A 461373-nucleotide genomic window follows, 5' to 3' on the forward strand; every position below is an offset into this window, starting at 1 on the left:
CCGGGGCGTTCACCCAGGTCATTGCCCGGACAGACGCCAAAAGATCGCAGCTTCCCAAGCTGAGAGCGCGAGTTCGATTCTCGTCACCCGCTCCATGAAGAAGGCCCAGGTCAGAGACCTGGGCCCTTTTGCTGTCCGGTGTGATCACCCGCCGCGCGCCGCGCTGCGACTCCATGGGCTCCAGGATGCAGTGAGCCCCGCCGCTGCGGAGTGCGCGGCGGGGCCTAGGGGTGGGGGGTCAGTGTCGCGTGACGTCAGCGATCAGAAGGCAGTTCGGGACGCTTTGATGGTCTTGCACTCGAGCTTCTTGGCGTCCTTGATCTCGTCCGCGTTCACCAGCGCACCAGCATCCTTGTCGGTGAACTTCTGGCCCTTGGCGAGGTTCTCGGCGGTTGACATGAAGTCGCTGACCTTCTTGCCGTCGGCCAGGACCTCGCCCTCAACGAAGTACGAGTACCGGCGGTCGCCGTTGTTGGCGTAGTCGACGTGGATCGCCATCTCCTTGATGTCGAATTCACCGGTGACCACGTCGCACTTGGTGACCTTGAAGTCCTTCATGACCTCGGACTCCTTGGCGCCGCCGGTCTTGGACTTACCGTCGCCGACGGCGGTGGAGTCGTACGACTTGTCCAGCTCCTCACTGGCCTTGTCGACGGCGGAGAAGAACAGGGCGTTCATGGCGAAGAACATCACGATCGCTACGGCCGACGTGACGAGGCCGGTGATGCCGGCGCCCTTGCCCTTGCGGACCTTGCCCGCCTTGGAGAGGCCGATGGCGCCGAAGATGATGCCGAGGATCGCGAGCGGCCAGACGACAACGTTGAGGACAGGGATGAAGCTGACTACGACGGCGATGATGCCGAGGACGAGTGCGGTGGTGGCCAGGCCGTTGCTGCCGGGCTGCTGGGGCTCGCCGTATCCGGGCTGCTGGGTCTGGTGCGGGTACTGCTGGCTCATGGTCCCCCCTGGGACTTGCGTTGTGACTTGCGGGTGTGTGACTTGTGGAGCTGATGTGTGGTTGCCTCGAGCTAGCGTTATTCACCTGATCGTTATGAACTGCCGGAGGCCGCGAGGCCCGGGCCCCCGCCTGTCAGTGAGTGAGCTTGCGGTGGGCGTCAGACAGGGCATTTCCGGAGGCACTTGAAGATCCCTACGACGGCTATCCCGTGGTGCGCCGGGAGAGCGTCGAGCTCGCTCTGGAGCGGAGTGAGGAGGAGCTCGCCGAGGCTCAGTGCACAGGTCAGAGACCTGGGCCGTTTTGTCGCGCGGAGCGCCTACGGGGTGCGCGCAAGATCAGCACTCTCCGCGTCACAAGGGCCGCGGGCTTACGTCCACAGGTTGTGGACACAGGTGCGACAGGAGACCTCAGACATCTCGGAACTGTTGGCAGGAGGCCGCAGCATCGCGCCGAGCGCGGCAATACTCCTCGTGCAGCCGGCTCCGGGTCTCGCATGTGCCGACAGCCTCACCGGGCTCATTCACCGCTCGGCAGCCCCGGCACCCGGGACAGTGCGTCAGCCAGCGCACGTATGCGGCCCTCTCGGGGCCCGTCGGGCACTGATGGTCCCGTTCTCGTAGTGATCGCACAGCACGTGGACGGATCGGGCGAGGCGGCGTGCCTGAGCGAGAGCTTCACCGCCTGGCCCGCTGGTTGCACGAGGCTGAGCGAAACCCGGACACCTTCCGCTCGTACGCCAGCGAGCCCACCGACGTGTCACCCGAGACACACCGGTTCGCCGTTAAGTTCACCGACGCGCTGACGGACAAGGGTGTCCCCAAGCCGCCAGGGCCGCGATAAGCACCGTGCCAGACCCGTGCCAGACAGCGCGGGGAGCCACGGGGAACAGCGGTCACTCACCGAGCACGTCCACATGTCGTGACACCGCTGCGCATCGGGTCAGCGCGCCAATCGAGCGCGGAGGACCCAAGCTTCCCAAGCTGAGAGCGCGAGTTCGATTCTCGTCACCCGCTCCACGATGAAACCCCAGGTCAGCGACCTGGGGTTTGTTTGTTGTCTAGTCCAATTAGCTAGGGCAGAGGCGCAAGCCGAGAGAGCGAGGCAGCGGGCCGAACAAGAACGACGGACGATTCGCTGGTGGTTCATCGACAAGCACCCGTGCCGGCGCCTCCGAGCCGCCCGGGTCCGCGTTCCACGGCAGACGACTTGTCACGGCAGACCCGCGAGCTACTCGACACCGCGGTCTCAGGAGGTGGAGTCGAGCGCTGGTGGCCGTCACCGTACGAGCCGGAGACCACCGCATTCGGCGGCCTGTACGGCATAGACATCGCCCATGCCCTGTTCCACACCGACAGCCTCGGCGTCCTCGACTACCTGCACCACACAGGAAAGGAGGGGAAGGCCCTCCCCGATGCCAAGGCCACCTCGCTCCTCCTCATCAGCCTCTTCCTCCGCGCCGCAGGACAGGAATGGAGCGAGCAGGGCGACGTCTGGGCCCGCGTTGAGGCAGCGCGCCCCCTGCCCGATGACATCCCGGTTGACCAAGTGACCGCCATGGCCCCCGTACTGAACAGACTGCTGACGACCGACGCCACTCCCGCCCTCAGGGCCAGGGGCCCACTGGCACCCGTCGCGGATTGGTTCACGGGGATGGAGCACTGCGGCCGTACCCTCGGTCCCGCCGGGCGCGAAGGGCAACTCGGTCTCGGCACACGCGGCATCCTGGCCAGGCACATCCTCTTCCGCTGGAACCGCATGGGCTTCACCACGCGCCAGCAAGCCATCTGGGCACGAGCAGCGGGAGAGACAATCCTCGGAAGCCAGCCGGATGCGAGGTGAGCCGCCATAACCGGCCCAGCGTGACCGCGCTGGGCAATGGACGCCGAAGGCCGGCAGCCGGAGTGGCCCCAGGCCGCTGGAGCAGCCCGGCGATTCCCGCATCCTTCCGCTCAGGCAGCCCTGCGTTCCTGTTCCGCGTGAGAACGGATGATCCCCGTGTACCGGTGTCCGGTGCCCTTCACCGTGCGCTTCTGGGTCTTGTAGTCGACGTGGACAAGACCGAACCGCTTGTCGTAGCCGTAGGCCCACTCGAAGTTGTCCAGCAGGGACCAGGCGAAGTAGCCGGCCAGGGGGGCGCCCTTGCGGGCGGCTGAGGCGCAGGCCGCGAGGTGGCTGATCAGGTACTCCTGGCGTTCCGGGTCGTCGACTGTCCCGTCGGGGCGTACGACGTCGGGGTAGGCGGAGCCGTTCTCGGTGATGTACAGCTTGCGGGCGGCGTAGTCGTGGGTCAGGCGGAGCAGCAGGGTTTCGATGCCGTTCGCGTCGATCTCCCAGTCCATGCCGGTGCGGGGTACGCCGGGGCGGGGGACCTGACGGACGAACGGGGCCGGGGCGGTGGGGTCGTCGGCGACGGGGATCGGCATGTAGTAGTTGAGGCCCAGCCAGTCCAGAGGCTGGGCGATGGTCTCCAAGTCGCCCGCTTGTTCCGGGAGTTCGACTCCGTACACCTCGCGCATGTCCGACGGGAAGCCGCGGCCGTGCACCGGGTCCAGCCACCATCGGTTGGTGTGGCCGTCCATGCGGCGGGCGGCGTCGAGGTCTTCCGGCCTGTCGGTGGCGGCGTGGATCGTGGAGAGGTTGTTGACGATGCCGACCTGGGCGCCGGGGGCGGCGGCGCGGATCGCCTGCGTGGCCAGGCCGTGGCCGAGGAGGAGGTGGTAGGAGGCGCGGACGGCGGCCGTGAGGTCGGTGAGGCCGGGGGCCATCTTGCCTTCGAGGTGGCCGATCCAGGCTGAGCACAGGGGTTCGTTGAGGGTGGTCCAGTGGTGGACGCGGTCGCCGAGGCGTTCGGCTACGGCCGCCGCGTACGAGGCGAGGTGGTGGGCCGTGTCGCGTTCCGGCCAGCCGCCCCGGTCCTGGAGTACCTGGGGCAGGTCCCAGTGGTAGAGGGTGACGGACGGGGTGATGCCCGCTTCCAGCAGTGCGTCGATCAGCTCGTCGTAGAAGGCGAGGCCCTTGGCGTTGACCGGGCCGTCGCCGCCCGGTACCACGCGTGGCCAGGCGATGGACAAGCGGTAGGCGTTGGTGCCGAGTTGGCGCATCAGGGCGATGTCCTCGCGCCAGCGGTGGTAGTGGTCGCAGGCGGTGTCGCCGTGGTCGTTGTTGTCGATCTTTCCAGGGGTGTGCGAGAAGGTGTCCCAGATGGACGGGGAACGGCCGTCCTCCGCCACGGCTCCCTCGATCTGGTACGCCGATGTGGCCGTGCCCCACAGGAAGTCGTCGGGGAGTGCGGCAAGGTCGATGGTCACGGGATTCCCTTCGGAGGCGGGGGAAGTGGGGGTAGGGGGGCGGGTCACTTGACGGCTCCCGCCGTCAGGCCGGCGACGAGGTAGCGCTGGAGGAGCAGGAACCCGGCGACCACGGGCACGCTCACGACCAGCGACGCGGCCATGATCTGGTTCCAGTAGACGTTGTTGAGCGTGGAGTAGCCCTGGAGGCCGACGGCGAGGGTGCGGGTGGTGTCGTTGGTCATCACCGACGCGAAGAGCACCTCGCCCCAGGCCGTCATGAAGGCGTAGACGGCGACCGCGACGATTCCGGGAATCGCAGCGGGGACCACCACACGGAACAGCGCGCCGAGGGGTCCGTTGCCGTCCACCTTCGCCGCCTCGTCCAGCTCGCGCGGCACCGACTCGAAGTACCCGATCAGCATCCAGATGGAGAAGGGGAGGGAGAAGGTGAGGTAGGTCAGGATCAGGCCGCCGCGTGAGCCGAACAGGGCGATGCCCGTGGCGTTGCCGATGTTGACGTAGATCAGGAACAGCGGGAGCAGGAAGAGGATGCCGGGGAACATCTGCGTGGACAGGACAGTGACCGTGAAGATCCGCTTGCCCCGGAACTCGTAGCGGCTGACCGCGTAAGCCGCGAAGACCGCGATCACCACCGAGCACACCGTCGCCGCGCCCGCCACGATCAGCGAGTTCACGAAGTAGCGGGCGAGCGGGATCGTCGACCAGATGTCGATGTACGGGCGGATCGTCAGCTCGCTCGGCAGCCAGCGGAACTTCCCCGAGACGTCCTCCAGGGGCTTCAGTGAGCTGGAGACCATCACGTAGACCGGTAGCAGGACGAACCCGGTGAGCAGGGTGAGGAAGATCCGCCGGGACCAGAGGAAGGACCGGGGCGGGGCCATCGGCGAGCGGGGCGCCTGGGAGGTGGTGCTAGCCATGGGCCGCCTTCCTTCCTCGGGAGGTCAGCAGGAGATAGACGCCCGTCACCACGAGCAGGAAGAGCAGGAGAAGGACAGACATCGCGGAACCGGTGCCGAAGTTCCACGTCACGAACGACGCCTGGTAGATGTGCACCGAGATCAGGTCCGCAGCCTCCGGTGCCGACTTCCCGAACAGGACGTACGGCGTGTTGAAGTCGTTGAACGTCCACAGGAAGAGGACCAGGACCAGGACCTGGTTGACCGGGCCGAGGGACGGGAGCGTGATGCGGCGGATCCGCTGCCACATGCCGGCGCCGTCCAGAGCGGCGGCCTCGTACAGCTCGCCCGGGATGTTCTGCAGCCCGGCCATGATGATGAGGAAGGCAAAGGGCCAGCCCTTCCACACGGACACGGTCAGCAGGGCCCAGAAGCTGTTGTCGCCGATGAGCCAGAAGGACGGCTTGTCGGTGAGGCCGAGCTGGTCGTGCAGGACGTGGTTCACCAGGCCGTTGTCGTGCTGGAACATGAACACCCAGGTGATCACAGCCGCGTACACGGGCAGCGCGTACGGGACGATGAACAGCGCGCGGAGCAGGCCGCGGCCGCGGAAGGTGTCCTGCATGAAGATCGCGGCCGCCGTGCCGATCAGCCAGCACAGGCCGACCGAGAGCACGGTGAAGGCGACGGTGACGAGGAACGAATGGAGCAGGGCCTCGCCGACCGGGGCGTCGAAGTCCACCGACACCTTGTAGTTGTCGAGGGCCGTCCAGGGCGCCGCGCCCCAGTCGCGGATGTAGAACTGCGTGAGCTCCTTGAAGCTCATTACGATGCCGATCACCATCGGCACGAGATGGACGAGGAGTTCGAGGATGAGTGCGGGCAGGAGCAGCAGATACGGCAGTCCGATGCGGCGGATCCTTCCGGGGCGGCGGCTGCGGGGACTTGGGCCGGCCGCCCCGGAAGGGCTCTTGTGCACGGCGGCCTCTGCGGAAGCAGTGGTCGTCATCGTGCTCACTTCGCCGGCATCTGCTGCTGGGCCTTCTCCAGCGCGGCCTTCACCGAGGCGGTGGTGACCGGGCGTCCGGCCGCCGCATCGGCGAGCAGTTCCTTCACAGCCGTACCGACGGCCGTCTCGAACTGGGACTCGTCGGCGACCTGCGGCATCGCGGCGGCGCTGGTGGCGAGAGTGTCCTTCAGGACCGTGTTGGCCCCGGCGTTGAAGGAGGCGTCCTCCTGGGCGGCCTTCACCGGCGGGATGGAGCTGTACGCGGTGTTCAGGACCTTCTGCTCCTCGTCGCTGGTCATGAACTTCACGAACTTCTTGGCACCGTCGAGGTTGTCGCTGTTCTTGAAGACGGCGAGGTTGATGCCCGCGACCATGGAGTTGACCTGCTTGCCGGTGCCCGGGGTGCCGGACTGCACGGGGACCGGGGCGACGCCGTACTCGTCCTCGTTCATGCCCTGCGACTTGAGGTTGGCGGACGCGGACTGCCACAGCAGCATCGCGGTCTTGCGCTTGGCGAAGTCGCTGACCGACTGGTTCTGGGCGTACTCGGCGTTGCCCGGCGCGGCGATCTTGTCCTTGGCCATCAGGTCGACGTACTGCTTGACCCCGGCGACGGCGCCGTCATTGGTGAAGTCGGGCTTGCCGTCGGCGGTGAAGAAGTCCGCGCCGTGCTGCTTGGCGAAGACGAAGGCGTGGTGGACGTTCTCCGAGGGGTTCGCGCCCTCGATGCCGATGCCCCACTTGCCGCCCTTGGTGAGCTTCTTGCCGTCGGCGATCAGCTCGTCCCAGGTGGCCGGCGGCTCGGTGATGCCCGCGTCGGCGAACATCTTCTTGTTGTAGTAAAGGGCGTACGACATCGAGTACAGCGGTACGGCGGCCGGGTCCTCGCCCTGCGCTCCCGTCGAGCCGAGCGCGGAGTCGACGAAGCGGTCCTTGCCGCCGATCGCGTCGAAGTTCTTCGCGTCCCAGGGCAGCAGCGCGCCGGTGGCCTGGAGGGAGGCGCTCCAGGTGTTGCCGATGTTCAGGACGTCGGGGCCCTGGCCGGAGGTGGTGGCGGTGAGGATCCGGTTGAGCAGGTCGGACCAGGGGATGACCTCCAGCTTCACCTTGATCCCGGTCTGCTTCTCGAACTTGTCGAGCTCGGGCTGGAGGACCTTCTTGTCGACCTCGATGCTGGCGCCCTGGTTGGAGGCCCAGTAGGTCAGCGTCTTCGGCGAGTCGTTGGACCCGCCTCCGGTCGCCGAGCCGCCACCACAGGCGGTCACGGCGGTGAGCAGGGAAACGGTGACCGCACCGGCGGCAGCGGCTCTGGTTCTGCGCATGGCTCTGGCGTCCCTTCCAGGGGGAGACCCACGGCCAGCCGGAAGGCGGGCCGTCGGGGCCGGGGTGCGTTCGTTTCCCGAAACCGCACCCAGGGGGTTAATTTATGGCGTGATTTAAGACGCGAAAGAATGTCGCGTCAAGGGCTCGGACGGCGGTATCTTGCAGGTCCGGGCAGAGTCGGAAGGGACCCACATGGCGGGGCGGAACGGGCGGACAGTGCGTGACCTGCGACGGGGCAATCGCACCGCCGTACTGCAACGGTTGTATTTCGACGGGCCGATGAGCCGCTTCGAACTGGCTCCGGCCACCGGACTGAGCGGCGGGTCCATCAGCAACGTTGTCGCGGAACTGGTCGAGGACGGTCTGGTCGAGGAGGCCGGCACCGTCGAGTCCGACGGCGGCCGCCCTCGCACCCTGGTGCGCGTCGCTCCCGCCAGCGGCCACATGATCGGCGTCGACGTCGGCGAGACTCGCGTACGCGTCGAGCTCTTCGACCTAAGCCTCACCGAACTCGCCCGCACCGAACGGCCCCTGGAGCACCACGGCTACGACGTCGAAGTCATCGTCGGCCACATCCGCGACGGTATCGCCGAGGTCCTGGCCGAGACGGACATCACCCCCGAGCGGCTGCTGGGGGTCGGTATCGGCGTCCCCGGCATCGTGGCCCGCACAGCGGAGCAGGGGGCCGTGGTCCACGGCCAGACGATCGGGTGGGACGCCGTCCCGCTCGAGTGCCTGCTGCGTTCGACGTGTGAACTCCCCGACTCCGTCCCGTACTTCATCGACAACGGCGCCCGCACGCTCGGCCAGGCCGAGATGTGGTTCGGAGCCGGTCGTGGCACCCGCAACGCGATAGTCGTCCTCTTCGGCTCGGGCATCGGTGCCTGCCTCGTCACCGAGGAGGTGGAGTACGGCCGGCCCCTGGAGTGGGGGCATGTGACCGTACAGGTCGGCGGGCGCCGCTGCCGCTGCGGCGCCCTGGGTTGCCTGGAGGCGTACGCGGGTGCGGGGGCGCTCCTCGACCGCTGGCGCGAGGAGGGCGGACGCCCGCCGGAGGACGTCGACGAGGAGACCGCACTGGCCGCGATGCTCGCCGCCGCCCATCCGGCCGAGGGCGCCGACGCCGACCCGGCGGCACTCGCCGTCCTGGAGGAGACCGCCGAGTACGTGGGTGCCGGGCTGTCCGACCTGATCAACCTCTTCCAGCCCGAACGCATCCTCATCGGCGGCTGGGCGGGGCTCCAGCTCGGCACCCGTTTCCTGCCCGCGGTACGCCGGCACGCCGCCTCGTACGCCCTGGGCCACCCGGCCGAACGCGTCTCCATCGACCTCGGCAAGCTCGGTCCGGACGCAGTCACGGTCGGCGCCGCGACCCTGCCCCTCGCCGATTTCTTCGCCCGGGGCGGACGGCGCGCTGCGGGCGGTCGCGAACACAACGGCGGGCACGCGTGACCCTGCGGGCCAGGCGGAGCAAGTCGTAGGTCCGGCCCGCGAGTTGACCATCGAGCTGGGCACTTCGGACTTTCTGACGCCGCCTCGCCCGGGACGTTCCGGGACTGTGCCCGAGCCCGGCCGACTCGATCAACCGTGTCCGATGTCTTGACGGCCGGAGTTCGCTTCCATTACTCCTTAAATTAATTCGTGACGCCCCCACTGCGGGGACACGCGGGCATCGCGGCCCTCGCTCGGCCGCCTGCCCTGGGCTGCGTACTCGACAAGCAGCCGCTCGCCCGGGATGGCGAGCCCAGAACTAAGGAGCCGCTCCATGTCCACGTCTGCTTCCATGCCCGCGCACCCGTCGTCCCCGCAGGGCCGCGCCCCGCTCAGCCGCCGCAACTTCATCGCCGCCGCCGTTGCGACGGCGGCGGCCGGGTCCGTCCTCGGGCTGCCGGGCCAGGCGAGTGCGGCTCCGAGCCGTGCGAGCGCCACCGGTAGCGCCCGGGTGACCTGGAGCTCGGAGTCCACCGCGAACGGCTACGCGCCCAAGAGCGGCACGTGGTACGCCGATCCGGCGGTCGGCCTGGCCTCGGTCGCCTACAAGCTCAGCCGGCAGGACGACATCGCGGTGACCGCCTCCGGCAGGGACTTCGGCACAGTGATCAACATCGACCCGGCGAAGGCGTACCAGAAGATGGTCGGCATCGGCTCCTCCATGGAGGACTCGACCATCCACAACCTGTCGCTGATGAGCCGGAGAACGCGCACCAAGGCCCTCGAAGCGCTCTTCCACCCCACCAGGGGCGCCGGGTTCGACCTCACCCGTATCTGCTTCGGCAGCTCCGACTTCTACCACTCGCCTGACTTCTACACCTACTGCGACGGCCCGGCCGACCCCGCCCTCTCGCGGTTCTCCATCCAGAAGGACATCGACAACCACATCATCTCGACCCTGAAGGAAGCACTCCGGATCAACCCGGACCTGTTCATTTGCGGCACCGCCTGGAGCGCCCCGGCCTGGATGAAGGACAACAACAGCCTCATCGACGGCCACCTGCTCGACGAATACATCCCCACCCTCGCCGTCTACTACCGCAAGACCGTGCAGGCGTACGCCAAGCAGGGCATCACCATCCACGCCGTCTCGCCGCAGAACGAGCCCGGCTGGCCGGCGGGCATCTACCCGAGCATGCTCGTCAGCGCGGAGCAGTCGAAGAAGCTCATCAACGCCATGCGCAAGGAGTTCGACGCGCACGGCATCAAGACGCAGATCTGGGCCTGGGACTGGAACTTCGGCGACGTCGGGTCGTACCTCACCGACTCCCTCGGCACCCAGGAGTCCGGCTACACCGACACCTACAAGAACGTCGACGGCATCGCCTGGCACGACTACTCCGGCGACCCGAGCGCGATGTCCCTGGCGAAGACCGACTACCCCGACCTCGACATGGTCCTGACCGAGCGGATGCTCTGGGGCACCAACGGCGCCGACCGGATCGCGCGGTATCTGCGCAGCTGGTCCACGGGCTACATCTCGTGGGTGACGATGCTCGACCAGAACCGGGACAGCCAGCAGCTGGGCCGCCCCGACCCGACGCCGCTCATCCAGGACCCGGAGCGGCGGAACACGTACTGGATGCTGCCCGAGTACTACCTGTTCGCACAGTTCTCGAAGTTCGTCCAGCGCGGCGCCAAGCGCGTCTGGAGCGACTACGGCTCCACCGACACCGTCACCACCGTCGCCTTCCGTAACCCGGACGGCGCGATCGCCACCGTCGTGATCAACGGGACCTCCGAGGGCCAGGAGTTCACCCTGCGCAGCGGGAAGCAGCAGCTCATCGACGCCCTGCCGCCGAAGACCGTCGGCACGTACGTCTGGACGCCCTCGTCCACGTCCGCCACCCCCGTCGACGCGTACGGCAGGATCCAGGCCGAGGCGTACAACGATGCCTCCAGTGTCGCCGTCGAGGTCACCGGCGACACCGGTGGCGGCGAGGACATCGGCTGGATAGGCAAGGGCAGCTGGGCCGAGTACCGCAACGTGGCGTTCGGCACCGAGGCCGCGAAGCAGTTCAAGATCCGCATCGCGTCCGGCGTCGGTGACGGTGTCAGCGGCCGGATCGAGCTCAGGCTCGACTCACGCTCCAGCGAGCCGGTTGCCAGTGTCCGGGTGGACGGCACCGGCGGCTGGCAGAGCTGGATCACCAAGATCGTAGACATCACCGCCACCCCCGGTATCACCGGCACGCACACCGTCCATCTGACCTTCACCAGCGACCAGCCCGACAACTTCGTCAACCTCAACTGGTTCACGTTCACCCGTGACACGGGGACGGACGCGTACGGCGCCATCCAGGCCGAGAACTACCTCAACGCCTCCGGTGTCGTCGTCGAGAAGACCGGCGACACCGGCGGTGGACAGGACATCGCCTACATCTCCCCCGGCGACTGGGCCGAGTACCCCAAGGTGCAGTTCGGCACCCAGGCCGCGACCCGGTTCCAGGTCCGGGTGGCCTCCGGCGCCGGCAGCGGCGTCACCGGCCGCATCGAGGTCCGGCTCGACTCGCGCGACAGCGCCCCGGTCGGCAGCGTCACGGTGGAGAACACCGGCGGCTGGCAGACCTGGACCACCAAGACGGTCGACATCCCGGGCGTCACCGGCACCCACACCGTCTACCTGACCTTCGCCAGCGACCAGAGCTCCGACTTCACCAACCTGAACTGGTTCAGCTTCGCCCGCTGAGTCTTCCTCGCAGAACAGGGTCGCCCCTTGCCGGCGGCGCTCACCGTCCCACCCGACCCGCCCGGGGCTTCAGCCATGCCACGCACATGGCTGAAGCCCTGGGCATCCGGTCATGTCGTGATCCGCACGTCCCCTTGCGGAAGCATCCTGGCCCACGCCGACGTCGACACAAGTCCCGCTTGCCTCCCTGACCCAGTCCGGGGTGGCCCGCGTATGCCGTGGGTCCCTTCGCCCTGCCGTGAACCCGGGCCACGGCTGCCAAGCGGCCGGCGTGGGTCGTGAGCATCCTGCTTCCCCACAGCGTGCCGCGCTGCCAAGAACGCGCCGCATGAGCGACACCCCGGCCCGCCGAATGCGACCGACCGTGCCGGACACCTTGACGCCCGTCGCCCCGAGTACTTCTATAAAACCTTGAACTAAGGCGTGACACTCTTTCAGGTGTCAGAGGGCACGCAGGCCCGCGGCCCGCAACCGGCCGCCCACCAGGGCTGCGCACCCCGACCACCAGCCTGCGCTCGCCCGGGACGGCGAGCCCGGATCCCAAGGAGCCGCCCCATGTCCACACCCGATTCCACCCCCGCGCGACCACCCCGGCCGCAGGGTCGCACCCCACTCAGTCGCCGCACCTTCATGGCCGCCGCCATCGCGACGGCGGGGTCCGCGCTCGCACTACCGAGCCGGGCCGAGGCCACCCCGAGCCGCCCGCTCGCCGCCACGTCGGCCCAGGTGACCTGGAGTTCGGAGTCCACCGCGAGCGGTTACGCGCCCAAGAGCGGCACCTGGTACACCGACCCCGCTTCCGGCCTGGCCGCAGTCACCCACAAACTCGCCCGGCAGAACGACATCGCCCTGACCCCCTCAGGCAGCGACTTCGGAACAGCGATCACCGTCGACCCGGCGACCGCGTACCAGAACATGCTCGGCATCGGCACCTCCATGGAGGACTCGACCATCCACAACCTGTCACTCATGAGTGACGGCGCGCGCACCCAGGCCATGGAGGCGCTCTTCGACCCCGCCCAGGGCGCCGGGTTCGACCTCACCCGTATCTGCTTCGGAAGCTCCGACTTCTACCACTCGCCGGACTTCTACACGTACTGCGACGGCCCGGCCGACCCCACCCTGTCCCGGTTCTCCATCCAGAAGGACATCGACAACCACATCATCTCGACCCTGAAGGAAGCACTCCGGATCAACCCGGAGCTCTTCATCTGCGGCACCGCCTGGAGCGCCCCGGCCTGGATGAAGGACAACAACAGCCTCATCGATGGCCACCTGCTCGACCAGTACATCCCCACCCTCGCCCGCTACTACCGGATGACGGTGCAGGCGTACGCCGAGCAGGGCATCACCATCCACGCCGTCTCGCCCCAGAACGAACCCGGCTGGCCGGCGGGCATCTACCCGAGCATGCTCGTCACGGCACAGCAGTCGAGGCAGCTCATCAACGCCATGCGCGCGGAGTTCGACGCGCACGGCATCACCACGCAGATCTGGGCCTGGGACTGGAACTTCGGCGACGTCGGGAGCTACCTCTCCGACTCCCTCGGCACCAAGGACGCCGGGTACACCGACACCTACAAGAACGTCGACGGCATCGCCTGGCACGACTACGCCGGCGACCCGAGCGCGATGTCCCAGGCGAAGTCCGACTACCCCAATCTTGACATGATCATGACAGAGCGCATGCTGTGGGGCACGGCGGGCGCGGACCGGATCACGCAGTACCTGCGCAACTGGTCGACGGGCTATATCTCGTGGGTGACGATGCTCGACCAGAACCGGGACAGCCAGCAGCTGGGCCGCCCCGACCCGACGCCGCTCATCCAGGACCCCGACGACCGCGACACGTCCTGGCTGCTGCCCGAGTACTACCTGTTCGCACAGTTCTCGAAATTCGTCCAGCGCGGCGCCAAGCGCATATGGAGCGACTACGGCCGCACCAACGCCATCACCACGGTCGCCTTCCTCAACCCCGACGACACGGTGGCGACCGTCGTCATCAACCAGACCACTTCGGCCCAGAACTTCACATTACGCAGTCAGGGGCAACAGCTCGCGGACACGATCCCCGCGAAGACCGCCGGCACGTATGTCTGGCCGGCCTCGTTACCGATCGGCTCCGGCACCGACGCGTACGGCACGATCCAGGCCGAGGCATACACCTACGCCTCCGGCGTCCGCGTCGAGAACACCACCGACACCGGCAGCGGCCAGAACATCGGCTGGCTCGCCAACGGTGACTGGGCCGAGTACGACACCGTGGCCTTCGGCACCACAGCCGCGACCCAGGTCAAGATCCGGGTGGCCTCCGGCGCCGCCGGCAGCATCAGCGGTGTGGTCGAGCTCCGACTCGACTCACGCTCCAACGCCCCCATCGCCGCCATCCCGGTCACCAACACCGGAGGCTGGCAGACCTGGACCACGAAAACCGCCGGGCTCTCCGGGGTCACCGGCATACACACCGTCTATCTCACCTTCACCAGCAGCCAGTCCGCCGACTTCGTCAACCTCAACTGGTTCACCTTCACGCACGACAGCGGCATTGACGCCTACGGGACGATCCAGGCCGAGGCGTACAGCAATGCGTCCGGCGTCGGGGTCGAGAACACCACCGACACCGGCGGTGGCCAGGACATCGGCTGGCTCGCCAACGGTGACTGGGCGGAATACGCCACCGTGGCCTTCGGCACCACACCCGCGACGCGATTCCAGGCCCGGGTGGCCTCCGGCGCCGCCAGCGGCATCAGCGGCCAGGTCGAAGTCCGGCTGGACTCACGCTCCAACGCCCCCATCGCCGCCATCCCGGTCACCAACACCGGAGGCTGGCAGACCTGGACCACCAAGACCGCCGGGCTCTCCGGGGTCACCGGCATACACACCGTCTATCTCACCTTCACCAGCAGCCAGTCCGCCGACTTCGTCAACCTCAACTGGTTCACCTTCACGCACTGAGAAACGGCCGGTCCGGGCGCCTCGCCCGGACCGGCCTACAGGCCCTGGCCAACTCAGGGGCGTGGGCAGCCCCAGCTCTCGTGCTACCACCTTGCATCTGCAAGCCGCCGGGTCGGCGACATCCCGCACCCGGTGGTGCAGCGCCGAAACGACCCAGTCGAGGTGCCACGCAGCACCCCGGTGCGGGCTCGTGCCCACAGCGTGCCCATAAGACCGGACAACCACGGTAAACAGCGGTGCAAAGTCAGCCGCCACTGCTGCACCGTGAGCGACATATTCGCAGGTCAGGAGCGACACAACCGCCCAAGCGCCGTCGCTTCCCAAGCTGAGAGCGCGAGTTCGATTCTCGTCACCCGCTCCATGATTGAGGCCCAGGTCAGAGACCCGGGCCTTCTTGCTGTCCGTGGTGATCAGCGGTCGCGTGCCGGATTCGTGCCCCCCGCTGCGAGGATTGACGATCGGGCTTCCGCGAAGCAGCGCTTATCCGCGTCGGCGGGTTGTGCTCAGGCGGGCTGGGTGGGGGCCCGTAGTTCGATCTCGTATCCGCCGTGTGGCGTGGGTTCGGCGATGAGGGCGCCGCCGAGCAGTTCGGCGCGTTCTCTCAGGCCGATCAGGCCGTGCCGGGCGCTGGGCAGGGCGACGGACGGGCGGGTGGGGGCGGTGTTGGTGACGGTGACGCCGAAGTGCCGCGTGTCGTGCCACAGGCGTACCTCGGCGCGGGCGCCGGGGGCGTGCTTGCGTACGTTCGTGAGGGCTTCCTGGACCGTGCGGTAGACGGTGCGCTGGGCGGTCGTGCTGATGCCGGGCGGGAGCCCGCCGGTCAGGGTGGTCTCGATGCCGCTGTTGGCGATCAGCTGCTGGAGGTCGGCGAGGGTGGGCTGGGGGGTGAGTTCGGTTTCCTTGCCGCCGGAGGCGCGCAGCAGGGTGACCATGTGGCGGAGTTCGTCGAGGGTGTTCACGCTCAGGGTGCGGATGGTGCGGGCGGCGTCGCGGGCGTCGGGGTCCTTGGCGGCGACCTGCAGGACTCCGGCCTGTACGGCGATGAGGCTGACCTGGTGGGAGACGACGTCGTGCATCTCGCGGGCCAGTTGGGCGCGTTCGCGGGCGAGGACGGTCTGGGCGTGCAGGGCGCGTTCGTGTTCGCGGGCCTCCTTGACCTCGACGAGCTGGCGGGCCACGTCGTGTCTGGCCTGCACGAGCTGGCCGCACAGGATCGGGGCGAAGGCCATGGCCAGCGTGTAGACGAACTGGATGAGCGTCCAGGTCCGGTCGCCGGAAGACGTGTGGCCGGCAAACGTCTCGGACAGGGGCCAGGCGAGGGTGGTCGCCGCCGCGTTCAGCAGGGCGCAGCCGGCCAGCAGCGGGCGGTTGCGGGTGCGCGCGGCCAGTGTGTACAGCGCGGCGATCGGCGCGACTCCCACGTCCATGAACAGCAGCATGGGCAGTGTCAGCAGGAAGACGGCGAGCGGAAAGCGCCTGCGCAGGAGCAGTCCGGCGCTGCCGAGGGCGGCGCAGGCCCACATGAGGGGTGTCGCCCCGTCGTCGAGGTTGATCCAGGCGTCGAGCGCGGCGAGCACGACGAGGCCCGCATCGACGACCCAGGGCGGCACCCGCTGCCACAGTGCCCGACCCGCACTCATCGCGCGTTGCCCCGGGCCGTGTCGGCGCCGTCGTCGCCGAGCAGTCCGGCCCGCTCCGCGAGGAGCGCCGCCTGGACGCGGCCGGCGACCCGGAGCTTGGTCAGGATCGAGCTGACGTGGTCCTTGACGGTGCCCGCGCTCAGATGGATGCGGGTGCCGATGTCGGCGTTGGACAGTCCTTCCGCGATCAGGACGAGGACGTCCCGTTCGCGGTCGGTGAGCAGGTTCAAGCGGGCCACGTCCGCGTCCTGGGGTGTGTCCGTCCCCGGATGGCCGCGCAGCAGAGCCCGCGAGGCTTTCGGGGACATCACCACCCCGCCCGCGGCCAGGGTGCGTACGAGTTGGGCGAGTTGTTCGGGCTCGGTGTCCTTGAGCAGGAAGCCCGAGGCTCCCGAGCGCAGGGCGGTCAGGATGTACTCGTCGGTGTCGAAGGTGGTCAGCATGGCCACCTTCGGCGGCTCGGGCAACGTCTGGATCTCCCGGAGGACGGTCAGGCCGTCCACGTCCGGCATGCGGATGTCGAGGAGCACGACGTCCGGGTGCTCGCGCCGGATCGCGTCGGCGGCCTGCGCTCCTTCCGCGGTCGCCACGACCTGGATGCCGTCGGAGGCGTTCAGGATCAGCTCGAACCCGGACCGCACCAGAGCCTCGTCGTCCACCACCACTACCCGGATCACCGGCGTTCCGCCTCACACTCGTCACACTCGTCTGCTCTGCCCAGCTTTTCGGCGACCCGTACGGTGATCGCCTGCTGTCGACAGTACGTCCGGCACGGCGCGCGACGGTGCGGCCGCCGTGGACACCCGCCACCCGGCAGGCCGGTTCCAGCCGCTCGGGGGGAGCGCTCCGGCCCATCGGCGGGCGGGTGGGCGAGGCTCGGCGGATGGTGTCCGCGGCTCTCGTCCGGTGGGATCGGTCCGTGGGCCCGCCCCAGTCTGCGGGCCGCAGTCGATTTCCGTACCGTTCGAGGATCACCCAGCCATGCCCCACCTGTACCTGCGTCAGCCTGTCCGTGCTCTGCGCCGCTGTGCGGCGCGGCCCCATGTGCTGTTCGGGGGCGTGTACGGGGCGGTCCTGGCCAGCTCCATGGTGGCCGCCCTGACGGAGCAGGGTGAGACAGCGCCCGCCGACCGGTTCAGCAGCGCCCAGTGGCTCCTGGTCACGGCCGTCGCATCGGCCTTGGCGCACGGTTACGCACATCTGATCGCCCTGCGCGGCGACCGGACCCATCACGGTGTGCGCGCCGGGGCGCGGCTGCTGCTGTCCGAGTGGCCGTTGGTGGTGGCAACGGTGCCGACACAGGTCCTGCTGCTCGGCGCCGCCTGGGGGTGGTGGCCCTCAGCGGGCGTCGAGTACGTGGCCTTCGCCGTGAACGTGGTGCTGCTGTTCGCCTGGGGCCTGCTCGCGGCCCGCGCTGCCGGTCGCACGTGGGGCTCCGCCTTGATGATCGGCACCGTGGACTCGTTGCTCGGGCTGACGGTCGTGATGGCCAACGCCTTCATCAAATAGGGCAGTTGGCCGACCGGGCCCGCCGAACGGCCCCCGCGGCGCTGTTCCGCCGGTCGGCGGGATGGTCCCGGCCGGTCGGCGGGGGTGTTACCGAAGCCTGCCGGATGGGCCGCCTCCTGACGGCACCAAAGGATTCTGTGTATGACACAGATACAGCCGCCGCAGGACACATCGGCTCCGCAGGAGAACTCGCCTCCACCGCCCCGAACCTCGTCCGAGTCCGCCGGGCAGGTCTCGCCCGGCCCCTCGATGGGACGCCTGGTCGGGTTGGATCTGGCCCGCGCGCTGGCGGTGTTCGGCATGTACATCGTGCACATCGCCCCGATGCCGTCGGCCGGGAACGACCTCGGCAGCTGGGTGTACTCCCTGGCGGAGGGGCGCTCGTCGGCCCTGTTCGCCACCCTCGCCGGGTTCTCGCTGATGCTGATCGCCGGCCGCCTTGAGCCCAAGACCGGCCTGGCGGGCCGGCAGGCGAAGGCCCGGATCGCCATCCGCGCCGTGATCCTGCTGGCGCTGGGCACCGTGCTGGCGATGGAGTACGGGGACATCATCATCCTCGCCTACTACGGCGTCTACTTCCTCCTCGCGCTGCTCCTGGTACGACTGAGCGCCAAGACGCTGGCGATCATCGCGGCGGGGATCGCGCTCGTCATGCCGCAGCTGGCGTTCGTCCTGAAGATGTGGCTGAGCGACTCCGTCCAGCAGAGCATCAACGCCTACGACCCGCTCGAGAAGCTCAGCACCGTGGGAGTACTCGATCTGCTGCTCACGGGCCTCTACCCGACGATCACGTGGATGGCGTTCGTGATCGCCGGCATGGCCCTGGCCCGCCTCGACCTGACCGCCGCCACCGTCCAGCGGCGCCTGGCGGCGCTCGGTGCAAGCCTCACCGTAGGCGCCTACGGCCTGGCCGCGCTGCTGGGGGGCACGAGCGCGGTGTTGAGCTTCGGGGGAGGCGGAGGGCCGTCCAGCGGCTCCGGAGCGGGGTCCATGGGCAGCGGCCCCGGGGCAGGGTCCATGGGCAACGGGTCCCTGGGCAGTGGGTCCATGGGCAGTGGGTCCGGCGGGCCCGTGCAGTCGGCCTCGGAACTGCTGGGTGCCGTGTCGCACACCGGCACCACCCTCGACACCATCGGCTGCCTGGGTGTCGCGATCCTCGTGATCGTGGGCGCGACGGTGGCGATCGACCGCCTGCCGCGACTGCGTCGCCTGGCGAAACCGGTCATCGCCGTGGGCACGATGTCCCTGACGGCCTACGTCGGCCACTTCCTCGCACAGTCCGCGTGGCCCGCTTCCGGCGCCGGCACCACGAAGTCCTGGGTGCCCGTGCTCACGTACATCCTGGGGGCGATCGTGTTCGCCGCGATCTGGTCCCGCTTCTTCCGCCGCGGCCCCCTGGAGTACCTGCTCAACGCGGCCACCAAGCCCGCCAAGTACATCCGGTGAGGTCCGGTCGGGGTGGCCCGCTTCCTGCCCATCCCGGCCTGGTCCGCCATCCGAGGCCCGCAAGGGGATTGCCCTTGCGGGCCTCGGCTGTGGTCCCTGGTCGGCTGATCTCAGCTCCGCCTGGCGCCAACCGGTCGTCCATGGACGCGGTCTGGACGACTGCGGGACATGCGTGGGCCTGGTGTCGGCACGGCCCGGGAGCGAGGACCGGTGCGGGTCAGGACACAGCGGCCGCCGGTGTGACTCACAGGCGAACGCCCCAGGCGAACGTGACCCGGCCGTCGGGACACCCGCCGACTCCCGTCCGTGCGCGGCTGAGTATCTCCAGTGCTCGGTGGAGGATGCTCTTCAGCCTCCGCTTCGTGTGCGCGCCACCACTCGGTCCTCAGGTCGGTTGATGCCCGGCCGGGTCGCCTTGATGGTGTGCCGGGTGCCGACGGCGCCGAGCGGTGCGGGGATCGTGCTCGCGTGCTCAGCCAGGGCGCTCGATGGCCTGGAGGAGGTCCGCGAAGGGGATGCAGGTCGCCGGTTCGCCGATGACCGTCTTGATCCACGCGTCGGCTGCTGCCGCCGATGCCGGTGCGCATCTGGTCGAGCGGGCGGCCATCCGGCCTGCTCAGCGGACCTGCTTGCCCGTGGCCGTGCGCACGGGCATGGGGACTCCCGGGCAAGGGACGGACTGGGCGGGCAGCGAACCACCGCAGCCGGCTGCCCCGCCGAACGGCGGGGCCAGCCGGTGGACGAGGGCCGACGGCACCGGCGGGCCCACGGGTCAGGCCCGTCTCACCCGCGTCCCGCCGAGGTCAGGAGCTGCGTCGCCGCGAGCTGCGCGTACAGCTCGTCCTTGGCCACCAGTTCCTCGTGGGTGCCGACCGCGCGGACCCTGCCCGCGTCCATGACGACGATGCGGTCGGCGTCCGTGACCGTCGACAGCCGGTGGGCCACCACCAGCACGGTCGTCTCGCGTGCCGTCTCGGCGATGACGTCCCTCAGTGCCAGCTCGTTGACGGCGTCGAGCTGCGAGGTCGCCTCGTCCAGGAGCAGCAGCCGGGGCCTGCGCAGCAGCGCGCGGGCGATCGCGACGCGCTGACGCTCGCCGCCGGACAGTTTCGTGCCGCGGTGCCCGACCGGGGTGTCCAGGCCGTGCGGGAGACGCTCGACGAGGGCGTCGAGCCTGGTCCGGGTGAGGACCTCGCGAATGTCGTCGTCGGTCGCGCCGGGCGCGGCGAAGACCAGGTTCTCCCGCAGCGTGCCGGCCAGCACCGGCGCGTCCTGCTCGACGTACCCGATGACGGACCGCAGCTCGGACAGCGGCCACTTCGTCACGTCCTTGCCGTCGACCAGGACACGGCCGCCGGTCGCCTCGTAGAACCGCTCGACGAGCGCGAAGACCGTCGACTTGCCCGCGCCCGAGGGGCCGACGAACGCCGTCATCCCGCCACCCGGCACCTCGAAGTCCACCCGCCGGTGGATGTCCGGCAACCCGGGCCCGTACCGGAAGGACACCTCCTCGAAGCGAACCGACGCCGCACGCGGCCGCACCGCCTCGGTCGCCGCGGGCTGCACCGGCCGGTGCCGGTCCTGCGGCTCCGTCGCCAGGCCGTCCACCTGCACGATCCGGGCGATCGCGGCCGCGCCCTCCTGGTAGTGGGACGCTGCCTCGACCAGCTGGTACACCGGCTCCATCAGGAAGAAGAGGTACAGCAGGAACGCGATCAGGGTGGACACGGGCATGTCCCCGGACGCCACCCGCGCCCCGCCGACGGCGAGACACGCGAGGAACGCCAGCTCGACGGCGAGGTTGTCCGCCGAACCCAGCACGGCCTCCCACTTCGCGCTGCGCACCCCGTGACGCCACGCCCTGCGCGCCGCCGCCTCGACGCGAGCGGTCTCCCGCTGCTCGGCGCCGGACGCCTTCACCGTACGGAAGGCGCCGAAGACCCGCTCCAGGCCCGTGGACATCTCCCCGACAGCCGCCTGCGCACGCTCGGCGGCCTGCCCGATCTTCGGCATCACCAGCACGGCACCCACACCGACGACCGCGACCACGCCGAGCGTGACGCCCAGCAGGACGGCATCGAGGAACGCCATCACCACGACCGCCGCGACCAGTGTCACCGCCCCCGTCGCCGCGGAGACCACCGCCTGGGTGCTGACCGCCCGCAACAGCGTGGTGTCGGAGGTCACCCGGGACATCAGGTCGCCCGGCTGCATCCGGTCCACCTCCGCGAGGCGCAGCCGCAGCAACCGTCCGATGAGGCTGCGACGGGCGGCGAGCACCACCGACTCCGCCGTCCGTTCCAGCACATAGGCACCGAAGGCCTCGGCCACCATGCTCAGCAGGACCAGAACGGTCATGGCCAGCAGGATGGTGCCGATCGTGCCACCGGACGAGAGCCGGTCGACCAGCGCCTTCGTGGCCAGGGGCTGGAGCAGCCCGCCGGCGGCCCCTGCCAGCGCCAACAGCAGGCCGAGTACGACGGCCCACCGGTGCGGGCGGACATACCCGTACAGCGCCTTGAGCGTCTCGCTGGTGCGCAGGGACTCGGCACCCGTCGCCTCCGGGGCGGATGCGGTGTTCACAGAATTCCTTTCCTACGTGGTCGGCCGCGCAGCGCGTCAGCGGGTGCGGGCACCGGCCGGGCGGGGGCCTGTCATCGCGGAGTTCAGGGCGTACGACGGCCAGGCAGAAAGGTTCAGCTTGGCGGGGGGTGCACCCGACGAACGCCGGATCGTCGGACCCCTCAGGGACCCCCTGGGCGGATGTGCTCGCCGATCGCCGGCTCAGTGGACCAGTGAGGCCGCCCGCGTGGCGAAGATGTGCGCCCCTGCCTCGTAGAGGTCAGGACGGACGACGAACAGGACACCGGCGCCCGCCACGAGCGTCAGGCCGAGAAGTTCCAGCAACCCGCCTCTGCCAGGTGTGACGTCACGGCCTGGCACGTCGATGTCGGCCGACGTCCCGTGGGTGGTCTCGGGCTCCTTGTCACGGACGTGCTGTGTCATGCCTCCAGCCTGGGCGCCCGGCCGCTCTCCGCACATCCGGCGACTGTCGGGTGCACCCCCGCCGAGTGGCTGGAGAAGACCAGCCTGGGGTGGGAGCCGCCAGGGCCGCCAGGCGCATCAACTCCGCTTGGCGATGACTTGTGACTCCGGCTCGTCGGTCCCCGGGGAGCCAGGGCAGCCGGCAGCCGACGGGGGCGGGCCGGTCAGGGACCGGGCGATGACCACCGAGCCGCCGCCGTGGAGCAGCACGCTGCCGAGCACCGTCAGGGTCATGGCGTACAGGGCGGTGTCGGCGTACCGCCCGTCGGGCAGAGCGTTGAACGCGAGCAGGCCGAACACGATGGAGGTGGTGCCACGTGGTCCGAGCGCGCCGACCATGAGCCGTTCCCGCCAGGTGAACGTCGAGCCGAGGAAGGCCAGCATGATCGGAAGGATGCGCACGACGGTGGGCCAGTGGACACCCTCCTCCATGGCGAGCACCACGGCGTTGCCGAAGAAGAACCACATGCACATCGTCGCCATCGAGTTGGTGTCCTCGATGAGCTGGAAGTCCGATGCGTGGGGAGCCGAAGCGCACCGGCGCCTGCCGGACGTAGCGGAACGCGATCCCGCACACGAACGAGGCCACGAAGCCGTTGCCGTCCATCGCCGTGGTCACGGTGTAGGCGAGCAGCGGTGTGACCAGTACGACGATCCGCCGGGACCGCTCCGTCATCCACTCCGCGCGATCGGCCAGGTTGATCAGCCACGCCACCAGCGCCCCCACCACGAAGCCGGCCACGAGGGCCTTCAGCGAGAACGGCAAGGCCGTGCCGAGGGCCTGCGCGGGCGTCCGGGTGACGGAGTCGGTGCCGACGAGGATCAGTGCGAACAGGAAGAGGGCCGAGACGATGCCGTCGTTGTAGCCGCTCTCCACGTTGAGCACACTGCGCACCCTCGCCGGGATACGCCGGTCGCGCACCAGCGTCTCGGCCGGGGCGAAGTCGGTCGGGACGACGATGCACGCGATGAGCAGCAGCAGCGCCACCGGCAGCCCGGGCAGCAGCAGCGTTCCCAGCAGCACCATCGTGATCAGGCTCAACGGCAGGGCCACCAGCAGTGCCCGCGCGAGGGGGCCCGCACATGCCGTTGCTCCAGCCGACCGGCGACCAGTGACCACCCGGCCACCACCGTGGTGATCACAATCAGGACAGAGATCATGTGCATCCGCTTCAGAACTCGGAACAGACCGGCGGCCGCCGCGCCGGGGCCTCGACGAGGGCGTCCACCGTCTGCCGACGCCGGCACGGGCAGAAGCTACAGCGGACGAGGCCCGGCGAACAGCACCGGCCCTTACGGTCAGAGGCGGCGGGCCGCGCGCAGCCCCTGTGCGTAGTAGCCGCCACCGTCGAGCCGTGAAGTGCCGCCCTTGTCGCCCATGGTGGGGCCGCCCGCGTTCTTCCGGCTGGAGATGAAGCGCGGGTGGTCGGCGGTGTCCTGGCCGAGGTAGATACCGACGTGGCCGATCCGTCCGCCGGGCAGCTCTTTTGTTCTGAAGAAGACCAGGTCGCCGGGCTGGAGCTGCTGGATGGTGTCGAGACCGCCGAAGAAGAAGGCCCGCCAGCTGGTGGCCATCGACCGGATCGCCGAGCCGTAGTAGGGGTGGATCGCGGCGTGCCCCATGCCCCAGGCGTAGAGCAGTGCGGCGACACCCAGCACCGCGGCCAGCGCCGGGCGTTCCCAGCGCGCCGGAGCCCGCGGCCGGTCGGCGCGGTGGTGCGATTCCCGGCGCAGGCCATGGGAGCCGGTGCTCCGGGCGGTGGGGATGGTGGCCATGGCGAAGGTCCTCGGAGTCAGGGTTGCGGCGGAACGGCAGGCTCAGCGGACGGAATACGCCAGTTTGGTGGCCTTGTTGAGCAGGTACTCCAGCGGTCCGCGGCGGAAGAAGCGAGACCAGACCGCCGCGAACACGGTGGCCCCGACGATGAAACAGAGCAGCAGCGCGACGGAGGCGGACTGCGGTGGGGTGGCCGCTTCGCCGGGCAGGGCGAGGATCACCAGGATGTGGCCCACGTACAGGGTCAAGGACATGGTGCCGACGGCGATGATCGGAGTTGCGAGCCGACGCAGCCGCGACAGTCGGTCCAGGGCCACCGTCAGGCACAGGAGCACGGTGATCGCGATCCCCAGGCTGCCGATGAGGTCGAACGTGGAACCGCTGTGCGGCTCGGCTGCCAGTAGCCCCCATGCGTCGGGGCCCCACAGCCCACCACCGACCGGCGCGTCGAAGGAGCCCGATGCCATGCCGGGGTCCTTCATGGCACCGGGGTCCTTCATGGCGGGCATCCCGGCCATGATGTTCTGAGCGCCGCCGGTCAGCCGGAGCACCAGCCACGAGACGCCGTATCCGAACGCGATCAGCGCGGGACCCACCACGGCCAGCCGCCGCCGCACCGCACCGGAGCTCAGATCCAGTCGGCCGAGCGTCATGCCGGTGACCACGAACGTCATCCAGGTGATCGCCGGGTAGAGGCCGGTGAGCAGGAGATCGAGCACGCCCACGCCGGAGATGCGCGCGATCGGGTCGTACGAGTCGATGCTGTGCACGACCGACTCGCTGAGCAGCGCCCGGATCGCATACGCCACCTGCGGCGTGACGACCGCGAGCGTCACCGCGACGATCGCGAGCGTCCTGGCCCGCAGCCGCAGCAGGGGCAAGGCCAACAGGAAGTACACCGCGTAGAAGTTGAGGATCCCGGCGCCGCCGAAGTTGGTCATCGCCAACGCGCTGCCCAGCACCAGCAGGATCACGGCCCGGATCACGATCCGGGCCCTCGCCTGCCGGCCGGCCAGTCCGGTCTTCGGCTCGAGGCGGCCCGCGATCAGCATCAGCGAGAACCCGGCGAGGGTGGCGAACAGTGCCGACGCCCGGCCGCTCGCCAGCTCCAGGAACCAGTCGCCGACGCCGCCGCCTGGCGTGGGGGCGGGGCCGACATGCACGGCGAACATTCCGAACACGGCCAGTGCACGGGCGAGGTCCACCCCGACCAGCCGCGCCACCGGCGCGGGGCGTTCCGTCGCCGTGGCGGACCCGAGTGAGGGTGAGGGTGAGGGCCGACGATGCGTCTTCTTGGCGCTTTCGATCTCGGTCACCAGGACAACCCTGCCGAGGCGGGGAGCGGTCGACCATCCGCCGGGCTTCGGGAGGTTCCCCGCCGGTCGGCCGACCGGCCCCCTCCGATTGGCGGGGGCCGGTCTCGGCCGTACACGAACGCCGGTGGCCGCCGGGCTGGTCGCCGGGATGCCGCCGGGTCGGCAGGCTCACCACGCCCACGCTCTCGACGTAGCGTCCGTTCCGGGCGCTGTTGCCGGATCTGCCATCGCAACCGCCTCTCCGGATCAGTCCGGCAGGCGATGCCCGCTGGTCGGTGCGAAGCGCCGCGCGCCGAATGGCTCAGCCGCTGGGGGGTCGCGTGCCCAGAGCGTGCCCGTAGGCATGGACAACCACGGTCAACAGCGGTGCGAACGGGCCCCGCGCAACGGTACCGGCACGGCGAATCCGCAGGTCAGCGGCCATTCGGCCGCCCAAGCGCCGTCGCTTCCCAAGCTGAGAGCGCGAGTTCGATTCTCGTCACCCGCTCCATGCGAAACCCCCAGGTCAGAGACCCGGGGGTTCTTTGTTTCCAGACCGGTGGGCCGACCGCGCACCACAACCGCGCCATGACTGACTTCGGCGAAAACCACCACCATCCACCTCCCCGGCCCCTTCTCTCAAGGGCGCGCAGGAGGAGTCGGTGCGGCATCGCGCGGATCACGCCGCGCCGTCGCGGGGCGGCGGGGCAGTCGAGTTGCGTACCACGAGTTCGGTGCCCACCTCCATGTGCTCCATGAGCAACCGTTGTCCCTCGATGAGGGACAGCAGTGCGCGGGCCGCCTTCTGGCCCATGTCGTGCAGCGGCTGACGCACGGTGGTCAGGCCGGGAAAACTCTGTGCCGCCTGCGGGAGGTCGTCGAAGCCGACGACGGAGAAGTCGGTGGGCACGTTGAGGCCGCGCGCCCGGGCAGCGTCGACGGCGCCGAGCGCCATCAGGTCGGCACCGGCGACGACCGCCGTCGGACTGTGATCGTCGATCAGACGAGCCGTGGTGCGGAAGCCGCAGGCATAGGAGAAGTCGCACGAGGCGACCAGCCGCTCGTCGACCTCCAGTCCGGCGAGCCGCATCGCGTCCTCGAAGCCCTGGAAGCGGATGGACGTGCTTTCCAGATCCTCCTCACCGCGGAGGTAGGCGATCCGGGTGTGGCCCAGGTCGATGAGGTGCTGCGTGCCCTGACGCATGCCGTGGTAGTTGTCGACGCTCAGCCGGGGCAGCGGTACATCCAGGTGCCGAGGGTCGATGATGACGCAGGGCATTTTCTGCCGGCGCAGCAGTTCGACCGTCTCGTCCTCCAGGACCGGCGCGATCATGAGCACGCCGTCGACGAGGCCACGTGCCAGGAACTCGATCCGGTCCTTTTCCCGCACCGCGTCGTGGTAGGTGGCGTTGACGAGCAGTTCCTGCTCGGCACTGGCCAGTTCGTCGGCGACGCCGCGCAGGATTTCCAGACCGTACTGACTGGTCAGGTCCAGCGCTATGAGGCCGATGAGCCCGCTGCGGCCGGCCTTGAGGTTGCGGGCCGAGACGTTCGGCCGGTAGCCGAGTCGCGCGGCCACCTCCATGACACGGCGTCGGGTCTCCTCGGAGGCCCCCGGCTTGCCATTGATGACATTGGACACGGTCATCGCGGAGACGCCGGCCTCCTCGGCCACTTGCGCGATCGTCGCCCGCCCTGCCACCCGAACTCCTTCTGTCTGCCGACTTCGGTCGAGCCGGGTCCCCTCGTCGAACCCCAGCGGGCGCCACCCGTCGGTGCCCGCGCCCCGCGGCGCGAAGCCCGCTGGGTGGAGCCAGAAGGGCGCGGATCCGCACCCTTCCCCATGAACACACGCCAGGAAACTGTAACGATAAGGCGGCAGGCGCGTCAACGAAACCGCCCATCGGCGCCTGGTTCAAGCCTGACATAGCGGCTGCAATCGGGGTGTTCAACCCACCCCTCCAGGGATCGCGACCACGCCAACCGAGCCAACCGGCCACGGAAAGTTACGTATAGATGTCAGTTAAGTTTTGCGTTACAGTCCCCGCAATCGGCATGAACGATCGCCGCGAAATCGGGTCGACCGGTCCCTTTCCGTATGTGTCAGCACTTCCCCGACACGGAAACCGACCAGCCCGTTCAAACCCCTTCAGAGATGACAAGTCGGTCCGTACCGACGATGGGTGAGGTGTGCAATGAAGCGCTCTGGGAGACGTCTCGCGGTCGCCACCACGGTCGCCGCCATGGCGATGTCGCTGGCCGCGTGCGGAGGCGGGTCGGCCGGTGCCTCCAAGGACGGCAAGGTGACCATCCACGTGCAGGCGTGGAAGGGCGGCGGCGCGGAGCCCGCCAACGTCGCGGAGATCAACAAGGCGTTCGAGAGAGCCCACCCGAACATCAAGGTCGACTTCGAGTACATCACCGCGAACGACACCTACGTCCAAAAGCTCCAGCCGGAGCTGCTCGGCGGCAAGGCCGGCGACGTGATCATGGTCGACACGGACAAGATGAAGAAGTGGGGCGCCTCCGGCTATCTCGCCGACCTGTCCGGGGAGTCGTGGGCGAGCCGGATAGCCCCCGACGCCAAGCCCTTCGCGCAGGCCGACGGCAAGACCCTCGCGATGCCGATGGAGCTGATCGGCATCGGCCTGTACGCCAACACGGACCTGCTGAAGAAGGCGGGCATCACCGAAGTCCCCGCCGACTGGCCGACGTTCCTCGCGGACCTCGCCAAGGTCAAGAAGGCCGGCATCGACCCCATCGCGCTGCCCGACAAGAGCGGATGGACCGGCAGCTCCGTCTTCCAGGCGAGCGGTTCGACCACCGTCTACCAGAAGAACAAGCAGTGGGACGCCGACTTCCTCGACGGCAAGGCGTCGTTCAACCCCGACTGGAAGTCGTCGCTGGAGCAGTTGAAGACCCTGGAGGACAAGGGGTACGTCAACTGGAAGAACCAGCTCGGCATCGACGAGTGGGCACAGGGTCCGCAGGACTTCAGCGCCGGCAAGAGCGCCTTCTGGTACCAGGGCGCATGGCAAATCTCCAACATCAAGAAGGCCGGCTTCCCGGTCTCCTTCGCTCCCTGGCCGGGCGGCGCCGAGGGCACCAAGCCCAACAGCATGCTGTTCGCCGGCACGATGTGGGGCGTCAACTCCCAGTCGCAGCAGGGTGACGCGGCACGCGAGTACGTCAAATTCTGGTCGCAGAACGAGAACCTCGCCAAGTTCCTGGAGGCCGAGAACGCGGAGTCTCCGTTCACGGACGGCACCACGCCGGAAGCCACCGAGACGACGGCCTTCACCACGGCCTTCAAGGACGGCCGTTACCGGATCCTCCCGTCCAACTCCTGGTACGCCGCGGCCGCAGAGACCGAGACCGGCTCCAAGATCCAGGCCTACCTGCTGGGCAAGGCGTCCGCCGCACAGACGCTGAAGGACATCCAGACCGCGGCGTCCGCCAAGTAACCGGCCACCCCTGGTCAGCCGTGGTGGGAGCGCGATCGGCGGCTCGCGACCGCCCCCCACCACGGCCCGTCCGGGCAAGAGGAGGACCCCCGTGTTCCACCGACGGCGTGCCACCATGGCCGCCTTCCTGCTTCCGGCGATCGTCATATACGGCGTGTTCATGCTGTATCCGCTGGCCTGCGGCGTCTATCTGAGCATGACCGACAGCCTCGGCGGACCGATCGCCAACTTCGTCGGCACGGAGCAGTACCGTGCCATGGCCGACGATCCGAAGGTCACCGCCGCCCTGTGGCACACCGTGCTGTACGCGGCGGTCGTCGTGGTCGCACAGAACGCCCTCGGCCTGCTCTTCGCGAGCCTGCTCTTCCGCCGGCCCAAGGTGCGCAAGACGCTCAGCGTGGTGCTGCTGACCCCCACGCTCGTCTCCCCGGTGATGGCGGCCTTCATCTGGTCGTACCTGTTCGCCCCGGAGGGCGGCATCAACGCGCTGCTCGGCGTGTTCGGGCTCGACTCGCTGCAGCACGTCTGGCTCGGGGACACCTCCACCGCCCTGTACGCGGTCGCCGCCGTCAACGTCTGGATGTTCGCGGGCTACTCCTGCGCCATCTTCCTCGCCGGCTACATGAGCGTGCCCACCGAACTGCTCGACGCGGCCGCGGTGGACGGCGCGAGCGGCTGGCAGCGATTCCGCAGCGTGGAGTGGCCGATGCTGGCTCCCGCGCTGACCGTGAACGTCACGCTCAGCCTCATCGGCTCGCTCAAGGTCTTCGAGTTCCCCCTCGTCCTCACCAACGGCGGCCCGGCCGGTGCCACGGACACCCTGACCATGCTCGTCTACCGGAACGTCTTCGGCGGCGGGAAGTTCGCCTTCGGCATCGCGGTCTCGGTCCTGCTCCTGGTGACCGTGGTCGTCCTGTCCAGCGCCACCTCCTCCCTGCTCCGGCTTCGCGAGCGACGAATCTGACGGACGGCAACCATGATCTCCACCCTCTGGCGCCGGACCTCCGGCACCCTCGGCACCGTGCTGCTGTGTCTCGGCACGCTGACGTTCGTCCTGCCGTTCCTCTTCACCGTCGTGACCTCGCTGCGCACCGCGGCGGATGTGGCGAGGTCCCCGCTGGGCTTCCCGCACTCCCTGACCCTGCACAACTTCACCGAGGCCTTCGGGCAGATCCACTACGGGCGCAGCGCGCTGAACACACTGCTCATCACGGGTCTGTCGTGTCTCAGCATCACCGTCATCGGCTCCCTGGCCAGCTACCCGCTGGCCCGCATCACCCAGAACTGGTCGACCTGGGTGTACCGGTTGTTCATCCTGGGCACCTCGGTACCGATCTTCGTGGTGGTGGCGCCCCTGTACCTGCTGATGCGGGACCTGAACCTGCTCGACAGCTACGGGGGAGTGGTCATCATCTACACGGCCATCAACCTCCCGGTCGCCGTGTTCTTCTACACCAGCTTCGTCCGCTCGATCCCCGTCGACCTGGAAGAGGCCGCCGCCCTGGACGGCTGCGGAGCGTTCCGCACCTTCTTCGTCATCATCCTGCCGCTGCTGCGCCCGATCACCAGCACGCTGCTGACCTTCGTCGCCCTCCAGGTCTGGAACGACCTGCTGGTTCCGCTGGTCTTCCTGCAGGATCCCGACAAACGCACCGTCATGGTGAACGCCTACTCCTTCATCGACCCGCACACCGTGCAGCCGACGACCCTGTTCCCGGCCGCCCTGCTCGGAGTGCTCCCGCTGCTGCTGATCTTCGTCTTCCTGCAACGGCACGTGGTCGCCGGGATGTCGGCCGGCGCCGTCAAGTCGTAGAGCCGGGCCAGGCCGCCGAGGCCCGAACACGAACACCGTCACCGTCCAGGGCACCCCCATGCCCCGACACCCGGCATCCCCGCCGTCCCGAACATCCCGGAAGGACCATCCACCGATGTACGTGGTCTCATACTTCACCGACACCGACGAGGCGCTCCACCTCGCCTACAGCCACGACGGTGAGGAGTTCTCGACGGTGAACGGCGGCCGGCCCGTCCTACGGGGCACGGTCGGCACCGGCAGACTGCGGGATCCGTTCATCGGGGTGGGCCCCGACGGCCTGTTCCATCTGCTGGCCACCGACGGCTGGACGAGCCCCTGCATCGTCCACGCCACCTCGCCTGACCTGCTCACCTGGTCGGAACAGCGGCTCATCCCGGTCATGGCCGACGTCAACGGAGCCCACAACGCCTGGGCCCCGGAGTTCTTCCTGGACCGCGCTACCGGGCTGTACCACCTCATCTGGTCGTCGGTCGTCGAGTCCGGGAGCACGGCTGAGGGCCGCGACTTCGAACATGTCGGCCAGGACCACCGCATCTGGCACTGCACCACCGAGGACTTCAGCACGTTCTCGGCCCCCGACGTCTTCTTCGACCCCGGTCACTCCGTCATCGACGCCACCGTGCGGCAGCTGGACGACGGCGGGTTCCTCATGGCCTTCAAGGACGAGCGAGGCACCAACGACCTCGCCACCGCGCACAAGGACATCCACCTGACCGCCTTCGAAACCCCCGGCGGTCCGTACGCCGCCGGCACCGGCCCGGTCACCCCCTCGGTGGTGGAGGGGCCGTCGATCTTCCGGCGCGGGGACGAGCTGGTCATGATCTTCGACCACTACCTCGAAGGGCGGTACGGGGCGGCTCGCAGCAAGGACGGCGTGGACTGGGAGCCCGTCTCCCTGGCGCTGCCGCCGGGCATGCGCCACGCCTCCGTCCTCGAGACGCCGCTCCCGGCCTCGATCCCGCCGCGCTGAAGTCCCCCACAGATTCCGGACGTGCCCGCTTCGGCCGACCCGCCCGGTGCAGGAAGCCCCGCGTCGCATCCCGCGGCGCGGAGGACACACCCACCCAGCAAGGAGCGTCGCAATGAAGCGTCGCAGATCGGATCGCCCAGGTCTCAGGGCGTCCCGCGTCCTCACCCTGCTCGCCACGCTGGCGGGCGCTCTGCTCCTCCCGGCCCCCGCCGCCATGGCGGCGGGCAGTGCCCACTACGTCGACTGCTCGGCCGCGACCAACGGCAACGGCACCCAGTCCAGCCCCTGGAACACCGTCACCAGCGTCAACAACACCACCTTCGGCGCGGGAGACAGCATCCTCTTCGCCGCCGGAACCACCTGCACCGGCCAGCTCACCCCGCAAGGATCGGGCGCCTCCGGCAGCCCCGTCACCATGGGCTCCTACGGCACCGGCGCCAAGCCGGTCATCAACGCGGGCGGCGCCGTCGGCCCCGTCATCTACCTGCTCAACCAGCAGTACTGGGAGATCGGCGGCCTGGAGCTCACCAACGCGGCGGCCTCGCCCGCGTACCGGTCGGGCGTCCTGGCCGAGAACAGCTCCGGTGGCGTCCTGCACCACATCCGGGTGCACGACATGAACATCCACCACATCAGCGGCTGGTCGGGCGGCTGGTACTCCACCAACGCGGGCGTCGGCGTCCAGACCGACCACACCGCAACCGTCTCCACCTGGGACGACGTGGTGGTCGAGAACAACACCTTCGACCACGTGGACCGCATCGCCGTCGCCGTCACCCCGGACGGGGACGGCCAGGGGACCGGCCAGACCACGGGCACGGTCATCCGCGACAACACCATGACCTACGACGGTGCCGACGACGTCCTCGTCGTCAAGAACGACGGTGCCCTCATCGAGGGCAACAAGGCCGGCTACGGCGGCGCGAAGGCCACCTGCCCGCCCTCCGGGCAGTACTGCAACGGCGCCTCCGCCGGCATCTGGATGTCCGGCAGCAACGACACCGTCGTCCAGAACAACGAGGTCTACTGCCACGTCAACGGCGCCGACGGCACTGGCTACGACGTGGACTGGGGCAACCACAACACCACGTTCCAGTACAACTACAGCCACCAGAACCTCGGCGGCTTCATGCTGATCATGCCGCCCTTCTCGATCGCCAACGAGCCCACCTCGACCGTCCCCAGTGACGGCACAGTGATCCGCTACAACATCAGCGAGAACGACGGCACCAACGCCGGCTGCCCCGCAGCGGGCACCCCGACCCACGGCACGGGCGTCTTCCACTTCGTCGGCAACATCCCCAACAGGAGCGGCAGTCCGGTCGCTGTCCCTCTCATCTACAACAACAGCGTCTACGTCAACCAGAGCGGCCTGAACACCCCGATCCTGTACTCGCGCCGGGGCACCACCGTCACCGGCACCCTCTCCTTCCGCAACAACGCGGTGTTCAACTACGGCACCGGCGGCTACTTCACCACCAGCGCCGGATCCGTCTACTCCAACAACCTCTTCTACGGCGCCCACCCGTCCTCCGAGCCCGCCGACTCGGCGAAGGTCGTCACCGACCCCGAGTTCCGCAACCCCGGCAACGCGAACCTCTCCTCCTCGTACACCGGCGCGAATGCCTACCAGGTCCACCCCTCCTCTCCCGTGATCCGGGCCGGAGCGGTCATCAGCGGCAACGGCGGCAAGGACGCCTTCGGCAACGCCGTCTCCGCGACGGCCGCGCCCAACATCGGCGCCTACAACGGCACCGGCGGCAACCTCGTCTCCAACGCCGGCTTCGAGACCGGCGCGATGAGCCCCTGGACCAACAGCGGCGCCGCCCCCTCCGTCACCTCCTCGGGCGCACGCACCGGCACCTACGCGCTGACCACCCAGGCCAGCGGCAGCGGCGCCAACCAGAACATCACCGGCCTCGCCCCCAATACCACCTACCTGCTCACGGGTTGGGCCAAGGTGGCGAAGGCCGGGGAGACCCTCGCCATCGGCGTCAAGAACTACGGCGGCACGGAGACCTTCACCAACGTGGCCACGACGTCGTACTCCCAGGCCGCGGTGCTGTTCACCACGGGCAGCTCCAACACCTCGGCCCTGGTCTACTGCTGGAAGAACACCGGCGGCACCGGCACCGGCAACTGCGACGACCTCGCGGTGGAACGGATCTCCACCCCCTCCAACGTGCTGACCAACGCGGGCTTCGAGACCGGCTCCCTGAGCCCCTGGACCCGCAGCGGCAGCGGCGCGCAGTCCAACGTGGTCGCCTCCAACGCCCGCACCGGCACCTACTCCCTGCAGACCGGCGCCGCCACCAGCGGTGTCGAGCAGTCCGCCACCGGCCTCACCGCGGGCAGCACCTACCTGCTGGCCGGCTGGGCCAAGGTCGCGAACGGAAGTGAGCAGGTCGCCGTCGGTGTGAAGAGCTTCGGCGGCACCGAGACCTACCTGCGCACCTCCAGCACCGCCTACTCCCAGCAGCCGATCTTCTTCACCACCGGCAGCACCAACACCTCGGCCGCGGTCTACTGCTACAAAGACGCGGGTTCGTCGGCCGGCTACTGCGACGACTACACCCTGATCAAGCTCTCCTGACGGCACACGACCCTTCAGGAGAATCCTTTCTCCCACGGTGGGCGGGCCGGGGTCCCCCGGGCCGCCCACCCGGCCTACGCCAGGAGCACCGGTCGCGGAGGGCCGACCATGCGGGACGTTCCGGCGGCGAGCAAACCTCCTCGGCGCCGTCACCGGCCGAGCACCGCAGTGGTACGGCCCAGAAACCGGCAACTGAAACGGGGCGGGCCGAGCGCCGGCCACTCCGAAAGCCCGGCCGCCACATCGCGCCACCGCTTCTCGTCCGACGCGACGCGAGGCGGCGCGTCGACGAACAGCGATGACTGCCCCGCCCCGGCCCTCAGGCGCTGGCCCGGTCCAGAGCGCTCTGCAAGGACTGTCTGTAGCCCGCGCTGGTGTACGTGGCGCCCGACACCGTGTCGATGTCCGCGCTCTGTGCCTGCAGCGTCTCCTGGTTGAGCCGGGGGACGGCCGTGGAGTTGATGTCCCTGCTCCGCGCCGTCTCGTCGGGCGACTGGACGGCGGTCGCCTCGGTGATCCTGCTGCCGGTGACGGTGATCCGTACCTGGACCGGGCCGTACTTCGTCTCGGCCGTGGACCCGGTGACGGTGCGGGTGGTGGGGGCGGCCGAGGTGGTCTTCGGTGCGGACGGGGCGCTGCCGGTTCTCGTGGGGGAGGCCGACGCCGTGTGCGGCGGCCGCGTGCTCGTCGGGGACGCAGACGGTGACGGGGTGCGCTTCTTCTCGGGCGTCTTCGACGGCGAGGGTGACGCGGACGGGGTGTGCGCGGACGCCGACGGGGAAGCGGACGCGGCGGTGCTCGACGTGATCGCGGGCTCGGCCTGCGCTGCCGACGGGTCCGTGGTCGGCTTGAGCGTGAGCAGCAGCACGATGCCGGAGACGGTGCCGGCCGTGGCCAGCAGCGCGTGGCGGAACGGGTGCTTCTTCCTCACGGGAGCACCAGCGCATCAGCGGTACGAAGTGTCACGGTGCGCCTCAGAACTCGAAGGACTCGTGGTGGATACGGCGGTGCGGAACACCTGCCTCGCGGAGTGCGGCGTACGACTCCTCGGCCAGTCCCGGCGGCCCGCACAGGTACACGTCGTGGCGCGCGATGTCCGGCAGGATCCTGCGCAGCATCTTCGCGGTGATCGCAGGCCGTCGCCCGTCAGGACTGTTGACCGCGTACAGCAACTGGGCCCCGCGCGCGTCCGCGATCGCCTCCAGTTCGTCCCGCAGTGCCAGTTCCTCCGCGGTACGGGCGCGGTAGAGCAGTGTCAGGTCTCCGGGTGCGCCGGGCAGTGTCTCGAACAGAGCTCGAAGCGGGGTGATGCCTGCCCCTCCCGCGAGCAGCAGTACCTTGCCACGGCTGCGGCGGGCCGCGGTCATCGCCCCGTACGGCCCTTCCGCCCACACGCGCGTCCCCGGCCGCAAACCGGCCAGCGCCGCGCTGTGCCCGCCGACGGCCTTGACGGTGATCCGCAGCAGGTCGGGGCGCGGCGGCGCTGACAGCGAGTACGGGTTGGCGCTCCACCGCAGCCCCTTGGTGAGGAACCGCCAGCGGAAGAACTGCCCCGCCTCGGCGCCCAGACGGTGCAGCCGTCGGCCCCGGATCAGCACGGAGACCACGCCTGGTGCCTCCTGCACGACCGACTCGACCCGCATACGGTGCCGGAGGTTGAGCCGTATCGGGGTGAGTACGCGGTACCACAGCAGCAGGGCGCCGACCGTGAGGTACAGGGCGTACCAGGCCGTGCGGGCGACGGCGTCGCCGACGAACTCGCTGCCCGTGGCGAGCTGGTGCCAGAAGGTGAGGTAGACCGCGGCGTAGGTGAGCAGATGCAGGTAGTACCAGAGCTCGTAGCGCATACGGTGCCGTACGGCACCGGCGGACAGCAGGCCGACGAGGAGCAGCAGGATCGTGCCGACGGCCGCCTCGACCATCCTCGGGTAGTCGGTGACGACGGTGACCGTCTGGGCCACGATGCCGGTGTCCGCCTGCAGGGCGTATCCGTACAGGATCAGCGTGACGTGGGCGAGGGTCAGGGCCAGCGCGTAGCGGCCGCTTCTCGCGTGCCACCGCACCACGCGGTCGGACCCGACCCGGCGTTCCAGGGCCGGGATGCGCGCCATCTGGGCGATCACCAGGGCGATCGCATAGCCGGCGAGCAGTCCGGTGATCCGGCCCGCGTTCACCAGCCGGTCGGCGGTGGTCGCGGTGACGACGGCGGTGTTCTGCCACCACAGCCACAGCACGGCGGCGGCGCCCGCCCAGGCGAGCATCAGCAGGGGCGCTGCTGGTGAACGCCGGGGGCGGATCCGACGCATGGCCTGCCGTCTTCCCGCCCGGCTGTGCTGGATCGTCGTCACAAGGTCGTGCTTCCGTTTGCGGGCTTCGGTGCCGGGCACCGTACACCGGCCCGATGGCTGAAAACAGCCGTTGAGGGTGAGGGGCGGTCTGCGGGGCCTCGGTCATGGCTGCACTCGCCGCTGTCCGCGCCGTCAGATCGACGCCTCCCGCCGCACAGCCCCCGATTCGGATGTGTTTAACGTCACTCTGGGGAGGGTGGTGTGAGCCGCTCGGTACAGCGCCGCCACGCCCGTTCCCGCGAGCTCCGCCGTCCGTTGGTGTTCAACCTCGATGAGTCGACCGCTTCACACGCCAGAGCATGGGTCGACGCCGACCTCGTCCACCTCATCGGCGAGCTCCTCGTAGCGCGCGAGTGCCAGGAATCCGGGCGGCCCTTGGCAGCGAACCTGCGCGCAAGCCGCGGTTGCGCTGCCTTGCCGGAACGGGTTCCGCATCCCACGGCGACGCCTCGCGGCCTCCAGGCCGGAGGCGATCGACGCCTACCGGATGCTCGACCTGGTGGAGGACAACGTCGCCGTAGTGCGCCCCCTCGGCGAGGAGAACTCGGTGATCGTCGGCCACGACTGGGGCTCCAACATCGCCTCCGCCTCCGCCCTGCTCCACCCCGAGGCCTTCCGCGCCGTCGCCCTGCTGAGCGTCCCCTACGCACCGCCCGGTGGTCCCCGTCCCACCGACGTCTTCGGCCGGATCGGCGGCCCTGAGCAGGAGTTCTACGTCTCCTACCTCCTCCCGGCCTGGCTGAGCGAGGACGACCTCGACGTCTATGCCGGCGCCCTGGACGCCTCCACCACCTGGATGTCCGAGGCCATCGACGCCTACCCCACCACCCTCCCCGGCCCGTCGGCCTCCCACCTCCTGGGCGGCTGCAGCCGCTGGATCCGGCAGGAGCGCCCCGACGAGGTCAACCGCCTGCTGACCGGCTGGCTCGCCACCCTCCAGAGCTGAACCAGGCAGGCCACCTGGGCAGCTTGGCGGTTCGTCCGGGATGGGCGGTGGTGACGTAGTGAAGGCACGGTTGCGTCAGGTGCCGGTCCTGGCCGCGTCGACAGCCGCCCGCACGGTGGGATGAACGTGCCTCAGCTCCGCCCTGGCTTCGGCGGTGCGCAGCACGTCCCGCACCTGACCCACGTCGCGGGCCAGCAGGAGCCGGACTCCGTGGGCCTCCAGTTCCTCGGCCAGTTCGTCGAGCATGCGTACCGCGCCGACGTCGACGAAGGGAACCGTCTCGGCGTCGATCACGACCGCCGTCGCCCCTTCCCGGCCGGCGGCCCTCCGTACCGTGGACCGGATCCGCTCGGCGTTGGCGAAGTAGATGCCCCCCTCGACGCGCAGCACGATCACCCCCGGGATCCTGCGACTGTCCGTGTGCCTGCCGAGCGCGGCGAAGTGTCCGTTCCCCGGCAGTTGCCCGAGTTCGCTGATGACCGGCCGCGAGGAGCGGTAGAGGAGCAGGAGCAACGAGGCACCGATGCCGATGAAGAGGCCGGGCAGCGTGTCGAAGATCATCACCCCGAGCATCGCGGCGACCGCGGCGAGGAAGTCGGGCCGCGCGGCGACGCCGTAGGCCTGGCCGAGCCTGTGTGTGAAGACGCGGTGGAGGGCGACCAGCGAGGGGATGTCGACCAGTTCGACCACCGCCGCGACCACCACCCCCGCGAGCACCGCCTCGGGAAGCTTCTCGAAGAGGCCGGTCAGGAAGAGAAGCGTGATCACGGTAAGAGGGGCGACGAATACTCCGGCCAGCTGGGTGCGTGCGCCCGCCGACCAGTTGACGGCGGTCTTCGAGAGGCTGCCGTTGACGATCATGCCGCTGGACAGGCCGGCGCCCAGGCCGGCGGCTCCGAGCCCGATCAGCTCGCGGTTGGCGTCGACCTCGTAGTGGTCGCGGGTGGCGTAGCTCTTCGCCGCCCCGAGTCCCTCGGCGAAGGCGACGAGCAGCACGCCGACGCTTCCGGCGGCGAGGTGGCCGAGGTCGTCGACCGAGACATCGGGGAAGCCGAACGAGGGCAGCCCGGACTCGACGCTGCCGACGACATCGACACCGTGGTTCTGCAGATCGAAGGCGGCTGCCGCCGCGATCCCCAGCGCCACCGCGATCAGCGAGCCGGGCACGATCGGGGCGACCCGCTTGAGAACGAGGATCAGGAGGAGGCTGCCGACGCCGATCAGGACGGTGAGGCCACTGGTTCCGCCGAGATCGCCGATCAAGGCCCAGATCTTCTCGAAGAAGTCACCCGACCCGCCCTCCACACCGAACAGCTTCGGCAGCTGGCCCGCGATGATCGTCAGTGCCAGGCCGACGATGAAGCCTTTCAGCACCGGCTCGGAGATGAAACTGGCGAGGAAGCCGAGGCGCAGCAGTCCGGCAAGGAGCGCCGCGATGCCCACGGTGACGGCCAGTGCCGCCGTCATCGCGGTGAAGTCCGCGCTCGAACCGCCGGCGGCCTCACCGACGATCGCCGCAGAGAGCGCCGCCGTCGCCGCCATCGGCCCGACCACCAGGTGCTTCGAGCTGCCGAAGGCGGCGTAGAGGATCAGGGCCGCGGGTGCGGCGTAAAGGCCGACCACGGGCGAGACGCCGGCGATCGTCGCGTAGGCGAGTGCCTCGGGCACCAGAATCGCCCACACCGTCACCCCTGCCAGGGCGTCCCGCCCCAGCCACTGCCGCCGGTATCCCCGCAGGGAAGGGAACAGTCCGAGCATGGGCACCCGCATCAGGAGGAGAGATCACTGATGGCGTTGCCCACCAGCTTCGCGGCGAAGAGCAAGCAGATCACGGCCATGATCGCCGTGTTGTGCCGCTCCATCCAGAGCCTGAGGCCGTCGAGGATGTGCTTCGAGCGCTCCTTGAGGGCGAAGTAGAGCACGACCGGCGTTCCGGGCCCGAGCGCCCCGACCACCACGTAGACCGCCAGTGCCACGGCCTGTGCGCCGGCGGAGGTGTCCGTGCGCGCGATCGCCGACGCCGCGGCGATCGAGAGCAGCAGGTTCTTCGGGTTGAGGGCGGACAGCGCCATCCCCAGTGCCAGCGCCTTGACAGGAGTGAACGAGTCGACGGTCTTCATCCACTTCGGCAACGTCACCTCCTCGTCGCCGCGCGGCCGGCCGCGCCACTCCTTCACCGCCACCCACAGCAGCAGCATGCCGAGCGCCAGGTCGAGCGCGCTGACCCAGTCGGCCGGCTGCCCCTGGTCGCTCGGGCCGGCGCCGCCGGAGACCAGCAGCACGATCGTGCCGACCAGAGCCAGGCCCAGGACCCAGCCCAGAAGCAGTGCCGGTCCGTTGGAGCGCGCCCTGGGGGTGGCGAGCATCAGCACCACACCGATGATCGGGAACGCGCTCAGCGCCACGGCGACGCCATAGGACAGGATCTGACCGATCGCCTCACCCACGGCCGCCTACCTCACGCCGGTTCGATCTCACCCGGCCGCCAGCTCTGGTCGAACCAGCTTTCGAGCGGTCCGTAGAGCCGGAGGATCGTGAACCATCCCTTGCCGGGGACGGTCTGGACCCAGTTGCCCTCCCTGCCCTCCGGCGCCGTCGGGCCGAAGTGGAGGACCGTGTCGCCGTTGTCCTCGGACCGGACGGCGTCCGAGAGGCTGTTCACGCTCGGGTACGGCGTGTCGGTGCGCAGCAGGGAACGTGTCTGCGGGTCGTAGACGTTGACGGCCCAGAAGTTCTTCGCCGGGATGCCGCTCGGCAGCCTGAGCGTGTAGGCACGCCCGCCGTCGAGCCAGGCGCCGGTGGAGTCCTCCGCCGTATAGGCGTACTGCGATCCGACCCCGACGGCCGCCGCTGCCATCGCCGGCGAGGTGCCCGCCCCGACGTAGTGGAACACCGCCCGGGCGTCCAGCAACCGGGCACCCTCCGCCGACAGGAACTCGTGGCTGCGCGACGGCCACGGGTTCTTCCACGACGAGCTGCCGGGGTAGTGGTAGAAGATCGGGTCGCGTGGCTTGAAGGCCAGCGTCCGTACGATGCCCGACGCGATTCTCGCCGCGGTGTCGAGGATCGAGCGCATCCGGTCGTCCGGCTGGAAGGGCTTGCCGGGCACGATGCCGATCGCGGCGAGCTGTCCGGCCCGCTCGGGGTCGAGCGCCTCGGGCGGCTCCCCCTGCACGAGGGTGTCGATCTCCTCGAAGAAGGAGAAGTCGTTGGCGTGGACGGTGTTGAAGTCCGACTCCGCGAAGTTGACGAAGCGCTGCTCGGGCGGGTCCGCCGCGGCGGAGAGCGGATAGATGCGCGTCCGAAGCATGCTCTCCTCACCGCCCAGGGCACGCATCAGCACCCAGGAGGAGAAAGTCTTCGGCCGCACGACCAGGTATCCGTCGGGGACTTCGCCGTCGTGGCCCGGAGGCAGGAAGAGGTACTTGCCTCCCTCCCCCTTGTCCCGTCCGGCCATGCCCATGTCGGTGACGTAGTGCTGCCACAGGTCGTCGACGAAGCACAGCGAGTTCGGCGGCGACTCGATGACGGTGGGTCCGTCCTGGTCGAGCGCCAGGCAGGCCATCCCGTACGTCGTCTCCGTGTTCGCCGTGAGGATCAGCGGTGCCGAGCCGCAGCGCGGGGCGGTGTAGCCGATGGTGCGGGAGTCGATACCGAGGCCGGCGAGGCCGCGCCGCATGGCCACCATCGAGGCGCCGGGCACGCAGTTGAGGAACACCTCGATCCCGCGCAGCAGGTCCAGGGTGTCGTAGCTGCGGGTGACCGTGTCGGGCAGAGGCAGGCCGTCGAAGAAGTCCAGCGTGCCGAAGACCGTCTCCAACCGGTCCGGGAGGCTGATCGAGGTCAGGGTCTCGGCCGACGTGCCGGGGCTGGCGCCGTCGCTCGCTCGGGGCATCACATTCCTCCTAGTCGTGCCGTTCCGCCAGAACGGTCTTCCAGTCGTTCCTCACGCTGACCGTCGTCCAGCCGGACCGCTCGGCCTCCGCTCGGGCCCGCAGCGCGCTGTCGTCGTACGCGTACTCGCGGACGTCGTCGTCGTGCACGACGAGCAGGGCGAACCGCGCGGACTGCAGCATCTCGACGTCCACGTCGTCGTTGCCCGCCGCGAAGCCCGGCAGCCGGCCGGTGCGGGCGAGGACGTACTCCGGCTTTCCGGGCCCGACGCGACGGGGCCGTGCGGGGTCGCCCGGCGGACGAGCGCGCCGTCCCGGTAGGCGAACTCCGGGGCCGAGCCGATCACGTTCTCCCGCGGCAGGCCCCAGGCGTCCTCGCAGATCACCCGCATGAAGTCGCGCCCGCCGCCCGAGCAGACGAACAGTCGCCAGCCGTACGCCCTGAGGTAGTCGAACAGCTCCAGCATCGGCCGGTAGACCAGGCCGATGGCGGGCAGGCCGAAGCGCTCGTGACGCCAGGACTCCAGATACCGGGCGGCCTCGGCCTCGAACTCCCCGAAGGGCGTGCCCTCCCAGGCCGAGCCGATGGCCTCCACCATCGACGCCACGGCGTCGGGATCCTGGTCGTTCAGCGCGCGGAAGTACGCCTCGTCCCTCTCGGCGATCGCCCGGTAAGCCCGCTCGGCGGCCAGCGACGGGTCCGCCTCCAGCCGCTGCGCCAGTTTGGCGAGGACGAACGGCATCTGCACCGGCTCGGGCTTCTCGACCCACAGGGTTCCGTCGTTGTCGAACACGGCGACCCGGTCCATCGGCGCGACGAAGTCCGGCGAGCCTTCCGCCGCCGCGGACGTCACGAACTCCACGATCGCCCGCTTCGCGGCACCGTCGCTCCAACTCCCCAGTGGGCTCGTGCCCATGGCCACCTCACCGTCCGGACCGTCGTACCTCCGAAGCCCTGTCGGGCGAGGTCAATCCACCGCCTCGATCTCGCCCGGCCGCCAGGACTTGTCGAAGAACGGCCGCAGGGGGCTGTACAGCCGCAGGACCACGAACCACCCGCGGCCCGGCGTGGTCTGGATCCAGTTGCCCTCCGGTACGCCGTCGGGCCGGTCCGGACCGAAGTGCACCGTCGTCGCGCCGTCCGCGTCGGCGACCGCCGCCGGGGTCGGGTAGCCCTGGCTGCCGGCCCGGGGGTAGCGCTGCGGCGTGGAGAGCATGGAGCGGGTCTGGTTGTCGTAGACGGTCACCGACCAGAAACGGGCGGCTGGGATGTCCGGCGGCAGGACCAGACGGTAGTGCCGGCCCCCGTCGAGGGCCCGGTCCTGCCGGTCCGCGAACGCGAACAGGTACTGCGAGCCGATACCGGCCAGCGGTGCGGTGAACGCCGGGCTGATGCCCACGCCCAGGTACCACCACCAGCTCCGCAGGTTGAGCATGCGGGCGCCGTCGCTCGGACGGGGCTCGACACCCCGGTCGGTGATGTCCGCGGGCGGGGTCGTGAAGTCGTAGCCGGAGGCGAGCAGGCCGTTGACCCACCGGGAGGACGCGCCGTAGTAGTGCGCTCCCTCTTCCGGGCGCGGGCGGCAGGCGAGGGTACGGGCCGTCGCGTTCCCCACCGCGGCCGCCTCGGTGAGGATCTTCCGCATCCGTGGGTCCGGCTCGAAGGGCCGGCCCTTGGCGATCCCGATCGCGGCCAGAGCACCGGCGATCTCGGGATCGAGTGCCTCGGCCGGCTGATCGTGCACGAGCTCACTGGCGAGGTCGAAGTAGGTCGCGTCCGCGGGGGGAACCGTGTTCACGGCGCGCCCGCTGCCCTCGACGAACCGCGGCGGGTCGGGCCTGCGGAGCGCGGCGGTCCACGTCTGAGCGGTCCAGGGCAACGGGGGGGCCGTGCCCCCCGTGACGATCTCCCCGATGCTCGTTCCGTAGTACCCGGGGACATAGCGGTGGATGCGCAGCCCCTCCTTGATGCGCTCGACCGTCGGCTTCGGGTCGTCGTTCTCCAGGAACGCCCGTCCGCCCAGGATGAGCCGCGTGGTGCGGGTCCTCAGTGTGAAGTAGCCGCCTTCCGGAAGAGGGCCCTCATAACCGGGCGGCACGAAGAGGTACTTGCCGCCGGCCCCGCGGTCCGGCCCGGCCATACCGGGATCCGCGACCCAGCGGAACCACATGTCATTGAGGAAACAGAGGGAGAGGGGCGGCACGTCCACCACCAGCGGACCCTCGGTCAGGTCGAGGAACGTCAGGAAGTAGACGGTGTCCGCGTTCCCCGTCAGCACGAGCGCCTCGGGATCCATGAACTCCGAGAAGAGCAGGACGTCGTGGTCCCTGATCCCCGCCTCCAGGAAACCCTTGCGCGCCGCCCACAGGCTGACACCGGAGTAGGCGTCGAGGAACCCCCGCACGGCGTGCAGACGGTCCAGATGGTCGTAGACGCGGTCGGCGGTCTCGTCGGTGGGCATGCCCAGCGGGAATTCCAGAGTGCCCAGATGTGTCTCCACCCGCTCGGGCGTGGAGAGCGACTCCATGACCTGAGGCGAGATCCGTTCCGCTTGCTGCAAGGCATCGCTCCGTTCTCGGGGAAGGGTCTCCTCTCGACCATGGCCGTACCGGCCGCGGACCACCACTCCTCCTAGGCCGTCGGAGGGCCTTCTCATTCCGCTGAGCGGACCGGTTTCTCAGTCGCGGGCCCTCTCCGGCAGCGCCGTACGTGAGCGGGCGGCGCGGTCCCGCGCTCCTCCGCGCTCCCTGATGTTCCTCAGTCGTCGGGCCGCGGCCTCAGCGGCCCCCAAGCCGGGATGCGCGTGGGTTCCATTTTCGGCACCGCTTTGGACGGTGGCAGATCAGCGGCCCCGGTGCTGGGCTCGCCGCAGCGCGCATGCGCCCTGGTGGGGATCTCAGGCTTCGATGACGCCCAGTTGCCGCAGCAAACCGAGGTCATCGGTGTTCCACCAGCTTTCCGCGATCCTGCCTCCCTGGCAGCGGAACGTCGCGTGACCAGTGGCTGAGAACTCCCGACCCGTGGCTTCCACGCCCAGGAACTCACCCGTATGACGGCCCTTGAAGGAGAACCGCGCGCTCACCAGGTCACCCTCCGCGAGCAGGCTCTCGATCGTGACCACCGGTTCAAGTGCCTCGTGAAGCTTCCGGTTCGCCGCCTTGGACTCCGCGAGCCCGACGACGCCCGTCGGCAGGGTGGGGTCGTGCTCCTGGTAGTCGGGTGTGCAGAGCGTGTCCTCCGCGTCGAAGTTCCTCTTGTTGGCCACTTCCTCGAAGAAGTTGCGGACCACGATCTTGTTCAACTGCTCGTCCCGGAGAACGTCGAGGTCCGTGAACGTGGGCTCCTGGTCGCAGGCCGCCACCAGCTCCTGGAAGATCTGGTCCGTCTCCGGCAGCCGTGAGTTCTTCATCGCCTCCTCGTACGAGGGGAACTCCACGATCTCCACAACGTGCGAGGAGTCGGTGCGGTCCCGGCCGACGATCGAATGGGTGGCTGTCCGTTTGCCCTGCGTCGCTTCCACCCAGCTGTCCATCAGCCTGTTCAACTCATCGATCCTGCTGGTCTTGCAGTCGATGACCTGGACGAATGTCATGGCGCCTCCCGCAATGTCAGAGCACGGAAACATCTCCAGAATAGGCGTGATATGCGCTATTTGTCCTGGTGTCTGGCTGCTCACCAGCCCCCCGTGACCGCCCAGCCGACCTTCGACGGCCCTCGGCCGAGGTGGGCAAGGCAAACCAAGGTCACAGCACACGGCCTCCCGAGTTCTCGCCCTCCAGGGAGTTGCGTCTCCCCGAGGCCCGGTATGGGACGCAGGCGCTTTCGGCTTCGGCCCGGTCGGACGCGACCCCCTGCGTCCTGAGCGCCGACAGACCCGCGCGAGTTCATCACACGACTGACGTCGTCGTGTCGGAAGGTCCGGGCGACAAGTTCCGTGTCCGGTCCAAGGGCTTGGGCGTCGTGGACAGCGGCTCCTTCATCAGCGCCGTCCACGCGGACGAACTGCGGCGTACCGATGACGGCTGGCGCACCGCCAGGCGCGCCGTACACGTCAAGTGATGCTTGAGGTTCCGGTGGTCGGCTGTCGCGACGTCCCATCCACAACCCGTGCGGAGGGACGCTGGTGCCAGCACGACGAATCAGCGCAGGTCAGCGGCCTGGGGTTTGTTTATTGTCTAGACCACCTTGAGGGCTCCGTGCCCTTCGCGTGCCCTATGTCGAGGTCAAGCTCGCTTACGCAAGCGGCAGTTCACGATGAGGCGTGCGCGTCGAGGACGACATGTCAGCGGACCACAGACAGCTGCGGCCGGTTGTGCCCACCGCCGTCCCGTTGCCCACCCCCTCCTGCGTGGTGACAACGAGCCCAAAGATCAGGTCGTTGAGATCGGCAGGTCGGAGATGAAGCTCGCCGGCCACGTCGGCAGGACGCGTCCCCTCGGTGCGGAGGGCAGCGAACACCTTGCCCAGCACCTGGGAGGTCTCCCGGGAACAGAACCGGACGCGGTCCTCACGCCACACGACCGTAGGACGCTGATCAACGTGCACCTCACCACGAGGGACCCGAAAAAGGTCCCGGCTCAAGGCAACCCTGTGAGGAGTCTGTGACGACAAGGGAGCGGATCCGGCCAGTTCCGGCGGCCGCGATCCGGCTTCCTCCGGTGACAGCATGCAAGGAGAACCTCACCCCCATGGACAACCCCACGAACGGCGGGCGCCGCGGGCGTCATCGCCGTCGCTGGACCGCCACCGGTCTGCTGGTCGGCGTGCCCGCCGTCGTCGTACCGTACCGGCTGGTTTCCATGCGCAGCGGCAAGGTGCTGGACGTCAACGGCTTCTCCACCGCCGACGGCACCCGTATCCAGCAGTGGACCGACCAGAACACCGCCAACCAGCGGACCGACAGCTCCTCCACCTCGCAGGAGTGGCGGATCAGCGAGGTGAGCGGCTCGGACGCCGTCACCTTGACCTCCCCGCGGGAGCGGCCACGTCCTGGACATCTCCGGAAGCTCCACGGCCGAGGGCGCGGCGGTCGTCCGGTATCCGAGATTTCGGCACCCGCCCCGACACCCTGCTCGGCCGCAACAACCTCAGTCAACCGTCCATGAATGCAGGTACGCGATCAACTGCCTCCGAGATCGTCGGTCTTGAACGGGCCGTCCACGAGTCGGCCGCCGGCTACCCGACGGCACCCGCCGTACCAGGCCCTGCAAGCCGGCACGGGCCGGCCCGTCGACCCGAGGCGCAGGCTTTGGCCGCATATCTTGCCGACGCTAGGGGGAGGCGCCGTACTCGGCGGATCGCTCCTCAGAGGGAAGTGGAGTGGAGTTCATGAATGGGGACCACGCGGGGCTGGTCGTCGCGGCGCAGGCCGGTGACGATCGGGCGCGCGAGGAGCTGATCGCCGCGTACCTGCCGCTGCTCTACAACATCGTCGGGCGAGCGCTGAACGGTCATGCCGACGTCGATGACGTGGTCCAGGAAACGCTGTTGCGCGTGGTGCGCGACCTGCCTGCTCTGCGTGCCCCGGAGAGCTTCCGGTCGTGGCTGGTGTCGATCACGCTCCGCCAGATCAATACCCACTGGCACCGGCAACGCACCTTCGCCGACCGGACCACGGTCATCGACGAGGCGCGCCGGATACCGGATCTCCGCGCCGAACCCGAGGACGTGACGATCCTGCGTCTGCATGTGTCGGACGAGCGCCGTCAGGCTGTCGAAGCCGGCCGGTGGCTCGACCCGGATCATCGGGTGCTGCTGTCGCTGTGGTGGCAGGAATGCGCCGGCTCGCTGAGCCGTGCCGACATCGCCGCCGCGACGGGGCTCACGGTCGCCCACGTCGGAGTCCGTCTGCAGCGCATGCGCGAGCAGCTGGAAGTGAGCCGGACGATCGTCGCCGCGCTGGAAGCCGACCCGCGCTGTCCGCAGTTGGACGAGACCGTCCTCGAGTGGGACGGTCTGCGTACATCGGTGTGGCGCAAGCGGATCGCGCGGCACACCCGCGACTGCCCGCTCTGCATGGCGACGACGGCAGAACGGGTTCCGGCCGAACGACTGCTCCTCAGCCTCGCGCCGCTGGCCGTCCCTGCCGGACTCATCGCCGCGCTGGCCGCCAAGGGCCTGCTGTCGGGTACGGCCGCGAGCACCGCCGGGCTGGCCACGGCACACGTCGGCGCGGCGACGAAGGCGGGCAGCCTGCATACCTCGCTGATCGGCAAACTCTATGCGGTGACCGCGCATCCGCTGGCGGGCCTCACCACCGGCGCAGTGCTCATCGCGGGCGGCGCCACCTACGTGGCCTGGCCCGAACCGGCGCCTCGGGTGCCCGGCGTCACCGCCGCTCCCACGGCCGGCCACCCCACGCCGCCCCCGTCGCGCACCACCACCTCGGCCGGGCCGTCCCCGGCGAGTCCGTCCGCCACCGCCCACGCTGTTCCGCTGGGCGCGCATTCGCTGGAGTCCGTGGATCAGCCCGCCCTGTACCTCACGTATGCCGGCGACTTCGCGACGCTCGGCCGGGTCTCCTCGTCCAGCAGCACCCAGGCACGGCAGCGGGTCACCTTCACGGTTGTCCGGGGGCTGGCCGACACACGGTGCGTCACCTTCCGCGCCGCCGACGGCCGCTATCTGCGCCATCGTGACCTGCGGCTACGGCTGAGCACCAACGACGGCAGCGAACTGTTCCGCGAAGACGCCACCTTCTGCGCGCGCCCCGGGGCGGTCGCCGGGTCGGTGACGCTGCACGCGCACAACTATCCCGGATCGGTCATCCGCCACCGCGACGGTGGCATCTGGCTAGACGGCTCCGACGGCACTCGGGCCTTCGCCGGCCAGGCTTCCTTCACCATGCGCAGGGCCTGGGCTTGAGAACCGCTGCTTGAGCATGGGGGACCGAGTCGAGTGCGGCATGCCCTTGCAGCAGGGACGACCAGACCGCGGGGCTCGGCATAACGCTTCTTGCCCGCGAGATACATCACTGAGCGATTGTCCGGACGGCGCGACTTTTCCGTTACGAGAGCGCGAGTTCGGGGGCCTCCCTTTAGTGGGGTGCTCTTCCCGCCGCTCACCATGACGTGCCGGCGTGGGAGGTTCCCCGACTTCCACCGTTGACGTATCCCCTGAAGAAAGCCCCTGCAATGACGCGACACACCCACGAACCCCGGGCGACCGGTACGCGGGAACGGCCCCACGTCCTGCACCGCACCCACGCCGCGGTGGATCAGGCCGCAGCGGCCGATGCGCGCACGATCACGGCACCCAGGGTGCCCCGCGGCCCCCGCGGAGAATCATGAAGGGCCTGCACCGGCTCGGCCGGCGTCGCCGGACATGGGCGATAGGACTCTCGGCCGCGGCGGTGGTCGCCGGTGTCGTGACGATCCTCCCGAACTCCGCCGGAGCCGCGTCACTGGGTACGGAGGCGGCCCCCTCGGGCAGGTACTTCGGCACCGCTGTGGCCGCCGGCAGGCTCGGCGACTCGGCGTACACCGCGATCGCCGACCGGGAGTTCAACATGATCACCCCGGAGAACACCACGGTCATGAGCGACACGAAGGAGAAGCTGTTCGAGGCGCCGGAGGTCTACAAGGTCCAGGGCCAGAACCAGTACCTCATGATCGTCGAGGCGATGGGTGCGCGCGGGCGCTACTTCCGCTCGTTCACGGCCTCCAGCCTGAACGGCCCGTGGACCCCGCAGGCCGCCACCGAGTCCAACCCCTTCGCGGGCAGGGCCAACAGTGGTGCCACCTGGACCAACGACATCAGCCACGGTGACCTGGTCCGCAACAACCCCGACCAGAGCATGACCATCGACCCCTGCAACCTGCAGTTCCTCTACCAGGGCAGGAACCCCTCCTCGGACGGCACCGACTACGTGAAGCTGCCGTACCGGCCGGGTGTCCTCACCCTGAAGCGCTGACCTGCCCGATCCACGGTGACACGCAAGGAGAACTTCACCCCCATGAACAACCCCACGAACGGCGGGCGCCGCGGGCGTCACCGCCGTCGCTGGACCGCCACCGGCCTGGTGGTCGGCGTGCCCGCCATCGTCGTGCCGTACTTCCTGTTCGCACAGGAGGAATCGCAGGCCGCGACGGTCGACGCCAACGCCTACTACCGGCTGGTCTCCGTGCGCAGCGGCAAGGTGCTGGACGTCAGCAGCTTCTCCACCGCCGACGGCACCCGTATCCAGCAATACACCGACCAGAACACCGCCAACCAGCAGTGGAAGCTCAAGCCCACCGGGGACGGCTACTACGAGCTGGTGAACCGCAACAGCGGCAAAGTGCTGGGCATAGCGGGGAATTCGGCCGCCCGGGCGGCCGCCACGGAGCAGCAGACCGACAGTTCCTCCACCTCCCAGGAGTGGAAGATCAGCGATGTGAGCGGTTCCGACGCCGTCACCTTCACCTCGCGCAGGAGCGGCCAGGTCCTGGACGTCTCCAAGGGCTCCAAGGCCGACGGCGCGGCAGTCATCCAGTATCCCGCCACAGGCAGCGCCAACCAGGAGTGGAAGCTGGTGAAGGTGGGCGAGACCCAGGCGGCCGGGGCGGGCACGGCGCGGACCACGGCCGCGACTGGTCCGTATGTGTGGAAGAACGCCCAGGTGGTGGGCGGTGGTTATGTCACCGGGCTGGTGTTCAACCAGCGGGAGAAGGGTCTGCTGTACGCACGTACCGACATGGGCGGCGCCTACCGCTGGGACGCCGCGGCCGAGCAGTGGATCCCGCTGACCGACTGGGTCAGTGAGAAGGACTGGAACCTGCTGGGCATCGACGCGGTGGCCACCGACCCCGTCGACCCCAAGCGGCTCTACCTCGCGGCGGGCACCTACACCAACGACTGGGCGGGCAACGGCGCGATCCTGCGCTCCACCGACAAGGGCCGCACCTTCAAGCGCACCAACCTGCCCTTCAAGCTGGGCGCCAACGAGGACGGCCGCGGGGCGGGGGAGCGGCTGGTGGTCGACCCCGCTAACAACGCCAACCTGCTTCTGGGCACCCGCAAGAACGGCCTGTGGCGCAGCAGCGACCACGGCGTCACATGGAGCCAGGTCTCCTCGTTCCCCGTCAAGAACGGGGCGAGCAGCGGCGGCGGCATCTCCTTCGTGACGTACGGCCCGGCCGGCAGCAAGACGATCTACGTAGGCGTCGGTGACAAGTCCACCTCCCTGTACCGCTCGACCGACGGCGGCAGCAGCTGGCGGGCCGTCTCCGGGCAGCCCACCGGCCAGCTGCCGCAGCACGGCGTGCTCTCCGGTGACGGCTCGCTGTACCTGACGTACACCGACAACCTCGGGCCCAACGGCGTGACGGCGGGTTCGGTGTGGAAGTACACGCCGGGCAGCGGGGCATGGAAGAACATCTCCCCCTCCCAGGGCAGTTACGGCTTCTCCGGTCTGGCCGTCGACCCGCGCAAGCCGTCCACGGTGATGGTCACCACCCTGGGCCGCTGGTGGCCCGAGGACGAGATCTACCGGACCACGGACGGCGGTACGACCTGGAAGGCACTGGCCGACAAGTCGAAGCGCAGCGCCGCCGCCGCTCCTTACGTCGGCACCCACACCGGGCACTGGATGACCGCCCTGGCCATCGACCCCTTCAACTCCGGGCACGTGCTCTACGGCACCGGCAACGGCATCCTGCGCAGCACCGACGCCAACGCCTCCGACAGCGGCGGCACCAGCCACTGGAGCATGGGTGCCCGAGGGCTGGAGGAGACCGCGCTGCTGGACGCGATCGCCCCTCCCGGCGGCGCCACCGTCATCACCTCCATGGGCGACCAGGGCGGCTTCCGGCACGACGACCTGACCAAGGTGCCCTCCGGGCGGCTGGGCAACCCGAAGATGGCCAACAGCACCGATATCGACTTCGCCCAGTCCAAGCCCTCGATGATGGTCCGCGTCGGCCGTGGCGGCGCGCAGGACGGCGCCTACTCCACCGACGGCGGCAGCAGCTGGACCGGCTTCAAGGCAGAGCCGGTGGCCGGTGCCCAGGACGGCCGTATCGCGCTCGCGGCGGACGGCTCCACCATCGTCTGGACCCAGGCCGGTCAGGCCCCGTACCGCTCGACCGACAACGGGGCGAGCTGGTCGAGGGTCAACGGCCTGGGCAACGACGCCGCAGTCGTCGCCGACCGCTCCTCGGCCAAGACCTTCTACTCGCTGTCCGGCGGCACGCTCTACGCCAGCACCGACGGCGGCGCGACCTTCACCGCCCGCGCCGGCAACCTGCCCAGCGGCCGGCTCACGGCCGTCCCCGGCATCGCCGGGGACCTGTGGATCGCCGGCGGTGACAAGGGGCTGCTGCACTCCACCGACGGCGGCCGCACCTTCACCACGCTCAACTCGGTGAAGTCCGCCTCCGCCCTCGGCTTCGGCAAGGCCAAGCCGGGCACCTCCTACCAGGCCCTGTACATGATCGGTACGGTCAAGGACGTCACCGGAGTCTTCCGCTCCACCGACAAGGGCGCCACCTGGCTCCGCGTCAACGACGACGCCCACCAGTGGGGCAACATCGGCGGCAGCGGCGTCATCACCGGCGACCCCGACACCTACGGCCGCGTCTACATCGGCACCAACGGACGCGGCCTGCAGTACGGCGACCCGTCCTGACACAGGCGCCCGCGCGGGGCCGCAGCCACAACCGCCTGCGGCCCCGCCATCACCGAGGGCCTCGCGAAGGCGGGGACCGTCGCAACGAGGGAACACACCGCCGACGGACCCTCGCGCGAGGCACACGGCGCTCCGCTCCCATCCCGAACACTCCACATCGCCGCCTCCACCCACATCGGCACTGGCCGTCACGGTCGAGGGGTCAGGCGCGCGCCTCGGGAAGGTGGGGTCGAGCACCTGTGGGAAGCGCCGGTCGGCAGGGCGCCCGGCCGCATGGTGCGGCGTCGGCGAGGGGGTGGAGGCGCTACTGGGAGAACGAGAAGTACAGGGTTCGAGCGTAGTCGCCCGTCGCCGTGGTGGGGCCGCCGCTGGGGCCGAGCGCGGACGGTGCGTCGAACTTGGTGCCGATGGCCGGGATGGCGTCGAGGAACGACAGGTCTCCCTTCGGGAAGGGCGGCGCGGTATGGCGGGGGTCGGGTCCGAACCGGGGTGTGAAGAGGCGCAGGTAGAGGTTCTCGTCCTCGGAGACCATGGTGATGCGTCCGGCGGTGGTGTGCAGGGACGCCCAGCGGACGCTCGCGTGGTAGCCCTTGAACTCCGGGTACACCCAGCCGTCGGCACCGGTCGCGGTGTCGTTGTACTGCTTCGTCCAGACGTCCGTCGCGACGCCGCGCAGCCGGTTCTTCCACACCCTGTGCGGTCCGTGGCCGAGCCATGTCACGCCGGTCACCTGCGATTCGGGATGGTCGAAGCCGATGCCGAAGAGGTCGTGCTCGCCGGTGAGGTGGTAGCGGTAGCCCAACTGCAGCCAGCCGCTGGGGTGCAGATGCCACCGGACGTGGCGCAGGACGCCGGAGTACTCGGCCCGCACCGTGTAGCCGTTGCCGTCGGGCCCGTGCGTCAGGCGGGTGAGATCGGCCGTTCCGGTGGTGGGCAGCGGGCCGCGGGACAGCGCGAAGTCCCTCCCTCGGTGGGTGACACCGGCCAGCATGCCCGTCGTGGCGTCGAGCGTGACCGTGGTGTGGCGGGATACGAGGGTGAGCCTGTCGTCCGCGAGCCGGCCGCGTACGGCCGGTCCCGGGCCCGTCCGTACCAGCCGTCGGGCCTGGTCGGCGGCGGAGGCGATGGTCCATGTCCAGCGGCGGATCTCGCGGCCGTCGGCGTCGGTGACGGTGAGCGCCAGGGCGTCGGCGCGTCGCCGGCCGGACGGCAGGGGCAGGCGCAGCACTCCTTCCGCGCCGGGCTCGATGTCCGGAGCGGAGGCGGTGCCTTGGGCGCGCACCGTGTGGCCGTCCCGCCGCTGCGACGGGGTGCGGAAGTCCAGGAGTCGCCAAGTGAACCGGCACGTGCGGGTGTTGGTGAAGGCGTAGTGGTTGGTGAGGGCGATCCGGCCGTCGAAGTCGTCCGGCAGGGCGGACATGAACCGCTCCGGCTCCGCGAGTTGTACGGGAGACCAGATGTCCTTGATCGTGTAGAAGCTGGCCTCCTTCTCGCGGAAGGGGCCGAGGATGCCGTCGGGTGCGGCGTTGCCCGCCACATCGATGGCGCCGCCGAGGTCGTCCCGCACGATGCCCTCGTCGATCAGTGACCACAGGAAGCCTCCGGCACAGAGCCGTTCACGGCCCATCAGCTTCCAGTAGTCGTCGAGCCCCGCGCCGGCGCCGCCGTCGTAGAGGCCGTGGAGGAACTCGGTGGGCATGAAGACGTCGCCCTGTTCCTGGAGGATGCGGCGTGTGCTGTCGTACGTCTCGTAGTGGTCGGTGTTGATGCCGCCGAAGTTCGCCCAGGGGTGGAGAACGGCGCGCTGCTGGGGGTCGTGGCGGGCGTAGTCGTCGTCGAGGGCGGTGTTCCAGCCGCCTTCGTTGCCGTTGCACCAGAAAAGGATCGACGGGTGGTTGACATCGCGGGTGACCATCGAGGCGACGAGGGGTCTGCCCGCCTCCTCGGCGTAGGACTTCTGCCAGCCGGCCAGTTCGTCGAGCACGTACAGCCCGAGTTCGTCGGCGAGGTCGAGGAAGTGCGGGTCCGGCGGGTAGTGGGACATCCGGACCGCGTTCATGTTCATCTCCCGCATCAGAAGGATGTCCTTGCGGCTGATGCGCGCGCTGGTCGCCCGGCCGGACGTGGGCCAGATGGTGTGCCGGTTGGCTCCCTTGAGGAGGATCTTGACGCCGTTGACGTACACGCCGTCACCGGGGCGCACCTCGACGGTGCGGAAGCCGAATCTCTCCTCGACGCGATGGACGGTACGGCGGTCGCCGGCGCGGAGCGCGACCTCGACGCGGTAGAGGTGCGGGGTCTCCGCCGTCCACTGCCGGGGGGAGTCGACAGCGGTCCTGAGGGTCACCGTCGTGTCGCCGGGAGCGACGGCCGCGGTGAACGGGGAGCCGACCGGGCGCCCGGAGAGGTCGGTGACCCGGGCGACGAGACGGTCGGCGGAGCCGGTACCCGACAGATGGGCGTCGATCCGCAGCGTGCCGTCGGCGCGGGCGTCGACGGCGATGCGCTCGATGTGCTGGAGCGGGAACGCCTCCAGGTGGACGGGGCGGTAGATGCCGCCGAAGTTCCAGTAGTCGCCCAGGCGTTCGGCCCGGTTGACGGAGTCGTCGGTGGACTCCTTGCTGACCGTCACCTCCAAGAGGTTGTCCTGGCCCGGACGCAGCTTTCCGGTCACCTCGTGCCGGAACCGGTAGAAGCCGCCGCGGTGGACGGGCCCGGCCGGCTCGCCGTTGATCCACGCCTCGGTCTCGGTCATCGACCCTTCGAAGACGAGGAAGACGCGTCTGTCACGCCAGTGGGCGGGGGGCGTGAAGGTGTGCCGGTAGCGGCCCTTCTCCTCCGGGCGCAGATTCCACCCGTAGTTGTACGTGCCGTATCCGTGGAACTCCCAGTTGGACGGAACCGGGATGCTGCCCCAGCTGCCGCTGCGCCGCCCGCTGGTGCACAGGAAGTCCCAGTCGACCGGGTGGTCGGCGTCCTCTCCGGACAGATACACGCGCTCGGTGCGCGTGGAGGCGTCCGTTCCGTCGGCTGTCTCGGCCTCGGCGGCCCGGGCCGAGACCGCGGGAAGGCCTCCGGCGGCGGTGCCGGCGGCGGCCAGGATCAGAACACCACGGCGTGACAACTGCATGACATCTCCAGCCTTCAAGGAGCCGACGGGTGGGGGATGGCAGGGACGTGCGGGGTGGCCGACGGGCCCCCGCCGCAGTGCGGCTCGGCTGTGTCGCCGGGTCCTGGGCGGTGGTGTCAGCCGAGGTCCCACCGCTGGTTGCTGCCGCCGTTGCAGTCCCACAGTTGGACCAGTGCGCCGCTGGCGGTGGAGGCACCGGTCACATCCAGGCACAGGCCGGACTGGACGCCGGTGATGGTGCCGTTGGAGTTGATGTTCCACTGCTGGTTGGTGCCGCCGTTGCAGTCCCATACCGCAACTTTGGCGCCGGCCGCGGTGCCGGTCGCGTCGAGGCACTTCGCACCGCCGTAGACGGTGAGCTGCTTGGCCGACGTGCGGGTCCAGGTCTGGTTCGTGCCGCCGTTGCAGTCCCAGATCTGCGTCTGGGTGCCATTGGTCTGCGAAAAGCCGGGCACGTCCAGGCACTTGCCCGAACCGGTGGCGCGGACCGGACCTGTGGTGGTCCCGCCGGATCCGTCGAGTCCGAAGAAGGTGATGGCCCGGGCCGCCATGCCGCTTTCGGGCAGGGAGTGCCCGACACCCTGGAAGCTGTTCGCCTCGACCGGTGCCTGCGCGCCGGTGGAGCCGTAGCGGGTGCGGGTCCAGTTGGACTGCGGGGAGTCGGTGAAGACCGGGGTCTGGCTCACCCCGAGCACATTGGTCCACTGCTTGATCTCTTCACCGAAGTTCGCGTAGTACAGCGCTTCGTCCTCGGTACCGTGCCACAGCTGCATCCGCGGCCGGGGGCCGGTGTACCCGGGGTAGGCGTTGCGGACGAGGTCGCCCCACTCCTGCGGGGTCTTGGTGATCTTGCCCGTGGCGCAGTCGGTGTTCCAGCCGGAGCCGTTGGTGGTGGCGAAGCAGCCGAACGGCACACCCATGAACGCCGCGCCGGCCTTGAACAGGTCGGGGTACGCGCCGAGCATGACATTGGTCGTCATCGCGCCGGACGAGGCGCCGGTGACGTAGACCCGGCTGGGGTCGGCGTTCATGTTCTGCAGGGTGTACCGGACCATCTGGGCGATGCTCGTGGGGTCACTGCCCCCGTCATGCTTGAGCGCCTGGGGCGAGGAGACGTCGAAGCACTGCCCGCTGACGTTCGCGTCCGGGTAGACGACGATGAACCCGTGCTGGTCGGCCAGGCGGGCGAACTCCGTGTTGGCGTAGAACGTGGGCCCCGTGCCGGTGCAGTAATGCACTGCCACCACCACCGCCGGACGTGCCGGAGCGCTGTCGGGCCTGTAGACGTACATCCGCAGGTTTCCGGGGTTGCTGCCGAAGTTGGTCACCTCGGTCAGTGACGCGGCCGACGCGGTGGTGGCCGAGGCGCCGGTCAGTACGAGCGCCGCGATCAGCGGCGCAATCCCCGTCAGCAGGGCTACCAGTACATCTCTGACGCTTCTCTTCCTGGACTTCCGGGACATGACGCTGTCCTTTCTGGAATCCGGCGCGGCCGGGGAGATGCTCCCGGCCGGCCCGCCGAACCGGAGTGGCAGGCACGGTGGTTGCTGTGGTCGAGGACGTACGAAGATCCTCAAGAGGAGGAAGCGGCACCCGGGTTGTGGAGCGCTTCGACGCTCCCATTGCTCTGGATGTGGTGTCAATGCCCGGGGGAAGCAAGGCAACGTTGCCTTCATGCCTCTTGTTTCGCCACAGAGTTCTCATTGACTTGAGTCGTCAGGTGAAGCGCTTCGACACATGGGACCGCGGCGGGCGGGACCGAGGTTCACCGATCGTCAGGCGCAGGACACCCGTAATGATCACCAAGCCCCTGCCCGCACTGCTACCTGCCCTTCACGCCAAAAAGCCCCGTACAACCACGGAACCCGAACCCGCCTGGTTCAATCCGCGAATTCGGCTCGCGAACTTTGCGCGAGGTATTGACGCGGTTCACCGGAACCCTAGGATCCAGCTGATCGACACTCCGACCCTTGTTCGAGATAACGAACACGTAAGGCGCACCCCGCTGACTTCCGGACAACCTCTGGTGGGACCTACCGGAGCGGCTAGCTCAAAGGATGACGAGGTTCGCATGCACAGACGTAGCTTCAGCCGCAGACACCCGTCTGCGGTGCTCGCCGCCACCGTCGCCGCCCTGGTCGCCCTGGCGGCGACGCTCGTCGCCACCCCGGCTCAGGCGGCCACCACCAGCGCCGTGCGCGGTGTCGGTTCCGGCCGGTGTCTCGATGTGCCGGGCGCCAACCAGAGCGACGGCACGAACCTGCAGATCTGGGACTGCCACGGCGGGACCAACCAGCAGTGGACGCTGACGGACAACAACCAGCTCACCGTGTACGGCAACAAGTGCCTGGACGTTCCGGGCCACGCGACCACGGCCGGTACCCGGCCGGTGATCTGGTCCTGCAACGGCGGTACGAACCAGCAGTGGCGGGTGAACGCCGACGGCACGATCGTCGCCGTGGAGTCCGGGCTGTGTCTGGACGTCAGCGGCGGCGCCACGGCCAACGGCACGGCGGTGCAGCTGTGGAACTGCAACGGCGGCAACAACCAGAAGTGGACGGGTCTCTCCGGGACGCCGAACGCGTGTGCCCTTCCGTCGACGTACCGGTGGACCTCGACGGGTCCGCTGGCGGAGCCGGCGAACGGGGCGGCCTCGTTGAAGGACTTCACCGCCGTGAAGTACAACGGCCAGAACCTGGTCTACGCGACCACCGCGAGCGCATCCGGGTGGCGCGCGACGGGGTTCCGTCCCTTCACCAACTGGTCGGACATGGCGACGGCCCCCCAGACCGCAGTGAGCGGGGCCCCCATTGCGCCCACGCTGTTCTACTTGGCGACCAAGAACATCTGGGTGCTGGCCGCGAACGGGTGGGACACAGGCTGGGCTTTCACCTACCGCACGTCCACCGACCCGACCAACCCCAACAGCTGGTCCGCGCCGCAGCCGCTGTTCACCGGCAGCCTCCCCGTAGGCGGCCCGATCGACCCGACCCTGATCGCCGACGACCAGAACATGTACCTGTTCTTCGCCAATGACAAGGGCGGCATCTTCAAGTCGACCATGCCGCTCGGGAACTTCCCGAGCAGCTTCGGCTCGTCGTACACGACGGTCATGAGCGACACCGAGGACCGCCTGTTCGAGGCCCCGGAGGTCTACAAGGTCCAGGGTCAGAACCAGTACCTCATGATCGTCGAAGCGAAGGGCACGAACGGGCGCTACTTCCGCTCGTTCACCGCCACCAGCCTGAACGGTACGTGGACCGAGCAGGCCGGCACCGAGAGCAACCCCTTCGCAGGCAAGGTCAACACCAACCAGACCTGGACCAACGACATCAGCCACGGTGACCTGGTCCGCAACAACCCCGACCAGACCAAGACCATCGACCCCTGCAACCTGCAGTTCCTCTACCAGGGCAGGAACCCCTCCTCGGACGGCACCGACTACCTGTTGCTGCCGTACCGGCCGGCCCTGCTCACCCTGCAGCGCTGACCCGCCCCCTTCACGGTGTTCGCGATGCGGGACTACCCGCCGACGCGTAGACGAGTTGTCCACGACGTGGGCGAACCCACCCGCTGACCGACCCACCGCCTTGAGGAACCCCAGCCGCGCGTCGGCCGGGGTTCCTCCCTTTCACCCGGCGAGACCGCGGACCGCCTGCGGAGCGGTTGGAAATTACGCACAGACCATCACCGACCATCCGCCGGAGATTCGAGCCGCCAAGAGAGCGCAGCCCAGACCTTGCGATGGCACCGCGGTGAGTGGTTGCCGATTACACCTCCAAGGTCATTCGTACCGCTTCCGCCGGGGCGCTGTCCGGGACAGCTCCCACGAGTCCGATGGCGCAGCCGAACGACAGAAGTCGAGGCGAGTTCGATTCTCGTCACCCGCTCCATGTGAAACCCCCAGGTCCGGGACCCGGGGGTCGTCGAGCCCGGCCGCCAGCTCGCGCCGCCGCTCGTCGTCGGCGCAGCCCGCGCCCGTGGGCATCATTGGCTTCGGGCCTCCGCAGCCGCACGCTCGCCGGGAACCGCGGATTGTGCACTTCGACCCGCAGCGAGGTTTCCTCGCAATACCACTCAACGCGCGGCACCCAGGGATCACCGGCCCGCCCGTAGAGACTGGCGTTGGTCACCAGTTCGGTGTATCGCAACCGCGCGGAGGCGGAAGCGAACTCCTGAAGCGGTAGTCAGGGGCGAGGAGCCACGGTGAACACCGGGGAACGAAGTCCGCGGTCATCGGGCGCCGACACTGTTCCGCCGCAGGTCCCGCTCCATGAAGAAGGCCCAGGTCAGAGACCTGGGCCCATTGTGGTGCCAACGGCGAGTGATCACAGAATTGCCGGTCAGGCCTTCTGACGTGACGTCATGGTCCGTTGGATCAGGATGAAGGCGCACAGCAGCACACCCGTGGCGATCTTCGTCCACCAGGAGCTGAGCGTCCCCTCGAACGTGATGACGGTCTTGATCAGGCCGAGCACCAGCACACCGAAGAGTGTGCCCAGCACATAGCCGGAACCGCCGGTCAGCAGGGTGCCGCCGATGACCACGGCGGCGATGGCGTCGAGTTCCATGCCGACGGCGTGCAGCGGGTCGCCCGACTGGATGTACAGCATGAACAGCAGGCCCGCCAGGGCCGAGCAGAGGCCGCTCACCGTGTACACGGCGATCTTCGTACCGCCCAGCGGAAGACCCATGAGCAGAGCCGACTGCTCGTTGCCGCCGATGGCGTACACACGGCGTCCGAAGCGTGTGTAGTGGAGCAGGTAGCAGGCCGCACCGAGGACGGCCAGGGCCACGAGGGCGCCGATCGACAGTTCCCCTACGCCCAGCGACACCCGCGTCTGGGCCAGGGTGTCCACCGAGGCGTCGCTGATGGAGATCGACTCCTTGCTGATGACCAGGCACAGTCCGCGGAAGAGGAAGAGCCCGGCGAGGGTGACGATGAAGGGCTGGATCTCGAAGTTGTGGATGACATAGCCCATCAGGAAGCCACCGAAGGCGCCCACGGCCAGGGCGAGGGGGACGACCAGGAGCAGCGGCAGGCCCTGACGTTCCACCAGCCATGCCGAGAACATGGTGGTGAAGCCGATCACCGAGCCCACGGACAGGTCGATGCCGCCGGACATGATGACGAAGGTGGCTCCGATGGCTGCGACCAGCAGGTAGCCGTTGTCGATGAACAGGTTGAGGAACACCTGGGGTTCGGCGAACCCGTAGTTCTGGTACCGGCTGAGGCCACCGACGTACATGGCGATGAACAGGGCGGCCGTGACCAGGACGGGCAGACGCCTGTCGCCGAGCAGGCGCGCGGCACGGGAGGCGGTGCCGCTCTCCGCTGCCTTGGGGGTCTGGGCAGTCACGCTCATCGCGACACCTCCATCTTCGGGGCGGCGTCGGCCGCCGGAGCGGGCTCCACCGGGGCGGCGGCCCGGCGCGGTCCCTTGCTGCCCTTCGCGCCGAACACCTTGGCCCGGAACTTCGGGGCCTGCAGCAGGCAGACGACGATGACGACGAGGGCCTTGAAGACCAGGTTGGTCTGGGTCGGCACGCCGATGGTGTAGATCGTGGTGGTCAGGGTCTGGATGACGAGGGCCCCGATCACCGTGCCGCCGATGGAGAACCGGCCGCCGAGCAGCGAGGTGCCGCCGATCACCACGGCGAGGATCGCGTCCAGTTCGATCCACAGGCCGGCGTTGTTGCCGTCCGCTGCCGAGGTGTTGGAGCTGATCATCAGGCCCGCGATGCCCGCGCACAGCGCGCAGAACATATAGACCATGATCTTGATGCGCGTGGACCTGATGCCGACCAGGCGGCTGGCCTCGGCGTTGCCGCCGACCGACTCGACCAGCAGGCCGAGCGCCGTGCGGCGGGTCAGCGCCACGGTGACGGCCACGACGGCGGCCACCACGAAGATGGAGAAGGGCAGGGTCAGCCAGTAGCCGCCGCCGATCAGCTTGTACGGCTCGCTGTTGATGGTGATGATCTGGCCATCGGTGATCAGCTGCGCGACACCTCGGCCCGCGACCATGATGATGAGGGTCGCGATGATGGGCTGGATTCCCATCCGGGCCACCAGGAAGCCGTTCCACAGGCCACAGACGACCGCGGCCACCAGCCCGATGCCCATCGCCAGGAACACCGCGGACAGGGCGTTCTGGTCGGCCTGGTCACTGATGTACGAACAGGTCAGGGCGCCGGTGATGGCGACCACGGCACCGACGGAGAGGTCGATGCCGCCGGTCGCGATGACCAGGGTCATGCCGACCGCCACCAGGATGAGCGGCGAACCGAACAGCACGATCGAGACGAGGCTGCCGTAGAGGTGGCCGTCCGTCATCTTGATCGAGAAGAAGTCGGGTGTGAAGGGGACGTTGACGAGCAGCAGGGCGATCAGGACGGCGACCGGCCAGAACAGGTGGTGATGCGTCAGTGCTCGCCAGCGGGAGGTGGTGGTCACTGGTGTTCTCCGCTCGCGATGGTCTCGAGGATCTTGCTGGTGGTGGTCTCCGGCCCGTTGGCCAGCCGCGCCACCAGCTTGCGGTCGCGCAGCACTCCGATGGTGTGGCTGAGCCGGAGGACCTCCTCCAGTTCGGCCGCGATGTACAGCACTGACATGCCGTCCTCGGAGAGGGAGACCACCAGTTTCTGGATCTCCGCCTTGGCGCCGATGTCGATACCGCGCGTCGGCTCGTCCAGGATCAGCAGCCGCGGCTGGGTGATCAGCCAGCGGGCGAGCAGCACCTTCTGCTGGTTTCCGCCGCTGAGCTGCCCGACGCGGGCCTCCGGATCGACGGGGCGGATGTCCAGCGCCTTGATGTACTTGGCGACGAGTTCGTCGCGCTGGGGGGCCGGGATGGGCCTGGTCCAGCCGCGGGCCGCCTGGAGGGCGAGGATGATGTTCTCCCGCACCGTCAGATCGGGCACCAGGCCTTCGGCCTTGCGGTTCTCCGAGCAGAACGCGACCCCGGCGGCGATGGCGGCGTTCGGGGCGCTCATCGACACCTGCTTGCCGCCGATGGTCATCTTGCCGCTGTCCGGCTGGTCGGCTCCGAACAGCAGTCGGGCGAGCTCGGTGCGGCCGGATCCCAGCAGGCCGGCGAGTCCGAGCACCTCACCCTTCTTGATCTCCAGGTCGAAGGGGGCGATCCCGCCGGTGCGGCCGAGCCCGTCGGCCTTGACCAGGGTCTCGCCGACGTCGGAGTGCATCTGGTGCTCATGCAGCTCTTCGAGCTGGTCCAGGGCCTTGCCGATCATCAACTCGATCAGTCCGACCTGGTCGAGGTCACGGACCAGGTGCTCGCCGACCAGGGTGCCGTTGCGCAGAATGGTCATCCGGTCGCAGACCTCGTAGATCTGGTCGAGGAAGTGCGACACGAACAGGATCGCGACCCCCTCGTCCCTCAACTGCCGCATCAGGCGGAAGAGTTCGACGACCTCGTCGCGGTCGAGGCTGGAGGTCGGCTCGTCGAGGACCAGCACCTTGGTGCCGGATGCCGCGGCGTCACCGTCCCCGGTGCCCACCGACCGTACGATCGCGACCAGTTGCTGCACGGCCAGCGGGTACGAGGACAGCGGCGCGGTGACGTCGATGTCGAGTCCGAGCCGGTCGACCAGCTCCGCCGCCTCCTTGCGCACCCGCTTCCACTGGATGCGGCCGGCGCGGGTGGGTTCGCGTCCGATGAAGATGTTCTCCGCCACCGACAGGTTGGGGCAGAGGTTGACCTCCTGGTAGACCGTGCTGATGCCGGCCTGCTGCGCCTGCAGTGGGCTGCCGAACCGGACGGGCTCGCCGTCGAGGGTGATCGTGCCGCCGTCCAGGGAGTAGACGCCCGTCAGCACCTTGATCAGCGTGGACTTTCCGGCGCCGTTCTCGCCCATCAGGGCGTGGATCTCGCCCGGGAAGAGCCGGAAGTCGACGCCCGACAGAGCCCTGACCCCCGGAAACTCCTTGACTACGCCCGTCATCTCCAGGACGGGCCGCGGCTCTGCCATGGCAGCGCTCCTCATGAAATGGATTCAGTTCCGCGGGGAGCCTCCCGGCCGGGGGATCCCGGTCGGCCGGAGGCTCCCCGCCGGTGGGGACAGTCGGTCAGTACTTGCGGGTGGGGAGCGCGTCCTTGGCCTGGTCCTGCATGAAGTCGCTCTCCTTGGTCTTGATCCAGCGCTCGACCTTCTCGCCGTTGTGGACCTTCTTCACGACATCCATCAGCTGGGGGCCGAGCAGCGGGTTGCACTCGACGATGGCGTTGATCTTGCCCTCGGACATGGCGACGAAGCCGTCCTTCACGCCGTCGACCGTGACGATCAGGATGTCCCTGCCGGGCTTCTTGCCGGCCGCCTCGATGGCCTGGATGGCGCCGATGCCCATGTCGTCGTTGTGCGCGAAGAGCACGTCGATGTCCGGGTTGGACTGCAGGAAGGCCGCCATGACCTGCTTGCCGCCGGCGCGGGTGAAGTCACCGGTCTGGCTGACGACGATCTTCCAGTCGTCCGCGTGGTCCGCGTCCATGACCTCCTTGAAGCCCTTGGCCCGCTCGATCGCCGGGGCGGCACCGGTGGTGCCCTCCAGCTGTGCGATCTTCACGGGGCCCTTGTGGCCGGCCTTTTCGAGGACCTTCTCCAGGATTTTCGCCGCACGCCGGCCCTCGTCCGTGAAGTCGGAGCCGACCAGGGTCACGAACAGGGAGTCGTCGGAGGTCTCGACGGAGCGGTCGGTGAGCACAACCGGGATCTTCGCGGCCTTGGCCTCCTTGAGCACCGCGTCCCAGCCGGTGACGACCACCGGCGAGAAGGCGATGACGTCGACCTTCTGCGCGATGTAGTTGCGGATCGCGGAGATCTGGTTCTCCTGCTTCTGCTGGGCGTCGGAGAACTTGAGGGTGTAACCCGCTTCCTTCGCGGCCGACTTCACAGAGTCGCTGTTGGCGGTGCGCCAGCCGCTCTCCGAGCCGACCTGGGAGAAGCCGAGGGTGATCGCCTTGCTGCCGCCGCCCGAGGAGGAGGCCGTTGTGCTGCCGTCCTCCTTGGCGCAGGCAGCGAGTCCGGCCGCCGCCGCCACGCCGGCCGCCGCGGTGAGGAAGTTTCTTCTGTTGAGCATGCTTGATCTCCTTCGTTGAGCCGGCCCGGGGGTTGGACTCGGTGGCACACGGCTCCTGACGCTGCGTCGGAAACCGTGGGGGCGATGATGTCGTTCTGAGGACCGGCCAACGTTCGAAATGTTGAACATACGAGGTGGCGTCGTCAGAGGATGGTCAGGGCGGGGTGAGGCAGGTAGCGGCTGGATGCGGCGACGGGGAGCCGGTGGTGCGCGCGGCGCCCGAGGACCGGATCGGCGAGCGGGGCGGGGTCAGTAAGGGCGGGCGGAGTGGTCGTGGTGCTGGTGGCGCTGGCCGGCGCGGTCGATTTCTTCGGGCAGGCGAGGCGCGACCGCGCCCCGTCCACGCTGAGGCGCCGGGAACACCGGCTACGGAACGCGGGAGAACCCGGACCTGCGGCGTCGCCGGGAGTACGGGCGCCTATCTGTGCCGGCGTCCGCACCAAGAGCCTTTGATAATCGTCGGCGGCTCAAGACCGCGTCCAGGTCGGTTCGACCCCCGCCACAGTGCGGCCCACGCGCCCGGCCGTGTTCCTGGCAACCTGTCAGGGAGGTGCTGCTGTGCGCCGGGTGTGTCACGGCCGTACCCCCTGAAGTGGTCAGTGATGCGGAGGTCATAGGAGCGCTCTTCGTTCCCACTGGTCAAGAGGTTGAGCGAGAAGCGGGCCATCACGTTTGAGTAACGCGGGTCAGCGGGCGAGGCGGACGGCTCGCCGGTCGCCCGGCGCGGCGGCGCGTTTTTGGGCGGAGATATTGACGCTCGGCGGACCTGGCCATATTTTCGGTCGTCCGCACGAAGGATCGAACCCTGTTCGACATTTCGGGCGATCGACCCGGTAACGGCCCGCCCTCGCACGCTGGAGCGGGTCAGGAGCCGCTAAATGGGAGCACACCGTCATGACGGCAACAGGTCCGGCAGCGCCGCGGTCCGCGCGGCCCCGTCCCTCCCCCGCTGTTGCCCACGGGACGGGACCCCCGAACGCCGGCTGCCTGGCACCCGGCAAGCGCCATCGCTTGCCAAGCTGAGCGCGAGTTCTCGTCATGGCCAAACGCTGGCCTGTCCCCGGAAAGTGTTCAGCACCATCGGACCACAGGCGGCAGCAGCTGACGGACCCTGTCGTGCAAGGGCTGCCGGCCGTTCCTTGAAGCCGTGCCGACAGCATGCCCGTCAGAGCGGACAACAGCGGTCAACAGCGGTGCAATCTCCCCGGCGACCGACACGATCATGGGCTCCTTCCCCGAGTCCGTGACGCGGAGCCTGCGCATCGCCCATCCGCAGCTGGCGGGACCGGCCGTTGTCGGTGACTGGGCAGCAAACCCGATCCGCTGGACAGTCGCCTCGCCATCACCGTCTGGGGGCGCCCCCTGCCATCCGCCGTCCCGGACCACCACCGCGACCACGTCTGCCCGGACGCCGAGCTGAGGCTTCTGTACCTCCACGAGGACCAGCACCACTGGCGACCCGCCGTTCACCCCTGGGACGTACCGGTCGTGGCTACCACGACGCGTCTCGACGCGGATGAAGTACACCGCCGCATGGCCGGGTTCGCCTGGCTGGGCCGCCCCGTACCCGATTCGGTCCTGGCCGCCCGATGGGCTGCCGTGTCGCCGGAGGTGTTCCCCGTCCTGCGGCGCTACCTCGGCCACGGCGCCGGCGGCCGCCCCGTGCTGCCCTGGGCGGCCACCATCGAACTGGCCGCGGAGTGCGACATGTCCGTGGGGGAGGCCGAGCGCGTCCTCGCCCGCGAGGCGGAGCGCCTCGGAGTGCTCCACCGCCGGCGGCTACACCAAGCGCTCCTCCGGACGGGACGTGGTCCCCTCACCCGACACGGCCAACCTCGTACGGTGGCTGCACCAGGAGGACATCCGCCTGGAGGACGGCGTCTCACTCCGGGACTTCGCCTTCGTCCGCTCGCATCAAACGTCATCGGAGGATGTCCTGGTACCTGGACGAGTTGAGAGAGGCCGAGGTGGATCTCCCGGACGCGGCGGACCTGCTGCGCGCCTGGGACGACCTGACCACGCCGAGCGGATACGCGTACCCCGGGGAGGACCCCAGCTGGGAAGGCGCCGACTGTCCCGCGCCGGCGACCTCGGCCGTGCTGGTCACCGGAAGCCAGCGCCTCCGGCAGCAACTGTCGGTCCTGTGGAACACCGCGCCGGCACCACGTCCCCAACCAGAACCTGTCGGGGTGCCAAAGCGCCTCAGGAGACGTCGTGGATGTTGTGCTCGGTCAGGTCCGATGCGTGCCGGTCGATGGCACGGTAGTCGGCGTCGTCGTGGAGGAGGGCCAAGCCGTGGTGGGCCGCGGTGGCAGCGATCACGAGGTCCACCGCCGAGGCACTGCGATGCTCCCCGGCCTGGGCCATACGGTGTTGCACCCCGCCGATCCAGCGCCCCGCGTTCTTCGGCACCGACACGTCGGGGTAGAGATCGGTGAACATCTCCACGATCTCGTCGTACTCGCGTCCGGTCCGGGCGCTGTGCAGAAACTCGGTGCGTTGCACATAGCAGGATGCGATGGCCCCGGCGTCGATCGCGTCGTACCAGGCCGATTGCAGTCTTGAATCACGGAGCAGCCGGACCAGGCCGGACGTGTCGAGCAAGTAGATCACCGGCTGTGCTTCTCCGCACGGTGCAGGCGCTCGGCGTCCTCGACGGCACCCCACTCACGCGCACGCTCGAAATGACGGCTGATGCGCGCCGCACGCTCCTGCTGCTCGGCGTAGAAGTGCAGAGCGAGATTGACCGCCTCCTTCTTGGTCCTGACCCTGGCCAGAGCCATGGCGCGTTCCAGGGCGTCGTCATCGATGTCGATCTGGGTCACAGACATGTGGCACCTCCCGCACGATGTTGGTGATGTACATAGAAGAATACGTCACCAACATTTTGCGCGGCCACTTCTTAGCGTCGGACCTGCAGTCGCAACGGACACATCGCCGACTTGAATGCCAGCAGGCGGATCCCTGTCAGGACCTCGTCCGAGTGTGGGCTTCGGCGGTGGTCTTCAGGTCGTGCAGCCATGCTTCGAGGCCCGTGCCGAGGGCGGCGGTCGCGGTGGGCACGTCCGCTTCGACTTGGGTGCCGGTCCAGGTTTCCTCGGAGTGGACGTGCACGCCGCCTTTGACCTTTTCGAAGGTCCACAGGTGGACACCGTCGTCGATGCGTAGCCCCTCATTCAGCAGGCGGTACGACTTGGCGACCGTGGTGGCGCCGGTCGCCTTCAGGCGCTCGGCTCGCCACGTATGGTCTCGAACGTCTCCGGAGTGGTGTACCGCTCGCCGTCGGGGCCGATGTAGGGGCCTGCCACCGGCCGGAGGCGAGCTTGCACACCGTGCCGAACTCGCCCCGCCGCTGCGGCTTGCGTCGCGCCATCAGGCCGCCTTCCCGTAGCGGGCACGGATGCGGCGGAGTGGCTGGACGTGCGTGCGTCGATGTACTCGGCGACCGCGCTCTCGGGGGATGCGGACCGGGCGGCCGAGCTTGACGTAGCGGATGCGGCGCTCGGTGATGAGGCGGCGGACGAAGCGCTCGCCGGTGCCGAGCTTTTCGTTCGGGCTACGCATGGGCGAAGCCCGCGCCGGCGGGCCTCGCAGTGGCAGCCCAGTTGTGTGGATCACCTACGGGTCAGACCGAGTTCCCCCGCGCGTACTCCGGCCTGGAAACGGGAGGCCGCGTCGAGGCTGGTGAGCAGCTCCGCCACCCGGCGGCGGTAGGTGCGCAGCGACATGCCCAGTTCCCGCGCGGCTGCCTCGTCGGTGGCGCCCGAGCCCAGGGCGCGCAGGACCTTGGAGGTCTGGTCGTCGATGCGGGGCCGTGTCGAGTCGAGGATGGTGGTCAGGTCGGTGGCGCTTTCCCAGGCGGCTTCGAACAGTGCGTAGGCTCCGCCGATCAGGACCGGTGAGGCACTCATGGTGTAGGTGCGCGGGCCGGGGGCGGCCGGGGCGGAGGGGGCCGGGGCGGTGAGGATCATGGTCCGCCGGTCGATGATGACGGTTCCCTGCGAAAGCGGGGCGGTGGAGATCCGCACCTGGAAGCCATGGGCCGCCATCTCCCGCAGGGCCTCGCGGTCGCGCTCGTCGGCGAGAACCGCAGGGCTGTACAGCTTGCGTCCCCGAGCTGCTCCACCCCGACGCATCTGTCGGCGCGCGGCCTCACGCGCACCGGGCCAGGTGTCGAGATCGTGAGCGATGTGGACCCACTCCGCGTCGTCCGACTCCGTCAAGGGCTTGATCCGAGCCCAGAACTCGACTTCACCGCGGAGCTCCATGACCTGTGGCATACGTCCATTGTGCCGTTTGGCAGCAACGTGCCACAGGCTCGCCCGAGGGGCACACGCGTTGCAGGCTCGCGTCCATGAGCAACAGATTGCTCCTTGGCGGCGAGCTGGATGTCAACCGGATGGGTCTCGTCGCCATGCGCCTGCCGTCGAAGGCCGGCATGTTCGGCCCTGGCCGTGATCCCGAGGCCGGCCGTGCCGTACCGCGCCGCGCGATGGAGCTGCGGTGTCGACCACATCGACACCGCAGACTTCCACGTCAGCGCCGGTGGTGCGGTGCGTGCGAACACCCTGATCCGCGAGACGTTGTTCCCTTACCCGTCCAACCTGGTGATCGCCACCAAGGTGGGGCACATCGTCCGTGAGTCCGGATACACGCAGGGCACTGCCGCCGGCATGCGCGGGCTGGTCGAAGCCGACCTGGAAAGCCTGGGACTGGGCCGCCCAGCGTGACGACGCCGACCTGTTGGCGGCCTGCGAGGAGGCCGGTATCGCCTTCGTGCCGTTCCTTCCCATGGGGGCGGTCGGGGCCTCGACGACGAGCGGCCATCCCGGGCACGGGCTCCCTTCTCCACCTGGAGGAGAACATGGCCGCCGCCACGATCACCCTCACCGAGGAAGACCTGGCCGACCTCGCCTGAGGACCGGCTGCTCACCCCACTTTCCAGACGAAGGATGCACATTCCATGAAGCTCTTGATCCTCGGTGCGACCGGCCCCACCGGTCGCCACGTGGTCGACCTGGCCATCGAGGGCGGCGACACGGTCACAGTCCTGGCCCGCAGGCCGGAGGCGCTGGACGATCTGGCAGGCCAGGTCGACATAGTCGCCGGCGACGCCACCTCGCACCACGATGTCGCGAAGGCCATGACCGGGCAGGACGTCGTCATCTCGGCTCTCGGCAGGAGCACATCCGTGCGCGCCGACGACCTGTTCACCCGTGCCGCGGCCGCCGTGATCGGCGCCGCCAAGGAGAAAGGCGTGTCCCGCCTGGTCTGGCTGTCCTCCTTCGGAGTGGGTGACACCTACCGGTCGGCGAGCCCCGCGCAGAAGGCCATGTACCGCACCCTCCTGCGGAACATCTACGCGAACAAGGAGGTCTCCGAGAAGGAGATCCGCTCCAGCGGCCTGGACTGGACTCTCGTCTACCCGACCATGCTGACCAAGGGTCCCGCCAAGGGCACCTACCGCGTCGGCGAGCGTCTCCCGATGAAGGGCAACCCGACGATCAGCCGCGCGGACGTCGCCGACTTCCTGTACAAGGCGGCCCACAACCCCGAGTGGATCCACCGCGACGCCGTCATCACGGACTGACGAGTCCTGGGGTTCGCGGGGCGGGCCGGGGAGCGCGGGACACCGCCCCGGCCCGCACGGCGTGTGGCCGCCCCGTGACCGTGCAGGGAACGTCAGAGAGAAGGCTGCTACACCGTGGGAATCGTGTTCGTCCTGGTCATCAGTTACGGCGTGGAGAACAGGCCGGGTCCCGGAGGCGAGGGGCCGTCAGCGCGGACGCCGTTGGTGACCCGCAGGAACTCCAGCTTTTCCGCGTCGGCGGATCCCGCGGCCACTGTGTAGACGACGAGTCGGATGTCGCAGCCTGGGACGGTGAGCACGTCGCAGTCGCAGATCACCTCACCCACCTGGGGGTGGACGACGGTCTTGCGGGCCGAGACGTGCGGGCCGACCGTGCCCTCGTCCCACAGCCGGGCGAACTCCGCGCTGGTGGACCGCAGTTCCGCGACGAGGTCGGTCAGGCCGCGGTCGCGGGGGTAGTCGACGAGGGCTGTGCGCAGGTCGGCGACGAGGGCGGGTTTCAGGGCGTTGTCGTCCTGGAGCACGGGCCAGGACGCGAGCGGGCTGGGCCCTGTGGCGAAGACCGCCCGCGCCAGGTTGCGCTCGTCGTGCGTCCGTGCGCTGGGGTCGCCCATCAGTACTGACCATGCGGGGGTCCAGGACAGCAACGTCCAGTCGGCGCTGAACACGCCCACGGGGAACTCCCCGAGGCGGGCCAGCATCCGTTGGACCCCGGCCGGAACATACGTGGAGACCGTTCCCTCCTGGGGAGGAAGGAGGCCGGCCAGCCGGTAGGCGTGATCGCGCTCCATGGGCTGCAGCTGCAGTGCCCTGGTCAGGCTCGCGACGACCTGTGCCGAAGGGCTGGTGGCGCGGCCCTGCTCCAGGCGCACCACGTAGTCGACCGACAGTCCCGCGAGTTCTGCCAGTTCCTCGCGTCGCAGCCCCACCGCGCGTCGTCCGGGCCGGGAGGTCAGTCCGACGTCGGCGGGGGAAAGACGGTCGCGCCAGCGGCGCATGGCCGTGCCCAGGGTCTCGTCCACTCGACCATTGTGTCCGCCGTGCGGGCGTCGTGCCTGGTACTGGCTGTCCTACCGTCGCAGGGGGCACTGGTTGTCCCCTCGGCACGGGCCGAGAGTGGACGCATGACAACAACATTCATCACGGGAGCCAACAAGTCCCTCGGGTACGAGACCGCCCGCCGCTTGATCGAGGCCGGCCACACCGTCATCGTCGGTGCTCGTGATCCAGAGCGCGGCCAGGCGGCCGCCGACGCGCTTGGTGCCCGTTTCGTCCAGATCGATGTGACGGACGACGCGTCGGTGGCCGCGGCCGTCGCCGATGTCGGGGCTCGCGAGGGCGGCATCGACGTCCTGATCAACAACGCCGGTGTCTTCGGGACACACAGCCCCGCCGACCAGATCACGGCCGCTGACGCCGGCGAGGTGTTCGAGGTCAATGTCGTCGGGATCGTCCGGGTGACGCACGCGTTCCTGCCGATGCTGCGCAAGTCCGCGAACCCGGTCATCGTCAATGTGTCGAGCGGCATGGGGTCGTTCGCGGCCACCCACGACGCCGAGCGCGTCGAGTCGAGGAACCTCGCGCCGCTCTACACGGCGTCGAAAGCTGCCGTGACCATGCTGACCACGCAGTACGCGAAGTCCTGGCCGGACGTGAAGGTGAACGCGGCCGACCCGGGCTACACCGCGACCGACTTCAACGGGCACAGCGGCCCGCAGACCGTGACCGAGGGCACCGACGCGATCGTCGAGCTCGCGACCATCGGGGCGGACGGACCGACCGGAACCTTCCGCGACCGCCACGGTGAGATGCCCTGGTGATCCACCCCTGAACCCGGAGCGTGCCCGGCACGGACGAGGCCGTCACTGGAACATCGTTTCCAGCGCGGGGGGTGGAGGACTGACGCTCGCCCGCGTCCTCCACGTGCACGGCATCCCAGCGACGGTCTACGAGGCGGAGGCGTCGCCGACTGCTCGCGCCCCGGTGAGGCCGCAGCTGCACGAGACGTGGCTTCCAGTGACCCTCTCGATGACGGCGACACGACGAACAGTCGCGCGGCCATCGCCGACTCCATGCACCACCCCAGCCCCTTGTGAACGGACTGCTGTCCGCTGCGTTCTCTGCACGAGCCGAGCCCCGGGCCGTGGTGCGGTCCGGGGCTCGGCTCGGTGTGCGGGGAGCGTCAGTGCGTCAGTCGACCACCTCCACTCTCACGTCGTCGACGCGGAACGTGCCGGACGAGCCACGGAAGCCGAGCTCGATCGCGATGTTGTCGACCGCGGGATCGTCCACGATCGTGTAGAGGCGCTCGAAGTACTTCCACTCCCCGGCCGGGGTGTCGCCCGCGGGCAGCCAGCTGCGCTGCTCGGTACCGACCCGGTTGCCCGCGCTGCGCGAGGAGACGAAGGAGTACGCGCCCACGTTGCGGCCCGGCACATAGTCCTTCAGCTGGTACCAGAAGGACACCGCGTACGCCCGGCCCGGCTGGGCGGTGAACGGCGAGGTGCCCTGCTTGAGGCTGTTGAACTGCTGGTTGTAGGCCGCGTTGCCGGTGGTGTCGGTGCTGGTGAAGGACAGGGACCGGTCACCGGTGCGCCCGTAGTCCTCCTCGACGGCCAGCGTGTACGGGCCACTGCCCGCCTGCTGCCAGACGTCCGGCTCGGACGCCTCGAAGCTGTGGTGGTGGACGGCCACCAGCAGGTCGTAGGCGTCGTACACCCGCTTGACCAGCGCGGACTCGTCGGCGTCCGGCTGCTTGCTGTCCTCCTCCACGGCGTCGACCACACCCGTGAACCGGGCGAAGCTGCGCACCGTGTAGTCCTCGGCGGACAGCGCACGGGCCTGTTGCAGGACCGAGGCGAGCGACTCACCCGTGATCACTGCCGGTTCGGCGGTGACCGAGGTGGTGCCGTCGACGGTGCGCGCGACGACCTTGTAGTAGGCCTGACCGCCGTAGACGGCGTCCTTGAAGGACTGGGCGTACTCGTCGTCCAGCAGCTTCGTCCAGCCTTCACCGCCCTCGCGCGGGTCGGTGGCCGCGGTCTCGGGGTCGGAGGTGCGGTACAGGTCGAAGGCGACGGCCGCCTTCGGCTTGGTCCAGGTGACCGTGCCCGACCGCTCGCCGAAGGTGCCGTCGGCGATGACCGTGTCGTCGGCCAGCGCCTCGGTGGCGACCTGGGTGAACGTACCGGCCCGGTCCGCGGCGACACCGGCGTGGACCACGTCCACCATCGGCACCGACGCCTCACCGGCCTTCTTCCAGTGCACCCCGTCCGGAGAGACCATGGCCAGCACCCGGTCCGACCGGGGCAGCCGGATCAGCTTGACGTACGGGTACTCCGCGACGGTGTAGCCCTTCAACTGCTCGGTGAACGGGCTGCGGGTGATGCCGCCGGCGCCGGTGCTTCCGGGGTTGCCGGTGCCGATGTCCGAGCGGGTGTCGAGGCTGCGGTGGCGCAGCGACAGCGCGCCCTCGGCGTCCGCGCCCAGGTAGACGTAGCGGCCGACCTTGTCGGTGGTGTCGCGCAGGATCACGCCCCGCACCGCGCCGTCGCCCGCCCGGGTGTCGGAGAGCTTCGCCGAGACCGCCGTACCGCCCTGGACCAGCCTGCTCACCTGGGTGTAGGCGTCCGGGTGGAACCGGTCGGTGTGCACGGTGTCGTCGCCGCCGCCGAAGCCGTCCCCGGCCGCGCCCTTCACGGTGATCGTGTCACCGCTCACCGAGACGGCTGCGCCGTCGGCGTCGCCGATGGTGTCGTCCCGCCAGGCGCCGTCCCGCAGTGCCGCCGTGGTACCCGGGGTGACCTCGGCCTGCACCGGGTTGGACGGCCGGCCCTCGCCCTGGTCGTTGACGGGGACGACCCGGTAGTGGAAGGTGCCCGCCGCGCCGCTCGACAAGGGCACCTCGTCGATGTGGCTGACGCCCTTCACTCCCTTCTTCACCGTCTCGTACGGGCCGCTCGCGGAGGTCGCCCGCTCGATGGTGTACGAGGTCGCCCCCGCGGCACGCGCCCAGGTCAGGCCGACCGCCTGCGAACCGGGCGTGGCCACCGCGACGTCGACCGCCGAGGGCACCTCCGGCGCGGCCTTGTCGGTGCCGAGGTCGAGCACCACGGCGCTGAACGGGGGCACCTCCACCGTGCGCGCGTCGGAGACGGACCGGTCCTTGCCGGAGACCAGGTCGCGGACCTTGCTTCCGGAGAAGCCCGCCGGCAGCTTCACCTTGAACAGGCGCGCGTTCTCGTACGCCTCGCGGGTGGTGTTGATCGCCATGAAGTACTGGCCGTACCGGCTGGTGAGCAGGTCCGGGTAGCCCGAGTACGGGGTGTCCTGGCGCCAGTTGTCGCGCTCGACGGTGCCGACGCCCGGCTGGTGGGTGACCGGGATCAGCTCGCCGGCCATCGCCAGCGGACGGTCCGGTTCGGTGAAGCGGTCGAAGAACATCGGGTGTTCGCCCGAGGCGGCGCGCAGGTAGTACTCCTCGGACCGGAAAACGCCCTGGGTCTGCAGCTGGACCAGCTGCTCGTGGTCGTCGTACTGCGCGTGCAGCCGCCCGTTGCCCAGGTACCCCCTGGCGCGTTCGACGAGGTTGCCGAACAGGTGGGTGTCCCCGTCGCGGACCGACACCAGGAGGTTGTCGATGTCCACCCAGGCGAACGTCCGGTCCTGCTTGTCGCGGTCGATGCCGAGGCCGGTCAGTTCCTCGTCGGTGTACCGGTCGAGGTCGGTGTGCGGCAGGACGACGCCCGCACCGGTCTGCTTGAACCGCTCGTAGGAGCCGCGGTCCTTGGTGAGGTAGGCGTAGGTGCGCGGCAGCCGCAGGTCGTACCTGTGGTTCGCCAGGACACGGTCGAAGTACGGGAAGTACTGGTTGTCGGCCAGTTGCTGCTGGCTGTATCCGACGGCCTCACGGGCGTAGCGCCAGTACGGCGCCCACTCCTCGCTCGCGTACGCGGCCGCGTTGTCGGCCATGTACTGCTCCAGCGAGGCGTACAGCAGGCCGCGGCCGCCGCCGGTGTCCGTGCCGTAGGCGATCTTGCCGGGGTAGGCGTTGTTGCGGTCGTCGATCACCTGCTGCATGTACATGATGCGGTTGCCGTCGGCGTCCGTGCCCTGGTAGCGGGTCTGGCCGCGGGCGTGGAGGTTGCGCAGGGCGAGCTTGAGGATCTCGTCGTTGAGCTTCTCGTCGCCCTTGTGGTCGAGGGTGCGGAAGAACCATGAGGGCAGGTAGTTGGTGGATTCGCCGTAACTGCCGACGTAGCCGTTCTCCCGGGTCAGACCGGCGGCGGTGACACCGGTGTAGTGCGTGCCGTACGGCAGCCGGCGCACCACCTCACCGTCGGCGTCGAGCTTGCTCCTGGCCAGGCCCTTCATGACGATCTGGAGGTAGTCGTCGGTGAAGACGGCGTTGCGGTCGTGCCGGAAGAGCGAGTGGTAGAGGTCCAGTTGCCCGCTGTCGGGGCCGACGAGGACCTCCTCGCCGAGGAACGGGCGGAAGCCCAGCGCCTCGCCGGCGATGGCGTGGCTGCGCTCCTTGCCCTCGTAGAACCCGGAGCCGATGACGCGCAGGCCCTCATGGGCCTTCCAGGCGCCCTCGTAGGTGTACATCACCTGGTTGTAGATGTACGACAGCCGGGAGCGGGCGAAGTCGAAGTTGGCTTTGAGTACGCGCTCCCATGCCTCGCCGCGGGTCAGCTCGCCGCCCTTGAAGTCCACGCCGGCGATGGTGTTCTCGCCGTCGGTGGTGCCGGTCTCGAAGGGCTGGTCGAGGAAGTCGGCGAACTTCTCCTTGCCGTAGACGTCGTCGTCGGCGATCAGGTTCTCGACGATGTAGAGGGCCTCGCCGAGAGCGCCGTAGTAGCCGCCCCAGTCGGACTGGTGGCCGCCGTTGCCCAGGCTTCTGACGTTGCCGTAGTAGTTCCTGGTGTGGTTGTCGATGGACTTGAAGATCCGCTCCAGCGCGGCACGCTTCTCCGCGTCGGTCCGCGCCGGTGACCAGTCCGTCAGCAGGGTCTCGGCGTAGAAGCGCAGGTCGTCCTTGTAACGGACGATGGACATGGCGGAGGTGTCGCTCGCGTCGGACTGCGCGGACAGTTTGTCGAACAGCTCGATCTGGGTGGTTCGGAAGCTGTCGATCCGCTTCTGCTCCTCCGCCGCGGAGAGCGCGGGGGCGGCTTTGGTGCCGGCCTCGTAGCCCGTGGCGTCACCGTCGGCCGGGGAGATCTTCGGGCTGGTGTGGGTGATCGCCTGGTAGTAGCGGCGGGACTCGTCCTTCGCGGTGTCCGTCAGGCCCGAGAAGGTGCGGACGATGATCTCGACCTTGTCGTGCCCCTGGGTCGAGGCGAGCGGCAGCATCGTGGTGGCGAAGAAGAACCGGCCTTCCAGCGCCTTCCCGGTGCCGGCACTGATGGGCTCGTAGTCACCGTTGGTGCGGTAGTTGGCCTGCTCGCCGTTCACGTACACGACGGTCGAGTACGGCGACGCGTCCTCGCCCCAGAGCTTCAGGCTGAGGTAGTTCTGCCGGGCGGGATCGACCGCGGCCGTGAAGACCAGGTCGCCCAGGTGGCTGTCGGGTGGCGACAGCGGCTGCGCCACCCGCGCCTTCTGCCCGTCGGCGCCGTCCACGACGGTCGTGGACGTCCCGGTGAAGTGGTGCTCCTTCTCCGAGGCGGTGTCGCCGAACGTCACCACGTCGAGCCGGTCGCCCGCGGCACCGTCCCCCGCGGCTGCCGCGACCGATGCCGGGCTCAGCCCCATGACCAGAGGTACGGCGCACAGCAGCGCCACCATTCTTCGCATGTACCGCCCCGGGCCGGGGCGCGGTCTCCCTCGCACGCCCGCCGAGGGCCTGCCGTGTGCTGACGACGTCATCGCTCTCCTCCAACCCGGAAAGCAGTTCACCGAACCCCACCGAGCAGTAAACGCTTTCACAACTTGGCCGGAAGGTACGCACAGAAGGAGCGGAGGGGAAGCCTCCGGACATGCCTGAAACTTTCACTCGCCCACCGCCCCGCGATGAGCCTCCACCCTCCCCAGGGGCCGATTCATAGCCCGAGGCGGGGAATCCGGTGGGCCCGCCACCCCTCTTGCCTCGGTGCGCGAAGTCGCCCTACCGTTGCAGTAATCGCTTTCTACCTTCTTGCTTTCCGGAGGCTCAGCTGCCCACGCCACCCATCGGACCGGTCCACCCTGGCGCGAACTCGGCCGCGATCCACCGTCCCGCCTCCGTCGCACGCATCACGGACGGCTTCTGGGCGAAGCGTCGCCGGATCAACGCCGAAGTGTCGCTCCCGGAAGGTCCACAGCGGCTGGAGGACTCCGGGAATCTCGCCAACCTGCGAGCAGCCGCGAACGCAGGTATGGCACCGGCGTTCTCGGGGGACTTCCAGTTCCAGGATTCCGACGTCTACAAGTGGCTGGAAGCGGCCTGCTGGCAGCTGGCCGACACACCGGACCCCGGCCTCGCCGACGACGTCGCACGGATGGTCCGGCTCATTGCCGTCGCCCAGACGGAAAACGGCTATCTGCAGACGTATTACCAGCTCGGCGGCGGCGAGCCGTGGACCGAACTCGGCTGGGGCCACGAGCTGTACTGCGCCGGCCACCTGATGCAGGCGGCGGTGGCCCATCACCGGGCCACGGGAAGCCGCGAGCTGCTGGACGTGGCGGGCAGGCTCGCGGACCACATCGAGTCCGTCTTCGGGCCCGGCAAGCAGGTGGACGGGGTGTGCGGCCATCCCGAGGTGGAGACGGCGCTGATCGAGCTCTACCGCACCACCGACGACAAGCGGTACCTGGAGCTGGCCCGCTACTTCCTGGAACGGCGCGGGCACGGCGTTCTGGCTTCGGGTGCCGACCGGGGCCACGACCGGGACCCGGGGCCCGAGTACTGGCAGGACCACACCCCGATCCGCGAGGCCCAGGAGGTGACCGGGCATGCCGTGCGCCAGCTCTACCTCCTCGCGGGAGCCGCCGACCTGGCGACCGAGACGGGCGACGTCGAGCTCCGGCAGGCGCTGGAGCGACTGTGGACGGACGCCGTCTCCACGAAGACGTACCTCACGGGAGGGATGGGCTCGCGGCACGACTGGGAGTCCTTCGGGGACGCCTACGAGCTCCCCTCCGACCGCGCGTACACCGAGACCTGCGCCGCCATCGCCTCGGTCCACTTCAGCTGGCGGATGGCGCTGCTCACCGGCGAGGCCCGCTACTCCGACCTCATCGAACGCACGCTGTACAACGGCTTCCTGGGTGGCGTGGGACTGGACGGGCGTACCTGGCTGTACGTCAATCCGCTGCAGCGGCGAGCCGGTTCGCACGAGCGCCCAGGCGACCAGACCTCGCAGCGCACGCCCTGGTTCCGCTGTGCCTGCTGCCCGCCCAACGCGATGCGCCTGCTGGCCGGCCTCCCGCACTATTTCGCGAGCGTCGACGACAGCGGTCTGCACCTGCACCAGTACGCCACCGGCGAGTACGCGGGCGGCGGCTTCGCGGTCCGCGTGGCGACCGAGTACCCGTGGCACGGCACGGTGACCGTGACCGTCGAGGACGCTCCTGCCGACGAGCGCACCCTCTCCCTCCGGCTTCCCGCATGGTGCACACAATTCCGGCTGGCCGTGAACGGAACACCCGGGCAAGAGCAACCGGACCGCGGCTGGCTGCGCATCACCCGGGCCTTCCGGCCGGGAGACACCATCCGGCTCGAACTCCACCTGCCGGTGCGCCTGACCCACCCGCACCCGTACGTCGATGCCGTGCGCGGATGCGTGGCGCTGGAGCGCGGGCCGCTGGTGTACTGCCTGGAGGAAGCCGACAACGCCGGGAACCTCGACGGCGTCGTCCTCGACTCCTCGACGGCACCCACCGTGCGCGAACGCCCCGACCTGCTCGACGGCGTCGTCACCATCGCCGCCGCCGGTCGGCATCTCGTGCCGGACAAGACCGGTTGGTGGCCGTATCCCGCGGATGCCGCCCACACCCCACTCGCCGACCAGGCCGTCGAGCTGACCGCCGTGCCGTATTACGCCTGGGCGAACCGCGGCGACGGCTCCATGCGCGTATGGATACCCCGACGGAGCTGACCAGGCGGGTGGTGACGGTGCCCTCGGGACACCTATGGCCGGGCGCGAGCCCCACGCCGTCAGCAGGTGAGTCCGCCTCGAGCCATCCGCGTTGTTCGGCCGTCGCTGAGCCCTCGCCGCGTGCTCCCGCGATGGCGCCCTTCCGGCCGGCGCTCCCTTCCGGGGATCAGCTTCTCAGCCGCCGAGAGGAGCTCCACGCGCTTCCGAGCCGACGGCGTGCCCACAGCGTGCCCGTAAGAACGGACAACCACGGTCAGCAGCGGTGCGATCCGACCCTCACGAGCGCCCAGGGTCTCCACTCGTGGAGTGCGCACTTCCATCGGGCCACGTGCGGCGAGGCTCAGCGTGGGCAGCGGCGGCGAGCGACTCCAGCAGGCCGAGCGTGAGACGCCACTTCTCCTGGTGGACGATGCCGTCCGGCACTCCTGCCCTGCGGCACCGGTCCGGCTCGTCCGTCCACTCACGCGGCAGATACAGCTGCCAGTCCAACGGACACGAGGCAGTGTCGGTGGCGGCATGGACACTGACCGCGACCTGGCAGTTCGCCCGTTTCCCGACCGCCCCGCAGTACTGGCGGGCAACCCCGGCCGACGCCTTGCCGCACTTGGGGAACGACACATCGTCGATCACCCACACCTCAGGAGTGATCACCTCGGACAGCCGCTCGGCGATCCGCCGCACCGGCAGAGCCGTTCCACCTCCCCCGACCTCACACCGGAGAGGATGCCCCCCCACCAGGCGAGATCACCCAAGGTAACGAAGCACTACTAGGTCCTGTCTTCTCGGTGGCGTGTTGAGGCACAAGGATGCGATCTTGGAGCCGAGGGCGACCAGTGGATCTGCGTTGTTCGCGGTAGCGGCCTGTCGTTGCCGATCATCTGGCATACCAGGGGGCGAGAGGCTTGAGTAGTGGATCGGCCGGTCAGTGGTACGTGTTGGTGGAGGCCAACGAGTCTCACGGCGGTGACGGGACGTGGGATCTGACGGACAAGGTGCATGTCGAAGGAGGAAGGGAGGAAGCCCTCTCCCAGGCTCGGGAGATGAGCCTTTCCCTCGTGCCGGGGAGGTCTGATGCCGAGAAGTATGGTCGGACTGTGTTCCAGACCTCGGAGACCAGTTGGCTGGTAGAGCTGACATGGTCGGTCTGGTACGAGCACTCCGATCACCCCTCCACCCTTTCGAGCCATTTCCGAATCTCCGTCGCGGAGCTGGTGGCCACACAGGAGGCACCTGTCGCCGAGCCACGCATGAAGGGTTGGATGAGCAGGATCAGCCGCAGGTAGTCCCACTGTGAGTTGTGGGTCCACGCACTCCGGCCCTGGACCGGACTCGGTTCAGCCGCTCGCGACGACGAGGACGCTCAACATGCCGACGCTCTCTCGCGCCTTCCGCCACTTCCGCCACCATGGTGCTGCGCCGGAGCCGCCACGGTCTCGGTCGGCCGGGCCGTGCACATGAACCGCCGTCAGGAGCCGGCGGCGGACACGTGGCGAGCCAACTCGGTGGCCAGGCGTCGCATGACCGTGCGGTTGGCGTGCCGCATCGTGGTCCGCACGACAGGAGCCAGCAGCCGGTCGGCGAGAGGGGCGCGCACCCATGTGTACGTGAACGAGATGTGGCTCCCACCGGTTTGCAGCGGTTCGATGGCGTAGGTGCCGTGGGCCAGTCGCCGACCGGCCGCGCTGACGTTCTGTTCGACGATACGCCGCGGCGCGTCGGCCTCGACGACCTCGATGGTGACATCGGTCTTCGTGCCGCCCAGCGCGGCGGTGACCGTGGCACATGATCCGATGCCCCGGGCGGGGCCACCGTAGCGCCAGCCGGTCAGGTAGTGGTCGGTGAACCGCTCGTGGTGAGCCATGACGTCGAGGAAGCCGTAGACCTGCTCGGGCGTCTGAGGTACATCGATCGACACGGTGACAGACTTCATGTACCACACGGTACATGCGGCATGTACCAATTGGTACAGTCGTGACGTGGTGGACATCGATGACTCGCATTCCGAGGGCGAGGCCGAGCAAGGCGCGCACGAGGGTCGGCGCGCACAACTGGTGGACGCGGCTGTCGACCACGTCGCGGCACACGGCATCGCGGACCTGAGCCTGCGCGGCCTGGGCGCCGCGATCGGCGTCAGTCACCGCATGCTGATCCACTACTTCGGCTCCAAGGAACAGTTGCTCGTCGAGATCGTCCGGACGTCGGAGCGCCGCCAGCGCGATGTGCTGTCCCGGCTCCGCCTGGAGCCCGGTCTCTCGCCCGCCGATGTCGCGCGGCTGCTGTGGCAGCGACTGACGGACCCTCGGCTGGCCGGTCAGGAGCGGCTCTTCTTCGAAATCTGCGGGCACGCGCTGCGCGGCCGCCCCGAGGCCGTCCAGGCCCTCGAAGGGTTTGTGACGGACTGGCTGGAGCCGCTCGTGGCCGCTGAAGTCGGCGCGGGGACGGAGCCCGCCGCGGCCCGGAACCGGGCCAGGCTGGGACTCGCCACCGTCCGCGGCCTGCTGCTCGACCTGCTCGCCACCGGTGACCGCGCCGGCGTCGACTCGGCAATGGAGGAGTTCCTCCGGCTGTACTACGGCTCGGAGTGACGAGTCACCGAGCAGACAGAGCGGCTGGGGCAGACGTCGTACCGGCGCTCGAACGAAGGTTGCCGAGGTAGACGTACGCCTCTTCTTGCTTCGATCGCCGTGACGCCGGACATCCCGGCCGCTGTCGGCGGCGTCACCCGGCGGGAGCCGCCACCAGCGTTCGCACCGTCACGGGCTCGGCCAGGACAAGGTCCAGGACCAGTCCGAAGACGAGTGGACTCCTTGGGTCCCGTTTCTCCGCGCTCGGAGAGCGACGGCTCCGGGCGGGCAGGGCCGGTGCCCGCACCGCTGTCGGAGATCGCGGCGGCGATCTCGTCGAGGTCGGCACGCGTCAGCCGCACGGCCCCGGCGCCGATCCAGCCGTCGACCTGGTGGGGCTTGCGGGCGCCGACGATGGCGCCGGTGACGCCCAGCCAGGCGAGGGCCCAGGCGATGGCGACCTCGGCGACGGTGGCGCCGTGCCGGTCGGCGAGGGGGCGCAGCGCCTCGGCCAGGCGGAGGTTGGCCGCCAGGCCGGTGGTGAAGTCGGCGTGGGCGGCCCGCCTGTCGTCGGTCGGCAGGTTCGCCGCGCGCTCGGCGGACCACAGGGACGACATCTGGGCAGGTCGGACCCATAATGCCCGTTCAAGCGCCGTCGCTTCCCAAGCCGAGAGCGCGAGTTCGATTCTCGTCACCCGCTCCATGATGAAACCCCAGGTCAGCGGCCTGGGGCTTGTTTCTGTCCGGTCAGCCGGCTCTTCGCTGCTCCCTGAATCTCGTGGCGGCTGCCTCCAGGTCCACGATCGGGCCGGGGTAGTCCACGCCCGCACGGGCCGCTTCGCCGGGATGCGCGAGACGGTGGACCGTCCTGGCGTCGAGGTGCCTCAGTTCCGGGAGCCAGCGGCGTACGTACTCCGCCGCGGGGTCGAAACGGCGCGCCTGGACGAGGGGGTTGAGCAGCCGGTTCGGGCGGGTGTCCGTGCCGGTTCCGGCGACCCACTGCCAATTGAGCTGGTTGTTCGCGACGTCTCCGTCGACCAGCAGGTCCAGGAAGTGGCGGGCACCCACCCGCCAGTCCACGTACAGCGTCTTGGTCAGGAAGCTCGCCGCGAGCATGCGGACCCGGTTCGGCATCCAGCCCTCGTGGCGCAGCTGCCGCATGCCCGCGTCGACTACGGGAAAGCCCGTACGGCCCTCCTGCCAGGCCTCGACCTCCCCCGGGGCGCGGCGCCAACGGTCGTGCCGGGGACGGTAGTCCTGGCCGGCCGCTTCAGGGCGGGCCGCCAGGACCTGGTGGTGGAAGTCCCGCCAGGCGAGCTGGCGGACGAAGGCGTGCGACCCGGCGTTGTCCTGGGCGCGGGCCCGGTGCAGCAGTTCGGTGGGGGACAGACAACCGAAGTGCACATACGGCGAGAGCCGCGAGGTCGCGTCGGCGGCCAGGTCGTTGTGCCGCTCGTCGTAGGCGGACAGCGGGCCGGACAGCCATGACCGCAGCCTGCGGCGCGCCTCGGATTCCCCTCCGGCGGGCAGACCGGGCGACGGGGAGCCCACCGCGAGGGACTCGGCCCGGGGCAGGTCTGCGGAGCGCACGTCGGATACCCGTACGGTGTCCGGCGCCCGCAGGACGCCCCGCACGGAGAAGCTCTCCCAGCGGCGGAAGTACGGGGTGAAGACCGCGAAGTGGTCCTTGCCGCCGCCCGAGGGCGTCAAAGCCCCCGCCGGTACGGCCGTCAACGAGGCGTCGTGCACGCGCAGTTCGCGCCGGTCGCCCGCCAGCGCCGCGCGCAGCCGGTCCTCGCGCCGTACCGCGTAACGGCTCACCCCGCCCGCGATGTGCACGGCGTCGGCTCCGGTCTCGGCGGCCACCCGGCAGGTCTCCTCGACGACGTCACCGACCCGCACCACCAACCGGCCGCCCCGCTGCCGCAGGGCCGCGTCGAGGTCGGCCAGGCTGTCGGCCAGGAACGCCGCCCGGTTGGGCACGGCGAAACCGGTGCGGCGGATGCCGGTGTCGACGACGAAGAGCGGGACCACGCGTTCCGCGTCCCTCAGAGCAGCCCGCAGGACCGGGTTGTCGTGCACTCGCAGATCCGCGGTGAACAGGGCGACCGAGACGCGCACGGTTCCTCGATCCCCTTCAGCGGCTACGGGCCGGTTCAGGGGCGGCCGATTCGGCCGCGGCCGCGATATTGCGGGCCATGCCGCCGAAGACCGCGGCGTGGAACGGGGCCACGCCCCACCAGTAGACGTGCCCGGCCAGGCCGTGCGGATGGAACAGGGCCCGCTGCCGGTACACCGCGCACCCCCGTGGATCCGGGTCGACGGCCATCTCCAGCCAGGCCAGGCCCGGCAGCCGCATCTCCGCGCGCAGCCGAAGCAGCCGGCCCGGCTCGATCTCCTCCACCCGCCAGAAGTCCAGGCTGTCGCCGACCCGCAGCCGGATCGCGTCCCGGCGGCCCCGGCGCAGGCCGACACCGCCCACCAGGGTGTCCAGCCAGCCGCGCAGGGACCAGGCCAGCGGCGAGGAGTACCAGCCGTTCTCGCCGCCGATCGCCTCCACCACCCGCCACAGAGCCTGCGGCGACGCCGCGACCGTACGCTCGCGGTCATCCGTGTAGAGGCTGCCGCCCGCCCAGTCGGGGTCGGTCGGCAGCGAGTCGCTGGGGGCCCGGGGAGTCGATGCCGAGGACCACCTGGTGGCCACGTCCGCGTCCTGCACGCGCCGCAGAGCCAGCCGGATCGCCCGGTCGAGGGTGACCAGCCCCTCTGGCGGGTCCGGCACGTACCGGACGATGTCGCGCTCGGCGCAGACCACCTCGTGTTTCAGTGACTCGACCAGGGGGCGCGCGAGAGCGCCCGGCACCGGGGTGACCAGAGAGACCCAGAGGCTGGACAGCCGGGGGGTGAGCAGCGGAACGGGCAGGATGACCCGCTTCGGCAGCTCCGCGATGGCGGCGTACCGCCGCATCATCTCCTGATACGTGACGACATCCGGCCCGCCGATGTCGAAGGCTCGGTTCACGTCGGACGGCAGCCGCGCGCACCCCACGAGGAGGCGCAGCACGTCGCGGACTGCGATCGGCTGGATGCGGGTGCGCACCCAGCTCGGGGTCACCATCACGGGGAGCCGCTCGGTCAGGTACCGCAGCATCTCGAAGGATGCCGAACCCGAACCGATGATCACGGCGGCCCGCAGTACGGCGGTCGGCACGCCCGAGGCCAGGAGGATGCGGCCCACTTCGGCGCGGGAGCGCAGATGGGGTGACAGTGCGTTCTCGGGCACTCCGGAGGGGCTCAGCCCGCCGAGGTAGACGATCCGCCGGATACCGGCAGCACGCGCCTGCTCGCCGAAGATCCTGGCCGCGCGCCGGTCGGTCTCCTCGAAACCCCGCCCGGTGTTCAGCGCGTGCACCAGGTAATACGCGACGTCCGTTCCCTCCATGGCCGCGCGCACGGACGCCTCGTCCATCACGTCCCCGCGCACGACCTCCGCCTGCCCCGCCCACGGATGGTCCCGCAGCTTGCCGGGGGAGCGGGCCAGGCAGCGCACCGAGTACCCGGCCGCCAGCAGCTCCGGCACCAGCCTGCCGCCCAGGTAACCGGTGGCGCCGGTGACCAGACAGCGCAGCGGCCGGTCGTCGTCGTTCATGCCGGTCGCACGCATGCCGGGCGAGTGCACTTCGTCCGTCGACGGGCGGCGGACCGGGCCGCGAGAAACGTCATGGCTCTCATGTCTTCCCGGGGCGTGCCCCTCCGAGGGGCTCTGTCGCTGTTCCCTGAGGCCATGCTTGGTGCCGAGGGCGAGCACCGCAACCTCGCCGGCCCTGCTGAAAGTGCCCACAGCGTCCCGTAGAGACCCAAGGGCCAGGTATCTGCACTGGTCAGAGCCGTAGACCCCGCCCAAGCGCCGTCGCTCAGACGTCGAGGACGATCCGGGAGCCGCGCGCGCGAGAGACGCATGGGTAGATGACGTCGTGACGGTCGCGTTCGTCGGGCTGCAGCACGTGGTCGCGGTGGTCCGGGACGCCGCCGAGCACACGGGTCTCGCAGCTGCCACACACCCCGTTCTCGCAGGAGAAGTCCAGGCTCGGATCGATGTCCCGCAGCGCCGACAGCAGGCTTTGGCCGGCCGGCACCCGCACCACCTGGCCCGACCTGCGCAGTTCGGCCTCGAACGGTGCACGGGGGGCCGCGCCGGCGCGAGGGCTCGCCGTGAACCGCTCCACATGGAGCCGGCCCTGGGGGCAGGCGGTGGGCATCAGTGCCTCGACCGCGTCGAGCATCGCCTCCGGGCCGCAGCAGTAGACCGCGGTCCCGGGGGGCGCCGCGCGCAGGATCGCCTCCAGGTCGGGCCGCCGCTGCTTGTCGGCCGGCGAGATCGTCACCCGCTGGGGGTGGGACCGGGCAAGGTGCTCGGCGAAGGCCATCGCGGCCAGGGACCGGCCGCGGTGGACGAGGTGCCAGTCCTGGCCCTGAGCCGCCAAGTGCTCGATCATCGGCGCGAACGGGGCGATCCCGATGCCGCCGGCGACGAAGAGATACGAGGGTGCGTCGACCAGCGGGAAGTGGTTGCGGGGCCCGCGGATCTTGAGGGCGGTGCCCGGTGCGAGCCGGTGGACTTCGGCGGATCCACCGCGTCCGTCCGGTTCGTGGAGGACTGCGACGCGGTAGCGGTCCGCGACGGCCGGGTCGCCGCACAGGGAGTACTGCCGCACCAGGCCGGACGGCAGGACCAGGTCGATGTGCGCGCCGGGCTTCCAGGCCGGCAGCCGGGCGCCGTCGGTCGGTGCGAGGTCCATTGTGACCGAGGCGCGGTGCGCGGTCAGTCGGTCGGACGGCCGGCAGCGGCGCGGCGCAGCCGGATGACGTTCCAGGAGACCGGCGGCAGCCGCACCGTGAGCCGGCCGTCGGTGACGGGGGCGGTGCCGGCCTCGTGCGGGCGGACGCGGTCGGGGTCGTCCTGGGTGTTGGTGGCGCGTATGTCGGGATCGCTCAGCACGGAGTGCGCCACCGGGGTGTAGCCGGGGAACGCCCCGAGACACAGGGCGAGTTCGACGTCGTCGCCGGCGTGCCGGTTGACGGCGAACACGGTGAGCTCGTCGGGCCCGTCCGCGCCCGCGATGTGGGTGGCCACGGCGTCGACGACCGGCACCTCGCCGAAGCGGCTCGTCTCGTACGTCGGCGAGAGCGGCTCCACACGCAGGACGGTGCCGCGGGCGTACCGGGCGGCCTGGGCGAAGGGGTGGAAGGTGGTCTGCCGCCAGCTCGGGCCGCCGGGCTCGCTGCGGATGGGGGCGATGACGTTGACCAACTGGGCGAGGGAGGCGGCGGTGACGCGGTCGCTGCGCCGCAGCAGGCTGATCAGCAGCCCGCCGACGACGACGGCGTCGGCGACGTCGTACTCGTCCTCGATCACGCGCGGCGCGACGGCCCACTCGGCGGGCTTCCCCCGCGCCTCGAAACGGGTGTTGTACCAGACGTTCCACTCGTCGAAGGAGAGGTTGATCCGCTTCTTCCGGCGCTGCTTGGCCCGGATGTGGTCGGCGGTGGCGACGACCGACTCGATGAAACCGTCCATGTCGACCGGCGAGGCCAGGAAGCTGCCGAGGTCGCCGTCGAGTTCCTCGTAGTAGGCGTGGCAGGAGATGTAGTCGACCTGGTCGTACGCCTCCTCCAGGACGGTCGCCTCCCAGGCGCCGAACGTCGGCATCGAGGAGCTGGAGCTGCCGCAGGCCACCAGTTCCAGCCCCGGGTCGATCATGCGCATGGCCCGGGCGGTCTCGGCGGCGAGACGGCCGTACTCCGCCGCGGTCTTGTGGCCGGTCTGCCAGGGGCCGTCCAGCTCGTTGCCGAGGCACCACATGCGGATGCCGAAGGGGTCCCGGGCGCCGTTCGCGATCCGCTGGTCGGACCACGCGGTGCCGCCGGGGTGGTTGCAGTACTCCAGCAGGTCCAGGGCCTCCTGGACACCGCGGGTGCCGAGGTTGAGCGCCATCATCGGCTCGACGCCGGCCTTCGCCGCCCAGCGCGTGAACTCGTGCAGGCCGAAGGCGTTGGTCTCGGTGCTGTGCCAGGCCAGGTCCAGCCGCGTGGGCCGCTCGGCGACCGGGCCGACGCTGTCCTCCCAGCGGAAGCCGGAGACGAAGTTGCCGCCGGGATAGCGGACGGTGGTCACGCCCAGCTCGCGCACCAGGTCCAGGACGTCACGGCGCAGGCCGTCCTCGTCGGCGTGCGGATGGCCGGGTTCGTGGATGCCGGTGTAGACGCAGCGGCCCATGTGCTCCACGAACGAGCCGAAGGTACGGGGATTCACGTCGGCGACGCGGAAGGCGGGGTCGACGGTCAGGGAGGCGTGCAGCATGAAGGTCGCTCCGGGAGGTGCGCGAAGACGGGAACGGGCGGGCCCGCCGGGTCACTTGAGGCTTCCGACGGTCAGACCGCCGCGCCAGTACCGCTGGAGGAGGAGGAAGGTGACGACCAGCGGCAGGATCGCCACCAGGGAGCCCGCGATGACGAGGGTGAACAGCGCGTTGGCGCCGGACTGGATCATCGCTCCCTCGTACCAGGACTGCAGGCCCACGGTGAGGGGGAACAGCTTGTCGTTGTTGAGCATCACCAGCGGCAGGAAGAAGTTGTTCCAGGTGCCGACCATGGAGAACAGCAGCACGGTGACGAGCGCCGGCTTCAGCGTCGGCAGCGCCACCGACCACAGCACACGCAGCTCGCCGGCCCCGTCCATGCGGGCCGCCTCCAGCAGCTCGTCCGGCAGGGACTCCTGGACGTAGACCCGCACGAGGTAGACGCCGAACGGGTTGAGCAGCGAGGGCAGGATGACCGCCCACATGGTGTTGGTCAGCTCCACCTTGCTCAGCAGCAGGTAGGTGGGGATGGCCAGCGCGGTGGCGGGCACCATGATGGCGCCCAGCAGGCTGGAGAAGAGCAGGTTGCGGCCGGGGAAGCGGTATTTGGCGAAGGCGTACCCGGCCAGCGTGGCGACGGCGGTGGCGCCGGCGCCGCTGACGCCCGCGTAGATCGCGGTGTTGCCCATCCAGCGCAGGTACTCGCCGTCGTTGTAGGTGAACAGCTGCCGGAGGTTGGTGACGAAGGAGCCCGGCTGGTGGAACCACAGGGCGGCGGTGGAGAACAGCGCGTCGTTGTTCTTGGTGGCGGCGACGACCAGCCACCAGAACGGCAGCAGGAAGTACAGGATCATCGCCACCATCACCGCGTTGACGGTGACGCGTCCGCGCGCGGCGGACGGGCGGCGGGTGGCCGGGGCGGCGGTGACGACGGGTGCGGCGACGGTGGTCACTTCAGTCCGCTCCTCTTGCGCGCGGCGAACAGGAAAAGGTAGGAGCCGATGAAGACCACCGCTCCGAGGGAGAAGGAGATGGCGGCGGAGTAGTTGAACTCCGAGTACTGGAACGCCAGGTTGTAGGCGTACAGGTTCGGCGTGTAGTCCGGGGTGATCACCGAGGAGGCGGTCTTCTCCAGGACCCGCGGCTCGGTGAAGAACTGCAGGGTGCCGATGAGGGTGAACATCAGGGTGAGCACCAGCGCCGAGGAGATCATCGGGATCTTGACGCGCAGGGCCGTCTGGACCTGGCCGGCGCCGTCCAGTTTCGCCGCCTCGTACACCTCACGGGGCAGGCCCTGGAGGGCGGCGTACAGGACGATCATGTTGTAGCCGGTCCACTGCCAGGTCACGATGTTGCCGAGCGACGTCAGCATCAGGGGGTGGCCCAGCAGGTCGGCCTTGCCCAGCCCGAGGGCGCTGCTCAGGGAGTTCACCGGTCCGAACGTCGGGCTGTACAGGAAGCCCCACATCAGGGCGCCGATCACCGCGGGGACGGCGTACGGCATGAACAGGGTCATCCGGAAGAGCTTGGCGAGCCGGCTGGTCACCTCGTCGATGATCAGCGCGCCGAGCAGGGCCACGCCGAGCATCACCGGGATCTGCACCGCGCCGAAGACGGCCACTCTGCGCACGCCGGACAGGAAGTGCGGGTCGGTGAAGGTCTGCCGGTAGTTGGCGAACCAGCTGAAGTGGTCACCGCCGACCAGGGTGGAGGTCCTGAGGCTCAGCCAGAACGCGTAGCCCAGCGGGGCCACCAGGAAGGCCAGGAAGAGCAGCAGGAACGGGGTGACCAGCAGCAGGCCCATGCCCTTGTGCCGGGTGCGGGCGGACAGCCCTCGGGTGCGTCGGCCCGCGGCCGGGCCGGCGGTGCGGGCACCGTCGCCCTTCGCGGCGGGTGGGCGCAGGGGCACGGCCGCCGCCGGTCCCTGCTGTCTCAGCAGGCTCATCACTTCTCCTTGCGCGTCGTGGGTCCCCGCCGGCACCGCTGCCGGCGGGGACGAGGGGCTCAGGTCCCCGGCGGGGGCGGGTTACGGGTTGACCTTGAAGCCCTGCTTGGCCGCGTAGGAGGTCACCTGCTTCTGGACGTCGTCGTTCACGGACGACCAGTCGCTCTGGCCCTGGAGGGCCTTGCCCACCTCGCTGGTGTCGGTGTTGTAGGCGTAGTCCTGGAACGGGCTCCAGTCGAAGGTCCCGATGCCGTTCGCGGCGGGCACGAACACCTTGTTGATCTGCTGGCCGCCGAAGAAGTCGTACTTCTTGTCCCCGAAGGAGGGCCCGTTGAGGATCGGCTTGGACAGCGGGAAGAGGTAGGCCTGGTCGATGCCGATCTTCCAGGCCGCCTGGGAGGTGCCGAACAGCTCGCGGGCGACCTCGGTGGCCTCCTTCGGGTGCTTGGTCTGCGAGGTGACCGAGAAGCTCGAACCGCCCCAGTCGCCTTGGGCGTTGTCACCGGCCGTCCACTGCGGCAGCGGGGCGACGCGCCACTTCCCCGAGGTCTTCTCGGCGACGCTGGAGAGGTAGCCCGGGCCCCAGCCGGCCGCGATGTAGGTGGCGTACTTGCCGCTGCCGAGGCCGTTGTAGAAGTCGGTGGTGGCGTACGACTGGGTGTCGACCAGCTTGTTCTTCACCAGGTCGCCCCAGTAGTCGTACACCTTCTTGGCGCCGGCGTCGTTCAGGTGGACGCCGATGTCCGGGAGCTTGCTCGCCGAGTAGGTGTAGGGGCGGGAACCCGCCTGCCACATCAGGCCCTGGCGCCAGCCGCCGGCCGTCTCGTCGCTGCCGAAGTCCGTCATGTACGCCTTGGGGTCGGCCTTGTGCAGCTTGGCGGCCTCCTCCTTGAACTCCGCCCAGGTGGTGGGGACCTTGAGCTTGTACTTCTTGAACAGGTCCGCCCGGTACATCATCGCCATCGGGCCGCCGTCGACCGGGATGGCGTACACGTGGTCGCCGTCGGAGGCCTGCTTCCAGGCCCAGTCGACGTACTTGTCCTTGTCCGCGCCCGCCCCGTACTTGCCCATGTCGAGCAGGCCCTTGCCGAGCTGGATGGTCGGCAGCTCCTGGAACTCCAGCATGACCACGTCCGGGGCGCCCTGGCCCGCCTTCAGCGCGGTCTTCAGCTTGGTGTACTCGTCCTGGCCCACGCCGGCCTGCACCCAGTCGACCTGGACGTCCTTGTGGGTCTTGTTGAACTCCGCCACGACCTGCTTGAACTGCGGGTACCAGGCCCACACCTTGATGTGCACGGGGCCGCTCGACGCGGCGCCGGAGCCGCTGCCGCCGCCGGAGCCGCAGGCCGCGAGGAGCACGCAGGCGAGGGCGGCGGACGTCGTCGCGACGGCGGTCCGCCGGAGGGAACGGCGCACGCGGTGTCCGTCGCGGGCCGGAAGCTGTCTGCTGGAGGACATGAGCATTTCTCCTGGGTGAGGTACCTGAGGGTCAGGAAGAGGAAGGCGGGGCAGCACAGGTCACGCGCTCCCGGTGGGAGGAACAGGGGCGCGGGGAGCGGGTGCGGGGACCCCGGGGCACGGGAGGCGTGCGGGGGCGGTCGCGCCGCCGGGCACCGTGGACCGCCGGGCGGCCCGGGGGCTCGGGCGGTCGGTCGGCCGGGGATCCTGGCGCGGTGGACGTCAGCGGACGCGACGGGTGGGCGTGCGTGACGTCGGGGAAACGGAGGCAGCCGGCGCGGACCGGGGCGTGCGGGAGCGCGGGTTTTGCGCGGCGGACGCCCTCGTGGTCTCGAACGTCGTCCGGCATTCCGGTCAGCGGACCGGGATGCCGTCAGGCCTCGACGGGTAGAGCCTTCAGGCTTGGAGTAAAGAGGAACGCCCCGTCAGGGCGGGAGGGGGCACTGGTGTCACTGCGGCTCCTACTGGTCGTCCCGAGATCGGGCGCCTCTGCTACGCTCTGCAGCGCTGCAAAAGTGTTAACCCAGATATTGCCGCGCTGCAAGAGCCTGGGTGAAACTTTGCCCACTGGCCCCATCCCGGGATGAAGGTGACCTATGGCAAAGGGCGTCACACTCCGCGACGTCGCGGCACTGGCCGGCGTCTCCAGCCGCACGGTGTCCAACGTGGTCAACGGCTATGCGCCGGTCTCCGAGGACACTCGCGCGCGTGTTCAGCGAGCCGTGGACGAACTCGGCTACCGGCCCAACGTGCTGGCCCGCAACCTCGCCTCCGGGCGCTCGGGCCAGATCGCGGTGGTCGTGCCGTACCTGGACACGCCCTACTTCGCCGAACTGCTGCAGGGCATCATCCGCGCGGCCCGGGTGCGGGGATACAACGTCCTGATCGACCAGACCGACGGCGACGCGGAGCACGAGAAGATGTTCCTCAGCCGCGGATCCCAGCAACTGCTGTTCGACGGCGTCATCTTCAGCCCGCTGGGCCTGGCCCAGTCCGACCTGTCCGAGCGCGACGCGAGCCTTCCCCTCGTCGTGCTCGGCGAACGGGTCAGCGACGGCAGCTTCGACCACATAGGCATCGACGACGTCACCGCCTCCCGCGAGGCCACCGAGCACCTGCTCGGCCTCGGCCGGCGCCGCGTCGCCGCGATCGGCGACCAGCCCTACCGCACCGGCGAGGCGGCCCAGCTCCGCACCCGCGGCTACCGCCTGGCGCACGAGCGGGCCGGTGTCGCCGTCCGCGAGGAGTACGTGATCTCCACCCCGCGCTTCAACCGCTCCGACGGCGCCACCGCCATGGCCCACCTGCTCTCCCTGGAGGAACCCCCGGACGCGGTCTTCTGCTACAGCGACCTGGTCGCCCTGGGTGCCCTGCACACCCTGGCGTCGCGCGGTCTGCGGGTCCCGGAGGACATCGCCATCGTCGGCTACGACGACATCGAGGACGCCCGCTACTCGAACCCGCCCGTCACGACGGTCTCGCCCGACAAGGCGATGATCGCCGAGACGGCGGTGGAGCGGCTGCTCAAGCGGATCGGCAGCTCGACCCCGGTCCCCGGCAGGGAGATCCGGGCCCCGCACCGGCTCATCCCCCGGGCGAGCACGACGGGCTGACGCCCGCCTCGTCCCCTCAGGTGGCCCGGGCGACGCCCGCGTCGGTGATCCGCTCGGCGCGGGCCACCACGGCGCCTGGCCCCACGCGGCACCGGGAGCCACCGCCCTGGTGGGGGTGAAGGCCGGGGCGGACCGGGACACCCTGCACCGGGCCCTGCTCGCCCAGGACTTCGACGCGGTCATGCACCGGCTTCCGGTCCGAACCGGGCAGGACATCCAGCAGCACGCCATGCGCCGGCGCATGGAGGACGGCCCGGAACTGGACGACGCGCAGTGGTACGCCCACCTCGGGCGGCTGCTCGACGAGTGGCGTCCCGGACGAGCGGCTCGGGCGGGCACGGGGCCGCCGCCGGGGCCGCCCTCGGTGAGGGGCTCGCCGAGCCGCACACGCAGACCCGCCGGTCCAGGGAATCCTCAAGTGCGGGGCGTTCGGGCGGTGCTCCGGCAGGCATGTGTGTTCCGGGGCCCGGTCTCCCGGGGCCGCAGGGCCGCCGCGGCCAGGCCGCCGAGGCCGATGACGGCCAGGACGATCATTGCGGCGGCGTAGGCGCCCTTGGTGAGGCCGGCGACGAGGATGGTGCCGGCGATGGTCGTGCCGAAGGACGAGCCCAGATTCGACACGCTCCGGGACAGGCCCGAGATCTCCCCCTGCTGCTCCTCGGGGAAGCTCGACTGCACGACGTTGACGGACGGGGTCAGCATGACGCCCAGGCCGAGGCCGATGAGCAGGAGCCCGGGGACGAAGGCCCACACACTGGCGAAGCTCCCGACCAGCGTGATCAGGACGACCACTCCGGCGAGGGAGAAGGCGAAGCCGGTCATGATGAGCGTTCGCTGGGGGTGCCGGCGGGCCAGGCGCTCGGCGGACAGGGACGTGGCCAGCAGGCCCAGGGTGGCCGCTGTGAAGACGACCCCGGTCTGGACGGCGTCGTAGCCGCGTACGACCTGGAGGTAGGCCGCCACCGTGAACGACGTGCCCAGGAGCAGCAGCCATTGGAGGTTCTGCGTGACGAGTCCGAGGCTGGACGCGCCGTTGTCGAACAGGCGCAGGGACAGCAGCGGCTCCCGGCCGGATGCCTCCTTGGCGCGGACGGAGCGGAAGAACCACCAGAGCACGAGTGCGCCGGAGGCCGGCAGGGCGATCATCGGCCACCTCGCCGACTCCGCCGGGTGCCATGAAGCGGGTGACCAGGACGGCCGTGTCGGAGAGGTACAGCTGACGTACGGTCATGCCGTCGCCGTCAGGGAACTCCGCGGCCAGACGGCAGTGCCCGCCGCGTTCGCTGTCCAGGAGCGAGGCGAAGACGCTGGGCGAGTCAAAACGGGGTGTGCACCACCAGTCGACGGTTCCGCCGGACGACACCAGAGCGGGTCTGGAGATCGCCGACCACGCCGTGTTCGGCGATGGGCGGGTACCGGTTCACGCGATCTCCCTGCTCGGTCCGACGCGCTTGGGCGACGGGCAGGCGGACAACCGTCCGCGACAGCCCACACCGGGCATTCGCCCACGCCACGACCGTCGCCTCACCCACCGCGGGTGAAGCCTTCCGGCGGCGCCCTGCCCGTTCCCCCGGCGCGTTCCTCCTATCGTGGAACATCAGCAAACGGACAATCGGCGCCGAGGCGGGCAGCACATGAGGAAACCGCAGATCGACTACGCGGCGGTGTTCCGGGCCCTCCCCGGCATGGTGGCGCTGCTCACCCCCGACCTGGTGTACGCCGACGCCAACGAGGACTTCCTCCGGCTGGCCGGGCGCACCCGGGAGCAGCTGCTGGGCCGGTACATCTTCGACGTCTTCCCCGAGAACCCCAACGACCCCGCCGCGGCCGGCATGCGGGAGACCCGGGCGTCGATGCTGCGGGCGGTGGCCACCGGTGAGCGCGACACCATGGCGCTGCTGCGCTACGACATCGAGGACCGAGAGCGGCCCGGCCACTGGGTGGAACACTTCTGGAGCCCGGTCAACGCACCCGTGCTGGACGCGGACGGAAACGTGGTGCTGATCGTGCACCGGGTGGAGGAGATCACCGAACTGATCCGCGCCCGCGGCGGCACCGGCAGCGACACCAGCCGGGCCCGCGTGCTGGAGGCCGAGCTCTACACCCGCGCCCGCGAGCTGCAGGAGCTCAACGACCGCCTGCGCCGGGCTCAGGCGCGCGACCGCGAGGTCGCCCTCGCCCTGCAGGAGGCCATGCTGCCCGCTCCCGGCCCGGTCGGGCATCACAGGGCAGCCGTCCGCTACCGGCCCGCCATCGGCACCCTGAACGTGTGCGGCGACTGGTACGACCTGGTCGACCTGCCCGGCGACCGCATCGCGGTCGCCGTGGGCGACGTCGTCGGCCACGGTCTGAAAGCCGCCGGCGTCATGGGTCAGCTGCGCAGCGCGCTGAGCGCCGCCGCCCGGGTCGCCGACGGCCCCGCCCGGGCTCTGGAGGCCCTCGGGCTGTATGCCCGGCATGTCGAGGGAGCCGAGTCGACCACCGTGGTGAAGACCTACATCGACTGGGACGCCCACACCCTCACCTACAGCAGCGCGGGCCATCTTCCGCCCGCCCTGCTCCGGCTGGACGGCACCGTGACCTTCCTCGACCGGGCGACCGACCCACCTCTCGGCGCGCGCCCCGAACACGTCGCGCGGCCGGAGGCCGACCTCCGCTTCGCCGAGGGCGACATCCTGGTCCTCTACACCGACGGCCTGGTCGAGCGCCGTGACGAGGACATCGACGCCGGCCTGGCCCGCCTCGCCGGCTCTCTCGTCCGTCACGGGCGATCCGGCCCCGAGGCCCTGGCCGACGCCCTCCTGGCCGACCTCCTCCCGCCCGGCGGCAACACCGACGACACGGCGCTGGTCGTCCTCCGGCTGTGACCCGTCCCGTCGGCAGCGACGGACGCGGGCCGCCCCGACCGCCGGGCGCACGCGCGGCTGCCCTGGGGGTCCGCGCAAGCGATACTGAGGGTGATGACTCGCACGGCGGCTCCCGCGCCGACCGGCGGAACGGCTCAAGGCGACTCGGAGCCCATGGCGTGACCCTGACGGCTCCGGCCGGACTGACCGGATCGACGCGCCGAGTCCGGAAGGAGCCCCGGGTGTCCAGGACCAGGAACGGCCCGGCCACGGCCCGCGGGGCGCGCCGCGCCGAGCACCGGGTCCGAGCGGACTACACGGGCGGCGTCTACGGTTCCATGCTCGCGGCCTCCGTGGTGATCGGCGCCGGCGAGCTGGGCTCGTTTCCCCGCACGCAGCTGGTGCTGCTGCTGTTGCTCACCGGTGTGGTGTTCTGGATCGCCCACGTGCATGCCCAGCTGTTCGGGGCACGGCTGGCACAACAGGCTCTGGACCGCCGGGTCGTGCTGACGGTGTGCCATGACGAGTGGCCGATCGTCAAGGCCGCCGTCCCGCCCGCCGCCGCGGTGGCCGTCAGCCCGCTCCTGGGTCTGGACGTGCGAGGTGCCCTCTGGCTGGCCCTCTCGGTCGCCGTGGCCGGCCAGGTGGGCTGGTCCGTGGCGGCGGCACGCCGCGCCGGTGCTTCCCGGCGGCTTGTTGCCGCCACCGCGTCGGTCAATCTGCTGCTCGGTCTGCTGATCGTCTGCTTCAAGATCGTTCTTACGCACTGAAACCGCGCTGATCCGCGGAGCCTGTCGCCCGGCCACGGTCACCTGTACCGGGTGAGGCCAAAAGCGGCACGGCGGCGGACGATCGCAGGGAAGGGTGCCGTCCGCCTGTCCCGGGGAGTCCGTGGGAGGACCGCTCGTGCGCTACGAGATCCGAGTCGAGGGACGCCTGTCGGAAACGCTGGCCAAAGCTTTTCCGGAGCTGGGCCATGTGGTGATGTCCGGCCAGACCGTCCTGTTCGGCCCTGTCGTGGACGAGGCGCACCTGTACGGTCTGCTGGCACGCTGCCGGTCACTCGGGCTGCGTGTCCTGGAGATGCGGCAGCTGCCGGAGTGACGGATCCCGGCGGTGTGCTCGTGTCATGGTCCGGCATCCCGGTCCGGCGCCCCGTCACCGGTGCCGGAAGGCGGCTCCTCACCCGTGCCGGAAGACGGCTCGGCCGACGGCCCGTGGCGCCGGCGACGCAGCCCCGCCTGGACCGCGCCCGTGAGCACCCGTGCGGCGACGCCCACGAGCAGGAGGCCCCCCGCCATCTGCGCCATCGTCATCACGCGCCCGGTCTGGGAGCGTGCCGTGATGTCCCCGTAGCCGACGGTGCTGAACGTGGTCAGCGTGAAGTACAGGGCATCCGTCCTGGTCAGCGGCTCGCTGAAGGAGCCCGTGGCGGAGTGGTCCAGCAGGTAGTAGCCGCTGGCGAAGAGCACCAGGAACATCGCCACCGTGACGGTCAGGGCTTCGACGGCCCGCAGCCGGGGGTGGGGCGAGCGCAGGATGGCCCGCACCTCCCACCCGAACACCAGCAGCACCGCCGCCAGTCCGCACACGAGGATCACCGACGCGCCGGCCGCATCGCGCTCGTCCAGCGGCAGCAGGTAGTAGGCGGTGACGAGGCCGGCGGCGATGAGGGCGGACCGGGCGACGGCGACGACCGCCGCCCACCGGGTGCGCAGCGGCCGGTGCCGCCGGTGCCCGTCCGGACCGGGCCGGGTGTGGTCGGCCCGGGCCGTGCTCGGATCGCTCATCTCGTGTCTCTCCGTTCCGTCCGGCCGGAAAGCCGATGGGACAGACGCCGGGGGATTCCCACCTCACCGCCGCCGCGGCGCGGGCGGATCACCCGGGGTGGGTGAGCCCGGCACCCGGTGACAGGCCTGAGGCTGGAACGGTCAGGCACACCGCTGCCCCGGTACACCGCCCCGTCGGCGGTCCGGAAGCGACCCGCTCGATCACGCGAGGAGGAGCCATGACCACGTCGCGTGATCCGGCATCGCCCACCGGACCGGAACCTCCTGCCGACGGGGCGGCCCCCCGCCCGGTGAGTGATCCCGCGGACGTGCTCGCGCACCTGGGCCGCTCCTGGACCTGGATGCTGGGCACAGCCGTCGCGACGGTGGTGCCGGGCGTCCTCGTGCTGGTCTGGCCGGAGGGGACCCTGCACGTCCTGGCCGTCCTCATCGGGCTGTACCTGCTGCTGACCGGGGCGTTCCGGTTCGTGGCCGTCTTCGGCCGGGAGGAGCACGGTGAACGGCTCCCGGGGCTGCTCCTGGCCGTGCTGTACGTCCTGGCCGGGGTCCTGTGCCTGCGGAACCCGCTCCAGACCATCGCCGCCCTCTCGCTGATCGTCGGCGTCGTCTGGCTCGTGTCCGGCATCCTCACCCTCTACACGGCCATCGCCGCCAAGGACCTGCCGCACCGCGGAGTTGTCCTGGGCGCCGCGGTGCTCGCCATCGTCGCGGGAATCGTGGTGCTCGCCCAGCCGGCCGAGTCGGCCCGCGCTCTGACCCGGCTGCTCGGCCTGTGGCTCGTCCTGCTCGGCCTCGCCGAGGCGGCGGTCGCCCTCGCATGGCGGGCCGCGCTCCACAAGACGCACACCACCGGGCCCCGCGCCCCCGCCGGGACGGACTGACACCGCACACAGCCGGGGCGGAGCCCCCACGGAATGGAGCACCCATGAACCCGGCCGACGTCCCGCTGGTCGTGGTCCGACGGTTCCCGCGCGACGGCACGCGCCGCCTGCCCGGCGTCGTCCTCGCGGCCGCCGCGGGCCCGATGGCCGGGCGTGAGGACCGGGCGACGGCCCCGTGAGCCATGGCCAGGAAACCCGGCCCCGCCCGCGCGTCCCAGCGACGCACGGTGGTGGCGCGGGCCCTTTCGGGCCTGCGGTCCGGTCCGGTGGCCCGGCTGCTTCCCCGCCTGTCGGCGGTCAACGTCGTGGAGGGCTCCGTGAGGCTGGGCGCGCAGGCCTTCCTCACCGCGCTCCCGCTGCTGATGACCGTCGCGGCGTTCGCGCCGGAAGGGGTGAAGGACCTGCTGGCCGACTCCGTCCGTGCGGTTCTGGGAGTGCGGGGCGACACGCTCGACGAGGTACGCCGCACCTTCTCCGCCACCGGCACACCACGGGACGCCGCCGGAGCCGTGGGCGTGGTGGTGACCCTCGTGTCCGCCACGGCGTTCAGCCGCGCGCTCCAGGCGGTCTGCGAACGGTGCTGGCACCTGCCCCGGGCACCGGTGCGGGCCGCGGTCTGGCGCTGGCTGCTCTGGCTGCTGGTCTGGCTGGCGGTCCTCCTGGTCCAGGCGCCGCTGCGCAGCGGACTGGGAGCCGGCACGGTGACCGGATGGGTGCTGTCACTCCTGTCCTCGACGCTGCTGTGGTGGTGGACCCAGCATCTGCTGCTGGGCGGCAGGATCGGCTGGCGGAACCTGTTCCCGGGAGCGCTGCTGGCGGGCACGGGCACCGTCGTACTGAGCTGGGCCGCCGGTCTCTTCGTGCCCACGGCCATGGAGCGCAGCCTGGAGGAGTTCGGACCGCTGGGGCCCGTCTTCACGTTCCTGTCCTGGCTGATCGCCGTGTTCCTGGTGGCGGTCTCGGGCCTCGCCCTCGGTGAGTACGTCGCCTCCTCCCGCTGGTACCGGACCACGGGCACGCTCACCCGCGCCGGGTGAAGCCACCCGGTCCCGGCCGTGGCCACGCTGGGGACAGCACGCGACGACAGCCGGGCGAGCGCCCGGGACGGAGGACAGACATGAGCGCGCAGACGTACCTCGCGTACGACTATCCCCTGCTGAGCGTCTTCTGGAGCATTCTCTTGTTCTTCCTGTGGATCATGTGGTTCGTCCTGCTCTTCCGCGTCGTCGTCGACATCTTCCGCGACGACGACCTGACCGGCTGGGCGAAGGCAGGCTGGCTGGCGTTCACCATCCTGCTGCCCTTCCTGGGCGTCTTCGTCTACGTGGTCGCCCGGGGCAAGAACATGGGCCGCCGGGAAATGTCACAGGCCCGGGCACAGCAGGAAGCCTTCGACGCCCGCATCAGGGAGGCCGCGGGCACCAAGGGCGGGCCCAGCAGCATCGACGAACTGGCCAAGCTGTCGGAGATCCGCGCCCGCGGCGACATCACGGACGAGGAGTTCCGCAGGGCCAAGGAACTGGTCCTGACCGGTCACGGCCCGGCGGAGCACACCGGCTCCACTCCCCGCACCCCCGGTCGCTGAGCATCCGGACCACACGAATCGAGGCGCACGTATGACCGCGACATACAACCGGCCGGCCCACACGGCGCGACAGGAATGGGCAACCGGTCTGACCGCTTTCGCGGCCGTGATGCTCTTCCTCGTCGGCCTGCTCGACATCTTCCGGGGCATCATGGGCATCGCCGAGGACGACATCTTCGTCACGACGCGCAACTACGCGTTCGAGTTCGACCTGACCGGCTGGGGCTGGGTCCACCTCGCACTGGGCGCGCTCGCCGTGATCGTCAGCATCGGGCTGCTGCGGACCGCGATGTGGGCGCGCGTCACCGGCGTGGCCATCGCCGGACTCGTCATCATCGCCAACTTCCTCTCCCTGCCGTACTACCCGGTGTGGTCGGTCGTGATGATCGCGATCTCGGGCTTCGTCATCTGGGCCGTGTGCGCGGTCCAGCAGGGCAGCCTGTTCGACCTGTCCGAGGAGCGTCCGATGTCCGACGAGCGCCCGCCGCGCGGGACCTCGTATCCGCACGGGCCCACGTGAGCGCACAGCGGTCAGCGTCCCGGCGCCGCTCGTCACCGGGATGCGGTGGCCTCCGGGCCGGGCCCGGTGTCCAGGAACTCGCGGATCGCGAAGCCCGCCAGCACGATCACCGTGGTCCACACCACGACCATCAGGGTCGGGTAGCTCCAGGTGAACAGGACGACCGCGGCGACCACCAGGATCGCGGCCCCGATCCCGCGCTTGAAGCGATGGACGAACCGCCCCACCGCCCCCAGCCGAAGCCCTCCGGAGACCGCCGCGTCGCGCAGGGCGCCGATGCTCCGGCGGCAGCCGCCGCGGACGAGGACGGCGATCCGGGACGGGCCGCTGAGGAAAGCGCCGACGGCGGTGACGAGGGCGACGGCACCGAGTGCCCGTACGCCGGCGCGCAGGAACCTGACCAGCGCGTCGTACACCGCTCCGGCGGCGGCCGGGGACGCGCCGCGGGGCAGATGGTCGAGGTAGACGTCGCGGAAGACGGTGAGGGTGATCCCGAGGACCAGCATGGCCACGAACACCGCCAGCCCGGCCCCGATCAGCGCGTGCCGGCGGTTGAACGCGGTGAACACCCCCGCCGCGGCGACCAGCAGGGCGATGACGGGCAGCCAGCCGCCCATGATCTCCAGGACCCTCACATAGGTCTTGATCTTGCCGAGGTCCTTCGACTGGACCACCACGAAGTCGGTGTGGACATCCGGGATCATGGCGGCCGGTCCGAGGCCGGCGCCGACCAGCCGCTCCTTGACGTCGGCCACGATCGGTGCCACGTCGATGGCCACCTGGTCGTTCTTCAGCTTGACCGCGCCGTCGGCTTCGCCCGTCAGGGCCTCGTCGACGGCCGAGTGCACCCTGCGGTTGCCCTCCACCCAGACCGTCTCGAAGGCACTGCTGGTGACCACCCGCTCCACGGTGCCGCTGACCAGCTGCTCCAGACCGCTCGTGATCGGCGCTTTCAGGTTGCCGACCAGCTGGGCCGCCCTCGGCGGCACGCCCTTCTCCGACACGGCGTCCTGCAGCTGTCCGACCAGCGCGTCCACGTCGATCTGCGCCAGCACCACGCCGGTGACCCGGTTGGTGACCGCCTTCTGCACATCCGGGTCGGAGGCCAGCGGCCCCACCGTGGCGACGTAGCGGTCCGTGTCCCGCACGATGCTGTTCGCCCAGACCGCGACGACGGACAGCAGCGACAGCAGGGCGGCGAAGAGGATCAGCAGGACGGAGCCCGTGGCCCGGAAGGGGTGGTGCCGCGCGGCCCGCGGGGGCGCGCCACTCTCCAGCGCCCCCACGCGGCGGCGCAGTTCGTCCAGTTCGCCGCGCTCCCGGTCCGAGAGCGGTTCGCCGCCTGCGTCGGTCATGGACCCCAGCAGATCCGTGCGACGCCGAACGCGCGATCCATGAGCGTCCGACGGGTGAACCGCGCACGACGTGCGGGCACCCCCGCGCGGTGATGGAATGGCGCGGGGGAGCAGGCACGAACCCAGAGGTGACGCCGTGAGCGACACATTCGACGACGCCGGCACATCCGGCGAGATGATGGGACCGATCGACTATCTGGTCGTCGAGTTCCCCGGCAACCGCATGACCGGCGAGGGCCTGCCCCTCCTGGTCGACCTCGTGGACCGCGGCCTCATCCGGATCCTCGACCTGACGTTCATCCGCAAGGACGCCGACGGATCCGTGACCGGCCTGGAGATCGGCGACCTCACCGGCGACGGCGAACTCGACCTGGCCGTCTTCGAGGGAGCGTCCTCCGGTCTGCTGGGCCAGGACGACCTCGAGGAGGCGGCCGCCGCCCTGGAACCCGGCAACTCCGCCGGTGTCCTGATCTACGAGAACCTGTGGGCCGCGCCGCTCGCCGCCGCCCTGCGACGCGGCGGTGCCGAGCTGGTCGCCTCCGGGAGGATCCCGGCGCCCGCGGTGCTGGCCGCACTCGACGCGATCGAAACCACGCCCTGAGGAACGAGGGAGCGGGAAGGGAGACCGCCATGCCGGGACTCATCCGAGGAGTCGCCCGTACGGCCGTCGTGGCCGGAACGGCGACCGCCGTGTCGAACCGGGTGTCCCGCCGGCAGCAGGGGCGCTGGGCGGCCCAGCAGGAGTACCAGCCGCCCGTACCGCAGCCGCCGCCTCCTGCCGAGCGGTCCGCTCCGGCGTCCTCCGACATGACCAGCACGATCGAACAGCTGAAGCAGCTGGGCGAGCTCAAGGCCCAGGGCGTTCTCACGGAAGCGGAGTTCGAGGAGCAGAAGCGCAGGCTGCTCGGTCCCTGACCCGCCCCGGCTCTTCACAGGGGCGTGGCCGCGTGCAGGATGAGCACCGGGCCCACCGATGTGAACGCGGACGGCCGGCTGCGCACCGCCGGGGCGGGTCCGAGCAGGGCCGATCGCTCCGTCGTGTACGACACCGCCGTCAGCGGCGGACGCAGGAACGGGTTGGCACGGGCGGCCAGCCGGACGGCGAGCAGGAAGCGGTGGTGCCGGGCGGCGAGGTGGGCCCGTTCGTGGGCGAACAACGCCCGGCGCTCGGCGGGTTCGAGGCAGTCCAGCAGGGCCGTGGTCACCACGACGCGGTCGCGACGCCGGCCCGGCAGGGCGTACGCGTACGGAGATCATCGGGCAGTACGGCGACCTGCGTGTCCGGCAGCCCGCCCAGCGCCCGGTGCGCGCTCCGGCGTACCCGGCCATGCCGCCACAGCGTCCGCCCACAGGCGACGAGTACCGCGCACAGTGCGGGAATGGCCGCCTTGCCGACGACCTCGTCGTACGGCACCGCCGCCCGCACCTCGGGGCCTGACCAGCCGTCGGGCAGGGGGTTGCCGGGCGGTGCCGACCACCATGACCAGGCCCAGGCACACCGTGCTGCACGTCGCCATCACCGCCGCCAGTCCCGTCAGCAGCCGGGTCGCGGTAGCGGAAGAAAGACGAACACCCCCATGGGGCTTCAGCCTTCCCCTTCGTCCGGGGACCGGCCCAGCAGCCCGCGCAGCAGTCGTTCGTCGTCCGGGTCGAGGCCGGTGACGAAGCTGGCCAGCACGGCCTCGCGGTCCCTCTCGGAGTCCAGGACCTTGCGCATCTTCCGCGCGGCCAGGCCCGCCTGGTCCGAGGCGGGGGTCCAGACGAAGGACCGGCCCACCCGCTCACGGGTCACCGCCCCCTTGCCCAGCAGCCGGGTCAGGATGGTGATGACGGTCGTGTAGGCGAGGCCGCCGCCCATGCGCTCCTGCACCCAGCCCGCCGTCGCCGGGCCGTCCGCCTCCCGCAGGGCCGACAGCACCAGCGCCTCCAGCTCCCCCTGCCCCCGCCGCCGGGGACGCTGCCGGTGCTCCGCCACGCCCTGTCTCCCCTCCGCCGCCGTCCGTTTCGCGCGCGGCCATCGTATAGACGCCGACAAGCGGCCCCGGCGGAGGTGCGCCCGGTGCGACGCCGCTCAGACCGGTTCGGGTTGCGGTTCGGGCTGCCGCGCGGCCACGGCCGGCGGGTCCCACAGTCTGACGGTCCGTACGTAGCCGTAGACCACGGAGGCCAGCGCCAGCACGAGAAGTGACCCGGACACCTCCTGGTGCCGGGCCATGTCCATCGGAAGGTAGCGGTACGCCACCAGGAGCGCGGCGAAGACCGCGGTGCCGTGGACGACCAGCCCGATCGCCGGCCGGTCCCAGCCGCGGTCGAGCGCACGCAGCGCCGCCTCGATGGTGAGCGTGAACACCACGCCGGCGATGAGGTCCACGCCGTAGTGGTATCCGAATCCCAGCGTCGCGGCGAGCGTGGCGACGAGCCAGAACGTGCCCGCGTAGCGCAGCAGGCGCGGGCCCTGGCGGGTATGGATGAAGATCGCGGTGGCCCATGCCGTGTGCAGGCTGGGCATGCAGTTGCGCGGGGTGATCCCGTCGTAGGGCATCGGGTTGGGCGGGCTGATCGGCAGCGGCGTGTGCGGCCACAGATCGGCCGCAGCCCAGTGCAGGCCGCCGGTGCCGGAGGCGCCAGGGCCGTAGGCGAAGACCGGTCCGACCACCGGGAAGAGCATGTAGATGCCCGGCCCGAGAAGGCCGATCACCAGGAACGTGCGCACCAGATGGTGGCTGGGGAAGCGGCGCTCGGCCGCCACATGACGCAGTTGGTACAGCGCGACGACGATCGCGGCCACCGCGAGCTTCGCGTAGACCAGGTCGACAACATGGGTGGGGATCGGGCCGGCGGCCCGCAGAAGGCGGCCCGCCAGCCACGAGGGGTCGCCCAGCGCGTGATCGGCGGTCGCCACGTACTGGTCGAGCACCGTGGGGCGGGTCTTCGCCGTGATCAGGAGCCAGTTGTCGCCGGTCTTGCGGCCGGCCACCAGCAGCAGGCCCAGCCCGACGCCCTTCAGCAGCAGGACGCGTTCCTGGCCGGTGCGGCGTGTGAGGGCGATGACCGCGTAGCCCAGCATCACCACCACGGCGCCGTTGCCGAAGAACCGGCCGTCGGGCACGTCGATATCGGCCGCCGAGCGCACCAGCAGGAAGACGGCGTCCGTGGCGATCGCGGCAGCGACCGCGATGATGCGTTGCGGCCAGGCGAGCACCACCGACATCAACGCCAGACCGCCGTACAGCGGCCCCGGTTTCGGCGCGAAGACCGCCTCTTTCAGCTGGTCGGAGACCGGCCCCGGCGGGCCGTAGTGGCGTGCGGTGATCTCCAGTGCGACCACGAGTCCGAGAGCCGCCACACCCGCTGTGACCCAGAGCATCACTCGCCACTGATGCCAGGCACTCACCGCAGGTCTGCTCTTTATTCGCGAAAACACATGCCACGCCCTCGATGTGAGTTTTTCCGGTCAGTCGTGCGGTGCCTGACCGCTGACCCGGTGGTCGGCGTGGCTGAGCGCCTCCATCACGAGCCGCCGCAGATGCCCGTCGCGCAGGCTGTAGTAGATGTGCCGCCCTTCGCGCCGTGTCTCCACCAGACCCGCGAGCCGCAGCTTCGCCAGGTGCTGACTCACCCCTGTCCGGGACGCCCCGCACCGCTCGGCCAGGGAGCCGACGTCCGACTCCCCCTGGGCGATCAGCCAGAGCAGGTGCAGCCGCGTCACGTCGGAGAGCATCGCGAACACCTCGGTCGCCTCCGCGAGACGCGCGCTGTCCGGGGGGCGCAGATGCGCACCGGGTGCAGTTGGCAGGGACTCGCGAGCAGGCATGCCCACAGCGTAGAGGCCGGAATGAGGCGACGTCTGCAGTCCCCAGGCCAATCTGCCGTCAACATGTGCGCAGATGCGCACCTGTAGATACACTGAGGGGCAGCCGCGTCTCCGACCCGCCGGGGGATCGCCCGCATGCTGTCCGTCCTGCGCAACCGCACCTACCGACACCTCTTCACCGCCCAGGTGATCGCTCTGGTCGGCACCGGTCTGGCCACGGTCGCGCTCGGTCTGCTGGCGTACGACATCGCCGGCGCCGACGCGGGCTCGGTCCTCGGCACCGCACTGGCGATCAAGATGGTGGCCTATGTGGCGATCGCCCCGGCCATCGGCGCGGTCGCCGACCGGCTGCCCCGCCGGGCGCTGCTGGCCGGCGCGGACCTCGTCCGGGCCACGGTGGCGCTGACCCTGCCGTTCGTGGACCAGGTGTGGCAGGTGTACGTCCTGATCTTCCTGCTCCAGTCCGCGTCGGCCGCGTTCACTCCGACCTTCCAGGCGGTCATCCCGGATGTGCTGCCCGCCGAGCGCGACTACACGCGGGCGCTGTCGCTGTCCCGCCTCGCCTACGACACGGAGAGCCTGTTCAGCCCGGCACTCGCCGCCGCACTGCTGTCACTGATGACGTACAACTGGCTGTTCCTCGGCACGGTGGCGGGCTTCCTGGCCTCGGCGGCCCTGGTGGTGTCGTCCCTGCTGCCGAAGCGGGCCGCCCCCGAGCCGCTCGGCGGCGGCGTGTACGCCAAGGCCACCGCGGGCACGCGCCTCTTCCTCACCCGCCCGCACCTGCGCGCCCTGCTCGCTCTCGACCTCGCGGTCGCGGCGGCGGGTGCGGTGGTCACCGTCAACACCGTCGTCTACGTCCGCGACGAGCTGGATCGCGGCGCGGCCGACGTGTCGCTCGCGCTCGGCGCGTACGGCGGGGGATCCATGGTCGCCGCCCTGCTGCTGCCCCGGCTCCTGGACCGCGTCCGCGACCGCACGGTGATGCTGCGCGGCGCCCTGCTGCTCACCCTCGTCTTCGCCGCACTCGGCGCGCTCACCGCAGCCGGAGCCGGCCTCTGGCGCTGGCCCGCGCTGCTGCTGACCTGGGCGGCCTTCGGCGCCGCTTGCTCGATGGTGCTCACCCCGACCGGCCGGCTGATCCGCCGCGCGGCCCCGCCCGAGGCACGCACCGCCGCCTTCGCCGCGCAGTTCTCCCTCTCGCACAGCTGCTGGCTGCTGACCTATCCGCTGGCCGGCTGGCTCGGCGCCGTCGCCGGTCTGCAGTCGGCGGTGGTGGCACTGGGCCTGATCGCCCTCACGGCCGGGCTCCTGGCGGTACGGCTGTGGCCGGCCGGTCAGGAGCGGGGCCCTGTCGAGCACGAGCACAGCGACCTCCGCGCCGGCCATCCACACCCTGTGGACGCCGTACGCGTACGGAGCGGCCGGCGCCACAGCCATCACGCCCTGGGCGACGGGCTCCACGCCCGGCGGTGAGACCGTTCGGAGGGGGTGAGCGGTTCCCGGGCGATGGCGCGGGCGATGCCGCCCCGGGCGCTCACGCCCGGGGCGGCGGTACGCGACGGATCCTCCGGGACGGGTGTGTCAGGTGACTCAGCGGTCGATGTAGCTGAAGTCGCCCACGGTCCAGGCGCTGACGTCCTTGATCGCGACCCGGTACATGCCACCCGTCTCGGGGATGCCGAGGCTGCCCTGAAGGATCCGGGCGAGGTGGAAGTGCAGGTGCGTGGGCGCCTCGTCGCGGCCGGGCCGGTTCCCTCCCGGGCCGCGGGCGAAGACGTCGGCGAACGGGCCGAGCCGCTCCGAGTCCTTCAGGACGTCCGCCACTCGCTCCCGCCACAGGGCCTCGGGAGCGAGCCGGCCGGTGATGACGGCGCCGCCGACGACCACGGTCAGTGACATCTGATTGCTTCGCTCTGACTCAACCGCGGCGGAGATGGCGACGAGCAGCTCATCAGGGTTCGACATAAGTGCACATCTTATTCAGCTGCCTCTCCCGGAGCCCCCTGCGGGCATGAAGCCGGGGGGACCACGGCAGGGCGAGGGCGAGATGATGGCCCCATGCGCATCCGCATCGACGCCGTCGACCTGCCCGGCCTCACCCGCCCCGCCTCCGCCGACGGCAGGGTCCCCGCGTACGGCAACCTCCACGTCGCCGTGCAGCGCCGCGACCGCCCCGACGAACTCCTCGCACCACAGCCGGGCGACGCACCCTCCGCGACCTGGACCCTGGAGTGCGCCACCAGCACCTCGCCGACCGGCACCGAGGTCAAGGGCCCCTACGTGCAGCATCGTCTGGGCCGGCGGTTCGTCTACCTGTCGTGGGGCACGGTCGACGACTCGGGCACCTTCACGATGTTCCGCCGCGCCAAGCTCATGCTCGACGTCATCCCCGCCGACGTACTCGCCGCCGCCGCACGCGACGGACTGCTGGTCGGACGCCTCGGCCTGACCGACGCACAAGGCGGGCCCCGGTGCGGACGCGTCGAGCCCCCGCACATCACGTGGACCGCCGGAGGCGCCGGCTGAGGTCTGCCGGCTTCCGCTGCGGTGGCGCCAGCCTCCGCCGGACGCTGATCCGGGCGGATGCCGCGACGGCCGTCGCGGCCACGAACGGCCCGCCTCCGCGTGCATCCCGGGCCCGGGCCGCCCCGTCACCCGTATGCCGATGTGACCTTCCTCGCGATCGCGGGGTCACGGCGCCTGTGCCGTCCTCACCTCCGCCGAGGGCGACGGCCGCGGCGGACGGCCCATCGGGGGAGGTCATGGGGCTGCGGGCGGAGGCGGCGACAGGAACAGTGCAGCCCCGTGGAGCCAATATCTGTTTTTGTGGGATGAGAAATTGGTGCGGCCCCCGGCGAGTATTCCTCGACCGCCGGACGGGGCGGAATTAGTGCTCCGTACAGGGTCGGTCGCGCCATGCTACTGTCGATCTCAGTTGCAGGTGTGGTTGCCAGAAGGTTCATTTTCCTACGGGGTAATCAGCACGGCGACGCGGAATCCGCACAGGGCGAATTCCGAACATCGTCTCCGAAGGAGAATTAACATGGCTACTGGCACCGTGAAGTGGTTCAATTCCGAAAAGGGCTTCGGCTTCATCGAGCAGGACGGCGGCGGCGCCGACGTCTTCGCCCACTACTCGAACATCGCCGCCCAGGGCTTCCGTGAGCTGCTCGAAGGCCAGAAGGTGTCCTTCGACATCGCCCAGGGCCAGAAGGGCCCGACGGCCGAGAACATCGTTCCCGCCTGACATCGCGGCAGCAACGCATATTTCGCAGCTGGGGCCCGCACCTTGGGGTGCGGGCCCCAGCTCGCTGCTTTTCAGGGCGCGTGACACCGCGCCCGACATCTCAGGCTCGTTCTCGCGATTCTCTGCGCCGTTCGTCTTGCTGCGGAAATTCCTTGATACGTGCCTACCAGCTCACATCGAGGAAGGTTCCGCTTGAACCGCGCACGCACCACCCGCACGCCCCGCACCTATGACCGCTCCCGGGGCGCTGCCGCCAAGGGCTCGGGGGCGCCGCGGCGCTCCAAGGGCTACGACCGCCGGCCGGCCGCTCCCCAGGGGGAGTTCGCGCTGCCGGTGACGACCACGCCGGCGCTGCCCGCCGTCGAGGCGTTCGCCGACCTCGCCCTGCCGACGCCGCTGCTGGCCGCGCTCGGCCAGGAGGGCGTGACCGTCCCCTTCCCCATCCAGGGGGCGACCCTGCCGAACTCGCTCGCCGGGCGTGACGTCCTCGGCCGCGGCCGTACCGGGTCGGGCAAGACCCTCGCCTTCGGCCTCGCGCTGCTGGCCCGTACCGCCGGCCGGCGCGCGGCCCCCCGGCAGCCGCTCGCCCTGGTCCTCGTGCCCACCCGCGAGCTCGCCCAGCAGGTGACCGACGCGCTCACCCCGTACGCCCGCTCCGTGCGGCTGAAGCTGGCGACCGTGGTCGGCGGCATGTCGATCGGCAGGCAGGCGGGGGCGCTGCGGTCCGGGGCGGAGGTCGTCGTCGCGACGCCGGGACGGCTGAAGGACCTCATCGACCGCGGCGACTGCCGGCTGGACGACGTCACCATCACCGTCCTCGACGAGGCCGACCAGATGGCCGACATGGGCTTCATGCCCCAGGTCACGGCCCTGCTCGACCAGGTGCGCCCCGAGGGGCAGCGGATGCTGTTCTCGGCCACCCTGGACCGCAACGTCGACCTGCTCGTCCGCCGCTACCTGTCGGACCCCGTGGTCCACTCCGTCGACCCGTCGGCCGGTGCCGTCACCACGATGGAGCACCACGTGCTGCACGTGCACGAGGCGGACAAGCACCGCACGACGACCGAGATCGCGGCGCGGGACGGCCGGGTGATCATGTTCCTGGACACCAAGCGCGCCGTGGACCGGCTGACCGAGCACCTGCTGAACAACGGCGTCCGCGCCGCGGCGCTGCACGGCGGCAAGTCCCAGCCCCAGCGCACGCGGACCCTCGCCCAGTTCAAGACCGGCCATGTGACGGTGCTGGTGGCGACCAACGTCGCGGCCCGCGGCATCCACGTCGACAACCTCGACCTGGTCGTCAACGTGGACCCGCCCACCGACCACAAGGACTACCTGCACCGCGGCGGCCGTACGGCCCGCGCCGGCGAGTCGGGCAGCGTCGTCACCCTGGTGACACCCGGCCAGCGCCGCGGCATGACCCGGCTGATGGCCTCGGCCGCCATCACCCCCCAGGTCACGCCGGTGCGTTCGGGTGAAGCGGAGCTGAGCCGGATCACCGGCGCCCAGGCCCCCTCCGGTGTACCGGTCGTCATCACCGCGCCGGCCCCGGCCCGTCCCCGCCGTGGCGCGTCGTCCGGAGCCTCCTCGTCCCGGGGCCGCCGCCCCTCCCGGGGACGCTCCACCGGACAGTCCGGGCGGCGCACGCCGCAGCGGCCCGCCTACGACCCGGCGGCCTAGTGGCGTCGGCCGGCAGCCGGGCCCGCAACCGGGCCAGTAGCCCACCCATCTCCGAGGAGGCAGCTTTGACACCGGTTCAGACGCAGCGCCGGCAGGCGGATCCCTGCCCCGTGACCCTGATCGACGGCATCGACGGATCCGGCCCCCGGGTCCGGGACGACATGACCGTCGAGGTCGCCCTGTCCGTCATGGCCGGTGCCCGGGTGGACCGCCTCCTGCTGTGCGACGCGGACGACCAGTGCACGGGCTCGGTCACCCGGGCCGAACTCGCCGTGCACCGCGGCAGCGCCACGTACACGGACCGGACCCGGCTGCGGGACGTCCTCGGCGGACCGTTCGCCTCCCCCGTCCCCCGGATCGGCGCCCTCGGGGAGCACGACCGGACCCCGGGCGTCCTCGCCCTCTCCAGCTGATCCGACTCGCCGGTCAGCCCGTTCTCCTTCTCCCTGAGGAGCATCATGCGCTGTGTCATCGCCCGGTACCCGTTCGACCTGTCCAAGAACGGGGTGCTGGCGTCCATGAAGGGCATCACGCCCGAGCTCGTCACGGGTGAGTCCGTGACCATCGGCCGTCGCCGCTACCCCGTCAAGCAGGTGGGGCAGGTCGTCACCCGGCAGGACCCCCGCGACTTCACCGCCGCCGAGGTCGTCCGGGCCATGACCCGCCTCGGCTTCACCTGCCACGCCCACCCCGAGGCCGCGCCCGTGCGCGTCGCCACCCCGCTCCAGACCGCGTCGGCGCTGCTCGGCGCCGCACCCCTGGACGCCTGAGGACGGGCGGACCACCGCCCACCCCCGAACCCGATGAGGGCCCTGCCGACGCGCGTCGGCAGGGCCCTCATCGTCGTCTCGCCGCCCTGTGGGAGCCACCGGCAATGTGCGCCACCAGCGAACGAAAATCTACTCTTGTCAGAGTAGACATTGAGCTCCGGTGCGGTTAGCCTTTTTCTCGTTGACACGGATCACTGATCGAAGAAGGACGGAGGAGCAGACGCCATCAGGATCGCCCGGCCCGAGCAGTGCTCGGCCGGGTACCGCAAGACCCCGGATTGGAAGGTGGTCCCCGGTCACGCAGCCGCGATCCCCGCATCCCCCCTCCTGCAGGGCCGGTAGCGGAAACAGAAGGTCGGCGCCGCATTAGGGCCGACAGATGGTGTTCAATTTCCTTCGGGGCCCTGGTGCCGTACGGCACCAGGGCCCCTCGACGCGTGCGTTGCACTACGAGGTGACATGACAGCAGATACCCCGCTCAGCGATCGTCTGGACGACGACGACTACCCCGCGTACACGATGGGGCGGGCCGCCGAGATGCTCGGCACCACCCCGGCCTTCCTCCGGGCCATCGGTGAGGCCCGTCTGATCACTCCGCTGCGCTCGGAAGGCGGACACCGCCGGTACTCCCGCTACCAACTGCGCATCGCCGCGCGCGCCCGCGAGCTCGTCGACCGGGGCACCCCCATCGAGGCCGCCTGCCGCATCGTCATCCTCGAGGACCAGCTCGAGGAAGCCCAGCGCATCAACGCCGAGTACCGCCGCCGCGCCGGGCACGACACGCCCGAAGGATCCGTGGCCGAGTCCGGCTGACCGCACCCACTCCTCGATCACACCCCGCGCCCGCTGCTCCCGCGCGTACGCCTCCGGCGTGAGCGGGACGTACCTCGCATCGCTGCCGTACCTGCGCGCCGTCAGACGGGCCGTCGGGTGCGGCGCCGGGAGAACCGGCCCCGGGTCTTGTGCGCGGCCGCCGGTGCCGGTCCCGTGAGGGGCAGACCGGAGCGGCCGTAGTGGAAGGCGGCGATGCGGTCGCCGTGGTGGGAGTTCAGCTGGTGGATGAGGAACACGCCGATGACGATCATCCCCAGGATCGCGGCCACGGTCACGAATGTCTCCACGGTTCTCACCTTCCCGTCGGCTGCGGCGGCACCGCGACGGCGGTCACGGCCGGGATCCTCGGACACGCGCCGGGACGCGGGCCTCGTCGGCCGGGGCGCGGGCCTCGTGTCCGCTCCGCCCCACAGCGGGTCCAGTACGGCGATCAGGGAGGGGAGTTCCGCTCAGGCGGGGGGAAACGGTCGCGGTCATGACGCGAACCCTGCCCCGGGCCGATCACGACCGGCCCGGCATCTTCGATCGCCGAAAACGACACGAGCCTGGAAGCCGGTGCGCGAAATGCCCTCGGTGCCTCAACCGTACTCCTCAGTCCGCCCGCTCGGCGCCCGTGTCGATGAGGATCTGTTCGGCCTGCCGCAGGCTGCCGGCGCGGACGGCCTCGGTCATGGCGGCGCGCGCGGCGTCGGGCGACGCGTGCGGCGGCACCACGAGGAGGGAGAAGAGGTCCTGGCCGCCCCGGGTGACGAGGACGGTGCCGTCGCCGACCGGGGAGGAGTCGACGTGGACGACGCGGCCGTCGACGGTCATCCGCGTCGGCAGCGCTTCCCAGGCACCGGCGTCCAGGCCGACGCGGGTGATGGGCCCGAGGTGCTCGGTCAGTGCGGTGATCAGGGCGGGGAGCTCGGCGGCGATGTCACGTGAGCGCGGCCACCACGCCCCGTCGAGCACGCCCTGCCGGTCGTGTGTCGTCTCCAGCCGTACGACGGCCGTGCCGGGCCGCACGTCCTGGTGGACGGCGTCCGGCAGGAGCCTGGTCACACGCGGGAAGTCGGAGTCGGACATCGCTCTCGCCTGCCTGCCCTGCCGGGGGTCCTGCCGGGACTGCGGAAACCGAGCGGCTACCTCGTGCTTCCTCGTTTCACGGTACTCTCCGGCGGCCGGGAAGCCCGGAGTGGAGCGACAGACCGGACAGCCACCACCGGACGTGAGGGTCACCCGTGGTCGCTCGCGGCGGCCGCCATCAGCGGTTCCGCGGCCTCCTCGGTGGTGTCCGGCGGCACGACCAGCAGGTCCCAGCGGCCCCGGCCGGGGGCGAGCAGGACGACGGTGTGCGGGGCGGACGCCGCGAGGGCTCTGTGCAGGCCCACGACCTGGTTGAAGACGAGCATCCGGCCCGGTGCCGTGGACCACGTCGCCCCGTTGACGGTGACGCTGGTGATGTGACCCCACGCCCGCGGCAACCCGGCGAGCAGCGACGGGAGTTCCGCGAGCAGGTCGTAGGAGCGGGGCCACCACGCTCCGTCGATGGGCCGGGGCATGGTGCTGCGGGGCGCGAGACGCAGCCGGAGGACCGGGTGGGAGGGAAGCGGGGGCGGTGGCGCGGTGGTCATGAGGGCTCCTGCCGACTGTGCCGGGGGGCGGGGCGGGTGGTCGGTGTCGGACACCACGGGATGTCGGACGGGACGGGGTCGGACACGGCGGGGCCGGACACGGCGGGGCCGGACACGACGGGCCGCGCGGATGCGTGGCGGCGGGAGCGCCCGGGACGTGGCCGGGCTGGGCTGGCATGTGCGGCTCCTCGGCCTGTGTGCGGATGCGCGGCCGGGAGAGCGGGCTGCCCATGCGAGGACGGATGGCGTGCGCCGCCGGAACCCGTCAGAATTCCGGCATACGGAAAGTTCTCGTCCTCCCCACCGTACTCCGACCCGGGCGGGAGTAGGGTGAATTGGGCGAACCGGACAGGGGGTGCGGCATGATCCGTTCAGCTGACATCCGCGAATGGCGCGACCACGAGGTGCTCGACCCGAGACAGCACAAGATCGGCGTGCTCGAAGCGGTCTACGTGGACACCGCCACCGACGAACCGGCCATGGCCACCGTCCGGACCGGGCTGCCCAGCCGCCGGCGCCTGGTCTTCGTCCCCCTCGACGACGCCGTGCTCGGACCGGGCTACGTCAAGGTGCCCTACGCCAGGGGCCAGGTGCGCAAAGCCCCCTCGATCGGCACGGACGACGTCCTTCCGGCCGAGCGGGAGGAGGAGATCTTCCAGCACTACGGCATGACGTACCGGACGGGGGCGGGGGGCGAACGCCGGCTCGCCCGCCGGTGACGGCCCTCCAGTGGTACGGCCCCCAAGCCGGTGAGTGAGCCGGGGCGGCCTCGGCGTTCCCCGTCGGTCAGGAATCGAGAAGCGCGGGGCGCGGGGCGCGCTTAGCGTCGGGGGCATGACTTCTTCCATCGAATCCGTCACCCTCGAGGTGGACGACCCCGCCGTCGCCCGCCGCTTCTACAGCGGCGCCTTCGGACTGGACAGACAGGTGCGCGTGCGGGGCTCCGAGGCTCCGACGGCCGGCTTTCGCGGGTTCACGCTGTCGCTCGTGGTGTCGCAGCCGGCCGATGTCAACGCGCTCGTGGAGGCCGCCGTGGACGCCGGTGCCACGACGCTGAAGCCCGCCGCCAAGTCGCTGTGGGGGTACGGGGCCGTCGTGCAGGCGCCGGACGGGACGATCTGGCAGATCGCGTCGTCGTCGAAGAAGGACACCGGCCCGGCCACCCGGCGGATCGACGAGATCGTGCTCCTGCTGGGGGTCGCGGACATGGGCGGGAGCAAGCGGTTCTACGTCGAGCACGGCCTCCCCGTGGCCAAGAGCTTCGGCAGCAAGTACGTCGAGTTCGAGACGGGGTCGGGCGCCGTCAAGCTGGCCCTGTACAAGCGCCGGGGCCTGGCCAAGCTCGTCGGGGTCTCTCCCGACGGCACCGGATCGCACCGGATCACGGTCAACGGCGACGCCGGGCCCTTCACCGACCCGGACGGGTTCGCGTGGGCGACGGCGTCGGAGACCGCGTCGCTGTGACCGTGACCGCCGCCGTCGTTGACCTTACGGAGTCGTGACGTGCGGGCGCGGTCCCGTGGTGCGGCGGGGGCGCGGGCCTAGCGTGGCCGTATGCGCGTACTGGTCACCGGCGGTGCCGGGTTCATCGGGTCCCATGTGGTCGCCGCCCTCCGGGAGCGGGGGCACGAGGCGGTCGTGTTCGACATGCGGGAGGACGCCGCCGACGACGTGCGGGATCCGGCCGCCGTCGGGCGTGCCCTGGCCGGGGTGGACGCCGTGTGCCACCAGGCCGCGAAGGTCGGGCTCGGCGACGGGGTCGCCGACGCCGCGGACTACGTCTCCCACAACGACCTCGGGACCGCCGTACTGCTCGCCGCCATGGCGGAGGCAGGAGTACGGCGTCTCGTGCTGGCCGGGTCGATGGTGGTCTACGGGGAGGGCCGGTACGAGTGCCCCCGCCACGGGGCCGTGCGGCCCGGGCCGCGTGCCGTCACCAACCTCGCGGCCGGCCGGTTCGAGCCGCCGTGCCCGGTGTGCGGGGCGGACCTCGTCCCCGGGCTGGTCGGCGAGGACGCCCCGGCCGACCCGAGGAACGTGTACGCGACGACCAAGCTGGCCCAGGAGCACCTGGCCGCCGCCTGGGCCCGCTGCACGGGCGGGGCGGCGGTGTCTCTGCGCTACCACAACGTGTACGGGCCCGGTATGCCCCGCGACACCCCGTACGCCGGTGTCGCCTCCTTCTTCCGCTCGGCGCTCGCCCGGGGCGAGGCACCTCGGGTGTTCGAGGACGGGGGGCAGCGCAGGGACTTCGTGCACGTCCGGGACGTGGCGCAGGCCAATGCGGGGGCCCTGGAGGCGGACGCCGCCCCGGGCGTGCTCACGGCGTACAACACGGGCAGCGGCGACCCGCACACCGTCGGCGAGATGGCCCGGGCGCTGGCCGCCGCGTACGGCGGGCCCGAGCCCGTCGTCACCGGCGGGTACCGGCTCGGGGACGTACGGCACATCACCGCCGACTCCGCGCGGCTGCGGGACGCGCTGGGCTGGAAGCCGCAGGTCGCCTTCGAGGAGGGCATGGCGGAGTTCGCGCGGGCCGGGATGCGGGACGCGTAGGGGTGCGGGCAGGCGGGGCTTTGCGGACACCCCTGGGCGACACCCCCTGAGCCGTCGACTCCTGCGGGGTCCGGCTCGAAAGACCGGTGGTGCTGCCCGTGTTACGAAGCGGCGGCGGGCAGCACCACCTCGAAACGGCAGCCGCCGGGGATGTTCCGTACGGTGGCCCGGCCCTGGTGCGCCTCGACGATCCCCCGGACGATGGCGAGGCCGAGGCCCGCGCCGGCCGGGGGCGTCCGGGCGTGCGTGCCGCGCCAGCCGGTGTCGAAGACGCGCGGCAGGTCCTCGTCGGGGATGCCGCCGCAGCCGTCCGTCACGGACAACACCACGCCCTCGCTGGAGCGTTCCGCCGTGACGGCGACCGTGCCGTCGGCCGGGGTCCGGCGGATGGCGTTGACCAGCAGGTTGCCCAGCACCCGGCTCATCTCCCTGCCGTCCACCTCCACCGGCACCGGCTCGATACGGCCGCCCACCAGCCGCACCCCGTGCTCCCGGGCGAGCGGGTCGGCTCCCGCCAGCGCGTCGCCCACCAGGTCGTACAGGGAGATCCTGCTGGGTGCCAGGGCGAGCGCGCCGGCGTGGATGCGGGAGAGTTCGAAGAGGTCGCCGACCATGTCGTTGAGGCGTTCGACCTCGGTGCGGATCTGCTTCAGATAGCGGCCGGGATCGGCGGCGACGCCGTCCTCCAGGGCCTCCGACATGGCGCGCAGACCGGCCAGCGGGGTGCGCAGGTCGTGCGAGATCCAGGCGACGAGCTCCCGCCGGGAGGCCTCCAGCGCGCGTTCCCGCTCCCGGGATTCGGCGAGCCGGGCGCTGGTGGCGGCCAGTTCACGGCTGAGGTGGTCCAGTTCGGCGGTCGTCGGACCGTCGGGGGCGGCGAAGTCACCGCCCTCGCCGAAGGAGCGCGCGGCCACGGCGAGTTCGCGGCTGCGGGCGACGACCCAGCGGCCCAGCAGCAGCGCGGTGGCCAGGGAGACGACGGCCGCCATGGCGACGACGGTCGTGACGACGGTCAGGTCGTGCGGGGAGAGGAACATCGCCCAGGCGACGGCGAGCGTGCCCGCGAGCATCGCGACGACCCCGACCGTCGCGACCACGGCGAGGGAGGCGGTCAGCGAGCGGCGCCGGATCAGGCGCAGCGCCCCGGCCCCGGCCAGACCGGTGGCCGCGGCACCGGCGAAGGCGTACACGGCGATGACGAGGGTGTCGTTCACGCTCCGGCCTCCTCTCCGGCGGTTCCCGTGGGGTCGAAGCGGTAGCCCACGCCCCACACGGTCTGGATCAGACGGGGGCGGGCCGGGTCGTCCTCGACCTTGCCGCGCAGGCGGCGGACGTGGACCGTGACGGTCGACAGGTCGCCGAAGTCCCACCCCCACACCTCGCGCATCAGGTCCTCCCGGCCGAAGGCCCGCCCGGGGTGCCGCAGGAAGAAGGAGAGAAGGTCGAACTCGCGGAGGGTGAGGGCGAGTTCGGTGCCGTTCTTGGTGGCCCGGCGGGCCGCCGGGTCGAGGGTCAGGCCGGCCGCTCCCAGCCGGTGCCCGGGGGTGGCGGGCCGGCTGCGGCGCAGCACCGACTCCACGCGCAGCACCAGTTCGCGGGGGCTGAAGGGCTTGGTGACGTAATCGTCGGCGCCGACCTCCAGGCCCAGGACGCGGTCGTCCTCGTCGCCGCGGGCGGTGAGCATGATGACCGGGACCGGGCCGTGTCCGCGCATCCGCCGGCACACCTCCAGGCCGTCCATCCCGGGCAGCATCAGGTCGAGGACGACCAGGTCCGGCCAGTGCGCGGCGGCGCGGGTGAGGGCGGTCGGGCCGTCGTCGGCGCGGTCGACGACGTACCCGGCGCGGTCCAGATACCCGGCCACGACCTCGGCGACGGTCGGATCGTCGTCGACGACCAGGACCCGCGGGGACCCGCCGGGGCTCTGCTCCTGCTGATGGGGCTGCTGCATGGCTCCAGCGTCCCACCAGGCCGCCGCCGACGCCCCGTCCGGGCGCGTCCCCGGGCGCCGACGTCCGCGTTTCGTAAGGAGCCGGAGTCCGGTATGCCCGTTTCGCATTCGTAGGGTGAGACCGTGACGACGACTCCTTCGGACGTCGACGTGGTGCTGCCCTGCCTGAACGAGGCCGAGGCCCTGCCCTGGGTGCTCGAACGGATCCCGCCGGGCTGGCGCGCACTCGTCGTCGACAACGGTTCCACCGACGACTCGGCCCGGATCGCCCGCGCGTTCGGCGCGACGGTCGTGCCCGAGCCGCGCCGGGGCTTCGGCGCGGCCTGCCACGCCGGGCTGACGGCCGCCACCGCCGACGTGGTGTGCTTCTGCGACTGCGACGCCTCCCTCGACCCGTCCCTCCTCGTCCCCTTCGTGACCGAGGTGCGCGACGGCGGGGCCGATCTGGTCCTCGGGCGGCGACGTCCGCAGGGGCGGGGCGCGTGGCCCGCACACGCCCGGGCCGGGAATCTCGCGCTCGCGCGGATGCTGCGCCGCCGCACCGGGCTGCGGCTGCACGACCTCGGCCCCCTGCGCGCCGCCCGCCGCGAGCCGCTGCTCGACCTCTCCCTCACCGACCGGCGCAGCGGCTATCCGCTCCAGATGGTGGTGCGCGCGGCCGACGCCGGCTGGCGGATCACCGAGCACGACGTGCCGTATCTGCCGCGCACCGGGGCCTCGAAGGTGACGGGCACCTGGCGCGGCACCTGGCAGGCCGTACGCGACATGAGCCGGGTGCTGGGCGAGGCGCCCGGCGGGACTCCGGCCGTGGAAGGGAGCCTGCGGTGACCACCCTGCTCCCGACCACCCTCCTCGTCATCGCCAAGGAGCCGCGCCCCGGCCGGGTCAAGACCCGGCTCACCCCGCCGTTCACGCCCCGTCAGGCCGCGTCCCTCGCCGAGGCGTCCCTCGCCGACACCCTGGACGCGGTCGCGGCGGCCCCGGCCGGCCGCAGGGTCCTCGTCCTCGACGGGGAGCCCGGGCCCTGGCTGCCGCCCGGCTTCGACGTCGTACCGCAGTGCGGGGGCGGGCTCGACGAGCGGCTGGCGGACGCCTTCGCACGCTGCTCCGGACCGGCCCTGCTCATCGGCATGGACACGCCGCAGGTGACGCCGGAGCTGCTCACCGTGGACTTCACCGGCTGCGACGCCTGGTTCGGCCCGGCCGAGGACGGCGGCTTCTGGGCCCTCGGCCTGGCCCGCCCCGACCCCGCCCTGCTGCGGGGCGTGCCCATGTCGACCGCCGTGACGGGAGCCGTCCAGCGGGACCGGCTCGTCGCGGCGGGCCTGCGGGTGCGCGACCTGCCCCGCCTGCGCGACGTCGACACGGCGGCCGACGCCCACGCCGTCGCCGCGCTGGCCCCCCACGGGCGGTTCGCGGGGCGGCTGGTCCGCTGTGCGGGGAGCGGCCGGGCCGGTGGGGAAGCCGGACCGGCGTCCCGCCCCGTCACCGGCTCCCGGCCTGCCCTGGCAGCGGCCTCCCGCCCGGCCGGGCCCCGATGAGCGCCCCGCCCGTCACCGCCGTCGCCTGGGCGGCCGCCGACCCCTACGCCGCCGCCCTGCGCGCCGGTCGCGGGCCGCTGTTCCTGCGGCGGGCCGACGGCTGGCTGCTGCCGCTGGAGGTGGAGCGCTGGTGTGCGCGGGCCGACGCGGTGGACCGGGGCGTGCTGGACCGGTGCGAGGGGACCGTGCTGGACGTGGGATGCGGGCCCGGGCGGCTGGTGGCGGAACTCGCCGCCCGGGGCCGGGCCGTCCTCGGCATCGACGTCAGCGCCGCCGCCGTCGACCACACCGTACGGATGGGGGGCCAGGCGCTGCGGCGCTCGGTGTTCGAGCCGCTGCCCGGCGAGGGCCGCTGGGACACCGTCCTGCTCCTGGACGGCAACATCGGCATCGGCGGCGACCCGGGCGCCCTGCTGGACCGGGTGGCCGGGCTGCTGCGCCCCGGCGGCCTGTTGATCGCCGAGACCGCTCCGGTGGACGTGGACGAACGCGCCCAGGTCCGGGTCGTCGGCGGCACGGACGCACACGGCAGCGGCGACCCCTTCCCCTGGGCGCGGCTCGGCACGCCCGCCCTGCTCCGGTACGCCCGGGGGTGGACGCGCGCCGGTCAGTGGACGGCCGACGGCCGCCGCTTCGCGGCCCTGCGCACCCGCAGCAGCCGCACCGCCAGCAGCAGCGCCGAGCCGCCGAAGAGGACGGCGGTGATCAGCAGCCAGCGGGCGAGGAACACGTCCGGCGGCAGCCCGGTGGCGGACCGGTAGCGCCGCTCCACCATGCCGCTGACCAGCGGGAACCACACGAGGAGCAGCAGCCCGGAGAGGGCCGCCGGTACGCGCGCGTACGGCACCCACTCCCGGCGCCGGACCGCGCCGAGCCCTCGTACGACCGCCCGGTCCAGGGCCGCGTACAACGGCAGCAGCACGAGGTCGTGCAGCAGCGCCGCGCCCACGAACCACAGCGCCACGCCGAACCAGTCACCGGCGAGCAGCCGGACGCCCGCGTAGGCGGCGAGCGCGAAGGAGCAGGCGAGCAGGAGCAGTTGGAAGGGGCTTCCGAGGGGGAGCAGCGGGGGGCGCGTCAGCCGGGGGCGGCGCGTGTGCGGCGGGCGTTGCATGAGGCGCGGGCGGCGCATCGGTGGCGGTCGGCGCATCACAGGTCTCCGAAGGTCATCCGGGCCACCCACTTGGTGTTCAGCACACCGGGTGCCGCGGGCACGATGATCCGCGCCGGGTGGCCGTGGTCGGGGGACAGCTCCTCGCCGTTGACGTACAGGGCGAGCAGGGAACGCGGATCGGCCACCTGGTTGGCGCGCAGGGCGGCGCTGCGGAAGGCGCCGTGCCGCTGGAGGGACTCGACGAACACGTCCGGCGGGTCGTCGGCGTCGTAGCCGACGAGGGCCGCGAGATCGCGCAGCCGCACCCCCCGCCACCACTGGTCCGACGTCGACCAGCCCTCCACGCAGGCGATGGGCAACGCCGCGCTGTGCAGGGGGAGTCGGGCCAACTGGGCGCGGCTGAGCCGGACGGTGCCCGTAGGCCCGGTGACGACGAGCCGCCACGCCTCCTCGCCCGTCTCGGCCGGGTCGATCCCGGCGTAGGCGGCGGTCTTGTTGATCTGGAAGCCGTTCGGTCCGCTGCCGGGATCACCGCCGCCGTGCGGTGCGAGGAGGGCGGTGCGCCGCAGACCGTCGACGTTCTGCCCGACCGTCGTCGCGAACAGCAGCAGCGAGCCGCCTCCGACGAACCACAGGGCACCCCGGCGGGAGACGGTCGGCTCGGCGGGGCGCGGCGACACGAGGTCGTTCTTCTCCTCCCGAAGGTGCCGTAGGTTGCGCAGCGCCGTGGGCATCTTCAGCAGCGCGTGGGCGACGAAGGCGGCGAAGAACACCCACGCCCCGTAGAAGTGCAGCGGGTAGAAGGAGCCGGGGAAGACGTAGTCGAGCTGGACGTTGAGCACACCGGTCACGAACTCGAACAGCCCACCGCCGACCAGCAGCAACAGCGAGATCCGCTCCAGGGCGTGCGCGAGCGAGCGCGCCGGCGGCAGCGCGAACAGCCTCGGCACCACGGACCACAGCTTGGCGAGCAGGACGGGGATCAGGGTGATGCCGAGGGTGACGTGGACGCCCTGGTTGAGCCGGTAGAGCCAGTGCGGGTTCGTCGGCCAGTCGAAGAGGTAGAAGCCGAGGATGCCCTTGTCCGGGGTCTTGTCGTTCACCGGCGACAGGTCCGGGTTGTAGGCGGCGTACGAGACCAGGCCCGTCACGAACAGCACGGTGATGCCGGCGAGCAGGACGAGGCCCAGCACGGAGGTGAGCCAGGGGCCGCGCAGGGGGCTGCGCCAGAAGCCGGGCGAAAAGGGGGATCGTGGGGCGTCGGGGTCGCGCATGTCCTGACGGTAGGCCGGGATCACCCCGGCAAGGGGTGCGCAACCCATGACGAAACGCTGACGTCCGGCCCGGACGGCGGCCCGCGCCCGCCCCGTCGGCCTAGCGTTCCGGCTGTGACCCGCTCCCTCCGCCCTGCCCTACGCCGTGACCCGAGCCCGGACGCGAGCCCGGACCCGCGCCCGGACCCGCGCCGGGACCGGCGCCGTGACCTGTACGCCGCCGGGGCCGCCGTGCTGCTCGTGACGGCCGCCGTCCTGGTCGGCCGCCACATCCAGGACACCAGCCGCACCCTGTTCGTCGACTGGCCGCCGCTGCTGGCGTCCTGGGGCCCCCACCTGGGCCCCGGCACCCCGGCGGCCGTCCTCCTGGCGATCACCACCGTGGCGTACGGCCCCACCCTCGCGGCCCGGCTCCCCTGGCGGACCCTGCTCCCTGTGACCTGGGGCGCGGCCACGACGTGGATCTTCTCCCTGGCCCTGATCGACGGCTGGGACCGGGGCATCGCGCACCGGCTCACCACCCGCTACGAGTACCTCCGGGTCATCGACCGCTTCGACGACATCCCCGCAGCGCTACGGGACTTCACCCACCACATCCTCCTCGACTCTCCCGACAACTGGCCCGCCCACATCGCCGGCCATCCGCCCGCGGCCACGCTCACCTTCGTCCTGCTCGACCGGATCGGCCTGCGGGGCGGCGGCTGGGCGGGCATGTGGTGCATCACCGTCGGGGCGACGGCCTGCGTCGCCGTACTGGTCACGCTCCGTCTCCTGGCCGACGAGACCCTCGCCCGCAGGGCGGCCCCCTTCCTCGTCCTGGCCCCGGCGGCGGTGTGGATGGGCACGTCGGCCGACGCGTACTTCGCGGCGGTGGCGGCATGGGCGGTGGCACTGCTGGCCCTGGCGGTCACGGCGCGGTCCCTGTGGTGGGCGGGGGCGTCCGGGTTGTTGTTCGGCCTGACCTGCTACCTCTCCTACGGCCTCACACTCGTCGCGCTGATCGCGGCGGCGGTCCTGGTGCTGGGCCGGCACGGGGTCCGCGAACGCCCCGCCCTCCTGGTCCCGCTCCTCGCCGGACTGGCCGTGGTCCCGGCGGCGTTCACGCTCGCCGGGTTCGACTGGTGGGAGGCGTACCGCCTGCTGGTGACGCGCTACCACCAGGGCGCGGGCGGCATCCGCCCCTACGGCTACTGGGTGTGGGCCAACCTGGCCTGCACGGTGCTCATCACGGGCCTGGCGACGGCAGCGGGCCTGCGCCGCACGGGCACGGCGCTGCTCCACGTCCGCACTGCCACCCCCGCCCGGGCCGCCTCGACCCGCCTCGCGTTCCTCGTGTCCGCCGCGCTGCTCGCCCTGCTGATCGCCGACCTGTCCGGCATGAGCAAGGCGGAGACGGAACGCATCTGGCTGCCCTTCGCGGTGTGGCTCCTCCCGTCCTGCGCGCTGCTGCCCCATCCGCGAGCGTGGCTCACGGGGCAGGTGGTGCTGGCGTTGCTGCTCAACCATCTGCTGTCGACGGGGTGGTGACGCGGAGGGCAGTGGTCACCGACGTCCGACGAGTCCATCGAGGTCCGCTTCGTCGCCCCTGCGGACTTGGATGCCCTGCCCATGCACCTCACACAGCGCCTCCGGCTCGACGACTTCCTGGAGAACCGGCCTGCGCCCTGTCTCGGGTAGGCCCGGCACGCATGCGCCTACAGGTGCAGGGGATCCCGCATCATCGTGGCGAACACGGGAGAGTCCGCGAAAGGCTGCTGGCTTCCGATCTGCTTGTAGCCCCAGGACTCGTACACGGCCTTGAGGCGTCCGTCGGAGAGCGACGGGTTGACCAGCAAGGTGACACGTTGCTCGTGGCGCTGTGAGAGCAGCTCCTCGTGCAGCGCGCGGGCGGTGCCCTTGCCGTGAGCGCCTCGCCATGGCCGTCGGACGAGAATCTCGTTGAGCGCCAGGGTCCTGGCGCCGTCCTCCCTCACGTACTCGTCGGGAAGCGGTTCCTTCTCCGCAGACCACCACGCGGTGGCCTCACTGAGCGGCACGGCGAACACGTAGCCGATCGGTTCCTCACCGTGGTACCCGATGACGGCCTCCCAGCCGGGGCGTGAGGAGTAGGCCGTCAGTCGCTCGTCGAACCGATCACGGTGGTAGAACGGTCGCTCCATCAGTCCGAACTCTCCTCGCACTTCTACGTGGATGTCGAGGATGAGCTCGCGTACTTCGGATACGTCTGTGGTGCGACGGTAGGTCGTGCCGTTCATGCGGCTGCCCTCCGATGCTCGAGCCACGCGGTGGTCTCGGAACTGCGTGGCGCCACGGCAGTGAGGCGGGAGGTGAATTCGTTCAGGAGCATGTGCACGCGGCCGTGGCCGGCCATCTTGGCCGGGACAGTCTGCGCCGAGGCGACGGCCGGCTCGATGTCGCCCTGGCCGAGCTGGGCAAGAGCGAGGTTGGCGTAGGTCAGAGCACGGTTGCGCTCGAGATCGGGCCGCAGCCCGGCGAGACAACGGTGTGCGTGACGCTCGGCTCGTTCCCACCTTCCGAGCCGCAAGTAGGCGAAGGTGGCCAGGCTGTCCAGCTCAGCCTGGTCGAAGAAGTCCATCCATGGTGGACGGTGCTTCGTGTGGTCGGCACGGTCAAAGCTGGTTTGCGCCATACCAATCACACGCAGGGCGCTGCGGTCGTCCCCCATGTCGGCCTGGAATGTCGCGAGTCTTGCCAGTGCCAGGGACGCGTACAGCGGATCGCTGCGGGTGATGGGGGTGGCCCGTGCTGCTTCACCTGCGGCGACGGCGTCGGCGGGGCGGCCGAGGTGTCGGTACATGATTCCGGCGTGGCCCCACACGCGATAGAGCACGTGGCGGTTGTTGGCCAGGCCGGCGAGAGTGACGGCCTGGTTCAGATACGGCTCGGCCTGGGCGAGACGCCTGCCGTCGATGGCGGCCCACATGGCGCTCGCGGTGAACGCTGCCGCGACTCCGTACAGCTCTGACCGGATGCGGCTGGATGCCATGTGGGCGTTCTGCAGGCTCACCGTCTCCCGGGCGAGTGCGGCCGCGTGCTGCTGGAGTTCCTCGGTTCCCCCGTATTTGTTGTCCATGCTGACGACGGCCGCGAGTTTCGCGTTCATCCGGTCCACATCGGCAGATCCAAGTCGGCGTTGCGCGGCGGAAGGCGCGGTCAGTGAAGCGCCGGCGGCTGTGGCCGCTGCCAGGAATGCGCGTCGGTACACAGGGTCGTCCTCGGGTGTTGGGGAGAGCCGTGAGTCTGTTCTCCCCCGGAGAACGAAGCCTAACTCTGCGGCGGTTCGGTCCGTCACCCGCTGAAGCGCCTCTCTCAACAGGCCGTTGGGGGATCTGTGCTCCCCGCTCAGCAACTTGAAGATATGCCGGTCGTGGACCGTCCCGTACCGTCCTGTCAGGTCACCGATTGCCGAGTTGACCAGGGAGGTCAGCTCTCCCACCGTCATCCGATGGTCACGCAGCCACGCTGCAAACGCTTCGTTCCGCGTCCCCGTCATGACAGAACGCTATGGGTCAGTGCCGCAGCGTTGCGTAAAGAGACGGCCAAAACGGCAGGTGGCTTGCGAGCAACGTCTGGCCAATACGGCATCCCCACCCGTGCCCCTACGGCGGTTATCTGATGGCACGCCAGCGAACGGACAGCCCCGAAATGTGCTGTTCGCCCTCACTGTTGGTTCTTTCTCTCTCCCGAGGACGCTATGACGACGACAGCCGTACGGACGCCGAGTGCGGTCCTCCGCCGCGGCGGGGACGTGATGAACGAGCGGATCGCGATTGCGCCCCGCCAAGGTGACAACCCGCCCCGCCCCGAGGACGCCGCATGGGTCGGTCACTTACGCCGGATCGCCACAGCCAAGCTCAACCACTGGGGCCTCGGGGCATTGGCCGGCGACGTCTCACTCATCTCCAGCGAGTTCCTGACGAACGCTGTGCTGCACAGCGGCGCCACGCACATCATGCTGAAGCTCGCGGTCCGGGACGGTTGCCTCCACATCACCGTCATCGACGGGATGCCCGGCTGCGCCGTGCTCACGGACCCAGGCGACGACTCAGAATCGGGACGCGGCCTCTGGTTGGTCGACCTGCTGGCCAAGGAGCGGGGCGGCACCTGGGGTACCCGTGCCGACGGGGCCGAGACGTGGTGCGCCCTCCCCCTACCGGCGGACGAGTGCGCGTAATGCCGTCGGTCGGCATTCACGCTGGACGGGCTCCCCTCCCAAGAAGTGGACGCCGCTCTCACAAGCCTCTCCAATGAGGCCCCTTCCAACTCCCCTCCCCGGCCAGCACCCGAATCGCTGACCCCCACGCAGGTCAGTGCCGGAGAGGGGTCGCACAACCGGCCATCCGGCCAAGAGCAACACAGCCGATCAGCAACTGAAGGGACACACCGTGACTGCACCCGCTGTTCTCCTGACCGAGCAGGGCCAGACCAAGCAGGCTGACGCGCCGACCGTCTCCGACCCGTTCGACATCGGCCTGACGGTCGTCACCGAGATCGGGTCCGAGCAGCTCCCGCAGGCATGCGGCACCGGCGACGGCTGCAAGGCGTCCTGTGCCTCCTCCTGTGCCAGCGCTGTGTGACGAACAACCGCTGAACAGGGCCGGGGAAGATCCTCTTCCCCGGCCCACCCGGTTCCCACCGACTGAGGGGCGACTCGTGGGAAGCAACGTGAAGGTCTACCAACGCACAGGCACGGCGCTGCTGCGGGCCGCCGCAGTACCGCTGAGCAAGTCACCGTCGTCGTGGCCTGACCCGGACGACACTGAAGCGGCCCGCATGTGGCTGCGAGAGATCGGACAGCGGCCGGAGTTCGCCGAGGCCATAGCGCAGGCGAGCGACTCACTGGCCGCCCGGCTGAACACGATCTGCGACGGCAACTCCGTACGCCCCCGGCAAGTGCGCCGCGCGTACCTGGCCACCGTCTCCTACGTCCTGCGCGCCACCGGGCGCCCCACACCATTCGGTCTCTTCGCCGGAGTTGCTGCCGCCGCGATCGGCCGGACACCTCGGGCGCAGTGGGGGGACGCCCACCGTGCCGTGATCCGTCCCGACACCGAATGGCTCGAGGATGTGATCAACGATCTCGAGGCCATCCCGGACCTGTTGGACCGGCTCAACGTTGTGCTCAACAGCCTGGCGATGCAACGAGGCAGTCGCCTGCACGTCCAGCACGGCGGTCCGAGCGGAGCCGCGATCAGGCGGACCCCTGCCGTACGTGCGATCGAGGCCAGTGCTGCGCGCCCGCTCTCCTTCACCGCCCTCATCACCGCGATGGAGGATGCCTTTCCAGGCACCGACACCAATCGCATGCGTGCCGTCCTCTCCTCCCTGCTGCAGCAGAAGTTCCTCATCAGCAGTTTGCGAGCACCGATGACCGAGACCGACCCGCTCGGCCACCTCATCGCACAACTGCATGCCGCCGATGCCACCAGCATCGAATCAGCGGCGGTCATCCTCCACGGCCTGGAGGCGGTTCGACGCGCCGTGCGCGAGCACAACGACGCGCCCGCAGGCCTACAGGAGATTTTCCGAGAGGCGGCCGCACGGCAGTGCCGGAAGCTCTCCGACGCCGCGCGCAGCCCCGTCGCCGTCGACCTGGTCGTGGACGCCGATGTGCAGATTCCTGGCTGCGTCGTCCGGCAGATGGAGCAGGCGGCCGACGTTCTGCTGCGCCTCACGCGACGACCAGCCGGACAAGGCGTGTGGCTGGAGTACCACGCCGCGTTCTGGGAGCGGTACGGCACGGGCACGCTGGTGCCCGTCAAGGACGTCGTCGATCCCGTGGGCGGGCTCGGCTATCCCGCTGAGTACCCCGGCAGCCGCATGCTGGCGCCGAAAGACGCGGTGTCCGAGCGGGACGAGCGGCTGCTGGCCCTGGCCTGGCAGGCGAGCTTTACGGGCAGCCGCGAAATCATGCTGACGGACACGCTCATCGATCAGGTCGCAGAGGAGCGGCCTACGGAGCGGGAGGCGCCGCCCCATGTGGAGATGTGCGCACGCATCCACTCCGAAAGTGTTGCGGCGCTGGAGCGCGGCGAGTTCACCGTCGCGGTCACGCCGGCCCGCAGCGCGGGGACGCTCACCTCACGGTTCACTCCGGTTGCCACTGGGTCAGGACTTGAGAAGGTCTACCGGCAGGTTCCTCCCGGCGTCGAGGGAGCCATCACTGCTCAACTGTCCTTCCCGGGCCTGTATGCGCACACCGAGAACGTGTCCCGCATTCCGGCGTACCTGCCGTACGTGATCTCGCTCGGAGAACACCGCCTCGTCGACGACACCAAAGGCACGGACCTGATCGACATCGATGACCTGGCCGTTACCGCCACCTCGAGCCGCCTGTACTTGGTCAGCATCTCGCGGCGCACGGTCGTCGATCCGCAGGTCTTCCACGCCATGGCGCTGGACAAGCAGCCGCCACCGCTGGCCCGCTTCCTGGCTCACCTGACCCGGGCCTTCGGCCCTGCATGGACCGGGTTCGGCTGGGGCCCGCTCGCCGAGCGGCTGCCGTTCCTGCCGCGGGTGCGCTACGACAAGGCCACCCTGTCGCCCGCCCGCTGGTACCTGCCCGCTGACGCTCTGCCGCCCAGGGGGACAGACGCTGAGCACTGGGAGGAGGCGCTTGCTGCCTGGCGCAAGACGTGGCAGTGCCAGGACACCGTCGAGCTGCGCGATGACGACCGCGCTCTGCGCCTTCAACTCGACGTACCCGCACACGCGGCCATCTTGCGTGAACACCTCGACCGCAATGGACACGCCGTCCTCACTGAAGCGCCGCCGGAGGAAGGCTTCGGCTGGCTGGGCGGTCGCGTCCACGAGGTGGCCCTGCCCCTGCTCAGCACTCGCCCGGCCTCTCCCAACCCGCTCCGTGGGCTTCTGCCCGTCCAGCGGAACCGAATGTTCGGACAGTTCCCGTCCTCGCCCAGCGCGCTGTGGCTGAGCGTTTGGTTCTACACGCACCCGGATCAGCACGATGACCTGATCGCCAACCACCTTGCGGTCCTCGCCGGCCAACTGCCCCACACACCGAGGTGGTGGTTTGTGCGCTACCGCAGCCCTCACCGTCCGGATCACATCCGGATGCGGATCCGAATCAGGAGACCGAGCCAACGCAGCTGTTACACGGCGGCCGTCGGCTCCTGGGGCACAGTCCTGCGCCGCGCTGGGTTGATCAGTGACCTTAGCCTCAACACGTACTCACCGGAGGTCGGCCGATATGGAACCGGCCAAGCGATGCTCGACGCCGAGACCGTGTTCGTCGCCGACTCGCAGTTCGTCGTGCATGCCCTCAGAGATGCCGGGACGTCGGAAGTGGAAGGCCAGGCACTCGTGGCCACGGGCATGGTGGATATCGCCCGCGGTCTCCTCGGGCCCAACGAGGGGCTGCGCTGGCTCGCCGAGCGTCCGGTGCAGGCCTCCGCTGCCGAGCGCTCGGTGAGTGATCAAGCGGTCGAACTGGCCCGGTCGGGAACGCCCGCTGCCCGCGGCTGGGATGCGGAACTCGCCGCCGCCTGGCACAGCCGCGCAGAGGCTCTCGCACTGTACGGCGAGCGTCTCGACGGCATGGACATGAACGGAATCCTGGAGTCACTACTGCACATGCACCACAACCGCCTACGGGGAGTCGACCGCCACGACGAGAGGGCCTGCCGTCGCATCGCCCGCCAGGCGGCCCTCGCCTGTCTCGCCTGGCCGGGGGCAGCCATCTGATGAACCGCCACACCGATGCATCTCCCGGCTGGGGACAGTCGCTGTACTACGGCGCCGCTGGGGTCACGCTGATGCACGCGAACAGGGCCTATGCGGGTGCCGGCGGCGGGGAGACGATGCGGCCGTGGGCCACGGCCATGCTCAGCGGCCCGATCATGGCCGCCGATACCGCCAACCTCTACGAGGGGGCCCCGGCCGTCGCCTATGTGCTCGCCTTCGTAGACACGCCAGCGGCCGGGGCGAGACTCATTGAGCTCGACGCCCACGTCCGGCGGTTGAGTGCCGAGCGGCTTCGGCGAGCCCATGCCCGCATCGACCGGCAGGAAATCGCTGACAAGAGCGAGTTCGACCTCATCAACGGACTCACTGGCCTGGGCGTCTACCACCTGCGCTGTGGAAACTGGGCCGACGTTCGCGACATCCTCACCTACCTCGTCCGGCTCGCCGAGCCGATCACCGCAGGACGCGAGGGGCTGCCCGGATGGTGGTGTGCAAGCAGCGTAGACACACGGACACCACCCCACCCCGAAGGCCACAGCGACTTCGGGATGGCCCACGGCATCGCCGGGCCTCTCGCCTTCTTGTCGACAGCCGCTCTCAGAGGTGTACGCGTCCGCCGTCAGGAGTCCGCCATCGCCCGCCTCTGCCAATGGCTCGATCAATGGCGGACCGGACCGCCTGAGAACTCATGGTGGCCCGAGTGGATCGGCCGATCAGAACTCCGCCGCGGTCGAACGGATCGAACGGAGCTCGCACGGCCCTCATGGTGCTGCGGGCTCCCTGGAATCGCGCGAGCCCAGCAGCTCGCCGGGCTTGCCCTCGGCGACACCGAACTGCAGGACCGGGCGGAGCAGGCGTTGGCCGGGTGCATCACCAACGAACGCCAGCTCGCGTTACTCAAGGACGCCTCCCTCTGCCACGGATGGGCCGGGCTTGAGCAGACCGCCCGACGCGCTGCTCAGGACGAGCGGGGTGGCTCCCTCACGGAGCTCCTCCCCACTGTGCAGGCGCGACTCGACGCGTATCTGGAACATCACCAAATGCCGGGCAACCCGAGCCTCATGGAAGGCACATCAGGGCTGCTTCTGACTCAACTCGACCGCAATACCGCCATGCCAGAAACCAGTTGGGACCTATGCCTGCTGTTGAGCGGCTGACCTCGCGGAAGGAACTCCATGAACGACACGAGCACACCTCAGGACATGCGAAACCGCCTGGTCGACGAGATCGTCAAGACGAGCATCGCCGGCCTTGACGACGCCCGGGTCGAGGAAGCGATGCGCATCGTGCCCCGCCACGAATTCATCCCGGGCGCATCTCTGGACGAGGCCTACGCCAACCAGGCCGTCACGATCAAGGACAACCCCGACCCCGACGCCCTTCCACTGAGCTGCGCTTCTCAGCCCGACGTCGTGTTCTTCATGCTCGCCCAGCTCAACATCCAGCCGGGCGACAACATCCTCGAAGCCGGAGCGGGCACCGGCTACAACGCCGCCCTTATGCGCTACCTGGCAGGCCCCACCGGTCGCGTCACCACCCTCGACATCCACAGTGACGTCGCCGCCCACGCCCGGCAGCGACTCGCCGACACCGGATTCAGCGACGTCCAGGTCCTCGCCCGCAACGCCGAGCTCGGCGCACCGGAGAACGGCCCTTTCGACCGGATCATCGCCACCGTCGGCATCTGGGACCTCCCCGAGGGATGGTGGGACCAGCTCACGATCGGCGGCCGACTCGTCCTCCCGCTGCGCTGGCGCGGCTTGACCCGCAGCGTCGCCTTCATCCGTGAAGCCGACAGGCTCCGCTCGGAGTCCATTGCCACCTGCGGCTTCCTCCCCATGATCGGACAGGGGGGCGAGCGGGAGGGCTACGTCGAACCGGATCGCTCGATCAAGCTCTACTGGGATGCCGACCAGCACATCCAACCGCTGAGCCTCCGCGAAAGCCTTGCCGAGACGAAGGAACACGTTCTGTGGACCAACGTCACGGTCGGACCGGACGAACCGCTCGACGGGATCTGGCTCCGCCTGAGCGCAACCGACCCCGCCACCTGCCGCATCACCGTCCGCCCCGAGGCCTTGTCCACCCCAGGAGGCATGCACCGCCCGGCCATCCCCGCCCTGACACCCGCCCTGGTCGAGGATCAGTCCCTGGCCTACCTGGTCCTCGAACCCGTGGAGACCCAGGGAAGCAAGCGGTACCGGCTGGGCGCGGCAGGATACGGACCCGCAGGCCAGGACCTGGCCGAGCGGTTCTGTGCGCAAGTGCGGGAGTGGGACCCCGTCCGAACCCAGTCACCGTCGATCACCGCCTACCCGGGCGGTACACCCGACGAGAAGCTGGCCAGTGGGTACCGGATCGACAAGCCGTCCGTCCGCCTCGTCATCTCGTTCTGAGTGTTGGGCGCACGCCTACCGGTGGTTCGACGGTGATGTGTGGAGCCAGCGCCCAGAGGAAGTCGGCCGCGTCGAAGATGTGGCCCGCGGAGACAACGCCCACCGCGTGGGTGCGGCCCGTGAGGATGCGGTCGGTCGCCTCCACCGCCAGCGGTGCGGTGACGGCGTAGATGTCCTGGCCCGTTGCCACGGCGCGGCGTTCCGTGTCGCCGGAGCGGACGACGGCTTCGACGGTGAAGGTCTGGTCGGAGCGGCCGGTCTCGTCGGTCGCGGTCGGGGCCGGTGTGTCCGGGGAGGAGAGGTCGCCGGCCGCGTCGGTCGTCATGTGGGTGCGTACCTCGGGGATGTCGAGGTGGCTGGGGATGGTGACCACGTCGGCCATCGTGAACTCCCCGATGACCTGCCTGGTGCCCATGGGGGCGGGGAAGGGCCACTTCAGGAGGGTCGGCACGGTGTCGTGGTACTCCAGCCGGCCGCTCGTGAAGCGGACGCGGCGGCCGGCCCGCCGCTCCCGGGAGACCGTGCCCGCGGTGCGTGTCCCGGGGGTGGGGTGCCAACTGCTCAGTCCGTACGCGATGGTCGCTTCGTCGGCCGTCGTCCAGTCGCCCATCGCGGCCGTGGTCAGCAGGTCGCCCAGGCCGCCGTAGAAGGCCATCGCGGGGACGATCACCGCTCCCGCCGCCCGGGCGCGGTCCGCGAAGTGCGTGAACGTATCGACATTGGCCTCGATCTCGGCGGCCACGTCCACGTACGGGATTCCGGCGCGCAGGGCCGCCTCGATCACGGGCGCGGCCGTCAGGGCGAAGGGCCCGGCGCAGTTGATCACGGCGTCCGCGTCGGCCAGGGCGCGGTCGAGCGAGGCGGGGTCGTCGACGGAGGCCGGGCGGACTTCGAGGCCGGGGGCGGATGCCGCGAGCGTGCGCAGTTTGCCCGCGTCGCGGCCGGCGAGGATCGGAACGAACCCGCGATCGCGCAGTTCAGCCACCACGAAGCGTCCCGTGTGGCCGTACGCGCCGTACACCGTCACCGTCTGCGCCGTTCCCGTTCCCATGGGTTCTCCCCCGTCGAGTGCTCACGTCATTCGGTTCGCTGCGAGCTGTCACGGACATCCTGGGCGGCGTGGACCGCCCAGCGTGAGTGTCTGGAACGACGCGCCCCGTACAGTTCCGGACATGAGTACTGTCGCGCTCGCCGTCACCGACGGGATGCTGCACTTCGAACTGTCCCTGGCCTGTGAGGTGTTCGGGTCGGCTCCGGCGGGTGTGGACGTGCCCTGGTACGACTTCCGGGTCTGCGGGGTGGACGCCGTGCGGGTCGGGCGGTTCCGGCTGGAGCCCGACCAGGGGCTCGAACGGCTCCGGGACGCGGACACCGTGATCGTGCCCGGCTGGGCGGACACCGACGTGGAGCCGCCTGCCGAGCTCGTCGGTGCCGTGCGTGCGGCCCATGAGGCGGGTGCGCGGGTGGCGTCCCTGTGCACGGGCGCGTTCGTCCTGGCCGCCGCCGGCCTGCTGGACGGCAGGCACGCGACCACGCACTGGGCGCACACCGGCGCGCTGGCCGCCCGCTACCCGCGGGTGGAGGTCGATCCGGACGTGCTCTACGTGGACAACGGCAGTGTGCTGACCTCGGCCGGCAAGGCCGCAGCGATGGACCTGTGTCTGCATCTGGTTCGTCTCGACCACGGCTCGTCCGTCGCCAATGCCGTGGCACGCCGCCTGGTCGTGCCGCCGCACCGGGCCGGTGGCCAGGCCCAGTTCGTCGCCGTCCCGGTGCCGTCCCGGGACGACCATCCGCTCGCCGCGCTGCTGCCCTGGGCGATCGAGCGTCTCGGCCAGACGCTCACCGTGGAGGACCTGGCCAGGCGGGCGGGGATGAGTTCGCGCCAACTGGGCCGCCATTTCAGGGCGGTGACCGGCACGACTCCGCTGCAATGGCTGTTGACCCAACGCATCCGCCGCGCCCAGGAGTTGCTGGAGACCACCGACGACCCGGTCGGCACCATCGCCACGGCCACCGGCATGGGCACCGCCACCACGCTGCGCCGGCACTTCAACCGCACGGTCGGCGTGCCCCCGGACACCTACCGCCGGACCTTCCGCTCGGCGCCCGGACCCACCCGGCCGGCAGTGGAGTAACTCCCGCCGCACAGGGAACGCACAGCCCCCGTTCCTCCTCTTGCACCGCGAAACCCCCCAACCGAGAGGAACATGCTGTGCGTTCACGTACGCGTATACGTACACGTAGACCTTCGCGCCTGTACCCGGCCGGGTCCGTCGTCCTGGCTCTCGCCGCCGCGGGAACCGTGCTGGCGGGGCCGGCCGTCGCCGCCGATGCGGGCGGGCCTGCCGATCTGCGGGCCGATGTGAACCGCGACGGACGGGTCGATGTCACGGGCGGCAGCGACAAGGCCGGTGAGGACAGTTGGTCCGTCGAGCGTGGAGCTGTGTATCTGCCCAACATCGATGACGACGCCAAGCGGTGTCCGGTCACCGGGCCCGGTGGCAAACCGCTGTCCGACGCCAAGCTGGCCGCGTGCAACGACGGCTCGGACACCAAGGTCAACGGCAGCGCGGACGCCGCCGACCTCGCGCGGGTCCGTTCCGTGCCGATGCCGGACCTGGGCAAGGACGCCAAGGGCAGTCTGAAGGTCACCACGGGTGGCAAGCACGCGCGTCTCTTCGTCAAGCGTTCCGGGAAGTGGGTCCTGGTGACGTCCAAGACCCGGCTGTCCGCCGCCGAGTTGCGTGCCGGTGTGGAGTTCGGTGTCGAGGGCACCGATGTCGTCCGGGACAGCGCGAAGTGGGACGGCCGTGCGGTGGTCCGGCTGACGGTGACGTCCGGGCAGAACTCCACCTCCGACGCCGTGACCCTGCGCGTCGCCCCGCTGCTGACCCACCATCACCTCCAGGACACCCAGCAGGTGATGGTGACCGAGGTCCAAGGTGAGGGATCGTACGGCCGTCTTCAGCGGAAGTTCGTCACCGAGCTCGCGAAGGAGGTCAAGAACGCCGGGATCGGCAAGCCGCTGGTCACATTCAAGAAGTACGCCGACCCCTGGGCCCAGGACTTCGTCGAACCGGCCTACGTCAGCATGACCGGGCCGGGCGGCCGGCGGCACGTGATGCGCGTGATGCTGCGGTCCGCCCAGCCGGACCGGGACGCGGGCCGGGAGCTGTTCGAGAAGGTGCGCGGCCGGGACATCGGGGTGGTGCAGGTGAACGACCCGGCCGAGCCCGACGACTGGTCGCTCAACTCCATGGGGAACCTGGAGACCATCCCGCCCTACGCGCACGGCGGGCGCTCCTTCCCGGCCGGGCGGATCATCATGGGCGAGCGCAAGGACAGCGGGGCGCGGCCGTCCAAGGTGATGCGGACGATGCTCAGGTCGCAGGGGTTGCAGGACCCGCTGCTGCTGGACACCTCCTGGCTGGGCGTGGGGCACGTCGACGAGTTCGTGCAGTTCCTGCCCGCCGACACCCCGCGCGGCTGGCGCATGGGTGTCGCCGACCCGCAGGCGGGGCTGCGGCTGCTGCGCGACGCCAAGCGCGACGGCCACGGCAGGACGAAGATGTTCTCCGTCCCGGGCCGCAGCGACAGCCCGGCGCCCAGGGAGACCATCGACCAGGCGCTCGCGTCCAAGCATCTGGTGGCCGACAACGAGATGGCCGCACGGCGCATCGCGGCCAACCTGGAGATCCTCAAGCGGGAGACGGGGATCACCGACGGGGAGATCGTGCGGGTGCCCGCGCTGTACACCCGCGAGTCGGAGGTGATGACGGGCGGCGGCGACGGGATTCCCGTGCCGCGTCTGACGCGCATGGGTGCCGGGTCCGGCCTCGTCGACTCCCTGGAGAACCACGGGCAGCAGAAGTGGCTCGCCGAGCATCCGGCCGGCTCGCGTGCGGCGGCACCGTCGGCTGCGGCGACCGTCATGACCAGCGCGTACGTTCCCGGAGCGGTCAACGGCGTGCTCCTGGGGCGCGACCGCTACCTCGCCCCGCGCCAGTGGGGGCCCGTCATCGGCGGCAAGGACATCTTCACGGAGGCCGTCAACGCCGCGTACCGGCAGGCCGGTCTGAAGGTGTCGTACATCGACGACTGGTACACGTACCACCTCGGCATGGGCGAGGTGCACTGCGGCACCAACACTCTGCGCGACGCGTCGGCCGCGTGGTGGCGGCAGCCGGTGGGGTGAGCCGTAACGCGGAGCAGGGGCGGGCGGCGGACCGGACGGTCAGGAGCCGTACGGTCCACCGCCCCGCCCGGCGTCCTGCCGGGCGCGCCCGGGCGCCAGGCGGCGGTACGCGGCCCGGGCGTGGGCGACGCGGGCCAGGGACGTGCCGGCGAGCGTGGCGGTGAGCAGGCAGGCCAGCCATGTCGTGTCGCGGGGGCCGGCCCATGTGAGGGTGCCCGCGGGCGGGATGGCGAAGCCGTTGAGGAACAGCCAGCACAGGGCGGCCGTGCCGGGGGCCGCCGTGAAGCGCGCGCACAGGCCGAGCACCGCGGCCAGCAGGGACAGCGCGAGCAGAGCCGGTCCTGGACGGCCGGTCCCCACCACGGTGTTGAGGACGGCCACCAGCACCAGTGCGCCGCCGAACGCCCCGGCCCACACCAGCGGTGTCGCCACGGGCCTCGGAACGGGCCTGGCCCCGGTGCCCAGCGGCCTCCACTCGATGGTGCCCAGCGGCCTCCACTCGATCATGCCGGCGCTTCCTTTCCCGAGAGTGCTCGTCAGGGTCCCACTCCCGCCTGTTGAGGGGAAACGCTCGAACCGGACAGCCGGGACGACGCCGCCGAGCACGACGAAACCCCAGGTCCAAGACCTGGGGTTGCTTCGTGGAGGACCCGGCTGGTCCGCGTCACACGAACGCGCTCTCGCCCGTGATCGCCTTGCCGACGATCAGGGTGTTCATCTCGCGCGTGCCCTCGAAGGAGTAGATCGCCTCGGCGTCGGCGAAGAAGCGGGCGATGTCGTGGTCCAGGAGGATGCCGTTGCCGCCGAAGATCTCCCGGCTCCAGGCCACGACCTCCCGCATCCGCGCGGTGACGAACGCCTTGGCCAGGGAGGAGTGTTCGTCGCGGAAGACACCGGCGTCCTGCAACCGGGCGAGCTGCACCAGCATGCCCCACGACGCGGTGATGTTGCCCAGGCTCCTGACCAGCAGGTCCTGCACGAGCTGGAAACCGCCGATCGGACGGCCGAACTGCCGCCGCTCTCGCGCGTAGTCGAGGGCCAGTTCGTAGGCGCCGGTCATGACGCCCAGCGCCTGCCAGGCCACCCCGCCGCGCGTGGCGCGCAGGATCTCGGCGACGTCGCGGAAGGAGTTGATGTTCCGCAGGCGGTTCGCCTCCGGCACCCGGACGTCGGTGAGGGTGATCTCGGCGTTTTCCACGATCCGGAAGGCGATCTTGCCTTCGATCTTCACCGGTTCGAAGCCGGGCGTGCCCTTCTCCACGACGAAGCCCTTGACGTGGTTGTCGTCGACGTCCCGCGCCCACACCACGACGTAGTCGGCGAAGGTCGCGTTGCCGATCCACTTCTTGGCGCCGTTGAGGACCCAGGTGTCGCCCTCGCGCCTGGCCGTGGTGCGCATGCCGCCCGCGACGTCGGAGCCGCCGAGCGGCTCGGTCATGGCGAACGCACCGATCTTGTCCATCGCGGCCATCTCCGGGAGCCAGCGGTCGCGCTGCTCCTGGTCGCCGCCGGAGTGGACGGAGTACATGGCGAGGCCGTTGTGGACGCCGAAGAAGGTGGCCACCGAGGCGTCGGTGCGGCTCAGTTCCATCGCCAGCATGCCGCTGAGCAGGTTGCTGACGGCGGGCCGGTGCTCGCCGTAGCCCTCGTAGGGCAGGCCGGCCAGGCCGCTGTCGCGGAAGATGCCGACGAGTTCCCGGGGGAACTCGCCCTTGGCCCAGTGGGCGTTGACCAGCGGCTTGATCTCGTCGCGCATCAGGGAACGGGCCTTGAGGAGGATCCCCCGCTCCTCGTCCGGCAGCAGCGCTTCGTAGGCGTAGAAGTCCGCGGTCGGCTGGTCTTCGAGCTTGGTGGTCATCTCAGTTCTCCTCCTTGGCGGCGCTGTCCAGGGCGGACAGGACGGCGAGTTGCCTGCGGTCGCGCGTCGCGGTGAGGTCCGCGTACGGGGCGGAGCCGTAGGCCTGTTCCACGGCCGCGATGAGCCGTTGCTGTTGCTCCTCCTTCTGCGACGGGGTGCCGAGGCCGGCCCACACGCGCTTCATCGAGGGGCCGATGTGCTCGGCCAGGTGCCGGTAGCCGCCGGGTCCGCCGCCCAGGTGCGAGCCGAGGAACGGCCCGACCGTGGCCCAGCGCGGGCCCAGCGAGTGGGTCATCACCGTGTCGAGTTCCTCGGGCGTCACCACGCCCTGCTCGACGAGGTACACGGCCTCGCGGCTGAGGGCGTTCTGCAGCCGGTTCCCGACGAAGCCGGGGATCTCCTTGCGTTCGACGACCGGGGTGCGGCCGACGGAGGTGTAGAAGTCGACGGCGGCCCGTACGGCGTCCTCGCCGGTGCGTTCGCCGGGTACGACCTCGACGAGCGGGAGGAGGTGCGGCGGGTTGAAGGGGTGGCCGATCAGGACGCGGGCGGCGGCGTCGTCCGCCAGGTCCTTGGTGAACTCGGTCGAGGGGATGGCCGACGAGGAGCTGAGCAGCAGCGCGTGGCCGGGTGCCTCCCGGGCCAGGGCGGCGAACAGGTCCCGCTTGAACTCGACACGCTCGGGGCCGTTCTCCTGGACGACGTCGGCGTCCCGGACGGCCTCGGTGACATCGGTGGTGAGGTGCACCCGGACGGCGATGTCCGTCACGTCCAGGCCGCGGGCGGCCAGGTGCGGGGCGGACTGCGCGAGGGCCTCGTCCACGGCCTCGGCGAGGTCCGGTCGCGGGTCGCTCACCCGGACGGTCAGGCCGTGCGCGGCGAACAGCGCCGTCCAGGACAGTCCGATGGTCCCGGCGCCGATCACCGCGGCCGTACGGAAGGTGCGGGTCATGACGCGGCTCCCTTCAGGTAGTCGTGGACCGGCTCGACGCCGGACAGCGTCAGGTCGGTGAGGATGTGGCCGGCGGAGACGACCTCCAGCACCGGCAGGTCGGCCAGCGGGGCGAGCACGTGCGCGAAGAGCTGGAGCCGGGCGGGCCCGGTCCAGGCCTCCTTGACGGTGACGTCGGTGATGCGCGTGCGGACGAGTTCCTGCACCCGGGGCAGCCCGTCGTAGCCGGGAATCGTCTTGAGCATGAAGGTCGGCACGGTGATCTGCGCCTCGGCCTCGCGCCGGTCCAGCTCGTGGTGCTTGTAGCCCATGGTCGCGGTGGCGACCCGCACGCTGCCGTGATCGAGGGTGCCGACGAGCGCGCCGGAGTCGACGGTGAGCGACGGGGAGCCGAGCACCTTCGGGTAGGCGGAGACCTCGCGGCCGGAGGCGGTCGCCGGGAAGTTGTCGAGGTACATGGCGTGCAGGTACTCGCCCTGCTCGCCCTCGAAGCCGACGGGGATCGCCTGTCCGGCTTCCGTGTAGGGGCCGTAGCCGCTGGCGTCGCCCATCTTCATGACCTCGAACCGGACCAGGGGTTCAGCGATGCGCAGCGGTTCGGGGACGACGGCCCGCAGCGCGTCGGGGTCGGTGCGGTAGACGACGTTGAGGTACTCCCGGTCGGTGAAGCGCGGGACCGTCGGCGCGAACGCCGGGCTGGTGAGCGGGGTGGTGAGGTGCTGTCGTACGTCCTCGGCGTGCATGGCGGCTCACCGTCCCGTCCACCGCGCGGGGCGGCGTTCGGCGAAGGCGGTCATGCCCTCGCGTACGTCCGCCGAGGCCATCAGGGTCTTCATCTCCCCGCGCTGGAAGGCGAAGGCGTCGGCGTCGGGCGCTCCGTCGGCGGCGCGGACGACGCGCTTGACGGCCGCGAGCGCGAGCGGGGCGTTCTGCGCGAGCCGTTCGGCCAGCCGGAGCGCCTCGGCGACGGCCTGGCCGCCGGCCGTGACCCGGCTCGCCAGGCCGAGTTCGCCGGCGCGGCGGCCGTCGACGGGGTCGCCGGTCAGCAGGAGTTCCATGGCCAGGTGGTGCGGGATGCGCTTGGGCAGCCGGATCACGCCGCCGCCCGCGGCGATCAGCCCGCGCCTGACCTCGGGCAGTCCGAAGCGGGCGTCCTCGGCCGCGACGATCAGGTCGCAGGCCAGGGCCAGTTCGAAGCCGCCGCCCATGGCATGGCCCTCCACGGCGGCGATCAGGGGCTTGTCCGGTTCGGCCTCGGTCAGTCCGCCGAACCCGCGGCCTTCGATCTCGGGCGACTCGCCGCGCAGCGCGGCCTTGAGGTCCATGCCGGCGCTGAACGTGCCGCCCTCGCCGGTCAGGACGCCGGCCCGCAGCCCGGGGTCGGCCTCCAGTTCGTCCAGTGCGGCGGTCAGGGCGGTGGCGACCGCGGCGTTCACGGCGTTGCGGGCCTCGGGGCGGTCGAGGGTGATCAGCAGGGTGGAGCCGATGCGTTCGGTGCGGACGACGGGGGTGGTGGGGGTGCTCATGGCGGTCCTCCTGTGGCGGTCAGCGGGCGGCGGTGCCGAGTTCGGCGAGGACGTCCTCGGTGTCCTGGCCGGCGACCGGCGCCAGGCGGCGGATCGAGCCGGGCGTGGCGGAGAAGCGCAGCGGGATGCCGATGGTGCGGACGGTGCCCTCGGTCGGGTGCTCGACGGTGTCGAGGAGGTGGCCGCCCTGGACGTACGGGTCCTCGTGGGCGCGGTCCAGTTCCAGCACCGGGGCCATGGGGATGCTGTGCTTGGCGCACACCTCCGCCCACTCGTCGGTGGTCAGGGCCGGGGCGCAGGTCTCCAGGAGCGCGGCGAGGTCCTCGTGGTCGGCGCTGTCGATGGCGTCGCCGTTCACGCGCGGGTCCTCGGCGAGGTCGGGGCGGCCGGCGGCGGTGAAGAAGTCCCGGTAGTTGTGCGGGTTGTACGGCATGACGCAGGCCAGGCCGTCCTTGGTGCGCACCGCCTTGTGGCCCTTCAGCATCGACAGGGCGAAGCCGGTGGGGCCGGTCTCGGGGACGTGGGTGTGTCCCGCGAGGTGCTCGACCAGGTTGAAGGCGATCAGGGTGTCGGTCATCGGGATCTCGACGAGCTGTCCCTGTCCGGTCCTGTTCCGGTGCAGCAGGGCGGCGAGCACGCTGTAGGCGATGGTCAGGGAGGAGACCTTGTCGCCGATGATGGTCGGCAGGTAGACGGGTTCGCCCAGCGCGCGGTCGGCGATGTCGACCAGGCCGGACGCGGCCTGCACGGTCTCGTCGTAGGCGGCGTTGCCCGCCTGGTCGGAGTCGCTGCGGAAGCCCTGGGCGTGCGCGTAGACGAGGCCCGGGTTGCGGGCGGCGATGTCGTCGTAGGACATCCCGAGGCGGTGCAGTGCGCCCGGCCGCATGTTGGTGATCAGCACGTCCGCGGTGTCGATCAGCTTCAGAGCCCGCTCGCGGTCGGTGTCGTCCTTGAGGTTGAGGGCGACACTGCGCTTGTTGCGGTTGACGTTGAGGTTCAGCGGGGTCATGCCCGGCGTGGTGCGGTAGTGGCCCACGCGCACGGTGTCGGCGGGCGACTCGATCTTGATCACGTCGGCGCCCAGGTCGCCGAGGATCTGTGCCGCGTAGGGGCCCATCACCACGGTCGACAGGTCGATCACGCGGATGCCTTCCAGGGGGCCGGTGGCGGTGTCCGTGATGTCCGTCATCGCTTTTCCCTCAACTCCTTGCTTTGTCATGTGTGTGTATCTGGAAACTAAGTTAGCAAGGGGGGTCTGGGGAACGGAAACGAATGGAGTGACCAATGGGCGAAAGGCGGTATGACCGCAGTGGTCATACCGCCTTTGGTGAATGCTTTCCGAATATGCGAGTGTGTCAGGCGTGGAGCGGCTCGGTGAAAATCTCGCGGGCGGCCGCGACGACTTCCTCCAGGTCACCGCCGTGCGCCCGGTCCTTGCGCCAGAGCAGACCGGTCTCCAGCCGGGGATGGAAATCCGAGAAGGGCAGGACGGTCACATTGTCGAGACGGTAATTCTGCACGGGGCTTCGCGGGTCCAGCATGGAAATGGAGAACGCCAGGCCGCCGGACACTATCTCGGAAACTCCGTCGAAGGTCGCGCTGCCGATTTCGATCCGTTTCTTGATGCCGAGCTCGGCCAGCTGCTGGTCGAGACCGCGGAAATACGCGTTGGTCACGGCCGTGGGCGATCCCGCGTAGGCGAGTCCGGACAGCTCGGCCAGGGCGACCGACTCCCGCCCGGCGAACCTGTCCCTGGGCACGACCGCGCCGAGCCGCTCCGACATCACCGGCAGCTGTTCCAGGGCCGGGTCGCCGCCGACCGGCAGCCGGGCCAGGGTCAGCGCCAGTCTGCCGTCGCACACGGCGTCGACCAGGCGCTCGGTGCCGCCCGGCCAGCGTTTGATCTCGAACCGGTCACTGACCCGCTCGGCGAGGGCGGCCATCCGCTCGCGCAGGTCCGGATGGATGCCGCTGGGGACACCGAGCAGCAGGGTGGTCCGCCGCGGCCGGGTCGTCTCGTCCAGCCGCCACTGGATGGAGTCGACCTGGTCCAGCACCCCGCGCGCGATCGGCAGCAGCGCGCTGCCGGCCGGGGTGAGCCGCACATGGTGGGTGTCGCGGTCGAACAGCCGGTGTCCGAGTTCGTTCTCGAGATCCTTGATCCGCCGGCTCAACGGGGAGGCCGCCATGTGCAGTTTGCGGGCCGCGGTGGAGAAGTTCAGTTCTTGGGCGACGGCGACGAAATAGCGCAGGTGCAGGAGCTCCACGCGATTCACCCTAACCGCCGCGGCCGGCCGGCCGCGGGGTTGGGCAGCTCCTTCTCCATCAGCGTGAACGACTTGGGCGCCCCGCCCTGCTGCGGTTTGCCCTCCTTGAGGCCGACGACGCGGTAACCGGCGCCCCGGTAGTAGGCGTTGAGCGGTGCGTTGCCCGCAAGGCAGTCCAGGCGGACCCGGGTCCGCCCGGCCTCGGCCACCCGGCGCTCCGCGGCCTCCAGCAGCCGCCGTCCGGTCCCGGGCGGGGCGATGCTCCGGTCCACCATGAGCCGGTGCACGTACCCCGCCACGGGCGGCTGCGGCCCCCAGGCGGCCACGTCCTCCCACCACAGCTCCCAGGCCCCGCCGGCCTCCGCGAGCCAGACCTCGCCGTGTGCCATGACCTGGCGGAAGTGCTCCTCGTCCAGCTCCCCGGGCCGCCACTGCCCGGTGATGCCGCGGGCGAGCATCCAGCGGGCGGCGTCGTCGCGGAGCCGGACGAGGGTGGGCAGATCGGCCTCGGTGGCCGGGCGGATGAGGAGATCATTCACCCGGGGATCGTCGCACTACCGTCCGACGACGATGCCTCGCTGTCAGGCGTCCTCGATCGTGATGAAGGGATCCCACTGGAAGTACCCCTTCAACTGGCGGTGGCGGTCCAGGATCTGGAAGAAGAAGTGGTAGACGACCTTGCCGGGCTGTTTGACGGTCGTGCGCCAGTAGTGGTCCTGGTAGCGCTGGGTGTCGAACTCCGGCCTGCCCTCGGTGCCCTCCTTCGGCAGCGGGTAGATGCCGCTCACCACTTCGATCTCCGGCGGCTTGATGAGCTGGTACCGGCTGTCGCTGCTCACGTACCGGTAGAGCAGCGCCTTGAATTCGCTGCCGAGCGACAGGGTCGTCTCACGCCACTTGACGCTGTCCCCGGGCTCGGCGCGCAGGTTCAGCTCGGCGCCCGACGTGCCGATGATGTGGTCCTGGCGGGTGGTCATGTAGATCAGGCGCGGGTCGACCTGCGTGGGCGCGTCGGGGTTGCGGGACGCGTTGGGGTTGCGTTCGACGATCGTGGCCGCGTCGAACGAGATCAGTACGTTGAGCTCGGCCATGTCTTTTCCCTTTCGGTAACCGGGCTTACGGACGGCGGACTCAACCGATCCGGGAGGACTTCGGGACCTTGTACGCCATCGCCCGCGGGTAGTCGTGGCGGTGCAGGTGGACGCGGACCAGGAGCGGGCCGGAGTTGAACGGGTCGGCCGGGTCGGTGAGGCGGTCCAGGAGGTCGTCGAGTTCGGCGGTGTGCGCGACGGTGACGCCGTGCGCCGGGGTGTGCTTGCCGGCGAAGACGTCCGCGAGGCGGTCGTAGTGCCAGGGGTGCAGGACGTTGTAGAAGTCCTCGTCGGCGGCGTCCTCGTCGGCGTAGTAGCGCGGATGCACCAGCATCTGCTCGACGCCGTAGAAGTGGCCGTTGTCCATGACGAACACCACCGACCGCAGCCCGTGCCGGGTGTGCGTGGAGAGTTCCTGGCAGGTCTCCTGGAAGGCGCCGTCGCCGACGAACACCATCGGGCGGGCGTCGCCGCGCTCGGGGGTGAGCGCGGCGCCGGTGGCCGCTCCGACGGACCAGCCGATGGACAGCCAGCCGACCTGTGACAGGAACCCGCCCGCCGGCAGGGACAGGTTCATCGAGCCGATGAGGGAGAACGCGGCGTCGGAGACGACCGTCCAGTCCTCCCGCGTCTCGTGGTTGAGGAAGTGGTTGACCCGGTCGAACACGGCGTCGTAGGTCAGGCGTCGGCCGGCCCCGTGCCGGGCTGCCGAACCGGCGGCGCGCAGCGAGGCGCGGTGGTGTTCGAGGGCCGCGGGCCGGTCGCCGCGCGGCCCGTGGTGGGCATAGGACTCCGCGTAGTAGTCGGCGGCCAGGCCCCCGGAGCCGTACGTCTTCACCAGCGCGTCCTGGAGGGCGGGCAGCAGCCAGGTGAGCTGGACGTCGGGGAAGTAGGTGGTGCCGACGCTGATGCCGCCGTGCGCGGCCATCACCCAGTCGTCGCCGACGCACTGCTCCCCGCCGAGGTTCTTCGACGTGGACCAGGCGCCGAGCCCGATGCGGCAGGTGGCCCAGTCCTTGAACACGGCGTGCACATCCGGGTGGCTGGCGCCGCCGTTGTAGACGCCGTGGAACTGCGGCAGGTCCTCGTCGACGACGGCCTTGGCGCCGACGGTGGTGCAGAACGGCACGCCCGTCGCCTCCACCAGGTCGGTGAGCTGACGGCCGAGCCCGAACCGGTCGATCTCCTCGCCGGCCCAGACGACCGGGCGGGGCCTGCCGTCCGGGCCGGGGTGCTCCTCGACCAGGGTGAGGACGGCCTGCACGGCGTGGTCCAGCATGGTCTGGTTGCGCGCGCTCAGCGGCCGCTCCCGGGCGACGATCGGCGCCTGAGGCTCGGGGCAGGGCTCGTCCCAGAGGTCCTCCATGACCTCCAGGTAGACCGGTCGGCGCTCGGAGAGGCAGGCGGTGAGCGCGGCGTCGATCTGGCCGGGGGCGAGGCCCGGGTTGGAGATGACCTGGGCGTCCACGGTGACCTGCCGGTAGACGTCCAGGTTGCTCTGAGGGCGGGGGCTCATGTGCGAGGTGAGCAGGCCGACAGCCCGGTAGTTCTGCCACTGCTCGTAGGGCGGGGAGGCGTTGACGGCGACGAGCGGGACCTGTTCGACGTAGGCGCCGCCGCACGCGTTCAGCAGGTTGAACGCGCCGACGCTGTAGGTGACGGCGGCCGCGCCGATGCCGTGGATCCGGGCGTAGGCGTCGGCGGCCTGGCCCGCTCCGCCCTCGGTGGGGGTGCCGACCCACTCGATGTCGCCCTCGGCCCGCAGGGTCGTCAGGAAGGGGCCGAGGTGGTTGCCGGGGACGCCGAACAGGTGGGTGATGCCCAACTCGGCCAGGCGCAGGGCGAGGTAGCGGGCGACCGTGCACCCGGGGTCGAGCGCGCTCATGAGCGGCCCCCGTCCTGGTCCGCGCCCGGTGTGGTGACCGGCGGGGCCTGGTGGACGGCGAGGGCGGCACGCACGGCGCTCTCCAGGGCGCCCTCGATCCAGGCGTGCTTGAGGGAGGTGTGCTCCCCGGCGAAGTGCACGGGGCCTTCGGGCCGGGAGACGTCCAGGTGGAAGCTGGTCATCTGGTGCGCGGTGTAGATGGCGGCCTCGCCGAAGGCGTACGGGTCGCGGGCCCAGCTCTGGGTGGCGCCGCGGCCGGTGAAGAACACCTCGATGCGGCGGCCGTGCAGGGCCTGGAGGTTGCGCAGGGCGTAGACGTAGCGCTCCGAACTCCGCATGGAGTCCCAGCGGGCGGCGTCGTCGGACCAGCAGTACGAGGCGAGCACGACGCCGCCGGTGCTGCCCTCGACGGGGTGCGAGGGGTAATACATGAACCGGTTGGGATTGTCGGTGACCGAGCCCCCTCCGAAGCAGTGGGTGGCGGGGCGTAGCGCGGGGCCGCGCAGCGGCAGGGTGCTGTTGAGCTGCCGCATCTCCTCGGTGACGCTGCTGTCCTTGACGGCGGCCGCCAGCAGGTCGGTGCCCGGCCCGGGGAGCGTCAGGGCGGGTTCGGCGTCCACCTGGCCGCCCAGCCGGTAGTACTCGTACAGGCCGGGCGCGATGCGGTCGAGCTCGTCGCGCCAGTCGTCCTCGGTGAACTCCCACCAGCGGTGGCTGAACTCCAGCAGCACCTTGGTGGCCTGGTCGTAGTGGGTCTCGATGACCGCGCGGCGCTTCTTGTACGACATCGAGGGGACGATCTCCACGAAGCGCAGCGCGGAGAACGGGATGGTGACGATGGCCAGGTCGGCCGTCCACAGGCGCGGCGGGGCCTGGGGATCGTTCTCGGCGACGGTCTGCACGGCCACGCCCCACCCGTCGGGCCCGACCGCGCCGGTGCCCTCGGGGTCGGTGTCGCGGCTGGGGTCGTGGTACTCCAGGCGGATCATGCGGTGGCCGAGCCGCACCTCGTCGCGCAGCCCCTGGTACAGCGCGTGCGGCAGGCGCCAGCTGCCGCCCGGTATCTCCCAGTAGCGGACGCCCGGGTTGATGTCGCTGCGGCTCAGGAAGCTGTGGAAGAACGACAGGTGCAGCCGCGAGGACATGTTCTCCAGCGTTCCGACGGCCTCGATGGCCTCGTCGCTGAGCCCGGCGTGGTCGCGCAGGAAGCCGCCCATCGAGTAGCCGTCGAAGTCGTGGATCACCCGGGCCCAGCCCTCGACCCACTCCTCGAAGGGCTTGTTGACGCGCCGCCCGTCGACGACGTCGGAGTAGTAGTCGCGCACGCACTCCAGGGCGTCGTCGACCATCTTCACGACGGGGGCGCGGACCTCGTCGTCGGTGAGGTGGAAGCCCTCGTTGATCCGCTCGGGACCGGCGGCGTAGTCGGCGCGCCGCACCTGGGTGCGGTTGGCGCGGATCCAGGAGTTGCCGCGCTTGTCGGGTTCGCGGAAGCCGGGGCTGTCGTCGCCGTAGGTCCAGGTGCGGCCGGTGAAGGAGGTGTACGTCACCGGGGGCACGGGGACGTCGGGGCCGCTGCCGGTGCCGGGGGCCACGTCCACGTTGTAGAACTGGCGGCGGCCGAGCCCGAGTTTGTCGACCAGGGCGAGGACGAGCGGGTGGAAGTCGGGCAGCCGCATGGCACCGGCCTCGGCGTACTGGGCCGGGTCGTCGAAGGGCTGGTGGTGTTTGGTGGCGCGGAAGGTCTTGATGCGTCCGCCGACCCGGCCGGCGTTGGCCTCCAGGATGGTGACGTCGTGTCCGGCGTCCTTGAGCAGCCGGCCCGCGACGAGGCCGGTGATGCCGGCGCCGATGACGAGGATCCTCTTGCGCGGGTGCGGGGTGGGGCCGAGGCGGCCCGTGTCGATCAGGGTGTGCAGATAGCCGAGTTTGAGGTCGGAGCCGTCCGGCCCGACGAGGAGGAGTTCACGGGCGAGCCTGAGGCAGGTCTGCCGGCGGGCACGGGCGGCCGAGTCGTCCCGGGGTAAGTCGGTCATAGCATGCGATCGTAGATATGCCGAAACGATTTCGCGGTTTCCACCGGAGACAAAGTCCGGAAAACGCCGACCGTATCGCCTGACGAGATTTCGACTTGCGGCCCGTCATGCCAGCCAATAATTCACTTATGGAATGTGGAAATCCTGGGACCGGTGTGCCACGGGAGGCGAAAGGGCCCGCCCCGGATTCGGAACGGGCCCCTTCGGGTCAGCGGAGCCGGCTCAGTCGAGCACGATGCACGTCGTGGGCACCCAGCCCTTGGTGCCCCGGTAGTTGATGTAGTCGAACTGGTCGCTGCCCTGACCGCACTTGCTGTCGTACCACTTGGCCTTCTCGTTCTTGAGGCTGCAAGCGTTCTTCCCCTTCGGGAAGAGTCCGAGGGCGGTTCCCGAAATGCTCTTCGTCTTGCGGATCTTGACGCTCTCCCGCGCCTTCACCTTTTCTCCGCGCGAGCAGGCGGCACTCACGGACACATCGCCCGAAGGAGCGGTCGGCGCGGCCAGCGCGGGAGTTGAGGAGAAGGCGAGACCCGCCAGCGCCACGACACCCAGTGCGCCCATTACCTTCTTACGCATGACACCCCGTTCTATGGAATTGCTTCGCGGTCGAATCCAACCTATCAGCCCGGCAGTGACACACCGTCGAATGGCGAATGGGTGACGGAAAGGGCTTGTGCCGGTTCCGTGAAAGGGACGCAGATCGGGCGGGCGTCCCGATCCGGGTTTGTTCGGGCCGCGGAACGGGTGGCCGAACAACCGCCCGCCGGATGGACTGGGGCCTGCGGTACCGGTTGGTCGCGGCACGGAGAGGGGTCGTCGGATGGGCGGGAGCAGGGGCGTGGTCGTGGTGGTCGCCGGGATGGTGCTGGCCGTCGGAGGATGCGGGGGCGCGGCGGACGAGGCGAAGGAGGCGGACGGTTCGGCCGGAAAGGGGACGGTGTCGCCGACGCCGGTGCGGTCGCCGTCCGGGGAATTGGTGAAATGGGTCGGCGGCCTGTGCGAGTCGACGGTCGCGCTCAAGAACCTGCGGGCGAAGAGCGCCGCCGACGTGAAGGAGATCCGGGGCGCGGACGAGGGGGATCTCGTCGCCCGGGCCGGCGCCATCGGATATCTCTCCTCGACCCCGTCGGCGGTCGACAGGGTGCGAAGCGGCCTGGAGGAACTCGGCTCGTCGGGGTTTCCGGCGGCCGACCGGCTGCTCGGCGTCTTGCGGAAGAAGGTGAACGGTGTCGCGAAGGAACTCGACGGCGTGTCACCGGCCATGGCCGTCGACGACGCGGCGAGCAGTGCCGAGGACGTCGACGAGCTCGTCCAGTCCCTCACCCCGCCGAAACCCGACCTGCCCACACTGGCCGCGGAGGATCCCCGGCTCGGGGCCGCGTTCGAGCGGGCCGAGCAGTGCGCCCCGGGCCGGCAGCCCGCCGGCCAGGAGACGCCCGCTCCCACCGGCCCCCTGCCGAAGGCGGCGGACGGCAGGAACTACCGGGCCTGCGCGGACGGTGCGTGCGAGGTGCTGGTGACGTCCACCGCGGACATCACGGCGCGCGGCACGCGCGTGCACGTCTCCGTGGCGGACGACTACGTCACCTTCCAGTCGGGTGGCACCCTGATGCAGCTCGGCGGCGCGGGAGGCGAGGCTGGTTTCGGCGACGCCCTGAAGGCGACCGTCGTGGCGCACGACAAGGACGGGGCCGTACTGAAGTTCGCCCTGCCCTAACGTTCTCGGCAGCCCTCCCGGTAGCCGAGCCGGGGCAGGTGCTCGCGCCCGTCGGACCGGGTCAGGATGCCGCCGGTGTGGGCGCAGACGTACCGTGCCGCGCGGTCCGCGTCCAGCGTCCACACCCGTGCCGTGAGGTCGTAGCCGGCGGAGACGAGGGTGTCGCCGCGCGGGCTGAACGCGACGGTCGTGACGGTGTCGAGGTGGCCGGTGAGTTCCTGGCCGGCCGGTTCGGCCCGGGCCGGGTCGGACACGTCCCACAGGCGGACCGTGTGGTCGCCGCTGCCGGTCGCCAGCGTCCTGCCGTCCGGGGCGAAGGACAGGGCCCGGACCGCGGCGCGGTGTCCGGTCAGCTCCTTTCCCCACAGGCGTGCGCGGTCGCCGCGTTCGACGTCCCGCACGTCCCACAGCCGCACCGTGCGGTCGTCGCTGCCGGTTGCCAGGGTGTGGCCGTCGGGGGCGAAGGCCACCGCCTCGACCGACTCGTCGTGGCCGGTGAGAGCGGCGCCCGCGGGCCGTGCCCGTGCCCCGCCGCCGTCCACGTGCCACAGGCGGGCCGTGGCGTCCTCCGCGCCGCTGGCCAGGAGGCGGCCGTTCGGGGTGAAGGCCACGGAGGTGACGGTGTCCGTGTGGCCGCGCAGGCGGGCGCCGAGCGGCCGTGGGCGGTCCGGTCGCCGTACGTCCCACAGCCGGACCGTGTCGTCCGCGCCGCCCGTGGCCAGGGTGTGGCCGTCCGGCGCGAAGGCGACGGCGTGGACTTCCCCGTCGTGGGCGCGCAGGGGCGCGCCGAGCGGGGCGGGGCGGTCGGGCGTGGAGACGTCCCACAGGCGTACGGTGCCGTCCGCCGAGCCGCTGACCGCCGTACGGCCCTCCGGCGCGAACGCGACGGCCAGCACCCGGTCCTCGTGGACGAGCGGACGCGGCAGCCGGCGCGGACGGTCCGGGCGGCGTACGTCCCACAGGCGGACCAGCCCGTCGTCGGTGCTGGCGGCGGCGAGCAGGCGGCCGTCGGGGCTGTGGGCGACGGCGGTCACCGGGTTGGTGAAGTCGGTGAGGACGGTCGGCGGCCGGTGCCAGAGCAGGACGCCGCCGTCGGCGCCGGTGCTGGCCAGCGTGCGGCCGTCGGGGCTGAAGGCCACCTCCCACACCGGCTCCGTGTGCCCGGTCAGCGGCTCCCCGAGCCGCTGCGGATAGGCCGGGTTGGCCACGTTCCACAGCAGCGGCGCGTCGTCCTCCCCGGCGCTCGCCAGGGTGTCCCCGTCGGGGCTGAACGCGACCGACAGGACGGGCGCGGTGTGCCCGGTGAGCGGTTCGCCCAGGGACGTGAGCCGGCCCGCGCCGGACACCTCCCACAGCCGGACGGTCTCGTCGAAGCCGGCGGTGGCCAGCGTGCGGCCGTCGGGCGAGAAGGCCAGGGTCCAGACCGGCTCGGTGTGGGCGCGCAGGGGCTTGCCCAGGGGCGCGAGCCCGTCGCTGCCGCCGTACCGCCACATCCGGACGGTGCGGTCGTAGCCCGCCGTCGCCAGGGTGTTCCCGTCCGGGGCGAAGGCGACCGCGCGGACGCTGCGGTCCGGCGAGTCGTCGGCCGCGGCGGGTTTGCCGAGCGGGGCGGGGCGGGCCGGATCGGCCAGGTCCCACAGGCGTACGGTGCCGTCGTCGCCGGCGGTGGCCAGCGTGCGGCCGCCGGGGGCGAAGGCGGCGGAGACGATGTTCTCCCCGCCGTGGCTCACCAGGGGGCGGCCGAGGGCGCGGGGGTGCTCCCGGTCGCGCGTGTCCCACAGGCGGATGACGCCGCCCTCGCCGGTGGCCGCCAGCAGGTCGCGGCCCGCCGGGGCGAAGGCGACCGCGCCGACCCGGTCCGTCCCGAGTCGCAGCGGTCGGCCCAGCACCCTGCTGCCGCCGGTGTCCCACAGCCGGACCGTGCCGTCGTGGCCGCCGCCGGCCAGGGTGCGGCCGTCGGGGGCGTACGCCACGGAGCTGCCGGCCCCGTCGAGGCCGGGCAGGCGCGTGGCCAGGACCCGGCCCGCGTCCGAGGCCAGCCGGGTCCGCAGGTCCGTGGTGGCGCGCATGCGGTACGCGGCCACGTCGAGCCGGGCGGCCAGCCCGGCGTCGGTGTCACGGGCCCGGTCGGCCTCGGCGGTGAGACCGCCGAACACGGCGTCGTCCCGTTCGGCCTGCGCGGTGGCGCGGGCCTGGAGGGCGACGACGGCGGTGCCGGTGGCGAGCAGGGCGAGCGCGGCGAGGACGGCGACGACCGTGCGGCGCAGGAGCGCGGCACGCTGCCGGCGGCGGAGCGAGGCGGTGAGGAACCGCCTCTCCAGCGGGGTCAGTTCGTCACCGCCGGGCGTGGCGCCGGCCGCCGGGAAGGCGTCGCGGGCGGCGGACAGCCGGGAACCGGCGTAGAGCGCGGCGTTCTCCTGGCCGAGGTCCTGCCAGGTGCGGGCCGCCTCGGACAGCGCGCGGTGGACGCGCAGCCGGTCGCGTTCGGTGTCGATCCAGGCACGCAGCCGGGGCCAGGCGGTGATGAGCGCCTCGTGGGCGAGGTCGGCGGTGCCGTCGTCGAAGGTGATGAGGCGGGCCCGGGCCAGCCGTTCCAGGACCATCCGGGTGCCGGCGGGGTCGCCGAAGTCCAGCTCCGCGTGGTCGGCGGGGCGGCGGGTGTCGGCGGTCCCGTCGCCGGGCGCGACCAGGCGCAGCAGGATCCGTCGCGCCAATTCCCCCTGCTCCGCGGTCAGTTCTCCGTACGCCTGCTCGGCCGTCCGTACGACGGCGCCGTGCAGTTGGCCGGCCGCCTCGTACGCCGCCTCGGTCAGGGTACGGCCGCTGCGGTGGCGCCAGGTCTCCAGCAGGGCGTGGGACATCAGCGGCAGTCCGCCGGGGGCGCCCTCGACCTCGTCCAGGAGCCGGTCGGTCAGGGCGCGTTCGACGATCAGTCCGGCCGCGGCGGCCGGGCGGACGATGGCCTCCCGCAGCTCCGCCCGGCTCATCGGCCCGGCGAGCAGCGTGGCGTCCTGCAACGCGGCGGTGAGACCGGGGTGCTCGGCGCACCGGCCGAGGAAGTCGGCCCGCACGGCGATGACGACGCGCAGCCCGCTGTCGGCGGCGGTGGCGGCGACGAGCCGGTCGATGAACGCGTCGCGGTCGGCCGGGTCGGCGCCGAGGGTGTACAGCTCCTCGAACTGGTCGACGATCAGCCAGGTGTCGGCGTCGGTGCCGGGCACGGGTGCCAGCCGCTCGGCGTGCGTGCGCAGCGGGTCCGCGCCGGGGGTGAGGATCCGTACGGCCGCCGGCGGCGCGTCACTGTCGTCGGCGGCCCGCAGCCGGGGGATCAGGCCCGCCCGCAGCAGCGACGACTTGCCGCTGCCGGAGGGGCCGAAGACGGCGGTGAAGCGGTGCTTGCGGTTCAGCTCGGTGAGCCGCTCCACGAGCTGGTCGCGGCCGAAGAACAGCCCGGCGTCGCCCGGTTCGAACCGGGTCAGGCCGCGGTAGGGCGGCCGGGCCGTGTCGTCGGCGGCGGTCTCGGCGGCCAGTTCGGCCGACGCCTCGCGCCAGCGCCGCTCCCACTCGGCGAGGTCGCCGCCGCACGCCTTGACGTAGGCGAGCGTCACCGCGCGGGTGGGCAACTGCTTGCCCGCCGCCGCCTGCGACAGCGTGGTCACCCCGTACCGCGCGTGCCGGGCCATCTCCCGGTAGGTGGGCCTGCCCGCGGACTCGCGCAGCGCGCGCAGCCCGGCCGCGAACCGCTGCACCGGCCCGCCCTGCGGATCCAGCTCGCCCTCGGCGCGGCCCGGCGCTGATGGTCCCGGCACGTGCCCGCCCCCCTCACCTCGTACGCCCTCCCCCGACTTTCGGCCGTATCGGCGGCCGGGACACGGGCGTTCACCCCATCCTCACCCTTCCTCCAGGCCGCACGGCCCGGTGCGCGCCTCCGGATTGTTCGGTGCCGGGAGGGGGCCAGCCGAACAACCGCGTACGGCGGTCGAATGGCCGGGACGTGGCCGGGACGGGTCATAGGGCGGCGGTCCGAACCCTGCGAGGGGAGGGCTCGGGCCGCCCCGCCCTCCCGGACGCGTCCGCACCCACCCGCGACAGGCTGGAGGAGAGCCATGCACGGACGACGTCACACCCGGCACCTCACGGCCGGACGGCCAGGGGGTGTCCGACGGTCCCGGTACGCAGCCCGGCCGTGCCGGGCCCCGGGGGTGATCCCCGCATGACGTACCCGGCGTACGAACCCGGCCCGCCCCTGCCGCCGGAGCCCTCCGGGCCGCCACGGCCCGCGGCGCCCGCCGACCCGTGGGCGGTGGCCCTCGGCAACGCCACACTGCTCGGCGTCGGCTACCTGCTGCTGCGGCGGTGGCGACCGGCCGCGACCGCCGTGCTCGGCACGGCCGTGCTCCTGGACCTCACCGCCTCCACCGCCCGGAGCCGGTACGAGATCCTGCTGCTGCTGTGGTGGGCGGCGGGCATCGTCCACGGCTGGTTCCTGGCGCGCCGCCGCCCGGAGCGGGCCGTACGACGCGGGCAGCGCGCCGGGACGCTCGCCGTCGCGCTCGTGGTGGTGCTGACCGCCGTACTGCTGCGCGCCGACGCGTACGGCATCGAGGACCGGGTGACCGAGGCCCGCGAGGGCGGCGACTGCGAGGCGGCCGTGGCCGCGCAGGGCGAGGTGGGGTGGGGCCACCGGCTGGCGGGCGCGCCGGTGGTGGAACCCGGCGACGCGGTGGTGGAGGCGTGCCACCGGCTGGACGGGGCGGCGGCCACCCTGGCCCGCGCCGCGCGCAGGGGCAGCACGGAGGACCTCGGGCGGGGCTTCGGCACGCTCGCCGGTGTCCTGGACGAGCCCGGCAACGAGCGGACCGTCAGGACGGTCCTGGACGCCTTCCTCGACGGCCTGCCCACCGACGACTCCTGCGACACCGCCGCCCTCACCGCCTGGCTCCGGGATCGCGGCCCCACCCACGACGTCCTGGACCGCTCCGCCGGACCGGCGGCACGCACGGAACCCGCCGCCCTGGTGGGCTGCGGCGACCACCTGATGACCGAGGACGCCTGGCAGCAGGCGCGGACCCACTACCAGCGGCTCCTCGACACCTACCCCGACGACACCCGCGCCGGGAAGGCCCGCGACGGGGTCCGCGAGGCCACCCTCGCCATCGAACTGGACCACGTGCGCGGCCTGGTCGACAACACCCACGGCGCCGACTCCGGCTACTGCTCCAAGCCCGCCAGGTACAGCGGAGCCCCGCTCTACCGCAAGGGCACCCACCGTGCCCTGTTCCTCGGCGACTCCGAGTACACCGACAAGCTCCCCGGCTCCTGGCGCACCGGCGACCCGGCCAAGGCCGCGCTCGTGGTCTGCGCGGGCGCGGCGGAGAACGGGGCCGCCGTGCAGACCTGCTCCTACGAGAACGACAGGTCGAAGTACCTGCCCCACCAAGTCACCTTCTACAAGGTCAAGATCCCCCTGAAGGTTTACGAACTGCGCACCGGCAAGCGCCTCGACCCGCGCTCGGTCCAGATCGGCGGCGGCAGCTGCCCGAGCGTGCTGCGCTACGAGTACTACATGTACGACCTCGGCCCGGGCGACCAGTTCGTCTCGACGTCCAAGTCCGGGGTACGGGAGGCGTTCCGGCCGGTCGTCCGACGGTGACCGGCCGGTCACCCGGGGCCGTTACCGTGGACGCCCCATGGACATAGGCGGGGGCGGCGGCACCGCCCGTACCAGGCCCGTCTGGTAGGCGATGACGACCAGTTGCGCACGGTCGCGGGCGTTCAGCTTGGTCATGGCGCGGTGGATGTGCGTGCGGACGGTCAGCGGGCTGAGTGTGAGGTCCTCGGCGATCTCGGTGTTGGACCTGCCCTCGGCGGCCAGCGCCATCACCTCGCGTTCGCGGACCGTGAGGTCGGTGAGGCGCTCCGGCGGCGCCAGGTGGCTGTCGGGGGCGGGGGCCAGGAGGAAGCGGGTGATGAGGGAGCGGGTGGCGGCGGGTGACAGGAGCGCCTCGCCGGAGGCCACCGTGCGCAGCCCGGCCAGCAGGGTGTCGGCGGTGACGTCCTTGCCGAGGAAGCCGCTGGCACCGGCCCGCAGCGCCTGGGCGACGTAGTCCTCGGTCTCGAAGGTGGTCAGGATGAGGACGCGGGTGGCGGACAGGTCCGGGTCGGCGCAGAGCGTGGCGGTGGCGGTGAGGCCGTCGGTGCCGGGCATGCGGATGTCCATGAGGACGATGTCGGGGTGGTGGGCGCGGGTCAGCTCCACCGCCTCCGCGCCGTCGGAGGCCTCGGCGACCACCTCCATGTCCGCGCAGGAGTCGATGAGGATCCGGAAGGTGGCCCGCAGCAGGGCCTGGTCGTCGGCGAGCAGCACCCTGATGGTCATGGCGTGGTTCCTTCGGCGGGGAGGGGGGCGGGTTGCAGCGGGAGGGCCGTGGTGACCTCGAAGCCGCCCTGGGGGCGGGGGCCGGCGCACAGTTCGCCGCCGACGGAGTGGGCGCGTTCGCGCATGCCGATGACGCCGAAGCCGCGGCTGCCCTGGGGGGCCTCGGCCGCCGGCTTGCCGGTGCCGTCGTCGGTGACCGTGATCAGCAGGCGGGAACCGGTGTAGGCGAGGCGTACGTGGGCGGCCTCGGCGGTGGCGTGCTTGGTGACGTTGGTGAGTGCCTCCTGCACGATCCGGAACGCGGTCAGGTCGACGCCGGGCGAGAGCGGCCGCGGTTCCCCCTGCGTGGTGACGGTGACCTCCAGGCCCGCCGACTCGCACGCCGCGACCAGCTCGGGCAGGCGGGCCAGGCCGGGGGCCGGTTCCAGCGCCGTGGAGCCGGGGCCGGTGTCGTCCTCGGAGTCGCTGTGCCGCAGCAGGCCCAGGGCCGCCTTCAGCTCCCGCAGCGCGGAGGAGGTGGTGCCGGTCAGGTCGGTGAGGATCTTCCGGGTCTGCTCGGGGTTGCTGAGCGCGAGGTGCGCGGCCGTGCCGGCCTGGGCGTTGGCCAGGGCCATGTGGTGGGCGACGACGTCGTGGAGCTCGCGGGCGATGCGCATCCGTTCCTCGGTGACCCGCAGCCGGGCCTCCTCCTCGCGGGTGCGCTCGGCGTGTTCGGCCCGGGCCTGCACCGACCGGAGGTAGGCACGGCGCAGCTGGGTCATCTTGCCGGCGGCCAGCGGCAGCATCAGCCAGAAGATCGGGCCGATCGTCCTGAGCAGCAGCGAGATGTGGTTCATGGAGGCGGAGAACACGGCCGCGAGCGTCACCGCGACCAGGGTGGTGAGGCCGTAGCCGCGGGTGGTCTTCCGGTCGGTGAGCGTGGCCAGCCAATACAGCGCCGCCATGACCGGGGCCAGCAGCAGCGGCGTGACCAGATAGCCGAGCGCGATCGCGGCCACCGTGCAGCCCCCGGCGACGACGACGGCGGTGCGCGGGTGGGTGCGGTGCTTGAGCAGGACGAGGCAGGCGACGCCCGTGAGGACGGTGGCGGTCCTGTCCTGGTCCGGCGGCTCGGTGCCGGGCAGGGTGAGCGAGCCGCCGAGGGCCGCGCAGCCCATCAGCGCCAGGACCATCACCAGATCGACGAGGAAGGCGTGGCGCGCCGAGAACTCCTCCAGGCGATCCGCGTAGCGCCGCTCCAGGGTGATACTCATCGGACTCTCCGGGGGTGGGCTGGGGACCATGGTGGTCGACGCCGGGCGGGAACGCCCGACGGGCCGCCCGTGTCCTTCGCCACGGGCGGCCCTGGTGTGGGGGTGTCAGGTGCGCGCCGGTTCCAGGTCCGGCACGGGGTCCGGGGCCGGTTCCCGCTCCGGCCGGCTCAGCGCCTCGCCCTCCACGTCGACGCGGGGCAGCGCCCGGTCCAGCCACTTGGGCAGCCACCAGGCCTTGTCGCCGAGCAGGGCGAGGACGGCCGGCACGATCGCCATCCGGACGACGAAGGCGTCGAACAGGACGGCGGAGGCGAGCCCGAACCCGATCATCTTGATCATGGAGTCGCTCTCGCCGATGAACCCGGCGAAGACCGCGATCATGATCAGGGCCGCCGCCACGACCACCCGGGCGCTGTGCCGGAAGCCGGACGTGACCGCCTGCGCGGGCGACTCGCCGTGGACGTACGCCTCCCGCATCCGCGAGACGAGGAACACCTCGTAGTCCATCGCGAGGCCGAAGACGATGCCCACCAGGAAGATCGGCATCAGGCTCATGATCGGGCCGGTCTGCTCCACTCCGAAGAGCTGCGCGCCGTGGCCCCGCTGGAACACCACGACGACCGCGCCGAGGGAGGCCAGCACCGACAGCAGGAAGCCGAGGGCCGCCTTGAGCGGGACGAACAGGGACCGGAAGACCACCAGCAGCAGCACGATCGCCAGTCCGACGACCACGGTCAGATACGGGACCAGCGCGGCCTGCACCTTCCCGGCGATGTCGATGTTCATCGCGGTGGTGCCGGTGACCTCGTAGCTCGCGCCGGTGGCGGACTCGATGCCGGGCCGCTCGCCGCGGATGGCCGTCACCAGGTCCTCGGTCTTCTCGTCGGTCGGCGCGGTGGACGGCACGACGGAGAAGACGGCGGTGTCACCGGCATCGTTGAAGCGGGCCGGGGAGACGGACACGACGCCCTTCGTGGCGCCGATCTCCCGGGCGATCTCGCCCGCGGCGCCCTTGGCGTCGGCGGCGCCCCTGCCGTCCACGACGACGGTCAACGGCCCGTTGAAGCCCGGCCCGAAGCCCTCGGCGAGCGCGTCGTAGGCGCGGCGTTCGGTCGTGGACGTCGGCTTGGCCTCGTCGCCGGGCATGCCCAGCTGGAGGCCGGTCGCGGGCAGTGCGAGGGCGCCGAGACCGACGACGCCGAGGAGCAGCACGGGTATGGGACGGCGCAGCACGAACCGGGCCCAGCGGCTGCCCCCGTTGGCGTCGCCGCTCTCCTCGATCCGGCCGCTCCTGCGGGCCCGCCGGGTGAGCACGGCGTTCGGCCAGAAGCCGAGGAAGGCCGGGACGAGCGTCAGCGCGATCAGTACGGCGACGACGACCGCGCCGGCGGCGGCCAGGCCCATCTTGGTGAGCATCGGGATGCCGACCACGGCGAGCCCGGCCAGCGCGATGACGACGGTGAGCCCCGCGAACACGACCGCGGACCCGGCCGTGCCGGCGGCGAGTCCGGCGGCCTCCTGCGGCGCCCGGCCCTTGGCGCGTTCCTCCCGGTAGCGGGAGACGACGAACAGGGCGTAGTCGATGCCGACGGCGAGGCCCAGCATCATCGCCAGGGTGCCGGTGGTGGTGGACAGGCCGAAGGCCTGGGACAGGGCGAGGATCGTGGCCATGCTGACGCCGACGCCGACGAGGGCGGTCAGCAGCGGCAGTCCGGCGGCGGCCAGGGAGCCGAAGGTGACCAGCAGCACGACCGCGGCGATCGAGACACCGATCACCTCGGCCGTGCCGCCCGGCCCGGCGTTGTCGGCCAGCGCGCTGCCGCCCGCCTCGACGGTCAGCCCGGAGTCCCGGGCCTCGTCGAGGGCGCGTTCCAGGTGGGTGCGGTCGGCGTCGGTGAGGTCGTCCGCCCCGACCTTGTAGGTGACGGTCGCGAAAGCGGTCGAGCCGTCCTTGCTGATCGTCTTCGCCTGGAACGGGTCGACGGCGCTCGCGACCTGCGTGCCGTCGCCGAGACCGGTCACGGCCTGCTCGATGGCCCGCTTGTTCTGGGCGGCGGTCACTTTCCCGCCGCCGGGCGCGATGAACACGACCCGGGCACTCGCCCCGTCGGCCGTGGCCCCGGGGAAGCGCTGCTCCATCAGGTCGAACGCCTTCTGGGACTCGATGCCGGGCATCGAGAAGCCCTCGTCGGCGGCCCCCGGCGCCTTGAGCGCGCCGAGCCCGACAGCGGCCAGGACGGCCGCCCAGACCAGGGCGACGTACCAACGTCGCCGGAAGGCCAGTCGGCCCACTCGATACAGGAAAGTAGCCACGGCAGCGGGTCTCCACATCTGGGTGTCGATCGTCTGCCAAGGCTCTCCGCAGGCGGGCCGTCCCGTCGTCGTGCGGCTGCCGACAATCCCGGCTACTGAGAACGCAGTACGAGCGGGCCGCCCGTACACCTCGGGTACGAGATTCCCGGGCCATCCGGCGCGGCCTGTGCTACCGTCGTTGTTGTTGCAGTTTTGGTTCCCAGAGACTTCGAGTGCTCTATCGACCTTTGTCGACGAGCACTCTTTTTAGTTTCCGAGGATTTTCGGATCTCTCCGAGGGTGATCATTTCAGCGACTCCGAGTCCGTAAAGTGCGGGTCTCGGGTTTGTCCCCCAAAGGGAGATTTCAGCATGGCATCTGGCACTGTGAAGTGGTTCAATGCGGAAAAGGGCTTCGGCTTCATCGAGCAGGAGGGTGGCGGTCCTGACGTGTTCGCCCACTACTCGAACATCGCCACCTCCGGCTTCCGCGAGCTTCAGGAAGGCCAGAAGGTTACCTTCGACGTCACGCAGGGCCAGAAGGGCCCGCAGGCCGAGAACATCGTGCCCGCCTGACGCTGACGCGTCCGTCGTGACCGGGGCCCGCACCGTGAGGTGCGGGCCCCAGCCTCGTTCTCATCCAACACCCGGCTCAGTGTTGCGAATCCTGGTGCGGCCCGTTCCGGCTGCCGGGAATTCCCCGATACGTGTGCCGCATCGAGGAAGGATCCCCTTGGATCGCACCGCTCGCAAGAACAACGGCTCGCCCCACTCCCGTAAGGCGGCGGGCCGCGGCGTCTCCGCCCGTACGGCCGGTGCGGGCCGCGGCGCCCCCCGGCGCCGTACCGCGCCCGGCGGGGAGTTCGCGCCCCCGGCCACCCTCACCCCGGCACTGCCCGCCGTCGACGACTTCGCCGGACTCGCCCTGCCCGAGCGGCTGCTCGCCGCGCTGCGCGTCGAGGGCATGACCGTGCCGTTCCCGATCCAGGCGGCGACGCTGCCCAACTCCCTGGCCGGGCGGGACGTGCTGGGCCGCGGGCGCACCGGGTCGGGCAAGACGCTCGCCTTCGGGCTCGCCGTACTGGCCCGCATCGACGGGCAGCGGGCCGAGCCCCGGCAGCCGCTGGCCCTCGTCCTCACCCCCACCAGGGAACTGGCCCAGCAGGTCACCGACGCGCTCACCCCTTATGCCCAGGCGTTGCGGCTGCGGCTCACCACCGTCGTCGGCGGTATGTCGATCGGCCGCCAGGCGAGCGCGCTGCGCGGCGGGGCCGAGGTCGTCGTCGCGACGCCCGGCCGGCTCAAGGACCTCATAGACCGCGGCGACTGCCGGCTGGACCGCGTCACCGTCACGGTGCTGGACGAGGCCGACCAGATGACCGACATGGGCTTCATGCCGCAGGTGACCGCGCTGCTCGACCAGGTGCAGCCCGGGGGCCAGCGGCTGCTGTTCTCGGCCACGCTGGACCGCAACGTCGACCGCCTGGTCCGCACCTACCTCCACGATCCCGTGGTCCACTCGGTCGATCCGTCCGCCGGCGCGGTCACCACGATGGAGCACCACCTGCTGCACGTGGAGGACGACGACAAGCACGCGACCACGACGGAGATCGCCGCCCGCGACGGCCGCGTGATCATGTTCCTGGACACCAAGCACGCCGCCGACCGGCTCGCCAAGAAGCTGCTGGCCGTCGGGGTGCGCGCCTCCGCCCTGCACGGCGGGAAGTCCCAGTCGCAGCGCACCCGTACCCTGGCCCGGTTCAAGGACGGCGAGGTCACGGTGCTGGTGGCGACCAACGTCGCGGCCCGCGGCATCCACGTCGACAACCTCGACCTGGTCGTCAACGTGGACCCGCCCGCCGACCACAAGGACTATCTGCACCGCGGCGGCCGGACCGCCCGGGCCGGCGAGTCGGGCACCGTCGTCACACTGGTCCTGCCCCACCAGCGCCGTGAGACGGCCCGCCTGATGGCCGACGCCGGGATCACCCCGCGCGTCACCCGGGTCCGCTCGGGCGCGGCCGAACTGACCCGCATCACCGGCGCCCAGGCCCCCTCGGGCGTCCCCGTCGTCCTCACCCCGCCGCCCTCCGAGAACGGCCCCACGCGCCCGGGCCCGGCCTCACGCGCCCGCCGCGGCAGGCCCTCCCGGGGGCGCCGCCGCTGAATCGCTCCGCGGAGGGCTCCCGGGTGAGGGGAGTGTGGGGGTGGACGTGAACCCGCTCGAAGACTCCGCAAACCTTGCCGCCGGAAGTTGTCGTTCGAGCCCGGCGGCAAGGTATGCGTTGGGGAATCGCTCCGGCGTTCGTCTCTCTACGCGGACGGAGCGCACCGTCATGTCGCGCGTGCGGCTAGATGCTTGATCCGCCGCCGGAGGTGTTGCTCCACCAGGCGCTGTAGTTGTTCAGCGAGTACCGCTTCTGCACGCCGCTGGTCGAGGTGATCTCGATGCCGAACTGCATCGTGTCGAAGGTGGTGTTGCGCAGGAGGTTCTGCGACGCGGCCCATCGCCAGACCGCCGAGGCGTCGATGGAGCCGGTGTTGCTCTGCTGGGCGGGGATGAGCTGCAGGACGTTCCAGCCGGGATCGGCCTGCCAGACCGACGCGTACTGGACGCCGCCGATGGTCACGTTGGACGCGATCTGCCGTCCCCAGCCGCCTGCCGTTCCGGACCAGCTGGTGAAGACCATGATCTCGTCCTGGTTGCCGGTCGACCAGAAGTCGCTCGTCCAGTTCCAGTGGTCACTGCCGCCGACGGGAGCCGACGACGTATTGTACCAGAAGCCCGCCGAGTTCAACTGCGACAGCGGCGTCTGGGGCCGGACCGAGGTGTTCGGGTAGGACTTGATCCCGCCGCCGGAGTGGTTGGCATCGGCGTACCAGGACTTGATGCTGTTGACGGTCAGGCACTGGGTGCCGTGGTTTTCGCCCCAGATGTTGTTGTAGACCGTCCAGGAGCCCTGGGTGTACTGACCCCACCGGTCGCAGGTGGAGTACACCTGGGCCTGCGCCGGAGACGCGAAGCTCAGGAACCCGGCGATCAGAGCGACGATCATGGCCAGCCGGCCGAACCCGGCCGACTTGCTGCTGGTGGATTTACGGGCTTGCCATCTCATGTGTCCCTCCAAGGACGGCGATGGGTTGTTCCCCCCCCGGTCTGATGGCGGACTCTGGCGCGCCGCGAGGTGCCGCTCGCCGACGAGTGGCGCGAAATGTCGAAGCGCTTGCGTCTGCGTGGACAGTAATGACGGGGCATCTGAACAGCAAGACTCTGTACAGGAAGACATACTTCCTTCACCTGCGGACAGCATCGTCGATGCGCTTCGAATGGCATCGAACGCGCCCGCCACCTGGCCTTCACGGCACCGCTGCGGTGGGGTCGGCAAAACTCGGATGGCGGGCGATGGCCGCCACCGGCTCATCCCCGGGCGCGCATGAGGCTGGTCCCGTCCGTCTCGGGATCGTGCGGTCGAGGACTGGCACGCCGGGCCGTCTACGCGACAGCCGCCCAGCGTGTGATCAGCCGGGCGTGGCAGGCCGTGAGCAACTGACTCACCGCGACGTCCGCGGGCGTGCTCCCTCACCGCGTCGGTCCCGGCCCGGCGCCCCCGTGCTCTCCCGCCGCACCAGCCGCGTGGGCACCAGCGTCGTCCCGTGCTCCTCGCCGTCCTGCCGCATCTTGCTCAGGACGCCCTCCACGCACAGCCGCCCCACCTCGGCGAAGTCCTGGTGGATGGTCGTCAGGGGTGGGAGGAAGGACGCGGACTCGGGGATGTCGTCGAAGCCGATGACGCTGATGTCGCCGGGGACGCGCAGGCCGCGTTCGTGCAGGGCCCGGAGCAGGCCCAGGGCCATCTGGTCGTTGGCCGTGAACACCGCCGTGCAGTCCGGCTCGTCGGCCAGCCGCAGCCCGGCCCGGTAGCCGGACTCGGCCGACCAGTCGCCCCGGACCAGGGGCGGTGGGACGCGGCCGGCCACGGTGAGGGTGTCGCGCCAGGCGTTGGCGCGGCGCTGGGCGGCGAAGGAGCCCTCGGGGCCGGCCAGGTGCCACACCGTCTCGTGGCCGAGGTCCAGCAGGTGCCGTACGGCGTCCCGCGCGCCGCCGGCCTGGTCGGTGTCGACCACGGTGTAGCGGTCGCCGGCGTCCGAGTCGGCCACCACGACCTGCACGCCGGGCGGGAGCGAGACCGTCGCCGCGTCCAGGAGATGGATCTCCATGATGACGATGACGGCGTCCACGGCGAGTTCGCCCAGGCGGGAGAAGGCGCCGTTCACCTCGTCCTGGGTGGGGACGGCGACGGGCAGCAGCGTGACGGCGTAGCCGTGCTGGGCCGCGGAGGTGGCGATGGCCTCCAGGGTGCGGATGTTGCCCATGGTGGAGAGGGAGAAGGTGATCACGCCGAGGGTGCGGAACTCGCCCCGGCGCAGCGCCCGGGCCGCGCTGTTGGGCCGGTAGCCCAGCTCCCGCATGGCCGCCAGGACCTGCGCACGGGTGTCCTCGGTGACGCCCGGGAAGCCGTTCGAGACGCGGGAGACCGTCTGGGACGAGACCCCGGCGAGCTGGGCGACGTCCGCCATGGACGCACCCTGACGGGGCCGGGCCGCGTGCCTTCTCGTCCGGCTCGTGCCCCGCGGCTCGCTCTCGCCGTCCACTGTGCCCACATCCCCTCCCTCCGCGACCGGAGCGCAAGTTTCGGTTCGGAACGAGTCCTTGACCCCTGAGATTCGGACAGTGTAGACATCCCGCCAGTGGATGTTTACGTAAACATTGCCTAGTCGAAATCGTACGAGAAGCCGCCGAATCCGTACCAGTCGCACCACGTAGGCCCCGATCTCTGCGTCCGCCGGGACGCGCGGCACGCAGAAGAGCTGGAGTACTCGAGATGGCACACCGCACCCGCAAGAGAAGGCTCCTCGGGGCCATCGGCGTCACCTTGGCGACCGGAGCCGTCCTGGCCACCGCCACCTTGCCCGCCGCGCACGCCGAGACGACGGCCGCCGAGGCCGCCGCGGCCGGGGTCACCGTCCAGCCCGACCCCTCGTACTCGGGGGAGAAGTTCGAGGGCTGGGGCACGAGCCTCGTCTGGTTCGCCAACGCCACCGGCGACTACCCGCCCGCGATACGCGAGAAGCTCTACAAGCTCCTCTTCGGCGACGAGGGCCTCGCCCTGAACATCGCCCGCTACAACATCGGCGGCGGCAACGCCCCGGACGTCAAGGACTACCTGCGGGCCGGCGGCGCGGTCGAGGGCTGGTGGAAGGCCCCGGCGGGCACCACCCGCGAGGACGTCGACTGGTGGGACGCCGACGACCCGGCCGACTGGAACAACAACGCGGACAAGACGCAGCGCTGGTGGGTCGACCGCATCAAGAAGGACATCACGCACTGGGAGGCCTTCAGCAACTCCCCGCCCTGGTTCATGACCGAGAGCGGCTACGTCTCGGGCAACTTCGACGCGGGCAAGGACCAGTTGAAGCCGGAGTCCGTCGAGGACTTCGCCAAGTACCTGGTGGGCGCGACCGAGCGGCTGGAGAAGGCGCACGGCATCAAGGTCGACACGCTCGACCCGTTCAACGAGCCGAACACCAACTACTGGGGCACCAAGCTGGGCCCGGACGGCGAACCGACCGGTGGTCGCCAGGAGGGCGCGCACATCGGCCCCGAGCTGCAGCAGAAGGTGATCCGCGCGCTCGCCCCGGTCCTGAAGAAGTCCACGTCGGACGCGGAGATCTCCGCGATGGACGAGACGAACCCCGGCACGTTCGCCACCAACTGGAACTCCTACCCCCAGGACGTGCGCGACCTGGTGGGCCAGATGAACGTGCACACCTACGGCACCGGCCAGCGCACCACCGTCCGCGACCTCGCCAAGGCCGCCGACAAGCCGCTGTGGATGAGCGAGGTCGAGGGCGACTGGGGCGACGGCCAGAGCTTCACGGACATGCGGCCCGGCCTGGGCCTCGCCCAGCGCATGGTCGACGACCTGCGGGAACTGGAGCCCAAGGCCTGGGTGTTCTGGCAGCCCGTCGAGGACTACGACAACATGAAGCCGGGCGGGGAGTCCGCCAAGGGCGGCAACTGGGGCGAGATCCAGCTCCCCTTCAGCTGCACCTCGAAGGACACCCTGGCGTCCTGCCCGATCTACACCAACACCAAGTTCGACACGGCCCGCAACTTCACGCACTTCATCAAGCCCGGCGACCGGCTGATCAAGACGAACGACACGTCCAGCACCGCGGCGATCTCCCGCAAGGGCGACGCGGCGACGGTCGTCCACGTCAACAGCGCCACCGAGTCCCGTGAGGTCACCCTCGACCTGTCGAAGTTCGGCCGGGTCTCCTCCCACGCCACCGTCACCCCCGTGGTGACCAGCGCCGACGGCAAGCTGGAGAAGCAGAAGGCGGTCCCGGTCTCCGGCAAGCGGGCCACGGTGACCGTGCCCGCCCAGTCGGTGACGTCCTTCCTCGTCAAGGGTGTCTCGGGCGTCGCGAAGGACGCGGCCGAGCTGCAAAAGGGCCACACCTACCGGCTGACCGGCGTCCAGAGCGGCAAGGACCTCACCATCGCCGGCAACGGCACGGGCCTGGTCATCAAGAGCGCCAACGCCTCGGACCCGAGCGGTCAGCAGTGGCGGGTGGAGCAGATCCGCGGCGAGGACAACCGCAAGCGGTACGTCTTCACCGAGACCGCCACGGACAAGCGCCTGGCCGTCCGGAACGGCGCCCTGGTCGCAGAGCCGGACGAGGGCCGCCGCGACAAGGCCACCGAGTGGATCATGTCCTCGACCGGCGACGGCACCTGGACGCTCGTCAACGCCGCCACCGGCCAGCTCCCGGACGTCGCGGGCCAGTCCACGGCCGACGGCGCCTCGGTCGGCCTCTGGCAGCCCAACTCCGGCTCCAACCAGCGCTGGAAGGTGACGGACGTGACGGGCAGCTAGCCTGCTGCGTCCCGCACCCCCTCTGTACGACGCCCTCGGCCTGCCGCACCGCATGGTGACGGCGGGGCCGGGGGCGTCGTCGTGCCGGGATGTGGTTCACGGCACCGCGACAGGCCGCAGCACCATCAAAGACTCCTCCTGGCGAGCCACCATCGCGAAGGGGAACCGGTCGATCTCCAGGCAGAGATCGACGTCGTCCGGGTGGTATCCGCTCCGCCGCCCGCCGGCGAGGTCAGCGGCGGCACGGGAATCCCGCGCGCGCTTGAGATAGGGGCTCGCCTCGACCTCTCCTCCGGCCATACAGCGGCCGATGTATTCAGCGCAGGCCAGGTCCTCGTCGGCCTGGCCGTCCTCGCCGGTGACGACGAACGTCACCGGCCCGGAATCCCCGGCCCGCAGGAACCGCGCGGTCGGACCGGCCACCACGAAACTCGCGCACAGGACCAGCGGCGCGTCCGCGACGGCCAGTGCGCCCACGGTGCCTGCGGTCGTCTTCTGCACCAGTGTGCGGCCGGCGAAGTCGCGTGACCTGAGCAGGCCGGGTGAGTTCACCGCGTCGAAGCCCGCCGCCGGGGCTCCGTCCTTCAGCGCCAGCCAGCCCGAGTGGCTCTCCTTCAGGGCAAGTGCCTCACTCTCCGTCGTGGCCAGGACGATCCTCTCGACGCCGCGCGAGAAGGCCCAGGCGGCCACGGTGAAGGCGCGCATGACGTCGATGACGACGGCGACACGGGGAACGCCGGCCAACTCGGGTATGCCGACGAAGTGATGATCCATTCCCGGATTCTGCCACTCCAGAACGAGCTCACCGCAGCAGCCTCACAGCTCGAACAACTCCGCCGCGTTGTCGTGGCACACCGCCCGCAGCCAGTCCTCTCCGAGGTCCAGCCGTTCCAGGGCGTGGAGTTGGTGCACGTACGGATAGGGGATGTTGGGGAAGTCGGTGCCGAGCAGGACGCGGTCGCCGAGTGCGGCCAGCCGGGGCAGGGCCCGGCGGGGGAACGGCAGGAAGGCCTCGGTGAAGTCGGTGAACGCCATCGTCGTGTCCAGCCGCACCTGTGCGTACCGCTCGGCCAGGTCGAAGAACTCCTCGTACTCGGGCATCCCCATGTGCGCGACGATTAGCCGCAGCCGGGGGTGGCGCGCCAGGACCCGGGCGATCGGCTCGGGGCCGGTGTGCTTGCCGGGCGCGGGCCCGGAGCCGCAGTGGATCACCACGGGGATCCCGGCCTCGGCCAGCAGCCCCCACGCCGGCTGGAGCAGTTCGTCGGCGGGGTCGTACGCCCCCACCTGCACATGTGCCTTGAAGACCCGGGCGCCCGCCTCGACGGCCTCCCGGACGTACGCCTCGACGCCCGGCTCGGGGTAGAGGGTCGCCGTGTGCAGACAGCCGGGGGTGCGGCGGGCGAAGCCGACCGCCCAGCCGTTCAGCCAGCGGGCCATGCCCGGCTTGTGCGGGTACAGCATCGCGGTGAAGGCCCGCACCCCGAACTCCCTCAGGATGTCCGCCCGTTCCGCCTCCTCCTGCCGGTAGGTGATCGGCCACTCCAGCCCGCCGGTCATCGGCCCGAGCGCGTCGAAGTAGTCCCACACCTTGCGCAGCACCCGCTCGGGCATGAAGTGCGTGTGCACGTCGACCAGCCCGGGAAGCCCGAGCCGCGCCCGGAAACGACGGACCTCCTCCGCTTCCGTATCCGGACCGGCAGGGTCTCCTGGCGCCACACGGTGATCATCCATGTCGCCCACGATCGGCCCGGGCGAGGCTGCTGTCCAGGGGCGGGGCCGCCGGGAGTGCCGTCGTGAACTCCCGGCGGCGCTTGTCGCCGGCGCCGGCGATCCGACCTGGCAGTCCGCGGCTGTTTGAATTTCTAGGTCGCCTGACCTAGTGTCCCCGGCGTGGACGATGACATCCAGCTCGATGTGACCGGACCCGTACTCGTGGCCGGCGGTTACGGCACAGTCGGCGGCGATCTGGCCCGGCTCGCCGCACCCTCCTGGCCGTTGCTGCTCACCGGGCGCAGCCCGGAGCGCGGCCGGGCGCTGGCCGAAGAGGTCGGGGCGTCGGTGCGGCGCTGGGACCTGGGCGACCCGGAGCCGTTCTCGGCGCGGGTCCGGGCCGTGATCAGCACGGTGAACGACCCGGACGACCGGGTGCTGCGCGCCGCACTGCGCGGCGGTGTGCCGTACGTGGACATCACGCGGTGGACGGCTCGGTTGCAGCGGGCCGCCGCGATCACCGCGCTGACGCCGCCGAAGGCTCCCGTGCTGCTGTCCTCCAGCTGGATGGGCGGGATCAGCGCGCTGGTCGCCGCCGCGCTGGCGGCCGGACTCGGCGGGGCGGCGGCGGTGGAGGTCGCCATCCGGTACGACCTGAAGGACCGGGCGGGCACCGACTCGGTGGAGTTCATGGACCGCCTGGGCCTGGACTTCGAGGCGATGCAGGACGGACGGCGGCGGATGATCACGCCACTGAGCGGCGCCGGGTACGTCACCATCGGCGAGCACCGGACGAAGGTCGCCCGGTTCGACACCCCGGAACAGTTCACGCTGCCCCTGACGTTGGGCGTCGACACGGCGGTCACGCGGATCGGCTTCAGCGCGAACTCCTCGACGTCGGCCCTGCTGGCCCTGAAGAAGACCGGCTTCTTCCGCTGGGGCCGCGGCGACCGGCTGGAGTCGGTGCGGCGGTCGCTGCTGTACTCGCCGGGCGAGGGCGGTGAGGCGCTGCTGCGGATCGACGTGCGCGGCCGGGACGGCGGCCGCCGTACCGCGATGGTCCGGGACACCGCGGGGCAGGCTCATCTCACCGCGCTCGGCGGGCTGCTGGGGCTGCGCCGGGTGCTCGGCGAGGACGGTTCCCCGGCACCGGAGGGCGTGGTCTTCGCGGAACAGACGCCGGCGCCCCGGGATGTCGTCCCCGCCCTGGAGAAGGCGGGCGTCGAGGTGACGGTGTCATGAGCGGTCCCGCCAGAGGAGAGAAGACCACGGGCGGTAAGCCGCAGCTGACCCGGCAGGGCAGCCTCCGGCGCACCAGCCTGCTGGACGCGGCCGAGACCGTGCTGGTCGCCAAGGGCAACGCGAGCGCGTCGCTGCGGACCATCGCCGACGCGGCGGGCATCCGCATCGGGCATCTGCAGCACTACTTCCCGACCCGGGCCGATCTGATCAAGGCCGTGCTGGAGCGGGCGCTGGACCGTTCGCTGGAGCGGCTGGCCGAGGCGACGGGACTGCGGGTCAGCCCGGACGATCCGTCGGACATCCAGCTCCCGCAGGGCCGGGCGGACACCGCCGATGTCGTGGCGGTGGTCCTGGCCGAGCAGGACGATCCACGGCTGGTCCGGCTCTATGTCGAGGTGTGGGCCCTGGCGGCCAGGGACGATGACACGGCCCAGGTCGTGAGGGAGTTCTACCGCAAGTACGTCACCCACGTCGCGGCCCTCGTCCGGCTCAACCGGCCCGAATGGACGGCCGACTTCTGCCGGGCCCGGGCGGAGACGTTCGTGGCGCTGGTCGAGGGGGCGGCCCTGCTGCGGTCGGGGATCGCCGGCACCCGGTCGGCGGCGACGGACGCCGATCTCGCCCGGCAGGCCGTGCGCCTGCTCAGCGAATGACGGACGCCGTCCGGCGTCCGGGGTGGGTTTTCACCGGTCGGATCCGGAACAGGAGCTGGACCGGCTCCCCAGGAGCAACGGCATCATCCGCACGCGACCCCGGTGCCGATCACGGCCCCAACTACGGTGCCGATCACGGTGATCCACTGCATAGTAGGGATCATGACAGCTCCGTTACCGCACCCCACCGGCCCCGCCTACCACCGCATGGGCCGCTGCACGGGCCGTCACCGCTGGTGGCGGCCCCTGCTCGGCACTCTGCTGTTTCTCGGTGCCTACCTGGTCCTCACCCTCGTGCTGTTCGCCCTCTCCTACGGCGTCGGGGCAGCGGCCGGGCTGCGTGAACTGCCCGACGGGGGCCACGACTTCGGGCCGGTCGCCAACACGGCCCTGGACCTGACGTCCGTCGCGGTCGCCCTGCCCCTGATTCTGCTGACCGTGTGGTGGCCGGGGCGGCGACCGCCCGGCACCCTGTCGTCGGTCGACGGACGGCTGCGGTGGCGCTGGCTGGGCCGGTGCCTGCTCGCCGCCGTACTCCCTGTGACCGTGCTGACGGTGACCGCCGCCTTCCTGCCCGGCGACGGAGCCGACTCGGGGGAGTTCGGCGCATGGGTGGGCTGGGAGTCGTTCCTCACCTCGCTGGTCGTGCTGACCCTCCTTGTCCCGGTGCAGGCCGCGGCAGAGGAGTACGTCTTCCGGGGCTGGCTGACGCAGACGGTCGGCGCTTTCGTCCGTTCCCCCTGGTTCGCGGTTCTCCCGCAGGCCTTGCTGTTCGCCGCCGCCCACGGCTGGGGCACCGCCTGGGGTTTCTGCGGCCTGCTGGTCTTCGGCCTGGTCGCCGGATGGCTGACCATCCGCACCGGCGGCCTGGAGGCGGCCATCGCCCTGCACGTCCTGAACAACCTGCTGGCCTTCGGCGTCGCCGCCGCGGTCGTCGACGGGCTGTCGTCCGACGAGACCGCCGCCGACTCACCCTGGCAACTCGCCCTCACGGATGCGGCAACGACCCTGATGTACGCCGCACTCGTCCTGTGGCTCGCCCGACGCCACCAACCGCGGCGGCTCTCACAGCCGACGTCCCCCTCATGGCCCGCGTCGCACCTGCCACCGCAGAGCGCGACGACGCCCCCTGCCCGATAGACCCGGGACAGAGGGCGTCGGCAACAACCCGCGGGAACCGCCTACTTCACCGGCTCCGGCTCCGGCGCGTTCTCCGAGTCCGCCGTGCCCGCCGGCGGCTCGTCGTCATCGTCGTCGCCCTCCGCGGGGACCGGCGTCTTGACCGAGTCCAGCAGGAGCTGGGCGACGTCGACGACCTGGATGGACTCCTTCGCCTTGCCGTCGTTCTTCTTGCCGTTGACGGAGTCCGTGAGCATGACGAGGCAGAACGGGCACGCCGTGGAGACGATGTCGGGGTTGAGGGACAGTGCCTCGTCCACGCGCTCGTTGTTGATGCGCTTGCCGATGCGCTCTTCCATCCACATGCGCGCACCGCCCGCGCCGCAGCAGAAGCCGCGTTCCTTGTGACGGTGCATCTCCTCGTTGCGGATGCCGGGGACGCTGGCGATGATCTCGCGCGGGGGCGTGTAGATCTTGTTGTGGCGGCCCAGGTAGCAGGGGTCGTGGTAGGTGATGATGCCCTCGACCGGGGTGACGGGGATGAGCTTGCCCTCGTCGACGAGGTGCTGGAGCAGCTGGGTGTGGTGGATGACCTCGTAGTCGCCGCCGAGCTGCGGGTATTCGTTGCCGAGGGTGTTGAGGCAGTGCGGGCAGGTGGCGACGATCTTCTTCGCCGACCTGGGCTTCGCGGACTCCGGGACGACCTTGCCCTCGTCGTCCATTTCCTCGCCGAACGCCATGTTCAGCGCGGCCACGTTCTCCATGCCGAGCTCCTGGAAGAGGGGCTCGTTGCCGAGACGCCGGGCGGAGTCGCCGGTGCACTTCTCGTCGCCGCCCATGATGGCGAACTTGACGCCCGCGATGTGGAGCAGCTCGGCGAAGGCCTTCGTGGTCTTCTTCGCGCGGTCCTCCAGGGCACCGGCGCAGCCGACCCAGTACAGGTACTCGACCTCGGACAGGTCCTCGATGTCCTTGCCGACGACGGGGACGTCGAAGTCGACCTCCTTGAGCCACTCCAGGCGCTGCTTCTTCGCCAGGCCCCAGGGGTTGCCCTTCTTCTCCAGGTTCTTGAGCATCGTGCCCGCCTCGGAGGGGAACGCGGACTCGATCATCACCTGGTAGCGGCGCATGTCGACGATGTGGTCGACGTGCTCGATGTCGACGGGGCACTGCTCGACGCAGGCGCCGCAGGTGGTGCAGGACCACAGGACGTCCGGGTCGATGACGCCGTTGTCCTCCAGCGTGCCGACCAGGGGGCGCTCGGCCTCCGCCAGCGCCGACGCCGGGACGTCCTTGAGAGCCTCGGAAGACGCCTTCTCCTCGCCCTCCATGGTCTTGCCGCCGCCGGCCAGCAGGTAGGGGGCCTTGGCGTGCGCGTGGTCGCGCAGCGACATGATCAGCAGCTTGGGGGAGAGGGGCTTGCCCGTGTTCCAGGCCGGGCACTGCGACTGGCAGCGGCCGCACTCGGTGCAGGTGGAGAAGTCCAGCAGGCCCTTCCAGGAGAACTGCTCGACCTGGGAGACGCCGAAGACGTCGTCCTCGCCCGGGTCGGTGAAGTCGATCGGCTCGCCGCCCGAGGTCATGGGCTGCAGCGCGCCCAGCGCCGTCCCGCCCGACGCCTCCCGCTTGAACCAGATGTTGGGGAACGCCAGGAAGCGGTGCCAGGCCACACCCATGTTGGTGTTGAGGCTGACCGTGATCATCCAGATCATGGTCGTGCCCAGCTTGATCATCGCGAAGAAGTAGACGAGGTTCTGCAGTGCCGCCACGCTCAGGCCCTTGAAGGCCAGGACCAGCGGGTACGAGGCGAAGTACGCGGCCTCGTAGCCGTCCACGTGGTGCAGCGCGCCCTCCAGGCCCCGCAGGACGTAGATGGCCAGGCCGATCGTGAGGATGACGTACTCGACGAAGTACGCCTGGCCCATCTTCGAGCCGGCGAAGCGGGACTTGCGGCCCGGCCGCGACGGCAGGTTCAGCAGGCGGATGACCATCAGGGTCGCGATGCCCAGGGTCGTCATCGCGGCGATGAACTCGATGTAGAGCTCGTAGGGGAGGAAGCCGCCGAGCACCGGCAGCGTCCAGTCGGCCTGGAACAGCTGGCCGTAGGCGTTGATGATCGTCGGCGGCAGCGTCAGGAAGCCGATCGCCACGAACCAGTGGGCGACACCGACGATGCCCCACCGGTTCATGCGCGTGTGGCCGAGGAACTCCTTCACCAGCGTCACGCTGCGCTGGTAGGGGTTGTCGGTCCGGGTGCCGGCGGGCACGGGCTGGCCCAGCTTGAAGTACCGGACGAACTGGCCGATCGCGCGTGCGAGCAGCGCGACGCCGACCACGGTCAAGACCAGCGACACGATGATCGCGGCGAGTTGCATGGGGGCTCCTCGGGCCTGCGAGGGTTTGTCGGGGGAACCGGTCGTTCTTCAGGGTTCCCCGAGATTACTAAGCGGTAACTTATGCAGTCCGTCTGAGACTACCCCTATCTTCCGCCGCACTGTAGCCGGGTGGGCAGTGATCTGAATCGCTGAGGGTCGCCTCAGGAAACGCCCGCGAACCGGCTCGCCGCCCCGTCGTGTTATTCGTACCGAATTGTCATAGTGACGCCTAACTTATATCCGTGCTCTACGGGATCGTCGCCGCCACCACCACCGCCCTCCTCGCGGCCGCCCTGCGGGCCCCCGCCCGACGGCTGCGGGGTCCTGTGGGGCGGGAGCGGGCCGGGGCCGTGACGCTCGGGCCCGAGGCCGCGAGGCTGCTCCTCGCCGCCGGCGCGGTCGCCCTGCTCGGCCTCGTCGACGACGTCCGGCGGCTGCGGCGACGGGTGCTGCTTGAGGTGATGGACGGGATCGCCGTGCTGATGAGCGTGCCGGCCGCCGCGCTGACCGGGTTCCCGCTGCGCGACTGTCGCGGTTGCCGATGCCGTACTCGTGCCGCTGTCGCGGCGGCCGGCCGGGCGGCCCGTTGTCCGCGGCGGGCCGGACCAGTCGTGTTCGCCCTTTCGAGTGTCCCTGTGTACGCCGATCGGAGCACTGTATTGCCGCAGGTCAGGGCGTCGTTGCGTGTAAGGAGCGGATAAGAGTTGAGCCCGGTCGACTCAGCTCCGTTGACCGGTGGGGAGCCGTCGTGCACACTTGAGTCCGTTCCACTCAAGTCAGCTGGAGGAATCAACCATGGCACGTGCGGTCGGCATCGACCTGGGCACGACTAACTCCGTCGTCAGCGTTCTGGAGGGCGGCGAGCCCACCGTCATCACCAACGCCGAGGGCGCCAGGACCACGCCGTCCGTCGTCGCCTTCGCCAAGAACGGTGAGGTGCTCGTCGGAGAGGTGGCCAAGCGTCAGGCGGTCACCAACGTGGACCGGACCATCCGGTCGGTCAAGCGGCACATGGGCACCGACTGGAAGATCGAGCTGGACGGGAAGCCCTTCAACCCGCAGCAGATCAGCGCCTTCGTGCTCCAGAAGCTGAAGCGGGACGCCGAGTCCTACCTGGGCGAGAAGGTGACCGACGCGGTCATCACCGTCCCGGCGTACTTCAACGACTCCGAGCGCCAGGCCACCAAGGAGGCCGGTGAGATCGCCGGTCTGAACGTGCTGCGCATCGTCAACGAGCCGACGGCCGCCGCCCTGGCGTACGGCCTCGACAAGGACGACCAGACCATCCTGGTCTTCGACCTCGGTGGCGGCACGTTCGACGTCTCGCTGCTGGAGATCGGCGACGGTGTCGTCGAGGTGAAGGCCACCAACGGTGACAACCACCTCGGTGGTGACGACTGGGACCAGCGCATCGTCGACTACCTGGTCCAGCAGTTCCAGTCCGGCCACGGCGTGGACCTGGGCAAGGACAAGATGGCCCTGCAGCGGCTGCGCGAGGCCGCCGAGAAGGCCAAGATCGAGCTGTCCTCGTCGACCGAGACCTCGATCAACCTGCCCTACATCACCGCCTCCGCCGAGGGCCCCCTGCACCTCGACGAGAAGCTCACCCGCGCCCAGTTCCAGCAGCTGACCGCGGACCTGCTGGAGCGCTGCAAGACGCCGTTCCACAACGTCATCAAGGACGCCGGCATCTCCATCAGCGAGATCGACCACGTCGTCCTCGTGGGCGGCTCGACCCGTATGCCCGCCGTCGCCGAGCTCGTCAAGGAGCTGACCGGCGGCAAGGACGCCAACAAGGGCGTCAACCCGGACGAGGTCGTCGCCATCGGTGCCGCTCTGCAGGCCGGTGTCCTCAAGGGCGAGGTCAAGGACGTCCTGCTCCTCGACGTCACCCCGCTGTCCCTCGGTATCGAGACCAAGGGCGGCATCATGACCAAGCTCATCGAGCGCAACACCACGATCCCGACCAAGCGGTCCGAGATCTTCACGACGGCCGAGGACAACCAGCCGTCCGTGCAGATCCAGGTCTACCAGGGCGAGCGCGAGATCGCGGCGTACAACAAGAAGCTCGGGATGTTCGAGCTGACCGGTCTGCCCCCGGCGCCCCGCGGCGTCCCGCAGATCGAGGTCTCCTTCGACATCGACGCCAACGGCATCATGCACGTGACCGCGAAGGACCTGGGCACGGGCAAGGAGCAGAAGATGACCGTCACCGGCGGCTCCTCGCTGCCGAAGGACGAGGTCGACCGCATGCGCCAGGAGGCCGAGCAGTACGCGGAGGAGGACCACAAGCGCCGCGAGGCCGCCGAGTCCCGCAACCAGGGCGAGCAGCTCGTCTACCAGACCGAGAAGTTCCTCAAGGACAACGAGGACAAGGTCCCCGGCGAGATCAAGACCGAGGTCGAGGAAGCCGTCGCCGAGCTGAAGGAGAAGCTCAAGGGCGAGGACACGGCCGAGATCCGCACCGCCACGGAGAAGGTCGCGGCCGTCTCGCAGAAGCTCGGCCAGGCGATGTACGCCGACGCGAACGCCGCGCAGGCCGCCGGCGGTGCCTCCGCCGACGCGGGTGCCGGTGACGCCAAGGCCCACGACGACGTCGTGGACGCCGAGATCGTGGACGACGAGCGGAAGGACGGTGCCGCGTGACGGAGGAGACCCCGGGCTTCGACGAGCAGCAGCCCGACGTCCCTTCCGGCGCCACCTCCGACGACGCCGAGCCGAAGGCCGCCGACTCCCCCTCCGCGGAGGAGGCGGCGGCCCCGGCCGGGGACACGGGCCAGGACGTGGCTCTGGTGGCCCAGCTGGACCAGGCCCGCACGGCGCTCAGCGAGCGCACGGCGGACCTCCAGCGCCTCCAGGCCGAGTTCCAGAACTACCGCCGCCGGGTCGAGCGTGACCGGATCGCGGTCAAGGAGATCGCCATCGCGAACCTCCTGACCGAGCTCCTGCCCGTGCTCGACGACATCGGCCGCGCGCGTGAACACGGCGAACTGGTCGGCGGCTTCAAGTCCGTCGCCGAGTCGCTGGAGAGCACGGCGGCCAAGATGGGCCTCCAGCAGTTCGGCAAGGAGGGCGAGCCCTTCGACCCGACGATCCACGAAGCCCTGATGCACAGCTACGCACCGGACGTCACCGAGACGACGTGCGTGGCGATTCTGCAGCCCGGGTACCGGATCGGCGAGCGCACCATCCGCCCCGCGCGGGTGGCCGTGGCCGAGCCCCAGCCGGGGGCGCAGACGGTCAAGGCGGACGAGTCCGCCGAAGCCGACGACAAGGAGAGCGGTGGCCCGGAAGAGGGCTGACGCCATAGCGGACGAAGGGAAGGAGGGGCGTCGAGGATGAGCACCAAGGACTTCATCGAGAAGGACTACTACAAGGTCCTCGGCGTCCCCAAGGACGCCACCGAGGCCGAGATCAAGAAGGCGTACCGGAAGCTCGCCCGCGAGTACCACCCGGACGCCAACAAGGGCAACGTCAAGGCGGAGGAGCGCTTCAAGGAGATCTCCGAGGCCAACGACATCCTCGGCGATCCCAAGAAGCGCAAGGAGTACGACGAGGCGCGCGCCCTCTTCGGCAACGGCGGCTTCCGCCCGGGGCCGGGCGGCGCGGGCGGCTCCTTCAACTTCGACCTGGGCGACCTCTTCGGAGGCGCCCAGGGCGGCGGCCAGGGAGCCGGCGGTTTCGGCGGTGGACTCGGTGACGTCTTCGGGGGCCTGTTCAACCGTGGCGGCGCGGGCGCGGGGACGCGCGCGCATCCGCGGCGCGGCCAGGACATCGAGTCCGAGGTCACGCTGAGCTTCACCGAGGCGATCGAGGGCGCGACCGTCCCGCTGCGGATGTCCTCGCAGTCGCCCTGCAAGGCCTGCTCGGGCACCGGCGACAAGAACGGCACACCGCGTGTGTGCCCGACCTGCGTCGGCACCGGGCAGGTCGCCCGGGGCAGCGGCGGCGGCTTCTCCCTCACCGACCCCTGCCCGGACTGCAAGGGCCGCGGCCTGATCGCGGAGAACGCCTGCGAGGTCTGCAAGGGCAGCGGCCGGGCCAAGTCCTCGCGGACCATGCAGGTGCGCATCCCCGCGGGCGTCAGCGACGGCCAGCGGATCCGGCTGCGCGGCAAGGGAGCGCCGGGCGAGCGCGGCGGCCCGGCGGGCGATCTGTATGTGGTCGTGCACGTCGACTCCCACCCGGTGTTCGGCCGCAAGGACGACAACCTCACCGTCACGGTCCCGGTGACCTTCGCCGAGGCGGCCCTCGGCGGCGAGGTCCGGGTGCCGACGCTGGGCGGCCCGCCCGTCACGCTGAAGCTGCCGCCGGGCACGCCCAACGGCCGCACCATGCGCGCCCGGGGCAAGGGCGCGGTCCGCAAGGACGGCACTCGGGGCGATCTCCTGGTCACCGTCGAGGTGAGTGTTCCGAAGGACCTGACGGGGAAGGCTCGAGACGCACTCGAGGCGTATCGCGAGGCGACCGCGGGTGAGGATCCGCGGGCGGAGCTGTTCCAGGCCGCGAAGGGAGCATGAGTCAGATGGACGGTCGTCGACGCAACCCGTATGAACTGACCGAGGAGACCCCGGTCTACGTCATCTCGGTGGCGGCCCAGCTGTCCGGCCTGCACCCGCAGACCCTGCGCCAGTACGACCGTCTGGGCCTGGTGTCCCCGGACCGCACCGCCGGCCGGGGCCGCCGCTACTCGGCCCGCGACATCGAACTGCTCCGTCAGGTGCAGCAGTTGTCGCAGGACGAGGGCATCAACCTGGCGGGCATCAAGCGCATCATCGAACTGGAGAACCAGGTCGCCGCACTCCAGGCCCGGGTCGCCGAGCTGGAGGACGCGCTGGACGGCGCGGCGGCGGCCATGCGCCAGCGCGAGGCGGCGGTGCACGCGTCGTACCGCCGCGACCTGGTGCCGTACCAGGAGGTCCAGCAGACCAGCGCGCTGGTGGTGTGGCGCCCGAAACGGCAGCAGCAGTCGGACTGACGCGACGGACGCGCGTACGCCTGCGAAGGGGGCCGGGAGGAGACTCCCGGCCCCCTTTCGTATGCCCTGGGGCGTTTTCGCGGGGTCTCCCGTCGATAGGTGGGCGGTGCAAGGCCCTTGACGATGATTCCGCAGAGTCTTCACAACGATTGCGGAGCGTGGTGTTGCCATCTCGTTAAGTGGTTCCGCTTGACGCTGGGGGCGCACCCGCGTTGGCTTTTCAGTCACATGGGCCACAAAGTGTGCCCACGTCCGAATCACACGCGAAGTGAGCCCCCGCATGCGTCGTCGTATCTCCATATCCGTGGCCGCGGCCGCGATGTCCGTCACGCTCGCCGGCTGCGGCGTGCTCAACGCGACGGGGAGCAGCGACGAGGCGAGCCCGACCAAGGGCAACGACATCACGGTGGGCCTGCTGCTCCCGGAGAAGGCGAACACCCGGTACGAGAACTTCGACTACCCCATCATCAAGAGGAAGGTCGAGTCCCTCACCAACGACCGGGGCCGCGTCGAGTACGCCAACGCCGAGGCGAGCGCGGACACGCAGGCGGCGCAGCTGCAGCAGATGGTCGACAACCGGGTCGACGTGATCCTGCTGGACGCCGTCGACTCGCACGCCATCGCCGGCGGCGTGCGGAAGGCCAAGGACGCCGGCATCCCGGTCATCGCCTACGACCGGCTGGCCGAGGGCCCGATCGACGCGTACATCTCCTTCGACAACGAACTGGTCGGCGAGGTCCAGGGGCGCACCCTGCTGGAGGCGATCGGCGAGAAGGCGAGCCTCTCCGACAAGATCGTGATGATGAACGGCTCGCCGACGGACCCGAACGCCAAGCAGTTCAAGGCCGGAGCGATGTCCGAGCTGAACGGCAAGGTGACGATCGCGCAGTCCTTCGACACCAAGGACTGGAAGCCGGAGAACGCCGAGGCCAACATGACCGAGGCGATCGAGAAGATCGGCAAGGACGACATCGCCGCGGTGTACTCCGCCAACGACGGCATGGCGGGCGGCATCGTCAAGGCACTGGAGGCCGCGGGCGTCACCGACCTGCCGCCGATCACCGGCCAGGACGCGGAGCTCCCGGCGGTGCAGCGGGTCATCACCGGTGACCAGTACATGAGCGTGTACAAGTCGTACCCGCAGGAGGCCGAGAACGCCGCGGAGATGGCCGTGGCCCTGGTCCAGGGCCGCCACATCCAGTTCGCCGCCCTCACCCGCGACAAGGTCGACAGCCCCACCGACAAGGGCATCCCCGCCCAGCTCGTGCCGGTGGTCGCCCTCACCAAGGAGAACATCAAGGACACGGTGGTGGCGGACGACATCTACAAGCTGTCGGACATCTGCACGGCGAAGTACAAGGCGGCGTGCGAGGCGATCGGCCTGAAGTAGCCCGCCCCGTCTGCCGTCTGCGGGCGCGGGGAGCCGTGTTGCGGAGCGGGTCCCGTCCGCGCATAGTTGCGCTGCGGAAAGACGGCGACACCGGGGGTGGGATCGGCGATGGCCGGGCACGGGGCGGAGGAGCATCCACACGGTGCCGACCGACTGTGCGCGGCCGGGGATCGCGTGTATTCCCGTGCCGTACGGCGGGGACGTGTGCCGCGCCGGGATGCGGATCCGGTGCCCTGTCTGCTGGAACTCGCCCTGCTGCACCCCGACCCCGACGACATGGACTGGCTGGTGCCGACCTCCCCGCAGGAGGTCATGACCCGGCTGCTGCGCGGGATGTACGACGAGGTCAGTGCGAGCCAGCGGCGGGTGGGTTCGGCCGTGGCCGCGTTCGAGTGGTACGCGGGGCTGGGGCGGCAGGTGCAGCCGGCCCCGTCGGCGGCCGAGGGCCCGGCGATCCGGGTGCTGGACGGCCTCGCCCGGATCCAGACCGCGATGGACGAGGCGACCCAGGCGTGCACGACCGAGGTGCTCACGGTGCAGCCCGGCGGCATCCGGCGCGAGGCGGAACTCTCCGAGGGGCTGCACCGGGCGCTGGCGCTGCGGGGCCGGGGCGTGCGGATGCGGGACCTGTACACACATGTCGCCCGGCACGGGCAGGGTCTGATGACCTATCTGGAGCTGATGGGCGACGCGGTGGAGGCGCGCACGCTGGACGAGGTGATCGACCGGCTGATCCTCTTCGACCGGACGGTGGCCTTCATCCCCGCCAACACCGACCGCACGATGGCCCTGGAGCTACGGCACCCGGCGATCGTCGAGTACCTGGTCACGGTGTTCGAACGGCTCTGGCGCCTGGCCATCCCGCTGACCGCCCCGCTCCCTGACACCGGCATCGAGGGCATCTCCCACCGGGAGCAGTCGATCGCCGCGCTGCTGGCGGAAGGGCACCAGGACGCGGTGATCGCCGAGCGGCTGGGGATCAGTGTCCGGACGTGCCGGGCGCACATCGCCCGGCTGTCGGAGACGCTGGGGGCGGCGAGCCGTACGCAGTTGGGGGTGCGGATCGCCCAGGCGGGTCTGGACGGCCGCCCGCGTTCGGCGGCGCCCTTCAGCATCCCTGGTCAAGAATCCCCGACCGTGCGATGAGAAACCCGAGCTGCGCCCGGCTCTGACTGCCCAGCGTCGCCGCGAGCTTGGCGATGTGGACGCGGGCGGTGCGGATGTTCATGCCGAGCCGGTCGGCTATGACGGCGTCGGTGTGGCCTTCGGTGAGGAGGACGGCTATGGCGCGTTGGCGGGGGGTGATGCCGTTGCTGGCGGGTTGGGGGGCGGCTTCGGGGAAGACCGGGGTGGCGAGGCGCCAGAAGCGGTCGAAGGTGGTGGACAGGTATCCGACGATGGCCGGGTGGCGTATCTCCAGCGCGAGGTCGCCGTTGTCGTCGGCCGGGAGGAAGACGACGACCCGGTCGACGATGATGAGCCGGTCGGTGAGCTCATCCAGCGCACGGGCCTCGATGTCGCCCCTCAGCCGCTCCTGGTGCGCGACGGTCAAAAGGGAGTGGCAGAGGGTGTGCTGGTAAAGGGTGCGGATGCGACCGCCGCGGTCCAGCAGGGCCTGGTCGCGGTCCATGGCGACGGCGTAGGCCGCCGCGACCCGCTCCCTGGTGAGCTTGGGGCGGGGCTGAATGGCGAGCAGTTCCCGGGTGGCGTCCGCCATGGCCTCGGTGATGGCCTTGTTGATCCGCTCCTTTCCGCTGAGGAGCGTGAGAGTCGGGGTGGCGCCCGCCGCCGCGCGATGCCCTTCGACGGCCATGAACGCCTCGAATGTCTCGGCCAGTCGCTCCTCCCGTCGTCGTTCACGTGCGATCCGTTCCCCGGAGGTCCGCAACAGCCGGTGAAGGGCGACGGCCGGCGCCACGGGCTGAAGCCGGTGAGGGTCGTCGACGGCGGGGTGCAGCAGGCCGAAGTCCATCAGACAGGGCGCGGCGTCGGCCGCTTCGGCGGGCACATGCCCTTCGCGCAGGGCTTGTTCGTACAGCTCCGTCCCGGCGTGGCAGAGTTCTTCCGCGTCGTGCAGGGGGTGTGGCGCCGACGTCACTCGGAGTTTCTCCTCTTCAATGGTCCTGCTGCAGGATCCCCGACTGCGCTATCAGGTACCCGAGTTGGGCCCGGCTGCCACTGCCCAGGGCGGACGCCAGCTTGGCGATGTGAGCACGGCAGGTGCGTACGTTCATGCCGAGGCGGCGGGCGATGGCCTCGTCGACGTGGCCCTCGACCAGAAGCTTGGCTATGGAGTGCTGGACGTCCGTGATGCCGCCGCTGGCCACCTCGTACGGGGTTCCGGTGCTCAGCGGGACCGCGCGGTCCCACAGGTATTCGAAAAGCTTGATCAGATAGCGGACGAGGCCGGGGTGGCGCAGTTCCAGGGCGACCTGCTGGTCGTCCCGGGCGGGGATGAAGGCGACGGTTTCGTCGCAGATGATCAAACGCTCCACCAACTCGTCTATGGTGCGGTACTCGGCCTTGCCGTCGGAGAGCCGGGCCGCGTAGGCCAGTTGCTCCGGGTTGTAGCGGGCAGTGTGCTGGTACACCGTGCGGATCCGCACACCACGTTCGATGAGTGGCTTGTCGCGTTCCAGACCTCTCAGGAGGCTGCGTTCGGACATGCGGTCGCTCGGCTGGAGGGTGAGGACCTCGGTCCGGCACTGGGCGGTGGCCATGTTGAGTGCGGCATTGATACGTTCCCCGCCTTCCAGCACCGTGATGGAGTCACTTACCGTTGCGATCTGGGTGCCGAGGGCCATGAACGGCTGAAAGGTCTCCGCGAGGTCGACGGCCAGGCGCCTGCGCTCGGCGATCTCGTGTTCCAGGGGGTTGAGTTGCCGGGAGAGGGCGACGACCGGGGCCACGGGGCGCAGCCAGTCCGGATCGTCCGGATCGGGGTGGAGGAGGGCGAACTCCATCAGGCAGGGGGCCGGTTCCACGTCCGCACGTGCGATGCGTCCGGTGCGCAGAGCGGTGGCGTAGAGGCGTCCGCCCTCCTCGCACCACTCGGTCATCGGATGGGGATGTGTCCCTTTTGCTTGATTCGTTGCCAAATCTCCACCCCCCAGGGTCCTGAACATGCAGGAACATGATGCATCGATTGTGTGGCCATGACGTGCCCGAATGAGCCATCGTCGTACTCGACGGGGGAAAAGGGGACCTTCAAGTGAGGACGAAGCCGACTATGCGGAACAGAATGCTTCGCTCGGTGCTTGTCGCCGCCTTCTCCGTCGTCGTGACCCTCGGCGCGCTGAGTGGCTTCTCCGATGAGAAGGGCGATGTTCGGGCGAACACCAGTTGGCCGGCGGTGGCTCAGACCAGCTACGGCGTGAACAACACCAGCTGGCCGAGTTCCGCCACAGCGGGATCCGGGAGCTGACCGTGACCACTCCACCCGACGACCGCTCCTTCCGCCGTGAAATGGCCACCGCCTACCGCTCCGGCTGGCACTTCATCGACCTGGTCACCGCCATCCCCCACAGCGGTGACTCGTTGATGGTGACCGTGTTCGGCGAGCCGGTGGTCGTCACGCGGGACGAGGACGAGGACGTACGGGCTTACCGGTGTCTGCGGCGGCCTCGGGGGGCGCCGCAGCCCGTGCGGTGTGCCGTACGGTACGGAATGATCTTTGTGAACCTGGACCAGAGGGACCATGAGCAGGTGGAAGCCGACTCTCCCGTCCCGAGGACCATCTCTGCCACCCCCCGCAGTGCCTGACGCGATTCCCCCGTCGTAAAAGATCGCTCAGGTGCTTCCCCCCGCAGCGGCGTCACCGTGACCTGAACACGGTGACGCCGCTGCAGTTTCTGGAGACATTTCCGGGTATCGCCCCAGTCATGCCATGGCTGGATCCAATCGATCACCGGTGTGGATTTTCACTCCGCTCACCCTCGCCCCATCGCTCGCGTCAGCTGTATCTCGATCACCACGCGAGCGGGGTTCGGCGAGGGGGTCCGTCCGTAGCGCTCCGCGTAACGGCGCTCCGCCTCGGCCACCCGCTCCGGTTCCGTGCGGACGAAGGCCCGGCCCTCCAGTGTCGCCCAGCGCCGGCCCTCCATCTGGCAGACGGCGACCGCCGCTCCCCGCTCCCCGGCGGCCAGGACGTGCCGCACCTTGGCGCTCGCCTTGTTCGTGATCACCCGGGCGAGCCGGGTCTCGGGCTCGTAGGTGACCCCGACGGGTACCACGTGCGGAGTGCCGTCCGGGCGGGGAGTCGTCAGGGTGCACACGTGCCGCTCCCGCCAGAAGGCGAGATACGGCGGGTCCGGGGCACCCGGATCGACGGAGTACTTGGTCGCCATGCCCCGGAACTTAACCCCTGTCTCCGCCCCGCATCGGCCTTGAGTGGACTAGACTCAACTTTGTGCAAGTCGTTCGGGTCAGTGCAAGGAGGAGAACGCGAACGTGGACGCCGAGCTGACCAACCGGAGCCGGGACGCCATCAACGCGGCCAGCAACCGGGCCGTGACCGAGGGCCACCCCGACCTCACCCCAGCCCACCTGCTTCTCGCGCTGCTCCAGGGGCAGGACAACGAGAACATCACCGATCTGCTCGCCGCGGTCGACGCCGACCAGGCGGCCGTACGCGCCGGAGCCGAGCGCGTGCTCGCCGGGCTGCCCAGCGTCACCGGGTCGACCGTGGCGCCGCCCCAGCCCAACCGCGAGATGCTCGCCGTCGTCGCCGACGCCCAGGCCCGCGCCAAGGACCTCGGGGACGAGTACCTCTCCACCGAGCACCTCCTCATCGGCATCGCCGCGAAGGGCGGCGCGGCCGGCGAGGTGCTGTCCCAGCAGGGCGCCGACGCCAAGAAGCTCCAGGCCGCCTTCCAGAAGACGCGGGGCCAGCGCCGGGTGACCACGGCCGATCCCGAGGGGCAGTACAAGGCCCTGGAGAAGTTCGGGACCGACTTCACGGCCGCCGCGCGGGAAGGCAAGCTCGACCCCGTCATCGGGCGGGACCAGGAGATCCGGCGCGTGGTGCAGGTGCTGTCCCGGCGCACCAAGAACAACCCCGTGCTCATCGGTGAGCCCGGCGTCGGCAAGACCGCCGTCGTCGAAGGACTCGCCCAGCGGATCGTCAAGGGGGACGTGCCGGAGTCGCTGAAGGACAAGCGGCTCGTCGCCCTGGACCTGGGGGCCATGGTCGCCGGGGCCAAGTACCGGGGCGAGTTCGAGGAGCGGCTGAAGACCGTCCTCGCCGAGATCAGGGACTCCGACGGGCAGATCATCACCTTCATCGACGAGCTGCACACCGTCGTCGGGGCCGGTGCCGGCGGCGACTCCGCCATGGACGCGGGCAACATGCTCAAGCCCATGCTCGCCCGCGGTGAGCTGCGCATGGTGGGCGCCACCACGCTGGACGAGTACCGGGAGCGGATCGAGAAGGACGCCGCCCTGGAGCGGCGCTTCCAGCAGGTGCTGGTCGCCGAGCCGAGCGTGGAGGACTCCATCGCGATCCTGCGCGGCCTCAAGGGCCGCTACGAGGCTCACCACAAGGTGCAGATCGCCGACAGCGCGCTGGTCGCCGCCGCCGCCCTCTCCGACCGGTACATCACCTCCCGCTTCCTGCCCGACAAGGCCATCGACCTCGTCGACGAGGCGGCCTCGCGGCTGCGCATGGAGATCGACTCCTCGCCCGTCGAGATCGACGAACTCCAGCGCGCCGTCGACCGGCTGAAGATGGAGGAACTCGCGATCGGCAAGGAGACCGACGCGGCCTCCCTCGAGCGCCTGGAGAAGCTGCGCCGCGACCTCGCCGACAAGGAGGAGGAGCTGCGCGGCCTGACCGCACGCTGGGAGAAGGAGAAGCAGTCCCTCAACCGCGTCGGCGAGCTGAAGGAACGCCTCGACGAACTGCGCGGCCAGGCCGAGCGCGCCCAGCGCGACGGCGACTTCGACACCGCCTCCAAGCTGCTCTACGGCGAGATCCCCGCCCTGGAGAAGGAACTGGAGGCCGCCTCCGAGGCCGAGGAGGAGGTCGCACGGGACACCATGGTCAAGGAGGAGGTCGGCGCCGACGACATCGCGGACGTCGTCGCCTCCTGGACCGGCATCCCCGCCGGGCGCCTGCTGGAGGGCGAGACGCAGAAGCTGCTCCGTATGGAGGACGAGCTCGGCAAGCGGCTCATCGGCCAGACCGAGGCCGTGCGGGCGGTGTCCGACGCCGTGCGGCGCTCGCGGGCCGGGATCTCCGACCCCGACCGCCCCACCGGCTCCTTCCTCTTCCTCGGCCCGACCGGCGTCGGCAAGACCGAGCTGGCCAAGGCCCTCGCCGACTTCCTCTTCGACGACGAGCGGGCGATGGTCCGCATCGACATGTCGGAGTACGGCGAGAAGCACAGCGTGGCCCGGCTGGTCGGCGCCCCGCCCGGCTACGTCGGCTACGAGGAGGGCGGCCAGCTCACGGAGGCGGTACGCCGCCGTCCGTACTCCGTCGTCCTGCTGGACGAGGTCGAGAAGGCCCACCCCGAGGTCTTCGACATCCTGCTCCAGGTGCTCGACGACGGACGTCTCACGGACGGCCAGGGCCGCACGGTCGACTTCCGCAACACCATCCTGGTGCTGACGTCGAACCTGGGCAGCCAGTTCCTGGTCGATCCGCTCACCAGCGAGACGGAGAAGAAGGAGCAGGTCCTGGAGGTGGTGCGGACCTCCTTCAAGCCGGAGTTCCTCAACCGCCTGGACGACCTGGTCGTCTTCTCCGCCCTGACCAAGCCCGAGCTGGAGCGCATCGCGAAGCTCCAGATCGATCGCCTGGCCAAGCGGCTCGCCGAGCGGCGCCTCACCCTGGACATCACGCCCGAGGCGCTGGCCTGGCTCGCGGAGGAGGGCATGGACCCGGCCTACGGCGCGCGACCGCTGCGCCGCCTCGTCCAGACCGCCATCGGCGACCGGCTCGCCAAGGAGATCCTCTCCGGCGAGATCAAGGACGGCGACACGGTCCGGGTGGACCGCGTCGGCGACGAACTGCTGGTGGGCCCGGCGACGGGCAAGACGCTGTAAGGACCCCCAAGGCCGTCGATCACATCGTGAACGCCGAGAAGCGCACCCGCGCCGTCTCGGCGTTCACGTACTCCACCCGCACCTGCACCACATGCGCGCCCGCCGCGGCGGGCAGGCCGTCCTCGTGGCTCACGTCGAGGCACAGCGCCCCGCAGGAGGCGTCCGAGCGGGCCTCGGGCGCCTTCGGATACGTCTTCCGCAGCCAGCCGCGCACGTCCTCGCGCGGCATCCGCAGCTCCGCCGCGTACGCGGTGTCGATGCCCTGCTGCATCGTGCAGTTCCCGACGTGGGCCCGCGCCGGGGCCGAGGCACCGCCGAAGGCCAGCGCCTCGGCGCAGGGCACCTTCTTCATGGCCCCGGCGCGCGGGTGCTCCTCGTCCGACAGGGCCCAGACGAAGAGGCCGGCGACCAGGAACCCGAGGACGAGCACCGGCACGGCCAGGACGGGAACGATCAGCCGCCACCGCGTGTACCCCCTGCCCGGTTCCGCCACCGTGACCCCCTCCGTCCGTCATCCAGGAGGACGGCGTGCGGCACCTGGAGGTTCCGGTTGACCGGATCGTGTCAGCCATGGGCTTAGCGGGGTAGTCGGGGCTTGCCACCCCCCTCCCCGCATGGGGGAGGATGGCGGGATCCGTACGAAGGGAAAATCACGGTGACCATCGACCCGTCCTCGATTCCGAACTTCGGGGGCCAGCCCGAGCCGCAGCCGCAAGGACCGGCGGGCCCCGTCGTCCCGGATCAGGACCTCGTGAAGCAGCTCCTCGACCAGATGGAGCTCAAGTACGTCGTCGACGACGAGGGAGACCTCGCGGCGCCGTGGGAGCAGTTCCGCACCTACTTCATGTTCCGGGGTGAGGGAGACCAGCAGGTCTTCTCCGTGCGGACGTTCTACGACCGGCCCCACGAGATCGAGGCGAAGCCGCAGATCCTGGAGTCCATCGACGACTGGAACCGCCGCACCCTGTGGCCCAAGGTCTACAGCCACACCCACGACGACGGCACGGTCCGCCTGATCGGCGAGGCCCAGATGCTGATCGGCATGGGCGTGAGCCTGGAGCACTTCGTTTCCTCGACGGTCAGCTGGGTGCGGGCCGCGATCGAGTTCGACAAGTGGCTCATCGAGCAGCTCGGTCTCGAGGAGGAGATCAACGAGGCGGACAAGCCCGAGGACGAGGAGTAGGGCCGACAGGCCTTCCGCCCCAGCGGCGCGTCGGCGCGTACGAGCAGGTACGTGCTGTACGCGCCGTATGCCTTTTCGGGGGCCTGTGAGCCGTCCATGAGCGTCGACGCGATCGTGCACACCGAGTTCCCCAAGGGGTACACGCTCCTGTTCGGGGCCGACGGAAAGGTGATCATGACGCCGCGGAGCGCCACAGCTTCGAGGACGTCCTGCTGATCTCCGAGGTCGTCTGGACCTCCTCCGCCCGCACGGGCAAGCTCCCCATCCCCCTGGCCGACGGCCGCACCTTCACCCTCGACCTCGACGAGCTCCCGCGCCCGGAGCCCGAGGCGGACGCTCGCTGACGACCGGACACAGCTCCGCCCATACCGTCTTGCCCACCGGACTGCGAGGCACCGACCCCCAGCGCTCGGCCAGGGCGTCCACCAGGAGCAGGCCCCGGCCGGACTCACCATCGGGAGACGTCGAGGGCGCGGCCGTAGGCAGCCGCCTCGCGGAGGCGGCGTCCGCGACCTCGATGCGCAGCAGCCCCGCCGCCCGGTCGAGGGCGAGCCGGAGACCGGACTCCCGGCCGGGAACCCGGCCGTGCTGTACGGCGTTCGCCGCGAGCTCCCCGACGACGAGGGCGACCGCGCAGCACACGTCCGACGCCGGCGGGAAGCCCCGTTCCTCCATCCACCGCACGGCGTGGTGCCGGGCGCGCGTCTCGGCACGCCCGAATCACTCGACATGATCCGATCCGTGATGGAGGACAACCACCGTGGAGCGAAGGTCCCGTCCCGATCTGAACGGCGCCGTCTGGCGCAAGAGCAGCTACAGCAATCAGGAGGGCGGCGACTGCGTGGAGGTGGCCGACGGGTTCTGGGCCACCATCCCCGTCCGTGACAGCAAGGTCCCGGCCGGTCCGGCGCTGTGCTTCGAAGCCGCATCCTGGGCCGCCTTCATAGGCGAGTTGGGCGAGTTGAAGGCCGGGCACCACCGTCCCTGAAAGCAGCCGGGCCCTTGTCCGCGAGGGTCCGGTCTGCCGCTGACCTCCTCAAAGAACCGGGGAAAGAACCACCCACCCACCCACCCTCCCCGCGCCGGCGGGCGTGCGTCACCCGTGCGAGTGACCGGCTTGCAGGCGCGGGACACGGACCGTTACGTTCGCCGCGACAACCCCAAACAGATACGGCCCCCGGCCGGGACGGCAATCCCGATCGAGGGCCTGACCGATCAGGAAGAGTGCACTTCCCGATGGCTGACTCGCAGTCTAACGCGCGCCTGCGCGCCGACGCCGGAGCTCCGACCTCCGGCGTGATCCACGTACGCACCCGGCTGACGGCCGACTTCACGGTGATCTCCAACGCGCTCGCCCAGCGACGCGGCAGCGCGGTCACGGTCGGTGTCGCGGCGTACATCGCCTCTCTGCCCGACGGTTCGCCGGTGACCATCACCGCCCTGTGCGAGCACTTCAGCGAGGGCGAGATCCTCGTCTCGCGAGCGCTCAGGGAGCTCGAAGCAGCCGGATACCTGGAGCGCCGTCGCGAACGGACACCCACCGGGCAGGTGCGCACCAGGACGTACTTCTACGACGTGCCCCGCGGCGAAGGCCCTGACGACCCGCCGGAGCCGCCCCGCCCCCGGCCCGCCGTCCGGGAGGCGGCGCCCGCTGACCGTCCTGAGGAGAGCGAGAGCCCGGCACCCACACTCGCCGACGCCGACCCGGAGGCGGTCGCCGTACTGGCCGCCCTGCGCCGGGTCGACCCTCGTCTCGTCCTGTCCGCCCAGGAGGCCGCCCGACTGGCGCCGGCCGTCGCGCAGTGGCTGGCGGCCGGTGTCGGACCACAGGAGATCACGGAGTTGCTGACCGTACGGCTCCCCGACCGTTTCCGGGCCCGACCGGCAAGCGTCCTCGCCTTCCGGCTCCGGGAGACACCGCTGCCCGCGCCTCCTCCCCTCCCCCTGCCCCCGAGCGTCGAGCGCCCGGCGGTACTGCCCTTCCAGACCTGCGACGGCTGCGAGCGTGCCTTCCGCGCCCCGGCACCCGGACACTGCCGCGGCTGCCGGGACCGCTTGGACGAGGAACGCCTGCGCGCGGCCTGCTGAGCCGGCCGTCAGGGGTGAGAGTGTTCGCGATCACGGAGTGCTCTACCTGCCCGAGCACTCCTGGACCTCATGGCACCGGCACATCACCCTCGCCGTCTTCGACCCACCAGCCGTGTCAGCGGCGAAGCTGCTGCACTCGTCCAACTGACGACGACAACACCAGGAAACAGCCCGCGGCAGAACGCTGGCGTCGGCAGCGGCGGGAGCTGAGTGCTCGCAACAGGGGAGACCCTCGTCCGGGCGATGGGTGATGCCGGCCTGGCGGCCGCGTGTGAAACTCGGAGTTGGTCGCAAGAGTTGTCACGGCGTTATCGAGTGGCGAGAGGAGAAGCCGGATGGGTGGGGATTCGGCCCCTGAAGCCCATCCCGTCGCGCAGGGGTCGGTAGTCCTCGCCAGCTTCGAGAACCGTCACGCCGCCGAGCGGATGCTGGCCTCACTCGGGCGGGAGTTCCGGAAGAAGGCCCGCAAGGGTCACGTGGCCGCCGTCGTGATCAGCGGCAACAAGGACGGTTCGCTGAAGGTCACCCAGTCCCGGGTACTGACGGGTGCGAGTATCGCGGACGCCCTCCTCCGCATCTCTCTGTCGTGGATGGTCGGGTTCTTGGGCATGGTGTCGATGGTGAGAGGCGTCAAAAGCGGCGGTCATGCCGGCCACGTGCGCGAGGGCCACGTCGGTTCGGATGAACAAGCCGCCCACAGGATCCTCGCTCAGGCCGGCCCGACCGCAGCCATCATCCTGGTTGGTTGCCAGGATGCGGAAACACGAAAGACAGTCGCCGCGCGAGCGGCCGACCGGGCCATCGCAAGCTGGGACGGCACCCGCTCGCAGTTCCTGGCCGACCTCGAGCCGGGCAGCGAGCACGACTGGGTGCGCGCCGCTCTCGGCGAGCCCCTCAAGCGCGGAAAACTGAGTCCGTGGCTGAGGAGAGACGACGATGGCGACCTTGGGTGATCCCACCCCCCCCCGGCAGCGCCGCTCCCTCTTCCTGCGCACGGGGCTGCGCGCGCTGGTGACCGCCACGCTGCTGGTCCTGTGCCTGGCTGTCTTTGTCGCTGTACTGGCCTGGCGGATTCGGGGGATCACCCGTTCGCACTACCCTGGCCTGCGGGCGATCGAGACACTCGCCGTGGCGGTGCCGTTGTACATCCTCGCGTTCGCCACCACGTACTTGTCGGAGGACAGCGACGTGCACAGGACAAGGCAGACGACTCTGCGCACGCCGGATGACCGCGGTACTGCGGCGTTCCCGTAGGCTGGGCCGCTTAGACCCCTGACGCTAGAGCTGTTTCCGCAGGTCAGATAGCCTGTCGATTGCTTCGCGCAACGTAACGGTCCGCTTGCAGAACGCGAACCGCACGAACGGCGCGCCCTCCTCGCGGTGGTCGTAGAAGACCGCGTTGGGGATGGCGACCACACCGGCGCGTTCCGGCAGGCCGCGGCAGAAGGCGAAGCCGTCCGTCTCGCCGAAGGGGCGGATGTCGGTGGTGACGAAGTAGGTGCCGGAGGGGCGGAAGACCCGGAATCCGGCCTCCTCCAGGCCCGCCGCCAGCAGGTTCCGCTTGGCCAGCATGTCGTCCCGGAAGGCCGTGAAGTACGACTCGGGCAGCGCCAGGGCCTCGGCGACCGCGTACTGGAACGGGCCCGCCGAGACATATGTCAGGTACTGCTTCGCCGAGCGCACCGCCGTGACCAGTTCCGGGGCGGCCGTCACCCAGCCGACCTTCCAGCCGGTGAACGAGAACGTCTTGCCGGCCGACCCGATGGTGACCGTACGCTCGCGCATCCCCGGGAACGTCGCCAGCGGCACGTGCTCGGCCTCGTCGAAGACCAGGTGCTCGTACACCTCGTCCGTCACGACGAGCAGGTCCCGCTCCACCGCGAGCTCGGCGATGGCGGCCAGCTCCGCGCGGGTGAGGACCGTGCCGGTCGGATTGTGGGGGGTGTTGATCAGCAGCAGACGGGTGCGGTCGGTGACGGCGTCGCGCAGTTCGTCCAGGTCCAGGCGGAAGCGGCCGTCGTCAGGGCGGAGCGTCACCGGCACCCGGCGCCCGCCCGCCATCGCGATGCACGCCGCGTAGGAGTCGTAGTACGGCTCGAAGGCGATCACCTCGTCGCCGGGCTCCACCAGGGCCAGCAGTGAGGCGGCGATGGCCTCGGTGGCCCCGGCGGTGACCAGGACCTCCGTGTCGGGGTCGCAGGACAGGCCGTAGCGCCGCTGCTGGTGGGCGGCGATCGCCGTGCGCAGCTCGGGCACGCCGGGGCCCGGCGGGTACTGGTTGCCGAGGCCGTCCCGCAGCGCCCGTACGGCGGCCTCCCTGACCTCCTCGGGGCCGTCGGTGTCGGGGAAGCCCTGCCCGAGGTTGATGGCGCCGGTGCTCAGGGCCAGGGCGGACATCTCGGCGAAGATCGTCGTCCCGAACTCGGCGAGCCGGCGGTTGAGGAGGGGGCGCGCACTGGAGGTCATGCGGGTCATCCTCCGCCGAAGCTCTGGAGTTCCTCAACTCACCTTCGTGTATGAGTACCTGCGCCGGCACTCAAGAAGCCGCCTCTGAGCAGGGGAGGGCTATCGTCGACCGCCGTCATCTGTCGTCGTCGGCCGCCCTCGGACGGCCCACTCAACCGTCGTCCCAGGCCGAGAGAAGTCACGGCATTCAGGCCCCCAAGGCACCCAGATCGTCTAGCCTGATTTGAATGGGTGTGATCCATTGCGCGGACCACCGAAGGAGGGATCCCCATCAGCTCTTTCCTGGAGCCCTTTTCCAGTCACTGGAGAATGACGAAAGATGAAATATCGCGGGCACTGCAAGAGTCTCTCGTCGTGATCGACTCCAGCGTTCTGCTGGATCTATACCGGGTCACGCCGACCGCCAGAAATGAAATGATTGATAGCCTCATCTCGATAGAGGGAAACCTTTGGGTGCCGCATCAGGTTGCGCTTGAGTTTCACCGAAATCGCGTTGAAGCTGCGCGTGACCAGCTTTCCTTCTATGACGAGACGTGCAAATCCTTGGAAACGGCGCAGAATCAGGCGCTTCAAAGGATTAATGAGTTTGCCAATCGATCGGCCCTCGATCATAGCGAGAAAAGGCGGCTAAAAGAGCCGCTCGAAAAAGCCTTTAGTGTAGCTATCGAGCGAGTTAAATCTCATCAGGGGGTGTTTGATCTAACGATTAGCAGGGTGTTGAATGATGACCCTGTGCTGAAAACGCTGGCGAAGCTCTTTGATGGAAAGGTTGGACAGCCTCTCCCTGAAGCGGAATATGTCAAAGCTCAGGCCGAAGCTGCTCGCAGGAGGGATGGTCGGATACCGCCAGGATACAAGGATAGAGCCAAGAGAACCAACCCCGATGGGGACTACCTGTGGTGGGAGCAAACTCTTATCAGGGCGGCGGAAGGCGACAAGCCCGTTCTTGTTATCTCTAATGATGAGAAGGAAGACTGGATAAATAAAAGGATCGACTTCTCGCTGGGGCCGCGTGAAGAATTGGTCGAAGAGATGCGTCAGCGTGCCGGCGTATCTTTGCGCATCATCAACTTCGCCACCTTCTTGGAGGCGGTGAGGGTCGACTCCCCTGTGTCGGTGAGTCGCGAAACAGTGTCCCAGGCGAATATTGCCAGGCGGCAAGGTGAGAAGCGGGCTAAGCGCATCTACGTGAGCCCTGCCATCGTTGAACAATACGAAGCCCACATTCTCCGGGTCCTTGAGATGAGAGAAGCTGAGCTTAAGGCAAACCTTGCGGAGCAAGGCAAGAATGCTGGCGATCCAGACTTGAAGGAAGTGTTGGATGTTAAAGCTGCTGGAATTCAGTATGCGATCAATATGTACCGGACTCAACTACGTGAACTAGGAGAGGTCATCGAAACTGCTCCCCGTTTGAAAGGTGACCTTGCATTGCATATTGAGGACGACTCTTTGCGTCGCGCACTTATTGAACGTGTGTACGAGGAACGGAAGCGGCTTGGCGACAGCTCGTAAGGTCAGCAAAACCGGCCTCCTTCCGCCGCGCTCCCGCGCCGTGCGCGGGTCCTGATGGCGCAGAGAGTGCAGAGCGAAGCTCAGGGCGGGCTGCTGCTTGCCCTGCCATCACGTGCCGGAGTGGGGGGCGTCAGCCGGCATAAGTCGGCTACTGAAGCCTTCGACACACAGCCGCTCAAAGGCGGCCACGACGGTGGCTGGCACGTCCTGCTCGATGGCCAGACCCAATCTCGGGAAGACGAGCACTCGTTGCAGGGCGCCCACGATCATGTCGCCGATGTGGACGCGCACACGACTTCGACCTCGGGCCATTTCTTCCGCATCATGGCGTACGAGCGTCGCTCTTCGTACGGCTTGCTCACAGGCTCGTGGCTCCCGTGAAGACAATGACTGCCCAGGCCCACGGCCACCGAACACGACCGTGGGTCATAGTGCATCAAGTGGTAGTCCCACAGGAGTTGAGTGTGTTCGCACTCCCCAAGGGCGGCAAGCCGTGCGAATCACGTTGCCGTGGGACGTGCCGGAGGGACCGAAGATGTCCGCCAGGCTGATCTTCACGGCCGAGCAAAGGAGCGGAAGCCCGCGCTCGCGGAGGCAGGGCTCATCCCGGAAGCCGGAGATGACGGCAAATACGCGAACGCGCCCGCGTCGCCATCGATTCCGTGTTCCAGCGCACCCGCACAGGTCAGCAAACGTAGTCCATGCGGCTGTCCCGGTGGCACACCATCTGGCGCACCCTGGCGAACCGTGGCGAATGGTCGCCCGCTGCCCTCGCCCCAGGTAGGTTGCGAGAACGGCACCCGTCTCCGCAAGACTCCCTGGCTCGACTTGGGCAGGAGCCAACTGCAGCACTTACGCGCTCAGTTGGAGGCACGACAGACAGGAGCCGGCACGATGGGGCGACCCAAGGAGAGGAAGCGCCGCCGACGCCCGAAGAGGGACTGGGTCGAATTGGCGGTGGTGACCCTCGGAGCGGTCACTGCCATCGCGGGGTGCGCTGAACGGTTCCTTCACTGACCTGGTGAAGGCCGCGCGCTCCGGCCGATATGGACGGGCGTACGTGAGCCCGGCCGGGATCTAGTCGGCCGGGCTCACAATGCCCCGCGCGCGAGGTCTGGCTTCGGGTGGCTCCGGAGCCAGGCACTCGTGAATCACGCGGGAGTCTTGGATGACCGATGGCGCAGGTGGTGTCTACTCCAGAGCCCATGGCTGCCGCTTCGATGGTGCCCCCGATACTACAGCCGCTCTACCTGCAGATACTTCCCCAAATGTGCGTTTTCGCAGGTCAGAGGGGTGGCGCAAAAGCCTAGCGGTGAGTGGCGCAGTCCAAGCGAATCCTTCGCGTGCTCCTCGTTCTTGCAGGTCAGAGCGTTGCGGAGGTGGCGCGAAAGTACGGCGATGGGGTAGCGGAGGGTGGCGAATTGCGGACAGGAGGGCAGGGCATTGTGCGTCGGGTCGTCGCTTGGTCTATCGCGTGTCCAGTTAAAGCGCGGGCCCGGCTTCGGTCGCCAACGAAGTTCACGGCCCACGGACGGCCCAGTGAGCACCGTGAGCACTAGGCGATCTCGTTCGTGGGCCATGATTCAGTCTTCGGTCATGGGCCAGGTCTCCCAGACCAACTCCAGGCGTCGGTACGCGTCGTCGAACCAGGCGTCGGCCAGTGGGACGGTGACCGTCACCGTCGTCAGGGACATGGAATAGTCCTTGATCGTGACCTGGCACCGGTCGTCGTCTTCGTCGAGTTCGATGAACAGCCACGGAGCGCGTTTTCCCTCGCGCCAGGCGATGTCCTGGCCCGTGTCGAGCGAGTCCAGAGCCTGCTGCCACAGCCGCAGGTCCTCAGGGAAGATCCAGGTCTTGAGGGTGCCACGGACGAAGGGCGTATCGACCACGAACTCTCCGACCAGGGCATCGGCCTCGCTGGGACGCTTCCGCTCCTCCTTCCCCGTGATCCGGAGAATGACGCTATTGCCATCCCCCTCCAGGCGGATCAGGTCGATCGGATCCTCAGCCATGACTGCTCCTCCCATCGCTCATGTTGCCGAACACTAATCGCCGGTACGGACACAAGATGGATGACGTACGTCAGGCCGCGTGGGCTTCAGGGCGTTCAACGAGGTGTCCTCTCAGCACCAGAACGCAGGCTCTGGCCTCCTTCAAGCGGACGTTGAGGTGGATGCCGTCGGCCCACACGTAGACGTAGCAGGTAGAGCAGCGGCAGAACCTCGCTGATCTTCGGGGACTTGCGGCACCATGGCGGCAGGATCGCGGAGGAGAACCGCTTGCGCTCGCCCGTGGCCTCGTCGATGCGTTTGTCGTTCACTCGCGGCGCCTTCACCTCGACCGCGCCGGCCGCGGTGGTGACGTTCCGGGGCTGGTGATAGCCGTTGCGGACCACCAGGCGGCGCCCCGTGTCGTCGCGCTCATCGGCCAACTCGGCTATGTAGGCGTTGCCTTCGGCATCCAGCGCGGCGGCCAGCATCCGTCGTGCGCCTTCCCGTCCACAGGTACTGAGCATTGCTCGAGCACCGTACGGCCCCCGAACTGCCCGTCCGCGCAGGCCAGGGACCTTCCCTCCTCGCGAACCCTCTGAAGTTCCTCAACTCTGCTTTGGGTCGTGCGGGCAGCGGGCATCCCCAGGTCACGCAAGAGCGAGGCGCCCACGGGGGGCCGCTTCGGGGGAAACGGAAGGAGGGTGACGCCATGGTCGTCGGCATCATCCTGGCGGTGGTCGGAGTCGTTCTGGTCGGGGCGCTGGTATCCAAGGCGCGCGGGGGCGGTTCCGGGCACAGTACGGGGCGCGGGGCGGCGTCCTCCGGCAGTGGCAGTGGCAGTGGCAGTGGCAGTGGCAGTGGCAGCTGGTGGGCCGGGGGCGGGGACTCCGGCTCGTCCGGCGGACACCACGGGGGCCACTCCTGCGGCGGCGGCTCGTCCTGCGGCGGCGGGTCGTCCTGCGGCGGGGGCGGAGGAGGTGGCTGCGGCGGCGGAGGCAGCTGACGCACGTCGGCCGCGCTCCCGACGGGGGAGCCGCACCCACCGAACGCGGGGTCCGCACCTGGGGCGGGCCCCGCGTTCGTATGCGGGCCGCTGTCCGGGGTTCCCGTCCGACGTACGAGTCGAACTTCTGTCGTGGGACTCGCCGTGCGTTCCGGCACCTTCGCATGCCTGTAGGACAACCGAGGTGTGACTGCGGCAACTGCGCGCGTCAAGTGGGCACTTCGGGCGCCCGGCCGCAGCCCGGGCGCCCGGCCGGTCCGGCTCCAGGCGCGAACCAGGGCGCACCGGCGCACGCCTCCCCGGCCCCGGCGCACGCCGTAGTTGAACAGTTGAGCTGTGGAGCCCTCTGAGGGATGGAAACCCTACGAACTTGGGTAAAAACGCTGTGGCGGCGCCACAGTTCATGATTCCCTCTCAATCACCAACGCAGCCTCTCGGACGTCCTACGGACACCTCCTGAAACCGGCCGACCGGTTTACCCCGGGCCGAATTTTCCGTGCGACCGGAGCGCAGCGGACCCATCTCCCTCTCCTTGTGTGCTTGCGGAGCCGATCCATGCTCACGACCCTGAACACCTCCTACACCGACACGCGCGCGGCCGATCTCGCCTGGGCCCTGGGGCGCGAGCCGCTTCCCGCACTGGCCACGCTCGACCTCGAACTGGCGGGAATCAGACTTCAGTTGCGACTCCTCGGCGCGTCCCACCAGGTCCTGCTGGAGGAGGAGCGGGGCACCTGCTCGGAGACGGTGGCGTGCATCCCCGGCAGCAGCACCCCGCTTCCGCTCGGCGTCGCCAAGCGGGTGGGCGACTGGGAGTACGAGTTCGCGGCCCGGGTCGAGGTCCTCTCGCCCGGCTCCTTCGCGGGCCGCGCCCAGGAGTTGCTGGCCCTCGTCTCCGACCATCCGCACGGCCTGGCCGGAGTCTTCCCCGGCAGCCCGCACGCCTTCACGGCACTGCTCGCCCAGCACCACGAAGGCCAGGTGCACTGGCGGACCTGGCACGCGTACCCGCAGGACGGGCAGTTGGTGGCGACCCGCACGAGGGTGGGCGTACGGATGCCGGCGGCGGCCACCGTCAACTGACCCCCGGCACGGCCCGCATCCGGTGAACCCGTTATCGGGCCTCCGTAAACCAGCACCACACGTGTGGGTGACGAACCGCAGTGGAGCCGTGACGTAACGTCGCAGCGTGATCGAGCCGCACGTGCCCGCCCCGCCCGGTTCCCCGCCGCCCTGGAGCGCCCCGGGCGGCTCCGGCGGCCCGGCGCGGCTGCCCGTCCGGCCCGGCACCGGACGGTTCCTGGTCCTCGCGGGCGTGTTCGTCTGCGCGGCCTGCGGACTGGTGTACGAACTGGAACTCGTCGCCCTCGCCTCGTACTTGATGGGCGACTCCGTCACCCAGGCGTCCGTCGTGCTGTCCGTCATGGTCTTCGCGATGGGCATCGGCTCCCTCGCCGCGAAGCGGCTGCGCGGGCTCGCCGCCGCCGGTTTCGGCGCGGTTGAGGCGACCCTCGCCCTCGTCGGCGGGTGCAGCGCGATGGCCCTCTACGCGGTCTTCGCCTGGACCGGCGCCTGGGGCGGGATGTGGGCCAGCGGGCCGCGCTGCCTCCTGGTCGCCTTCTCCCTCGCGACCGGGCTGCTCATCGGCGCCGAGGTCCCGCTGCTGATGGAGCTGATCCAGCGCATCCGCCGCCAGGACGCGGGCGGCGCCGTGGCCGACCTGTCCGCCGCGGACTACGTCGGTGCGCTCGTCGGCGGACTCGCCTTCCCCTTCCTGCTGCTGCCGTTCCTCGGCCAGCTGACCGGCGCGCTGCTCACCGGCGCCGTCAACGCGGTCGTCGGGGGCGCGCTGGTGCTCGGCCTGTTCCGCCGGGACCTGACACGGCGCGCCCGCTGGCTGCTGCTGGCCGCCAACGTGCTCGTGCTGGCGGTCCTCGCCTCGGCCGCCGTCCTCGTCGACGACTTCGAACGGGCCGCGCGGCAGGCGGTGTACGGCGGGGACGTACGCGTGGCGCTGCAGACCGGCGTGCAGGAGGTGGTCCTCGCCGGCGGTACGGACGGCCGGCCCCTCGACCTGTTCCTCGACGGCCGGCTGCGGGTCAGCGGGCGCGACGAACGGCGCTACCACGAGGCCCTCGTCCACCCGGCCATGGCCGGGCCGCACGCCCGTGTGCTGATCCTCGGCGGCGGTGACGGACTGGCGGCCCGCGAGGTGCTGCGGCATACCGGGGTGGAACGGGTCGACGTCGTCGAACTCGACGGCGAGGTGCTGCGGCTGGCCCGCACCGACCCGGCCCTGTCGGCGCTGAACCGGCACGCGTTCGGCGACCCGCGCGTGCGCGTGACCACGCAGGACGCCTTCGGCTGGCTGCGCGGAGCGCCCCCGGCGTCGTACGACGTGGTCCTGTCGGATCTGCCGGACCCGGGCATCACGGCGAGTACGAAGCTGTACTCGCAGGAGTTCTACGGCCTCGCGCGGCGGGTGCTCGCCCCCGGCGGACGGATCGTGGTGCACGCCGGGCCCGTCGCAGCCGGCCCGCGGGTGTTCTGGACGGTCGACGCGACCCTGCGCGCGGCCGGTTTCCGCACCGCCCCGTACGGCACGGACGGCCGCCACGCCGGTTTCGCCGCCGCGCGCGACCGCACCCCCGCAGATCGCTCCCGCGCGCCCCGGGACTGGGGTTTCGTCCTGGCCGCCCGCACGCAGCCGCGACCGCGCCTCGACCCGCACGGCCCGCGCCCGATCGTCCTCGACGACGCGTCCCTCGCGGCGGGGGAGCGGGCGGCGCGGGCGACCCGGATCGGGGGGCTGCCCGCGTCGACGCTGGTGCATCCGCGCTACTGAACGGGCCCGGACGGACTGGTGAGGGCGGGGGAAGGGCAGGCGAGAATACGCCTGGCGGGGGCGGATCGGGGGTGAATCCCGAAGGCGGGGGTGCGTTTCGGCGTGTGCTGGGTAAAGTCCGTCCACATGGAGCACGAGGTGTTCGTTCCGGTTCCGGCCGAGCGGCTCAGGGAGGTGCTGGACGACCCCGCGCGGGTCGCCCGGGCGGTTCCGGGGCTCCAGCAGGACGCCGGCGCCGAGCCCGTCGCGGGGCGGCTGAAGATCCGGGTCGGCAGTCACTCGGTCACGTACCGGGGGGCCGTACGGGTGTCCCGGGGGGACGACGGGGTGTACGCCGTCGAAGGCGACGCCACGGAGGCCCGTGGCACCGGCTCGGTGAAACTCGCGCTGCGGATCGCCCTTAGGGACGCCGAGGGCGGCACGACGATCCTCTTCGACGGTACGGCCGCCGCGGACGGACGGATCAGGGACCTCCCGTCCGACGCGGTCGAGAGCGCCGTCAGCCGCCTGCTGAACCGTTTCGCGGAACACCTGGCCGCGGCAGCCCCGGCCACGACCACGCCGCTCGCCACCCAGGACTTCGAACCCCGCGCCACGACCGACTACGAAACGACCCCGGACGCGGACGACGCGCCCCCACCGCCTCCGGCGGAGGCCGAAGGGGGTGCCGGGACGTCGGGGCCTGCGGCCGGAACCGCGGCCGGGACCTCGGCCGGCGGTGCAGCCGACGAGGGCCGGACCGCCGGGGCCGGCGAGGAGGCTTCGGCGACCGCCGGGGCTGCCGAGGAGGCTTCGGCGACCGCCGGGGAGGCTTCCGCCCCCGGGCCCGACAACAAGACTCCGCCCTCCGGCCCCGCCGCCGACGATGCTCGCGCCTCCGAGGGCGGCGACGACGCTCCCGCCTCTGAGGGCGGCGACGAGCCCCCGGCCCCGGGCCTCGCCGGCCAGCCTCCTGCTCCCGCCTCCGGCGACGATGCTCCCGCCTCCCGGGGCGGTGCTCGCGCCGTCGGCGATGATGCTCGCGCCTCCGGGGGCGGCGACGAGCCCCCGGCCCCGGGCCCCGCCGATCAGCCCCCTGCTCCCGCCTCCGGCGACGATGCTCCCGCCTCCGGCCACGACGCTCCCGCCGTCGGCGATGATGCTCGCGCCTCCGAGGGCGGCGGCGAGCCCCCGGCCCCGGGCCCCGCCGATCAGCCCCCTGCTCCCGCCTCCGGCGACGACGCTCCCGCCGACGAACCCCCCGCCCCGGCCCCCGAGCCCCCGGCCCCGGGCCCCGCCGATCAGCCCCCCGCCGTAGGCGACGACGCCCCCGCCGACGAACCCCCCGCCCCGGCCCCCGAGCCCCCCGCCGCCTTCGGCGCCGATATTCCGTCGTCTTCTCATGGGGCCTCCCGCGACGATGACGAGGACGACGAGGACATCGCCGAGGCGGCGCACGCGCGGCGGACCATGATCGGGCGGAGTGCCGAGGAGGTCGATCACGCACCGCCGCGCGGGCGGTACGCGCCGGTGCCCGCGCCGCAGACCGTGATGCCCTCCGCTCCGCTGCGCTGGGCGGCCCCCGCGGCGGCGGTCGCGCTGGCGTCGGCCATCGTGGCGGTCCGGGCCCTGCGCCGGCGCCGCTGAAAACGCCCCGCACCGCACGAGGCCCTCTTGATCACCGCAGTAGGGTCGTCCCGTGAGTGACGAAGAGATCACGCTGACCGCGGGCGACGCGGAGGTGACCGTGCAGCCGGGCAACGGCGGCCGGGTCGGAGGGCTGCGGATCGGCGGCGTGGAGCTGCTCCGGCAGGGGCAGCGGTTCGGCTGCTTCCCGATGGTGCCCTGGTGCGGACGGATCCGGGACGGGCGCTTCCTTGACGGCGCCGCCGTACGGCAGATGCCTCTCAACGCCCCGCCGCACGCCATCCACGGCACCGCCCGCGACGGCGCCTGGCGCACCGCCCGCACGAGCACGGCCGAGGCCGTCCTCACCTACGAGCTCGTCGACCCCTGGCCCCACCCGGGCCGTATCACCCAGGTCGTCGCCCTCACCGAGGACGCGCTGACGCTGACCATGTCCGTGGAGACGTACGAGTCGTCGTTCCCGGCGCAGATCGGCTGGCACCCCTGGTTCAACCGCAATCTCGGCGGCCAGGACGTGACCGTCGACTTCGACCCGGCGTGGCAGGAGGAACGCGGCGACGACCACCTGCCCACCGGCAACCGCGTCGAGCCGAAGCCCGGCCCCTGGGACGACTGCTTCGGGATGCCCGGCGGCGTCGACGTGACCCTGACCTGGCCCGGGCAGCTGGAGCTGAAGGTGACCAGCCGCGAGGAGTGGGTCGTCGTCTACGACGAGCAGGAGGCCGCCGTGTGCGTGGAGCCGCAGACCGGCCCGCCCAACGGGCTCAACACCGCGCCGCACCTGGTCACGCCCCTGGAGCCGCTGGAGGCCCGCACGACCTGGAGCTGGCGCCGCCTCTAAGCTGGGCGCCATGACGGACACACGCGGCGCGCTGCTGCAGCAGATCAAGGACAAGGCCGTGGTGCACGGCAAGGTGACCCTGTCGTCAGGTCTGGAGGCCGACTACTACGTCGACCTGCGGCGCGTCACCCTCGACGGCGAGGCCGCGCCGCTGGTCGGGCAGGTGCTGCTCGACCTGACCGCCGAGCTGGAGTTCGACGCGGTGGGCGGTCTCACCATGGGCGCCGACCCGGTGGCCGCCGCGATGCTGCACGCCGCCGCCGCGCGCGGCAAGCGCCTGGACGCCTTCGTCGTACGGAAGGCCGCCAAGGCGCACGGCCTGCAGCGGCGCGTCGAGGGCCCGGACATCGCGGGCCGCCGCGTGCTGGTCGTCGAGGACACCTCCACCACCGGCGGCTCCCCGCTCACCGCCGTCGAGGCCGTGCGCGAGGCCGGGGCCGAGGTCGTCGCCGTCGCGACCATCGTCGACCGGGCGACCGGCGCCGCGGAGAAGATCCAGGAGGGTGCCGGGGTGCCGTACCTCTTCGCCTTCTCGAAGGACGAGCTGGGTCTCGACTGACCAGGGCGTGGACGGTGGCCTGGACCTTCCGGCCAAGTCTGGAAAGATGGGGCCGACGATGACGTCGCACCCCAAGGTCTAGGTCAGGGCCGACAACGCAGTACGCCAACCCGCAGATACAAGGAGCGGACGCATGCCCATCGCAACTCCCGAGGTCTACAACGAGATGCTGGACCGGGCGAAGGCAGGAAAGTTCGCCTACCCGGCCATCAACGTGACCTCCACCCAGACCCTGCACGCGGCACTGCGCGGTTTCGCCGAGGCCGAGAGCGACGGCATCGTCCAGATCTCCACCGGTGGCGCCGAGTTCCTGGGCGGCCAGTACAGCAAGGACATGGTGACCGGCGCCGTCGCCCTGGCCGAGTTCGCGCACATCGTCGCCGAGAAGTACCCGGTGAACATCGCGCTGCACACGGACCACTGCCCGAAGGACAAGCTCGACGGGTACGTACGTCCGCTGCTGGCGCTGTCCAAGAAGCGCGTCGAGGCCGGTCTGAACCCGCTGTTCCAGTCGCACATGTGGGACGGCTCCGCCGAGACCCTCGCCGACAACCTCTCCATCGCGCAGGAGCTGCTGGAGCAGGCCCGCGCCGCGAAGATCATCCTCGAGGTGGAGATCACCCCGACCGGTGGCGAGGAGGACGGCGTCTCCCACGAGATCAACGACTCCCTCTACACCACGGTCGACGACGCGATCCGCACCGCCGAGGCCCTGGGCCTGGGCGAGAAGGGCCGCTACCTGCTCGCCGCGTCCTTCGGCAACGTGCACGGCGTGTACAAGCCGGGCAACGTCGTCCTGCGCCCCGACCTGCTGAAGGAGCTGAACGAGGGCGTCGCCGCGAAGTTCGGCAAGGCCTCCCCGTTCGACTTCGTCTTCCACGGCGGCTCCGGCTCCTCGGAGGAGGAGATCCGCACCGCGCTGGAGAACGGCGTGGTCAAGATGAACATCGACACGGACACGCAGTACGCCTTCACGCGTCCGGTCGCGGACCACATGTTCCGCAACTACGACGGTGTCCTGAAGGTCGACGGCGAGGTCGGCTCCAAGAAGACCTACGACCCGCGCACCTGGGGCAAGCTGGCCGAGGCGTCCATGTCCCAGCGTGTCGTCGAGGCCTGCGGCCACCTCCGCTCGACCGGCACGAAGATCAAGTAAGTCCCCTTCGGTCCACGCGTTCGAGCCCGGCACCTCTCCTGGTGCCGGGCTCTTCCGTATGCTCCCTGCATGCCCGATGTGCGGCTCGCCTCGCCCCAGGGCCGGTGGATCCTGCTCACCACCGTCCTCGGTTCCAGCATGGCCCTGCTGGACTCCACGGTCGTCAATATCGCGCTGCCCCGCATCGGCCGTGACCTCGACGCGGACCTGGCGGTACTGCAGTGGACCGTCAACGCGTACATGGTCACGCTGGCCGGGCTGATCCTGCTGGGCGGGGCGCTGGGCGACCGGTTCGGGCGCCGGAAGGTGTTCGTCCTCGGCGTGGTGTGGTTCGCGGTGGCGTCCCTGCTGTGCGGGATCGCGCCGAACTCCGGGGTGCTGATCGCCGCGCGCGCCCTGCAAGGGGTGGGCGGCGCCCTGCTCACACCGGGGTCGCTGGCGCTGATCCAGGCGTCCTTCCACCCCGACGACCGGGGCCGCGCGGTGGGCCTGTGGTCCGGCTTCGGCGGGATCGGGGCGGCCATCGGGCCCTTCGTCGGCGGGTGGCTGGTGGACGGGCCGGGCTGGCGGTGGGTGTTCCTGCTGAACGTTCCGCTGGCCCTGCTGTGCGCGCCCGTGGCGCTGCGGCATGTGCCCGAGTCGGGCGGCGAGGGACCCCGGGGGCGGTTCGACGTGCTGGGGGCGGTGCTGGGAGCGTCGGCGCTCGCGCTGCTGACGTACGCGTTGATCGAGGCGGGCGGTACGGGCGGCGGCCTGGCGGTGGCGGGTACGGCGGTGGCGGGGGCGGTCGCGGCCGTGGCGTTCGTGGTGGTCGAGCGGCGGCGGTCCGAGCCGATGATGCCGCCCGGCATCTTCGCCTCCCGCCAGTTCACGGCGGTCAACCTCGTCACACTGTGCGTGTACGCGGCCCTCGGCGGGTTCTTCTTCCTGGCCGCGCTCCAGCTCCAGGTGGTGGTGGGGTACTCCGCCCTCGCGGCCGGTACGGCGTTGCTGCCGACGACCGCGCTGATGCTGGTGCTGTCGGCGCGCTCCGGCGAACTGGCCGACCGGATCGGACCGCGGATCCCGCTGACGGTGGGGCCGCTGCTGTGCGCCGCGGGGATGCTGCTGATGCTGCGGGTCGGGCCGGGCGCGTCGTACCCGGCCGATGTGCTGCCGGCCCTGGTGGTGCTCGGGCTGGGCATGGTCACGCTGGTGGCGCCGCTGACGGCGACCGTGCTGGGGTCGGTGGACGTGGCCCGGGCGGGGCTGGCCAGCGGCATCAACAACGCGGCCGCCCGGGCGGCGGGGCTGGTGGCGGTGGCGGCGTTGCCGTTGCTCGCGGGGATGGGGGAGGAGGCGTACCGGGAGCCGGAGGCGTTCGACGTCGCCTTCGGGAAGGCGATGGCGTGGTGCGCGGGGTCGCTGGTGGTGGGGGCGGTCATCGCGGTGGCGGTGGTACGGAGGCCGCCGCCGGGCTGCAAGCGGCCGGAGTGTCTGCGGCACGGGGGTGTGACGGCACCGCCGCTGGAGGGGGAGCCGGTGCGGAAGCGGTTGTCGTAGGCACGGGGCGTCGGTGCTCGCGCCGGGGTGTCGCGCGGCCCGGCGTTGCGGGGTACCGCTTCTTCGGGACGGGCGCCGCCCTCTGGGGTACCTGCAAGGACCCCTCAAGGCACTGGGGGAGGCAGGACTGCCCGCAGCTGGGGCCTGCGGCAGACTTGGGGCATGTCCATTCACGAGAACCTCCTCGGGGGCCCGCCCCCGACCCACCTCCCCGACGACCCCGGGCCACGGGAAATGCTCGCGTCGGGTACCGCGCCGGTCGACGTCGCCGCCGCGCACCCCACCTCCTCGCTCGCCTGGGCGCAGCTCGCCGACGAGGCGTTCGAGCGGGGCGCGGTCGTCGAGTCGTACGCGTACGCCCGTACGGGCTATCACCGCGGCCTGGACGCGCTGCGCCGCAACGGCTGGAAGGGCCACGGCCCGGTCCCCTGGGAGCACGAGCCGAACCGTGGCTTCCTGCGTGCCCTGCACGCCCTCGCCCGTGCCGCACAGGCGATCGGCGAGCAGGAGGAGCACGAGCGCTGCTCCCAGTTCCTGAAGGACTCCTCGCCGGAGGCGGCGCAGGTCCTGGGCTGACGGCGGTCCGTGTGCGCGAGGCCTGTCCGCCGGGCGGGCGGGCCTTGCGGTTCTGGGGGACGATTGCGGAGTATGCCCCTGGGGACCGGGGCCCCCGTGCCGGCATCGGCAGGGGCGGACCGCTACCCGGAGTTACTTGCAGGAGACAGCGATGTCCCACGAGGCTCACGAGCCCGAGACCCCGCATCTCGATTTCCACGGCACGACGCCGTACGAGGACTACGTCAAGGCGGACGTCCTCACCCACCTCCAGCACACCCTCTCCGACGACCCCGGAGAGATGGTCTTCCTGGTCACAACTCAGGTGATGGAGCTGTGGTTCACCGTCATCGTCCACGAGTGGGAGACGGCGGCACACGCGCTGCGCCGCGACGACATCCCCACCGCGACCGCCGCGCTGAAGCGGTCCGTACGGGAGCTGGAGGCGCTCAACGCCTCCTGGAAGCCGCTCGGCCAGCTCACGCCCGCCCAGTTCAACTCGTACCGGTCCGCCCTCGGCGAGGGCTCCGGGTTCCAGTCGGCGATGTACCGGCGGATGGAGTTCCTGCTCGGCGACAAGTCGGCGTCCATGCTGGTCCCGCACCGGGGCGCGCCCCGCGTGCACGCCGAGCTGGAGAAGGCGCTGCACGAGCCGAGCCTGTACGACGAGGTGGTGCGGCTGCTGGCGCGGCGCGGGCACGACATCCCGCAGGCCGTGCTGGGGCGGGACGTGTCGCTGCGCTACGAGCCGTCGCCCGAGGTGGAGGCGGCCTGGACGGCTGTCTACTCGGGTGACGAGAGCGGCGAACTCGCCCGGCTGGGCGAGGCGTTGACCGATGTCGCCGAGCTGGTGTGGCGCTGGCGCAACGACCACCTCGTCGCCACCCGCCGCGCGATGGGCTCCAAGACCGGCACGGGCGGCTCCGCCGGAGTGGCCTGGCTGGAGAAGCGGGCGCAGAAGCACGTGTTCCCCGAGCTGTGGACGGCGCGGTCCCATGTCTGAACTGGCGATGCGCGCGGAGAAGCTGGACGCCGCCGACGAGTTGCGCGGCAAGCGGGACGCCTTCGTCCTGGACACCGCGTCCGATCAGGCGGCTGACGCCGCGGGGGTGTACCTCGACGGCAACTCGCTCGGCGCGCTGCCGGCCGTCGTCCCCGGGCGGGTCGAGGACGTCGTGCGCCGCCAGTGGGGCGAGCTGCGCATCCGGTCCTGGGAGGAGAGCGGCTGGTGGACCGCGCCCGAGCGGATCGGTGACCGGATCGCCCCGCTGGTCGGGGCGGTGCCGGGCCAGATCGTGGTGGGCGACTCGACCAGTGTCAACGTCTTCAAGGCACTTGTGGGGGCCGTGCGGATGGCCGGGGAGGACCGCGACGAGATCCTCGTCGACGCCACGACCTTCCCCACCGACGGGTACATCGCCGAGTCCGCCGCCCGGATGACCGGCCGCACGCTGCGGCCGGTGGCCCCGGCGGACGTGCCGGGCGCGCTGGGCGACCGCACCGCCGCCGTGCTCCTCAACCACGTCGACTACCGCACCGGCCGGCTGCACGACCTGCCGACGCTGACGGCCGCCGTGCACCAGGCGGGCGCGTACGCCGTCTGGGACCTGTGCCACAGCGCGGGCGCGCTGCCCGTGGGGCTGGACGAGCACGGCGTGGACCTCGCGGTCGGCTGCACCTACAAGTACCTGAACGGCGGGCCGGGTTCACCGGCGTACCTGTACGTGCGCCGGGAGCTCCAGGACCGCTTCGACTCCCCGCTGCCCGGCTGGAACTCCCACGCCGAGCCGTTCGGGATGCGCGGCGGGTACGAGCCGGCCCCCGGCGCCCTGCGCGGCCGGGTCGGCACGCCGGACATCCTCTCCATGCTCGCCCTGGAGGCGGCCCTGGAGGTGTGGGACGGGGTGCGGGTCGAGGCGGTGCGGGCCAAGTCGCTCGCGCTGACGGACTTCTTCCTGGAGTGCGTGGCCGCGTACGTGCCCGAGGGCAGGGTCGAATGCCTGACGCCGGTGCCGCACGCGGAGCGGGGCAGCCAGATCGCGCTGCGTTGCGACGACGCCGGTGAGGTGATGAAACGGCTCGTGGAGCGGGGTGTGGTCGGCGACTTCCGGGCGCCGGACGTGCTGCGCTTCGGCTTCACACCGCTGTACGTGGGCTTCGCCGACGTGGAGCGGGCGGCGCGGGTGCTGGCCGAGACGCTGGGGTGAGTTCCCCGTGACGAACGGCCCCTGCCGCCGCGGGGGCCGTTTCGCTCTTCACCCAGCGTGACATCCCCGTGTCCGCGCATGTCACGCGCCTGATACCGTCCCGGCCAACGGCCGGGCCCCGCCTGGTCCGCCATCTACGCTGGATCGCTGAGAGGTTGGAGCATGACGGACGACGTCGCAGCAGCACGGGCCGCCGCCGAGGAGAAGTCGGCGCTCTCCCACGCGCCCGTCGCCCCCGACGCCACCGCCGCCTACGGTGACCACCCCGACCAGGTGATCGACTTCTACGTCCCGAGGGCGGAGGCCGGTCCGGGCGGGCCCGCCCCGGTCGTGCTCGTACTGCACGGCGGTGCCTGGCGGGCACCGTACGACCGGCGTCACATCAGCCCGTTCGCAGCGTTCCTCGCCCGGCGCGGGTTCGCCGTGGCCAGTGCGGAGTACCGGCGCGGTGGCGGTGACGACTCCGTCGCGGGGCGCTGGCCCGACACCTTCGACGACGTCGCGGCGGCGCTGGACGCCCTTCCGGGGCTCGTCCGGGAGCTGCTGCCGCAGGCCGACCCGCGCCGTACGGTCCTCACCGGTCACTCGGCGGGCGGGCACCTGGCGCTGTGGGCCGCGTCCCGGCACGTCCTGCCGACGGGTTCGCCCTGGCGCAGCGACAGCCCGGCGGCCCTGCGCGGTGTGGTCGCCCTCGCCCCGATCGCGGACTTCGCGATCGCCGACAAGCTCGACGTGTGCGGCGGTGCCGTACGGCAACTGCTGGGCGGGGACGAGCACTTCGCCGAGCGGCAGTCCTCCGCGGACCCGGCGCTGCTGCTGCCCACCGGCATCGCCACCACCCTCGTCCAGGGCCGCGCGGACCTCGATGTGCCGCAGGCGGTCGCCGAGTCGTACGCGGACGCGGCGGCGAAGGCCGGGGAGATGGTGGGCGTGACGCTGCTGGAGGACGTGGGGCACTTCCCGCTCATCGACCCGGCGGCGGACGCGTGTGCGGTGGTCGTGGAGGAGATCGCCCAACTGGCCTGGTGAGAGGCCTTTCTTGGACACTCGTAGGGGCGAACCCCCGGTCATACCCGTAGTACCTGAGAGCCAGGCCGCAGATGAGCTCCGCGGTGTGACGCGGACGACGGGCCTCCATCCGTAACTTCCCTTCCATGCAGACCCGATGGCCGGGTGCGCTGGAGGGGGACGACCATGGGGTCCGCGGCGAAGTACCGCTTGGGTGAAGGCGCTCGGCGCCGCGCCCACCGATGGAGTCGCGCCGCGCTCGCCGCCTTCATCGCGGGCGCGGTGGTGTTCCCCCTCTCCGGGGCGGGACGCCCGGAGATCCCGGCGCCCGCCCCCGCGTCCCTGGCACCTCTGAGCGCGGCGACGCTCGACGCGGCGTACGCGGCCAACCGCGCCAACGCCGCCGAAGCGGCCCGGCTGGCCGCAGCCCACCACGACCGGGACCGGGCCGCGACGGACCGTCAGCTCGCCGCCCCCGCCCGCCATCTCCTGCGCTTCGACGGCCGCGGCTCCGGCCGGGTGACGGAGGTCCTGGGCGACCTCGCCCGCGCCGACCGCATCGCCGTCCTGGTCCCCGGCTCCGACACGAGCCTCGACACCTACGGCCGGTTCCGCGCGGCAGCCGCCGCCCTGTACGGGCAGCTCGCACGGGAAGCCCCTGCGGGCACGCGCACGGCGGTCGTGGCCTGGCTGGGCTACGAGACGCCGGGCACGGTCAGCGCGACGGTCACGACGCCCGGCAGGGCGGAGCAGGCGGCCCCGCGGCTGCGCGCGCTCGTCGCCGGCCTGCGCGCCATAGCGGGCGGCGGAGCGCGCCTGACGCTGCTGTGCCACTCCTACGGCTCGGTCGTCTGCGGCCGGGCCGCCGCCGGGCTCGCCGTCGACGACATCGCGCTCGTGGGCAGCCCCGGCACCGGCGCGGACTCCGCGGCCGCCCTGCACACCCGCGCCCGCGTCTGGGCGGCCCGCGGCGGCGACGACTGGGTGGAGAACGTCCCGCACGTCAGCGCGGACCTGTTCGGAACCACCGTCGGCTTCGGCACCGACCCCGTCTCCCCGGCCTTCGGCGCCCGGGTCTTCGCGGCCGGCGACGGCGGCCACAGCGACTACTTCAGCCCCGGCTCGACCTCCCTGACCAACCTGGCCCGGATCGTCCTGGGCGAGACCAAGGCGGTGACCCATGACTGACATCGGAGTACGCGAAGTGCGCGAAGTGCGCGGAGTACTCGGAGTACGGGGTGTCCGGCACGCGGTGCGCCAGGGCGCTGACCGCGTCACCGCGGCCACTCCCGCCGGCCGCGACCGGGCCGTGGACGCCCTGCGCGCCGCCGCGGTCCTCGGTGTCGTCCTCGGGCACTGGCTGGTCACGGCCCTGGTCGCCGACAGCGGCACCCTGCGCACGGCGAGCCCGCTCCAGCACATGCCCTGGCTGACGCCCGTCTCCTGGCTGTTCCAGACGCTCGCCGTGTTCTTCCTGGTCGGCGGCCATGTCGCCACGCGCAGCCTGGCCTCGGCCCGGGCCCGCGGCATCCCGTACCACCGCTGGCTGACAGCCCGGCTGGCCCGGCTGTTCGCACCCGTCGCGGCCGTCCTCGTCCTGTGGACGGTCGCCGCGCTCGCCCTGCTGCTGTCGGGCGCCGAGTTCGGGACGGTCCGGACGCTGGTGAAACTGGCCCTGTCCCCGCTGTGGTTCCTGGTGGTGTTCGCCGCCCTGACGGCGGCGACCCCGCTGCTGACCCGGCTCAACCCGCTGTGGCCGCTGGCCGCCGTACTCCACGTGGACCTGCTGCGCTTCGGCTTCGGCGGCCCCTCCTGGCTGGGCTGGGTGAACGTGGCCGCGGGCTGGCTGGTGCCCTTCACGCTGGGCGCGGCCTGGACCCGGGGCGAGCTGGAGCGCCGCCGCGCGGGCTGGATCCTGCTCGCCGGCGGTGCCGTGGTGACCGCGGGGCTCGTCGCGTGGGCGGGCTACCCGGCGTCGATGGTCGGCGTCCCGGGCGCGGGCGTGTCCAACCTGGACCCGCCGACGCTGGCCGTCGTCACCTTCGGGCTGGCCCAGTGCGGTCTCGCGCTGCTGCTGCGCGAGCGGCTGCGGCGGGCGATGCGCAGGCCCGTGGCGTGGGCGGCGGTGGCCTTCGTCAACCTCTTCGCGATGACCGTCTTCCTGTGGCACCAGACGGCCCTGATGGCCACGACGGCCACCGGCCTCCTCGCGGGCCGGCTCCCCGGCCTGCACACGCCGCCCGACAGCCTCGCCTGGGCCGGGGCCCGGCTGCTCTGGCTGCCGGTGTTCGCGCTGGCCCTCGCCGTCTGCTGGGCCGCCTTCCGGTCCTTCGAGCGGGGCGCGGGCGGCCGGGGCCGCAGGTCGCGGGTGGTGCGGGCGCACCGTCCGTCCGACCGGGGGACAGCGCCGAGGGCCCACCATGTCTAGGCTGGGGCGCGTGACGGACACGGGGGTGGGCCGCGAGCTGCGGGCGCGCGTCGGGGGCTGGCTGCGGGTGGCGCGCCAGGACCTGTGGACGGCCCGGGCGGATCCGCTGCCGCCCTCGACCTGGATGCGCTGGCTGCCGCACGGGCTGGTGTGCCTGGCGGCGTTCGGTGTCACGCTCGGCGGCACCGGTGACCTGAACGACAACGGCCATCTCGGCGCCACCCTGGCCTTCCTGGTCGCGGTCGGGCAGGGCGGCGCCATGGTCCTGGGGCTGTGGCGGCCGGTGCCGGCGTGGTGGCTGTCCCTGGGCGCCTTCGTCGTGGGAGCCCTGGCGGTGCGCGGCCGGCTCGGTTTCGACCCGGAGACCTACACCTGGCCCTGGACCGCGGCCGGCATCATCGCCGAGATGTTCGTGCTGCTGCTGCTCGCCCTGCGGGTACCCACCCGCGCGGCGATAGCGGCCCTGGCCGTGACCGCGCTGCTCACCTACGTCCTGGAGGGCCTGCGGGGCGCGGCGCGCTACGACACCACCGGCGTGCTCTCACTCTCCTTGTTCGCCGTCGTCGTGGTCGTCGGCACCGCCCTGCGCGGCCGCCGCGAGGCCCGTGCGCAACTCGTCGAGCAGACCACGCTCACCGCCGAGGAGCGCACCCGGCGCACCCTGCTGGAGGAGCGCAGCCGCATCGCGCGGGAGCTGCACGACGTGGTGGCCCACCACATGTCGGTCATCTCCATCCAGGCGCAGGTCGCCCCGCATCTCGTCGAGAACCCGCCGGACGAACTCAAGGAGAACCTCGCCGGCATCCGGCAGAACGCGCTGGAGGCGCTGACCGAGCTGCGCCGGGTGCTGGGCGTGCTGCGCTCGGAGCACGCCGGGCCGGGGGAGCCCGCCGGCCCGGACGGCGACACCGCAGGGCACGCCCCGCAGCCCACGCTCGACCGGCTCGACGCGCTGGTGGAGAACACCCGGGCCGCCGGCCGCGAGGTCATCACCGAGATCAACGGCGAGCGGCGCCCGCTGCCGCCCGGCGTGGAGCTGTCGGCGTACCGGATCGTGCAGGAGGCGCTGAGCAACGTCCTGCGGCACGCGCCCGGCGCGAGAGTCACCGTCCGTCTCACCTACCAGCAGGACGGGCTGGAGGTGGAGGTCGTCAACGGCCGGCCGACCGGGCCCGCACCGCCGTCGAAGGGAGCGGGGCACGGACTGCTCGGCATGCGGGAGCGGGTCGCGATGCTCGGTGGCACCATGACAGCGCACCCGTGGCACTGGGACGGCTTCAAGGTCACCGCGTTCCTCCCGGACACCCCGCCCGCCGACGCCCCCGGCACCACCCGTTCCACCGACACCGGCACCGATCCCCGGGGAGGGACCCCATGACGAGCAGCTCCGGCCGGCCCATCCGGGTTCTCATCGTCGACGACCAGGCGATGGTCCGGCAGGGTTTCACCGTGCTGCTCGGCACCCAGCCCGACATAGAGGTCGTCGGCGAGGCCAAGGACGGCGAGGGCGGCGTCGCGATGGCCGCCGAGACCGCCCCGGACGTCGTCCTCATGGACATCCGCATGCCCGGGATCGGCGGCATCGAGGCCACCGCGCACATCACGGCCGCGAACCCGGACATCAGGGTGCTGGTGCTCACCACCTTCGACCTCGACGAGTACGTGTACGACGCGCTGCGCGCCGGAGCCTCCGGGTTCCTGCTCAAGGACGCCTCCTCGGAGCAGCTCGCCGAGGCGGTCCGGGTGATCGCGGCCGGTGACGCGCTGCTCGCCCCGGTCATCACGCGCAAGCTGATCGCCGAGTTCTCCCGGCTGGACGACCGGCCCCGCGCCCCGCTCAAGGAGCGGATCGGTGACCTGACCGAGCGGGAGACCGAGGTGCTCGCCCTGATCGCGCAGGGCCTGTCGAACGCGGAGATCTCCCAGCACCTGTTCGTCGCCGAGCAGACGGTGAAGACCCATGTGGGCCGGATCCTGGTGAAGCTGGGCCTGCGGGACCGCACACAGGCGGCGGTGTTCGCGTACGAGTCGGGGCTGGTCCGGCCGACGGGGTACTGAAGCCGGGCCCCGGGGGCCCCGTAGTACCTGAGAGGGACGCCGGCGAACCCCTCTCACTGGGGACGACCGCGTCCCGGGGGGCGCATACCGTTCTGTACGTGACCGAGACGACTCACTTGCAGACCATGCCGCCGGGGGGCGGGGCCAAGCCACGCAGCCCGGAGTACCGGCTGGCCGTGGACGCCCTGCGCGGGCTGCGGCAGGACCTCATCCACGACGCCTTCGCCTACCGCCTGCTGCCGCGCATGCGTGTCGACGGCCCCCTGACCAGGAGGCTGCCCGGCCGCCTGCGGGAGCTGGCGGCCTGGACGCCGCACGCCGTGATCTGCGTGGCCGCCCTGATCGCCCTGTCCGCCGCCACGCTCGACCGGGGCCTGGCCCTGGTGCTCGGCTTGCTCGCCGCGGTCCCGGTCCTGCTGACCCTGGGCCGGCCGGTCGGCGCGTTCTGGGTGTCCATGGCGGCCACCCCGCTCGCCCTCCCGTTCGGCGACCCGTGGGGCGACTGGCCTTGGCTGCCGGGCAGCTTCGTCTGTCACCTGACGGTGCTGACAGTCGTGGCGGTGCGCACCAGGCCGCGCACGGCCGCCTGGATGTGGGCGCTGACGGCGGGGTACGGCATCCTCGCGGACACACTCTTCGGATCGGACCGCCACGGCACCAACATCGGCCCCATGCTGGTCGTCTCCGCGTTCGTCCTCCTCGCTGTCACCGTCTGGCACATCCGCCGCCACGCGGAGCAGGAGGTCACCGCCCAGCAGACGGCCACCGCGCACGAGCGCTCCCGCCGCACCCTGCTGGAGGAGCGCACGACGATCGCCCGCGAGCTGCACGACGTGGTCGCCCACCACATGTCGGTGGTCGCCATCCAGGCGGAGGCCGCGCCCTACCGGGTGGAGAACCCGCCGCCGGAGCTGGAGAAGGCCTTCGCCACGATCCGGGAGAACGCGGTGGCGGCCCTGACCGAGCTGCGCCGTGTCCTGGGCGTCGTCCGCGCCGAGGACTACGAGGCCCCGGACGCCCCGCAGCCCACCCTCGCCGACCTGGAGGGGCTGCTGGCCAATGTGCGGGAGGCCGGTCTGGGGGTCGAGAAAGTGGTGACCGGGGCGGTGCGCGAGCTGCCGCAAGGGGTGGAGCTGTCGGCGTACCGGATCGTGCAGGAGGCCCTGAGCAACACGCTGCGGCACGCGCCGGGTGCGAGCGCCCGTGTCGAGATCGGTTACGTGCTCGGCGGCCTGGGCCTGCGCATAGTCAACGGCCCGCCGCCGAACCCGAGCCTGATCAAGCCCTCCCCGGGCGCCGGGCACGGCATCACGGGCATGCGGGAGAGGGTGACGATGCTGAACGGCGAGATGACGGCGGGCCGCACGGACGACGGAGGTTACGAGGTGGCGGTGTTCCTGCCGGTCGCCCTGCCGGACGAGGACGACGCATGACCATTCGCGTACTGATCGCGGACGACCAGATGATGGTGCGCGAGGGCTTCTCGGTCCTGCTGAACGCGATGCCGGACATCGACGTCGTCGGCGAGGCGGTGAACGGCCGGGAGGCCGTCGCGAAGGTCCGCGAGCTCGCTCCGGACGTCGTGCTGATGGACATCCGCATGCCCGAGCTCAACGGCATCGAGGCGACCCGCGAGATCGTCGCCGCGGACGGCGTGGCCAAGGTGCTGGTGCTCACCACCTTCGACCTCGACGAGTACGTCTACCAGGCGCTGCGCGCGGGAGCCTCCGGGTTCCTCCTCAAGGACGCCTCGGCCCGCCAGCTCGCCGACGGCGTGCGGGTCGTGGCCGCCGGTGAGGCCCTCCTGGCCCCGTCGGTGACCAGGCGCCTGATCACCGAGTTCTCCAAGATCTCCGAGACGCCGCGCCTCATGCCCTCCGCGCAGGCGGCGTACGGCGACCTCACCGACCGGGAGACGGAGGTGCTGGTCCTCATCGCGCAGGGCCTGTCGAACGCGGAGATCGCCGAGCGGCTGGTGGTCGCCGAGTCGACGATCAAGACGCATGTCAGCCGGATCCTGGTGAAGCTGGGACTCAGGGACCGCACCCAGGCGGCGGTGTTCGCCTACGAGGCGCGGCTGGTGACGCCGGGCTGAACACCCGGGAAGGGTGGTGAGGCCGGAAGAAGGAGCGCGCCCTTGGCGTGATCGCACGGACGAGGAGCAAGCTGGAAACAAGGCGTGATTCATCGCGAACTCGGCAGGAGGAAGCGAGATGACAGAGCAACCCACCACCGGCTCTCCGCCTTGGCATCTGGCAGGCGACTGGTTCGATGTATGCAAGTGCGCCATCCCGTGCCCCTGTACGTTCGCGCAGGCCCCGACCTACGGAGACTGCGAGGGTGTGCTCGCCTGGCACATAAGGGACGGCAATTTCGGTGACGTGCGGCTCGACGGCCTCAATGTGCTGATGCTCGGCTCCTTCGTGGGCAACGTCTGGGCCCGCGAGCACACGGACGCCTACGCTGCGGTCTTCTTCGACGAACGCGCCGACGAACAGCAGCGCGCCGCCCTCCAGGCGATCTTCGGCGGTGAGGCGGGCGGATGGCCCGCGGAGTTCGGCGCGATGCTCGGCCCCGAGATGAGGGGCATGGACTTCGCCCCCATCCGCATCGAGGTCGACGAGGACATGTCCGCCTGGCGCGCGGAAATCCCCGGAAAGGTGATGGCAACCGCCGAAGCGCTGACCGGCCCGACCTCCCCGGAAGGCGCACGGGTGCAGGTGCACAACGCGCCCGGCGCCGAGGTGGGACCCGGCCAGATAGCCACCTGGGGCCGCGCCACCACCGACCGGGCCGACGCCTTCGGCTTCGCCTGGGACCGTTCGGGCAAGTCGAGCAAACACTTCCCCTTCGACTGGACGAGCCCAGCCTGACGACACACCGCGGCCCTGGCAGAGCCGCGGTCGCCGTGGTGGTGGGAATTCCGCTCCCGCTCCGTCACATGCCGTCCATCGGCGGTACCGAGTCGCGCAGCCCCGGCAGCGGCCAGTCCTGGAACGGCACGAGCACGGCCAGGACGAGGAAGGCCAAGCCCACCACCCGGGTGAGCAGCGGGCCCCTGGTCCACAGCTTCTCCACGAAGATCACCACGGCCAGTCCGGCCATGGCCGCCACGTTCATCACACCGAGCGGGATCAGGACGACCATCAGCCCGGCGCAGCAGCCGACGCAGTAGGCGCCGTGATGGACGCCCACCCGCAGGTCACGCGCCGGTGCCCGGAAGCCGGCGTAATGCACCAGGTGGCTCATGGGGTCGCGGCAGTGCCGCAGGCACACGTACTTCAGGGGGCCGAGCTGATACAGACCCGCCAGCAGGAAGGCGGTGAAGCCGATCCAGCGCCCCGCTGCCGGGTGATCCGCCACCAGATCGCCGGTGACGGCCAGGCCCGCATAGGCGAGCGCACCGAAGGCGGTCCACACCATCAGATACCCGCCGAGGAACTCGGCGGTGCGCGCGGCACGGATCCAGCCGGAGGACTGACGGCCGATCCCCCGCACCCACGTGATGGCCACCGGCGCCATGGACGGCAGCATCATGGCCGCCATCATCGTCACCCACAGCAGCAGGAACAGGGGCAGCGCCATCCCCATGGTGCCGGGCTCGATCCCCATGTCCCGGGCCTGGCCGATCGTGAGCGCCCACGCGGGCACCGCGATCAGGACGACGAGGAACCAGGCGGCTGCGAGATCCCGCTTCGGCAGCAATCCTCCGCCGGCTCCGGTCGGCGCGGGCGTCCGTGTGGGGATGAGGACGGAGTTCCGGGGGAAGCGCATCAGCACGCCCTCCTACGTGGTACGTCCAGCACAGCACTCCTCCACGTACGGCGCGACCTCACCCCTGGACCGGGGCTGCTCGCACTTCAAGGGCGGACCCCCTGGTCAGGGAGGCGATGCCGGGCTAGCGTCCGTCCATGGCAGCTGCTCGTGACCTCGCGTTCGACCCCTGGGACCCGGCGTTCCTCGCCGACCCGTACCCCGCCTACGCCGAGCTGCGTGCGCGGGGCCGGGTGCACTACTACGCGCCCACGAACCAGTGGCTCGTCCCGCACCACGCGGACGTCTCGGCGCTGCTGCGGGACCGGCGCCTGGGCCGGACCTACCAGCACCGGTTCACCCACGAGGATTTCGGCCGCACCCCGCCCCCGCCGGAGCAGGAGCCGTTCCACACGCTCAACGACCACGGGATGCTCGACCTGGAGCCGCCGGACCACACCCGGATCCGGCGCCTGGTCTCGAAGGCGTTCACGCCCCGCACGGTGGAGCGGCTGAAGCCGTATGTGCGGGGCCTCGCGGACGAACTCGCCTCGGCCCTGGCCGAAGCGGGCGGCGGCGACCTGCTGAAGGACGTCGCCGAGCCCCTGCCGGTGGCCGTGATCGCGGAGATGCTCGGCATCCCGCAGTCCGACCGGGCCCCGCTGCGGCCCTGGTCGGCGGACATCTGCGGGATGTACGAGCTGAACCCGTCCGGGGAGACGGCGGCGAAGGCGGTCCGGGCGTCGGTGGAGTTCTCCGACTACCTGCGCGAACTGATCGCGGCCCGCCGCAAGGAGCCGGGCGATGACCTGATCTCGGGCCTGATCGCGGCCCACGACGAGGGCGACCGCCTCACCGAGCAGGAGATGATCTCGACGGCGGTCCTCCTCCTCAACGCCGGCCACGAGGCCACGGTGAACGCCACGGTCAACGGCTGGTACGCCCTGTTCCGCAACCCGGCCCAGCTGGAGCTGCTGCGCGCGGACCACTCGCTGATCCCCTCCGCCGTCGAGGAACTGATGCGCTACGACACCCCGCTCCAGCTCTTCGAGCGCTGGGTCCTGGACGAGATCGAACTCGCCGGCACGACGATCCCGCGCGGCGCGGAGATCGCCCTGCTCTTCGGCTCCGCCAACCACGACCCGACGGTGTTCGAGAACCCGTCCGCCCTGGACCTGGCCCGCCCGGACAACCCCCACATCTCCTTCAGCGCCGGTATTCACTACTGCATCGGCGCGCCCCTCGCCCGCATCGAACTGGCGGCGTCCATGGCGGCGCTGCTGGAGCGGGCGCCGACGCTGCGCCTGGCCGCCGAGCCCGCCCGTAAGCCGAACTTCGTGATCCGGGGGTTGGAGGGGCTTACCGTCGAGGTGGGGTAAGAGCTCTGGTGTGTCGGTCAGCGGGAACCGGGCCGGCGACAAGGCGTCGTGGGTTGCCGCTGTCGGCGGTTTGTCAGCCCTGCGGGGTGCGGGCGTGGCTGGTCGCCCATTCGAGCGCGTAATCGGCCACCTGTTCCCAGCCGGGCTCGACACCGGTGAAGTGTGAGCGGTCCGGGAACTCGTAGGTCTCGGTCAGCGCCTCGGAGTGGCGGTACTTCTTCGCGTTCGAGCGGATCACCGAGGGCGGCATCAGGTGGTCCTTGCCGCCCATGATGAACAGCAGTGGCGCCCGGTCGTCCAGGTCGTAGTCGACCCAGGTCTCCTGGTGGCCCGGCTTCCAGTTGGCTATCAGGCCGTAGGCCCACACCCAGTTGCCGGGCGCCGGGATGTGGAGGCGGTCGTACGCCGCGTCGGACTCCTCCCGGCTGCACGTGTTGGCGAACGCATAGTGGAACTGCGCCCTGGTGAAGCCCACCGCGCGGTGCCGGTTGGCCGGGTTGGAGAGGACCGGGAACAGGGACTTGATCTGGGACGGCGGGTTCACCCGCACACCCTCGGTCGGCGCCGAGTCGATCGTCACGGCGGCGGCGCCCAACCCTCGGTTGACCAGGAGTTGGGTGAAGATCCCGCCGAAGGAGTGGCCCATGATGATCGGCGGACGGTCCAGGTTCTCGACCACGTCGCTGAGATGGTCGACGGTTTCGGGGACGGATGCCGCGGCGATGATCTCGGGCTTTTCGCGCAGCGCCTCCACCTCGATCTCGAACCCTGGGTACGTCGGCACGATCACCTCGTAGCCCCTCGCCCGGTAGTACCGCGCCCAGCGATCCCAGCTTCTGGCGGTCATCCACAGCCCGTGGATCAGCACGATCGGCGGGGCGTTGGTCGTCGGCTCGCTCATGGCGCTCCTTCCGATTGCGCGCTGTAACAATCGTCGACCTCGAACAGCGGTCGTACAACCGCAGGGATGAGTGGCGGAAACCGGTCCTGGGCGGTACGGGCCGGGGTGTGCGGCTGCACGGATGCGATCATGACTCGGAGGGGCGAGGCTGTTGCTTGTGGCAATGCTGCGCTGCCTGCCCAGTTGGCGGGGCGCATCGACGCTCCGCGGTCAGGCCGTGCAGGGTCCTCAGCATCCCCCTCAGTCCCAGACCTCACGGAATTCGTCATGACCGCTCCCTCTGGCTCCATCGTTCTGGAGCCCGCAGCCCAGCAGTTCGCAGATGCCACGTCCCAGCCGCCGTTCTTGTACGAACTGGGGCCCGAGAAGGCCCGCAGGGTGCTGGACGACCTTCAAGCGGAACCGATCGAGAAGCTCGATGTCGACTCAGAGTGGATCACCGTTCCGGCCGATGTCGGCGATGTTCGTGTCCGCATCGTCCGGCCGCGCGGCTTTGCGCCGCCCCTCCCCGTGATTCTCTACATGCACGGCGGTGGATGGATTCTGGGCAACGCCGACACCCATGATCGACTGGTGCGCGAGCTCGCGGACGGGGTGCAGGCTGCGGTCGTGTTCGTCGAGTACACCCGCTCTCCCGAGGCGCACTACCCGGTGGCGATCGAGCAGGGCTACGCCACCGCTCAGTGGATCGTCCGAGAGGGCGCTGCCCATGGCCTCGATCCGGACCGCATGGCGGTGGCGGGCGACTCGGTCGGCGGAAACATGACGGCTGCTCTCGCTCTGATGGCCAAGGAGCGCGGCGACGTCCGTTTCGTGCATCAGTCCATGTACTACCCGGTCACCGACGCCGACATGAACACCAAGTCCTATGCCGATCTCGCCACCGGCTACTTCCTCACCGCCAAGGCCATGGAGTGGTTCTGGAACGCCTACGTGCCCGACCGCGCGCAGCGCAGCGAGATCACCGCCTCTCCTCTGAAGGCCGACCTTGATCAGCTCGCCGGTCTGCCACCGGCCTTCCTCCTTGTCGACGAGGCAGACGTCCTACGCGACGAGGGCGAGGCGTACGCGGCCAAGCTCCGCGCGGCGGGCGTCGACACCACCACGGTCCGTTACGACGGCATCACCCACGACTTCATGATGCTCAACCCCCTCAGCGACACCCACGCCACCCGTGCGGCCGTTGCCCAGTCCATCGCGGTGCTGCGCGACGCGCTGAGAAGCGCTTCGTAGGCCGGCGGTCGTTCTCGCTGCGGATGCGCGCGCGTTCCTTGCGCTCGGCGGCCACGGTCACAGCACTGGCAGTACCTCGGCTGATCACGTGGTCAGGTCCCGCCTCCGCAGCCCCGCCAGCCCTGCCGCCACCAGCACCACCGCCAGCCCGGTCAGGACCACGACCGGCCCCCACTCCATGGACCCGCCCGGCAGCTTCGGCAGATGCCCGAACGGCGAGAGGTCCAGCACGGCCTGCGGGACGTCCAGCGCGGGGCCGACCCAGCCGATCAGCAGGACCGCCCCTGCCACGCCCCATGCCGCCGCGGCCGCGCGGGGCAGCACCCCGTGCAGCAGCACCGCCACCCCGCCGATCACCCAGATCGCCGGCAGCTGTACCAGGCACGCCCCCAGGATCGGTCCGGTCTCCTTGCCGTAGCCGGCGGCCAGGCCGAGGCCGGCCAGGAGCATGATGAGTGCCGAGCCGCCGAAGGCGATCACCAGGTGGCCCGCCGCCCAGCGCAGACGCCCGACCGCGTTCGCCAGCACCGGTTCCGCCCGGCCGGAGGTCTCCTCGCCGTGCAGGCGGAGCACCGACGCCACGATGTACAGCGCCGCGACCAGCCCGAGCATGCCGGTCATCGAGGCCAGGAACGTGTCGGTCAGGCCGGACCGGCCGCCCATCCGCTCGAAGATCCGCCGGGCGTTGTCGTTGTCGCCGACCAGGTCGGCCGCGCCCTCGGTCATACCGCCGTAGACGACCCCGGCGAGGAGGAAGCCGACGCTCCAGCCCAGTACGCTGCCCCGCTGCAACCGCCAGGCCAGCGCGCCCGCGCTGCCCAGGCGGCCGGACGCCGGGCCCGGCCGGGTGGGCAGGAAGCTCATGCCGAGGTCCCGGCGGCCGGTCAGCCCGTACGCCACCGCGCCCTGGAGGAGGACGGCTCCGGCGAGCAGCGCCAGCACCCACCAGCGTTCGTCCGCGTACGGCCGCAGGTTCTCCAGCCAGCCGAGCGGCGACACCCAGGTCAGGACGGACGAGCCGTCGTCCTTCGCCGAGTCGCCCGCCGCGCGCAGCACGAACGCGGCGCCCAGCACCGCCGCCGTCAGCCCCCGGGCCAGCCGCGCGCTCTCGGTCAGCTGGGCGACGATCGCCGCCGTCGTGGCGAAGAGCATCCCGACTCCGGCGATGCCGAGGCCCAGGGCCAGTGCCCCGGTCGTGCCCTGTCCGGCCAGACCGGCCGTGAGCAGCAGCGCCAGGACGCCGTTCGCGACCGCCGCCGCCAGCAGGGCCGCCGTGAGGGAGGCCCGGCGGCCCACCATGCCGGACGCCACCAGCTCCTGACGGCCGCTCTCCTCCTCGTCCCGGGTGTGCCGGACGACGATCAGCAGGCTCATCACGGCGGCCAGGGCGCCCGCGTAGACACCCACCCGCCAGGCCGTCAGCGCGCCCAGCGAGTCGTCGAAGACGGGCCCGACCATCGCGCGCAGCGAGGAGTTGGTCCCCATCTGCCGGACCAGGTCGGCGCGTTCGGCCGGGGTGCCGTAGAGGCCCTCCAGGGTGTTCGGCATGGAGAGGACCATCAGGGCGTTCACCGCGATCCACACCGGCATCATCAGCCGGTCGCGGCGCAGCGCGAACCGCAGCAGCGTGCCCGTCCCGGCCAGCCGGCGTGCGCTGCCGGGCCGTACGGCGAAGGTCGTCATCGGGCTGCCGCCTCGTCCTGGTAGTGCCGCAGGAACAGTTCCTCCAGCGTGGGCGGCGTCGACGTCAGCGACCGTACGCCCGACTCGCTCAGGGACCGCAGGACGGCGTCCAGCCCGTCGGTGTCGACCTGGAGCCGGACCCGGCGCCCCCGCACGTCGAGGTCGTGGACGCCGGGCAGGTGCGCCAGCCCGTTGGGCGGGCCGGCGAGTTCGGCGACGACACTGGTGCGGGTCAGGTGGCGCAGGTCGGCGAGCGAACCGCTCTCGACCGTGCGGCCCTTGCGGATGATGCTCACCCGGTCGCACAGCTCCTCGACCTCGCTCAGGATGTGGGAGGAGAGCAGGACCGTGCGGCCCCGGTCGCGCTCCTCGGCCACACAGCGCCGGAAGACCTCCTCCATCAGCGGGTCCAGGCCCGAGGTCGGCTCGTCCAGGATCAGCAGGTCGACGTCCGAGGCGAACGCGGCGACCAGGGCGACCTTCTGCCGGTTGCCCTTGGAGTAGGTGCGGCCCTTCTTGGTGGGGTCGAGCTCGAACCGCTCGATCAGCTCCGCCCGGCGCCGGGGGTCCAGCCCTCCGCGCAGCCTGCCGTACAGGTCGATGACCTCGCCGCCGGAGAGGTTGCGCCACAGCGTCACGTCCCCGGGGACGTAGGCGATCCGGCGGTGTGCCTCCACCGCGTCCTCCCAGGGGTCGCGGCCCAGTACCTGCGCGGCGCCCGAGTCGGCGCGCAGCAGGCCGAGCAGGACCCGGATGGTGGTGGACTTGCCCGAGCCGTTGGGGCCGAGGAAGCCGTGGACCTCGCCGGAGGCGACCTCCAGATCGAGCCCGTCGAGTGCGTGCGTCCGTCCGAAGGACTTGTGCAGTCCGGAGACGGTGATGGCCTTCGTCATGCTTCAGAACGTACGCTTCCTTCAGAAATTTGTGAAGTTAAGGAAGGGCGTGAACCGCGGCTAGGATGAATCCCATGACGGAATCAGCCAGGGGCGCGCGGGGCGCGGAGGCCGTGTCGAGGTTCGTCGAGTCCTTCGCTGCCCAGCTCGTCGAGGCCGGGATGCCGCGGATGCCCGCCCGGGTCTTCGCCGCGCTCCTCTCCTCCGACGAGGGCTCGATGACCTCCGCCGAACTGGGAGAGCAGCTGCGGATCAGCCCCGCGGCGGTCTCCGGGGCGGTGCGCTACCTGGCCCAGGCGCACATGGTCGCGCGCGAACGCGAGCCGGGTTCCCGCCGGGAGCGCTACCGGGTGCACGGCAACCAGTGGTACGAGGCCATGACCAACCGCGACGCGGTCATCAAACGCTGGGAGACGGCCCTGCGCGAGGGCGTCACCAGCCTCGGCGCCGACACCCCGGCCGGCCGCCGCATGTCCGAGACGCTCGCCTTCTTCGAGTTCCTGGAGAGCGAGCTCGTGGAGCTGATGGAACGCTGGCGCGTGCACCGGGAGAAGACGTTCGGGCCGGAATGACGCGCGGGGCGCGGCTCACGGCGCCGCCGGCACCGTCAGCCCCCACGCCCCCTCCCGGACCACCCACGTCCGGGTCCGCACCGGCCCCGACACCACGGCGTCCGCCCGGTAGCGGAAGTGAGCCCCCGACACCGTCACCGTCCGGCCCCGCGCGAGCAGGGGCGAGGCCTCGGCGCCCACCGACACCGGGCGGACCTCCACCGCCGCCACCCCGGAGGCCGAGGGCGACACCGACACCGCCTCGACCGGCTGGTGCAGGTCGACGAGGGTCTCGCCGTCGACCTCGACCCGCAGCCGGGAGGGGCCGGGCTCGGGCACGGAGGCGAGCCGGGACGGGCGGGCGGCCGGGACCAGGGTGCGCACCAGGGACTGGCAGGTCCGCAGCCAGGGGCGGCCCGGCGCGTCCTCGGCGTCCGGCGCCCGAGCGTCGGCCGTCACCGGCGGTATCCGCAGCGCGCCGAGCACCACCCCGTCGCTGTCGTCCACCATCAGGTCCATCCGCCGCTCGACCCCGTCGAGCACCGCCCGCGCCGCCGCCACCGTCCCCGTCGGCACCCCCAGCGACCGGGCGAGGGACAGCGCGCCCCCGACCGGCACCACCGACAGCGCACATCCGGCCAGCTCCCGATGCCGGTGCAGCAGCGACACCGCGCGGACCAGGGCCTGGTCGTCACCCACCACCACCGGGCGCCGCGAGCCCCGCCGGCGCAACGCCCGCGCGAACTCCTCCGGCCCGTCCGGCAGGCACAGCTTCATCGCGGCACCCGCTCCGAGCACGTCTTTCGCGATCCGTACGGACTCGCCGTCCGACCGACGGGCGACCGGGTCGACCACCACCAGCAGCTGCTCGGACGTCGCGGAAGTCGCCACCTCGGCCATGCCTCGCTTCCTCGGGTAGCATCTTTGTGCAAGAGCCCCTTGCGCTATTGCGCCAGGGGCTTCGTCTATTCCGGGGCATCCGGTCCGACGGTTGGCGGCCAACGGCGGTCGCGGTGCACGCGGCGAAGACTCCGCGTTCGCCCTCGACCATGGACATGCCCCGCCCGGAAGGGGTGTACGCGCGTGCCCGCACTTGTGCTGCTCGGTGCTCAGTGGGGTGACGAAGGCAAGGGAAAGGCCACCGACCTGCTCGGTGGTTCGGTGGACTATGTAGTGCGCTACCAGGGCGGCAACAACGCCGGCCACACGGTGGTCGTGGGCGACCAGAAGTACGCCCTCCACCTGCTCCCTTCCGGAATCCTGTCTCCCGGCTGCACGCCGGTCATCGGTAACGGTGTCGTCGTCGACCCGTCGGTCCTGCTCTCCGAGCTGAGCGGTCTGAACGAGCGTGGTGTCGACACCTCCAAGCTCCTCCTCAGCGGAAACGCGCACATCATCACGCCGTACAACGTCACGGTCGACAAGGTGACGGAGCGTTTCCTCGGCAAGCGGAAGATCGGCACGACCGGGCGCGGCATCGGCCCGACCTACGCCGACAAGATCAACCGCGTCGGTATCCGCGTGCAGGACCTGTACGACGAGTCGATCCTCACGCAGAAGGTCGAGGCGGCGCTCGACGTCAAGAACCAGATCCTCACCAAGCTCTACAACCGGCGCGCGATCGCCGTCGACCAGGTCGTCGAGGAGCTGCTGGGCTACGCCAACAAGCTCGCGCCGTACGTCGCCGACACCGTCCTGGTCCTCAACCAGGCGCTGGAGGAGGACAAGGTCGTCCTGTTCGAGGGCGGCCAGGGCACGCTCCTGGACATCGACCACGGCACGTATCCCTTCGTCACCTCCTCCAACCCGACCGCCGGCGGTGCCTGCACGGGCGCGGGCGTGGGCCCGACGAAGATCAGCCGGGTCATCGGCATCCTCAAGGCCTACACGACCCGTGTCGGCGCGGGCCCGTTCCCGACGGAGCTGTTCGACGAGGACGGCGAGGCGCTGCGCCGGATCGGCGGCGAGCGTGGTGTCACCACCGGCCGTGACCGGCGCTGCGGCTGGTTCGACGCGGTGATCGCCCGTTATGCGACCCGGGTGAACGGCCTGACGGACTTCTTCCTCACCAAGCTCGACGTCCTCACCGGCTGGGAGCAGATCCCGGTCTGCGTGGCGTACGAGATCGACGGCAAGCGCGTCGAGGAGCTGCCCTACTCCCAGACCGACTTCCACCACGCGAAGCCGGTGTACGAGATGCTGCCGGGCTGGAGCGAGGACATCTCCAAGGCCAAGTCCTTCTCCGACCTGCCGAAGAACGCCCAGAGCTACGTCAAGGCGCTGGAGGAGATGTCCGGCGCCCCGATCTCCGCGATCGGCGTGGGCCCGGGCCGGGACGAGACGATCGAGGTCAACTCGTTCCTGTAGGCCGCAGGGCCGTCGGTGCCCGATCACCGGCGCCCGCGCGGGCGCCGGTGATCGGGATTAGGCTGAAATTCATACCCCCCGCGTGCGTCGACCAGAAGAAGGTGAGTGCGATGCGCGTACTGCTCAAGGCATCCATGGACACGGACAAGGCCAACGAGGCCATCCGGAACGGCACCTTGGGGAAGCTGGTCCAGGAGTCGCTGGAACAGATCAAGCCCGAAGCGGCCTACTTCACCACCGACCACGGCAAGCGGACCGCCTTCCTGGTCTTCGACATGCAGGACAGCTCGCAGATGCCGGCCCTCAGCGAGCCCTTCTTCCTCCAGCTCGGCGCGGAGATCAGCTACACGCCGGTGATGAACCTGGAGGACCTGCAGAAGGGCCTCTCCCAGGTGGGCCGCTGAGCCCCTAGCTGAAGACGATCATCGACCCCTGGGCCAGACTCCGCGTCACGGCCGCGTGCAGACCGAGCCAGACGTGGCGTTCCCGGGCGAAGGGGCTGGGATCGTACGGTGCCGGGACGGCGGGTTCCTCCAGCTCCGTGGGCACGAGCGGCGGCTGGGGCGCGGCCGGCGGATTGGCCGGGTCGATGCCGATCGCCGGGGCGACCAGCTCCAGCTCCCGCAGCAGGGCGTGGGAGGAGCCCAGTGGCCCGCCGCCCGCGAGGAGTTGGTCGTCGGCGAGCGGGCTGGGGAAGTCGACGGGGACGTACGCGCCCGCGTGGTCGTAGTGCCAGACGAGGTGCGACTGCTGGGCCGTCGACTCGAACATCTCCAGCAACTGCTCGTAGTCGCCGCCCAGTTCGTCCACGGGCGTCACCGGCAGGCCGCACACCTGGAGCAGGTAGGCGCGGCGCAGGAAGTGCAGCGCGTCGTAGTCGAAGCCCGCCACCGGGGCGACGTCGCCCGACAGTCCCGGCATGTACTGGTACACCGGCACCGGCGGCAGTCCGGCCTCGGTGAGCACCTTGTTGTATTGCGCGAGTTCCTCGGCGAACGGGTTGTCCGGCGTGTGGCACAACACGTCGACGAGCGGTACCAGCCACAGGTCACAGGCCAAAGAAGGCTCCTCGCTCAGCTCGGTGGTCGGGTGGCGCGGTGTCAGGGAAGGGTATCGGTGCGGCACGGAAAGCGGCTGCCGCCGTGCATGTCCCATACCCGTACGGACAGATGCGACGCAGGTCATCCGGAGGCGAGGCGCTCGATCAGGGCGATGGAGTGGGCGTTGTAGCCGGCGATGATCGATCGCGCCGTGTCGGTGTCGCGGGCACCCAGGGCGTCGACCAGGTCGGTGTGGCCGGCCCATAGCTCACCCCGCAGGTCCCTGAGCCGGCGCAGGTGCTGCACCGCGCAGACCCAGGTCTGCACCCGCAGCCGGTGCAGGAAGTCGGCGAGGTAGGGGTTGCCGAAGAGGGCGGCCAGCTCGCGCCAGAAACGCAGGTCGTAGCCGATGAGGACGGTGAGGTCACCGGCCGCAGCGGCCCGCTGCGCCTCCTCGCCGCGCCGCCGTACCCCGGCGAGCACGGCGGCGACCCGGAGGTCGCCCGGCTGCCCGGAGGGGCGCTGCCCGGTGGTGAGGGTGTGGAACATCCCCTCGATGACCAGGTCGCGGGCCTCGATCATGCCGCGGAAGTCCTCTGCCGAGTACTCGCGGACGCGGAAGCCGCGGTGCTGGTCGGCGTCGAGGAGCCCCTGCGCGGAGAGGTCGACCAGCGCCTCCCGGACCGGCGTGGCGGACACCCCGTACTGGTCGGCGATCTCCTTGACCGTGAACTCCTGCCCCGGCTGCAGCCGTCCCGCCAGCACCTCGTCACGGAGCGCGTCGGCGATCTGCTGTCGCAGGGTGCTGCGCGTCACGGCGCCGTTGCCGGAGCTGCGGGGCATGGTCAGGGCGTCTCCCTCGTCGCGTTCGGGTGGCGTGCACGTATATGTCTACGGCCACGCCACCTTACGCGTTCGAACGAGGTGCGAGGTTGGTCGGCTACTGACGGGTTGTGGTCGTTTTCTGACCGGTTTACAGCTGTTTACTGGGTGTATTCATCCGCCACGGAGAGCGCCGCGTCCAGTGCCGCGAGGCCCTCCTTCAGCTCCGCCTCGGTGACGGTGCAGGGCGGCACCACATGTGTCCGGTTCATGTTCACGAACGGCCACAGCCCGCTGTCCTTCGCGGCGGCGGCGAAGGCGGCCATCGGCGCGTTCGCCTCCCCGGCCGCGTTGTAGGGCACCAGCGGCTCCCGCGTCTCCCGGTCGCGGACCAGCTCCAGCGCCCAGAACATGCCGACGCCGCGCACCTCGCCCACGCTCGGGTGCCGCGCGGCCAGCGCACGCAGCTGCGGGCCCACGACGGACGCGCCCAGCCGGGCCGCGTTCTCGACGACGCCCTCCTGTGCCATGACGTTGATCGTCTCGACGGCCGCGGCGCACGCCAGCGGATGCCCGGAGTACGTCAGGCCACCCGGGTACGGCCGCTTCCCGAAGGTCTCGGCGATCGCGCCGGAGATCGCGACCCCGCCCAGCGGCACGTACCCGCTGTTCACGCCCTTGGCGAAGGTGAGCAGGTCGGGCGTGACGCCGAACAGGTCCGCCGCGAACCACTCACCGGTCCGCCCGAACCCGGCCATGACCTCGTCCAGGACGAAGACGATCCCGTACTTGTCGCACAGCTCCCGCACCCCGGCGAGGTAGCCGGGCGGCGGGACCATGATCCCGGCCGTGCCCGGGATCGTCTCCAGGATGATCGCCGCGACGGTCGAGGGCCCCTCGAAGGCGATCGTCGTCTCCAGGTGCTCCAGCGCCCGCGCGCACTCCTGCTCCTCCGTCTCGGCGTAGAAACGGGAGCGGTAGAGGTAGGGCGCCCAGAAGTGCACGACCCCGGCCGTGCCGCTGTCGGAGGCCCAGCGGCGCGGGTCGCCGGTGATGTTCACGGCCTGCTGCGTACCGCCGTGGTACGAGCGGTACGCCGAGAGCACCTTCGGGCGGCCCGTGTGCAGCCGGGCCATCCGGATCGCGTGCTCGACGGCGTCGGCGCCGCCGTTGGTGAAGAAGATCTTGTCCAGGTCGCCCGGGGTCCGCTCGGCGATCAGCCGGGCCGCCTCCGACCGGGCCTCGATCGCGAACGCCGGCGCGAAGGTCGTCATCTTCGCCGCCTGCTCCTGGATCGCGGCGACGACCCTGGGGTGCTGGTAGCCGATGTTCGTGTAGACGAGCCCGCTGGAGAAGTCGAGGTAGCGCCGGCCGTCGTAGTCCCAGAAGTACGACCCCTCCGCCCCGGCGACGGCGAGCGGGTCGATGAGCTCCTGAGCGGACCAGGAGTGGAACACATGGTCACGGTCGGCGGCCTTGACTGCGGCACCGGCTTCGGGGTTCGGCTGAGGGGTCATGCCGGCGAGCGTAGGCGCGGGGGAGAGGGCGGTGAAATCGGCGGCCTGTCTGCCGTCGGCGGCATTCCGCGACAGGTTGTCCAGAAGGTCCGCGTGCATTGACAGTGTGCTGTCTAAATGTCAGGATGCTGTCATGACTCTTCGGGGTCGAGCCTCAGGTCTCAGGAGGAGCCGTGAACGCCATGACCGACCGCAAGCCCGTCCATCTCGCCGTCTACGACACCCTCGCCGACTGGGAGACGGGCCACGCCACGGCCCATCTCGCCCGCGCCGGGTACCGGATCCGGACCGTCGGCCCGTCCACGGACCCGGTCACCAGCATCGGCGGACTGCGCATCCAGCCCGACACCGCCCTGGACGACGTACGGCCCGAGGACAGCTCCCTGCTGATCCTCCCGGGCGCCGGCCTGTGGGACACCGGCGACGACCTCGGGCCCTTCGCCCGCAAGGCCCGGGCGTTCCTGGACGCGGGCGTGCCGGTCGCCGCGATCTGCGGCGCCACCGCCGGACTCGCCCGCGAGGGCCTGCTCGACGACCGCGACCACACCAGCGCGGTCTCCTTCTACCTGGCCGCGACCGGTTACGCGGGCGGCGAGCGCTACGTCGAGACCGACGCCGTCACCGACGCGAACCTGGTCACCGCCGGCCCGACCGAGCCCGTCGCCTTCGCCCGGGAGATCCTCCGGCTGCTCGAGGTGTACGAGGGCGAGGTGCTCGACGCCTGGTACCGGCTGTTCCACGACTCCGACGCGGCGGCCTACGCCGTGCTGGAGAAGGCCGGGGCGGCATGAGCCGGGAGCGTCAGGACCTGCTCAGCCGCAGCGCCCTCGGGGTGTTCCGGCTGAACGGCCAGTTCCTCGCCGTGGCGGAGGAACTGGCCCGGCCCGCGGGGCTGACCGCCGCCTGGTGGCAGGTGCTCGGCGCGGTCCTGGGGGAGCCGCTGCCCGTCTCCGGCATCGCCCGCGCCATGGGCATCACACGGCAGAGCGTGCAGCGCATCGCCGACCTGCTGGTGGAGCGAGGGCTCGCCGAGTACCGGCCGAACCCCGCGCACCGCCGCGCCAAGCTCCTCGCGCCGACCGGGCAGGGGCGGGCGGCGATCGCCCGTATCGACCCCGGGCACACCGCCTTCGCCGACCGGCTGGCGGAGGAGTTCGGGGAGGCGGACCTGGCGGAGGCGGTGCGGGTACTGGAACGGCTGTCGAAGGCGCTCGACGAGGTGGGACCGCCTGTTACGGAACCGTAGACGTCGTTCGGGCCTGACCCGCCCGGGCCCCGCACTATTCTCGATCTGTTGCTCACGTGTGGGGGAAGGCGGCTGAGCGATGGAGAAGCTGGGGCCCGGGGATCCGCAGCGGATCGGTGCGTACCGGCTGCTGGCGCGGCTCGGTGCGGGCGGCATGGGGCATGTGTATCTGGCCCGCTCGGAGCGGGGCCGTACGGTCGCCGTGAAACTCGTGCGCGAGGAACTGGCCGCGCAGGAGGAGTTCCGGGAGCGCTTCCGGCAGGAGGTGCAGGCCGCGCGGCGGGTCGGCGGGTACTGGACGGCGCCGGTGCTGGACGCGGACACCGAGGCGGCGGTGCCGTGGGTGGCCACCGGGTACGTCGCCGGGCCGAGCCTCCAGCAGGTCGTCGGACACGACCACGGCGCCCTGCCCGAGCGGACGGTCCGCATCCTCGCGGCCGGGCTCGCGCACGCGCTCAAGGACATCCACGCGGCCGGCATCGTCCACCGCGACCTCAAGCCGTCCAACGTCCTGGTCACCATCGACGGCCCCCGCGTCATCGACTTCGGTATCGCCCGGGCCCTGCAGACCGTGACGGACGGCGGGCTCACCCGCACCGGCGCGCTCGTCGGATCGCCCGGTTTCATGGCGCCCGAGCAGGTGCGCGGCGACCGCATCACCCCGGCGTGCGACGTCTTCTGCCTCGGCTCGGTCCTCGCCTACGCCGCCACCGGTGCCCTGCCCTTCGGCACCGCCAACAGCGGCGTGCACGCGCTGATGTTCCGCATCGCCCAGGAGGAGCCGGACCTGGAGGGCGTCCCCGAGGGCATCGCCGACCTGGTCCGCGACTGCCTGCGCAAGGACCCCGCCGCACGCCCGTCCCTCGACAGCGTCCTGGAACGCACGGGTGCGGACGACACCGTCGCCGACGGCCGCGCCCTCGACCCCTGGCTCCCGAGCGCCCTGGTGGCCCAACTCGGTCGGCACGCGGTGCGGTTGCTGGACGCGGAGGATCCGGTGGGGGCCGGCTTTGCCGAGGGAGCTGGTTCTCCCGAGCCGCCTGCCGAGCAGCGGGGTTCCGGCCCCGACGAGAACCCCGGCCCCGGCGCCACCCCCGAACACGCCCCCGCCGCCGACGAGTCGTCGCCGCACCCCGCGCTGTCCCCGGCCCGCGCGACGGCGCCCCCGGCCCCCGGCCCGCCCCCGCCGGGCCTGCCGGGCGAGGGCCCGCCGGTGAACCATCTGCCCACCATGGTCGTCGGCCAGAGCGCGCCCCCGGTGCCCGGGCAACTCCCGGGCACGGGCGCACCGTCCCCCTCACAGCCGCAGCCGCACCCGCAGATGCCGACGCCCCCGCAGCCGCACCCGGCGTACGGCTACCCCCAGCAGCACCCCCAGCCCGGCGCCCCCGGCACCCCGGGCGCCGCCCCGCCGTACCACCCCGCCTACGGCGGCCTCGGCTCCACCCCGCCCTACGGCCCGCCGCCCTACGGCACGACTCCGCCCTACGGCCCCCCGCAGGATCCGGGGCGCGGAAACGGCCGTTCCACCGCGCTGCTCGTCGTGATCGCCCTGGTCGTCGCGCTGGCCGCGGGCGGCTCGGTGTACGCGCTGATGCAGGGCGGTGACGGCGGCCAGTCCGACGCCGGCCCCACCCCCACGCAGAGCACCGGCGCGCCCCCGACCACCCCGGGCCCGTCCCCGACGACCTCACAGCCGGACACCGCCGCCTCCCCGGAGGACGGCTCGATCCCGACCGGGTACCTCGGCACCTGGACCACGACCCTCGACAACGCCGACGGCGAGCACAGCCGTTCACTCACCATCCAGCAGGGCGAACCGGGCGACACGGTCCTGTCCCTCGTGGCCGACGGCCCGACCAAGGACGGCGGCAGCTACCACTGCGTGTTCGAGGGGCGGTTGACCGCGGCACCCGGCGCCGACGGCACGCTGAAGATCGGCCCGTCCACCGTGAAGGTCGGGCAGCCGAGCACCGCCTGCACCCCGGGCGCCGCCACCGAGGTCACCCTCCTGCCGGACGGCACGCTCCAGCGCGTCAACACCAGCAGCGGGGAGCGGCTGACGTACACGAGGCAGTGACCAACTCCTGTCGGACGCGGGGTCGTTGAACGTCGGGCGAATTCCGGACGACGACAACCGGATACCCGCTCGTACAGCCGTACGGTGACCAGACGATCGCATTCGTCCGGCGGCGGGGGCACCGACGATGGAGTGGCTGAGCGCGGAGAACCTCGTGGCCGTGGCGACGGCCGTCCTCGGCATCATCGCCTCGGGCGTGATGGTCTGGTACGAACGCCGGGTACCGCGCCGGAAGAGGATCGGCTACCGCGTCCAGATGGACAACGCCATCGGCGACGACGTGCGCTCGGGCCGCGCCAACCGCCGCCTCGGCCTGTTCGACGAGGCGCCCGACATGACCGACGCGACCCTCGTCCTGCTGCGCATCGAGAACGACGGCTCACTGGCCATCGACCGCGACGACTACACCGGCCCCGAAGTCCACGGCCTCACCGCGGTGTTCACCGACCGCACCATCCGCGGGGTGTCGGTCACCCAGCCCTCCGATACCGACCACCTCATGGACCACTTCACCGCGGCCCGGGGCTTCGGCTACGAGGGCAACACACTGCGCATCCCGCGCGTCCCGCTCAACCGCGGCGACTACTTCAAGCTTCTCGTGCTGCTGTCCGGTGGTGACGTGGGCCGGGAGGTACGGCTGATCGGGGGCCTGCGGGAGGGCGAGGTGCGCACCAACCGCGCCGCCGCCCCGGACGACACACCACCGCTGTTCAGCCGGGCCGCCCGGCTGATCACCATCATGCTCACCCTGTGCGTCGTCACCCTGGCCGCGATCGTCGTCGCCCAGGACGACACCCCGCCCCCGATCGGCTGCGCGAGCGGCCGGCTCACCCTCACCGGCTCGACCGCGTTCGCACCCGTCCTGCGCGAGGTGGCCGGGAAGTACGAGCGGGACTGCGGCGGCGACCCGGTCATCGACGTGGACACGCACGGCTCGACGGCCGGGATCCGGGAGCTCGCGGCGGCCGGCGCGCAGGCGGCCCGGGAGAGGCAGGGGGCACCGCCGGTGGTGGCCCTGTCGGACGGCCCCAAGCCGCCCGGGCTGCCCGAACTGCGCGAGAACCGGGTGGCGGTGTCGGTCTTCGCGCTCGTGGTCAACGACGACGTACGCCTGACGAACCTGTCCACGGCCGACGTACGGCGTCTCTACCGGGGCGAGATCGGCAACTGGCGGCAGCTCGGCGGCCCGGACCTGCCCGTGCACCTGGTCAGCCGGGACGCCAACTCCGGGACGAGACAGGTGTTCCAGCGCCGGGTGCTGGGACGGGGCGAGATCGCCAACTCCTCCGTCGACTGCGTCCACAAGGACGACCCCACGGCAGCCGTCATCCGCTGCGAACTCGACTCGACGGACCAGGTGCTGACCACGGTCGCCGGACTGCCCGGCGCCATCGGCTACAGCGAACTCAGCCTGGCCGCGCGCGCCAAGGGCCTGCACTCCCTGCGCCTGGACGGCGACCCGGCCTCCGCCGACGCCATCGAACACGGCACGAGCGACTACCCCTACCGCGAGATCGAGTACGCCTACACCTACGGCCGCCCCCCGGCCGACTCCCTGGCGTCGAGCTTCCTCACCTACCTCGCCCGCGGCAACGGCCAGGAGGTCATCCGCACGCACGGCCATCTGCCGTGCTGGACACCCGAGGGCCTGACCCTGTGCGCGCAGGACGACGAGCCTGCCTGATCCTCACCGCGGCTCCGGCGGCCGCTGCCGGGGCATGTTCGGCCGCGCACCCCCCGCCGGCGGCACGGAGAACCGCCCGTTGGAACCCGCCGCCTCGGCCCCGCGCCCGCCCCCCGGGAACACCACCGCCTGCAACCCGACAGGCGCACCGCCGCTCCGGAACTCCCCCACCCACTCCGCCGTCTCGCCCCGCACCAGCTCGCTCACATCCTCGGAGAACCTGCGCAGCACCCCCAGACACCGCTCCGCCGCCTCACTGGCCGTCCCCTCGGCCGGCCCCAGGACCTCCCGCACGCACTCCGCCGCCCAGTCGAACTGAAGCGCCTGCAACCGCCGCTGCACGGCCTGGGCCGTGGCCACGTCCCGCATCCACCCCGACGTCACCCCGAAGTACCGGTCGACGGCCACACAGGCCACCCCCAGCAGCAGCGCCAGGCACCCCCAGGGCGCGATCCCGCCCGCGACCCCGGTCAGATCCAGCAGGGGCAGCGCGACCCCGGTGACCGCCCCCACCGCGGCCCCGCCGCGCAGCACCCGCGCGCACCGCCGCTTCCACACCCGGTCCTCCAGATACCAGGCCGCCGTCCGCAGCGCCCCGCGCTCCACCCAGCGGTACAGCTCGTCGAGCCGGACCGCCGGCTCCCCCCAGTCCCCGAGCGGAAAGGCCCGCCCGGTCAGATCGCCCGGCCGCAGCCGGGCCGCCCCCTCGCCCCGTCCGTCCTGAGGCGGCCCCTCGGGCTGCATCTCCGGCTGACCCACCCGGCACTCCCTACTGACCACGCTGCGTGACAAGTGACACACACGACGCACCCGCGCCGGACCCTTCCTACCTCCCAACGGGTGGCGAAGATGTAGCTTTCGCCGCTTTTCCGCCCGGAAGTATTCCTTGATCAGTTATAGGGCGCGAGCGGAACTCACTCGAAAGAGTGCTGGGGCGACGGCAGGCCCGACCACGTAGGCTCGTGCCGAACGGGAAAACCCGTACCGAGCAAGGAGCTGATCGTGATCCCCGGTGGTGGCCAGCCCAATATGCAGCAGCTGCTCCAGCAGGCCCAGAAGATGCAACAGGACCTGGCACAGGCGCAGGAGGAACTGGCGCAGACGGAGGTCGACGGGCAGGCGGGCGGTGGCCTCGTGACCGCGACCGTCACCGGCGCCGGCGAGCTGCGCAACCTGAAGATCGACCCGAAGGCGGTGGATCCGGAGGACACCGAGACCCTCGCCGACCTGGTCGTGGCGGCGGTACAGGCGGCCAACGAGAACGCGCAGGCGCTCCAGCAGCAGAAGCTGGGCCCGCTCGCGCAGGGTCTGGGCGGCGGCGGCATCCCCGGACTGCCGTTCTGAGACGCCCGCCGCCTTCCTCGCAGAGGCGGCGGACAACTACGGTACGTACGGGAAGGCCGTACGGCGCGCACGACCCCGATGACCCAGGAAAGGCAGTCCGTTGTACGAAGGCGTGGTCCAGGACCTGATCGACGAGCTGGGGCGGCTGCCCGGCGTCGGTCCGAAGAGCGCCCAGCGGATCGCCTTCCACATCCTGCAGGCGGAGCCCACGGACGTGCGGCGGCTCGCCCAGGCCCTCATGGAGGTCAAGGCGAAGGTCCGCTTCTGCGCGACCTGCGGCAACGTCGCGCAGGAGGAGCTGTGCAACATCTGCCGCGACACCCGCCGCGACCCCGCCGTCATCTGCGTCGTCGAGGAGCCGAAGGACGTCGTGGCGATCGAGCGCACGCGGGAGTTCCGGGGCCGGTACCACGTCCTGGGCGGCGCGATCAGCCCGATCGACGGGGTGGGGCCGGACGACCTGCGGATCAGGGAACTCCTGGCCCGCCTGGCCGACGGCACGGTCACGGAGCTCATCCTCGCCACGGACCCCAATCTCGAAGGCGAGGCGACCGCCACGTACCTCGCCCGCATGATCAAGCCCATGGGCCTGAAGGTCACCCGCCTGGCCAGCGGCCTCCCGGTGGGTGGCGACCTGGAATACGCGGACGAGGTGACCCTCGGTCGCGCCTTCGAGGGGAGACGACTCCTAGATGTCTGACGCCACGCTGCACGCGACCGACCAGAACCCGGACGACTTCGCCGTCCAGATCGCGGACCAGGTCGAGAGCTTCCTGGTCGCCGTCACGGAGATCGCGAAGGGCGACGAGCCGGAATCGGCCGTGCCCTTCCTGCTCCTGGAGGTCTCCCAGCTCCTCCTGGCCGGCGGCCGTCTCGGCGCGCACGAGGACATCGTGCCCGACGAGCGCTACGAGCCCGACCCGGGCCCCGAGCCGGACGTCGACGAACTCCGCGAGAACCTGGCCCGCCTCCTCGACCCCGTCGACGTCTACTCGGAGGTCTTCGACCCCTACGAGCCCCGCAAGGCCCCGGTCCCGGCCCGGATCTCCGACGACCTCACCGACGTCATCACCGACCTGCGCCACGGCATGGTCCACTACCGGGCGGGCCGCACCACGGAGGCCCTGTGGTGGTGGCAGTTCTCCTACTTCTCCAACTGGGGTTCCACCGCCTCCGCGACCCTGCGCGCCCTGCAGTCGGTCCTCGCCCATGTCCGCCTCGACCAGCCCCTGGCCGAACTCGACGGCCTCGACACGGACCAGGACATGGGCGACGACACCCTGGAGATCGAGGCGGGCCGGGTGATGGCCGAGGAGATCGCGGGCCCGCTGGGCCTGCGCCCGGCCAAGTAACCGCCCCCGCCTCGGCGGCTTTCCCCTCCACGGCCCGGCCCCGGGCGCGATGATGGCCGTATGACAGGTCAGTCGAAGGCATGGATGTGGACGGGCATCGGACTGTGCGCCGCCGGGGCCGTGGGGCTCGTCGTCGGCGCCGTCCTGGACGTCGAGGCGGCGGATCCCTGGGCCAGTGTGGCGGGCGGCGCCGCCGCGCTCATCGGGCTGGCGCTCGCGCTGTACGCCGGGTTCCAGGGCCAGTCCGGTACGTCCGGTGGTACGACGGTGCAAGCGAGCGGTGTGAGGTCCGTCGCCGCCGGCGGGAACATCGGTACCGTCTCGACCGGCGACGGCCCGGGAACCCCGGCGCCCGCCCCGCCGGCGAACCCCTCGCCCCCGCCCACTCCCACGCCTGCGCAGCCCCGGAACGTCACCGCCTCCGGCGAGCGTTCCATCGCCGCGGGCGGTGACATCGGCTCCGCCTCGACGGGAGACACATGAGCACCTCGGCGGAGGCCTCCGGGGACCGTTCCATCGCCGCCGGGCACGGCATCCGCCAGGCGCTGTCGGGGGACGGCTCGGTCGGGCTGTACACGGAGAAGTCGTTCGCCCTGCCCCCGGAGGCCTTCGCCCTGCCCGACACCGCGCCGCCGGGGCTGGCCAACCTGCCCGACGCGGCAGCCCTGTTCGTCGGGCGGGCCCGGGAACTCGCCCTGCTCGACGAGGCGTTGCGACCGCCCGGCGGCGTCGTCGTCCAGGCGGTCCACGGACTGGGCGGCATCGGCAAGTCGACGCTCGCCGCGCGCTGGGCGGCGGGGCGTAGCGGCGTCTTCAACCCGGTGTGGTGGATCAACGCCGAGACGCCCGCCGACCTCGACGCCGGGCTCGCCGACCTGGCCGTCGCCCTCCGGCCCGCCCTGCGGGACGTACAGTCCCGGGACGCGCTGCGGGAGCGGGCCGTGCAGTGGCTCGCGGCGCACGAGGGCTGGCTGGTCGTACTGGACAACGTCTCGTCCCCGCTCGACATCAAGCCGCTGCTGGCCAGGGCGGCGGGCGGCCGTTTCCTCATCACCACGCGACGGGCGGCCGGGTGGCACGGCATCGCCGAGCCGCTGTCGCTGGACGTGCTCCAACTGGACGAGGCCGTCGAGCTGTTCGGCAGCATCAGCGGACACGGCCCGGACGACGACGTCACCGGGCTGTGCGGGGACCTCGGCTGTCTGCCCCTGGCCGTGGAGCAGGCGGCGGCCTACTGCACCGAGGCCGGGATCGCGCCCGGGCGCTACCGGGAGCTGCTGGCCCAGTACCCCGAGGAGGTCTTCGCGCAGTCGGCGGAAGGGGCCGACGGGGAGCGCACGGTCGCCCGGATCTGGCGTCTGACACTCGACCGGCTCTCGGACACGCCGCTCGCGGGAGCCATCCTGCGGATCATCGCCTGGTGGGCGCCGGAAGGGATTCCGCGGTCGTATCTGGAGCCGTTGGGCAGCCCGGTCGAGGTTACGGACGCCGTCCGGCGGCTGGCCGCGTACAGCATGATCTCGCTGCACGACGACGGCACGATCTCCGTGCACCGGCTGGTGCAGGCGGTGACACGGGCGGCGGGTGTGGAATCCGCCCACGGCGCCGCCAACCTGCTGCTGCTCGGTTCGAGGACGCGCGACATGGCCGCCGAGATGCGGTGGCTCACCCATGTCGACGCGCTGGCCTCGCATCTGGCCTCGGACGACGATGGGGAGAACGAGGTCTTGCTGTTCGAGTCGAGCGGGCTCAGCTACACCCATCTCGACGTCACCCGCGCCATCGCGCTGCACGAGAGAGCCCTGGAGGCGGCGCGGCGCGTGTACGGCCCTCGTGGCACGGTCACCCTCCGGGTGCGCGCGGACCTGGCCCAGTCGTACGGGGTCGCCGGCGACAAGGAGCGCGAGATCGGGTTGCTCGAACGGAACCTGGCCGACTACACGCGGGTGTTCGGGCGCCGCGACACCCGGACCTTCGAGGCGACGACGGAGCTGGCCCGGGTGCTGTCGAAGGCAGGGCGTCTGGGGGAGGGGCTGGCGCTCGCGGAGAAGAACGCCAGGAAGGCCGAGCGCGTGCTGGGCCGCGACGCCTACGCGGCTCTGCGGGCCTGGTCGGCCTGGGCGTCGGCGCTGGGGGACGCGGCCTTGAAGGATCCCGGCCGGCACGCGGCCGCGGCCCGTGAGGCCATCGAGGAGCTGCTTCCCAGGGCCGTGGCCGCCACCGGCCTGGACAGTCCCGTTTCCGTCGAGCTCCGGCTCCATCTGGCGTGGACCAGACGGCTCGCGGGTGACACACCGGGGGCCAAGGCCATGTACGAGGAGTACGTGGAGAGCCAGATCCGCGGTCGTGGGGCGACGGACAGGTACGCTCTGACCGCCCGCACCTCGTTCGTCCGGTTCCTCTGGAAGGCGGCGGACGACCCCGCGCACGCCCGCCAGGTCCTCGTCCCCCTGCTCGCCGACTGGGAACGCGTGCTCGGCGACGCCCCCCAGGTGCGGCGGCTCCGCGAGGAGTTCGCGCCTCTGCTCGACGTCACGGACGCCTCACCCTGAGTGAGTTGGCCGCATGCTGGACGTCCCCTGTACGACAGCTGCACGGCCCCTAACCGGTGACACGCGAGTCTGGAGTCACTTCCACCGCAGAGAAAGCGGAGGTAGTCAACTCCCTTCGATCCCACCGGAGATGAAGATGACCCGTCGCCCCGCAGCCGCGTCCGTACGCAAGCGCGTCGCCGTCGCCACCGCCGTGGCCGTCCTCGCCGCCGGCACCTTCGCCGTCGGTGCCGGTGTCGCCGGGGCCGACTCGCGCGGCGCCTCCGGGAAGTCGCCCGGCAAGACGGCCACCAAGGCGCAGGTGCTCGGACTCTTCGACCAGTGGAACGCGGCGCTGCGGACCGGCGACGCGCACAAGGTCGCCGACCTGTACGCCAAGGACGCGGTCCTGCTGCCGACCGTCTCCAACCATGTCCGTACGGACAGAGCCGAGATCGTCGACTACTTCGAGCACTTCCTGAAGAACAAGCCGGTCGGCACGAAGGTCGAGTCGGTCGTCAACGTTCTCGACCGGAACACCGCCATCGACACCGGTGTGTACGAGTTCGCGCTCACCGACCACGAGACGGGCGCGAAGAGCACCGTCAAGGCCCGCTACACGTACGCCTACGAGAAGCAGCCGGACGGCACCTGGCTCATCGTCAACCACCACTCCTCGAAGATGCCCGAGGGCTGACCGCCCGGAGGGTGATGGTCACGCACAGACCGCCGCCGGGCGCGTCCGTCAGGGCCACGGTCCCGCCGTCGTCCGTCGCGAGCTGCTTGACGACGGCGAGACCGAGACCGGAGCCGCCCTTCCCGGTCAGTCCCTGGCCGCGCCAGAAGCGGTCGAAGGCGCGGGACTTCTCGGTGTCCGACATGCCGGGTCCCTCGTCCAGGACCGACACCCCCACGACATCGCCCCGGGGGTCCACCCGCACGGTGATCGTCCCGCCGTCCGGTGAGACCTCCAGGGCGTTGGAGAGCACGTTGTCCAGCACCTGGTCCAGGTGACCGGGGCTGGACAGCACCGACGGCCGGCCGTCGATACTCCCCCTGAGCGCGACGGTGACTCCGCGCTCCTCGGCGGCCGGCCTCCACACGGCGAGCCGCTCCCGCACGATGTCCAGCAGCGGGAGCGGCTCGGCCGCCGTCACCTTCGCCTCGGCCCGGGCCAGCACCAGCAGGCCGTTGACCAGGCGGTTCATCCGGACGACCTCGGCAGTGGCCTGCTCCACGTCCTCCCGGACGAACTCGTCGTCCACACCGTCCGCGATGTTGTCCAGGGACAGCCGCAGCGCCGTGAGCGGGGTGCGCAGCTGGTGCGAGGCGTCCGCGACGAAGATCCGCTGGGCCGCGATCAGTGTGTCCAGGCGTTCCGCGCCCTGGTTGAGGGTGCGCGCCAGTGTCTGGGTCTCCGGCGGGCCCGTCACGGGGGAGCGGGCGGTCAGGTCGCCGTCGCTGAACTTGCTCGCCATGTCGTTGAGCTGGCGCAGCGGGCGGGTGAGGCGGCGCGCCACCCCCGCGCCGAGCAGGGCGGCCACCCCGAGGACCAGCACCGCGAGGACCGCCCGGAACCCCCAGATCGTCCACAGGCGGTCGGTCATCCCGTCCGTCGAGTAGACGATGCGCACGGCGCCGGCGGCGTGGTCTTCCCCGGCCGTCCTGGCCGGGACCGTGATCACCAGCTCGGGCCCCCAGATGAAGGAGGAGCCCCAGTCGGTCGTGGCATCGCCTCGGTCGAGGGCCGCGGTCAGGGCCGCGTCCCGCCTCGGGCGGTGCAGGTCCGGCGCGCAGCCCGGGGTTCCGGTCACCTGGACGTCGCCGGGCGTCTCGGCGGCGTACGCGGTGGCCATCTTCTGCAGTGCCTCGCACGAGGTGGCGTCGCCGTTGGCCAGCAGCAGCGCCATGGTCTCGGCCTCGCGCAGCACGGACCCCTCGGTGTCGCCCCGCAGCTGGGAGGTGAGGGAGAAGGCCACCGGCACCGTGAACAGGGCGATGGCGATCGCGACGAGGAAGATGTAGCTGCGGACGAGCTGGCGGATCATGAGGCGCCACTGTCCGTGCGCGCGTCGCCGCCGCCGTCCGTGCGCGTGTCGCCGCCGTCGTCGTTGACGATCTCCAGCCGGAAGCCGACCCCGCGCACCGCCTCGATCGTGATCGCCCCCGCGAGTTTCCGCCGCAGCGCCGCCACGTGCACGTCCAGCGTCTTCGTCGGCCCGAACCAGTTCGCGTCCCAGACCGCCTCCATGATCTGCTCGCGCGACATCAGTGCCCCGGGCTCCTCGGTGAGGAAGGCCAGCAGGTCGTACTCCTTGGGCGCGAGGGCCACCTCCTCGCCGTCGAGCCGCACCCGGGCCGCCTTGCGGTCGACGGTCAGGCGGGGGCCGTAGCGGTCGGGGCCGTTCCCGGACGCCTCGGCGGGGGTGCGGGGCTGGACGCGGCGCATGACCGCCCGTATGCGGGCGATGACCTCACGGACGCCGAACGGCTTGGAGACGTAGTCGTCCGCGCCGATCTCCAGTCCCACCACCCGGTCCGTCTCGTCACTGCGGGCGCTGATCACGATGATCGGGACGTCGCCGCGTGCGCGCAGCACCTTGCAGACGTCCAGGCCGTCGGTGTCGGGCAGGCCGAGGTCCAGCAGGACGACGTCGTAGGGGCCGGTGTGGTCCAGGGCCGCCCGGCCCGTGGTGACCCACTCGACCTCGAAGCCGTAGCGCTTCAGACCCCGTCTGAGGGACTCGGCGACCGGTTCATCGTCTTCCACCAGGAGTACACGCACAGGCGAACCCTAGTGCTTGAAAGTTGAGTCACCCGGAGCGGGCACGTGCGATTGTGACGCCGGGCACTTTCTCGCGTGGCCTGTGCCCAGATGGGCATGAGCAGATCTGAACGAGTACCCCCGGAAGTCTCACCATGCGATATCGCGGAGGGGTTTTTCGGACGCTCGTTAGACTGAGCCGACCGCAGTACGAATGCGTATGAGCGGATAGAGACGGATTGAGCGAGGAGCGCACGTGGGCCTTGTCGTGCAGAAGTACGGAGGCTCCTCCGTAGCCGATGCCGAGGGCATCAAGCGCGTCGCCAAGCGAATCGTGGAAGCGAAGCAGAACGGCAACCAGGTGGTTGCCGTCGTTTCCGCGATGGGCGACACGACGGACGAGCTGATCGATCTCGCCGAGCAGGTTTCCCCGATGCCTGCCGGGCGCGAGCTCGACATGCTGCTGACCGCCGGAGAGCGGATCTCCATGGCACTGCTGGCCATGGCGATCAAAAAGCTGGGCCACGAGGCCCAGTCGTTCACCGGCAGCCAGGCAGGTGTCATCACCGACTCGGTCCACAACAAAGCCCGGATCATCGACGTCACGCCGGGCCGGATCAAGACCTCGGTGGACGAGGGCAACATCGCGATCGTGGCGGGTTTCCAGGGCGTCAGCCAGGACACCAAGGACATCACCACGCTCGGCCGCGGCGGCTCCGACACCACCGCGGTGGCCCTTGCCGCCGCCCTCGGCGCCGATGTGTGCGAGATCTACACCGACGTCGACGGCGTGTTCACCGCCGATCCGCGCGTGGTGAAGAAGGCCCGGAAGATCGACTGGATCTCCCTCGAGGACATGCTCGAGCTGGCGGCATCCGGGTCGAAGGTGCTGCTCCACCGCTGCGTGGAGTACGCCCGCCGGTACGACATCCCGATCCACGTCCGGTCCAGCTTCAGCGGACTCCAGGGCACGTGGGTCAGCAGTGAGCCACTCGTTCGAAAGTCACAGCAGCAAGGGGACAAGCAGGTGGAGCAGGCCATCATCTCCGGTGTCGCGCACGACACCTCCGAGGCCAAGGTCACGGTCGTCGGCGTGCCGGACAAGCCGGGCGAGGCCGCCGCGATCTTCCGGACGATCTCGGACGCCGAGATCAACATCGACATGATCGTGCAGAACGTGTCCGCCGCCTCCACGGGTCTGACGGACATCTCCTTCACTCTCCCCAAGGCCGAGGGCCGCAAGGCCATCGACGCCCTGGAGAAGAACAAGGGCACCATCGGCTTCGACTCCCTGCGCTACGATGACCAGATCGGCAAGATCTCCCTCGTCGGCGCCGGGATGAAGACCAACCCCGGTGTCACGGCCGACTTCTTCAAGGCGCTGTCCGACGCCGGTGTGAACATCGAGCTGATCTCGACCTCCGAGATCCGCATCTCGGTCGTCACGCGCGCCGACGACGTGCCCGAGGCCGTCCGTGCCGTGCACACCGCGTTCGGGCTCGACTCCGACAGCGACGAGGCCGTCGTCTACGGAGGCACCGGCCGCTGATGGCCGTCCTCCGACGGGCCGACGGGTCCGGCCGGTCCGTGCGGCCGACGCTCGCCGTCGTGGGAGCGACCGGCGCCGTCGGCACCGTCATGCTCCGGATCCTGTCCCAGCGGGCGGACATCTGGGGCGAGATCCGACTGATCGCCTCCCCGCGCTCGGCCGGCCGCAAGCTGGCCGTGCGCGGCGAGGAGACCGAAGTCATGGCGCTCACCGAGGACGCCTTCGACGGGGTCGACGTCGCCATGTTCGACGTCCCCGACGAGGTCGCCGAGCGGTGGGCGCCCCTGGCCGCCGCCAAGGGCGCGGTGGTGGTCGACAACTCCGGCACCTTCCGGATGGACCCGGAGGTGCCCCTCGTGGTGCCCGAGGTCAACCCGCACGCCGTACGGATGCGCCCGCGCGGCATCATCGCCAACCCCAGCTGCACCACACTCTCCATGATCGTGGCCCTGGGCGCGCTGCACGCCGAGTTCGGGCTGCGCGAGCTGGTGGTCTCCTCGTACCAGGCGGTCAGCGGGGCCGGGCGGGCCGGCGTCGAGACGCTGCGCCGGCAGCTGTCCCTGGTGGCCGGTACGGAGCTGGGGACCTCCCCGGGTGACGTACGGCGGGCCGTCGGCGACCACACCGGGCCGTTCCTGGAGCCGGTCGCGCTGAACGTCGTGCCGTGGGCCGGGTCGCCGCGCGAGGACGGCTGGTCCTCGGAGGAGCTGAAGGTCCGGGACGAGTCCCGCAAGATCCTCGGGCTGCCCCGCCTGCCCGTGGCCGTCACCTGCGTGCGCGTACCGGTGATCACCACGCACTCGCTGACCGTGCACGCCCGTTTCGAGGGCGAGGTCACCGTCGACAAGGCCCGCGAGATCCTCGCCACGGCGCCCGGGGTCGTGCTGTTCGACAACCCGGCCGCGGGCGAGTTCCCGACCCCCGCCGACGTGGTCGGCACCGACCCGACGTGGGTCGGCCGGGTCCGGCGGGCGCTGGACGACCCGACGGCGCTCGAACTGTTCGTCTGCGGAGACAACCTGCGCAAGGGCTCCGCGCTCAACACGGCGCAGATCGCCGAACTCGTGGCGGCCGAGCTGTCGTGACGCGCCGACCCGGTGGCCCTGCCCGGGTTTCGGGAAGTTTCGGTACGCCGAAATCCCCCGCTGTGTGTCATAGGCGGTTTGTAGGATCTCCCTACGACATGTGAGCAGGTCGATGGTCCGGACCACTTGTCCCGGACCCCATCGGCATCCGAGGATTTACCTCCCCGCCCTCCGCAACCGCGCGGAGGGCGGGGAGCGTCTTTGCGATCGCCCTTCCGGGCCGCGGGACGTGCATGCAGGCGTGGGGACGCCTGGAAGCGGGCGTGGGGACGCCCGTTCACATATGGATATAGGGGAAGAGCGGGACGCATGAGGGCAATTGATGCACCACCGGTTGCGCTGCCTGACGCGGGTAGACCGTCGACGGCCGAGGTCGTCGTGAATGTGATGCCCGGCACGTACAACCCTCACGGGGGTGAGCGTGTCCAACAGACGTGGCAGAGGTACTCGACTTCAGCGCGGCACGCGGCACGGTCCTCAGACCGCCCCGTCCGGCGGCTCTACGACCCCGCATGCCCGGTACCGCCGGTGGCATGCCGGTGATCGCGCCCGTGCCCGCAGCGCGGCCGGCCCGCATCCCGAACCAGCGTGACGGCGTCGAGGACGGTGTCGCGGCCGGGACCACCGTCGACCACCTCACCGAGACCTACCGGGCGCACTACCGCTCGCTGCTCGGTCTCGCCGCCCTCCTCCTCGACGACACCGCCTCCTGCGAGGACGTCGTCCAGGAGGCCTTCATCCGTGTCCACTCGGCCCGCAAGCGCGTCCGCGACCCCGAGAAGACCCTGGCCTACCTGCGTCAGACGGTCGTCAACCTGTCGCGCTCGGCGCTGCGCCGCCGCATCCTCGGCCTCAAGCTGCTGTCCAAGCCCATGCCCGACATGGCCAGCGCCGAGGAAGGCGCCTACGACCAGCTGGAGCGCGACTCCCTCATCAAGGCGATGAAGGGCCTCCAGCGCCGCCAGCGCGAGGTGCTGGTGCTGCGCTACTTCGCGGACATGACCGAGGCCCAGGTCGCCGAGACCCTCGGCATATCCCTGGGTTCGGTCAAGGCCTACGGCTCGCGCGGCATCGCGGCGCTCCGGCTCGCCATGGAGGCGCCGGCATGAGCGACGGCAACGGCGTGCCCCGCGACGGGCGCGACCGGCACGAACCCTTCGAGTGGCACGAGCCGACAAGGCTGCACGGGCAAGATCCGACGCAATCGCACGCTGGGAACGGAACTGTGAACCACGGCCTGGACGACCAGAGCCCCGAGGGGTTCGACTCGGACGAGCTGGACCTGCGCAGGATGCTGCACCAAGTGGTGCCGCAGGTGGAGCCGCGCGACGGCACCCTGGACTATCTGCGGAAGGCGGTGCCCCAGCGCCGGGCCCGCAAGCGGCAGGCCGTCGTCGGCATGGCCGCCGCCGCGCTGTTCATCGGCACGGCCGTCCCCGCCCTGGTGCACGTCTCCAACTCCGGCTCCGACGCCAACCCGTCGGTCGCCGGCCTCGCCTCCGAGGCCCAGGGCGGCGCGAGCCAGGGCAAGGGCCCCGACGGCGGTGAGAGCACCGCGGGCAGCTCGCCCGGCAAGACCGAGGGCAAGGGCAAGGGCGACAAGAAGGAGAAGGGCAAGGAAGGCAAGGCCACCGGTGGCGCCTCGACGGGCGCGTCCCAGGGTGCCGGCCCGTCCTCCACCACCGCCGCCGGCATCCCGGCATGCACCGCCGCCCAGCTCGGCCCCGCCACCGGCAGCAGCGCCGCCCCCGACTCCACCGGCGCGGTCTACGGATCGTTCCGTGTCACCAACGTCTCCGCGGCGAGCTGCACGGTCACCGGCCCCGGCGACGTGAGCGCGCTGGCCCAGGGCTCGGCCGACGCCACCAAGATCGGCTCGGTCCGGCACACGGCCGGGGACGCGGCGGCCGGGCTGCCCGACCCGTCCCTGGAGGCCACTCAGCTGGTGCTCGCGCCGGGCGTGGCCTACGACGTGAAGTTCGCCTGGGTCCCCACGGAGACCTGCCCCGCCCCCGGCGGCGACCCGGGCGACCCCGCTGATCCCACGCCCGACCCCACACCGACGGCGGACAGTGGCACCACGGGCGGCACCTCCACCGCCGGCGACACGGGCACGGCCCCACAGCTGGCCACGGAGGACGGCACACCCGAGGGCAGCGTGGCGGTGACGTACACCCCGGCAACCGGCTCGGGCGCGACGTCGGTGACGGTGTCCAACGCGTGCGCGGGGACGGTCTACTGGACGGGCGTACTGGCGGGGTCGTAGCGGCACAGCCCGCGGGCATGCGTGCCGCCCGGGGCGGCACGGGTGGGCGCGGGCGGCATCCCGCACCGCCGGGCTGCGGACCCACCCGCCCTCAACAGCGACGCCGCGTCACTTGGCTCCGGCGTCCACAGCGACGGGCTGCTCCTGCTCCGCCACCAGCCCCAGTTCCGCATCCCGCGCGAACTCGACCTCGCGCCGCAGCAACCGGAACCACATGAAGATCACAAACCCCACGAAGGCGAACCACTCGGCGGTGTAACCAAGGTTCTGGAACGCCTTCAGATCCAGCCCCGATCCCGGCGGCGCACTCGCCGGCACCGCCTTCATCCCCGAGTCACCCCTCGCCAAGGTGACCCACGCGTCGTACACGTCGTACGGCACCAGGTTCACCAAAGACGCCGCGCTGATCGCCCCGGTCTGCCCGGCCGGCAGACCGCCCTGCGCACTGACGCCGTTGTCACCCGGCGTCTCGGACGCCTGAAGCGCCCCGGTCACCGTGACGTCACCGGTGGGCGCGGCGGGCGCCTTCGCCGCGTCGGCGGCCCCGGGCAGCCAGCCCCGTACCACGGGCAGCGCCTGGCCCGAGTCGGTGCGCAGCAGCGTCAGGACGTAGAAGCCCTGCTTGCCGTCGAGCTCCCGGCCGGGCACCAGCAGCTGCTTGACGTAGCGGCCGGTCGCGGTGACCTGCCTCCCGGACGTCGCCTTGGTCACCGGCAGCATCTCACCGAGCGGCCGGGGCGCCTCGTGCCGCGCCTCGGCGACCTGCTCGGTCGCCGTGCGGTGATCCTGCACCCGGTCCTCGAACCGGCCCAGCTGCCAGGACCCCATGAAGATGCAGAAGGGGATGGACAACAGCACGAAGACGTTGATCCCCCACCATCGGGGCGTCAGCAGAAACCGGTACACACCCTTACGGTACGGGGCAGCGGGGCGGGCCCGGCCCGCGGGGTCGGCCGTCAGTCCCTGCGGGCCCGGACCGAGTACATCAGCGGGATCCGCGGCCGGTCCGCCGGATAGCGGAAGTAGCCGTCCCGCCGCTCGAAGCACCCGAACCGCCGGAACAGCGAGACGTCGTGCTCGTGCAGGAACTCGACGCGCAGCCCGGCCGCAGCCAGCGCCGAGACGACCTCGCCGACCGGATGCTGCCACTCCACGCGCCGGTTGTGGACGAACTCGGCGCCCTCGGCCGCGTACGACCCCGGGCTCTCCTCGATCCAGGCGTCCCGGGCGAAGTAGTCGTACGTGATCCGCGAGCCCGTCTCGTCGTCGAGGACATCGGTGAGCGGGTGGAACTCGGACAGGTAGAGGAACCCGCCGGGCGCCACCAGCGAGGCCGCCGTCTCGGCCCAGCGCCCGATGTCGGGCAGCCAGCACAGCGCGCCGACGCCGGTGTAGACGATGTCGTACGACGGGTCCGGCACCGCGGTGGCCGCGTCGTACACGTCCGCCGCGACGAACGCGGCCCGGTCCTGCCCGAGGCCGAGATCGCGTGCGAGGCCGCGGGCGACGTCGACCGCCGGTGCGGAGAAGTCGAGGCCGACGACGCGGTCGGCGCCGTGCCGGGCCCAGGACAGGGTGTCGAGACCGATGTGGCACTGCAGGTGCAGCAGCGAGCGGCCGGAGACGTCGCCGACCTCGGCGAGCTCGAAGTCCCGCAAGGGGTCCTGCCCGGCCCGGAAGGCGTCGAGGTCGTAGAAACCGCCCGTGGTGTGCAGCGGGACGCGTTCGTCCCAGTGGGCCCGGTTGGCGTCGCGCCAGTCGGCCGGGGTGGGGGAGTACATGGGTGACTCCTGACCTGCTGGGAAGGGGGACCGGTGGAGGTTATCCACAGGCTGAGGAGCTCGCCAGCGAATTGTCGGTGAGGGCGGGCAGTATGGGGCCATGACTGAGAGCAACGGATCCGACGCGAGGGATCAGCGGGACCAGCACGAGCCAGAGGTACAGGCGGCACAGCAGGAGCGGATGCCGGACTGGGAGAAGCGCTTCCGGGCGCCCCGGGTGTCCCTGCCCGACTGGGCACAGGACGCGCCGGACCGCTCCCTGTTCGTGTCGAACGCGACGGGGACGTACGAGCTGTACGCCTGGGACCGCAAGACGGGCGAGCAACGCCAGGTGACGAACCGGCCGAACGGCACGACGGACGGCGTGCTGTCCCCGGACGGCGCCTGGATCTGGTGGTTCGACGACAAGGACGGCGACGAGTTCGGCGTCTGGCGCCGCCAGCCCTTCGAGGGCGGCGCGGACGAACCCGCCGCCGAGGGCCTGGACCCCTCCTACCCGGCGGGCCTCGCCCTCGGCCGTGACGGGCGTACGGCGGTCATCGGCCGCTCGACCGACGAGGACGGCACGACGATCCACCTCGTCCGCACGGGCGAGGAGCCGGTGGAGATCTACCGCCACCGCGAGTCGGCCGGCGTCGGCGACCTCTCCCACGACGGCTCGCTCATCGCCGTCGAGCACACCGAGCACGGCGACGCCATGCACTCCGCCCTGCGCGTCCTGCGCACCGACGGCACCCCGGTCGCCGACCTCGACGACACCGAGGGCGGGACGCGCGAGCTGGGCCTGGAGGTCCTCGGCTTCGCCCCCGTCGACGGCGACACCCGCCTCCTCATCGGCCACCAGCGCCGGGGCCGCTGGGAGCCCCTGGTCTGGGACGTCGCCTCCGGCGAGGAGACGGACCTGGCGCTTCAGCTGCCGGGCGACGTCAGCGCCGAGTGGTACCCGGACGGCACCGGCCTGCTCATCGCGCACAGCTTCGAGGCCCGCAGCGAGCTGTTCCGCTACGACCTGGCGAGCCGCGCCCTGACGGAGATCCCGACCCCGCCCGGCACGGTGTCCGGCGCCACGGCCCGGCCCGACGGCAGCGTGGAGTACCTGTGGTCCTCGGCCGCCGAACCGTCGGCGGTCCGCTCCACGTCCGGCGGTGTCGTCCTCGACCCGCCCGGCCTGAAGTCACCCGGCTCGGTGCCGGTGGAGGACGTGTGGGTGGAGGGGCCGGGCGGCCGTATCCACGCGCTCGTCCAGAAGCCTGCGGGCAGCAGCGGCCCGCTCCCCACGGTCTTCGACATCCACGGCGGTCCGACCTGGCACGACAGCGACTCCTTCGCCGCGGGCCCGGCGGCCTGGGTGGACCACGGCTACGCGGTGATCCGTGTCAACTACCGCGGCTCCACGGGCTATGGCCGTGCCTGGACGGACGCCCTGAAGCACCGCGTGGGCCTCATCGAACTGGAGGACATCGCCGCGGTCCGTGAATGGGCCGTCACCTCCGGCCTCGCGGACCCCGACCGTCTCGTCCTGACCGGTGGTTCCTGGGGCGGCTACCTCACGCTCCTCGGCCTCGGCGTCCAGCCCGACGCGTGGGCGCTGGGCATCGCGGTGGTCCCCGTCGCCGACTACGTCACGGCGTACCACGACGAGATGGAAGCGCTGAAGGCGATGGACCGCACGCTCCTCGGCGGCACCCCCGAAGAGGTCCCCGACCGCTTCGAGGCCTCCTCGCCCCTCACCTACGTCGACCGGGTCAAGGCCCCGGTCTACATCTCGGCCGGCGTCAACGACCCCCGCTGCCCGATCCGCCAGATCGAGAACTACGTCAAGCGCCTGGAGGCCAGAGGCGCGGTCCACGAGGTGTACCGCTACGACGCGGGGCACGGCTCACTGGTGGTGGACGAACGGATCAAGCAGGTGAGACTGGAACTGGAGTTCGCGGAGAGGCACCTCAAGGGGCGGCCGAACGCCCAGTAGCTCGGGAGGGCGTGGGTGTGGCGGCTGCGGGCGCGTGGTGGCTGATCGCGCAGTTCCCCGCGCCCCTTGGGGCGTGATACACCGCTCGGCGATCACGCCCCCGCCCGCTCCCGCCGCCTGCGCCCCAGCAACTCCGCCAACCCCCGCCGCGTAGCCGCCAGCACCACCCGATCACCGGCCCCCAGCACATAGGTGGAAGGCAGATCCCACACCAGCCCCGAAGCCGGCGCCCCTTCCTCCTGCGTACTCTCCCCTTCACCCCGCCGCCCCCCAGGAGGCGCCGTGTTGAGCGCCAGCACCCGCCACGCCCCCGCCCGGAACGCCTGCCCGACCGTCCGCCCCTCCAACTGCGGATGCCCGGCCACCTCCACCTCCGCGAACAGCAACACCCGCCGCTCGACCGGAATCGCCCCCAGAATCTGCCGCCCCATCATCGCCCCGGCGAACGCGGGCGCGGCCAGATGGGACACACTCCGGCTCCGCGTCAGGGCGAACGGATGCGCGGCCCGCAGCGTCCGGTACACCGCTGTCGCGAAGTCGTCGTCGTACAGCCGCAGCACCACCCGCAGATCGGGCCGCACGGACCGTGCGTACAGCGCGGCCTCCAGATTCGTCGTGTCCGCACTGGTCAACGCCAGCAGCGCATGCGCCCGGTGGATCTTCGCGGCCTCCAGCACCCCCTCCTGTGTGACGTCCCCGAGCACCACCGGCACCCGCAGCCGCCGCGCCGTGGCCATGCCGCGGGCCTCCGGGTCGGACTCGACGCACACCACCGGAATGTGCAGCTCCCGCAGCCGCGTCAGCACCCGCGTGCCGATCTTGCCGAGCCCGAGCAGCACCACATGCCCGCCGAGCCCCCGCGGCGGCTTGCGCAGCGCCGACGCGCTGCGGAACGTGCCCAGTGCCTCCAGCACCGCGGCCAGCAGCACCGGCAGCAGCAGCAACCCGACCAGCCCGGACAGCAGTTGCAGCACCTGCCGCCCGGTCGAGGCGTGGTACGCGGGATCGTTGATGCCGAACAGGTCGAGGAGCGTGACGTACGTGGCGTACAGCGGATGCTCCCCGGTCACGAATATCAACGCGACGGCGAGCGCGAACACACACCCGACCAGACCGGCCAGCGACCACCGCAGCCGCCGCGAGAACAGCGAGGCGAGCGGCGGCACGGCACCCAGCCCGGCGGGCAGGGACGGCCCGGAGTACGACACCTGCTCCAGGACGACGGTCCCGCGCCCGGTCGCCGACGCCACCGCCGTCTCGTCCGGCAGCAGTCGCGGACCCTGCTCCCCGCTGCCCTCGGAACCGTCCGCCCCGGCCGGGTCGTTGCAGGTCGCGGACAGCAGCGCCAGGGTGCACAGGCCGGGGTCGGCCACCTCGCCCGGCCGCGGCGGCTGCCGTTCCACGGCGCGCAGGACGAGCCCTTCGGTCTGGACGACCTTGCTGGTGCCGACGAGGGCGGTGGCGGCCAGTGCGGGAGCGGCCGTGTCGGCGTCGGACAGTACGGTCGTCGACGCGTCCAGTCCGCCGCCCGTGCCGGGACCCGTGCCGGAGGCCACCGCCGCCGTCTGGTCGAGCAGTTCCTCGATGTGGTGGCCCAACCGCCGGTTGTACAGCCGGAGTACGAGCCGGATGCGGGGGTTGAGCCGGCGGGCGGTGAGCGCGGCGCGGATGTTGGTCTCGTCGTCGTCGTACACGAGCGCCAGGGCGGCCGCCCGGTCGGCGCCCACCTCGGTGAGGACGGCCTCGGTGACCTCGGGGGCCTCCACGATCTGCTCGTTCGCGGCCGGTTCGGCGCCGCCCGTGCCCGTGCGGTTGACGGCCGCGCTGACCCGGTCGAGCAGGGCCGCCGAGGCGGCCCGGGCCCGTCCGACCACCGGCTGCCGTACCCGGCGCCCCGAGGGCGGCACGACGAGCGTGACCTGTTCGCCGTACACACCGCGCAGTTCGGCGGCCAGCCGGTGCGCGAGCCCGTCGTCCCCGCACACGATCATGTGCGTGGCCGGATCACCTGGCAGACCTTGGTTCGGAACGCTCCCCACAAGGGAGAAGACTGCCTCACCGGGACGGCTGGTTCCAGAAGGGGACAGCGGTGGCTGAACGCCCGGCGGGGCCCGGCCGTACAGAAGGGGAGGCAATGCATGCCCTTGCGCACCACCGGAGGTACCGGGCCCGTGGCCACCACCAAGACCGTCCCACAGGACAGCGGAGAGCGCGGGGACTTCGAGGCGGACCGGGGCCAGGAAGAGGGCAGGCACCTCAACTCCCCCCTCCTGCTCACCCTCCTCCTGCTCACGGCCGTGATGCTCCAGGGCCCGATCCGCGGAGCCCTGTCCGCACCGGTGATGCAGAGCTGGATGACGGTGTTCGTCGCGGTCATGGTCCAGGCGCTGCCGTTCCTGGTGCTCGGCGTGCTGCTGTCGGCGGCGATCGCGGTGTTCGTGCCGCCGTCCTTCTTCGCCCGGGCCCTGCCCAAGCGCCCGGCCCTTGCGGTGCCGGTCGCGGGCGTGGCGGGCGCGGTGCTGCCGGGCTGCGAGTGCGCGTCGGTGCCGGTGGCCGGGGCGCTGGTCCGCCGCGGGGTGACACCGGCGGCGGCGCTGGCGTTCCTCCTCTCGGCACCCGCCATCAACCCCATCGTGCTGACGGCGACGGCGGTGGCCTTCCCCGGCAACCCGGAGATGGTCCTGGCCCGTTTCCTCGCGAGCCTGCTGGTGGCCTGCGCGATGGGCTGGCTCTGGCACCGCGTCGGCCGCACGGACTGGCTGCGCCCGCCGGACAGACCCTCGTACGAGGGGCAGGGCAAGGGCGCGGCCTTCTGGGGCTCGGTGCGCCACGACGTGACGCACGCGGGCGGTTTCCTGGTCATCGGTGCGATGGCCGCGGCGACGCTGAAGGCGGTGGTGCCGGAGGAGTGGCTGCGCGCGGCGGCCGGGAATCCGGTGTTCTCGGTGCTGGCCCTCGCGGTGCTCGCCGTCCTGCTGTCCATCTGCTCGGAGGCGGACGCGTTCGTGGCGGCGTCCCTGATCCAGTTCTCGCTGACGGCCCGTCTGACGTTCCTGGTGGTGGGGCCGATGATCGACCTGAAGCTCTTCGCGATGCAGGCGGGAACCTTCGGCCGGGCCTTCGCCCTGCGCTTCGCCCCCGCGACGTTCGCCCTGGCCGTCGTCGTGTCGGCCCTGACCGGATCGGTCCTGCTGTGAACCGCCTGGCCCAGACCGCCCTCCTCTTCCTGCTCGGCGCGACACTCCTGCACGCCGGCCTGACCGACCTGTACCTGCGCTACGTCAAGGCGGGCCTGCGCCCGCTGGTGCTGCTGGCGGGCGTGGTGCTGATCGCGACGGCGGCGGCGACACTCTGGTACGAACGCCGCCGCGCACGCGGACAGCGGCAACACCATCACCACGAGCCCCGTATCTCCTGGCTCCTCACCCTCCCCGTCCTCGCCCTGATCCTGGTCTCCCCGCCGGCCCTGGGCTCCTACAGCGCGGCCCACACGGGCACGGCCCTGACGAAGCCCTTCGGCTTCCCGGACCTCCCCGCCGGCGAACCCCTCCGCCTCGGCGTGGCCGACTACGCGGGCCGAGCGGTGTACGACGAGGGCCGCAACCTCCGCGGCCGCGAGCTGAAGATCACCGGCTTCGTCACCCTGGACCGATCGGGCAGCCCCTATCTGGTCCGCATGGGCCTCAACTGCTGCGCGGCGGACGCCCAGCCGGTCAAGATCGCCCTGACCGGCAACATCCCGCCGGTCCTGAGCCCGGACACCTGGCTGGAGATCACCGGCCGGTACACACCCCGCCGGACCAAGGACCCGGTGAACGACGGCCCGGTTCCGTACCTCGACGTCACCAGCGCCAGACCGGTACCGGTACCGACCGACCCGTACGACGAGACATGGAACACCTGAGCCCCGTACCAGGTGTCACCACGCCGGGTACTAGAAGAGCCGCTTCCGGGTACTCGGGAATCTCGCTGATCAGCGAGGGGGAGGCATGACCACATCGACTCGCCGAACCGGAACCGGTACGCGGCCCGACCGCGCGGCGGAATCCACCCGGGACCTGCTGACCGAGGCCCGTGAGCAACTCGCGAGGGCCGACAGCAAGGCCGGACTGACGCTGGCGACCCTGGGCGCGGCCCTGACCGCACTGCTCGGCGCGATCGCCGGCGGCCTCATCGCGCCGGGCCAGTACGCCGTGATCCCCCAACTCCTGGTCTGGTCCGGCTGTGCGGCCTGCGCCCCGTCCCTCGTCCTCCTCGGTCTGGCCGTATCACCCCGGCACACCGCCCAGGCCGCCTCTTCCTCAGAGGCGAGGCAGTTGGAGGCCCTGTCCCGCACGGCCTGGCTCAAGTACCGCTGCATACGCCGGGCGATGGCCTGGGGCGCGGTCTTTCTCACCCTCACCCTGGCGGGAACGCTGGCCGGGGCGCTGTCCTGACAGCCCGCCCCACCCGGATCACTGCGACTGATCCGCGGCGTGGGGGTCGTACACCCAGACCGCGACCTCGCCGCCGCAGTCCAGACACGCGGTCATCGCGAGTGCCCGGTTGACCTGCCGGGCGCCCTCCTCGCTGCTGACCGTCCCGCCCATCGGTCTGCCCTCCCGCTTCATGTCCCGCAGATGGATCAGCCTGGCCGGGTAGAGCCGCAGGCACGTCGCGCACTGCAGCGGGGCGCGCAGGGCGGCCCGGGCCTGCGGTGCCTGATCGCCGTAGACCTCCGACAGCGCCTCGTACAGCGAGTAGAGGTCACCGGCCGACGCCGCGTCGACGGTCGTCTTCAGCAGTGCGACGTTCCCGGCGGCGGCCTCGCGGCCGAACGCGTCGAAGTCCTCGTGCACCGGACAGTGCCGGTCCCCGACGACCAGCTCCCGCCGGGGCAGCCCACCGGCTCCGGCGGTCGACGCGTCCCCGACGAACCTGACGAAGACACCGCCGCGGTCGTTGAAGGTGTTGTGGACGACCCGGTACCGCGAGGTCGTCACATCGTCCCCCAGCCCGTGCCGGGCGAGCACCTCCCCGATGAAGGCGTCGTCGGCCCGCCGCACGTCGCCGATCCACAGGCCCTCCAACTCCCCGCCGGCATCCCGCAGAAGCACGTACGCGTCATCGGCGGACCGCCCCCGCCCCTGATCCCCGTGCTGCCGCGACGCACCCGGTTCGCCCCCCGGCCGCTCACGCCGTTTCCGAAACAGTCCCATTGCTCGCCCGCCCTCCGGTTCACGCACTCGACTCACGCCCGCGGCGCCCCGCCGCCGTCCTAGGTGAGCTTCCTACCGCCGCGCTTCTCGGCACGGGACAGCACCTCCCACGGCAGCAACGGCATCACGTTCCGGTCGGCGGCGAGATAGGCGAGATGCAGAACGCGCGCCGGCCCGTCCACGCACACCAGCCAGTGCGCGACGTCGACGCGGCCGAGCGAGGCGCCGGCGCGGCGGAACACACCGTCCACCCACTGGAGGTATCCGCCGGACATCAGCCGCCGGATCCGCCGCGGCTTCGTGCTGGACAGGAGGCTCACGACCACGTGCACGTCGTCACCGAACCGCCGCCCGTCCCCGTCCCCGGCCCTGGCGACGAAGGCCAGCGCGTCCTCTCCGGCCAGCCGCTCCCACCCCGGCCGCCGCGTCAGGGCCATGCCGGTGGCCTCGACCCTGGCCATGTGCTGGGGGACGACCCGCCGTACCCAGGCGTTGACCTCATCGGCCCACACCACGACGGCTAGGACCGCCCGCCCGCCGGACAGCTCGTAGGCGTACGTGCTCGTACGGGACAACGGATCGGGTGCGACGTCCCGGTCACTCTCCAGCCGGAGCACCAGGGCATGGGCGACCGACTCGGCCGGCTCGGCTGCCGGGTACGTGGTCACCCGCGTCCCGACGAGGCTGTCACCGGACTCCCTCTCGACCGAGTCGACGAGTTCCTGGACCTCCCCGACGTCGAGATCGTCCCCCTGATGAAGAATCAGCACTCGCTCAGCGCCCATACGGGCATGCCACCACACCGGCCGCGGGAGGGGTCCCGGCCGCGGCGGGGTCCGGGATTCAGCGAGGCGCGGCCGTCGTCCCCCGCACGACGAGCCGAGGCGCGACGACGTCCTCCCCGGTCGCGGCCTCCTCACCCTCCAGACGTGCGACGGCCCGGCCGACCGCGAGCCGGGTGAGGCGCGGGATGTCCTGGCCGACGGTGGTGAGGTCGATGTGGGCCAGCCGGGCCAGGTGGCTGTCGTCGAAGCCGACGACGGAGATGTCGCCGGGCACCGTGACACCGGAGCGGAGGAACACGTCGAGAACGCCGGTGGCGCAGCGGTCGTTGAAGGCCAGCACGGCGGTGGGGCGCGGGCGGACCGCCAGCAGACCCCGGGCGGCAGCGGCACCTTCCTCCTCGGTCAGCCCGCCGGCCAGGACACGGAGGCGGCCGGACAGGCCGTGGCTGTTCATGGCGGCGCGGTAGCCCCGGCGCCGGTCGGCCGCGCCCGGCGCCCGGCCGCCGTCGACATGGGCGATGTCCCGGTGCCCGAGGCCGACGAGATGGTCCACGGCCTGCCGGGCTCCCTCGTCGTCGGCGGTCCGTACGACCTCCAGCCCGGGGAGCGGTGAGCGCAGCCGGCGGGCGACGGAGACGACCGGCACCTGCCCGGCGAGTTCCGCCAGTCGCGAGGCGGGGGCCTGCGGACCGAGCAGGACCAGCGCCTCGCAGCGGTCGGCGAGCAGCGCCTCGACGGCACGCCGCTCGCCGCGCCCGGCGGCCACGGCACTCAGCGCGACCTGGTACCCGGCCGGTTCGGCCGCCGCGTAGATGCCCTCGACCAGGTCGGCGTGGAACGGCTGCTGGAGGCCGAACTGCACCCCGAGCAGCCGGGACCGCCGGCTGCGCAACAGCCGCGCGCGGGCGTCAGGACGGTAGCCGATGTCCCGCGCCGCCCGCAGTACGCGCTCCCGCGTGGCCGCACTGGCGCCCTTCGCGTCCCGCATCACGATGGAGACCAGCGCCGTGGACACACCGGCCCGCGCGGCGACGTCCGCGAGCGTCGGCCGCCTTCCGTCCGGGACCGCAGGAGTCTGTGTCACGGGTTCCTCCAGGTCGGGTCGTCGCCGAAGCCGATCCTAGAACGTTCTAGCCCCTGCGCGCGATATAAGGCAGACTCCTAGAACGTTCTAGTCGACGTGGGTCGACGTTCTGGCCGGAACACTCAAGGCGAGAGGAAACTGGCGATGGTGTACACCCTGGCGGTCTGCGCCGAAATGGTCTTCCTGGACCTGCCGATCGACGAGCGGGCCCGGCGCATCCACGACGCCGGCTTCCAGGCCGAGATCTGGGACTGGACCCGGCACGACCTGGACGCCCTGGCCCGCACCCCGGCCGAGTTCTCCTCGATGACCGGCTACATCCGCGGCACCCTGACCGACGAGGAGGGCGCGGCGGAGCTCCTGCGCACCGCCGAGGAGTCCATCCGGGCGGCCGAGCAACTGGGCTGCCCCCGCCTGAACCTGCACGGCACGGGCCTGGACGACAAGGGCCTGCCGGTGACGCCGGTGCCCGGCGACCCCACGGGCCCTCAGTGGATCACCGCCCACCACACCCTCACCCGCCTCGCCGGGCTGGGCGAGAACGCGGGCGTGGTCTTCACGCTGGAGAACCTCAACACGGCCGTCGACCACCCCGGCGTCCCGTTCGCGACCGCGTCGGACACCCTGGCCCTGGTCCAATCGGTGAACCGCCCGGGGCTCCGGATGAACCTGGACCTCTACCACGCCCAGATCGGCGAAGGAAACCTGACCGAACTGGTCCGCAAGGCCCACGCCCTGGACCTGATCGGCGAGATCCAGGTGGCCGACGTCCCCGGCCGCCACGAACCCGGCACCGGCGAGATCAACTACCCGGCCCTCGCCCGCACCCTGAAGGAGATCGGCTACGAGGGCACGATCGCGATGGAGGCCTGGGCCTGCGGTGACAGCGAACTGGCACTGGAGCGCTTCCGGTCGGCTTTCACGCTCTGACGGCGACGGGGCGCCGACGCTGGTGGGGTGCGCGTCATGGTGCTGGTCGGCGCGGACAGGCCTGGCCGTGGCCACACCGGCCCTGTTCGGCACGGTCCCCGGCCTGCGCGAACAGGGTCGGCCTGCCGGTGGAGTTGTCGGTGGCCTGGCCCTGGGTCACCGGCGCGGTGGCCGCCTGCCTGCTCCTCGGCACGACGGCCACCGTCCTCCCGGCCCGCACCGCCCTGCGGCGTACGCGGCGGGTCTGAGCGACCCGATCCTCACGTGCCGTAGTACGCGTTGTGCACCGAGATCGTGGACCTGTTGCCCTTCCTGTCGATGATCTTGGCGCGGAGGGAGATGCCCTTGCCCTTCGCCGGGCTCTTCACGGTGATCCTTCCGTTTTGGACATCGGTCTTCTTCCAGGTCCTGCCGTCGTCGTACGACACGGACACCGAGAGCGACTTGAGGTTGCGCCCCCTCGCCGCACCCTCGACGGTGACGGGGCAGGTGAGGGTCCGGCCGGCCACGACCCGGCTGTCCAGGCCCGTCTTCGGTGCGAAGCGCACCGTGGAGACCGGCAGTTCGGCCGGCAGCCCGGCGGACGGCGCCTTCGAGTGGAACGTCCAGCTCGCGTCGACCCGGGTGGAGGCGGCCTGGACCCGGGCGCTTCGCCTGGCCGACGTGGTCAGGGTGTACTCGGCCTCGCCGGCCGGGACCTTGAACACCTTGTCGCCGGTCAGCGGGTCGGCGTTCGAGGCGACCTTCTTGCCGTCGCGGTACAGCGTCGTCCGCACCGAGGTGAGGCTGGAGACCGCTTCGTTCCGCCCGCCGTCGGCGAAGAGCGGAAGCTGGCCGTAGATCCCGTCGGGGCCGTGGAAGACACCGGACAGCCCGGGGACCACCCGCGGCGCGAACACCGCCGTGTCGAACATCTTCCGGTAGGTCCGGCCACCGGTGAGCTTCTGGTAGTCACCGGTGGTGGATTCGGCCTCCACGATCGGCACACCGTCCGCGTCCTTCTTCCCAGAGAACTGCTGGAAGTCGAAGTACCATTCGGCGCCGTCGCCCGTGGACAGGTAGTACGTCCGGCTGGTGGGCAGCTTCTGGGGCAGCGGGGTGTGGATGCCGTTGATGAGGGGCAGGGTGCCGGCCAGAGCGAGCACCCCGGTCTTTCCCGGGGTCGAGGCGCCCAGACCGGCCTTCACCGTGGCGAACTCTCTCGCCCTGTAATGGTGGACATGCGTCCCGGCGATCTTCTTCACCGCGCCGCCGTCGAGCGTGTTGTACTCGGCGCCCTTGCCCCTGGTCCACTGCCCGGACCAGGTCTGCGTCAGGCCGGACGGCATCTCGGGGCCGACGTGCGCGACACGGATGTCGGAGAAGGTGGGCATCACGACGTAGTTCGCCACCAGCGTGGCCTTGTGCTGGTAGAACATCATGGCCTGGAGCGGCTTGGCCTTCTTGTCCGGCACGGTGATGTCGGCCGACCGGGTCTTGTTCAGATCGAGCGTGACCGTCCGGTCCTTGTCGACGTTCAGCACGGGCCGGACCAGCCAGTCGACGCCGCCCTCGGTCGAGTTCGGGTCCTTCACGCTGAGCGAGTCGAGGATGTACGGGCCCTTGGGGACGCGGAGGGTGACCGTGTCGCCGGTGGACATGTCCGCGAACTGGGCGCCGTTGCGCTCGTCCCGGGACAGGGTGGTGAGGTGGACCGGGTGCTGCCCGGGGCGGTTGACGAACTTCAGCGTGACGTCGTACGCCTCTTCCTCCCGCTCGACTCCCAGCGCCGTGCGGACGGTCTGCCCGTCACCCTTGGCCGTCACATAGGCCGAGTAGCCGCCGACGAGCCCGCCGCCCAGCCGGGTGTCGACGGTGACGTCCACGGACGCCCGGCCGCCTGCGGGGACGGTGACGGTCTTCGCGCCCAGGGTGAGGAAGCCCCGCGGAGCCGCCTCGCCCCGGGGGTTGAAGGCCCGGGTCGACAGGGACAGCGTGATGTCCTTCGTACCGGCGTTGCGGTACGTCATCTTCCTGGTGACCGGGGTGTCGTCGGTGTGCGGCCACCGCTGGACCGGGAAGCTCACCGAGGTCGTCTCGGCGAACACGCTCTGGCCGATCGCCTTGTCCACCTGGACGCGGCCCGAACCCTGCGCGTAGGGGGTGTAGTCGCCGCCCTTGGCGGAACCCACGAATGCGGCCTTCAGCTCGCGGAACGTCCAGTCGGGATGCTGTTGCTTGAGGAGGGCGGCGGCCCCCGCCACATGCGGGGTCGCCATCGACGTACCCGAGATCGTCAGGTAGCCGGGCGGGTTCTCGCCGAGCTCCTTGGCGATGGCGCTGCCCTTGGCCGCGGCCGCGGTGATGCCCACGCCGGGCGCGGTCACGTCCGGCTTGAGGGCGCCGTCGGCGGTCGGACCCATGCTGGAGAAGTCCGCGACCTCGTCGTGGCCGTCGACGGCGCCGACGGTGAGCGCGTCGGCGGCGCTGCCCGGGGAGTCGACGGTCTTGAAGCCCTGCTCGCCCTCGTTGCCGGCGGCGATGGCGAAGAGGACGCCCTTGGTCTGCGAAAGCCTGTTGACGGTGGCCTCCATCGGGTCGACACCCGGGGTGTCGCGGCCGCCCAGGCTGAGGTTGATGACGTCGGCGCCCTGGTCGACGGCCCACTCCATGCCCGCGATGATGCCGGCGTCGTCGCCTTGGCCCTGGTCGCCGAGGACCTTGCCGATGAGGAGCTTGGCTCCGGGGGCGACGCCCTTGTACTTGCCACCGGACGCGGCACCGGTTCCGGCGATGGTGGACGCGACGTGCGTGCCGTGGCCCTGCCGGTCCTCGGTGGTGGTGGACGTGCTGAAGTTCTTGGCGGCGAGCACCTGGCCCTTGAGGTCGGGATGGCCGCTGTCGAGGCCGCTGTCCAGGACGGCGACCTTGACGCCCTTGCCGTCGTAGCCCTTGGCCCAGGCCGCGGGTGCGCCGATCTGCGGCACCGACTTGTCGAGGCTGGCCTTGCGGACGCCGTCGAGCCAGACATGGGAGATGCCCGGGGCGAGGGCGTCACCGTTGGTGAGGGTGTCCCACAGCTTCGGCGTCTGCGCGGTGCGCGTCCGGACGGCGTCCATGTCCAGGGACTTGAAGGTCCGGTGGACCGTGCCCGTGTCCCGGACCTCCGCCTTCAGGGCGCGTGCGGTGCCCTTGTAGCCGACGATGACCTTCAGGCCGTCCTGCTGGTTCCTGCGGTTGTCCGGCTTGTCGAGCTCGGTGACGTCGAACAGCCTCTGGTCGAGGCTGCCGCTCGCGATCATCCGGGCGGCGTCCGTCGGGATGACGAGGGTGTGGCCGCCGGCCTTCCGTATCTGCACGGGGATCCGCTCGCGGCCCTTGGCCCGCTCCATGCCGACGACATCGCCTTTGGCGTTGACGAGGACACGGTCACCGGTGACAAGGGCGATGCGGTGTGTGGCCGCTGATTCCCTGGACTTGGCTGCGGTCGCCGCCGTACCGGCCGGCTCGGGCGTGGCCTGTGCCGTGCCGATCAGTCCGGTGGCGAGGGCCGCCGCCACGGTCGCCGCGGCCATGCCCACGGATGCCGTTCTCACTTTTCTGCGCAAAGTTCCCCCAGAGCTGGAGTGCCGGGTGGCAATGATCGGAGCCACGGTAGGAACGCGGACGCACAGCTGTTCGTCGGCTGTGCGGCGGCGACGTAGCGATGTCGATGACGCTTCGATGGGCAGCTGTTACATGCACAGGTCAGGCTCGATGAGCGAGAACAGCCGGTCGTGCCATGGCCTCCGGCTGGTGCGGGAGCGATCTCCACAGGACCCGGCAACCCGGCGGAAGGAGCAGGGATGCGGCTTCGCCGAATCGTGCCGTGCGCCGTGCTGGCCGCCTGCCTGACCGGCTGCGGCGGGGTGGACGGCGGCGTGCGGGTCGAGGGCCCGGCGGCGACGACGATCCCCTGGACGGGACCGGTGTACATGACGGACTGGTACGGCCGGGCCTGGCAGCGCCCCTACGAGGTCGAGGCGACCATGCGCGTCTCCCTGGGCAAGCTGACGTGGCGGGACTGGGGCTCGCCCCGGGCGCGGGCCACCGGAGTCGCCACGGACGTGACCTGCCTGTCCGGCTGCCCCGACGGCAACGACAACCCGCCGAGCTACCGGGTCGACGTCGTGCTGAGCGATCCGGTCAGGCGCGGCGACGTGTCGTTCTACAGCCATGCGACCCTGACCCCCGTGCATCCTCCCGCGCCGTTCTGGGCGAAAGGCATCGACGACACCGAGCTGGAAGTACCGGATGCCTGAGAACGGCACAGCAGAGGACCGTCGGAGAGGGAACGCGATGCACGCTGCGCAGGATGTGCTGCTGGTCGAGGACGACGAGCTGATCCGGGAGGCCACGCGGCTCACTCTGGAGGAGCGCGGCTACCACGTCCGTACCGCGGCCGACGGCCTGACCGGGCTCGCGCTCTTCCGCGAACGCCATCCGGACGTGGCCGTCCTCGACATCATGCTGCCGGGCCTCAACGGGGTGAGCCTGGCCGGCCGTATCCGCGAGGAGTCGGGGGTGCCCGTGCTGCTGATCTCGGCCCGCAACGACCCGGTGGACGTGGTGATGGGCCTGGAGGCAGGCGCCGACGACTACGTCACCAAGCCCTTCGACGGCCCGGTCCTCGTGGCCCGCATCCGCTCCCTGCTGCGCCGGGCGGCACCCGCCGGGCAGCCGGACCAAAGCCCGCGCCTGCACTTCGGGGACCTGGAGTTCTGCCCGGTGTCCCTGACCGCGCGCCGGGACGGACAGCCGCTCGCGCTGACCACGACCGAGCTGAAGCTGCTGAGTGAGTTCGCCGCCGCGCCGGGGATCGTGCTCTCCCGGGACCTGCTCCTGGAACGCGTCTGGGACTACGCCTGGTCCGGTGACACCCGGGTGGTGGACGTCCACGTGCAGCGCCTGCGCTCCAAGATCGGCCGGGAGCGGATCGAGACGGTACGCGGCTTCGGCTACAAGCTGCGCCCATGAGACGGCCCGCCTTGAACGTGGGAGCGAAGGTCGCCCTGGCCGTCGCCGCCGCGGCCGTGTGCGTGGCGGGGGCGATCGGGGTGCTGGTGCACCGGACCACCGCCGCCGACCAACTGGCCACCGCCCGCTCCGGCCTGGACCAGGAGTTGCTGAGCGCCGCCGGCGACCACGCCGACGGACGCAGGTCGGACGCCAGGCTCGACCCGCCTGATCTGCCCGGGCCGGTGGCACGGGCCGTGCGCGACGACGTCCGGGTGACCTACCTTCAGGAGGGCGGGGAGGATCCGGTGCTGTGGGCGGCGACCCGGGTCTCGGACCGCAAGGTCCTCGCGATCCGCCGTTCCTACGCCCCCGAGGAGCGGTCCCTGGCCGCACTCGACCGAACGCTGCTCGCCACGGGCGCGGCCGTCACCGTCCTGGTGTCCCTGGCCGGACTGTTGCTCGGGGTGCGGATGGGACGGCGGGCCACGGCCGCCGCGCGTACGGCGGAACGCATCGCCGACGGCGACCTCGACGCCCGGGTCCGCCCCCACGGCCATGACGAGATCGCCCGGCTCGCCGCCTCCGTCAACACCATGGCGGACGCGCTCGGCGCCCGTCTGGAGGCCGAGCGGCGGGTGACCGCCGACATCGCGCACGAACTGCGCACGCCGGTCGCGGGCATGTCGGCAGCGGTCGGCCTGCTACCGCCCGGCCGGGCGTCCGACCTGGTGGCGGGCAGCGTGCGGAAACTGCGCGGGCTGGTGGAGGACGTGCTGGAAGTGGCCCGGCTGGACTCCCAGGTGGCGACGGTGGAGACCGAGGAGCGTGAGGTGAGCGCCATGACCCGGCGTGCGGTCGCCGGGCTCGACGGCGTGCGGGTGACGGTCGTGGCGGACGCGGTCGTGGTCACCGACCCGCGCCGTGTCGAGCGGATCCTGGCCAACCTGGCCGCCAACGCCCTGCGGCACGGCGCCCCGCCCGTGGAGGTGGAGGTCGACGGCCCCGTGGTCCGGGTCCGCGACCACGGCCCCGGTTTCCCGCCCGATCTGCTCGCGGTACTGCACACCTCCGGCCCCCAGCGCTTCCGCGCGGGCTCCCGGACCGGCGGCACCGGCCTCGGCCTGACCATCGCGACCGGCCAGGCCCGCCTGCTCGGCGCCCGCCTGACCTTCCGCAACCGTCCCGAGGGGGGAGCGGGGACGGAGCTGCGGCTGCCGACGGACTGATCCGCCGGATGCGGGCAGGAGAGGCCCCGCACCGGGCCGCCGACGTGCTGAGCAGCATCTGCAGCAGGCCAATGCGTTGCTCAGGCTGCCGAGCGGGCGACGGTTCGGCCGGTGCCTTGCTACGCGAACGACTTCCGCCGGCAGCTGGCCTGGTGGAAGCCGGAGAACTTCGACGCCAACGTCGCCATCGTCGCCGAACTGACCAAGTTCGCCGAGGACAGGGGCGCCACGCTGGCGCAGCTGGCGCTGGCGTGGCTGCTCGCGAAGAAGGACTACGTCGTCCCCATCCCCGGCTCGCGCAACCTCGACCGCGTCACGGAGAACGTCGCCGCGGCCGACCTCACACTGACCGCCGAGGACCTCACCCGCATCGCCGAGATGGCCCCCGTAGGCGGCGTCGGCGGAAGCCAGGGCTGACACCCGCACCCCTATCCCACAGCCGGTGGGCCGACCGCACTCTGCCTTCCATCGCCCAGTGCGGTCGTCACGGTGCAGTGGCGCGGGCTCGGTGCTCGCGGATCTCGTCGTGGTGGTCGGCGGCCCATCCGATCAGGGATGTCACGATCTCGTGGAGGCCGCGGCCCAGCGGGGTGAGGGAGTACTCGACGCGCGGCGGAACCTCCGCGTATGCGGTGCGGGTGATCAGACCGTCCTGCTGGAGCTGGCGCAGTGTGAGGGTGAGCATCCGCTGGGAGATTCCGGGGACCTGGCGCTGCAGGTCGGTGTAGCGCAGCGGGCCGGACTCCACGACCGCGATGAGCAGCAGGCTCCACTTGTCGCCGACGCGGTCCAGGACCTGCCGGATGAAGTCCATGTGCTCGGCGGGGATGCGGGCACAGGGCCCCACCGCCGCCGCGCCGCCCGAACTGCCGGTGACCTCCATGACGCACATTCCTCTCCGGCACGAACACCGATGTGCCTTTTGTATCGACTTCCATACTGGCTCATCATGGCGCTACGAACAAAAAGTAGGAATCCAGCGCAGGCATGGAAGGCGCGTCATGAAGATCGAGATATGGGCCGAGGTCACCTGCCCGTGGTGCGGACTGGGCAGCCACCGTCTGGACCGGGCCGTGGAGCGGTTCGAGCACGGCGACGAGGTGGAGGTCATCCACCACTCGTTCCCGCTGAGCAGTTCGTTCCCCGTGGGTGAGACGTTCAGCGTCCGTGACGCGCTGCTGCGTCGGCACGGCATGGGCAGCTCCCAGGCGGAGGCGTCCACCCGCCGGATCGAGGCACTGGCCGAGTCCGAGGGGCTCAGCCCCTACAAGGTGCTGGACAACATGGTCGGCAACACCGACCTGGCGCACGAGTTCCTCGCCCACGCCTCCGCCGAGGGCAAGAACCGTGAAGCCTGGGACGCGATCTTCCGCGCCTACTTCGGCCAGGCCCGCCCCGTCTTCAGCTTGGACGACCTGCTCGACCTGGCTCAGGAGATCGCTCTGGACCGCGAGGACACCCGCCGAGCGCTCACCGAGCACCGCTACCGGCGGCAGGTCCGCGACGATGCCGCCCGCGCCCAGCGCCTGGGGGCCACCGGCGCACCCTTCATCGTCGTCGACGGCAGGTACGGCGTCCCCGGGGCCCAGGACAGCGACGGCCTTGTCGACGTGCTGCGCACGGCCTGGGACGCATCCCACCCGCTCACCCTGGGCACCGGCGGCGACGCTCCGGTCTGCGGCCCCGAGGGCTGCGCCGTCCCGGCCCACAGCTGACCTCCACCGACCTCCACCCTTCGCTCCCCGACACACGCTTGATCATTCTGAAAGGCTGAATCCTCCATGTCGTACCTGCTGCACATCGACGCCTCCTCGCTCGGCGAGGCATCCGTCTCCCGTCAGGTCGCCCGGTCCTTCCGTGACGAGTGGAAGGGCGCGGTCGTCCACCGTGACCTGGCCGTCTCCCCCGCCCCGCACCTCAGCGCGGCGGGCATCACCGCCCGTACCACCGACCCTGCCGAGCGAACCCCCGAGCAGGCGAAGGCCCTGGCGATCCAGGATGAGCTGATCGAGGAATTCCTCGGCGCCGGCGCCTACCTGTTCACCGTGCCGATGTACAACCTCACGATGCCGTCCGTATTCAAGGCATGGCTGGACCAGATCATGGTCAACGGCCGCACCCTGAGCTTCGACGGACCCCCTCCCACCGTCGGCCGCCCCGCCGTGCTGATCTCCGCACGCGGCGGCGGCTACGGCCCCGGCGCCCCCAAGCACGGCATGGACCACCTGGTGCCGGCGCTGGAAACCGTCCTGGGCCACCCGACCAACCTCGGCCTCGACCTGACGACGGTCATGCCCGAGCTGACCATGGCCCCGCACGTGCCGGCCCTGGCCCCTCTCCTCACCCTCCACGAAGCGTCACTGACCGACGCCCACACCCAGGCACGCACCCTGGCCACCGCCATCCGCGGCCGGCACGCCGCCTGACCAGTCCGACCTGTCCCGAAAGGCAAGCGACCACCATGTCCCACATACTCGTCCTCGGCGGCACCGGCCGCACCGGCATCCACGTCCTCAACGAGGCAGCCCAGCGCGGCCACCGCGTCCGGGCCCTCGTACGCAACCCCGACGCCGTCCAGGCCCCGGCCGGCGTCGAACTGATCCAGGGCACGCCCGCCAATATCGACGACCTCCGCAAGGCCGCCAAGGAAACGGAGGCGGTCATGAGCGCGCTCAACAACTCCCGCGCCTCCGACAACCCCTGGGCCAAACCCGTCAGCCCGCCCATGTTCATGACCGACGCCACTCGCAACATCCTGACCGTGATGAAGGAGGAGGGCATCAACCGGATCGTCCTGACCTCCACGATGGGCGCCGGAGACGACTGGGCCCGACTCAACCCGGTGTTCAAGGCCCTGATCAAGGTCTCCAACCTCAAGGCCGGCTTCGACGACCACCACGGCGTCGACCAGCTCCTTCGCGCCTCCGACGTCGACTGGACCCTCGCCCGAGCCGTCGCCCTCACCGACAAGCCGATGAGCGGCCCTCCGCGCGCCGCCGAGGCCGGCACCGAGAAGCCGGGGGCGCGGATCAACCGCGCCGACCTCGCCCGCTTCCTCCTCGACACACTGGAGCAGGACACCTGGACCCGCAAGGCCCCCCTCGTCTGGAACGCACGCGGCTGACACTCCCCATGCGCGCAGTCCTCGTCGGTCATGGTGGTGTGGATGTTGCTCGTCTGCACGGCCCTCCTGCAACCCACCCCCGCCAGCAGGCGCTACACGGTACGGGTCACCTACCGGCACCGTCACCGACCGCGCGTGATGGTCATCGACCCGCCCCTGGCTCTGCATCCGCGTGCCACGGCCTTGCCGCACGTCTATCCCGACGGCGACCTGTGCCTGCATTTGCCCAGGGGAGTGGAAGGAGGACATGCTGCTGATCTCGAAGAGTGGCCGCCAGGGGAGCCACATTCCGAAGTCGGCTCCCAAGATGTCTCTGGGAACCACTCAGGGGCCCGACCCGTTCAAGCGGATCAGGCCCCTGACCTGGTATTTCACTGTCGGGGTGGCGGGATTTGAACCCACGACCTCTTCGTCCCGAACGAAGCGCGCTGCCAAGCTGCGCTACACCCCGATGTCGCTGCTGTCGCGGCGACGACGTTTACTTTAGCCCACTGGTGGCTAGAGACGAAATCCGGTTTTCCAGGGGTGGCGGAGGGGGTTCGGGCGGGCGTGGTCGAGGGCCACGAGGAGGATCGCGAGGGCGTAGAAGGAGAGGCCCAGGAGGAGGGCGTTGCCGAGGACCCTCTTGTAGCCGTCCTGGTCGACGTCCAGGAAGGGGTAGAGGTGGCGGTCGGGCGTGCCCGGCAGGAGCAGCTCGCCTCGGATGAGGGAGAAGGCCAGGTAGGCCAGGGGGTAGAGCAGCCACGTGCCGGCCTGGCGCAGGTGCAGGCGGCCGGGGGTCGTGAGCAGGAGCCAGTCCAGTACGGCCCCGATGGGGGTCAGCGTGTGGAGGGTGTGGTGGGCGACGGCCTGCCAGCCTGTCGGAGCGGCCGCGGCCTCGCCCGTGAGGGAGAAGGGGCTCGCCTCGTTCGCCAGGAGCAGGTGGTACACCAGGGTCGAGATGACGGCGTAGAGCAGGGTCGCGCCCAGGACGGCTCCTGGCAGCGGGCGACTGGCCGTCCACGCTCGGTGGGCTGAGAGGGCCATGACCAGGGCCAGGAGGATGTTGCTCTGGATGGCGAAGTAGCTGAGGGTCCGGGTCGGGTCGCCCAGCACTACTCCAAGCGTCACGCCCGCGGTCGCCGCGAGGGCGACCAGCAGGCGGAAGGCCGTGGCCGCCGGGCGGCGGACCGGGGTGACGACGGCCGCGGCGGGGACGGGGGAGGGCTTCAGCGCGGGCTTGCCCGGAATCGCGGGGAGATCCGGTATGTCCCGGGGTATCGGGGCGGTCATGCCCCCACGCTGACAGAAGCGGACATAGGGGGCGATGTGGGCGGGCTGTGTGGGTTAACGGGCCTCCCGTCGGCCCGTGATCGACCTTTGACCGAATGATCGACCTTTGACCGAGTGATCGCTCCCTGACCCCCCTGATCGTTCTGACCGCCCCCGGGCAGGGGCTCCCCTACTCCCGCCCCACCAACGTCAGCAACGTCGCCTCCGGCGGGCACGCGAACCGCACCGGTGTGTAGCGGTTCGTGCCGCAGCCCGCCGAGACGTGCAGGTACGACGTACGGCCCTGCGCCGTGTGCGTGGACAGGCCCTTCACGCGGTCCGTGTCCAGGTCGCAGTTGGTGACCAGGGCGCCGTAGAAGGGGATGCAAAGCTGGCCGCCGTGGGTGTGGCCGGCCAGGACCAAGGGGTAGCCGTCGGCAGTGAAGGCGTTCAGCGCGCGCAGGTACGGCGCGTGGACCACGCCCATCGAGAAGTCGGCGGAGTCCGACGGGCCGCCGGCCACCTGCTCGTAGCGGTCCCGCTTGATGTGGGGGTCGTCCAGGCCCGTCAGCTCCAGCGAGACGCCGTCGATCTTGAGCGTCCCGCGCGTGTTCGTCAGGTTCAGCCAGCCCGCCGCGTCGAAGGCGTCGCGCATGTCCTCCCACGGGATGTGGGACACGCCGACGGCCGGCGGGTTGCCGTTCAGGCCGTGGTGGCCCTGCACCTTTTCCCACAGGTAGCGGGCGGGGTTGCGGAACCTCGGGCCGTAGTAGTCGTTCGAGCCGAAGACGTACGCCCCGGGGAACTCCATGAGGGGGCCGAGCGCGTCCAGGACCTCCGGGATGCCCTCGGGGTCGGAGAGGTTGTCACCGGTGTTGATCACGAAGTCGGGGCGCAGGCCCGCCAGGGACCGCAGCCAGCGCTGCTTCTTGCGCTGCCCGCTGACCATGTGGATGTCGGAGACCTGCAACACGCGCAGGGGGCGCATTCCCGAGGGCAGGACCGGGACCGTCACCCGGCGGAGGCGGAAGGAGCGGGCCTCGAAGCCCGCCGAGTACAACAGACCGGCGGCACCAGCCGCCGCGATTCCCAGAGGAACTCCGTATCGCGCGCGCATACGTCCATCGTGTCAGACCCCGCGTGTCGTCTCCGCCCGGCGGTGCCCGAAACCCCCGACGCCTCCCGGCCCCCCGGCTCCTGGATCCGCCCTTGAACCGATTCCTTGCGCCATCGCCCGCAAATCAGGGGGCGCCTCTCCGCCCGCACCTGCGACAATCAACCCCATGACCACGCTCAAGTCGAAGCTGCAGGACGACCTCAACGCCGCGATCAAGGAGCGCGACGAGCTCCGCTCCTCGACGCTCCGGCTGACGCTCGCCGCGATCACCAAGGAGGAGGTCGCGGGCAAGGAGAAGCGCGAACTCTCCGACGACGAGGTGCAGAAGGTGATCACCCGGGAGGCGAAGAAGCGCCGTGAGGCGGCCGAGGCCTTCGCGCAGGGTGGTCGCGCCGAGAGTGCGGAGCGGGAGAAGGCGGAGGGCGAGGTGCTCGCCGCGTACCTGCCGAAGCAGCTCAGCGACGACGAGTTGAACCGGATCGTCGCCCAGGCCGTCGAGGAGGCGAAGGCGGCCGGGGCGGAGGGGCCGCGGGCCATGGGGGCGGTCATGAAGATCGTGAACCCGAAGGTCGCGGGCCAGGCCGAGGGCGGCCGCGTCGCCGCGGCCGTGAAGAAGACCCTCGCGGGCTAGGCGGGCTGGAAGACATCCGGCCCCGTCCCGCCGTCCGAAGATCTCCGTAACGAAGATCTTCGGACGGCGGGACGGGGCCGTCCGCGCTCAGGACGCCGCGCCGGCCGAGTCGGCCGCGAAGCCGAGTCGTCGGCCGCGTCGGCCGCGTCAGCCGCGCCCTCCGTTCCCGTTGCCCCCGTTGCCCTGGCCCCGGAAGAACCCCTCCGGGATGCTGAACGACGGAGTCGGGAAGGTCCCGCCGTCCCCGCCGCCGTTGTTGCCGCCGACCAGGCCGCCGATGAAGCCGTCCCCGCCGTTGCCGCCGTTGCCCCCGTCGTCGCGGCCCTCGTCGTTGCCGTCGCCGCGGTCCCGGTCGACGCCGGGGGGGATGTGGACGGTGTTGAAGTTCTCGACGGGCTTGCCTTCCAACGCGCCGGTCATCATGTCGCGCCAGATCGGTCCGGGGACCTCGCCACCGAACACCTTGTCGTACGGGACGCCGCCGATGGTGATGCCGGTCATCTTCCGCTTGTGCGCGGGGTCGCCGACCCACACGGCACCGGCCATGTTCGGCGTGTAGCCCACGAACCAGGCCGCGTAGCGCTCGTCCGTCGTACCGGTCTTACCGGCGCTGGGGCGGCTGCCGAGTCCGGCCTTCTTGCCCGTGCCGTCCTCGACGACACCCTGCAGCAGCGTGTTGATGGTGTCGGCGGTCTTCTCCGACATCGCGCGCGAGCAGGTCGACTTCGGGACCGGGAGCGACTTCGTGCTGTCGCCGACGCGCTGGCTGATCGACTCGATGGCGACCGGCGTGCAGTACATTCCGCGCGAGGCGAACGTGGCGTACGCGTTCGCCATGGTCAGCGGGGACATCTCCTGGGTGCCGAGGGCGATGGAGGGTACCTGGGGCATGTTGTCGCCGTCGGCCCGCTCGACGCCCATCTTCTTCGCCATCGACGTCACCGGGCAGATGCCGATGTCGCTGATCATCTCCACGTAGTAGGTGTTGACCGACTTGGCGGTCGCCTCCCTCATGTCGTACGGGCCGACCTCGGACTCGTTCTCGTTCTCGACCTTGGCGGGGTCGGTCCGGCTGTTCTTCCAGGTCTTGCCGTCGCACGCCGAGACGGGGCTCGGGTACGCCATCTGGTACGGCGAGGGGTACACCTTGTTCGCCGGCATGCCGTCCTCGAGGGCCGCGGCGGCCACGATCGGCTTGAACGTCGAACCGGGCTGGTAGCCGATGCCGCCGCCCATCGAGTGGTCGACGGAGAGGTTGATCTGCGTCTGGTTCTTGCGGAAGCCGTACGGGCGCGACTGGCCCATGGCCAGGATCTTGCCGGTGCCGGGCTGGACGAGGGTGGCGGCGGTGGCCACCTCGTCGCTCTTGTAGACGTGGTCCTTGATGGACCGCTGCGCCGCGTCCTGGGCCTGCGGGTCCATGGTGGTGCGGATGGTGAGGCCGCCCTGGTTCCAGACCTTCGCCCGCTTCTCCCTGGTCTTGCCGAAGACCGGGTCGTTCAGGAAGACCTCGCGCACGTAGTCGCAGAAGAAGCCCGCGCCCTTGGTCGCCGTGATGCAGCCGTTCTTGGGCTTGCTGACCTTCAGGCCCAGCGGCGCCTTCATCGCCTCGGCGGCCTGCGCCCGGGAGATGTCGCCGACCTCGGCCATGCGCCGGAGCACGGTGTTGCGGCGCTTGGTGGCCTCCGCCTCGTCGTTCACCGGGTCGTACCGGCTGGGCGACTGGACGATGCCGGCGAGGAGGGCCGCCTCCTGGAGGTTCAGGTCCTTGGCGGACTTGGAGAAGTAGCGCCGGGCCGCGGCCTCGACGCCGTAGGCCTGCTGCCCGAAGAACGTGATGTTCAGGTAGTTCTGGAGGATCCTCTTCTTCCCGAGCTCCTCCTCGACCTGGATCGCGTACTTCAGTTCGCGGATCTTGCGGCCGATGGTCTGCTGGGTGGCCTGCGCGACCTTCGTCGGGTCGTCGCCGGCCTCCTCGACGAAGACGTTCTTCACGTACTGCTGCGTCAGGGTCGAGGCGCCCTGGGCGACCTCACCGCTGCGCGCGTTCTTGTTGAGGGCGCGCAGGACGCCCTTCAGGTCCACCGCGCCGTGCTGGTAGAAGCGCGAGTCCTCGATCGCGACGATCGCCTTCTGCATGTACGGCGAGACGTCCTTGAGGGGGACCACCGTGCGGTCGCGCGAGAAGACCGTGGCGATCTGGCCGCCGTCGGCGTCGAGGATCGTGGTGCGCTGGCTCAGGGGCGGGGTCTTCATGTTGGCCGGGAGCTCGTCGAAGCCCTCGACCGATCCCTTCGCCGCCAGCCCCAGCGCGCCCACCGCGGGCAGCGCGATACCGGCCAGCACGGCTCCCGCGAGAACACTGACACCGAGGAACTTGGCGGCCTGCTGCGTGGGAGACAGGCCACCGCCCGAGCGCTTCTTTGGCATGAGGGCAGCCTACGTTCTCATTCGCCGGACAGGCGTAGAGGCCTTGGCCTAAGCTGCTCTCAACTGTCACAGCAGTGAGGCCACGTATCAATACGTCCGGCGACCCCGAATCGTTCCGGGTGTTCCCCAACTTTTTTGGTGGGGTCGTGTCCGAATCCGCCTTGTGTGTCATACGGCGTCCCTTGTGACGCAAGCGAACTGTCCTGGTTTGCCAGGAAGGTTACATATGTCGCCAGCTCACTCCCCCGGGTGATCTGCCGCTTACCCATAGTCCGTTCGGACCATTCAAGATTGGGCCCGCTGGGGGTGTTGCGCTGTGCCCACCTTCCGTAACGTCCTCAACTGGCGGCGGTGAATATGCCGCTGCCGCCGTGGGGGAGCCTCGATTCGGGAGAGGACGGCGCCGGTATGGGCTGGGTAGTCGACTGGAGTGCGCAGGCGGCCTGCCGCACTACCGATCCGGATGAACTGTTCGTTCAAGGAGCAGCACAGAACAGGGCCAAGGCGGTGTGCACCGGATGCCCGGTGCGCACGGAGTGCCTGGCCGACGCGCTGGACAATCGCGTCGAGTTCGGCGTGTGGGGAGGCATGACGGAGCGGGAGCGCCGCGCACTGCTGCGCAGGCGGCCCACGGTGACCTCCTGGCGCCGGCTGCTGGAGACGGCGCGCACGGAGTACGAGCGCGGCACAGGCATCGTGCCCCTCGACGACGACGAGGTCTACGAGAACTACGCGGCGGTGAGCTGAGGGGTTCCCTCCGGGAGCTCCGACGGTCCGAGGGCCCTTGACGGGCCCTTCGCCATCGCCGGGTTGCCCTCAGGTACTTGCTCAGTCACTCATACCGGGTGCTCAGCCACTCGTCTCGGGTGCTCAGGCACTCGCTTCGGGCCGGGTGTCCGCGTGGGGCGGCCCGGAGTCATCCGAGTCGTCGGCGGGGTCGGGCAGCTCGCGCTCGTCCGCCGCGAGGCGGTCGCCGATGTCGCGCAGTCCCGCGAGGTCGTGCACATCGCCGGGCAGCGCGCCCACTTCCGTCACGGCCACCTCGGGGTGCAGCGCGGTGAAGCGGTCACGCGTGCGCTGCTCACGGGAGAGCAGCTGCATCCGTTCGGCGTGCAGCCTCAGCAGGCCTGCCGTGAGCTGGTCGACGGACCGCTCTCTGTTCTCGGAGTTCTCAGTGTTCTCGGGGTTTTCGGAGTTCTCGGTGGTCCCGGCCTCCTCGGCGTTCTCGGCGGGGGAGCCACCGTCAGAAGCCTCAGCAGCGGCCGGAGCTGGTGTTACGGGTGTGGGAGAGCCTGAACTGTCGTACGTGTCGGGGGAGTTACGAAGTACTGCTTTCCCGCCCTCCTGATCCACAATGCGGGGCTCTTCAAGATTTTCCGCGGCGGCGAGCGCCCGCTCGGCCGACAGCCGGCCGGCGGCGCTGCCGTGGACCCGGTTGAGCACCAGCCCGGCGAGCGGCATCTCCTCCGCGGCCAGCCGCTCCACGAAGTACGCGGCCTCGCGCAGCGCGTCCCGCTCCGGGGCCGCGACCACGAGGAACGCCGTGCCGGGCGCCTGCAGCAGCTTGTACGTGGCGTCCGCACGCGTGCGGAACCCGCCGAAGGTCGTGTCCATCGCGGACACGAACGTCTGGACGTCCTTGAGGAGCTGGCCCCCGAGCAGCTTGCCGAGGGTGCCGGTCATCATCGACATCCCGACGTTCAGGAATTTCATGCCGGCGCGGCCGCCCAGCTTCGCCGGTGCCGTCAGCAGCCGGATCAGCCGCCCGTCCAGGAACGAGCCGAGCCGCTTGGGTGCGTCCAGGAAGTCCAGCGCCGAGCGGGAGGGCGGGGTGTCGACGACGATCAGGTCCCACTCGTCCCTGGCCCGCAGCTGCCCGAGCTTCTCCATCGCCATGTACTCCTGCGTGCCCGCGAAGCCCGCCGAGAGCGACTGGTAGAAGGGGTTGCCCAGGATCGCGGCGGCCCGCTCGGGGTCCGCGTGCGCCTCGACGATCTCGTCGAAGGTGCGCTTCATGTCGAGCATCATCGCGTGCAGCTCGCCGCCCGCGGAGTCGTCGATGCCCTTCACCCGGCGCGGGGTGTTGTCCAGGGAGTCGATGCCCATGGACTGGGCGAGCCGCCGGGCCGGGTCGATGGTGAGGACGACGACCTTGCGGCCCCGCTCGGCCGCGCGCAGCCCCAGGGCCGCCGCGGTCGTGGTCTTGCCGACCCCGCCCGAGCCGCAGCAGACCACGATCCGGGTCTTCGGGTCCGCCAGCAGCGGATCGACGTCGAGGACGCGGGCGGGGGACAGAGGGCGGGCCGGGTCGTGGGTGTGGGCCGGGTCCGGACGACTCATGACATCCCCTGCTTCCGACTCATGACGGGCCTTGCCTGTGTGCTGTTGCGGGGGCCCGGGCCTGTGGTGTTCCCGGGGCCGCGGCCTGCCCGGCTCATGACACGCCCTGCTCGCGCAGCTCGCGGGCCAGTTCGTACAGCCCCGCCAGGTCCATGCCCTCCGCGAACAGCGGCAGTTCGTGCAGCGGCAGGCCCAGCTCGGTGAGCACCGCGCGCTGCTCGTGCTCCAGCGCATACCGCTCGGCGTACTCCTCGGCCTGCGTGAGCAGCGGATCCACCAGCCGCTCCGCGCGCCCGCCGCGCCGCGCCCCGCCGAGTCCGGCGGACGACAGCGACCGCGCAACTGTGGAACGCGGGACCGTCCGGACGAGTTCCAGGTCGGCCGAGTCCAACACCTCCGGCCGCACCATGTTCACGATGATCCGCCCCACCGGCAGCCGCGCCGAGCGCAGCTCGGCGATGCCGTCCACCGTTTCCTGTACGGGCATCTCCTCCAGCAGCGTCACCAGGTGCACGGCCGTCTCCGGCGACTTCAGCACCCGCATCACGGCCTGCGCCTGATTGTGTATCGGGCCGATCTTGGCGAGACCGGCGACCTCGTCGTTGACGTTGAGGAAGCGCGTGATGCGGCCGGTGGGCGGGGCGTCCATGACGACGTAGTCGTACGCGAACCGCCCGTTCTTGTCCTTGCGCCGTACCGCCTCGCACGCCTTGCCGGTGAGGAGGACGTCCCTCAGGCCGGGCGCGATGGTGGTGGCGAAGTCGATCGCGCCGAGCTTCTTCAGGGCCCGTCCGGCGCTGCCCAGCTTGTAGAACATCTGGAGGTAGTCCAGTAGGGCCAGTTCGGGGTCGATGGCCAGCGCGTACACCTCCCCGCCCCCGGGAGCGACCGCGATCTTCCGTTCCTCATAAGGCAGCGCCTCCGTTTCGAAGAGCTGCGCGATTCCCTGGCGGCCCTCGACCTCGACGAGAAGCGTCCGCTTCCCCTCCGTGGCCAGGGCCAGCGCTAGGGCCGCGGCCACCGTGGTCTTGCCGGTACCGCCCTTGCCGCTGACGACCTGGAGCCTGCTCACGTATTCGAGCCTAACCAGTCCGTGCCCGGGCTACGCGGGAGGCTGTGGATAACCGCCGCAGTGGCCGCCGGGCGACCGGGGCGTGGTCGGCCGCGTGGCCCCTGACCGGCAGCGGCTAGAGTCGGCCGCATGACCAAGTGGGAATACGCAACCGTGCCGCTGCTCGTCCACGCCACGAAGCAGATTCTGGACACCTGGGGCGAGGACGGCTGGGAGCTCGTCCAGGTCGTGCCCGGGCCGAACAACCCCGAGCAGCTCGTGGCCTACCTGAAGCGGGAGAAGCAGTAATGGGCGCCGTCGAGGCGAAGCTGGCCGAGCTCGGCCTGGCCCTGCCCGACGTCGTCCCGCCGCTCGCCGCGTACCAGCCGGCCGTGCAGTCCGGGCCGTACGTCTACACCGCCGGGCAGCTCCCGATGGTGGAGGGCAAGCTTCCGGTCACCGGCAAGGTCGGTGCGGAGGTCACCCCGGAGGAGGCCAAGGAGCTGGCACGCACGTGTGCGCTGAACGCGCTGGCCGCCGTCAAGTCCGTCGCCGGTGACCTGGACCGCATCGCGCGTGTGGTGAAGGTCGTGGGCTTCGTGGCCTCGGCCTCGGACTTCACGGGCCAGCCCGCGGTGCTGAACGGCGCCAGCGAGCTGCTCGGCGAGGTCCTCGGCGACAAGGGCGTGCACGCGCGCAGCGCGGTGGGCGTGGCGGTGCTGCCGCTGGACGCGCCGGTGGAGGTCGAGATCCAGGTGGAGCTCGCGTAACCCCCTTTAGTGGGGTCCTGGCTGCGGTCCCCGCCCCCGGGGCCACTCGAACATCCGCCCGTCACGGGATAGCCTCGCGCCCATGGCGAACGGTCAGTGGTACCCCCCGGAGTGGCCGGACCGCATCCGCGCACTCGCGGCCGGCACCCTCACCCCGGTGACCCCCAGGCGCGCGGCCACCGTCATGCTCCTGAAGGACACCGGCACCGGCCCCGCCGTCCATATGCTGCGCAGACGCGCCTCCATGGCCTTCGCCGGAGGCGCGTACGCCTATCCGGGCGGCGGCGTCGACCCCCGGGACGACGACCATCAGGTCCGCTGGGCGGGCCCCACGCGCGCGTGGTGGGCGGACCGGCTCGGTGTCGACCAGACGACGGCCCAGGCGATCGTCTGCGCGGCCGTCCGGGAGACGTACGAGGAGGCGGGCGTGCTGCTCGCCGGCGAGACGCCCGACTCGGTCGTCGGCGACACCACCGGCGCCGGCTGGGAGGCCGACCGCGGCGCCCTGGTCGCCCGGGACCTGTCCTTCGCGGAATTCCTGGACCGCCGCGGCCTGGTCCTGCGCTCCGACCTGCTCGGTGCCTGGACCCGCTGGATCACCCCGGAGTTCGAGGCCCGCCGCTACGACACCTGGTTCTTCGTGGCCGCCCTGCCCGAGGGCCAGCGCACCCGCAACGCCTCCACGGAGGCCGACCACGCGGTGTGGATCACCCCGGGCGAGGCGGCGGCCGGGTACGACAGGGGCGAGCTGCTGATGATGCCGCCGACCATCGCGACCCTGCGTCAACTGGCGGCGTACGAGAGCGCGGCCCAGGCGCTCGCGGCCGCCCCCGCCCGGGACCTCACGCCCGTCCTGGCCACCGCCCGCCTGGTGGACGGCGAGATCCTGCTCTCCTGGCCCGGCCACGACGAGTTCACCAAGCACATCCCGACCGCCCGTACCGGTGGAGGCGGCGCATGACGGACGCAGCAGCCCTTCCCGGCCAGCCCCGCGGCGGGGTCCTCTCGGGGCCCGCCACCGCGCGGGCCGTCAACGTCCTGGCCCCCAACCCGTCGGCGATGACCCTGGACGGCACGAACACCTGGATCCTGTCCGAGCCCGACTCGGACCTGGCGGTGGTGGTCGACCCGGGCCCCCTCGACGACGGGCATCTGCGCCATGTCGTCGCCACGGCCGAGCGGGCCGGCAAGCGCGTCGCCCTCACCCTGCTGACCCACGGTCATCCCGACCACGCGGCGGGCGCCGCCCGGTTCGCCGAACTGACCGGCACGCGCGTGCGTGCGCTCGATCCGGCACTGCGGCTGGGCGACGAGGGCCTGTCCGCCGGGGAGGTGATCACCACCGGCGGTCTCGAACTGAGGATCGTCCCGACCCCCGGCCACACCGCCGACTCCCTCTCCTTCCATCTCCCGGCCGACCAGGCCGTCCTGACCGGCGACACGATCCTGGGGCGCGGGACGACGGTCGTGGCCCACCCCGACGGCCGTCTCGGTGACTACCTGGACTCCCTGCGGCGCCTGAGGTCCCTCACGGTCGACGACGGCGTCCACACGGTGCTGCCGGGCCACGGACCGGTCCTGGAGGACGCCCAGGGCGTCGTCGAGTACTACCTCGCCCACCGCGCCCACCGCCTGGCCCAGGTCGAGACGGCCGTCGAGGACGGCTACCGCACCCCCGGGCAGGTCGTCGCCCACGTCTACGCCGACGTCGACCGCTCCCTGTGGCCGGCGGCGGAACTGTCGGTGCGGGCGCAGTTGGACTACCTGGAGGAACACGGGCTCATCTGACCGTGCCCCCTGGTCCGACCGCGCCCCGTACGACGTCGGGCCCCGTCTCGCGAGGAGACGGGGCCCGACGTCGTACGGGGCGCGTGCGCGTCAGCGCGAGCGCTTGGCGAGGCGCTCCACGTCCAGGAGGATCACCGCGCGGGCCTCCAGGCGCAGCCAGCCGCGCTGGGCGAAGTCCGCCAGGGCCTTGTTGACCGTCTCGCGGGACGCGCCGACCAGCTGGGCCAGTTCCTCCTGCGTGAGGTCGTGGACGACGTGGATGCCCTCCTCGGACTGCACGCCGAACCGGCGCGAGAGGTCCAGCAGGGCCCGGGCGACACGGCCCGGGACGTCCGAGAAGACGAGGTCGGACATCGCGTCGTTGGTCTTGCGCAGCCGGCGTGCGACGGCGCGCAGGAGCGCCGTGGCCACCTCGGGGCGGGCGTTCAGCCAAGGCTGGAGGTCGCCGTGGCCGAGGCCGAGCAGCTTGACCTCGGTCAGCGCCGTGGCGGTCGCGGTGCGCGGGCCCGGGTCGAAGAGCGACAGCTCGCCGATGAGCTCGCCGGGGCCGACCACGGCCAGCATGTTCTCGCGGCCGTCGGGGGACGTGCGGTGGAGCTTGACCTTGCCCTCCGTGACCACGTACAGGCGGTCGCCGGGGTCACCCTCGTGGAACAGCGAGTCGCCGCGCGCGAGGGTCACCTCACTCATGGAGGCGCGGAGCTCCGCGGCCTGCTCGTCGTCGAGCGCCGCGAAGAGCGGATTGCGCCGCAGAACGTCGTCCACGAGTTCTCTCCTTGTCGACCTGCTCAGGGGCTGTCGCCCCCGCGTACCAAGGCACCGTGGTGCCCATTTTGCCTGACGGTCCAAACAGTGTGATCTGTCACAAGGATGCCGCACACATGTCCCGGGGTACGCGGCAGGGGTCCAATTGGACGCCGATCTTCGGGGTCCGGGCCGGATGTCGGTGCCGGGCCTTAGGCTGGCCGGGTGTCCAAATCGCCGGTGAGAGCACAGGCCGAGGGGGCTGGGCGGGTGGTTGTACGTCGCGATTCCGCTGTGGGCGAACAGAGTCCCGATGGCGGTAGGAAAACGGCGAAAGCGACAGGGGAGGCGACGCCTTCCGGGAAGCCGACGCCGGCGAAGAAGGCGCTTGCCGGGAAGGGCGGGGCCGCGAGTAAGCAGGCATCTGCGATGCAGGCTGCGGCGGTGAAGAAGACGGCGGCTGCGAAGAAGGCCGCGTCTGCGAGGAAGACGGCGGCTGTGAAGAAGGCTTCGTCTGCGAAAAAGACCGCGTCTGCGACAAGGGATGCGGCTGTGAAAGAGACCGCGTCCGCTAGGAAGACCGCGTCCGTGAAGAAGGCCTCCGCCGCCAAGAAGACCGTGTCCGCGAAGAAGGCCGCGTCCGTGAAGAAGGCCTCCGCCGCCAAGAAGACCGTGTCCGCGAAGAAGGCCGCGTCCGCGAAGAAGGCCCCCGCCGCCAAGAAGGCCCCGCCTGTGAAGAAGGCCCCCGCCGCCAAGAAGGTCACCGTCGCGCCCAAGAAGGCCACGGCCCGCATCCAGGGCGCGGCCCCGGCCAGGACCGTCGTGCACCCGCCCAGCGGTGAGTCGCGTACCGCCCTGGTCCGCCGGGCCCGCCGGATCAACCGTGAGCTCGCCGAGGTCTACCCGTACGCCCACCCGGAGCTGGACTTCACCAACCCCTTCCAGCTGGTCGTCGCCACGGTCCTGTCCGCGCAGACCACCGACCTGCGCGTCAACCAGACGACCCCCGCCCTCTTCGCGAAGTACCCCACCCCCGAGGACCTGGCCGCCGCCAACCCGGAGGAGGTGGAGGAGATCCTCCGCCCGTGCGGCTTCTTCCGGGCCAAGACGAAGTCGGTCATAGGGCTGTCCAAGGCCCTGGTGGAGGACTTCGGCGGTGAGGTCCCCGGCCGGCTCGAGGACCTGGTCAAGCTGCCCGGCGTCGGCCGCAAGACCGCGTTCGTCGTGCTCGGCAACGCCTTCGGCCGGCCCGGCATCACCGTGGACACGCACTTCCAGCGCCTGGTGCGCCGCTGGCAGTGGACCGCCGAGACCGACCCGGACAAGATCGAGGCGGCGATCGGCGCGCTCTTTTCGAAGAGCGACTGGACGGACCTCTCGCACCACGTGATCTGGCACGGCCGCCGTATCTGTCACGCCCGCAAGCCCGCCTGCGGCGCCTGCCCCATCGCCCCGCTCTGCCCGGCGTACGGCGAGGGCGAGACCGATCCGGAGAAGGCGAAGAAGCTGCTCAAGTACGAGAAGGGCGGCTTCCCCGGCCAGCGTCTGAACCCCCCGCAGGCCTACCTGGACGCGGGCGGCAAACCGGCGCCGCCGCTGGGGGCCGGATGAGCCGCCCCACGAGCCCCCCGATCAGGGGATCGCGGTCGTTCGCGGAACGATCTCAGGGCCGCCGTGCGTTGGAAGCGGCAGGACGACGGGGGTGGCGATGACGCGGGCGAGCAATACACAGGGCGGCCGGGTGGCGGTCAGCAAGGAGGGGCTGCCCGCCTGGCTGGACCCGGTGGTGCACGCCGTGGAGACGGTCCGGCCCCGGCAGCTGAGCCGCTTCCTGCCCCCGGAGGACGGCGCCGGGCGCCAGTCCGCCGTACTGATCCTGTTCGGGGAGGGCGAGCGCGGGCCGGAGCTGCTGCTCATGGAGCGTGCGAGCTCCCTGCGCTCGCACGCAGGGCAGCCCTCCTTCCCCGGCGGCGCCCTCGACCCGGAGGACGGCGACCCGCAGGGCGACGGCCCACTGCGGGCCGCCCTGCGCGAGGCCGAGGAGGAGACCGGCCTCGACCCCTCGGGCGTCCAGCTCTTCGGCGTCCTGCCCAGGCTCTACATCCCGGTCAGCGGCTTCGTCGTCACCCCGGTGCTGGGCTGGTGGCGTGAGCCCAGCCCGGTCGGGGTCGTCGATCCGAACGAGACCGCCAGGGTCTTCACCGTCCCCGTGGTGGATCTCACGGATCCCGACAACCGCGCCACCACCGTCCACCCCAGCGGCCACCGAGGTCCGGCATTTCTGGTCGAATCGGCACTTGTCTGGGGTTTCACGGCCGGAATCATCGACCGGCTGCTGCACTACGCGGGCTGGGAGCGGCCCTGGGACCGCGAGAAGCAGGTCCCGCTCGACTGGCGCGCATGACAGGGTGGCCTCCGTGAACGTGCTGGACATCTTGTTGCTGGTCGCCGCCGTGTGGTTCGCGGTCGTGGGGTACCGCCAGGGGTTCGTCGTCGGCATCCTGTCGGTGACCGGCTTCCTGGGCGGCGGTCTCGTCGCGGTCTACGCGCTGCCCGTCATCTGGGACGCGATCACGGACAACGCGGAGGTGAACACGACCGCGGCCGTCGTCGCGGTCGTCGTCGTCATCGTCTGCGCCTCCGTCGGCCAGGCCCTCACCACCCACCTCGGCAACAAGCTGCGCCGGCACATCACCTGGTCCCCGGCCCGGGCCCTGGACGCCACCGGCGGCGCCCTGGTCAACGTCGTGGCGATGCTCCTGGTCGCCTGGCTGATCGGCTCGGCCCTCGCGGGCACCACGCTGCCGACGCTCGGCAAGGAGGTCCGCAACTCCAAGGTGCTCCTCGGTGTCTCCCAGGCGCTGCCGGACCAGGCCGCCACCTGGTTCGCGGACTTCTCCTCGGTCCTCGCGCAGAACGGCTTCCCGCAGGTCTTCAGCCCGTTCTCGAACGAGCCGATCACCGACGTCCAGCCCCCGGACCCGGCCCTGGCGAACAGCCCGGTGGCCACCCGCGCCCAGCGCTCCATCGTCAAGGTCATGGGCACGGCCCCGAGCTGCGGCAAGGTCCTGGAGGGCACCGGCTTCGTCTTCGACGACCGCCGCGTCATGACCAACGCGCATGTGGTGGGCGGCGTCGACGAGCCGACCGTGCAGATAGGCGGTGAGGGCAGGAAGTACGACGCCACGGTCGTGCTCTACGACTGGCGGCGCGACATCGCCGTCCTCGACGTGCCGGACCTCAAGGCGCCCGTGCTGCGGTTCACCACCAAGGACGCGGGCAGCGGCGACGGCGCGATCGTCGCGGGCTTCCCGGAGAACGGGGCGTACGACGTGCGGGCCGCGCGCGTGCGGGGACGCATCACGGCCAACGGCCCGGACATCTACCACCGCGGCACGGTCCGCCGCGACGTCTACTCCCTCTACGCGAACGTCCGCCAGGGCAACTCCGGCGGCCCGCTGCTCACCCCCGACGGCAGGGTCTACGGCGTGGTCTTCGCCAAGTCCCTCGACGACGCCGAGACGGGTTACGCGCTCACGGTGGACGAGATCCAGCAGGACATCACCAAGGGGCGCACCGCCAACCAGCAGGTGGGCAGCGACAGCTGCGCGCTCTAGGCCCTAGGAGCGGCCCTGGGGGCGAGCAGGTCGGGGCGTCACTCGCGCGAGTGACGCCTCAGTCGCGTGTGTGACGCAGACGTACGGAGACCCAGCGGGCCCGGCGGCGGAGGATGCGCGGAATCCCGACCCGGGGGTCCGCTGTCACCATCTGCGGTGCACCGCTTCGCTGGTGGGGGTTCGCACCGCCCGCCGAGCGGCGATTGCGGCTTGCGTCACTGTAGTCGTGCGTCCAGCCCATACCCGGACGTGTGCCCCTGCCCCATGGTCGATAACCGCCCCCGGAGCGCCCAATTGGCCTATGCGCCGGGCAATTGGCCGTTCGTCGGAGACAAGCGTTCAGGCGCGGACACCGGCCGCGGCCATTCGGTCACCGATCGGGTTCGGGATCCTTCAGCCAGTTGATGAGCTCCGAGGAGAACGCGACCGGGTCCTCCTCGTGCGGGAAGTGGCCGAGGCCGTCGAACAGGCGCCAGCGGTAAGGGGCTTCGACGTACTCGCCGGACCCGGCCGCGCTGCGCGTGCGCATCACGGGGTCGAGCGAGCCGTGCAGATGGAGCGTCGGCACGCGCACGGGCCGCTTCATCCGGCGGTTGAACTGGATGCCGTCCGGGCGGGCCAGGGAGCGCACCATCCAGCGGTACGGCTCGACCGCGCAGTGCGCCGCGGAGGGGATGCACATGGCCCGGCGGTAGTTCTCCAGTGCCTCGTCCTCCGGCGGGCGCGGCCCGGACCAGTCCTGGATCAGTTCGGCCACGAGCGCCCCGTCGTCGGCCGTGAGCTGCCGCTCCGGGATCCAGGGCCGCTGGAACCCCCAGATGTGTGAACCGGCGCGGGTCTGCTTGACGTCTCGCAGCATGGCCGCGCGCCAGCGCCGCGGATGTGGCATGGACGCGACCGCCAGCCGCCGTACGAGCTTGGGGCGCATCGCGGCCGCCGTCCACGCCAGGTATCCGCCCAGGTCGTGGCCGACCAGCGCGGCGTCCGGCTCACCGAGCGAGCGGATGACGCCGGTGACGTCGAGCGCGAGGTTGGCGGGGTCGTAACCGCGTGGGGTGCGGTCGCTGCCCCCGACGCCCCGCAGGTCCATGGCGACGGCCCGGAAGCCGGCGTCGGCGAGCGCCACCAGCTGGTGCCGCCAGGTCCACCAGAACTGCGGGAAGCCGTGCAGCAGCAGGACCAGCGGCCCGTCGCCCAGCTCGGCGATGTGGAAGCGGGCGCCGTTGGCGGCGACGTCGCGGTGACTCCAGGGGCCGTCCAGCCGCACGGCCGAAGCCGGTTGTGCCGAAGGTGTGGCGGGATCGGTCATGACGACGAGCGTGCCACAGCCTCGATGGCCTCGGGGACCCGGTCCTTGGGGAGCTCGGGCCGCGGGTGCGGCTTGGCCTTCTGGAAGACGCCCGCGGTCTCCTTCATCGAGGCGGCGACCTTCTGCGGGCCCTGGCTCTTCTTGGCCTTCTTCGCGAAGACCATGCCGATCAGCGCCAGCACGACCGCGACGAGGACGTTCGCCGCGAAGGAGAGCAGGAAGCAGATCGCCAGGTTCCAGTCGGACCAGGTGCGGATGCCGTACGCCAGCGCGAAGTTCAGCATCGGCAGCGAGAACAGCAGTACCGCCCCCGCCATCGAGAAGGCGCCGCCGCTGGTCGCGCCGCGCTTCACGTCCTGCTTGAGCTGCGCCTTGGCCAGCGCGATCTCGTCGTGCACCAGTGCCGACATTTCCGCCGTCGCCGAGGCGAACAGCTGGCCGATGGTGCGTTCGGCGCCGACCGGGCTGCCGTCGGGTGCGCTCATCGCGGTCTCCCTCTTCTGCGTACGGTCCGATGTCCGCGTCTTGTGCCTGACTCGCCGCAGTCGTCCCACTGCGTACGGCCTGACTGCGTACGGTCCCGTCTTTTGTACCGTCTCGTCAGATCATGCCGGACGGTGGTGGTCATCGCCTGCCCCGCCCGGTACTTCGGCAAGCCCGTGGTGCGCGGCCGCCTTCTCCCGGGCGATCCGGCGGTGTTCGGCGGCCTTGCGTTCGTAGAGGTCGGCCAGCCGCTCGTGATAGGCCGGGTCGTCCTCCTCGTAGACGTCCGGGATGCCGTCGGCGTCCTCGTCGCGTTCCTCGTTCTCCCACAGGCGACGGTACTTGGCGTTGCGCAGCTTCAGCAGCACGGTCGCGAGTGTCGCGGCGATGAGCGAGCCCAGCAGCACCGAGGCCTTGATCTCGTCGGTCATCGCCTGGTCGCCCTCGAAGGCGAGTTCGCCGATCAGCAGCGACACGGTGAAGCCGATGCCGGCGAGACTCGCCACCGCGAACACGTCCGCCCAGGCGAGGTCGTCGCTGAGCGACGCCCGGGTGAAACGGGCCGTCAGCCACGTCCCGCCGAAGATGCCGAGCGCCTTGCCGACGACCAGGCCGAGGACGACGCCGAGGGTCTCGGGCCGGGTGAACACATCGGCGACCGCGCCGCCGGAGACGGCGACACCGGCGCTGAAGAGCGCGAACAGCGGTACGGCCAGCCCCGCCGACAGGGGCCGTACGAGGTGCTCGATGCGCTCGCCGGGGGAATGGGCCTCGCCCTCGTGCCGGTGGCAGCGCAGCATCAGGCCCATGGCGACGCCGGCGATGGTGGCGTGGACGCCGCTGTTGTACATCAGCGCCCAGATGACGAGCGCGAGCGGCATGTACACGTACCAGCCGCGCACGCCGAGGCGCAGCAGCAGCCAGAAGACGGCCAGGCCCGCGACGGCGCCGCCGAGCGCGGCGAAGTTCAGGCTGTCGGTGAAGAACACCGCGATGATCAGGATCGCGAAGAGGTCGTCGACGACGGCGAGCGTGAGCAGGAAGGCCCGCAGCGCGCTGGGCAGGGACGTGCCGATGACCGCGAGTACGGCGAGCGCGAACGCGATGTCCGTGGCGGTGGGCACGGCCCAGCCGGCCTGCGAACCGCCGCCGATGACGTTGGTGACGACGTAGACCAGCGCTGGTACGGCCATCCCGCACAGCGCGGCGACGACCGGCAGCGCGGCGGCCTTGGGGTCGCGCAGATCGCCGGCGACGAGCTCGCGCTTGAGCTCGATCCCGGCGACGAAGAAGAAGACCGCCAGCAGCCCGTCGGCGGCCCAGTGCGCGACGGACAGGTTCAGGCCGAGGGAGGCGGGGCCCAGGTGGAAGTGGGCGACGCTCTCGTAGCTGTCGTGCAGCGCGGGGATGTTCGCCCACAGCAGCGCGGCGACAGCGGCGGCGAGCAGCAGCACCCCGCCGACGGTCTCGGTACGCAGCGCGTCCGCGATGTAGGTCCGCTCGGGGAGGGAGAGCCGGCCGAGGACCTTGCGGGGGGTGTCGGGGCGGGGCGCGGTCACGGGGGAGACCTCCGGTCGGTGGGCAGGGCTGTACGCAATGCCGACCAGACTTCCCGGCGCACCATGGAGCAGTTGTTTTTCTTAGTCTAGGTAAACATATAGCCGGGCGCACCCGGTGATCACCGGCGGGGTGCGCAGGGGCACCGTCGGCGATCACCACGCGGGGTGCGCAGGGGCACCCGTCGTACCGACCGCCGGGTGCCCCTGCGTCCGCCGCGCCATGCCTGTGCCGTGCTCAGTCCTCGCTGGGCGCGGCCGGCAGCTTGGCCTGGATGAGGTCCATGACCGTGGAGTCGGTCAGCGTCGTGACGTCACCGAGCTGGCGGTTCTCGGCGACGTCCCGCAGCAGACGGCGCATGATCTTGCCGGAGCGGGTCTTGGGCAGCTCGGCCACCGGCAGGATCCGCTTGGGCTTGGCGATCGGGCCGAGCGCGTTGCCGACGTGGGTGCGCAGCTCGGCGACCAGGGTCTCGGTCTCGGAGGCCGTGCCGCGCAGGATCACGAAGGCGACGATCGCCTGCCCGGTCGTCTCGTCCGCCGCGCCGACCACGGCCGCCTCGGCGACCGAGGGGTGGGAGACGAGCGCGGACTCGACCTCCGTGGTGGAGATGTTGTGCCCGGAGACGAGCATGACGTCGTCGACCCGGCCGAGCAGCCAGATGTCGCCGTCCTCGTCCTTCTTCGCGCCGTCACCGGCGAAGTACTTGCCCTCGAAGCGCGACCAGTACGTGTCGATGAAGCGCTGGTCGTCGCCCCAGATGGTGCGCAGCATCGACGGCCACGGCTCGGTCAGCACCAGGTAGCCGCCACCGCCGTTGGGCACCTCGTTCGCCTCGTCGTCGACGACTGTGGCGGAGATGCCGGGCAGCGGTGTCTGCGCGGACCCGGGCTTGGCCGCCGTCACACCCGGCAGCGGGGTGATCATCATCGCGCCGGTCTCGGTCTGCCACCAGGTGTCCACGACCGGGGTGCGGTCGCCGCCGATGTTCTTGCGGTACCAGATCCACGCCTCGGGGTTGATCGGCTCGCCCACCGAGCCCAGCACGCGCAGGCTGGACAGGTCGAACTTGGCGGGGATGTCGTCGCCCCACTTCATGAACGTACGGATCGCGGTCGGCGCGGTGTAGAGGATCGTCACGCCGTACTTCTGGACGATCTCCCAGAAGCGGCCCTGGTGCGGTGTGTCGGGCGTGCCCTCGTACATGACCTGCGTCGCGCCGTTGGCGAGCGGTCCGTAGACGATGTACGAGTGGCCGGTGACCCAGCCGACGTCGGCGGTGCACCAGTAGACGTCCGTCTCCGGCTTGAGGTCGAAGACGGCGTGGTGGGTGTAGGCGGTCTGCGTGAGGTAGCCGCCGGAGGTGTGCAGGATGCCCTTCGGCTTACCCGTGGTGCCCGAGGTGTAGAGGATGAACAGCGGGTGCTCGGCGTTGAACGCCTGCGGGGTGTGCTCGGCGCTCTGCCGCCCGACGAGGTCGTGCCACCACACGTCACGGCCCTCGGTGAAGGCGACCTCCTGGCCCGTGCGGCGCACGACCAGGACGTGCTCCACGTTGCCCGCCTTCTCGACCGCCTCGTCCACGGCCGGCTTCAGCGCGGACGGCTTGCCGCGCCGGTAGCCGCCGTCGGAGGTGATGACCACGCGCGCGTCGGCGTCCTGGATGCGGGTGGCGAGGGCGTCCGAGGAGAAACCGCCGAAGACGACGGAGTGCGCGGCGCCGATGCGGGCGCAGGCCAGCATCGCGATCGCCGTCTCGGGGATCATCGGCATGTAGACGGCGACCCGGTCGCCGGCCTGGACCCCCAGTTCCAGCAGGGCGTTGGCGGCCCTGGAGACCTCGTCCTTGAGCTCGGCGTAGGTGATGGCACGGCTGTCGCCGGGCTCGCCCTCGAAGTGGATCGCGACCCGGTCGCCGTGCCCGGCCTCCACGTGCCGGTCGACGCAGTTGTAGGCGACGTTGAGCTCGCCGTCCTTGAACCACTTGGCGAACGGCGGGTTCGACCAGTCGAGGGTCTCGGTGGGCTCCTTGGCCCAGGTCAGCCGACGGGCCTGCTCGGCCCAGAAGCCGAGCCTGTCAGCCTTGGCCTGTTCATACGCCTCCGCGGTGACGTTGGCGTTGGCGGCCAGGTCGGCGGGGGGTGCGAACCTGCGCTCTTCCTTGAGCAGGTTGGCCAGGCTTTCGTTGCTCACGGCATCTGCCTTTCCCAGGGTGTCCGTTGTGTCCCAGGCCACAGCTCATCAGACCCGGGGGTGCGATGACAAGCGCCGACCGCCGATTGGTTTAGACCTGTGGGGCGGTGGGTCGGCAGCCGGCGTCATCCGTACCCACGGACGCCGACCAGGGAAAGTTCAGCCTGTGTAACACGCGTCACGCATGGGGCGGGCGCGGGGCTTGCGGGTGGTGGGGGTGTGCCGGCGGGGTGTGCGGCCGGCAGGCCGTCGGGCCGTCCGGGCCGCACACCCGTGCGCGAGCCGGGCTCAGGCCGTCAGGTCCGCCTCGCGTACGCGGTCGAAGACGCTGCCGTCGTCCGTCTCGGTGAGCAGGTAGGCCTCGGCCTCGCCCACGTGGAAGTACATCCCGTGCAGCTCCAGGGAGCCCTTGGCGAGGGCCCGGGCCACCGAGTCGTGGGCGCGCAGATGCTCCAGCTGCTGGACCACGTTGGTCAGGCAGAGCTGCTCGACCGCGTCCTCGGGGGCCCGCCCGGCCAGCCTGCCCCACGGCCCGCTGTCGTCCGCCATGCGCTGCAGGCTCGGCAGAGCGTGCCGCAGCCACCGTTTCAGCGGTGTCCGGTCGCCGCCGGGCTCGGAGTTGAGCAGCGCCTGCATGGCGCCGCAGCCCGAGTGCCCGCACACCGTGATGGACCGCACCTGGAGCACGTCGACGGCGTACTCGATCGCGGCCGCCACCGAGTCGTCGCCGCTCTCCTCGCCCGGCCGTGGGACGAGGTTGCCCACGTTGCGCACGACGAACAGGTCGCCCGGACCACTGGAGGTGATCATCGAGGTGACCAGCCGCGAGTCGGCGCAGGTCAGGAAGAGCTGCGACGGCCGCTGCCCCTCACGCGCCAGCCGGGCCAGCTCGCTGCGCACCAGGGGCGCGGTGTTGCGCTGGAACGCGCTGATGCCACGCGCCAGTTCGTGCCCACTGGCTCCGCCGGTGCCCTTCGGGTCCGGGTCGGTGCGGTCCGTCCCGCCCGGGGCGTTCGGGGAAGGGGGAGCGGACGGGGAGCGGTCGCACTGGTGGTTGCGCCAGGGCGTCCAGGGCCGGCACCGGCAGCCGGTGAGGGCCCGGGGCTCGGAGAGGCGGATGCCGGGGTGCCGGCCGGTGATCTCGACGGTGCCGCCCTGCGCGGTGTGCGTCTTCTGCCAGTCCTGCAGCGTCTCGTACGCCGCGTGGTCCATGAACGACCCGTCCAGCTCGACGACGGTGTCGGCGCCGTGGGGTACGACATGCAGGGCCCGGCTGAGCCGTGGCACCGCGAGGAACGTCAACTGTCCTCTGACGTGTACGTGATGGACTCCTTCCGTCTCTTCGTGCGTGATGCGGGTGCGGGTGAGGCGGTGCAGGGCGACGCCGACGGCCATGGCGACGCCCAGGGCGACGCCCTCCAGGACGCCGAGGGACACGACGCCGAGGGTCGTGACGGCGTACACCCACACCTCTCGGTGGCGCGTCACCGTGCGGATGTGGTGCAGGGACACCATCTGGATGCCGACGGCCATCACCAGGGCGGCGAGCGAGGCGAGCGGGATGAGCTCCAGGATCGGGACCATCAGCAGCGCGGCGATCACTACGAGAACGCCATGCAGCATCGTGGAGTTCCGGCTCACCGCGCCCGCGTGCACATTCGCCGAAGTCCGCACGGCCACGCCCGCGATGGGCAGTCCGCCGAGCGAGCCGGAGACGATGTTCGCGGCGCCCTGACCGAGCAGTTCGCGGTCGAGGTCGGAGCGCCGGACGCGGGCGGGCAGGTCCGGGCGGCCGGCCACCAGCTTGTCCACGGCTACCGCGCCGAGCAGTGACTGCACGCTGCACACCAGTGTGGTGGTGACCACCGCGGCGACGATGCCGAGCACGGGGCCCTCCGGCAGTCCGGCCAGGGCGTGGTTGCTCCACGACGGCAGGTCGACCTTGGGCAGGCGGAGGCCGGCGAGGGAGGCGGCGACGCTGGCTCCGGCGACTGCGACGAGCGCGGCCGGGACCTTGCGCAGCAGGCGTCCGGCCCGGCCGGGCAGTCTCGGCCAGAGCATGAGCAGCGCCAGGGTCAGCACGCTCACCGACACGGACGCCAGGCGCATGTCCGCCAACTGGGCGGGCAGGGCGCGGAGGTTGGCCGGGACGGAACTCTGCGGTGTGCCGCCGAGCACGATGTGCAGCTGGGCGACGGCAATGGTGACGCCGATCCCGGCGAGCATGCCGTGCACGATGGCGGGGCTGACGGCGAGGGCGCCACGGGCCACGCGCAGACAGCCCAGGCCCAGTTGGGCGAGGCCGGCGAGGACGGTGATGGCGCAGGTCGTCCGCCAGCCGTAGCGCTGGATCAGATCGGCGGTGACGACGGTGAGTCCGGCGGCCGGTCCGCTCACCTGGAGCGGAGAGCCGCCGAGCCGTCCGGCGACGAGCCCGCCCACGGCGGCGGCGACGAGGCCGGCCTGGAGCGGTGCGCCGGTGGCGAGGGCGATGCCCAGGGAAAGGGGCAGGGCGATCAGGAAGACCGCGATCGAGGCCGACACGTCGGCACCCGCGATGCGGAATCGGCGCGGGCCGTGGGACGGCGGGCTGTGGGGTGGATGGGTGCGCTCGGTCCGGTTCGGATCGTCGGCGCGGGTGGGGGTGCAGGCTGACATGTGTTTCCCGTCTCCTCCGGGGCTGCGCGGTCGAGCGACGGGCTCCCCGCTCGGGGCGGGGGCCGGTCGCGGCCGTGGTCACGGTGTAATTCGGCGGGATGATTCAACGCTCGGTAAACGGATCGTAATGCAGAGTAAAGGACGGGCATGGACTTTACGGGCAAATGGGCGAATAAATCACTCTGAAGGGTGAAGTGGTTATCCGATCGGCTTGTCGTACTAATTCCTTCTCGGTCTCGTGCGAATTTGGCGGCGCTGTCCGCACCCGAGAGAAGGAAGAAGGTGGGCGGAAATGGCCGCCAGCCACAGGATCGCCGCCGGCTCCGTGATCGCCGCGGTCTGCGCCGTATCGCTCGCCGGTTGCGGGACCGGCACATCGGGGCCCGTGGCCCCCGCCCCGCGGAAGGGCAAGCCGGCTCCGGCGCCGCAGAGCGCGTTGCGGCTGATCGGGGACGGTTCCACCGCCTACACCGGCGCCCAGCCCCATCTGCCCAGGCCGGAGCGGCTGCGGCCCGGCCAGAGGCCCCCGCAGTTCGTCGTCTTCTCCTGGGACGGCGCGGGCGAGGACAGTCAGAAGCTGTTCTCCCGCTTCCGCGAGGTCGCCAAGGCGAACAACGCGACCATGACGTACTTCCTGAGCGGCGTGTACATGCTGCCGGACGAGGAGCGCGACCGGTACCGGCCGCCGCAGCACTCCCCGGGCCGCTCCGACATCGGCTTCAACGACCGCCGCGGCATCGCCGCCACGGTGAAGCAACTGCGTCTGGCGTGGCTGGAGGGCAATGAGATCGGCACTCACTTCAACGGCCACTTCTGCGGCAGCGGCGGCGGGGTCGGCGAGTGGTCCGTGCAGGACTGGAAGGACGAGATCGCCCAGGCCAAGCAGTTCGTGAAGACCTGGAAGACCAACACCGGCCTGAAGGACGCCTCCCCGCTGCCCTTCGACTACGACAAGGAGCTCATCGGCGCCCGCACCCCCTGCCTGGAAGGCCAGCGCAACTTCATGAAGGCGGCCCGCGACCTGGGCTTCCGCTACGACAGCAGCGGCGTCAACGACCAGGTCTGGCCGAAGCAGAAGAACGGCCTGTGGGATGTGTCCATGCAGCTCGTGCCGTTCCCCGGGCACTCCTACGAGCAGCTGAGCATGGACTACAACTTCATGGTCAACCAGTCGGGCACCAGCACCCAGGGCAACCCGGCCATGCACGACTTCTGGGGCGACCAGATGCGCGACGGCCTGCTCAAGGGCTTCCGCCGCGCCTACGACGGCAACCGCGCGCCCCTGATCATCGGGAACCATTTCGAGTCCTGGAACGGCGGCACCTACATGCGGGCCGTCGAAGAGGTCATGGAGACGGTGTGCACCAAGGAGGAGGTGCGCTGTGTCTCGTTCCGGCAGCTCGTGGACTGGCTGGACGCCCAGGATCCGGCGACGCTGCGGAAACTGCGCACGCTGACGGTCGGCGAGGCGCCGAAGCAGGGCTGGGCGTCCTTCCTCGCGGCCAGGCCCGCCGCGGCCCCGAAGGGCGTGCCCGGGGCTCCGGCGGCGAAGTAGCGGCCCGAGTGAAGATGGCCACTCCGCCGTGGGGCGCGCTCTCGGGGTGCGTAGGGTCGTACTCATGAGTACAGCAGGCGCGACCGCCGACCCTCTCGCGGCCCTGGGGGCGCTGCCCGGGGTGGCCGAATCCGTGGAGTCCGTACGCAAGTCCGTGGACCGGGTCTACGGGCACCGGATCATGCGGCGGCGCAGCGACGCGATCACCTCCGAGGCGGCCCTGCGCGGTGCCCGTGGCTCGGCGGCGCTGGCCGGCGCGGAATGGGCCCTGGAGGAGGTCCGCCGGCGTACGGACTTCAGCGGCGACGACGAGGCGCGCACCGTGGGTGCCGCTCTCCGGCTCACCGCCGAGGCGGGCCAGCTGCTGTCGATCTGGCGGCAGTCGCCCCTGCGGGTGCTGGCCCGGCTGCACCTGGTGGCGGCGGCCGACAAGGCCGACCAGGTCGGCCGGCCCCGGCAGGAGGGCGAGCCGGTCGACGAGCCGCTCGTCGCTCTGCCGCTGCCGAGCGCGGCCGAGGCGCACGGCCGGCTGGAGGGGCTGGCCGATCTGATCATCGCGGGCGGCACCGCGCCGGCGCTGGTGACGGCCGCCGTGGTGCACGGCGAGCTTCTCGCGCTGCGTCCTTTCACCTCCCACAACGACCTGATCGCGCGCACGGCCGAACGCATCGTCCTGATCGGCAGCGGTCTGGACCCGAAGTCGGTCTGCGCGGCCGAGGTGGGCCACGCCGAGCTGGGCCGCGAGGCCTACCTGGAGGCACTCGACGGGTACGTCTCCGGCACCCCGGAGGGCATGGCCGCCTGGATCGCCCACTGCGGCAGGGCGGTCGAACTGGGGGCGCGCGAGTCGACGGCGGTGTGTGAGGCGCTGCAGCGCGGAGCGGCGTGACGGCGCGGCCGGACCGGCAGAGAAATGCGGCGGTACGAGAACTCGTACCGCCGCTGGCATGAGCATCGGGGTACCAAGCGTCCTCGATATATGCCCATCAGGTCGGGAACTTCGCCCGTCCCTGGTGCGGCTGGCCCGTAATCGACGGGTCGACGTCGCGTGGGTGCCCGGTGTTCATGCTCGGTCCGTGGGGCCAAATGCGTAATGAAGGTGATCCTCTCGGATGTCCTTGGTCTCGCGGGCCGTTGACTCCTTTGTACTCCTGACCCGGAGTAAGCGGAAGTCCAGGCTGCACTTCTTTACTTTTGGGTTCAAATAGGACTTCGGGTAGTCCAGGTCAAGCGACGGTGTCCCGGCGCCGGTTCGCGTACCAGACGAGGCCGGCGGTGGCCGCCGCGGCACCTATCGCGGCCACCGCGACGAGCGCCGGACGCGGCGGTACGGAGAACCCAGGGATGCGCTGCTTGAGCCGGACCGGACGGTGGAAGTCCAGAATCGTCCACCCGCGCGCGAGGGCCTCGCGGCGCAGCGCGCGGTCCGGGTTCACGGCATGGGGGTGGCCGACGACCTCCAGCATCGGCACGTCGGTCGCCGAGTCGCTGTAGGCGTAGCAGCGGCTGAGGTCGTACCCCTCGGAGGCGGCCAGCTCCTTGATGGCCTCGGCCTTGGTCGGACCGTAGGCGTAGTACTCCACCTCGCCGGTGAAGCAGCCGTCGTCGCCCACGACCATGCGGGTCGCCACCACCCGGTCCGCGCCCAGCAGTTCGCCGATCGGTTCGACCACTTCCGCGCCCGACGTGGACACGATCACGACGTCACGGCCGGCGGTGTGGTGCTCCTCGATGAGGGAGGCGGCCTCGTCGTAGATGATCGGGTCGATCAGGTCGTGCAGGGTCTCGGCGACGATCTCCTTGACCTGCTGCACGTTCCAGCCGCGGCACAGCGCGGACAGGTAGGCGCGCATGCGCTCCATCTGGTCGTGGTCGGCGCCGCCGGCCAGGAAGACGAACTGGGCATATGCAGTTCGCAACACGGCCCTGCGGTTGATCAGACCGCCTTGGTAGAACGACTTGCTGAACGTGAGCGTGCTCGACTTCGCAATGACCGTCTTGTCCAGGTCAAAGAAGGCCGCTGTGCGGGGCGACAAGTGGTTTTCCACGCCCCTGAGCATAGGGGCAGCCCATTCGGCGTAAGGTGGGGCGCGTGGGTTTGCCTGAGAGGGCTCTCGGGTACACCATGGAAGTCACGGATCGTTCGCGACCGTGCTAACCCGGTCCGACTCCTCCCCCCCCCGAGTCGGCCGTGGGGACGACCCCCGCTCTCCCCCCCGGCGGGGGTCGTCGCATGTCCGGATGCATTTTCCCCTTCTTCGCGCGGCCAGAGAGCCGTTCTGCCGCCGTGTGGGCAGTGATCTTGACATGCTCATGATCCGTCACGCTGTGTGGTTGTCGGACTGCTCTGTGGAAGTCGCGCGGAGGGCCCTGCGGGCATCACCGGTATGGGTGACGGCGATATTCACAAGTGTCGAGGCGTCCACAGTTATCCACCAAGATCCACACGATTTCCGGGATCGCTGCACCGTGATTCCAGCGCACCTCGCTCGCGGCGGGTTCACGACCCGGCTGCGATTGCCGGTGGCGCTGGGCCGCTTTGTGCCGGCCGTTCAAAGGGAAGCCGCGTCGCCGGTTCTTCCCACGTTTGGGAATCGCGGGGCCGCAGGGGCCGTGCGAGTCATGCAGCGAAGGGGGATGGAGACCGTGGCCGGAACCGTCACACACGATCCGCCGCCGGCCGCCGGAGGGCGGCAGGGCGGGCCACTGATCGTCACCGAGGACACCGAGCTCCTCGACGACCTGCTGCGCCTGTGCGCGGCGGCGGGCGCCACACCCGAGGTGCACCACGGGGTGCCCGACCGCAGAGGCAGCTGGGAGACCGCGCCGCTCGTCCTCGTCGGCGACGACGCCGCCCGGCGGGTGCGCGGGGCCGCGCGCCGAAGGGGAGTCGTCCTCGTCGGCCGGGACCAGGACGACTCCGGGGTGTGGCGGCGGGCCGTCGAGATCGGCGCCGAGCACGTCCTGATGCTGCCCGACGGCGAGCAGTGGCTGGTCGACCGCATCGCCGATGTGGCCGAGGGCGTCGGCCGGCCCGCCCTCACCGTGGGTGTCATCGGCGGCCGGGGCGGGGCGGGAGCGTCCACGCTCGCGTGCGCGCTCGCCGTCACCTCCGCGCGCGAGGGGCTGCGCACACTCCTCGTGGACGCCGATCCGCTGGGCGGCGGACTCGACGTACTCCTCGGCGGCGAGACGGCCGGCGGACTGCGCTGGCCCGCCTTCGCCTCCTCACGCGGCCGGGTCGGCGGGGGCGCTCTGGAGGAGTCGCTGCCCGAGCTGCACTCGCTGCGGGTGCTCAGCTGGGACCGTGGCGACCGGATCGCCGTCCCGCCCCAGGCGGTGCGCGCGGTGCTCGCCGCGGCCCGGCGCCGGGGCGGCACGGTCGTGGTCGACCTGCCGCGCCGCATCGACGACGGCGTCGCCGAGGTCCTCACCCAACTCGACGTCGGCGTGCTGGTGGTGCCCGCAGAGCTGCGCGCGGTCGCGGCCGCCGGGCGGGTGGCGTCCGCGGTCGGCATGGTCCTGCGCGATCTGCGGGTGGCCGTCCGCGGGCCGTACCCGCCCGGGCTCGACGACCGGGAGGTGGCCCGGCTGCTCGGGCTGCCCCTGGTCGGCGAGGTGCCGGCCGAGCCGCAACTGCTGCGGCCGGACGAGGGCACGGCACCCCCGGGCGCCGCCCCGCGCGGACCGCTCGCCCGGTTCTGCAAGGAGTTCTGGGAGCGGGCGCTCGTCGAGGCGGGTGCGGCATGAGCACCCTGGCCGGCCAGCACAGCGCGGAACTGCTCGACGGAGTACGGCGGTGGCTGGCCGAGAGCGGAGCCGAACCGACCCCCGCGCGCGTGGCACAGGCCCTGCGGGAACAGGGCAGGGTGCTCGGGGACGCGGAAGTCCTGGGCGCCGCCGCGCGGTTGCGGTCCGAGCTGGTCGGCAGCGGGCCGCTGGAGCCCCTGCTCGCCGACCCGTCGGTGACCGACGTGCTGGTGTCGGCCCCGGACCGGGTCTGGGTGGACCGGGGCGGCGGCCTGGAGCTCACGCCGGTGCGCTTCGAGGACGCGGCGGCCGTACGACGGCTCGCCCAGCGCCTCGCCGCCGTGGCCGGGCGCCGGCTGGACGACGCCCGGCCCTGGGCCGACGCCCGGCTGCCCGACGGCACCCGGCTGCACGCGGTGCTGCCGCCGGTCGCCGTGGGCTGTGCCTGCCTGTCGCTGCGGGTCGTACGGCCGCGCGCCTTCACACTCGGCGAGCTGGTCGCGGCGGGCACGGTGCCGCCGGGCGGAGACCGCGTGCTGCGCGCGCTGCTCGACGCACGGCTGTCCTTCCTCGTCAGCGGCGGCACGGGCAGCGGCAAGACGACCCTGCTGAGCGCCCTTCTGGGACTGGTGGGACCGGACGAGCGGATCGTCCTCGCCGAGGACTCCTCGGAACTGCGGCCGGACCATCCGCACGTGGTGCGGCTGGAGTCCAGACCCGCCAACCAGGAGGGCGCGGGCCTCGTCACCCTGGAGGACCTGGTGCGCCAGGCGCTGCGGATGCGGCCCGACCGGCTGGTGGTGGGCGAGGTCCGCGGGCCCGAAGTGGTGCATCTGCTGGCCGCGTTGAACACCGGCCATGAGGGCGGCTGCGGAACCGTGCACGCCAATGCCGCCGCCGACGTACCGGCCCGGCTGGAGGCCCTGGGCACGGCCGCGGGGCTCGACCGGGCCGCGCTGCACAGCCAGGTGGCGGCCGCCCTCTCCGTGGTGCTGCACCTCGTACGCGACCGGTCCGGGCGGCGGCGGATCGCCGAGGTGCATGTGCTGGAGCGGGACCCGTCGGGGCTGGTGAAGACGGTGCCGGCGCTGCGGTGGGGAGCGGAGGCCTTCGCGTGCGAGCGGGGTTGGGAGCGGCTGCGGGGGCTGCTTCGGGGTCGGGGAAGCGAGGGCGGACCGGGTGAGGCCGCGAGGGAGGGGACGAGTGATGACGGGAGCGGCTGAGATGTCCATGGGCGCGGCCGTGGCGTGCATGGGGGCGGCGGCCTGGTTGCTGGGTGAGCGTCACTCGACGGCACGGCGGGCGCGGTTGCTGCTCGCGGGCGGCGGGACCGTCGGGAGCGGGCCGCCCGGGTGGCGGCGGATGGCCCAGGGACTGAGGCGGGTCCGCGGGCGGCTGCGGGCCGAGTGGTGGGCGCCGGTGGCCGGGCTGGTGCTGGCGGCGCTCGGGGCGTCGGTGCTGCCGGTCGTCCTGGGAGCGGCCGGCCTGCCGCTGCTGCGACGGGTCCGGCTGGCCGGCCGGGTCCGGCGGGACCGGGAGCGCCGGGCCGACGCGGTGATCGCGCTGTGCGGGGCGCTCGCCGGGGAGGTGCGGGCCGGACGGCAGCCGGGAGAGGCGCTGCTGAGCGCCGCGCGGGATTGCGGCGGACTCGCGGACGCACAGGGGACGGTGCTGGCGGCGGCACGGTTCGGCGGTGACGTGCCCGACGCGCTGGCGACCGCCGCCAGGCAGCCGGGTGCCGAGGGACTGCGGGGACTCGCGGCGTGCTGGCGGGTCGCCGTGGACCAGGGCGCGGGGCTCGCGGCAGGACTCGACCGGCTCGCCGCCGCCCTGCGTGCCGAGCGGGACCAACGCTCCGACCTGCGGGCCCAGTTGGCCGGCGCGCGGGCCACGGCGGTGCTGCTCGCCGGGCTGCCGGCCCTGGGGCTCCTCATCGGCACCGCCCTCGGCGCCGACCCCCTCCATGTCCTGCTGCACACCACGGCGGGCCTGGGCTGTCTGGTGGCCGGCGGTGTGCTGGAGGGCCTCGGGCTGTGGTGGGTGCGGCGGATCGTGCGGGGAGCGGAGGCGGTGGCGTGAGCGGAGAAGTTTTCCACAGGCTGGGGGTGACGGTGGGGGTGCTGCTGGGCCTCTGGTGGTCGGTGCGCCGGCTGAAACAGGCGGGACGCCGCCGGAGGATGCGGCGCCGGCTGGCAGGGCTGTCGCCCCGGGAGGCGACCGCTGGGGCTCCGCGCCTCGCCTTGGGACGGGCCGCGCGGAGATGGCCGGCTTCCCTGGGTGTGGTGTGCGCCGGGTGGGCGCTGATCGGCGGCCCCGTCGGTGTCGCCGTCGGACTGGCCGGCGCGGTGGGGATGTGGCGGTGGCGGCTGCGGCGGGAGACGGACGGTACGGAGACGCGGGCACCCGACCTCGCCGAGGCGGCACGGCAACTGCCCCTGGCCGCCGACCTGCTGGCGGCCTGCATCGCGGCGGGCGCCGGCCCGGTGATCGCCGCGCAGGCTGTGGGCGAGGCCCTGGGCGGGCCGGTGGGCGACGCCCTCGCCCAAGGCGCGGCGGAGGTACGGCTGGGCGGCGAACCGGGCCCCGCCTGGCGGAGGCTGGCCGCCCTCCCGGGCGCCGGAGGCCTGGCCCGGCTGCTCGAACAGGCCGATGTCTGCGGACTGCCGGCCGCCACGCCGGTCGCACGACTCGCCGCCGAGGCCCGTGCCGACTGGGGGCGCGCCGCGACTGCCAGGGCACGCCGGGCGGGCGTCATGGTCAGCGCCCCGGTCGGGCTGTGCTTCCTGCCCGCGTTCATCGCGATCGGCGTGCTGCCCGTGGTGATCGGGCTCGCGGGTGGGGTGCTGGGAGGGGGTGGTGCGTGAGACGGAAACCTGGATCGGCGGCGGAGCAAGTCAGTCACAACCAACAGAAGTTCGGACTCTTTCCTACGGGGGTTGAGATGTATCAGGCGGTACGGGCGCGGCTGGGTGCCCTGGTGTGCGGGGCGCGTGCGGCGCGGAGGGACGCGGGGATGGTCACGTCCGAGTACGCGATGGGAATCGTCGCGGCGGTGGCCTTCGCGGTGGTGCTCTACAAGGTCGTCACGAGTGGTGCGGTCAGCGCGGAGCTCCAGAACATCGTGAAGGAAGCCCTCAATGCGCGGATGTGAGCGGGGCGCGGACCGGGGGTTCGTCACGGCGGAGTCGGCCGTGGTGCTGCCCGTGCTGGTGATGTTCGCGATGGCGCTGGTGTGGGGGCTGCTCGTCGTGGCCGCGCAGATCCAGTGCGTGGACGCGGCACGGACGGGCGCCCGGGCGGCGGCCCGCCAGGACCCGCCCGACGCGGTCGTGCGACTGACCCGCGAGGCGGCACCGCCCGGCGCGAAGGTGACCGTCGACCGGGGCGCGGAACAGGTCCGGGTGGTCGTCGTGGCCGAGCCGCCGGTGCTGCGCGGCCTGTCCTTCGCCGTACGGGAGGAGGCCGTGGCGTCGGTGGAGGAGACGGTGGGGGTGGGCACGTGAGACGACGGGCGGAGGTGCGGGGCCGGAGCCCGGGATGCCGGGGCGTGGGGCGCCGGCCGGTGCGAGGTGCCGCCTCGGACCAGGGGTCCGCCACCGTCTGGAGTGTGGGGGCGATCGCCGTCCTGTGCGTGGTGTTCGGCGTCGTCCTCGCGCTGGGGCAGGCCGTCGTGATCCGGCACCGTGCGGCGGGCGGTGCGGATCTCGCGGCGCTCGCGGCGGCCGACCACTGGGCCGAGGGCGGTACGGCGGCCTGCGCGCGGGCCGGCCGGGTGGCCCGGGCACAGGGCGTCCGGCTCGTGCGGTGCGAGGTCGTCGGGGAGATCTCGGACGTGACGGCGGCGTCGGGCCGGGGGCCGTTCACGGCGGAGGTCAGGGCGCGGGCGGGGCCTCCTTCGGCTCCCTCGGGGCCTCAGCCGACTCCGGTAGGGCTTCCGTCGACTCCGGTGGGGCTTCTCTCGGCTCCTGTGGGGCTTCCATCGGCTCGTCTGGGGCTTCCATCGGCTCCTCTGGGGCTTCGGTCGGCCGCTCCTCCGCCTCCGCCTCCTTCTCCTCGGGAGCCCCCTCCAGCAGCACGGTGAGCAGCCGGACCGCCCCCCTCTTGTGCAGCGGGTCGTTGCCGTTGCCGCACTTGGGGGACTGGATGCAGGACGGGCAGCCGGCGTCGCACTCGCAGGAGGCGATGGCCTGGCGGGTGGCGGTCAGCCAGGTGCGGGCGGTGTGGAAGGCGCGCTCCGCGAAGCCCGCTCCACCGGGATGGCCGTCGTAGACGAAGACCGTGGGCAGGAGCGTGTCCGGGTGGAGCGGGATCGACACGCCGCCGATGTCCCAGCGGTCGCAGGTCGCGAAGAGGGGCAGCAGGCCGATCGACGCGTGCTCGGCGGCATGCAGGGAGCCGCCGAGGATCTCCGGGTTGATCCGGGCGCGGTCGAGCTGGTCCTCGGTGACGGTCCACCACACGGCCCGGGTGCGCAGCGTACGGGGAGGGAGGTCGAGTTTCGTCTCGCCCAGCACCTCACCGGTGATGAGCCGTCGGCGGAGGAAGGAGACGACCTGGTTGGTGACCTCGACGGAGCCGTAGCACAGGCGGCCGTCGCCCCAGGGGACCTCGACGTCCGTCTCCAGGACGGAGATCGCCGTCGTGTCGCGGGCGACCGTGGAGTAGGGCGGCGCGGCCTCCTCGACGAGGGCGACGGAGTCCTCCAGGTCCAGCGAACGCACCAGGTACGTGCGGCCCTGGTGGAGGTGGACCGCACCCTCGTGGACGGTCGAGTGCGCGGCGCCCGCGTCGACCGTGCCGAGCAGCCGGCCCGTGCCGGCCTCGACGACCTGGACCGGCCGCCCGCCCTCACCGCGGATGTCGGTCAGGTCGGCGGCCCGCTCGCGGCGGGTCCAGTGCCAGGCCCTGGTGCGGCGGCGCAGCAGCCTGGCGGCTTCGAGCTGGGGAAGGAGGTCCTCGCAGGCCGGGCCGAACAGGTCGAGGTCCTCGTCCGTCAGGGGCAGTTCCTCGGCGGCCGCACACAGGTGCGGGGCGAGCACGTAGGGGTTGTCCGGGTCGAGGACCGTCGACTCGACGGGCTGGTCGAACAGGGCCTCGGGGTGGTGGACGAGGAAGGTGTCCAGCGGGTCGTCCCGCGCGACCAGGACGGCCAGCGCCCCCTGCCCGGACCGTCCGGCCCGGCCCGCCTGCTGCCACAGGGAGGCGCGCGTGCCCGGGTAACCGGCGATGACGACCGCGTCCAGGCCGGAGATGTCGATGCCGAGTTCGAGGGCGTTCGTCGCGGCGAGGCCGAGCAGTTCACCCGAATGGAGGGCTTGTTCGAGTGCCCGACGCTCCTCCGGGAGATAACCGCCCCGGTACGCCGCGACACGCCGGGCCAGCGACCGGTCGACCTCGGCCAGACGCTCCTGGGAGATGACGGAGATCAGCTCGGCCCCCCGGCGGGACCGTACGAAGGCGACCGAGCGCACGCCCTGCACGGTGAGGTCGGTGAGCAGGTCGGCGGCCTCGGCGGTGGCCGTGCGGCGGACGGGGGCGCCCTTCTCGCCGTGCAGCTCGGTCAGCGGCGGTTCCCAGAGGGCGAACACCAGTTCACCGCGCGGGGAGGCGTCGTCGGCGACTTCCCGGACCGGCAGGCCGGTGAGGCGGCGGGCGGCCACCGCGGGCTCGGCGGCGGTCGCGGAGGCCAGCAGGAACACGGGAGAGGAGCCGTAGCGGGCGCACAGACGGCGCAGCCGGCGCAGCACCTGGGCGACGTGCGAGCCGAAGACGCCGCGGTAGGTGTGGCACTCGTCGACGACGACGTACTTCAGCGACTTCAGGAAGGAGGACCAGCGGGGGTGGGACGGCAGGATGCCGCGGTGCAGCATGTCCGGGTTGGTCAGGACGTAGTTGGCGTACTGGCGGATCCACTCGCGCTCCTCGAACGGAGTGTCGCCGTCATACACGGCCGTGCGCACCGAATGGCCCAACGGATGTGAAAGTTCCTTCACGGAGCGGCACTGATCCGCCGCAAGGGCTTTGGTGGGAGCCAGGTACAGGGCCGTCGCGCCGCGGCCGTTCGGGGCCTCGGCGCCGTCCAGCAGGGTGGACAGGACCGGCACGAGGTAGGCCAGGGACTTGCCGGAGGCCGTGCCGGTGGCGACGACGACCGAAGCGCCGTCCAGCGCGTGCTCCGCCGCGCGGGCCTGATGGGCCCAGGGGTGCCCGATGCCCGCGGCCTGCACGGCCGCCACGACCTCGGCGCGGATCCGGTCCGGCCAGACGGCATGCCGACCCTCGCGCGGGGGCAAGTGCTCCGTATGAGTAATGCGCGAAGCCCTGCTCGGACCGGACGCGAGCCGGTCCAGGACCGCGCCCGGCGCGGGCCGGGAGGCGGGGTCCGTCGGGGTTCGATCGGATCGGTGATTCTTGGCCATCGGCACCGAGTGTGTCACTGGCGTGACGGACAATGGAGCCAAGGCGTCGTGCACGCCTGCCCGTAAGTGATTGAATGCCATCGCGGCTGGCGAACCGTCCAGGGGACGAAGCCGAGGTGCCCCAAGGGCGACCGCTCGATAGCAAGGTGCTGGAGGATCCGTGGACCTGTCCCTGTCGACCGAGACCATGGGCGATCGCACGATCGTCAGGGTCGGTGGCGAAATCGACGTATATACCGCGCCCAAGCTGCGCGAGCAGTTGGTCGAGCTGGTGAACGACGGCAGTTTCCACCTTGTCGTCGACATGGAGGGCGTGGACTTCCTCGACTCCACCGGGCTCGGCGTGCTGGTCGGCGGCCTGAAGCGTGTGCGGGCCCATGAGGGCTCCCTGCGCCTGGTCTGCAACCAGGAGCGCATTCTGAAGATCTTCCGTATCACCGGCCTCACCAAGGTGTTCCCGATTCACACCTCGGTCGAGGAAGCGGTGGCGGCGACCGACTGACCACCGGGCCCGGGCCTCGTGCCCGGGCCGGCCGAAGTCGCGGCAAGAGTTCGGCAGAAGTCAAAGACCGAGGGGGCCCGGGCTTTCGGCGGCCCGGAGCCTCTCGACAGCACGCCCGAAGTTGCGAGGGGGATGCATGGCCACCGTTGAGCTCCGCTTCAGCGCGCTGCCCGAGCACGTCAGGACCGCCCGGCTGGTGGCGGCCGCGGTGGCGCGCAGGGCCGGAGTGGACGAGGCCGTCCTCGACGAGGTCAGGCTCGCCGTCGGCGAGGCCTGCACACGGGCCGTCGGGCTGCATCAGACCGGCGGGATCTCGGCACCGGTGAAGGTGCTGCTGATCGAGGAGGAGAAACAGTTCTCCATCGAGGTCGGCGACGAGGCCCCGCACGCGGTCCCCGGCGATCCTGCGGGCGCCGGACCCGGCGACTTCGACGGTGAGGCCGAGGAGGACGAGATGGGCCTCGCGGTCATCAGCGGACTCGTCGACGATGTCGAGGTAAGCGCGGGGGAGCACGGCGGGTCGATCAAGATGACCTGGCCGACCACCCCGCCGCCGACCATCCTGGCCTGACAGCCACCGCGCACGCCGTACGACGAAGGGCCCCACACCCGTGGGGCCCTTCGTCATGTGCGGGTGTCAGTGGTCGCCTTTACAGTTGTTCCTGTGCCGTTCATCGCGTGAATTCGTTCACGATCACTCGCATGCTCCAAGGCCGTCCGAGAATGCTTTCAGGGCATTACCTCAGAAGGCCAATTCCACTAATCGCGCTCTGTTTTGATCAGGTTCCGGTACCTACAATCCCGTCCACATCTTGAGCTCAGCCCAAGCGTCAAGGAGGACGAATGGCGGGGCTTTCTCTCTCACCACAGTCGGGCCATCCCACCGACCTCGCAGCCGCCGTACTGACCGATGACAACCGCGTTCTCGTCGTGGTCATCGCGGTCGTCGCGCTGGCGGCACTCGTGGTCGCGGGCGTCCTGGTACGCCAGGTACTCGCGGCCGGCGAGGGCACCGACAGCATGAAGAAGATCGCGTCGGCGGTCCAGGAAGGCGCGAACGCCTATCTGGCACGTCAGCTGCGCACGCTCGCCGTATTCGCCGTGGTCGTGTTCTTCCTGCTCATGCTGCTGCCCGCGGACGACTGGAATCAGCGTGCCGGTCGGTCGGTGTTCTTCCTGATCGGAGCGGCGTTCTCGGCGGCCACCGGCTATATAGGCATGTGGCTCGCCGTGCGCAGCAATGTGCGTGTCGCCGCGGCGGCGCGCGAAGCCACTCCGGCGGCAGGCGAGCCGGAAAAAGATCTCACCACCGTCTCGCACAAGGCGATGAAGATCGCATTTCGCACCGGCGGCGTCGTCGGCATGTTCACGGTGGGCCTCGGCCTGCTGGGCGCCTCCTGCGTGGTGCTGGTGTACGCGGCCGACGCGCCGAAGGTGCTCGAAGGCTTCGGCCTCGGGGCCGCGCTGATCGCGATGTTCATGCGTGTCGGCGGCGGCATCTTCACCAAGGCCGCCGACGTCGGCGCCGACCTGGTCGGCAAGGTCGAACAGGGCATTCCGGAGGACGACCCGCGCAATGCCGCGACCATCGCCGACAACGTGGGCGACAACGTCGGCGACTGTGCGGGCATGGCGGCCGACCTCTTCGAGTCGTACGCCGTGACCCTCGTCGCCGCGCTGATCCTGGGCTCGGCGGCCTTCGGCGACGCCGGGCTGGGCTTCCCGCTGCTCGTGCCGGCGATCGGTGTGATCACCGCCATGATCGGCATCTTCGCGGTGGCGCCGAGACGCGCCGACCGCAGCGGCATGAGCGCCATCAACCGCGGGTTCTTCATCTCCGCGGTGATCTCGCTCGTGCTGGTGGCGGTGGCCGTCTTCGTCTACCTGCCGGGGAAGTACTCCGACCTCGACGGCGTGACGGACGCGGCGATCACGGGCAAGGACGGCGACCCGCGGGTCCTCGCGCTCGTCGCGGTGGCCATCGGCATCGTGCTCGCCGCGCTGATCCAGCAACTGACCGGCTACTTCACCGAGACCACCCGGCGTCCCGTCCGGGACATCGGCAAGACCTCGCTCACCGGCCCGGCCACCGTCGTCCTCGCCGGTATCTCCGTGGGCCTCGAATCGGCCGTCTACACCGCCCTGTTGATCGGCCTCGGCGTGTACGGGGCGTTCCTGCTCGGCGGTACGTCGATCATGCTGGCGCTGTTCGCGGTGGCGCTGGCGGGCACCGGCCTGCTCACCACGGTCGGCGTGATCGTGGCGATGGACACCTTCGGGCCGGTCTCCGACAACGCGCAGGGCATCGCGGAGATGTCCGGCGACGTCGAGGGCGCGGGCGCGCAGGTGCTCACGAACCTGGACGCGGTCGGCAACACCACCAAGGCGATCACCAAGGGCATCGCGATCGCCACGGCCGTGCTCGCGGCGGCGGCGCTGTTCGGGTCGTACCGCGACGCGATCTTCACCGGCGCGCGGGACGTGGGCGAGAAGCTCAGCGGGGACGGTGCCCCGATGAGCCTGATGATGGACATCTCGCAGCCCAACAACCTCGTGGGCCTCATCGCGGGCGCGGCGGTCGTCTTCCTCTTCTCGGGGCTGGCGATCAACGCCGTGTCGCGGTCGGCCGGTGCCGTGGTCTTCGAAGTGCGGCGGCAGTTCCGCGAGAAACCCGGGATCATGGACTACAGCGAGACCCCGGAGTACGGCAAGGTCGTCGACATCTGCACCAAGGACGCGTTGCGCGAGCTGGCCACCCCCGGTCTGCTCGCCGTGATGGCGCCGATCTTCATCGGGTTCACGCTGGGTGTCGGCCCGCTCGGCGCGTTCCTGGCCGGCGCGATCGGGGCGGGCACGCTGATGGCGGTGTTCCTGGCCAACTCCGGTGGCGCCTGGGACAACGCCAAGAAGCTCGTCGAGGACGGCCACCACGGCGGCAAGGGCAGTGAGGCCCACGCGGCGACCGTGATCGGCGACACCGTCGGCGACCCCTTCAAGGACACCGCCGGTCCCGCGATCAACCCGCTGCTGAAGGTCATGAACCTGGTGTCGCTGCTCATCGCGCCCGCGGTGATCAAGTTCTCCTACGGCGCCGACAAGAGCATCGGGGTGCGGATCCTGGTCGCGGCCGTCGCGTTCCTCGTGATCTTCGGCGCGGTGTACGTGTCGAAGAGGCGTGGAATCGCCATGGGTGACGAAGGCAACGCCGATTCGGAGCCCAAGTCCGCGGACCCGGCGGTGGTTTCGTAGGGGAGGTCGTCCAAGCCCCAGCTCAAGGTGCGGGCGGGCGGCGCGCGTTGACGCGCCGCCCGCCCGCTCTGTGCGTGTGCGCCATCGCGCCGTGAGGCTTCTCTCGCTTGGCTCAAAAGGTTACGAAAAGGTCTTATTGGACGCCCGGCGTGCGGTTGCCGTGCATCTGGCGTGTATGTTCCGGGGCCGAGAGCCATGGAAGGGACCAAACCGGTGAACAAGAAGCTCGCGGCCGCACTGTCCGGCGGTGCGGTACTGGTACTGGCGCTGTCGGGGTGCGGCGGCGACGACAACGAGAAGCTGGACTCCTGGGCCAAGGAGGTCTGCGACGCCGTGCAGCCGCAGGCCAAGAAGATCGAGTCGGCCAACGCCTCGATCCAGAAGGAAACCTCGGACAACAGCAAGCCGGAGGACGTCCAGAAGACCGACGCACAGGCCTTCCAGGACATGTCCGACGCCTACAAGGCCATCGGGGCAGCGGTGACCAAGGCCGGGGCGCCGGACGTCGAGAACGGCGAGAAGAAGCAGAAGGACGCCGTGAAGGAGCTCAACACGATCTCCTCTTCGTACGCCTCCCTGAAGAAGCAGGTCGACGGGCTCGACACCAAGGATCAGGGCAAGTTCGCGGACGGCCTCAAGGACATCGCCACGGAGCTCGACAAGCTGGGCAAGAGCGGGAACGACGCGCTGCGGACCCTGGAGGAGGGCGAGGTCGGCCAGGCGATGGCCCGGCAGTCCAGCTGCAAGGCGGCCACGGCACCGGCGACGCAGAGCTGACCGAGCCCGGCCGAGCTGAACAAGGAGTTGTTTTCGGGGCCGGGCGGGACTGCTGAGTCAGAAGTGACTGCCGAGCCGGGGTGCGCTGTCGCGGGATGCCCGGGCCGGTCGGCGGGGAAGTGCGTGGTGCCCGAGTCGGTCCGTCGAGCCGCGTGCTACCCGAGCCGGTCCGCAGAAGGCGCTGAATACCCGTGCCGGTCCGCGGAGCCGGGTGCGATGCCCGGTACGGGCGCGTGCGTTGCCGGGGTCGGCAGCCACAATGGGGGGCGTGAGTAACGCCAGCCAGTCACCCCTGTCCCCGCTGCCCTCCTCCGACCGTCCCGATGTCGTCGCCCGGCTCCGGGACGCCCTGCTCGGAGCCTCCTTCACCGCCGACGGGTTGCTCGAACTGCTCGGTGCCCCCGCGTACGCGGCCCTGGCAAGGAGCGAGACCGTGCCCGCGCTCCGCGCGACCCGGGGGGACACCGCGCTGGAGCTGCTCGTCCGGCTGTTCCTCCTTCAGCAGCCCGTGCCGCACGCGCGCGTGGCGGGCGTCCTGCCCGTCGAGGCGTGCCTGGAGAGCGGCTGGCTGACGCGCGTCGGCGACGACGAGCTCGCCGCCACCGTGGACGTACGGCCCTACGGCGGGCCCGACGGCGAGGACTGGTTCATCGTCTCCGACCTGGGTTGCGCGGTCGGCGGCGCCGGCGGGATCGGCCGGCGGGACGAGGGCGTCGTCCTGGGAGTCGGCGGTGCCTCCACGACACTCGCCGGCATCACCGTCCGTACGCCGGTCGCCGCCGCGCTCGACCTCGGCACCGGCTCCGGCATCCAGGCGCTGCACGCAGCCCGTCATGCCACCCGCGTGACGGCCACCGACCTCAATCCACGCGCGCTGCACATCACCGCCCTCACGCTGGCGCTGTCCGGCACCCAGGCCGCCGATCTGCGCGAAGGCTCCCTCTTCGAACCGGTGCGGGGCGACGAGACGTACGACCTGATCGTCTCGAACCCGCCGTTCGTGATCTCTCCCGGCGCGCGGCTCACCTACCGCGACGGCGGAATGGGCGGGGACGATCTGTGCCGCACGCTCGTTCAGGAGGCAGGGGAGCGGCTGAACGAGGGCGGATTCGCGCAGTTCCTCGCCAACTGGCAGCACGTGGAAGGGGAGGACTGGCAGGACCGGCTCAGGTCATGGGTGCCTCGGGGCTGCGACGCGTGGATCGTGCAGCGCGAGGTACAGGACGTCAACCAGTACGCCGAGCTGTGGCTGCGGGACGCGGGCGACCACCGCGAGGACATGGCGGAGTACCAGGCGCGGTACGACGCGTGGCTCGACGAGTTCGAAGCGCGCAAGGTGAAGGCCGTCGGCTTCGGCTGGATCACCCTGCGCAGGACGGGCGCCGCCGTGCCCTCCGTCACGGTGGAGGAGTGGCCGCATCCGGTGGAGCAGCCGCTCGGGGACACCATCCGGGCCCACTTCGACCGCCTCGACTACCTGCGCGACCACGACGACGCCGCCCTGCTCGAAGGACACTTCAGGCTCGGCGCCGAGGTCGTGCAGGAACAGGTCGGGCTGCCCGGCGCCGAGGACCCCGAGCACGTCGTGCTGCGCCAGAACCGCGGCATGTGCCGAGCGACCCGGGTCGACACGGTCGGCGCGGGCTTCGCCGGCGTGTGCGACGGCACGATGAGCGCCGGCCGCATCCTCGACGCCATCGCCCAGCTGATCGGCGAGGACCCGGTGCTGCTGCGCGACCGCACCCCGGCGCAGATCCGGCTGCTCGTCGAGCAGGGGTTCCTGGAGCCGGTCCGCTGACAGCCCCGTCAGGATCCGCCGGGGGGACTCGCGAAGGTCTCCTGAGGGACTCGTCAGGGGTGGCGCCGGTCGGCTCGCCAACAAATTCGAGTCGATTTGAACACCTCGTCCGAAACGGTCCGTGAGGGGCCGGAAACCCCCGATCCGCAACCGCGTCGCCCTGGCGTTCACCTCCGGTTCGCCTGCCCGCCGCCCACGCGTGGCAGCCTCCCGTGGCCGGGCAGACGAGGACGGGAACAAGGGGGCACGGCGAGCCATGGAGAGCGAACCGGCGATCTTCGCGGGAGCGGTGTTCTCCCTGTTCGGAGGCGGACTGCTGGCCTGGACCGTGACACGCGTCCGCCGGCACCGGCCCGTCGCCCAGGGTGTGAGCCCCGTCGCGTCGGCGACCCTCGCGAGCGTCGCCGCGGTGCTCGCCCTGGCGGCCGGAACCTGGTGCTTCACCCGCCTGTGAGGGCCGTGTCGGCGACGCGCCTGCGGGTAACCGAGAGGTGGCGCTCCGCATGGTGCCGGGCCGGCTCCGGGTACTCCGGGCGGCAGGAATGGTGGTAGTCGGGTTACCGTTCGAGTGGCCGTTGCGGGCTTTTCCCGTTTGACACGGGGGCGGGATGTACCGTCACACTCCGCAGCGTCACACCACGACCCGACCCCGGGAGGCGAACCCTGGGGAGGCCCCAGCGTCGACCGGAGAGAAGAGCGAAGTTGTCCCCGACCAGCGAGACCGCACAGGGCGGCCGCCGACTCGTCATCGTCGAGTCGCCTGCCAAGGCGAAGACGATCAAGGGCTACCTGGGCCCCGGCTACGTAGTCGAGGCGAGCGTCGGGCACATCCGCGACCTTCCCAACGGCGCTGCCGAGGTGCCCGAGAAGTACACCGGCGAGGTCCGCCGCCTCGGTGTGGACGTCGAACACGACTTCCAGCCGATCTATGTGGTCAACGCCGACAAGAAGGCACAGGTCAAGAAGCTCAAGGACCTGCTGAAGGACTCCGACGAGCTCTTCCTCGCCACCGATGAGGACCGCGAGGGCGAGGCCATCGCCTGGCACCTCCAGGAGGTGCTCAAGCCCAAGGTCCCGGTCAAGCGGATGGTCTTCCACGAGATCACCAAGGCCGCGATCCAGGCCGCCGTGGCCAACCCGCGCCAGCTCAACCAGAAGCTCGTCGACGCCCAGGAGACCCGCCGCATCCTCGACCGTCTCTACGGGTACGAGGTCTCGCCGGTCCTGTGGAAGAAGGTCATGCCGCGGCTGTCCGCGGGCCGTGTCCAGTCCGTCGCGACGCGACTCGTCGTCGAGCGGGAACGCGAGCGCATCGCTTTCCGTTCTGCTGAGTACTGGGACCTGACGGGCACCTTCGCGACCGGCCGCGCGGGAGATCAGTCGGACCCGTCGTCGCTGGTCGCGCGTCTGCAGACCGTCGACGGCAGGCGGGTCGCGCAGGGCCGCGACTTCGACTCCCTGGGACAACTGAAGAGCGCGAACACCCTCCACCTCGACGAGGCGAACGCCCGCGCCCTGGCCGCCGCCCTGGAGAGCACGAGCTTCGCGGTCCGGTCCGTCGAGTCCAAGCCGTACCGCCGCTCGCCGTACGCCCCGTTCCGTACGACGACGCTCCAGCAGGAGGCCAGCCGCAAGCTCGGCTTCGGTGCGAAGGCGACGATGCAGATCGCCCAGAAGCTGTACGAGAACGGCTACATCACGTACATGCGTACGGACTCCACGACCCTGAGCGACACGGCGGTCGCCGCCGCCCGCGCCCAGGTCACGCAGCTGTACGGCGCCGACTACCTGCCGCCGCAGCCGAGGACGTACGCCGGGAAGGTCAAGAACGCGCAGGAGGCGCACGAGGCGATCCGCCCCTCGGGTGATCGTTTCCGTACTCCCGCCGAGACCGGACTGACCGGCGACCAGTTCAAGCTGTACGAACTGATCTGGAAGCGGACCGTCGCCTCCCAGATGAAGGACGCGACCGGCAACAGCGTCACGGTGAAGATCGGCGGCACGGCGGCCGACGGCCGGGACGTCGAGTTCAGCGCGTCCGGCAAGACGATCACCTTCCACGGCTTCCTCAAGGCGTACGTCGAGGGCGCCGACGACCCGAACGCCGAGCTCGACGACCGCGAGCGCCGGCTGCCCCAGGTCTCCGAGGGCGACGCCCTGAGCGCCGAGGAGATCACGGTCGACGGGCACGCCACCAAGCCCCCGGCCCGCTACACCGAGGCCTCCCTGGTCAAGGAGCTGGAAGAGCGCGAGATCGGCCGCCCGTCGACGTACGCGTCGATCATCGGCACGATCCTGGACCGCGGCTACGTGTTCAAGAAGGGCACGGCGCTGGTGCCGTCCTTCCTGTCCTTCGCCGTGGTCAACCTCCTGGAGAAGCACTTCGGGCGCCTCGTCGACTACGACTTCACCGCCAAGATGGAGGACGACCTCGACCGCATCGCCCGCGGTGAGGCGCAGTCCGTGCCGTGGCTGAAGCGGTTCTACTTCGGCGAGGGCACAGGCGGGGGCGGTGCCGCCGACGCCGGCAACGGCGACGGGGACCACCTCGGCGGCCTCAAGGAGCTGGTGACCGACCTGGGCGCGATCGACGCGCGCGAGGTGTCGTCGTTCCCCGTGGGCAACGGCATCGTGCTGCGGGTCGGCCGCTACGGGCCGTACATCGAGCGCGGCGAGAAGGACACCGAGCAGCACCAGCGCGCCGACATCCCGGACGACCTGGCGCCGGACGAGCTGACCGTCGACCTCGCGGAGGAGCTGCTCGCCAAGCCGAGCGGCGACTACGAACTGGGCACGGACCCGGCCACCGGCCACACGATCGTGGCCAAGGACGGCCGCTACGGCCCGTATGTGACGGAGATCCTCCCCGAGGGCACCCCGAAGACGGGCAAGAACGCGGTCAAGCCGCGCACGGCGTCCCTGTTCAAGTCGATGTCCCTGGACACGGTGACCCTCGACGACGCCCTGAAGCTGATGTCGCTGCCGCGTGTCGTCGGCACCGACGCCGAGGGCCAGGAGATCACCGCGCAGAACGGCCGCTACGGCCCCTATCTGAAGAAGGGCACGGACTCGCGCTCGCTGCAGTCCGAGGAGCAGCTCTTCACGATCACGCTGGAGGAGGCGCTGGCGATCTACGCCCAGCCGAAGCAGCGTGGCCGGGCGGCCGCCAAGCCGCCGCTGAAGGAGCTGGGCACCGACCCGGTGAGCGAGAAGCCGGTCGTCGTCAAGGACGGCCGCTTCGGGCCGTACGTCACCGACGGCGAGACCAACGCGACCCTGCGCTCCGGCGACAGCGTCGAGACGATCACCCCGGAGCGCGGCTTCGAGCTGCTCGCCGAGAAGCGCGCGAAGGCGCCGGCGAAGAAGACCGCGAAGAAGGCGGCCAAGAAGGCTCCGGCGAAGAAGACGACGGCGGCCAAGAAGACCGCGGCGAAGAAGACCACGACCGCGAAGAAGACGACGGCCAAGAAGACGACCGCGAAGAAGACCACCACCGCGAAGAGGACGGCGGCCAAGACGGCGGCCGTCTCGGAGCCGGCGGAGGACTGAGCCCCGTTCCGGACCCGTCCGGGTTTCGCGCGGCATGCGCGCGGGACCCGTTCGGTATCCGGACCGTCAAGGTCCGGATCTTCGCCCAGGGTTCGGAAAGCGAACGCCCCGGCAACACTTCGGTGTCGGGGCGTGCGCATGCCAGGCCGGGCATCCCGGGGTGTCGGTGGCTCCCGATAGGCTGAACGCATGACGCGAGCCGAGCATCCAACGGCCTCTCAGCCGGCCCCTGACGACGCCCTTGTCGCGGACTCCCGCGAGCGTGCCGTCCGCGCCCTGCTGCGCCGTCCGCAGTTGAAGCGGTTGTGGAGCGCGCAGCTCGTGGGCGGCGTGGGCGACACCCTCGCCCTTCTCGTGCTGATCCTCCTCACCCTCCAGGCGGCCGTCGCCGAGGGCTCGTTCGGGGGCGGCTACCGCGGCGTGGCGTTCGCAGTGGCGACCGTTTTCGGGGTGCGCATCCTGGCGACGCTCCTGTTCGGCGCCGTACTCCTCGGCCCGCTCACCGCGCTCACCTCCCAGGACGGCCCGCTGGACCGCCGCTGGACCATGGTGGGCGCGGACGGGCTGCGCGCGGCGCTGCTCATCGTCGCGCCCCTGTGGATCGACTGGACGCCCGAGAACGCGCTGGCCGTCCTCCTCGTCACTGCGTTCGTGACCTCAGTCGCCGAGCGGTTCTGGACGGTGTGCCGCGAGAGCGCGGCCCCCGCGCTGCTGCCGCCCCCGCCGCCGGAAGGCGCGACGGTCCGGCCGCTGCCGGACCACATGGACGCCCTGCGCCGCCTCTCGCTGCGCACCGGCTTCGTCGCGATCCCGCTCGCGGCCGTCGCGCTCGTCGTGGCGTCCCTGTTCAACAACCTGCTCGGCGCCGGCATCGACTGGTTCGGCCAGCACCAGGCGGCCCTCGCCTCCTACGTGGCGGCGGGGCTGTTCGCCGCCTCCCTGTCCGTGCTGACCTTCCTGGAACTGCCCGCCACACGCACCCCGCGCGCGCGGTCGCCGCTCGAGGGGCTGCGCCGCCCGAAGTCCGGTAGCGGCGCCGACAAGGGACGCACCGGCGTGCTGCCGCTGCTGGTGCTGGCCTGCGCGGCCGTCGCCGGCGCGGTGTCCGCCGCCGTCGCCGTGGCCGTGCTGCACGCCAAGGACCTGGGCGGCGGCCCGGTGCTGTACGGGCTGTTCGTGGGCGCGCTGACCGGCGGTGTCGTCGTCGGCATCCGTACGGCGCCCGCGCTGCTGCCCGCCTTGTCGCGCCGCCGGCTGCTCGCGCTGGCCATCGCCTTCACCGGTGTCGCGCTGCTGGCCGCCGGACTCGTTCCGGACGTCACCAGCGTGCTGCTGATCCTCGCGCTGGCCGGCGTCGGCGCGGGCATGTCCGCCAACACCGGGCACATCCTGCTCGACCAGGAGACCGAGGAATACCGGCGGTCCCGTACGACGGAGCACCTGCACGCGGTCGTCCGCGTCTGCGTGGCGCTCGGTGCGGTGATCGCCCCGGTGGTGGCGGCGGGGATCGGGCCGCACCGGCTTCAGAGCGGCAAGTTCGTCTTCGCGCACGGCGGCGCGGCCTTCACGCTGATGCTGGCCGGCGCCCTGCTGCTGCCGGTTGCCGCGCTGGTGCTGGCCAAGGTCGACGACCGTTCCGGAGTCCCGCTGCGCCAGGACCTGCGCGACGCGCTGCTGCGCGGCGACGACCCGGAGCAGGCGCCCGCCGCCTCCGGTTTCTTCATCGCCCTGGAGGGCGGCGACGGGTCCGGGAAGTCCACGCAGGCCGAGGCGCTCGCCGAATGGATCCGCGGCAAGGGCCACGAGGTCGTGCTGACGCGCGAGCCGGGGGCGACGCCGGTGGGCAAGCGGCTGCGGTCGATCCTGCTGGACGTGTCGAGCGAGGGTCTGTCGCACCGCGCGGAGGCGCTGCTGTACGCGGCCGACCGGGCCGAACACATCGACACCGTCGTACGGCCCGCCCTGGAGCGCGGCGCGGTCGTCATCTCCGACCGGTACATCGACTCGTCCGTGGCCTACCAGGGAGCGGGCCGTGACCTGTCGCCGACCGAGATCGCCCGGATCAACCGCTGGGCCACGAACGGACTGGTGCCGCACCTGACCGTCCTGCTGGACGTCGCGCCGGAGACCGCGCGCGAGCGGTTCACGGAGGCGCCGGACCGGCTGGAGTCGGAGCCGGCCGAGTTCCACGCGCGCGTGCGGGCCGGTTTCCTGACCCTGGCCTCGGCCGACGCCGGACGCTATCTGGTGGTGGACGCGGGCCAGGAGCCCGAGGCCGTCACGGCCGTCATCCGGCACCGGCTCGACCAGGTGCTGCCGCTGTCCGAGGCCGAGATCAAGGCCCAGGAGGAGGCGCGCAGGAAGGCCGAGGAGGAGGCCCGCAGGAAGGCCGAGGAAGAGGCGGCCCGCAAGGCGGAGGAGGAGCGCCTGGAGCGTGAGCGCCAGGAGCAGCTCGCCCGGCTGCGCGCCGAGGAGGAGGAGCGCAAGCGGCGCGAGCTGGAAGAGGCGCAGCGGCGCGAGGCCGAACGGCAGGCGGAGGAGGCCCGGCGGCGGGCCGAGGAAGCGCGCAAGAAGGCCGAGGAGGAGCGGGCCCGGCTGCTCGCGGAGGAGAAGGCCCGCGCCGAGGAGGAGGCCCGGCGCAAGGCCGACGAGGAGCGGCGCCGCCGGCAGGCCGAGGAAGAGGCCCGGCTGCGTGCCGAGGCCGAGGCGCTCCGCCTGGAGAAGCAGCGCAAGGCCGAGGAGGCCCTGCTGCGGGCCGAGGAGGCCAGGCGCCTGGCGGAGGCGGCGGCCGCTGCCGCGGAGGAGGGCCCGACGAGCGCTGCCCCGCGGGGCGCCTCCGGCTCGACGGCCGGTCAGGACGCGGCGACGGTGCCCACGCCGGTGGTGACACCGCAGAACGCCCCGGGCGGCTCAGCGGACGAGACGACCGTGCTGCGCCGGGTGCGGGACGAGGAGCAGGGCCGGGGCCGGGCCTCCGGCGGCTCAGACGCCGAGGTGACGGCCGAACTGCCCAAGCCGCCGGTCCCGCCGGGGGCGGGGGAGGAGACGGAGGTCCTGCCGCCGGTACGCCCCGGCTCCGGTTCCCGATCCGGTTCCGGGGACGAGACCGAGGTGCTGCCGCAGGTGCCCTCCGGAGCGGGCGACGAGACGGCCGTGCTGCCTCCGGTCCGGCCCGGGGACGCGGACGAGACGGCCGTGCTGCCTCCGGTCCGGCCCGGGGACGCGGAGGAGACGGCCGTGCTGCCGCCCGTACGCGGCGACGAACCGGCGGACCGGGTTCCGCCCGGGTACTTCCGGGAGGACGCCCCGGCCGCCCGGCCCGACGGGACCGAGGACCGCACGCGGGAGCTGCCCCAGGTCGACGCCGACGGCCGGCCTCGCCGCCAGCGGTCCGACTGGGCCGAGGAGACGCCGCTGGACGACCTGCCCTCGCTGGCGGACGAGCTGCTCGGACCGCATGACGAGGACGAGCCGGACGAGGGCCGGGGTCGCCGGGGCAAGGGCGGCCGGGGCCGCTGAGGCCTCCGGCGGTCCGCCAGGGGGCGTTGTCAGTGGTCACCCCCACAATGGATCTCGCACCGTGGAACGACGAAACCATGGAAAGCGACGAAACCGTGGCACGTGACGAAAGGGCGGCGTGACCCATGACCGTGTGGGACGACCTCGTCGGGCAGGAGAGGGTGAGCGAGCAGCTGGACGCCGCCGCCCGGGACGCCGACGCCCTGGTCACCGCGGCCGCGGCCGATACGCCCCCGCCCGAGACGTCGAAGATGACACACGCGTGGCTGTTCACGGGCCCGCCCGGGGCCGGGCGGAACCAGGCGGCGCGGGCGTTCGCGGCGGCCCTGCAGTGCGTCAGCCCGGACCGGGCCCTCGGCGGCTCCCCGGGCTGCGGCTTCTGCGACGGATGCCACACGGCCCTGATCGGCACGCACGCCGACGTCACCACGGTCGCCGCGGTCGGCACGCAGATCCTCGCCGACGACATGCGCGACACGGTCCGCAAGTCGTTCACGTCACCGGCGAACGGCCGCTGGCAGGTCATCCTCGTCGAGGACGCCGAGCGGCTGAACGAGAAATCGGCCAACGCCGTCCTCAAGGCCGTGGAGGAGCCCGCCCCGCGCACGGTCTGGCTGCTGTGCGCCCCTTCCATCGAGGACGTCCTGCCGACCATCCGCTCCCGCTGCCGCCACCTGAACCTGAGTACGCCGTCGGTCGACGCCGTCGCCGACATGCTCGTACGCCGCGAGGGCATCGAGCCCGGCGTCGCCGCCGCGGCGGCCCGCGCGACCCAGGGCCATGTCGACCAGGCCCGCCGCCTGGCCACCGACCCGGCCGCGCGCGAGCGCCGTGCCGCCGTGCTGAAGCTGCCGCTGCGGGTGGAGGACATCGGCGGCGCGCTCAGGGCCGCGCAGGAGCTCGTCGACGCGGCCGCCGAGGACGCCAAGCAGCTCGCGGAGGAGACGGACGCCAAGGAGACCGAGGAGCTGAGGGCCGCCCTCGGCGCGGCCCAGGGCGGCCGGATGCCGCGCGGAACGGCGGGTGTGATCAAGGACCTGGAGGACAAGCAGAAGCGCCGCAGAACGCGCACGCAGCGCGACAGCCTCGACCTCGCCCTGACCGACCTCACGGCCTTCTACCGCGACGTCCTCGCCCTCCAGCTCGGCTCCCGCGTGGCCATCGCCAACGCGGACGCAGAGGACGCCCTCGAGCGCCTCGCCCGCGGCAGCTCCCCGGAGTCCACGCTCCGCCGCATCGAGGCGATCGCCGCCTGCCGCGACGCCCTCGACCGCAACGTGGCCCCGCTGCTCGCGGTGGAGGCCATGACGATGGCCCTCAGAGCGGGCTGAGCCGGCAGCGCGGCGCAGTTGACGGCGTAACTCGTACGAGGCACGACCCGCACGCAGGGCATCCATTCCATCGCTCAGAGTTACGCTCGCTGGATGGACACAAGGCGCACTCCCCGCTCCGCCGACCGCCCCGCCGACCGTTCCGGCGGCCTGCACCGCCGGACCCGCAGCGGAGCCAGGGCCGCGGCCGGCCTCCTCGCCGCGGCCGCACTGCTCGTCTCCGCCTGCTCCTCCGGGAGTTCGACGACGTCCGCCACGGCCGCGGCCGAGGCGGCGGAGGCGGCGGCACTGGTCGCGCTGCCGCGTTCCACCCCCGCGGCGCTCACGCCGTACTACGCCCAGAAGCCAGCCTGGCGCGGCTGCGGCGTCTCCGGCTTCGAGTGCGCCACGATCAAGGCACCGCTCGACTACGCCGAGCCCGCCGCCGGAGACATCCGGCTCGCCGTCGCCCGCAAGAAGGCCACGGGCCCGGGGAAGCGGCTGGGCTCGCTGCTGGTGAACCCCGGCGGGCCGGGAGGCTCGGCGATCGGCTACGTCCAGGCGTACGCCGGCATCGGCTACCCGGCCGAGGTCCGGGCCCGCTACGACATGGTGGCGGTCGACCCGCGCGGAGTGGCCCGCAGCGAGCCCGTGGAGTGCCTGGACGGGCCGGAGATGGACACGTACACGCAGACGGACGCCACGCCCGACGACGTCGAGGAGACCGACGGGCTGGTCGCGGCGTACCGGACGTTCGCCGAGGGCTGCGGCGCCGACGCGCCCCGGCTGCTGCGCCATGTGTCCACCGTGGAGGCGGCCCGGGACATGGACATCGTGCGGGCGGTGCTCGGCGACGAGAAGCTGAACTACGTCGGCGCCTCCTACGGTACGTTCCTCGGGGCGACGTACGCCGGGCTCTTCCCGGAGCGGTCGGGCCGGCTGGTGCTGGACGGCGCGATGGACCCGTCGCTGCCCGCCCGTCGGCTGAACCTCGAACAGACGGCGGGCTTCGACACGGCGTTCCGGTCCTTCGCGAAGGACTGCGTACGGCACGCGGACTGCCCGCTGGGCGGCGCGGGCACCTCGCCCGAGCGGGTCGGCCGGAACCTCAAGGCGTTCTTCGAGAAGCTGGACGCGCGCCCGACCGCCACCGGCGACTCCGACGGCCGCCGTCTCACCGAGTCGCTCGCCACGACGGGTGTGATCGCGGCCATGTACGACGAGGGTGCCTGGCAGCAGCTGCGCGAGGCGCTGACGTCCGCGATGAAGGAGAACGACGGCTCCGGGCTCCTCGTCCTCTCCGACGGCTACTACGAGCGGGACGCCGACGGCGGCTACAGCAACCTGATGTTCGCCAACGCGGCCGTGAACTGCCTCGACCTGCCGCCCGCCTTCGACACCCCCGACGAGGTGCGCAGGGCCCTGCCCGAGTTCGAGAAGGCGTCCCCCGTCTTCGGCGAGGGACTGGCGTGGGCCGCCCTGAACTGCGCGTACTGGCCGGTGCAGGCCACGGGTGAGGCGCAGCGCATCGAGGCGAAGGGCGCCGCCCCGATCGTCGTGGTCGGCACCACGCGCGACCCCGCGACCCCGTACCGCTGGGCGCAGGCCCTGGCCGGCCAGCTCTCCTCGGCCCGACTGCTCACGTACGAGGGCGACGGCCACACGGCGTACGGCCGCGGCAGCTCCTGCGTCGACCGGACGATCAACGCCTACCTGCTCCGCGGCACCCCTCCCACGGACGGCAAGCGCTGCTCATAGGCCTGCCCCCGGCCCTGGATAGCCCCCTCCGGGGCTCCTCCGGGGCTCCGTTGGGGCTGGTACGGAGCACCCCCGGAAACTGTGTAGACTTACCGTCGTTGCTGATCGCACCATAGTGCGGACAGCGCGCCGCCTTAGCTCAGATGGCCAGAGCAACGCACTCGTAATGCGTAGGTCTCGGGTTCGAATCCCGAAGGCGGCTCCGGCAAAGGCCAGGTCACATAGCCCGTGACCTGGCCTTTTGTGTTGCTCGGGGCGTGTCGCGTCACACAGTCGGGGTGCCGCGAGATGGCTTGGCGGGCCGAATCCTTGCCGGGCGCTGAGGAGCACGTCTTTCTGGGCGCCGGACAGGACGCCGGCCTGGAGTGCGGCACCGGTGACGACACCCTCCGGGATGAGACCGCGATACGGCTCTCGGTCGCCCGTGAGCCGGCGGACCAGCTCACCCCTCCCGGCGCGCTTCCCAGCCTGCACGTCGAGCACGGCGGCGGCCCGCATCTCGGCCAGCCGGTCGACATCGCGGTGGTGCGGGCTGGGGGCTACGTAGATCGTGCCGTGTACTGCGGGGCCGTGGACGCGGTGAGTACGACCCGGCACAGGCGGGCTCGGGCGCGGAGTTCCTCGGAGCGCAGAGGCCGGCCACGATCCTGGCCGAACGGAACGGAACGGAACGGGCGGGATGCCGCTGCCGTGGTGCAGGAATGCCGTCGGCGCCGGTGAGGGACTCGATTCAGTCATCTGGCCATCCTGCGCGGCAGATTGAAATTACAGCGCACCGGATGCCGGTCTGCCCTTACCGTGCTGAGGACGAGGAGGCTGTGTCGCCTCCCGCGGGTCCCGACACCGACAGGGGAATGGACGTCATGACGAGTGTGACCGAGGCGGGCGACCTGCCCCTCTCCGTGCGCGACTACGGGGGCGGCGGACAGGACGTGCTCCTGCTGCACGGCGGGGGACGGACGGCCGAGGACTGGGACCCCTTCGCCTCCGTGCTGCTGGAGAACGGGCTGCGGCCGGTGGCGATGGACCTCAGGAGTCACGGGGCCTCGGGGTCCGCTCCCTGGTCGTGGAGCGCCGCGGCGGACGATGTGTCGACCGTCGTGGACGCGCTGGGGCTGTCGAAGCCCATCGTCATCGGTCACTCGCTCGGCGGCATGGTCGCGGCGGTATGGGCCACGCGGCACCCGGAGTGCCGGCTCGCCGTGAACCTGGACGGGCACGGCAACCCCACCCGCCCCGACCAGCTGCTCGGCATGGACGAGGTGTCGGCCGACTGGGCCTTCGCCCACCTGGCCGAGGAGCTGGAGGACATGGCCAAGGGCATGGACGACGGGCTGCGCGAGATCATGCGTGAGATCGACGCCCTCGACCTGTTCGCCACCTACCGCGCGGCCCAGTGTCCCCTCCTCGTGGTCACCGGCGACCTGGGCAGCGAATACGCGATGCTGTTCCGGGAGCCGGCGGGGCAGGCGTGGAGCGCGGGGTTCGCCTGGCTCAAGGAGCAACTCGCGCAGCTGGACGCCGAGTCGCCGCTGGTCACCACCGCCTCCATGCCCACCGGCCACGATCCGCACCGTGAGGACCCCGAGGGCCTGGTGCTGCTGATCGCCGAGCACTTCGAGGGCTTCGCCGGTCTGCGCTGACCCGGGACGGCTCAGAGGCCGTCCACGATGACGAGGTCGAGGTCCGCGTGCCCTTCCCGCAGGGCCGCGGCCCGTCGGTACTCGGGGGACTCGTACCACTGCCGGGCCTGGCTCATCGAGGGGAACTCGATCACCACGAGCCAGGTCCCGTCCCAGCCGCCCTCGCGCGCCTCGATGTCCCCGCCGCGGATCACGAACCGTCCGCCGTACGCCTCCAGGGTGGCCGGAAACGTGGCGCTGTACCGCTTCATGCCGTCCGAGTCGTCAAAGGAGCGGACGTTGACGAGTACGTACGCGCTCATGCCGGCACGCCCTCCTCGACGGTGATGTCGACGACCACCCAGGTGGCGATCTCCCGCCACCTGGCGACGCCGTCCCGGTGGTCGGGGTGGGCCAGATAGCGTTCGACGGCGGACAGGTCGGCGAAGGTGCCGATGAGGGCGAAGTCGTAGGCCGTGGCACGGGAGTTGCGGTTCCGGCCGTGTTCCCAGGCGAGGATCTCCGGGATGTGCGCCGGGTGCGCGGCGGTCGCGGCCTCGGCGTCGACGGCGCGCGGGTCGGACCAGTCGACGCCGTCGCGGAAGCGGAAGAGCACCACATGGCGGATCACGACATCACCACCTCGGTCCCCTGCCCCGCGGCCCGGGCCGACTCCACCGCGGCGAAGCCCGCCGCCAGGTCCTGGACGGCCAGGCCCACCGACTTGAACAGGGTGCACTCGTCCAGGCCGCGCCGGCCGGGGTGCGCTCCGGTGAGCACCTCGCCCAGCTCGGCGGCGATGTGCTCCTCGCCGATCAGTCCCTCGTCGCGGGCGATCCGCAGATCTCCCGCCTCCGCCCAGGCGGACTCCCGGCTGTCGACGAACACCGACGCCGCCCGCACCACGGCCCCGCCGATCTCCCGGTGGTCGGGGAACGAGGAGCCCACGGCGTTGACATGGGCGCCGGGCGCGAGCTGTCCGGGCTCCACGAACGGCTCCCGGGCCGAGGTGACCGTGCACACCAGGTCCGCGCCGTCGAGTGCCGCCGCGACCCGGTCGGCCACCTCCACCTCCACGCCGGTCTCCTCCCGCGCCCACCGCCGGAACGCCTCGGCGCTCTCCCGGCTCCGGCTCCAGACCCGGACGCTGCGCAGCTCGCGCACGGCCGCCATCGCCTTCAGATGGCTGCGGGCCTGGGTGCCGGCGCCGAGCAGGGCCAGGTCGCCCGCGTCCGGTCCGGCGAGCGCGTCCGTGGCGACCGCGGACACCGCCGCGGTCCGGATCGCCGTCACCGACGCGGCGTCCAGCAGGGCGACGCACTCCCCGGTGTCCGGGGCGAACAGCAGGAGCACCCCGGTGACCGCGGGCCGTCCCCGCTCGATGTTGCCCGGCACGTGCAGCACCGTTTTGACCGCGAAGCCGCCCTGCTCCGGTCCGGCCGAGTGGCAGGGCATGGCGGCCATCGCCGCGCCGGCGCCGGGCGGTCGCAGGACCGTGCGCAGCGGCTGGGTCACCCGGCCCTGCGCGTGGTGGCGCATCGTCCTGCGCAGCGTCGCGATCGCCCGCTCCATGGGCAGCAGGCGCACGACGAGATCATGGTCGAGACAGAGCACGACCTTCTCCTTTCCGGGGGCCGCCGGGCCGTTCAGGCGCGGGGCTGGGGGACGGTGTCGGTGCGGGCCGGTGCGAGCGCGAACACCGACCACAGCATCCGGATGGCCCGGGAGCGGGAGACGAAGTCCAAGCCGCTGACCTGGGCCGCGAGTTCCGTGGTGAGCGCGAGATCCACCTCGCCCCGGTCCGCCATCGCGGCGGCCAGGCTGGTGGACGCGGCGGTCACGACCGTGTCCACCTGGCAGCCGGCGGGCATCAGCTCCTCGATCAGGGGTTCCGGCGCGGGGTGCGTGGCCACCGTCACCGGTCCCGCGGGCCGCCGGTCCGTCCGCGCGGCCAGCCCGTACTGCGGTGTGTCGAGGACGAAGGCGCCGGCCAGGCGCAGCCGGGGGTCCATGTAGAAGCGGGAGATCTGGGCGTAGGCGTTGGCCACGAGGAGCAGGTCGGCCTCGCGGTCCAGCACCAGCCGATGCGCCTGCTCGTAGGTCTCGCGCAGGGCGATCCGCGCCGGCCCGCCGTCCGCGGCGGGGGCCGTGCCCTCGCCGGCCTCGCCGAGCACCCGGTCGATGAGGAAGCCCGCCGCGGCCTCACTGCTGGTGCCGGTCGGGCCGAGGGTCGCGACCGTGGCGGATCCGTCCGCCGCGGCGGTGAGCGAGAGGTCCACGACGGGCCGGCCGAACCGTCTGCTGGGCGCCGGGGGCCTGTACCGATAGCCGATCATTGTCCTTGTGATCCATCCGTGCCGGGGAGTCGGAAGAGGTGGTTCTCCGGTCAGCCGTCCAGCCGGACGGGAGTGAGCCACGAGCGGTAGCGCGGCTCGGCCCCGCGGACGAGGCGGCCGTAGAGCGACCGGAGTTTCTCGGTGAGCGGGCCGGGGGCCCCGGAACCGACCGGGTGCCCGTCGATCTCGGTGACGGGCACGACCTGGCAGCCCGTGCCGACCAGGAAGACCTCGTCGGCGGTGTACAGCTCGGAGCGGGCCACCGCGCGTTCCTGTACTCGGATCCCGGCCTCGGCCGCCAGCAGTTCGAGCACGGCCGCCCTGGTGATTCCGGGCAGGATGTCGGCGTCGGTGCCGGGGGTGGCGGCGCGGCCGTCGCGGACGAGGAACAGGTTGGCCGTCGACGCCTCGGCGACGTCCCCCCGCTGGTTGAGGAAGATCACGTCGTCGTAGCCGGCCGCGGCCGCCTCGTCCATCGCCAGTGCGTTGTTGACGTAGCCTCCGGTCACCTTGGCCCGGGACGGCAGCGAACTGTCCGGGATCCGCCGCCAGGAGGTGACCGTGCAGCGCAGTCCGCGCTCGGGCATGTAGTCGCCCATCGGCAGCGCCTGGATGGTCAGGCCGCTGGTGACCCCGCGCAGCCGCACCCCGAACCGGGTGCCGGGCTCCAGGGCCCTCTTGCTGGCCAGCGGCCGCAGGTAGACGTCGCCCCGGTGGCCGAGTCGGCGCAGCAACTCGGCGCTCACGTCGACGAGTTCGTCCACGGTGTGCCCGAGGTCGATGCGCAGCAGGCGGGCCGAGTCGGCCATCCGCCGGTAGTGCTCGGCCGCCTTGAGCAGCCACAACCGGTCGTGCTCGGCGCTCCAGTAGGCCCGGATGCCCTCGAAGACGCCGGTGCCGTAGTGCAGGGCCTGGGTGCCGACGCTCAGGGCGGCGTCGCCCTCGCGGCAGAACGCTCCGTCGTGGTAGATCACGCGGTCCTGGGGTGCGGGGACGCTCATCGGGACTCCCTGCGTCGGGCCAGGGCCAGGGCGGCGCGGCGTTCGCCGCTCACCGCCCCGCGCCGGTCGTGCAGCCGCGCCGCCTTCCAGCTCACCATCGCGCCGGTCGTGGTGATCGCGCCGAGCTGCTCGTACGTCACCCGGGTCCGGCATCGCCAGCGGCTCTGCACGGCGTCGCGGATCCGCTCGGCCACGGAGCCGGCCAGGGGCCGGCCGGGGGCCTGTTCGAGGGCGACGGTGAGGACGTCCACGCCGTCCTCGGTGTCGATGGTCAGCGCGTAGTCGGCGCATCCGGTGGCCTCGGCGAGGACCGCCTCCTCCAGTTCGTAGGCGCTGACCAGTTCGCCGCCCAGTTCGACCCTGTCGCGCGCCCGGCCCAGCGGCAGCAGCAGCTGCGAGGGGTAGCGGGTGCCCGGGGCGGGGTCGGTGAGCCGCACCAGGTCGCCGGTGCGATACCGCACCAGGGGCTTGCTGCCCTGGTAGAGGTGGGTGACGACGAGTTCGCCCTGGCGGCTGCCCGACGTCTGCGGCACGGGCTGCCCGGTCTGCGGGTCCACCACCTCGTACAGCACGTTGAGCGGCACGGTGCGCAGCTGCCCGTCGGCCTCGACGGCGCCGAGGACGGACGCCTCCTGCGAGGCGTACAGGCAGTTGTAGGCGTCCGCGCCCCAGACCTCGCCGATCCGGCGCAGCAGGCCGGGGGTGGCCAGTTCGCCGGTGAGCATGAGGAAGCGGACGGCGAAGTCCCGGGCCGGGTCGAGGCCGGCCGCGGCTGCCTCCTTGGCCAGGGACAGGGCCATGCCGGGGGTGCAGAACACCGCGGTGACCCGGAGTTCGCGCAGCACCTGCAGGGCGCGTTCGAAGCCGACGACGGGGGAGTGCGGCCACATCTTGACCACTGCGCGGCCGAGGTTGCGGCACACGTCGCCGAAGGTGTCCCCGGTGGAGTGCAACTCGGTCGGGCCCAGCACCGCGACCACGTGGTCGTCGCCGTGGGCGCGGAAGATCTCGTCGTAGCAGACGGTCAGCGCCGTGTTGTTGACCAGGCTGTCGACGTTGTCCCGCGGACAGGGCGTGGCGGGGCCGGTGGTGCCGGTCGTCTCGTAGAAGACCCACGCCTCGCTGACCGGCCGGCACAGCAGGTCGAAGGTGTGCTCGCGCAGGTCGTCCTTGGTGGTGAAGGGGATCTCGGGCAGGTCCTGCGGGGTGAAGGAGTCGATGCGGGCCGGGTCGAGGCCGGCCAGCCGCTTGGCGTAGAAGGGCGAGTGGTCACGGGTGTAGCGGAGGGTGCGGCGCAGTGCCTCGGTGCGGTGCTCGTTCAGCCGGGGTGTGCTCCAGCGGCCGGCCGAGAAGGCGCGGTGGTCGGCGATCGTCCGGCGGGCGAACGCGTCCAGGCGCTCGTCGAAAAGGGTGAACATGCCGTCTCTCCCTGCGGATGGGGCGTCGCGGTGGGCGCCGGGCGGGTCGTCAGCAGCCGTGCAGCAATCGCAGTGGCCGCTCCACGCAGGACGCGACCGCGGTGAGGAAGGCCGCCGCCTGCGTGCCGTCGCAGACGCGGTGGTCGAAGGTGACGGCCAGCCGGACGGTGCTGCGCAGGGCGAGGGTGCCCTGGTGCGCCCAGGGGCGTTCGGCGATGCGGGCCACGCCGAGCATCGCCGCCTGGGGAAGGTTGATGATCGGGTCGGCGCCGTCCACGCCCAGCGGTCCGTAGTTGTTCAGGGTGAAGGTGCCGCCGGTCAGCTGCGCGGGGGTCAGCGAGCCGGACGCGGCCTCGCGCACCAGCCGGGTGGTGTCGCGGGCGAGTTGGCCGAGGGTCCGCTCGCCCGCGTCCCGCAGGACCGGCACGACCAGGCCGCGGGTGCCCTGCACGGCGATCCCCAGACCGATGGAGCGGTGCCGGGTGATGAGGGCGGCCTCGTCGTCGACGGTGGCGTTGAGCGCGGGGTGGTCGCGCAGCGCGGCCGTGCAGATCCGGGCCAGCAGCGCGACGAGCGGCATCGGCTGCCCGGTGCTGTCCGCCAGCTCCCGGCGCAGGGCGACGAGTTCGGTGGCGTCGGCCTCCAGCCAGCAGGAGGCGTGCGGGATGCCGGACCGGCCGCGCAGGTACTTGCGGGCCGCGGCCTGCTGGACGGGGATGATCTCGTCGCCGTCGGTGTCCCGGTCGTGGTGCGGCGCCGCCGCCGGGGCGGGTTCGGCGCGCAGCCGTGCGATGGCCCGGTCGACATCCACGCGCTCGATCCGGCCGTCGGGGCCGCTGCCGGTGAGCTCGGCGAGGTCGATGCCGTGGTCGCGGGCCGTCTTGCGGACGACCGGGGACACCACGGCCACCGGACCGGTGACGGCGGCGAGCACGTCCGGTCCCGCACCCGCGGGGCCCCAGCTGGGTGCTGCCTCGGGGGTGCGCACCGACATCAGCGGGCTGCCGACCTGTGCGGAGTCCCCCTCGGCGACGTTCAGGGCCTCGACCGTGCCCTCGTACGGGCAGGGCAGGTCGACGAGCGCCTTGGCCGTCTCGACCTCGGCGACGGGCTGGTCGATGACGACGGTGTCGCCGACGCCGACCAGCCAGCGCACGACCCGGCCCTCGGACAGGCCCTCGCCCAGGTCGGGCAGGACGAATTCACGCGCGGGCACGGTCGGCCTCCTCCAGGGGGTGCGCGGGGAGCGGCCGGTCCCAGCGCAGCGACCGCAGTGCGGTCAGCACGCGCTCGGCGTCCGGCAGGTGGTGGAATTCCAGGCGGGGCGGCGGATAGGGGATGTCGAGTCCGGTGACGCGCAGCACGGGGGCCTCCAGATACGAGAAGCACCGCTCCGTGACCCGTGCCGCGATCTCCGCGCCGGGTCCGCCGAAGCCGCTGGCCTCGTGCACCACGACCGCGCGGCCCGCCGCCCGTACCGCCCGGCACACCGTCTCCTCGTCGAACGGGAGCAGGCTGCGCAGGTCGACGACGGACACGGCGAGGCCGTGCCGGCGCCCGGCGAGTTCGGCGGCCTCCAGGCACAGCGGCAGCGTCGGCCCCCAGGTGATGAGCACGGCGTCGGTGCCGGGGCGCCGGACCACCGCGCGGCCGATGGGGTGGGCATCGGCGCCGGGGTGCTCGGGCGACCAGTTCTCCTTGGCCCAGTAGCTGCGCTTGGGTTCGAGGAAGACGACGGGGTCGTCGGAGGCTATGGAGTGGCGCAGCAGGTGGTAGGCGTCGGCGACGGTGCCCGGGGTGACCACGTGCAGTCCGGGGATCTGCAGGTAGTGCCCTTCGGAGGAGTCGCTGTGGTGCTCGACGGCGCCGATGCCGCCGCCGTAGGGGATGCGGACGGTCAGCGGCATCGGCAGCCGGCCGCGGGTGCGGTTGCGCATCTTCGCGACGTGGCTGGCGAGTTGTTCGAAGGCGGGGTAGGCGAAGGCGTCGAACTGCATCTCCACGACGGGGCGCAGCCCGTACATGGCCATGCCCACGGCCGCGCCGAGGAAGCCGGACTCGGTGATGGGCATGTCCGCGCAGCGCTCGGGTCCGAACCGCTCGGCGAGCCCGGACGTGATGCGGAAGACGCCGCCGAGGGCGCCGACGTCCTCGCCCAGGACGTGGACCGCGGGGTCGTCCGCCATCGCGTCGCGCAGGGCGGTGTTGAGTGCCTGGGCCATCGTCGTGCCGGTGCTCATCGGGCGCCCCCGTCGGCGGTGTCCGGGCGCGCCAGCAGGGCGGCGCGCTGCTGGGCCAGGTGCGGGGGCAGCTCGGCGTACACATGCCGGTAGAGGTCTTCCGGGCCGCCGGCGGCGGGCTGGGTGAGGCGGGCCCGCCAGCTGCGGACCAGCCGGTCGGCGGCGTCGGCCGCGGCGTCGACGCCCGCGTCGTCCAGGGCTCCGCTCGCCCGCAGATGACGCTCCATCAGCAGCAGCGGGTCGCGGTGGCGCCACGGCTCGACCTCGGCGTCGGTGCGGTAACGGGTGGGGTCGTCGGTGGTGGTGTGTCCCTCGACCCGGTAGGTGAGGGCCTCCACCAGCGTCGGTCCGCCGCCCGACCGTGCGCGCTCCAGTGCCTGGGCGAGGACCGAGTGCACGGCGAGCACGTCGTTGCCGTCGACCTGGGTGGCGGCCACGCCGTAGCCGGCGCCCTTGTCCGCGAGGGAGTCGGCGGCGCACTGGCGGCTGACCGGCACCGAGATGGCGTAGCCGTTGTTCTGCACGAGGAAGACGACGGGCGCGTCCAGCACGCCGGCCAGGGTCATCGCCTCGTGGAAGTCGCCCTCGCTGGTGGCGCCGTCGCCGAGCAGGGCGAGGACGGCCACCTCGTCGCCGGCCAGGCGCGCGGCGTGGGCGAGGCCCACCGCGTGCGCGCAGTGGGTGGCCAGCGGGGTGCACAGCGGCGCCACCCGGGTGGCCACCGGGTCGTAGCCGTTGTGCCAGTCGCCCCGCATCAGGGTGAGGGCCTCCACCGGGTCCACGCCGCGTGCCACCACGGCGACGATGTCGCGGTAGGTGGGGAACAGCCAGTCGCCCTCGTCCAGGGCGAGCGCGGCGCCGACCTGGCATGCCTCCTGCCCGGTGGTGGAGGGGTAGACGGCCAGGGTGCCCTGGAGGGCGAGGGCGGTGGCCATGTCGTTGAAGCGCCGGCCGGTGACCAGCTGTTCGTACAGCCGGGTCGCCAGGGGCACGGGCACCTCGCGGGCGCCGGGGTTCCCGAGCAGGCTCACCGGGTGGTCCGGCCGGGTCGTGGTCGGGGCAACGGTCATCGTCGGCACTCCTCGGTCGCCGGAGTCGGACGGGGCGCTGGGCGGCTCACGGGCGCAGCCGCACGGGCAGCGCCGTGAGCCCGCGGACCAGGGTGCTGTGCCGCCAGGCCAGCTCGTCGAAGCCGGTGGCGAGTGTCATCTCGGGGAAGCGGGAGACGAGCTGGCCGAACGCCACCTCGGCCTCCAGGCGGGCCAGCGGGGCGCCGACGCAGTAGTGGATGCCGTGGCCGAAGGCGACGTGGCCGCCCGGCTTGCGGGTCACGTCCAGCGTGTCGGGACCGGCGAAGCTGCGCGGGTCCCGGTTGGCGGAGCTGAGCGCGACGATGACGAACTCGCCCTCGGGGACGGTGGTGGTGCCGATGGTCATCGGCTCCTTGGTGTAGCGCAGGGTGGTCAGGTTGACCGGGCCCTCGTAGCGCAGCAGCTCCTCCACCGCGTTGGGGACGAGGCCGGGGTCCTGCCGCAGCAGGGCCCGCTGGCCGGGGTGCTGGAGCAGCGAGAGGACCCCGTTGCTGATCAGGTTGACGGTGGTCTCGTGGCCGGCCACCAGGAGCAGGAAGGCCATGGAGACCAGTTCGACCTCGGTGAGCTGGTCGTCGTCGTCGGTCGCCTGGACCAGCGCGGTGAGCAGGTCGTCGGCGGGGTGGGCGCGCTTGGCCGCGAGGAGCTTTCCGAGGTAGGCCGCCATCGCGGCGGAGTCCTCCTGCACCTTGCGGGGGTCGTTGGCGTTCGCCACCGACACGATGGTGTGGGACCAGGAGCGGAAATCGTCGCGGTCCGGCTCCGGAATTCCCAGGAGTTCGCAGATCACCGTGGTGGGGAGCGGAAAGGCGAAGGAATCGATCAGATCGACCTCGTCGTGCCGCGCCATTTCGTCTATCAGTTCCGCGCCGATCTGTTCGATCCGCGGCCGCAGCGCGGCGACCCGGCGCGTGGTGAACGCCTTGCCGACCAGGCGGCGCTGGCGGCTGTGGTCGGGCGGGTCGCTGTTGAGCATGTGTTCGACGACGGAGTTGTCGTACTTCCAGCGCCTGTTGGGGTCCGTGAAATGGCGTTCGAACAGGTGCTCCGCCGCGCTGAGCCGCTTGCTCAGCCGGGGGTCGCTCAGTGCGGCGCGGGCTTCCTTGTAGCCGGCGACGATCCAGACCTTGTGGCCGTTCGGCAGCCGGGCCTGGCGGGCTCCGCCCTCGGCGCGCAGCGCCTCGTACACCGGATACGGATCCTGGAAGAATTCATCGCCCAGAATCAAGGGACCGGATTCATCGATACCCACAGGCATTCAGCCCTCCCTTTACCGAAAGCCGCGCCGGTTCATTGCCCGTCGCATTGCAGCGATCGCTTCCAAGAGGATTATCTCGCCCGTTCAACGCCCGTCGGAAAGCCTGGCAACATGCTGCACCGGCCGGAATTAAGAGGCGTCAGGCACCGGCTCGGAGCGCATTGCGCAGGAGTTTTCCGGAGGGGGACTTGGGGATGGCGTCGACGAACTCCACGAGCCGTACCCGCTGATACGGCGGGACGTGTCCGGCGACGTACGCCATGACGGTGTCCGCGTCGAGTTCGGCGCCGGCCGGCCCGCGCACCACGAATGCCTTGGGCAGTTCCCCGGCCAGCTGGTCGGGCACGCCGACGACGGCGGCGTCGGCGATGCCGTCGTGGCCGAGCAGCACCGCCTCCAGCTCCGCGGGCGGCACCTGGTGGCCCTTGTACTTGATGAGTTCCTTGACCCGGTCGACGACGGTGAACACGCCCCGCTCGTCGTAGCTGACGACGTCGCCGGTGTGCAGGAAGCCGTCGGCGTCCACGGTCCGCGCGGTGGCGTCCTCGTCGTGCAGATAGCCCTTCATCACATTCGGGCCGCGGCACCACAGTTCGCCCCACTCGCCGGGCCCCACGTCGCGTCCGGTGTCCAGGTCGACGACGCGGCACTCCATGTTCGGCACCATGAACCCCACGGCTCCGGCGTCGATGTCGGTGCGGTGGTCCGGCACGGCGTGCGCCGCCGGGCTCAGTTCCGTCATGCCGTAGCCCTGGCGGACGTGGCAGCCCAGGCGCTGCTTCACCAGGCCGACCACCTCGTCGTCCAGGGGCGCGGCCCCCGACGACAGATAGCGGACGCTGGAGAGGTCGTGGTCGTCGACGACCGGGTCCTTGGCGAGCATGACGAGGATCGGGGGTGCGACGGGCAGCCGGTCGATCCGGTACTTGCCGATCATCTCCAGGAAGGAGGTGAACTCGAACTGCGGCATGGTCACCACGCAGGCTCCGGCGTGCAGGCTCTGGTTGAGCACGATCTGGATGCCGTAGATGTGGAAGAACGGCATGAGCGCCAGGGTGCGTGAGTCGGGACCGAGGCGGGTCATGAACCGGGTCGTCTGCACCATGTTCGCCACGAGGTTACGGTGGGTGAGCATGACGCCCTTGCCGGGCCCGCTGGTTCCGGACGAGTACGGGAGCAGGGCGACGTCCCGGTCCGGGGCGATGGTCACGGGGCTCGGCTCGTCGCCGCGGGCCACCAGGTCGGCCAGCGACCGGTGCGGGGTGCCCGCCTCCGGGTCCCCGTCGAGGACGAGGACGTCGTCCGCGGCCCAGCCCTGTGACGCGCACAGCGCGACGGAGCCGGCGACCAGGGCGGACTCGGTGAACAGCAGCCGGGCTCCGGAGTGCTTGAGCTGCCGGCTCACCTCGGCGTCGGTGGCGGAGGGGCTGAGCAGCGTCACGGTGGCGCCGGCCCGCAGGGCGCCGTGCACGGCGGCCGCGTACTGCCAGTTGTTGCGTGAGCGCACGGCGACGACGTCGCCGTGGCGTACCCCGCGGCGCTGCAGCGCGCCCGCGGTGGCGGTCACGGTGTCGGCGAGGTGCCGATAGGTGATCTCGTGTCCGCTGGGTCCGTCCACCAGGGCGGTGCGGTCCGCGCGCGGGCCGAGGTCGCCGAGGACGAAGTCGGTGAGGGGAACGTCGGGTATCTCGGCGTCGGGCCAAGGGCTTCGCAGCGTCATGTACCGGCTCCTCGTCGGGGTCCGGCCGAGGGCCGGAGTGCGGGACGGGGCCGGGACAGCGGTGAGCCGCCGTCCCGGCCCGGCTACGTCAGGGCAGCGTGCTGACGAACTCGAGGGTGTCGAGTTCGCGTACGTCCTCGGCGGTCAGCCGGATGTCGGCCGCCTTGATGTTGTCCTCCAGGTGCGCCAGGGAGGACGTGCCCGGGATCGGCAGGATCGCCGGGGAGTGGTGCAGCAGCCAGGCGATGGCCACCTGCTGCACGGTGACGCCGTGGCGCTCGGCCACCGCGTCCACCGTGGGGTGCTCCTGGACCATGGGGTGGCCCTTGGTGAACGTGCCCGCGCCCAGCGGGAAGTACGGCACGAAGGCGATGCCCTGACGCTCGCACTCACGGAGCACGCCGCCGCCGCGCCGGTCCAGCACGTTGAACCGGTTCTCGACTGCGGCGACCGGGGCGATCTGCTGGGCCTGCGCCAGCTGCTCGCTGTCGACGGTGCTCAGTCCCAGGTGCCGGATGAGGCCCTTGTCGCGCAGCTCGGCCAGCGCCTGGAAGGACTCCAGCATCGGGGTGCCGTCCGCCGGGAGCAGGAAGTCACCGCCGACGCGGAGGTAGACGATGTCGAGGTAGTCGCGGCCCAGGCCCCTGAGGTTCTCCTCGACCTGCTCGCGCAGCTGGGCGGGGGACGCGGCGGCGGGCCAGGTCATGTCCTCGCCGCGCACCACACCGACCTTGGTGCCGAAGACCAGGTCGTCGGCGTACGGATGCAGGGCCTCGCGGATGAGCTCGTTCGCCACGTGCGGGCCGTAGTAGTCCGCCGTGTCGATGTGGTCGACGCCGAGCTCGACGGCCCTGCGCACCACGGCGACGGCGTTGTCACGGTCGGCCGGCGGTCCCCAGACCCCCTGCCCGGGCAGCTGCATGGCGCCGAACCCGATCCGGTTGACACTTAATCCGGATTCGTGCGTCCAGCGGCCCGAACGGGCCGCGTCGGGCGCGGAATTCTCTGCTTCAGACATAGTGAATCCCAATTCCTCGCGGGGCTCTTGAAGTCGAGCCCGGACTTCATAGTTTCGCCGACCATTCTTTCAGAATGATCGCCTGCTCTTCCGGGGTTTTCACGACTGGCGCTGAAGCGTCCGAATCGCGCGCGTCACGGTGCGCGAGGCGAGTGCCGTGACGGTCAGGGCCGGGGTGACGGCCCCGGCCGACCCGGGGATGAGCGAGCTGTCGACGACGAAGAGGTTCGGGTGCCCGAGCACCGTCCCGTCGGAGCCGCAGGCGCGGCCGAGGACCGCGCCGCCGAGCGGGTGCGAGGTGTACGCGGCGGTGGTGCTGTACGTGCGGGTGCCGGGGTTGGCGGCGTTGAGCCGGTCGAGCACGCCGCCGAGGACCGCGTCGAGTCCGGCGTCGTCGTTGGGGTAGGTCAGATGGACGGAGTCGCTCGCCGAGTCGTAGGCGAAGGAGCCGTCGGGCTCGGTGATCTGCATGGCGAACGTGCCGGAGACGCCTTCGCCGGGCACCGGGGAGGCGCCGCCGGGGAACTCGGCGAGACTGATGGCCTTGGCCGGATCCCGCCAGTCGGTGGCCACGATGTGGGCGGGTCCGCCGGTGCTGGGCGGGCCGGGCATGCCCACCCGGATGGCGAGCCGGTCCGCGTTGTCGCCCCAGAACCGGCCGATGCCGTCGGGCAGGTCGGGCAGGCTGCCCCGGCCCTTGGCCCGCACCAGCAGCTTCGAGGTGCCCATCGAGCCGGCCGCGAGGAAGACGTACCGGGCGAGGAACACGGGCCGGTCGAGCACGGTGCCGTCCTCGGCGAGGCGCTCGCACTCCACGCGGTAGCGGCCGTCCGCGGCCCGGGTCACGTCGCTCACCTGGTGCTGGACGCGGACCGAGACCCGTCCGGTGCGTTCGGCGGCGGCCAGGATCGTGCGGTCGACGCTGAGTTTCGCGCCGCTGTTCATGCCGACCTCGGCCTCACCGGCGATCGCCGAGGCGGGAACCCGGCCGGCGATCTCGTCCCGGACGACGTCCCAGTCGACCTGGATCGCGGGGCGCAGGACGCGCAGTCCGGCCGCGCGGGCCTGGTCGATGAACGCGCGGGCGCTGCTGTAGTGGCTGTCGGCGAGCACGTCGTCGGGGATGGGGGCGGCGCGCAGCATGTGCAGGGCCGCCGGGTACCACAGCCGCGCCATCTCCTCGTAGTCCAGCGTGTCGCCGAAGCTGCGCTGGAACAGCGCGCCGCAGGGCTGCATCAGCAGGCCGTGGTTGACGAGGGAGCTGCCGCCGACACCCGCCCCCGTGGTCACGGTGACACCCGTGGCCTGCGTCGTCTCCAGCACGCCCACGTACTTCGGCACGGGCAGCGTGGTGCTCATCCACGAGGCCCGCCGGTCCGGGGCGGACAGGGTGCAGAACGTGTCGTGCGCCGCGGTGATCGGCCAGCGGCGGCCCCGCTCCAGGACCACCGAGCGGATCCCGGCGGCCGCCAGGTGATGCGCGGCCACCGAGCCCGCGTAGCCGGAGCCGACGACGAGCGCCTCGACCTGTTCGGCGTCCCGCGTGGCGGCACGCGCCACGGGCGCACCGGCGAGCACGGCACCGGCGGCCGCTCCCAGCCCTGCGAGCACACTTCGACGGCTGGGGCGGCCTGCCCCCGGCGTCTGCTCCATGGATCCCATCCGGCCTCTTCCCTCCGTGCCCGGGTGTCTGCTGCCGGGCGGTGTCCTACGTCCGGCGCCCCCAGACTCACCCCGGCGCCGGGGCAACGGCCTCGATCTGACACGAAGCTGTCACGGCGGCCTCAGCCGCAACCGCCTGCGTGCCCGGGATCGGCATGCTCGCCCGGACCGACCGGGGCGGGCGGGGCCTCGGTGGCGGCCGGGCCCGTGCCGCTGCCGTCCAGGGCGGCGAGGAACGGCGCCAGCCGGTCCAGGCCCCAGAACTTCTCGGCGCCCGCGACGAAGAACGGCACGCCGAACACACCGTCCCGGCTGATGCTCAGCAGCGCCTCGACACCGGCCGCCCGGTAGGTGTCGCTGTCGAAGGCGCCGGCCGCCTCGTCGGGGTCGGCGCCGACGTCCCGGGCGATGTCCGCGACGACGGCGGGGTCGCAGATGTCCCGGCCCTCCAGCCAGCGGGCGCGGAACACGGCGTCGGTGAACGCCGCGTCGACGCCGTGCCGGGCCGCCGCGAACCAGGCCAGGTGCGGCACCTCCCAGTGCGGGTCGCGGTCCACCGGCCAGCTGACGTCCAGGCCGCGGGCCCTGGTGAGCCGCCGTACGTCCTGGAGGATGTAGAAGTGCTTCTCCCGGGACATCGGCTGGTAGACGAAGCTCCCGCCGGCCTCGGTGAGGAGCTTCTGGCTGAGCGCGTCGGGTTCCCAGAAGGGGATGCGCCGCAGGGACCGGGCGAGGGCCGGGTGGTGCTCGGTCAGCTCCCGGTGCGCCAGCCAGGAGTACGGGCTGCGGAAGGAGAAGTAGTGGCGCGGTGGACGGCGCGCCTGCGCCTTGGCCATGCTCGATGCCTCTCGTGTCGGAGCCGGGCGGCCCGCGTCAGATGACGATGCCGCCGTCGATCTGGACGATCTGGCCGGTGATGTAGGAGGCGCGCGGCGAGGCGAGGAACGACACCAGGTCGGCCACCTCGTCGGAGGTGCCCCAGCGGCCCAGCGGGATGGCCTTCACCTTCTCCTCGCGCACCTTGGGCGGCAGCGCGGCGGTCATGTCCGTCTGGATGAAGCCGGGGGCGACGCAGTTGACCCGGATCCCGTAGCGGCCGACCTCCTTGGCGAGGGAGCGGGTGAAGCCGTTGATGCCCGCCTTCGCGGCCGAGTAGTTGGTCTGCGTCGGGTGCCCGTGGACGCCCGCGACCGAGGACAGGGTGATGATGGTGCCGCTGCGGCGCTTCATGAAGGAGAAGATGGCGGCGCGGCAGGCGTGGTAGGTGCCGCTCAGGTTGACGTCGAGGACCTGCCGCCAGTCGTCGTCGTCCATCATCACCAGGGAGCTGTCGCGCACCACGCCGGCCGAGGTCACCAGCACGTCCAGCGGCCCCAGTTCGTCCTCGGCGCGGGCGACGAAGGCGCGGACGGCGGGCGCGTCGGAGACGTCGACGGCGGCAGAGACGGAGCGGGCGCCCAGCTCGGCGAGCTCCTTCTCCAGGCCGCGCGCCTCGTCCTCGCGCGAGTGGTAGCAGAACGCCACGTCGTTCCCGTCCGCCGCGAGCCGGACGGCGATGGCACGGCCGATGCCGCGGGTGCCGCCGGTCACCAGGGCCACCGGACGGCGCCGGTCCGATGCGTTGGCAGTCACGATTCCTCCTCGGTCGCGCGGGTGCCTTGGTGCCCCCGCAGCTCCTCCGCCGGCCGGCGCGCCATGATCACGCTGCCCACGGTCATGACGGTGCGGCCCCCGACCGTGGCACGGCCGGTGACGACGGCGCTGTCGGAGAGCAGCCGCACGGTGCGCACCTCGTGCTCGACGACGTCTCCCCGGTGCACCGGCGCCGTCAGTTCGAGCCCGCTCATCCCTCCGAACAGCATCACGTCGCCGGAGAGCACGTCGGGGTTGGGGCTGTCCCAGGTGACCAGGACACCGGCGGCCTGACACCACGACTCGATCAGCAGGACGGACGGGAAGGGGCCCTGAGGGTCGGCGCCTTCGAAGCAGGGTTCGTCACCGGTGACGGTCATCCGTGCCGTGAGGCGCTCTCCCGGCACCGCTTCGACGACCTCGTCGACGAGGAGCATGGGCGGCCGGTGCGGCAGCAGCTTCTCGATCAGTTCGCGGCCGCTCATCCGGTCGCCTCCAGCCGGTAGCGCACGCGCAGGGTGGCCACGCGCTCCTCGCCGCGGCTGAGCACGGCACGGCAGCGGAACCCGCCCTCGACGGATTCCGCCGTGGTGCGCACGTCGACCGTGTGGCCGGGGAACACCGGGGCGAGGAAGCGGCAGCTCTCCACCTCGGCCATCGCCGGGGTGCCCGACTCCTCGGGGACGCTGAGCCGGACCGCCTGGTGGACGCACTCCACCAGGGCGACGCCGGGGAAGATGGGCAGCCCCGGGTAGTGCCCCCGCAGCACCGACTCGTCCGCGCTCACCCGGTAGGAGCCGGTGAACACCCCGGGCCCCCCGGCCGTTCCGCGGACGGTGCCGTCGAGCGGGGTGGGGCGTGGCAGGACCGCCGTCATCGGCTGAGCTCTTCGACGAGGAGCGCGTGGGCGCGGGCCAGCGAGGTGACCTCCTTGAGGCGCGTCTCGTCCAGCTTCACGCCGTACGTACGCTCCATGATCACCATCAGTTCCAGCGCCATGAGGGAGTCGACCTCCAGGTCATGGGCGAAGTGGGCGTCGTCGGTGATCATCTCGGCGGGGATGTCGAGGACGTCCGCGACCAGTTCGCGCAGTGCGTCGCGGTCGGGGACGGCGGTGTTGGCCTGGGTCATGTCAGTCACCTCTCTGTGGCGGGAACGTGGTGGACGAGGGCGAGAGCGGGCAGCCGCAGCACGGCGCAGCCCACGACTCCGTCCCGGTCGATGCTGGTGATCAGCGCGTGGCGGGCGCTCGGCCCGGGGCCGGCGAGGGCGAGTACGGCGGCGAGCTGGAAGGTGCCGGAGGCCGCGCCCGCGTCGCCCACCAGGGGCGCCACGTCGAACCACCGGGGCTCGGCTCCGGGCAGGGCCTTCTCGACGGCCGTGCGTTCGCAGGCCCTCAGCGGGTCGGCGGCGGCGGACGGTGCGACGAGAGCGATGTCGGCCGGGTCGAGTCCGGCGGTGCCGATCGCCCGGTCCACCAGCGTGGCGAGCAGGTCGGCGGAGTCGTCGACGGCGCCGAACACGCCGAACTCCAGGGTGAGCAGCTCGGCGTGCGGCCGGTCGCCGCGAGCGGTGACCGCGTCGAGGGGCTCCAGAGCGAACATCGCGCAGCCCTCGCCGAGGGGCGCCGCGGTGCCGGGCACCGCCCACGCCTCCAGGCGGGCGCGCTGCTCGGAGAACTCCTCGACGGCACCGCACAGCACCTTGCCCGCCCGCCCCGAACGCCACAGCCTGCGGCCGTAGTTGAGGGCGAGCAGGGCCGTGGCGCGGCCACCCGCCAGGGTGGTGTTGGGGCCGCGCAGGCCGTGCCAGATGGCGCACTGCCCGGCCGCGCAGTTCATCACGGTGTTCGGGAAGCGGGCCGGGTCCACGTGGTAGGGCTTGGCCTGGGTCAGCGAGTCCCGGGTGAAGTCCATCATGCTCTGGACGCTGCCGTTGCTGGTGCCGAGGACCAGCGCCACGTCGTCGGCGGGCGGGGTGCCCGCGGCTTCGCCGGTGAGCAGGGTGCCCACGGTGGCCACGGCCAGCGCCGTGGGCCGGTCCATGGACCGGGTGCCCTTGCGGCCGAGCACCTCCCGGGCCGTGAAGCCGGGCACCACGCCGGCCTCGGTGAACGGCACGGACCAGGTGTTGGGGTCGAGGGGGGTGACGGCGCGGCGCCCCTCGCGCACACCGCGCACGAAGTCGTCCCGGTCGTGTCCGTACGGTGAGGTGGCCGCCCAGGCGGAGATCGCTAGGCCGGTGTGGCGGGGCGGGGAGGCGGTCATCTGGTCTCTCCTTCGCTGTGGTCGATCCGGGGTCCTGCGCGGCGGCCCGCTCACAGGAACCACACCCGCTCGTAGGCGGGCAGCTCCTCGGCGAGTCGGCCGGCGTCGCATGCCAGCACCCCGCTCACCAGCCGCCGCTGTGCGAGTCCGAGCCGGGTCAGGCTCGCCAGGTCGGCCCGTACGGTGACGCCGTCGGCGAGCAGCGCGGCGAGGCCCTCGGCCGGGCTCGGCGCGAGAGCCCGCAGCGCGGGTCCCAGCGGCGGCGGTCCGTGCCGCGTCCCGTCGACGGCCGCGGTCACGGCGGCGCCCCGCAGCAGCAGCCGCACGCCGCCGAACTGCCGGTGCAGTTCCCGCACGACGTAGAGGAGATCGGCGTACGAGGTCTCCACCTGGCCGGTCTGCACCGGCCGTTCGAGGACCGCGAGGAGCGGCCGGCCGGCCATCAGGGTCCTCCCAGGTAGACGGTCTTGCGGCACTCGGACACGGTGGCCGCGATCCGCAGGGCGGAGCGGACCCGGACGCCCGCGATGTGCTCGGTGCCGCGTTCGGCGCTGCAGAACCGGCAGGCGTTCCAGCGCACCCGCTCGGGGTGGCCGCGCAGCAGGTCCGCGACGAGTGCCGCGCTGGTGGGGTACTCGGTGTCCAGGGCGCGCAGGTTGCGCGGCCGGCGTTCGCCGAGCGCGGCGCTGGTGAGCAGGGTCGCCGAGCCGCAGGCCCACACCTGGGCGCGGGCGCCGCTGTCGGCGGTGGCCCACAGCAGCCGGAGCGCGGTGGTGGCGGTGTCGCCCGTGTGCGGGGTCGCGTTGAGGAAGAGCAGCAGGTCCCAGTCGTACGAGGAGGAGGACGAGGAGGAAGACGAAGACGAGGACGCGGGTGCGGGGGCGTTCATGTCAGTGCCACACCACCCGGGTGTCCGTGGCGAGCACCGTCCGCGCGAACGCGGCCATGTCCTGGACCTCGACGCCGGTCGGCAGGTCGGCCGCCCGCAGCGCGTGCCGGGCGAGCGAGTGGTCGTCGGCCTGGACGCGCACGCCGGCGCGCAGGGCCTCGACGATGCCGCCGGTGCGGGCGGCCGCGCCGAGCACGCCCTCCTGCACCAGGCAGAGCCGCACCCGGTGCCCGGCCGTGGCCAGGGCCACCGCGTCACGGACGAAGGCGCCGTCGCCGGGGTCGGTGAACGGGTGCCGGCTCTCGACCAGCACGTACTCAGTCATCGCCGTGCCCCGCTCGGACCGCGGCGCGGCCGAACGCCTCCGCGTAGAACTCGGTCAGCCGGTGGGTGTACGCCGCCCGGTCCAGACGGTGGGCGTTGACGTGGATGGCGTTCGGGGCGGTCCACACCCGGGCGTGCGGGGCGTGCCGGGCCACGGCCGCGATGTCCTCGGGCGGCATCAGGGTGTCGCGGGCCGCCCCGACGAACAGCATCGGCACCTGGCAGCCGGCGAGTTCGGCGAGCCAGTCCGGCCGCACGCCGAGCCGGCGCCGGGCACCGGCCACGAAGGCGCGCCGGGCCAGGGCGAGGGCCGGTGCGCGGCCCAGCCAGCGGGGCAGCAGCCGGGCCTGGAGGTCGAAGTAGCGGCGCATCGCGCCGGGCAGATCCGCGCCGGGCCCGCTGTCGCACACGACGGCGTCGACGTCCGAGGTGTCGCGCAGCCCGTACACGGCGGGCCAGGTGGAGAACGACAGCGCGAGCACCCCGGTGCGTCCGCCGCGTGCCTCGGGGCGGGACCGGGCGTGGGCCAGGGCGTCGTGCAGGTCGGCGGTGAACTTGCCGGCCATGCCCCGGATCCGGGAGTCGTCGTCGCTGGCGCCGTGGTTGCGCAGGTCGTAGGCGAGGACGTGGTGGCCGGCCTCGTGCAGCAGCCGGATGTGCGGCAGCACGCTCGCCCGGTCCCGGCCGACGGGGTGGCAGACGACGACGGTGTGCGGCCCGCGGCCCGGTATCCACCAGGCCGCCAGCCGGTGCCCGTCCCGCGTGGTGACCCGGGTCTCCTCCCAGGCCAGGCCCCGGTCGCCGGGGGTGCGGGCGGACTCCGCGCGCGGCGGCCGGTACAGGGCCCGGGCGCGCCGGCCGCCCGCGAGGGTGGCCGCGGTGGCCCAGCCGGCGAGCACCAGGGCGGCCGCTCCGGCCGGTACGGCGATGTACGGGACGGGGGTCATACGGTGTGCACCTCGCCGCCGTCCACGCCGATCACGTTGCCGGTCAGCCACGAGGAGTCGAGCAGGGCGAGGTGCGCGATCACCTCGGCGACGTCGTCGGGGGTGGTGAGCCGCCCGTGCGGGTTGCCGGCCCGGGCCCGGGCCAGGAGTTCGCCGTGTTCCGGGATGCGCTCCAGGGAGCGGGTCGGAGTCACTCCGGCCCGGACGGCGTTCACCGCGACACCGGCCGGGGCCAGCTCCACCGCGAGCTGCCGGGTGTGGGCCTCCAGTGCGCACTTGGCGGCGGAGACGGGCCCGTAGGTCGCCGAGACCCGGCTCGTGCCGGCGCTGGTCATCGCGAACACCTTCGCGCCGGGGCGCAGCAGCTTCGCCTCGTGCAGCTCCTGCGTCCAGTAGACGAGGGAGTGCGCCATGACGTCCAGCGTCATCGTCAGCTGCCGTTCCTGGACGGGCTCCTGGGCGTTCGTGCCGCGCAGGTAGGGCGCCAGGGTGCCGAAGGCCAGCGAGTGCAGCAGTACCCGTACGCCGCGGTCGGCGGCGAGTTCGCCGAGCCGTGCCACGAGCTGGGCACGGACCTTGCGGCTCGCGGCGTTGGCGTTGTGGAACTCGACGGTCGTGCCGTGGGCCCGCAGCTGAGCCACGAGGGCGTCCACCTCGGGCTGGGTGGCCGCCGTGTCGAAGTGCACGCCCAGCACATGCGCGCCGCGGGCGCAAAGGGCACGGGCCGCGGCGGCGCCCATGCCGCTGGACGCTCCCAGGATCAGCGCCCAGGAGCCGTGCAGCGCGTCCTCGTTCATGCCGCCTCCTCCGCGGTCACCAGGGCCAGTGCGACGTGTCCGGTGCCCTGCGCCACGGCGACCAGGTGCCGCTCGCCGTCGGACGCCAGCGACTGCACCAGGCGCAGCGCGGGCGCCAGGCACCCGGCGCCGAGGGGCGCGCGCCGCACGGTGCCGTGGGGTTTGAGGGCCTGCGCGGTCAGCTCGGCGACCGGGGAGTCGTCGGCCACCAGGTGGACGGTGAGGGGTGCGCGGTCGCCGTCCTTGAGCAGGGCGTCGAGCGCCGCCGCGAGCGGTCCGCCGGAGGGCGGCTGCCCGTCCGGCAGGCACAGGGTCCGGGCCCGGACGGTGCCGTGCACCCGCGCGCCGCGGGCCCGGGCGGCGGCGGCCGGTTCGAGCACCAGGGCGGCGGCCCCGGTCTCGTCGGCGCCGGACGCCCGGTGCCCGGCCGGGAGCCGGGCCTCGGTCGTGCCCACGACGAGGACGCCGGCCCGGCCGCGCGCCAGCGAGGTGGCGGCCAGCGCCAGGGCGTCGAACCCGGCGACGGCCGGTGAGGTGAGGGTGACGGCGAACGCCCGCGTCTCGTACTCGGTCGCCACCCGGCCCACGTACGTGTTGATCGAGAAGTAGGGCGCGAGGGCCGGGCTGAGTCCGTCGGAGCCCTCCCGGGTCACCGTGTCGTCCATGCCGTCGAGCACCCCGGTGGCGGCGTGGTTGGTGGCCACCACGGCGGCCCGCGCGTCCGCGGCGACATGGCCGATCCCGCCCGCGTCGGCGACGGCCGCGCGGGTGGCCGCGAGCAGATAGGCGCTGGCGGCCGGGAGGTAGCGGTAACCCCGTGGCCCGAGGCGGGCGGTGACGTCGAACCAGGAGTCGTCCGGGGGCGGAGCGGGGGTGGGCGGGGCGGCGGCCCGCCGCGGCCGGTCGGTCCAGGGCGTGACCACTCCCAGCCCGCTGACCACGAGCTCTGTCGTACTCACCGGCGGTCCTCCTCACGGCCCGTGGCCAGCAGGGTGATCGAGATGTTGTTGCCTCCGAACCCGTACGCGTTCACCAGGACCCCGGGGCGTTCGAGCGGCACCGGGCCGTCGTCGGGGAGCCACACCGGGCAGCGCGGATCCGGCACCCGCACCGGGGTGTTCGGCATGACCTCGCGGTCGCGGGCGATGAGCGCGCCGGCGAGCACCGCGAACGCGCCGGCCGCGCCGCCGGTGTGGCCGATGAGCGCCTTCAGGCTGTAGAGGGGGGTGCGGTCCAGGTCCCCGGCGAGCAGGTGGGCCAGCGCCTCGCTCTCCACCGCGTCGTTGAGTTCGGTGCCGGTGCCGTGCGGCACGACGCAGCCGATGTCCCGCGGCCCGATCCCCGCGTCGTCCAGGGCGGCCGCCATGGCGCGCCGGATCTGTGTGCCGCCCGGTTCGGGGCTGGTGATGTGGTGGGCGTCGCAGCTCCAGCCGCTGCCGCCGACCTCGGCGTAGTACGGCCCGGCGCCGCGGCGCCGGGCGTGCTCGGCGGACTCCAGGACCAGTACGGCCGCGCCCTCGCCGAACACGGTGCCGCGGCGTTCGGAGTCGAAGGGCCGGCAGCGCTCCGGGTCGACCGCGCCCATCCGGTTGAAGCAGGCGAGGGCGACCCGGGACTGGGCCTCGGCGCCGCCCGCGACCACCACGTCGGCGGCGCCGGAGCGGATCAGGTCGGCCCCCATCGCCACCGCGTAACCGCTGGCGGCGCAGGCGTTGCCGACGACGGGGGCGGCGCCGTGGGCCCCCACCGCGCGAGCGACCGCGGCGCTCACCCCGTAGGCGCTGCTGCCGCCGTGGGCCGTACCGGCCGGGCGGTGTCGTTCGTCGTCGGCGCCGTCGCCGAGGGTCGTGCCGACGATGACGGCGGTGCGGGTCGCGTCGAGCGAACCCGGTGCGAGGCCCGCGTCCGCCATGGCCTCCCCGGCGGCCCGGACCGCGAGGCCGGACACCCGGCCGGGCGCGGGTACGTCGTCGGCCCCGGGCACCAGGTACATCCGCCGGACCGGGACCTTGGCCCAGGGGTCGGCGGTCTCGACGGGCAGGCTGTGCGCCGCGCTCAGGCCGCGGCGGAACGCGTCGACTCCGCCGCCGAGGGCCGAGACGGCACCCAGGCCGGTGATCAGTACCTTGCCATCCATCGTCGCTCTCCCGTCCTCGCGTCGCCGGCCGGCGGCTACTGGCCCGCTCCGCGCAGCGCCCGCTGCAGCCGCTCGTCGAACCGGGTCAGGCTCCAGTCGCGGCGGCTGTCGATGTGGGCGTAGCCGTGGGTGATGCGGCCGGTCGAGGTGGGGACCAGCGCCCCGTCGCGCAGGGCGTAGGTGTCCACCCGGGCCGTGTAGGTGAGGTCCTTGAAGACGTCCTCCACGGTGAAGGCGATCAGCAGCTCCTCCTCCATGAGGGTCTCGTCGAGCAGGGTGATCGCCGAGTGCGGCACCACGGGGATCCAGTCCTGCTCGGTCAGCAGGGTCCGGATGGACACGCCGCGCTCCTGGAGGAACCAGTGCACGGCCTCCTCCATCACGCGCAGCAGACCGGACATCTGCAGCCGCTCGGTGAAGTGGCAGTGGTAGTACGGGACGCGCCAGCGCCACACCTCGGTGTTGCCCTGGGCCTTGAGCAGCCCGACGGCCTCCTCGACCGAGCCGACGCGGTCCGGCAGGGACGGCAGCTTCGCCCCGGCCGTGCCGGTGATACGGCGCACGGTGTGCGGGGCGGCTTCGGCCGGCGCGTCGTGGCATCCGGCGTCCTGCCGGAAGACCACGCCCACCTGGGACGTGGCGGCCCTCACCGGGACCGCGTCGCGGTCCACGGACAGCTGTACGGTCAGCGCGAGGCGCCCCTCGGTACGGCCCGCGCCGTCGGCGGCGGGCCGCACCTCGGCGGTGACCACGTCGTCGATGTGCAGGGCGGTCGCGATGCGGGTGTCGATGTCGACGAGCTCGGTGCCGAGGCCGTACGTCTCGTAGAGCGCGCCCGCCGCCAGGCCGGCCTCCCGCAGATGCGTCAGCACCGCTTCCTCGACGAGGTAGTTGACGTGCTTGAAGCCGATCCAGGTGCAGATGTTGCACCCTTCGTAGCGGGGCCGCAGCGACACGGTCGTCACGCGGTCGAGGGCCGGTGCGAGGTCCAGGCCGATGGTCATGTCAGTAGCTCCTCTGGATACGTCGGCGGGACGGCGAGCGCGGCCGCTCGGACGTCGGGCACGGCATGGAGGGGGCGGGTGTTCAGGGTCTGGTGGAAGAAGGCGTCCAGCGCGGCGGCGAACGGGGCGGCCGCTTCGACCATGGCGAAGTGCCCGGTGTCCGGCAGGACGGTGAGCCGGCTGCCCGGCAGCGCCGCGGCGAGGTCGCCGGCGTCGCGCGGGGAGGCTGCGGTGTCCCGTTCCCCCGCCACGACCAGGCAGGGGCCGCGCACCTGGTCGAGGCGGAGCCAGGGCGTGCGCAGATACGTCTCGAAGAACCTGAGCCAGCCGTAGGCGCCGATCCGGTCCCGGACGTGGCGGCCCATGTCGTTCAGGACCGCGCCGTCCAGCCGTGAGCGCCCGCGCATGAGGCGCCGGGCGGCGATGCCGCTCTCCAGGAAGCGCTGGAACTCGTTGAGGTAGTACTCGGCGGTGTCCCAGTGGAAGGCGCCCGGCCGCGGCCGGTAGAAGGGGGCCAGGAGCACCGTGGCCTCGGGCTGCGGATGCCGCTGTGTCGCGAGGAGTTCCAGCAGCACGTTGGCGGCGAAGGAGTGGGCGACGACCGCGTCGAAGGACTCGCCGAGCACGTCCGCCACCACGCGGAAGCACCCGGGGTCGTACGCCCAGTCCGTCTCGCCGTCGAAGCGCCACGGCAGCCGTACGCCCCACAGTTCGAGGTCGGGTCCGGCCAGGGCCCGGTACAGGTGCCAGATGTTGTCGCCCGCGCCCAGTCCGTGCAGCAGGAGCACGCGGCGGGGGACCGGCACCGACGCCGGACGCAGCAGGCGCAGGTTCGATTCGGTCATGCGGCGTTCTCCGACGGCTCGAACAGCAGGGTGGTGACGGCGTCGTGCCCGGTGTCCCCGGTGAGGGCGAGCGTGGCGCCGGAGCCGGGCGGCAGGCTGGCGGCGGCGGCGCACTGGAGCACGCCGAGGGCGCCCGAGGCGTCTCCGAGCAGCTGGTTCAGGTCGTGCACCGGGGCCTGCCCGGCGCCCGCGGGCGGGTCGCAGACGGCGGTCCGGCTCGCCAGCCAGAGCGCGAGGGGCGGCAGGGTGCCGAGCGCCCGCAGGCTTTCTTGCGCGGTGGCGGCGCGCGCGTAGGGGCCGACCACGGCGCGGCCGGCGGCCGAGCGGCGCCGGGCGCTGTCGGCGGCTTCGAGGACCACCGCGGCCGCCCCGTCGAAGAGGGGGCCTTCGGCGCCGGTGACGGCACGCACCGCCGCCGTGTCGGATTCGGTGCCGATCACCAGGACGCGCCGGGTCCGCCCGGCGGCGATCAGGTGCCGGGCCCAGTGCACCGCGTCCAGGCCGGAGGTGGGCCCATTGCAGAGCGTCAGGTTGGGGCCCGCGAGGCGGAAGCGGATGGCGACCGACGAGGCAGCGATGTTGCTGGAGGCGTTGGGCAGTGCCATGGGGCTGAGCCCGTCCGTGCCGTGCTGAGCGATGGTCGCGGCGGCGTCGCACACGGTGTCGAGGTTGCCGTGGTTGCTGCTCACCACGACGCCGCAGTCGTCGGGGGTCTCGGCCGCCGCGCCGGGCAGGCCGGCGTCGGTCAGGGCGAGTTGGGCCGCCGCGAGGGCCAGACAGGTGGCCCGGTCCTTGTAGCGCAGGCCGCGCGGGCCCAGCACGCGCGCGGGGTCGGCGGGGTCGCCGCCGGGCGCGGGGGCGCCGGCCCCGGGGAGCAGCTGACGGGGGGCGTGCAGGTCGGGGCCGATCACGGCGGCCCCGGTCACGATGACGGTGGTCATGTCAGGCGGTCCCCTCCACCAGGGCGACGGCGTTGAGGCCGCCGAACCCGAACGCGTCGATCTGGGCGGTCCGCAGCGGAACCCGCCGTTCCCGGTCGCGCACCACGTCGAGCCCGGCCGCCTCGGGGATGAGCTCGCGCACCCCCCGGGTGGGCGGTATCCGTCCGGTGGTCAGGGCCTCGACGGCGAGGGTGAGGGCGAGCAGGCCCGAGGTGCCCGAGGTGTGTCCCGTGGCGGCCTTGACGGCGGTCACCGCGGGCCGGCAGCCGGCGAACGCCTTGCTCAGCGCGATGGCCTCGGCCTCGTCGTTGAGCAGGGTGCCGGTGCCGTGGGCCAGCACCAGGTCGATCTCCTCGGGGGCGAGCCCCGCCCTGTCCTGGGCCTCCTGGATAGTGCGCAGGATGCCCTCCGGGTCGGGGGCCGTCACATGGTGGGCGTCGCAGCCCAGGGCGACGGAACGGAGCACGGCGGGTGCCGGCCCGCCGCGCCGCAGGACGACGGCGGCGGCGCCCTCGCCGAGCAGCACACCGCGGCGCTCCCGGTCGAAGGGGCGTACGGCGTCGGGGTGTCCGGGCTGGACCCGGTCGAGCAGCCCGAGCATGCTCTCGGTGATCGCGTCGGTGCCGGCCACCACCACGGTGTCCGCCTCGCCCGCCGCCAGCAGATCGGCGCCGAGCCCGCAGGCATAGAGGGAGGCGGCGCAGGCGTTGGCGACGGTGTAGGTGCGGCCGGTGCCGAAGCGGCGGCGCAGGGCGCCGTCGAAGTACAGGTCCGCGGCGGGACCGGGCGTCCCGGCGCGGTGGCGCAGTTCGGCGGTGCGCAGCTCGCGCAGGCCGGTGCCGACGATCACGGGCACGGAGCTCAGGTCGGTCAGCCCGGCGTCGGCGGCGGCGAGTTCGACGGCGCGGCACAGCCACCCGGTGGCGCGCAGCTCCACGTCCTGTCCTGCGGGCCGGTCGTCGATCTCGTAGGCGTGCCGCAGTCCGTACCGCTCCGGGTCGAAGGAGCGCAGCGGGGCCAGCGCGGTGCGGCCGGCGCACAGCGCGTCGAGAACGCCGCCGACGCTGTCGCCGAACGCGGTCACCACGCCGCGGCCCGCGATGGCGAGGGCTGCGTCGGGGGCGTCCCGGTGGCCGGTGTGTGCGGCGCTCACGCGGCGCTCTCCCCGGTCACCCGGCCGAAGAGGGTGACCGCGTTGTTGCCGCCGAAGGCGAGGGCGTTGTTCTGCACGATGCGCAGGTCGGCGGGCCGGGCCTCGTTGGGTACGCAGTCGAGCGCGCACTCGGGGTCGGTCTCGACGTGGTTGACGGTCGGCGGGATGAACTGCTCGGCGATCGCCAGTGCGCTCGCGGCGGCGGCCAGTGCGCTGGCTGCGCCCATGGTGTGCCCGATCATCGACTTGATCGAGACAGTGGGCGGAGCCTTTCGGCCAAAGACCTCGTGGATGGCGGCGGCTTCGGTGATGTCGTTGGCCTTGGTGCCCGTACCATGCGCCGAGATGAAATCGACCTGCGCAGCCTCGACACCTGCGGATTCATGGGCCGTTCGCATGCAGCGTGCGATGCTGGCCCGGTCCGGGGCGACGGGATGATGCGCGTCGCAGTTCAGCCCGTAGCCGAGGACCTCGGCGTACACGCGTGCGCCGCGGGCCCGGGCGGACGCCAGCGTCTCCAGCACGAGGATGCCGGCGCCCTCGCCGGTGAGGATGCCCTGCCGGGACACGTCGAACGGCCGGCACTTCTCCGGGGCGATGGTGCCGAGCCGGTAGAAACCGGTGAAGGTCTTGCGGCACACCGCGTCGGCGCCCCCGCACAGGGCGATGTCCACGTCGCCGGCCAGGACGGCGTCGTAGCCGTGGCCGATGGCGTAGTTGCCGGCGGCGCAGGCCGTCGGCATCGAGACCGCCTCCACATCGGTGAGTCCGAGGTCACGGGCGATCCCGGTGGCCAGCCGCACGGTGGGAACCCGCCGGGCGACCGCCGGGTCGCCCGCGTCCGCACCCCGTTCGACCTGGGCGCCGACCAGGGCGTCGAGGTCGCGGGACTCCCCGTCGGTGGTGCCGACGGCGACGAGGGTGCGGCCCGCCCGCACCTCGTCCTCGCCCAGCGCCGCGTCGTCGATCGCCATCCGCGCGGCGGCGGTGGCGAACTGGGCCGCCCGGCCGAGTTCCTCCGGCTGGTGCCGGTGCAGCCACTGGGCGGGTCGGAATCCGACGACCTCGCAGCCGAGCGCATGGTCGAATCCGGCGGTGTCGAAGGCGGTGATGGGCCGCGCGGACCCGCGGCCCTCCCGCAGGCCCTCCAGAAAGGCGCGGGCTCCGACGCCGATGCTGGTCACCGCACCGATCCCGGTGACGACGACCCTCTTCTCCGGGTCCGTGACTCGGCTGGTCATGCCAACCTCCCCAAATGTGTGAGCGCGAGCGTGTGTGCGGGCGGGCCGGATCAGAGGGCGTCGGCGACCACGGCGTAGACGCCGTCGAGGTTGACCATGCGGCTCAGCTCGGCCTGGTCGATGGTCACGGAGAACTGCTTCTCCAGACCGGCCAGGATTTCGATCGCGCGCAGCGAGTCGGCGCCGTGGTCCTTGAAAAGGCTGCTGTCATTCAGCTCGTCGGGGTCAATCTCGAGCACGTCGCAGACAATGTCCTTGATGATCTGCTGACGCTCTTCGGTAACCGCGGCCATGGTTTATCACCTCTGTGGATTGACGGCGAAGTGCCTTCGGAAGCACGATGCCAGGAATATCTGATTCCGTTTTCAACCTGGCAACAAGCTGCTACCGCGACGCCCTGAACCCCCGATTCAGGGCTTTACACCGGCCAGACCGGCAAATATAGGACAGCCCGCAGTGTGAGACATGCACGGAAGTTCTAGGCGGAGGGCTGTGGCTCCAGTTATGCTCCACGGCGAATCCTGGACACAGGCAAAGCAACTGGGGGGAAGTTGCGCGATATGAAGCTTGCCGCAGCCCGTTACGAACAGTGTCATGAGCCGCCCCTGGCGGCGCCCCCGCGAGACCTCGCTTCGCGAAGAGACATAGAGCCGTGCTCCATAGCGGAATTACGTGCCGAGATATTCGAGCGTTTCCGTCTGGAGTCCACCCGCAGGACCATCGACCTCTGGGACGCCTGGCCCGAGGAAGGCACCCTGCTCCCGTCCCTGAGATCCCTCGAAGTCGATCTTCTGGCCCTGGGAAACAACGTTTCCACCGTCTGCAGCAGCGACACCGCGCTGCAGGGCGCCGGCCACCTCGACCAGATCTCGGACAAGGGGGCGCAGATACGGGTCGCCTGTGCGCAGCTGCCGGACTTCGTCATCATCGACCGCCGTGTCGCGGTGCTGAGGCCGCATGACGCCCGGTTCAGCGAAAAGGTCCTCGTCGTCCACGACCAGTCCATCGTCTCGGCGCTGTGCAATACGTTCTTCGCGGTCTGGCAGTCCGCTGTGAAGATCGAGGTCTTCCGGCAGTGCGGACTGGACGTCGAGGACGAGGTCACCGCGCAAATACTTGAACTTCTGAGTTCGGGCTGCAAGGACGAAACAGCGGCTCGCAGACTGCAGATGTCCGTGCGCACCTACCGTCGCCACGTTGCACGTGTCATGGAACGACTGGGCGCCGAATCCCGCTTTCAGGCAGGCGCCCTCGCAAGTCGGCTGGGATTGTTGCAGAGTTCGTCAGGACGGCAGGCTCCGCTACGGGAGATGTGCCTGAGCTGAAAATTACGGCCCCGGTGTACCGGGGCCGTAATTCTTTACTCATTCTTTGGGGTATTTGGCTTTCCCGTTACCGTGACGCCGCGTCGCCCTCAAGGGCGTGGCCGAGCAGCCGGCCGATCGCGTCGAGCGGCTCGGGCTCGGTCATCCGGTGGTGTTCGCAGGCGATGTCGTGGACCTCGACGCGGCCCTCCACATGCGGCTGCCACAGGCGTGCCGAGGCCACCCGGGCGGTGTCGCCCAGGGCCGCCCGGAACAGCAGCACGTCGCCGCGGAAGCGGCCCGGCTCGTACTCCTGACGCAGCCCGTAGTTGGTGCGGTACACCTCGACGAACGCGGCGAGTTGCCGCTCGTCGAGCGCCTCGATGCCGTTGTCCCGCAGCAGCCGGGCGACCGCCCCCGGGGTCATGTCGTCATGCCCCAGCTCGCCGTCGAGGGAGCCGAAGTAGTCCAGCGCGCTCGCCAGGATCTGCGCGTCGCCCGGCACCCCCGGCTCGGCGCCGCCGGTGTACGGGTAGGAGTCCAGCAGGGCCAGCACCCCGACCTCGGCGCCCTGGTCCTGCAGCAGCGTGGCCATGGTGTGCGCCACGACTCCGCCGAACGACCAGCCCACCAGGTGGTAGGGGCCGTCCGGCTGGATCCGCCGCATCTGACGGACGTAGTCCGCGGCCATCTCCGCCACCGATGCGGGCTGGGCGTCCGGGACGGTGAGCCCCCGCGCCTGGAGTCCGTACAGCGGGAACTCGGGGCCGAGCGAGCGGAGCAGGCCCGCGTAGCACCAGCTGATGCCGCCCGCGGGATGCACGCAGAACACCGCCGGCCCGCTGCCGGAGCCGCGCAGCTCCAGGACGGGCTCCAGCGCCCCGGTCGACGAGGTGGCCAGCCCGATCCGTTCCGCGAGGCGCGCCGGAGTGGGCGCCTCGAACAGGACGCGGACCGATATCCGCTCCCCGGTCAGGCGCTGGATCCCCGCGACGAGGCGGGCGCCGAGCAGCGAATGCCCGCCCAGCTCGAAGAAGTTGTCGTCGATGCCCACGTCCGCGAGCCCGAGGACGTCGGCGAACAGCCCGCACAGGGACTGCTCCTGCGGGGTACGCGGCCGGCGGCCGGGGCCGCCGGCCAGGTCGGGGACGGGCAGCGCGGCCCGGTCCAGCTTGCGGTTGCGGTTGAGCGGCAGTTCGGGCAGCTCCACGAAGACCGACGGCACCATGTAGTCGGGCAGTTCACGGTGGAGCGCGTCGCGCAGCCCCGCCGTGTCGACCGGCTCCCCGGCCGCCGGGACGACATAGCCGACCACCAGCTTTCCGCGCGGCCCCTCGACCACCTGGACCGTGGTCTCGGCCACGGCGGGCAGGGCGCGCAGCCGCGCCTCGATCTCGCCCAGCTCCAGACGGAAGCCGCGCACCTTCACCTGGTGGTCCGCGCGCCGCACGAACTGCACCTGCCCGTCGGGCCGTTGCCGCACCAGGTCGCCCGTGCGGTACATCCGCTCGCCGGGCGCGCCGAACGGGCAGGCGACGAACCGCTGCGCGGTGAGCGCGGGGCGGTTGAGATAGCCGCGGGTCACCTGCGGTCCCGACAGGTGGAGTTCGCCGACGCCGCCCGGCGGGACCGGCATCAGGCCCTCGTCCAGCACATGCATCCGCAGACCGTCGAACGGCCCGCCGATGGGGATGTTCGCCGGTTCGGCCCCGGGGTGCGCGATGGGGTGGCAGCTGGTCAGGACGGTGTTCTCGGTCGGCCCGTAGACGTTGGCGAGCAGCGGCCCATCCGCGGGGAACAGCTCGTACCACGGTGCGAGCCGGGCCGTTTCGAGGATCTCCCCGCCGATGGCCACATGCCGCAGCGCCAGCCGTGCGGCCAGGTCGGGGGCCTCCTGGACGGCCGCCACCAGCTCGTGGAAGGCCGACGGCGTCTGGGTCAGCACCGTGACCTGCTCCGCCACCAGCAGGTCCAGGAGATCGCGGGCCGAGTGCGCGGTGTCGTACGGGACGAGGACGGCGCGCCCGCCGTGCAGCAGCGGCGCCAGCAGCTCCCACACGGAGAAGTCGAAGGCGTAGGAGTGGAAGACGCTCCACACCCCGGGTTCGTCGAACCGGTACCAGCGGTCGGCGGCCCGGAACAGGTGCAGCACACCGGAGTGCGCCACGACGACGCCCTTGGGGGTGCCCGTGGACCCGGAGGTGTAGATGACGTACGCGGCGTGCGCGCCGCTCAGCGGGGCGCGGCGCTCCGCGTCGGTCACGTCGGCGGCGGGGAACCCGACCAGTTCGTCCGCGGTGCCGGTCGTGTCGAGGACGATCCGGGGCGGCCCGTCGGGCAGCAGCGACGCGGTCTCCCGGACGGTGACCAGGCACACGGGCGCGGCGTCGCGGACGATCTCGGCGAGCCGCCGCGCGGGGTGCGCCGGGTCGAGCGGCACGTACACCGCCCCGGCCTTGAGCACGCCGAGGACACCGACCACCAGGTCCGTCGTGCGCGGCAGGGCGAGCGCCACGGTGCGTTCCGGCCCGGCGCCCTGCGCGATCAGCAGCCGGGCCAGCCGGTTGGCCCGCTCGTTCAGCTCCCGGTACGTGAGCCGGTCCGCCCCGCACACCACGGCGACGGCGTCCGGGTCCCGCCGCACGGCCCGCTCGAACGCCTGCGGGACGGTCGTCACGGCGCCGGGCGCGGCCGGGAGCTCGGCGCCCGTGCTCCACTCCTCGGCGCGTGCCGCCTCCTCGGCACAGAGCAGCGGGATCCGGGTCACCGGCAGGTCCGGGTCCGCGACGGCGTGCTCCAGCAGGGCCACGTAGCGGCGGGCGACGGCCTGCACCGTCTCCTCGTCGAACACGTCGGTGCTGTACTCGACGAATCCCTCGACGCCCGCGCACCCGCCGGCCTCGTCCTCCTGCGGGGTGAGGGTGAACGTCAGGTCCCAGCGGGCCGTGCCCGGGTCGACCGGCAGGAACTCGGCGCGCAGTCCCGGCAGGTCCAGGTCCTCGCGCGGGGCGTTCTGCAGCGCGAGACCCACCTGGAACAACGGCTGCCTGGCCAGCGACCGTTCGGGGTTGAGCACCTCGACGAGCCGCTCGAAGGGCACGTCCTGGTGGGCGTAGGCGTCCAGGTCGGTGGAGCGCACCCGGCCGAGCAGTTCGCGGAAGCCCGGATGGCCGGAGACGTCGGCACGCAGCACGAGCATGTTGACGAAGAAGCCGACCAGGTCGTCGGCGGCGGTGTCGGAGCGCCCGGCGACCGGACTGCCGATGGGAATGTCCTGGCCGGCGCCCAGCCGGGACAGCAGGGCGGCGAGCCCGGCGTGCAGGGCCATGAACAAGGTGGCCTGCTCCTCGCGGGCGAGGGCGGTGAGCCGGCGGTGCAGTTCGGGGCCGAGGGTGAAGGGAACGAGGCCGCCCGCCCCGCTGACCACGGCCGGCCGGCGCCGGTCCACGGGGAGTTCCAGCTCGGCCGGCAGGTCGGCCAGCTGCTCGGTCCAGTACCGGATCTGACGCGCCAGCGGGGCGTCGGCGTCGCTCTCGTCGCCGAGCACGTCCTGCTGCCACAGGGTGTAGTCGGCGTACTGGACGGGCAGCGGCGCCAGGGCGGGCTCCTGCCCTTGGGCCCGGGCCCGGTAGGCCGCGCCGATCTCCCGGGTCAGGACCCCCACCGACCAGCCGTCGCCGGCGATGTGGTGCAGCAGGACCAGCAGCACGTGTTCGTCGGGGCCGGTCCTGAACACCCGGGTGCGCAGCGGCGGTTCCGAGCCGATGTCGAAGCCGGTGGCGACCGCGTCGGCCAGGGCCGCCGTCAGCGCCTCCGGACCCGCGACGTCCTCGGCCGGCAGCGGCTCGGGCAGTTCGCCGGGGGCGAGCACCCGCTGGTAGGGCTCGCCGTCGTGCTCCGGGAACACGGTCCGCAGCACCTCCTGGCGCAGCATCACGTCCCGGACGGCGGCGCGCAGTGCCGGCACGTCGAGCGGGCCGGTCAACCGGAGCGCCATGGGGATGGTGTACGTCGCGCCGGGGCCCTGGAGCTGGTGGAGGAACCACAGGCGGCGCTGCGCGAAGGAGAGCGGCACCCGCTGCGGACGCTCCCTGGGCAGCAGGGGCTCCTGGGGGCGGCTCCCCTCGTCGAGGCGGCGGGCGAGCCGGGCCGGTGTGGGTGCCTCGAACAGTGTCCTGACGGGCAGTTCGACGCCGAGCAGCGCACGGATCCGGCTGACCAGCCGCATCGCGCCGAGCGAGTGACCGCCGAGCCGGAAGAAGTCGTCGTCGACGCTGACCCGGGGGACGCCCAGGACGCCGGCGAAGGCCTCGCAGAGCATCTCCTCCTGCGGTGTGCCGGGCCCGCGGCCGGTGCCGGCGCCGGTCTGCGGCACGGGCAGCGCCGCGCGGTCCAGCTTGCCGTTGGAGGTCAGCGGGAAGGCGTCGAGCGCGACGAGGCAGGCGGGCACCATGTACGGGGGCAGCGCCTCGGCGATCCAGTTCTTCCAGTCGTCCGGGCCGCTGCTCGCGCCCGCCTCGGGCAGCACATAGCCGACCAGCTGCTTGTCGCCGGGCCCGGTCTCGCGGGTGAGTACGGCGGCCCGCACGATGTCGGGGTGCGCCGCGAGCCGGGCCTCGATCTCGCCGGGCTCGATCCGGTAGCCGCGCAGCTTGACCTGGGCGTCGGCGCGCCCGACGAACTCCAGCTCGCCGTCGGGGCGGCGGCGCACCAGGTCGCCGGTGCGGTACATGCGCTCGCCGGGTGCGCCGAAGGGGCAGGCGAGGAACCGCTCGGCGGTCAGCTCGGGCCGGCCCGTGTAGCCGCGGGCCAGTCCCGCCCCCGCGATGTACAGCTCGCCGACGAAGCCGTCGGGCAGCGGCAGCAGTCCCGCGTCCAGCACATAGGCGCGGGTGTCCGTCAGCGGGCGGCCGATCGGCAGGCCCGCGTCCGCCGGCCCGGTCTCGGGCACCGCGTGGCAGGTCACGCCGAGCGTGGTCTCGGTCGGACCGTAGAGGTTGTTGATCCGGATGCCCGGGCTGTGTTCGAGGACCGCGCGGACCGCGGAGGCCGAGACGACGTCGCCGCCGGTCCACAGGTCGCGCACTCCGGCGAAACAGCCGGGTGCGGTGTCGGCGAGCACGCCGAACAGGCCGGCGGCCATCATCACGCAGCTGACGCCGTGCCGGGCGACGGCCTCGCGCACCGTGGTGTCGCGCAGCTCGCCGGCAGGCGCCACGACGATGGCGGCCCCGCTCAGCAGCGGCACCCACAGCTCGTACGTCGAGGCGTCGAAGGCGTAGGGCGAGTGCAGCAGGAAGCGCTCGCCGGGGCCCGCGCGCCAGCAACCGTCGAGAGCGAGGGCCAGGACGTCGCGGTGGGTGATGCCGATGCCCTTCGCCTCGCCGGTGGAGCCGGAGGTGTGCATGACGTACGCGAGCTGCTCGGGGTCCGTGGCCGGCGGCGGGACCGGATCGTCGGCCCCGTCGGCCGTGCGGGCCTCGTCGAGGACATCGCGCACATCGAGTACGTCGAGCGCCTCGACGCCGTCCGGCAGCCGGTCCCGCTCGCCGTCCCCGGCGTCGGAGAGCAGCACAGCGGCCCCGGTGCGGCGCAGCACGGCGGCGAACCGCTGCCCGGGGTCGTCCGGGTTGACCGGCACGTACACGCCGCCGGCCAGCAGGACGGCGAGCGTGGACACCACGAGTGCGGCGGAACGGCCCTGCCGCACGGCGACCGGGGTCTCCTGCCCCACGCCCGCGGCGCGCAGCCGGGCCGCGAGCCGCAGGGCGCTCGCGCGCAGTTCGCGGTAGGTCAGCGTGTGCTCGCCGTCGATGACGGCGGGGGCGTCCGGGGTCCGCTCGGCCTGGGCCAGGAAGCGGCCGTGCACGGTGCCGTCGGTGCGTCCGGGGTCGCCCGCGGTGTCGTTCGGCGTGACCAGGATCCGGTGCCGTTCGGCCGGGTCGAGCGGGTCGAGGCGTCCCGCGGCCTGGCCGATGCCGTCGGGCAGCGCGCCGAGGATGCGCAGGAACTCGTCGAGCAGCCGCTCGGCGTCGGCGGCCTCGAAGACGTCCGGCCGGTAGTCGAGCCGGAAGTGCAGCCGGTCGCCCGGCCCGACCGCGAGGCCCAGCGGGTAGTGAGTGGCGTCGGCGCTGCCCACTCCGGCGAGCCGCAGCCCGGGAGCCGGCTCCTCGCCGCCGGACGAGGGGAAGTTCTCGACGGCCACGATCGTGTCGAACAGGGCGCCGTGCCCGGCCAGTTCCTGGATCCGCCCGAGCCCCAGGAAATGGTGGTCCATCACATCGAGCTGTTCGTCGCGCAGCCGGTCGAGGACCCGTTCCAGGGGCTCGCCGGGGGCCAGCCGGACCCGGGTGGGCACGGTGTTCATGAACAGCCCGATCATGCTCTCCACGCCGGGCACGTCCGCGGGGCGGCCGGCCACCGTGGTGCCGAACACGACGTCGCTGCTCCCGGTGAGCCGGCGCAGCAGCAGCGCCCACGCCGTCTGCACCAGGTTGCTGAGGGTCAGTCCGCGGCGCCGGGCGAAGGCGGTGAGGACCGTGGTGCGCTCCTCGGGCAGTTCCCGCACCAGCCGTTCGGCGCGCACGGCGACCGCGACCGGGCCGGCCGGGGCGACCAGGCTCGGCCCGGACAGCCCGGCGAGGTGACGCCGCCATGCTTCCTGCGCCGCGTCCATGTCCTGAAGCGCGAGCCAGTCGAGGAAGGCGCGGGGGTCCGTGCTCGGCGGCAGGGCGGAGTCGGTGCCGCCCGCGGCGTAGTGCGCGAACAGCTCCCGCAGCATCAGCGGCATCGACCAGCCGTCGAGCAGGATGTGGTGGTGGGTCAGCAGCAGGCGGTGGCGCTGCTCCGTGAGCCGGACCAGCGTGGCCCGCAGCGCGGGCGGCGCCGCGAGGTCGAAGCGGCGGTCCCGGTCCTCGGCCGTCAGCCGGTCGAGCCGGACGGCCCGCTCCGCCTCGTCCAGGCCGGCCAGGTCGGCGCGGGCCAGCCGGAAGCGGTCGGTCCCGCCGTCGAACTGCACCGGCTGCCCGCCCGGCGCCGTCCGGAACCCGGCGCGCAGCGCGGGCTGCCGGGCGAGCAGCGAGCGGAACGCCGTCTCCATGACCTCCGCGTCGAGGGGCCCGTCCAGGTCGAGGCGGAGCTGGACCGCGTACAGGTCGGGGGCGGCCGCGTCGTCGTACAGCGTGTGGAACAGCAGCCCTTCCTGGAGCGGGGTGAGCGGGCGCTCGTCGCCGTCCGGGGGCGTGCCGTCGCGCTGCGGACCGCCGCCGTCGGCGTCCGCGCCGGTGCCGGTGCCGTCGCGTCCGTCGCGTCCGTCGCGCCCGGCCGGGCCGTCGCCGGGTGCGTCGGGACCGGGGTCCGAGGGCTGTCCGCCGCGGTCCTCCAGGAGTTCGGTCACGGCCGCCACCCAGTGCCGGGCCAGCGCGCCGACCTCCTCGGCGGTCAGCAGCTCGCCGGCCCACAGGAACCCGGCGGCGAACTCGGTGCCCCGCGCCCCCTCCTGGAAATAGCCGGTGATGTCGAGCAGGTGGGGGAGCGCCATGCCCTGGTCGAGGCCGCCCGCCGGCGCCGCCGAGCCGACGGGGCGCCAGGGCCCGGGGGCCGAAGCGGCGGGCCGCCCCAGATAGTTGAAGCCGATCTGCGGCCGGGCGAGAGCGGCCAGCATGGGGCCGGTCTGGCCGTTGAGCCGGCGCAGGACGCCGTAGCCGAGACCCGTGCCCGGCACGGCGGCCACCTGCTCCCGCACGGCGGCGAGCGCCTGCGCCGCGGACCGGCCGGCGCCGTGCACGCCGGGGTCGAGCCGGACCGGGTGCACGCTGGTGAACCAGCCGACCGTGCGGGCCACGTCGCCGCCCGCGGGGCCGCCGTCGCGTCCGTGGCCCTCGACGTCGACCAGCAGGCCGCCGTCGGCCGGCAGCCCGCGCTCGCGCCGCCAGTCGCCCACGGCCAGCGCGAGGGCGGTGAGCAGGATCTCCTCGCCGGCCCGCGACGGCTGGGCGAGCAGCGCCGCGCTCGGGCCCGCGGGCAGGGTGACGGTGAGGTGCCCGGCGGTGGCCGCCGCGGCGGGCGGTACCGGCGCGGCCTCGGTCAGCGACGCGTCCGGCTTCTCCAACTGGGCGACCCAGTACGGCAGTTCGGCCAGGTATTCGGGGGCGTTCGCCTGTTCTGCCAGCCACTGGGACCACTGCCGGAAGCCGGCGGTGGTCTCCTCGTCGCGGGGCAGTTCACGGCCGGACCGCAGGGCCGCCCAGCCGGCCGCCAGGTCGGCGGTGATCGTGCCCCACGACACGGCGTCGACCGCCAGGTGGTGCACCACGAGCAGCAGCCGGCCGGGAGTGAGGACGGCCTGCACCAGCCGCCCGGCCCCGGGGTCGAGCCGCCGCACCGCCTCGGCGGCGTCCGTGTCGCCGGCCGTGGTGCGCAGGCAGTCGGTGGCGTCGACGGCACCGCGCGGCAGCGTCTGAAGGGTCCAGACGAGGCCCTGCGCCAGACGGCCAAGCCTGAGCCGCAGCGCGTCGTGCCGGTCGAGCAGCCACTGCAGCAGGGTGCGTACGTCCTTCTCGTCCGCGTCGTCCGGCACCTGAAGGGTCATCGCCTGGTGGAAGCCGTCGATGTCGCCGCCCTGCTCGCGCAGCCAGTGCGCCATCGGCGTGAGCGGCACGGGCCCGCTGTCGGCGGGCGGGGCCGCGGGCGCCTCCCGCGGCTGCGGTTCGGGGGTGCGCCGGCTGTCGGCCAGTTCGGCGAGCCGGGCCACCGTCTTGTGCTGGAAGACGTCACGCGCGGACAGGTCGAGGCCCGCCTTGCGGGCGCGGCTGACGAGCTGGATCGACAGGATGCTGTCGCCGCCGATGTCGAAGAAACTGTCCTCGGCGCCGACGTCCGGCAGTCCGAGCAGATCGGCGAAGAGCTTGCCGACGGCCTTCTCGGTGGCCGTGGCGGCGCCCCGGCCACCGGCGTGCGCGCCGAGGTCGGGGCGCGGCAGGGCGCCGCGGTCGAGCTTGCCGTTCGGCGTGAGCGGGAAGCCGTCGAGCTCCACGAACGCCGCCGGCACCATGAACTCCGGGAGCTGTCCGGCCAGATGGTGGCGCAGCGCCCGGGCCTCGACCCCGTGCTTGCCGCGCGGCAGTACATAGGCCACGAGCCGGCGCTCGCCGGGCTGCACCTCGGTGAGCACCACGGCGGCCCGCGCCACGTCGGGGTGGCCCGCCAGGGCCAGCTCGATCTCGCCCGGTTCGACGCGGAAGCCGCGCACCTTGATCTGCTCGTCGGCGCGGCCGACGAACTCCAGGACGCCGTCGGGGCGGCGGCGCACGACGTCACCGGTGCGGTACATGCGCTCGCCGGGTGCGCCGAAGGGGCAGGCGACGAACCGCTCGGCGGTCAGTCCCGGGCGGCCCACATAGCCGCGGGCCAGCCCGGCGCCGGCGATGTACAGCTCGCCGGCGCCGCCCACCGGCAGGGGTGCGAGCCGGTCGTCGAGGACGTAGGCGCGGGTGTTGTCGAGCGGCCGGCCGATGGGCACCGCGGAACCGATGCGCTCGGGTGCCCGGATCCCGAACCAGGTGACGCCGAGGGTGGTCTCGGTCGGGCCGTACAGGCACTTCACGACGGTGTCGGGGCAGGCGTCGAGCACCCGCTGCACGGCGGTGGGCGGGACGACGTCGCCGCCGGTCCAGATCTCCCGCATGCCCGCGAAGCAGTCGGGCGCCTCGTCGGCCACGACGCCGAACAGGCCCGAGGTCAACAGCGCGCCGGTGACCCGGTGTTCGGTGAAGAGCCGGCGCAAGCGCGCCACGTCGGGCTCGGCGGACGGTGCCACGACCACGGCGCCGCCGGTGAGCAGCGGGGTCCACAGCTCGTACGTCGAGATGTCGAAGGCGTACGGGGACTGCATCAGCACGCGGGAACCGGGCCCGGAGTCCCAGCAGCCGTCGAGCGCCAGGTGGACCACGTCGCGGTGGGTGATGCCGCTGCCCTTGGGGACGCCCGTGGAGCCCGACGTGTACATCACGTACGCGAGCTGTTCGGGGTCGCCCGTGAGCCCGGGGTCGGTGTCGGGCCACCGCTCGGCGCGGGTCTCCTCGGCGTCGACCACCACGACGTGCGCCGAGTGCTCGAACTCCCGCTCCCGCATGGCCCGGTCGACGAGGAGGACCTGCGCGCCGCTCTCCCGCATCACCTGCCGCATGCGGGCGGCCGGGTAGCCGGAGTGCAGCGGGACATAGGCGCCACCGGCCTTGAGGACGGCCAGCAGGGACACCACCAGGTCGGCGGTGCGGTCCTGGAGCACGCCGACGCAGGACTCGGGTCCGATGCCGAGGGCGCGCAGCCGGTGGGCCATGCGGTTGGCCCGCGCGTCGAGCTCGCGGTAGCTCAGCTCGACGTCGTCGGTGACCACCGCGGGGGCGTCGGGCGTGCGGGCGGCCTGCTCGGCGAACAGCCGGTGCACGGCCGTGCCGGCCTGCGGAAGGGGACGCTCGGTGGCGTTGAACTCGACGACGCAGCGCTGCCATTCCCGCTCGGTGAGGATCTCCTGCCGGGTGACGCGGCGCTCCGGGTCGGCGACCACCGCCTCCAGCACGCGCACCAGGCGGGCCCCGGCCTCCTCGACGGTGGAGCGGTCGAACAGGTCGGTGCTGTAGTCGACCACGGCCTCCAGACCGTCGGGCCGGCCGTCGGCGGTGAACCGCTCCCGGAAGTGGAAGGACAGGTCGAAGCGGGCGACGGTGCCGCGCACCGGTTCGACGGCGACCCGCAGGTCGGGCAGGGACAGCTGGGCACGCTCCATGTTCTGCAGCTGGACCGCGACCTGGAAGAGCGGCTGGCGGGCCATGGTCCGCTCGGGGTTGAGGGCGTCGACGAGCCGCTCGAACGGCAGGTCCTGGTGCGCGTACGCGGCCAGGTCCGTGGCACGCACCCGGGCCAGCAGCTCCCGGAAGCCCGGGTCGCCGGAGGCGTCGGTGCGCAGCACCAGTGTGTTGACGAAGAAGCCGACCAGGTCGTTGAGGCCGTCGTCGGTTCGGCCGGCGATGGGGCTGCCGAGCGGGATGTCGGTGCCCGCGCCCAGTTGGACGAGGGTGGCGACCAGGGCCGTCTGCAGCACCATGAACAAGGTGGCCTGGTTCTCCTGGGCGAGCCGCAGCAGCTCCTGGTGCAGCACCGGGTCGACGGTGAAGAAGCACTCGTCGCCGCGGTAGCTGGCGACCGGCGGGCGGGGCCGGTCGGTGGGCAGGGGCAGTTCGGCGGGGGCGCCGCGCAGCGTCTCCGTCCAGTACCTCAGCTGGGCCGCCGCGAGGCTGTCGGGGTCGTCCTCGGCGCCGAGCACGTCCTGCTGCCACAGCGTGTAGTCGGCGTACTGCACCGGCAGCGGCTGCCACTGCGGGGCGTGCCCCCGCACCCGGCTGGTGTACGCGGACGTCAGGTCGTCGATGAGCGGCCGCATGGACCAGCCGTCGCCCGCCGTGTGGTGGATGAGCAGCAGCAGGACGCGCTCGCGCTCGTCGACCTCGAACAGGGTGCAGCGCAGCGGCAGATCGGCCGCCAGGTCGAAGCAGTACTCGCGGGCGCGGGCCAGCCGGCCGGGGAGTTCGTGGCGGCCGCAGGAGGCCGTCTCCCAGTGCGGCTCGGCCCGGTCCGGGTCGACGATGTCCTGGTACGCCTTGCCGTCCACGGCGACCAGACGGGTGCGCAGCGCCTCGTGGCGGGTGATCACGTCCCGTACGGCGGCGCGCAGCACGGCGGTGTCGACCCGTCCCTCCAGGCGGAGGGCGAGGGCGATGTTGTACGCCGGGTTCGGACCCTGGAGCCGGTCGAGGAACCACAGACGGCGCTGTGCGAACGACAGCGGGATCCGCTCGGGCCTGGCCGTCGCGGTCAGCGGCGGCCGGTGGCCGCTCGCGGCGCCGAGCCGGCGGGCCATGCCGGCCACCGTCGGCGCCTCGAAGATGCTGCGCACGCTCAGCTCCTGGCCGAGTTCCGCGCGGATGCGGCTGGTCAGCCGGGTGGCGAGCAGGGAGTGTCCGCCGAGGTCGAAGAAGTTGTCGTCGATGCTGACGGCGGGCAGGCCCAGCACCTCCGCGCACAGGGCGCAGAGGATCTCCTCGTGCGGGGTGCGCGGTGCGCGGCCCTGGGCGCGGACCGCGAAGTCCGGTGCGGGCAGCGCGGCGCGGTCCAGCTTGCCGCTGCCGGTGCGGGGCAGTTCGGGCAGGACGACGAGGGCCGCGGGCAGCATGTGCTCGGGCAGCCGGTCGCGCAGCTCGCCCTTGAGCGCGGCGACGAGCGCGTCCGCGTCCTGGGGCGGGCGGGCGGGGTCGTTGGCGTGCGGGCGGCCGGTGGTGCGCCGCCCCGGCCCGGGCGTGTACAGGCCGTCGAGGACCGGTGCCGGGTCGTCGTCCGCGAGGTGCTCGCGCGGTACGAGGACGATGTCGAGGCTGCCGTCCTCGGCCTCGGCGTTCCAGGTGAGGAAGGCGCGCAGGCCGTGCCGGCCGGCGATCGAGTGGAAGTCGTCGGGGGCCGGCAGGGCCGGGTCGACGGCCCCGAACAGCCTCCGCACGGTGTCGAGGGGCTCCCGGGCGTGCAGGGCGCGGGTGGCGGCGGCCTCGTCGGCGACCCGCCGGTTGGGCACACCGGTCAGGCGGACGGCCTCGCCCCGCCGCGCCGCCTCGGCCGCCAGCGGCTCCACGGCGTCCGGCCCCTGCCAGGGCACGCGGCGCACGTCCGCGAGGGACGGCACGCCGCCGCCCGTCCGCTTGTGGACGACCACGTCGTAGCGGTAGCGGCTCATCTCGTTGTGGTGCGCGCCCCGTTTGATCCGTACGTCGACGCCGCCGACCTCGTCGATCAGGCCGGTCAGGCCCGCGAAGTAGTCGGGGTCGACGAGGAGTTCCTTCTCCAGGGCGGTCCTGCGGTCGATGGCCCGGCGCAGGGCCGCCGCGTCGTTGGAGTCGGCGCTGCGGGTGAGCTCGACGGCGGTGCGCAGGGTGCGCAGCAGCCGCAGGTTGCGGATGTCGCCGAGGAAGAGGCGGCCTCCGGGGGCCAGCGCGTCGACGGACTTGCGGATGACCTCGGTGAGGTAGTCGAGGTTCGGGAAGTACTGCACGACGGAGTTGACGACGATGGTGTCGAAGACGCCGGTGGGCAGGCCGTCGTAGTCGTCGGCCGCGCGCGCCGACAGGCGGACCCGGGAGCTCAGTTCGGGCCGGACGGCGATCTGCTCGCGCAACGCGTCGATCACCGCGGGAGACAGGTCGGTGCCCCAGTACTCGTCGCTGCGCGCGGCGAGGGTGGCCAGCAGCAGACCGGTGCCGACACCGATCTCCAGCATGCGGCGGGGCCGTAGCGAGAGGATGCTGTCGAGGGTGGCGGCACGCCACTCCTCCATCTGTTCCAGGGCGATCGGCGTCCCGTCGTAACTGCTGTTCCAGCCGCCGAAGTTCTCGCCGAAGACGGCCTGTGAGGCGTCGGCGTACTGGGCGTCGAAGATCTCCTGCCACTCGCCCACGCGGCGCCCGGCGTCGTCCCGCACCTCGGCGCCGGACGGGTCGGCGGTCGTCACATAGGCGACGAGCCGGTCGACGCCGGTGTGGTCGGGCCGGGTCACCACGGCGGCCTGGTCGACGGAGTCGTGCTCCTTGAGGATCGCCTCGATCTCGCCGGGTTCGATGCGGAAGCCGCGGACCTTGACCTGGTCGTCGGCGCGGCCGGCGTACACCAGTTGTCCGTCGGCGTCCCAGCGGGCGAGGTCGCCGGTGCGGTACATGCGCTCCCCGGGCCCGCCGAACGGGCAGGCGACGAAGCGGCTCGCGGTCAGGCCGGGGCGGCGCAGATAGCCGCGGGCCAGTCCGGTGCCGGCGATGTACAGCTCGCCGGCCACTCCGGCGGGCACGGGCCGCAGGGCGTCGTCGAGGACATAGGCCCGTGCGTGGACCACGGGGCTGCCGATCGGCGGGGTGCCGGCGCCGGAGAGCGGCTGGCTGGTGGTGGCGCAGATGGTGGCCTCGGTGGGGCCGTACGCGTTGATCATGCGGCGGCCGGCCGACCAGCGGGCGACGAGGTCCGGGGAGCATGCCTCGCCGCCGACCAGCAGGGTGCGGAACGTCTCCAGGCGGGCGGGCTGGACGGTGGCGAGCACCGTGGGCGGGATCAGCGCCAGCGACACCGCACGCTCGGCGAGCACGCCGGCCAGGCCGTCGCCGGCGAGCACGGCGCCCTCGGGCGGCACCACGAGGGCCGCGCCGTTGGGCAGCGCCATGAGCAGTTCCATCACGGAGGCGTCGAAGCTGGGGGAGGCGGCCTGGAGCACCCGGTCGGCCCCGGTGATGCCGAAGCGGTCCGCCATGGTCGCGATCAGGCCGGGCAGACCGGCGTGGGTCACGACGACGCCCTTGGGGCGGCCGGTGGAGCCGGAGGTGTAGATGACGTAGGCGGGGTGCTCGGGGTGCAGCGGCCGGCGGCGGTCGGCGTCGGTGGGATCGGTGTCCCGGGCCGCTGTGCCCGCCGCGTCCGGGCCGTCGACGAGGAGCACCTCGGCGGTGTCGGCCGGGAGCCGGGCCGCGAGGTCCTCGGTGGTGAGGACGAGGGACGGCCCGGCGTCCTCGATCATGTAGCCGAGCCGGTCGGCCGGGTAGTCCGGGTCGAGCGGCAGGTAGGCGGCGCCGGCCTTGACCACGGCGAGCGCGCCGACGACCAGGTGCACCGAGCGGGGCAGCGCGAGCCCGACCACGTCCTCCGGGCCGACACCGCGGCCGATGAGGGTGTGGGCCAGGCGGTTGGCGCGGGTGTTGAGCTCGCGGTAGTCCAGTTCCTCGGTGTTCCCCACGACGGCGAGCGCGCCGGGCGTCTCGGCGGCCCGCGCCTCGAACAGCGCGGGCAGGGTCGTGGGCGGCGGGGTGGTGCCGGTGTCGTTCCAGGCGGTGAGGATCCGGTCGCGCTCGTCGGGTTCGAGGATGTCGACGGAGCCGACGGGCCGGTCCGGGTCGGCGGCGACGGCCTCCAGCAGCCGGATCAGCCAGCCCATCATCCGCTCGACCGTGCCGCGGTCGAACAGATCGGTGTCGAACTCGGCGACGCCGCGCAGCCCGTCGGGGCCCCCGTTCGCGTCGCGGTGCTCGGACAGGATCACGGAGAGGTCGAAGCGGGATATGCCCGGGTTGACGGGCCGGGGCGTGGCGTCGAGGCCGGCGAAGTCCAGTTCCGGCAGCGCCATGTTCTGGAGTGCGACGACGACCTGGAAGAGGGGCTGGCGGGCGGCGGAGCGCTCGGGGTTGAGGACTTCCACCAGCCGTTCGAAGGGCAGGTCCTGGTGCGCGTACGCCTCCAGGTCCATCGCCCGTACCCGTCCGGCCAGCTCACGGAAGCTCGGGTCGCCCGACACGTCCGTGCGCAGTACCAGCGTGTTGACGAAGAATCCGACGAGGTCGTCCAGGGCCGCGTCCCCGCGTCCGGCGATCGGGCTGCCCAGGGGTATGTCGGTGCCGGCGCCGAGCCGGGACAGGAGTGCCGCCATGCCGGCCTGGAGGACCATGAACAGGGTCACTCCGCAGTCGGCGGCCAGCGCGGCCAGCCGTTCGTGCACTGCCGCGTCCCAGGTCACGTCGACGGCGTCGCCGCGATACCCCGCCACCGCGGGGCGCGGCCGGTCCACCGGCAGTCTCAACTCCGCCGGCGCCCCCGCGAGCCGGTCCCGCCAGTACCCCAGCTGCCGTGCGGCAAGGGAGTCCTCGTCAGCTTCGTCTCCCAGCAACTCCTGCTGCCACAGGGCGTAGTCGGCGTACTGCACGGGCAGTGGCTGCCAGCCGGGGGCTTCGCCGGTGGTGCGTGCCGCGTATGCCACCGAGAGGTCGCGCAGCAGGGGGCGCAGGGACCAGCCGTCGCCGGCGATGTGGTGGACGAGCAGCAACAGCACCCACTCGTCCGTGCCGACCTCGAACAGGGAGGCTCGCAGGGGTGGTTCGACGGACAGGTCGAAGCCGTGGCGGGCTGCTTCCACCAGTCGCTCGTCCACGTCGCCTTCGGCGGGCACGACTTCCCAGGGGACGGTCAGTTCGTCGGCGTCGAGGATGCGCTGGTAGGGCTCGCCTTCGGCTTCGCCGAAGACGGTGCGCAGTGCCTCGTGCCGGATGACGACGTCACGGACCGCCGACTCCAGCGCGGTGAGGTCGAGTCGGCCGTGGAGCCGGACGCCCAGGGGGATGTTGTAGGTGGCTCCGGGGCCTTCGAGGCGGTGCAGGAACCACAGGCGGCGTTGCGCGAACGACAGGGGAATTCGTTCGCCGCGTTCGCGGGCCACCACCGGGGCGCGGCTCTGGCCGCCGTGTTCCAGCCAGCCTGCGAGGCCGGCGACGGTGGGGGACTGGAAGACGGCGCGGATCGGCAGTTCCACGCCTAGGACGGAGCGCACTCGGCCGACCAGCCGCATCGCCAGCAGCGAGTGACCGCCGAGGTCGAAGAAGCTGTCGTCGATGCCGACGTCGGTGACGTCGAGGACGTCGGTGAAGACCTGGCAGAGGAGTTCCTCGCGCATCGAGCGGGGCCCGCGCCGGGTGCCGGAGCCGCCGAACACCGGGTCGGGCAGTCCTGCCCGGTCCAGTTTGCCGTTCGGGGTCAGGGGCAGGGCTTCGAGCCAGGTGAACGCCGCCGGGACCATGTGGCCCGGCAACACCTGCGCACAGTGCGCCCGCACTTCGTCGACGCCGACCCGCTCCGCCACCGGCACCACATACGCCACCAGGCGGCGTTCGCCCTGCCCGTCGGTGCGTACGTCGACGACGGCCCGCCGCACGGCGGGGTGACGCTCCAGCACGGCCTGGATCTCGCCCAGTTCGATGCGGAAACCACGGACCTTCACCTGGTCGTCGGCGCGGCCGGCGTACACCAGTTGTCCGTCGGCGTCCCAGCGGGCGAGGTCGCCGGTGCGGTACATGCGCTCCCCGGGCCCGCCGAACGGGCAGGCGACGAAGCGGTTCGCGGTCAGGCCGGGGCGGCCCACATACCCACGGGCCAGTCCCTCACCCGCCACGTACAGCTCGCCCTCGACACCCCACGGCACCGGACGCAGCGCCTCGTCGAGCACATAGGCCCGGGTGTTGCGGACGGGCCTGCCGATGGTGGGGGCGCCGCTCTCGCGGTCGGAATGCCAGGCCGTGGAGTAGACGGACGCCTCGGTGAGGCCGTACAGGTTGAGCACCCGGGCGCCCGGCAGGGCCGCGGTGATGCGGGCGCAGGCGTCGGCCGTGAGCGCCTCGCCCGCCACGGCGACGCTGTCCATGGTGAAGCGGGTACCGGCCTGAAGGAGCGAGGTCACCGCGGAGGGCACGGACACGGTCAGGGTGGCGCTGTCCGAGCGGTCGGCCAGGCTGAGCAGGTCCTGCACGATCTCGATGGAACCGCCGAGGCACAGCGGGACGAGGATCTCGAAGACGGACGAGTCGAAGTTCAGCGAGGTCGCCGCGATCGTCCTGCGGAAGGTGTCCACGCCCACGTCGGTGCGGGCCCAGGCGACGAGATTGACGATCCCCGAGTGGGGCAGCACGGCGCCCTTGGGGCGGCCGGTGGAGCCGGAGGTGAACAGCACGTAGGCCGGGTGCTCGGGGCGCGGGGGCCCAGGACGCCGGGCCGCTCGTGCCCCTGCGCCGGCTTCGGCGTCCGCGCCCGGGTCGGCCTCGCGGTCGATGACGAGGAGCCCGGCCCCGTCGGCCGGGAGCCGGCCGGCGAGTTCCTCCGTGGTGAGGATCAGCGACGGCTGCGCGTCCTCGATCATGTAGCCGAGCCGGTCGGCCGGGTAGTCCGGGTCGAGCGGCAGGTAGGCGGCGCCGGCCTTGAGGACCGCGAGCACGGCGGTCACCAGGTGCACCGAGCGGGGCAGCGCGAGCCCGACCACGTCCTCCGGGCCGACGCCCGCGGCCGTGATCCGGGCGGCCAGTTCGTCCGCCCGGCGGTGGAGTTCGCGGTAGGTCAGTTCGTGCCCGTCGCCGTCCCGTACGGCCGGTGCGTCCGGAGCCGCCTCGGCCTGCCGGTCCAGGAGTTCGGTGACGGTGACGTCCTCGTCGGCGTGGTGCGTGTCGTTCCAGGCGGTGAGGATCCGGTCGCGCTCGTCGGGTTCGAGGATGTCGACGCAGCCGACGGGCCGGTCCGGGTCGGCGGCGACGGCCTCCAGCAGCCGGATCAGCCAGCCCGTCATCCGCTCGACCGTGGCGCGGTCGAACAGATCCGTGTCGAACTCGAGGATGCCGTCCAGGCCGCCGGGGGCTCCGGCGGCGGTGCGGCGCTGGGTGAGGTTCAGCGTGAGGTCGAACTTGGCGATCTTGGTGTTGACCGGTTCGAGCGTGGCGTCGAGCCCGGGGAAGTCGAGGCGCGCCTCGCCCGCGTTGTTCAGCGCCACCATGACCTGGAAGAGGGGCTGGCGGGCGGCGGAGCGCTCGGGGTTGAGGACTTCCACCAGCCGTTCGAAGGGCAGGTCCTGGTGCGCGTACGCCTCCAGGTCCCCTGTCCGCACCCGTCCGGCCAGCTCACGGAAGCTCGGGTCGCCCGACACGTCCGTGCGCAGCACCAGCGTGTTGACGAAGAACCCGACGAGGTCGTCCAGCGCCGCGTCCCCACGCCCGGCGATCGGGCTGCCCAGGGGTACGTCGGTGCCGGCGCCGAGCCGGGACAGGAGTGCCGCCATGCCGGCCTGGAGGACCATGAACAGGGTCACTCCGCAGTCGGCGGCCAGCGCGGCCAGCCGCTCGTGCACTGCCGCGTCCCAGGTCACGTCGACGGCGTCGCCGCGATACCCCGCCACCGCGGGCCGCGGCCGGTCCACCGGCAGCCTCAACTCCGCCGGAGCCCCCGCGAGCCGGTCCCGCCAGTACCCCAGCTGCCGTGCGCCCAGCGACTCTTCATCGCTCTCGTCCCCCAGGAGTTCTCGCTGCCACAGGGCGTAGTCGGCGTACTGCACGGGCAGTGGCTGCCAGCCGGGGGCTTCACCGGTGGCGCGTGCCGCGTATGCCACCGAGAGATCGCGCAGCAGGGGGCGCAGGGACCAGCCGTCGCCGGCGATGTGGTGGACGAGCAGCAACAGCACCCACTCGTCGGCGCCGACCTCGAACAGGGAGGCCCGCAGGGGTGGTTCGACGGACAGGTCGAAGCCGTGGCGGGCTGCTTCCACCAGTCGCTCGTCCACGTCGCCTTCGGTGGCGGGCACGACTTCCCAGGGGACGGTCAGTTCGTCGGCGTCGAGGATGCGCTGGTAGGGCTCGCCTTCGGCTTCGCCGAAGACGGTGCGCAGTGCTTCGTGCCGGATGACGACGTCGCGGACCGCCGACTCCAGGGCGGTGATGTCGAGTCGGCCGTGGAGCCGGACGCCCAGGGGGATGTTGTAGGTGGCTCCGGGGCCTTCGAGGCGGTGCAGGAACCACAGACGGCGTTGCGCGAACGACAGCGGCACCCGCTCGCCGCGCTCTCGCGCCACCACCCCGGCCCGGCTGCGGTCGCCCCGTTCCAGCCAGCCTGCGAGGCCGGCGACGGTGGGGGACTGGAAGACGGCGCGGATCGGCAGTTCCACGCCCAGGACGGAGCGCACCCGGCCGACCAGCCGCATCGCCAGCAGCGAGTCGCCGCCGAGGTCGAAGAAGCTGTCGTCGATGCCGACGTCGGTGACGTCGAGGACGTCGGTGAAGACCTGGCAGAGGAGTTCCTCGCGCATCGAGCGGGGCCCGCGCCGGGTGCCGGAGCCGCCGAACACCGGGTCGGGCAGTCCTGCCCGGTCCAGTTTGCCGTTCGGGGTCAGGGGCAGGGCTTCGAGCCAGGTGAACGCCGCCGGGACCATGTGGCCCGGCAACACCTGCGCACAGTGCGCCCGCACTTCGTCGACGCCGACCCGCTCCGCCACCGGCACCACATACGCCACCAGGCGACGACCAGCGGCGGGGTCCTCATGGACCGTCACCACCGCCTGGGACACCGCGGGATGCGAGGTCAGAGCGGCCTCGATCTCGCCCAGTTCGATGCGGAAACCACGGACCTTCACCTGGTCGTCGGCGCGGCCCAGGTACTCCACGGACCCGTCGGCGTGCATCCGCCCGCGGTCGCCGGTGCGGTACATGCGCTCGCCCGGCGCGCCGAACGGACACGCCACGAACCGCTCCGCGGTCAGGCCGGGACGGCCCGCGTAGCCCCGGGCCAGCCCTTCGCCCGCCACGTACAGCTCGCCCTCCACGCCCCACGGCAGCGGGCACAGGGCGTCGTCGAGCACGTACACCCGGACGTCGGCCAGCGCACGGCCGATCGGGCTGCGCCCGCCGCCCGCCGTGTCGCCGGTCAGCTCCAGGCAGGTGGTGTGCACGGTGGTCTCGGTGATGCCGTACATGTTGATCAGGCGCGGCGAGTCCGGCCCGTGCAGGGCGTACCAGTCGGCCAGCCGCTCGGGCTCCAGCGCCTCGCCGCCGAAGACGACGTGCCGCAGCGCCAGCTTGCCGCGCAGGCCGGGCTGTTCCCGCTGCGCGTGGATCAGCTGGTAGAACGCGGACGGGGTCTGGCTGAGGTGGGTGACGCCCTCCTCGGCGAGCAGGGCGAGGAACTCCGACGGCGCCCGGCTCACCTCGTGGCTGACGACGACGAGGCGTCCGCCGTGCAGCAGGGCGCCCCACATCTCCCAGACGGAGAAGTCGAAGGAGACCGAGTGGAACAGCGTCCACACCTGCTCGGCGTCGAAGCCGAACTGTGCGCGGGTCGCGTCGAAGAGCCGGACCACGTTGTGGTGGGTCACCACCACGCCCTTGGGGCGGCCGGTGGAGCCGGAGGTGTACATCACGTAGGCGGGGGACTCCGGCCGCGGCCCCGCAGCCGGGGGCCCCGCGGGCTGGGCGGTCAGGGCCGCCGGGGTGTCCGGGTCGTCCAGGACGACGAGTGCGGCGCCGGTACCCCGGACGACCGCGGCCGACGCGATGTCGGTGACGACGACCCGGGCCTGGGCGTCCCCCGCCATGTAGGCGAGGCGCTCGGCCGGGTAGGCGGGGTCGAGGGGCAGATAGGCGGCGCCGGTCTTGAGCACCGCGAGCAGGGCGGTGACCAGTGCGGCGCCGCGGGGGAGGGCGACGCCCACGACGTGGCCGGCGCGGACGCCGCGGTCGGTCAGCAGCCGGGCCAGTCGGTCGGAGGCCTCGTCGAGGGTCCGGTAGTCGAGCGTGGTGCCCGTGGCGGGCTCGGTGAGCGCGGGGGCGTGCGGGGTGCGCGCGGCCCGGCGGGCGAAGAGCGCGGGCAGGGTCGCGGTGCGGTCCGGCGCGGCGAGGGCCGGGCGGGGTGCGGTCAGGGCCGCGTGCTCCTCGGCGGAGAGCAGGTCGAGCCCGCCGACCAGGGCCGTGGGCTCCGCGGTGACCAGCTGGGTCAGCAGGGCCAGGAAGCGGCGCCGGTGCCCGGCGAGGTCGTCGGCGCTGTACACCGCCGGGTTGGCCTCGATGTAGAGCTGGAGGCCGCCGACATCGGGGTGCTCGTAGGCGGTGATCTTCAGGTCGTCGATGATGCCGGTGGAGATGGTGCGGCGGGCGGACCTGGCGTCGGCGAACCGCGGCTCCTCGGCAAACGGGATGATGTTCACCGTGGGGCCCAGCATCACCGGGCCGCCCTCGGACTGCTTCAGTTCGCGGCGCAGTTCCTCGTAGCGGTAGCGCTGGTGGCGCAGGGTCGCCGAGGTCTCCCGGGACACCGCCGCCACCAGGGACTCGAGCGTCATGTCGGGGCGGACGGCGACCCGCAGCGGCAGGGCGCTGGTCAGCATCGAGGGCGTGCCGCGGCCCACCTCGGTGGTGCGGCCGGTGACGGGGATGTTCAACAGGACGTCCTGACGGCCCGTCATACGGTGCAGGTAGGCGGCGAACGCGGCCAGCACGACCCGGTACCAGCTGACACCGGCCCGTTCGGCGAACGACTTGAGCCGGTCCAGTTCGGCCCCGGGCAGGATGTCGTCCTGGCGCAGGAAGGTCCAGGACGCGGTGGCCATCCGTCCGCCCAGGGCGAGCGGCTCGGGCCACTGGGCCAGGCGGCCGGTCCAGAACCCCCGGTCCTCGTCGTGCTGCGGGGAGGCGAGGTAGGCGCGGTCCTCGTCGAGCACGGCCGACAGCGGGGCGAAGGTGCAGGGGGCGGCGTCCCGGCCCGCCGCCAGGGCCGTGTAGATCTCGCCGATGCGGCGGCCGATGAGCCACACGCCGTACCCGTCCACGACGATGTGGTGGTAGCGGTGGTACCAGAAGTACCGTCCCGGCGCGGCCTTGAAGAGGGCCTGGGTGAACAGCGGGCCCTCGGTCAGCGGCACCGGCGTCGCCATGTCCGCCCGCATCCACTCCTCGGCGGCCGCCCGCGGATCGGGCTCGTCGCTGACGTCGATCGTGGCGAGCACCGGCCCGGTGAGCTCGGCGAGGAGCTCCTGCACGGGCTCGTCCGGCCGCTCGTGGAAGCGGACGCGCACGGCCTCGGTCTCGTTCAGGGCGCGGCGCAGCGCCGTCTCGAACAGCCGCTCGTCCACGTCGCCGTAGATCTCCAGGTACCCGCCGATGTTGAACACCGGGCTGCGCGGCTCCAGTTGCTGCGCCACCCAGATGCCGAGCTGGGCCGACGAGAGCGGGCGGAACGCGGAGTCGGAGACGGGCGCCGAACCGGGAACGGACATCGAGGACTCCCCCTGGGAACGCTTGAGCACGGTGATGAGCTGGCTGGTGGGGCGGACGTGCGGCGGTCGTCAGACCGCCGGCGCCGCGAGGTCACGCAGGACCTCTTCGAGCAGGGAACAGAACCTGCTGACTTCGTCGGAGGTGTTGAAGTAGTGCACGGAGGCCCGCAGCACGCTGGGCAGCCGGCGGGCGGTCATGTCCACACAGGCGGTGTGGGCGAGGCAGTTCCACACGTTCGCCCCGCGGGCGAGCAGCGCCTCCCTGGCCGCCGTGTGGTCGCGCCCCTCGGTCACGAAGCTCACCAGTCCGCTGAGTTCGGTGCCCTCGTCCACGACCCGCACCCCGGGCACGGCGGCGAGCGCGGTGCGCAGCTCGGCGGCGAGCCCGGCGGTGCGCCGCCAGCTGCGCTCGATCGACCAGTCGAGGGCGTAGTCGACGGCGACGCCGAGCCCGATCTTGGCGGCGGTGTTGGTCTCCCAGCTCTCGAACCGCCGTGCCCCCTCGGCGAACTCGTAGCGGCTGCCGCCGAGCCAGCGGGCGCCGTCGAGGGTCGCGGTGACCGGCTCCACGCGCTGCACGCAGTCGGCACGGGCGTAGAGGAAACCGGTGCCGCGCGGACCGCGCAGGTACTTGCGGCCGCTGGCCGCCAGGAAGTCGCAGCCGACCCGCTGTACGTCGATGGGGATCTGCCCGACCGACTGGCAGGCGTCGACGAGGGAGAGAGCGGAGACCTCCCGTGCCGCCGCGCAGATGTCGGCTATCGGGTTGACCAGCCCGCCGTGCGTGGGCACATGCGTGGCCACGACGAGCCGCACCCGGTCGTCGAGGCTCTGCCGCAGCGCCTCCACGTCGACCCGGCCGCTCGCGTCGTTCTCCATCACCTCGACGACGGCGCCGGTGCGCCGGGCGACCTGGAGCAGGGCGAGATGGTTGCCGCCGTACTCCATGGAGGAGGCCAGGATCCGGTCGCCCGGTTTGAGCGGCACGGAGTAGAAGGCCTCGTTCCAGGCGTGCGCGCCCCCGTTGAGGAACGCGATGTCCAGCGCGTCGCAGTTCAGCAGCCGCGCGACGGCGTCGTACACCCGGTTCGCGGCCTCGCTGTCCCGTTCGGCCGCCTCGTAGCTGCCCAGTTGGGTCTCGGCCCACAGGTGCCGGGTCATCGCGTCGACCACCGGCACGGGCATCAGGGAGGCGCCGGCGTTGTTGAAGTGGATCACCCGCTTCGCCCCCGGCGTCTCCCGCCTGGCCCGCTCCACGTCGAACGGCTCCCCGGCTGGCTCGGCGGGAACGGGCCGTGATGTCCTGGTCGCGGGCCCCGTACCCGCGGCCCGGCGCTCCGCCCGGTCGGCGCGCAGCCCCCGCATACCTGCCCCGATCAGTCCGACGAGGCGTCGCTCGTGCTCACGGATGTAGAAGTGGCCGCCCGGGAACATCCGGGCCTCGAACGCGGCGCTGGTGAAGCGGCGCCAGCCGTTCAGCAGCGGCTCGTCGACCATCGGGTCGGCCGTTCCCCCGTACGCCGTGATGGGGCACGGGAGGGGCTCTGCGCCCTGGTGGCGGTAGGTCTCGCAGAGGGTGAAGTCCGCGCGCAGGATGGGCAGGAACAGCTGGGTCAGCTCCGGGTTCGCCAGGAGCACGTCGAGCTGGTCGTCGGTGTCCCGCAACGACTCGACGAACGCCCGGTCGTCCAGGTTGTGCCGCACCCGGGCCCGGCTCATCCGGTCCGGCGGATGCAGTCCGGAGACGAACAGCCGCCCGGGCAGGGCCCGTTGCTCGGCACGCAGCCTGAGGCACACCTCGTACGCGAGCAGGGCGCCCATGCTGTGCCCGAAGAACGCGAACGGCAGCTCCGGCTGCTCGGCCAGGACCGGGACGAAGGCGTCCACCACCTCCTCCACGGTGCTCAACAGCGTCTCGCTCAGCCGCTCCTCGCGGCCGGGCAGCTGTACGGCGCACAGGTCGATGCCGGGCTCCAGCGCCTCGCCCCACTTCCGGTAGGCGGAGGCACCCCCGCCGCCGAACGGGAAGCAGTACAGCCGGGCCCGTACCGGCTGCACCGGCGTGCTGAATCTGCGGATCCAGGCGTCATGCGACCGGGACTCGATCACCGTCTCCCCTGTGGTGTCACCGCCCACCGGACCGTCTCCCCTCACCGTCCCCACGACGGGCTCAGGGAGATGTCTCGGCCATCCTGGCCACGAGGCTGAGCGGACGCAGATCCGTCCAGTGCTGCTCCACGTAGTCCAGGCACGCCTGCCGCGTCTCCTCTCCGAAAACGCGGGTCCAGCCTTCCGGAACCGCCACGAACGACGGCCACAGCGAGTGCTGGCCCTCCTCGTTGACCAGCACGAGAAACCGGCCGTCTTCGTCGTCGAACGGATTGGTCATGACAGCACTCCTTTCGTCGGTGCCAATAACACCCCGACAACAGCCGTGGCCAGCACCGCTGTCAGCAAGCTGCCAGACGATTGACCGCCCTTAATGGGCCGGGACACCATCGCTGCGGCCACACAGCGGTGGACGGGAGCAAGGCGGTCGCAGGAGCTGAGGGAATCATGGCAGTGCATCAGGGAACGGAAGGCGGCAGTTCACTCACTGCCGACCGGCGCGAATTGGAGAACCGGCTCGGTAATCTCCAGGAAGCACTCGACGAACTACCCGAAAGGCCCGATCGATCCAGTGAGCAGGAGCGGGTCGCCGGTGAATTGAAGGGCACCGCGCGCATCCTCCGCCGGCGCTTTCTGCGCCGGCACGCCGAGGCGGTGTACGAGGAGCTGACGGACGGCCTGACGCGCTCGCCGCGCCTGACCGAGCTGGCACGTCTGGGTGCGGAGCGGTTTCCGCAGCTGGTGCCCGATCCGCCCCGGCTGAAGCAGGACGCGGTGCGGCAGCAGCGTCACAAGGACGGCCTGGAGATCGATCTGGGCATTTTCTACGGCGAGTTGCTGCATCATCCGAGAAGCGGTCGGCACCTTGTGCAGAGCATGACGGAGCCGACCGCGGAAGCGCTCTCCAGGGTGGCGGAATTCCGCCGCACGGGCACTGTCGACCTGGGGCCCGTCGCGGTCCGCAGGGACGGCAGCGTCGGACTGGTCACCTTCCAGAACAAGCGTTTCCTCAACGCCGAGGACAATGACACCGCGACCGCCCTGGAAATCGCCGTGGATCTGGTCCTGCTGGACGACGCCATCGAGGTGGGAATTCTCCGCGGCGATGTCATGGACCACCCCAAGTGGGCCGGGCAGCGCATCTTCGGCGCGGGCATCAATCTGAGCGCCCTGTACGAGGGTGACATTTCCCTCGTCGACTTCTTCCTCAACCGTGAACTCGGGGCACTGCACAAGATCTTCCGTGGGCATCCGCTGGACCGGGAGTCGGACGACGACCTGGCCGAGCGCAGGGAGAAGCCCTGGATCTCCGTGGTCGACAACTTCGCCATCGGCGGCGCCTGCCAGACGCTGCTGGTGACCGACCGGGTCGTGGCGGACGACACCTCGTACTTCAATCTGCCGGCCGGCCGTGAGGGCATCGTGCCCGGCTGCGGGGTGCTGCGGCTGCCGCGGTTCCTCGGCGAGGGACTCGCCCGCCAGACCATCTTCAGCTCCCTCGACATCCCCTCGAACACCCCCGAGGGCCGCATGCTCGTCTCCGACGTCGCTCCGGCCGACGCCCTGGACGGCGTCGTGCAGCGCGCCGCAGCCGACTTCCTCGACTGCGGCCCGGTCGGCGTGTGCGCCAACCGGCGGGCCATGCGGGCCGGTCAGGAGCCGCTGGACGCGTTCCGCCGCTACATGGCCACGTACGCGCTCGACCAGGCCGTGTGCATCCACAGCAAGGAAGTCATCGCCAATCTGGAACGGACGTGGGGCGACAAGCTGGCCGCCCGTGCCACGATGAAGGGAATCACCACATGAGCGAACGGCCGGCCTACGTCGAGCTGCCCTCCTACCAGGACGGGGGCACGGCACTCTGGGCCTATCTGCGTGAACTGCGCCACCAGGGACCGGTGTTCCACGACGAGCGCACCGGGGTCTACCACCTGTTCGGCTACGCGGAGGTGCAGCGGGCCCTGCTGGACGTGGCCTCCTTCCGTTCGGACATGAGCGAGATCATGCCCCTGCAGACCTTCAGCAAGGGCAACCTGGTCCAGACGGATCCGCCGCGCCACCGTGAGCTGCGCACCCTGCTCAACGAGGCGTTCGCCGCGCGGACCAAGACCTTCATGGACAGCAGGATCGCGGAGATCATCCATGAGCTGCTGGACGAGATCGCCGACCAGGACAGCTTCGACCTGACCGAGCAGCTCACCTACCCGCTGCCCATCACGGTCATCGCGGAGCTGCTCGGCGTGCCCGGTTCGGACCGCGAGCTGTTCCGCAAGTGGGCCGACGACATGTTCTCGCTCAGCTTCGACACCGCCTTCGACCCCGAGCTGCCCAAGGCCATCGACGCCGCGGCCCAGCCGATGATCGAGTATCTGCACGAGCACGTCAGGGACCGCCGCAAGCGGCGCCGTGAGGACCTGATCAGCGACCTGGTGGCCGCTCGCGTCGAGGGCAAGGGCCTGGACGACGAGGAGGCGGTCTCCTTCTCCGCGATCCTGCTGCTGGCCGGTCACATCACGACGACGCTGATGCTGGGCAACGCCGTGATCGCGCTCGACGAGAACCCGGACGTCAACGCGGCCCTGCGGGCGGACCGTTCGGGCTTCACCGGTTTCATCGAGGAGGTGCTGCGCTGCCGCACCCCGTTCACCCAGCTGACCCGGATGACCAACAAGGACGTCGACTTCGACGGTCATGTCATCCCGGCCGGGCGGATGGTGGCGCTGTGGCTGGCGGCGGCCAACCGGGACGAGAGCCGCTTCGCCTCCCCGGACACCTTCGACCCGCGCCGCCAGCCCAACCAGCACCTCAGCTTCGGCCACGGCATCCACTTCTGCCTCGGTGGTCCGCTGGCGCGGCTGGAGACGCGGATCGCGATGGACATCCTGTTCGACGAGTTCTCGGAGATACGCCTGGATCCCGCGCAGAGCCCGGAGTTCTTCGCGGCGCCCGGCGCGCTGGGCCCGCGCCGGCTGCCCGTCGTCGTCAAGCGGTCCTGAACTCCGCCCCCCCGCACAGCGACGGGCCCCGGCCGGAAGGCCGGGGCCCGTCCCCGTGTCGCGGGCCGTACGACGCTGTGGGCCCGGACACCGTAGTGGTGTCCGGGCCCACAGCGTCGTACGACGGCGCTCCGCCTCAGGGTCCTGGCACCGGGTCCCCCTCGGCGGCGGGCACCGGCGCGGCGTCGTTGCGGGCCCCGCCCCAGCGGCGCTCCGTCTCCCGGTGGATGTGCCAGATGTCGTCCTCGCCGAGCAGTACGGAGACCACTCCGGGGAACGCCTCCTCGAAGTAGATGTACGGCTTGCGGTTGTCGATGCGCGGCGAGTGGTAGTCCAGCTTGTCCGCCATGCCGTGCGCCCGGGTGACCGGGGTGGCGGGGTGGTAGGTGAGGATGTTGGGGCTGGCCAGGTCGATGAGCCCGTCGTCGATGAGCAGCCCGACCTCGCGGATGGTCTCGTCGATACTCTCCCGGGTCTCCCCGTCCAGGCCGAACAGCACAGATGTGCCCACCCGCATCCCGCTCCGCTTGACCAGCGAGACCGCTTCCCTGACCTTGTCCCGCCAGGTCCTCCCGGTGTCCCGGCGGAGGTTCTTGTGGATGTGCGTCATGACCTGGTCCGACATGCTCTCGATGCCGATGTAGACATAGCTGCACCCGGCGTCCCGCATCTTCCCGAGAATCACCTCGGAATCGCCCCTCGAATGCAGCGACATCACGGTTTCCACGGTCAGTTGAGCGCCCCATTGCAGCGCGTTCAGACGCTCCATGTCGGCGGGCTCGGAAAGGTGCCTGCCATAACGCTGGTCGAGTATCTCCCAGGGCGTGCGGCGCAGCCTCGCCAGTTCGTCGCAGAAGTCCTCGATATCGCGGAACCGGCCGGTCCAGAACACCGAGTCGTCGAAGAACAGCGACTCCGCGCCGTAACTCACGTACTCGCATATCCGCTCCACGGCCCGGCTCACCGCATCGTCCTTGAACCGCTTGAGCGGCGTGAGCCGGGACGACTCCGAGCAGAAATTGCAGTGGTACGGGCAGGCGTTGGAGACCATGAAGTGCGCGGTGCGCAGCCCCTGTCCGGTCTCCGGGTCGGTGAAGATCGGGAAGCGGGAGCGGATGGCGAATGCCTCGTACGGGGCGGGCAGCGTGCCGAGGTCGAGCGGTCCGCCGTGCAGCGGGACGGCGTCGATGCCGCCGGCCGCGGCCAGGGCGACCAGCGCCCGGCCCGGCCCCGGCCCCTCGTCGGCCAGCAGCCCCTGCAGACAGGGCAGCACCTGCGCCGGGTCCACCCAGCGCCGGTCCAGGTCGACGGCGAGTGCCAGCGCCCGCATGAGCAGATCGACGGCGTGATAGGCCTCGCCGCTGACGACGGCGTCCACGACCCGGGGCGCCCGGCCCTGCCCCATGACGGCGAGCGGGCTGCTCGGCTTGAGCAGCAGCGTGCCCCCGTCGGGGCTGAGAATCGTCGTCTCGTCCACGTGCCGGCCGCCGAACACCACGAAGACCTCGGGCAGTTCGCGCTTGGCCAGCTCGGCCAGCTGCAGCGCGTAGCGGTGACCCGGCGAGACCGTGCTGATCAGCACGGCTCGCGGCCGCACCTCGCGCAGCAGGCCGGTCCAGCGGGCGCGGGCCGTGTCGTCCCAGACCCGGGGGTCGAACACCGTCTGATCGGTGTTCGGCCGCTCGCCGTAGGGCCGGTAGCCGTCGCCGCCGGCCGACAGCCGGTACTCCTTGCCGGGGAAGCGGGTCCACTCGGGGGCGAGGTCGGTGTAGTGCGACGCCTTCTCCAACGGCCCGGCGTCCGCCACCGCGCGGTGGACGGCGACGCTCAGCGCCGCGTAGAGGCACATGGGGTCGCCGGGATAGGTGATCTCTCCCTCCGACTGGGTCATCACCGGTGCCAGCACCGAGAGAACCGGGAAATAGCGGGTCTCGTCCTCGGGTCGTTCGAGCCGCTCCGCCAGTTCTTTTCTCCGGGCTTGTCTGCGCTCGCGGAACAGTGTCAGATCCGAGGCATTTACCGGCTCATGTATTCGGGTTTCCCCGTTCCTGCCATAAACCTGCTCGACAGCGTGCGTGACCACCAGTCCTCCGGATTCCGAGCCATCACTCCTGGGTGCCGGTGCCCCAGCGTCCAGGAAAAGACGACCCGGAACCGCGAGCTGTCCATAAGCTGACAATGAACCTGATCACGAGTTCCGGTGACCGCGCACTGCCGAGTCCATGCGCTGCAGAATCTCCTCGAGAATCCGCGGGGACGTACCGAAGTTGAGGCGTACGAACCCCTCGCCCTCCGGTCCGAAGGACGGCCCGGAGAACAGCAGCACCCCGGCCTCGTCGCGGAAGAACGGCATCGGGTCCTCCCCGAGGCCGAGCGCCCGGCAGTCCAGCCAGGCCAGGAAGGTGGCTTCCGGGGTGTGGCACCGCACGCCGGGCGGGAGGCTTTCCAGGAGCCGGCCGCGGTGGTGCGCCAGCACCCGCAGGACCTGGTCGAGCCAGTCGTCGCCCGCCGTCCACGCCGCCTTCAGCGCCTCCACCGCGAACACACTCACCTGGCCGTAGAGCAGGCCCTGTTGGCCGTCGACGGCGTCGCGCACCGCCCGCGGCCCGATGTGCGCCACGGCGCAGCGCACGCCCGCGAGGTTGAACGCCTTGCTGCCCGAGGTGAGGGTGATGGTGCGGGCGGCCACTTCGGGACCGAGCGAGGCGAAGGGGACGTGCCGGTGCGGTGCGTGGACCAGGTCGGCGTGCACCTCGTCGGAGACGACGAGCAGGTCCCGATCGAGCGCGAACGCGGCGAGTTCCTCCAGCTCCGCGCGGCGCAGCACCCGTCCCGTGGGGTTGTGCGGGTTGACGAGGAAGAGCACCCGGGTGCGGCCCGCGGCGTCGGCCGCCTCCTTCATCGGCGCGAGAGGGAACTCCCAGCCGTGCTCCGACTCGTGCACCGGCACGGTCAGCGGCCGTCTGCCGAGGCGGGCGATGACGTCGACGAAGGGCGGGCAGGCCGGGGTGTGCAGCAGCACTCCGTCGCCGGGGTCCGTGGCCGACCTCAGCACGGCCGACAGGGCCTGGTTGATGTCGGTGAACAGGCGTACATGCGTCGGGTCGGGTGCGTGCCCGTGACGCCGCAGCATCCGCTCGGCGAAGACCTCCCCCAGGGGCCCGCCCCGGCTCTCGTCGAACCACACGGGATACCCGAGGTCGCCCCGCGTGCGCCGCAGCACGGCCTCCCGGATCACGTCCGCGACGGGGAAGTCCATGTCCGCGACCCAGGCGGCGAGCGTGTCCCGCCCCGCGACGGCCCATTTCTCCCCGTCGCGCCGCCGCAGGTCGGCAACGCCGGGAAAGGCGGAAAGGGGCCGAGCAGGACCCCGCCTCGCGTCCATGACCATCGTGCCGCCCCTTCGCCTCGCGTTCGTGGATCCCCGGCCTCGGGGGCCGGCCGCAGGGCATGGCACCACACGGTCACCGCGCGCCGGTGACTTTGGCCGGAACATGCCGACCTGGTGGCGCCGCCGCCGGCTTCCGGCGCTCTTCCCCGCTCCTGGGAGGTGCCCGTCGCACTGCGGATAGCATCGGAGTTCCGGCATGGCTCCCAGCAGAGGCGACGATCATGGATCCGGCCGCAGGGTCTCCCACCGCAGCAAGCATCGGCCTGCGTCAGTTGCTGATGGTGCTGGGTGATTCGCTGGTGGAGGTGCAGGCCGCCCCCGCCGGGCTGGACGTCGAGATCCGCGGGGTCTCGCTGCTCGACCCCGAGGACCCGCCGACCGCACAGCCGGGCGAGCTGGTCCTGGTGATCGGTGCCCGTGGCCGGGCCGCCTTTCCCGCGCTGCGGGCCGCCGGGCGGGACGGAGCCGCCGCCGTCGTGGTCAAGCTGGACGGGCCCGGCCAGGCCGCGGCGCTCAGCGAGACCGCCGCCGAGGCCGGGGTCGCCCTGCTCTCGCTGCGCAGCGAAGCTCGCTGGGAGCAGGTGAACGCACTGGCCCGGGCCGCCCTCGACGACGCGCCGCCGGGCGAGCCCGGCATGGGGGCCGAGGAGGGCGACCTGTTCTCGCTGGCGCAGACCACCGCCATCCTCACCAGCGGCATCGTCAGCATCGAGGACGCCGCGAACCGGGTGCTGGCCTACTCCCGCACCACCGACTCCGACGAGGCGGACGACCTGCGCCGGCGCTCCATCCTCGGCTGGCAGGGGCCGGAGGGGTATCTGGCGAAGCTGCGCGAGTGGGGGGTGTTCCAGCATCTGCACTCCAGCGACGAGGTGATCGGCATCGACAGCCACCCCGAGCTGGGCATCCGCCGCCGGCTCGCGGTGGCCATCCGGTCCGGGGACCGGCAGCTGGGCACCATCTGGGTGCAGGAGGGCTCGATCCCCCTGTCCGACCGCTCGCGCCAGGCTCTGCTGGGCGCCGCCCGGGTCGCGGCGCTCCATCTCGTACGCCGTCGCCGGGAGCTCTCGGACGATGTGACGCTCACCCGGACCCTGCTGGCCGGACTCCTGGACGGCAGCACCGGACCGCAGCCCCTGGCCACTCACCTGGGATTCGACGCCACCCGCCCGGCCGCCGTGCTGGGTTTCTCGCACGGGACCACAGAGGCGTACGGGACGGAAGAGACGGCGTACGAGGCCCCGGGAGGCGTCGCCGCACCGGAACTGACCCACTCCGAGGTCACCAACCTGGTCTCCGTGCACATCGCCGCCCGGCACCGCAGCGCCCTGGTCACCCAGGTCGATCCCCGGATCTACGTACTGCTGCCCCAGCTGCCCCGGGGCGTCGACACGGACACGCTGCGCGGCTGGACCCAGGAGATCACCGACGCCGCGCGCCGCCACCTGGGCCTGCCCCTGCGCGGCTCGGTCGGCTGCCTGGTGCCGGGGCTCGGGGACGTCCCCGAGTCACGCCGGGAAGCCGACCGCATCCTCGACGCCATGGTGAGCGCCGGAGTGAGCGTCGCGGTCGCCGCGCTGCCGGACATCCAGGCGGAGGTGCTGGTCAGCGAGATACTGACGCTGCTCTCCGCCCGCCCCGAGATCCGGGACCCCCGGCTGACCGCCCTGGTCTCGCACGACAGCCGGCACCAGGGCCGGCTCGCCGAGACGCTCCTGACGTACCTGAACTCCTTCGGTGACATCCGGGCAGCGGCCGCACAGCTCCATGTGCACCCCAACACGCTGCGGTACCGCCTGCGCCGGGCCGAGCAGCTGACCGGTCTCGATCTCAGCCGTCCCGACCAGCGCCTGCTGGCCATGCTCCAGCTGCGGCTGCCGCCCATCGGCTGACCGGGTTCCGCATTGGCCGGTCCTACAGCCATCGAGCCCGAGTTTGTTCAGCCTTCACAAACATTTGGCCCCATGAGCCCCCATACGCTTGCGCAAATCCATTTCCGCAAGTGATGCGGCCCCCTCCCACGAGGAGACGGAGCGAAACGCGGACGTGCGGTGACGAACCCCTCACCAGCACGGCATCCGGATTCCGCGCACCGCACCGTGAACGCTTCCGGGAATCGTCGGTGCCCCGGCCGTCCCTTCCGACGCACAGCACGGCACTCCCAACGAACCCATGGATGTCGACATGACTACACGTCCCCCCGATTCACTGGCCCCCGACACCGCCCACCCCACCGGTGGTCAGCCTCCGGAGCAGCAGGCGGGCCTGCGGGCCGGTCTCAAGAACCGCCATCTGTCCATGATCGCCATCGGCGGCGTGATCGGTGCCGGTCTCTTCGTGGGCTCCGCCTCCGGTATCGCCGCCGCCGGGCCCGGCATCCTGGTGTCCTACGCACTGGTCGGCGCCCTCGTCGTCTTCGTGATGCGGATGCTCGGCGAGATGGCCGCGGCCAACCCGACCTCCGGGTCCTTCTCGGCCTACGCGGACCGCGCGCTCGGCCGCTGGGCCGGGTTCTCGATCGGCTGGCTGTACTGGTTCTTCTGGGTCGTCGTACTCGCCGTGGAGGCGACCGCGGGCGCGGTCATCCTGGAAGGGTGGGTGCCGTCCGTACCGCAGTGGGCCTGGGCCCTGATCGTGATGACGGTCCTCACCGCCACGAACCTGGCCTCGGTCGGCTCCTTCGGCGAGTTCGAGTTCTGGTTCGCCGGCATCAAGGTCGTCGCCATCACGGGCTTCATCGTCCTCGGCGGGCTGGCGATCTTCGGTGTGCTGCCCGGCTCCGACCACGCCGCGACGGGCTTCGGGAACCTCACCGGGCACGGCGGTTTCCTGCCGAACGGGCCGGGAGCGATCCTCACCGGCATCCTGCTGGTCGTCTTCTCCTTCATGGGCAGTGAGATCGTCACCCTCGCCGCCGGTGAGTCCTCGGACGCGCGGCGAGCGGTGGCCAAGGCCACCAGGAGCGTGATCTGGCGGGTCGGCGTCTTCTACGTCGGGTCGATCCTCGTCGTCGTCGCCCTGCTGCCGTGGAACGACCCCGCGATCGAGAAGAAGGGCTCCTACGTGGCGGCCCTCGACTCGATCGGCATCCCGCACGCCGGCGAGATCATGAACTTCATCGTGCTGACCGCCGTGCTGTCCTGTCTCAACTCGGGCCTGTACACCGCCTCCCGGATGGCCTTCTCCCTCGGGCAGCGCGGCGACGCCCCGCGGTCCTTCGCGCGGACGAACACCCGAGGCGTCCCGCAGGCCGCGATCCTGGCCTCCGTGGTCTTCGGCTTCGTGGCGGTCGCCTTCAACTACCTGTGGCCGGACACGGTCTTCCAGTTCCTGCTGAACTCCTCGGGTGCCGTCGCGCTCTTCGTGTGGCTGGTCATCTGCTTCTCGCAGCTGCGGATGCGGGGGATCATCCTGCGCGAGAGCCCGGACAAGCTCGTCGTCCGGATGTGGCTGTTCCCCTATCTGACCTGGGCGACGATCGCGATGATCACGTTCGTGCTGCTCTACATGCTCACCGACGACAAGGAGGGCGGCGGCCGCAGCCAGGTGCTGCTGTCGGTGCTCGTCGCCGCGCTGGTGATCGCGATCTCGCTGGTCCGGGAGCGGACCCGCCGGAAGGACACCGCGGAGCCGGTCGCGCCGCGGTAGCCGTCCCCGAGAGCCCCGGGCCGGACCCGTTCCGTCCCGGGGCTCTCGGCGTTCAGCGGCCGGTCTCCCGTTCCACCGGCAGCCACAGCTCGGCGTCCGCCGTCGTCCCGTCCGGCGAGAGGGTGGTCCGCAGGATCTCGGGGCCGGGGCGGCCGCGGTACGGGTTGGACGGGAACCACTCGGTGAACACGTCCCGCCACAGCTCCTGGATGGCCCGCGGTGCCGGGCCGGAGGTGGTGAAGACCGCCCAGGTGCCGGGCGGCACCGGCAGGGTGGCGGTGCCCGCGGGGGCGCCGGCCGGGGCGGGCGCCGTGGTGAGCGCCGCCTGGTAGTAGTCGAGTTCGGTGCCCTCGGCGCGGCTCGGATCCAGGTCGTCGCAGACCGCGACTATGCCGTGCGGCTCCAGGTCCGAGAGCTTCCCGAGCTGCTCCAGGGCCTGCTTGTCGAGCCCCCGGACGAAGTCGATGATCGCCTGGTTCGGGCCCGAGTGCACGAGCGGTACCCGGGTCTTGAAGCCGGTGACGGTGAAGGCCGGACGGTCCACCACTCGGTAGTGCATGCTGCTGCTCCCTTCGACGGTGAGGCGGAAGGTCAGCCGGGGCTGGGAGACCAGCGCGGCGCCGGTGCGCCGGGCCTCGCCCGGACCCACGCCGTGCATCGCGCGAAAGGCCCGTGCGAACGCCTCGCCCGAGCCGTAGCCGTAGCGCACCGCGATCTCCAGCAGTGTCGCCTCGCCCGCGAGCACCTCCGCGCCCGCGACCGTCAGCCGGCGGCGGCGGATGTACTCCGACAGGGGCATGCCTGCCAGCGCGGAGAACATCCGGCGCAGGTGGTACTCCGACGTGGTCGCGATCCGCGCCAGTGAGGTGCCGTCCACCGACCCGTCGAGATGGCGCTCGATGTGCTCCATCGCCTGGTTGAGCCGCTCCAGCACGCCCGGCTCCTTCCTCTTTCGTGATCACCACGCTAGGCGGCGCGCACCCCGCCGCACCCGACATCCTGTGCCCGATCCGGTCGGGTGCCGTGTCCGCCGGACGGCGTGGACGCACCGCCGTCCGGCAGGCGTACTGAAAGGGTCTTCACCGTGAACGGCTAGCATCGCCCGGCAATCCGTCAGCAGCCGACCGGGACGAGGTGAGGACATGGGGGCGCCCAGGATCGCCGTCGCCGTGGTGACGATGGGCAACCGGCCCGAGGAGGTCGACGCTCTGCTGCGGTCCGTGGCCAAGCAGGACGTGCCGCCCGAGCGGATCGTCATCGTCGGCAACGGCTGCCCGCTGCCCGAGTTCGCCCGGCGGCTGTCGCTGCCCGGCGAGGTCACCCCGGTCGAGCTCGACGAGAACCTCGGCTGCCCCGGCGGGCGCAACGCGGCCCTCGCGCGACTGCGGGAGTTCGGCGACATCGACGTCGTCGTGGATCTGGACGACGACGGGCTGCTCGTCGACGCCGATGTGCTGCGCCGCGTGCGGGAGCTGTACGCCGCCGACGAACGGCTCGGCATCGTCGGCTTCCGCATCGCCGACGAACTCGGCGAGACGCAGCGGCGGCACGTGCCCAGGATCGGCAACGCGGACCCCCTGCGGGGCGGGTACGTCACCGGGTTCCTCGGCGGCGGGCACGCCCTGCGGATGGCCATGCTCGACGAGGTCGGCGACTGGCCCGCCGAGTTCTTCTTCGCGCACGAGGAGACCGATCTGGCCTGGCGCGCGGCCGACGCGGGCTGGCGCATCCTGTACGCGCCCGAACTGCTGCTCCAGCACCCGAAGACCTCGCCCGCCCGGCACGCCATCTACTACCGCGTGAACGCCCGCAACCGGGTCTGGCTGGCCCGCCGCAGGCTGCCGCTCGCGCTCGTCCCCGTCCACCTGGCTGTCTGGGTGCTGCTCACCCTCGCACGGAACCGGTCGGGTGCGGGGCTGCGGGCATGGTTCGGCGGGTTCGTGGAAGGCGTACGGGAGCCGGCGGGTGAGCGGCGGCCCATGCGCTGGCGGACGGTGTGGCGGCTCACGCGGCTGGGGCGTCCGCCGGTCATCTGACGCCGAGGACACCGCCGGGCGGCCGGAAGCTTGGTGGGGCCCCGGCCGTTCACCTCCGCCGACCGGGACCCGGACCCGGCCGCGGCGGCGACACTCCCCCGAGTTGCGCGTCCAGACGCGCGCGCCGCCGGGCCAGATCCGACGTAGTGATCACATCAGGGTTTGCCAACGGATCGCTAACATGTGGCCAACGGTTCGCCGTTGCGTCGTCCGTCGATTGGCGTGAAGTCGCCGAACCAGGACGGACGACGGCCTGCGCGGAGCCGTTCCGGCGCAGAACATGCGGACGAAGGTGGCGGAAAACCGCTGCCCCAGGGGCGGAAACCCGTCAAGGGTGGAATCTCGTCCAGGGCAAGAGCGGTGGCACGGGGAGACGGGGGCACGATGGGGGCATCTGCCTGTTCGGGCAGCGAGGACGGTTCCGAGGGGCGGTTCGGACTGCGGTTCGGGCTGCTCGGGCCGCCGGTGCTGTACCACGACACCGACGGGTCCGGCCGGAGCGAAGTCCGCGATGTCGCGAGCCCCAAATCCCGTGTGCTGCTGGCCGCGTTGCTGCTCGACGCCGGACGGGCCGTCTCCGTCGAGTCGCTCAAGGACGCGCTGTGGGGCGGGGCGCCGCCCGTCTCCGCCCAGGCCTCGCTGCACAACCACGTAGCCCGGCTGCGGCGGTCGCTCGACGATCCCGAGCGGCTGCGGACCGTGCCGTCCGGGTATGTGCTGCGGGTCGACGAGGGTGAGCTGGACGTCCATGTGTTCGAGGCCCGGGTCGCCGCGGCGCGGGCCGCGCACGCCGGGCAGGAGTGGGAGCGCGTCCTTGGTGAGTGCGCCGCCGCGCTCGCACTGTGGCGGGGCGCGCCGCTCGCCGGGCTGCCGTCCGAGGTGGGCGGGTACGCCTTCACCCGGCGGTTGCGCGAGGCCCGGCTGCTGCTCCTGGAGTGGCGCTACGACGCCGAGTTGGCGCTGGGCGGCCCGCGTCTGGACGGACTCGTGCCGGAGCTGGCGGCGTTGACCGCCGAGCATCCGCTGCGGGAGGTGTTCCACCGCCAGCTCATGCTCGCCCTGCACCGGACCGGCCGCCAGGCCGAGGCCCTGGCCGTCCACCACGATCTGCGCACCCGGCTGGTCGACCAGCTCGGCATCGAGCCGGGGCCGGGGGTGCGGGAGGCGCATGTGGAGGTGCTGCAGGTCGCGGCCTCGCCCTCGTCCGCTGCGCCCCAGCCGGCCCAGCTTCCCCCGCCGCCGGCGCATTTCACGGGCCGTGCCGCCGAACGCGACGTGCTGCGCCACACCCTCACCACACCGGGAACGCTCCCCGCCACCGCCGTCGTCAGCGGCATGCCCGGCGTCGGCAAGAGCGCCCTCGCGCTGCACGTCGCACACGAGTTGGCGGAACGTTTCCCCGACGGTCAGCTCTACCTCGACCTGCACGGTGCGACCCCCGGCATGGCCCCACTCACCCCCGGCCAGGCGCTCACCGCCCTGCTGCGTGACCTCGGGGCCGACCCCTGCCGCATCCCCGAACACCCCGACGCGGCATCCGCGCTGCTGCGCTCGCTGCTCGCGCCGACCCGCACGCTCCTGGTGCTGGACGACGCGGCGAGCGCCGCGCAGATACGGCCGCTGCTGCCGGGCGGTGCCGGGTGCGCGGTGATCGTCACCAGCCGTTCGCCGCTCACCGCCCTCGACGGCGTCGCCCGCGTTCCGCTCGGCCCGCTGTCGGCCGAGGAGAGCGCGGCGCTCCTGGCCGCGGCCTCGGGCCGGGCCGGGCTGGACGGTTCGGACGCCGCCCGCCGCCTCGTCGAACTCACCGGCTGCCTCCCCCTGGCGCTGCGCGTCGTCGCCGCGCGGCTCGCCGCCCGGCAGGCCCTCACACCGGACGTCCTCGCCGGGCAACTGGCGGGAACGGAAGGGCGGTTGCGCCACCTGGAGTACGACGACCTGAGCGTGCGCCGCTCCCTGGCCGTCGCGCACGACGCGCTCGCCGGGTCCGAGCGCGAGGCCGACCGGGACGCGGCCCTCGTCCTCCGCCATATCGGGGCGCTCGATCTGCCCTCGTACGGCGCACCCCTGCTCGCCCGCCTCACCGGCACGGGCGAACGCCGCACCGAGGCCGCCCTGGACCGCCTCGTCGACGTGGCCCTGCTCCAGGAACCGGCGTACGGCCGCTACGCCCCGCACGACCTCGTCCGCGACTTCGCCCGGGAGCTGGCGGGGGAGCGGGGCGTGGCGGGCACCGGCGGCTCGGGCACGGCTTGTGAACGGGTCGGTGCACGGGACGCGGACGGCACCGGCGCGGACGCCGGTACCGGCGTGGTCGACACCGGTGCCGAGAACACCGGCGCGGAGGGTACCGGCGCCGGCGACACCGGCGCGGATGACGGCACCGGCGCCGAGAACACCGGCGCGGACGCCGGTACCGGCGCGGAGGGTACCGGCGCCGACCACACCGGCCACACCGACCACACAGGCGCCGACTACACCGGTGCCTGTGAGACCGCCCTCCGCTGGTACGCCGCCGTCGCCGAGCGGGTGCTCGTCGCGATCGTCGAGCCCGGCCCCGACCAGGACGACCGTCGCCGCCCCACCGCGGCCCAACCGCCCGGGCACGCGGCGGACGTCGAGACCGTCGCCCCCTTCGCCGGCCCCGAGGAGGCCTTCGCCTGGGGTGACAGGGAGCTGGCGAACATCGTCACCCTGGCCGAGCGGTACGCGGACGACCCGTGCCGGCGGCGCGCGGGCCTCGTCTCCACGCTCGTGCGGCTGATCCTGCCCTACGCGCACCGCAGGGGGCGCGTCGCCGAGCTGGAGGTGCTCGGCCGGGCCGGCCTCGGCGTGGCGCGGCGGCTCGGGGACGAGGCGGCTCAGGCGTACGCGCTGGGCGACCTCGCCGGACTGCACTTCCTGACCGGCCGCCAGGGCGAAGCCCTCGGCCTCAACGACCGCGCGCTGGCCCTCTGGCGACGGCTCGACGACCCTTCCTGGATCCGCCGCTGCCTCAACAACCGCGGCGGCAACCTCTACGAGCACACCGACCCGCGGGACGGCGCCGTGATCGTGCGGCACTCCGCGCACTGCAATATCGGGTACGCCCGGCTGCGGCTCGGCGAACCGGCCGCCGCCGTGGCGCACTTCGAGGAGAGCCTGCGCATCCTGGGCGCTCACGGCGACTGGCACGGCGAGTCCCAGACCCGGCTCGGCCTGGTCCGCGCGCTGCGGCTGCTGGGCCGCACCGGGCGGGCGGCCCGCGAGTGCGCCGAGTTGCTGGACCGGGCCGACGCCCGCGCCGACCGCTACACCGGGGCTCTCGCCCGCCATCAGCACGGGCTGCTGTTACGGGAACAGGGACGGGCCGCAGCGGCACGCGAGGCGTGGGGCTCGGCTCTCGCGACGCTGGAGGGGACCGACGCGCACGCGGTGGTCAGGGAACTCCGCGAGCTGCTCGCCCCCGCCGGCTGACCCCGTGACCCCGGCTGTTCGACTCCTCGGCTGTTCGACTCCTCGGCTGTTCGGCTATTTGGCGTCCGCGTAGCACTCCACCACCGCCGTCGTGAACGGGAACCGCACGGGCGTCTCCCCGAAGGTCAGCCGGCCGGCCAGGGCCGCCGCCTCGCGGATCGCCGCGACGACCGTCTCCGTCTCCTCCTCGGGGCAGTGCACGATCACCTCGTCGTGCTGGAAGAAGACCAGCTCGGCCGCCAGGTCCGCGCAGGATCTGCGCAGCGCGGCGAGCAGCAGCAGGGCCCAGTCGGCCGCGCTGCCCTGGACGACGAAGTTCCGGGCGAAGCGGCCGCGGGCGCGGGCGTTGGTGGAGGCGTACCCGGGCACCCAATGGCCGCTGTCGGGCTGCTCCTCGTCGGTGGCCGGGATGCCGGCCTCCTCCGACGCGTCGTCCGTCCCCCGGGCCGCCGGCGGGCAGGTCCGGCCGAGCCAGGTCCGCACGAGCCGGCCCTCCTCACCGGCACGGGCCGCCTCGTCGACGTACGCGACCGCCCGGGGGAAGCGGCGTCTGAGCGCGGCGAGGTTCTTCAGGCCGTCGCCGGAGGTCTGGCCGTAGACCGCCCCGAGCACGGCGAGTTTGGCCTGGGCGCGGTCGCCGGAGAAGGCACGGTCGGACACGGACTGGTAGAGGTCGCTCTCCCGCCCGGCCACCTCCATCAGCCCGGGGTCGCGGGAGATCGCGGCGAGGACACGCGGCTCCATCTGGTCGGCGTCGGCGACGACGAGCCGCCAGCCGGGGTCGGCGACCACGGCCCGCCGGATCACCTTGGGGATCTGGAGCCCGCCCCCGCCGTTGGTCACCCAGCGCCCGGTCACCGTTCCGCCCGCGAGGAACTCGGGTCTGAACCGCCCGTCGCGCACCCAGTCCTGGAGCCAGGACCAGCCGTGGGCGACCCAGACGCGGTACAGCTTCTTGTACTCGATCAGTGGCTTCACGGCCGGGTGGTCGACGGACTCGATCTCCCAGCGGCGGGTCGAGGTGACCTTGATGCCCGCCTGGGCGAAGGCCTTGACCACGTCGGCCGGCAGGTCGGGCCGCACCCGGCGGCCGAACGCGGCGGACACCTCGTCGGCGAGTTCGGCCAGGCGCCGGGGCTCACCGCCGCCCGCGTACCGCTCGCCCAGCAGGTCGTGCAGCACCGCGCGATGGACCTCGGCGCGCCAGGGCAGCCCGGCGCGGTTCATCTCGGCGGCCACGAGCATGCCGGCCGACTCGGCGGCCGTCAGCAGGCGCATCCGCTCGGGGTGCTCGGCCTGAGCATGCCGCCGCTGCTGCTCGAAGTAGACCGCGAGGAGGTCCGCCAGGGGCAGGTGGACGCCCTGCGGTTCGAACAGGGAGGACTGGGAGCCCGGCTCGGCTGAGCGCTGCGGCGGATCGGGCGGTACGGGGCCGCCGCGCAGCCGGGCCAGGGCGGCCGCGGCCGAGCGTGGTTCCCCGTACCGCCCCTCATGGCCGAGGAGGAGCGTCTCGGCGGCCTCGATGTCGTAGCACCGCTCGACTCGCACCCCCGTGGCGAGCAGGCGCGGGTAGACCTCGGCGGTGGACCGCCACACCCACCGCGTGACGCCGGGACGGCTCCGCACGGCCTCGGCGGGATCCGCCTCCCGCCGCACCGGCCCGGCGGGCAGCCCGTCCGGACCGAGGGGGGCGACGTCCACGCCACCGTCCTCGGCCGCAGCGAGCACCCACCGATCGACCATGCCGCGAGTGTGCCAGGGGGGTCTGACAACGCCCCCTGCCCACGGCCCCGGCCATGGTGAACGTCCTGGTCGCGGTCCACTGCCCCGGTCCGGGGCACGGTGGCCGCGTCGACCAGGTCGCGACGAAGGTGGCTGTCCTGGTCCGGGTTCGGGTGGTGGTCCCTGTCCTGGTCCGGGTTCGGGTGGTGGTCCCTGTCCTGGTCCGGGTTCGGGTGGTGGTCCCTGTCCTGGTCCGGGTTCGGGTAGTGGTCCCTGTCCTGGTCCGGGTTCCGGTGGTGGTCCCCGTCCTGGTCCGGGTTCGGGTGGTGGTCCCTGTCCTGGTCCGGGTTCCGGTGGTGGTCCCCGTCCTGGTCCGGGTTCCGGTGGCGGTCCCCGTCCCGGTCCGGTCCCGCTCGCGGTCACCGTCCTGGTCCCGCTCGCGGTCACCGTCCTGGTGCCGCTGGCGGTCACCGTCCTGGTGTCGGTCGGGGGGCACCGTCCCGGTGCCGGTGGCGATCACCCTCCTAGCCCCGGTCGGGGTCACCGTCCCGGCCCCGGCCCCGGCCCCGGTCCCGGTCCCGGTCACCGTCCCGGTCCCGGTCCCGGTCACCGTCCCGGTCGCCGTCTCGGCTCCGGTCCCAGTCGCGGTGGCCCCCCCCGGGGCCTCGCCCGTGGTGGCCGTTTCGGCCGCGGTCGTCGCCCCACGCCATGAGGGGCATCCCGGTCACGCTGTCTGTCCCAGTCGTGGGTGGGTGCGGTCGCCGTCTCGGGCGCCGCCCGGGCACGGTGGCCGCCCGGTCCCGTCACGCCCGGGGACGTCGTCCCAGCCGCGGTGGCCGCACGGCCCCCACCCCGGCCGGGGGCGCCGTGCCGGGCCGGGCCCGCCCGTGTCGCCCTGGGACACCTCCCAGGCCTTCAGGCACTGGGGGAGGCGACTGCCCGCAGCTCAGCGGAGCGTCACGCCCCGTCCGCCGCGTCCTTCTGCGCCTGCACGATCTTCTCCAGCGCCTCCGCCACGTACCGCTCGGTCCGCTCCTTGTCGATGCCCAGGGCGCTGAGGACGCCCTCGCCGTTCTCGTGTTCCAGCAGGGCGAGCAGGATGTGCTCCGTGCCGATGTAGTTGTGGCCGAGGCGCAGGGCCTCGCGGAAGGTGAGCTCCAGGACCTTCTTCGCGGCCTGGCCGTACGGCACGAGTTCGGGGGCGTCCTCGACGGCCGGCGGCAGCGCGGCGGTCGCCGCCTCGCGGACCGTGTCGAGGGAGACGCCCTGCTCGACGAGCGCCTTCGCGGCGAGGCCGTCCGGCTCGGCCAGCAGGCCGAGGACGAGGTGCTCGGGCACGCCCTCGGCGTTGCGCGCGGACTTGGCCGCGTTGTGCGCGGCCATCACCGTGTTGCGGGCCCGGGGCGTGTAGCGGTTGAAGCCCTGGCTCGGGTCGAGGTCGGCCGACTCCTTCGGCACGAACCGCTTCTGCGCGGCCTGCCGGGTAACCCCCATGCTCTTGCCGATGTCCGTCCAGGAGGCACCCGAACGCCGGGCCTGGTCCACGAAGTGGCCGATCAGGTGGTCGGCCACCTCGCCGAGGTGATCGGCGGCGAGCACCGCGTCCTGGAGCTGTTCGAGGGGTTCCTGGTGAACCGTCTTGATCGCCGCGATCAGATCGTCGAGGCGCACGGATGACGTGATGTCGGGGTTCGTCGTCATGGTGTCAACCGTAGGTTGCGCCCCGCCGGGTGTCAACCGCGAGTTGACACCCCCCGTCGTCGCGAGCCGCCTACTTCGGAGAGGTCGCCACCAAACGCACCGCCAGCCCCGTGAACACCGTCCCCGAGACGATGTTCAGCCAGCGGTTCACCCGCGCACTGCGCCTGAGGAGAGCCGCCAGCCGCCCCGCGAGCAGGCCGACGCTGCCGTCCCACAGGAAGCCCATCACGACGAGCGTGACCCCGAGCAGCAGCAACTGGCCCCGGACATGGCCGAGCGAGGCGTCCACGAACTGCGGCAGGAACGCCACGTTGAAGAGGATCACCTTGGGATTGAGCAGGTTGGTGATCGCGCCCTGCCAGAACGCCCGCCGCATCCCCGCGCCCGCGGCCCCGGCCCCCTCCTCGCCCGGCACCGAGCGGTCCCGGAACGCCTTCACCGCCAGGTACAGCAGATAGGCCGCGCCCGCCCAGCGCAGCACGTGGTACAGCGTCGGCAGCGCCGTGAACAGGGCCGACAGACCGAGCGCCGCCGCGACCGCGTGCACGAGCATCGCGCACGCCACCCCGAACGCCGCCATCACCCCGGCGGTGGGCCCGCCCCGGCCGCCCATCGCCACGATGAACATCATGTCCGGGCCGGGAGTGACGCAGAGCGCGAAGGCGGCGACGAGGAACGCCGCGTACAGAGACATGTCCACCATGAGGGCCATGTTCGAAGCCCCGCCGCGCACGGACGACGTAATTCCGCGGAGTGAGACGTACGAGGTCGCGCGTGCCGGGCCGCTCGTGACGGCGTGGCACCATCGGCCCCGTGAGTACGCCCACCACCGTCGACCGCGCGTTCGAGACCGCCCTGTACGACACCAGCGAGACGGCCCTCGACGCCGGCGCGTCCCTGCTCGCGTCCGACCCGTCGGCGGACGCCGAACTCGCCCGTCGCGGCGCGGAGTTCGTGGCGGCGGCCTGGCGTCGCGGCTGGCAGCCGGCCGACGTCGTACGCATCGTGCGACGCGAACTGGACGACGTACACGTCCACCTGGTGGCGGCACTGATCCACGCGCAGGCGCCGCACGACCGCCCGCGCGGCCACCGCTGGCACGCGCAGCTCGCGGAGCTCCCCGCCCCCGGCGCCCGGCCCGGCACCGACCGCTTCTCGCACGCCACCGCCGCACTGGAGCTGTACCGCCTGCTGCTGCGCCTGCCCGCCCTGGAGTCCCTCGACGCGTCCGTCGACGAGCCGGCCGGGGAGCCGAGGACCGAGTCCCGGATGCTGGGCCGGATCCGCGCTCTGCTCGCCAAGGCCGAGGCCACCGGGTTCCCGGAGGAGGCGGAGGCGCTTAGCGCCAAGGCGCAGGAGCTGATGGCCCGGCACAGCGTCGACGAGGCCCTGCTCGCGGCCCGGGCACCCTCACCGGAGACGCCCGGGGCCTGCCGGATCGGTGTCGAACCGCCGTACGAGCAGGCCAAGGCGGTGCTCCTGGACGCCGTCGCCGCCGCCAACCACTGCCGGGCCGTGTGGAACGAGCCCCTCGGCTTCTCCACCGTCGTCGGCTTCGAAACCGACCTGGATGCGGTCGAACTCCTCTACACCTCACTCCTCGTGCAGGCCACGACCGCGATGACGAAGGCGGAGGCCGTCCAGCGGGCGGGTGGCCGCAAGCGCACCAAGACGTTCCGGCAGTCCTTCCTCGCGGCCTACGCCCACCGCATCGGCACCCGCCTGGCGGCAGCCGCCGAGACCCAGGTGACACAGGACCTGCTCCCGGTCCTCGCCTCCCGCGACGTGGCGGTCACCGGCCGGCTGGACCGGCTGTTCCCGGAGACGACCACGACCCGCCTGCGCGGTGTGCGCGACGCGGCCGGCTGGACGGAGGGCGCACAGGCGGCGGACCGCGCCCGGGTCGACCACCGTCCGCCGTTGCGCTGACCTGCCGTCAGTCGCCCGAGGACTCGAAGCCGCTCACCGAGGCCTGCGCCGCGCCGCCGCTGCCGGCCCCGTCCCTGCGGGCGACCTCGCCGTACGACCACGGCAGGTCGCGCGCGTCCGCGGTGGCGCCCGGCAGGGCGAAGGACGCCTTCCGCACGGTGAGGCTCTTCGGGGAGCCCGCCTCGCCCCGGACGTAGGTGATCGTGAAGGACGTGGTGCCGTCCTTCCCGAGGGTGAGCGACTGAGCCTTCGCGCTCTGCTCCGGGGACACGGACGTCGTGGTGTCCTCCGCCGAGAGGTCGACGACGGGGAAGCCCTTCAGGGTGCACTGGGCACCGTTGTTCGTGAGGGTGACGGTGACGTTGCCGGTGTCCCCGGCCGCCGGGGCCGCACCGGCCCCGACCTCCACGCCCAGATCGCCGATCGCACAGGCCGAACTGCCCGGCCGGTCCGTGTTCTTGACGTCGTCGCCACCGGTCTCGGCGCCGTCGCAGGCGGTCAGCAGGAGTGTCGCCGCGAGACCGGCGGCCAGGGCGAGGGGAGGAAGGGTGCGCATGAGGTCCTCTGGTGCGTGATGGCGATGGGTGCGTGATGGCGATGAGTGGTTCCGACGCAGGGATCATCTCGGACGCGGGGACCGCCACGCACCCGCGCTCCTACCCGAGGCCCCCGGTCGGCAGCCCCGTCGGCAGCTTCCCGCCCTCCGCCTTCTGGTAGGTCTCCGCGCCGATGCCGCCCTCCCAGGTGACCTTGAGGCTCCGGCCGTTCACGGAGTCGACCCTGCCGGTCGTCCGGTCCTTGCTGCCGTCCGTGCACTTCATGCGGATCATCCGCGTCCCGGACTGCTCGCCCGCGGTGCCGGTGCACACGCTGCCGCCGGTGGCGAAGAGCGCGGCCTGCTTGCCGGTGATCACCAGGGCCACGGCCTTGCCGCCGGTCGTGGCGAGCCAACTGCCCGCGAGCGCGCCGGCGGCCGACCCGCCGGAACCGGTGTCGGAACCAGAGCCGGAGTCGCCGCCCGTTCCGGCGGACGCCGTGGCGGACGGGGCCGGGCTGGACGCCGAGTCGTCCCCGGAGCCGCCGTCACCGCTGCACGCGGACAGCACGAGCACGCCCGCCAGCCCCGCGGCCGCCGCCGCGACCCGCACCGGCACCCGCCGACTCGTTCCCGGGCGACGCGAGAAGATCACCGAGTTCACTGCAAGCCCCCAAGCTGTAGCCGTCCGACCGGCCCCGGCGCGGCCCGCCGGCCCTTCCCGGAACCCGCAGCAAGCTACCAGGGCCGGTCAAGAGACCCCGGGGCGAACCCCCGAGGGTCTCGTGACCGGCCGGCCGGCGCCGGGCCGCGGCGCCGGCAAGGCCCCGCCTCACCAGGACGACTTACGCACCCCCGGCAAATACCCCGCATGCGCCTGCCCCCGCAGACTCACCCGGGACAGTCCGAACGCCCGGAAGTAACCGCGCGGACGCCCGTCCACGGCGTCCCGGTTGCGCACCCGCGTGGCGCTCGCGTCACGCGGCTGGCGGCGCAGTTCCGTCTGCGCGGCGAGCCGTTCGGCGTCCGTGGACGACGGGCGCCGGATGATCTCCTTCAGTTCGGCCCGCCGGGCGGCGTACCGCGCGACGATCTCCTGCCGCTTGTCGTTCTTCGCGATCTTGCTCTTCTTCGCCATCAGACCTTCACTCCCCGGGCACGGATCCGGGCGACGGCCGCCTCGACCCCGATCGTGTCGACGGTCTTGATCGCCCTGGCGCTCAGCCGCAGGCGTACGTACCGGCCCTCGCTCGGCAGCCAGTAGCGCTTGGACTGGATGTTCGGGTCGAACCGGCGTGAGGTGCGCCGGTGGGAGTGCGAGATGCGGTTGCCGAAGCCGGGCCGGGTGCCGGTCAGCATGCAGTGCGCGGACATGTGGTGACGTACCTCTCTGACTCAGGTGATGTAAATGGAATTCATTTTCAGTAGCATAGCGGCATGGCACGCAACGAACTCCGGCCGGTCGTCAAGCTCCGGTCCACGGCCGGGACCGGCTACACCTACGTGACCCGCAAGAACCGTCGCAACGACCCGGACCGACTGACCCTGCGCAAGTTCGATCCGCTCGCCGGCCGCCACGTCGACTTCCGAGAGGAGCGCTGACCATGCGCGAGGGAATCCACCCGGACTACGGTCCCGTCGTCTTCCGTGACCGTGCCGCGGACTACGCCTTCCTCACCCGCTCGACCATGACGAGCGAGAAGACGATCGAGTGGGAGGACGGCAACACCTACCCGGTCGTGGACGTCGAGATCTCCGACGTCAGCCACCCCTTCTACACCGGCACCGCCCGCGTCCTGGACACCGCGGGACGCGTCGAGCGCTTCGAGCGCCGGTACGGAAAGAAGGGCTGACCCCGTGGCTGTCCCTCCTGGGCTCTCCGTCGTGATCGTCGGCGGGCTGCACGCCGACGCCCGCAGCGCGGCCGTGGCCCGGCTGCTCGCCGACGTGCCCGGCAGCGTCGCGCTCCACCACGACCTGGCGACGGCCGCGGCCGGCACGGTCGTACGGACCGTCCGGGACGCCACCGGCGTCCTGGACGCGGGGGAGGCGCCGCTCGTCAACGACTGCGCCTGCTGCGCCCTGCGCGAGGACCTGCTCCCGGAGCTGGAGCGACTCGCCCGGAACACCGCCGGGCGGACCCCGCTGGCCGTCGTCGAGCTGTGGGACTCCGTCGAGCCCAAGGCCATGGCCGAGGTCGTCACGGCCGGCGGGCTCACCGTCACCGGTGTGATCACCGCCGTCGACCCGGCCCTGGTCCTGCCCTACCTCGGCAACGGCGACGACCTGGCCGACGGCGGTCTCGCCGCCGCGGCCACCGACCAGCGCACGGTCGCCGACACCTTCGCCCGCCAGCTGGAGTACGCCCCCGTCCTCGCGATCGCCGAGTCCCCCGAGGCCGACGACGAGGACCGCGAACTGCTCGCGCAGCTGCACCCGACGGCCCGCCAGGTCCCGATCGGCCACGGCGACCCGGCGGGCGCACCCGCCCCCGGCACCTTCGCGGCGGACCCGGCCGACGGCCTGACCGTGCCGGCCCCGCGCCGCCGCCCGCTCTCCCCGCTGGCCGAGGCCGCCCTGGCCGGTTTCGACGTGGAGTCGGCGGCGGCCGCCCAGCACCCGGCCTGCGCCCTGCTCCCCGCCGAGGCCGACGCGCACGGCGTCTCCACCCTGGTCTGGCAGCAGCGCCGCCCCTTCCACCCGGAGCGGCTCTACGCCGCCCTGGAGGACCTGACCTGCGCGGCCGCCCGCAGCCGGGGCCGGTTCTGGCTCGCCGACAAGCCCGACACCCTGTTCCACTGGGACGCGGCGGGCGGGGCCCTGTGCGTGGAGAGCGCGGGCCCGTGGCTCGCCTCCCTGCCGGACGTGGCCTGGGAGATGGTCCCGCCGGTGCGCCGCGCCGCCGCCGCGCTGGACTGGCACCCCGAGCACGGCGACCGCGGCCAGCACCTGGTCTTCACCTCGCCCGGCCTCGACCGGGACGGCCTGGAGCGGCTGCTGGAGTCCTGCCTGCTGACCGACGCCGAGTACGCGGCCGGGCGCGACGCCTGGCAGCGGCTGCCGCACGCCTTCGACACCCTCCTGGAGGTCTGACCCGATGCCCCGCAAGCTCGACCGCAAGCCCGTCAAGAGCCGCCCCAACCCGCTGGACCAGGCGGGGATCGAGTACATCGACTACAAGGACACCGACCTGCTGCGGAAGTTCATCTCCGACCGCGGCAAGATCCGCAGCCGCCGGGTCACCCGTGTGTCGGCCCAGCAGCAGCGGCAGCTGGCCCGGGCGATCAAGAACGCGCGCGAGATGGCGCTGCTGCCCTATTCCAGCCGCTGATGCCGTACGCCGGCCGTTGAACGCCCCGGGTCCGGGTGAGGTTCCCCACGCTTGACGGGTGGGGGACCTCATGCATCGGTCCCGGGGCCGCAGGAGGCGCACGCCGGGCGGTCCGTCAGGGCCGGGCGGCCGACCGCCGGTCCGGCGATGGTCCGAGCCCGGCACCGGCCTCCGGGAGGACGTCGCCGTCCTGCGTGCGGCCCATTTCCGCCTGCTCCCGCCGGCGGCGGTCGTCTTCCGCATGGGGGCCGTACGGTCCCGCCCGAGGCCCCGTAACCCGCGCCCCAGCTCCCGCTTCTCCGGTCTCGCCGCCGTCCCGGGGCCCGTCCCCGCCGCAGAGCGGATGCTCCGCCTCCACGACACCTCCGCCGAACCCGCCGACTTCGGCGCCGGTGGCCGGGAACGCGCGGACGGGCAGTGCCGTCAAACAGGCAAGAGCTTTCGGTAAAGCAGTCGTCAACGCTGTAACCGGAGGACCACCCCGCGTGCACGTGCATCTGCCCATGCATCTGCACATGAACAGAGCTATGATCCGGGGAAGTTGACCGCTGCATCAATGGCCACACCAGCCAGTGCACCACCGGGGAGCGACCTGTGGACCACGACGTGTACAACGGTATGGCGGCCGCCGGGCTGCGAGGTGTGGCCTGGCAGAAGAGCCGGCACAGCAACTCGCAGGGTTCGTGCGTGGAGTTCGCCCGGTTGCCGGGCGGTGACGTGGCCGTCCGCAACTCGCGCTTCCCCGACGGTCCCGCTCTGGTCTACACCCGTGCGGAGATCGAGGCCATGCTGCTGGGTGTGAAGGACGGCGAGTTCGACCACCTGGTCGGAGGCTGACGGCCCGCCAAGCCCCTTACATAAAGGGGCAATCGGTACTCAACGCGCCGTGACGCGCGTAGAACCGCGGCGCGAGGAAGCGCCGCGGTTTCTCATTCCACGTGCGGCCCCGCGTCGTGCCGCGGCAGCCGGAACAGCGCCCAGACCACCTTGCCGCTGAGCGCGCCCGCGAGCGGGTGCCAGCCCCAGCTGTCGCTGAAGGAGTCGACCAGGAACAGGCCGCGGCCCGACTCCGCCGAGAAGTCGTCGGTCTCCCGGGTCACGGGGCTGTCGTGACTGGGATCGCGCACCGCGCACACCAGGCGCTCGCTCCAGCGCATCAGGTGCAGCCGTACGGGCGGCTCCTGGCCGGTGGCGCACCGGGTGCTCGCGGGCAGACCGTGCCGCAGGGCGTTGGTGACCAGTTCCGAGACCACCAGGCAGACGTCGTCGAAACGGTCGCCCATGTCCCACTGGTCGAGGGTTCTGCGGGTGAACCGCCGGGCTTCGCGCACCGCTTCGTAGCGGGCGGGCAGGGCACAGGAGGCGGCGTCGGACACGGCCGCGGGATCCAGCGGCGGAAGGCCCTGCCGTAACGGCTCGAGCATGGTCGATCCATTCGTCCCCATGCGAGGCACTCCCGGGAATTCGCGGTCGGTGCGATGCGGCGGTGGTGCGGGACCATGGTTTCGGATGCGTACAGCAGATGCAAGGGCAGATGCACGTGCACGTGACCGGAATGCGCCGTCCCGTACCACTTGTTGGTCAATTTTTCCGTCATCTTCAGGCCTCTGTCTGCCTGTTCGCTTGCCTTTTTCTTGAATCCGCGCACGTGCGCCCCCGGCTCGACTTCCGTTTCCGTAACCGGACGAGTACTGCTCGGAGTGTTTTAGTGGCAGACTTCGGCCCCTGAAGACGTTGGGGAGGCGGCGAACGTGAGCGCGGGAGAGCCGGGATCGGTGGTGCGGCGCATGCTGCTCGGATCACAACTCAGGCGACTGCGTGAGGCTCGGGGCATCACGCGCGAGGCGGCGGGCTATTCGATCCGCGCCTCCGAGTCGAAGATCAGCCGGATGGAGCTGGGCCGGGTGAGCTTCAAGACCCGGGACGTGGAGGACCTGCTCACGCTGTACGGCATCACGGACGAGCAGGAGCGCGCCTCCCTGCTGTCCCTGGCGAAGGAGGCCAACGTCGCGGGCTGGTGGCACAGTTACTCGGACGTGCTGCCGAGCTGGTTCCCCACCTACGTCGGCCTGGAAGGCGCCGCCTCGCTGATCCGGGCGTACGAGGTGCAGTTCGTGCACGGCCTGCTGCAGACCGAGGCGTACGCGCACGCGGTGGTCCGGCGGGGCATGCAGGGCGCGAGCGAGGCCGATGTCGAGCGGCGCGTGGCGCTGCGCCTGGAGCGGCAGAAGTACCTCGTCGACGAGAGGGCGCCCGACTTCCACATCGTCCTGGACGAGGCCGCCCTGCGCCGCCCGTACGGCGACCGCGAGGTGATGCGCGGCCAGCTCCAGCACCTCATCGAGATCTCCGAGCGGCCCAACGTACGGCTCCAGGTGATGCCGTTCAGCCTCGGCGGCCACTCCGGCGAAAGTGGCGCGTTCACGATCCTCAGCTTCCCGGAGTCCGACCTCTCGGACGTCGTCTACCTGGAGCAGCTCACCAGCGCGCTGTACCTGGACAAGCCCGAGGACGTCGCCCAGTACGAGAAGGCGCTCAAGGAACTCCAGAGCGACAGCCCGGGCCCGTCGGAGAGCCGGGACCTCCTGCGAGGGCTCCTCCAACTCTCCTGAGACCTCCAACTCCACTGAATCATCAGTACGATGACGTGTGATCAGATCGTGAAGGCGCGATCGAGGGTCTGCTAGGGATCGAGGGATCACATGTCGTCGTCCTACTTCACCGACCTTGCACAGCAGTACATCGACGGTGAGTGGCGCCCGGGTACCGGCTCCTGGGACATCATCGACTTCAACCCGTACGACGACGAGAAGCTGGCGTCGATCACCATAGCCACGGTCGACGAGGTCGACCAGGCGTACCGGGCGGCGGCCCGGGCCCAGAAGCAGTGGGCCGCGACCAACCCGTACGCCCGCCGCGCCGTCTTCGAGAAGGCTCTGCGGCTCATCGAGGAGCGCGAGACCGAGATATCCGAGGCGATCATCGCCGAGCTCGGCGGGACACGTCTGAAGGCCGCCTTCGAACTGCACCTCGCCAAGGAGTTCCTGCGCGAGGCGCTCCAGCTGGCACTGCGGCCCGAGGGGCGGATCCTGCCCTCGCCGGTGGACGGCAAGGAGAACCGCGTCTACCGCGTGCCGGTCGGTGTCGTGGGCGTGATCAGCCCCTTCAACTTCCCGTTCCTGCTCTCGATCAAGTCCGTCGCCCCGGCGCTCGCGCTCGGCAACGCCGTGGTGCTCAAGCCGCACCAGAACACGCCGGTCGTCGGCGGCTCCCTGGTCGCGAAGATCTTCGAGGACGCGGGGCTGCCCGGCGGTCTGCTGAACGTCCTCATCACCGACATCGCGGAGATCGGAGACGCCTTCCTGGAGCACCCGGTGCCCAAGGTCATCTCCTTCACGGGCTCCGACCAGGTCGGCCGGCACGTGGCGACCGTCTGCGCACGGCAGTTCAAGCGCTCGGTCCTCGAACTGGGCGGCAACAGCGCGCTGGTGGTCCTCGACGACGCCGACATCGACTACGCGGTCGACGCGGCCGTCTTCAGCCGGTACGTCCACCAGGGCCAGGTCTGCATGGCCGCCAACCGCGTCCTGGTCGACCGGTCCGTCGCCGGCGAGTTCACCGAGAAGTTCGTCGCCAAGGTGAAGACCCTCAAGGCGGGCGACCCGCGCGATCCGGAGACCGTGATCGGCCCGGTCATCAACTCCTCGCAGGCGGACGCCGTCGCGGGCGTGGTCGAGCAGGCCCTCGCCGAGGGCGCCACGGCCCTGGTGCGCGGCGGCCGGACCGACAACCTCGTCGAGCCGTCCGTCCTGACGGGCCTGCCCGCCGACTCGGCCCTGCTGCGGCAGGAGGTCTTCGGACCGGTGGCGTTCCTCGTCCCGTTCGACGGCGAGGAGGAGGCCGTACGCCTCGTCAACGACACCCCGTACGGACTGAGCGGCGCCGTCCACACCGCGGACATCGAGCGGGGCGTGAACTTCGCCAAGCAGATCGACACGGGCATGTTCCACGTGAACGACGGCACCGTCCACGACGAGCCGATCGTCCCCTTCGGCGGCGAGAAGCACTCGGGCCTCGGCCGGCTCAACGGCGAGACGATGCTGGACTCCTTCACCACCACCAAGTGGATCTCGGTGCAGCACGGCCGGAGCCGGTTCCCGTTCTGATCCTCTCCCTCCGCCGGGCCCTTGCGGACAGAACCTGACCGCAAGGGTCCGTAGTTTGGCCGGTGTCGGGGGAGAGGCCTCCGGATTCGGCGAAAGGCGGCGGTCATGGTCACTCACGTTCCCGCGGAGGCACACGGCGACGAGCGCGGAGCGCTGCTGGCCTTCATCGAGGAGCAGCGCGGAGGCATCCGGCGGGCGGTGCTGGGGCTGACCGGCGAGCAGGCGAGCTCGCGTCCCAGCGCCAGCGAGCTGTCCCTCGCCGGGCTGGTCAAGCACGTCGCCGAGGTCGAGCAGATGTGGATCTCCCTGGCCAAGGGCGAGCGGCCGGCCGTCGTACGGGACCAGAGCAACTGGCACGAGTGCTTCCGGCTGGTCGAGGGGGAGACCGTCGAGTCGCAGCTGGCGTACTGGGAGAAGGTCGCCGCCGAGACGGAGGCGTACATCCGATCGGTGCCGAGCCTCGACGACACCTTCGCGCTGCCGCCCCAGCCCTGGTTCCCGCCGGACGGCCGGGTCTCCCACCGCTGGCTGTGCCTCCACCTCATCCGCGAGACGGCCCGGCACGCCGGCCACGCCGACATCATCCGGGAGTCCCTGGACGGCAGGACCGCCTTCGAGCTGGTGGCCGAGGAGCAGCAGGTGGCGGCCGGGTCATAACCTTGGCCGCATGTCAGCGATCCGTCTCCTCGTGCTCGGCGCGGTCCGCATGCACGGGCGGGCCCACGGCTACCAGGTGCGAGGCGATCTGGAGTACTGGGGCGCGCACGAGTGGTCCAACGCCAAGCCCGGCTCGATCTACCACGCCCTGAAGCAGCTGGCGAAGCAGGGACTGCTGCGCGCGCACGAGACCGCCCCGTCCACGGCCGGCGGTCCGCCGCGCACCGAGTACGAGATCACCGGGCAGGGCACCGAGGAGTACTTCCGGCTGCTGCGCGAGGCGCTGGTCACGTACGACCAGCGGGGTGACGTGAAGACGGCCGCCGTCGGTTTCGTCGTCGACCTGCCTCGGGCGGAGGCGGTCGCGCTGCTGAAGGAGCGCACCCTGCGGATCGAGCAGTGGCGGGCCTCCGTCCTGGAGCACTACGTCCCCGAGGAAGGGCCCGGTCAGCTGGGACACATCGGCGAGATCATGAACATGTGGGTCCACACGGCCGATTCCGAGGCCGAGTGGACCCGCGGTCTCATCGAGCGCATCGAGGGCGGCGCCTACACCTTCTCCGACGAGGGCGACCCGTTCGCCGGCGTCCTGGCCGAGGACGCGGAGAACCCGTACGCGACGGGGGCGCGGCACCCCGGGGACGACCGCTGACCGCGGCCGGCACCCGGGATCTGAGGCCAGTCGAGAAGCCCGCCCCCTAGTGGTGGAAGCTGGTGGCCGCGCTCTTGTCCCGGGTGAAGGGGCGCTGCTGCCGGCGCAGCTCCGGCAGCAGGTGTTCCAGGTCCTGCGTGAGAAGCTCGGCGAGGTCGGCCGAGAAGCCGTTGCGGCACACCACCCGCAGCACGGACAGGTCCTCGCGGTTCGCCGGGAAGGTGTACGCGGGCACCAGCCAGCCGCTCTCGCGCAGCCGCCGCGAGACGTCGAAGACGTCGTACGAGGTCACGTCCGGCGCGGTCGTGAAGGCGAACACCGGCAACTCGTCGCCCCGGGTCAGCAGCCGGAAGTCGCCCAGTGCCTCGATCCGCGCGGCCATGCCCGTGGCCACGTCCCGCGCGGCCTGCTGCACGGCCCGGTAGCCGTCCCGGCCCAGCCGCAGGAACGTGTAGTACTGGGCCACGACCTGCGCGCCGGGCCGGGAGAAGTTGAGCGCGAACGTGGGCATTTCGCCGCCCAGGTAGTTCACCCGGAACACCAGCTCCTCCGGCAGCGCCTCCGCGTCCCGCCACAGCGCCCAGCCGACGCCCGGGTAGACGAGGCCGTACTTGTGCCCCGAGGTGTTGATCGACGCCACCCTCGGCAGCCGGAAGTCCCACACCAGGTCCTCGTCGAGGAACGGCGCGACCATGGCGCCGGACGCCCCGTCGACATGCACGGGGATGTCGAGCCCGGTGCGCTCCTGCAGCGCGTCCAGCGCCGCGCACAGCTCGGCGACCGGCTCGTAGGATCCGTCGAACGTCGAGCCCAGGATCCCGACGACCCCGATGGTGTTCTCGTCGCACAGCTCGGCCGCGGCCTGCGGGTCCAGGTGGAACCGCTCGCCCTCCATGGGGACCAGCCGGGCCTCGACCTCCCAGAAGTTGCAGAACTTCTCCCAGCAGACCTGCACGTTCACGCCCATCACCAGATTGGGCCGCGCCCCCGGGTACCGGTCGGCGTTGCGCCGAGCCCAGCGCCGCTTCAGCGCCATCCCGGCCAGCATGCACGCCTCGCTCGACCCGGTCGTCGAACAGCCCACGGCCGCCGACGGATCGGGCGCGTGCCACAGGTCGGCGAGCATCGCCACGCACCGCCGCTCCAGCTCGGCCGTGCGCGGATACTCGTCCTTGTCGATCATGTTCTTGTCCCGGCACTCCGCCATCAGCACCCCGGCCTCCGGCTCCATCCAGGTGGTGACGAAGGTGGCGAGGTTCAGCCGCGCGTTGCCGTCGAGCATCAGCTCGTCGCGCACCAGCTGGTGGGCCGTCACCGGCGCCATGGGCTGCTCCGGGAGCCGGTGCGTGGGCGGGGCCTCGGCCATGTCGCCGACCGGGTTGGCGGGGCCGTAGAAAGGGTTGACGGACAGGCGGCGGTCGCCGGTCTGGCGGGGGCCTTCGTTCAGTGGCATGACGGACTCCAGAAGGGGTGGTGGGTCAGGGGTGGGGTCACCGGACCGGCGTCCCGTCCGGCCGGATCTGCATCTGCGGCCGGCCCGTCACCAGCAGCCAGGCCGGCAGCGAGGCGACGCAGAGCAGGGCGAGGATCCCCGGCGAGTCGATCAGCACCGCGGCGACGAACAGGCTGATCCAGCCCTGCCGGGTGATGGCCAGCAGCATCCCGAGCACACCGGCGGACACCCCCACCGACGGATGCACCCCGGACACCAGGGCGTGCGCGCACAGCCCGAGGGCGGTGCCGGCGAACACGGCCGGGAAGATGCGCCCGCCGCGGAACCCGCAGGACGCGGCGACGAGCAGCGCGGCCAGCTTCACCACTGTCATGACGGCGAACTCCCCGGCCGACCAGCCGTCCGGGTCGTGCACCAGCTCGGCGAGCTCGTCGAGCCCCTTGAACAGCGTCAGATGACCGCCCAGGGCGGCGAGGCAGCCCAGCACGGCCCCGCCCGCCGGGAGCATCAGCATCGGGTGCCGCAGCCGGCGGAAGACACCGTGGACGTACGGGAGCGCGCGCACGGCGCACATGCCGAGCAGTGCGCCCGCGGCGGCGACCACGACGGCCGCCAGCAGGTCCGACCAGCCCGGCCGGCCGAACGGCAGATCCAGGGCGAAGCTCGGGCGGTCGATGAGCGTGGCGGTCAGGGCACCGGCCGCGGCGGCGGTCAGCGGCGCGAAGAGGTTGTCCCAGAGCAGGCCGCGCGTCTCCTGCCGGGACAGCGCCTCGGAGATCACCAGGGCCGCCGCCACGGGCGTGCCGAACAGTGCGCCGATCGTCGCCGCCTCCGCCAGCGCCGGCCAGATCCGGCCCGGCGCCCGGGGCACGGCCCGGCCGCCCAGCCAGACCGCCAGGCCGACGTTCACGGCGATGATCGGGTTCTCGGGACCCAGGCTCGGCCCGCCGGCCAGCATCAGCGCGGTCGCCAGCAGCAGCCCCGGCAGCACGACGGGCGGCAGGACGGGTGCGTCCAGCCCCGTGGTGGCCGGATCCGGGCCCGCGTGCCCGGGCACCTTCCACACCACCAGCCCGACGGCGACACCGGTCGCGACGAGCACCGCGAACATCCACGCCACGGAGTACCGGCCGATGCCCAGTGCGTCCGGCACGGTCTCCCACAGCACGTCCTGGAGCTGCTCGGCGGCGGCCTCCACCCCCACCAGGAGCAGGCTGGACAGCACCCCGACGGCCACGGCGGGCAGGATCGTCGGCAGCAGCACGCGCGCGGGGGTCGACGGAGTGACGGAGGGCGCCTGCTGCTCGGTGTCCTGGACCACGGGCACACGATAAGGGGATCAAACGGAACAAATCGGAAACACGCTCGCGCGGGGCCTCACTCCCGGGCCAGGACCACCGCCGTGCCGTACGCGCACACCTCGGTGCCCACGTCCGCCGCCTCCGTCACGTCGAAGCGGAACGCGAGCACACCGTTGGCTCCACGCGCGCGTGCCTGTTCGACGAGTCGCTCCATGGCCTGGTTGCGGGTCTGCACGAGCGTCTTGGTGAGCCCGCGCAACTCGCCGCCGACCATCGACTTCAGCCCGGCGCCGATCTGGCTCCCGAGGTGCCGGGAGCGCACGGTCAGTCCGAAGACCTCGCCGAGCACCTCCTGCACGCGGTGGCCGGGTACGTCGTTCGTGGTGACGACGAGGACGTCGGGCCGAGGGCCCTGTCCGCCGCCGTATTCATCGATGCCCATGGTCCACAGCTTTGACCGGGACCGCGCACAGTGCATCCTGAGTGCGCCCATGGAACCTGGGCCATGACGGCCGCGTTGATACTTTGAAGGCGTCAGCCCCCAGCCCGTACCCCCAGCAGCAGGAGCCACATCCCCGTGACCACGCTTGCGCTCGGCCCCGAGTGGCTCAGCCCGGACTACCTGATCTCGACGTTCAGTCTCCCGGGCATCCTGCTCATCGTCTTCGCGGAGTCGGGTCTCTTCGCGTTCCTGCCCGGCGACTCCCTGCTGTTCACGGCGGGTCTCTTCGTCGCCGAGGGGACCTACATCAGCCAGCCGCTGTGGCTGGTCTGCCTGCTGATCGTGCTCGCCGCCGTCCTCGGCGACCAAGTGGGCTACATGATCGGCAAGTTCCTGGGCCCGAAGCTCTTCAGCCGCCCCAACTCCAAGCTCTTCAAGCAGGAGAACCTGGACAAGGCCCACGAGTTCATGGAGAAGCACGGCCCGAAGGCGATCGTCCTGGCCCGCTTCGTCCCGATCGTGCGCACGTTCGCCCCGATCGTCGCCGGCGCCGGCCGCATGAAGTACCGCACGTTCCTGGCGTACAACGTCATCGGCGGCGTCGCCTGGGGCACCGGCGTCACCCTCGCGGGCTACTGGCTCGGCCAGATCGATTTCATCAAGACGAACGTCGAGGCGATCCTCGTCCTGATCGTCCTGCTCTCCGTCGTCCCGATCCTCATCGAGTACCTCCGCGACCGCTCCAAGAAGAAGCGCGCCGCGTCCGAGGCCCCGCCGGCCCAGACCCATCCCCCCGTCATGGACGACGCGACGACCCAGCTCCGCCGCATCACCCCGCACGACCAGCCCCACCAGCACCCGCAGCAGCACCCGCAGCAGCCCCCGTACGACAACCACAACGGCTACAACGACCAGCAGTACTACGGCCAGTACCCCCAGAGCCCCGGCTACGGCCACCAGCAACAGGGCCAGCAGGGCCCCTACAACGGCGGCTACTGAACCCGGCCCGCAAGGGGCGCGGGGAACGGCGACACGCCACCGGCAGCCGGCAGCCGCCAACGGACACCAGGCCCGGGCCCATCGGCACCCGGCGTCAGAACCCCCTGGTCCGCTTGGCGGCCCGCCGCTTCTCCGCCGACCCGATCCGCAGGAACATCCGCGAGATCTCCGAACCCAGATTCACCCCGATGGCGATCGCCATGGCCAGGGCCACCGCCTTGGACAGGGACACCAGCCCCTCGTCCACCTCGTTCTGCGCGATCGCCAGCAGCCCGAAGTACGTCGCGGAACCCGGCAGCAACGGCCCGATCGCCGCGGTCGTGTACGGCAGCGCCGACGCGAACTGGTACCGGGACAGCAGCTGCCCGAACAACCCCACCAGCCCGGCGGCCGCGGCCGTGGACGCCACCGGCGAGATGTCCCCGGCGTAGTGCATCGCGCCGTACACGATCCACGCGACACCCCCGTTCAGCGTCACCCACACCACGGTGGATCGTTCCTGCTGGAGCAGCACCGCGAACGCCAGCGACAACAGCATCGACGCGCCGATCAGCAGCACCGGCTCGTCGGAGACCCCGAGCGCCGCGTCCGGGTTCAGCCGGGCCCCCAGCTGCACGCCGAAGTACAGCACCATCAGCACACCCGCGACGATGCCGACGAAGAAGTACAGGACCTCCAGCAGACGCGCGGACGCGGTGATGTAGAAGCCGGTCAGCCCGTCCTGCACGCCCGCCACCAGCGCCCGCCCGGGCAACAGAGCGAACAGCCCACCGGTGATGACCGCGGAGGCCTTCACATCGACCTGGCCGAGCGTCAGAGCGACCCCGATCGCGGCCGGCGGCGTCGCGGCCACCGTGAACTGGTAGAACTCCGGCAGCCCGCGCCCCGCGCACAGCCACGCCAGCCGGTCGCCGAGCATCGCGCCCAGCGCCGCCGCGACGAACACGATCAGATCACCGCCGACCAGCACGGAGGCCGCACCCGCCAGCAGCCCGCTCGCGCCGGTCAGCGCCCAGCCGGGGTAGGGGTGCCGGTTACGGCGGATCTCGGCGAGCCGCCGGTAGGCCTCCTCCAGGGAGACGGCCGTCTCGTCGTCGCTGAGGTCGTCCACCAGCTGGTACACGGCCGCCAGCCGCGTGTAGTCGGTGCCCCGGCGGCGCACGGTCCGCGACGCCGTGACCGGGTCGTCGACGAGGGACGGCTGGTAGGAGATCGCCAGCAGGGTGAAGGTGACGTTGGGCTCGCAGCGGTCCAGGCCGTACGACCGGCAGACGGCGAACATGGCCGCCTCCACGTCCTCGGCGCCCTCACCGCCCGCCAGCAGCAACTCGCCGATACGCAGTGTCAGGTCGAGCACGCGCGGCACGGCCGGCCCCGAGTCGTCGCCGCCGCGCTGGCTCGGTTCCGGCGCCGGCCGCTCCGCCACCGGCATGCGCAGCATGGTGCGCATCCGGTCCTGCCAGGGCACGTCCTTGGTGAGGCTGACCTTGGGGATCCCGTTCGGCGGGGTGAAGGCTATCGGGGCCTGCTTCGCGCTGTACGTGCTCGGCGGGGTGAACGCCGACCCCTCCTGATCCGCCGCCGGCACCTGCGAGACGTCCAGCCCCTCCGGCAGGGCGAATTCCGACGTCACCTCGGACTCCGTAACGGTCACCTTGGGCACGGCGAGACCCTCGGGGATCGCGAACTCCGACGTCGTCGACATGTCCCCGTCGACGGCGGCCCCCGCCGGAGGCAGGAACATGCTCCTCGCCTCGTCCGACTTCGGCTTGCGGTCCTCCGCGTCCGTCACTGCCTGGCGCTCCCTGTACGACACGTAAGCCTCAGTACCCCCAGCCTCAGTATGCGCACATACAGGCGAACGGGCCGCACGCGCAGGCGTACGGCCCGTGAGCATCAGCAGGGGTCAGTGACCGCCCTGCTCCTTGAAGCGCTTGTAGGACCGCTCGATCTCGGCCTCGGCGTCCGTACGGCCCACCCAGTTGGCGCCCTCGACCGACTTGCCGGGCTCCAGGTCCTTGTAGACCTCGAAGAAGTGCTGGATCTCCAGGCGGTCGAACTCCGAGACGTGGTGGATGTCCCGCAGGTGCTCCACACGCGGGTCGTGCGCCGGCACGCACAGCAGCTTGTCGTCGCCGCCGGCCTCGTCCGTCATCCGGAACATGCCGATCGCACGGCACTGGATGAGGCAGCCGGGGAAGGTCGGCTCGTCCAGGATGACCAGCGCGTCCAGCGGGTCGCCGTCCTCGCCGAGGGTGTTCTCGACGAAGCCGTAGTCGGCCGGGTAGCTGGTCGAGGTGAAGAGGCGACGGTCCAGGCGGATCCGACCGGTCTCGTGGTCCACCTCGTACTTGTTGCGCGAACCCTTCGGAATCTCGATCGTGACGTCGAACTCCACCGGTGGCTCCTCCATGATCAACACACAGTTCTGGTGGTTAAGTGTCCCTCACGCCGGTGTGTGATCGCGAAAGGGGCTGGTGGTCGTGCCGGAGCTGCGTCCTTGGCGGGCCGCGAGGCCGCACGTGGTGCGGATCGCGCACGCTCTACGACCGCGCCTGGCCAGGGCCGCCGCGGCCGCGAAACCGCGGATCGCGCGGCTCGCCCGAGCCGGAAAACCGCAGGTCGCGCGGCTCGTCCGAGCCGGAAAACCGCAGATCGCGCGGGTCACCCGGCCGAAGAGCTGGCAGTACACGGCGGGCGCCGCCACCGCCGGTCTCGCACTGGCCGCCGGTGTGGTGACCGCCGCCGGCCCCTGGGACTCCTCGGGCCAGCGTACGGCCGAGCGGGACCGGGCCGCTGCCCTGGGCCGCGCGGGTGGCACAGATCACGGCCGGGCCCCCGGCGCGCCCGCCCAGCCCCGGCCCGCCCCCAGCGCCGGGCCCGTACTGACCGGCCTCGGCGGCGTCAGCACCGTGAAGTCCGCTCCGGACGGCAAGGCCCTCGCCACGACCCTCACGCCCCTGTTGAAGGACCCGGCGCTCGGCCCCCGGCCGGCAGCGGCCGTCGTGGACGTCACGACCGGCAGGCGCCTGTACGGCACCGACCCGGACACCGCGCTCACCCCCGCCTCCACGACGAAGATCGCCACGGCGGTCGCCGCGCTGTCCGCGATGGGCGCCGACCACCGGCTCACCACCCGCGCCGCCCTGGAACCCGACACGAACGAAGTCGTCCTGGTCGGCGGCGGCGACCCCACCCTCACGGCACGCGAGACCTCCGACGGCTCGGCCGGCCTGCGCACCCTGGCCGACCGGACCGCCGCGGCCCTGGCCCAGCGCGGCGTCCGCGACGTCACGCTGTCCTACGACACGACCCGCTACGCGGGCAGCCAGAAACACCCGATCGGGGTCAACCCCAATCTCGCCCCGGTCAGCCCCCTGATGGTGGACGAGGGCCGCACCGACGACTCGACCAGCGGCCCGGTCACCCGGGTGACCGACCCGGCCGCGGACGCGGCCCGCCGCTTCGGGGACCTGCTGAAGGCCCGCGGCATCACGACCACGACCCCCGGCCCGTCGAAGGCCACGGCCCGCGCGAAGACGCTGGCCACCGTGGACTCACCCCCGCTGTCGGCGCTCGTCGAACGGATGCTGACCAACAGCGACAACGACATCGCCGAGGCCCTCGCCCGCCAGACGGCGATCGCCACGGGCCAACGGGCCGACTTCGCCGGCGCCGGCCGGGCGATCGACGCCCAGCTCCGCAAGCTCGGCTTGCCCCTCAAGGGCGCCTCCTTCAAGGACGGCAGCGGCCTGGACCGCGCCGACCGCCTGACGGCCGGTCTCCTCACCGCCCTCCTGGCCAAGGCGGCCGACCCCGCCCACCCCGAACTCCGCCCGGCCCTCACCGGCCTCCCCGTGGCCGGCTTCACCGGCACCCTGACCGCCCGCTACACGGACGGCGCGGCCGGCGTCGTCCGCGCCAAGACAGGCACCCTGACCGGCGTGAACACCCTCGCGGGCACGGTCGTCGACCAGGACGGCCGCCTGCTGGCCTTCTCCTTCATGGCCAACGACACGACCGACCCCGCGGCGGCCCAGACGGCCCTGGACAAGGCGGCGACGACCCTGGCGTCCTGCGGCTGCCGCTGACCGCCGACACGGCCGCCGACAGCCGGCCCCGCCCGTCCGTGGACTGCCCGTCCCGCCCAGCCGTGGGCAGTCGTTCCGCTGGGGCGGAACGGGTGGGCACGGCCTGCAACGCCGAGTACCGCCGGACGAACCCCAGCCCTGCCGACCCGGCACGCCGGCTACAACGCCGCCGGCCAAAACGCACCCCCGGCTCCACCACCCCCTCGCCGCCCTGCCCCAGCGGCCGGCGCTCACGTACGGTTGACGCATGACGAGCATCGGTGGTGCTTCAACCGGCATGGTCGACTGGAACCTCGCGGTCGCGACCGCGACCCGGCTCGTACGGCCGGGCCCCGACGTCAGCCGTGACGAGGCCCGGGCCGTCGTCGCGGAGCTGCGCCGGCATGCCAAGGCATCGGAGGGACACGTCCGGGGCTTCACTCGTCTGGGCACACAGGAGGGCCACGACACCCCCGTCCTGGTCGTCGACCGCCCGGGCTGGATCCGGGCGAACGTCGCCGGCTTCCGGGAACTGCTGAAGCCCCTGCTCGACAAGATGCAGGACCGGCGCGGCAACACCCCCGGCGGCGCGGTCATGAGCGCCGTCGGCGGCAAGGTCACCGGCGTGGAGCTCGGCATGCTCCTGTCCTTCCTGGCCTCCCGCGTCCTCGGCCAGTACGAGACCTTCGCCCCGGCCACACGCCAGCTCCCGGCGGGGGAGAACGGCGGCGGCCGGCTCCTGCTCGTCGCCCCGAACATCGTGCACGTGGAGCGCGAACTCGACGTCGACCCGCACGACTTCCGGCTCTGGGTGTGCCTGCACGAGGAGACGCACCGCACGCAGTTCACGGCCGTGCCCTGGCTGCGCGACCACCTGGAGGGCGAGATCCAGTCCTTCCTGAGTGAGACCGACGTCGACCCCATGACCGTCCTGGAACGCGTACGGGAGGCCGCGCAGAGCCTCGCCGGGGGCCGTCCCGAGGCCGAGGAGGACGACGGCGGCCGCTCCCTCGTCGAGATCGTGCAGACGCCCGCCCAGCGCGAGATCCTCGGCCGCCTCACGGCCGTGATGTCCCTGCTGGAGGGCCACGCCGACTTCGTGATGGACGGCGTCGGACCGGACGTCGTACCGACCGTCGGGGAGATCCGCGAGAAGTTCCAGCAGCGCCGCGCCAAGGGCGCCTCCCGCCTGGACCTGGCCCTGCGCAAGCTGCTCGGCCTGGACGCCAAGCTCCGCCAGTACCGGGACGGCGAACGCTTCGTACGCGCCGTCGTCGACGAGGTCGGCATGGACGGCTTCAACCGCGTGTGGACCTCGCCGAACACCCTCCCCACCAAGACGGAGATCGCCAAACCGGCGGACTGGATCGCGCGGGTGCACCGCAGGACCGAGTAGTGAACATCGCGGGACGGTCGTGAAAGGAAACGGGCCGACGGCAGGCGGACGCCCCTCCAATCACCCGTCCGAGGGACCGTGAGCGAGGGGTAGGCGTGCAATGCTCGGGGAACGGCCCGGTTCTGTCACCATCTACACACTCTGCGTGACCGACATGCGGGCTCACCCCCCGAAAACTTCATGAAGGGAACCGGACATGGGTCCCCATCCTGCGGTCGCGGCGATACGCCTGGCGGTCCGCCGCGTCCTCCACGACCTGCTCACCGAACACCACAGCACCACCGCCGCACTTCGGCACGCCCCCTCGCACGAGCCGCCGCCCCCGCCGCTCGTGCTCGTGGCATGCTCCGGCGGCGCCGACTCCATGGCCCTCGCCTCCGCCCTCGCCTTCGAGTCCCCCAAGCTCGGCATCAGGGCCGGCGGCGTGACCGTCGACCACGGCCTGCAGTCCGGCTCCGACGTGCGGGCCGCGGAAGTCGTCCAGCGTCTGCGCGAACTCGGCCTCGACCCCGTCGACTCCGTCGCCGTGACCGTCGGCCGCGCGGGCGGCCCCGAAGCCGCCGCCCGCGACGCCCGCTACGCCGCACTCGACACCGCCGCCGAACGCCACGGCGCCACCGCGGTCCTGCTCGGCCACACCCGGGACGACCAGGCCGAAACCGTCCTGCTGGGCCTCGCCCGGGGCTCCGGCATCCGCTCCCTGTCCGGCATGGCCGCGGTCTCGGGGGCCGGCGGCCGTTACCGGCGGCCCTTCCTGGAACTCGACCGGCAGACCGCCCGCAAGGCCTGCATGGTCCAGTCCCTGCCCGTCTGGGACGACCCGCACAACGCCGACCCGGCCTTCACCCGCTCCCGGCTGCGCCACGAGGGCCTGCCCGCCCTGGAGAAGGCCCTCGGCAAGGGTGTCGTCGAGGCCCTCGCCCGGACGGCCCAGCTCTCCCGCGACGACGCCGACGCCCTCGACTCCTGGGCCACCCAGGCCGAGGCCACGGTCCGCGACGCCGCCGGGCGGCTGGAGTGCGCGAAGCTCTACGCCCTGCCGCCCGCCGTGCGGCGCCGAGTGCTGCGCCGGGCCGCCATCGCAGCCGGTGCCCCGGCCGGTTCCTTGTTCGCCCGGCACCTCGAGGAAGTCGACCGGTTGATCACCGGCTGGCGCGGTCAGGGTGCCATCAACCTCCCCGGCAAGGTCGTGGCCCGGCGGCAGGGTGGCAGACTGGTGATTCGGCAAGGCTGAATCACGTCCCCCTCCGAGCAGTCGGTGGAGGGGCCGCTCAGTCAGGGACGACCGAAAGTGATGCGGGTGGACGCGAAAGACATGGGTGCCGACCTTCAGCAGGTACTCATCACCAAGGAAGAGATCGACGCCAAGCTGGCCGAGCTGGCCGCGAAGATCGACGCGGAGTACGCGGGCAAGGACCTGCTGATCGTCGGCGTCCTCAAGGGCGCGGTGATGGTCATGGCCGATCTCGCCCGGGCGCTGTCCACCCCCCTCACCATGGACTGGATGGCCGTATCCTCGTACGGGGCGGGCACCCAGTCCTCCGGTGTGGTGCGGATCCTCAAGGACCTCGACACCGACATCAAGGGCAAGCACGTCCTCATCGTCGAGGACATCATCGACTCCGGCCTGACCCTGTCCTGGCTGATCTCCAACCTCGGCTCGCGCGAGCCCGCATCCCTCAAGGTGTGCACGCTGCTGCGCAAGCCCGAGGCCGCGAAGGTCGCCATCGACGTGGAATGGGTCGGCTTCGACATCCCCAACGAATTCGTCGTCGGCTACGGGCTCGACTACGCCGAGAAGTACCGCAATCTCCCGTTCGTCGGTACGCTCGCGCCCCACGTGTACGGCGGCTGACATTCCGGCCGGGGTGCCGTGACGGTGATCGGGAACCCCAGCGGGTTTCCCGCCGTTGGAGCATGCGTAGACGGATCGTCAGCCGTCCCGCGCGGCTTCAGGTGACAATGCTGGGGTACCGTCCGAAGAACAGCCTTTATCAAACTCACTATGGCAGGAGGGACGGGGCGGCACCGCTCCGTATGGATGGACGTGAAGCGATACTTCCGTGGGCCGGTCATGTGGATCGTGCTGGCCGTCCTTGCCGTGGTCGTGTTGATGCAGGTCGTCGGCTCGTCCGGCGGCTACAAGACGGTGGACACCGGCCAGGTCGTCCAGGCGATCAATGACAACAAGGTCGAGTCGGCCAAGCTGACCACCGGCGACGAGCAGACCGTCAAGGCCTCGCTCAAGGACGGCGTAAAGATCGAGGGCAGCTCGAAGATCCAGGCGAGCTATATCGGCGACCAGGGCGTGACGATTGCCAACACGCTCCAGGCGAAGTACCAGGACAAGCAGATCCCGGACGGCTACACGGTCTCGCCGTCCAAGCAGAACCCGTTCGTCGGGATCCTGCTCTCGCTGCTCCCCTTCGTCCTCATCGTCGTCGTCTTCCTGTTCCTGATGAATCAGATGCAGGGCGGCGGCTCCCGGGTCATGAACTTCGGGAAGTCCAAGGCCAAGCTCATCACCAAGGACACCCCGAAGACGACGTTCTCGGACGTCGCCGGCTCGGACGAGGCCGTCGAGGAGCTCCACGAGATCAAGGAGTTCCTCCAGGAACCGGCCAAGTTCCAGGCCGTCGGCGCCAAGATTCCCAAGGGCGTGCTGCTGTACGGCCCGCCCGGCACCGGCAAGACCCTGCTCGCGCGTGCCGTCGCGGGCGAGGCCGGGGTGCCGTTCTACTCGATCTCGGGTTCCGACTTCGTCGAGATGTTCGTCGGTGTCGGTGCCTCCCGAGTCCGTGACCTGTTCGAACAGGCCAAGGCGAACGCGCCGGCGATCGTCTTCGTCGACGAGATCGACGCGGTCGGCCGCCACCGCGGCGCCGGCCTCGGCGGTGGTCACGACGAGCGCGAGCAGACGCTGAACCAGCTGCTCGTCGAGATGGACGGCTTCGACGTCAAGGGCGGCGTGATCCTCATCGCCGCGACGAACCGGCCCGACATCCTCGACCCGGCGCTGCTGCGCCCCGGCCGCTTCGACCGGCAGATCGCCGTCGACCGCCCGGACATGCAGGGCCGTCTGGAGATCCTCAAGGTTCACCAGAAGGGCAAGCCGGTCGCGCCCGACGTCGACCTGTCGGCCGTCGCCCGCCGTACGCCCGGCATGACGGGTGCCGATCTGGCCAACGTGCTGAACGAGGCCGCCTTGCTGACGGCCCGCAGCGACCGGAAGCTGATCGACAACCACATGCTGGACGAGGCGATCGACCGTGTGGTCGCGGGACCGCAGAAGCGGACCCGGATCATGTCGGACAAGGAGAAGAAGATCACCGCGTACCACGAGGGCGGACACGCCCTGGTCGCGGCGGCTTCGCCGAACTCCGATCCCGTCCACAAGATCACGATCCTGTCGAGAGGCCGCGCCCTCGGCTACACGATGGTGCTGCCGGACGAGGACAAGTACTCGACCACGCGCAACGAGATGCTGGACCAGCTGGCCTACATGCTGGGCGGCCGCGCGGCCGAGGAGCTCGTCTTCCACGACCCGACGACGGGTGCCGCCAACGACATCGAGAAGGCCACGGGCCTGGCCCGCGCGATGGTCACGCAGTACGGCATGACCGAGCGTCTCGGCGCGATCAAGTTCGGCGGCGACAACACCGAGCCCTTCCTCGGACGTGAGATGTCTCACCAGCGCGACTACTCGGAAGAGGTCGCCGCGCTGGTCGACGAAGAGGTCAAGAAGCTCATCGAGACCGCGCACAACGAGGCCTGGGAGATCCTGGTCGAGAACCGCGACGTCCTCGACAACCTGGTGCTGCAGCTGCTGGAGAAGGAGACGCTGGGCAAGGAGGAGATCGCCGAGATCTTCGCCCCGGTCGTCAAGCGCCCGCCGCGGCCCGCCTGGACCGGTTCCTCCCGCCGTACGCCGTCCACCCGCCCGCCGGTCCTCTCCCCCAAGGAGCTGGCCCTGACGAACGGGGCGAACGGCGCGACGCCGGCCATCAGCACCGCGAAGAGCACCGCGGCGGAGCCCGCCCCGGCGCCCGAGCGAGCACCGGAGGACCGCCCCGAGAGCTGACCACCGCTCTCCCGGTGGCCCCACCGGGCCCGGAATGGATGCCGCGCCCCCCAGGTCTTAGCCTGGGGGGCGCGGCTTTCGGCCATATGCGCCAGGCCGCCCCTGATGGACACAGGAACGAGGCACCAGATGACCGACCCCGTGGCGCTGGACGGCGAGGGCCAGATCGGCGAGTTCGACGAGAAGCGGGCCGAGAACGCCGTGCGGGAGCTGCTGATCGCGGTCGGCGAGGACCCGGACCGCGAGGGGCTCCGGGAGACGCCGGCGAGGGTGGCGCGGGCGTACAAGGAGATATTCGCGGGGCTGTGGCAGAAGCCCGAGGACGTGCTGACGACGACGTTCGACATCGGGCACGACGAGATGGTCCTCGTGAAGGACATCGAGGTGTACTCGACATGTGAACACCATCTGGTGCCGTTCCGGGGCGTCGCCCACGTCGGGTACATCCCCGCCCACAGCGGAAAGATCACCGGGCTGTCCAAGCTGGCCCGGCTCGTGGACGTCTACGCCCGGCGTCCGCAGGTGCAGGAACGGCTCACCACGCAGATCGCGGACTCGCTGATGGAGATACTGGAGCCGCGCGGCGTCATCGTGGTGGTGGAGTGCGAGCACATGTGCATGTCGATGCGCGGGATCCGCAAGCCCGGCGCGAAGACGCTGACGTCGGCCGTGCGGGGGCAGTTGCGGGACGCGGCGACGCGGAACGAGGCGATGAGCCTCATCATGGCGCGCTGACGCCGGACGTCACACGGTCGGGGCCGCCCCCGTGCCCTCGTGTTCGTCGTCGTCCGGGAGCTTGCAGACGCGCTCCAGGAAGATGGCCGCCGCTATGACGCCGATACCCGCGAGGACGGAGAAGCCGGCGTAGATGGCCTGGTCGCGGCGGGCGGGGATGTCGAGGGACTCCAGCAGGAAGACGCCGGTGCCGCCGTACATGCCGGCGACGAGGGCGGCGACCAGGGCGCTGGCCTGGCCGAAAACGACCGCGCGGGCCGCCATCATCGGGTCGACGCCCTTGGCGTCGGGCTGCCGCTCGCGCTGGGCCTTCAGCCGCGCGCGCAGCGAGAGCGCCGTGGCCAGCAGGATTACGGCGATCACAGCCAGGACGATGGGCGCGGCCAGGGGGACGCTGGGGAGCGTGCCGATCGAGTTCCACAGGCGGGCGCCTGCCCAGGACAGGACCCCTGCCACGACGAAAACGCCGGCCAGCACCCTGATGCGCAGCTCTTTCACAGTGTCCCTTCGGTTCCCCCGGCTCCGGCCCGGTTGTGCGGCCGTCTCGACCTTAACGGCTACTCGGGCAGCCGGAGTTCCAGGTCCGTGCGCGGCGCCACGCCCTCGCGGGTGACGGAGTCCAGCAGCCCGGCGACGGGGCCGCGGCCGGGCAGTTGCGCCTCGGGGTCCAGGTCGTGCCAGGGGGCCAGGACGAAGGCGCGCTCGTGGGCGCGGGGGTGCGGGAGGGTGAGCTGCGGGTCGTCGGAGACGACGTCGGCGTAGGAGACGATGTCGACGTCCAGGGTGCGCGGGCCCCAGTGCTCGTCGCGGACGCGGTGGAAGGCCTCCTCGACCGCGTGCGCGCGCTCCAGGAGCGAGGAGGGCGGGAGGGTGGTCTTGAGGACCACGACCGCGTTGAAGTAGGCGGGCTGGCTGCCGGCGTCCACGCCCCAGGGCTCGGTCTCGTAGACGGGGGAGACGGCCTTGATGCGGACGCCGGGGGTGTCCTCCAGGGCGTCGATGGCTCCCTGGAGGGTCTCCAGGCGGTTGCCGAGGTTGGAGCCGAGGGCGACCACGGCCCGTTTGGGATTGCTGAGCGTGGTGTCGGCGGCGTCTACCTTCTCGACGACGGAGGCGGGTACCGGCTGTACGGTGGGGTCGCTGGGGCCCTTGAGGAAGGGTGCAGTCATACTCGGCTCCGGGTGATGGTGACGGTCACGTCGTCGAAGGGGACGGTGATCGGGGCGTCCGGCTTGTGGACGCAGACCTCGACCTGTCGGACCCCGTCGTGCTTCAGACATACCTGGGCTATGCGCTCGGCGAGCGTCTCGATGAGGTTGACGGGCTCGCCCTGGACGACGGCCACGACCTCCTCGGCCACGATGCCGTAGTGCACGGTCTTCGCCAGGTCGTCGTCGGCCGCGGCCGGCCGGGTGTCCAGGCCGAGGACGAGGTCCACGACGAAGGTCTGGCCCTCCTCGCGTTCCCTCGGGAACACCCCGTGGTGCCCGCGGGCCTTCAGGCCGCGCAGCGCGACACGATCCACGCGAATCACTCCTGCAATCGTCGGTGCCGGCCGGTCCGTGCCGTGTGCGGACGGCACACCGGCCTCAGTCGAATCTACCTGCGAGCCCGGGCGGGGCCGGGCCTCGGGGGCGCGGGCCCGGGCGGGACCCGGCAGGATTCACCCGGCGTTTCCCCTGGGGAACCCGGCGGCTCACGGGTTGGTAGCCGCCCATACCCGCGGGTCAGTGATTCCAACCACTTCCTGGCACGTACCCACTCACTCGGGGGTGTCGTCCTGTTCGTCCTCGTCGTTTTCGGCCAGAACGGGGGAGGCGTGGTGCGACCAGATTTTCCACCCCGCGGGCGTGCGCCGGAACACGTTGGTGGCGACCACGAGCTGTCCGACGAGCGGGCCGAGCTCCTCGTCGCCCTTGGGGGCGGGGCCGCCGCTGAGGATGTTCTCCGTGCAGGTCACCAGGGCGGTGTCGCCGGTGACGGAGACATGCACGTCGGTCAGGAAGAACTGGATGTAGTCGGTGTTGGCCATGATCAGCGCGTACGACCGGAGGACCTCGCCGCGCCCGGTGAGCACCGGCCAGCCGGGGTGCACGCAGGAGACCACGCCGCTGTCGGCCGGGTCGTGGTACGTCTCGTCGACGCCCAGGTCGGAGGGGGTCAGCCAGAGCGACGCCAGTTCCTCGAAGTCGCCCCGCTCCAGTGCCTCGTAGAAGGCGGTGTTGGCGGCCTCGACCTGTTCGACGTCGGTGTGCGGGGCGCTCACCGGGTTCCTTCTGCGCCGGTGCGTGCCGCCGCGATGGCGTGGGCGACGCGTACGGCGTCCGCCGTGGCGCGCACCTCGTGCACGCGGACCGCCCACGCGCCGGCGTGCGCCGTGAGCGCGGAGACGGCGGCGGTGGCGGCGTCGCGTTCGCGTGCGGGCGGTGGCGGGCCGTCCGGGCCGGCCAGGACCCGGCCGAGGAAGCGCTTGCGGGAGGCGGCGACGAGCAGCGGGTGGCCGAGGGCGAGGACCCGGTCGAGGCCCGTGAGGAGCGCGAGGTCGTGCTCGGCGTCCTTGGAGAAGCCGAGGCCCGGGTCGACGATGACCCGGTCGGGGGCGATGCCGCCCGCCAGGACGGCCTCCACGCGCGCGTGCAGTTCGTCGACGACCTCGGTGACGACGTCGGCGTACTCGCCGCGGACGTTGCCGCCCTGGAGGTAGCCGCGCCAGTGCATGACGACGAACGGGGCGCCGGCGTCGGCGACGGCCGGGATCATGCGGGGGTCGGCGAGGCCGCCGCTGACGTCGTTGACGAGGGCGGCGCCCGCCGCGAGGGCCCGTTCGGCGACGGAGGCACGCATGGTGTCGACCGAGACGGTGACGCCCTCGGAGGCCAGGCCGCGGACGACGGGGAGGACGCGGCGCAGTTCCTCGGCCTCGTCCACCCGGGTGGCGCCCGGGCGGGTCGACTCGCCGCCGACGTCGACCAGGTCCGCGCCCTCGGAGACCAGGTCGAGGCCGTGTTTGACGGCGGCCGTGGTGTCGAAGAAGCGGCCGCCGTCGGAGAAGGAGTCGGGGGTGACGTTCACGACTCCCATGACCGCGCAGCGGTCCCATTCCGGTAGGCCCGCCACGCGCCCGCGTCCGCTCTGGTTGCTCATATGTTCAGCGTAGGCCCAGGGGACGGCCGTCAGGCGCTGCGGCCCGGGCCGGTCCCGACAAGGTCACGCCGCTCTGACGCTCCGTTCCGTCGTCGTGCCGTGGGCGCAGGGGCGGCGGCCGGCCGGGCGACGGCGGCGCAGGAAGCGCGGCAGCGGCAGCGCCAGGTTGACGAAGCCCTCGGCCTGCATGGCGGCGAAGCCGATGCGGGGCAGGTCTCCGGAGGCCCGGTAGACGACGAAGCGGGGCTCCCAGCGCGGCTGGAACTTGGCGTTGAACTTGTACAGCGACTCGATCTGGAACCAGCGGGAGAGGAAGACCAGCAGTCCGCGCCAGGCGCGCAGCACGGGGCCGGCGCCGATCTTCTCGCCGCGGGCCAGCGCCGAGCGGAACATGGCGAAGTTGAGGGAGACGCGCGCGATGCCGAACTTCGGGGCGGCCTGGAGGGCGGCCACGATGAGCAGTTCGTTCATGCCGGGGTCGGCCGAGCGGTCGCGGCGCATCAGGTCCAGCGAGGCGCCGTCGGTGCCCCAGGGCACGAAGTGCAGGATGGCCTTCAGGTCGCCGTATTCGCCGGGGTGGTCGTCCTGCTTGTGGGCGGTGGCGATGAGGCAGTCGCCGTCGGCGGGGTCGCCGACGCGGCCCAGGGCCATGGAGAAGCCGCGCTCGGTGTCGGTGCCGCGCCAGTCGTCGGCGGCGCGCCGGATGCGCTCCAGCTCGGCCTCGCCGAGGTCACGGACACGTCGTACCCGGGTTTCGTAACCGGCGCGCTCGATGCGTTTGACCATCTGGCGCACGTTGCGCATCGCGCGGCCGGCGAGGGAGAAATCCGCGACGTCCACCACCGCCTCGTCGCCCAGTTCGAGGGCGTCGAGCCCGGTCTCGCGGGTCCACACCTCGCCGCCGGTCTCGGAGCAGCCCATGACGGCGGGGGTCCAGGAGTGGGCCCTGGCCTCGTCCATGAACCGTTCGATGGCGCCGGGCCAGGCCTCGACGTCGCCGATCGGGTCGCCGCTGGCGAGCATCACGCCGGAGACCACGCGGTACGTCACGGCCGCCTTGCCGCTGGGGGAGAAGACGACGGCCTTGTCGCGGCGCAGCGCGAAGTGGCCGAGGGAGTCGCGGCCGCCGTGCCGCTCCAGCAGGGCGCGCAAGCGTGCCTCGTCCTCCTCGGTGAGGTGGGCGGCCGGGTGTTCGGGGCGGAAGGCCAGGTAGATGGTGGTGACGGCGGTGAGCAGGCCGAGGGCGCCGAGCGAGAAGGCGACGGTCCAGGAGGTGTCGCCCTGGTAGTCGACCGGGCCCTCGAAGCCGAACAGGCCGTAGAGGACGTGGGTGATGCGGTCGGCCAGGCTCGGGTCGCCGACCATGCGCTCGGTGTGGACGCTGACGATGAGCAGGCCGAGCAGGAGCGAACCGGCGCTCATCAGCACGAAGTTGGCGAGCGCCCGCCAGCGGCTGCGCGGGTCGGGCAGGGCGTCGAACTGGTCGCGGTGGCGCAGCAGGGGCGCCAGCAGGGCCAGGGAGATCAGCACGCCCACGATCGAGTGCCGGTACGTGAACTGCGCGACGGCACCGGCCGGCAGCAGGGCCACGGCCGCCCGCCAGGCCCGGCGCTTGCCGCGCTTGAGGCCGTGGGCGAGCAGCAGCAACAGCACGCCGGTGCTGAGGGACAGGGCGGCCGCGAACGGCCCGAGCGCGCCGGGCAGCACCTCGGCGATGGCGTGCATACGGCTGTGCCTGAAGCGCGGGAAGACGCCCGCGGCGATGTCCAGGACGCCCACCAGGGCGCAGGCTCTGCCGACCAGGAGGGGGACGGCGTCGGGGCGTGGCCCGCGCAGCAGGTGGCGTACGCGGCTCGTCCGGCCGGTTCCCGGCGTGGCGCTGCCACGACTCGGAACCTCGCCCGACATTTCCTCATCTGTCCTGACAGACATCGCATCCCGTAGTTCCGCGAGAGACCTTGGATCCGGTGCCGATTCGGGCATCCGGCGACATTGCGCCCTCTAGGACGGTGTCTCGGGGGAAGAGGTTCACTCCCGTCGTCAAAGCCGTTTCAAAGGCAAAGGAAAGTCTGGGACAAGCCCTCGCGAAGGTGTGAGCGAGCAGGGCGGTCCCGGACGGGAAGCGCGGACAGGTAACCACCGATGGGTCTGAGTCTCACGAGCAACAAAGTGCTGGTGCTGGCGGTGCTGTCCGCCGTGCTGCTGTTCGCCGGCACGGTCGGGCTGTGGCCACGGCTGGCCCGGCGGAGCTGGCCGGCCGTGGGCGGGCGGGTCGGCCTGCTGCTCGCCACACAGGTGGCGCTGTTCGCCGCGGTGGGGCTCGCCGCCAACCAGTCCTTCGGTTTCTACGCGAGCTGGGCGGACCTGTTCGGGCAGGAGAAGGACCAGGGTGTGGTCGTCGACCACACCCCGGGCGACGGCCCGCTGGAGGTGGTCGGCTCGCGCCGGGTGCCCGGGGCGGCCGGGGTGAGTGCCCGGGCGGGCGGCCGGATCCAGCAGATCGGCATCGTGGGCCGTACGACGCACATCGCCACGCCCGCGTACGTCTATCTGCCGCCGGAGTACTTCCAGCCGCGGTACCGCACCCGTACGTTCCCCGCGGCCGTCGTGCTGACCGGTTACCCGGGCACGGCGTCGGCACTGGTGGAGAAGCTCCGCTATCCGCGCACGGCGCTGGAACTGGCCCGGGCGGGCCGGATGCGGCCGATGATCCTCGTGATGCTGCGGCCCACGGTGGCGCCGCCCCGGGACACGGAGTGCGTGGACGTGCCCGGCGGTCCGCAGACCGAGTCGTTCTTCGCCAGGGATCTGCCCGACGCGTTGCGCACGCACTACCGGGTGGCCGAAAAGCCGGGCGGTCTGGGCATCATCGGCAACTCGACGGGCGGTTACTGCGCCTTGAAGATCGCCATGCACCATCCCGATGTGTATGGCGCCGGGGCGGGTTTGTCCGCGTACTACAAGGCGCCGATCGACGCCACCACGGGCGATCTCTTCCAGGGCGACAAGGAACTCAGGAATCGCGCCGACCTGTGGTGGTGTCTCAAGCACAGGCCCGCTCCGGACACCTCACTGCTCGTCACCAGCAGTAGATCCGGCGAGTCCAACTACAGGGACACGCTGCGGTTCACGCGGCGGGTGGAGGCCACCGGGCGGACCCGGATCTCGTCGATCATCCTGAAGAGCGGCGGGCACAACTTCAACACCTGGCGGCGCGAGATTCCGGCGACGCTGGAGTGGATCGGAGAGCGGCTGAACGGCCGTTGGGAATGATCTTGGGAATTGGGCGACGCGCCGATTCCGCTTCTTCCCGAGCAACGATGCGGTGTGAACGCTTCGGTATGGCTTTGTTTTTGCGGGGTGGGTCACCATGATTCGCCTACGCGCGGTAAGTTTCTGGCCATGCCACGTGGACGTCACCGCCATTCCCCGCCCTTGCACAGGCTGCTGCCCCCGTCGGCGATCGCAGGCGTCTCCCTCGTCTGCGCCCTGGGGCCCTGGGTGTTCACGGAGCCGACGGTGCTCCGTGGTCTGGCCGCTGCCGCCGCGGCGACGGCGGTCGTCGGCGCCGTAGTGCTGCGCCGCTGGGACATCCAGGCGGGCAAACGCGTCGCCGACCTCACGCGCGCGCGGGCGAGCGACGAGTGGCGCTTCGAGGAGCGGGTCGCCGAACTGGAGGCCGACCTGGAGGAGTCCCGCGAACTGCGCGCGAAGCTGGAGCAGCGGCTGCGCGCCAAGCGCACCGAACTGGCCGGGCTGCGCAACGAGCACGCCTCTCTGCTGCGCCGGTACGCCACCGCCGAGACCGAGCGCGCGAGCGTCCTGGAGGAACGCAGGGTCCTCGAGATCGAGGCGACGGCTCCGGTACGGGCCGCCCTGCCGGCCGGGGCGGCCCCGGCGGCGGACGCCCCGGCGAAGGCTCAGGCGGACGCGGACGAGGCGGCTGAAACCACCGGGGCCCAGGACCTCGCCGTCGACGAGCAGACGGCGATTCCCGCCGTGTTCTCGCCGGAGGGCATCCGGCTGTTCCTGCGTGCCGCGGCGGCGCTCGCCCGGCTCGACGGTGACTCGGCCCCGGACCCGGACGGGGGCGGTGACGGCGATGGCGTACCGAAGGGCGACGACGCGGAGCCCGCGGGGGACGACCGGAAGGACGACCGGCGGGAGCAGTCGCGGGAGGACAGGGAGGACGAGCCGCAGGGGCAGTCGGAGGCGGTCGCCGGGCACGAGCGGGCGACCGCCGGCACGTCCGAGACCGAGACCGAGGCCGAGTTGCTTGCGCAGCCTGCCTCTTCGGGGCACTACACCGTGCCGACCGCTGTGGCCGTCGCACCGCAGACGCCGGTGCGACGCCCCCTGTCCGAAGGCGGGTTCGACTTCTTCGGCACCAAGCAGGGGACGTCACGTGCCGCCCTGGAGGCCGTGCAGAACGAGGACCTGGCCGATGTCGTCGGCCAGGAGGCCCTCGCGCTGCACAAGGCCGAGGCGGAGGCCGGGTACAAGCCCGCGGACGAGGAGTCGCGCGGGATCGGCCAGGTCATCGACCTGACGGCGCATGACGAGACGGAGCAGATCGATGTGCAGGGGCTGCGGAGCGCGGTTTCCTGACGCCCGAGCCGCCGGCGTTTCCGGGTCATGCCATCCAGCGATCCGGCCGGGCGTCCCTGCGCCCCGTCCGTGACCGTTCCGCCTGTGCCGCCAGCAGCTCGCGTGCCTCGGCCGCGTCCCGCAGCCGTGCCCGCACCGTCTTGTTCGCGCCCGTGTCCACACACACGTCGGCCACGCCCCGGGCCCGCTCCCACGGCCCCTGCGTCATCCGTACGCTCTGCACCTTCGCGTGCGGTACCAGTGCGAGGCTGCGCCGTAGCAGCCCGGACCGCGCCGCGAACACCGCGTCCGTGACGGCGAGGCCGTACCCGCGCCACCACACCGGCACGCACCACCGGGCCCGGCGCGGCGACGGTGACAGGGCCACCTGCTCCGGCACGGTCACCCCGGGCAGCACGCGCGCGACGACGACCTCCGCGATCTCGCGCGGGGCGACCGGCACCAGCACGGAGTTGGAGGAGCCCGCCACGTCCAGCTCCACGCGCACCCAGCCGCGCCGCCGCCACAGCAGCGGCTCCACGATCCGCACGGTCTGCACCCGCCCCGGCGGCACCGTCTCATGGGCCCGGTCCAGCAGGCCGTGGTCGATGCGCAGCCCGTCCGGCGACTCGGCCACCGTCCAGTCGTACTCGCTGACGAACCGCCCCACGCTGCTCGCGCCCGCGGCGCCCAGCAGCGGCAGGGCGACGGCCAGGACGGTCCACATGCTCTCCGTGGCCAGCCACAGCACCGGCGGCACGACGAGCGCCGCGGCCAGTGACCCCCAGGTCGCCCCGCTCAGCAGCAGCGACACGGCGAGGACGCCCGGCGGCACCCGCAGGATCCGCCGGGACGGAGCCTCGCCGACCTCATGCGCGGTCTCCGGCGCGAATCCCGCCGCCCGGGCGAGCAGTTCGGCCCGCAGCGCACGCGCCTCGTCCGCGCCCAGGAAGGCCAGCTCGTCCTTCTTGTCGGTGCCTATGACGTCGAGTTTGAGCTTGGCGACGCCCGCGACCCGCGCGAGCAGCGGCTGCGTGACGTCGATGGCCTGGATCCGCTCCAGCCTGATGTGCGCGGTGCGGCGGAAGACGAGGCCGGTGCGGATGCGCAGTTCGGTCTCGGTCACCGCGAAGTGTGTGAACCACCAGGAGCAGAAGCCGTACAGGGCCGCGGCCGGGACGAGCACGGCGAGGCCGATGAGGAGTGTGGTCGTGGTCAGCCGGGTCAGATGGCGCTGTGCCCCGTCCGGGTCGTGTACGGCCCACCCGATGAGGACGGCGACGGGGGCCCAGGCCCGCCTCAGCGGGGTGACGGGGTGCAACCGCCGCTCGGCGAGCCCGCTCCCGGCCTCGGCGGCCTCGGCGGCCTCGGCGGCCTCGGCGGCGTCGGGCGCTGTCACAGTCCCGCCGATCGGGCCTCGCCCAGCTCGGTGAGCCGGTCGCGCAGCCGTTCGGCCTCGGCCGGGTCCAGACCCGGGATGGTCGCGTCGGTCGCCGCGGCGGCCGTGTGGAGCTGCACGCTGGCCAGCCCGAAGTGCCGCTCCACGGGCCCGGAGGTGACCTCGACCAGTTGCATCCGCCCGTACGGCACGACCGTCTCCTCACGCCACAGCACACCGCGGCTGATCAGCAGGTCGTCGGCACGCTCGGCGTACCGCCAGGAGCGCCAGTTGCGGCCGGTCAACACCCAGCCCCAGGCCAGCAGCGCGAGCGGCGGCAGCGCGCAGGCGGCCCAGGCGGGCCCGGCCAGCAGACCCGGCACCAGCCCGGCGGCCAGGCTGATCAGCCCCAGCCACACCACCAGCAGCAACCGCCGCATCTTCAGCAGCCCGGGGGGCAGCGCGATCCACACCGGCCCGTCCTCGACGGCCTCTGCGGTGCCTCCGACGGCCTCTGCGGTGCCTCCGACGGCCTCTGCGGTGCCTCCGGCGTTTTCCGCCGCGCCCTCTGCCCCCGCCGCGCCCCGCGTCTCCGCCGCGCCCTCTGTCCCCACCGGCCCCGTGTCCTGCGGGCTCCCCGTCTCCATGAGGCCAGCGTACGTAGGAGAGACTGTGTTCATGACTCCTACGACGGAGACGACGGTCGGAATCGGCGGCGCCGCCGAGAGCACCGACATGGTGCTCAACATCGGGCCGCAGCACCCGTCCACCCACGGCGTGCTGCGGCTGAAGCTCGTCCTGGACGGCGAGCGCATCACGCGGGCGGAGCCCGTGATCGGCTATATGCACCGCGGCGCGGAGAAGCTGTTCGAGGCGCGCGACTACCGCCAGATCATCATGCTGGCCAACCGCCACGACTGGCTGTCGGCCTTCTCCAACGAGCTGGGCGTGGTGCTCGCCGTGGAGCGGATGCTCGGCATGGAGGTCCCCGAGCGCGCGGTGTGGCTGCGTACGCTGCTCGCCGAGCTGAACCGGGTGCTCAACCACCTGATGTTCCTCGGTTCGTACCCGCTGGAGCTCGGCGGGATCACCCCGATCTTCTACGCCTTCCGGGAGCGCGAGGAACTCCAGCACGTCATGGAGGAGGTCTCCGGCGGGCGGATGCACTACATGTTCAACCGCGTGGGCGGTCTCAAGGAGGACCTGCCGGCCGGGTGGACCACGCGTGCGCGCGGCGCCGTCGCCGACGTGCGGTCCCGGATGGACCGGTTCGACGACCTGGTGCTCGGCAACGAGATCTTCCGGGGCCGCACCCGGGGGGTGGGCAGGCTCTCCCCGGAGGCCGTGCACGCGTACGGGGTGAGCGGCCCGGTCGGGCGTGCCTCGGGCGTCGACTTCGACCTGCGCCGGGACGAGCCGTATCTCGCCTACGGGGAGCTGGGCGACGTCCTGAAGGTGGTGACCCGGCAGGAGGGCGACTGTCTCGCCCGCTTCGAGTGCCTCCTGGAGCAGACGCACAACGCGCTGGACCTGGCCGACGCCTGCCTCGACCGGCTCGCCGAGCTGCCGCCCGGGCCGGTCAACCAGCGGCTCCCGAAGGTTCTGAAGGCACCCGAGGGCCACACGTACGCCTGGACCGAGAACCCGCTCGGCATCAACGGCTACTACCTGGTCAGCAAGGGCGAGAAGACGCCGTACCGGCTGAAGCTGCGCTCGGCCTCGTACAACAACATCCAGGCGCTCACGGAGCTGCTGCCGGGCACGCTGGTCGCGGACATGGTGGCGATCCTGGGGTCGATGTTCTTCGTCGTCGGCGACATCGACAAGTAGCGTCCTACGCCCTGTCCCGGAGCGGGTCCCCGCTGTCCTGGAGCGGGTCCCCGATTCCGACCGGCTGCACCAGCCACCCGAAGTCGCCCAGGCCGCCCGCCGCCGTGAGCTCGGCGGCCTCTCCGGCGCTCGCCAGGGCGCGCACGTAGGCGGCGGGGTCGGTGGACGCCAGCGTGAGCGGGGGGCGTGCGCCGGTCACGCCGAGGGCGTGCAGTGCCTCGCGCTGTGGGAGCAGGCGCCCGCCGGGCAGCGCGCACGCGTCGAGTGCGACGTGGGCCGTGATGTCGCACGAGCCGTCCGGCACGGCCGCCGTCTCACGGCCCTCCCAAAAGCCGGTGAGCGTCCCGAACGGCGGCCGTGTGTCCGCCGTGTGCGCGTAGTCCACGGCGACGGCGAGCCCCCGGTCGAGCGTGGCGACCGCCGAGGCCCAGGCCTCGTCGCGGGGCAGGCCGATCTCGGCCCGCAGACCCGCCTCGCCGGCCAGCGGCCACCAGCGCGCCAGCCACCGCTCCTGCGCGCCGCCGACTGGCTCCCCGAGCCGTTCGGTCCCGTCCTCCCGGACCAGCACCAGCCGCGCCACACCCGCAAAGTCCACCTCGGCGACGTCCACCGGTACGTTGTCCAGCCACTCGTTGGCGAACAGCAGCCCGGTCGTGCCCTGCGGCGGCTCGGCCCGCCACTCGATCCGGTGATCCAGGCCGACGGGCCGCTCGGCGACTTCGACGGCGTACGCGCGCGTGCGGGCCGCCACGCCGGCCGGGAGCGCCGCGAGCACCCCGGCGGCCAGCTCGCCCCGCCCGGCCGCCATGTCGACGAAGTCCAGCGCCGGGGGCCGTCCCAGCGCCTCGTCGACCCGGCACAGCAGCCCCGCCACGGCCTCCGCGAACAGGGGCGACGCGTGCACGGACGTGCGGAAGTGCCCGGCCGGCCCCTCGGCCCGGCGGTAGAAACCGCCCGGCCCGTACAGGGCCTCCCGAGCCGCCGCACGCCACCCACGCCACCCGGAACCCTCCGGTCCCTGGTGTCCCTCGCCCCTCGTCACAGCCGTCACGGGGCCAGGCTATGCGGACACAACGAACGCAACTCCACCTTGCGGAGTACGCGCGCCCGATGCGGATCGGCCCTCCGGTTGACCCCTGCACCTATCCCGCTTCCCTACGCTGGGTTACGTGCAGCGCCTCTATGACTTCCTCCGCAGGCACCCGATGTGGGTCGACGGCTCGTGGGCCGTGGTCCTTCTCGGGATTTCCGTGGTCGGCGGAGCGTCGGGCGGATTCGGCCCTCCGGCCGTCGCCGTTCCGCTCTCGCTGCTGTTGTGCCTGGTGGTCGCGCTGCGCCGCCGCATGCCGGAGAAGATGCTGCTGCTCGCGACCGCGGTCGGGCTGGCCCAGCTGATCGCCGATGTCGAGATGGGCCCCCACGACTTCGCCATGCTGGTGATCGTCTACACGGTCGCGGCGGAGGGCGCGCGCTGGGCCTCCCGCTTCGCGCTCGCCGCCGGCCTGTGCGCGGCACCCGTGGCCCACCTGCGCTGGCCGAACGACCAGATGAGCGTCGCGGCCGGCATCGCCGCGACGGTCTTCATGACCGTGCCCTTCGCCCTCGCCTGGGTGCTCGGCGACTCCATCCGCACCCGCCGCGCCTACTTCGCGCAGCTGGAGGAGCGGGCCGCCCGCCTGGAGCGGGAGCGCGAGGCCCAGTCCAAGGTCGCCGTCGCCGCCGAACGCGCCCGCATCGCCCGCGAGTTGCACGACGTCGTCGCGCACAACGTCTCGGTGATGGTGGTGCAGGCCGACGGCGCCGCCTACGTCCTCGACGCCGCGCCCGACCAGGCGAAGAAGGCCCTGGAGACCATCTCCTCCACCGGCCGCCAGGCCCTCGCCGAGATGCGCCGCCTGCTCGGCGTACTGCGCACCGGGGAACACGAGGAGGGCGGCGAGTACGTGCCGCAGCCCGACGTCCAGCAGATCGAGGACCTGGTCGAGCAGTGCCGGGGCCACGGACTGCCCGTCGACTTCAAGGTCGAGGGCACCCCCCGCCCGCTGCCCAGCGGCGTCGAGCTCACCGCCTACCGCATCGTGCAGGAGGCGCTCACCAACACCCGCAAGCACGGCGGGCCGGGCGCTGGCGCGAGCGTGCGCCTGGTGTACTTCGACGACGGCCTCGGCCTGCTCGTCGAGGACGACGGCAAGGGCGCCCCGCACGAGCTGTACGAGGAGGGCGGGTTCGACGGCCAGGGCCACGGCCTGATCGGCATGCGGGAACGGGTCGGCATGGTCGGCGGCACCCTGGACGCCGGTCCGCGCACGGGCGGAGGATTCCGCATCAGCGCCCTGCTGCCGCTCAAACCCGCCGGCTGACCTCGGCACCCGCCCCTCGCTCCCACCTGTAACGCTCCGACCCGCAACGCTCCCACCTGTAACAGAGACTGGAAGAGGCTCCATGACGATCCGCGTGATGCTCGTCGACGACCAGGTGCTGCTGCGCACCGGGTTCGGGATGGTGCTCGCCGCCCAGCCGGACATGGAGGTCGTGGCGGAGGCGGGCGACGGTGTCGAGGCCCTTAAGGTGCTGCGCACGACCGAGGTCGACGTGGTGCTGATGGACGTCCGCATGCCGAAGCTCGACGGGGTGGAGGCGACCCGCCGGATCTGCGCGGACACCGACCCGCCGAAGGTGCTCATCCTGACCACCTTCGACCTCGACGAGTACGCCTTCTCCGGGCTGAAGGCGGGCGCCTCCGGCTTCATGCTCAAGGACGTGCCGCCCGGCGAGCTCCTCGCCGCGATCCGCGCCGTGCACAGCGGGGACGCGGTCGTCGCGCCCTCCACCACCCGGCGGCTCCTGGACCGCTTCGCCCCGATGCTGCCGGGCACCGCGCAGCAGCCCGAGCACCGGGAGCTGGAGCGGCTCACCGGCCGCGAGCGCGAGGTCATGGTGCTGGTCGCGCAGGGCCTGTCCAACGGGGAGATCGCGGCCCGGCTCGTGCTGTCCGAGGCGACCGTGAAGACGCATGTGGGCCGCATCCTGACCAAGCTGGGGCTCAGGGACCGGGTGCAGGTGGTCGTGCTCGCCTACGAGACGGGGCTGGTGCGGGCCGGCGGGCTCGGCTGACCCGGAGGCCCGGGCCCTACCTCAGGATCCCCTCCAGGAACTCGCTGCCGAGCCGGGCCACCACTGTCACGTCCAGCTGGTGCAGGACGTAGCGCCCCCGGCGGCGGGTGGTGATCAGGCCCGCCTTCTTCAGCACGGCCAGATGCCGGGATATCTCCGGGGCCGTCATGCCGTGCCCCTGCGCCAGCTCGCCGGTGGTGTACGCGCTGCGGGCCAGATTCCGGCAGATGCGCATGCGCACCGGGTGGGACAGCGCGGTCATGCGCAGGGCCAGCTGCTCCAGCGTGGGCGGGGCGGCGAGCTCGGGGGAGCCGACCGGGTAGTGCAGCACCGGCTGCCAGCCGTGCCGGTGCAGGACCATCAGGTGCGGCCAGCCCAGACTCGTCGGGACGAGCAGCAGACCGCCGTCCCCCGTGGTCGTACGGCCCTCGCCCAGCTTGTCGACCGAGATGTCGGCTGCGGCCTCGTCGAGCGTCACCGCCGGGGACACCGCGGCGAGCGCCTCGGCCAGGCCCTTGTGCCTGAGCAGGTCCGTCTTGTGGCGGGCGTCCGCCGCGAGCTGGTGACGCAGCCGGGACCAGGCCTCCGCGAAGAACGCCGCCTCGCAGTCCTGGAGGAACTGCCGCAGCCACGCCCGGATCCGGGGCGGGTCGGCCAGCAGCCGCTCGGTGAACCGCAACTGCTGCGGCCCGCGCGCGGCGGCCAGGTCCAGCGACCGGCGGCGCACCTCCGGGTCGGTCAGCGCGGTGGGCCCGCACGTGTCGTATCCGACGGCACAGGTGAACTCCAGCGCCGCGTCCACGAACTGCTCGTCCGTCAGCTTGTCCAGCAGGTCCAGTTCCTCGGCGAGCGTGGCGCTCGGCAGGGCGCTGCGGCCCGGGATGCCGGCGCAGGGCATGAACAGGTCCGAGAACGTCGTCCGCCACAGGAAGTCGGCCTCGCACATCCGGTCGGCCAGATGCGGGTCGAGCCGGGCGGTCACGCCCGTCACCCAGCCCTGCAGGCCCGGGTGGTGTCCCGGCTCGGACAGCGCGTGCAGCGCCATGCCCAGCTCGGCCAGGGGCGAGGGCACGACGGCGACCTGCTCGGGCCTCAGCCTCGCGATGTCGATGTGCACGCTCATGACCTCATGGTGCACCCCGGCACTGACAACGCCCCCTCGATTGACGGGCCTCGTCAATCGACGCGACGCCGCCCTGGGCACGGACGCACCGTGGGACCACCGGGGCAGCCGCGGAGCCTTCGGACCTCCACCACCCCGACCCGCAGAGGCGATCCACCATGAGCATCACGCAGCAGCACCTCCTCGACAGCTACCGCGCCCGGCAGCACGACGAGCCCGCCCCGCCCGCGCCGGGCACGCACGACTGGCAGGTCGCACGGGAATGGCGCGACGAACGGCAGTTCCGGGCCGTCCTCGCCGAGCGCCCGGCCCGTCGCCGGAAGCGGATCCGGCACGCCCTGGGCCGGTGGCTGCTGCCCGCCGGGCGCCGCGCTACTCGCTGATCGGCCCGGGCAGCCGGGCGACGAAGTCGGCGACCGCCGCCGTCACGTCCTCGGCGCTCCACTCAAGACCGGCGGACCGCACCTGCACCTCCGTGCGGGCCAGGCCCGGACCGCTCCGGTCCCAGGCGAAGGAGAACAGGACGGTGCCGGTCTCCTCGGCCGTCCGCACCGCCGCCTCCGAGAGGACATCGGCGTCGTACGGCAGCCACACCTGGAAGTCGTGGGTGTGCGGCACCTCCGGGTGGACGCGCGCCCACGGCACCCCGGCCGCCGCGAACCCCTCGCGCAGGGCGGCGGCCACCACGCGCGCGTGGGCGACGAACTCCGGCAGCCGGGGCAGTTGCCGCTCCAGCCCGACCAGCGCCGACAGGGCCGTCGGGAACTGCTGGAAGACCAGGCCGCCGTACCGGTGCCGCCAGGCCTTCGCCTCCTCCACGAGCTCCCCCGGACCGGCGAGCGCCGCACCGCCGAACCCCTCCAGGGACTTGTAGAACGACACGTAGACGCTGTCGGCCAGGCCCGCGATCTCTGCCAGGGGCCGGCCGAAGTGGACCGTGGACTCCCACAGACGGGCCCCGTCGAAGTGCACCACCGCGTCCCGCTCCCGCGCGGCTGCCACCACCTCGGTGAGCTCCTCCCAGGAGGGCAGCACGAAACCGGCGTCCCGCAAGGGCAGTTCCAGCATCAGCGCGCCGAAGGGCTCCTCGAAGTCGCGCACCTCGGCGGCGGTGGGCAGCCGCGGCTCGCCGGTCACGCGCACCGGCCGCAGGCCGCCGACCTCGCGGAACGCGTTCCGCTCGTGCACCTCGGGATGGCTGAGCGCGTGCAGGGCGACGGTCGGGTCGCCGGTGCGGCCCGCCCAGCAGCGCAGCGCCACCTGCTGGGCCATCGTGCCCGTCGGGAAGAACGCGGCGGCCTCGGTGCCGAGCAGTGCGGCGACCTTCGTCTCCAGTGCCTCGACGACGCCGTCGCCGTACACGTCGGACCGCTCGTCCAGGTCGTACACGTCCTGCGCCCCGTCCAGTTCCGCCAGCCGCTCCCGGAGCGTCTTGTGGAAGGCGAAGCGCGCGAACACGCGCCGTGCGCCGCGGTGGGCGGCCAGCCGCCGCTCCCGGAGCTGTGACCTGAGGTCCTCGTCCGGTCGGTCCTCGTCCGACAGTTGCCCGGCCGCCCGCCGGTCCCGCTCGTCCCGCTCCGCCATGTCGCTCATGGCCCGGATCATCCCGCGCGCGTGTGCGGCCGGGCACCCGGATTTCCGTACGCCCGTGCCCGTGTGTGACGCACACCCTGTGGACAACCGAACGCCCCTCGAACCGATCGCGTTAACATGACGAGAAATCGTCCGGTACCCGGAGCGGACTGGAACGGGAAGGCCGCCGTCGAGTGAACACAACCCCACAGCCAGACCCCAGGGACCGCCCCGCGCGGCTCACCGTCGGCGTCGTCGGCGCCGGCCGCGTGGGACCCGCACTGGCCGCATCCCTCCAGCTCGCCGGGCACCGCCCGGTCGCCGTCTCCGCGGTCTCCGACGCCTCCCGGCGGCGCGCCGCGCAACTGCTGCCCGACGTGCCGGTGATGCCGCCCGCCGAGGTCCTCCAGCGGTCCGACCTGGTCCTGCTGACGGTCCCCGACGACGCCCTTCCCGAGCTGGTCGTGGGCCTCGCCGACACCGGGTCCGTACGGCCGGGACAACTGCTCGTCCACACCTCCGGGCGGTACGGCGCGCGCGTGCTCGACCCCGCCCTGCGCGCCGGCGCCCTGCCGCTGGCCCTGCACCCCGCGATGACCTTCACCGGCACGCCCGTGGACGTCCAGCGCCTGGCCGGCTGCTCCTTCGGCGTCACCGCGCCCGAGGAGCTGCGGCTGGCTGCCGAGGCCCTGGTCATCGAGATGGGCGGCGAGCCGGAGTGGATCGCCGAGGAGAACCGGCCGCTCTACCACGCGGCCCTCGCGCTCGGCGCCAACCACCTGGTCACCCTGGTCGCCCAGTCCCTGGAGCTGCTGCGCACGGCCGGTGTCTCGGCCCCCGACCGGATGCTCGGCCCGCTGCTCGGCGCGGCCCTGGACAACGCGCTGCGCTCGGGCGACGCGGCCCTCACGGGCCCGGTCGCGCGCGGCGACGCGGGCACGGTCGCCGCGCATGTCACGGAGCTGCGCCGGCACGCCCCGCAGGCCGTCGACGGCTACCTGGCGATGGCCCGCACCACCGCCGACCGGGCCCTGGCCCACGGCCTGCTGAAGCCGGAGCTCGCCGAGGACCTCCTCGGGGTACTCGCCCACGGGACCGACGGCACCGAAGGGGACGCCCGATGACCACGACCCTGCTCAGCACCGCCGCCGAACTGCACGCACGCGCGCGTGCGGGCCGCCGCGCCGTGGTGATGACCATGGGCGCGCTGCACGAGGGCCACGCCGCGCTGATCCGCACCGCGCGCGACCTCGCCGGACCCGACGGCGAGGTCGTCGTCACCGTCTTCGTCAACCCGCTCCAGTTCGGCGCGGGCGAGGACCTCGACCGCTATCCGCGCACCCTGGACGCCGACCTGAAGCTGGCCGGGGAGTCGGGCGCGGACGTCGTGTTCGCCCCGGCCGTCGACGAGGTCTACCCCGGCGGCGAGCCCCAGGTCCGCATCACCGCGGGCCCCATGGGAGAGCGGCTGGAGGGCGCCTCCCGCCCCGGCCACTTCGACGGCATGCTCACGGTCGTCGCCAAGCTGCTCCACCTCACCCGCCCCGACCTCGCCCTGTACGGCCAGAAGGACGCCCAGCAGCTCGCCCTGATCCGCCGCATGGTGCGGGACCTGAACTTCGGCGTGGAGATCGTCGGCGTCCCCACCGTCCGCGAGGAGGACGGCCTGGCCCTGTCCAGCCGCAACCGCTACCTCTCGCCCGCCGAGCGGCGCACCGCCCTCGCGCTGTCCAGCGCCCTGTTCGCCGGCCAGGACCGGCACGCCGCACAGGAGGCGCTGCGCGCCCGGGCCCGGGAGATCCCCGCCACACGCGCGCGTGCCGAGGCCCTCAGCGCCATCGGGGAGTCCCGCGCGGCAGCGGACGCGCACGCCGTCGCCACGGCCGTCCCGGGCGGCCCGGCCGCCGTCCGCGCGGCCGCCCGCCAGGTCCTCGACGAGGCCGCCCGCCTCGATCCGCCGCTCGTGCCGGACTACCTCGCCCTGGTCGACCCGACCGACTTCACCGAGATCGGGGACGACTTCACCGGCGAGGCGGTCCTCGCCGTCGCCGCCCGGGTCGGGACGACCCGGCTGATCGACAACGTTCCCCTCACCTTCGGAGCCGCCTCGTGACCAGCACAGGCATACGACTGCACGCGCCCGCCCCCGGCTGGTCCATCTCCGCGGACGTGGTCGTCGTCGGCTCCGGCGTCGCCGGCCTCACCGCCGCCCTGCGCTGCGAGGCGGCCGGCCTGACCACCGTCGTCGTCACCAAGGCCCGCCTGGACGACGGCTCCACCCGCTGGGCCCAGGGCGGCATCGCCGCGGCCCTCGGCGAGGGCGACACCCCCGGACAGCACCTGGACGACACCCTGGTCGCGGGCGCGGGCCTGTGCGACGAGGAAGCGGTCCGCATCCTCGTCACCGAGGGCCCCGACGCCGTACGCCGCCTCATCGAGACCGGCGCCCAGTTCGACGAGTCCTCCGAGGGCGGCCTGGAACTCACCCGCGAGGGCGGCCACCACCGCCGCCGCATCGCCCACGCCGGCGGCGACGCCACCGGCGCCGAGATCTCCAGGGCCCTGGTCGGCGCCGTACGCGCGCGTGGTCTGCGCACGGTCGAGAACGCGCTCGTCCTGGACCTCCTCACCGACGCCGAGGGCCGCACGGCGGGCGTCACCCTGCACGTCATGGGGGAGGGCCAGCACGACGGCGTGGGCGCGGTCCACGCCCCGGCGGTGGTCCTGGCGACCGGCGGCATGGGCCAGGTCTTCTCGGCGACGACCAACCCGTCCGTCTCCACGGGCGACGGCGTGGCCCTGGCGCTGCGCGCGGGCGCCGAGGTGAGCGACCTGGAGTTCGTCCAGTTCCACCCCACGGTCCTCTTCCTGGGCGCCGACGCGGAGGGCCAGCAGCCCCTGGTCTCCGAGGCGGTGCGCGGCGAGGGCGCCCACCTGGTCGACGCCGACGGCGTGCGCTTCATGCAGGGGCAGCACGAACTGGCCGAACTGGCCCCGCGGGACATCGTCGCCAAGGGCATCACGCGCCGCATGCAGGAGCGGGACGCCGAGCACATGTTCCTCGACGCGAGGCACTTCGGCGCCGACATGTGGGAGCACCGCTTCCCGACGATCCTCGCCGCCTGCCGCGCGCACGGCATCGACCCGGTCACCGAGCCGATCCCGGTCGCACCGGCCGCCCACTACGCCTCCGGCGGCGTCCGCACCGACTCCCGGGGCCGTACGACCGTCCCCGGCCTGTACGCGTGCGGCGAGGTCGCCTGCACCGGCGTGCACGGCGCCAACCGCCTGGCCTCCAACTCCCTCCTCGAAGGCCTGGTCTACGCCGAGCGCATCGCGGCCGACATCGCGGCGAACGGCGTCGAGACCCGGGTGCCGCAGCCACTGCCGCACCCGGAGACCCCCGAGCACCCCCTGCTCACCCCGGAGGCCCGCTTCACGATCCAGCGGATCATGACGAACGGGGCCGGTGTCCTGCGCTCCGCGGAGTCCCTCACCAAGGCCGCCGACCAGCTCCAGCAGCTGCACACCGACGCGCGCGACGCCCTCGCCGAGAACGGCAAGACGGCCGAGGCCGGCGTCGACACCTGGGAGGCCACCAACCTGCTGTGCGTGGCCCGCGTCCTGGTCACCGCGGCCCGGCTGCGCGAGGAGACCCGGGGCTGCCACTGGCGCGAGGACCGCCCCGAGCGCGACGACACCACCTGGCGCCGCCACATCGTCGTACGCCTGAACCCCGACCGCACGCTGGCCGTGCACACCACGGACACCACAGACTTCCCTATGACCCTCCCGCCCCAGGCCCCCCAGGAGCAGTGACCGACGTGAGCACCCCCGACCTTCCCCTCGCCTCGTCCGGAGGCTGCGGCGACGGCTGCGCCTGCGGCGCGGACGACGAGGCATACCTGGAGTGCGGCCTGGACCCCGCACTCGCCCAGCTCCTGGCCGACGCCGGCCTCGACCCCGTCGAGGTCGAGGACATCGCCAACGTGGCCCTCCAGGAGGACCTGGCCCACGGCGTGGACGTGACGACGGTGGCGACCATCCCCGAGGACGCGGTGTCCACCGCCGACTTCACGGCCCGCGAGGCGGGCGTCGTGGCCGGCCTGCGCATCGCCGAAGCGGTCGTCTCGGTCGTCTGCGAGGAGGAACTCGAGATCGAGCGCCACGCGGAGGACGGCGACCGCGTCGAGGCGGGCCAGAAGCTCCTGTCGGTCACCACCCGCACCCGCGACCTCCTCACGGCCGAGCGCAGCGCGCTGAACCTCCTGTGCCGCCTGTCGGGCATCGCGACGGCCACGCGCGCGTGGGCGGACGCCCTGGACGGCACCAAGGCCAAGGTCCGCGACACCCGCAAGACGACCCCCGGCCTGCGCTCCCTGGAGAAGTACGCGGTCCGCTGCGGCGGCGGCGTCAACCACCGCATGTCCCTGTCGGACGCGGCCCTCGTCAAGGACAACCACGTGGTCGCCGCGGGCGGCGTCGCCCAGGCCTTCAAGGCCGTCCGCGAACGCTTCCCCGACGTCCCCATCGAGGTGGAGGTCGACACGCTGCACCAGCTCCGCGAGGTCCTGGACGCCGGCGCCGACCTGATCCTGCTGGACAACTTCACGCCGGGCGAGTGCGAGGAGGCGGTCGCCCTCGTCCAGGGCCGCGCCGCCCTGGAGGCATCGGGCCGCCTCACCCTCGACAACGCCAGGGCCTACGCGGACACCGGCGTCGACTACCTGGCCGTCGGAGCCCTCACCCACTCCTCGCCGATCCTGGACATCGGCCTGGACCTGCGGCCGGCGGAGTAGGGGAGCGGGTACGGGCCATGCTGCTGACGATCGACGTAGGAAACACCCACACCGTCCTCGGCCTGTTCGACGGCGAGGACATCGTCGAACACTGGCGCATCTCCACGGACGCGCGCCGCACCGCCGACGAGCTGGCGGTCCTGCTCCAGGGCCTGATGGGCATGCACCCGCTCCTCGGCGACGAACTGGGCGACGGCATCGACGGCATCGCCATCTGCGCGACCGTCCCCTCGGTCCTGCACGAGCTCCGCGAGGTGACGCGCCGCTACTACGGCGACGTCCCGGCCGTCCTCGTCGAACCGGGCGTCAAGACGGGCGTCCCGATCCTCATGGACAACCCCAAGGAGGTCGGCGCGGACCGCATCATCAACGCGGTCGCGGCGGTCGAGCTCTACGGCGGTCCCGCGATCGTCGTCGACTTCGGCACGGCGACGACGTTCGACGCGGTCAGCGCGCGCGGCGAGTACGTCGGCGGAGTCATCGCCCCCGGCATCGAGATCTCCGTCGAGGCCCTCGGCGTCCGCGGCGCCCAGCTCCGCAAGATCGAGGTGGCCCGGCCGCGCAGCGTCATCGGCAAGAACACGGTCGAGGCGATGCAGTCGGGCATCATCTACGGCTTCGCCGGCCAGGTCGACGGGGTCGTCAACCGCGTGGCCCGCGAGCTGGCGGAGGACCCGGACGACGTCACGGTCATCGCGACGGGCGGTCTGGCGCCGATGGTCCTGGGCGAGTCGTCGGTCATCGACGAACACGAGCCGTGGCTGACGCTGATCGGGTTGCGCCTGGTGTACGAGCGGAACGTCTCGCGCATGTGACGGGCGTTGTTGCTGGGGCCGGGTGGGTCCGCGGCCCGGCGGAGCGGGGTGCCGCTGCGCTGACCCGCATAGGCGCAAACGGCGCGTACCCCGCCCACCCGAGTGGTCCCCACGCCACACCCACCCGATATGCGGAATTTGTCCGATTAGCGAGTATCGTCGCAACATGCCCACGCCATACGGATCCCGCGGCGGCATGGCGTTCGGCGTGGAGGAGCTGCGTGTGCTCCGCCGCGCTCTCGCCCTCGCCCTCCACCCCACCTCCGCCTCGGCCGACGACGTCCAGGACTGCCTCCGCCTCGCAGAGTCGCTCGACGAGGCGATGCGGGAGGGAGCCAGGCTGCGTGCCTTCCTCGTGGCGGACCTCGGCCGGTACCGCGCCGCCCTCCCCGGCACAGCCGCCGGCTACCTCACGCTCCTGGACGAGGCGCTGGGCGCCGGATACCGCCCCCGCCCCGACGACTTCGCCGCCCTCGGCGCCCTGCGCGGCAACCCGACCGCAGCCGCCCTCCTGGACCGCTGCCGTCTGCTCACCGGCCCGCAGCCGGTACGCACCACCCGCTCGCACACCCCCACCGTCCCCGCCTCCCGTGCGCGCCTCCGTCTCCTGCCCCTCCCCGGCGGCCTCTCCGCCGCCGACGACACCCCGGAGAAGCAGCCCGAGAAGAAGCCCGCACGCAAGCCGGCGGCCCCCAAGCCCGCCCCCAAGCCCACTCCGGCCCCCGCCCCGGGCACCCCGAAGCCCAGCCGGCCGATCCCCACCCCGGGCGAGGTCTTCCCGCGCCGCAAGCCCACCCCGCCGCCACCCCCGGCCAACCCCCAGCAGCTCGCCGCGGGCTGACGTGGCTACTCTGGATCCATGGACTACGTCTCCGCGCTCCTGCCCCCGGTCGTCATGGCCATCTTCTTCATCGGCGTGATCCGGGTGATCGTGAAGACACAGGGCGGCGCCAACAAGGCCAAGGAGGACGCGGCCGTCGACGCCGCCCTCGCGCGCGTGGAGGGCGCCCGGCAGCCCTCCACGACGCCCCCGAAAGCCGAAGCCTGACCCGACCGCTGCCGCCGCCCCACCCGGGGCGCAGCGCTCCGAGGCGTACGACTCCGTGCGACCGGCCCCCAGTGAGGCCCGCACTTTCGAGTCGTACGCCCTTTTTGCTCCCGTTCGCCGGTGAAGCGCACGTCCGCCACGCCATTACCCAGATCTCCCACTATTGTTCTGAGGTGTGCCTCGCCCATTGGGAGAACTCGAAGACGCGGTCATGTCGCGGGTGTGGAAGTGGAACCGCCCGGTGACCGTTCGAGAAGTCCTGGAAGATCTTCAGAAGGAGCGGTCCATCGCGTACACCACCGTGATGACCGTTTTGGACAATCTCCATCAGAAGGGCTGGGTGCGCCGCGAGGCGGAAGGCCGTGCCTATCGATATGAGGCGGTCTCCACCCGCGCCGCCTACGCCGCCGCCCTGATGAACGACGCCTGGTCGCAGAGCGACAACCCCGCCGCGGCTCTCGTCGCCTTCTTCGGCATGATGAGCGAGGAACAACGCGAGACTCTCCGCGATGCCGTACGGATCGCCCAGGTCCCGGAAACCAAGAAACCGACCGGACCGTCGGAACTGGCCGAACCGCGGGAAGGAACGGAACCGCGGGAACGAACGGAACCGCCGGAACGAACGGAACCGCCGGAACGGACCGAACCGGCTGAACGGACCGAACCGGCTGAACCGCCGGAGAACCCCGCCTCCACTCAGGACCCCGGCGGGCGATAGCGTCCCGTCATGTCCGCGAAGAGCCCAGAAGTCCCCGCAAAAGCCATCACCGTCCGACGGGCACGCACCAGCGATGTCCCGGCCGTGCGCCGCCTCCTCGACGCCTACGTCCGCGGCGGCATCCTGCTCGACAAAGCAACGGTGACGCTTTACGAGGACATCCAGGAGTTCTGGGTCGCGGAACGGGACGACAACGCCGAGGTCGTCGGCTGCGGCGCGCTGCACGTGATGTGGGAAGACCTCGCCGAAGTCCGCACGCTCGCCGTGAAGCCCGGCCTGAAGGGCGCGGGCGTCGGACACCAGTTGCTGGAGAAGTTGCTGCACACCGCCCGCTGGCTCGGCGTTCGCCGTGTTTTCTGCCTGACCTTCGAAGTGGACTTCTTCGGCAAGCACGGCTTCGTCGAGATCGGCGAGACGCCTGTCGACACGGATGTCTACGCGGAGCTGCTGCGTTCCTATGACGAGGGTGTCGCGGAGTTCCTCGGTCTCGAACGAGTGAAACCGAACACCTTGGGCAACAGCCGGATGCTTCTGCATCTGTGATCATCGGGACGGGCGCAAGCCAGTTGCAAGCCGGTCGCATGACCGCCCCCTGGTTCGTCAAGACATATTCCGCACGGCCCGCCCTCCCCAGGTGCCCTATGTCCGAAACGCGCACGTTTCCGGACGGAGGCGGGGTGCCGGTCTCTGCCGAGGGTTTGTGTTTTTCCGGCAAAAGCGGTTTGCTTTCCGAGGTACTGCAGTACTGCATATAACAGGGGACGGCGATACGGCGGACGCCGGCACACCCCGGCCCTGAAGATATCGATGAAAGGAAATCCGGTGGCACAGAAGGTTCAGGTCCTTCTTGTCGACGACCTCGACGGCGGCGAGGCGGACGAGACCGTCACGTTCGCGCTGGACGGCAAGACATACGAGATCGATCTCACCACCGCTAATGCGGACAAGCTCCGCGGCCTTCTCGAGCCTTACGTGAAGGGCGGTCGTCGTACCGGAGGCCGTGCTTCGGGCGGGCGCGGAAAGGCGCGTGCGGCTTCGAGCGGCAGCCAGGACACCGCGGCCATCCGCGCCTGGGCGAAGGAGAACGGCTACGAGGTCAACGACCGCGGCCGTGTTCCGGCGACCATCCGCGAGGCCTACGAGAAGGCCAACGGCTGAACAGCGGCACTACTGGCGACCCTGCGCGCGCAAGGCCGGCGGCTGGGCTCGCGTGCGCCGCAGCAGGACCCGGAGGCACTGTGTGGCCACCGTGTTCACCAGCCGTACGAGATCGGGGGCGTCTCCACCGCCCCCCAAGGCCGACAGCGTCGGCAGCGAGGCCTCGACCTCGCATCCCGGCTCGGGGGGCCGCAGCCATACGGCGGCCCCCTGGGAACCCAACCGGCCCAGGGGAAGCGGCCGGCCACGGCACAAGCCGGGTTCGGGGGACAACGCGCCGTCCGCCCCCCAAGCCGACGGCGCGAACCCCTGCACTGGCCCCGACGTCATAAACCCGTCGGCCATCAGCAGCCCACCCTCCTCACGCACCACCGATCCGCCCGCCGCACGAAGGCCCGACGCCCCCGTCCCACAGGGCAGCGCCCGACCCACCGAGCCGCCCGCCTGGCGGGGCAACAGTGAGTCGGTCTCACAGGGCAGCGTCCGGCCGCCCATCTCGCCCGACCCCGAGCCGCCCGCCTCGCGGAGGCACGACGCGTCCCTGCCGCAGGGCAGAAGCCCATCCGCCTCGTCAGGCCGGAGCCCGCTCGCCTCGCCCGGCACCGAGCCGCCCGCCTCGCGGAGGCGCGACGCATCCGTGCCGCAGGAAAGCGTCCCGCCCGCCTCGTCAGGCCAGAGCCCGCCCGCCTTCCGCCACCCCGAGCCGCCCGCCTCGCCAAGGCACGGCGCATCTCTGCCGCAGGGCAGAGGCCCATTCGCCTCGTCAGGCCGGAGCCCGCTCGCCCGGCGGGGCAACAGCAAGTCGGTCTCACAGGACAGTGTCCCGCCGCTCCCGCGCGGCACCGAGCCGCCCGCCTCGCCAAGGCACGGCGCATCTCTGCCGCAGGGCAGCGTCCCGCCCGCCTCGTCAGGCCAGAGCCCGCCCGCCTTCCGCCGCCCCGAGCCGCCCGCCTCGCACCAGATAGGCGAGCCTGTCTCGCAGGGCAGCAGCCCGCCCCCCTCGCCCGGCCCCGAGCCGCCCGCCCCGCGCAAGAACGGCGCGTCCGCCACGCACGGCACCCCGCCCCCCTCACCCGGCCCCGGTCCGCCCGCCATGCGGCAGCACCTCGCGTCCGCCCCCGGAGGCAGCAACCCGCCACCCACCCCCCGAGACAGCCCCTCGCCCCCCTCGCGTGCCCGCGGTGGCGTATCCATCCCCGGCGGGCGAGGCGCCCGCATCGTGCTCCCGGTTCCGAGCGCCGTCAGGCCGAGCGGCAGGGTTCCCCACTCCAGCCACTCCAGCAGCCCGGGCAGTTCCTCCGCCGTGCCCGCGGCCACCAGGAACCGCATCCGGTCGCCCAGCACGGCCACCGGAGAGCCCGGGGGCAGGCGCCGCAGGGCCGCTTGCCCCGCCTCCGCCGGCACGTCCAGGACGTCGTAGCGCACCCCCACCACCAGCCGCAGAGGATCGCCGGGCACCGTCGGCCAGCCCAGTTCGTTCTCGTACCACCGCCGGACCCGACAGCTCGCGTCGAGCGGCCGGCGGGGGAGCGGGGCGGGGCGAGGGGCGCCGAACATGCCAAGTGCAACAGCCGGATGGACGTGCGGGTTACGCTGGGTGGCGTCACGAGTGCGCAGGGTGGTCAAACGGGGGCGTGCCGGGGGTGCGGGGAGGCGCAAGGTTGTTCGCCCGTAGCGGAGGGAAGGGGGGCGCTCGGCATGGACTTCCGGTCCGTACGGGTAAGACATCCCTAGTGGGAGGGGGCGACACGCAGGAAAGGACGTCTCACGTTCGCCATCGGCGTACTGGCGAGTGGGGTATCTGCCTGGCCTGCGGGAACATCGTCTCGCACCATCGGGTTGGAGCAGATGTCGGCGTTCGGGGTCAGGAGGCCAAGGACGGTGTCGGCAGTTGGAATGAGCGGTCCCCGCTTGCGGGACTAAGCTGCGGAAGGACAGGGAGGGGAAGTTCCCCCCACTGCCTGACCGCTCTGAGGAGCGATTAACGATGTTCGAGAGGTTCACCGACCGCGCGCGGCGGGTTGTCGTCCTGGCTCAGGAAGAAGCCCGGATGCTCAACCACAACTACATCGGCACTGAACACATCCTCCTGGGCCTGATCCACGAGGGTGAAGGTGTCGCCGCCAAGGCCCTTGAGAGCCTCGGGATTTCGCTCGAGGCGGTCCGCCAGCAGGTGGAGGAGATCATCGGGCAGGGCCAGCAGGCCCCGTCGGGTCACATCCCCTTCACCCCCCGTGCCAAGAAGGTCCTGGAGCTGTCGCTTCGCGAGGCCCTTCAGCTGGGCCACAACTACATCGGCACGGAGCACATCCTGCTCGGCCTGATCCGCGAGGGCGAGGGCGTCGCCGCCCAGGTCCTGGTCAAGCTGGGCGCAGATCTGAACCGCGTGCGGCAGCAGGTGATCCAGCTGCTCTCCGGTTACCAGGGCAAGGAGACCGCCACCGCCGGCGGCCCTGCCGAGGGCACGCCCTCGACGTCCCTGGTCCTCGACCAGTTCGGCCGGAACCTCACCCAGGCCGCTCGTGAGTCCAAGCTCGACCCGGTCATCGGGCGCGAGAAGGAGATCGAGCGGGTCATGCAGGTGCTGTCCCGCCGTACGAAGAACAACCCGGTCCTGATCGGTGAGCCCGGCGTCGGCAAGACCGCCGTCGTGGAGGGCCTCGCCCAGGCGATCGTCAAGGGCGAGGTGCCCGAGACGCTCAAGGACAAGCACCTCTACACCCTGGACCTCGGCGCGCTGGTCGCCGGCTCCCGCTACCGCGGTGACTTCGAGGAGCGCCTGAAGAAGGTCCTCAAGGAGATCCGCACCCGCGGCGACATCATCCTGTTCATCGACGAGCTGCACACGCTGGTCGGTGCGGGTGCCGCCGAGGGCGCCATCGACGCGGCCTCCATCCTGAAGCCGATGCTGGCCCGCGGTGAGCTGCAGACCATCGGTGCGACCACGCTGGACGAGTACCGCAAGCACCTGGAGAAGGACGCGGCCCTGGAGCGCCGCTTCCAGCCCATCCAGGTCGCCGAGCCGTCCCTGCCGCACACGATCGAGATCCTCAAGGGTCTGCGTGACCGCTACGAGGCCCACCACCGCGTCTCCATCACGGACGAGGCGCTGGTCCAGGCCGCCACCCTGGCCGACCGGTACATCTCGGACCGCTTCCTGCCGGACAAGGCGATCGACCTGATCGACGAGGCCGGATCGAGGATGCGCATCCGCCGGATGACCGCGCCGCCGGACCTGCGCGAGTTCGACGAGAAGATCGCCGGTGTCCGCCGCGACAAGGAGTCCGCGATCGACTCGCAGGACTTCGAGAAGGCCGCCTCCCTGCGCGACAAGGAGAAGCAGCTCCTGGCCGCCAAGGCCAAGCGGGAGAAGGAGTGGAAGGCCGGCGACATGGACGTCGTCGCCGAGGTCGACGGCGAGCTGATCGCCGAGGTCCTCGCCACGGCCACGGGCATCCCGGTCTTCAAGCTGACCGAGGAGGAGTCCAGCCGCCTGCTCCGCATGGAGGAGGAGCTGCACAAGCGGGTCATCGGCCAGAACGACGCCGTCAAGGCGCTGTCGAAGGCGATCCGCCGTACGCGTGCGGGCCTCAAGGACCCGAAGCGTCCTGGTGGCTCGTTCATCTTCGCCGGCCCGTCCGGTGTCGGTAAGACCGAGCTGTCCAAGGCGCTCGCCGAGTTCCTCTTCGGTGACGAGGACGCGCTGATCTCCCTCGACATGTCGGAGTTCAGCGAGAAGCACACGGTGTCGCGGCTCTTCGGTTCGCCCCCCGGCTACGTGGGCTACGAGGAGGGCGGCCAGCTGACGGAGAAGGTGCGGCGCAAGCCGTTCTCGGTGGTCCTCTTCGACGAGGTCGAGAAGGCCCACCCGGACATCTTCAACTCGCTGCTGCAGATCCTGGAGGACGGTCGCCTGACCGACTCCCAGGGCCGGGTCGTGGACTTCAAGAACACGGTCATCATCATGACGACCAACCTCGGCACCCGGGACATCTCCAAGGGCTTCAACCTGGGCTTCGCGGCCTCGGGCGACACGAAGACCAACTACGAGCGCATGAAGAACAAGGTCTCGGACGAGCTCAAGCAGCACTTCCGGCCCGAGTTCCTCAACCGCGTCGACGACGTGGTCGTGTTCCCGCAGCTGACCGAGGCCGACATCCTGCGGATCGTCGACCTGATGATCAGCAAGGTGGACGAGCGCCTGAAGGACCGCGACATGGGCATCGAGCTCGCCCAGTCCGCCAAGGAGCTCCTCGCCAAGAAGGGCTACGACCCGGTCATGGGCGCCCGGCCGCTGCGCCGGACGATCCAGCGCGAGATCGAGGACAGCCTCTCGGAGAAGATCCTCTTCGGCGAGCTGCGCCCCGGTCACATCGTGGTCGTGGACACCGAGGGCGAGGGCGAGACCAAGACCTTCACCTTCCGGGGTGAGGAGAAGTCGGCCCTGCCGGACGTCCCGCCGATCGAGCAGGCGGCCGGTGGCACGGGACCGAACCTGAGCAAGGACGTGTAAGCGTCACGGTCGAGTGAGAGGGGCCGGTGCTGAAAAGCACCGGCCCCTTTTCCATGCCCCGAGGGCGGATGCGCTCCGGCCCTACGACAGCTGCCCGTCGTAGTCCGGCAGCTTGAACGTCTTCTCGGCGTGGCCGCCCGAGAGGTCGGTGGCGCTGTTGCCGATGTTCGCGATGATCGTGTAGCCCTTCCTCTCGACGTCGACGCGCTGGGCCGTCTTGTACTCGGCGACGTTCTTGAAGAGGTCGATGAAGTTCCGGACGTAGAGGCCGGAGACCTGGTAGCCGGCCTGCTTGAGGTTGTACTCGGTGGCCGGGGAGATGATGTCCGGGCGGGCCGTCACGAAGAACAGGGCGACGCCGTGCTCCTGGGCGTATCTGGCGGCCTCCAGGACCGGTTTGTTGGCCGGCTGCGGGTAGCTGAAGCCGAAGTCGGTCTCCAGCGTGGTGTTGTCGATGTCGAAGACGATCGCCTGCTTCTCGCCCGGCTTGACGGCCGCGATCCGCTGCTTCAGATAGGGCAGCGCCTGGTCCATCACCGCCTGGCAGTCCTTCTGCCAGGTCGCGTAGTCGACGTCTGCGGCGGCGGCCGTGGTGGCCGCGGTGGCGGCACCTGCGGGAGCCGTGGCGTCGGCCGGGGCGGCCATCGCCAGGAGAGCGGCCGCCGAGACGGCGGTCACTGATGCGCGGCACAACCAAGGGCGTCGGGTCTGCATGTCGTGGGGGTCCTCTCACGTCCGTGACGCTGCCAACATGTCGTGTGCATGTTCGTGAGCGAGGGTGGCGCGAGGGGAACCGTAGGGTTACCGGACGGTAGGCGCATAGAGGCGTGCGCCACATTTCCGGAAAGGCCGAAGGGGGCTCCCGGTGACATGCCACACAGGCGATATGTCCGTTACTAGGCGGAATAGTGCTGAACGGGCAGGGAGGAAAGGGATTCTCGCCACAAAGCGGCGGGGAGAAGCGCGGCGTAGTGCCCTGATTTGCCCCGAATGGGTGTCATGTCAAGAGACGTAGAACACTGAACGAAATTACTAACTTCTGTCGTAGATCACGCTTTTGGGGGTTTGTCGGACTTCGGGTTACCAAGGGATGGCCATTCGGCGAGCGACTGTGCGCCGGGTGGTTTTCTCCGTCCCCTTCCCCGCGAGGTTTCGATGTCCCAGCGCGTCACGTCCCGTTCTTCCCGTACGTCCCAGCTCCGCACCCGTGCGACCGTGCTGGCCGCCGGCCTCGGTGTCTCGGTCGCACTGGGAGCCGGGGTCGCGTCCGCCGCCGACACCCCGGCCGCGTCCGCTACCGCGCACGCCGTCCAGGTACAGGACGCCGTGCAGAAGGCCGCCAAGAAGGCCAAGCCGTCCTGGATCGACCCGGTGAAGAAGTACACGCTCTCCGCGAGCTTCGCCCAGTCCGGTGGCATGTGGCAGCACAAGCACAGCGGGCAGGACTTCGCCGTGCCGAGCGGCACCCAGGTCCTCGCCGCCCACGGCGGCACCGTCGTCAAGGCCGGCGGCAACGGCGCCGGTGACGGCCCCGCGTACGGCAACGCCATCGTGATCAAGCACGGCAACGGCACGTACTCGCAGTACGCCCACCTGTCGAAGATCGAGGTGCGGATCGGTCAGGTCGTCAAGACCGGCCAGGAGATAGCCCGGTCCGGCAACACCGGTAACTCCAGCGGTCCCCACCTGCACTTCGAGATCCGTACGACCCCGAACTACGGCTCGGCGATCGACCCGGTGAAGTTCCTGCGCGCCCAGGGGGTCAAGGTCTGACGACCGGACACGCCTAGGGCCTGTTGCGAAAGTGCCGCCTGCCGCGCGACGCCACTTTCGCAACAGGCCCTAGGAGGCCCGGGCTCCTTCGTGGGCCTGGGTCACCAGGTCCGTGGCGACCTCGAGGACGGCTTTGTTCTTCTCCTCGGGGTCGCCTTCCAGGTCCTGGAGCAGGAACATCCCGGCGTGCAGCGTGAAGAGCGCGCTGACGCAGCGGACCTGGTCGACCAGGTCCGCCTCCGGGTCGATGATGATGTCGCGCAGACCCCGGATGCGCTCCTTGAAGGAGTCTCCGATCCGCAGCTCCCGCACCGTCGCCTGGTTGTCGTGCATGAAGCGGAACAGCGGCGCGGCCCCGGCCAGGGTCTCCGCGTAACGGCGGATGATCTCCTGCTTGGTGTCGAGCGTGTGCGGCTGCCGCCGCCCCCACTCGATCAGCTCCTCGATCGGCTTCGTGAGGTCGTCGAAGATGCTGACGAGGATCTCTTCCTTCGTCTTGAAGTGGTAGTAGAGCGCCGCCTTGGTGACCTCCAGGCGTTCGGCGATCTCGCGCAGAGAGGTCTTCTCGTAGCCGTGCTCCGCGAAGAGTTCGAGGGCCACGTCCTGGATGCGCTGGCGGGTGTCCCCGCGGCGCCGATGCCTGGTGCCGTCCATGGTGCCGCCCATCCTCCTACGCCGCTCCCTTTCCATAAAACTTACTTGACGCCCGGCTAGTTCCGCCGCTAGCTTCCGAGTGTAGTCACTAGCCGGTCGACAAGTAAGTAGCGGTAGCTGGGGGAGTGGGAAAGCAATGGCGGACACGACGGACACACCGGCGGTCGGCGCCGACACCGGGGGGAAACAGCCGAGGAGCGTGCGGGTCGTCCTGCTCGCGCTGATGATCGCGATGATGCTCGCGATGCTCGACAACATGATCATCGGTACGGCGATGCCGACGATAGTCGGTGAGCTGGGCGGCCTCGAACACCTCTCGTGGGTGGTCACCGCGTACACGCTCGCGACCGCGGCCTCCACCCCGCTGTGGGGCAAGCTCGGCGACATGTACGGCCGCAAGGGCACGTTCATGACGTCGATCGTCCTCTTCCTGATCGGCTCCGCGCTCAGCGGCATGGCCCAGGACATGGGCCAGCTGATCGGCTTCCGTGCCATCCAGGGCCTCGGCGCCGGCGGTCTGATGGTCGGCGTCATGGCGATCATCGGTGACCTGATCCCGCCCCGGGAGCGCGGCAAGTACCAGGGCATGATGGCCGGCGTCATGGCGCTGGCGATGATCGGCGGCCCGCTGGTCGGCGGCACGATCACCGACAACTGGGGCTGGCGCTGGGCGTTCTACATCAACCTGCCGCTCGGCGTGGTCGCGCTGGCCGCCATCAGTGTGGTGCTGCACCTGCCGAAGAAGCGGTCCGAGGCGCGGATCGACTACCTGGGCGCCGCCCTGCTGACCGTCGGCATCACCGCGATCGTCCTCGTCACCACCTGGGGCGGCACGGAGTACGCGTGGAGCTCCGCGCGGATCATGGAGCTGATCGGCATCGGTGTCGCCGCGCTCGTCGGGTTCGTGTTCTGGCAGACCAAGGCGGCCGAGCCGGTGGTGCCGCTGCACATCTTCCGCAGCCGCAACTTCACGCTGATGTCGCTCATCGGCTTCATCACCGGGTTCGTGATGTTCGGCGCGACGCTGTTCCTGCCGCTGTACCAGCAGTCCGTGCAGGGCGCCTCCGCGACGAACTCCGGGCTGCTGCTCCTGCCGATGCTCGGCGCGATGCTGGTGACCTCGATGGTCGCCGGGCGGGTCACCACGAACACCGGCCGGTACAAGGTGTTCCCGATCCTCGGCAGCGTCCTGATGACGGTCGGCCTCTACCTGCTGTCCACGATGGACACGGGCACCTCGCGGTTGACGTCCGGCGTCTTCATGGCCGTGGTCGGGTTCGGCATGGGCTGCCTGATGCAGATCACCATGCTGGTCGCGCAGAACAGCGTGGAGATGAAGGACATGGGCGTGGCGTCCTCGTCGACCACCCTCTTCCGCACCCTCGGCTCCTCCTTCGGCGTCGCGATCATGGGCGCGCTGTTCAACAACCGCGTCCAGGACGTCATGGCCGAGCGGGCCGGTGCGCTGGGCTCCAAGATCACCGAGCGGTCGGCGCAGCTCGACGCCAAGAGTCTGGAGAAGCTTCCGGTCCTGGCCCGGGAGGCGTACCAGCACGCGGTGTCCGCCGGTACGCACTCGGCGTTCCTGCTGGGAGCCGTGGTGGCGGTGTTCGCCCTGGCGGCGGCCGTGTTCGTCAAGGAGGTTCCGCTCAAGGGGGCGGGCCCGAAGGCGGACGGCGAGCCGGAGGCCCCGGCGGCGCAGCCGCCCGTGGCGGAGACCGTCTGACCGGACCGCACGAAGCCCCCGGAGCCGCCCGCCCCGGGGGCTTCGTCGTGCCCGGCCGCGAGCCGGGGCCCGTTGTCAGACCCTCGTGCCACCATCGGATCCATGGACAACTAGGCCAGCATCGGATAACTCCCCGTGTTCGTCGGCGCGTGCTCCGGCAGCCACAGTACGGCCACCGCGCCCTCGGCCGGTACGCCCTCGGGCGCGCCCGGCGTGCGGACGTTCCGGAAGGTCAGCCGGGCGCCCAGCACCCGTGCCTGCCCGGCCGCGATGGTCAGCCCGAGGCCGTGCCCCTGCCCCGCCCGGTCCTTGCTGCCCGTGCGGAAGCGGCTCGGCCCCTCGGCGAGCAGGTCCTCGGGGAAGCCCGGGCCGTGGTCGCGGACGCGGATGACCCGGCCCTCGACGGTGACCTCGATGGGCGGCTTGCCGTGCCGGGCCGCGTTGGCGAGCAGATTGAACAGCACCCGCTCCAGGCGCCGCGGGTCGGTGGTGACCTCCGACTCGTGCACGATCCGCACCTCGACGTCGGGGCCCTTGGCCGCCACCCGCCGGGCGACGAACTCGCCCAGCATGAGGTCCTGGAGCTCCGCCCGCTCGGAGGCCCCGTCCAGCCGGGCCACCTCCAGCACGTCCTCCACGAGCGTGCGCATCGCCTTCGCCCGGTCCAGCACCAGCTCGGTCGGGCGGCCGGGCGGCAGCAGTTCGGCGGCGGTCAGCAGCCCGGTCACCGGCGTGCGCAGCTCGTGCGCGATGTCGGCGGTGACCCGCCGCTCGGCCTCGATCCGCTGCCGCAGCGTGTCCGCCATGGCGTCCACCGCGCTCGCCAGGTCGTCGGTCTCGTCCCGGACGACCCCGCCCATGGCGTCCCGCACCCGTACGTCCGTGTCGCCGCCGGCGAGCTGGCTGGCCGCGCCGGCCGCCTTGCGCAGCCGCCGGGAGAGGTGCCCGCCGATGAGCACGCCGAGCGCGCTGCCGCCGAGGACGACCGCGATGGAGCCGATGATCAGGGCCTGGTCGAGGTCCTGGAGGATGTCCGAGCTGCGGTCGGTGAAGCCCGAGTGCAGGGACATGACATGCCCGTTCTTCAACGGCACGGCGGCCCATATGTCGGGCACGTCACCGGGCCGGTCCGCCACATACGTCGCCCGCTGGCCCGCCTCCACCCGCTGCCGCAGCGCCACCGGCAGGTCCGGGTCGTCGATCTTGGTGTTGGGGAAGTTCATCCGCCCCGACAGCTCGAAGTTGCGCTGGGCGATCATGATGCGCTCATCGGCGAGGTCGCGCGCGTTGTCCAGCATCGACACCCGGGCGGCGTTGTGCACGACCAGGCTCAGCGCGACCGCCACCAGTGCCCCGACCAGCGCGATGGCCGCGCTCAGCTTCCATCTGAGGCCCGTGCGGATGCCCGCGCGCTCCAATCCCGTGGCGACCAGGCGCCGGAAGTGCCCCCTCATCACCCCTGCTCAGGCCTTCAACTTGTAGCCGAAGCCGCGGACCGTCTCGATCCGGTCCTGGCCGATCTTCTGCCGCAGCCGCTGCACATGCACGTCGACCACGCGGGTGTCCCCGCCCCAGCCGTAGTCCCACACCCGCTCCAGCAGCTTGTCGCGGGAGAGCACCGTGCCCGGCGCCGTGGAGAACTCCAGCAGCAGCCGCATCTCGGTCGGCGTCAGCGCCACCGGCCGGGCGGCCCGGCGGACCTCCATGCCCTCGGTGTCGACCTCCAGATCCCCGAAGGTCAGCACCCCGCCGCTCGCCGGGGCGGCCGCCTCCTCGGACCGGCCGCCGCCCGCGTGCCCGAACCGGCGCAGCACCGCGCGGATCCGGGCGACCAGCACGGCACCGTCGAAGGGCTTGGTCACATAGTCGTCGGCCCCCGCCTCCAGGCCCAGCACGACGTCGATGGAGTCGGCCCGCGCCGACAGCATGATGACCGGCACGGTCGACTCGTCCCGGATCCGGCGGCACAGGCTGACCCCGTCCAGACCGGGAACCATCACGTCCAGCAGCGCGATGTCGGGGCGGTCCGCCCGGAACGCCGCCAGGCCCGACAGCCCGTCGGGCATGGCGGTGACCACGAAGCCGTCCCGTTCCAGGGCGAGCTGCGTGGCCTCACGGATGACGTCGTCGTCCTCGACGAACAGGACGTGGGTCTGGTCTGCCATCCCGGTGCTCTCAGTCCTCGTGTGATTCGTGGGGTGCGTTCTGGCGCGTTCCCTCTGGGGGACGCGCGATCCGTGCGATGCGTTCACCGTTGCGATGCGTTCACCGGTGGATCGGTCCGAACGGCCCGATCGGTTCACACGCCCTCCGCCCACGTCAGCTCGCGGGCTGCGGCGTGGGGGTGTCGCCGACGACCTTCCCGTAGTCGTTGTGCGTGCGGTACTCCTCGTCGAACCGGCCGGAGGTCCATCTGTATGTGATCACGTTCTCCCCGGAGGGGCTCGACACCGGGTCGCCCTTGTCGTAGACCTGCTTGGTCACGACCAGGTCGCCGCGGTCGATCTCCGCGTAGACCGGGGTCTCCTCCGCCTTGAACACATTCTCGTACGAGCCGTTCTGCTCGCGGTACACGTAACTGCCCACACCCACAGCGTCACCGCAGGTCAGCACATTGACGACGACGTCGTCGCCCGATCCGCCGGTCAGGTTCCCATAGGACACGTCGACGGGGTACTCGTCGGCGACGCACGGCTTCAGTTCGCGCTTCACCTCGGGGGAGACCTTCGGGTCGTCCTTGACGAGCCGGACCGCGTCGACCGCGTCGGGCGTCTTCGACGGCACGGCGGACGGTGTGGCCGCGGCGGCGCCCGCCACCGAGTCGGAGTGCGCCGGGCCCTCGTCCCGGGCGCCGGTGCCGCCCGCGCCGCAGGCGGACACGGAAAGGCCGAGGGCGGCGAGCACGGCCAGGGCCGTACTCACCGCCTGGATGCTGCCCGGGGTCCGTGCAGACCCCTCGCCGGTCAGGCCGCGCACCGCTCCCGCTCCTCACGCTCCAGCGCGCGTGCGTCCAGATCGCGGGACTCCAGCTCCTCGCGGAGCCGGGCGAGCGCCCGGTGCAGCGTGCTCTTGACCGTTCCGGCCGACATGCCGAGGGCGGCGGCCGTCTCCTCTGTGGACATCTGCTCCCAGTGTCGCAGGACGACGACACTGCGCTGCTTCGGGGCGAGCACCTTCAGGATGTCCATCAGCAGGGCCCGGTCCGCGTGCTGCTCGGTGGAGTCGTCGACCGAGGCGTCCGGGAGCTGCTCGGTCGGCACCTCCTCCAGCTTGCGGGCCCGCCACCACTCCGTCCGCGTGTTGATCATCACCCGGCGCAGGTAGGCGTCCGCCAGCCGCTTGTCCTCGATGGTCTCCCAGCGGCCGTAGGTGCGGACCAGCGCGGTCTGCAGCAGGTCCTGCGCGTCCGTCGGGTCCGGCACCAGGCGGCGGGCACTGCGCAGCAGCGCGTCCTGCCGCGTGCGGACGTACTCCTCGAACTCGAGCACCTCGCCCTGCGCCATGGTGAACCGCCTTCCGTTTCCCCGTTACGGCCGGCTTCCCGCCGCCCGTGCACTGCACGTGTTCCTTGGTCGTCCCGTGTCTTCCGGGAACGGAATCGAAGGTACGGAGGCGTTGTCACGGCACTGTCCGAAGCAGCCTTCGGCTAGCACTCGGCTGTCCGTCGGTTGTGTAACGGACGTAGGAACGGGGTAAAGGCGCGGGCGAGTTGGGGTGTATTCGGGGTGATTTGTCCACCCCGTAACCCCTGTGACGGGCGACTGGTGTCTGTGACCTGGCTGTACGTCAGGCCAGCGGTAGCCGGTACAGCCCGCCCGCCAGCGGCTCCACGAGACCGTCGGCGACGAGGCCGTCCAGAGCGCGGGCCCGCTGCACCGGTTCGTGCCACACCCGGTCCAGCGCCGACTGCGGAACCGGACCGTGGGCCTCCCGCAGCACGGCGAGCAGCCGCCCACGCACCTGCCGGTCGGTGCCCGCGTACGTCTGACCGCGGCGCGGCGGCCCGTCGTGCTCCGGCTTGCCCGCCAGCCGCCACGCGCACTGCGCGGCGATCGGGCAGCGGTGGCACGACTCGCTCTTCGCCGTGCACACCAGCGCGCCCAGCTCCATGGAGGCGGCGGCCCAGCGGGCGGCGGTCGGCTCGTCCTGCGGCAGCAGCGCGCGGGCCAGCTTGCGCTCGGCGGCGGTCGTGGCGTTCGGCGGGTACTGCACGCCGGTGACCGCGCGGGCGAAGACCCGGCGCACGTTGGTGTCCAGCACCGGGTGCCGCTGCCCGTAGGCGAACGAGGCGACGGCGGCGGCCGTGTACTCGCCGATGCCGGGCAGCGCGAGCAACTGGGCGTGGTCGGCCGGTACGCCACCGCCGTGCCGTTCCGTTATCGCGACGGCGGCGCCGTGCAGCCTGAGGGCGCGGCGCGGGTAGCCGAGCCGGCCCCAGGCGCGGACCGCCTCACCCGGCGCCTCCTTGGCGAGGTCGGCGGGGCGCGGCCAGCGGGCCAGCCACTGCTCGTAGACGGGCAGGACGCGGTTCACCGGCGTCTGCTGGAGCATGAACTCACTGACCATCACACCCCATGCCCCGGCCTCGGGGCGCCGCCACGGCAGGTCACGGGCGTTGTCGTCGAACCAGTCGATGACGGGGGCGTGCAGGTGCTCGCCCGAGGGCGGGCCGGAGGCGAGGTCGGCGGGGCTGGTGTGCGGGGGCTTCGCGGGAGCAGTCATGGCCATTCGATCCTGCCACGCGACGGCCTCGATCCGGCACACCACCACTCGAGAGGGGCAGGTGTACCTGCGAGAGGGACAGGTGTACCTGCGAGGCGTACCTGACGATCGGCAGCAGTGCCGCCCTGCCGCCCGCCTATAGCGTCGGCTGAATGGAACGTCCTCGTCCCGCCCGGCTGGGCGGATGCGCCCTGCTCTGGGCGGCCCTCGCCCTGCCCGCCCTCACGGCGGACCGGATCGGGCTGAACGAGCCGCGTCCGGCCTGGCAGCAGGCGGCCGGTGTGGCGGTGCTGGCGGTCGCGGCGGCCGTGTCCCGGCGGCTGCCGCTCGTGGCCTTCGGGCTGGTGGGCGCCCTGAGCCTCACCGCCGCCCCGGCCCTGTTCACCGTCTCCTACGGCCCCGCCCTCGGCGTGTTCGCGCTGCTGCTCGGGCTGCGGGCGGGCCGGGCGCGCCCCGCGGTGCTGTGCTTCGCGGCCGTCGGCTGCGCCGGCACCGCCCGGATCATGCTCGTCGGCGTCGACCCGGCCCCCGAGTGGCTCGTCATGACCGGCACGCTGCTCTTCGGCTGCGTCTTCCCCTGGCTCGGCGGCCGCTCCTGGCGGCAGAGCCGCGAGCTGGCCGAAGACGGCTGGCTGCGCGCCGCCCGCCTGGAGGACGAGGCCCGCTTCGCCGAGGAACGCGCCCGGCTGCGCGAACGGGCCCGGATCGCCCAGGACATGCACGACTCCCTCGGCCACGAGCTGAGCCTCATCGCCCTGCGCGCGGGCGCCCTCCAGGTCGCCCCCGGACTCGCGGAGGAGCACCGGGCCGCGGCGGCGAGCCTGCGCGAGGCGGCCGCGGACGCCACGGACCGGCTGCACCGCATCATCGG

Annotated in this window: 388 protein-coding genes, 2 tRNA genes and 12 pseudogenes (1 of these 402 only partly in view); 202 read left to right on the forward strand and 200 right to left on the reverse strand. The window is 71.4% G+C overall.

Annotated elements, in window-relative coordinates; all coding sequences use genetic code 11:
• Positions 1-261: 261 nt before the first annotated feature.
• Positions 262-957, reverse strand: coding sequence for a DUF4190 domain-containing protein (locus ACFZDA_RS25375; protein ID WP_391085755.1), 696 nt, complete (start codon positions 955-957; stop codon positions 262-264).
• Positions 958-2164: 1207 nt separating this feature from the next.
• Here ACFZDA_RS25375 and ACFZDA_RS25380 point away from each other — a divergent pair.
• Complete coding sequence (locus ACFZDA_RS25380; protein WP_391085757.1) at positions 2165-2797, forward strand: thiopeptide-type bacteriocin biosynthesis protein; 633 nt, start codon at positions 2165-2167, stop codon at positions 2795-2797.
• A 110-nt stretch (positions 2798-2907) separates the two neighbouring features.
• On the opposite strand, the gene ACFZDA_RS25385 is transcribed toward ACFZDA_RS25380, so the two are convergent.
• Genes ACFZDA_RS25385 through ACFZDA_RS25400 form a run of 4 tightly spaced genes read right to left on the reverse strand, consistent with a single transcriptional unit; the run spans position 2908 to position 7496 of the window.
• Positions 2908-4266 carry a GH1 family beta-glucosidase gene (locus ACFZDA_RS25385; RefSeq protein ID WP_391085759.1) on the reverse strand — a complete coding sequence of 453 codons (1359 nt, stop codon included), beginning with the start codon at positions 4264-4266 and terminating at the stop codon, positions 2908-2910.
• Between the two features lie 44 nt (positions 4267-4310).
• A complete protein-coding gene (locus tag ACFZDA_RS25390; RefSeq protein WP_391086486.1) occupies positions 4311-5150 on the reverse strand; it encodes an ABC transporter permease subunit in 840 nt (279 codons plus the stop codon).
• Between the two features lie 28 nt (positions 5151-5178).
• Complete coding sequence (locus ACFZDA_RS25395) at positions 5179-6174, reverse strand: ABC transporter permease subunit (RefSeq protein ID WP_391085760.1); 996 nt, start codon at positions 6172-6174, stop codon at positions 5179-5181.
• Between the two features lie 5 nt (positions 6175-6179).
• Positions 6180-7496 (reverse strand): extracellular solute-binding protein, encoded by a 1317-nt coding sequence (locus ACFZDA_RS25400; protein ID WP_391085763.1) that lies wholly within the window; start codon positions 7494-7496, stop codon positions 6180-6182.
• A gap of 193 nt (positions 7497-7689) precedes the next feature.
• Between ACFZDA_RS25400 and ACFZDA_RS25405 the strand changes: the two genes are divergently transcribed.
• From ACFZDA_RS25405 to ACFZDA_RS25415, 3 genes are all read left to right on the forward strand, one after another.
• Entirely contained in the window at positions 7690-8949 is a 1260-nt protein-coding gene (locus ACFZDA_RS25405; RefSeq protein ID WP_391085765.1) for an ROK family protein, read from the forward strand.
• A 313-nt stretch (positions 8950-9262) separates the two neighbouring features.
• Positions 9263-11677 carry a carbohydrate-binding protein gene (locus tag ACFZDA_RS25410; protein ID WP_391085767.1) on the forward strand — a complete coding sequence of 805 codons (2415 nt, stop codon included), beginning with the start codon at positions 9263-9265 and terminating at the stop codon, positions 11675-11677.
• Between the two features lie 555 nt (positions 11678-12232).
• Complete coding sequence (locus ACFZDA_RS25415; protein WP_391085769.1) at positions 12233-14632, forward strand: carbohydrate-binding protein; 2400 nt, start codon at positions 12233-12235, stop codon at positions 14630-14632.
• A gap of 503 nt (positions 14633-15135) precedes the next feature.
• Here ACFZDA_RS25415 and ACFZDA_RS25420 read toward each other — a convergent pair.
• Together ACFZDA_RS25420 and ACFZDA_RS25425 are read right to left on the reverse strand one after the other, a co-directional pair.
• Positions 15136-16272, reverse strand: coding sequence for a histidine kinase (locus ACFZDA_RS25420; RefSeq protein ID WP_391085771.1), 1137 nt, complete (start codon positions 16270-16272; stop codon positions 15136-15138).
• Positions 16269-16937: a response regulator gene (locus ACFZDA_RS25425; RefSeq protein ID WP_391086488.1), complete on the reverse strand. Its 669-nt coding sequence runs from the start codon at positions 16935-16937 to the stop codon at positions 16269-16271. The genes ACFZDA_RS25420 and ACFZDA_RS25425 overlap by 4 nt, the downstream gene beginning before the upstream one ends.
• A 316-nt stretch (positions 16938-17253) precedes the next feature.
• Between ACFZDA_RS25425 and ACFZDA_RS25430 the strand changes: the two genes are divergently transcribed.
• A complete protein-coding gene (locus ACFZDA_RS25430; protein ID WP_391085772.1) occupies positions 17254-17781 on the forward strand; it encodes a hypothetical protein in 528 nt (175 codons plus the stop codon).
• A gap of 141 nt (positions 17782-17922) precedes the next feature.
• Positions 17923-19227, forward strand: a complete 1305-nt coding sequence (locus ACFZDA_RS25435; RefSeq protein WP_391085773.1) for a DUF418 domain-containing protein — start codon at positions 17923-17925, stop codon at positions 19225-19227.
• A 783-nt stretch (positions 19228-20010) separates the two neighbouring features.
• Here the strand turns inward: ACFZDA_RS25435 and ACFZDA_RS25440 are convergent.
• The 7 genes and pseudogenes from ACFZDA_RS25440 to ACFZDA_RS25470 all read right to left on the reverse strand — a co-directional run bounded on the left by ACFZDA_RS25440 (position 20011) and on the right by ACFZDA_RS25470 (position 27046).
• The gene (locus tag ACFZDA_RS25440) at positions 20011-21810 is read right to left on the reverse strand and encodes an ABC transporter transmembrane domain-containing protein (RefSeq protein ID WP_391085774.1); all 1800 of its coding nucleotides are present in this window, start codon (positions 21808-21810) and stop codon (positions 20011-20013) included.
• A gap of 201 nt (positions 21811-22011) precedes the next feature.
• Positions 22012-22233, reverse strand: a complete 222-nt coding sequence (locus tag ACFZDA_RS25445) for a hypothetical protein (protein WP_391085775.1) — start codon at positions 22231-22233, stop codon at positions 22012-22014.
• A 117-nt stretch (positions 22234-22350) separates the two neighbouring features.
• On the reverse strand, positions 22351-22755 hold the full coding sequence (locus ACFZDA_RS25450; RefSeq protein ID WP_391085777.1) for a cation:proton antiporter: 405 nt from the start codon (positions 22753-22755) through the stop codon (positions 22351-22353).
• A gap of 124 nt (positions 22756-22879) precedes the next feature.
• A pseudogene (locus tag ACFZDA_RS25455) lies at positions 22880-23299 on the reverse strand (cation:proton antiporter); the annotation flags it as partial.
• A 272-nt stretch (positions 23300-23571) separates the two neighbouring features.
• Positions 23572-24048, reverse strand: a complete 477-nt coding sequence (locus ACFZDA_RS25460; protein ID WP_391085779.1) for an NlpC/P60 family protein — start codon at positions 24046-24048, stop codon at positions 23572-23574.
• Positions 24049-24090: 42 nt separating this feature from the next.
• Positions 24091-25365: a DUF418 domain-containing protein gene (locus tag ACFZDA_RS25465; RefSeq protein WP_391085781.1), complete on the reverse strand. Its 1275-nt coding sequence runs from the start codon at positions 25363-25365 to the stop codon at positions 24091-24093.
• A 658-nt stretch (positions 25366-26023) separates the two neighbouring features.
• Positions 26024-27046 (reverse strand): substrate-binding domain-containing protein, encoded by a 1023-nt coding sequence (locus tag ACFZDA_RS25470; RefSeq protein ID WP_391085783.1) that lies wholly within the window; start codon positions 27044-27046, stop codon positions 26024-26026.
• A 493-nt stretch (positions 27047-27539) separates the two neighbouring features.
• On the opposite strand from ACFZDA_RS25470, the gene ACFZDA_RS25475 reads away from it, so the two are divergent.
• From ACFZDA_RS25475 to ACFZDA_RS25495, 5 genes are all read left to right on the forward strand, one after another.
• On the forward strand, positions 27540-28808 hold the full coding sequence (locus ACFZDA_RS25475; RefSeq protein WP_391085785.1) for an extracellular solute-binding protein: 1269 nt from the start codon (positions 27540-27542) through the stop codon (positions 28806-28808).
• 91 nt (positions 28809-28899) lie between these two features.
• Positions 28900-29772 carry an ABC transporter permease subunit gene (locus ACFZDA_RS25480; RefSeq protein WP_391085787.1) on the forward strand — a complete coding sequence of 291 codons (873 nt, stop codon included), beginning with the start codon at positions 28900-28902 and terminating at the stop codon, positions 29770-29772.
• Between the two features lie 12 nt (positions 29773-29784).
• Positions 29785-30621 (forward strand): ABC transporter permease subunit, encoded by an 837-nt coding sequence (locus ACFZDA_RS25485; protein ID WP_391085789.1) that lies wholly within the window; start codon positions 29785-29787, stop codon positions 30619-30621.
• Between the two features lie 115 nt (positions 30622-30736).
• Positions 30737-31594 (forward strand): family 43 glycosylhydrolase, encoded by an 858-nt coding sequence (locus ACFZDA_RS25490; protein WP_391085791.1) that lies wholly within the window; start codon positions 30737-30739, stop codon positions 31592-31594.
• 112 nt (positions 31595-31706) lie between these two features.
• Positions 31707-34187, forward strand: coding sequence for a carbohydrate binding domain-containing protein (locus ACFZDA_RS25495; protein ID WP_391085793.1), 2481 nt, complete (start codon positions 31707-31709; stop codon positions 34185-34187).
• Between the two features lie 319 nt (positions 34188-34506).
• Here ACFZDA_RS25495 and ACFZDA_RS25500 read toward each other — a convergent pair whose 3' ends face one another.
• Both ACFZDA_RS25500 and ACFZDA_RS25505 read right to left on the reverse strand, forming a co-directional pair.
• Positions 34507-35118, reverse strand: a complete 612-nt coding sequence (locus tag ACFZDA_RS25500) for an FMN-binding protein (RefSeq protein WP_391085794.1) — start codon at positions 35116-35118, stop codon at positions 34507-34509.
• Between the two features lie 43 nt (positions 35119-35161).
• The gene (locus ACFZDA_RS25505) at positions 35162-36493 is read right to left on the reverse strand and encodes a ferric reductase-like transmembrane domain-containing protein (RefSeq protein ID WP_391085797.1); all 1332 of its coding nucleotides are present in this window, start codon (positions 36491-36493) and stop codon (positions 35162-35164) included.
• A 496-nt stretch (positions 36494-36989) separates the two neighbouring features.
• Here ACFZDA_RS25505 and ACFZDA_RS25510 point away from each other — a divergent pair.
• A pseudogene (locus tag ACFZDA_RS25510) lies at positions 36990-37481 on the forward strand (alpha/beta fold hydrolase); the annotation flags it as partial.
• Positions 37482-37556: 75 nt separating this feature from the next.
• Here ACFZDA_RS25510 and ACFZDA_RS25515 read toward each other — a convergent pair.
• From ACFZDA_RS25515 to ACFZDA_RS25540, 6 genes are all read right to left on the reverse strand, one after another.
• Complete coding sequence (locus ACFZDA_RS25515; protein WP_391085799.1) at positions 37557-39239, reverse strand: SulP family inorganic anion transporter; 1683 nt, start codon at positions 39237-39239, stop codon at positions 37557-37559.
• Positions 39240-39250: 11 nt separating this feature from the next.
• Positions 39251-39928 carry a GAP family protein gene (locus ACFZDA_RS25520; protein WP_391085801.1) on the reverse strand — a complete coding sequence of 226 codons (678 nt, stop codon included), beginning with the start codon at positions 39926-39928 and terminating at the stop codon, positions 39251-39253.
• A gap of 11 nt (positions 39929-39939) precedes the next feature.
• Positions 39940-41376 (reverse strand): DUF1214 domain-containing protein, encoded by a 1437-nt coding sequence (locus tag ACFZDA_RS25525; protein WP_391085803.1) that lies wholly within the window; start codon positions 41374-41376, stop codon positions 39940-39942.
• A gap of 51 nt (positions 41377-41427) precedes the next feature.
• The gene (locus ACFZDA_RS25530) at positions 41428-42291 is read right to left on the reverse strand and encodes a haloacid dehalogenase-like hydrolase (protein ID WP_391085805.1); all 864 of its coding nucleotides are present in this window, start codon (positions 42289-42291) and stop codon (positions 41428-41430) included.
• Positions 42292-42342: 51 nt separating this feature from the next.
• Entirely contained in the window at positions 42343-43935 is a 1593-nt protein-coding gene (locus ACFZDA_RS25535; protein ID WP_391085807.1) for a DUF1214 domain-containing protein, read from the reverse strand.
• Between the two features lie 336 nt (positions 43936-44271).
• Positions 44272-44967, reverse strand: a complete 696-nt coding sequence (locus tag ACFZDA_RS25540) for an ester cyclase (RefSeq protein WP_391085810.1) — start codon at positions 44965-44967, stop codon at positions 44272-44274.
• 314 nt (positions 44968-45281) lie between these two features.
• Between ACFZDA_RS25540 and ACFZDA_RS25545 the strand changes: the two genes are divergently transcribed.
• Complete coding sequence (locus ACFZDA_RS25545) at positions 45282-45434, forward strand: hypothetical protein (protein ID WP_391085812.1); 153 nt, start codon at positions 45282-45284, stop codon at positions 45432-45434.
• A 174-nt stretch (positions 45435-45608) separates the two neighbouring features.
• On the opposite strand, the gene ACFZDA_RS25550 is transcribed toward ACFZDA_RS25545, so the two are convergent.
• A complete protein-coding gene (locus tag ACFZDA_RS25550; protein WP_391085814.1) occupies positions 45609-45845 on the reverse strand; it encodes a hypothetical protein in 237 nt (78 codons plus the stop codon).
• A gap of 218 nt (positions 45846-46063) precedes the next feature.
• On the opposite strand from ACFZDA_RS25550, the pseudogene ACFZDA_RS25555 reads away from it, so the two are divergent.
• The 4 genes and pseudogenes from ACFZDA_RS25555 to ACFZDA_RS25570 form a co-directional block, all read left to right on the forward strand.
• Positions 46064-46418: pseudogene (locus ACFZDA_RS25555) on the forward strand (RICIN domain-containing protein); the annotation flags it as partial.
• 285 nt (positions 46419-46703) lie between these two features.
• The gene (locus tag ACFZDA_RS25560) at positions 46704-48239 is read left to right on the forward strand and encodes a sigma-70 family RNA polymerase sigma factor (RefSeq protein ID WP_391086490.1); all 1536 of its coding nucleotides are present in this window, start codon (positions 46704-46706) and stop codon (positions 48237-48239) included.
• Between the two features lie 421 nt (positions 48240-48660).
• Positions 48661-49287 (forward strand): non-reducing end alpha-L-arabinofuranosidase family hydrolase, encoded by a 627-nt coding sequence (locus ACFZDA_RS25565; RefSeq protein WP_391085816.1) that lies wholly within the window; start codon positions 48661-48663, stop codon positions 49285-49287.
• A 42-nt stretch (positions 49288-49329) separates the two neighbouring features.
• Entirely contained in the window at positions 49330-51981 is a 2652-nt protein-coding gene (locus ACFZDA_RS25570; RefSeq protein WP_391085819.1) for an RICIN domain-containing protein, read from the forward strand.
• 304 nt (positions 51982-52285) lie between these two features.
• Here ACFZDA_RS25570 and ACFZDA_RS25575 read toward each other — a convergent pair whose 3' ends face one another.
• Both ACFZDA_RS25575 and ACFZDA_RS25580 read right to left on the reverse strand, forming a co-directional pair.
• Complete coding sequence (locus ACFZDA_RS25575) at positions 52286-55111, reverse strand: glycoside hydrolase family 2 TIM barrel-domain containing protein (RefSeq protein WP_391085821.1); 2826 nt, start codon at positions 55109-55111, stop codon at positions 52286-52288.
• A gap of 116 nt (positions 55112-55227) precedes the next feature.
• Entirely contained in the window at positions 55228-56574 is a 1347-nt protein-coding gene (locus tag ACFZDA_RS25580) for a PHB depolymerase family esterase (protein ID WP_391085823.1), read from the reverse strand.
• A gap of 608 nt (positions 56575-57182) precedes the next feature.
• Here ACFZDA_RS25580 and ACFZDA_RS25585 point away from each other — a divergent pair.
• The gene (locus tag ACFZDA_RS25585) at positions 57183-58601 is read left to right on the forward strand and encodes a non-reducing end alpha-L-arabinofuranosidase family hydrolase (protein ID WP_391085825.1); all 1419 of its coding nucleotides are present in this window, start codon (positions 57183-57185) and stop codon (positions 58599-58601) included.
• Positions 58602-59079: 478 nt separating this feature from the next.
• On the opposite strand, the pseudogene ACFZDA_RS25590 reads toward ACFZDA_RS25585, so the two are convergent.
• From ACFZDA_RS25590 to ACFZDA_RS25635, 10 genes and pseudogenes are all read right to left on the reverse strand, one after another.
• Positions 59080-59262 (reverse strand): annotated as a pseudogene (locus tag ACFZDA_RS25590) (ATP-binding protein); the annotation flags it as partial.
• Positions 59263-59454: 192 nt separating this feature from the next.
• The gene (gene yjfF / locus ACFZDA_RS25595; protein WP_391085827.1) at positions 59455-60477 is read right to left on the reverse strand and encodes a galactofuranose ABC transporter, permease protein YjfF; all 1023 of its coding nucleotides are present in this window, start codon (positions 60475-60477) and stop codon (positions 59455-59457) included.
• Positions 60474-61568: an ABC transporter permease gene (locus ACFZDA_RS25600; RefSeq protein WP_391085829.1), complete on the reverse strand. Its 1095-nt coding sequence runs from the start codon at positions 61566-61568 to the stop codon at positions 60474-60476. The genes yjfF and ACFZDA_RS25600 overlap by 4 nt, the downstream gene beginning before the upstream one ends.
• Positions 61565-63103, reverse strand: coding sequence for an ATP-binding cassette domain-containing protein (locus ACFZDA_RS25605; RefSeq protein WP_391085831.1), 1539 nt, complete (start codon positions 63101-63103; stop codon positions 61565-61567). Before ACFZDA_RS25605 ends, ACFZDA_RS25600 begins: the two co-directional genes overlap by 4 nt.
• A gap of 97 nt (positions 63104-63200) precedes the next feature.
• On the reverse strand, positions 63201-64208 hold the full coding sequence (locus tag ACFZDA_RS25610; protein ID WP_391085834.1) for a substrate-binding domain-containing protein: 1008 nt from the start codon (positions 64206-64208) through the stop codon (positions 63201-63203).
• A 2202-nt stretch (positions 64209-66410) separates the two neighbouring features.
• Entirely contained in the window at positions 66411-66821 is a 411-nt protein-coding gene (locus ACFZDA_RS25615) for a PIN domain-containing protein (RefSeq protein WP_391085836.1), read from the reverse strand.
• Positions 66818-67039, reverse strand: a complete 222-nt coding sequence (locus tag ACFZDA_RS25620; RefSeq protein WP_037887321.1) for a type II toxin-antitoxin system VapB family antitoxin — start codon at positions 67037-67039, stop codon at positions 66818-66820. The genes ACFZDA_RS25615 and ACFZDA_RS25620 overlap by 4 nt, the downstream gene beginning before the upstream one ends.
• 136 nt (positions 67040-67175) lie before the next feature.
• Positions 67176-67322: a hypothetical protein gene (locus ACFZDA_RS25625; RefSeq protein WP_391085838.1), complete on the reverse strand. Its 147-nt coding sequence runs from the start codon at positions 67320-67322 to the stop codon at positions 67176-67178.
• 258 nt (positions 67323-67580) lie between these two features.
• Positions 67581-67772: pseudogene (locus ACFZDA_RS25630) on the reverse strand (helix-turn-helix domain-containing protein).
• A 50-nt stretch (positions 67773-67822) separates the two neighbouring features.
• The gene (locus tag ACFZDA_RS25635) at positions 67823-68488 is read right to left on the reverse strand and encodes a DNA-binding response regulator (RefSeq protein WP_391085840.1); all 666 of its coding nucleotides are present in this window, start codon (positions 68486-68488) and stop codon (positions 67823-67825) included.
• Between the two features lie 174 nt (positions 68489-68662).
• Between ACFZDA_RS25635 and ACFZDA_RS25640 the strand changes: the two genes are divergently transcribed.
• Positions 68663-68938, forward strand: a complete 276-nt coding sequence (locus ACFZDA_RS25640) for a hypothetical protein (protein ID WP_391085842.1) — start codon at positions 68663-68665, stop codon at positions 68936-68938.
• A gap of 233 nt (positions 68939-69171) precedes the next feature.
• A complete protein-coding gene (locus tag ACFZDA_RS25645; protein WP_391085844.1) occupies positions 69172-69798 on the forward strand; it encodes an NAD(P)H-binding protein in 627 nt (208 codons plus the stop codon).
• Between the two features lie 143 nt (positions 69799-69941).
• On the opposite strand, the gene ACFZDA_RS25650 is transcribed toward ACFZDA_RS25645, so the two are convergent.
• A complete protein-coding gene (locus tag ACFZDA_RS25650) occupies positions 69942-70820 on the reverse strand; it encodes a helix-turn-helix domain-containing protein (protein ID WP_391085846.1) in 879 nt (292 codons plus the stop codon).
• 102 nt (positions 70821-70922) lie between these two features.
• On the opposite strand from ACFZDA_RS25650, the gene ACFZDA_RS25655 reads away from it, so the two are divergent.
• Complete coding sequence (locus ACFZDA_RS25655; protein ID WP_391085848.1) at positions 70923-71618, forward strand: SDR family NAD(P)-dependent oxidoreductase; 696 nt, start codon at positions 70923-70925, stop codon at positions 71616-71618.
• 370 nt (positions 71619-71988) lie between these two features.
• On the opposite strand, the gene ACFZDA_RS25660 is transcribed toward ACFZDA_RS25655, so the two are convergent.
• Positions 71989-76596 carry a Tat pathway signal protein gene (locus ACFZDA_RS25660; protein ID WP_391085850.1) on the reverse strand — a complete coding sequence of 1536 codons (4608 nt, stop codon included), beginning with the start codon at positions 76594-76596 and terminating at the stop codon, positions 71989-71991.
• A 359-nt stretch (positions 76597-76955) separates the two neighbouring features.
• Here ACFZDA_RS25660 and ACFZDA_RS25665 point away from each other — a divergent pair, with 359 nt between their 5' ends.
• The gene (locus ACFZDA_RS25665) at positions 76956-78878 is read left to right on the forward strand and encodes a beta-L-arabinofuranosidase domain-containing protein (protein WP_391086492.1); all 1923 of its coding nucleotides are present in this window, start codon (positions 76956-76958) and stop codon (positions 78876-78878) included.
• Between the two features lie 357 nt (positions 78879-79235).
• Here ACFZDA_RS25665 and ACFZDA_RS25670 read toward each other — a convergent pair.
• A pseudogene (locus ACFZDA_RS25670) lies at positions 79236-79556 on the reverse strand (transposase); the annotation flags it as partial.
• 260 nt (positions 79557-79816) lie between these two features.
• Between ACFZDA_RS25670 and ACFZDA_RS25675 the strand changes: the two are divergent.
• Entirely contained in the window at positions 79817-80161 is a 345-nt protein-coding gene (locus ACFZDA_RS25675; RefSeq protein WP_391085852.1) for a hypothetical protein, read from the forward strand.
• Positions 80162-80343: 182 nt separating this feature from the next.
• Here the strand turns inward: ACFZDA_RS25675 and ACFZDA_RS25680 are convergent, their stop codons facing one another.
• A complete protein-coding gene (locus ACFZDA_RS25680) occupies positions 80344-80808 on the reverse strand; it encodes an SRPBCC family protein (RefSeq protein ID WP_391085854.1) in 465 nt (154 codons plus the stop codon).
• A 46-nt stretch (positions 80809-80854) separates the two neighbouring features.
• Between ACFZDA_RS25680 and ACFZDA_RS25685 the strand changes: the two genes are divergently transcribed.
• Entirely contained in the window at positions 80855-81463 is a 609-nt protein-coding gene (locus ACFZDA_RS25685; RefSeq protein ID WP_391085856.1) for a TetR family transcriptional regulator, read from the forward strand.
• Here ACFZDA_RS25685 and ACFZDA_RS25690 read toward each other — a convergent pair.
• The 8 genes from ACFZDA_RS25690 to ACFZDA_RS25725 all read right to left on the reverse strand — a co-directional run bounded on the left by ACFZDA_RS25690 (position 81448) and on the right by ACFZDA_RS25725 (position 91204).
• Entirely contained in the window at positions 81448-82059 is a 612-nt protein-coding gene (locus ACFZDA_RS25690) for an aldo/keto reductase (RefSeq protein ID WP_391085858.1), read from the reverse strand. The two genes, ACFZDA_RS25685 and ACFZDA_RS25690, sit on opposite strands and share 16 nt — an antisense overlap.
• A 130-nt stretch (positions 82060-82189) precedes the next feature.
• Complete coding sequence (locus ACFZDA_RS25695) at positions 82190-83563, reverse strand: FAD-binding domain-containing protein (protein ID WP_391085860.1); 1374 nt, start codon at positions 83561-83563, stop codon at positions 82190-82192.
• A 16-nt stretch (positions 83564-83579) separates the two neighbouring features.
• Positions 83580-85106 (reverse strand): DUF2867 domain-containing protein, encoded by a 1527-nt coding sequence (locus ACFZDA_RS25700; protein ID WP_391085862.1) that lies wholly within the window; start codon positions 85104-85106, stop codon positions 83580-83582.
• Positions 85107-85356: 250 nt separating this feature from the next.
• Positions 85357-86241: a 2Fe-2S iron-sulfur cluster-binding protein gene (locus ACFZDA_RS25705; RefSeq protein WP_391085864.1), complete on the reverse strand. Its 885-nt coding sequence runs from the start codon at positions 86239-86241 to the stop codon at positions 85357-85359.
• A gap of 23 nt (positions 86242-86264) precedes the next feature.
• The gene (locus ACFZDA_RS25710; RefSeq protein ID WP_391085866.1) at positions 86265-87803 is read right to left on the reverse strand and encodes an alpha-L-arabinofuranosidase C-terminal domain-containing protein; all 1539 of its coding nucleotides are present in this window, start codon (positions 87801-87803) and stop codon (positions 86265-86267) included.
• Between the two features lie 51 nt (positions 87804-87854).
• Entirely contained in the window at positions 87855-88754 is a 900-nt protein-coding gene (locus ACFZDA_RS25715; RefSeq protein WP_391085868.1) for an ABC transporter permease subunit, read from the reverse strand.
• Positions 88751-89746, reverse strand: coding sequence for an ABC transporter permease subunit (locus tag ACFZDA_RS25720; RefSeq protein ID WP_391085870.1), 996 nt, complete (start codon positions 89744-89746; stop codon positions 88751-88753). The genes ACFZDA_RS25715 and ACFZDA_RS25720 overlap by 4 nt, the downstream gene beginning before the upstream one ends.
• Positions 89747-89827: 81 nt before the next feature.
• Positions 89828-91204, reverse strand: coding sequence for an extracellular solute-binding protein (locus ACFZDA_RS25725; protein ID WP_391085872.1), 1377 nt, complete (start codon positions 91202-91204; stop codon positions 89828-89830).
• Positions 91205-91800: 596 nt separating this feature from the next.
• Here ACFZDA_RS25725 and ACFZDA_RS25730 point away from each other — a divergent pair.
• On the forward strand, positions 91801-92817 hold the full coding sequence (locus ACFZDA_RS25730; RefSeq protein ID WP_391085875.1) for a substrate-binding domain-containing protein: 1017 nt from the start codon (positions 91801-91803) through the stop codon (positions 92815-92817).
• Between the two features lie 16 nt (positions 92818-92833).
• Here the strand turns inward: ACFZDA_RS25730 and ACFZDA_RS25735 are convergent, their stop codons facing one another.
• From ACFZDA_RS25735 to ACFZDA_RS25745, 3 genes and pseudogenes are all read right to left on the reverse strand, one after another.
• Complete coding sequence (locus ACFZDA_RS25735) at positions 92834-93103, reverse strand: hypothetical protein (protein WP_391086511.1); 270 nt, start codon at positions 93101-93103, stop codon at positions 92834-92836.
• Positions 93104-93231: 128 nt separating this feature from the next.
• Complete coding sequence (locus ACFZDA_RS25740; protein ID WP_391085877.1) at positions 93232-93963, reverse strand: MFS transporter; 732 nt, start codon at positions 93961-93963, stop codon at positions 93232-93234.
• Positions 93953-94241, reverse strand: a pseudogene (locus ACFZDA_RS25745) (trehalase-like domain-containing protein); the annotation flags it as partial. The gene ACFZDA_RS25740 and the pseudogene ACFZDA_RS25745, both read right to left, overlap by 11 nt.
• A 210-nt stretch (positions 94242-94451) precedes the next feature.
• On the opposite strand from ACFZDA_RS25745, the gene ACFZDA_RS25750 reads away from it, so the two are divergent.
• The 3 genes from ACFZDA_RS25750 to ACFZDA_RS25760 all read left to right on the forward strand — a co-directional run bounded on the left by ACFZDA_RS25750 (position 94452) and on the right by ACFZDA_RS25760 (position 96767).
• The gene (locus ACFZDA_RS25750) at positions 94452-95684 is read left to right on the forward strand and encodes a SpoIIE family protein phosphatase (RefSeq protein WP_391085879.1); all 1233 of its coding nucleotides are present in this window, start codon (positions 94452-94454) and stop codon (positions 95682-95684) included.
• 221 nt (positions 95685-95905) lie between these two features.
• A complete protein-coding gene (locus ACFZDA_RS25755) occupies positions 95906-96433 on the forward strand; it encodes a hypothetical protein (RefSeq protein WP_391085881.1) in 528 nt (175 codons plus the stop codon).
• 136 nt (positions 96434-96569) lie between these two features.
• The gene (locus tag ACFZDA_RS25760) at positions 96570-96767 is read left to right on the forward strand and encodes a hypothetical protein (RefSeq protein ID WP_391085883.1); all 198 of its coding nucleotides are present in this window, start codon (positions 96570-96572) and stop codon (positions 96765-96767) included.
• Between the two features lie 23 nt (positions 96768-96790).
• On the opposite strand, the gene ACFZDA_RS25765 is transcribed toward ACFZDA_RS25760, so the two are convergent.
• Entirely contained in the window at positions 96791-97453 is a 663-nt protein-coding gene (locus tag ACFZDA_RS25765; RefSeq protein ID WP_391085885.1) for an ion channel, read from the reverse strand.
• Between the two features lie 218 nt (positions 97454-97671).
• Between ACFZDA_RS25765 and ACFZDA_RS25770 the strand changes: the two genes are divergently transcribed.
• The 5 genes from ACFZDA_RS25770 (at position 97672) to ACFZDA_RS25790 (ending at position 100439) form a co-directional block, all read left to right on the forward strand.
• Complete coding sequence (locus tag ACFZDA_RS25770) at positions 97672-98334, forward strand: DUF308 domain-containing protein (RefSeq protein ID WP_391085887.1); 663 nt, start codon at positions 97672-97674, stop codon at positions 98332-98334.
• 44 nt (positions 98335-98378) lie between these two features.
• Positions 98379-98513 (forward strand): hypothetical protein, encoded by a 135-nt coding sequence (locus ACFZDA_RS25775; protein ID WP_391085889.1) that lies wholly within the window; start codon positions 98379-98381, stop codon positions 98511-98513.
• Between the two features lie 3 nt (positions 98514-98516).
• Positions 98517-99371, forward strand: coding sequence for a YhjD/YihY/BrkB family envelope integrity protein (locus ACFZDA_RS25780; protein ID WP_391085891.1), 855 nt, complete (start codon positions 98517-98519; stop codon positions 99369-99371).
• Positions 99372-99451: 80 nt separating this feature from the next.
• Positions 99452-99919, forward strand: coding sequence for an SHOCT domain-containing protein (locus ACFZDA_RS25785; protein WP_391085893.1), 468 nt, complete (start codon positions 99452-99454; stop codon positions 99917-99919).
• Between the two features lie 31 nt (positions 99920-99950).
• Positions 99951-100439, forward strand: a complete 489-nt coding sequence (locus ACFZDA_RS25790) for a hypothetical protein (RefSeq protein ID WP_391085895.1) — start codon at positions 99951-99953, stop codon at positions 100437-100439.
• A 32-nt stretch (positions 100440-100471) separates the two neighbouring features.
• Here the strand turns inward: ACFZDA_RS25790 and ACFZDA_RS25795 are convergent, their stop codons facing one another.
• The gene (locus tag ACFZDA_RS25795) at positions 100472-101794 is read right to left on the reverse strand and encodes a hypothetical protein (RefSeq protein ID WP_391085897.1); all 1323 of its coding nucleotides are present in this window, start codon (positions 101792-101794) and stop codon (positions 100472-100474) included.
• A 178-nt stretch (positions 101795-101972) separates the two neighbouring features.
• On the opposite strand from ACFZDA_RS25795, the gene ACFZDA_RS25800 reads away from it, so the two are divergent.
• A complete protein-coding gene (locus ACFZDA_RS25800) occupies positions 101973-102395 on the forward strand; it encodes a DUF6325 family protein (RefSeq protein WP_391086494.1) in 423 nt (140 codons plus the stop codon).
• Positions 102396-102424: 29 nt separating this feature from the next.
• Positions 102425-102709, forward strand: coding sequence for an SHOCT domain-containing protein (locus ACFZDA_RS25805; RefSeq protein WP_391085899.1), 285 nt, complete (start codon positions 102425-102427; stop codon positions 102707-102709).
• Between the two features lie 50 nt (positions 102710-102759).
• Here ACFZDA_RS25805 and ACFZDA_RS25810 read toward each other — a convergent pair.
• The 4 genes and pseudogenes from ACFZDA_RS25810 to ACFZDA_RS25825 form a co-directional block, all read right to left on the reverse strand.
• Positions 102760-103362 (reverse strand): annotated as a pseudogene (locus ACFZDA_RS25810) (M56 family metallopeptidase); the annotation flags it as partial.
• Between the two features lie 17 nt (positions 103363-103379).
• A complete protein-coding gene (locus ACFZDA_RS25815) occupies positions 103380-103769 on the reverse strand; it encodes a BlaI/MecI/CopY family transcriptional regulator (RefSeq protein WP_391085901.1) in 390 nt (129 codons plus the stop codon).
• 96 nt (positions 103770-103865) lie between these two features.
• Positions 103866-105161, reverse strand: coding sequence for a DUF5933 domain-containing protein (locus tag ACFZDA_RS25820; protein ID WP_391086496.1), 1296 nt, complete (start codon positions 105159-105161; stop codon positions 103866-103868).
• Between the two features lie 87 nt (positions 105162-105248).
• Positions 105249-105608 carry a metalloregulator ArsR/SmtB family transcription factor gene (locus ACFZDA_RS25825; protein ID WP_391085903.1) on the reverse strand — a complete coding sequence of 120 codons (360 nt, stop codon included), beginning with the start codon at positions 105606-105608 and terminating at the stop codon, positions 105249-105251.
• A gap of 135 nt (positions 105609-105743) precedes the next feature.
• On the opposite strand from ACFZDA_RS25825, the gene ACFZDA_RS25830 reads away from it, so the two are divergent.
• Complete coding sequence (locus ACFZDA_RS25830; protein ID WP_391085905.1) at positions 105744-107084, forward strand: MFS transporter; 1341 nt, start codon at positions 105744-105746, stop codon at positions 107082-107084.
• Between the two features lie 117 nt (positions 107085-107201).
• On the opposite strand, the gene ACFZDA_RS25835 is transcribed toward ACFZDA_RS25830, so the two are convergent.
• Positions 107202-107576: a hypothetical protein gene (locus ACFZDA_RS25835; protein WP_391085907.1), complete on the reverse strand. Its 375-nt coding sequence runs from the start codon at positions 107574-107576 to the stop codon at positions 107202-107204.
• A gap of 93 nt (positions 107577-107669) precedes the next feature.
• Between ACFZDA_RS25835 and ACFZDA_RS25840 the strand changes: the two genes are divergently transcribed.
• The 6 genes from ACFZDA_RS25840 (at position 107670) to ACFZDA_RS25865 (ending at position 112121) form a co-directional block, all read left to right on the forward strand.
• A complete protein-coding gene (locus tag ACFZDA_RS25840) occupies positions 107670-108137 on the forward strand; it encodes a DUF5990 family protein (RefSeq protein ID WP_391085909.1) in 468 nt (155 codons plus the stop codon).
• A 517-nt stretch (positions 108138-108654) separates the two neighbouring features.
• Positions 108655-108858, forward strand: coding sequence for a cold-shock protein (locus ACFZDA_RS25845; protein ID WP_020119326.1), 204 nt, complete (start codon positions 108655-108657; stop codon positions 108856-108858).
• Positions 108859-109050: 192 nt separating this feature from the next.
• Positions 109051-110538, forward strand: coding sequence for a DEAD/DEAH box helicase (locus tag ACFZDA_RS25850; protein ID WP_391085912.1), 1488 nt, complete (start codon positions 109051-109053; stop codon positions 110536-110538).
• 65 nt (positions 110539-110603) lie between these two features.
• Complete coding sequence (locus ACFZDA_RS25855) at positions 110604-110951, forward strand: CBS domain-containing protein (protein WP_391085914.1); 348 nt, start codon at positions 110604-110606, stop codon at positions 110949-110951.
• Positions 110952-110996: 45 nt separating this feature from the next.
• Positions 110997-111308 (forward strand): SCO5918 family protein, encoded by a 312-nt coding sequence (locus tag ACFZDA_RS25860; RefSeq protein ID WP_391085916.1) that lies wholly within the window; start codon positions 110997-110999, stop codon positions 111306-111308.
• Between the two features lie 459 nt (positions 111309-111767).
• The gene (locus tag ACFZDA_RS25865; protein ID WP_356922316.1) at positions 111768-112121 is read left to right on the forward strand and encodes a MerR family transcriptional regulator; all 354 of its coding nucleotides are present in this window, start codon (positions 111768-111770) and stop codon (positions 112119-112121) included.
• Between the two features lie 101 nt (positions 112122-112222).
• Here ACFZDA_RS25865 and ACFZDA_RS25870 read toward each other — a convergent pair whose 3' ends face one another.
• The 3 genes from ACFZDA_RS25870 to ACFZDA_RS25880 all read right to left on the reverse strand — a co-directional run bounded on the left by ACFZDA_RS25870 (position 112223) and on the right by ACFZDA_RS25880 (position 113758).
• Positions 112223-112429 carry a hypothetical protein gene (locus tag ACFZDA_RS25870; RefSeq protein ID WP_391085918.1) on the reverse strand — a complete coding sequence of 69 codons (207 nt, stop codon included), beginning with the start codon at positions 112427-112429 and terminating at the stop codon, positions 112223-112225.
• Positions 112430-112733: 304 nt separating this feature from the next.
• Positions 112734-113210: a DUF5994 family protein gene (locus ACFZDA_RS25875; protein ID WP_391085920.1), complete on the reverse strand. Its 477-nt coding sequence runs from the start codon at positions 113208-113210 to the stop codon at positions 112734-112736.
• A 149-nt stretch (positions 113211-113359) separates the two neighbouring features.
• A complete protein-coding gene (locus tag ACFZDA_RS25880; RefSeq protein WP_391085922.1) occupies positions 113360-113758 on the reverse strand; it encodes a DUF5994 family protein in 399 nt (132 codons plus the stop codon).
• Between the two features lie 362 nt (positions 113759-114120).
• On the opposite strand from ACFZDA_RS25880, the gene ACFZDA_RS25885 reads away from it, so the two are divergent.
• The 3 genes from ACFZDA_RS25885 (at position 114121) to ACFZDA_RS25895 (ending at position 116314) form a co-directional block, all read left to right on the forward strand.
• Positions 114121-114477 (forward strand): PRC-barrel domain-containing protein, encoded by a 357-nt coding sequence (locus ACFZDA_RS25885; RefSeq protein WP_391085924.1) that lies wholly within the window; start codon positions 114121-114123, stop codon positions 114475-114477.
• Positions 114478-114592: 115 nt separating this feature from the next.
• Complete coding sequence (locus tag ACFZDA_RS25890) at positions 114593-115222, forward strand: glyoxalase (RefSeq protein WP_391085926.1); 630 nt, start codon at positions 114593-114595, stop codon at positions 115220-115222.
• A gap of 90 nt (positions 115223-115312) precedes the next feature.
• The gene (locus ACFZDA_RS25895) at positions 115313-116314 is read left to right on the forward strand and encodes an NAD-dependent epimerase/dehydratase family protein (RefSeq protein ID WP_391085928.1); all 1002 of its coding nucleotides are present in this window, start codon (positions 115313-115315) and stop codon (positions 116312-116314) included.
• Between the two features lie 101 nt (positions 116315-116415).
• On the opposite strand, the gene ACFZDA_RS25900 is transcribed toward ACFZDA_RS25895, so the two are convergent.
• Together ACFZDA_RS25900 and ACFZDA_RS25905 are read right to left on the reverse strand one after the other, a co-directional pair.
• Positions 116416-117528 carry an ATP-binding protein gene (locus tag ACFZDA_RS25900; RefSeq protein ID WP_391085930.1) on the reverse strand — a complete coding sequence of 371 codons (1113 nt, stop codon included), beginning with the start codon at positions 117526-117528 and terminating at the stop codon, positions 116416-116418.
• Complete coding sequence (locus ACFZDA_RS25905; RefSeq protein WP_391085932.1) at positions 117525-118265, reverse strand: response regulator; 741 nt, start codon at positions 118263-118265, stop codon at positions 117525-117527. The genes ACFZDA_RS25900 and ACFZDA_RS25905 overlap by 4 nt, the downstream gene beginning before the upstream one ends.
• Before the next feature lie 123 nt (positions 118266-118388).
• Between ACFZDA_RS25905 and ACFZDA_RS25910 the strand changes: the two genes are divergently transcribed.
• The 3 genes from ACFZDA_RS25910 to ACFZDA_RS25920 are packed head-to-tail and all read left to right on the forward strand — an operon-like array spanning position 118389 to position 120567.
• Positions 118389-119093: a glycosyltransferase gene (locus tag ACFZDA_RS25910; protein ID WP_391085934.1), complete on the forward strand. Its 705-nt coding sequence runs from the start codon at positions 118389-118391 to the stop codon at positions 119091-119093.
• Entirely contained in the window at positions 119090-119806 is a 717-nt protein-coding gene (locus tag ACFZDA_RS25915) for a DUF2064 domain-containing protein (protein WP_391085937.1), read from the forward strand. The genes ACFZDA_RS25910 and ACFZDA_RS25915 overlap by 4 nt, the downstream gene beginning before the upstream one ends.
• Complete coding sequence (locus ACFZDA_RS25920; RefSeq protein WP_391085939.1) at positions 119803-120567, forward strand: methyltransferase domain-containing protein; 765 nt, start codon at positions 119803-119805, stop codon at positions 120565-120567. The genes ACFZDA_RS25915 and ACFZDA_RS25920 overlap by 4 nt, the downstream gene beginning before the upstream one ends.
• A gap of 388 nt (positions 120568-120955) precedes the next feature.
• Here the strand turns inward: ACFZDA_RS25920 and ACFZDA_RS25925 are convergent, their stop codons facing one another.
• Positions 120956-122194 carry a molybdopterin-dependent oxidoreductase gene (locus ACFZDA_RS25925; protein ID WP_391085941.1) on the reverse strand — a complete coding sequence of 413 codons (1239 nt, stop codon included), beginning with the start codon at positions 122192-122194 and terminating at the stop codon, positions 120956-120958.
• 231 nt (positions 122195-122425) lie between these two features.
• On the opposite strand from ACFZDA_RS25925, the gene ACFZDA_RS25930 reads away from it, so the two are divergent.
• Positions 122426-123721, forward strand: coding sequence for a hypothetical protein (locus ACFZDA_RS25930; protein ID WP_391086498.1), 1296 nt, complete (start codon positions 122426-122428; stop codon positions 123719-123721).
• 167 nt (positions 123722-123888) lie between these two features.
• Here the strand turns inward: ACFZDA_RS25930 and ACFZDA_RS25935 are convergent, their stop codons facing one another.
• The gene (locus ACFZDA_RS25935) at positions 123889-124353 is read right to left on the reverse strand and encodes an N-acetyltransferase (protein ID WP_391085943.1); all 465 of its coding nucleotides are present in this window, start codon (positions 124351-124353) and stop codon (positions 123889-123891) included.
• 92 nt (positions 124354-124445) lie between these two features.
• Positions 124446-125708, reverse strand: a complete 1263-nt coding sequence (locus tag ACFZDA_RS25940; RefSeq protein ID WP_391085944.1) for a Tat pathway signal protein — start codon at positions 125706-125708, stop codon at positions 124446-124448.
• 201 nt (positions 125709-125909) lie between these two features.
• On the opposite strand from ACFZDA_RS25940, the gene ACFZDA_RS25945 reads away from it, so the two are divergent.
• From ACFZDA_RS25945 to fxlM, 5 genes are all read left to right on the forward strand, one after another.
• Entirely contained in the window at positions 125910-126389 is a 480-nt protein-coding gene (locus ACFZDA_RS25945) for an ATP-binding protein (RefSeq protein WP_391085946.1), read from the forward strand.
• Between the two features lie 211 nt (positions 126390-126600).
• Entirely contained in the window at positions 126601-126792 is a 192-nt protein-coding gene (gene fxlA / locus ACFZDA_RS25950) for an FxLD family lanthipeptide (protein ID WP_391085948.1), read from the forward strand.
• Between the two features lie 76 nt (positions 126793-126868).
• Positions 126869-129919 carry a thiopeptide-type bacteriocin biosynthesis protein gene (locus tag ACFZDA_RS25955; RefSeq protein WP_391085950.1) on the forward strand — a complete coding sequence of 1017 codons (3051 nt, stop codon included), beginning with the start codon at positions 126869-126871 and terminating at the stop codon, positions 129917-129919.
• The gene (locus ACFZDA_RS25960; RefSeq protein WP_391085952.1) at positions 129919-131076 is read left to right on the forward strand and encodes a lanthionine synthetase LanC family protein; all 1158 of its coding nucleotides are present in this window, start codon (positions 129919-129921) and stop codon (positions 131074-131076) included. Before ACFZDA_RS25955 ends, ACFZDA_RS25960 begins: the two co-directional genes overlap by 1 nt.
• An 18-nt stretch (positions 131077-131094) precedes the next feature.
• Positions 131095-132315, forward strand: a complete 1221-nt coding sequence (fxlM, locus tag ACFZDA_RS25965) for a methyltransferase, FxLD system (RefSeq protein ID WP_391085954.1) — start codon at positions 131095-131097, stop codon at positions 132313-132315.
• Here the strand turns inward: fxlM and ACFZDA_RS25970 are convergent.
• Positions 132302-133366, reverse strand: a complete 1065-nt coding sequence (locus ACFZDA_RS25970; RefSeq protein ID WP_391085956.1) for a saccharopine dehydrogenase NADP-binding domain-containing protein — start codon at positions 133364-133366, stop codon at positions 132302-132304. The two genes, fxlM and ACFZDA_RS25970, sit on opposite strands and share 14 nt — an antisense overlap.
• 121 nt (positions 133367-133487) lie before the next feature.
• On the opposite strand from ACFZDA_RS25970, the gene ACFZDA_RS25975 reads away from it, so the two are divergent.
• Positions 133488-134453 (forward strand): helix-turn-helix domain-containing protein, encoded by a 966-nt coding sequence (locus ACFZDA_RS25975; protein ID WP_391085958.1) that lies wholly within the window; start codon positions 133488-133490, stop codon positions 134451-134453.
• 95 nt (positions 134454-134548) lie between these two features.
• Positions 134549-136513, forward strand: a complete 1965-nt coding sequence (locus tag ACFZDA_RS25980; protein WP_391086500.1) for a protein-arginine deiminase family protein — start codon at positions 134549-134551, stop codon at positions 136511-136513.
• Between the two features lie 39 nt (positions 136514-136552).
• Here ACFZDA_RS25980 and ACFZDA_RS25985 read toward each other — a convergent pair whose 3' ends face one another.
• The 12 genes from ACFZDA_RS25985 to ACFZDA_RS26040 form a co-directional block, all read right to left on the reverse strand.
• A complete protein-coding gene (locus ACFZDA_RS25985) occupies positions 136553-137020 on the reverse strand; it encodes a hypothetical protein (RefSeq protein WP_391085959.1) in 468 nt (155 codons plus the stop codon).
• A gap of 157 nt (positions 137021-137177) precedes the next feature.
• On the reverse strand, positions 137178-138371 hold the full coding sequence (locus ACFZDA_RS25990) for an acyl-CoA dehydrogenase family protein (RefSeq protein WP_391085961.1): 1194 nt from the start codon (positions 138369-138371) through the stop codon (positions 137178-137180).
• A 1-nt stretch (position 138372) separates the two neighbouring features.
• Positions 138373-139323, reverse strand: coding sequence for a 3-hydroxyacyl-CoA dehydrogenase NAD-binding domain-containing protein (locus ACFZDA_RS25995; RefSeq protein WP_391085963.1), 951 nt, complete (start codon positions 139321-139323; stop codon positions 138373-138375).
• Positions 139320-140066 (reverse strand): acetoacetate decarboxylase, encoded by a 747-nt coding sequence (locus tag ACFZDA_RS26000; protein WP_391085965.1) that lies wholly within the window; start codon positions 140064-140066, stop codon positions 139320-139322. Before ACFZDA_RS26000 ends, ACFZDA_RS25995 begins: the two co-directional genes overlap by 4 nt.
• Before the next feature lie 6 nt (positions 140067-140072).
• Complete coding sequence (locus tag ACFZDA_RS26005; protein WP_391085967.1) at positions 140073-140849, reverse strand: crotonase/enoyl-CoA hydratase family protein; 777 nt, start codon at positions 140847-140849, stop codon at positions 140073-140075.
• A 19-nt stretch (positions 140850-140868) separates the two neighbouring features.
• Positions 140869-142038 carry a CoA transferase gene (locus ACFZDA_RS26010; protein ID WP_391085969.1) on the reverse strand — a complete coding sequence of 390 codons (1170 nt, stop codon included), beginning with the start codon at positions 142036-142038 and terminating at the stop codon, positions 140869-140871.
• A 166-nt stretch (positions 142039-142204) separates the two neighbouring features.
• Entirely contained in the window at positions 142205-143116 is a 912-nt protein-coding gene (locus ACFZDA_RS26015) for a LysR family transcriptional regulator (protein ID WP_391085971.1), read from the reverse strand.
• Positions 143117-143121: 5 nt separating this feature from the next.
• A complete protein-coding gene (locus ACFZDA_RS26020; protein ID WP_391085973.1) occupies positions 143122-143655 on the reverse strand; it encodes a GNAT family N-acetyltransferase in 534 nt (177 codons plus the stop codon).
• A gap of 42 nt (positions 143656-143697) precedes the next feature.
• Complete coding sequence (locus ACFZDA_RS26025; protein WP_391085975.1) at positions 143698-144207, reverse strand: AidA/PixA family protein; 510 nt, start codon at positions 144205-144207, stop codon at positions 143698-143700.
• A gap of 40 nt (positions 144208-144247) precedes the next feature.
• Positions 144248-146092, reverse strand: coding sequence for a thiamine pyrophosphate-binding protein (locus tag ACFZDA_RS26030; RefSeq protein WP_391085977.1), 1845 nt, complete (start codon positions 146090-146092; stop codon positions 144248-144250).
• A complete protein-coding gene (locus ACFZDA_RS26035; protein WP_391085979.1) occupies positions 146089-148128 on the reverse strand; it encodes an FAD-dependent oxidoreductase in 2040 nt (679 codons plus the stop codon). Before ACFZDA_RS26035 ends, ACFZDA_RS26030 begins: the two co-directional genes overlap by 4 nt.
• A 222-nt stretch (positions 148129-148350) precedes the next feature.
• Positions 148351-148704, reverse strand: a complete 354-nt coding sequence (locus tag ACFZDA_RS26040) for a hypothetical protein (RefSeq protein ID WP_391085981.1) — start codon at positions 148702-148704, stop codon at positions 148351-148353.
• A gap of 244 nt (positions 148705-148948) precedes the next feature.
• Here ACFZDA_RS26040 and ACFZDA_RS26045 point away from each other — a divergent pair, with 244 nt between their 5' ends.
• On the forward strand, positions 148949-149845 hold the full coding sequence (locus ACFZDA_RS26045; RefSeq protein WP_391085983.1) for a hypothetical protein: 897 nt from the start codon (positions 148949-148951) through the stop codon (positions 149843-149845).
• On the opposite strand, the gene ACFZDA_RS26050 is transcribed toward ACFZDA_RS26045, so the two are convergent.
• Positions 149842-153654: a WD40 repeat domain-containing protein gene (locus ACFZDA_RS26050; protein ID WP_391085985.1), complete on the reverse strand. Its 3813-nt coding sequence runs from the start codon at positions 153652-153654 to the stop codon at positions 149842-149844. The two genes, ACFZDA_RS26045 and ACFZDA_RS26050, sit on opposite strands and share 4 nt — an antisense overlap.
• A 404-nt stretch (positions 153655-154058) precedes the next feature.
• Here ACFZDA_RS26050 and ACFZDA_RS26055 point away from each other — a divergent pair, with 404 nt between their 5' ends.
• On the forward strand, positions 154059-155498 hold the full coding sequence (locus ACFZDA_RS26055; protein ID WP_391085987.1) for a hypothetical protein: 1440 nt from the start codon (positions 154059-154061) through the stop codon (positions 155496-155498).
• A 21-nt stretch (positions 155499-155519) separates the two neighbouring features.
• Here ACFZDA_RS26055 and ACFZDA_RS26060 read toward each other — a convergent pair whose 3' ends face one another.
• From ACFZDA_RS26060 to ACFZDA_RS26070, 3 genes are all read right to left on the reverse strand, one after another.
• Positions 155520-156224, reverse strand: coding sequence for a response regulator (locus ACFZDA_RS26060; RefSeq protein ID WP_391085989.1), 705 nt, complete (start codon positions 156222-156224; stop codon positions 155520-155522).
• On the reverse strand, positions 156221-157477 hold the full coding sequence (locus tag ACFZDA_RS26065) for a histidine kinase (protein ID WP_391085991.1): 1257 nt from the start codon (positions 157475-157477) through the stop codon (positions 156221-156223). The genes ACFZDA_RS26060 and ACFZDA_RS26065 overlap by 4 nt, the downstream gene beginning before the upstream one ends.
• Before the next feature lie 105 nt (positions 157478-157582).
• Complete coding sequence (locus tag ACFZDA_RS26070; protein ID WP_391085993.1) at positions 157583-159790, reverse strand: MMPL family transporter; 2208 nt, start codon at positions 159788-159790, stop codon at positions 157583-157585.
• Between the two features lie 350 nt (positions 159791-160140).
• Between ACFZDA_RS26070 and ACFZDA_RS26075 the strand changes: the two genes are divergently transcribed.
• Together ACFZDA_RS26075 and ACFZDA_RS26080 are read left to right on the forward strand one after the other, a co-directional pair.
• The gene (locus ACFZDA_RS26075) at positions 160141-160344 is read left to right on the forward strand and encodes a cold-shock protein (protein ID WP_010032345.1); all 204 of its coding nucleotides are present in this window, start codon (positions 160141-160143) and stop codon (positions 160342-160344) included.
• A 157-nt stretch (positions 160345-160501) separates the two neighbouring features.
• The gene (locus ACFZDA_RS26080) at positions 160502-161935 is read left to right on the forward strand and encodes a DEAD/DEAH box helicase (protein WP_391085996.1); all 1434 of its coding nucleotides are present in this window, start codon (positions 160502-160504) and stop codon (positions 161933-161935) included.
• Positions 161936-162119: 184 nt separating this feature from the next.
• Here the strand turns inward: ACFZDA_RS26080 and ACFZDA_RS26085 are convergent, their stop codons facing one another.
• A complete protein-coding gene (locus ACFZDA_RS26085; RefSeq protein WP_391085998.1) occupies positions 162120-162884 on the reverse strand; it encodes a hypothetical protein in 765 nt (254 codons plus the stop codon).
• 436 nt (positions 162885-163320) lie between these two features.
• On the reverse strand, positions 163321-164346 hold the full coding sequence (locus ACFZDA_RS26090; RefSeq protein ID WP_391086000.1) for a substrate-binding domain-containing protein: 1026 nt from the start codon (positions 164344-164346) through the stop codon (positions 163321-163323).
• A gap of 305 nt (positions 164347-164651) precedes the next feature.
• On the opposite strand from ACFZDA_RS26090, the gene ACFZDA_RS26095 reads away from it, so the two are divergent.
• Positions 164652-166709 (forward strand): RICIN domain-containing protein, encoded by a 2058-nt coding sequence (locus ACFZDA_RS26095; protein ID WP_391086002.1) that lies wholly within the window; start codon positions 164652-164654, stop codon positions 166707-166709.
• 96 nt (positions 166710-166805) lie between these two features.
• On the opposite strand, the gene ACFZDA_RS26100 is transcribed toward ACFZDA_RS26095, so the two are convergent.
• Positions 166806-167483, reverse strand: a complete 678-nt coding sequence (locus tag ACFZDA_RS26100; RefSeq protein ID WP_391086004.1) for a 2-phosphosulfolactate phosphatase — start codon at positions 167481-167483, stop codon at positions 166806-166808.
• Between the two features lie 42 nt (positions 167484-167525).
• Positions 167526-168443 carry an amidohydrolase family protein gene (locus ACFZDA_RS26105; RefSeq protein ID WP_391086006.1) on the reverse strand — a complete coding sequence of 306 codons (918 nt, stop codon included), beginning with the start codon at positions 168441-168443 and terminating at the stop codon, positions 167526-167528.
• A 159-nt stretch (positions 168444-168602) separates the two neighbouring features.
• On the opposite strand from ACFZDA_RS26105, the gene ACFZDA_RS26110 reads away from it, so the two are divergent.
• The 3 genes from ACFZDA_RS26110 to ACFZDA_RS26120 all read left to right on the forward strand — a co-directional run bounded on the left by ACFZDA_RS26110 (position 168603) and on the right by ACFZDA_RS26120 (position 171457).
• A complete protein-coding gene (locus tag ACFZDA_RS26110; RefSeq protein ID WP_391086008.1) occupies positions 168603-169664 on the forward strand; it encodes a saccharopine dehydrogenase in 1062 nt (353 codons plus the stop codon).
• Positions 169661-170317, forward strand: coding sequence for a TetR family transcriptional regulator (locus ACFZDA_RS26115; protein ID WP_391086010.1), 657 nt, complete (start codon positions 169661-169663; stop codon positions 170315-170317). The genes ACFZDA_RS26110 and ACFZDA_RS26115 overlap by 4 nt, the downstream gene beginning before the upstream one ends.
• A 162-nt stretch (positions 170318-170479) precedes the next feature.
• Positions 170480-171457, forward strand: coding sequence for a type II CAAX prenyl endopeptidase Rce1 family protein (locus ACFZDA_RS26120; protein ID WP_391086012.1), 978 nt, complete (start codon positions 170480-170482; stop codon positions 171455-171457).
• Between the two features lie 41 nt (positions 171458-171498).
• On the opposite strand, the gene ACFZDA_RS26125 is transcribed toward ACFZDA_RS26120, so the two are convergent.
• Positions 171499-173811: a heterodisulfide reductase-related iron-sulfur binding cluster gene (locus tag ACFZDA_RS26125; RefSeq protein ID WP_391086014.1), complete on the reverse strand. Its 2313-nt coding sequence runs from the start codon at positions 173809-173811 to the stop codon at positions 171499-171501.
• A gap of 242 nt (positions 173812-174053) precedes the next feature.
• Here ACFZDA_RS26125 and ACFZDA_RS26130 point away from each other — a divergent pair, with 242 nt between their 5' ends.
• From ACFZDA_RS26130 to ACFZDA_RS26160, 7 genes are all read left to right on the forward strand, one after another.
• Positions 174054-174512 carry a hypothetical protein gene (locus ACFZDA_RS26130; protein ID WP_391086016.1) on the forward strand — a complete coding sequence of 153 codons (459 nt, stop codon included), beginning with the start codon at positions 174054-174056 and terminating at the stop codon, positions 174510-174512.
• Between the two features lie 94 nt (positions 174513-174606).
• Positions 174607-176457 carry a molecular chaperone DnaK gene (dnaK, locus tag ACFZDA_RS26135; protein WP_391086018.1) on the forward strand — a complete coding sequence of 617 codons (1851 nt, stop codon included), beginning with the start codon at positions 174607-174609 and terminating at the stop codon, positions 176455-176457.
• Positions 176454-177113, forward strand: coding sequence for a nucleotide exchange factor GrpE (gene grpE / locus ACFZDA_RS26140; protein ID WP_391086020.1), 660 nt, complete (start codon positions 176454-176456; stop codon positions 177111-177113). The genes dnaK and grpE overlap by 4 nt, the downstream gene beginning before the upstream one ends.
• A gap of 36 nt (positions 177114-177149) precedes the next feature.
• Positions 177150-178331, forward strand: a complete 1182-nt coding sequence (gene dnaJ, locus ACFZDA_RS26145) for a molecular chaperone DnaJ (RefSeq protein ID WP_391086022.1) — start codon at positions 177150-177152, stop codon at positions 178329-178331.
• Between the two features lie 5 nt (positions 178332-178336).
• On the forward strand, positions 178337-178789 hold the full coding sequence (locus ACFZDA_RS26150) for a heat shock protein transcriptional repressor HspR (RefSeq protein WP_010032111.1): 453 nt from the start codon (positions 178337-178339) through the stop codon (positions 178787-178789).
• Between the two features lie 280 nt (positions 178790-179069).
• Positions 179070-180179 carry a substrate-binding domain-containing protein gene (locus ACFZDA_RS26155; RefSeq protein WP_391086025.1) on the forward strand — a complete coding sequence of 370 codons (1110 nt, stop codon included), beginning with the start codon at positions 179070-179072 and terminating at the stop codon, positions 180177-180179.
• 108 nt (positions 180180-180287) lie between these two features.
• Positions 180288-181325, forward strand: coding sequence for a LuxR C-terminal-related transcriptional regulator (locus tag ACFZDA_RS26160; protein WP_391086027.1), 1038 nt, complete (start codon positions 180288-180290; stop codon positions 181323-181325).
• Here ACFZDA_RS26160 and ACFZDA_RS26165 read toward each other — a convergent pair.
• Both ACFZDA_RS26165 and ACFZDA_RS26170 read right to left on the reverse strand, forming a co-directional pair.
• A complete protein-coding gene (locus ACFZDA_RS26165) occupies positions 181288-182277 on the reverse strand; it encodes a helix-turn-helix transcriptional regulator (RefSeq protein WP_391086029.1) in 990 nt (329 codons plus the stop codon). The two genes, ACFZDA_RS26160 and ACFZDA_RS26165, sit on opposite strands and share 38 nt — an antisense overlap.
• A gap of 16 nt (positions 182278-182293) precedes the next feature.
• The gene (locus ACFZDA_RS26170) at positions 182294-183238 is read right to left on the reverse strand and encodes a helix-turn-helix transcriptional regulator (RefSeq protein ID WP_391086031.1); all 945 of its coding nucleotides are present in this window, start codon (positions 183236-183238) and stop codon (positions 182294-182296) included.
• A 367-nt stretch (positions 183239-183605) separates the two neighbouring features.
• Here ACFZDA_RS26170 and ACFZDA_RS26175 point away from each other — a divergent pair, with 367 nt between their 5' ends.
• Positions 183606-183941 (forward strand): hypothetical protein, encoded by a 336-nt coding sequence (locus tag ACFZDA_RS26175; protein ID WP_020269590.1) that lies wholly within the window; start codon positions 183606-183608, stop codon positions 183939-183941.
• Between the two features lie 167 nt (positions 183942-184108).
• On the opposite strand, the gene ACFZDA_RS26180 is transcribed toward ACFZDA_RS26175, so the two are convergent.
• Complete coding sequence (locus ACFZDA_RS26180; protein WP_391086033.1) at positions 184109-184525, reverse strand: TIGR03618 family F420-dependent PPOX class oxidoreductase; 417 nt, start codon at positions 184523-184525, stop codon at positions 184109-184111.
• A 103-nt stretch (positions 184526-184628) separates the two neighbouring features.
• On the opposite strand from ACFZDA_RS26180, the gene clpB reads away from it, so the two are divergent.
• Complete coding sequence (gene clpB / locus ACFZDA_RS26185) at positions 184629-187226, forward strand: ATP-dependent chaperone ClpB (protein ID WP_391086035.1); 2598 nt, start codon at positions 184629-184631, stop codon at positions 187224-187226.
• A gap of 19 nt (positions 187227-187245) precedes the next feature.
• On the opposite strand, the gene ACFZDA_RS26190 is transcribed toward clpB, so the two are convergent.
• Positions 187246-187719, reverse strand: a complete 474-nt coding sequence (locus tag ACFZDA_RS26190) for a hypothetical protein (RefSeq protein ID WP_391086037.1) — start codon at positions 187717-187719, stop codon at positions 187246-187248.
• Positions 187720-187881: 162 nt separating this feature from the next.
• On the opposite strand from ACFZDA_RS26190, the gene ACFZDA_RS26195 reads away from it, so the two are divergent.
• The gene (locus ACFZDA_RS26195) at positions 187882-188409 is read left to right on the forward strand and encodes a YbjN domain-containing protein (protein ID WP_306965155.1); all 528 of its coding nucleotides are present in this window, start codon (positions 187882-187884) and stop codon (positions 188407-188409) included.
• Between the two features lie 288 nt (positions 188410-188697).
• Here the strand turns inward: ACFZDA_RS26195 and ACFZDA_RS26200 are convergent.
• Positions 188698-189123, reverse strand: a pseudogene (locus tag ACFZDA_RS26200) (ATP-binding protein); the annotation flags it as partial.
• A 46-nt stretch (positions 189124-189169) separates the two neighbouring features.
• Between ACFZDA_RS26200 and ACFZDA_RS26205 the strand changes: the two are divergent.
• From ACFZDA_RS26205 to ACFZDA_RS26220, 4 genes are all read left to right on the forward strand, one after another.
• Positions 189170-189397 carry a DUF397 domain-containing protein gene (locus ACFZDA_RS26205; RefSeq protein WP_391086039.1) on the forward strand — a complete coding sequence of 76 codons (228 nt, stop codon included), beginning with the start codon at positions 189170-189172 and terminating at the stop codon, positions 189395-189397.
• A gap of 248 nt (positions 189398-189645) precedes the next feature.
• A complete protein-coding gene (locus tag ACFZDA_RS26210; protein WP_391086041.1) occupies positions 189646-190497 on the forward strand; it encodes a hypothetical protein in 852 nt (283 codons plus the stop codon).
• Positions 190498-190832: 335 nt separating this feature from the next.
• Entirely contained in the window at positions 190833-191450 is a 618-nt protein-coding gene (locus ACFZDA_RS26215) for a hypothetical protein (RefSeq protein WP_391086043.1), read from the forward strand.
• A complete protein-coding gene (locus tag ACFZDA_RS26220; RefSeq protein ID WP_391086045.1) occupies positions 191434-191751 on the forward strand; it encodes a hypothetical protein in 318 nt (105 codons plus the stop codon). Before ACFZDA_RS26215 ends, ACFZDA_RS26220 begins: the two co-directional genes overlap by 17 nt.
• Positions 191752-191775: 24 nt before the next feature.
• Here the strand turns inward: ACFZDA_RS26220 and ACFZDA_RS26225 are convergent, their stop codons facing one another.
• Positions 191776-192972: a pyridoxal phosphate-dependent aminotransferase gene (locus tag ACFZDA_RS26225; RefSeq protein WP_391086047.1), complete on the reverse strand. Its 1197-nt coding sequence runs from the start codon at positions 192970-192972 to the stop codon at positions 191776-191778.
• A 345-nt stretch (positions 192973-193317) separates the two neighbouring features.
• On the opposite strand from ACFZDA_RS26225, the gene ACFZDA_RS26230 reads away from it, so the two are divergent.
• Positions 193318-194475 carry a PIN-like domain-containing protein gene (locus tag ACFZDA_RS26230; protein WP_391086050.1) on the forward strand — a complete coding sequence of 386 codons (1158 nt, stop codon included), beginning with the start codon at positions 193318-193320 and terminating at the stop codon, positions 194473-194475.
• 108 nt (positions 194476-194583) lie between these two features.
• Here ACFZDA_RS26230 and ACFZDA_RS26235 read toward each other — a convergent pair.
• From ACFZDA_RS26235 to ACFZDA_RS26245, 3 genes and pseudogenes are all read right to left on the reverse strand, one after another.
• Positions 194584-194912: pseudogene (locus ACFZDA_RS26235) on the reverse strand (hypothetical protein).
• Positions 194913-196058: 1146 nt separating this feature from the next.
• Positions 196059-196490: a DUF5959 family protein gene (locus ACFZDA_RS26240; protein ID WP_391086051.1), complete on the reverse strand. Its 432-nt coding sequence runs from the start codon at positions 196488-196490 to the stop codon at positions 196059-196061.
• Between the two features lie 106 nt (positions 196491-196596).
• Positions 196597-196993: pseudogene (locus ACFZDA_RS26245) on the reverse strand (transposase); the annotation flags it as partial.
• 1034 nt (positions 196994-198027) lie between these two features.
• Between ACFZDA_RS26245 and ACFZDA_RS26250 the strand changes: the two are divergent.
• The 18 genes from ACFZDA_RS26250 (at position 198028) to ACFZDA_RS26335 (ending at position 217170) form a co-directional block, all read left to right on the forward strand.
• On the forward strand, positions 198028-198555 hold the full coding sequence (locus ACFZDA_RS26250; protein WP_391086053.1) for a DUF2617 family protein: 528 nt from the start codon (positions 198028-198030) through the stop codon (positions 198553-198555).
• 106 nt (positions 198556-198661) lie between these two features.
• Entirely contained in the window at positions 198662-200317 is a 1656-nt protein-coding gene (locus ACFZDA_RS26255; RefSeq protein WP_391086055.1) for a polyamine aminopropyltransferase, read from the forward strand.
• Positions 200318-200443: 126 nt separating this feature from the next.
• Positions 200444-201943: an SRPBCC domain-containing protein gene (locus ACFZDA_RS26260; RefSeq protein ID WP_391086057.1), complete on the forward strand. Its 1500-nt coding sequence runs from the start codon at positions 200444-200446 to the stop codon at positions 201941-201943.
• 52 nt (positions 201944-201995) lie between these two features.
• Positions 201996-202784: an aldose 1-epimerase gene (locus ACFZDA_RS26265; RefSeq protein ID WP_391086059.1), complete on the forward strand. Its 789-nt coding sequence runs from the start codon at positions 201996-201998 to the stop codon at positions 202782-202784.
• A 10-nt stretch (positions 202785-202794) separates the two neighbouring features.
• Positions 202795-203343, forward strand: coding sequence for an orotate phosphoribosyltransferase (gene pyrE / locus ACFZDA_RS26270; protein WP_161361521.1), 549 nt, complete (start codon positions 202795-202797; stop codon positions 203341-203343).
• A gap of 133 nt (positions 203344-203476) precedes the next feature.
• Positions 203477-204499 carry a class II fructose-bisphosphate aldolase gene (gene fbaA / locus ACFZDA_RS26275; RefSeq protein ID WP_307176552.1) on the forward strand — a complete coding sequence of 341 codons (1023 nt, stop codon included), beginning with the start codon at positions 203477-203479 and terminating at the stop codon, positions 204497-204499.
• A 69-nt stretch (positions 204500-204568) separates the two neighbouring features.
• Entirely contained in the window at positions 204569-206041 is a 1473-nt protein-coding gene (locus ACFZDA_RS26280; protein WP_391086062.1) for a DHA2 family efflux MFS transporter permease subunit, read from the forward strand.
• 162 nt (positions 206042-206203) lie between these two features.
• On the forward strand, positions 206204-206617 hold the full coding sequence (locus tag ACFZDA_RS26285) for a DUF3151 family protein (protein ID WP_391086064.1): 414 nt from the start codon (positions 206204-206206) through the stop codon (positions 206615-206617).
• Positions 206618-206768: 151 nt separating this feature from the next.
• Positions 206769-207599 (forward strand): tryptophan 2,3-dioxygenase family protein, encoded by an 831-nt coding sequence (locus ACFZDA_RS26290; RefSeq protein ID WP_391086066.1) that lies wholly within the window; start codon positions 206769-206771, stop codon positions 207597-207599.
• Positions 207592-208803 (forward strand): kynureninase, encoded by a 1212-nt coding sequence (gene kynU / locus ACFZDA_RS26295; protein ID WP_391086068.1) that lies wholly within the window; start codon positions 207592-207594, stop codon positions 208801-208803. The genes ACFZDA_RS26290 and kynU overlap by 8 nt, the downstream gene beginning before the upstream one ends.
• Positions 208804-208965: 162 nt before the next feature.
• The gene (locus tag ACFZDA_RS26300; RefSeq protein WP_391086071.1) at positions 208966-209832 is read left to right on the forward strand and encodes an alpha/beta hydrolase fold domain-containing protein; all 867 of its coding nucleotides are present in this window, start codon (positions 208966-208968) and stop codon (positions 209830-209832) included.
• Between the two features lie 165 nt (positions 209833-209997).
• The gene (locus ACFZDA_RS26305) at positions 209998-210999 is read left to right on the forward strand and encodes an alpha/beta hydrolase (protein WP_391086073.1); all 1002 of its coding nucleotides are present in this window, start codon (positions 209998-210000) and stop codon (positions 210997-210999) included.
• Complete coding sequence (locus ACFZDA_RS26310) at positions 210992-212239, forward strand: acyltransferase family protein (protein WP_391086075.1); 1248 nt, start codon at positions 210992-210994, stop codon at positions 212237-212239. The genes ACFZDA_RS26305 and ACFZDA_RS26310 overlap by 8 nt, the downstream gene beginning before the upstream one ends.
• Positions 212232-213617 carry a histidine kinase gene (locus ACFZDA_RS26315; RefSeq protein ID WP_391086076.1) on the forward strand — a complete coding sequence of 462 codons (1386 nt, stop codon included), beginning with the start codon at positions 212232-212234 and terminating at the stop codon, positions 213615-213617. The genes ACFZDA_RS26310 and ACFZDA_RS26315 overlap by 8 nt, the downstream gene beginning before the upstream one ends.
• Complete coding sequence (locus ACFZDA_RS26320; RefSeq protein ID WP_391086078.1) at positions 213614-214297, forward strand: response regulator; 684 nt, start codon at positions 213614-213616, stop codon at positions 214295-214297. Before ACFZDA_RS26315 ends, ACFZDA_RS26320 begins: the two co-directional genes overlap by 4 nt.
• Positions 214298-214395: 98 nt before the next feature.
• A complete protein-coding gene (locus ACFZDA_RS26325; protein ID WP_391086080.1) occupies positions 214396-215730 on the forward strand; it encodes a histidine kinase in 1335 nt (444 codons plus the stop codon).
• Positions 215727-216392 carry a response regulator gene (locus ACFZDA_RS26330; RefSeq protein ID WP_391086082.1) on the forward strand — a complete coding sequence of 222 codons (666 nt, stop codon included), beginning with the start codon at positions 215727-215729 and terminating at the stop codon, positions 216390-216392. Before ACFZDA_RS26325 ends, ACFZDA_RS26330 begins: the two co-directional genes overlap by 4 nt.
• Positions 216393-216510: 118 nt before the next feature.
• Entirely contained in the window at positions 216511-217170 is a 660-nt protein-coding gene (locus tag ACFZDA_RS26335; RefSeq protein ID WP_391086083.1) for a DUF1326 domain-containing protein, read from the forward strand.
• Positions 217171-217234: 64 nt separating this feature from the next.
• Here the strand turns inward: ACFZDA_RS26335 and ACFZDA_RS26340 are convergent, their stop codons facing one another.
• Positions 217235-218071 (reverse strand): DUF2182 domain-containing protein, encoded by an 837-nt coding sequence (locus ACFZDA_RS26340; protein WP_391086085.1) that lies wholly within the window; start codon positions 218069-218071, stop codon positions 217235-217237.
• Between the two features lie 137 nt (positions 218072-218208).
• On the opposite strand from ACFZDA_RS26340, the gene ACFZDA_RS26345 reads away from it, so the two are divergent.
• Entirely contained in the window at positions 218209-219429 is a 1221-nt protein-coding gene (locus ACFZDA_RS26345) for a cytochrome P450 (protein ID WP_391086087.1), read from the forward strand.
• 73 nt (positions 219430-219502) lie between these two features.
• Here the strand turns inward: ACFZDA_RS26345 and ACFZDA_RS26350 are convergent, their stop codons facing one another.
• A complete protein-coding gene (locus ACFZDA_RS26350; protein WP_391086090.1) occupies positions 219503-220330 on the reverse strand; it encodes an alpha/beta fold hydrolase in 828 nt (275 codons plus the stop codon).
• A gap of 267 nt (positions 220331-220597) precedes the next feature.
• Between ACFZDA_RS26350 and ACFZDA_RS26355 the strand changes: the two genes are divergently transcribed.
• The gene (locus tag ACFZDA_RS26355; RefSeq protein WP_391086092.1) at positions 220598-221563 is read left to right on the forward strand and encodes an alpha/beta hydrolase fold domain-containing protein; all 966 of its coding nucleotides are present in this window, start codon (positions 220598-220600) and stop codon (positions 221561-221563) included.
• 84 nt (positions 221564-221647) lie between these two features.
• Here the strand turns inward: ACFZDA_RS26355 and ACFZDA_RS26360 are convergent, their stop codons facing one another.
• Positions 221648-223246 (reverse strand): ABC transporter permease, encoded by a 1599-nt coding sequence (locus ACFZDA_RS26360; protein ID WP_391086094.1) that lies wholly within the window; start codon positions 223244-223246, stop codon positions 221648-221650.
• Positions 223243-224139, reverse strand: coding sequence for an ATP-binding cassette domain-containing protein (locus ACFZDA_RS26365; protein WP_391086096.1), 897 nt, complete (start codon positions 224137-224139; stop codon positions 223243-223245). Before ACFZDA_RS26365 ends, ACFZDA_RS26360 begins: the two co-directional genes overlap by 4 nt.
• A 74-nt stretch (positions 224140-224213) precedes the next feature.
• Here ACFZDA_RS26365 and ACFZDA_RS26370 point away from each other — a divergent pair, with 74 nt between their 5' ends.
• On the forward strand, positions 224214-224711 hold the full coding sequence (locus ACFZDA_RS26370) for a MarR family transcriptional regulator (RefSeq protein ID WP_391086098.1): 498 nt from the start codon (positions 224214-224216) through the stop codon (positions 224709-224711).
• Positions 224712-224726: 15 nt separating this feature from the next.
• Here the strand turns inward: ACFZDA_RS26370 and ACFZDA_RS26375 are convergent, their stop codons facing one another.
• Positions 224727-225590, reverse strand: coding sequence for a diacylglycerol kinase family protein (locus tag ACFZDA_RS26375; protein ID WP_391086100.1), 864 nt, complete (start codon positions 225588-225590; stop codon positions 224727-224729).
• Between the two features lie 183 nt (positions 225591-225773).
• Here ACFZDA_RS26375 and ACFZDA_RS26380 point away from each other — a divergent pair, with 183 nt between their 5' ends.
• Positions 225774-227057 carry an adenylosuccinate synthase gene (locus ACFZDA_RS26380; RefSeq protein ID WP_391086102.1) on the forward strand — a complete coding sequence of 428 codons (1284 nt, stop codon included), beginning with the start codon at positions 225774-225776 and terminating at the stop codon, positions 227055-227057.
• A 110-nt stretch (positions 227058-227167) separates the two neighbouring features.
• Complete coding sequence (locus ACFZDA_RS26385) at positions 227168-227461, forward strand: hypothetical protein (protein ID WP_391086104.1); 294 nt, start codon at positions 227168-227170, stop codon at positions 227459-227461.
• A gap of 4 nt (positions 227462-227465) precedes the next feature.
• On the opposite strand, the gene ACFZDA_RS26390 is transcribed toward ACFZDA_RS26385, so the two are convergent.
• The 3 genes from ACFZDA_RS26390 to ACFZDA_RS26400 form a co-directional block, all read right to left on the reverse strand.
• Positions 227466-228116 carry a hypothetical protein gene (locus ACFZDA_RS26390; RefSeq protein ID WP_391086105.1) on the reverse strand — a complete coding sequence of 217 codons (651 nt, stop codon included), beginning with the start codon at positions 228114-228116 and terminating at the stop codon, positions 227466-227468.
• Between the two features lie 122 nt (positions 228117-228238).
• Positions 228239-228940: a GntR family transcriptional regulator gene (locus tag ACFZDA_RS26395; RefSeq protein WP_391086106.1), complete on the reverse strand. Its 702-nt coding sequence runs from the start codon at positions 228938-228940 to the stop codon at positions 228239-228241.
• A gap of 140 nt (positions 228941-229080) precedes the next feature.
• The gene (locus ACFZDA_RS26400) at positions 229081-230436 is read right to left on the reverse strand and encodes an aminotransferase class III-fold pyridoxal phosphate-dependent enzyme (RefSeq protein WP_391086107.1); all 1356 of its coding nucleotides are present in this window, start codon (positions 230434-230436) and stop codon (positions 229081-229083) included.
• A 182-nt stretch (positions 230437-230618) separates the two neighbouring features.
• Here ACFZDA_RS26400 and ACFZDA_RS26405 point away from each other — a divergent pair, with 182 nt between their 5' ends.
• The 4 genes from ACFZDA_RS26405 to ACFZDA_RS26420 all read left to right on the forward strand — a co-directional run bounded on the left by ACFZDA_RS26405 (position 230619) and on the right by ACFZDA_RS26420 (position 235446).
• Positions 230619-231227 (forward strand): DJ-1/PfpI family protein, encoded by a 609-nt coding sequence (locus ACFZDA_RS26405; protein ID WP_391086502.1) that lies wholly within the window; start codon positions 230619-230621, stop codon positions 231225-231227.
• Positions 231224-231682: a MarR family transcriptional regulator gene (locus ACFZDA_RS26410; protein WP_391086109.1), complete on the forward strand. Its 459-nt coding sequence runs from the start codon at positions 231224-231226 to the stop codon at positions 231680-231682. The genes ACFZDA_RS26405 and ACFZDA_RS26410 overlap by 4 nt, the downstream gene beginning before the upstream one ends.
• 79 nt (positions 231683-231761) lie before the next feature.
• Positions 231762-233762, forward strand: coding sequence for a protein kinase (locus ACFZDA_RS26415; protein WP_391086111.1), 2001 nt, complete (start codon positions 231762-231764; stop codon positions 233760-233762).
• Between the two features lie 127 nt (positions 233763-233889).
• Entirely contained in the window at positions 233890-235446 is a 1557-nt protein-coding gene (locus ACFZDA_RS26420) for a substrate-binding domain-containing protein (protein WP_391086112.1), read from the forward strand.
• Between the two features lie 3 nt (positions 235447-235449).
• Here ACFZDA_RS26420 and ACFZDA_RS26425 read toward each other — a convergent pair whose 3' ends face one another.
• Positions 235450-236205, reverse strand: coding sequence for an SLATT domain-containing protein (locus ACFZDA_RS26425; protein WP_391086114.1), 756 nt, complete (start codon positions 236203-236205; stop codon positions 235450-235452).
• A 243-nt stretch (positions 236206-236448) separates the two neighbouring features.
• Between ACFZDA_RS26425 and ACFZDA_RS26430 the strand changes: the two genes are divergently transcribed.
• The 6 genes from ACFZDA_RS26430 to ACFZDA_RS26455 all read left to right on the forward strand — a co-directional run bounded on the left by ACFZDA_RS26430 (position 236449) and on the right by ACFZDA_RS26455 (position 241370).
• Positions 236449-236790: a YbaB/EbfC family nucleoid-associated protein gene (locus ACFZDA_RS26430; protein WP_082319878.1), complete on the forward strand. Its 342-nt coding sequence runs from the start codon at positions 236449-236451 to the stop codon at positions 236788-236790.
• Positions 236791-236890: 100 nt separating this feature from the next.
• Complete coding sequence (gene recR / locus ACFZDA_RS26435) at positions 236891-237490, forward strand: recombination mediator RecR (RefSeq protein ID WP_003991835.1); 600 nt, start codon at positions 236891-236893, stop codon at positions 237488-237490.
• Positions 237483-238142: a DUF5063 domain-containing protein gene (locus ACFZDA_RS26440; RefSeq protein ID WP_306965117.1), complete on the forward strand. Its 660-nt coding sequence runs from the start codon at positions 237483-237485 to the stop codon at positions 238140-238142. Before recR ends, ACFZDA_RS26440 begins: the two co-directional genes overlap by 8 nt.
• 60 nt (positions 238143-238202) lie before the next feature.
• Positions 238203-238625, forward strand: a complete 423-nt coding sequence (locus tag ACFZDA_RS26445) for a hypothetical protein (protein WP_391086118.1) — start codon at positions 238203-238205, stop codon at positions 238623-238625.
• On the forward strand, positions 238622-240694 hold the full coding sequence (locus ACFZDA_RS26450) for a tetratricopeptide repeat protein (protein ID WP_391086120.1): 2073 nt from the start codon (positions 238622-238624) through the stop codon (positions 240692-240694). The genes ACFZDA_RS26445 and ACFZDA_RS26450 overlap by 4 nt, the downstream gene beginning before the upstream one ends.
• 136 nt (positions 240695-240830) lie before the next feature.
• A complete protein-coding gene (locus ACFZDA_RS26455) occupies positions 240831-241370 on the forward strand; it encodes an SgcJ/EcaC family oxidoreductase (RefSeq protein ID WP_391086122.1) in 540 nt (179 codons plus the stop codon).
• Here ACFZDA_RS26455 and ACFZDA_RS26460 read toward each other — a convergent pair.
• Together ACFZDA_RS26460 and ACFZDA_RS26465 are read right to left on the reverse strand one after the other, a co-directional pair.
• Positions 241336-242721 (reverse strand): ATP-binding protein, encoded by a 1386-nt coding sequence (locus tag ACFZDA_RS26460; RefSeq protein WP_391086123.1) that lies wholly within the window; start codon positions 242719-242721, stop codon positions 241336-241338. The genes ACFZDA_RS26455 and ACFZDA_RS26460 overlap by 35 nt on opposite strands.
• Complete coding sequence (locus ACFZDA_RS26465; RefSeq protein ID WP_391086125.1) at positions 242718-243458, reverse strand: response regulator; 741 nt, start codon at positions 243456-243458, stop codon at positions 242718-242720. The genes ACFZDA_RS26460 and ACFZDA_RS26465 overlap by 4 nt, the downstream gene beginning before the upstream one ends.
• A gap of 235 nt (positions 243459-243693) precedes the next feature.
• On the opposite strand from ACFZDA_RS26465, the gene ACFZDA_RS26470 reads away from it, so the two are divergent.
• From ACFZDA_RS26470 to ACFZDA_RS26485, 4 genes are all read left to right on the forward strand, one after another.
• The gene (locus tag ACFZDA_RS26470; RefSeq protein WP_391086127.1) at positions 243694-244986 is read left to right on the forward strand and encodes an aspartate kinase; all 1293 of its coding nucleotides are present in this window, start codon (positions 243694-243696) and stop codon (positions 244984-244986) included.
• Positions 244986-246071, forward strand: coding sequence for an aspartate-semialdehyde dehydrogenase (locus ACFZDA_RS26475; protein WP_391086129.1), 1086 nt, complete (start codon positions 244986-244988; stop codon positions 246069-246071). Before ACFZDA_RS26470 ends, ACFZDA_RS26475 begins: the two co-directional genes overlap by 1 nt.
• Positions 246072-246604: 533 nt before the next feature.
• Entirely contained in the window at positions 246605-247180 is a 576-nt protein-coding gene (locus ACFZDA_RS26480) for a SigE family RNA polymerase sigma factor (RefSeq protein ID WP_355842505.1), read from the forward strand.
• Between the two features lie 116 nt (positions 247181-247296).
• On the forward strand, positions 247297-248337 hold the full coding sequence (locus tag ACFZDA_RS26485) for a hypothetical protein (protein WP_391086132.1): 1041 nt from the start codon (positions 247297-247299) through the stop codon (positions 248335-248337).
• 108 nt (positions 248338-248445) lie between these two features.
• Here the strand turns inward: ACFZDA_RS26485 and ACFZDA_RS26490 are convergent, their stop codons facing one another.
• Both ACFZDA_RS26490 and ACFZDA_RS26495 read right to left on the reverse strand, forming a co-directional pair.
• A complete protein-coding gene (locus ACFZDA_RS26490) occupies positions 248446-249243 on the reverse strand; it encodes an SURF1 family cytochrome oxidase biogenesis protein (protein WP_391086134.1) in 798 nt (265 codons plus the stop codon).
• A 50-nt stretch (positions 249244-249293) separates the two neighbouring features.
• Positions 249294-250118, reverse strand: a complete 825-nt coding sequence (locus ACFZDA_RS26495; RefSeq protein ID WP_391086136.1) for a methyltransferase domain-containing protein — start codon at positions 250116-250118, stop codon at positions 249294-249296.
• 100 nt (positions 250119-250218) lie between these two features.
• Here ACFZDA_RS26495 and ACFZDA_RS26500 point away from each other — a divergent pair, with 100 nt between their 5' ends.
• A complete protein-coding gene (locus ACFZDA_RS26500) occupies positions 250219-252087 on the forward strand; it encodes a prolyl oligopeptidase family serine peptidase (RefSeq protein ID WP_391086138.1) in 1869 nt (622 codons plus the stop codon).
• Positions 252088-252179: 92 nt separating this feature from the next.
• Here the strand turns inward: ACFZDA_RS26500 and ACFZDA_RS26505 are convergent, their stop codons facing one another.
• Positions 252180-254078, reverse strand: a complete 1899-nt coding sequence (locus tag ACFZDA_RS26505; protein ID WP_391086140.1) for an NAD-binding protein — start codon at positions 254076-254078, stop codon at positions 252180-252182.
• Positions 254079-254258: 180 nt separating this feature from the next.
• On the opposite strand from ACFZDA_RS26505, the gene ACFZDA_RS26510 reads away from it, so the two are divergent.
• The 3 genes from ACFZDA_RS26510 (at position 254259) to ACFZDA_RS26520 (ending at position 256523) form a co-directional block, all read left to right on the forward strand.
• A complete protein-coding gene (locus ACFZDA_RS26510; protein WP_391086142.1) occupies positions 254259-255284 on the forward strand; it encodes a permease in 1026 nt (341 codons plus the stop codon).
• Complete coding sequence (locus tag ACFZDA_RS26515) at positions 255281-255991, forward strand: TIGR03943 family putative permease subunit (RefSeq protein WP_391086144.1); 711 nt, start codon at positions 255281-255283, stop codon at positions 255989-255991. The genes ACFZDA_RS26510 and ACFZDA_RS26515 overlap by 4 nt, the downstream gene beginning before the upstream one ends.
• An 85-nt stretch (positions 255992-256076) precedes the next feature.
• On the forward strand, positions 256077-256523 hold the full coding sequence (locus ACFZDA_RS26520) for a hypothetical protein (RefSeq protein ID WP_391086146.1): 447 nt from the start codon (positions 256077-256079) through the stop codon (positions 256521-256523).
• 18 nt (positions 256524-256541) lie between these two features.
• Here ACFZDA_RS26520 and ACFZDA_RS26525 read toward each other — a convergent pair whose 3' ends face one another.
• The 3 genes from ACFZDA_RS26525 to ACFZDA_RS26535 form a co-directional block, all read right to left on the reverse strand.
• Positions 256542-257183: a hypothetical protein gene (locus tag ACFZDA_RS26525; RefSeq protein WP_391086148.1), complete on the reverse strand. Its 642-nt coding sequence runs from the start codon at positions 257181-257183 to the stop codon at positions 256542-256544.
• A gap of 161 nt (positions 257184-257344) precedes the next feature.
• A complete protein-coding gene (locus ACFZDA_RS26530; protein WP_391086150.1) occupies positions 257345-258070 on the reverse strand; it encodes a hypothetical protein in 726 nt (241 codons plus the stop codon).
• A gap of 58 nt (positions 258071-258128) precedes the next feature.
• Positions 258129-259154 (reverse strand): substrate-binding domain-containing protein, encoded by a 1026-nt coding sequence (locus ACFZDA_RS26535; protein WP_391086152.1) that lies wholly within the window; start codon positions 259152-259154, stop codon positions 258129-258131.
• A gap of 144 nt (positions 259155-259298) precedes the next feature.
• Between ACFZDA_RS26535 and ACFZDA_RS26540 the strand changes: the two genes are divergently transcribed.
• On the forward strand, positions 259299-260084 hold the full coding sequence (locus ACFZDA_RS26540) for a TIM barrel protein (protein WP_391086154.1): 786 nt from the start codon (positions 259299-259301) through the stop codon (positions 260082-260084).
• 260 nt (positions 260085-260344) lie between these two features.
• Here the strand turns inward: ACFZDA_RS26540 and ACFZDA_RS26545 are convergent, their stop codons facing one another.
• Positions 260345-263638, reverse strand: a complete 3294-nt coding sequence (locus tag ACFZDA_RS26545) for a S8 family serine peptidase (RefSeq protein WP_391086504.1) — start codon at positions 263636-263638, stop codon at positions 260345-260347.
• 270 nt (positions 263639-263908) lie between these two features.
• Between ACFZDA_RS26545 and ACFZDA_RS26550 the strand changes: the two genes are divergently transcribed.
• From ACFZDA_RS26550 to ACFZDA_RS26565, 4 genes are all read left to right on the forward strand, one after another.
• Positions 263909-264364, forward strand: a complete 456-nt coding sequence (locus tag ACFZDA_RS26550) for a hypothetical protein (RefSeq protein WP_391086156.1) — start codon at positions 263909-263911, stop codon at positions 264362-264364.
• A gap of 37 nt (positions 264365-264401) precedes the next feature.
• Positions 264402-265079 carry a two-component system response regulator CseB gene (gene cseB, locus ACFZDA_RS26555; protein ID WP_391086159.1) on the forward strand — a complete coding sequence of 226 codons (678 nt, stop codon included), beginning with the start codon at positions 264402-264404 and terminating at the stop codon, positions 265077-265079.
• The gene (locus tag ACFZDA_RS26560) at positions 265076-266287 is read left to right on the forward strand and encodes an ATP-binding protein (protein WP_391086161.1); all 1212 of its coding nucleotides are present in this window, start codon (positions 265076-265078) and stop codon (positions 266285-266287) included. The genes cseB (ACFZDA_RS26555) and ACFZDA_RS26560 overlap by 4 nt, the downstream gene beginning before the upstream one ends.
• Before the next feature lie 111 nt (positions 266288-266398).
• Entirely contained in the window at positions 266399-266704 is a 306-nt protein-coding gene (locus tag ACFZDA_RS26565) for an aldo/keto reductase (protein ID WP_391086163.1), read from the forward strand.
• 67 nt (positions 266705-266771) lie between these two features.
• Here the strand turns inward: ACFZDA_RS26565 and ACFZDA_RS26570 are convergent, their stop codons facing one another.
• A complete protein-coding gene (locus ACFZDA_RS26570) occupies positions 266772-267170 on the reverse strand; it encodes a winged helix-turn-helix transcriptional regulator (RefSeq protein ID WP_391086165.1) in 399 nt (132 codons plus the stop codon).
• Positions 267171-267288: 118 nt separating this feature from the next.
• Between ACFZDA_RS26570 and ACFZDA_RS26575 the strand changes: the two genes are divergently transcribed.
• The 3 genes from ACFZDA_RS26575 to ACFZDA_RS26585 all read left to right on the forward strand — a co-directional run bounded on the left by ACFZDA_RS26575 (position 267289) and on the right by ACFZDA_RS26585 (position 269411).
• Positions 267289-268002: a DsbA family protein gene (locus ACFZDA_RS26575; RefSeq protein WP_391086167.1), complete on the forward strand. Its 714-nt coding sequence runs from the start codon at positions 267289-267291 to the stop codon at positions 268000-268002.
• Between the two features lie 66 nt (positions 268003-268068).
• The gene (locus ACFZDA_RS26580; RefSeq protein ID WP_391086169.1) at positions 268069-268713 is read left to right on the forward strand and encodes an NAD(P)H-dependent oxidoreductase; all 645 of its coding nucleotides are present in this window, start codon (positions 268069-268071) and stop codon (positions 268711-268713) included.
• 35 nt (positions 268714-268748) lie between these two features.
• Positions 268749-269411, forward strand: coding sequence for an NAD(P)H-binding protein (locus ACFZDA_RS26585; protein WP_391086171.1), 663 nt, complete (start codon positions 268749-268751; stop codon positions 269409-269411).
• A 377-nt stretch (positions 269412-269788) separates the two neighbouring features.
• On the opposite strand, the gene ACFZDA_RS26590 is transcribed toward ACFZDA_RS26585, so the two are convergent.
• From ACFZDA_RS26590 to ACFZDA_RS26600, 3 genes are all read right to left on the reverse strand, one after another.
• Positions 269789-269862: transfer RNA gene (locus tag ACFZDA_RS26590), tRNA-Pro, on the reverse strand.
• A gap of 47 nt (positions 269863-269909) precedes the next feature.
• Complete coding sequence (locus ACFZDA_RS26595) at positions 269910-270683, reverse strand: Pr6Pr family membrane protein (RefSeq protein WP_391086173.1); 774 nt, start codon at positions 270681-270683, stop codon at positions 269910-269912.
• Positions 270684-270852: 169 nt separating this feature from the next.
• Positions 270853-271779: a metallophosphoesterase gene (locus ACFZDA_RS26600; protein WP_391086175.1), complete on the reverse strand. Its 927-nt coding sequence runs from the start codon at positions 271777-271779 to the stop codon at positions 270853-270855.
• Between the two features lie 166 nt (positions 271780-271945).
• Between ACFZDA_RS26600 and ACFZDA_RS26605 the strand changes: the two genes are divergently transcribed.
• Positions 271946-272410 carry a GatB/YqeY domain-containing protein gene (locus ACFZDA_RS26605; RefSeq protein ID WP_391086177.1) on the forward strand — a complete coding sequence of 155 codons (465 nt, stop codon included), beginning with the start codon at positions 271946-271948 and terminating at the stop codon, positions 272408-272410.
• Positions 272411-272557: 147 nt separating this feature from the next.
• On the opposite strand, the gene ACFZDA_RS26610 is transcribed toward ACFZDA_RS26605, so the two are convergent.
• Entirely contained in the window at positions 272558-274840 is a 2283-nt protein-coding gene (locus tag ACFZDA_RS26610) for a transglycosylase domain-containing protein (RefSeq protein ID WP_391086179.1), read from the reverse strand.
• A gap of 408 nt (positions 274841-275248) precedes the next feature.
• Between ACFZDA_RS26610 and wblA the strand changes: the two genes are divergently transcribed.
• Positions 275249-275587 carry a transcriptional regulator WblA gene (gene wblA, locus ACFZDA_RS26615; protein ID WP_010031964.1) on the forward strand — a complete coding sequence of 113 codons (339 nt, stop codon included), beginning with the start codon at positions 275249-275251 and terminating at the stop codon, positions 275585-275587.
• 123 nt (positions 275588-275710) lie between these two features.
• On the opposite strand, the gene ACFZDA_RS26620 is transcribed toward wblA, so the two are convergent.
• Together ACFZDA_RS26620 and ACFZDA_RS26625 are read right to left on the reverse strand one after the other, a co-directional pair.
• Positions 275711-277180 (reverse strand): ArsA-related P-loop ATPase, encoded by a 1470-nt coding sequence (locus tag ACFZDA_RS26620; RefSeq protein WP_391086182.1) that lies wholly within the window; start codon positions 277178-277180, stop codon positions 275711-275713.
• Between the two features lie 94 nt (positions 277181-277274).
• On the reverse strand, positions 277275-278252 hold the full coding sequence (locus ACFZDA_RS26625) for an ArsA-related P-loop ATPase (RefSeq protein ID WP_391086183.1): 978 nt from the start codon (positions 278250-278252) through the stop codon (positions 277275-277277).
• 129 nt (positions 278253-278381) lie between these two features.
• Here ACFZDA_RS26625 and ACFZDA_RS26630 point away from each other — a divergent pair, with 129 nt between their 5' ends.
• From ACFZDA_RS26630 to ACFZDA_RS26645, 4 genes are all read left to right on the forward strand, one after another.
• Entirely contained in the window at positions 278382-278540 is a 159-nt protein-coding gene (locus ACFZDA_RS26630; RefSeq protein WP_003991873.1) for a DUF4177 domain-containing protein, read from the forward strand.
• Positions 278540-279001: an Atu1372/SO_1960 family protein gene (locus tag ACFZDA_RS26635; protein ID WP_391086186.1), complete on the forward strand. Its 462-nt coding sequence runs from the start codon at positions 278540-278542 to the stop codon at positions 278999-279001. The genes ACFZDA_RS26630 and ACFZDA_RS26635 overlap by 1 nt, the downstream gene beginning before the upstream one ends.
• Positions 279002-279083: 82 nt before the next feature.
• Positions 279084-279962 carry an NUDIX hydrolase gene (locus ACFZDA_RS26640; RefSeq protein WP_391086188.1) on the forward strand — a complete coding sequence of 293 codons (879 nt, stop codon included), beginning with the start codon at positions 279084-279086 and terminating at the stop codon, positions 279960-279962.
• The gene (locus ACFZDA_RS26645; protein WP_391086190.1) at positions 279959-280789 is read left to right on the forward strand and encodes an MBL fold metallo-hydrolase; all 831 of its coding nucleotides are present in this window, start codon (positions 279959-279961) and stop codon (positions 280787-280789) included. The genes ACFZDA_RS26640 and ACFZDA_RS26645 overlap by 4 nt, the downstream gene beginning before the upstream one ends.
• A gap of 90 nt (positions 280790-280879) precedes the next feature.
• Here the strand turns inward: ACFZDA_RS26645 and ACFZDA_RS26650 are convergent, their stop codons facing one another.
• Complete coding sequence (locus ACFZDA_RS26650) at positions 280880-281554, reverse strand: Crp/Fnr family transcriptional regulator (protein WP_010031945.1); 675 nt, start codon at positions 281552-281554, stop codon at positions 280880-280882.
• 567 nt (positions 281555-282121) lie between these two features.
• Here ACFZDA_RS26650 and nth point away from each other — a divergent pair.
• From nth to ACFZDA_RS26665, 3 genes are all read left to right on the forward strand, one after another.
• Positions 282122-283144 carry an endonuclease III gene (gene nth / locus ACFZDA_RS26655; protein WP_391086505.1) on the forward strand — a complete coding sequence of 341 codons (1023 nt, stop codon included), beginning with the start codon at positions 282122-282124 and terminating at the stop codon, positions 283142-283144.
• Between the two features lie 97 nt (positions 283145-283241).
• Positions 283242-283937 (forward strand): NUDIX domain-containing protein, encoded by a 696-nt coding sequence (locus ACFZDA_RS26660; protein ID WP_391086193.1) that lies wholly within the window; start codon positions 283242-283244, stop codon positions 283935-283937.
• Between the two features lie 13 nt (positions 283938-283950).
• The gene (locus ACFZDA_RS26665) at positions 283951-285150 is read left to right on the forward strand and encodes a MarP family serine protease (protein WP_086561048.1); all 1200 of its coding nucleotides are present in this window, start codon (positions 283951-283953) and stop codon (positions 285148-285150) included.
• 58 nt (positions 285151-285208) lie between these two features.
• Here ACFZDA_RS26665 and ACFZDA_RS26670 read toward each other — a convergent pair whose 3' ends face one another.
• From ACFZDA_RS26670 to ACFZDA_RS26695, 6 genes are all read right to left on the reverse strand, one after another.
• On the reverse strand, positions 285209-285391 hold the full coding sequence (locus tag ACFZDA_RS26670) for a hypothetical protein (RefSeq protein ID WP_078506886.1): 183 nt from the start codon (positions 285389-285391) through the stop codon (positions 285209-285211).
• Between the two features lie 129 nt (positions 285392-285520).
• Positions 285521-286459, reverse strand: a complete 939-nt coding sequence (locus ACFZDA_RS26675) for an alpha/beta fold hydrolase (protein ID WP_086561036.1) — start codon at positions 286457-286459, stop codon at positions 285521-285523.
• Entirely contained in the window at positions 286456-286944 is a 489-nt protein-coding gene (locus ACFZDA_RS26680) for a phage holin family protein (RefSeq protein WP_391086197.1), read from the reverse strand. Before ACFZDA_RS26680 ends, ACFZDA_RS26675 begins: the two co-directional genes overlap by 4 nt.
• 120 nt (positions 286945-287064) lie before the next feature.
• Positions 287065-288501, reverse strand: coding sequence for a Na+/H+ antiporter NhaA (gene nhaA / locus ACFZDA_RS26685; protein ID WP_391086199.1), 1437 nt, complete (start codon positions 288499-288501; stop codon positions 287065-287067).
• 235 nt (positions 288502-288736) lie between these two features.
• Positions 288737-290692 carry an acetate--CoA ligase gene (acs, locus tag ACFZDA_RS26690; RefSeq protein WP_391086201.1) on the reverse strand — a complete coding sequence of 652 codons (1956 nt, stop codon included), beginning with the start codon at positions 290690-290692 and terminating at the stop codon, positions 288737-288739.
• A gap of 288 nt (positions 290693-290980) precedes the next feature.
• A complete protein-coding gene (locus ACFZDA_RS26695; RefSeq protein WP_391086203.1) occupies positions 290981-293350 on the reverse strand; it encodes a SulP family inorganic anion transporter in 2370 nt (789 codons plus the stop codon).
• 292 nt (positions 293351-293642) lie between these two features.
• Between ACFZDA_RS26695 and ACFZDA_RS26700 the strand changes: the two genes are divergently transcribed.
• Positions 293643-294905: a hypothetical protein gene (locus ACFZDA_RS26700; protein WP_391086205.1), complete on the forward strand. Its 1263-nt coding sequence runs from the start codon at positions 293643-293645 to the stop codon at positions 294903-294905.
• Between the two features lie 64 nt (positions 294906-294969).
• Positions 294970-295794 carry an oxidoreductase gene (locus ACFZDA_RS26705; RefSeq protein WP_391086207.1) on the forward strand — a complete coding sequence of 275 codons (825 nt, stop codon included), beginning with the start codon at positions 294970-294972 and terminating at the stop codon, positions 295792-295794.
• 337 nt (positions 295795-296131) lie between these two features.
• On the opposite strand, the gene ACFZDA_RS26710 is transcribed toward ACFZDA_RS26705, so the two are convergent.
• The gene (locus ACFZDA_RS26710; protein ID WP_391086209.1) at positions 296132-296965 is read right to left on the reverse strand and encodes an HAD-IB family hydrolase; all 834 of its coding nucleotides are present in this window, start codon (positions 296963-296965) and stop codon (positions 296132-296134) included.
• Between the two features lie 577 nt (positions 296966-297542).
• On the opposite strand from ACFZDA_RS26710, the gene ssd reads away from it, so the two are divergent.
• From ssd to ACFZDA_RS26745, 7 genes and pseudogenes are all read left to right on the forward strand, one after another.
• Complete coding sequence (ssd, locus tag ACFZDA_RS26715; RefSeq protein WP_391086506.1) at positions 297543-298655, forward strand: septum site-determining protein Ssd; 1113 nt, start codon at positions 297543-297545, stop codon at positions 298653-298655.
• Positions 298652-299878 carry a TadA family conjugal transfer-associated ATPase gene (locus tag ACFZDA_RS26720; protein WP_391086211.1) on the forward strand — a complete coding sequence of 409 codons (1227 nt, stop codon included), beginning with the start codon at positions 298652-298654 and terminating at the stop codon, positions 299876-299878. Before ssd ends, ACFZDA_RS26720 begins: the two co-directional genes overlap by 4 nt.
• On the forward strand, positions 299862-300734 hold the full coding sequence (locus ACFZDA_RS26725) for a type II secretion system F family protein (protein WP_391086213.1): 873 nt from the start codon (positions 299862-299864) through the stop codon (positions 300732-300734). Before ACFZDA_RS26720 ends, ACFZDA_RS26725 begins: the two co-directional genes overlap by 17 nt.
• Positions 300731-301519 (forward strand): type II secretion system F family protein, encoded by a 789-nt coding sequence (locus ACFZDA_RS26730; protein WP_391086215.1) that lies wholly within the window; start codon positions 300731-300733, stop codon positions 301517-301519. The genes ACFZDA_RS26725 and ACFZDA_RS26730 overlap by 4 nt, the downstream gene beginning before the upstream one ends.
• Before the next feature lie 77 nt (positions 301520-301596).
• Positions 301597-301806: a DUF4244 domain-containing protein gene (locus tag ACFZDA_RS26735; protein ID WP_306965063.1), complete on the forward strand. Its 210-nt coding sequence runs from the start codon at positions 301597-301599 to the stop codon at positions 301804-301806.
• Positions 301793-302158, forward strand: coding sequence for a TadE family type IV pilus minor pilin (locus ACFZDA_RS26740; protein ID WP_373432223.1), 366 nt, complete (start codon positions 301793-301795; stop codon positions 302156-302158). The genes ACFZDA_RS26735 and ACFZDA_RS26740 overlap by 14 nt, the downstream gene beginning before the upstream one ends.
• Before the next feature lie 59 nt (positions 302159-302217).
• Positions 302218-302487: pseudogene (locus tag ACFZDA_RS26745) on the forward strand (Rv3654c family TadE-like protein); the annotation flags it as partial.
• A 40-nt stretch (positions 302488-302527) separates the two neighbouring features.
• Here the strand turns inward: ACFZDA_RS26745 and ACFZDA_RS26750 are convergent.
• Positions 302528-305155, reverse strand: coding sequence for a DEAD/DEAH box helicase (locus tag ACFZDA_RS26750; RefSeq protein ID WP_391086218.1), 2628 nt, complete (start codon positions 305153-305155; stop codon positions 302528-302530).
• 79 nt (positions 305156-305234) lie between these two features.
• Here ACFZDA_RS26750 and bldG point away from each other — a divergent pair, with 79 nt between their 5' ends.
• The 12 genes from bldG to ACFZDA_RS26810 all read left to right on the forward strand — a co-directional run bounded on the left by bldG (position 305235) and on the right by ACFZDA_RS26810 (position 323179).
• On the forward strand, positions 305235-305576 hold the full coding sequence (bldG, locus tag ACFZDA_RS26755; protein WP_003991900.1) for an anti-sigma factor antagonist BldG: 342 nt from the start codon (positions 305235-305237) through the stop codon (positions 305574-305576).
• Positions 305577-305712: 136 nt separating this feature from the next.
• Complete coding sequence (locus ACFZDA_RS26760; protein WP_391086220.1) at positions 305713-306147, forward strand: ATP-binding protein; 435 nt, start codon at positions 305713-305715, stop codon at positions 306145-306147.
• Positions 306148-306419: 272 nt separating this feature from the next.
• Positions 306420-308825 (forward strand): sodium-translocating pyrophosphatase, encoded by a 2406-nt coding sequence (locus ACFZDA_RS26765; protein WP_391086222.1) that lies wholly within the window; start codon positions 306420-306422, stop codon positions 308823-308825.
• A gap of 195 nt (positions 308826-309020) precedes the next feature.
• Positions 309021-309602 (forward strand): small secreted protein, encoded by a 582-nt coding sequence (locus tag ACFZDA_RS26770; RefSeq protein WP_391086224.1) that lies wholly within the window; start codon positions 309021-309023, stop codon positions 309600-309602.
• A 259-nt stretch (positions 309603-309861) separates the two neighbouring features.
• A complete protein-coding gene (locus ACFZDA_RS26775) occupies positions 309862-311400 on the forward strand; it encodes a methyltransferase (RefSeq protein WP_391086226.1) in 1539 nt (512 codons plus the stop codon).
• A gap of 256 nt (positions 311401-311656) precedes the next feature.
• Positions 311657-311854 carry a hypothetical protein gene (locus ACFZDA_RS26780; protein ID WP_391086228.1) on the forward strand — a complete coding sequence of 66 codons (198 nt, stop codon included), beginning with the start codon at positions 311657-311659 and terminating at the stop codon, positions 311852-311854.
• Positions 311855-312102: 248 nt separating this feature from the next.
• Positions 312103-314949: a type I DNA topoisomerase gene (gene topA, locus ACFZDA_RS26785; RefSeq protein ID WP_391086230.1), complete on the forward strand. Its 2847-nt coding sequence runs from the start codon at positions 312103-312105 to the stop codon at positions 314947-314949.
• Between the two features lie 189 nt (positions 314950-315138).
• A complete protein-coding gene (gene tmk / locus ACFZDA_RS26790) occupies positions 315139-318468 on the forward strand; it encodes a dTMP kinase (RefSeq protein ID WP_391086232.1) in 3330 nt (1109 codons plus the stop codon).
• Between the two features lie 125 nt (positions 318469-318593).
• The gene (locus ACFZDA_RS26795; protein WP_391086234.1) at positions 318594-319799 is read left to right on the forward strand and encodes a DNA polymerase III subunit delta'; all 1206 of its coding nucleotides are present in this window, start codon (positions 318594-318596) and stop codon (positions 319797-319799) included.
• A gap of 93 nt (positions 319800-319892) precedes the next feature.
• Positions 319893-321536 (forward strand): alpha/beta fold hydrolase, encoded by a 1644-nt coding sequence (locus ACFZDA_RS26800; RefSeq protein WP_391086236.1) that lies wholly within the window; start codon positions 319893-319895, stop codon positions 321534-321536.
• A gap of 128 nt (positions 321537-321664) precedes the next feature.
• A tRNA-Thr gene (locus ACFZDA_RS26805) sits at positions 321665-321738 on the forward strand.
• A 661-nt stretch (positions 321739-322399) separates the two neighbouring features.
• On the forward strand, positions 322400-323179 hold the full coding sequence (locus ACFZDA_RS26810; protein ID WP_391086238.1) for an alpha/beta fold hydrolase: 780 nt from the start codon (positions 322400-322402) through the stop codon (positions 323177-323179).
• Positions 323180-323190: 11 nt separating this feature from the next.
• On the opposite strand, the gene ACFZDA_RS26815 is transcribed toward ACFZDA_RS26810, so the two are convergent.
• The 32 genes from ACFZDA_RS26815 to ACFZDA_RS26970 all read right to left on the reverse strand — a co-directional run bounded on the left by ACFZDA_RS26815 (position 323191) and on the right by ACFZDA_RS26970 (position 351372).
• Entirely contained in the window at positions 323191-323481 is a 291-nt protein-coding gene (locus tag ACFZDA_RS26815) for a DUF1330 domain-containing protein (protein ID WP_391086241.1), read from the reverse strand.
• Positions 323478-323789, reverse strand: coding sequence for a Dabb family protein (locus tag ACFZDA_RS26820; protein WP_391086243.1), 312 nt, complete (start codon positions 323787-323789; stop codon positions 323478-323480). Before ACFZDA_RS26820 ends, ACFZDA_RS26815 begins: the two co-directional genes overlap by 4 nt.
• Positions 323786-324772: an ornithine cyclodeaminase family protein gene (locus ACFZDA_RS26825; RefSeq protein WP_391086245.1), complete on the reverse strand. Its 987-nt coding sequence runs from the start codon at positions 324770-324772 to the stop codon at positions 323786-323788. Before ACFZDA_RS26825 ends, ACFZDA_RS26820 begins: the two co-directional genes overlap by 4 nt.
• A gap of 32 nt (positions 324773-324804) precedes the next feature.
• A complete protein-coding gene (locus ACFZDA_RS26830) occupies positions 324805-325494 on the reverse strand; it encodes a hypothetical protein (RefSeq protein ID WP_391086247.1) in 690 nt (229 codons plus the stop codon).
• 50 nt (positions 325495-325544) lie between these two features.
• Positions 325545-326495: a branched-chain amino acid transaminase gene (locus tag ACFZDA_RS26835; RefSeq protein WP_391086249.1), complete on the reverse strand. Its 951-nt coding sequence runs from the start codon at positions 326493-326495 to the stop codon at positions 325545-325547.
• Complete coding sequence (locus ACFZDA_RS26840; RefSeq protein ID WP_391086251.1) at positions 326492-327913, reverse strand: AMP-binding protein; 1422 nt, start codon at positions 327911-327913, stop codon at positions 326492-326494. Before ACFZDA_RS26840 ends, ACFZDA_RS26835 begins: the two co-directional genes overlap by 4 nt.
• 49 nt (positions 327914-327962) lie before the next feature.
• The gene (locus ACFZDA_RS26845; protein WP_391086253.1) at positions 327963-329129 is read right to left on the reverse strand and encodes a 2-oxo acid dehydrogenase subunit E2; all 1167 of its coding nucleotides are present in this window, start codon (positions 329127-329129) and stop codon (positions 327963-327965) included.
• Positions 329116-330153, reverse strand: a complete 1038-nt coding sequence (locus tag ACFZDA_RS26850) for a transketolase C-terminal domain-containing protein (protein ID WP_391086255.1) — start codon at positions 330151-330153, stop codon at positions 329116-329118. Before ACFZDA_RS26850 ends, ACFZDA_RS26845 begins: the two co-directional genes overlap by 14 nt.
• Positions 330150-331223, reverse strand: coding sequence for a thiamine pyrophosphate-dependent enzyme (locus ACFZDA_RS26855; RefSeq protein WP_391086257.1), 1074 nt, complete (start codon positions 331221-331223; stop codon positions 330150-330152). The genes ACFZDA_RS26850 and ACFZDA_RS26855 overlap by 4 nt, the downstream gene beginning before the upstream one ends.
• A 46-nt stretch (positions 331224-331269) precedes the next feature.
• Entirely contained in the window at positions 331270-332502 is a 1233-nt protein-coding gene (locus ACFZDA_RS26860) for a cytochrome P450 (protein WP_391086259.1), read from the reverse strand.
• Positions 332503-332641: 139 nt separating this feature from the next.
• Positions 332642-334222 carry an AMP-binding protein gene (locus ACFZDA_RS26865; protein WP_391086261.1) on the reverse strand — a complete coding sequence of 527 codons (1581 nt, stop codon included), beginning with the start codon at positions 334220-334222 and terminating at the stop codon, positions 332642-332644.
• An 88-nt stretch (positions 334223-334310) separates the two neighbouring features.
• On the reverse strand, positions 334311-335240 hold the full coding sequence (locus ACFZDA_RS26870; protein WP_391086263.1) for an oxidoreductase: 930 nt from the start codon (positions 335238-335240) through the stop codon (positions 334311-334313).
• Positions 335241-335339: 99 nt separating this feature from the next.
• Entirely contained in the window at positions 335340-336902 is a 1563-nt protein-coding gene (locus ACFZDA_RS26875; RefSeq protein WP_391086265.1) for a GMC oxidoreductase, read from the reverse strand.
• Positions 336903-337024: 122 nt separating this feature from the next.
• Positions 337025-337738 carry a DsbA family protein gene (locus tag ACFZDA_RS26880; protein ID WP_391086267.1) on the reverse strand — a complete coding sequence of 238 codons (714 nt, stop codon included), beginning with the start codon at positions 337736-337738 and terminating at the stop codon, positions 337025-337027.
• Between the two features lie 37 nt (positions 337739-337775).
• Entirely contained in the window at positions 337776-338534 is a 759-nt protein-coding gene (gene fabG / locus ACFZDA_RS26885; protein ID WP_391086269.1) for a 3-oxoacyl-[acyl-carrier-protein] reductase, read from the reverse strand.
• Positions 338531-339019, reverse strand: coding sequence for a 3-hydroxyacyl-ACP dehydratase FabZ family protein (locus tag ACFZDA_RS26890; RefSeq protein WP_391086271.1), 489 nt, complete (start codon positions 339017-339019; stop codon positions 338531-338533). Before ACFZDA_RS26890 ends, fabG begins: the two co-directional genes overlap by 4 nt.
• Positions 339016-339411 (reverse strand): 3-hydroxyacyl-ACP dehydratase FabZ family protein, encoded by a 396-nt coding sequence (locus ACFZDA_RS26895; protein WP_391086273.1) that lies wholly within the window; start codon positions 339409-339411, stop codon positions 339016-339018. The genes ACFZDA_RS26890 and ACFZDA_RS26895 overlap by 4 nt, the downstream gene beginning before the upstream one ends.
• On the reverse strand, positions 339408-339665 hold the full coding sequence (locus ACFZDA_RS26900; protein ID WP_391086275.1) for a phosphopantetheine-binding protein: 258 nt from the start codon (positions 339663-339665) through the stop codon (positions 339408-339410). The genes ACFZDA_RS26895 and ACFZDA_RS26900 overlap by 4 nt, the downstream gene beginning before the upstream one ends.
• A 5-nt stretch (positions 339666-339670) precedes the next feature.
• Positions 339671-340801, reverse strand: coding sequence for a beta-ketoacyl synthase N-terminal-like domain-containing protein (locus tag ACFZDA_RS26905; protein WP_391086277.1), 1131 nt, complete (start codon positions 340799-340801; stop codon positions 339671-339673).
• Between the two features lie 50 nt (positions 340802-340851).
• Positions 340852-341244: a hypothetical protein gene (locus tag ACFZDA_RS26910; protein WP_391086279.1), complete on the reverse strand. Its 393-nt coding sequence runs from the start codon at positions 341242-341244 to the stop codon at positions 340852-340854.
• Positions 341244-341690 (reverse strand): hypothetical protein, encoded by a 447-nt coding sequence (locus tag ACFZDA_RS26915; RefSeq protein ID WP_391086281.1) that lies wholly within the window; start codon positions 341688-341690, stop codon positions 341244-341246. The genes ACFZDA_RS26910 and ACFZDA_RS26915 overlap by 1 nt, the downstream gene beginning before the upstream one ends.
• 1 nt (position 341691) lies before the next feature.
• Positions 341692-342015, reverse strand: coding sequence for a hypothetical protein (locus tag ACFZDA_RS26920; RefSeq protein WP_391086283.1), 324 nt, complete (start codon positions 342013-342015; stop codon positions 341692-341694).
• Positions 342008-342961: an alpha/beta hydrolase gene (locus ACFZDA_RS26925; RefSeq protein WP_391086285.1), complete on the reverse strand. Its 954-nt coding sequence runs from the start codon at positions 342959-342961 to the stop codon at positions 342008-342010. Before ACFZDA_RS26925 ends, ACFZDA_RS26920 begins: the two co-directional genes overlap by 8 nt.
• Complete coding sequence (locus ACFZDA_RS26930) at positions 342958-343758, reverse strand: SDR family oxidoreductase (protein ID WP_391086287.1); 801 nt, start codon at positions 343756-343758, stop codon at positions 342958-342960. Before ACFZDA_RS26930 ends, ACFZDA_RS26925 begins: the two co-directional genes overlap by 4 nt.
• A complete protein-coding gene (locus ACFZDA_RS26935; protein WP_391086289.1) occupies positions 343755-344717 on the reverse strand; it encodes a beta-ketoacyl synthase N-terminal-like domain-containing protein in 963 nt (320 codons plus the stop codon). Before ACFZDA_RS26935 ends, ACFZDA_RS26930 begins: the two co-directional genes overlap by 4 nt.
• Positions 344714-345895, reverse strand: a complete 1182-nt coding sequence (locus ACFZDA_RS26940; RefSeq protein ID WP_391086292.1) for a beta-ketoacyl synthase N-terminal-like domain-containing protein — start codon at positions 345893-345895, stop codon at positions 344714-344716. Before ACFZDA_RS26940 ends, ACFZDA_RS26935 begins: the two co-directional genes overlap by 4 nt.
• 35 nt (positions 345896-345930) lie before the next feature.
• Positions 345931-346899, reverse strand: coding sequence for a hypothetical protein (locus ACFZDA_RS26945; RefSeq protein ID WP_391086294.1), 969 nt, complete (start codon positions 346897-346899; stop codon positions 345931-345933).
• Positions 346896-347744: an alpha/beta fold hydrolase gene (locus ACFZDA_RS26950; RefSeq protein ID WP_391086296.1), complete on the reverse strand. Its 849-nt coding sequence runs from the start codon at positions 347742-347744 to the stop codon at positions 346896-346898. The genes ACFZDA_RS26945 and ACFZDA_RS26950 overlap by 4 nt, the downstream gene beginning before the upstream one ends.
• The gene (locus ACFZDA_RS26955; protein ID WP_391086298.1) at positions 347741-348685 is read right to left on the reverse strand and encodes a beta-ketoacyl synthase N-terminal-like domain-containing protein; all 945 of its coding nucleotides are present in this window, start codon (positions 348683-348685) and stop codon (positions 347741-347743) included. The genes ACFZDA_RS26950 and ACFZDA_RS26955 overlap by 4 nt, the downstream gene beginning before the upstream one ends.
• Before the next feature lies 1 nt (position 348686).
• The gene (locus tag ACFZDA_RS26960; RefSeq protein ID WP_391086300.1) at positions 348687-349838 is read right to left on the reverse strand and encodes a beta-ketoacyl synthase N-terminal-like domain-containing protein; all 1152 of its coding nucleotides are present in this window, start codon (positions 349836-349838) and stop codon (positions 348687-348689) included.
• Positions 349835-351079: a beta-ketoacyl synthase N-terminal-like domain-containing protein gene (locus ACFZDA_RS26965; RefSeq protein ID WP_391086302.1), complete on the reverse strand. Its 1245-nt coding sequence runs from the start codon at positions 351077-351079 to the stop codon at positions 349835-349837. The genes ACFZDA_RS26960 and ACFZDA_RS26965 overlap by 4 nt, the downstream gene beginning before the upstream one ends.
• A 50-nt stretch (positions 351080-351129) precedes the next feature.
• On the reverse strand, positions 351130-351372 hold the full coding sequence (locus ACFZDA_RS26970; protein WP_391086304.1) for a phosphopantetheine-binding protein: 243 nt from the start codon (positions 351370-351372) through the stop codon (positions 351130-351132).
• 267 nt (positions 351373-351639) lie between these two features.
• On the opposite strand from ACFZDA_RS26970, the gene ACFZDA_RS26975 reads away from it, so the two are divergent.
• Complete coding sequence (locus tag ACFZDA_RS26975; RefSeq protein ID WP_391086306.1) at positions 351640-352404, forward strand: LuxR C-terminal-related transcriptional regulator; 765 nt, start codon at positions 351640-351642, stop codon at positions 352402-352404.
• A 67-nt stretch (positions 352405-352471) separates the two neighbouring features.
• Here ACFZDA_RS26975 and ACFZDA_RS26980 read toward each other — a convergent pair whose 3' ends face one another.
• From ACFZDA_RS26980 to ACFZDA_RS26990, 3 genes are all read right to left on the reverse strand, one after another.
• Entirely contained in the window at positions 352472-375022 is a 22551-nt protein-coding gene (locus ACFZDA_RS26980; RefSeq protein ID WP_391086308.1) for a non-ribosomal peptide synthase/polyketide synthase, read from the reverse strand.
• A gap of 69 nt (positions 375023-375091) precedes the next feature.
• Positions 375092-377158 carry an aminotransferase class V-fold PLP-dependent enzyme gene (locus ACFZDA_RS26985; RefSeq protein ID WP_391086310.1) on the reverse strand — a complete coding sequence of 689 codons (2067 nt, stop codon included), beginning with the start codon at positions 377156-377158 and terminating at the stop codon, positions 375092-375094.
• A 34-nt stretch (positions 377159-377192) separates the two neighbouring features.
• Positions 377193-377411, reverse strand: a complete 219-nt coding sequence (locus tag ACFZDA_RS26990) for an MbtH family NRPS accessory protein (protein WP_391086312.1) — start codon at positions 377409-377411, stop codon at positions 377193-377195.
• A 167-nt stretch (positions 377412-377578) separates the two neighbouring features.
• On the opposite strand from ACFZDA_RS26990, the gene ACFZDA_RS26995 reads away from it, so the two are divergent.
• Both ACFZDA_RS26995 and ACFZDA_RS27000 read left to right on the forward strand, forming a co-directional pair.
• Positions 377579-378937 carry an enoyl-CoA hydratase-related protein gene (locus ACFZDA_RS26995; RefSeq protein ID WP_391086314.1) on the forward strand — a complete coding sequence of 453 codons (1359 nt, stop codon included), beginning with the start codon at positions 377579-377581 and terminating at the stop codon, positions 378935-378937.
• Entirely contained in the window at positions 378934-380127 is a 1194-nt protein-coding gene (locus tag ACFZDA_RS27000; RefSeq protein ID WP_391086316.1) for a cytochrome P450, read from the forward strand. Before ACFZDA_RS26995 ends, ACFZDA_RS27000 begins: the two co-directional genes overlap by 4 nt.
• Positions 380128-380263: 136 nt before the next feature.
• On the opposite strand, the gene ACFZDA_RS27005 is transcribed toward ACFZDA_RS27000, so the two are convergent.
• Together ACFZDA_RS27005 and ACFZDA_RS27010 are read right to left on the reverse strand one after the other, a co-directional pair.
• Positions 380264-382018: a radical SAM protein gene (locus ACFZDA_RS27005; RefSeq protein WP_391086318.1), complete on the reverse strand. Its 1755-nt coding sequence runs from the start codon at positions 382016-382018 to the stop codon at positions 380264-380266.
• Between the two features lie 297 nt (positions 382019-382315).
• Positions 382316-383512 carry an aminotransferase class I/II-fold pyridoxal phosphate-dependent enzyme gene (locus ACFZDA_RS27010; protein ID WP_391086320.1) on the reverse strand — a complete coding sequence of 399 codons (1197 nt, stop codon included), beginning with the start codon at positions 383510-383512 and terminating at the stop codon, positions 382316-382318.
• Between the two features lie 227 nt (positions 383513-383739).
• Between ACFZDA_RS27010 and ACFZDA_RS27015 the strand changes: the two genes are divergently transcribed.
• Complete coding sequence (locus ACFZDA_RS27015; RefSeq protein ID WP_391086322.1) at positions 383740-385410, forward strand: helix-turn-helix domain-containing protein; 1671 nt, start codon at positions 383740-383742, stop codon at positions 385408-385410.
• A 292-nt stretch (positions 385411-385702) separates the two neighbouring features.
• A complete protein-coding gene (locus ACFZDA_RS27020; protein WP_391086325.1) occupies positions 385703-387166 on the forward strand; it encodes an amino acid permease in 1464 nt (487 codons plus the stop codon).
• A 52-nt stretch (positions 387167-387218) separates the two neighbouring features.
• Here ACFZDA_RS27020 and ACFZDA_RS27025 read toward each other — a convergent pair whose 3' ends face one another.
• Positions 387219-388100: a helix-turn-helix domain-containing protein gene (locus ACFZDA_RS27025; RefSeq protein WP_391086327.1), complete on the reverse strand. Its 882-nt coding sequence runs from the start codon at positions 388098-388100 to the stop codon at positions 387219-387221.
• A gap of 208 nt (positions 388101-388308) precedes the next feature.
• Between ACFZDA_RS27025 and ACFZDA_RS27030 the strand changes: the two genes are divergently transcribed.
• Positions 388309-389202, forward strand: coding sequence for a glycosyltransferase (locus ACFZDA_RS27030; RefSeq protein WP_391086329.1), 894 nt, complete (start codon positions 388309-388311; stop codon positions 389200-389202).
• A gap of 384 nt (positions 389203-389586) precedes the next feature.
• Positions 389587-392658, forward strand: a complete 3072-nt coding sequence (locus ACFZDA_RS27035) for a BTAD domain-containing putative transcriptional regulator (RefSeq protein ID WP_391086332.1) — start codon at positions 389587-389589, stop codon at positions 392656-392658.
• Between the two features lie 54 nt (positions 392659-392712).
• Here ACFZDA_RS27035 and ACFZDA_RS27040 read toward each other — a convergent pair whose 3' ends face one another.
• The 3 genes from ACFZDA_RS27040 to ACFZDA_RS27050 form a co-directional block, all read right to left on the reverse strand.
• Positions 392713-394401 (reverse strand): bifunctional 3'-5' exonuclease/DNA polymerase, encoded by a 1689-nt coding sequence (locus ACFZDA_RS27040; protein ID WP_391086334.1) that lies wholly within the window; start codon positions 394399-394401, stop codon positions 392713-392715.
• 936 nt (positions 394402-395337) lie between these two features.
• A complete protein-coding gene (locus ACFZDA_RS27045; protein ID WP_391086336.1) occupies positions 395338-396081 on the reverse strand; it encodes a Clp protease N-terminal domain-containing protein in 744 nt (247 codons plus the stop codon).
• 70 nt (positions 396082-396151) lie between these two features.
• Positions 396152-396784 carry a LysE family transporter gene (locus ACFZDA_RS27050; RefSeq protein WP_391086337.1) on the reverse strand — a complete coding sequence of 211 codons (633 nt, stop codon included), beginning with the start codon at positions 396782-396784 and terminating at the stop codon, positions 396152-396154.
• Between the two features lie 110 nt (positions 396785-396894).
• Here ACFZDA_RS27050 and ACFZDA_RS27055 point away from each other — a divergent pair, with 110 nt between their 5' ends.
• Positions 396895-398010 (forward strand): DUF2786 domain-containing protein, encoded by a 1116-nt coding sequence (locus tag ACFZDA_RS27055; RefSeq protein ID WP_391086339.1) that lies wholly within the window; start codon positions 396895-396897, stop codon positions 398008-398010.
• Positions 398011-398017: 7 nt separating this feature from the next.
• Here ACFZDA_RS27055 and ACFZDA_RS27060 read toward each other — a convergent pair whose 3' ends face one another.
• The 4 genes from ACFZDA_RS27060 to rpmB all read right to left on the reverse strand — a co-directional run bounded on the left by ACFZDA_RS27060 (position 398018) and on the right by rpmB (position 399919).
• A complete protein-coding gene (locus ACFZDA_RS27060) occupies positions 398018-398566 on the reverse strand; it encodes a DUF4232 domain-containing protein (RefSeq protein ID WP_391086341.1) in 549 nt (182 codons plus the stop codon).
• Positions 398567-398666: 100 nt separating this feature from the next.
• Entirely contained in the window at positions 398667-399200 is a 534-nt protein-coding gene (locus ACFZDA_RS27065; RefSeq protein WP_391086343.1) for a hypothetical protein, read from the reverse strand.
• A 177-nt stretch (positions 399201-399377) separates the two neighbouring features.
• Positions 399378-399683 (reverse strand): 30S ribosomal protein S14, encoded by a 306-nt coding sequence (gene rpsN / locus ACFZDA_RS27070; RefSeq protein WP_391086346.1) that lies wholly within the window; start codon positions 399681-399683, stop codon positions 399378-399380.
• Entirely contained in the window at positions 399683-399919 is a 237-nt protein-coding gene (gene rpmB / locus ACFZDA_RS27075) for a 50S ribosomal protein L28 (RefSeq protein WP_184594657.1), read from the reverse strand. Before rpmB ends, rpsN begins: the two co-directional genes overlap by 1 nt.
• Before the next feature lie 63 nt (positions 399920-399982).
• Between rpmB and rpmG the strand changes: the two genes are divergently transcribed.
• From rpmG to ACFZDA_RS27100, 5 genes are all read left to right on the forward strand, one after another.
• Complete coding sequence (rpmG, locus tag ACFZDA_RS27080; protein ID WP_391086349.1) at positions 399983-400147, forward strand: 50S ribosomal protein L33; 165 nt, start codon at positions 399983-399985, stop codon at positions 400145-400147.
• A gap of 2 nt (positions 400148-400149) precedes the next feature.
• Positions 400150-400398 carry a type B 50S ribosomal protein L31 gene (locus tag ACFZDA_RS27085; RefSeq protein ID WP_086847611.1) on the forward strand — a complete coding sequence of 83 codons (249 nt, stop codon included), beginning with the start codon at positions 400150-400152 and terminating at the stop codon, positions 400396-400398.
• A gap of 4 nt (positions 400399-400402) precedes the next feature.
• Complete coding sequence (locus tag ACFZDA_RS27090) at positions 400403-401638, forward strand: GTP-binding protein (RefSeq protein ID WP_391086351.1); 1236 nt, start codon at positions 400403-400405, stop codon at positions 401636-401638.
• Between the two features lie 4 nt (positions 401639-401642).
• The gene (gene rpsR / locus ACFZDA_RS27095; RefSeq protein WP_391086353.1) at positions 401643-401876 is read left to right on the forward strand and encodes a 30S ribosomal protein S18; all 234 of its coding nucleotides are present in this window, start codon (positions 401643-401645) and stop codon (positions 401874-401876) included.
• 618 nt (positions 401877-402494) lie between these two features.
• Positions 402495-402713 carry a DUF397 domain-containing protein gene (locus ACFZDA_RS27100; RefSeq protein ID WP_050810297.1) on the forward strand — a complete coding sequence of 73 codons (219 nt, stop codon included), beginning with the start codon at positions 402495-402497 and terminating at the stop codon, positions 402711-402713.
• 92 nt (positions 402714-402805) lie between these two features.
• Here ACFZDA_RS27100 and ACFZDA_RS27105 read toward each other — a convergent pair whose 3' ends face one another.
• Positions 402806-403300: an ATP-binding protein gene (locus tag ACFZDA_RS27105; RefSeq protein WP_391086355.1), complete on the reverse strand. Its 495-nt coding sequence runs from the start codon at positions 403298-403300 to the stop codon at positions 402806-402808.
• Positions 403301-403663: 363 nt separating this feature from the next.
• On the opposite strand from ACFZDA_RS27105, the gene ACFZDA_RS27110 reads away from it, so the two are divergent.
• The 4 genes from ACFZDA_RS27110 to ACFZDA_RS27125 all read left to right on the forward strand — a co-directional run bounded on the left by ACFZDA_RS27110 (position 403664) and on the right by ACFZDA_RS27125 (position 407351).
• Positions 403664-404488, forward strand: a complete 825-nt coding sequence (locus ACFZDA_RS27110; RefSeq protein ID WP_086559607.1) for a helix-turn-helix transcriptional regulator — start codon at positions 403664-403666, stop codon at positions 404486-404488.
• Positions 404489-404578: 90 nt separating this feature from the next.
• Positions 404579-406042, forward strand: a complete 1464-nt coding sequence (locus ACFZDA_RS27115; RefSeq protein WP_391086357.1) for an aldehyde dehydrogenase family protein — start codon at positions 404579-404581, stop codon at positions 406040-406042.
• A 105-nt stretch (positions 406043-406147) separates the two neighbouring features.
• Positions 406148-406699 (forward strand): DinB family protein, encoded by a 552-nt coding sequence (locus ACFZDA_RS27120; protein WP_391086359.1) that lies wholly within the window; start codon positions 406148-406150, stop codon positions 406697-406699.
• A gap of 10 nt (positions 406700-406709) precedes the next feature.
• A complete protein-coding gene (locus tag ACFZDA_RS27125; protein WP_391086361.1) occupies positions 406710-407351 on the forward strand; it encodes a helix-turn-helix transcriptional regulator in 642 nt (213 codons plus the stop codon).
• A 46-nt stretch (positions 407352-407397) separates the two neighbouring features.
• Here the strand turns inward: ACFZDA_RS27125 and ACFZDA_RS27130 are convergent, their stop codons facing one another.
• The 3 genes from ACFZDA_RS27130 to ACFZDA_RS27140 are packed head-to-tail and all read right to left on the reverse strand — an operon-like array spanning position 407398 to position 410547.
• Entirely contained in the window at positions 407398-408804 is a 1407-nt protein-coding gene (locus tag ACFZDA_RS27130; protein ID WP_391086363.1) for a glutamate decarboxylase, read from the reverse strand.
• Between the two features lie 37 nt (positions 408805-408841).
• Positions 408842-410125 (reverse strand): ion channel protein, encoded by a 1284-nt coding sequence (locus ACFZDA_RS27135; protein ID WP_391086365.1) that lies wholly within the window; start codon positions 410123-410125, stop codon positions 408842-408844.
• 56 nt (positions 410126-410181) lie between these two features.
• On the reverse strand, positions 410182-410547 hold the full coding sequence (locus tag ACFZDA_RS27140) for a YbjQ family protein (RefSeq protein ID WP_010044286.1): 366 nt from the start codon (positions 410545-410547) through the stop codon (positions 410182-410184).
• 135 nt (positions 410548-410682) lie between these two features.
• Here ACFZDA_RS27140 and ACFZDA_RS27145 point away from each other — a divergent pair, with 135 nt between their 5' ends.
• Positions 410683-411546, forward strand: a complete 864-nt coding sequence (locus tag ACFZDA_RS27145; protein ID WP_391086368.1) for a VTT domain-containing protein — start codon at positions 410683-410685, stop codon at positions 411544-411546.
• Between the two features lie 94 nt (positions 411547-411640).
• On the opposite strand, the gene ACFZDA_RS27150 is transcribed toward ACFZDA_RS27145, so the two are convergent.
• Together ACFZDA_RS27150 and ACFZDA_RS27155 are read right to left on the reverse strand one after the other, a co-directional pair.
• On the reverse strand, positions 411641-413338 hold the full coding sequence (locus ACFZDA_RS27150; protein WP_391086370.1) for a threonine/serine exporter family protein: 1698 nt from the start codon (positions 413336-413338) through the stop codon (positions 411641-411643).
• Positions 413339-413452: 114 nt separating this feature from the next.
• Positions 413453-413944 carry an inorganic diphosphatase gene (locus ACFZDA_RS27155; RefSeq protein WP_003991985.1) on the reverse strand — a complete coding sequence of 164 codons (492 nt, stop codon included), beginning with the start codon at positions 413942-413944 and terminating at the stop codon, positions 413453-413455.
• Positions 413945-414023: 79 nt separating this feature from the next.
• On the opposite strand from ACFZDA_RS27155, the gene dacB reads away from it, so the two are divergent.
• From dacB to folE, 6 genes are all read left to right on the forward strand, one after another.
• Positions 414024-415637, forward strand: a complete 1614-nt coding sequence (gene dacB, locus ACFZDA_RS27160) for a D-alanyl-D-alanine carboxypeptidase/D-alanyl-D-alanine-endopeptidase (protein ID WP_391086373.1) — start codon at positions 414024-414026, stop codon at positions 415635-415637.
• A 247-nt stretch (positions 415638-415884) separates the two neighbouring features.
• On the forward strand, positions 415885-417012 hold the full coding sequence (locus tag ACFZDA_RS27165) for a zinc-dependent metalloprotease (RefSeq protein WP_391086375.1): 1128 nt from the start codon (positions 415885-415887) through the stop codon (positions 417010-417012).
• 196 nt (positions 417013-417208) lie between these two features.
• Positions 417209-418246 (forward strand): tRNA lysidine(34) synthetase TilS, encoded by a 1038-nt coding sequence (gene tilS / locus ACFZDA_RS27170; protein ID WP_391086377.1) that lies wholly within the window; start codon positions 417209-417211, stop codon positions 418244-418246.
• Between the two features lie 60 nt (positions 418247-418306).
• Positions 418307-418867 carry a hypoxanthine phosphoribosyltransferase gene (gene hpt / locus ACFZDA_RS27175; protein ID WP_020270244.1) on the forward strand — a complete coding sequence of 187 codons (561 nt, stop codon included), beginning with the start codon at positions 418307-418309 and terminating at the stop codon, positions 418865-418867.
• A gap of 186 nt (positions 418868-419053) precedes the next feature.
• Positions 419054-421093, forward strand: coding sequence for an ATP-dependent zinc metalloprotease FtsH (gene ftsH / locus ACFZDA_RS27180; RefSeq protein WP_391086380.1), 2040 nt, complete (start codon positions 419054-419056; stop codon positions 421091-421093).
• 129 nt (positions 421094-421222) lie between these two features.
• Entirely contained in the window at positions 421223-421828 is a 606-nt protein-coding gene (gene folE / locus ACFZDA_RS27185; protein ID WP_391086383.1) for a GTP cyclohydrolase I FolE, read from the forward strand.
• A 9-nt stretch (positions 421829-421837) separates the two neighbouring features.
• Here folE and ACFZDA_RS27190 read toward each other — a convergent pair whose 3' ends face one another.
• From ACFZDA_RS27190 to ACFZDA_RS27215, 6 genes are all read right to left on the reverse strand, one after another.
• Positions 421838-422326: a DUF3180 family protein gene (locus tag ACFZDA_RS27190; RefSeq protein WP_391086385.1), complete on the reverse strand. Its 489-nt coding sequence runs from the start codon at positions 422324-422326 to the stop codon at positions 421838-421840.
• A gap of 59 nt (positions 422327-422385) precedes the next feature.
• Entirely contained in the window at positions 422386-422997 is a 612-nt protein-coding gene (gene folK, locus ACFZDA_RS27195) for a 2-amino-4-hydroxy-6-hydroxymethyldihydropteridine diphosphokinase (RefSeq protein WP_391086387.1), read from the reverse strand.
• Positions 422994-423353, reverse strand: a complete 360-nt coding sequence (gene folB / locus ACFZDA_RS27200) for a dihydroneopterin aldolase (RefSeq protein ID WP_086559022.1) — start codon at positions 423351-423353, stop codon at positions 422994-422996. Before folB ends, folK begins: the two co-directional genes overlap by 4 nt.
• Before the next feature lie 237 nt (positions 423354-423590).
• Positions 423591-424094 (reverse strand): nuclear transport factor 2 family protein, encoded by a 504-nt coding sequence (locus ACFZDA_RS27205; protein WP_391086389.1) that lies wholly within the window; start codon positions 424092-424094, stop codon positions 423591-423593.
• On the reverse strand, positions 424091-424972 hold the full coding sequence (gene folP / locus ACFZDA_RS27210) for a dihydropteroate synthase (RefSeq protein WP_391086391.1): 882 nt from the start codon (positions 424970-424972) through the stop codon (positions 424091-424093). Before folP ends, ACFZDA_RS27205 begins: the two co-directional genes overlap by 4 nt.
• Before the next feature lie 63 nt (positions 424973-425035).
• Complete coding sequence (locus ACFZDA_RS27215; protein WP_391086393.1) at positions 425036-426880, reverse strand: phosphatidylglycerol lysyltransferase domain-containing protein; 1845 nt, start codon at positions 426878-426880, stop codon at positions 425036-425038.
• 240 nt (positions 426881-427120) lie between these two features.
• Here ACFZDA_RS27215 and ACFZDA_RS27220 point away from each other — a divergent pair, with 240 nt between their 5' ends.
• Both ACFZDA_RS27220 and ACFZDA_RS27225 read left to right on the forward strand, forming a co-directional pair.
• The gene (locus ACFZDA_RS27220) at positions 427121-428245 is read left to right on the forward strand and encodes an alpha/beta hydrolase-fold protein (protein WP_391086507.1); all 1125 of its coding nucleotides are present in this window, start codon (positions 427121-427123) and stop codon (positions 428243-428245) included.
• Positions 428246-428374: 129 nt separating this feature from the next.
• A complete protein-coding gene (locus tag ACFZDA_RS27225) occupies positions 428375-429580 on the forward strand; it encodes a hypothetical protein (protein ID WP_391086395.1) in 1206 nt (401 codons plus the stop codon).
• Between the two features lie 25 nt (positions 429581-429605).
• Here ACFZDA_RS27225 and ACFZDA_RS27230 read toward each other — a convergent pair whose 3' ends face one another.
• Together ACFZDA_RS27230 and ACFZDA_RS27235 are read right to left on the reverse strand one after the other, a co-directional pair.
• Positions 429606-430958, reverse strand: coding sequence for a PH domain-containing protein (locus ACFZDA_RS27230; protein WP_391086397.1), 1353 nt, complete (start codon positions 430956-430958; stop codon positions 429606-429608).
• Positions 430955-431584, reverse strand: a complete 630-nt coding sequence (locus ACFZDA_RS27235; protein WP_391086399.1) for a PH domain-containing protein — start codon at positions 431582-431584, stop codon at positions 430955-430957. The genes ACFZDA_RS27230 and ACFZDA_RS27235 overlap by 4 nt, the downstream gene beginning before the upstream one ends.
• A gap of 31 nt (positions 431585-431615) precedes the next feature.
• Here ACFZDA_RS27235 and ACFZDA_RS27240 point away from each other — a divergent pair, with 31 nt between their 5' ends.
• Positions 431616-432767, forward strand: coding sequence for an NADH-quinone oxidoreductase subunit D (locus tag ACFZDA_RS27240; RefSeq protein ID WP_391086401.1), 1152 nt, complete (start codon positions 431616-431618; stop codon positions 432765-432767).
• A gap of 4 nt (positions 432768-432771) precedes the next feature.
• On the opposite strand, the gene ACFZDA_RS27245 is transcribed toward ACFZDA_RS27240, so the two are convergent.
• Positions 432772-433818: an SAM-dependent methyltransferase gene (locus ACFZDA_RS27245; protein ID WP_391086403.1), complete on the reverse strand. Its 1047-nt coding sequence runs from the start codon at positions 433816-433818 to the stop codon at positions 432772-432774.
• Between the two features lie 118 nt (positions 433819-433936).
• Between ACFZDA_RS27245 and ACFZDA_RS27250 the strand changes: the two genes are divergently transcribed.
• Both ACFZDA_RS27250 and ACFZDA_RS27255 read left to right on the forward strand, forming a co-directional pair.
• Positions 433937-435127, forward strand: a complete 1191-nt coding sequence (locus ACFZDA_RS27250; RefSeq protein WP_391086406.1) for a histidine kinase — start codon at positions 433937-433939, stop codon at positions 435125-435127.
• A gap of 82 nt (positions 435128-435209) precedes the next feature.
• The gene (locus tag ACFZDA_RS27255; protein ID WP_391086408.1) at positions 435210-435881 is read left to right on the forward strand and encodes a response regulator; all 672 of its coding nucleotides are present in this window, start codon (positions 435210-435212) and stop codon (positions 435879-435881) included.
• Between the two features lie 16 nt (positions 435882-435897).
• Here ACFZDA_RS27255 and ACFZDA_RS27260 read toward each other — a convergent pair whose 3' ends face one another.
• Positions 435898-437004 (reverse strand): DUF5937 family protein, encoded by a 1107-nt coding sequence (locus tag ACFZDA_RS27260; protein WP_391086410.1) that lies wholly within the window; start codon positions 437002-437004, stop codon positions 435898-435900.
• A gap of 158 nt (positions 437005-437162) precedes the next feature.
• On the opposite strand from ACFZDA_RS27260, the gene ACFZDA_RS27265 reads away from it, so the two are divergent.
• The gene (locus ACFZDA_RS27265; protein WP_391086412.1) at positions 437163-437387 is read left to right on the forward strand and encodes a hypothetical protein; all 225 of its coding nucleotides are present in this window, start codon (positions 437163-437165) and stop codon (positions 437385-437387) included.
• Here the strand turns inward: ACFZDA_RS27265 and ACFZDA_RS27270 are convergent.
• Positions 437377-438597, reverse strand: coding sequence for a beta-eliminating lyase-related protein (locus ACFZDA_RS27270; RefSeq protein ID WP_391086413.1), 1221 nt, complete (start codon positions 438595-438597; stop codon positions 437377-437379). The two genes, ACFZDA_RS27265 and ACFZDA_RS27270, sit on opposite strands and share 11 nt — an antisense overlap.
• A gap of 173 nt (positions 438598-438770) precedes the next feature.
• Here ACFZDA_RS27270 and ACFZDA_RS27275 point away from each other — a divergent pair, with 173 nt between their 5' ends.
• The 10 genes from ACFZDA_RS27275 to ACFZDA_RS27320 all read left to right on the forward strand — a co-directional run bounded on the left by ACFZDA_RS27275 (position 438771) and on the right by ACFZDA_RS27320 (position 447114).
• Positions 438771-439700 carry a DUF2520 domain-containing protein gene (locus ACFZDA_RS27275; protein WP_391086415.1) on the forward strand — a complete coding sequence of 310 codons (930 nt, stop codon included), beginning with the start codon at positions 438771-438773 and terminating at the stop codon, positions 439698-439700.
• Complete coding sequence (gene panC / locus ACFZDA_RS27280) at positions 439697-440689, forward strand: pantoate--beta-alanine ligase (protein ID WP_391086417.1); 993 nt, start codon at positions 439697-439699, stop codon at positions 440687-440689. The genes ACFZDA_RS27275 and panC overlap by 4 nt, the downstream gene beginning before the upstream one ends.
• A complete protein-coding gene (locus ACFZDA_RS27285; RefSeq protein ID WP_391086419.1) occupies positions 440686-442395 on the forward strand; it encodes an L-aspartate oxidase in 1710 nt (569 codons plus the stop codon). The genes panC and ACFZDA_RS27285 overlap by 4 nt, the downstream gene beginning before the upstream one ends.
• Before the next feature lie 5 nt (positions 442396-442400).
• A complete protein-coding gene (gene nadC / locus ACFZDA_RS27290; protein WP_391086421.1) occupies positions 442401-443375 on the forward strand; it encodes a carboxylating nicotinate-nucleotide diphosphorylase in 975 nt (324 codons plus the stop codon).
• A 17-nt stretch (positions 443376-443392) separates the two neighbouring features.
• Positions 443393-444190, forward strand: a complete 798-nt coding sequence (locus tag ACFZDA_RS27295; protein ID WP_031115868.1) for a type III pantothenate kinase — start codon at positions 443393-443395, stop codon at positions 444188-444190.
• 166 nt (positions 444191-444356) lie between these two features.
• Positions 444357-445031: a hypothetical protein gene (locus ACFZDA_RS27300; protein ID WP_391086424.1), complete on the forward strand. Its 675-nt coding sequence runs from the start codon at positions 444357-444359 to the stop codon at positions 445029-445031.
• Positions 445032-445049: 18 nt separating this feature from the next.
• Positions 445050-445238 (forward strand): hypothetical protein, encoded by a 189-nt coding sequence (locus ACFZDA_RS27305; protein ID WP_391086426.1) that lies wholly within the window; start codon positions 445050-445052, stop codon positions 445236-445238.
• 211 nt (positions 445239-445449) lie between these two features.
• Positions 445450-445956: a BlaI/MecI/CopY family transcriptional regulator gene (locus tag ACFZDA_RS27310; protein ID WP_391086509.1), complete on the forward strand. Its 507-nt coding sequence runs from the start codon at positions 445450-445452 to the stop codon at positions 445954-445956.
• Between the two features lie 9 nt (positions 445957-445965).
• Positions 445966-446499 (forward strand): amino-acid N-acetyltransferase, encoded by a 534-nt coding sequence (locus ACFZDA_RS27315; protein WP_391086428.1) that lies wholly within the window; start codon positions 445966-445968, stop codon positions 446497-446499.
• A 279-nt stretch (positions 446500-446778) separates the two neighbouring features.
• A complete protein-coding gene (locus tag ACFZDA_RS27320) occupies positions 446779-447114 on the forward strand; it encodes an Lsr2 family protein (protein WP_010048839.1) in 336 nt (111 codons plus the stop codon).
• Positions 447115-447123: 9 nt separating this feature from the next.
• Here the strand turns inward: ACFZDA_RS27320 and ACFZDA_RS27325 are convergent, their stop codons facing one another.
• Positions 447124-448842, reverse strand: a complete 1719-nt coding sequence (locus tag ACFZDA_RS27325) for an SCO3374 family protein (RefSeq protein ID WP_391086431.1) — start codon at positions 448840-448842, stop codon at positions 447124-447126.
• A 259-nt stretch (positions 448843-449101) separates the two neighbouring features.
• Between ACFZDA_RS27325 and ACFZDA_RS27330 the strand changes: the two genes are divergently transcribed.
• Positions 449102-451627: an AAA family ATPase gene (locus ACFZDA_RS27330; protein WP_391086433.1), complete on the forward strand. Its 2526-nt coding sequence runs from the start codon at positions 449102-449104 to the stop codon at positions 451625-451627.
• 81 nt (positions 451628-451708) lie between these two features.
• On the opposite strand, the gene ACFZDA_RS27335 is transcribed toward ACFZDA_RS27330, so the two are convergent.
• Positions 451709-452341, reverse strand: a complete 633-nt coding sequence (locus ACFZDA_RS27335; RefSeq protein WP_391086435.1) for an HAD family acid phosphatase — start codon at positions 452339-452341, stop codon at positions 451709-451711.
• 441 nt (positions 452342-452782) lie between these two features.
• Here ACFZDA_RS27335 and ACFZDA_RS27340 point away from each other — a divergent pair, with 441 nt between their 5' ends.
• Positions 452783-453400, forward strand: coding sequence for a peptidoglycan DD-metalloendopeptidase family protein (locus ACFZDA_RS27340; RefSeq protein WP_391086437.1), 618 nt, complete (start codon positions 452783-452785; stop codon positions 453398-453400).
• Positions 453401-453469: 69 nt separating this feature from the next.
• On the opposite strand, the gene ACFZDA_RS27345 is transcribed toward ACFZDA_RS27340, so the two are convergent.
• Positions 453470-454066, reverse strand: a complete 597-nt coding sequence (locus ACFZDA_RS27345; protein ID WP_391086439.1) for a TetR family transcriptional regulator — start codon at positions 454064-454066, stop codon at positions 453470-453472.
• 124 nt (positions 454067-454190) lie between these two features.
• On the opposite strand from ACFZDA_RS27345, the gene ACFZDA_RS27350 reads away from it, so the two are divergent.
• The gene (locus ACFZDA_RS27350; RefSeq protein ID WP_391086441.1) at positions 454191-455780 is read left to right on the forward strand and encodes a DHA2 family efflux MFS transporter permease subunit; all 1590 of its coding nucleotides are present in this window, start codon (positions 454191-454193) and stop codon (positions 455778-455780) included.
• A 110-nt stretch (positions 455781-455890) separates the two neighbouring features.
• On the opposite strand, the gene cseC is transcribed toward ACFZDA_RS27350, so the two are convergent.
• The 5 genes from cseC to ACFZDA_RS27375 all read right to left on the reverse strand — a co-directional run bounded on the left by cseC (position 455891) and on the right by ACFZDA_RS27375 (position 460502).
• Positions 455891-457234, reverse strand: coding sequence for a two-component system sensor histidine kinase CseC (gene cseC / locus ACFZDA_RS27355; protein WP_391086444.1), 1344 nt, complete (start codon positions 457232-457234; stop codon positions 455891-455893).
• A gap of 9 nt (positions 457235-457243) precedes the next feature.
• Positions 457244-457945 carry a two-component system response regulator CseB gene (cseB, locus tag ACFZDA_RS27360; protein ID WP_391086447.1) on the reverse strand — a complete coding sequence of 234 codons (702 nt, stop codon included), beginning with the start codon at positions 457943-457945 and terminating at the stop codon, positions 457244-457246.
• A gap of 154 nt (positions 457946-458099) precedes the next feature.
• Complete coding sequence (locus ACFZDA_RS27365) at positions 458100-458756, reverse strand: hypothetical protein (RefSeq protein WP_391086448.1); 657 nt, start codon at positions 458754-458756, stop codon at positions 458100-458102.
• Complete coding sequence (locus ACFZDA_RS27370) at positions 458744-459283, reverse strand: SigE family RNA polymerase sigma factor (RefSeq protein ID WP_003992025.1); 540 nt, start codon at positions 459281-459283, stop codon at positions 458744-458746. Before ACFZDA_RS27370 ends, ACFZDA_RS27365 begins: the two co-directional genes overlap by 13 nt.
• Positions 459284-459566: 283 nt before the next feature.
• On the reverse strand, positions 459567-460502 hold the full coding sequence (locus tag ACFZDA_RS27375) for an A/G-specific adenine glycosylase (protein ID WP_391086450.1): 936 nt from the start codon (positions 460500-460502) through the stop codon (positions 459567-459569).
• A gap of 152 nt (positions 460503-460654) precedes the next feature.
• Here ACFZDA_RS27375 and ACFZDA_RS27380 point away from each other — a divergent pair, with 152 nt between their 5' ends.
• On the forward strand, positions 460655-461373 hold the 5' portion of the coding sequence (locus ACFZDA_RS27380; RefSeq protein WP_391086452.1) for a histidine kinase. 883 nt of this gene lie beyond the right edge of the window; 719 of the gene's 1602 nt are visible here — the first part of the coding sequence; it begins with the start codon at positions 460655-460657; its stop codon lies off the right edge, out of view.

Origin of the sequence: Streptomyces sp. NPDC007991, from assembly GCF_042958445.1 — a bacterium.
Lineage (GTDB): Bacteria > Actinomycetota > Actinomycetes > Streptomycetales > Streptomycetaceae > Streptomyces.

Coding starts and splice junctions, on each gene's coding strand:
- ACFZDA_RS26120 (WP_391086012.1), top strand. CDS start 170,480: ATGACAGCTCCGTTACCGCACCCCACCGGCCCCGCCTACCACCGCATG.
- ACFZDA_RS25825 (WP_391085903.1), bottom strand. CDS start 105,608: ATGCCTGCTCGCGAGTCCCTGCCAACTGCACCCGGTGCGCATCTGCGC.
- ACFZDA_RS26990 (WP_391086312.1), bottom strand. CDS start 377,411: ATGACCAATCCGTTCGACGACGAAGACGGCCGGTTTCTCGTGCTGGTC.
- ACFZDA_RS25575 (WP_391085821.1), bottom strand. CDS start 55,111: ATGCAGTTGTCACGCCGTGGTGTTCTGATCCTGGCCGCCGCCGGCACC.
- ACFZDA_RS27340 (WP_391086437.1), top strand. CDS start 452,783: ATGTCCCAGCGCGTCACGTCCCGTTCTTCCCGTACGTCCCAGCTCCGC.
- ACFZDA_RS26570 (WP_391086165.1), bottom strand. CDS start 267,170: ATGGAGGTCACCGGCAGTTCGGGCGGCGCGGCGGCGGTGGGGCCCTGT.
- ACFZDA_RS26980 (WP_391086308.1), bottom strand. CDS start 375,022: ATGTCCGTTCCCGGTTCGGCGCCCGTCTCCGACTCCGCGTTCCGCCCG.
- ACFZDA_RS25605 (WP_391085831.1), bottom strand. CDS start 63,103: ATGGCAGAGCCGCGGCCCGTCCTGGAGATGACGGGCGTAGTCAAGGAG.
- ACFZDA_RS26905 (WP_391086277.1), bottom strand. CDS start 340,801: ATGACCGCCTCCCCGCCCCGCCACACCGGCCTAGCGATCTCCGCCTGG.
- ACFZDA_RS26780 (WP_391086228.1), top strand. CDS start 311,657: ATGGAGAGCGAACCGGCGATCTTCGCGGGAGCGGTGTTCTCCCTGTTC.
- ACFZDA_RS25490 (WP_391085791.1), top strand. CDS start 30,737: ATGTACGTGGTCTCATACTTCACCGACACCGACGAGGCGCTCCACCTC.
- ACFZDA_RS26450 (WP_391086120.1), top strand. CDS start 238,622: ATGAGCACCTCGGCGGAGGCCTCCGGGGACCGTTCCATCGCCGCCGGG.
- ACFZDA_RS26840 (WP_391086251.1), bottom strand. CDS start 327,913: ATGTTCACCCTTTTCGACGAGCGCCTGGACGCGTTCGCCCGCCGGACG.
- ACFZDA_RS27105 (WP_391086355.1), bottom strand. CDS start 403,300: ATGCTCGAGCCGTTACGGCAGGGCCTTCCGCCGCTGGATCCCGCGGCC.
- ACFZDA_RS27045 (WP_391086336.1), bottom strand. CDS start 396,081: ATGACGACGAACCCCGACATCACGTCATCCGTGCGCCTCGACGATCTG.
- rpsR (WP_391086353.1), top strand. CDS start 401,643: ATGCCCCGCAAGCTCGACCGCAAGCCCGTCAAGAGCCGCCCCAACCCG.
- ACFZDA_RS25795 (WP_391085897.1), bottom strand. CDS start 101,794: ATGACCGACGCAGGCGGCGAACCGCTCTCGGACCGGGAGCGCGGCGAA.
- ACFZDA_RS25770 (WP_391085887.1), top strand. CDS start 97,672: ATGACCACGTCGCGTGATCCGGCATCGCCCACCGGACCGGAACCTCCT.
- ACFZDA_RS26150 (WP_010032111.1), top strand. CDS start 178,337: ATGGACGGTCGTCGACGCAACCCGTATGAACTGACCGAGGAGACCCCG.
- ACFZDA_RS27310 (WP_391086509.1), top strand. CDS start 445,450: ATGTCGCGGGTGTGGAAGTGGAACCGCCCGGTGACCGTTCGAGAAGTC.
- ACFZDA_RS26005 (WP_391085967.1), bottom strand. CDS start 140,849: ATGAGCACCCCCACCACCCCCGTCGTCCGCACCGAACGCATCGGCTCC.
- ACFZDA_RS25920 (WP_391085939.1), top strand. CDS start 119,803: ATGAGCGCCCCGCCCGTCACCGCCGTCGCCTGGGCGGCCGCCGACCCC.
- ACFZDA_RS26850 (WP_391086255.1), bottom strand. CDS start 330,153: ATGAGCACCGGCACGACGATGGCCCAGGCACTCAACACCGCCCTGCGC.
- ACFZDA_RS25750 (WP_391085879.1), top strand. CDS start 94,452: ATGAGGAAACCGCAGATCGACTACGCGGCGGTGTTCCGGGCCCTCCCC.
- ACFZDA_RS27060 (WP_391086341.1), bottom strand. CDS start 398,566: ATGCGCACCCTTCCTCCCCTCGCCCTGGCCGCCGGTCTCGCGGCGACA.
- ACFZDA_RS26550 (WP_391086156.1), top strand. CDS start 263,909: ATGCGGCTTCGCCGAATCGTGCCGTGCGCCGTGCTGGCCGCCTGCCTG.
- ACFZDA_RS25730 (WP_391085875.1), top strand. CDS start 91,801: ATGGCAAAGGGCGTCACACTCCGCGACGTCGCGGCACTGGCCGGCGTC.
- ACFZDA_RS27030 (WP_391086329.1), top strand. CDS start 388,309: ATGGGGGCGCCCAGGATCGCCGTCGCCGTGGTGACGATGGGCAACCGG.
- ACFZDA_RS25865 (WP_356922316.1), top strand. CDS start 111,768: ATGACAGCAGATACCCCGCTCAGCGATCGTCTGGACGACGACGACTAC.
- ACFZDA_RS25945 (WP_391085946.1), top strand. CDS start 125,910: ATGACGACGACAGCCGTACGGACGCCGAGTGCGGTCCTCCGCCGCGGC.
- ACFZDA_RS26675 (WP_086561036.1), bottom strand. CDS start 286,459: ATGACCGATCCCGCCACACCTTCGGCACAACCGGCTTCGGCCGTGCGG.
- ACFZDA_RS25415 (WP_391085769.1), top strand. CDS start 12,233: ATGTCCACACCCGATTCCACCCCCGCGCGACCACCCCGGCCGCAGGGT.
- ACFZDA_RS26445 (WP_391086118.1), top strand. CDS start 238,203: ATGACAGGTCAGTCGAAGGCATGGATGTGGACGGGCATCGGACTGTGC.
- ACFZDA_RS27225 (WP_391086395.1), top strand. CDS start 428,375: ATGCCACGTGGACGTCACCGCCATTCCCCGCCCTTGCACAGGCTGCTG.
- ACFZDA_RS25960 (WP_391085952.1), top strand. CDS start 129,919: ATGAACCGCCACACCGATGCATCTCCCGGCTGGGGACAGTCGCTGTAC.
- ACFZDA_RS26505 (WP_391086140.1), bottom strand. CDS start 254,078: ATGATCGTGTGCGGGGACGACGGGCTCGCGCACCGGCTGGCCGCCGAA.
- ACFZDA_RS26495 (WP_391086136.1), bottom strand. CDS start 250,118: ATGTACTCCCCCACCCCGGCCGACTGGCGCGACGCCAACCGGGCCCAC.
- ACFZDA_RS25660 (WP_391085850.1), bottom strand. CDS start 76,596: ATGCGAAGAATGGTGGCGCTGCTGTGCGCCGTACCTCTGGTCATGGGG.
- ACFZDA_RS26305 (WP_391086073.1), top strand. CDS start 209,998: ATGGGGTCCGCGGCGAAGTACCGCTTGGGTGAAGGCGCTCGGCGCCGC.
- ACFZDA_RS25620 (WP_037887321.1), bottom strand. CDS start 67,039: ATGTCTGTGACCCAGATCGACATCGATGACGACGCCCTGGAACGCGCC.
- ACFZDA_RS26870 (WP_391086263.1), bottom strand. CDS start 335,240: ATGTCTGAAGCAGAGAATTCCGCGCCCGACGCGGCCCGTTCGGGCCGC.
- ACFZDA_RS26890 (WP_391086271.1), bottom strand. CDS start 339,019: ATGAGCGGCCGCGAACTGATCGAGAAGCTGCTGCCGCACCGGCCGCCC.
- ACFZDA_RS26045 (WP_391085983.1), top strand. CDS start 148,949: ATGGGCGGGAGCAGGGGCGTGGTCGTGGTGGTCGCCGGGATGGTGCTG.
- ACFZDA_RS26545 (WP_391086504.1), bottom strand. CDS start 263,638: ATGGCCGCGGCGACCGTGGCGGCGGCCCTCGCCACCGGACTGATCGGC.
- ACFZDA_RS26970 (WP_391086304.1), bottom strand. CDS start 351,372: ATGGCCGCGGTTACCGAAGAGCGTCAGCAGATCATCAAGGACATTGTC.
- ACFZDA_RS26855 (WP_391086257.1), bottom strand. CDS start 331,223: ATGACCGTTGCCCCGACCACGACCCGGCCGGACCACCCGGTGAGCCTG.
- ACFZDA_RS26640 (WP_391086188.1), top strand. CDS start 279,084: ATGGCGAACGGTCAGTGGTACCCCCCGGAGTGGCCGGACCGCATCCGC.
- ACFZDA_RS25830 (WP_391085905.1), top strand. CDS start 105,744: ATGCTGTCCGTCCTGCGCAACCGCACCTACCGACACCTCTTCACCGCC.
- ftsH (WP_391086380.1), top strand. CDS start 419,054: ATGGACGTGAAGCGATACTTCCGTGGGCCGGTCATGTGGATCGTGCTG.
- ACFZDA_RS26925 (WP_391086285.1), bottom strand. CDS start 342,961: ATGACCCCCGTCCCGTACATCGCCGTACCGGCCGGAGCGGCCGCCCTG.
- ACFZDA_RS26920 (WP_391086283.1), bottom strand. CDS start 342,015: ATGACTGAGTACGTGCTGGTCGAGAGCCGGCACCCGTTCACCGACCCC.
- ACFZDA_RS25505 (WP_391085797.1), bottom strand. CDS start 36,493: ATGCGTCGGATCCGCCCCCGGCGTTCACCAGCAGCGCCCCTGCTGATG.
- ACFZDA_RS25800 (WP_391086494.1), top strand. CDS start 101,973: ATGGGACCGATCGACTATCTGGTCGTCGAGTTCCCCGGCAACCGCATG.
- ACFZDA_RS25585 (WP_391085825.1), top strand. CDS start 57,183: ATGCACAGACGTAGCTTCAGCCGCAGACACCCGTCTGCGGTGCTCGCC.
- ACFZDA_RS25925 (WP_391085941.1), bottom strand. CDS start 122,194: ATGCGCGACCCCGACGCCCCACGATCCCCCTTTTCGCCCGGCTTCTGG.
- ACFZDA_RS26670 (WP_078506886.1), bottom strand. CDS start 285,391: ATGGGCTGGACGCACGACTACAGTGACGCAAGCCGCAATCGCCGCTCG.
- ACFZDA_RS26795 (WP_391086234.1), top strand. CDS start 318,594: ATGACCGTGTGGGACGACCTCGTCGGGCAGGAGAGGGTGAGCGAGCAG.
- ACFZDA_RS26225 (WP_391086047.1), bottom strand. CDS start 192,972: ATGACCCGCATGACCTCCAGTGCGCGCCCCCTCCTCAACCGCCGGCTC.
- ACFZDA_RS26250 (WP_391086053.1), top strand. CDS start 198,028: ATGCTCACGACCCTGAACACCTCCTACACCGACACGCGCGCGGCCGAT.
- ACFZDA_RS25940 (WP_391085944.1), bottom strand. CDS start 125,708: ATGACGGGGACGCGGAACGAAGCGTTTGCAGCGTGGCTGCGTGACCAT.
- ACFZDA_RS26170 (WP_391086031.1), bottom strand. CDS start 183,238: ATGACCGAGTGGTGCGAGGAGGGCGGACGCCTCTACGCCACCGCTCTG.
- ACFZDA_RS26410 (WP_391086109.1), top strand. CDS start 231,224: ATGAGCCGGGAGCGTCAGGACCTGCTCAGCCGCAGCGCCCTCGGGGTG.
- ACFZDA_RS26030 (WP_391085977.1), bottom strand. CDS start 146,092: ATGAGCGCGCTCGACCCCGGGTGCACGGTCGCCCGCTACCTCGCCCTG.
- ACFZDA_RS26420 (WP_391086112.1), top strand. CDS start 233,890: ATGGAGTGGCTGAGCGCGGAGAACCTCGTGGCCGTGGCGACGGCCGTC.
- ACFZDA_RS25820 (WP_391086496.1), bottom strand. CDS start 105,161: ATGCTCTGGGTCACAGCGGGTGTGGCGGCTCTCGGACTCGTGGTCGCA.
- ACFZDA_RS25835 (WP_391085907.1), bottom strand. CDS start 107,576: ATGTCGAACCCTGATGAGCTGCTCGTCGCCATCTCCGCCGCGGTTGAG.
- ACFZDA_RS25400 (WP_391085763.1), bottom strand. CDS start 7,496: ATGCGCAGAACCAGAGCCGCTGCCGCCGGTGCGGTCACCGTTTCCCTG.
- ACFZDA_RS26335 (WP_391086083.1), top strand. CDS start 216,511: ATGACAGAGCAACCCACCACCGGCTCTCCGCCTTGGCATCTGGCAGGC.
- ACFZDA_RS26645 (WP_391086190.1), top strand. CDS start 279,959: ATGACGGACGCAGCAGCCCTTCCCGGCCAGCCCCGCGGCGGGGTCCTC.
- ACFZDA_RS26770 (WP_391086224.1), top strand. CDS start 309,021: ATGGAAGGGACCAAACCGGTGAACAAGAAGCTCGCGGCCGCACTGTCC.
- ACFZDA_RS26395 (WP_391086106.1), bottom strand. CDS start 228,940: ATGCCCCGCAGCTCCGGCAACGGCGCCGTGACGCGCAGCACCCTGCGA.
- ACFZDA_RS26340 (WP_391086085.1), bottom strand. CDS start 218,071: ATGCGCTTCCCCCGGAACTCCGTCCTCATCCCCACACGGACGCCCGCG.
- ACFZDA_RS26700 (WP_391086205.1), top strand. CDS start 293,643: ATGGCCGCCAGCCACAGGATCGCCGCCGGCTCCGTGATCGCCGCGGTC.
- ACFZDA_RS25560 (WP_391086490.1), top strand. CDS start 46,704: ATGAATGGGGACCACGCGGGGCTGGTCGTCGCGGCGCAGGCCGGTGAC.
- ACFZDA_RS26775 (WP_391086226.1), top strand. CDS start 309,862: ATGGGGGGCGTGAGTAACGCCAGCCAGTCACCCCTGTCCCCGCTGCCC.
- ACFZDA_RS26725 (WP_391086213.1), top strand. CDS start 299,862: ATGACGGGAGCGGCTGAGATGTCCATGGGCGCGGCCGTGGCGTGCATG.
- ACFZDA_RS27305 (WP_391086426.1), top strand. CDS start 445,050: ATGGACTACGTCTCCGCGCTCCTGCCCCCGGTCGTCATGGCCATCTTC.
- ACFZDA_RS27215 (WP_391086393.1), bottom strand. CDS start 426,880: ATGTCGGGCGAGGTTCCGAGTCGTGGCAGCGCCACGCCGGGAACCGGC.
- ACFZDA_RS25530 (WP_391085805.1), bottom strand. CDS start 42,291: ATGGGCACGAGCCCACTGGGGAGTTGGAGCGACGGTGCCGCGAAGCGG.
- ACFZDA_RS26355 (WP_391086092.1), top strand. CDS start 220,598: ATGACCGCTCCCTCTGGCTCCATCGTTCTGGAGCCCGCAGCCCAGCAG.
- ACFZDA_RS25840 (WP_391085909.1), top strand. CDS start 107,670: ATGCGCATCCGCATCGACGCCGTCGACCTGCCCGGCCTCACCCGCCCC.
- ACFZDA_RS25635 (WP_391085840.1), bottom strand. CDS start 68,488: ATGCCACAGGTCATGGAGCTCCGCGGTGAAGTCGAGTTCTGGGCTCGG.
- ACFZDA_RS26975 (WP_391086306.1), top strand. CDS start 351,640: ATGAAGCTTGCCGCAGCCCGTTACGAACAGTGTCATGAGCCGCCCCTG.
- ACFZDA_RS26815 (WP_391086241.1), bottom strand. CDS start 323,481: ATGAGCGCGTACGTACTCGTCAACGTCCGCTCCTTTGACGACTCGGAC.
- ACFZDA_RS26680 (WP_391086197.1), bottom strand. CDS start 286,944: ATGAGCGCACCCGACGGCAGCCCGGTCGGCGCCGAACGCACCATCGGC.
- ACFZDA_RS26500 (WP_391086138.1), top strand. CDS start 250,219: ATGACTGAGAGCAACGGATCCGACGCGAGGGATCAGCGGGACCAGCAC.
- ACFZDA_RS26300 (WP_391086071.1), top strand. CDS start 208,966: ATGACGGACGACGTCGCAGCAGCACGGGCCGCCGCCGAGGAGAAGTCG.
- ACFZDA_RS26125 (WP_391086014.1), bottom strand. CDS start 173,811: ATGCAACTCGCCGCGATCATCGTGTCGCTGGTCTTGACCGTGGTCGGC.
- ACFZDA_RS25985 (WP_391085959.1), bottom strand. CDS start 137,020: ATGATCGAGTGGAGGCCGCTGGGCACCATCGAGTGGAGGCCGCTGGGC.
- tilS (WP_391086377.1), top strand. CDS start 417,209: ATGGGTCCCCATCCTGCGGTCGCGGCGATACGCCTGGCGGTCCGCCGC.
- ACFZDA_RS25680 (WP_391085854.1), bottom strand. CDS start 80,808: ATGAAGTCTGTCACCGTGTCGATCGATGTACCTCAGACGCCCGAGCAG.
- ACFZDA_RS27270 (WP_391086413.1), bottom strand. CDS start 438,597: ATGAGCGACATGGCGGAGCGGGACGAGCGGGACCGGCGGGCGGCCGGG.
- ACFZDA_RS26475 (WP_391086129.1), top strand. CDS start 244,986: ATGGCCGTCCTCCGACGGGCCGACGGGTCCGGCCGGTCCGTGCGGCCG.
- ACFZDA_RS26405 (WP_391086502.1), top strand. CDS start 230,619: ATGACCGACCGCAAGCCCGTCCATCTCGCCGTCTACGACACCCTCGCC.
- ACFZDA_RS27085 (WP_086847611.1), top strand. CDS start 400,150: ATGCGCGAGGGAATCCACCCGGACTACGGTCCCGTCGTCTTCCGTGAC.
- ACFZDA_RS25690 (WP_391085858.1), bottom strand. CDS start 82,059: ATGTCGTCCCTGTGGTCCGCCGAGCGCGCGGCGAACCTGCCGACCGAC.
- ACFZDA_RS26930 (WP_391086287.1), bottom strand. CDS start 343,758: ATGAACGAGGACGCGCTGCACGGCTCCTGGGCGCTGATCCTGGGAGCG.
- ACFZDA_RS25655 (WP_391085848.1), top strand. CDS start 70,923: ATGACAACAACATTCATCACGGGAGCCAACAAGTCCCTCGGGTACGAG.
- ACFZDA_RS25405 (WP_391085765.1), top strand. CDS start 7,690: ATGGCGGGGCGGAACGGGCGGACAGTGCGTGACCTGCGACGGGGCAAT.
- ACFZDA_RS27315 (WP_391086428.1), top strand. CDS start 445,966: ATGTCCGCGAAGAGCCCAGAAGTCCCCGCAAAAGCCATCACCGTCCGA.
- ACFZDA_RS25890 (WP_391085926.1), top strand. CDS start 114,593: ATGACTTCTTCCATCGAATCCGTCACCCTCGAGGTGGACGACCCCGCC.
- ACFZDA_RS27300 (WP_391086424.1), top strand. CDS start 444,357: ATGCCCACGCCATACGGATCCCGCGGCGGCATGGCGTTCGGCGTGGAG.
- ACFZDA_RS26345 (WP_391086087.1), top strand. CDS start 218,209: ATGGCAGCTGCTCGTGACCTCGCGTTCGACCCCTGGGACCCGGCGTTC.
- cseB (WP_391086159.1), top strand. CDS start 264,402: ATGCACGCTGCGCAGGATGTGCTGCTGGTCGAGGACGACGAGCTGATC.
- ACFZDA_RS26455 (WP_391086122.1), top strand. CDS start 240,831: ATGACCCGTCGCCCCGCAGCCGCGTCCGTACGCAAGCGCGTCGCCGTC.
- ACFZDA_RS27240 (WP_391086401.1), top strand. CDS start 431,616: ATGACTCCTACGACGGAGACGACGGTCGGAATCGGCGGCGCCGCCGAG.
- ACFZDA_RS26370 (WP_391086098.1), top strand. CDS start 224,214: ATGACGGAATCAGCCAGGGGCGCGCGGGGCGCGGAGGCCGTGTCGAGG.
- cseB (WP_391086447.1), bottom strand. CDS start 457,945: ATGGCAGACCAGACCCACGTCCTGTTCGTCGAGGACGACGACGTCATC.
- ACFZDA_RS26955 (WP_391086298.1), bottom strand. CDS start 348,685: ATGACCACCGTCATCGTGACCGGGGCCGCCGTGATCGGCCCCGACCTG.
- dnaJ (WP_391086022.1), top strand. CDS start 177,150: ATGAGCACCAAGGACTTCATCGAGAAGGACTACTACAAGGTCCTCGGC.
- ACFZDA_RS25420 (WP_391085771.1), bottom strand. CDS start 16,272: ATGAGTGCGGGTCGGGCACTGTGGCAGCGGGTGCCGCCCTGGGTCGTC.
- folP (WP_391086391.1), bottom strand. CDS start 424,972: ATGAGCAACCAGAGCGGACGCGGGCGCGTGGCGGGCCTACCGGAATGG.
- ACFZDA_RS26910 (WP_391086279.1), bottom strand. CDS start 341,244: ATGGCCGGCCGGCCGCTCCTCGCGGTCCTCGAACGGCCGGTGCAGACC.
- ACFZDA_RS26155 (WP_391086025.1), top strand. CDS start 179,070: ATGCGTCGTCGTATCTCCATATCCGTGGCCGCGGCCGCGATGTCCGTC.
- wblA (WP_010031964.1), top strand. CDS start 275,249: ATGGGCTGGGTAGTCGACTGGAGTGCGCAGGCGGCCTGCCGCACTACC.
- ACFZDA_RS26835 (WP_391086249.1), bottom strand. CDS start 326,495: ATGAGCGTCCCCGCACCCCAGGACCGCGTGATCTACCACGACGGAGCG.
- ACFZDA_RS26620 (WP_391086182.1), bottom strand. CDS start 277,180: ATGAGTCGTCCGGACCCGGCCCACACCCACGACCCGGCCCGCCCTCTG.
- ACFZDA_RS25845 (WP_020119326.1), top strand. CDS start 108,655: ATGGCTACTGGCACCGTGAAGTGGTTCAATTCCGAAAAGGGCTTCGGC.
- ACFZDA_RS27130 (WP_391086363.1), bottom strand. CDS start 408,804: ATGCCACTGAACGAAGGCCCCCGCCAGACCGGCGACCGCCGCCTGTCC.
- ACFZDA_RS25525 (WP_391085803.1), bottom strand. CDS start 41,376: ATGCCCCGAGCGAGCGACGGCGCCAGCCCCGGCACGTCGGCCGAGACC.
- ACFZDA_RS26530 (WP_391086150.1), bottom strand. CDS start 258,070: ATGGGCGCTGAGCGAGTGCTGATTCTTCATCAGGGGGACGATCTCGAC.
- ACFZDA_RS26025 (WP_391085975.1), bottom strand. CDS start 144,207: ATGGCCGAGCTCAACGTACTGATCTCGTTCGACGCGGCCACGATCGTC.
- ACFZDA_RS27040 (WP_391086334.1), bottom strand. CDS start 394,401: ATGGTCGATCGGTGGGTGCTCGCTGCGGCCGAGGACGGTGGCGTGGAC.
- ACFZDA_RS27335 (WP_391086435.1), bottom strand. CDS start 452,341: ATGCAGACCCGACGCCCTTGGTTGTGCCGCGCATCAGTGACCGCCGTC.
- ACFZDA_RS25375 (WP_391085755.1), bottom strand. CDS start 957: ATGAGCCAGCAGTACCCGCACCAGACCCAGCAGCCCGGATACGGCGAG.
- ACFZDA_RS26520 (WP_391086146.1), top strand. CDS start 256,077: ATGACCACATCGACTCGCCGAACCGGAACCGGTACGCGGCCCGACCGC.
- ACFZDA_RS25495 (WP_391085793.1), top strand. CDS start 31,707: ATGAAGCGTCGCAGATCGGATCGCCCAGGTCTCAGGGCGTCCCGCGTC.
- ACFZDA_RS25780 (WP_391085891.1), top strand. CDS start 98,517: ATGGCCAGGAAACCCGGCCCCGCCCGCGCGTCCCAGCGACGCACGGTG.
- ACFZDA_RS26280 (WP_391086062.1), top strand. CDS start 204,569: ATGCCCGATGTGCGGCTCGCCTCGCCCCAGGGCCGGTGGATCCTGCTC.
- ACFZDA_RS26765 (WP_391086222.1), top strand. CDS start 306,420: ATGGCGGGGCTTTCTCTCTCACCACAGTCGGGCCATCCCACCGACCTC.
- hpt (WP_020270244.1), top strand. CDS start 418,307: ATGCGGGTGGACGCGAAAGACATGGGTGCCGACCTTCAGCAGGTACTC.
- ACFZDA_RS25540 (WP_391085810.1), bottom strand. CDS start 44,967: ATGACATTCGTCCAGGTCATCGACTGCAAGACCAGCAGGATCGATGAG.
- ACFZDA_RS26580 (WP_391086169.1), top strand. CDS start 268,069: ATGTCGTACCTGCTGCACATCGACGCCTCCTCGCTCGGCGAGGCATCC.
- ACFZDA_RS26055 (WP_391085987.1), top strand. CDS start 154,059: ATGACGTACCCGGCGTACGAACCCGGCCCGCCCCTGCCGCCGGAGCCC.
- ACFZDA_RS25475 (WP_391085785.1), top strand. CDS start 27,540: ATGAAGCGCTCTGGGAGACGTCTCGCGGTCGCCACCACGGTCGCCGCC.
- ACFZDA_RS26100 (WP_391086004.1), bottom strand. CDS start 167,483: ATGGATCATCACTTCGTCGGCATACCCGAGTTGGCCGGCGTTCCCCGT.
- ACFZDA_RS25895 (WP_391085928.1), top strand. CDS start 115,313: ATGCGCGTACTGGTCACCGGCGGTGCCGGGTTCATCGGGTCCCATGTG.
- ACFZDA_RS26540 (WP_391086154.1), top strand. CDS start 259,299: ATGGTGTACACCCTGGCGGTCTGCGCCGAAATGGTCTTCCTGGACCTG.
- ACFZDA_RS26330 (WP_391086082.1), top strand. CDS start 215,727: ATGACCATTCGCGTACTGATCGCGGACGACCAGATGATGGTGCGCGAG.
- ACFZDA_RS25645 (WP_391085844.1), top strand. CDS start 69,172: ATGAAGCTCTTGATCCTCGGTGCGACCGGCCCCACCGGTCGCCACGTG.
- ACFZDA_RS26285 (WP_391086064.1), top strand. CDS start 206,204: ATGTCCATTCACGAGAACCTCCTCGGGGGCCCGCCCCCGACCCACCTC.
- fxlM (WP_391085954.1), top strand. CDS start 131,095: ATGAACGACACGAGCACACCTCAGGACATGCGAAACCGCCTGGTCGAC.
- ACFZDA_RS25805 (WP_391085899.1), top strand. CDS start 102,425: ATGCCGGGACTCATCCGAGGAGTCGCCCGTACGGCCGTCGTGGCCGGA.
- ACFZDA_RS25905 (WP_391085932.1), bottom strand. CDS start 118,265: ATGCAGCAGCCCCATCAGCAGGAGCAGAGCCCCGGCGGGTCCCCGCGG.
- pyrE (WP_161361521.1), top strand. CDS start 202,795: ATGACGGACACACGCGGCGCGCTGCTGCAGCAGATCAAGGACAAGGCC.
- ACFZDA_RS26750 (WP_391086218.1), bottom strand. CDS start 305,155: ATGGCATTCAATCACTTACGGGCAGGCGTGCACGACGCCTTGGCTCCA.
- ACFZDA_RS26695 (WP_391086203.1), bottom strand. CDS start 293,350: ATGTCAGCCTGCACCCCCACCCGCGCCGACGATCCGAACCGGACCGAG.
- ACFZDA_RS25885 (WP_391085924.1), top strand. CDS start 114,121: ATGATCCGTTCAGCTGACATCCGCGAATGGCGCGACCACGAGGTGCTC.
- ACFZDA_RS26705 (WP_391086207.1), top strand. CDS start 294,970: ATGAGTACAGCAGGCGCGACCGCCGACCCTCTCGCGGCCCTGGGGGCG.
- rpmB (WP_184594657.1), bottom strand. CDS start 399,919: ATGTCCGCGCACTGCATGCTGACCGGCACCCGGCCCGGCTTCGGCAAC.
- tmk (WP_391086232.1), top strand. CDS start 315,139: ATGACGCGAGCCGAGCATCCAACGGCCTCTCAGCCGGCCCCTGACGAC.
- ACFZDA_RS25880 (WP_391085922.1), bottom strand. CDS start 113,758: ATGACCACCGCGCCACCGCCCCCGCTTCCCTCCCACCCGGTCCTCCGG.
- ACFZDA_RS26400 (WP_391086107.1), bottom strand. CDS start 230,436: ATGACCCCTCAGCCGAACCCCGAAGCCGGTGCCGCAGTCAAGGCCGCC.
- ACFZDA_RS26115 (WP_391086010.1), top strand. CDS start 169,661: ATGAGCGGTCCCGCCAGAGGAGAGAAGACCACGGGCGGTAAGCCGCAG.
- ACFZDA_RS27325 (WP_391086431.1), bottom strand. CDS start 448,842: ATGTCTTACCCGTACGGACCGGAAGTCCATGCCGAGCGCCCCCCTTCC.
- ACFZDA_RS26740 (WP_373432223.1), top strand. CDS start 301,793: ATGCGCGGATGTGAGCGGGGCGCGGACCGGGGGTTCGTCACGGCGGAG.
- ACFZDA_RS25995 (WP_391085963.1), bottom strand. CDS start 139,323: ATGACCCGCACCTTCCGTACGGCCGCGGTGATCGGCGCCGGGACCATC.
- ACFZDA_RS26575 (WP_391086167.1), top strand. CDS start 267,289: ATGAAGATCGAGATATGGGCCGAGGTCACCTGCCCGTGGTGCGGACTG.
- ACFZDA_RS27140 (WP_010044286.1), bottom strand. CDS start 410,547: ATGGGCATCGATGAATACGGCGGCGGACAGGGCCCTCGGCCCGACGTC.
- ACFZDA_RS26315 (WP_391086076.1), top strand. CDS start 212,232: ATGTCTAGGCTGGGGCGCGTGACGGACACGGGGGTGGGCCGCGAGCTG.
- folE (WP_391086383.1), top strand. CDS start 421,223: ATGACCGACCCCGTGGCGCTGGACGGCGAGGGCCAGATCGGCGAGTTC.
- ACFZDA_RS27255 (WP_391086408.1), top strand. CDS start 435,210: ATGACGATCCGCGTGATGCTCGTCGACGACCAGGTGCTGCTGCGCACC.
- ACFZDA_RS25395 (WP_391085760.1), bottom strand. CDS start 6,174: ATGACGACCACTGCTTCCGCAGAGGCCGCCGTGCACAAGAGCCCTTCC.
- ACFZDA_RS26320 (WP_391086078.1), top strand. CDS start 213,614: ATGACGAGCAGCTCCGGCCGGCCCATCCGGGTTCTCATCGTCGACGAC.
- ACFZDA_RS26240 (WP_391086051.1), bottom strand. CDS start 196,490: ATGGCTGAGGATCCGATCGACCTGATCCGCCTGGAGGGGGATGGCAAT.
- ACFZDA_RS26360 (WP_391086094.1), bottom strand. CDS start 223,246: ATGACGACCTTCGCCGTACGGCCCGGCAGCGCACGCCGGCTGGCCGGG.
- ACFZDA_RS26735 (WP_306965063.1), top strand. CDS start 301,597: ATGTATCAGGCGGTACGGGCGCGGCTGGGTGCCCTGGTGTGCGGGGCG.
- ACFZDA_RS27100 (WP_050810297.1), top strand. CDS start 402,495: ATGGCGGCCGCCGGGCTGCGAGGTGTGGCCTGGCAGAAGAGCCGGCAC.
- ACFZDA_RS25725 (WP_391085872.1), bottom strand. CDS start 91,204: ATGTCCTCCAGCAGACAGCTTCCGGCCCGCGACGGACACCGCGTGCGC.
- ACFZDA_RS27295 (WP_031115868.1), top strand. CDS start 443,393: ATGCTGCTGACGATCGACGTAGGAAACACCCACACCGTCCTCGGCCTG.
- ACFZDA_RS26875 (WP_391086265.1), bottom strand. CDS start 336,902: ATGGGATCCATGGAGCAGACGCCGGGGGCAGGCCGCCCCAGCCGTCGA.
- ACFZDA_RS26215 (WP_391086043.1), top strand. CDS start 190,833: ATGGGTGGGGATTCGGCCCCTGAAGCCCATCCCGTCGCGCAGGGGTCG.
- ACFZDA_RS26560 (WP_391086161.1), top strand. CDS start 265,076: ATGAGACGGCCCGCCTTGAACGTGGGAGCGAAGGTCGCCCTGGCCGTC.
- ACFZDA_RS25485 (WP_391085789.1), top strand. CDS start 29,785: ATGATCTCCACCCTCTGGCGCCGGACCTCCGGCACCCTCGGCACCGTG.
- ACFZDA_RS26385 (WP_391086104.1), top strand. CDS start 227,168: ATGCGCGTACTGCTCAAGGCATCCATGGACACGGACAAGGCCAACGAG.
- ACFZDA_RS25875 (WP_391085920.1), bottom strand. CDS start 113,210: ATGTCCGACTCCGACTTCCCGCGTGTGACCAGGCTCCTGCCGGACGCC.
- ACFZDA_RS25710 (WP_391085866.1), bottom strand. CDS start 87,803: ATGCTGCACGCCTCCCTGACCGTCGACCCCGCCTTCCGCGTCGCCGAC.
- ACFZDA_RS27375 (WP_391086450.1), bottom strand. CDS start 460,502: ATGACTGCTCCCGCGAAGCCCCCGCACACCAGCCCCGCCGACCTCGCC.
- ACFZDA_RS26895 (WP_391086273.1), bottom strand. CDS start 339,411: ATGACGGCGGTCCTGCCACGCCCCACCCCGCTCGACGGCACCGTCCGC.
- ACFZDA_RS26065 (WP_391085991.1), bottom strand. CDS start 157,477: ATGAGTATCACCCTGGAGCGGCGCTACGCGGATCGCCTGGAGGAGTTC.
- ACFZDA_RS26180 (WP_391086033.1), bottom strand. CDS start 184,525: ATGGCGACCAAGTACTCCGTCGATCCGGGTGCCCCGGACCCGCCGTAT.
- ACFZDA_RS25435 (WP_391085773.1), top strand. CDS start 17,923: ATGACACAGATACAGCCGCCGCAGGACACATCGGCTCCGCAGGAGAAC.
- dnaK (WP_391086018.1), top strand. CDS start 174,607: ATGGCACGTGCGGTCGGCATCGACCTGGGCACGACTAACTCCGTCGTC.
- ACFZDA_RS27050 (WP_391086337.1), bottom strand. CDS start 396,784: ATGGTGGACATGTCTCTGTACGCGGCGTTCCTCGTCGCCGCCTTCGCG.
- ACFZDA_RS26090 (WP_391086000.1), bottom strand. CDS start 164,346: ATGGCGGACGTCGCCCAGCTCGCCGGGGTCTCGTCCCAGACGGTCTCC.
- ACFZDA_RS26160 (WP_391086027.1), top strand. CDS start 180,288: ATGGCCGGGCACGGGGCGGAGGAGCATCCACACGGTGCCGACCGACTG.
- kynU (WP_391086068.1), top strand. CDS start 207,592: ATGTCTGAACTGGCGATGCGCGCGGAGAAGCTGGACGCCGCCGACGAG.
- ACFZDA_RS25430 (WP_391085772.1), top strand. CDS start 17,254: ATGCCCCACCTGTACCTGCGTCAGCCTGTCCGTGCTCTGCGCCGCTGT.
- ACFZDA_RS26860 (WP_391086259.1), bottom strand. CDS start 332,502: ATGCCTGTGGGTATCGATGAATCCGGTCCCTTGATTCTGGGCGATGAA.
- ACFZDA_RS25450 (WP_391085777.1), bottom strand. CDS start 22,755: ATGGCGACGATGTGCATGTGGTTCTTCTTCGGCAACGCCGTGGTGCTC.
- ACFZDA_RS26415 (WP_391086111.1), top strand. CDS start 231,762: ATGGAGAAGCTGGGGCCCGGGGATCCGCAGCGGATCGGTGCGTACCGG.
- rpsN (WP_391086346.1), bottom strand. CDS start 399,683: ATGGCGAAGAAGAGCAAGATCGCGAAGAACGACAAGCGGCAGGAGATC.
- ACFZDA_RS26010 (WP_391085969.1), bottom strand. CDS start 142,038: ATGACGGACATCACGGACACCGCCACCGGCCCCCTGGAAGGCATCCGC.
- ACFZDA_RS26060 (WP_391085989.1), bottom strand. CDS start 156,224: ATGACCATCAGGGTGCTGCTCGCCGACGACCAGGCCCTGCTGCGGGCC.
- ACFZDA_RS26290 (WP_391086066.1), top strand. CDS start 206,769: ATGTCCCACGAGGCTCACGAGCCCGAGACCCCGCATCTCGATTTCCAC.
- ACFZDA_RS26040 (WP_391085981.1), bottom strand. CDS start 148,704: ATGCGTAAGAAGGTAATGGGCGCACTGGGTGTCGTGGCGCTGGCGGGT.
- ACFZDA_RS25445 (WP_391085775.1), bottom strand. CDS start 22,233: ATGACACAGCACGTCCGTGACAAGGAGCCCGAGACCACCCACGGGACG.
- ACFZDA_RS27235 (WP_391086399.1), bottom strand. CDS start 431,584: ATGGAGACGGGGAGCCCGCAGGACACGGGGCCGGTGGGGACAGAGGGC.
- ACFZDA_RS26880 (WP_391086267.1), bottom strand. CDS start 337,738: ATGGCCAAGGCGCAGGCGCGCCGTCCACCGCGCCACTACTTCTCCTTC.
- ACFZDA_RS25700 (WP_391085862.1), bottom strand. CDS start 85,106: ATGCGTGCGACCGGCATGAACGACGACGACCGGCCGCTGCGCTGTCTG.
- ACFZDA_RS26900 (WP_391086275.1), bottom strand. CDS start 339,665: ATGACCCAGGCCAACACCGCCGTCCCCGACCGCGACGCACTGCGCGAA.
- ACFZDA_RS26945 (WP_391086294.1), bottom strand. CDS start 346,899: ATGACCATCGGCCTGGACCTCGCACCGGCCCTCGACCGCGTGACGACC.
- ACFZDA_RS26800 (WP_391086236.1), top strand. CDS start 319,893: ATGGACACAAGGCGCACTCCCCGCTCCGCCGACCGCCCCGCCGACCGT.
- panC (WP_391086417.1), top strand. CDS start 439,697: ATGACCACGACCCTGCTCAGCACCGCCGCCGAACTGCACGCACGCGCG.
- ACFZDA_RS25970 (WP_391085956.1), bottom strand. CDS start 133,366: ATGGGAACGGGAACGGCGCAGACGGTGACGGTGTACGGCGCGTACGGC.
- folK (WP_391086387.1), bottom strand. CDS start 422,997: ATGACTGCACCCTTCCTCAAGGGCCCCAGCGACCCCACCGTACAGCCG.
- ACFZDA_RS27165 (WP_391086375.1), top strand. CDS start 415,885: ATGACGAGCATCGGTGGTGCTTCAACCGGCATGGTCGACTGGAACCTC.
- ACFZDA_RS25390 (WP_391086486.1), bottom strand. CDS start 5,150: ATGGCCCCGCCCCGGTCCTTCCTCTGGTCCCGGCGGATCTTCCTCACC.
- ACFZDA_RS27005 (WP_391086318.1), bottom strand. CDS start 382,018: ATGACCCAGTCGGAGGGAGAGATCACCTATCCCGGCGACCCCATGTGC.
- ACFZDA_RS27035 (WP_391086332.1), top strand. CDS start 389,587: ATGGGGGCATCTGCCTGTTCGGGCAGCGAGGACGGTTCCGAGGGGCGG.
- ACFZDA_RS27350 (WP_391086441.1), top strand. CDS start 454,191: ATGGCGGACACGACGGACACACCGGCGGTCGGCGCCGACACCGGGGGG.
- ACFZDA_RS26085 (WP_391085998.1), bottom strand. CDS start 162,884: ATGAGATGGCAAGCCCGTAAATCCACCAGCAGCAAGTCGGCCGGGTTC.
- ACFZDA_RS26220 (WP_391086045.1), top strand. CDS start 191,434: ATGGCGACCTTGGGTGATCCCACCCCCCCCCGGCAGCGCCGCTCCCTC.
- ACFZDA_RS26035 (WP_391085979.1), bottom strand. CDS start 148,128: ATGACCGACTTACCCCGGGACGACTCGGCCGCCCGTGCCCGCCGGCAG.
- ACFZDA_RS25860 (WP_391085916.1), top strand. CDS start 110,997: ATGCGCTGTGTCATCGCCCGGTACCCGTTCGACCTGTCCAAGAACGGG.
- ACFZDA_RS27120 (WP_391086359.1), top strand. CDS start 406,148: ATGGTCACTCACGTTCCCGCGGAGGCACACGGCGACGAGCGCGGAGCG.
- ACFZDA_RS25775 (WP_391085889.1), top strand. CDS start 98,379: ATGAACCCGGCCGACGTCCCGCTGGTCGTGGTCCGACGGTTCCCGCGC.
- ACFZDA_RS27110 (WP_086559607.1), top strand. CDS start 403,664: ATGCTGCTCGGATCACAACTCAGGCGACTGCGTGAGGCTCGGGGCATC.
- ACFZDA_RS26365 (WP_391086096.1), bottom strand. CDS start 224,139: ATGACGAAGGCCATCACCGTCTCCGGACTGCACAAGTCCTTCGGACGG.
- ACFZDA_RS26940 (WP_391086292.1), bottom strand. CDS start 345,895: ATGGATGGCAAGGTACTGATCACCGGCCTGGGTGCCGTCTCGGCCCTC.
- ACFZDA_RS26600 (WP_391086175.1), bottom strand. CDS start 271,779: ATGCGCGCGCGATACGGAGTTCCTCTGGGAATCGCGGCGGCTGGTGCC.
- fbaA (WP_307176552.1), top strand. CDS start 203,477: ATGCCCATCGCAACTCCCGAGGTCTACAACGAGATGCTGGACCGGGCG.
- ACFZDA_RS25580 (WP_391085823.1), bottom strand. CDS start 56,574: ATGTCCCGGAAGTCCAGGAAGAGAAGCGTCAGAGATGTACTGGTAGCC.
- ACFZDA_RS26830 (WP_391086247.1), bottom strand. CDS start 325,494: ATGATCGGCTATCGGTACAGGCCCCCGGCGCCCAGCAGACGGTTCGGC.
- ACFZDA_RS25610 (WP_391085834.1), bottom strand. CDS start 64,208: ATGCTCAACAGAAGAAACTTCCTCACCGCGGCGGCCGGCGTGGCGGCG.
- ACFZDA_RS27330 (WP_391086433.1), top strand. CDS start 449,102: ATGTTCGAGAGGTTCACCGACCGCGCGCGGCGGGTTGTCGTCCTGGCT.
- ACFZDA_RS27115 (WP_391086357.1), top strand. CDS start 404,579: ATGTCGTCGTCCTACTTCACCGACCTTGCACAGCAGTACATCGACGGT.
- ACFZDA_RS26995 (WP_391086314.1), top strand. CDS start 377,579: ATGGCAGTGCATCAGGGAACGGAAGGCGGCAGTTCACTCACTGCCGAC.
- ACFZDA_RS25990 (WP_391085961.1), bottom strand. CDS start 138,371: ATGACCACCAAGCTCGAAGACCAGCCGACCGCGGACTTCTACGCCTAC.
- ACFZDA_RS25460 (WP_391085779.1), bottom strand. CDS start 24,048: ATGGCCACCATCCCCACCGCCCGGAGCACCGGCTCCCATGGCCTGCGC.
- ACFZDA_RS25565 (WP_391085816.1), top strand. CDS start 48,661: ATGAAGGGCCTGCACCGGCTCGGCCGGCGTCGCCGGACATGGGCGATA.
- ACFZDA_RS26950 (WP_391086296.1), bottom strand. CDS start 347,744: ATGACCGAATCGAACCTGCGCCTGCTGCGTCCGGCGTCGGTGCCGGTC.
- ACFZDA_RS25935 (WP_391085943.1), bottom strand. CDS start 124,353: ATGGAGCGACCGTTCTACCACCGTGATCGGTTCGACGAGCGACTGACG.
- ACFZDA_RS26595 (WP_391086173.1), bottom strand. CDS start 270,683: ATGACCGCCCCGATACCCCGGGACATACCGGATCTCCCCGCGATTCCG.
- ACFZDA_RS26310 (WP_391086075.1), top strand. CDS start 210,992: ATGACTGACATCGGAGTACGCGAAGTGCGCGAAGTGCGCGGAGTACTC.
- ACFZDA_RS26460 (WP_391086123.1), bottom strand. CDS start 242,721: ATGATCCGCCAGCTCGTCCGCAGCTACATCTTCCTCGTCGCGATCGCC.
- ACFZDA_RS26260 (WP_391086057.1), top strand. CDS start 200,444: ATGGAGCACGAGGTGTTCGTTCCGGTTCCGGCCGAGCGGCTCAGGGAG.
- ACFZDA_RS25515 (WP_391085799.1), bottom strand. CDS start 39,239: ATGCTCGGACTGTTCCCTTCCCTGCGGGGATACCGGCGGCAGTGGCTG.
- ACFZDA_RS27265 (WP_391086412.1), top strand. CDS start 437,163: ATGAGCATCACGCAGCAGCACCTCCTCGACAGCTACCGCGCCCGGCAG.
- ACFZDA_RS26440 (WP_306965117.1), top strand. CDS start 237,483: ATGTCTGACGCCACGCTGCACGCGACCGACCAGAACCCGGACGACTTC.
- yjfF (WP_391085827.1), bottom strand. CDS start 60,477: ATGAGCGTGACTGCCCAGACCCCCAAGGCAGCGGAGAGCGGCACCGCC.
- ACFZDA_RS27260 (WP_391086410.1), bottom strand. CDS start 437,004: ATGAGCGTGCACATCGACATCGCGAGGCTGAGGCCCGAGCAGGTCGCC.
- ACFZDA_RS26660 (WP_391086193.1), top strand. CDS start 283,242: ATGACGCGGGCGAGCAATACACAGGGCGGCCGGGTGGCGGTCAGCAAG.
- ACFZDA_RS26480 (WP_355842505.1), top strand. CDS start 246,605: ATGCCGGTGATCGCGCCCGTGCCCGCAGCGCGGCCGGCCCGCATCCCG.
- ACFZDA_RS26075 (WP_010032345.1), top strand. CDS start 160,141: ATGGCATCTGGCACTGTGAAGTGGTTCAATGCGGAAAAGGGCTTCGGC.
- ACFZDA_RS26585 (WP_391086171.1), top strand. CDS start 268,749: ATGTCCCACATACTCGTCCTCGGCGGCACCGGCCGCACCGGCATCCAC.
- ACFZDA_RS26915 (WP_391086281.1), bottom strand. CDS start 341,690: ATGAACGCCCCCGCACCCGCGTCCTCGTCTTCGTCTTCCTCCTCGTCC.
- ACFZDA_RS26720 (WP_391086211.1), top strand. CDS start 298,652: ATGAGCACCCTGGCCGGCCAGCACAGCGCGGAACTGCTCGACGGAGTA.
- ACFZDA_RS27370 (WP_003992025.1), bottom strand. CDS start 459,283: ATGGCGCAGGGCGAGGTGCTCGAGTTCGAGGAGTACGTCCGCACGCGG.
- ACFZDA_RS25570 (WP_391085819.1), top strand. CDS start 49,330: ATGAACAACCCCACGAACGGCGGGCGCCGCGGGCGTCACCGCCGTCGC.
- ACFZDA_RS25705 (WP_391085864.1), bottom strand. CDS start 86,241: ATGGACCTCGCACCGACCGACGGCGCCCGGCTGCCGGCCTGGAAGCCC.
- ACFZDA_RS26965 (WP_391086302.1), bottom strand. CDS start 351,079: ATGACCAGCCGAGTCACGGACCCGGAGAAGAGGGTCGTCGTCACCGGG.
- ACFZDA_RS26810 (WP_391086238.1), top strand. CDS start 322,400: ATGACGAGTGTGACCGAGGCGGGCGACCTGCCCCTCTCCGTGCGCGAC.
- ACFZDA_RS27125 (WP_391086361.1), top strand. CDS start 406,710: ATGTCAGCGATCCGTCTCCTCGTGCTCGGCGCGGTCCGCATGCACGGG.
- ACFZDA_RS26635 (WP_391086186.1), top strand. CDS start 278,540: ATGGGCGCCGTCGAGGCGAAGCTGGCCGAGCTCGGCCTGGCCCTGCCC.
- ACFZDA_RS26710 (WP_391086209.1), bottom strand. CDS start 296,965: ATGCTCAGGGGCGTGGAAAACCACTTGTCGCCCCGCACAGCGGCCTTC.
- ACFZDA_RS26095 (WP_391086002.1), top strand. CDS start 164,652: ATGGCACACCGCACCCGCAAGAGAAGGCTCCTCGGGGCCATCGGCGTC.
- ACFZDA_RS26760 (WP_391086220.1), top strand. CDS start 305,713: ATGGCCACCGTTGAGCTCCGCTTCAGCGCGCTGCCCGAGCACGTCAGG.
- ACFZDA_RS25975 (WP_391085958.1), top strand. CDS start 133,488: ATGAGTACTGTCGCGCTCGCCGTCACCGACGGGATGCTGCACTTCGAA.
- ACFZDA_RS27345 (WP_391086439.1), bottom strand. CDS start 454,066: ATGGGCGGCACCATGGACGGCACCAGGCATCGGCGCCGCGGGGACACC.
- ACFZDA_RS26210 (WP_391086041.1), top strand. CDS start 189,646: ATGGCTGACTCGCAGTCTAACGCGCGCCTGCGCGCCGACGCCGGAGCT.
- ACFZDA_RS25410 (WP_391085767.1), top strand. CDS start 9,263: ATGTCCACGTCTGCTTCCATGCCCGCGCACCCGTCGTCCCCGCAGGGC.
- ACFZDA_RS27000 (WP_391086316.1), top strand. CDS start 378,934: ATGAGCGAACGGCCGGCCTACGTCGAGCTGCCCTCCTACCAGGACGGG.
- ACFZDA_RS26865 (WP_391086261.1), bottom strand. CDS start 334,222: ATGACGCTGCGAAGCCCTTGGCCCGACGCCGAGATACCCGACGTTCCC.
- rpmG (WP_391086349.1), top strand. CDS start 399,983: ATGGCACGCAACGAACTCCGGCCGGTCGTCAAGCTCCGGTCCACGGCC.
- ACFZDA_RS27020 (WP_391086325.1), top strand. CDS start 385,703: ATGACTACACGTCCCCCCGATTCACTGGCCCCCGACACCGCCCACCCC.
- ACFZDA_RS25790 (WP_391085895.1), top strand. CDS start 99,951: ATGACCGCGACATACAACCGGCCGGCCCACACGGCGCGACAGGAATGG.
- ACFZDA_RS26105 (WP_391086006.1), bottom strand. CDS start 168,443: ATGGATGATCACCGTGTGGCGCCAGGAGACCCTGCCGGTCCGGATACG.
- ACFZDA_RS25765 (WP_391085885.1), bottom strand. CDS start 97,453: ATGAGCGATCCGAGCACGGCCCGGGCCGACCACACCCGGCCCGGTCCG.
- ACFZDA_RS26605 (WP_391086177.1), top strand. CDS start 271,946: ATGACCACGCTCAAGTCGAAGCTGCAGGACGACCTCAACGCCGCGATC.
- ACFZDA_RS26350 (WP_391086090.1), bottom strand. CDS start 220,330: ATGAGCGAGCCGACGACCAACGCCCCGCCGATCGTGCTGATCCACGGG.
- ACFZDA_RS27015 (WP_391086322.1), top strand. CDS start 383,740: ATGGATCCGGCCGCAGGGTCTCCCACCGCAGCAAGCATCGGCCTGCGT.
- ACFZDA_RS26375 (WP_391086100.1), bottom strand. CDS start 225,590: ATGGCCGAGGTGGCGACTTCCGCGACGTCCGAGCAGCTGCTGGTGGTG.
- cseC (WP_391086444.1), bottom strand. CDS start 457,234: ATGAGGGGGCACTTCCGGCGCCTGGTCGCCACGGGATTGGAGCGCGCG.
- ACFZDA_RS26000 (WP_391085965.1), bottom strand. CDS start 140,066: ATGCACGCCGAGGACGTACGACAGCACCTCACCACCCCGCTCACCAGC.
- ssd (WP_391086506.1), top strand. CDS start 297,543: ATGGAGACCGTGGCCGGAACCGTCACACACGATCCGCCGCCGGCCGCC.
- ACFZDA_RS27010 (WP_391086320.1), bottom strand. CDS start 383,512: ATGGACGCGAGGCGGGGTCCTGCTCGGCCCCTTTCCGCCTTTCCCGGC.
- ACFZDA_RS25785 (WP_391085893.1), top strand. CDS start 99,452: ATGAGCGCGCAGACGTACCTCGCGTACGACTATCCCCTGCTGAGCGTC.
- ACFZDA_RS26630 (WP_003991873.1), top strand. CDS start 278,382: ATGACCAAGTGGGAATACGCAACCGTGCCGCTGCTCGTCCACGCCACG.
- ACFZDA_RS25740 (WP_391085877.1), bottom strand. CDS start 93,963: ATGATCGCCCTGCCGGCCTCCGGCGCACTCGTGCTCTGGTGGTTCTTC.
- ACFZDA_RS25720 (WP_391085870.1), bottom strand. CDS start 89,746: ATGAGCCTGCTGAGACAGCAGGGACCGGCGGCGGCCGTGCCCCTGCGC.
- ACFZDA_RS26610 (WP_391086179.1), bottom strand. CDS start 274,840: ATGCCAAAGAAGCGCTCGGGCGGTGGCCTGTCTCCCACGCAGCAGGCC.